This window comes from Variovorax sp. 05T418 (genome assembly GCF_056396385.1).
Window position 1 is genome coordinate 55,684 of the sequence record NZ_JBFTLJ010000002.1, and the last position, 450,680, is coordinate 506,363.

The 450,680-nt window shown below is 68.3% G+C and carries 416 protein-coding genes, 2 tRNA genes and 3 riboswitches (2 of these 421 only partly in view); of the genes, 186 read left to right on the forward strand and 232 right to left on the reverse strand.

The genetic code is table 11. The annotated features are described in order from the left end of the window. Nucleotides 1-220, forward strand: partial view of a LysR substrate-binding domain-containing protein gene (locus AC1DMS_RS03605; protein ID WP_478180668.1) — the 3' end only. 665 nt of this gene lie to the left of the window's left edge; the window shows 220 of its 885 coding nt (coding positions 666-885); the start codon falls outside the window, past its left edge; the stop codon is at nt 218-220. Here AC1DMS_RS03605 and AC1DMS_RS03610 read toward each other — a convergent pair. From AC1DMS_RS03610 to AC1DMS_RS03620, 3 genes are read right to left on the reverse strand one after another with little or no spacing between them, the layout of a single operon-like run. After that, the gene (locus AC1DMS_RS03610; RefSeq protein WP_369663033.1) at nt 217-795 is read right to left on the reverse strand and encodes a methylated-DNA--[protein]-cysteine S-methyltransferase; all 579 of its coding nucleotides are present in this window, start codon (nt 793-795) and stop codon (nt 217-219) included. The genes AC1DMS_RS03605 and AC1DMS_RS03610 overlap by 4 nt on opposite strands. Nucleotides 796-816: 21 nt before the next feature. Beyond that, nucleotides 817-3,894 (reverse strand): FAD-binding and (Fe-S)-binding domain-containing protein, encoded by a 3,078-nt coding sequence (locus tag AC1DMS_RS03615; protein ID WP_478180669.1) that lies wholly within the window; start codon nt 3,892-3,894, stop codon nt 817-819. Between the two features lie 16 nt (nt 3,895-3,910). Further along, entirely contained in the window at nt 3,911-4,606 is a 696-nt protein-coding gene (locus AC1DMS_RS03620) for a GntR family transcriptional regulator (RefSeq protein WP_478180670.1), read from the reverse strand. Between the two features lie 122 nt (nt 4,607-4,728). On the opposite strand from AC1DMS_RS03620, the gene AC1DMS_RS03625 reads away from it, so the two are divergent. From AC1DMS_RS03625 to AC1DMS_RS03635, 3 genes are all read left to right on the forward strand, one after another. Further along, complete coding sequence (locus AC1DMS_RS03625) at nt 4,729-5,973, forward strand: pyridoxal-phosphate-dependent aminotransferase family protein (RefSeq protein WP_478180671.1); 1,245 nt, start codon at nt 4,729-4,731, stop codon at nt 5,971-5,973. A gap of 57 nt (nt 5,974-6,030) precedes the next feature. After that, nucleotides 6,031-7,014 carry a Bug family tripartite tricarboxylate transporter substrate binding protein gene (locus AC1DMS_RS03630; RefSeq protein ID WP_436287731.1) on the forward strand — a complete coding sequence of 328 codons (984 nt, stop codon included), beginning with the start codon at nt 6,031-6,033 and terminating at the stop codon, nt 7,012-7,014. Between the two features lie 351 nt (nt 7,015-7,365). Then, complete coding sequence (locus tag AC1DMS_RS03635) at nt 7,366-8,124, forward strand: fumarylacetoacetate hydrolase family protein (RefSeq protein ID WP_478180672.1); 759 nt, start codon at nt 7,366-7,368, stop codon at nt 8,122-8,124. Here the strand turns inward: AC1DMS_RS03635 and AC1DMS_RS03640 are convergent. Then, nucleotides 8,073-9,035, reverse strand: a complete 963-nt coding sequence (locus AC1DMS_RS03640) for a LysR family transcriptional regulator (protein WP_478180673.1) — start codon at nt 9,033-9,035, stop codon at nt 8,073-8,075. The genes AC1DMS_RS03635 and AC1DMS_RS03640 overlap by 52 nt on opposite strands. A 94-nt stretch (nt 9,036-9,129) precedes the next feature. On the opposite strand from AC1DMS_RS03640, the gene AC1DMS_RS03645 reads away from it, so the two are divergent. Beyond that, a complete protein-coding gene (locus AC1DMS_RS03645) occupies nt 9,130-10,323 on the forward strand; it encodes an MFS transporter (protein ID WP_478180674.1) in 1,194 nt (397 codons plus the stop codon). 42 nt (nt 10,324-10,365) lie between these two features. Next, nucleotides 10,366-11,397: an aldo/keto reductase gene (locus AC1DMS_RS03650; RefSeq protein ID WP_478180675.1), complete on the forward strand. Its 1,032-nt coding sequence runs from the start codon at nt 10,366-10,368 to the stop codon at nt 11,395-11,397. Here the strand turns inward: AC1DMS_RS03650 and AC1DMS_RS03655 are convergent. Next, complete coding sequence (locus AC1DMS_RS03655; RefSeq protein ID WP_478180676.1) at nt 11,364-12,083, reverse strand: FMN-dependent NADH-azoreductase; 720 nt, start codon at nt 12,081-12,083, stop codon at nt 11,364-11,366. The genes AC1DMS_RS03650 and AC1DMS_RS03655 overlap by 34 nt on opposite strands. A 100-nt stretch (nt 12,084-12,183) precedes the next feature. Here AC1DMS_RS03655 and AC1DMS_RS03660 point away from each other — a divergent pair, with 100 nt between their 5' ends. After that, on the forward strand, nt 12,184-13,104 hold the full coding sequence (locus tag AC1DMS_RS03660; protein ID WP_478180677.1) for a LysR substrate-binding domain-containing protein: 921 nt from the start codon (nt 12,184-12,186) through the stop codon (nt 13,102-13,104). A gap of 321 nt (nt 13,105-13,425) precedes the next feature. On the opposite strand, the gene AC1DMS_RS03665 is transcribed toward AC1DMS_RS03660, so the two are convergent. The 20 genes from AC1DMS_RS03665 to AC1DMS_RS03760 all read right to left on the reverse strand — a co-directional run bounded on the left by AC1DMS_RS03665 (nt 13,426) and on the right by AC1DMS_RS03760 (nt 37,871). Continuing rightward, on the reverse strand, nt 13,426-14,331 hold the full coding sequence (locus AC1DMS_RS03665; protein WP_012748016.1) for an SDR family oxidoreductase: 906 nt from the start codon (nt 14,329-14,331) through the stop codon (nt 13,426-13,428). A 118-nt stretch (nt 14,332-14,449) separates the two neighbouring features. Further along, nucleotides 14,450-15,388, reverse strand: a complete 939-nt coding sequence (locus tag AC1DMS_RS03670; RefSeq protein WP_478180678.1) for a glutathione S-transferase family protein — start codon at nt 15,386-15,388, stop codon at nt 14,450-14,452. 32 nt (nt 15,389-15,420) lie between these two features. Beyond that, nucleotides 15,421-17,061 carry an isovaleryl-CoA dehydrogenase gene (locus tag AC1DMS_RS03675; protein WP_478180679.1) on the reverse strand — a complete coding sequence of 547 codons (1,641 nt, stop codon included), beginning with the start codon at nt 17,059-17,061 and terminating at the stop codon, nt 15,421-15,423. Between the two features lie 32 nt (nt 17,062-17,093). Further along, nucleotides 17,094-18,110 (reverse strand): NADP-dependent oxidoreductase, encoded by a 1,017-nt coding sequence (locus AC1DMS_RS03680; RefSeq protein ID WP_012748019.1) that lies wholly within the window; start codon nt 18,108-18,110, stop codon nt 17,094-17,096. A 22-nt stretch (nt 18,111-18,132) separates the two neighbouring features. Further along, nucleotides 18,133-18,597 (reverse strand): PaaI family thioesterase, encoded by a 465-nt coding sequence (locus AC1DMS_RS03685; RefSeq protein ID WP_012748020.1) that lies wholly within the window; start codon nt 18,595-18,597, stop codon nt 18,133-18,135. A gap of 354 nt (nt 18,598-18,951) precedes the next feature. Then, the gene (locus tag AC1DMS_RS03690; protein ID WP_027729638.1) at nt 18,952-19,746 is read right to left on the reverse strand and encodes an SDR family oxidoreductase; all 795 of its coding nucleotides are present in this window, start codon (nt 19,744-19,746) and stop codon (nt 18,952-18,954) included. A 31-nt stretch (nt 19,747-19,777) separates the two neighbouring features. Further along, a complete protein-coding gene (locus AC1DMS_RS03695; RefSeq protein ID WP_027729639.1) occupies nt 19,778-20,080 on the reverse strand; it encodes a Dabb family protein in 303 nt (100 codons plus the stop codon). Between the two features lie 22 nt (nt 20,081-20,102). Then, entirely contained in the window at nt 20,103-20,339 is a 237-nt protein-coding gene (locus AC1DMS_RS03700) for a hypothetical protein (protein WP_012748023.1), read from the reverse strand. Nucleotides 20,340-20,341: 2 nt separating this feature from the next. Then, on the reverse strand, nt 20,342-22,195 hold the full coding sequence (locus AC1DMS_RS03705) for an acyl-CoA dehydrogenase (RefSeq protein WP_027729640.1): 1,854 nt from the start codon (nt 22,193-22,195) through the stop codon (nt 20,342-20,344). Nucleotides 22,196-22,331: 136 nt separating this feature from the next. Further along, the gene (locus tag AC1DMS_RS03710; RefSeq protein WP_012748025.1) at nt 22,332-23,507 is read right to left on the reverse strand and encodes an acetyl-CoA C-acyltransferase; all 1,176 of its coding nucleotides are present in this window, start codon (nt 23,505-23,507) and stop codon (nt 22,332-22,334) included. A 43-nt stretch (nt 23,508-23,550) separates the two neighbouring features. After that, nucleotides 23,551-25,026: a M20 family peptidase gene (locus AC1DMS_RS03715; protein WP_478180680.1), complete on the reverse strand. Its 1,476-nt coding sequence runs from the start codon at nt 25,024-25,026 to the stop codon at nt 23,551-23,553. A gap of 22 nt (nt 25,027-25,048) precedes the next feature. Beyond that, entirely contained in the window at nt 25,049-27,154 is a 2,106-nt protein-coding gene (locus AC1DMS_RS03720; RefSeq protein ID WP_369663045.1) for a 3-hydroxyacyl-CoA dehydrogenase NAD-binding domain-containing protein, read from the reverse strand. Between the two features lie 237 nt (nt 27,155-27,391). Then, the gene (locus tag AC1DMS_RS03725) at nt 27,392-28,087 is read right to left on the reverse strand and encodes an ABC transporter ATP-binding protein (RefSeq protein ID WP_012748028.1); all 696 of its coding nucleotides are present in this window, start codon (nt 28,085-28,087) and stop codon (nt 27,392-27,394) included. Nucleotides 28,088-28,340: 253 nt separating this feature from the next. Then, nucleotides 28,341-29,117, reverse strand: a complete 777-nt coding sequence (locus tag AC1DMS_RS03730) for an ABC transporter ATP-binding protein (protein WP_012748029.1) — start codon at nt 29,115-29,117, stop codon at nt 28,341-28,343. After that, entirely contained in the window at nt 29,117-30,445 is a 1,329-nt protein-coding gene (locus tag AC1DMS_RS03735) for a branched-chain amino acid ABC transporter permease (RefSeq protein ID WP_012748030.1), read from the reverse strand. Before AC1DMS_RS03735 ends, AC1DMS_RS03730 begins: the two co-directional genes overlap by 1 nt. Before the next feature lie 4 nt (nt 30,446-30,449). After that, nucleotides 30,450-31,403 (reverse strand): branched-chain amino acid ABC transporter permease, encoded by a 954-nt coding sequence (locus AC1DMS_RS03740; protein ID WP_012748031.1) that lies wholly within the window; start codon nt 31,401-31,403, stop codon nt 30,450-30,452. A gap of 81 nt (nt 31,404-31,484) precedes the next feature. Then, on the reverse strand, nt 31,485-32,723 hold the full coding sequence (locus AC1DMS_RS03745) for a branched-chain amino acid ABC transporter substrate-binding protein (protein WP_012748032.1): 1,239 nt from the start codon (nt 32,721-32,723) through the stop codon (nt 31,485-31,487). Nucleotides 32,724-32,923: 200 nt separating this feature from the next. Then, nucleotides 32,924-34,153: a branched-chain amino acid ABC transporter substrate-binding protein gene (locus AC1DMS_RS03750; protein WP_012748033.1), complete on the reverse strand. Its 1,230-nt coding sequence runs from the start codon at nt 34,151-34,153 to the stop codon at nt 32,924-32,926. Nucleotides 34,154-34,293: 140 nt separating this feature from the next. Then, a complete protein-coding gene (locus AC1DMS_RS03755) occupies nt 34,294-35,937 on the reverse strand; it encodes a 3-(methylthio)propionyl-CoA ligase (protein WP_478180681.1) in 1,644 nt (547 codons plus the stop codon). 131 nt (nt 35,938-36,068) lie between these two features. Next, the gene (locus tag AC1DMS_RS03760) at nt 36,069-37,871 is read right to left on the reverse strand and encodes a carboxylesterase/lipase family protein (RefSeq protein ID WP_478180682.1); all 1,803 of its coding nucleotides are present in this window, start codon (nt 37,869-37,871) and stop codon (nt 36,069-36,071) included. 200 nt (nt 37,872-38,071) lie between these two features. Here AC1DMS_RS03760 and AC1DMS_RS03765 point away from each other — a divergent pair, with 200 nt between their 5' ends. The 6 genes from AC1DMS_RS03765 (at nt 38,072) to AC1DMS_RS03790 (ending at nt 42,879) form a co-directional block, all read left to right on the forward strand. Continuing rightward, nucleotides 38,072-39,148, forward strand: a complete 1,077-nt coding sequence (locus tag AC1DMS_RS03765) for an AraC family transcriptional regulator (RefSeq protein WP_478180683.1) — start codon at nt 38,072-38,074, stop codon at nt 39,146-39,148. Nucleotides 39,149-39,213: 65 nt separating this feature from the next. Continuing rightward, nucleotides 39,214-40,698, forward strand: coding sequence for a protein adenylyltransferase SelO (locus AC1DMS_RS03770; protein WP_478180684.1), 1,485 nt, complete (start codon nt 39,214-39,216; stop codon nt 40,696-40,698). Next, nucleotides 40,695-41,105, forward strand: a complete 411-nt coding sequence (msrB, locus tag AC1DMS_RS03775) for a peptide-methionine (R)-S-oxide reductase MsrB (RefSeq protein ID WP_012748038.1) — start codon at nt 40,695-40,697, stop codon at nt 41,103-41,105. The genes AC1DMS_RS03770 and msrB overlap by 4 nt, the downstream gene beginning before the upstream one ends. A 28-nt stretch (nt 41,106-41,133) precedes the next feature. Continuing rightward, complete coding sequence (locus AC1DMS_RS03780) at nt 41,134-41,673, forward strand: septation protein A (protein WP_012748039.1); 540 nt, start codon at nt 41,134-41,136, stop codon at nt 41,671-41,673. Continuing rightward, nucleotides 41,670-41,951 (forward strand): BolA family protein, encoded by a 282-nt coding sequence (locus tag AC1DMS_RS03785; RefSeq protein ID WP_012748040.1) that lies wholly within the window; start codon nt 41,670-41,672, stop codon nt 41,949-41,951. The genes AC1DMS_RS03780 and AC1DMS_RS03785 overlap by 4 nt, the downstream gene beginning before the upstream one ends. 142 nt (nt 41,952-42,093) lie before the next feature. After that, nucleotides 42,094-42,879, forward strand: a complete 786-nt coding sequence (locus AC1DMS_RS03790; RefSeq protein ID WP_012748041.1) for a peptidylprolyl isomerase — start codon at nt 42,094-42,096, stop codon at nt 42,877-42,879. Between the two features lie 69 nt (nt 42,880-42,948). Here AC1DMS_RS03790 and purL read toward each other — a convergent pair whose 3' ends face one another. Then, nucleotides 42,949-46,998: a phosphoribosylformylglycinamidine synthase gene (purL, locus tag AC1DMS_RS03795; protein WP_478180685.1), complete on the reverse strand. Its 4,050-nt coding sequence runs from the start codon at nt 46,996-46,998 to the stop codon at nt 42,949-42,951. Nucleotides 46,999-47,193: 195 nt separating this feature from the next. Between purL and map the strand changes: the two genes are divergently transcribed. From map to pgm, 3 genes are all read left to right on the forward strand, one after another. After that, nucleotides 47,194-48,018, forward strand: coding sequence for a type I methionyl aminopeptidase (map, locus tag AC1DMS_RS03800; RefSeq protein WP_018904501.1), 825 nt, complete (start codon nt 47,194-47,196; stop codon nt 48,016-48,018). A gap of 34 nt (nt 48,019-48,052) precedes the next feature. Further along, entirely contained in the window at nt 48,053-50,659 is a 2,607-nt protein-coding gene (locus AC1DMS_RS03805) for a [protein-PII] uridylyltransferase (protein WP_012748044.1), read from the forward strand. A gap of 88 nt (nt 50,660-50,747) precedes the next feature. Beyond that, nucleotides 50,748-52,400, forward strand: a complete 1,653-nt coding sequence (pgm, locus tag AC1DMS_RS03810; protein WP_018904503.1) for a phosphoglucomutase (alpha-D-glucose-1,6-bisphosphate-dependent) — start codon at nt 50,748-50,750, stop codon at nt 52,398-52,400. Nucleotides 52,401-52,415: 15 nt separating this feature from the next. Here the strand turns inward: pgm and AC1DMS_RS03815 are convergent, their stop codons facing one another. Genes AC1DMS_RS03815 through AC1DMS_RS03825 form a run of 3 tightly spaced genes read right to left on the reverse strand, consistent with a single transcriptional unit; the run spans nt 52,416 to nt 55,500 of the window. Then, a complete protein-coding gene (locus AC1DMS_RS03815) occupies nt 52,416-53,474 on the reverse strand; it encodes an amino acid ABC transporter permease (protein WP_478180686.1) in 1,059 nt (352 codons plus the stop codon). Further along, a complete protein-coding gene (locus tag AC1DMS_RS03820) occupies nt 53,471-54,469 on the reverse strand; it encodes an ABC transporter permease subunit (RefSeq protein ID WP_478180687.1) in 999 nt (332 codons plus the stop codon). Before AC1DMS_RS03820 ends, AC1DMS_RS03815 begins: the two co-directional genes overlap by 4 nt. Then, entirely contained in the window at nt 54,466-55,500 is a 1,035-nt protein-coding gene (locus AC1DMS_RS03825) for an amino acid ABC transporter substrate-binding protein (protein WP_478180688.1), read from the reverse strand. Before AC1DMS_RS03825 ends, AC1DMS_RS03820 begins: the two co-directional genes overlap by 4 nt. 169 nt (nt 55,501-55,669) lie before the next feature. On the opposite strand from AC1DMS_RS03825, the gene AC1DMS_RS03830 reads away from it, so the two are divergent. Next, nucleotides 55,670-56,065, forward strand: coding sequence for a DoxX family protein (locus tag AC1DMS_RS03830; protein WP_012748049.1), 396 nt, complete (start codon nt 55,670-55,672; stop codon nt 56,063-56,065). Nucleotides 56,066-56,115: 50 nt separating this feature from the next. Here AC1DMS_RS03830 and def read toward each other — a convergent pair whose 3' ends face one another. From def to smc, 5 genes are all read right to left on the reverse strand, one after another. Next, nucleotides 56,116-56,655, reverse strand: a complete 540-nt coding sequence (gene def / locus AC1DMS_RS03835) for a peptide deformylase (protein WP_012748050.1) — start codon at nt 56,653-56,655, stop codon at nt 56,116-56,118. 33 nt (nt 56,656-56,688) lie between these two features. Beyond that, the gene (locus AC1DMS_RS03840; protein WP_012748051.1) at nt 56,689-57,129 is read right to left on the reverse strand and encodes a hypothetical protein; all 441 of its coding nucleotides are present in this window, start codon (nt 57,127-57,129) and stop codon (nt 56,689-56,691) included. A gap of 108 nt (nt 57,130-57,237) precedes the next feature. Beyond that, entirely contained in the window at nt 57,238-59,322 is a 2,085-nt protein-coding gene (gene ligA / locus AC1DMS_RS03845; protein ID WP_478180689.1) for an NAD-dependent DNA ligase LigA, read from the reverse strand. A 22-nt stretch (nt 59,323-59,344) separates the two neighbouring features. Next, complete coding sequence (locus AC1DMS_RS03850; protein WP_012748053.1) at nt 59,345-60,448, reverse strand: cell division protein ZipA C-terminal FtsZ-binding domain-containing protein; 1,104 nt, start codon at nt 60,446-60,448, stop codon at nt 59,345-59,347. A 12-nt stretch (nt 60,449-60,460) separates the two neighbouring features. After that, nucleotides 60,461-63,976 carry a chromosome segregation protein SMC gene (gene smc / locus AC1DMS_RS03855; RefSeq protein ID WP_436044101.1) on the reverse strand — a complete coding sequence of 1,172 codons (3,516 nt, stop codon included), beginning with the start codon at nt 63,974-63,976 and terminating at the stop codon, nt 60,461-60,463. Between the two features lie 113 nt (nt 63,977-64,089). Between smc and AC1DMS_RS03860 the strand changes: the two genes are divergently transcribed. From AC1DMS_RS03860 to AC1DMS_RS03875, 4 genes are all read left to right on the forward strand, one after another. Further along, the gene (locus AC1DMS_RS03860; protein WP_018904510.1) at nt 64,090-64,851 is read left to right on the forward strand and encodes a hypothetical protein; all 762 of its coding nucleotides are present in this window, start codon (nt 64,090-64,092) and stop codon (nt 64,849-64,851) included. Nucleotides 64,852-64,913: 62 nt separating this feature from the next. Then, the gene (locus AC1DMS_RS03865; protein ID WP_436044102.1) at nt 64,914-65,237 is read left to right on the forward strand and encodes a helix-turn-helix domain-containing protein; all 324 of its coding nucleotides are present in this window, start codon (nt 64,914-64,916) and stop codon (nt 65,235-65,237) included. Further along, nucleotides 65,234-66,532, forward strand: coding sequence for a type II toxin-antitoxin system HipA family toxin (locus AC1DMS_RS03870; protein ID WP_062366826.1), 1,299 nt, complete (start codon nt 65,234-65,236; stop codon nt 66,530-66,532). The genes AC1DMS_RS03865 and AC1DMS_RS03870 overlap by 4 nt, the downstream gene beginning before the upstream one ends. A 65-nt stretch (nt 66,533-66,597) precedes the next feature. Beyond that, entirely contained in the window at nt 66,598-67,290 is a 693-nt protein-coding gene (locus tag AC1DMS_RS03875; protein WP_012748058.1) for a P-loop NTPase family protein, read from the forward strand. Here the strand turns inward: AC1DMS_RS03875 and AC1DMS_RS03880 are convergent, their stop codons facing one another. The 8 genes from AC1DMS_RS03880 to AC1DMS_RS03915 all read right to left on the reverse strand — a co-directional run bounded on the left by AC1DMS_RS03880 (nt 67,291) and on the right by AC1DMS_RS03915 (nt 74,039). Then, nucleotides 67,291-67,794, reverse strand: a complete 504-nt coding sequence (locus AC1DMS_RS03880) for a disulfide bond formation protein B (RefSeq protein ID WP_278874385.1) — start codon at nt 67,792-67,794, stop codon at nt 67,291-67,293. Beyond that, a complete protein-coding gene (locus tag AC1DMS_RS03885) occupies nt 67,791-68,888 on the reverse strand; it encodes a sulfate/molybdate ABC transporter ATP-binding protein (RefSeq protein ID WP_478180690.1) in 1,098 nt (365 codons plus the stop codon). The genes AC1DMS_RS03880 and AC1DMS_RS03885 overlap by 4 nt, the downstream gene beginning before the upstream one ends. Nucleotides 68,889-68,978: 90 nt before the next feature. Next, nucleotides 68,979-69,872, reverse strand: a complete 894-nt coding sequence (cysW, locus tag AC1DMS_RS03890; RefSeq protein WP_018904514.1) for a sulfate ABC transporter permease subunit CysW — start codon at nt 69,870-69,872, stop codon at nt 68,979-68,981. 1 nt (nt 69,873) lies between these two features. Further along, nucleotides 69,874-70,761, reverse strand: a complete 888-nt coding sequence (gene cysT / locus AC1DMS_RS03895) for a sulfate ABC transporter permease subunit CysT (protein WP_278876238.1) — start codon at nt 70,759-70,761, stop codon at nt 69,874-69,876. Continuing rightward, complete coding sequence (locus AC1DMS_RS03900) at nt 70,762-71,778, reverse strand: sulfate ABC transporter substrate-binding protein (RefSeq protein ID WP_412511041.1); 1,017 nt, start codon at nt 71,776-71,778, stop codon at nt 70,762-70,764. Further along, nucleotides 71,775-72,350 carry an RBBP9/YdeN family alpha/beta hydrolase gene (locus tag AC1DMS_RS03905; protein ID WP_012748064.1) on the reverse strand — a complete coding sequence of 192 codons (576 nt, stop codon included), beginning with the start codon at nt 72,348-72,350 and terminating at the stop codon, nt 71,775-71,777. Before AC1DMS_RS03905 ends, AC1DMS_RS03900 begins: the two co-directional genes overlap by 4 nt. 20 nt (nt 72,351-72,370) lie before the next feature. Beyond that, nucleotides 72,371-73,012, reverse strand: a complete 642-nt coding sequence (locus AC1DMS_RS03910) for a peroxiredoxin (RefSeq protein WP_012748065.1) — start codon at nt 73,010-73,012, stop codon at nt 72,371-72,373. Nucleotides 73,013-73,124: 112 nt separating this feature from the next. Next, nucleotides 73,125-74,039, reverse strand: coding sequence for a LysR family transcriptional regulator (locus tag AC1DMS_RS03915; RefSeq protein ID WP_418145376.1), 915 nt, complete (start codon nt 74,037-74,039; stop codon nt 73,125-73,127). Nucleotides 74,040-74,169: 130 nt separating this feature from the next. Between AC1DMS_RS03915 and AC1DMS_RS03920 the strand changes: the two genes are divergently transcribed. Continuing rightward, entirely contained in the window at nt 74,170-74,817 is a 648-nt protein-coding gene (locus tag AC1DMS_RS03920; RefSeq protein WP_018904518.1) for an FMN-dependent NADH-azoreductase, read from the forward strand. A gap of 77 nt (nt 74,818-74,894) precedes the next feature. On the opposite strand, the gene AC1DMS_RS03925 is transcribed toward AC1DMS_RS03920, so the two are convergent. After that, complete coding sequence (locus AC1DMS_RS03925; protein WP_012748068.1) at nt 74,895-75,452, reverse strand: NADPH-dependent FMN reductase; 558 nt, start codon at nt 75,450-75,452, stop codon at nt 74,895-74,897. A gap of 181 nt (nt 75,453-75,633) precedes the next feature. On the opposite strand from AC1DMS_RS03925, the gene panE reads away from it, so the two are divergent. After that, nucleotides 75,634-76,569, forward strand: a complete 936-nt coding sequence (panE, locus tag AC1DMS_RS03930) for a 2-dehydropantoate 2-reductase (protein WP_278876246.1) — start codon at nt 75,634-75,636, stop codon at nt 76,567-76,569. Between the two features lie 16 nt (nt 76,570-76,585). Then, nucleotides 76,586-77,263 carry a hypothetical protein gene (locus AC1DMS_RS03935; protein ID WP_018904520.1) on the forward strand — a complete coding sequence of 226 codons (678 nt, stop codon included), beginning with the start codon at nt 76,586-76,588 and terminating at the stop codon, nt 77,261-77,263. Nucleotides 77,264-77,276: 13 nt separating this feature from the next. On the opposite strand, the gene AC1DMS_RS03940 is transcribed toward AC1DMS_RS03935, so the two are convergent. The 13 genes from AC1DMS_RS03940 to AC1DMS_RS04000 all read right to left on the reverse strand — a co-directional run bounded on the left by AC1DMS_RS03940 (nt 77,277) and on the right by AC1DMS_RS04000 (nt 88,322). Then, on the reverse strand, nt 77,277-78,644 hold the full coding sequence (locus tag AC1DMS_RS03940) for an NAD(P)/FAD-dependent oxidoreductase (RefSeq protein WP_018904521.1): 1,368 nt from the start codon (nt 78,642-78,644) through the stop codon (nt 77,277-77,279). Nucleotides 78,645-78,717: 73 nt separating this feature from the next. After that, nucleotides 78,718-79,632, reverse strand: coding sequence for a serine O-acetyltransferase EpsC (epsC, locus tag AC1DMS_RS03945; RefSeq protein ID WP_436044107.1), 915 nt, complete (start codon nt 79,630-79,632; stop codon nt 78,718-78,720). Between the two features lie 139 nt (nt 79,633-79,771). Beyond that, nucleotides 79,772-79,987 carry a TOBE domain-containing protein gene (locus AC1DMS_RS03950; protein WP_007829250.1) on the reverse strand — a complete coding sequence of 72 codons (216 nt, stop codon included), beginning with the start codon at nt 79,985-79,987 and terminating at the stop codon, nt 79,772-79,774. A gap of 62 nt (nt 79,988-80,049) precedes the next feature. Further along, a complete protein-coding gene (locus tag AC1DMS_RS03955; RefSeq protein ID WP_436300112.1) occupies nt 80,050-81,339 on the reverse strand; it encodes an O-acetylhomoserine aminocarboxypropyltransferase/cysteine synthase family protein in 1,290 nt (429 codons plus the stop codon). A 36-nt stretch (nt 81,340-81,375) separates the two neighbouring features. Beyond that, entirely contained in the window at nt 81,376-82,206 is an 831-nt protein-coding gene (locus tag AC1DMS_RS03960; protein ID WP_018904524.1) for an ATP-binding cassette domain-containing protein, read from the reverse strand. Further along, nucleotides 82,203-83,177 carry an aliphatic sulfonate ABC transporter substrate-binding protein gene (locus AC1DMS_RS03965; RefSeq protein ID WP_018904525.1) on the reverse strand — a complete coding sequence of 325 codons (975 nt, stop codon included), beginning with the start codon at nt 83,175-83,177 and terminating at the stop codon, nt 82,203-82,205. The genes AC1DMS_RS03960 and AC1DMS_RS03965 overlap by 4 nt, the downstream gene beginning before the upstream one ends. 11 nt (nt 83,178-83,188) lie before the next feature. Next, on the reverse strand, nt 83,189-84,043 hold the full coding sequence (gene ssuC / locus AC1DMS_RS03970) for an aliphatic sulfonate ABC transporter permease SsuC (protein WP_012748076.1): 855 nt from the start codon (nt 84,041-84,043) through the stop codon (nt 83,189-83,191). 12 nt (nt 84,044-84,055) lie between these two features. Then, a complete protein-coding gene (ssuD, locus tag AC1DMS_RS03975; RefSeq protein ID WP_436044113.1) occupies nt 84,056-85,225 on the reverse strand; it encodes an FMNH2-dependent alkanesulfonate monooxygenase in 1,170 nt (389 codons plus the stop codon). A 22-nt stretch (nt 85,226-85,247) separates the two neighbouring features. Then, complete coding sequence (locus tag AC1DMS_RS03980; RefSeq protein WP_436044114.1) at nt 85,248-85,397, reverse strand: hypothetical protein; 150 nt, start codon at nt 85,395-85,397, stop codon at nt 85,248-85,250. After that, nucleotides 85,397-86,356 carry a sulfonate ABC transporter substrate-binding protein gene (locus tag AC1DMS_RS03985; RefSeq protein ID WP_012748079.1) on the reverse strand — a complete coding sequence of 320 codons (960 nt, stop codon included), beginning with the start codon at nt 86,354-86,356 and terminating at the stop codon, nt 85,397-85,399. Before AC1DMS_RS03985 ends, AC1DMS_RS03980 begins: the two co-directional genes overlap by 1 nt. Nucleotides 86,357-86,397: 41 nt before the next feature. Continuing rightward, entirely contained in the window at nt 86,398-86,532 is a 135-nt protein-coding gene (locus tag AC1DMS_RS03990) for a hypothetical protein (protein WP_012748080.1), read from the reverse strand. A gap of 118 nt (nt 86,533-86,650) precedes the next feature. Beyond that, nucleotides 86,651-87,235 (reverse strand): NADPH-dependent FMN reductase, encoded by a 585-nt coding sequence (gene ssuE / locus AC1DMS_RS03995; protein ID WP_041945521.1) that lies wholly within the window; start codon nt 87,233-87,235, stop codon nt 86,651-86,653. A 49-nt stretch (nt 87,236-87,284) separates the two neighbouring features. Next, the gene (locus tag AC1DMS_RS04000) at nt 87,285-88,322 is read right to left on the reverse strand and encodes a sulfate ABC transporter substrate-binding protein (protein ID WP_012748082.1); all 1,038 of its coding nucleotides are present in this window, start codon (nt 88,320-88,322) and stop codon (nt 87,285-87,287) included. 137 nt (nt 88,323-88,459) lie between these two features. On the opposite strand from AC1DMS_RS04000, the gene AC1DMS_RS04005 reads away from it, so the two are divergent. The 5 genes from AC1DMS_RS04005 (at nt 88,460) to AC1DMS_RS04025 (ending at nt 93,803) form a co-directional block, all read left to right on the forward strand. Beyond that, entirely contained in the window at nt 88,460-88,732 is a 273-nt protein-coding gene (locus tag AC1DMS_RS04005) for an oxidative damage protection protein (RefSeq protein WP_012748083.1), read from the forward strand. Nucleotides 88,733-88,739: 7 nt separating this feature from the next. Then, complete coding sequence (gene mnmC, locus AC1DMS_RS04010) at nt 88,740-90,602, forward strand: bifunctional tRNA (5-methylaminomethyl-2-thiouridine)(34)-methyltransferase MnmC2/FAD-dependent 5-carboxymethylaminomethyl-2-thiouridine(34) oxidoreductase MnmC1 (RefSeq protein ID WP_478180691.1); 1,863 nt, start codon at nt 88,740-88,742, stop codon at nt 90,600-90,602. 33 nt (nt 90,603-90,635) lie between these two features. After that, nucleotides 90,636-91,535, forward strand: a complete 900-nt coding sequence (locus AC1DMS_RS04015) for a transglutaminase family protein (protein WP_230537788.1) — start codon at nt 90,636-90,638, stop codon at nt 91,533-91,535. Between the two features lie 184 nt (nt 91,536-91,719). Further along, nucleotides 91,720-93,225, forward strand: a complete 1,506-nt coding sequence (locus AC1DMS_RS04020) for an alpha/beta hydrolase family protein (protein WP_478180692.1) — start codon at nt 91,720-91,722, stop codon at nt 93,223-93,225. An 89-nt stretch (nt 93,226-93,314) separates the two neighbouring features. After that, nucleotides 93,315-93,803: a YcxB family protein gene (locus AC1DMS_RS04025; protein ID WP_018904532.1), complete on the forward strand. Its 489-nt coding sequence runs from the start codon at nt 93,315-93,317 to the stop codon at nt 93,801-93,803. A gap of 6 nt (nt 93,804-93,809) precedes the next feature. On the opposite strand, the gene AC1DMS_RS04030 is transcribed toward AC1DMS_RS04025, so the two are convergent. After that, nucleotides 93,810-95,306 (reverse strand): sensor histidine kinase, encoded by a 1,497-nt coding sequence (locus AC1DMS_RS04030; RefSeq protein ID WP_012748088.1) that lies wholly within the window; start codon nt 95,304-95,306, stop codon nt 93,810-93,812. Next, nucleotides 95,306-96,034, reverse strand: coding sequence for a response regulator transcription factor (locus tag AC1DMS_RS04035; RefSeq protein WP_478180693.1), 729 nt, complete (start codon nt 96,032-96,034; stop codon nt 95,306-95,308). Before AC1DMS_RS04035 ends, AC1DMS_RS04030 begins: the two co-directional genes overlap by 1 nt. A gap of 97 nt (nt 96,035-96,131) precedes the next feature. On the opposite strand from AC1DMS_RS04035, the gene AC1DMS_RS04040 reads away from it, so the two are divergent. From AC1DMS_RS04040 to msrA, 4 genes are all read left to right on the forward strand, one after another. Then, on the forward strand, nt 96,132-96,764 hold the full coding sequence (locus tag AC1DMS_RS04040) for a cytochrome b/b6 domain-containing protein (protein ID WP_012748090.1): 633 nt from the start codon (nt 96,132-96,134) through the stop codon (nt 96,762-96,764). A 1-nt stretch (nt 96,765) separates the two neighbouring features. After that, nucleotides 96,766-97,557, forward strand: coding sequence for a molybdopterin-binding protein (locus tag AC1DMS_RS04045; protein WP_478081429.1), 792 nt, complete (start codon nt 96,766-96,768; stop codon nt 97,555-97,557). Nucleotides 97,558-97,659: 102 nt separating this feature from the next. Then, nucleotides 97,660-97,911, forward strand: a complete 252-nt coding sequence (locus tag AC1DMS_RS04050; RefSeq protein WP_012748092.1) for a pentapeptide MXKDX repeat protein — start codon at nt 97,660-97,662, stop codon at nt 97,909-97,911. Nucleotides 97,912-98,003: 92 nt separating this feature from the next. Then, nucleotides 98,004-98,705 carry a peptide-methionine (S)-S-oxide reductase MsrA gene (gene msrA / locus AC1DMS_RS04055; RefSeq protein ID WP_478081430.1) on the forward strand — a complete coding sequence of 234 codons (702 nt, stop codon included), beginning with the start codon at nt 98,004-98,006 and terminating at the stop codon, nt 98,703-98,705. 6 nt (nt 98,706-98,711) lie between these two features. Here msrA and AC1DMS_RS04060 read toward each other — a convergent pair whose 3' ends face one another. Both AC1DMS_RS04060 and AC1DMS_RS04065 read right to left on the reverse strand, forming a co-directional pair. Then, nucleotides 98,712-99,743 (reverse strand): class I fructose-bisphosphate aldolase, encoded by a 1,032-nt coding sequence (locus AC1DMS_RS04060; protein ID WP_478081431.1) that lies wholly within the window; start codon nt 99,741-99,743, stop codon nt 98,712-98,714. A gap of 55 nt (nt 99,744-99,798) precedes the next feature. Next, nucleotides 99,799-100,971, reverse strand: a complete 1,173-nt coding sequence (locus AC1DMS_RS04065) for an NAD(P)/FAD-dependent oxidoreductase (protein ID WP_478081432.1) — start codon at nt 100,969-100,971, stop codon at nt 99,799-99,801. Between the two features lie 87 nt (nt 100,972-101,058). Between AC1DMS_RS04065 and AC1DMS_RS04070 the strand changes: the two genes are divergently transcribed. The 4 genes from AC1DMS_RS04070 (at nt 101,059) to AC1DMS_RS04085 (ending at nt 103,961) form a co-directional block, all read left to right on the forward strand. Next, nucleotides 101,059-101,952, forward strand: coding sequence for a LysR substrate-binding domain-containing protein (locus AC1DMS_RS04070; RefSeq protein ID WP_012748096.1), 894 nt, complete (start codon nt 101,059-101,061; stop codon nt 101,950-101,952). 219 nt (nt 101,953-102,171) lie between these two features. Continuing rightward, complete coding sequence (locus tag AC1DMS_RS04075) at nt 102,172-102,843, forward strand: peptidoglycan recognition protein family protein (protein WP_478081433.1); 672 nt, start codon at nt 102,172-102,174, stop codon at nt 102,841-102,843. Beyond that, complete coding sequence (locus tag AC1DMS_RS04080; RefSeq protein ID WP_478081434.1) at nt 102,840-103,403, forward strand: hypothetical protein; 564 nt, start codon at nt 102,840-102,842, stop codon at nt 103,401-103,403. Before AC1DMS_RS04075 ends, AC1DMS_RS04080 begins: the two co-directional genes overlap by 4 nt. 99 nt (nt 103,404-103,502) lie before the next feature. After that, complete coding sequence (locus AC1DMS_RS04085) at nt 103,503-103,961, forward strand: GNAT family N-acetyltransferase (RefSeq protein WP_478083331.1); 459 nt, start codon at nt 103,503-103,505, stop codon at nt 103,959-103,961. On the opposite strand, the gene AC1DMS_RS04090 is transcribed toward AC1DMS_RS04085, so the two are convergent. Then, on the reverse strand, nt 103,933-104,436 hold the full coding sequence (locus tag AC1DMS_RS04090; protein ID WP_478081529.1) for a MerR family DNA-binding protein: 504 nt from the start codon (nt 104,434-104,436) through the stop codon (nt 103,933-103,935). The two genes, AC1DMS_RS04085 and AC1DMS_RS04090, sit on opposite strands and share 29 nt — an antisense overlap. A 245-nt stretch (nt 104,437-104,681) precedes the next feature. On the opposite strand from AC1DMS_RS04090, the gene AC1DMS_RS04095 reads away from it, so the two are divergent. The 8 genes from AC1DMS_RS04095 to AC1DMS_RS04130 all read left to right on the forward strand — a co-directional run bounded on the left by AC1DMS_RS04095 (nt 104,682) and on the right by AC1DMS_RS04130 (nt 113,972). Continuing rightward, nucleotides 104,682-105,647 (forward strand): MurR/RpiR family transcriptional regulator, encoded by a 966-nt coding sequence (locus tag AC1DMS_RS04095; protein WP_012748101.1) that lies wholly within the window; start codon nt 104,682-104,684, stop codon nt 105,645-105,647. After that, nucleotides 105,644-106,606, forward strand: coding sequence for an isoaspartyl peptidase/L-asparaginase family protein (locus tag AC1DMS_RS04100; protein WP_478081530.1), 963 nt, complete (start codon nt 105,644-105,646; stop codon nt 106,604-106,606). Before AC1DMS_RS04095 ends, AC1DMS_RS04100 begins: the two co-directional genes overlap by 4 nt. Nucleotides 106,607-106,631: 25 nt before the next feature. Beyond that, nucleotides 106,632-108,509, forward strand: a complete 1,878-nt coding sequence (locus AC1DMS_RS04105) for a dipeptide ABC transporter ATP-binding protein (RefSeq protein WP_436044141.1) — start codon at nt 106,632-106,634, stop codon at nt 108,507-108,509. Nucleotides 108,510-108,580: 71 nt separating this feature from the next. After that, a complete protein-coding gene (gene gsiB, locus AC1DMS_RS04110) occupies nt 108,581-110,134 on the forward strand; it encodes a glutathione ABC transporter substrate-binding protein GsiB (RefSeq protein ID WP_478180694.1) in 1,554 nt (517 codons plus the stop codon). Nucleotides 110,135-110,214: 80 nt separating this feature from the next. After that, nucleotides 110,215-111,135, forward strand: coding sequence for a glutathione ABC transporter permease GsiC (gene gsiC, locus AC1DMS_RS04115; RefSeq protein ID WP_278876341.1), 921 nt, complete (start codon nt 110,215-110,217; stop codon nt 111,133-111,135). A gap of 10 nt (nt 111,136-111,145) precedes the next feature. Beyond that, on the forward strand, nt 111,146-112,066 hold the full coding sequence (gene gsiD, locus AC1DMS_RS04120) for a glutathione ABC transporter permease GsiD (RefSeq protein ID WP_027730556.1): 921 nt from the start codon (nt 111,146-111,148) through the stop codon (nt 112,064-112,066). A gap of 12 nt (nt 112,067-112,078) precedes the next feature. Further along, nucleotides 112,079-113,131, forward strand: coding sequence for a P1 family peptidase (locus AC1DMS_RS04125; RefSeq protein ID WP_478081533.1), 1,053 nt, complete (start codon nt 112,079-112,081; stop codon nt 113,129-113,131). A 19-nt stretch (nt 113,132-113,150) separates the two neighbouring features. Further along, nucleotides 113,151-113,972, forward strand: a complete 822-nt coding sequence (locus tag AC1DMS_RS04130; protein ID WP_012748108.1) for a M55 family metallopeptidase — start codon at nt 113,151-113,153, stop codon at nt 113,970-113,972. A gap of 608 nt (nt 113,973-114,580) precedes the next feature. Here the strand turns inward: AC1DMS_RS04130 and AC1DMS_RS04135 are convergent. The 3 genes from AC1DMS_RS04135 to AC1DMS_RS04145 form a co-directional block, all read right to left on the reverse strand. Further along, nucleotides 114,581-116,095: a tripartite tricarboxylate transporter permease gene (locus AC1DMS_RS04135; protein WP_012748109.1), complete on the reverse strand. Its 1,515-nt coding sequence runs from the start codon at nt 116,093-116,095 to the stop codon at nt 114,581-114,583. 1 nt (nt 116,096) lies between these two features. Then, the gene (locus tag AC1DMS_RS04140) at nt 116,097-116,633 is read right to left on the reverse strand and encodes a tripartite tricarboxylate transporter TctB family protein (protein ID WP_012748110.1); all 537 of its coding nucleotides are present in this window, start codon (nt 116,631-116,633) and stop codon (nt 116,097-116,099) included. 179 nt (nt 116,634-116,812) lie between these two features. After that, the gene (locus AC1DMS_RS04145) at nt 116,813-117,772 is read right to left on the reverse strand and encodes a Bug family tripartite tricarboxylate transporter substrate binding protein (RefSeq protein WP_012748111.1); all 960 of its coding nucleotides are present in this window, start codon (nt 117,770-117,772) and stop codon (nt 116,813-116,815) included. 127 nt (nt 117,773-117,899) lie between these two features. Here AC1DMS_RS04145 and AC1DMS_RS04150 point away from each other — a divergent pair, with 127 nt between their 5' ends. The 4 genes from AC1DMS_RS04150 to AC1DMS_RS04165 are packed head-to-tail and all read left to right on the forward strand — an operon-like array spanning nt 117,900 to nt 121,293. Beyond that, nucleotides 117,900-118,580: a response regulator transcription factor gene (locus AC1DMS_RS04150; RefSeq protein ID WP_012748112.1), complete on the forward strand. Its 681-nt coding sequence runs from the start codon at nt 117,900-117,902 to the stop codon at nt 118,578-118,580. Then, nucleotides 118,577-119,998, forward strand: coding sequence for a sensor histidine kinase (locus tag AC1DMS_RS04155; RefSeq protein WP_478079986.1), 1,422 nt, complete (start codon nt 118,577-118,579; stop codon nt 119,996-119,998). Before AC1DMS_RS04150 ends, AC1DMS_RS04155 begins: the two co-directional genes overlap by 4 nt. 4 nt (nt 119,999-120,002) lie before the next feature. Beyond that, complete coding sequence (locus AC1DMS_RS04160; protein ID WP_278876355.1) at nt 120,003-120,437, forward strand: RNA-binding S4 domain-containing protein; 435 nt, start codon at nt 120,003-120,005, stop codon at nt 120,435-120,437. A 49-nt stretch (nt 120,438-120,486) separates the two neighbouring features. Beyond that, nucleotides 120,487-121,293, forward strand: coding sequence for a PPK2 family polyphosphate kinase (locus tag AC1DMS_RS04165; RefSeq protein ID WP_012748114.1), 807 nt, complete (start codon nt 120,487-120,489; stop codon nt 121,291-121,293). Nucleotides 121,294-121,311: 18 nt separating this feature from the next. Here AC1DMS_RS04165 and AC1DMS_RS04170 read toward each other — a convergent pair whose 3' ends face one another. Both AC1DMS_RS04170 and AC1DMS_RS04175 read right to left on the reverse strand, forming a co-directional pair. Then, a complete protein-coding gene (locus tag AC1DMS_RS04170) occupies nt 121,312-121,983 on the reverse strand; it encodes a hypothetical protein (protein WP_436300134.1) in 672 nt (223 codons plus the stop codon). Between the two features lie 139 nt (nt 121,984-122,122). Next, the gene (locus AC1DMS_RS04175; protein WP_478079987.1) at nt 122,123-123,235 is read right to left on the reverse strand and encodes a substrate-binding domain-containing protein; all 1,113 of its coding nucleotides are present in this window, start codon (nt 123,233-123,235) and stop codon (nt 122,123-122,125) included. A 123-nt stretch (nt 123,236-123,358) separates the two neighbouring features. Here AC1DMS_RS04175 and AC1DMS_RS04180 point away from each other — a divergent pair, with 123 nt between their 5' ends. From AC1DMS_RS04180 to AC1DMS_RS04200, 5 genes are read left to right on the forward strand one after another with little or no spacing between them, the layout of a single operon-like run. Continuing rightward, complete coding sequence (locus AC1DMS_RS04180; protein ID WP_307592631.1) at nt 123,359-123,823, forward strand: formate dehydrogenase subunit gamma; 465 nt, start codon at nt 123,359-123,361, stop codon at nt 123,821-123,823. Then, on the forward strand, nt 123,820-125,379 hold the full coding sequence (locus tag AC1DMS_RS04185; RefSeq protein ID WP_478083334.1) for a formate dehydrogenase beta subunit: 1,560 nt from the start codon (nt 123,820-123,822) through the stop codon (nt 125,377-125,379). Before AC1DMS_RS04180 ends, AC1DMS_RS04185 begins: the two co-directional genes overlap by 4 nt. A gap of 22 nt (nt 125,380-125,401) precedes the next feature. Next, nucleotides 125,402-128,275: a formate dehydrogenase subunit alpha gene (fdhF, locus tag AC1DMS_RS04190; protein ID WP_478079990.1), complete on the forward strand. Its 2,874-nt coding sequence runs from the start codon at nt 125,402-125,404 to the stop codon at nt 128,273-128,275. Next, on the forward strand, nt 128,272-129,108 hold the full coding sequence (gene fdhD / locus AC1DMS_RS04195; RefSeq protein ID WP_436300137.1) for a formate dehydrogenase accessory sulfurtransferase FdhD: 837 nt from the start codon (nt 128,272-128,274) through the stop codon (nt 129,106-129,108). Before fdhF ends, fdhD begins: the two co-directional genes overlap by 4 nt. A gap of 11 nt (nt 129,109-129,119) precedes the next feature. Continuing rightward, complete coding sequence (locus AC1DMS_RS04200) at nt 129,120-129,344, forward strand: formate dehydrogenase subunit delta (protein WP_307592623.1); 225 nt, start codon at nt 129,120-129,122, stop codon at nt 129,342-129,344. A gap of 16 nt (nt 129,345-129,360) precedes the next feature. On the opposite strand, the gene fba is transcribed toward AC1DMS_RS04200, so the two are convergent. The 11 genes from fba to AC1DMS_RS04255 are packed head-to-tail and all read right to left on the reverse strand — an operon-like array spanning nt 129,361 to nt 140,835. Beyond that, nucleotides 129,361-130,377, reverse strand: a complete 1,017-nt coding sequence (gene fba, locus AC1DMS_RS04205; protein WP_012748122.1) for a class II fructose-bisphosphate aldolase — start codon at nt 130,375-130,377, stop codon at nt 129,361-129,363. A gap of 40 nt (nt 130,378-130,417) precedes the next feature. Then, nucleotides 130,418-131,599, reverse strand: coding sequence for a phosphoglycerate kinase (locus AC1DMS_RS04210; RefSeq protein ID WP_012748123.1), 1,182 nt, complete (start codon nt 131,597-131,599; stop codon nt 130,418-130,420). Continuing rightward, on the reverse strand, nt 131,596-133,635 hold the full coding sequence (gene tkt, locus AC1DMS_RS04215; RefSeq protein ID WP_478079992.1) for a transketolase: 2,040 nt from the start codon (nt 133,633-133,635) through the stop codon (nt 131,596-131,598). The genes AC1DMS_RS04210 and tkt overlap by 4 nt, the downstream gene beginning before the upstream one ends. A 57-nt stretch (nt 133,636-133,692) precedes the next feature. After that, a complete protein-coding gene (locus AC1DMS_RS04220) occupies nt 133,693-134,571 on the reverse strand; it encodes a phosphoribulokinase (protein WP_012748125.1) in 879 nt (292 codons plus the stop codon). 51 nt (nt 134,572-134,622) lie between these two features. Further along, on the reverse strand, nt 134,623-135,699 hold the full coding sequence (locus AC1DMS_RS04225) for a class 1 fructose-bisphosphatase (RefSeq protein ID WP_012748126.1): 1,077 nt from the start codon (nt 135,697-135,699) through the stop codon (nt 134,623-134,625). An 18-nt stretch (nt 135,700-135,717) separates the two neighbouring features. Then, on the reverse strand, nt 135,718-136,449 hold the full coding sequence (locus AC1DMS_RS04230; RefSeq protein WP_478079993.1) for an HAD-IA family hydrolase: 732 nt from the start codon (nt 136,447-136,449) through the stop codon (nt 135,718-135,720). Further along, a complete protein-coding gene (gene rpe / locus AC1DMS_RS04235; protein ID WP_478079994.1) occupies nt 136,446-137,150 on the reverse strand; it encodes a ribulose-phosphate 3-epimerase in 705 nt (234 codons plus the stop codon). Before rpe ends, AC1DMS_RS04230 begins: the two co-directional genes overlap by 4 nt. Continuing rightward, nucleotides 137,151-137,954, reverse strand: a complete 804-nt coding sequence (locus AC1DMS_RS04240) for an HAD-IA family hydrolase (protein ID WP_478180695.1) — start codon at nt 137,952-137,954, stop codon at nt 137,151-137,153. It lies immediately after the preceding gene. Beyond that, a complete protein-coding gene (cbbX, locus tag AC1DMS_RS04245) occupies nt 137,951-138,880 on the reverse strand; it encodes a CbbX protein (RefSeq protein ID WP_478079996.1) in 930 nt (309 codons plus the stop codon). The genes AC1DMS_RS04240 and cbbX overlap by 4 nt, the downstream gene beginning before the upstream one ends. Before the next feature lie 36 nt (nt 138,881-138,916). Continuing rightward, nucleotides 138,917-139,336 carry a ribulose bisphosphate carboxylase small subunit gene (locus AC1DMS_RS04250; protein WP_478079997.1) on the reverse strand — a complete coding sequence of 140 codons (420 nt, stop codon included), beginning with the start codon at nt 139,334-139,336 and terminating at the stop codon, nt 138,917-138,919. A 32-nt stretch (nt 139,337-139,368) separates the two neighbouring features. After that, nucleotides 139,369-140,835, reverse strand: coding sequence for a form I ribulose bisphosphate carboxylase large subunit (locus AC1DMS_RS04255; RefSeq protein ID WP_012748132.1), 1,467 nt, complete (start codon nt 140,833-140,835; stop codon nt 139,369-139,371). A 120-nt stretch (nt 140,836-140,955) separates the two neighbouring features. On the opposite strand from AC1DMS_RS04255, the gene AC1DMS_RS04260 reads away from it, so the two are divergent. Further along, nucleotides 140,956-141,933 (forward strand): LysR family transcriptional regulator, encoded by a 978-nt coding sequence (locus tag AC1DMS_RS04260; RefSeq protein WP_478079999.1) that lies wholly within the window; start codon nt 140,956-140,958, stop codon nt 141,931-141,933. An 18-nt stretch (nt 141,934-141,951) separates the two neighbouring features. Here AC1DMS_RS04260 and AC1DMS_RS04265 read toward each other — a convergent pair whose 3' ends face one another. Genes AC1DMS_RS04265 through AC1DMS_RS04290 form a run of 6 tightly spaced genes read right to left on the reverse strand, consistent with a single transcriptional unit; the run spans nt 141,952 to nt 149,074 of the window. After that, nucleotides 141,952-144,249, reverse strand: a complete 2,298-nt coding sequence (locus AC1DMS_RS04265; protein WP_478080000.1) for a TonB-dependent receptor — start codon at nt 144,247-144,249, stop codon at nt 141,952-141,954. A 13-nt stretch (nt 144,250-144,262) separates the two neighbouring features. Then, nucleotides 144,263-145,279 (reverse strand): tripartite tricarboxylate transporter substrate binding protein, encoded by a 1,017-nt coding sequence (locus AC1DMS_RS04270; RefSeq protein WP_478080001.1) that lies wholly within the window; start codon nt 145,277-145,279, stop codon nt 144,263-144,265. Beyond that, entirely contained in the window at nt 145,276-146,163 is an 888-nt protein-coding gene (locus tag AC1DMS_RS04275) for an ABC transporter permease (protein WP_018904567.1), read from the reverse strand. The genes AC1DMS_RS04270 and AC1DMS_RS04275 overlap by 4 nt, the downstream gene beginning before the upstream one ends. Then, nucleotides 146,145-147,326, reverse strand: coding sequence for a type 1 periplasmic-binding domain-containing protein (locus AC1DMS_RS04280; RefSeq protein WP_478080002.1), 1,182 nt, complete (start codon nt 147,324-147,326; stop codon nt 146,145-146,147). The genes AC1DMS_RS04275 and AC1DMS_RS04280 overlap by 19 nt, the downstream gene beginning before the upstream one ends. Further along, a complete protein-coding gene (locus tag AC1DMS_RS04285) occupies nt 147,323-148,321 on the reverse strand; it encodes a PQQ-dependent catabolism-associated beta-propeller protein (RefSeq protein ID WP_478080003.1) in 999 nt (332 codons plus the stop codon). Before AC1DMS_RS04285 ends, AC1DMS_RS04280 begins: the two co-directional genes overlap by 4 nt. Nucleotides 148,322-148,360: 39 nt before the next feature. Continuing rightward, nucleotides 148,361-149,074 carry an ABC transporter ATP-binding protein gene (locus AC1DMS_RS04290; protein WP_012748139.1) on the reverse strand — a complete coding sequence of 238 codons (714 nt, stop codon included), beginning with the start codon at nt 149,072-149,074 and terminating at the stop codon, nt 148,361-148,363. 578 nt (nt 149,075-149,652) lie between these two features. Here AC1DMS_RS04290 and AC1DMS_RS04295 point away from each other — a divergent pair. The 13 genes from AC1DMS_RS04295 (at nt 149,653) to AC1DMS_RS04355 (ending at nt 160,949) form a co-directional block, all read left to right on the forward strand. Next, a complete protein-coding gene (locus tag AC1DMS_RS04295; protein WP_418147396.1) occupies nt 149,653-151,425 on the forward strand; it encodes a methanol/ethanol family PQQ-dependent dehydrogenase in 1,773 nt (590 codons plus the stop codon). Nucleotides 151,426-151,539: 114 nt separating this feature from the next. Further along, the gene (locus tag AC1DMS_RS04300) at nt 151,540-151,944 is read left to right on the forward strand and encodes a c-type cytochrome (RefSeq protein ID WP_012748141.1); all 405 of its coding nucleotides are present in this window, start codon (nt 151,540-151,542) and stop codon (nt 151,942-151,944) included. Next, a complete protein-coding gene (locus tag AC1DMS_RS04305) occupies nt 151,941-152,831 on the forward strand; it encodes a quinoprotein dehydrogenase-associated putative ABC transporter substrate-binding protein (RefSeq protein ID WP_478080004.1) in 891 nt (296 codons plus the stop codon). The genes AC1DMS_RS04300 and AC1DMS_RS04305 overlap by 4 nt, the downstream gene beginning before the upstream one ends. Before the next feature lie 26 nt (nt 152,832-152,857). Continuing rightward, entirely contained in the window at nt 152,858-153,541 is a 684-nt protein-coding gene (locus AC1DMS_RS04310; protein ID WP_478080005.1) for a hypothetical protein, read from the forward strand. A 39-nt stretch (nt 153,542-153,580) separates the two neighbouring features. Further along, nucleotides 153,581-153,952: a hypothetical protein gene (locus tag AC1DMS_RS04315; protein WP_038107147.1), complete on the forward strand. Its 372-nt coding sequence runs from the start codon at nt 153,581-153,583 to the stop codon at nt 153,950-153,952. Between the two features lie 22 nt (nt 153,953-153,974). Then, entirely contained in the window at nt 153,975-154,958 is a 984-nt protein-coding gene (locus AC1DMS_RS04320; RefSeq protein WP_478080006.1) for a YVTN family beta-propeller repeat protein, read from the forward strand. Nucleotides 154,959-155,007: 49 nt separating this feature from the next. Next, the gene (locus tag AC1DMS_RS04325) at nt 155,008-155,553 is read left to right on the forward strand and encodes an SRPBCC family protein (RefSeq protein ID WP_012748146.1); all 546 of its coding nucleotides are present in this window, start codon (nt 155,008-155,010) and stop codon (nt 155,551-155,553) included. Between the two features lie 21 nt (nt 155,554-155,574). Next, complete coding sequence (locus tag AC1DMS_RS04330; RefSeq protein WP_478080007.1) at nt 155,575-156,594, forward strand: AAA family ATPase; 1,020 nt, start codon at nt 155,575-155,577, stop codon at nt 156,592-156,594. A 4-nt stretch (nt 156,595-156,598) separates the two neighbouring features. Then, nucleotides 156,599-157,474, forward strand: a complete 876-nt coding sequence (locus AC1DMS_RS04335; RefSeq protein ID WP_478080008.1) for a DUF58 domain-containing protein — start codon at nt 156,599-156,601, stop codon at nt 157,472-157,474. Next, nucleotides 157,471-158,382, forward strand: coding sequence for a calcium incorporation protein MxaA (locus AC1DMS_RS04340; protein ID WP_478083337.1), 912 nt, complete (start codon nt 157,471-157,473; stop codon nt 158,380-158,382). The genes AC1DMS_RS04335 and AC1DMS_RS04340 overlap by 4 nt, the downstream gene beginning before the upstream one ends. Before the next feature lie 16 nt (nt 158,383-158,398). Beyond that, on the forward strand, nt 158,399-159,406 hold the full coding sequence (locus tag AC1DMS_RS04345; protein WP_478079177.1) for a vWA domain-containing protein: 1,008 nt from the start codon (nt 158,399-158,401) through the stop codon (nt 159,404-159,406). Further along, nucleotides 159,403-159,954: an MxaK protein gene (locus AC1DMS_RS04350; protein ID WP_478079178.1), complete on the forward strand. Its 552-nt coding sequence runs from the start codon at nt 159,403-159,405 to the stop codon at nt 159,952-159,954. Before AC1DMS_RS04345 ends, AC1DMS_RS04350 begins: the two co-directional genes overlap by 4 nt. Continuing rightward, a complete protein-coding gene (locus AC1DMS_RS04355; protein ID WP_478079179.1) occupies nt 159,951-160,949 on the forward strand; it encodes an MxaL protein in 999 nt (332 codons plus the stop codon). Before AC1DMS_RS04350 ends, AC1DMS_RS04355 begins: the two co-directional genes overlap by 4 nt. Here AC1DMS_RS04355 and pqqE read toward each other — a convergent pair. The 5 genes from pqqE to pqqA all read right to left on the reverse strand — a co-directional run bounded on the left by pqqE (nt 160,933) and on the right by pqqA (nt 164,245). Beyond that, nucleotides 160,933-162,090, reverse strand: coding sequence for a pyrroloquinoline quinone biosynthesis protein PqqE (gene pqqE / locus AC1DMS_RS04360; protein WP_478079180.1), 1,158 nt, complete (start codon nt 162,088-162,090; stop codon nt 160,933-160,935). The two genes, AC1DMS_RS04355 and pqqE, sit on opposite strands and share 17 nt — an antisense overlap. Next, on the reverse strand, nt 162,087-162,380 hold the full coding sequence (gene pqqD / locus AC1DMS_RS04365; RefSeq protein ID WP_018904577.1) for a pyrroloquinoline quinone biosynthesis peptide chaperone PqqD: 294 nt from the start codon (nt 162,378-162,380) through the stop codon (nt 162,087-162,089). The genes pqqE and pqqD overlap by 4 nt, the downstream gene beginning before the upstream one ends. Continuing rightward, on the reverse strand, nt 162,377-163,141 hold the full coding sequence (gene pqqC / locus AC1DMS_RS04370) for a pyrroloquinoline-quinone synthase PqqC (RefSeq protein WP_478079181.1): 765 nt from the start codon (nt 163,139-163,141) through the stop codon (nt 162,377-162,379). The genes pqqD and pqqC overlap by 4 nt, the downstream gene beginning before the upstream one ends. 21 nt (nt 163,142-163,162) lie before the next feature. Then, nucleotides 163,163-164,086, reverse strand: coding sequence for a pyrroloquinoline quinone biosynthesis protein PqqB (gene pqqB, locus AC1DMS_RS04375; protein ID WP_478079182.1), 924 nt, complete (start codon nt 164,084-164,086; stop codon nt 163,163-163,165). Nucleotides 164,087-164,170: 84 nt separating this feature from the next. Next, nucleotides 164,171-164,245, reverse strand: a complete 75-nt coding sequence (pqqA, locus tag AC1DMS_RS04380; protein WP_010100094.1) for a pyrroloquinoline quinone precursor peptide PqqA — start codon at nt 164,243-164,245, stop codon at nt 164,171-164,173. A gap of 171 nt (nt 164,246-164,416) precedes the next feature. Here pqqA and AC1DMS_RS04385 point away from each other — a divergent pair, with 171 nt between their 5' ends. Genes AC1DMS_RS04385 through AC1DMS_RS04395 form a run of 3 tightly spaced genes read left to right on the forward strand, consistent with a single transcriptional unit; the run spans nt 164,417 to nt 167,435 of the window. After that, a complete protein-coding gene (locus AC1DMS_RS04385) occupies nt 164,417-165,412 on the forward strand; it encodes an alpha/beta fold hydrolase (protein ID WP_478079183.1) in 996 nt (331 codons plus the stop codon). Beyond that, on the forward strand, nt 165,409-166,788 hold the full coding sequence (locus tag AC1DMS_RS04390; RefSeq protein ID WP_478079184.1) for a histidine kinase: 1,380 nt from the start codon (nt 165,409-165,411) through the stop codon (nt 166,786-166,788). The genes AC1DMS_RS04385 and AC1DMS_RS04390 overlap by 4 nt, the downstream gene beginning before the upstream one ends. Continuing rightward, nucleotides 166,785-167,435, forward strand: coding sequence for a response regulator (locus tag AC1DMS_RS04395; protein WP_018904583.1), 651 nt, complete (start codon nt 166,785-166,787; stop codon nt 167,433-167,435). The genes AC1DMS_RS04390 and AC1DMS_RS04395 overlap by 4 nt, the downstream gene beginning before the upstream one ends. Here the strand turns inward: AC1DMS_RS04395 and AC1DMS_RS04400 are convergent, their stop codons facing one another. The 8 genes from AC1DMS_RS04400 to AC1DMS_RS04435 all read right to left on the reverse strand — a co-directional run bounded on the left by AC1DMS_RS04400 (nt 167,436) and on the right by AC1DMS_RS04435 (nt 176,263). After that, entirely contained in the window at nt 167,436-168,104 is a 669-nt protein-coding gene (locus tag AC1DMS_RS04400) for an HAD family hydrolase (protein ID WP_478079267.1), read from the reverse strand. A gap of 37 nt (nt 168,105-168,141) precedes the next feature. Continuing rightward, a complete protein-coding gene (pabB, locus tag AC1DMS_RS04405; protein WP_478083341.1) occupies nt 168,142-170,034 on the reverse strand; it encodes an aminodeoxychorismate synthase component I in 1,893 nt (630 codons plus the stop codon). Nucleotides 170,035-170,036: 2 nt separating this feature from the next. Next, complete coding sequence (fae, locus tag AC1DMS_RS04410; protein ID WP_319438318.1) at nt 170,037-170,570, reverse strand: formaldehyde-activating enzyme; 534 nt, start codon at nt 170,568-170,570, stop codon at nt 170,037-170,039. Nucleotides 170,571-170,613: 43 nt separating this feature from the next. Next, a complete protein-coding gene (locus AC1DMS_RS04415; protein WP_478079186.1) occupies nt 170,614-171,444 on the reverse strand; it encodes a formylmethanofuran dehydrogenase subunit C in 831 nt (276 codons plus the stop codon). Beyond that, on the reverse strand, nt 171,441-172,394 hold the full coding sequence (gene fhcD, locus AC1DMS_RS04420; protein ID WP_478079187.1) for a formylmethanofuran--tetrahydromethanopterin N-formyltransferase: 954 nt from the start codon (nt 172,392-172,394) through the stop codon (nt 171,441-171,443). Before fhcD ends, AC1DMS_RS04415 begins: the two co-directional genes overlap by 4 nt. After that, entirely contained in the window at nt 172,391-174,076 is a 1,686-nt protein-coding gene (locus AC1DMS_RS04425) for a formylmethanofuran dehydrogenase subunit A (RefSeq protein ID WP_478079188.1), read from the reverse strand. The genes fhcD and AC1DMS_RS04425 overlap by 4 nt, the downstream gene beginning before the upstream one ends. Further along, nucleotides 174,073-175,296, reverse strand: coding sequence for a molybdopterin-binding domain-containing protein (locus AC1DMS_RS04430; RefSeq protein WP_478079189.1), 1,224 nt, complete (start codon nt 175,294-175,296; stop codon nt 174,073-174,075). The genes AC1DMS_RS04425 and AC1DMS_RS04430 overlap by 4 nt, the downstream gene beginning before the upstream one ends. 232 nt (nt 175,297-175,528) lie before the next feature. Then, nucleotides 175,529-176,263: a HisA/HisF-related TIM barrel protein gene (locus AC1DMS_RS04435; RefSeq protein ID WP_478079190.1), complete on the reverse strand. Its 735-nt coding sequence runs from the start codon at nt 176,261-176,263 to the stop codon at nt 175,529-175,531. A 38-nt stretch (nt 176,264-176,301) separates the two neighbouring features. On the opposite strand from AC1DMS_RS04435, the gene AC1DMS_RS04440 reads away from it, so the two are divergent. Genes AC1DMS_RS04440 through AC1DMS_RS04450 form a run of 3 tightly spaced genes read left to right on the forward strand, consistent with a single transcriptional unit; the run spans nt 176,302 to nt 178,977 of the window. After that, nucleotides 176,302-177,291: an ATP-grasp domain-containing protein gene (locus tag AC1DMS_RS04440; protein WP_478079191.1), complete on the forward strand. Its 990-nt coding sequence runs from the start codon at nt 176,302-176,304 to the stop codon at nt 177,289-177,291. Beyond that, on the forward strand, nt 177,278-178,378 hold the full coding sequence (locus AC1DMS_RS04445; protein ID WP_478079192.1) for a hydantoinase/oxoprolinase family protein: 1,101 nt from the start codon (nt 177,278-177,280) through the stop codon (nt 178,376-178,378). The genes AC1DMS_RS04440 and AC1DMS_RS04445 overlap by 14 nt, the downstream gene beginning before the upstream one ends. Further along, nucleotides 178,378-178,977, forward strand: a complete 600-nt coding sequence (locus AC1DMS_RS04450; protein WP_018904593.1) for an amino acid kinase family protein — start codon at nt 178,378-178,380, stop codon at nt 178,975-178,977. Before AC1DMS_RS04445 ends, AC1DMS_RS04450 begins: the two co-directional genes overlap by 1 nt. A gap of 3 nt (nt 178,978-178,980) precedes the next feature. On the opposite strand, the gene AC1DMS_RS04455 is transcribed toward AC1DMS_RS04450, so the two are convergent. Genes AC1DMS_RS04455 through AC1DMS_RS04475 form a run of 5 tightly spaced genes read right to left on the reverse strand, consistent with a single transcriptional unit; the run spans nt 178,981 to nt 184,440 of the window. Beyond that, nucleotides 178,981-179,685, reverse strand: a complete 705-nt coding sequence (locus AC1DMS_RS04455; protein ID WP_478079193.1) for a (5-formylfuran-3-yl)methyl phosphate synthase — start codon at nt 179,683-179,685, stop codon at nt 178,981-178,983. Continuing rightward, nucleotides 179,682-180,266, reverse strand: a complete 585-nt coding sequence (locus tag AC1DMS_RS04460; RefSeq protein WP_436044216.1) for a DUF447 domain-containing protein — start codon at nt 180,264-180,266, stop codon at nt 179,682-179,684. The genes AC1DMS_RS04455 and AC1DMS_RS04460 overlap by 4 nt, the downstream gene beginning before the upstream one ends. After that, a complete protein-coding gene (locus AC1DMS_RS04465; RefSeq protein ID WP_478079194.1) occupies nt 180,263-181,738 on the reverse strand; it encodes a DUF6513 domain-containing protein in 1,476 nt (491 codons plus the stop codon). The genes AC1DMS_RS04460 and AC1DMS_RS04465 overlap by 4 nt, the downstream gene beginning before the upstream one ends. Further along, a complete protein-coding gene (locus AC1DMS_RS04470; protein WP_478079195.1) occupies nt 181,717-182,370 on the reverse strand; it encodes a flavoprotein in 654 nt (217 codons plus the stop codon). The genes AC1DMS_RS04465 and AC1DMS_RS04470 overlap by 22 nt, the downstream gene beginning before the upstream one ends. An 18-nt stretch (nt 182,371-182,388) precedes the next feature. Continuing rightward, nucleotides 182,389-184,440, reverse strand: coding sequence for a sigma-54-dependent Fis family transcriptional regulator (locus tag AC1DMS_RS04475; RefSeq protein WP_478083342.1), 2,052 nt, complete (start codon nt 184,438-184,440; stop codon nt 182,389-182,391). Between the two features lie 210 nt (nt 184,441-184,650). Between AC1DMS_RS04475 and AC1DMS_RS04480 the strand changes: the two genes are divergently transcribed. Then, complete coding sequence (locus tag AC1DMS_RS04480; RefSeq protein ID WP_478079197.1) at nt 184,651-185,160, forward strand: dihydroneopterin aldolase; 510 nt, start codon at nt 184,651-184,653, stop codon at nt 185,158-185,160. A 56-nt stretch (nt 185,161-185,216) separates the two neighbouring features. Here the strand turns inward: AC1DMS_RS04480 and fae (AC1DMS_RS04485) are convergent, their stop codons facing one another. From fae (AC1DMS_RS04485) to cysS, 13 genes are all read right to left on the reverse strand, one after another. Next, nucleotides 185,217-185,729 (reverse strand): formaldehyde-activating enzyme, encoded by a 513-nt coding sequence (gene fae / locus AC1DMS_RS04485; protein WP_012748178.1) that lies wholly within the window; start codon nt 185,727-185,729, stop codon nt 185,217-185,219. Between the two features lie 83 nt (nt 185,730-185,812). Further along, nucleotides 185,813-186,760 (reverse strand): triphosphoribosyl-dephospho-CoA synthase, encoded by a 948-nt coding sequence (locus tag AC1DMS_RS04490; RefSeq protein WP_478079198.1) that lies wholly within the window; start codon nt 186,758-186,760, stop codon nt 185,813-185,815. Further along, nucleotides 186,760-187,713: an ATP-grasp domain-containing protein gene (locus AC1DMS_RS04495; RefSeq protein ID WP_478079199.1), complete on the reverse strand. Its 954-nt coding sequence runs from the start codon at nt 187,711-187,713 to the stop codon at nt 186,760-186,762. Before AC1DMS_RS04495 ends, AC1DMS_RS04490 begins: the two co-directional genes overlap by 1 nt. 2 nt (nt 187,714-187,715) lie before the next feature. Continuing rightward, a complete protein-coding gene (gene mch, locus AC1DMS_RS04500; protein WP_478079200.1) occupies nt 187,716-188,723 on the reverse strand; it encodes a methenyltetrahydromethanopterin cyclohydrolase in 1,008 nt (335 codons plus the stop codon). After that, nucleotides 188,720-189,865 carry an ATP-grasp domain-containing protein gene (locus AC1DMS_RS04505; protein ID WP_478079201.1) on the reverse strand — a complete coding sequence of 382 codons (1,146 nt, stop codon included), beginning with the start codon at nt 189,863-189,865 and terminating at the stop codon, nt 188,720-188,722. Before AC1DMS_RS04505 ends, mch begins: the two co-directional genes overlap by 4 nt. A 14-nt stretch (nt 189,866-189,879) precedes the next feature. After that, nucleotides 189,880-190,797, reverse strand: coding sequence for an NAD(P)-dependent methylenetetrahydromethanopterin dehydrogenase (locus tag AC1DMS_RS04510; RefSeq protein ID WP_478083344.1), 918 nt, complete (start codon nt 190,795-190,797; stop codon nt 189,880-189,882). Between the two features lie 68 nt (nt 190,798-190,865). Beyond that, nucleotides 190,866-191,912 (reverse strand): beta-ribofuranosylaminobenzene 5'-phosphate synthase family protein, encoded by a 1,047-nt coding sequence (locus AC1DMS_RS04515; protein WP_478079203.1) that lies wholly within the window; start codon nt 191,910-191,912, stop codon nt 190,866-190,868. Nucleotides 191,913-192,142: 230 nt separating this feature from the next. Further along, a tRNA-Ser gene (locus tag AC1DMS_RS04520) sits at nt 192,143-192,235 on the reverse strand. Nucleotides 192,236-192,261: 26 nt separating this feature from the next. Further along, a complete protein-coding gene (locus AC1DMS_RS04525; protein WP_012748185.1) occupies nt 192,262-193,530 on the reverse strand; it encodes an aspartate kinase in 1,269 nt (422 codons plus the stop codon). 70 nt (nt 193,531-193,600) lie between these two features. Then, nucleotides 193,601-194,578: a tRNA lysidine(34) synthetase TilS gene (tilS, locus tag AC1DMS_RS04530; RefSeq protein WP_478083355.1), complete on the reverse strand. Its 978-nt coding sequence runs from the start codon at nt 194,576-194,578 to the stop codon at nt 193,601-193,603. A 24-nt stretch (nt 194,579-194,602) separates the two neighbouring features. Continuing rightward, nucleotides 194,603-195,583 carry an acetyl-CoA carboxylase carboxyltransferase subunit alpha gene (locus tag AC1DMS_RS04535; RefSeq protein WP_012748187.1) on the reverse strand — a complete coding sequence of 327 codons (981 nt, stop codon included), beginning with the start codon at nt 195,581-195,583 and terminating at the stop codon, nt 194,603-194,605. Between the two features lie 16 nt (nt 195,584-195,599). Then, nucleotides 195,600-196,253, reverse strand: a complete 654-nt coding sequence (locus AC1DMS_RS04540) for a DNA-3-methyladenine glycosylase family protein (RefSeq protein ID WP_012748188.1) — start codon at nt 196,251-196,253, stop codon at nt 195,600-195,602. A gap of 17 nt (nt 196,254-196,270) precedes the next feature. Further along, complete coding sequence (gene cysS / locus AC1DMS_RS04545) at nt 196,271-197,650, reverse strand: cysteine--tRNA ligase (RefSeq protein WP_412511099.1); 1,380 nt, start codon at nt 197,648-197,650, stop codon at nt 196,271-196,273. A 192-nt stretch (nt 197,651-197,842) separates the two neighbouring features. Here cysS and AC1DMS_RS04550 point away from each other — a divergent pair, with 192 nt between their 5' ends. From AC1DMS_RS04550 to AC1DMS_RS04570, 5 genes are all read left to right on the forward strand, one after another. Continuing rightward, nucleotides 197,843-198,433, forward strand: a complete 591-nt coding sequence (locus tag AC1DMS_RS04550) for a tetratricopeptide repeat protein (protein WP_012748190.1) — start codon at nt 197,843-197,845, stop codon at nt 198,431-198,433. Nucleotides 198,434-198,517: 84 nt separating this feature from the next. Further along, nucleotides 198,518-199,117 (forward strand): peptidylprolyl isomerase, encoded by a 600-nt coding sequence (locus AC1DMS_RS04555; protein ID WP_278877141.1) that lies wholly within the window; start codon nt 198,518-198,520, stop codon nt 199,115-199,117. Between the two features lie 30 nt (nt 199,118-199,147). Continuing rightward, nucleotides 199,148-199,660 carry a peptidylprolyl isomerase gene (locus AC1DMS_RS04560; RefSeq protein WP_012748192.1) on the forward strand — a complete coding sequence of 171 codons (513 nt, stop codon included), beginning with the start codon at nt 199,148-199,150 and terminating at the stop codon, nt 199,658-199,660. A 37-nt stretch (nt 199,661-199,697) separates the two neighbouring features. Continuing rightward, complete coding sequence (locus AC1DMS_RS04565) at nt 199,698-200,468, forward strand: UDP-2,3-diacylglucosamine diphosphatase (RefSeq protein WP_018904610.1); 771 nt, start codon at nt 199,698-199,700, stop codon at nt 200,466-200,468. 7 nt (nt 200,469-200,475) lie between these two features. Continuing rightward, on the forward strand, nt 200,476-201,267 hold the full coding sequence (locus AC1DMS_RS04570) for a M90 family metallopeptidase (RefSeq protein WP_478083358.1): 792 nt from the start codon (nt 200,476-200,478) through the stop codon (nt 201,265-201,267). 70 nt (nt 201,268-201,337) lie between these two features. On the opposite strand, the gene AC1DMS_RS04575 is transcribed toward AC1DMS_RS04570, so the two are convergent. Both AC1DMS_RS04575 and AC1DMS_RS04580 read right to left on the reverse strand, forming a co-directional pair. Next, nucleotides 201,338-204,265: a DUF349 domain-containing protein gene (locus AC1DMS_RS04575; RefSeq protein ID WP_478083360.1), complete on the reverse strand. Its 2,928-nt coding sequence runs from the start codon at nt 204,263-204,265 to the stop codon at nt 201,338-201,340. A gap of 128 nt (nt 204,266-204,393) precedes the next feature. Next, complete coding sequence (locus AC1DMS_RS04580) at nt 204,394-208,215, reverse strand: DUF748 domain-containing protein (RefSeq protein WP_478083361.1); 3,822 nt, start codon at nt 208,213-208,215, stop codon at nt 204,394-204,396. A 578-nt stretch (nt 208,216-208,793) separates the two neighbouring features. Between AC1DMS_RS04580 and AC1DMS_RS04585 the strand changes: the two genes are divergently transcribed. The 3 genes from AC1DMS_RS04585 (at nt 208,794) to nrdR (ending at nt 211,550) form a co-directional block, all read left to right on the forward strand. Further along, nucleotides 208,794-209,657, forward strand: coding sequence for a transglycosylase SLT domain-containing protein (locus tag AC1DMS_RS04585; RefSeq protein WP_478079265.1), 864 nt, complete (start codon nt 208,794-208,796; stop codon nt 209,655-209,657). Between the two features lie 17 nt (nt 209,658-209,674). Continuing rightward, nucleotides 209,675-209,801, forward strand: a riboswitch (ZMP/ZTP riboswitch). 41 nt (nt 209,802-209,842) lie between these two features. After that, nucleotides 209,843-211,087 (forward strand): serine hydroxymethyltransferase, encoded by a 1,245-nt coding sequence (glyA, locus tag AC1DMS_RS04590; RefSeq protein ID WP_047782901.1) that lies wholly within the window; start codon nt 209,843-209,845, stop codon nt 211,085-211,087. Nucleotides 211,088-211,106: 19 nt separating this feature from the next. Continuing rightward, the gene (gene nrdR / locus AC1DMS_RS04595; RefSeq protein ID WP_012748200.1) at nt 211,107-211,550 is read left to right on the forward strand and encodes a transcriptional regulator NrdR; all 444 of its coding nucleotides are present in this window, start codon (nt 211,107-211,109) and stop codon (nt 211,548-211,550) included. Nucleotides 211,551-211,565: 15 nt separating this feature from the next. Here nrdR and AC1DMS_RS04600 read toward each other — a convergent pair whose 3' ends face one another. The 6 genes from AC1DMS_RS04600 to AC1DMS_RS04625 are packed head-to-tail and all read right to left on the reverse strand — an operon-like array spanning nt 211,566 to nt 218,113. Next, complete coding sequence (locus AC1DMS_RS04600; protein WP_028254348.1) at nt 211,566-212,012, reverse strand: type IV pilin protein; 447 nt, start codon at nt 212,010-212,012, stop codon at nt 211,566-211,568. Nucleotides 212,013-212,036: 24 nt separating this feature from the next. After that, complete coding sequence (locus tag AC1DMS_RS04605) at nt 212,037-215,375, reverse strand: pilus assembly protein (protein ID WP_478083363.1); 3,339 nt, start codon at nt 215,373-215,375, stop codon at nt 212,037-212,039. A 20-nt stretch (nt 215,376-215,395) separates the two neighbouring features. Next, entirely contained in the window at nt 215,396-216,082 is a 687-nt protein-coding gene (locus tag AC1DMS_RS04610) for a pilus assembly PilX family protein (RefSeq protein WP_478082020.1), read from the reverse strand. After that, complete coding sequence (locus AC1DMS_RS04615) at nt 216,079-216,882, reverse strand: PilW family protein (protein ID WP_478082022.1); 804 nt, start codon at nt 216,880-216,882, stop codon at nt 216,079-216,081. Before AC1DMS_RS04615 ends, AC1DMS_RS04610 begins: the two co-directional genes overlap by 4 nt. Then, nucleotides 216,879-217,418: a type IV pilus modification protein PilV gene (pilV, locus tag AC1DMS_RS04620; protein ID WP_478083365.1), complete on the reverse strand. Its 540-nt coding sequence runs from the start codon at nt 217,416-217,418 to the stop codon at nt 216,879-216,881. Before pilV ends, AC1DMS_RS04615 begins: the two co-directional genes overlap by 4 nt. Before the next feature lie 11 nt (nt 217,419-217,429). Further along, complete coding sequence (locus tag AC1DMS_RS04625; protein ID WP_478083367.1) at nt 217,430-218,113, reverse strand: GspH/FimT family pseudopilin; 684 nt, start codon at nt 218,111-218,113, stop codon at nt 217,430-217,432. Nucleotides 218,114-218,134: 21 nt separating this feature from the next. On the opposite strand from AC1DMS_RS04625, the gene ribD reads away from it, so the two are divergent. From ribD to tolA, 10 genes are read left to right on the forward strand one after another with little or no spacing between them, the layout of a single operon-like run. Next, nucleotides 218,135-219,262 (forward strand): bifunctional diaminohydroxyphosphoribosylaminopyrimidine deaminase/5-amino-6-(5-phosphoribosylamino)uracil reductase RibD, encoded by a 1,128-nt coding sequence (gene ribD / locus AC1DMS_RS04630; RefSeq protein WP_478083368.1) that lies wholly within the window; start codon nt 218,135-218,137, stop codon nt 219,260-219,262. 55 nt (nt 219,263-219,317) lie between these two features. Beyond that, a complete protein-coding gene (locus tag AC1DMS_RS04635; RefSeq protein WP_026284004.1) occupies nt 219,318-219,983 on the forward strand; it encodes a riboflavin synthase in 666 nt (221 codons plus the stop codon). Next, nucleotides 219,980-221,134, forward strand: coding sequence for a bifunctional 3,4-dihydroxy-2-butanone-4-phosphate synthase/GTP cyclohydrolase II (gene ribBA, locus AC1DMS_RS04640; RefSeq protein ID WP_478081608.1), 1,155 nt, complete (start codon nt 219,980-219,982; stop codon nt 221,132-221,134). The genes AC1DMS_RS04635 and ribBA overlap by 4 nt, the downstream gene beginning before the upstream one ends. Before the next feature lie 5 nt (nt 221,135-221,139). Then, complete coding sequence (gene ribH, locus AC1DMS_RS04645; RefSeq protein ID WP_028254111.1) at nt 221,140-221,610, forward strand: 6,7-dimethyl-8-ribityllumazine synthase; 471 nt, start codon at nt 221,140-221,142, stop codon at nt 221,608-221,610. Further along, on the forward strand, nt 221,607-222,158 hold the full coding sequence (gene nusB / locus AC1DMS_RS04650; RefSeq protein WP_319426430.1) for a transcription antitermination factor NusB: 552 nt from the start codon (nt 221,607-221,609) through the stop codon (nt 222,156-222,158). The genes ribH and nusB overlap by 4 nt, the downstream gene beginning before the upstream one ends. Then, nucleotides 222,155-223,351 carry a pyridoxal phosphate-dependent aminotransferase gene (locus AC1DMS_RS04655; RefSeq protein ID WP_478081606.1) on the forward strand — a complete coding sequence of 399 codons (1,197 nt, stop codon included), beginning with the start codon at nt 222,155-222,157 and terminating at the stop codon, nt 223,349-223,351. The genes nusB and AC1DMS_RS04655 overlap by 4 nt, the downstream gene beginning before the upstream one ends. Beyond that, complete coding sequence (locus tag AC1DMS_RS04660; protein ID WP_018904626.1) at nt 223,348-223,806, forward strand: YbgC/FadM family acyl-CoA thioesterase; 459 nt, start codon at nt 223,348-223,350, stop codon at nt 223,804-223,806. Before AC1DMS_RS04655 ends, AC1DMS_RS04660 begins: the two co-directional genes overlap by 4 nt. Further along, nucleotides 223,803-224,525 carry a protein TolQ gene (tolQ, locus tag AC1DMS_RS04665; protein ID WP_012748214.1) on the forward strand — a complete coding sequence of 241 codons (723 nt, stop codon included), beginning with the start codon at nt 223,803-223,805 and terminating at the stop codon, nt 224,523-224,525. The genes AC1DMS_RS04660 and tolQ overlap by 4 nt, the downstream gene beginning before the upstream one ends. Nucleotides 224,526-224,540: 15 nt before the next feature. Next, nucleotides 224,541-224,978: an ExbD/TolR family protein gene (locus AC1DMS_RS04670; RefSeq protein WP_012748215.1), complete on the forward strand. Its 438-nt coding sequence runs from the start codon at nt 224,541-224,543 to the stop codon at nt 224,976-224,978. Nucleotides 224,979-224,981: 3 nt separating this feature from the next. Then, nucleotides 224,982-225,911 carry a cell envelope integrity protein TolA gene (tolA, locus tag AC1DMS_RS04675; RefSeq protein WP_478081602.1) on the forward strand — a complete coding sequence of 310 codons (930 nt, stop codon included), beginning with the start codon at nt 224,982-224,984 and terminating at the stop codon, nt 225,909-225,911. Nucleotides 225,912-225,956: 45 nt separating this feature from the next. Here the strand turns inward: tolA and dnaE are convergent, their stop codons facing one another. After that, on the reverse strand, nt 225,957-229,475 hold the full coding sequence (dnaE, locus tag AC1DMS_RS04680) for a DNA polymerase III subunit alpha (protein ID WP_028254112.1): 3,519 nt from the start codon (nt 229,473-229,475) through the stop codon (nt 225,957-225,959). Between the two features lie 62 nt (nt 229,476-229,537). On the opposite strand from dnaE, the gene AC1DMS_RS04685 reads away from it, so the two are divergent. Beyond that, a complete protein-coding gene (locus tag AC1DMS_RS04685; protein WP_478080483.1) occupies nt 229,538-230,329 on the forward strand; it encodes a sulfurtransferase in 792 nt (263 codons plus the stop codon). 31 nt (nt 230,330-230,360) lie between these two features. Here the strand turns inward: AC1DMS_RS04685 and AC1DMS_RS04690 are convergent, their stop codons facing one another. The 4 genes from AC1DMS_RS04690 to AC1DMS_RS04705 are packed head-to-tail and all read right to left on the reverse strand — an operon-like array spanning nt 230,361 to nt 233,095. Beyond that, nucleotides 230,361-231,284, reverse strand: coding sequence for a pirin family protein (locus AC1DMS_RS04690; RefSeq protein WP_412511111.1), 924 nt, complete (start codon nt 231,282-231,284; stop codon nt 230,361-230,363). A 25-nt stretch (nt 231,285-231,309) separates the two neighbouring features. Then, nucleotides 231,310-231,861, reverse strand: coding sequence for a flavodoxin family protein (locus tag AC1DMS_RS04695; protein WP_478080484.1), 552 nt, complete (start codon nt 231,859-231,861; stop codon nt 231,310-231,312). A 31-nt stretch (nt 231,862-231,892) separates the two neighbouring features. Then, on the reverse strand, nt 231,893-232,378 hold the full coding sequence (locus tag AC1DMS_RS04700; RefSeq protein WP_259347625.1) for a DoxX family protein: 486 nt from the start codon (nt 232,376-232,378) through the stop codon (nt 231,893-231,895). 15 nt (nt 232,379-232,393) lie between these two features. Next, entirely contained in the window at nt 232,394-233,095 is a 702-nt protein-coding gene (locus tag AC1DMS_RS04705; protein WP_478080485.1) for a pirin family protein, read from the reverse strand. Between the two features lie 176 nt (nt 233,096-233,271). On the opposite strand from AC1DMS_RS04705, the gene AC1DMS_RS04710 reads away from it, so the two are divergent. The 5 genes from AC1DMS_RS04710 to AC1DMS_RS04730 all read left to right on the forward strand — a co-directional run bounded on the left by AC1DMS_RS04710 (nt 233,272) and on the right by AC1DMS_RS04730 (nt 238,407). Then, nucleotides 233,272-234,225 carry a LysR family transcriptional regulator gene (locus AC1DMS_RS04710; RefSeq protein ID WP_012748223.1) on the forward strand — a complete coding sequence of 318 codons (954 nt, stop codon included), beginning with the start codon at nt 233,272-233,274 and terminating at the stop codon, nt 234,223-234,225. 142 nt (nt 234,226-234,367) lie between these two features. Beyond that, the gene (locus AC1DMS_RS04715; protein ID WP_307592464.1) at nt 234,368-235,450 is read left to right on the forward strand and encodes an NAD(P)/FAD-dependent oxidoreductase; all 1,083 of its coding nucleotides are present in this window, start codon (nt 234,368-234,370) and stop codon (nt 235,448-235,450) included. 7 nt (nt 235,451-235,457) lie between these two features. Continuing rightward, complete coding sequence (gene gluQRS, locus AC1DMS_RS04720) at nt 235,458-236,381, forward strand: tRNA glutamyl-Q(34) synthetase GluQRS (RefSeq protein ID WP_478080486.1); 924 nt, start codon at nt 235,458-235,460, stop codon at nt 236,379-236,381. After that, nucleotides 236,381-237,139 (forward strand): tRNA (guanosine(46)-N7)-methyltransferase TrmB, encoded by a 759-nt coding sequence (trmB, locus tag AC1DMS_RS04725; RefSeq protein WP_018904635.1) that lies wholly within the window; start codon nt 236,381-236,383, stop codon nt 237,137-237,139. The genes gluQRS and trmB overlap by 1 nt, the downstream gene beginning before the upstream one ends. A 104-nt stretch (nt 237,140-237,243) precedes the next feature. Then, entirely contained in the window at nt 237,244-238,407 is a 1,164-nt protein-coding gene (locus AC1DMS_RS04730) for an ABC transporter substrate-binding protein (RefSeq protein ID WP_012748227.1), read from the forward strand. A gap of 4 nt (nt 238,408-238,411) precedes the next feature. Here the strand turns inward: AC1DMS_RS04730 and AC1DMS_RS04735 are convergent, their stop codons facing one another. Then, nucleotides 238,412-239,131 (reverse strand): Crp/Fnr family transcriptional regulator, encoded by a 720-nt coding sequence (locus AC1DMS_RS04735; RefSeq protein WP_478080488.1) that lies wholly within the window; start codon nt 239,129-239,131, stop codon nt 238,412-238,414. A 102-nt stretch (nt 239,132-239,233) separates the two neighbouring features. Between AC1DMS_RS04735 and AC1DMS_RS04740 the strand changes: the two genes are divergently transcribed. The 8 genes from AC1DMS_RS04740 (at nt 239,234) to AC1DMS_RS04775 (ending at nt 248,047) form a co-directional block, all read left to right on the forward strand. Further along, on the forward strand, nt 239,234-239,824 hold the full coding sequence (locus AC1DMS_RS04740) for an HD domain-containing protein (protein ID WP_018904638.1): 591 nt from the start codon (nt 239,234-239,236) through the stop codon (nt 239,822-239,824). A 24-nt stretch (nt 239,825-239,848) separates the two neighbouring features. Then, nucleotides 239,849-240,616, forward strand: coding sequence for a class II aldolase/adducin family protein (locus tag AC1DMS_RS04745; protein WP_018904639.1), 768 nt, complete (start codon nt 239,849-239,851; stop codon nt 240,614-240,616). A 90-nt stretch (nt 240,617-240,706) separates the two neighbouring features. Continuing rightward, a complete protein-coding gene (locus AC1DMS_RS04750; RefSeq protein WP_478080489.1) occupies nt 240,707-241,633 on the forward strand; it encodes a LysR family transcriptional regulator in 927 nt (308 codons plus the stop codon). Nucleotides 241,634-241,710: 77 nt separating this feature from the next. After that, nucleotides 241,711-243,141 (forward strand): FAD-dependent tricarballylate dehydrogenase TcuA, encoded by a 1,431-nt coding sequence (gene tcuA, locus AC1DMS_RS04755; RefSeq protein ID WP_478080490.1) that lies wholly within the window; start codon nt 241,711-241,713, stop codon nt 243,139-243,141. Beyond that, nucleotides 243,125-244,351 carry a tricarballylate utilization 4Fe-4S protein TcuB gene (gene tcuB / locus AC1DMS_RS04760; RefSeq protein ID WP_478080491.1) on the forward strand — a complete coding sequence of 409 codons (1,227 nt, stop codon included), beginning with the start codon at nt 243,125-243,127 and terminating at the stop codon, nt 244,349-244,351. The genes tcuA and tcuB overlap by 17 nt, the downstream gene beginning before the upstream one ends. Before the next feature lie 63 nt (nt 244,352-244,414). Continuing rightward, nucleotides 244,415-245,395, forward strand: coding sequence for a tripartite tricarboxylate transporter substrate binding protein (locus AC1DMS_RS04765; protein ID WP_278875624.1), 981 nt, complete (start codon nt 244,415-244,417; stop codon nt 245,393-245,395). A 69-nt stretch (nt 245,396-245,464) separates the two neighbouring features. Then, nucleotides 245,465-247,744 (forward strand): glycoside hydrolase family 3 N-terminal domain-containing protein, encoded by a 2,280-nt coding sequence (locus tag AC1DMS_RS04770; protein WP_478080492.1) that lies wholly within the window; start codon nt 245,465-245,467, stop codon nt 247,742-247,744. A gap of 6 nt (nt 247,745-247,750) precedes the next feature. Continuing rightward, complete coding sequence (locus AC1DMS_RS04775) at nt 247,751-248,047, forward strand: hypothetical protein (RefSeq protein ID WP_278875621.1); 297 nt, start codon at nt 247,751-247,753, stop codon at nt 248,045-248,047. A gap of 81 nt (nt 248,048-248,128) precedes the next feature. On the opposite strand, the gene AC1DMS_RS04780 is transcribed toward AC1DMS_RS04775, so the two are convergent. From AC1DMS_RS04780 to urtA, 8 genes are all read right to left on the reverse strand, one after another. After that, nucleotides 248,129-248,479 carry a hypothetical protein gene (locus tag AC1DMS_RS04780; protein ID WP_012748237.1) on the reverse strand — a complete coding sequence of 117 codons (351 nt, stop codon included), beginning with the start codon at nt 248,477-248,479 and terminating at the stop codon, nt 248,129-248,131. Between the two features lie 148 nt (nt 248,480-248,627). Then, the gene (locus AC1DMS_RS04785; RefSeq protein ID WP_478083370.1) at nt 248,628-248,975 is read right to left on the reverse strand and encodes an FmdB family zinc ribbon protein; all 348 of its coding nucleotides are present in this window, start codon (nt 248,973-248,975) and stop codon (nt 248,628-248,630) included. Between the two features lie 11 nt (nt 248,976-248,986). Then, entirely contained in the window at nt 248,987-250,219 is a 1,233-nt protein-coding gene (gene fmdA / locus AC1DMS_RS04790; RefSeq protein ID WP_478080494.1) for a formamidase, read from the reverse strand. A gap of 27 nt (nt 250,220-250,246) precedes the next feature. Continuing rightward, the gene (gene urtE / locus AC1DMS_RS04795; protein WP_028254247.1) at nt 250,247-250,936 is read right to left on the reverse strand and encodes an urea ABC transporter ATP-binding subunit UrtE; all 690 of its coding nucleotides are present in this window, start codon (nt 250,934-250,936) and stop codon (nt 250,247-250,249) included. Nucleotides 250,937-251,254: 318 nt separating this feature from the next. Further along, on the reverse strand, nt 251,255-251,998 hold the full coding sequence (gene urtD / locus AC1DMS_RS04800; RefSeq protein WP_012748241.1) for an urea ABC transporter ATP-binding protein UrtD: 744 nt from the start codon (nt 251,996-251,998) through the stop codon (nt 251,255-251,257). Between the two features lie 22 nt (nt 251,999-252,020). Beyond that, complete coding sequence (gene urtC, locus AC1DMS_RS04805) at nt 252,021-253,214, reverse strand: urea ABC transporter permease subunit UrtC (protein ID WP_478180807.1); 1,194 nt, start codon at nt 253,212-253,214, stop codon at nt 252,021-252,023. Nucleotides 253,215-253,248: 34 nt separating this feature from the next. Next, nucleotides 253,249-254,163 carry an urea ABC transporter permease subunit UrtB gene (gene urtB / locus AC1DMS_RS04810; RefSeq protein ID WP_478180696.1) on the reverse strand — a complete coding sequence of 305 codons (915 nt, stop codon included), beginning with the start codon at nt 254,161-254,163 and terminating at the stop codon, nt 253,249-253,251. A gap of 140 nt (nt 254,164-254,303) precedes the next feature. Continuing rightward, on the reverse strand, nt 254,304-255,572 hold the full coding sequence (gene urtA, locus AC1DMS_RS04815; protein WP_478180697.1) for an urea ABC transporter substrate-binding protein: 1,269 nt from the start codon (nt 255,570-255,572) through the stop codon (nt 254,304-254,306). Between the two features lie 250 nt (nt 255,573-255,822). Between urtA and AC1DMS_RS04820 the strand changes: the two genes are divergently transcribed. Further along, nucleotides 255,823-259,209: a hybrid sensor histidine kinase/response regulator gene (locus tag AC1DMS_RS04820; RefSeq protein WP_478180698.1), complete on the forward strand. Its 3,387-nt coding sequence runs from the start codon at nt 255,823-255,825 to the stop codon at nt 259,207-259,209. Further along, nucleotides 259,187-260,095, forward strand: a complete 909-nt coding sequence (locus AC1DMS_RS04825; protein ID WP_012748246.1) for a response regulator transcription factor — start codon at nt 259,187-259,189, stop codon at nt 260,093-260,095. Before AC1DMS_RS04820 ends, AC1DMS_RS04825 begins: the two co-directional genes overlap by 23 nt. A 67-nt stretch (nt 260,096-260,162) precedes the next feature. Here the strand turns inward: AC1DMS_RS04825 and AC1DMS_RS04830 are convergent, their stop codons facing one another. Continuing rightward, nucleotides 260,163-260,621: a hypothetical protein gene (locus tag AC1DMS_RS04830; protein WP_478180699.1), complete on the reverse strand. Its 459-nt coding sequence runs from the start codon at nt 260,619-260,621 to the stop codon at nt 260,163-260,165. A gap of 137 nt (nt 260,622-260,758) precedes the next feature. Beyond that, nucleotides 260,759-261,910: an ATP-binding protein gene (locus AC1DMS_RS04835; RefSeq protein ID WP_478180700.1), complete on the reverse strand. Its 1,152-nt coding sequence runs from the start codon at nt 261,908-261,910 to the stop codon at nt 260,759-260,761. A gap of 127 nt (nt 261,911-262,037) precedes the next feature. Here AC1DMS_RS04835 and AC1DMS_RS04840 point away from each other — a divergent pair, with 127 nt between their 5' ends. Further along, complete coding sequence (locus AC1DMS_RS04840) at nt 262,038-262,322, forward strand: DUF1488 family protein (RefSeq protein WP_012748248.1); 285 nt, start codon at nt 262,038-262,040, stop codon at nt 262,320-262,322. On the opposite strand, the gene AC1DMS_RS04845 is transcribed toward AC1DMS_RS04840, so the two are convergent. Beyond that, on the reverse strand, nt 262,308-263,219 hold the full coding sequence (locus tag AC1DMS_RS04845; RefSeq protein WP_478180701.1) for a DMT family transporter: 912 nt from the start codon (nt 263,217-263,219) through the stop codon (nt 262,308-262,310). The genes AC1DMS_RS04840 and AC1DMS_RS04845 overlap by 15 nt on opposite strands. A 38-nt stretch (nt 263,220-263,257) precedes the next feature. Beyond that, a complete protein-coding gene (locus AC1DMS_RS04850) occupies nt 263,258-264,031 on the reverse strand; it encodes a helix-turn-helix transcriptional regulator (RefSeq protein WP_478180702.1) in 774 nt (257 codons plus the stop codon). Nucleotides 264,032-264,167: 136 nt separating this feature from the next. Between AC1DMS_RS04850 and AC1DMS_RS04855 the strand changes: the two genes are divergently transcribed. Both AC1DMS_RS04855 and AC1DMS_RS04860 read left to right on the forward strand, forming a co-directional pair. Next, nucleotides 264,168-264,989: a substrate-binding domain-containing protein gene (locus AC1DMS_RS04855; protein WP_478180703.1), complete on the forward strand. Its 822-nt coding sequence runs from the start codon at nt 264,168-264,170 to the stop codon at nt 264,987-264,989. Nucleotides 264,990-265,048: 59 nt separating this feature from the next. Further along, nucleotides 265,049-265,798 carry a transporter substrate-binding domain-containing protein gene (locus AC1DMS_RS04860; protein WP_478180704.1) on the forward strand — a complete coding sequence of 250 codons (750 nt, stop codon included), beginning with the start codon at nt 265,049-265,051 and terminating at the stop codon, nt 265,796-265,798. Nucleotides 265,799-266,125: 327 nt separating this feature from the next. Here the strand turns inward: AC1DMS_RS04860 and AC1DMS_RS04865 are convergent, their stop codons facing one another. From AC1DMS_RS04865 to alaS, 22 genes are all read right to left on the reverse strand, one after another. Continuing rightward, complete coding sequence (locus AC1DMS_RS04865) at nt 266,126-266,536, reverse strand: hypothetical protein (RefSeq protein WP_307592417.1); 411 nt, start codon at nt 266,534-266,536, stop codon at nt 266,126-266,128. A 17-nt stretch (nt 266,537-266,553) separates the two neighbouring features. Next, nucleotides 266,554-268,779: a M1 family metallopeptidase gene (locus AC1DMS_RS04870; RefSeq protein WP_278877584.1), complete on the reverse strand. Its 2,226-nt coding sequence runs from the start codon at nt 268,777-268,779 to the stop codon at nt 266,554-266,556. Nucleotides 268,780-269,425: 646 nt separating this feature from the next. After that, nucleotides 269,426-270,739: an MFS transporter gene (locus AC1DMS_RS04875; RefSeq protein ID WP_478180705.1), complete on the reverse strand. Its 1,314-nt coding sequence runs from the start codon at nt 270,737-270,739 to the stop codon at nt 269,426-269,428. A 44-nt stretch (nt 270,740-270,783) separates the two neighbouring features. Then, a complete protein-coding gene (locus AC1DMS_RS04880; RefSeq protein ID WP_478180706.1) occupies nt 270,784-271,890 on the reverse strand; it encodes a porin in 1,107 nt (368 codons plus the stop codon). A 35-nt stretch (nt 271,891-271,925) separates the two neighbouring features. Next, a complete protein-coding gene (locus tag AC1DMS_RS04885; RefSeq protein ID WP_478180707.1) occupies nt 271,926-272,894 on the reverse strand; it encodes a PDR/VanB family oxidoreductase in 969 nt (322 codons plus the stop codon). Nucleotides 272,895-272,912: 18 nt separating this feature from the next. Beyond that, on the reverse strand, nt 272,913-273,956 hold the full coding sequence (locus AC1DMS_RS04890) for a Rieske 2Fe-2S domain-containing protein (protein WP_478180708.1): 1,044 nt from the start codon (nt 273,954-273,956) through the stop codon (nt 272,913-272,915). Nucleotides 273,957-273,969: 13 nt separating this feature from the next. Next, nucleotides 273,970-274,191: a recombinase-like helix-turn-helix domain-containing protein gene (locus AC1DMS_RS04895; protein ID WP_018904663.1), complete on the reverse strand. Its 222-nt coding sequence runs from the start codon at nt 274,189-274,191 to the stop codon at nt 273,970-273,972. 31 nt (nt 274,192-274,222) lie between these two features. Next, nucleotides 274,223-275,386, reverse strand: coding sequence for an FAD-dependent monooxygenase (locus AC1DMS_RS04900; protein ID WP_478180709.1), 1,164 nt, complete (start codon nt 275,384-275,386; stop codon nt 274,223-274,225). A 29-nt stretch (nt 275,387-275,415) separates the two neighbouring features. Next, complete coding sequence (locus AC1DMS_RS04905) at nt 275,416-276,408, reverse strand: Bug family tripartite tricarboxylate transporter substrate binding protein (protein ID WP_418145506.1); 993 nt, start codon at nt 276,406-276,408, stop codon at nt 275,416-275,418. 17 nt (nt 276,409-276,425) lie between these two features. Continuing rightward, nucleotides 276,426-277,397: a VOC family protein gene (locus AC1DMS_RS04910; RefSeq protein WP_012748262.1), complete on the reverse strand. Its 972-nt coding sequence runs from the start codon at nt 277,395-277,397 to the stop codon at nt 276,426-276,428. Further along, nucleotides 277,394-278,872: an aldehyde dehydrogenase gene (locus tag AC1DMS_RS04915; RefSeq protein ID WP_412511139.1), complete on the reverse strand. Its 1,479-nt coding sequence runs from the start codon at nt 278,870-278,872 to the stop codon at nt 277,394-277,396. Before AC1DMS_RS04915 ends, AC1DMS_RS04910 begins: the two co-directional genes overlap by 4 nt. Nucleotides 278,873-278,885: 13 nt before the next feature. Beyond that, entirely contained in the window at nt 278,886-279,680 is a 795-nt protein-coding gene (locus AC1DMS_RS04920) for an aspartate dehydrogenase (protein ID WP_478180710.1), read from the reverse strand. A 5-nt stretch (nt 279,681-279,685) separates the two neighbouring features. After that, nucleotides 279,686-281,404: a thiamine pyrophosphate-binding protein gene (locus tag AC1DMS_RS04925; protein ID WP_478180711.1), complete on the reverse strand. Its 1,719-nt coding sequence runs from the start codon at nt 281,402-281,404 to the stop codon at nt 279,686-279,688. Then, nucleotides 281,397-282,236 (reverse strand): SDR family oxidoreductase, encoded by an 840-nt coding sequence (locus tag AC1DMS_RS04930; RefSeq protein ID WP_478180712.1) that lies wholly within the window; start codon nt 282,234-282,236, stop codon nt 281,397-281,399. The genes AC1DMS_RS04925 and AC1DMS_RS04930 overlap by 8 nt, the downstream gene beginning before the upstream one ends. 8 nt (nt 282,237-282,244) lie before the next feature. Then, the gene (locus AC1DMS_RS04935) at nt 282,245-283,081 is read right to left on the reverse strand and encodes an IclR family transcriptional regulator (RefSeq protein ID WP_012748267.1); all 837 of its coding nucleotides are present in this window, start codon (nt 283,079-283,081) and stop codon (nt 282,245-282,247) included. A gap of 44 nt (nt 283,082-283,125) precedes the next feature. Next, nucleotides 283,126-284,001 (reverse strand): alpha/beta fold hydrolase, encoded by an 876-nt coding sequence (locus tag AC1DMS_RS04940; protein ID WP_478180713.1) that lies wholly within the window; start codon nt 283,999-284,001, stop codon nt 283,126-283,128. A 17-nt stretch (nt 284,002-284,018) separates the two neighbouring features. Continuing rightward, nucleotides 284,019-284,567, reverse strand: coding sequence for a cupin domain-containing protein (locus AC1DMS_RS04945; protein ID WP_012748269.1), 549 nt, complete (start codon nt 284,565-284,567; stop codon nt 284,019-284,021). Between the two features lie 34 nt (nt 284,568-284,601). Continuing rightward, entirely contained in the window at nt 284,602-285,417 is an 816-nt protein-coding gene (locus AC1DMS_RS04950) for an SDR family oxidoreductase (protein ID WP_478083381.1), read from the reverse strand. A gap of 9 nt (nt 285,418-285,426) precedes the next feature. Next, nucleotides 285,427-286,413, reverse strand: a complete 987-nt coding sequence (locus AC1DMS_RS04955) for a Bug family tripartite tricarboxylate transporter substrate binding protein (RefSeq protein WP_012748271.1) — start codon at nt 286,411-286,413, stop codon at nt 285,427-285,429. A 186-nt stretch (nt 286,414-286,599) separates the two neighbouring features. Further along, the gene (locus tag AC1DMS_RS04960; RefSeq protein ID WP_478180714.1) at nt 286,600-287,856 is read right to left on the reverse strand and encodes a D-amino acid dehydrogenase; all 1,257 of its coding nucleotides are present in this window, start codon (nt 287,854-287,856) and stop codon (nt 286,600-286,602) included. Nucleotides 287,857-287,913: 57 nt separating this feature from the next. Continuing rightward, nucleotides 287,914-288,948 carry a 2-dehydropantoate 2-reductase gene (locus AC1DMS_RS04965; protein ID WP_478180715.1) on the reverse strand — a complete coding sequence of 345 codons (1,035 nt, stop codon included), beginning with the start codon at nt 288,946-288,948 and terminating at the stop codon, nt 287,914-287,916. Then, nucleotides 288,948-291,572, reverse strand: coding sequence for an alanine--tRNA ligase (alaS, locus tag AC1DMS_RS04970; RefSeq protein WP_478180716.1), 2,625 nt, complete (start codon nt 291,570-291,572; stop codon nt 288,948-288,950). Before alaS ends, AC1DMS_RS04965 begins: the two co-directional genes overlap by 1 nt. Before the next feature lie 246 nt (nt 291,573-291,818). Here alaS and AC1DMS_RS04975 point away from each other — a divergent pair, with 246 nt between their 5' ends. Then, entirely contained in the window at nt 291,819-292,640 is an 822-nt protein-coding gene (locus AC1DMS_RS04975) for a ferritin-like domain-containing protein (protein ID WP_478180717.1), read from the forward strand. A 127-nt stretch (nt 292,641-292,767) separates the two neighbouring features. Next, nucleotides 292,768-293,328 carry a hypothetical protein gene (locus AC1DMS_RS04980; RefSeq protein ID WP_478180718.1) on the forward strand — a complete coding sequence of 187 codons (561 nt, stop codon included), beginning with the start codon at nt 292,768-292,770 and terminating at the stop codon, nt 293,326-293,328. A gap of 46 nt (nt 293,329-293,374) precedes the next feature. Here the strand turns inward: AC1DMS_RS04980 and AC1DMS_RS04985 are convergent, their stop codons facing one another. The 3 genes from AC1DMS_RS04985 to AC1DMS_RS04995 are packed head-to-tail and all read right to left on the reverse strand — an operon-like array spanning nt 293,375 to nt 294,403. After that, entirely contained in the window at nt 293,375-293,704 is a 330-nt protein-coding gene (locus AC1DMS_RS04985) for a hypothetical protein (protein WP_478180719.1), read from the reverse strand. A gap of 13 nt (nt 293,705-293,717) precedes the next feature. Continuing rightward, entirely contained in the window at nt 293,718-293,957 is a 240-nt protein-coding gene (locus tag AC1DMS_RS04990) for a hypothetical protein (RefSeq protein ID WP_478180720.1), read from the reverse strand. Nucleotides 293,958-293,992: 35 nt separating this feature from the next. Next, nucleotides 293,993-294,403, reverse strand: coding sequence for a hypothetical protein (locus AC1DMS_RS04995; protein ID WP_478180721.1), 411 nt, complete (start codon nt 294,401-294,403; stop codon nt 293,993-293,995). A 114-nt stretch (nt 294,404-294,517) separates the two neighbouring features. Between AC1DMS_RS04995 and AC1DMS_RS05000 the strand changes: the two genes are divergently transcribed. Continuing rightward, nucleotides 294,518-294,591: transfer RNA gene (locus tag AC1DMS_RS05000), tRNA-Gly, on the forward strand. Between the two features lie 34 nt (nt 294,592-294,625). Here AC1DMS_RS05000 and AC1DMS_RS05005 read toward each other — a convergent pair. Both AC1DMS_RS05005 and AC1DMS_RS05010 read right to left on the reverse strand, forming a co-directional pair. Beyond that, nucleotides 294,626-294,883, reverse strand: coding sequence for a hypothetical protein (locus AC1DMS_RS05005; RefSeq protein ID WP_018904682.1), 258 nt, complete (start codon nt 294,881-294,883; stop codon nt 294,626-294,628). A 238-nt stretch (nt 294,884-295,121) separates the two neighbouring features. Beyond that, the gene (locus AC1DMS_RS05010; protein ID WP_478180722.1) at nt 295,122-295,895 is read right to left on the reverse strand and encodes a TIGR04325 family methyltransferase; all 774 of its coding nucleotides are present in this window, start codon (nt 295,893-295,895) and stop codon (nt 295,122-295,124) included. An 864-nt stretch (nt 295,896-296,759) separates the two neighbouring features. On the opposite strand from AC1DMS_RS05010, the gene AC1DMS_RS05015 reads away from it, so the two are divergent. From AC1DMS_RS05015 to AC1DMS_RS05105, 19 genes are all read left to right on the forward strand, one after another. Continuing rightward, nucleotides 296,760-304,118, forward strand: a complete 7,359-nt coding sequence (locus tag AC1DMS_RS05015) for an amino acid adenylation domain-containing protein (RefSeq protein ID WP_478180723.1) — start codon at nt 296,760-296,762, stop codon at nt 304,116-304,118. Next, nucleotides 304,115-309,121, forward strand: coding sequence for an amino acid adenylation domain-containing protein (locus tag AC1DMS_RS05020; RefSeq protein ID WP_478180724.1), 5,007 nt, complete (start codon nt 304,115-304,117; stop codon nt 309,119-309,121). Before AC1DMS_RS05015 ends, AC1DMS_RS05020 begins: the two co-directional genes overlap by 4 nt. A gap of 6 nt (nt 309,122-309,127) precedes the next feature. Beyond that, a complete protein-coding gene (locus AC1DMS_RS05025) occupies nt 309,128-309,889 on the forward strand; it encodes a 4'-phosphopantetheinyl transferase family protein (protein WP_478180725.1) in 762 nt (253 codons plus the stop codon). Then, nucleotides 309,886-310,704 (forward strand): serine aminopeptidase domain-containing protein, encoded by an 819-nt coding sequence (locus AC1DMS_RS05030; RefSeq protein WP_012748285.1) that lies wholly within the window; start codon nt 309,886-309,888, stop codon nt 310,702-310,704. Before AC1DMS_RS05025 ends, AC1DMS_RS05030 begins: the two co-directional genes overlap by 4 nt. 43 nt (nt 310,705-310,747) lie before the next feature. Beyond that, nucleotides 310,748-311,635: an alpha/beta hydrolase family protein gene (locus AC1DMS_RS05035; RefSeq protein ID WP_012748286.1), complete on the forward strand. Its 888-nt coding sequence runs from the start codon at nt 310,748-310,750 to the stop codon at nt 311,633-311,635. A gap of 31 nt (nt 311,636-311,666) precedes the next feature. Further along, nucleotides 311,667-312,845 carry a polysaccharide biosynthesis/export family protein gene (locus AC1DMS_RS05040; protein WP_278876631.1) on the forward strand — a complete coding sequence of 393 codons (1,179 nt, stop codon included), beginning with the start codon at nt 311,667-311,669 and terminating at the stop codon, nt 312,843-312,845. A gap of 45 nt (nt 312,846-312,890) precedes the next feature. Beyond that, nucleotides 312,891-315,185 carry a polysaccharide biosynthesis tyrosine autokinase gene (locus AC1DMS_RS05045; protein WP_012748288.1) on the forward strand — a complete coding sequence of 765 codons (2,295 nt, stop codon included), beginning with the start codon at nt 312,891-312,893 and terminating at the stop codon, nt 315,183-315,185. Next, nucleotides 315,182-315,844, forward strand: a complete 663-nt coding sequence (locus AC1DMS_RS05050; protein WP_012748289.1) for a sugar transferase — start codon at nt 315,182-315,184, stop codon at nt 315,842-315,844. Before AC1DMS_RS05045 ends, AC1DMS_RS05050 begins: the two co-directional genes overlap by 4 nt. Nucleotides 315,845-315,892: 48 nt before the next feature. Continuing rightward, nucleotides 315,893-316,873: a GDP-L-fucose synthase family protein gene (locus AC1DMS_RS05055; RefSeq protein ID WP_012748290.1), complete on the forward strand. Its 981-nt coding sequence runs from the start codon at nt 315,893-315,895 to the stop codon at nt 316,871-316,873. Between the two features lie 48 nt (nt 316,874-316,921). Beyond that, entirely contained in the window at nt 316,922-318,250 is a 1,329-nt protein-coding gene (locus AC1DMS_RS05060; protein ID WP_412511230.1) for a hypothetical protein, read from the forward strand. A gap of 8 nt (nt 318,251-318,258) precedes the next feature. Then, entirely contained in the window at nt 318,259-319,347 is a 1,089-nt protein-coding gene (locus AC1DMS_RS05065; protein ID WP_012748292.1) for a glycosyltransferase, read from the forward strand. Further along, complete coding sequence (locus AC1DMS_RS05070) at nt 319,344-320,276, forward strand: hypothetical protein (RefSeq protein WP_478180726.1); 933 nt, start codon at nt 319,344-319,346, stop codon at nt 320,274-320,276. Before AC1DMS_RS05065 ends, AC1DMS_RS05070 begins: the two co-directional genes overlap by 4 nt. A gap of 10 nt (nt 320,277-320,286) precedes the next feature. After that, entirely contained in the window at nt 320,287-321,219 is a 933-nt protein-coding gene (locus AC1DMS_RS05075; RefSeq protein ID WP_412511232.1) for a hypothetical protein, read from the forward strand. 31 nt (nt 321,220-321,250) lie between these two features. Further along, nucleotides 321,251-322,516: a lipopolysaccharide biosynthesis protein gene (locus AC1DMS_RS05080; RefSeq protein ID WP_478180727.1), complete on the forward strand. Its 1,266-nt coding sequence runs from the start codon at nt 321,251-321,253 to the stop codon at nt 322,514-322,516. Next, the gene (locus AC1DMS_RS05085; protein WP_018904692.1) at nt 322,513-323,748 is read left to right on the forward strand and encodes a glycosyltransferase WbuB; all 1,236 of its coding nucleotides are present in this window, start codon (nt 322,513-322,515) and stop codon (nt 323,746-323,748) included. The genes AC1DMS_RS05080 and AC1DMS_RS05085 overlap by 4 nt, the downstream gene beginning before the upstream one ends. Nucleotides 323,749-323,809: 61 nt before the next feature. After that, entirely contained in the window at nt 323,810-324,598 is a 789-nt protein-coding gene (locus AC1DMS_RS05090; protein WP_012748297.1) for a LuxR C-terminal-related transcriptional regulator, read from the forward strand. A gap of 38 nt (nt 324,599-324,636) precedes the next feature. After that, on the forward strand, nt 324,637-326,166 hold the full coding sequence (locus AC1DMS_RS05095) for a mannose-1-phosphate guanylyltransferase/mannose-6-phosphate isomerase (protein WP_478180728.1): 1,530 nt from the start codon (nt 324,637-324,639) through the stop codon (nt 326,164-326,166). A 29-nt stretch (nt 326,167-326,195) separates the two neighbouring features. After that, nucleotides 326,196-326,795 (forward strand): hypothetical protein, encoded by a 600-nt coding sequence (locus tag AC1DMS_RS05100; protein WP_436300208.1) that lies wholly within the window; start codon nt 326,196-326,198, stop codon nt 326,793-326,795. Between the two features lie 92 nt (nt 326,796-326,887). Continuing rightward, nucleotides 326,888-327,118, forward strand: a complete 231-nt coding sequence (locus tag AC1DMS_RS05105; protein ID WP_018904695.1) for a hypothetical protein — start codon at nt 326,888-326,890, stop codon at nt 327,116-327,118. Between the two features lie 11 nt (nt 327,119-327,129). On the opposite strand, the gene AC1DMS_RS05110 is transcribed toward AC1DMS_RS05105, so the two are convergent. The 5 genes from AC1DMS_RS05110 to AC1DMS_RS05130 form a co-directional block, all read right to left on the reverse strand. After that, nucleotides 327,130-328,074: a hypothetical protein gene (locus AC1DMS_RS05110; RefSeq protein ID WP_436300209.1), complete on the reverse strand. Its 945-nt coding sequence runs from the start codon at nt 328,072-328,074 to the stop codon at nt 327,130-327,132. 79 nt (nt 328,075-328,153) lie between these two features. Beyond that, entirely contained in the window at nt 328,154-331,510 is a 3,357-nt protein-coding gene (locus AC1DMS_RS05115; protein WP_478180729.1) for an error-prone DNA polymerase, read from the reverse strand. Further along, nucleotides 331,503-332,852 (reverse strand): Y-family DNA polymerase, encoded by a 1,350-nt coding sequence (locus AC1DMS_RS05120; protein WP_478180730.1) that lies wholly within the window; start codon nt 332,850-332,852, stop codon nt 331,503-331,505. The genes AC1DMS_RS05115 and AC1DMS_RS05120 overlap by 8 nt, the downstream gene beginning before the upstream one ends. Continuing rightward, complete coding sequence (gene imuA, locus AC1DMS_RS05125; RefSeq protein WP_478180731.1) at nt 332,821-333,627, reverse strand: translesion DNA synthesis-associated protein ImuA; 807 nt, start codon at nt 333,625-333,627, stop codon at nt 332,821-332,823. Before imuA ends, AC1DMS_RS05120 begins: the two co-directional genes overlap by 32 nt. 117 nt (nt 333,628-333,744) lie before the next feature. After that, nucleotides 333,745-335,241, reverse strand: a complete 1,497-nt coding sequence (locus AC1DMS_RS05130) for a WD40/YVTN/BNR-like repeat-containing protein (RefSeq protein WP_278876613.1) — start codon at nt 335,239-335,241, stop codon at nt 333,745-333,747. 259 nt (nt 335,242-335,500) lie between these two features. Between AC1DMS_RS05130 and AC1DMS_RS05135 the strand changes: the two genes are divergently transcribed. Continuing rightward, nucleotides 335,501-336,472, forward strand: a complete 972-nt coding sequence (locus AC1DMS_RS05135) for an aldo/keto reductase (RefSeq protein WP_478180732.1) — start codon at nt 335,501-335,503, stop codon at nt 336,470-336,472. 13 nt (nt 336,473-336,485) lie between these two features. Here AC1DMS_RS05135 and AC1DMS_RS05140 read toward each other — a convergent pair whose 3' ends face one another. From AC1DMS_RS05140 to AC1DMS_RS05170, 7 genes are all read right to left on the reverse strand, one after another. Next, nucleotides 336,486-337,451 carry a Bug family tripartite tricarboxylate transporter substrate binding protein gene (locus tag AC1DMS_RS05140; RefSeq protein WP_478180733.1) on the reverse strand — a complete coding sequence of 322 codons (966 nt, stop codon included), beginning with the start codon at nt 337,449-337,451 and terminating at the stop codon, nt 336,486-336,488. 12 nt (nt 337,452-337,463) lie between these two features. Further along, entirely contained in the window at nt 337,464-338,591 is a 1,128-nt protein-coding gene (locus AC1DMS_RS05145; protein ID WP_478180734.1) for a porin, read from the reverse strand. A 116-nt stretch (nt 338,592-338,707) separates the two neighbouring features. Then, on the reverse strand, nt 338,708-340,405 hold the full coding sequence (gene ilvD, locus AC1DMS_RS05150) for a dihydroxy-acid dehydratase (RefSeq protein WP_478180735.1): 1,698 nt from the start codon (nt 340,403-340,405) through the stop codon (nt 338,708-338,710). Next, complete coding sequence (locus tag AC1DMS_RS05155) at nt 340,402-340,854, reverse strand: aconitase X swivel domain-containing protein (protein ID WP_478180736.1); 453 nt, start codon at nt 340,852-340,854, stop codon at nt 340,402-340,404. The genes ilvD and AC1DMS_RS05155 overlap by 4 nt, the downstream gene beginning before the upstream one ends. Before the next feature lie 211 nt (nt 340,855-341,065). Continuing rightward, nucleotides 341,066-342,361 (reverse strand): aconitase X, encoded by a 1,296-nt coding sequence (locus AC1DMS_RS05160; RefSeq protein ID WP_478180737.1) that lies wholly within the window; start codon nt 342,359-342,361, stop codon nt 341,066-341,068. 42 nt (nt 342,362-342,403) lie between these two features. Next, entirely contained in the window at nt 342,404-343,246 is an 843-nt protein-coding gene (locus AC1DMS_RS05165; RefSeq protein ID WP_478180738.1) for an IclR family transcriptional regulator, read from the reverse strand. A gap of 68 nt (nt 343,247-343,314) precedes the next feature. Continuing rightward, a complete protein-coding gene (locus AC1DMS_RS05170; RefSeq protein ID WP_478180739.1) occupies nt 343,315-344,766 on the reverse strand; it encodes an FAD-dependent oxidoreductase in 1,452 nt (483 codons plus the stop codon). 166 nt (nt 344,767-344,932) lie between these two features. Here AC1DMS_RS05170 and AC1DMS_RS05175 point away from each other — a divergent pair, with 166 nt between their 5' ends. Both AC1DMS_RS05175 and AC1DMS_RS05180 read left to right on the forward strand, forming a co-directional pair. Then, entirely contained in the window at nt 344,933-345,931 is a 999-nt protein-coding gene (locus AC1DMS_RS05175) for a Bug family tripartite tricarboxylate transporter substrate binding protein (RefSeq protein WP_478180740.1), read from the forward strand. Then, complete coding sequence (locus tag AC1DMS_RS05180; protein WP_478180741.1) at nt 345,928-346,944, forward strand: Bug family tripartite tricarboxylate transporter substrate binding protein; 1,017 nt, start codon at nt 345,928-345,930, stop codon at nt 346,942-346,944. Before AC1DMS_RS05175 ends, AC1DMS_RS05180 begins: the two co-directional genes overlap by 4 nt. 14 nt (nt 346,945-346,958) lie before the next feature. On the opposite strand, the gene AC1DMS_RS05185 is transcribed toward AC1DMS_RS05180, so the two are convergent. The 4 genes from AC1DMS_RS05185 to AC1DMS_RS05200 form a co-directional block, all read right to left on the reverse strand. After that, complete coding sequence (locus tag AC1DMS_RS05185) at nt 346,959-347,834, reverse strand: alpha/beta fold hydrolase (RefSeq protein WP_478180742.1); 876 nt, start codon at nt 347,832-347,834, stop codon at nt 346,959-346,961. Nucleotides 347,835-347,862: 28 nt separating this feature from the next. Then, nucleotides 347,863-348,693 carry a DODA-type extradiol aromatic ring-opening family dioxygenase gene (locus AC1DMS_RS05190; protein WP_062366780.1) on the reverse strand — a complete coding sequence of 277 codons (831 nt, stop codon included), beginning with the start codon at nt 348,691-348,693 and terminating at the stop codon, nt 347,863-347,865. A 76-nt stretch (nt 348,694-348,769) separates the two neighbouring features. Continuing rightward, a complete protein-coding gene (locus AC1DMS_RS05195; RefSeq protein WP_062366851.1) occupies nt 348,770-349,006 on the reverse strand; it encodes a hypothetical protein in 237 nt (78 codons plus the stop codon). Nucleotides 349,007-349,152: 146 nt separating this feature from the next. Beyond that, a complete protein-coding gene (locus AC1DMS_RS05200) occupies nt 349,153-349,938 on the reverse strand; it encodes a helix-turn-helix transcriptional regulator (protein WP_478180743.1) in 786 nt (261 codons plus the stop codon). Nucleotides 349,939-350,106: 168 nt separating this feature from the next. Here AC1DMS_RS05200 and AC1DMS_RS05205 point away from each other — a divergent pair, with 168 nt between their 5' ends. The 8 genes from AC1DMS_RS05205 to AC1DMS_RS05240 all read left to right on the forward strand — a co-directional run bounded on the left by AC1DMS_RS05205 (nt 350,107) and on the right by AC1DMS_RS05240 (nt 359,520). Further along, a complete protein-coding gene (locus AC1DMS_RS05205; RefSeq protein ID WP_478180744.1) occupies nt 350,107-351,264 on the forward strand; it encodes a helix-turn-helix transcriptional regulator in 1,158 nt (385 codons plus the stop codon). A 110-nt stretch (nt 351,265-351,374) separates the two neighbouring features. After that, entirely contained in the window at nt 351,375-353,234 is a 1,860-nt protein-coding gene (locus AC1DMS_RS05210; RefSeq protein ID WP_307592323.1) for an ABC transporter ATP-binding protein, read from the forward strand. 384 nt (nt 353,235-353,618) lie between these two features. Continuing rightward, a complete protein-coding gene (locus AC1DMS_RS05215; protein ID WP_478180745.1) occupies nt 353,619-355,031 on the forward strand; it encodes a DUF2868 domain-containing protein in 1,413 nt (470 codons plus the stop codon). After that, complete coding sequence (locus AC1DMS_RS05220; RefSeq protein WP_478180746.1) at nt 355,028-356,437, forward strand: GTPase/DUF3482 domain-containing protein; 1,410 nt, start codon at nt 355,028-355,030, stop codon at nt 356,435-356,437. The genes AC1DMS_RS05215 and AC1DMS_RS05220 overlap by 4 nt, the downstream gene beginning before the upstream one ends. A gap of 146 nt (nt 356,438-356,583) precedes the next feature. Further along, nucleotides 356,584-356,943, forward strand: coding sequence for a hypothetical protein (locus AC1DMS_RS05225; RefSeq protein ID WP_012748325.1), 360 nt, complete (start codon nt 356,584-356,586; stop codon nt 356,941-356,943). A 104-nt stretch (nt 356,944-357,047) separates the two neighbouring features. Then, nucleotides 357,048-357,668 (forward strand): PAQR family membrane homeostasis protein TrhA, encoded by a 621-nt coding sequence (trhA, locus tag AC1DMS_RS05230; protein WP_012748326.1) that lies wholly within the window; start codon nt 357,048-357,050, stop codon nt 357,666-357,668. Nucleotides 357,669-357,760: 92 nt separating this feature from the next. Continuing rightward, on the forward strand, nt 357,761-358,198 hold the full coding sequence (locus AC1DMS_RS05235; RefSeq protein WP_026284125.1) for a helix-turn-helix domain-containing protein: 438 nt from the start codon (nt 357,761-357,763) through the stop codon (nt 358,196-358,198). 20 nt (nt 358,199-358,218) lie between these two features. Next, nucleotides 358,219-359,520 (forward strand): UDP-N-acetylglucosamine 1-carboxyvinyltransferase, encoded by a 1,302-nt coding sequence (locus AC1DMS_RS05240; protein ID WP_418145564.1) that lies wholly within the window; start codon nt 358,219-358,221, stop codon nt 359,518-359,520. 13 nt (nt 359,521-359,533) lie between these two features. Here the strand turns inward: AC1DMS_RS05240 and bla are convergent, their stop codons facing one another. After that, the gene (gene bla, locus AC1DMS_RS05245; RefSeq protein WP_418145565.1) at nt 359,534-360,433 is read right to left on the reverse strand and encodes a class A beta-lactamase; all 900 of its coding nucleotides are present in this window, start codon (nt 360,431-360,433) and stop codon (nt 359,534-359,536) included. A gap of 165 nt (nt 360,434-360,598) precedes the next feature. On the opposite strand from bla, the gene AC1DMS_RS05250 reads away from it, so the two are divergent. The 6 genes from AC1DMS_RS05250 (at nt 360,599) to AC1DMS_RS05275 (ending at nt 364,229) form a co-directional block, all read left to right on the forward strand. Next, on the forward strand, nt 360,599-360,940 hold the full coding sequence (locus tag AC1DMS_RS05250; RefSeq protein ID WP_478180747.1) for an ArsR/SmtB family transcription factor: 342 nt from the start codon (nt 360,599-360,601) through the stop codon (nt 360,938-360,940). 29 nt (nt 360,941-360,969) lie between these two features. Then, the gene (locus AC1DMS_RS05255) at nt 360,970-361,506 is read left to right on the forward strand and encodes an SRPBCC family protein (RefSeq protein ID WP_478180748.1); all 537 of its coding nucleotides are present in this window, start codon (nt 360,970-360,972) and stop codon (nt 361,504-361,506) included. Between the two features lie 88 nt (nt 361,507-361,594). Continuing rightward, complete coding sequence (locus AC1DMS_RS05260; protein ID WP_012748332.1) at nt 361,595-362,236, forward strand: CDP-alcohol phosphatidyltransferase family protein; 642 nt, start codon at nt 361,595-361,597, stop codon at nt 362,234-362,236. Nucleotides 362,237-362,262: 26 nt separating this feature from the next. Then, nucleotides 362,263-362,904: a histidine phosphatase family protein gene (locus AC1DMS_RS05265; protein WP_478180749.1), complete on the forward strand. Its 642-nt coding sequence runs from the start codon at nt 362,263-362,265 to the stop codon at nt 362,902-362,904. Between the two features lie 45 nt (nt 362,905-362,949). Beyond that, on the forward strand, nt 362,950-363,912 hold the full coding sequence (locus AC1DMS_RS05270; RefSeq protein ID WP_278879558.1) for a DnaJ C-terminal domain-containing protein: 963 nt from the start codon (nt 362,950-362,952) through the stop codon (nt 363,910-363,912). A gap of 2 nt (nt 363,913-363,914) precedes the next feature. Continuing rightward, nucleotides 363,915-364,229 carry a chaperone modulator CbpM gene (locus AC1DMS_RS05275; RefSeq protein WP_012748335.1) on the forward strand — a complete coding sequence of 105 codons (315 nt, stop codon included), beginning with the start codon at nt 363,915-363,917 and terminating at the stop codon, nt 364,227-364,229. A gap of 24 nt (nt 364,230-364,253) precedes the next feature. Here the strand turns inward: AC1DMS_RS05275 and AC1DMS_RS05280 are convergent, their stop codons facing one another. The 7 genes from AC1DMS_RS05280 to AC1DMS_RS05310 form a co-directional block, all read right to left on the reverse strand. Next, the gene (locus AC1DMS_RS05280; RefSeq protein WP_478180808.1) at nt 364,254-364,901 is read right to left on the reverse strand and encodes a DUF2894 domain-containing protein; all 648 of its coding nucleotides are present in this window, start codon (nt 364,899-364,901) and stop codon (nt 364,254-364,256) included. A gap of 10 nt (nt 364,902-364,911) precedes the next feature. After that, nucleotides 364,912-365,568, reverse strand: a complete 657-nt coding sequence (locus AC1DMS_RS05285) for an OmpA family protein (RefSeq protein WP_478180750.1) — start codon at nt 365,566-365,568, stop codon at nt 364,912-364,914. Next, nucleotides 365,568-367,658: a DUF802 domain-containing protein gene (locus AC1DMS_RS05290; protein WP_478180751.1), complete on the reverse strand. Its 2,091-nt coding sequence runs from the start codon at nt 367,656-367,658 to the stop codon at nt 365,568-365,570. The genes AC1DMS_RS05285 and AC1DMS_RS05290 overlap by 1 nt, the downstream gene beginning before the upstream one ends. Beyond that, a complete protein-coding gene (locus AC1DMS_RS05295) occupies nt 367,651-368,349 on the reverse strand; it encodes a DUF3348 domain-containing protein (RefSeq protein WP_478180752.1) in 699 nt (232 codons plus the stop codon). Before AC1DMS_RS05295 ends, AC1DMS_RS05290 begins: the two co-directional genes overlap by 8 nt. A 127-nt stretch (nt 368,350-368,476) precedes the next feature. Beyond that, nucleotides 368,477-369,010 carry a DUF2867 domain-containing protein gene (locus tag AC1DMS_RS05300; RefSeq protein ID WP_478180753.1) on the reverse strand — a complete coding sequence of 178 codons (534 nt, stop codon included), beginning with the start codon at nt 369,008-369,010 and terminating at the stop codon, nt 368,477-368,479. Beyond that, complete coding sequence (locus AC1DMS_RS05305) at nt 369,007-369,234, reverse strand: DUF7661 family protein (protein ID WP_278880041.1); 228 nt, start codon at nt 369,232-369,234, stop codon at nt 369,007-369,009. Before AC1DMS_RS05305 ends, AC1DMS_RS05300 begins: the two co-directional genes overlap by 4 nt. After that, a complete protein-coding gene (locus tag AC1DMS_RS05310) occupies nt 369,231-369,770 on the reverse strand; it encodes an NUDIX hydrolase (protein ID WP_478180754.1) in 540 nt (179 codons plus the stop codon). Before AC1DMS_RS05310 ends, AC1DMS_RS05305 begins: the two co-directional genes overlap by 4 nt. 6 nt (nt 369,771-369,776) lie before the next feature. On the opposite strand from AC1DMS_RS05310, the gene AC1DMS_RS05315 reads away from it, so the two are divergent. Continuing rightward, nucleotides 369,777-370,352 carry a DNA-3-methyladenine glycosylase I gene (locus AC1DMS_RS05315; protein WP_418145573.1) on the forward strand — a complete coding sequence of 192 codons (576 nt, stop codon included), beginning with the start codon at nt 369,777-369,779 and terminating at the stop codon, nt 370,350-370,352. Between the two features lie 104 nt (nt 370,353-370,456). Here the strand turns inward: AC1DMS_RS05315 and AC1DMS_RS05320 are convergent, their stop codons facing one another. The 3 genes from AC1DMS_RS05320 to metE form a co-directional block, all read right to left on the reverse strand. Further along, nucleotides 370,457-370,798, reverse strand: coding sequence for an alpha/beta hydrolase (locus AC1DMS_RS05320; protein WP_478180755.1), 342 nt, complete (start codon nt 370,796-370,798; stop codon nt 370,457-370,459). Nucleotides 370,799-371,051: 253 nt separating this feature from the next. Continuing rightward, nucleotides 371,052-371,918 carry a hypothetical protein gene (locus AC1DMS_RS05325; protein WP_418145574.1) on the reverse strand — a complete coding sequence of 289 codons (867 nt, stop codon included), beginning with the start codon at nt 371,916-371,918 and terminating at the stop codon, nt 371,052-371,054. A gap of 38 nt (nt 371,919-371,956) precedes the next feature. Beyond that, a complete protein-coding gene (gene metE, locus AC1DMS_RS05330) occupies nt 371,957-374,311 on the reverse strand; it encodes a 5-methyltetrahydropteroyltriglutamate--homocysteine S-methyltransferase (RefSeq protein WP_478180756.1) in 2,355 nt (784 codons plus the stop codon). A gap of 101 nt (nt 374,312-374,412) precedes the next feature. On the opposite strand from metE, the gene AC1DMS_RS05335 reads away from it, so the two are divergent. After that, on the forward strand, nt 374,413-375,339 hold the full coding sequence (locus AC1DMS_RS05335) for a LysR family transcriptional regulator (RefSeq protein WP_478080343.1): 927 nt from the start codon (nt 374,413-374,415) through the stop codon (nt 375,337-375,339). On the opposite strand, the gene gcvA is transcribed toward AC1DMS_RS05335, so the two are convergent. After that, nucleotides 375,308-376,252 carry a transcriptional regulator GcvA gene (gcvA, locus tag AC1DMS_RS05340; RefSeq protein ID WP_478083405.1) on the reverse strand — a complete coding sequence of 315 codons (945 nt, stop codon included), beginning with the start codon at nt 376,250-376,252 and terminating at the stop codon, nt 375,308-375,310. The genes AC1DMS_RS05335 and gcvA overlap by 32 nt on opposite strands. Nucleotides 376,253-376,388: 136 nt before the next feature. Here gcvA and AC1DMS_RS05345 point away from each other — a divergent pair, with 136 nt between their 5' ends. Both AC1DMS_RS05345 and AC1DMS_RS05350 read left to right on the forward strand, forming a co-directional pair. Beyond that, the gene (locus tag AC1DMS_RS05345; RefSeq protein ID WP_478080341.1) at nt 376,389-377,684 is read left to right on the forward strand and encodes an MFS transporter; all 1,296 of its coding nucleotides are present in this window, start codon (nt 376,389-376,391) and stop codon (nt 377,682-377,684) included. Next, the gene (locus AC1DMS_RS05350) at nt 377,656-377,811 is read left to right on the forward strand and encodes a hypothetical protein (RefSeq protein WP_012748350.1); all 156 of its coding nucleotides are present in this window, start codon (nt 377,656-377,658) and stop codon (nt 377,809-377,811) included. Before AC1DMS_RS05345 ends, AC1DMS_RS05350 begins: the two co-directional genes overlap by 29 nt. Before the next feature lie 11 nt (nt 377,812-377,822). Here the strand turns inward: AC1DMS_RS05350 and mmsB are convergent, their stop codons facing one another. From mmsB to AC1DMS_RS05375, 5 genes are read right to left on the reverse strand one after another with little or no spacing between them, the layout of a single operon-like run. Continuing rightward, nucleotides 377,823-378,725, reverse strand: a complete 903-nt coding sequence (gene mmsB, locus AC1DMS_RS05355; protein ID WP_307592273.1) for a 3-hydroxyisobutyrate dehydrogenase — start codon at nt 378,723-378,725, stop codon at nt 377,823-377,825. Nucleotides 378,726-378,759: 34 nt separating this feature from the next. Beyond that, nucleotides 378,760-379,875 (reverse strand): enoyl-CoA hydratase/isomerase family protein, encoded by a 1,116-nt coding sequence (locus tag AC1DMS_RS05360; RefSeq protein ID WP_478180757.1) that lies wholly within the window; start codon nt 379,873-379,875, stop codon nt 378,760-378,762. A 28-nt stretch (nt 379,876-379,903) separates the two neighbouring features. Next, entirely contained in the window at nt 379,904-381,058 is a 1,155-nt protein-coding gene (locus AC1DMS_RS05365; RefSeq protein WP_062366741.1) for an acyl-CoA dehydrogenase family protein, read from the reverse strand. Further along, the gene (locus AC1DMS_RS05370) at nt 381,055-381,447 is read right to left on the reverse strand and encodes a lysozyme inhibitor LprI family protein (RefSeq protein ID WP_012748354.1); all 393 of its coding nucleotides are present in this window, start codon (nt 381,445-381,447) and stop codon (nt 381,055-381,057) included. The genes AC1DMS_RS05365 and AC1DMS_RS05370 overlap by 4 nt, the downstream gene beginning before the upstream one ends. Then, nucleotides 381,444-382,967, reverse strand: coding sequence for a CoA-acylating methylmalonate-semialdehyde dehydrogenase (locus AC1DMS_RS05375; RefSeq protein ID WP_012748355.1), 1,524 nt, complete (start codon nt 382,965-382,967; stop codon nt 381,444-381,446). The genes AC1DMS_RS05370 and AC1DMS_RS05375 overlap by 4 nt, the downstream gene beginning before the upstream one ends. Nucleotides 382,968-383,107: 140 nt before the next feature. On the opposite strand from AC1DMS_RS05375, the gene AC1DMS_RS05380 reads away from it, so the two are divergent. Then, complete coding sequence (locus tag AC1DMS_RS05380) at nt 383,108-384,004, forward strand: LysR family transcriptional regulator (RefSeq protein WP_278881336.1); 897 nt, start codon at nt 383,108-383,110, stop codon at nt 384,002-384,004. A 10-nt stretch (nt 384,005-384,014) separates the two neighbouring features. Here AC1DMS_RS05380 and AC1DMS_RS05385 read toward each other — a convergent pair whose 3' ends face one another. The 4 genes from AC1DMS_RS05385 to AC1DMS_RS05400 form a co-directional block, all read right to left on the reverse strand. Next, the gene (locus tag AC1DMS_RS05385; RefSeq protein ID WP_012748357.1) at nt 384,015-384,347 is read right to left on the reverse strand and encodes a hypothetical protein; all 333 of its coding nucleotides are present in this window, start codon (nt 384,345-384,347) and stop codon (nt 384,015-384,017) included. 12 nt (nt 384,348-384,359) lie between these two features. Next, the gene (locus tag AC1DMS_RS05390; RefSeq protein ID WP_478180758.1) at nt 384,360-385,754 is read right to left on the reverse strand and encodes a CoA transferase; all 1,395 of its coding nucleotides are present in this window, start codon (nt 385,752-385,754) and stop codon (nt 384,360-384,362) included. Between the two features lie 81 nt (nt 385,755-385,835). Then, entirely contained in the window at nt 385,836-386,474 is a 639-nt protein-coding gene (locus AC1DMS_RS05395) for a 3-oxoacid CoA-transferase subunit B (RefSeq protein ID WP_012748359.1), read from the reverse strand. Between the two features lies 1 nt (nt 386,475). Beyond that, nucleotides 386,476-387,279 (reverse strand): CoA transferase subunit A, encoded by an 804-nt coding sequence (locus AC1DMS_RS05400; protein ID WP_012748360.1) that lies wholly within the window; start codon nt 387,277-387,279, stop codon nt 386,476-386,478. 101 nt (nt 387,280-387,380) lie between these two features. Here AC1DMS_RS05400 and AC1DMS_RS05405 point away from each other — a divergent pair, with 101 nt between their 5' ends. After that, nucleotides 387,381-387,947, forward strand: coding sequence for a LuxR C-terminal-related transcriptional regulator (locus AC1DMS_RS05405; protein WP_478180759.1), 567 nt, complete (start codon nt 387,381-387,383; stop codon nt 387,945-387,947). 115 nt (nt 387,948-388,062) lie between these two features. Continuing rightward, nucleotides 388,063-388,209, forward strand: coding sequence for a hypothetical protein (locus AC1DMS_RS05410; protein WP_478180760.1), 147 nt, complete (start codon nt 388,063-388,065; stop codon nt 388,207-388,209). Between the two features lie 25 nt (nt 388,210-388,234). Here AC1DMS_RS05410 and AC1DMS_RS05415 read toward each other — a convergent pair whose 3' ends face one another. Genes AC1DMS_RS05415 through AC1DMS_RS05430 form a run of 4 tightly spaced genes read right to left on the reverse strand, consistent with a single transcriptional unit; the run spans nt 388,235 to nt 391,785 of the window. Further along, entirely contained in the window at nt 388,235-389,206 is a 972-nt protein-coding gene (locus AC1DMS_RS05415) for a Bug family tripartite tricarboxylate transporter substrate binding protein (RefSeq protein ID WP_478180761.1), read from the reverse strand. Between the two features lie 46 nt (nt 389,207-389,252). Next, nucleotides 389,253-389,633: a VOC family protein gene (locus AC1DMS_RS05420; protein WP_478180762.1), complete on the reverse strand. Its 381-nt coding sequence runs from the start codon at nt 389,631-389,633 to the stop codon at nt 389,253-389,255. Next, nucleotides 389,630-390,613: a hydroxymethylglutaryl-CoA lyase gene (locus AC1DMS_RS05425; RefSeq protein ID WP_478180763.1), complete on the reverse strand. Its 984-nt coding sequence runs from the start codon at nt 390,611-390,613 to the stop codon at nt 389,630-389,632. Before AC1DMS_RS05425 ends, AC1DMS_RS05420 begins: the two co-directional genes overlap by 4 nt. Further along, nucleotides 390,610-391,785, reverse strand: coding sequence for a CaiB/BaiF CoA transferase family protein (locus AC1DMS_RS05430; RefSeq protein ID WP_478180764.1), 1,176 nt, complete (start codon nt 391,783-391,785; stop codon nt 390,610-390,612). Before AC1DMS_RS05430 ends, AC1DMS_RS05425 begins: the two co-directional genes overlap by 4 nt. A 108-nt stretch (nt 391,786-391,893) precedes the next feature. Here AC1DMS_RS05430 and AC1DMS_RS05435 point away from each other — a divergent pair, with 108 nt between their 5' ends. Then, nucleotides 391,894-392,805 carry a LysR family transcriptional regulator gene (locus tag AC1DMS_RS05435; RefSeq protein WP_478180765.1) on the forward strand — a complete coding sequence of 304 codons (912 nt, stop codon included), beginning with the start codon at nt 391,894-391,896 and terminating at the stop codon, nt 392,803-392,805. Between the two features lie 33 nt (nt 392,806-392,838). Here AC1DMS_RS05435 and AC1DMS_RS05440 read toward each other — a convergent pair whose 3' ends face one another. After that, nucleotides 392,839-393,789: a LysR family transcriptional regulator gene (locus AC1DMS_RS05440; RefSeq protein ID WP_478180766.1), complete on the reverse strand. Its 951-nt coding sequence runs from the start codon at nt 393,787-393,789 to the stop codon at nt 392,839-392,841. Between the two features lie 103 nt (nt 393,790-393,892). Between AC1DMS_RS05440 and AC1DMS_RS05445 the strand changes: the two genes are divergently transcribed. From AC1DMS_RS05445 to AC1DMS_RS05455, 3 genes are all read left to right on the forward strand, one after another. Continuing rightward, nucleotides 393,893-395,401: a CoA-acylating methylmalonate-semialdehyde dehydrogenase gene (locus AC1DMS_RS05445; RefSeq protein WP_018905621.1), complete on the forward strand. Its 1,509-nt coding sequence runs from the start codon at nt 393,893-393,895 to the stop codon at nt 395,399-395,401. Between the two features lie 112 nt (nt 395,402-395,513). After that, a complete protein-coding gene (locus AC1DMS_RS05450; protein WP_051128034.1) occupies nt 395,514-396,371 on the forward strand; it encodes a class I SAM-dependent methyltransferase in 858 nt (285 codons plus the stop codon). Nucleotides 396,372-396,592: 221 nt separating this feature from the next. Then, complete coding sequence (locus tag AC1DMS_RS05455) at nt 396,593-398,191, forward strand: OpgD/OpgG family glucan biosynthesis protein (RefSeq protein ID WP_436300257.1); 1,599 nt, start codon at nt 396,593-396,595, stop codon at nt 398,189-398,191. Between the two features lie 112 nt (nt 398,192-398,303). Here AC1DMS_RS05455 and AC1DMS_RS05460 read toward each other — a convergent pair whose 3' ends face one another. Beyond that, nucleotides 398,304-398,705, reverse strand: coding sequence for an FKBP-type peptidyl-prolyl cis-trans isomerase (locus AC1DMS_RS05460; protein ID WP_478180809.1), 402 nt, complete (start codon nt 398,703-398,705; stop codon nt 398,304-398,306). A 129-nt stretch (nt 398,706-398,834) separates the two neighbouring features. On the opposite strand from AC1DMS_RS05460, the gene eat reads away from it, so the two are divergent. The 7 genes from eat to AC1DMS_RS05495 all read left to right on the forward strand — a co-directional run bounded on the left by eat (nt 398,835) and on the right by AC1DMS_RS05495 (nt 406,129). Then, on the forward strand, nt 398,835-400,256 hold the full coding sequence (eat, locus tag AC1DMS_RS05465; protein WP_478083410.1) for an ethanolamine permease: 1,422 nt from the start codon (nt 398,835-398,837) through the stop codon (nt 400,254-400,256). Between the two features lie 16 nt (nt 400,257-400,272). Then, a complete protein-coding gene (locus AC1DMS_RS05470) occupies nt 400,273-401,667 on the forward strand; it encodes an ethanolamine ammonia-lyase subunit EutB (protein WP_478180767.1) in 1,395 nt (464 codons plus the stop codon). Continuing rightward, nucleotides 401,664-402,449, forward strand: a complete 786-nt coding sequence (gene eutC, locus AC1DMS_RS05475; RefSeq protein WP_478180768.1) for an ethanolamine ammonia-lyase subunit EutC — start codon at nt 401,664-401,666, stop codon at nt 402,447-402,449. The genes AC1DMS_RS05470 and eutC overlap by 4 nt, the downstream gene beginning before the upstream one ends. A gap of 69 nt (nt 402,450-402,518) precedes the next feature. Then, a complete protein-coding gene (locus tag AC1DMS_RS05480; protein WP_278876003.1) occupies nt 402,519-402,863 on the forward strand; it encodes a helix-turn-helix domain-containing protein in 345 nt (114 codons plus the stop codon). Further along, nucleotides 402,853-404,115: a type II toxin-antitoxin system HipA family toxin gene (locus AC1DMS_RS05485; RefSeq protein WP_478180769.1), complete on the forward strand. Its 1,263-nt coding sequence runs from the start codon at nt 402,853-402,855 to the stop codon at nt 404,113-404,115. The genes AC1DMS_RS05480 and AC1DMS_RS05485 overlap by 11 nt, the downstream gene beginning before the upstream one ends. Nucleotides 404,116-404,219: 104 nt before the next feature. Further along, a complete protein-coding gene (locus AC1DMS_RS05490; RefSeq protein WP_478180770.1) occupies nt 404,220-405,488 on the forward strand; it encodes an HAD family hydrolase in 1,269 nt (422 codons plus the stop codon). Nucleotides 405,489-405,550: 62 nt separating this feature from the next. Next, nucleotides 405,551-406,129, forward strand: coding sequence for a peroxidase-related enzyme (locus tag AC1DMS_RS05495; protein ID WP_478180771.1), 579 nt, complete (start codon nt 405,551-405,553; stop codon nt 406,127-406,129). A gap of 4 nt (nt 406,130-406,133) precedes the next feature. Here AC1DMS_RS05495 and AC1DMS_RS05500 read toward each other — a convergent pair whose 3' ends face one another. Genes AC1DMS_RS05500 through AC1DMS_RS05510 form a run of 3 tightly spaced genes read right to left on the reverse strand, consistent with a single transcriptional unit; the run spans nt 406,134 to nt 409,227 of the window. Then, nucleotides 406,134-407,885, reverse strand: coding sequence for a phosphoethanolamine transferase (locus AC1DMS_RS05500; RefSeq protein WP_478180772.1), 1,752 nt, complete (start codon nt 407,883-407,885; stop codon nt 406,134-406,136). 57 nt (nt 407,886-407,942) lie between these two features. Next, entirely contained in the window at nt 407,943-408,512 is a 570-nt protein-coding gene (locus tag AC1DMS_RS05505; protein ID WP_478180773.1) for a phosphatase PAP2 family protein, read from the reverse strand. Then, the gene (locus AC1DMS_RS05510; RefSeq protein ID WP_012748382.1) at nt 408,499-409,227 is read right to left on the reverse strand and encodes a phosphatase PAP2 family protein; all 729 of its coding nucleotides are present in this window, start codon (nt 409,225-409,227) and stop codon (nt 408,499-408,501) included. The genes AC1DMS_RS05505 and AC1DMS_RS05510 overlap by 14 nt, the downstream gene beginning before the upstream one ends. A gap of 157 nt (nt 409,228-409,384) precedes the next feature. On the opposite strand from AC1DMS_RS05510, the gene AC1DMS_RS05515 reads away from it, so the two are divergent. Together AC1DMS_RS05515 and AC1DMS_RS05520 are read left to right on the forward strand one after the other, a co-directional pair. Continuing rightward, the gene (locus AC1DMS_RS05515; RefSeq protein ID WP_012748383.1) at nt 409,385-410,059 is read left to right on the forward strand and encodes a winged helix-turn-helix domain-containing protein; all 675 of its coding nucleotides are present in this window, start codon (nt 409,385-409,387) and stop codon (nt 410,057-410,059) included. Further along, nucleotides 410,056-411,408, forward strand: coding sequence for a sensor histidine kinase (locus AC1DMS_RS05520; protein WP_478180774.1), 1,353 nt, complete (start codon nt 410,056-410,058; stop codon nt 411,406-411,408). Before AC1DMS_RS05515 ends, AC1DMS_RS05520 begins: the two co-directional genes overlap by 4 nt. Nucleotides 411,409-411,417: 9 nt before the next feature. On the opposite strand, the gene AC1DMS_RS05525 is transcribed toward AC1DMS_RS05520, so the two are convergent. Next, the gene (locus AC1DMS_RS05525; protein ID WP_012748385.1) at nt 411,418-411,840 is read right to left on the reverse strand and encodes an acyl-CoA thioesterase; all 423 of its coding nucleotides are present in this window, start codon (nt 411,838-411,840) and stop codon (nt 411,418-411,420) included. 21 nt (nt 411,841-411,861) lie between these two features. Continuing rightward, nucleotides 411,862-412,644: an SDR family oxidoreductase gene (locus tag AC1DMS_RS05530; protein WP_478180775.1), complete on the reverse strand. Its 783-nt coding sequence runs from the start codon at nt 412,642-412,644 to the stop codon at nt 411,862-411,864. 118 nt (nt 412,645-412,762) lie between these two features. Here AC1DMS_RS05530 and AC1DMS_RS05535 point away from each other — a divergent pair, with 118 nt between their 5' ends. Next, a complete protein-coding gene (locus AC1DMS_RS05535) occupies nt 412,763-414,466 on the forward strand; it encodes an electron transfer flavoprotein-ubiquinone oxidoreductase (protein WP_062366697.1) in 1,704 nt (567 codons plus the stop codon). A 314-nt stretch (nt 414,467-414,780) separates the two neighbouring features. Here AC1DMS_RS05535 and AC1DMS_RS05540 read toward each other — a convergent pair whose 3' ends face one another. From AC1DMS_RS05540 to AC1DMS_RS05555, 4 genes are all read right to left on the reverse strand, one after another. Beyond that, nucleotides 414,781-418,434: a hydantoinase B/oxoprolinase family protein gene (locus tag AC1DMS_RS05540; RefSeq protein WP_478180776.1), complete on the reverse strand. Its 3,654-nt coding sequence runs from the start codon at nt 418,432-418,434 to the stop codon at nt 414,781-414,783. Between the two features lie 34 nt (nt 418,435-418,468). Further along, nucleotides 418,469-419,761: an MFS transporter gene (locus AC1DMS_RS05545; protein ID WP_478180777.1), complete on the reverse strand. Its 1,293-nt coding sequence runs from the start codon at nt 419,759-419,761 to the stop codon at nt 418,469-418,471. Nucleotides 419,762-419,804: 43 nt separating this feature from the next. Then, nucleotides 419,805-420,620 (reverse strand): putative hydro-lyase, encoded by an 816-nt coding sequence (locus tag AC1DMS_RS05550; RefSeq protein WP_478180778.1) that lies wholly within the window; start codon nt 420,618-420,620, stop codon nt 419,805-419,807. Nucleotides 420,621-420,711: 91 nt separating this feature from the next. Next, complete coding sequence (locus tag AC1DMS_RS05555) at nt 420,712-421,617, reverse strand: LysR family transcriptional regulator (protein ID WP_278877361.1); 906 nt, start codon at nt 421,615-421,617, stop codon at nt 420,712-420,714. A gap of 68 nt (nt 421,618-421,685) precedes the next feature. On the opposite strand from AC1DMS_RS05555, the gene denD reads away from it, so the two are divergent. The 8 genes from denD (at nt 421,686) to gcvP (ending at nt 431,052) form a co-directional block, all read left to right on the forward strand. Beyond that, the gene (denD, locus tag AC1DMS_RS05560; RefSeq protein WP_478180779.1) at nt 421,686-422,702 is read left to right on the forward strand and encodes a D-erythronate dehydrogenase; all 1,017 of its coding nucleotides are present in this window, start codon (nt 421,686-421,688) and stop codon (nt 422,700-422,702) included. Between the two features lie 63 nt (nt 422,703-422,765). Next, nucleotides 422,766-423,737 carry a TRAP transporter substrate-binding protein gene (locus AC1DMS_RS05565; protein WP_062366689.1) on the forward strand — a complete coding sequence of 324 codons (972 nt, stop codon included), beginning with the start codon at nt 422,766-422,768 and terminating at the stop codon, nt 423,735-423,737. Then, entirely contained in the window at nt 423,734-424,228 is a 495-nt protein-coding gene (locus tag AC1DMS_RS05570) for a TRAP transporter small permease (RefSeq protein ID WP_012748394.1), read from the forward strand. The genes AC1DMS_RS05565 and AC1DMS_RS05570 overlap by 4 nt, the downstream gene beginning before the upstream one ends. Further along, nucleotides 424,225-425,502: a TRAP transporter large permease gene (locus tag AC1DMS_RS05575; RefSeq protein ID WP_012748395.1), complete on the forward strand. Its 1,278-nt coding sequence runs from the start codon at nt 424,225-424,227 to the stop codon at nt 425,500-425,502. The genes AC1DMS_RS05570 and AC1DMS_RS05575 overlap by 4 nt, the downstream gene beginning before the upstream one ends. Nucleotides 425,503-425,653: 151 nt before the next feature. After that, entirely contained in the window at nt 425,654-426,202 is a 549-nt protein-coding gene (locus AC1DMS_RS05580; protein ID WP_436300271.1) for a hypothetical protein, read from the forward strand. A gap of 31 nt (nt 426,203-426,233) precedes the next feature. Continuing rightward, nucleotides 426,234-426,324: riboswitch (glycine riboswitch) on the forward strand. Nucleotides 426,325-426,336: 12 nt separating this feature from the next. Beyond that, nucleotides 426,337-426,452, forward strand: a riboswitch (glycine riboswitch). A gap of 45 nt (nt 426,453-426,497) precedes the next feature. After that, the gene (gcvT, locus tag AC1DMS_RS05585; RefSeq protein ID WP_412511291.1) at nt 426,498-427,676 is read left to right on the forward strand and encodes a glycine cleavage system aminomethyltransferase GcvT; all 1,179 of its coding nucleotides are present in this window, start codon (nt 426,498-426,500) and stop codon (nt 427,674-427,676) included. Nucleotides 427,677-427,721: 45 nt separating this feature from the next. After that, the gene (gene gcvH, locus AC1DMS_RS05590; protein WP_012748398.1) at nt 427,722-428,093 is read left to right on the forward strand and encodes a glycine cleavage system protein GcvH; all 372 of its coding nucleotides are present in this window, start codon (nt 427,722-427,724) and stop codon (nt 428,091-428,093) included. A 52-nt stretch (nt 428,094-428,145) separates the two neighbouring features. Then, the gene (gene gcvP, locus AC1DMS_RS05595; protein WP_478180780.1) at nt 428,146-431,052 is read left to right on the forward strand and encodes an aminomethyl-transferring glycine dehydrogenase; all 2,907 of its coding nucleotides are present in this window, start codon (nt 428,146-428,148) and stop codon (nt 431,050-431,052) included. Between the two features lie 10 nt (nt 431,053-431,062). On the opposite strand, the gene AC1DMS_RS05600 is transcribed toward gcvP, so the two are convergent. The 6 genes from AC1DMS_RS05600 to AC1DMS_RS05625 form a co-directional block, all read right to left on the reverse strand. Beyond that, entirely contained in the window at nt 431,063-431,311 is a 249-nt protein-coding gene (locus AC1DMS_RS05600; RefSeq protein ID WP_012748400.1) for a hypothetical protein, read from the reverse strand. Nucleotides 431,312-431,406: 95 nt separating this feature from the next. Further along, nucleotides 431,407-432,351: a DUF3014 domain-containing protein gene (locus AC1DMS_RS05605; protein WP_478180781.1), complete on the reverse strand. Its 945-nt coding sequence runs from the start codon at nt 432,349-432,351 to the stop codon at nt 431,407-431,409. Between the two features lie 127 nt (nt 432,352-432,478). Continuing rightward, nucleotides 432,479-433,156 (reverse strand): alpha/beta hydrolase, encoded by a 678-nt coding sequence (locus AC1DMS_RS05610; protein ID WP_478180782.1) that lies wholly within the window; start codon nt 433,154-433,156, stop codon nt 432,479-432,481. A 4-nt stretch (nt 433,157-433,160) separates the two neighbouring features. Continuing rightward, nucleotides 433,161-434,219, reverse strand: coding sequence for an NAD(P)H-dependent flavin oxidoreductase (locus tag AC1DMS_RS05615; RefSeq protein WP_478180783.1), 1,059 nt, complete (start codon nt 434,217-434,219; stop codon nt 433,161-433,163). 70 nt (nt 434,220-434,289) lie between these two features. After that, complete coding sequence (locus AC1DMS_RS05620) at nt 434,290-434,973, reverse strand: Pr6Pr family membrane protein (protein WP_478180784.1); 684 nt, start codon at nt 434,971-434,973, stop codon at nt 434,290-434,292. Between the two features lie 49 nt (nt 434,974-435,022). Then, nucleotides 435,023-435,907, reverse strand: coding sequence for a LysR substrate-binding domain-containing protein (locus AC1DMS_RS05625; protein ID WP_012748405.1), 885 nt, complete (start codon nt 435,905-435,907; stop codon nt 435,023-435,025). A 115-nt stretch (nt 435,908-436,022) separates the two neighbouring features. On the opposite strand from AC1DMS_RS05625, the gene AC1DMS_RS05630 reads away from it, so the two are divergent. The 6 genes from AC1DMS_RS05630 (at nt 436,023) to AC1DMS_RS05655 (ending at nt 442,632) form a co-directional block, all read left to right on the forward strand. Continuing rightward, nucleotides 436,023-436,772 (forward strand): SDR family NAD(P)-dependent oxidoreductase, encoded by a 750-nt coding sequence (locus AC1DMS_RS05630; protein WP_478180785.1) that lies wholly within the window; start codon nt 436,023-436,025, stop codon nt 436,770-436,772. Between the two features lie 50 nt (nt 436,773-436,822). After that, entirely contained in the window at nt 436,823-437,854 is a 1,032-nt protein-coding gene (locus AC1DMS_RS05635; RefSeq protein ID WP_478180786.1) for a TRAP transporter substrate-binding protein, read from the forward strand. Nucleotides 437,855-437,892: 38 nt separating this feature from the next. Then, complete coding sequence (locus tag AC1DMS_RS05640; RefSeq protein WP_478180787.1) at nt 437,893-439,782, forward strand: TRAP transporter large permease; 1,890 nt, start codon at nt 437,893-437,895, stop codon at nt 439,780-439,782. Between the two features lie 92 nt (nt 439,783-439,874). Beyond that, nucleotides 439,875-440,714, forward strand: coding sequence for a transketolase (locus AC1DMS_RS05645; RefSeq protein WP_012748409.1), 840 nt, complete (start codon nt 439,875-439,877; stop codon nt 440,712-440,714). Next, a complete protein-coding gene (locus AC1DMS_RS05650; RefSeq protein WP_478180788.1) occupies nt 440,714-441,712 on the forward strand; it encodes a transketolase family protein in 999 nt (332 codons plus the stop codon). Before AC1DMS_RS05645 ends, AC1DMS_RS05650 begins: the two co-directional genes overlap by 1 nt. 32 nt (nt 441,713-441,744) lie before the next feature. Beyond that, a complete protein-coding gene (locus AC1DMS_RS05655) occupies nt 441,745-442,632 on the forward strand; it encodes an NAD(P)-dependent oxidoreductase (RefSeq protein ID WP_478180789.1) in 888 nt (295 codons plus the stop codon). On the opposite strand, the gene AC1DMS_RS05660 is transcribed toward AC1DMS_RS05655, so the two are convergent. The 7 genes from AC1DMS_RS05660 to AC1DMS_RS05690 form a co-directional block, all read right to left on the reverse strand. After that, nucleotides 442,627-443,373 carry a tRNA-uridine aminocarboxypropyltransferase gene (locus AC1DMS_RS05660; RefSeq protein WP_478180790.1) on the reverse strand — a complete coding sequence of 249 codons (747 nt, stop codon included), beginning with the start codon at nt 443,371-443,373 and terminating at the stop codon, nt 442,627-442,629. The two genes, AC1DMS_RS05655 and AC1DMS_RS05660, sit on opposite strands and share 6 nt — an antisense overlap. Nucleotides 443,374-443,417: 44 nt before the next feature. Next, nucleotides 443,418-444,629, reverse strand: coding sequence for a DUF1501 domain-containing protein (locus tag AC1DMS_RS05665; RefSeq protein ID WP_478180791.1), 1,212 nt, complete (start codon nt 444,627-444,629; stop codon nt 443,418-443,420). 26 nt (nt 444,630-444,655) lie between these two features. After that, nucleotides 444,656-446,206, reverse strand: a complete 1,551-nt coding sequence (locus tag AC1DMS_RS05670) for a DUF1800 domain-containing protein (RefSeq protein WP_478180810.1) — start codon at nt 446,204-446,206, stop codon at nt 444,656-444,658. Nucleotides 446,207-446,262: 56 nt separating this feature from the next. Next, complete coding sequence (locus tag AC1DMS_RS05675) at nt 446,263-446,733, reverse strand: hypothetical protein (RefSeq protein ID WP_478180792.1); 471 nt, start codon at nt 446,731-446,733, stop codon at nt 446,263-446,265. A 122-nt stretch (nt 446,734-446,855) separates the two neighbouring features. Then, nucleotides 446,856-447,539, reverse strand: a complete 684-nt coding sequence (locus AC1DMS_RS05680; RefSeq protein ID WP_478180793.1) for a DsbA family oxidoreductase — start codon at nt 447,537-447,539, stop codon at nt 446,856-446,858. A 38-nt stretch (nt 447,540-447,577) separates the two neighbouring features. Beyond that, on the reverse strand, nt 447,578-448,987 hold the full coding sequence (locus AC1DMS_RS05685; protein ID WP_027729462.1) for an MFS transporter: 1,410 nt from the start codon (nt 448,985-448,987) through the stop codon (nt 447,578-447,580). 30 nt (nt 448,988-449,017) lie between these two features. Next, nucleotides 449,018-450,680, reverse strand: partial view of a bifunctional sugar phosphate isomerase/epimerase/4-hydroxyphenylpyruvate dioxygenase family protein gene (locus AC1DMS_RS05690; RefSeq protein WP_478180794.1) — the 3' portion only. Its footprint extends 230 nt past the window's final position; the window shows 1,663 of its 1,893 coding nt (coding positions 231-1,893); its start codon lies beyond the right edge, outside the window; it ends in the stop codon at nt 449,018-449,020.

Below are 450,680 nucleotides of genomic sequence, written 5' to 3' on the forward strand. Positions count from 1 at the left end.
CCACCTGCACTTCGTGCTGCAGGCCGCGGTCGACGGGCTCGGCATCGCATTGGCGCCGACCTCGCTGGTGGCGCACGACCTGGCCTCGGGCCGGCTGCAGTCGCCACTGCCCGCGCTGCGCATGCCGCTGAACCGCTACTACTACGGCCTGTCGCCCGGCGCCGCGCCGGAAGCCGCGTACGTCGCGCAATGGTTCGAGGAAATGATGGGCCCGCGCTAGAAAAGCGAAGCCATCCCGTTCGGCCGTGCGCCTTCGATGTCGAGCATGCGCAGCTTCGTCAGCGCGCCGCCGCCCGCCGAAAAGCCGCCGGGCTTGTTGCCCGCGGCCAGCACGCGGTGGCACGGCACCACGGGCGCAAACGGGTTGTGGCCCATGGCCTGGCCCACCGCGCGCGACAGGCCCTTGTCGCCGAGTTCGGCCGCGATCTCGCCATAGGTGCGCGTCTGCCCGGGCGGAATGCGCCGTGCGATCGCATAGATGCGCTGGTGGAATTCCGACACATGGCTCATGTCGAGCACGATGCCGCTGAGGTCGTCATCGGATTCGCCGTTCAGCAGGCCCTGGATGGCCGCGATCGCGCGCCGCGCGCTTTCGGGCGGCTCGGCTTCGCTCAGGTTTGCAAAGCGGCGCCGCATGCGCGCCCGCGTGGCAGCCTCACCGTTTTCTTCGGGCAGCTGCACGCCGACGAGTCCGCGCGGACCCCAGGCCAGCGCGCAGGTGCCGATGGCGGTTTCGAACAAGGCAAAGCCTGGCTCGATGGTTTCGCTGCTGGTGCTGCCCGATGCTGCATTCATCGCGCCATTTTCTGCCAGCCGCTAAGCCTGATCGGGCGACAGGGTTGGCGGCACCAAGTGCCGCTCCAGCAGCACCGCCACGTGCACCGCCTCGCGCTGCGCGCCGTCGCCGATCTGGTGGCGGCAGCTGGTGCCGTCGGCCACCACGATGGCGTCGGGCCGCGCGCGGATCGCGGGCAGCAGGCTGGCCTCGGCCATCTGCATCGACACGTCGATGTGGCGCGCTTCGTAGCCGAAACTGCCCGCCATGCCGCAGCAGGAGCTTTCGATCAGCTCGGGCTCGGCGCCGGGAATGAGCCGCAGCACGTCCAATATCGGGCTCACCGCGCCGAAGGCTTTCTGGTGGCAGTGGCCGTGCAGCAGGATCGGCGCCGTGGCCGGCGTGAGCGCGAGCTTGAAGCGCCCGGCCTTGAGCTCGCGCGCAATGAACTCCTCGAACAGCAAAGCCTGCTTCGCCACGGTTTCGGCCTTCTTGCCGAAGCCCATCACCAGGGTTTCGTCGCGCAGCGTGAGCAGGCACGAAGGCTCGAGCCCGACGATGGGCACGCCGGCCTCGGCCAGCGGCCGGAGCGCGTCGATCAATGCTTCCGCACGGCGCTTGGCCTCGCCCACCATGCCGCTCGCCAGGAAGGTGCGGCCGCAGCAGTGGTGCCCGCCGCTCTTCTCGACCGTGTGCAGCGTGTAGCCCGCGGCCTTGAGCACGCGGGCCGCCGCCAGCGCGTTCTCGCTCTCGAAGGTGCCGTTGAAGGTGTCGACGAAGAGCACCGCCGCGCGGCCGCCGTTCGCCTGCACCGACAGCACGGCCTCGCGGCTGGCGAACATGCCGTGCAGCTCGGCCTTGGCGCGCCAGAAGGTGTCGGAGCGCCATTCGGGCAGCGACCGGCGCGCCGAAAGGCCCAGCAGCTTCTCGCCGAGCCAGGCCGCGCCGGGCACGGTGTTGCGCAGGTTCATGAGCCACGGCAGGCGGCTCGCCTTGTGCGCGTAGTCGGGCATGTGGGCCACCAGCCTGTCCTTGAGCGTGTGGCCGTGGCGCTTCTTGTAGTGGTCGAGAAACTCGATCTTCATCTTCGCCATGTCGACGCCGGTCGGGCAGTCGCGCTTGCAGCCCTTGCAGCCGACGCACAGGTCCATGGTCTCGTGCATCTCTTCGCTGGTGAAGGCATCGGCGCCGAGCTGGCCCGACAGCGCGAGCCGCAGCGTGTTGGCGCGTCCGCGCGTGAGGTGCCGCTCGTCGCGCGTCACGCGGTAGCTCGGGCACATGGTGCCGGCGTCGAACTTGCGGCAGTGGCCGTTGTTGTTGCACATCTCCACGGCCTTGGCGAGGCCGCCGGTGCTGTCGCCGCCGGTGCCGGGCGCGGTGGTCTTCTCGGTCACCGGGTCGGCGTTGACGTTCCAGGCCGACCAGTCGAGCACGGGCTTGAGCTCGATGCGCCGGTAGGGCCTGGGCGCGGTGGGCGGCGCAAAGCGCAGCAGCGAGGCATCGTCCATGCGCGGCGTATCGACGATCTTGCCGGGGTTGAACAGGTTGGCCGGATCGAGCTCGCGCTTGATGGCGCGGAAGGCCTCGTTGATGGCCGGACCGAACTGCCATTCGATCCACTCGCCGCGGCACAGGCCGTCGCCATGCTCGCCGCTGAAGGCGCCCTTGTACTTGCGCACCAGCGCCGCGGCTTCTTCCGCGATGGCGCGCATCTTGGCGCCGCCGTCGGTGCGCATGTCCAGGATCGGCCGCACGTGCAGCGTGCCGACCGAGGCATGCGCATACCAGGTGCCGCGGCTGCCGTACCTCGCAAACACCTCGGTCAGTGCATCGGTGTATTCGGCCAGGTGCTCGAGCGGCACGGCGCAGTCCTCGATGAAGCTCACCGGCTTGCCGTCGCCCTTCAGGCTCATCATGATGTTGAGGCCGGCCTTGCGCACTTCCCAGAGGTTCTTCTGGCGCGCGTCGTCGGGCATCTCGACCACGCTGCCGGGCAGGCCGAGGTCGCCCATCAGCTCGACCAGCTGCCTGAGCCGTGGCAGCAGCGCGGCCTTCTCGGCGCCGGCAAACTCGACCAGCAGGATGGCCGCGGGCTTGCCGATCAGCGCGGTTTCCACCGTGGGCTTGAAGGCCGGGTTGGCAAGGCTCAGCTCGATCATCGTGCGGTCGACCAGCTCCACCGCCGTGGGGCCCAGCTTCACGATGTGCTGCGCCGCATCCATGGCCGCATGGAAGGTCGGAAAGTTCACGATGCCCAGCACCTTGGCGCGCGGCAGCGGCGCGAGCTTGAGCGTGAGGCTCCGGGTGTAGGCCAGCGTGCCCTCGGCGCCGACCAGAAGGTGCGCGAGGTTCACGCTGCCGTCGGCGGTATAGGGGCGCTCGCTCTGGTTGTCGAAGATGTCGAGGTTGTAGCCCGCGACGCGGCGCAGCACCTTGGGCCAGTGGGCGTGGATCTGCTCGCGGTGCGCCAGCGCGAGCCCGTGCACGAACTTTGCGATGCCCGCCGCGCGGGCGCCCAGCGTGGATTGCGGGCCGAACCCCACCAGCTCGCCACTCGAGAGCCAGGCGCTCGCACCCAGTACGTTGTGCACCATGTTGCCGTAGGCGATGGAGCGCGAGCCGCAGGAGTTGTTGCCCGCCATGCCGCCCAGCGTGGCCTGTGCGCTGGTCGACACATCGACCGGATACCAGAGGCCGTGCGGCTTGAGCTGCGCATTCAGGTGGTCGAGCACCAGGCCGGGTTCGACGGTGGCGGTGCCCTCCTCCAGGTTCACGTCGAGCACGCGGCGGAAATGCTTGCTGTTGTCGATCACCAGCGCGGCGCCCGTGGTCTGGCCGCACTGGCTGGTGCCGCCGCCGCGCGCGAGCACCGGCACCTTCAGGTCGCGTGCGATGTCGATGGCGGTGGCAATGTCGCGTTCATTCGTCGGCACGAAGGCGCCGACCGGCGTGATCTGGTAGATCGACGCATCGGTGGCATAGCGGCCGCGCGAGCCGTCGTCGAACAGCACCTCGCCCTCGGTCTCGGCGCAGAGCCGCCGTGCGAGCAGCTCGCAGGTGTCGTTGGGCGGAAGAACGGTTCCGGCGGGCTGGATGTGGCTGGCGGGATCGACGCGCATGGTGGTGTGGCGAAGCTCAGCTCGCCTTGTGGGCCTGGGGATAGATCTGGCCGGTGCGCATCAGCTCCAGCACCGTGTCGCGCTTGCGCATCACGTGGGAGATGAGCACCTTGCGCATGCCGGCGGCATCGCGCGCGGCCAGCGCAACGATCATCTGCTCGTGCTCCTCGACCGCATGCTTCCACTTGGCATCGTTCTGGTTGGTGCGAAAGCGCAGCGACTGCACGCGGGCATTGATGGAGCGGTAGGCGCCGGACAGCACCGGGTTGCCCGCGGCCTCGTTGATGGCGGTGTGGATGCGCGCGTTGAGGCGGTAGTAGCCCGAGAGATCGCGCCGCGCGAAGCAGGCCATCATTTCGTAGTGCAGCGCGCGCACCTCGGCCAGTTCCTCGTCGGTGATGCGCTTGGCCGCGAGCTCGCCCGACATGCCTTCGAGCATGGCCAGCACCTCGAAGGTGTTGAGCACGTCGGCCTCGGTGAGCTTCACCGCCACCGCGCCGCGGTTGGGCAGCAGGTCGACCAGCCCTTCGGCCGCGAGCAGCTTGATGGCCTCGCGCAGCGGCGTGCGCGAGACGCGCAATTGAAGGCACAGCTCGCGCTCGTTGAGCTTGGCGCCGGGCGCGATGTGCCCTTCGACCAGCATCGTGCGCAGGCGCGAGGCGACCTGGTCGTGCAGCGCGAGGCGCGAGATTTCGATGATGTCTGCGGTCATTTCTGTTTCCCTTGAATGCATTTTGAATGCAAAAAACCACAGCCGCAATCCCATTAATTAAGGGTAAACCAGCATGTTTAAATCAGTTTTGAATGCAAAACTGAAAGCGAAAGGACAGTCCCATGCTGCAACTCGACATCCATCCCACCGGTCGCCACCTCCTCCAGATCCCCGGCCCGAGCCCGGTGCCCGACCGCATCCTGCGGGCCATGAGCCTGCCGACCATCGACCACCGCGGACCCGAGTTCGGCACGCTGGGGCTCAAGGTGCTCGGCGGCATCAAGCAGATCTTCAAGACGAAGCATCCGGTCGCGATCTACCCCGCTTCCGGCACCGGTGCCTGGGAGGCCGCGCTCGCCAACACGCTGAGCCCGGGCGACCACGTGCTGATGTACGAGACCGGCCATTTCGCATCGCTGTGGCAGAAGATGGCCACGCGGCTCGGCCTGTCGACCGAATTCCTCGCCTGGTCCGGCAAGGACGAGCAGCTGCCCGCCGCGCCCAGCTGGCGCCGCGGCGTGCAGGCCGACCTCATCGAGGCCCGCCTGCGCAAGGACACCGAAAAGAAGATCAAGGCCGTGTGCGTGGTGCACAACGAAACCTCCACCGGCGTCACTTCCGACATTGCCTCGGTGCGCAAGGCCATCGACGCGGCAGGCCACCCCGCGCTGCTGATGGTCGACAGCATCTCGGGCCTCGCGAGCGCCGATTTCCGGCACGACGAATGGGGCGTGGACGTCACCATCAGCGGCTCGCAGAAGGGCCTGATGCTGCCGCCGGGCATCAGCTTCAACGCGCTCTCGCCGCGCGCGCTCGAGGCCTCCAAGGGCGCGAAGCTGCCGCGCGCCTTCTGGGCCTGGGACGAGATCGTGGAGATGAACAAGGACGGCTACTGGCCCTACACGCCCAACACCAACCTGCTCTACGGCCTGTCGGAATCGCTCGACATGCTGCTGGGCGAAGGGCTGGACAACGTGTTCGCGCGCCACCAGCGCTGGGCCGCCGGCGTGCGTGCGGCGGTCGATGCCTGGGGCCTGCCGATCCAGTGCGCCGACCCGGCCGTGTATTCGCCCGTGCTCACCGGCGTGATCACGCCCGAAGGCGTGGATGCCGATGCGCTGCGCCGGCTCATCCACCAGCGCTTCGATCTTTCGCTGGGCACGGGCCTGGGCAAGCTCAAGGGCCGCATGTTCCGCATGGGCCACCTGGGCGACAGCAACGACCTGACGCTGGTGGCCATGGTCGCTGGCGTCGAAATGGGCATGAAGCTCAGCGGCATCAAGCTCGCGGGCAGCGGCGTGCAGGCCGCCATGGACCATTTCGCGAGCCATGCGGCGGCGCATGCCGGCCTGCAGAAGGCCGCCTAGCCGCAAGCACGCATCGAGCCCGGCACGCATCGGACCCACCACACAACGGAGACAAAGATGATGATGCAGAGACGTTCGCTGATCCAGGCCGCGGGAGCCGCAGCCGCCACGCTGGGCGTACCCCGGCTCTTCGCGCAGGAGTGGCCTTCGGGACCGGTGCGCATCGTGGTGGGCTTTCCGCCCGGCGGCGGCACCGATGCGCTCGCGCGCGTGGTGGCGCAGAAGCTCACGGTGATGTGGAACCAGCAGGTCATCGTCGAGAACAAGGGCGGCGTGGCCGGCGTGCTGGCAGCCGAATACGTGTCGCAGCAGCCCAGCGACGGCAGCACGCTGCTGATGGCGCACATCAACAGCCATGCGCTCGCGCCCAGCCTGCAGCCCAAGCTGCGCTACAGCGTGGAGCGCGACTTCGTGCCGATCGTGCTGGTGGGCGTCACGCCCAACCTGCTGATCGCGAGCCCGGCGCAGAAGGCGCTCACGGTGAACGACATCGTGGCCGCCTGTAAGGCCTCGCCCGGCACGGTGAGCTTCGGCTCCGCGGGCGCGGGCTCGGCGCAGCACCTGGCGCTGGAGATGTTCAAGCTGCAGGCCCGGGTCGATGCGCTGCACGTGCCCTACAAGGGCAGCGGCCCGCTGCTGGCCGACCTGATGGGCGGGCAGATCCAGTACAGCTTCGAGACCATGACCGCGGCCACGCCGCATGTGAAGAGCGGCCGCGTGCTGGCCGTGGCGCAAACGCGCACCAAGCGCGCCAAGGGCCACCCGGGCGTGCCGACGATGCAGGAGCAGGGCTTTGCGGGCTTCGAGGCCACCACCTGGTACGGGCTGGCAGGCCCGGGCAAGCTGCCGCCGGCGATTGCCGAGAAGGTGAACCGCGACGTCAATGCCGTGCTCGCGATGCCCGACGTGCAGGAAAAGCTCGACACCTACGGCGCGGAAGATGGCGGCGGGTCGCAGGACAAGTTCAAGCAGTTCATCTCGACTGAGATCACCAAGTGGGCGAAGGTGGTGAAGGACGGCAAGGTGCATGTCGATACTTGAAAGTTGACACGCTGTTGTTCGGGGGTGCGCTCCCGCCGACGGGGTACCTTGCTCCGCGAATGTCCCCCGCCTTCGGCTCCTCCTTTATTTCGCTGCGCAAGGCACCCCATCGACGGGAGCGTTGGACAGAGCACCGGTTGATCAGCGGTACACCAGCAGCGTGCCCTGGTGCACAGGGCATCGGGTGCTCCCCGCAGCGAAATCAAGGAGGAGGCCGCAGGCCGGGGGACATTCGCGGAGGGGAGTACCCGGTGATCTGTGCACACGCCCCGAACAACAGCGCCAAGAACAAAATCCCGAAGACACAAAAACACAAAAGCAGCGAAGACAATCCCTCCCATGACCCCTTCAATGACAGCCCTCGCCAACGCCCTGATCCAGGCCCGCCAAAGCAACCAGACGCTCGATGCCACGCCCTGGCTCAACACGCTGGAGACAGCCGACCAGGCCTATGAAGTGCAGGACGCCGTCGCTTCGGCGCTGGCCTGGTTCGGCGGCCAGGCCGTGCCCCGTTATTGGAAATCCGGCGGCGCCTCGCGCACCGCCACGCTCACGCATGCGCCGCTGCCCCCGGCCGGCGTGCGCACGGGCCCGGCGGATTTCAGCGACATGGCCTTTCACGTGCCTGGCATCGAGGCCGAGATCGCGCTGCGCCTCGGGCAGGACGTGACGCCCGCCATGGCCGCGAAGCTCGACCATGGCGATGCCGCTTCGCTCATCGATGCCATGGCCGTCTCGGTGGAAATCGTCGATTCGCGCTGGCAGGACCTGGCCGCCACGCCCGCCTTGCTGCGCCTTGCCGATTCGCAGGTGCATGGCGCGCTCGCCATCGGCGAGTGGCAGCCCTATGCGGCCGTCGACTGGGCTTCGCAGCGCTGCGAAACGAAGGTCGGCAGTGCCGACACCCTGGTGCGCGAAGGCACCCATCCGCTGGCCGACCCTGCGTGGCTGCTGCCGGTCTGGCTGCGCCACATCACGCGGCACGGGCAGGCCGCGCCGGCCGGCACCGTGGTCACCACCGGCTCGTGGGTCGGCATCGTGCCCTGCCGCCGCGGCGATCAGGTGGCGGTGGAGTTCGCGGGCATCGGCGCGCTGCGCTTGAGCGTGTAGCGCCCTCCTCCCACGCCCGAGTACGCCACCAGGAAGTCGAGCACCGCGCGCACGCGCGCCGGCAAGGTGCCGGCCTTGCCGATGTACACCGCGTGGATCGGCTCCACCTCGCCGGGGTTGAATTCCTCGAGCAGCGGCACCAGCCGGCCGGCATCGATGTCGTGCTGGATGTGGTACAGCGACAACCGCGCCACGCCCGCGCCGGCAATGGCCAGCTGGCGCAGGGTTTCGCCGTCGCCCGCGCGCACCGGCCCGGCCACGGGCACCGCAATCATTCGTCCATCGACACGCAGGGGCCAGTCGGGCGTGTTGCGGCGGTAGCTCCAGCCCAGGCGGTTGTGCGCCTCCAGTTCCTGCGGCGTGCGCGGCGTGCCGTACTTCGCAAGGTAGCCTGGCGAGGCCACGATGGACTGGCTGGTCTCGCCCAGGCGCCGCGCCACCAGGTCGGACGGCGGCAGCTGGCCCCAGCGGATCGCGATGTCTGCGCGCTCGTCCATCAGGTCGACGATGCGGTCGGTCAGCGCAATGTCCAGCGTGATCTGCGGATGCAGCTCGAGCAGGCGCGGCACCAGCGGCACCAGCTTGTGGTGCCCGAAGGACACGCTCGCGTTGATGCTCACGCGCCCGCGCGGCGCGGCACCCGCGGCGGCGCAGCGCTCGGCCTCGTCCATGTCGGCCAGCACGCGCGTGCTGCGCTCGTAGAAATGCAGGCCCTCGGGCGTGAGCTGCAGCTTGCGCGTGGAGCGGTACACCAGCTGGATGCCCAGCCGCAACTCGAGCCGCGCGACGAGCTTGCTCACGGCCGAGGGTGTCATGTCGAGCAGGCGCGCCGCCGCGGAAAAGCCACCGGCTTCGACCACCTGCACGAAGGCTTCCATTTCGCCGGAGCGGTTGACGTCGATGCGCGGCATGGCGGATGTCCTTGTCTGTGACTTCAATTCACAAGTGCGTGTAGCAGCGGCATTCTAGTCATCAAGACCGGATGCCCGCACAGTACAGGGCATCATGCCAATCGCTCTACTCGCCCTTACCGCCGGTGCCTTCGGAATAGGCACCACCGAATTCGTCATCATGGGCCTGCTGATGCAGGTCTCGGCGGATCTGCACGTCTCCATCACGGCCGCCGGCCTGCTGATCTCGGGCTATGCGCTCGGGGTGGCCGTGGGCGCGCCGATCCTGACCATCGCCACCCGCAAGCTGCCGCGCAAGACCGTGCTGCTCGCGCTGATGGCGATCTTCACGCTCGGCAACCTGGCCTGCGCGCTCGCGCCCAGCTACGAACTGCTGATGGCCGCGCGCGTGGTCACCTCGCTCGCGCACGGCACCTTCTTCGGCGTCGGCTCGGTCGTGGCCACCGGACTCGTGGCGCCGGAACGGCGCGCCTCGGCCATCGCCATCATGTTCACCGGCCTCACGGCCGCCACGCTGCTGGGCGTGCCCGCCGGTGCCTGGCTCGGGCTGCAGTACGGCTGGCGCGCCACCTTCTGGGCGGTGACGCTGATCGGCGTGCTGGCCTTTGCGGTGCTTGCCGTGTTCGTGCCCCGCGTCAAGGGCGAAGCCAGGCCGGCGCCGCTGCGCGAGGAGCTCGCGGTGCTCGCGCGGCCGCAGGTGCTGCTCGGCCTGGCGATGACGGTACTCGGCTTTGCGGGCGTGTTCGCGGTGTTCACCTACATCCAGCCCTTGCTGACGCAGGTCACGGGCCTGTCCGGATCGGCGGTGTCGCCGATCCTGCTGGTGTTCGGCGGCGGCCTGGCCGTGGGCAACATCCTCGGCGGCAGGCTGGCCGACAGGTCGACCATGCCGGCCGTGCTCGGCACGCTGGTGGCGCTGGCCGCGGTGCTCGGCGCGATGCAGTTCACCATCGGAACGCCGTTCGCAGCGGTGGTGTTCGTCGGCCTGCTCGGCATTGCTTCGTTTGCCACCGTGGCGCCGATGCAGCTGCGCGTGCTCGAGAAGGCCTCGGGCGCGGGCCAGAACCTGGCGTCGAGCCTCAACATCGCGGCCTTCAACCTGGGCAATGCGCTCGGCGCCTGGGTGGGCGGCGTGGTCATCGACCATGGCCCGGGCCTGCGTGCGCTCGGCTGGGTGGCCGCGCTGCTCACGCTCGTGGGGCTTGCGATCGCGCTCTGGAGCCGTGCGCTCGACCGGCGCGAAGGCGGCAATGCCGGGGCGGCCGATTGCGCGTCGGCCCGGGCCTGAACTCTCCATTCTTTTTTTCAACGACCACAAAGACACGACATCATGGAACAACGCTTTCTCGGCCGCTCCGGCTTCAAGGTTCCCGCACTCGGCTTCGGCGCCGGCACTTTCGGCGGACAGGGCCCGCTCTTCAGCGCCTGGGGCAACACCGACGTGGAGGGCGCACGCAGCATCGTCGACCTGGCGCTGGACGCCGGCGTGACGCTGTTCGACACGGCCGACGTGTATTCGAACGGCGCGTCGGAATCGATCCTCGGCGCCGCGCTCAAGGGCCGGCGCGGCAAGGCCATCATCTCGACCAAGCTCGCGCTGCGCGCCGGCGACGGGCCGAACGACGTCGGCGCCTCGCGCCACCACCTGATCGCCGCGACCGATGCCGCGCTCAAGCGCCTGGGCACCGACTACATCGACATCTTCCAGCTGCACGCCTTCGACGCGATGACGCCGGTCGAGATGGTGCTCGACACGCTCGACGACCTGGTGCGCGCCGGCAAGGTGCGGCTGATCGGCGCCTCGAACTTCTCGGGCTGGCAGCTGATGAAATCGCTCTCGGCCTCCGACCGGCTCGGGCTGCAGCGCTTCGTGGCCAACCAGACCTACTACTCGCTGATCGGACGCGACTACGAATTCGAGCTGATGCCGCTGGGCCTGGACCAGGGCCTGGGCGCCATCGTCTGGAGCCCGCTCGGCTGGGGCCGCCTGACCGGCAAGGTTCGCCGCGGCCAGCCGCTGCCCGCCGGAAGCCGCCTGCATGAAACCGCCGGCTTCGCGCCGCCCGTGGACGACGAGCGCCTGTACCGCGTGGTCGATGCGATGGACCAGGTGGCCGAGGAAACCGGCAAGACCTTGCCGCAGATCGCGCTCAACTGGCTGCTGCAGCGGCCCACCGTGTCGAGCGTGCTGATCGGCGCGCGCAACGAGGAGCAGCTCAAGCAGAACCTCGGCGCGCTCGGCTGGCAGCTCAGCGCGGACCAGATCCAGCGGCTCGATGCGGCCAGCGCGGTGACGCCGCCCTACCCTTACTACCCGTACTGGAACGGTCAGTTCGCCGAGCGCAGCCCGGTGGCCGTGTGAGCTGAGCGCGGCTCGGCGGCGAGCCGGTCCACCAGGCCGTCGACCTTCCGCTCCGCCTGCCGCAGCGACTCGGCCAGCTGCTCGCCGCCGAACTCGTCGCACTCCACCGCGGCCTCGAACACCTCGGTGATGCCGATGTAGCCGAACACCGAGCGCACCGTGCGCTCGGCATGGTTCAGGTGCGCGATGCGCCCGCCCAGGTCGTAGCCGTGGTCGCCGCGCGCGCCGAGCAGCACCATGCGCTTGCCCGCATCGGCGAGCATCGGCCAGTACGGCACCGCGCCGCGCGCACGGTCGAAGCCGAAGGTACGGCCCACGCGCACGATGTTGTCGATCCAGGCCTTGAACTGCGCGGGCACGCTGAAGTTGTACATCGGCAGGCCCACCACGATCAGGTCGGCGGCCACGAGCTGGTCGACCAGCCGGTCGCTCTCGGCCAGCGCATCGGCCATCCAGGGTTCGCGCTCGGCGGGCGCGGTGAAAGCGGCATGGATCCAGCGGGCATCGACATGCGCAGGCGGATGCTGGCCCACGTCGAGGTAGTCGACGCGGTCGTCCGGCCGCGCCTCGCGCCAGCGCTCGACAAACCGCGCGGACAACCGGCGCGTGTGCGAGCCATGGGGATCGATGCCGGAGCGGCCCGGACGGGCACTGGCGTCGATGTGAAGAAGGTTCATTGTGTTCATGGATGAATTTCCCTGTTCTGTCTTGCGCTGCCACAATGGCGGTACAGGTCTCTAATCTAGAGACGTAGACGACCTCCGGCAAACGATCATTTCTCCATCGATGAACGAGATTGGCTCATCCGTGCGGCGCCCCCGGCGCCTGCCGCCCCTGCTCTCGTTGCGGGCCTTCGAAGCGGCGGCCGCGCACCTGAGCTTCCAGCGCGCGGCGCTCGAGCTGTCGGTCACGCCCTCGGCCATCAGCCACCAGGTGCGCGCGCTCGAAGACACGCTGGGCCGGCCGCTGTTCCGCCGGCTCACGCGGCAGCTCGCGCTGACGCCCGCGGGCGAGCGCCTGTTCGACGACCTGCGCGCGGGTTTCGACGCGCTCGAGGCCGGCGTCGAAAGACTGCGCCAGCCGTCGGCCCCGCAGGCCGTCACGCTCACCACCAACACCGCCTTCGCGGCCCGCTGGGTGCTGCCGCGCATGGCGGCCTTTCGCAAGGCCTGCCCCGGCATCGAGCTGCGGCTGCATGCGAGCGACACGCTGGTCGACCTGGCGCGCGGCGGCGCCGACATCGCCGTGCGCTCAGGCAGCGGCAACTGGCCGGGCCTGGTGTCGCGCGAGCTGATGCCCGAGCGCTACGCCCCGCTGTGCAGCCCGATGCTGGGCCTGAAGCGCGCGGCCGATCTGCCGAAGCACGAGCTGATCCATTGCGACTGGCGGCCCGGCGCAGCGGCGCCCGCGCTGTGGCCGCGGTGGTTCAAGGAAGCCGGCATCGCGCCGCCCCGCGGCCGGTCGATGAAGGCCGCGGGCCTGTCGTTCTCGGACGAGACCCACGCCATCCTTGCCGCGCTCGCGGGCCACGGCGTGGCGCTCCTGAGCCTCACGCTCGCAGCCGAGGAACTGCGCAGCGGCGCGCTGGTGCAGCCCTTCGGCCCGGCGCTCGACACGGGCAGCTACTTTCTCGCGGTGGCCGCCGGGCATGAGGGCGAGCCTGCAGTGCGCACTGTATGGGAGTGGATTGCTTCGCAGGCTGCCTGAGGGTTGGCGCAAGGCCGCTGTTCAGGGTGCGCTCCCGCCGACGGGGTACCTTGCTCCGCGAATGTCCCCCGCGCTTCGCGCTCCTCCTTGATTTCGCTGCGCAAGGCACCCCATCGACGGGAGCGTTATGCGGAGCGGTCGTTGATCAGCGATACACAACGAGCGTGCCCAGTGCACAGGGCATCGGGTGCTCCCCGCAGCGAAATCAAGGAGGAGGCCGCAGGCCGGGGGACATTCGCGGAGGGGAGTACCCGGTGGCCTGTGCACGCGCCATGAACAAGAACAACGGCGCCCCGAACAACAGCGCCACGAAACAAAGCATCACCCCGCGCGCAGCTGCTCCCGCAACTTCTGCCCGATCTCCGGCCGCTCGAGGAACGGGTCGGCCGGGTTCTTGACCGCCACGATGTTCTCCATGCGGCTCCTCACGTTGCCCAGCGCCTTCGGGTGGCTGAACACATAGAACTGGTTGTCGCTGATCGCGTCGAACACCTTCGCCGCCACTTCGGCCGCCGTGATCTTGCCGCTGCTCACCGCCTTGTTGCTCATGGCCTGGCCGATCAGCTGGCTCTTGGTGAGCTCGGTTTCCTTGGGCGCGTTCGGGCGGTTGCGCTCGCTGCTCGTGATGCCGGTCGGCACGAAGTACGGGCACAGGAGGCTCGCGCCGATCTGGTCGGTGACCAGCGTCAGGTCCTGGTACAGCGTCTCGGTCAGGCTCACCACCGCGGCTTTCGCTGCGTTGTAGATGCCCATGTTGGGCGGCGTGAGCAAGCCCGCCATGCTGGCCGTGTTGGTGATGTGGCCGCGGTAGGCCGGGTCCTTGGCGGCGGCCTCGAGCATCATCGGCGTGAACAGGCGCACGCCGTGGATCACGCCCCACAGGTCCACGCCCAGCACCCACTCCCAGTCGGCCACGGTGTTCTCCCACACCAGGCCGCCCGCGCCCACGCCGGCGTTGTTGAACACGAAGTGCGGCGCGCCGAAGCGCTCCTTCACCGCAAGGGCCAGGGCTTCCATCTGCGCGGCGTCCGACACGTCGACCTTGCGCGCGAGCACCTGCGCGCCGGCGGCTTCCATCTCGGCGCGGGCCTTGTCGAGCGCGTCCTGCTGCACGTCGACCAGCACGAGGTTCATGCCGCGCGCAGCGCCGATGCGCGCGCATTCGAGGCCGAAGCCCGAACCCGCGCCGGTGAGTACGGCCGTCTTGCCCTTGAAGTCCTGAATCATTTGCCGGTGTCCTTCTTGCGTTGAATGTCTCTGACTGAGCTTGGAGCCGCTATTGAAATACGGAACGCGCCGCAGCGCAGTCACGAAGGTGCCCCATGCCGGCGCTTCTGCTTCTTCTTCAGGCCTCTGCCTTCTTCAGCACATAGCCGATGCGCGGGAAGTGCACGTGCACCGTGCCCACGCGCTCGTGGCTGCGCTCCAGCGTGTAGTGCGTGCGCGTGGCGGCCACCAGCGTGCCGGGGGTTTCCTCCAGGCCGAAGCTCTCGGCGCGAACCGTGACCGCGCTGCCCAGCGCAATGCCGTGGTCGTCCTGGAAGGTGCTGTCTGTCAGCAGCGTGTGCGGCGTGCCGGCCTTGGCGATGGCGATGGCTTCGTCCGAGCTGGATTTTTCGATGCTGCCGTGGCCGATGGCGGCCATGCGGTCCATCCAGTCGACGACCGCGGGCGTGAGGTCGAGGATGCCGCGCACCGAGTCGATGCGGCGCGTGTACCAGAGCGGGTGGTAGACCGAGAAGTCGGCAATGCACGGCACCTCGCCCAGCAGGTAGGGCTTGTCGTCGAGCATGTCGGACAGGCGGCGCAGGTACGACTTGTACGCGCTGGTGGCATCGGCCGGACGCAGCCGCGTCATGTTGCCCGTGCTCATCTTCGCGCGGTCTTCGCCGAAGGCCTTGGCGGCTTCGGGCGGCGCTTTCGCAAACAGCTCGGCCGCGCCGCGGGGCTGCATGCTCCAGGCCATAGCGGCCCAGAACAGCGTGGTGTCGGCCCACTGCGCGAGGATGCGCGACATGCCTTTTTCGGGCTCGGGGTAGAGCGTGGCTTCGGGCTGCAGGTGCTCGAGCACGTCGGCGATCAGTGCGCTGTCGCAGTAGATGTCGGCGCCGATCTGCAGGAACGGCGTCTTGCGGTAGCCGCCCGTGAGCACCTCCACGTCGGGCTTGGGCATGACGGGCGGAATGAGCACGGACTTCCACGCCAGCTTCTTGGCGCCAAGGATGAGCCGCACCTTCTCGGAGAACGGCGAGGTGTTGTAGTGGTGCAGGATGAGTTCGGCCATGTGCTGGTTTCCCGTGGATGAAATGTTGGAGCTCAGCGCGGCTGCGCGCGCTCGATGATCGAATCGAAATCGGTGCCCGCGCCCAGCGTGCCAAAGGCATTGCCCCAGTCGCCGCCCAGCCGCGATGCGCAGAAGGCGCCCACGACGGCCGGCGGCGCGGTCTGTGCGAGCAATGCCGCCTGCACCGCCAGGGCCACGTCCTGCGCGAGGCGCCGCGCCTCGGCCTCGGACGCCATGGCCTCGATGCGTGCCGGCAGCGCGTCGGCCAGGCGGTCGAGCGCCGCATGCTGGCCGCGCGCGGGCGCCAGCTCCTTGGCCAATGCGGCCACCGCATCGCCCTTGCGCAGGCCGCGCAGCAGGTCGAGCGCCATGATGTTGCCGGCGCCTTCCCAGATCGAGTTGAGCGGCATCTCGCGGTAGATGCGCGCCATGATGCCCTCGCCGCCCTCTTCCACATAGCCGTTGCCGCCGAGGCATTCCATGGCTTCCTGGGCGAAGTGGCTGCCGCGCTTGCAGATCCAGAACTTGGCGACCGGCGTGAGCAGGCGCGCCATCAGGCGCTCGTGCTCGTCGGCCTGCCGGTCGAAGGCGCGCGCGAGGCGAATGGCCAGCGCGGTGGAGGCCTCGCTTTCGAGCGCGAGGTCGGCCAGCACGTTCTTCATGAGCGGCTGCCCGATCAGCGGCTTGCCGAAGGCCATGCGCTGGCTCGCATGGTTGAGCGCGATGCCGAGCGCCTGCCGCATCAGGCCGCTGGTGCCCAGCGCGCAGTCGAGCCGGGTCATGGTGCCCATCTCGAGGATCTGCGGAATGCCGCGGCCCTCTTCGCCCACGAGCCAGGCGCTGGCGCCGTGGAACTCGACCTCGGAGCTTGCATTGGCCTTGTTGCCGAGCTTGTCCTTCAGGCGCTGGATGTGGATGGCATTGCGGCTGCCGTCGGGCAGCACGCGCGGCAGGAAGAAGCAGCTCAGGCCGGCCGGCGCCTGCGCGAGCACCAGGAAGGCATCGCACATCGGCGCCGAGAAGAACCACTTGTGGCCGGTGATCGCGTAGCGCTCGCCCCAGGCGTCGCTGCCGTCGCGCACGGCCTGCGTGGTGTTGGCGCGCACGTCGGAGCCGCCCTGCTTCTCGGTCATGCCCATGCCCATGGTCAGGCCGGGCTTGTCCTTGAACGAAGCGAGCGCGGGGTCGTACCAGAGGCTGCCGAGCTTCGGGCCCCAGTCGGCGTACACGGCGGCATTGCTGCGCAGCGCCGGCGTGGCGGCGTAGGTCATCGAGACCGGGCAAAGGATCGATGGCTCCAGCTCGGTGAAGAGCATGAAGCCGGCCGCCCGCAGCACGTGCGGCGAGGCCGAAGTGCCCGTCCAGGGCGTGCCGTGCAGGCCTGCGCCCACGGCGGCGGCCATGAGCACGTGATAGCTCGGGTGGAACTCCACCTCGTCGATGCGCCGGCCGAAGCGGTCGTGCGTGTGCAGTTCGGGCGGGTGGGTGTTGGCGAGCCGCGCATGCGCCTGCATCTCGGCCGAGCCGATGGTTGCGCCCAGCTCGCTCAGCTGCGCGAGCTGAAGCGATGGCGCATTGAACTTCAACGCATCGCGCAGGGGCCGGTTGGTTTCGAAGAGGTTGTAGCCCACCAGCGGCTCGGGCTGGTTGAACACCTCGTGCGTCGTTTCCATAAACCGGCCTCCTTGCCGTGCGTTCAGCTCATTCAGATCAGCTTGACGAGCTGCTTGCCGAAATTCTTGCCCTTGAGCAAACCCAGGAAGGCCTCAGGGGCAGCCGCTATGCCTTGCGCCACCGACTCGCGCGGCCTGAGCTTGCCGCTGGCCACCAGCGCACCGAGCTCGGCCAGCGCCTCGGGCCACACTTCCATGTGCTCGCTCACGATGAAGCCTTCGATCTTCATGCGGTTGATGAGGATCAGCGCCGGGTTCGCGAGCGGCAGCGGCTGGCCGTCGTAGCCCGCGATCATTCCGCACAGCGCCACGCGCGAGAAGGCATTGGCGCGCAGCAGCACGGCGTCGAAGATGTAGCCGCCCACGTTCTCGAAATAGCCGTCGATGCCATTCGGGCAGGCTTCCTTGAGCGCGGCGCTCATGCTCTTGGCGTCGGGGTGCTGGCGGTAGTCGATGCAGGCATCGAAGCCGAGCTCGTCGGTCACGTACTTGCACTTGTCCGGCCCGCCCGCAATGCCCACCACGCGGCAGCCGCGCGCCTTGGCCAATGCACCGAAGGCACTGCCGACCGCGCCGCTGGCGGCCGTGACCACCATCGTCTCGCCGGCCTTCGGCGCAATGATCTTCACGAGGCCGTACCAGGCCGTGACGCCCGGCATGCCGACCGCGCCGAGGTAGTGCGACAGCGGCACCTGCGTGGTGTCGACCTTCTTGAGCGCGCCGGGCTGCGAGGCATCGACCACGCTGTATTCCTGCCAGCCGCCGAAGCCCACCACCTTGTCGCCGACCGCGTACTTGGGGTGCTTGCTCTCGACCACTTCGCCGGCCGTGCCGCCCTGCATGACCTGGCCCAGCGGCTGCGGCTGGGCGTAGCTCTTGGAATCGTTCATGCGACCGCGCATGTAGGGGTCGAGGCTCATGTAATGGTGGCGCACCAGCACCTGGTTGTCCTTGAGCGCGGGCGTCTCGGCGGTCACGAGCTTGAAGTTGCCGGCAACGGCTTCGCCTTCGGGGCGGTTGTCGAGGTGGATCTGCTTGTTGGTGGGCATGGGGGTCTCCGGGAAAATGCAATCAATCGGTGGAAGGTGGGCGCATCGCATTGGCGCTCGCGGGGCCGGTGGGCAGGCGGCGCTTCACGTACTTGAAGGTGCCGGTGGCGTGCGCGCACACGCGCTCCAGTTCGTCGTAGATCTTGGCCTCGGTGAAGGCCAGCGTCGCGGTGCGGTGGATCAGCGTGCCGCGCGCATGCAGCGGACCGACCGAAGGCTGCATGAAGCTGGTCTTCATCTCGATGGTGACCACGCCGGTCTCGGGCGCCACGCTGCGCGCGGCGGCCGCCATGGTGATGTCGAGCAGCGTCATGCAGGCGCCGCCGTGCGTCACGTCGAAGGTGTTGAGATGTTCGGGCTTGGCGGTGTAGATGATCTCGGACTCGCCGCCCTCGAACTTGGTGAGCTCGAAGCCCAGGTGCCGCGCGAACGGGATCTGGCTCGTGTAGGAGAGGATGTTGATGTCGGTGGAATCGGGGGAAGGCATCTCAGGTTTGCTTTGCGTGTCGTGTTGTGGGGTTCATGTGTTCGGGGCGCTGTTGTTCTTGTTCGGGGCGCGTGCACAGGCCACCGGGTACTCCCCTCCGCGAATGTCCCCCGGCCTGCGGCCTCCTCCTTGATTTCGCTGCGGGGAGCACCCGATGCCCTGTGCACCTGGGCACGTTCGTTGTGCATCGCTGAGTAACGACCGCTCCGCATGACGCTCCCGCTGATGGGGTGCCTTGCGCAGCGAAATCAAGGAGGAGCGCGAAGCGCGGGGGACATTCGCGGAGCAAGGTACCCCGTCGGCGGGAGCGCGCCCCGAATGCCTTACAACTCGGCAAGTCAAAGCGCGAGCCCTCTAGGCCCCGAGCACCACGCTCACACCACCATCCACCGCCAGCCACTGGCCGGTAATGTGCTTGCCCGCATCGCTCGCATACAGCAGCGTCAAGCCCTTCAGGTCTTCGTCGTCGCCAAGCCGCCCGAGCGGCGCATGCGAGGCCATCTTTTCCTCGCCAAGCGACTTGATCAGCCCGGCCGCCATCTTGGTCATGAAGAAACCCGGGCAGATCGCGTTCACGTTGATGTTGTACTTGCCCCATTCGGCGGCCAGCGTGCGCGTGAAGCCGATCACCGCGGTCTTGGAGGTGTTGTAAGCCAGCGTCTGCATCTCGGGCGGGTTGCCATTGAGGCCCGCGATCGAGGCGATGTTGATGATGCGGCCCGTCTTCTTCGGGATCATGTAGCCGTTGGCCACATGCTGCGAGAGGATGAAATAGCCGCGCACATTGAGGTTCATCACCTTGTCCCAGGCCTCGACCGGATGGCTCTCGGCCGGCGCGCCCCAGCTGGCGCCCGCGTTGTTCACGAGGATGTCGATCGCGCCCATGCGCTGCAGCGTCTCGTCGGCCAGGCGGCGCGTGTCTTCTTCCTTCGAGCAGTCAGCGGCGATCCAGCGCGCGTCGATGCCGGCCGTTTGCAGCTCGGCCGCGGCCTGCTCCAGGTCGTCGGCCTTGCGCGAGCTCAGCATGATCTTTGCGCCGGCCTCGCCGAGGGCATGCGCCATCTGCAGGCCCAGGCCGCGCGAGCCGCCGGTGATGAGGGCGGTCTTGCCGCTGAGGTCGAGCAGTTTTTGGATGGTGCGGGCGGTCATGGGAAAGTCTCCGTTGTTCGGTTTGGAATGTTCAGGCGATGTAGTCCATGCACTGGCGCGCTTCGCGCACCGCGCCGATGAAGGGCTTCAGCGCCACGTGCTGCGGATGGTCCGCATAGGCCGCGAGCGCGGCCGCGTCGGTGAATTCCGAATACAGGACCAGATCGCAGGTCGCTTCGAGCCCGGGCTGGGCAACGGCCACCTCGAAACGCAAGGTGCCGGGCGACAGCCTGGCGCAGGCGTCGAGCAGCGCCTTGGCCTTCAGCAGGTTGGTCGCCTTGTCGGCGCCTTCGGCATGTTCCTTGAACTTCCACATCACGATGTGCTTGAGCATGGTCTGCCTTTCCTTGGCCTCGTTATTTGTCGCCCAGGCGCGAGCGCACGTAAATGAGCACAAAGCCCACCAGCGCGACCACGGCGCCGGGCACGGCCATCGACCAGCCGAGCGCCGGCTCGGTGCGGCCCGTGGCAATGCCGAGGATCACGAGAAACAGGCCGCCGTAGATCAGGATCCAGATCCATTTCTCTAGCCGCGCATGCGGCTTTGGCGGCTTGACGGGGTTGGGCGTGTTGTTGGGGGCGGCGTTGGCCATTGTCAAAAAGCGTCCTCGGGCAATGCGGTACAGGTAGGGTCGCGGCTCTCGACCACGTTGAGCCAGGCACCGATTTTCGGCAGCTCGTAGTGGAAGAAGTAGTCCGTGGCGCCTATCTTGCCAGCTGTTACCGCCCTCGCCTTGTCCGCATCGATCTCCAGCGCCCGCCGCGCCACGTCCAGCCAGATCCAGGCCAACACGGTGTGGCCGAAGGCCTGCATGTAGGGCACGGCGTTGGCCAGCGCGTCGGCCGGATCGCCGGTGGACCAGGCCGCCTGGGTGGCGCTGCCTATGCGCTGCCATGCGGCGTCCAGCGCCCCGGCATGCGGCGCGAGCGCGGGCACCTTGGCGGCATGGCCGATGGTCTCGGCGATGCGCCCGCCCAGCAGCTGCAGGCCGCGGCCCTTTTCCATCAGCACCTTGCGGCCCAGCAGGTCGGCCGCCTGGATGCCGTGCGTGCCCTCGTGGATCATGTTCAGGCGGTTGTCGCGCCAGTACTGCTCCACCGGAAAGTCGCGCGTGTAGCCGTAGCCGCCATGCACCTGGATGGCCAGCGAATTGGCCTCCAGGCACCACTCGCTGGGCCAGCTCTTGGCAATGGGCGTGAGCACCTCCAGCAAGAGGCGCGCGTCGTCCGCGGCCTGCGCGTTGCCGGTCTTCTGCTCGTCGACCAGCCGCGCGCAGTACAGCTCCAGCGCCAGCGCGCCTTCGCAGTACGCTTTCTGCGCAAGCAGCATGCGGCGCACGTCGGCATGCTCGATGATGCGCACCTGCGGGCTGGCCGAGTCCTTGGCGACCGCCGTGCCGGGCTGCTCCGCCTTCTTCACGAGCCGGCCCTGCGGCCGCGTCTTCGCATAGTCGAGCGAGGCGTAATAGCCGGCCATGCCCAGCATGGTGGCGGCCGTGCCGACGCCGATGCGCGCCTCGTTCATCATGTGGAACATGCAGTGCAGGCCCTTGCCGGGCTCGCCGACCAGGTAGCCCACCGCGCCCGCCTTGCCATCGACCGGGTACTTGCCCTCGCCGAAGTTCAGCAGCGTGTTGGTGGTGCCGCGCCAGCCGAGCTTGTGGTTGAGGCCGGCGAGCGCCACGTCGTTGCGCTCGCCGGTCAACTCGCCTTGGGTGTTCACCATGCGCTTGGGCACGATGAACAGCGAAATCCCGCGCGTGCCCGGCACCAGCTTGCCGTTCGCGTCGGGAATCTTGGCGAGCACGATGTGCACGATGTTCTCGGTGAGCTCATGGTCGCCCGCCGATATCCACATCTTGTTGCCCGTGAGCCGATAGCGCGGCCCGAGCGGATCGCCCTGGTAGCCGTCGCCATCGGGCACGGCGCGCGTGGCCACGTCGCTCAGCGAGGAGCCGGCCTGCGGCTCGGACAGGCACATGGTGCCGGCCCAGCGGCCCGAGAACTCGTTCTTGGCGAACACTTCCTTCTGCATCTCGGTGCCGTGCACCATCAGCAGGTTGGCGTTGCCGCTCGTGAGCATGTTCGAGCCGATGCTGACCGACGCCATCGCAAAGAAGCTGTTGGCCGCGGCCTGCAGCGTGTAGGGCAGCTGCATGCCGCCGATGTCGTAGTCCTGCGCCGCGCTCATCATTCCCGACTCGACAAAGGCCTTGTGCGCGTCATGCGTGGCCTGCGGCAGCACCACCTTCTCGCCGTCGAAATGCGGCTCCTGCGTGTCGACGATGCGATTGGCCGGCGCGTACTTTTCGCGCGCAATGCGTTCGCAGGTGTCGAGCACCGCATCGAAGGTCTCGCGCGAGTGGTCCGAGAAACGCTCGCGCTGGCTCAGCGATTCCGCGTCGAGCCAGTCGTAAAGCAGGAAGTCGAGGGTGGGACGCAGGCTCATGATCGATCTCGGTGTGAATGGGTGCGCGGGTTCTGCGCCAGGAACACCGCGGAACCGGCTCCGCCGGGCCGCCGGTGTTGCCCCCGGAAGGGAGTTGGCGGAGGCGACACGAAGTGCGCCGCAGACTGAGGGAGAGTCAAAGAACTTCGAAGACGCCCGCAGCACCCATGCCGCCGCCGATGCACATCGTGACCAGCACCTTCTTGGCGCCGCGGCGCTTGCCTTCGATGAGCGCGTGGCCCGTGAGGCGCTGGCCGCTCACGCCGTAGGGGTGGCCCACGGCAATGGCGCCGCCGTCCACGTTCAGGCGGTCGCCCGGAATGCCGAGCTTGTCGCGGCAGTAGATCACCTGCACCGCGAAGGCTTCGTTCAGTTCCCACAGGTCGATGTCGTTGACCGTGAGGCCCAGGCGCTTGAGCACCTTCGGGATCGCGAACACCGGGCCGATGCCCATCTCGTCGGGCTCGCAGCCGGCCACCGCAAAGCCGAGGAAACGGCCGAGCGGCTTCAAGCCCTTCTGCTGCGCGTACTTTTCGTCGACCACCACGCAGGCGCCGCCACCGTCGGAGAACTGGCTTGCATTGCCGGCCGAGATCAGGCCGCCGGGCATCGCCGAACGGATGCCGCTGATGCCTTCCTTGGTGGTGCCGGGGCGAATGCCCTCGTCGTTCTCGATCGTCACTTCCTTGGTGCGCAGGCCCATCACGGGATCGGCCACGCCGGCCAGCACCGTGATCGGTGCGATCTCGTCCTTGAATCGGCCGGCCTCGAGCGCGGCCGTGGCCTTCTGCTGGCTGGCGGCGCCGTACTCGTCCATGGCGTCGCGGCCGATGTTGTAGCGCTTGGCGACCTGCTCGGCCGTCTGCAGCATGTTCCAGTAGATCTCGGGCTTGTGCTTCACGAGCCAGGGGTCGGCCAGCATGTGCTTGTTGGCTTCGTTCTGCACGCAGGAGATGCTCTCCACGCCGCCGGCCACGTACACCTCGCCCTCGCCCGCGATGATGCGCTGGGCGGCGGTGGCGATGGTCTGCAGGCCCGACGAGCAGAAACGGTTGATCGTCATGCCCGAGGTGGTCACCGGGCAGCCGGCGCGCAGCGCGATCTGGCGTGCGATGTTGGAGCCGGTCGCGCCCTCGGGCGTGGCGCAGCCCATGATCACGTCGTCGACTTCGGCGGCTTCGATGCCGGCGCGCGCAATGGCGTGCTGCACGGCATGGCCGCCGAGCGTGGCGCCGTGCGTCATGTTGAAGGCACCCTTCCAGCTCTTCGCGAGCGGCGTGCGGGCGGTGGAAACGATGACGGCGCTGGTCATGGTGAGGTCCTTTGAAGATGGAAGGGAAAGAGGGTTGTGGTCGTCATTGCGCCGGCGCGGCGTTGCCGTTGCGCAGGAGCTGGTGATAGAAGCCGATCATCTCGCCGTAGTTGGCGATGGAGACGCGCTCGTTGTTGCCATGGAAGCGCGCAAGGTCCTCGCCCTTCATGCGCAGCGGCGAGAAGCGGAAGACCGCGTCGCTCACGAGGCTGAAGTGGCGCGAATCGGTGGCGGCCGTCATGAGGCCGGGCGCCACCACCACATCGGGGAACGACTGGCGCACCGCCTGCTGGATCGCGCGGTAGCCGGTGCTGTCGGTCGGCGACACGGGCGACGGCTCCGAGTTGCCGGGATAGCGCTTGATCTTGATCTCGTCGTTGCCCAGGCTCTTGCGCAGGTGCGCTTCCACGCTGTCGATGCTGTCGCCCGGCAGGATGCGGAAGTTGACCGCCGCTTCGGCGCGGCCGGGCAGCACGTTGTCCTTGTTGCCGGCACGCACGATGGTCAGCGCCGTGGTCGTGCGCAGCATCGCGTTGCTGCTCGGGCTCTTTTCGAGCTGGCCGCGCACCAGCGGTTCGGTGAGCCACAGGTTGGAGAGCATGACGCGGTTCACGCCGCTCATCTCGGGCGCGAGCGCGCCGAACATCTGCGCGGCCACGCCCTTGATGCCGCCGGGCATCGGGTTGGCCTCGAGCCGCGCGAGCGCCGCACTCATGCTGCCGATGGCGCTGTGCTGCGGCGGCATCGACGAATGGCCGGGCGCAGTGTCGAGCGAGAGAAAGAAGGTCCCGTAGCCCTTCTCCGCCAGGCCAATGAGCGCCGCGGGCTTGGAAAGACCCGGCAGCACGCCGTCGAGGACCAGCAGGCCCTCGTCGAGCACCCAATCGAGCCGCACGTTGCGCGACTTGAGCAGTTCGGCAATGGGCTGCGCGCCGCGCAGGCCGCTCACCTCCTCGTCGTCGCCCATCACGAGGTAGACGGTCTGCCTCGGCTGGAAGCCGCTCGCAACCAGCAGCTCGATGGCTTCCATCTGCGCGAACAGGTTGCTCTTGTTGTCGAGCGTGCCGCGGCCCCAGACGAAGCCGTCCCTGATCTCGCCCGCGAAGGGGTCGACCGTCCAGGCCTTCTCGGTACCCGGGGCAATGGGCACCATGTCCTGGTGCGCCATGAGCGCAATGGGCTTGGCCTGCGGATCGCTGCCGGCCCATGTGTAGAGCAGCGCCCTGTTGCCGACCACTTCCTTCTTGAGGGTGGCGTGGAGCTTGGGGAACTGCTGCGCGAGGTAGGCATGCAGCTTGTCGAACTCGGCCAGGTTCGCGGCCGGGTCGTCCAGGGCCGACACCGTGCGGAACGTGATGGCGGTGGACAGCCGCTTCGCGGCCGCCTGCAGGTCGATGTCCAGCTTGGGTACGGGCGCCACCGCCAGCTGCTGCGATGGCGTGGTCCAGGTCTTGACCGCCACGGCCGCCGCCAATGCCAGCAGCACCAGCAGCAGGCCGAGAAAGATGCGTTTCAACATGGGCGGCCGGAGTCCTTCGCGATCAGCTGAACTGCTTGCCTTCGGCCACCAGCTTCTGGATCAGCGGCGCGGGCTGCCAGAACTCGGCATCGTCGCGCGGGTTCTTGGCAAAGCGCTTCATGGTTTCGGCCACGTTGTACAGGCCGACCTGCGACGCGTAGTGCATCGGGCCGCCGCGCCAGACCGGGAAGCCGTAGCCGGTGAGGTACACCATGTCGATGTCGCCCGACTTCGAGGCAATGCCGTCCTCCAGGATGTGCGCGCCTTCGTTGACCAGCGCATACACCAGGCGCTGCACGATCTCTTCATCGGAAATCTTGCGCGGCGTGATGCCCAGTTCCTTGCGGTGGTCCTCGATCATCTTGTTGACCAGTTCCGAGGGAATCGCATCGCGCTTGCCGGCCTGGTAGTCGTACCACCCTGCCCCGGTCTTCTGGCCGAAGCGGCCCAGTTCGCAGAGCTTGTCGGCCGTGCGGCTGTACTTCATGTCCGGATGTTCCACGGCGCGCCGCTTGCGGATGGCCCAGCCGATGTCGTTGCCAGCCAGGTCGCCCATGCGGAACGGGCCCATCGCAAAGCCGAACTTCTCGACGGCCTTGTCGACCTGCTGCGGCGTGGCGCCCTCGTCCAGCAGGAAGCCGGCCTGGCGCGAGTACTGCTCGATCATGCGGTTGCCGATGAAGCCGTCGCACACGCCCGAGACCACGGCCGTCTTCTTGATCTTCTTGCCAATGTCCATCACCGTGGCCAGCACGTCCTTGGACGTGGCCTTGCCGCGCACCACTTCGAGCAGCTTCATCACGTTGGCCGGGCTGAAGAAGTGCATGCCGACCACGTCCTGCGGGCGCTGGGTGAAGGCTGCGATCTTGTCGACGTCGAGCGTCGAGGTGTTGGAAGCCAGGATCGCGCCCTTCTTGGCCACGCGGTCGAGTTCCTTGAACACCTTCTCCTTCACGCCGAGTTCCTCGAACACGGCTTCGATGATCAGGTCGGCATCCTTCAGGTCGTTGTAGTCGAGCGTGGTGCTCAACAGCGCCATGCGCTGCTCGTACTTGTCCTGCTTGAGCTTGCCCTTCTTGACCTGCGATTCGTAGTTCTTCTTGATGGTGGCAATGCCGCGGTCGAGCGCTTCCTGCTTCATCTCGAGAATCTTCACGGGAATGCCCGCGTTCAGGAAGTTCATCGAGATGCCGCCGCCCATGGTGCCGGCGCCGATCACGCCCACCGACTTGATCTCGCGCTTGGACGTGTCTTCGGGCACGTCGGGGATCTTGGAGGCCGCGCGCTCGGCCATGAACAGGTGGCGCAGCGCCAGCGATTCGGGCGTGAACATCAGCGCGGTGAAGATCCGGCGCTCTTCGGCCATGCCTTCGTCGAACTTCATCCGGGTGGCGGCCTGCACCGCGTCGACGCACTTGAGCGGCGCCGGGTAGTTCTTCGACATGCCGCCGACCATGTTCTTCGCGAACTGGAAGTAGGCATCGCCCTGCGGGTGCTTGCACGGCAGGTTGCGCACCAGCGGCAGCGCGTCGCCGGTCTTGCCCGCCACGCTCTTGGCGAATGCAAGGGCTTCCTCGAACACCGATTCGGGCGAGGCCGCGAGCTTGTCGAACAGCTTCTGGCCCGGCAGGCCGGCGAGCAGTTCGCTCTTGACGGGCTCGCCGCTCACGATCATGTTGAGCGCGGTTTCCACGCCCAGCACGCGCGGCAGGCGCTGCGTGCCGCCGGCGCCGGGAATCAGGCCCAGCTTGACCTCGGGCAGCGCAATGCTGGTGCCGGGCGCCGCCACGCGGTAGTGGCAGCCGAGCGCCAGCTCGAGGCCGCCGCCCATGCACACCGAGTGGATCGCCGCGACGATCGGCTTGGGCGAAGCCTCGAGCGCAAGGATCACGCTCAGCAGGTTGGGCTCCTGCAGCGCCTTGGGCGTGCCGAATTCCTTGATGTCCGCACCGCCCGAGAACGCCTTGCCGGCGCCCGTGATGACGATGGCCTTGACGGCGTCGTCGGCATTGGCCTTCGCGAGCCCATCGGTGATGCCGATGCGGGTCGAGAAACCGAGACCGTTGACCGGAGGGTTGGTCAGTGTGATCACGGCGACATCGCCGAGCACTTTGTATTCAGCCGTCATGCTGCGTTCCTTGGTGTGTGAAGAAAAAGAAGAAAAAGCACGAGTGTTCTTTTTCGGGAGATTCTAGGCGTTTGGCGCGACGCAACAATGGCACGCAGTCGCTGTCGAGACAAGACTCATGAAGGTTACAGAACCTTCCAGGAACACCGCGGAACCGGCTCTGCCGGGCCGCTGGTGTTGCCCCCGGAGAGGGGGGGGGAGAAGCGACACGAAGTGCGCGAAGCCTGGGGGTGAGCCCTAAACTTCGAGCCACTCTTTGCGAGTGGTGGCGTCAGCGCGCAGGCCGTCGGGCGTGCCGTCGAACACGATGCTGCCGTGGCCCATGACGAGCGCGCGGTCGGATATCTGCATCGCGATGGTCAGCTTCTGCTCGATCAGCAGCACCGAGATGCCCTTGTCCTTGAGCGTCTTCAGGTACTGCCCCACCAGTTCGACGATCTTGGGCGCAAGGCCTTCGGTGGGCTCGTCGATGATGATCAGGTCGGGGTCGCCCATCAGGGTGCGGCACAGCGTGAGCATCTGCTGCTCGCCGCCCGAGAGCACGCCGGCCTCGGTGTGCTGGCGCTCCTTCAGGCGCGGGAACATGCCGTACATGTCGTCGAAGGACCAGCGGCTGCCCTTGCCCGAGCCCTTCTGGCCCAGGAGCAGGTTCTGGTGCACCGTGAGCTTGGGAAAGATGTCGCGGTTCTCGGGCACGTAGCCGATGCCCAGGTGGGCGATCTCGTAGGCCTTCCTGCGCAGGATGTCCTGGTCCTTCCAGCGCAGCGTACCCTCGGCATGCACCAGGCCCATGATGGCCTTGGCGGTGGTCGAGCGGCCCGAGCCGTTGCGTCCCAGCAGCGCGACGATCTCGCCGGCGCCCACGTTGAAGGAAACGCCATGCAGCACATGGCTCTTGCCGTAGTAGGCGTGGATGTCGTGAAGCTTCAGCATGTCAGTTGGTCCGCGGCACGTTGTTGTTGCGGGTTGCCCGTGTTTGAGCGCTCTTGTTCAGGGCGCGTGCACACCGCTGGTGTATCGCTGATCAACGACCGCCCCACATAACGCTCCCGCCGATGGGGTGCCTTGCGCAGCGAAATCAAGGGGGAGGCCGAAGGCCGGGGGACATTCGCGGAGCAAGGTACCCCGTCGGCGGGAGCGCGCCCTGAATGACAGACGACGCGACGCAAAGAAAAGCGAAAGTTCATCAATGCCCCGCCCCCTGCGCATCGGCAACCGAAGACCCCAGATACGCCTCCTGAACCCGCGCATTGGCGCGAACGGCAGCCGGCGTGTCGAAGGCGATGACCTCGCCATACACCACGACCGCGATCTTGTCGGCCAGCCCGAAGACCACGCCCATGTCGTGCTCCACCGTCAGCAGCGTCTTGCCGACCGTGACGTGCTTGATGAGCGAGATGAAGTGCGCCGTCTCGGTCTTGCTCATGCCCGCCGTCGGCTCGTCCAGAAGGATGACACCGGCGCCGCCCGCAATGGTCACGCCGATCTCGAGCGCGCGCTGCTCCGCATAGGTGAGGTTCACCGCGTGCACGTCGCGTTTGCGCTGCAGGCCGATCTGCTTGATGAGCTCTTCGGTGCGCGCGTTGGCGTCGTCCAGGTTCGAGAGAAAGCGCAGGAAGGTGTAGCGGTAGCCCAGGCTCCACAGCACGCCGCAGCGCAGGTTCTCGAACACGCTGAGCTTCGGGAAGATGTTGGTGATCTGGAAGCTGCGCGACAGGCCCAGCCGGTTGATCTCGTAGGGCTTCTTGCCGTCGATGCGCTGGCCGTTCAGCAGCACTTCGCCGCTGGTGGGTGCAAGCCGCCCGCTGATCAGGTTGAACAGCGTCGACTTTCCTGCCCCGTTCGGGCCGATGATGGCCACGCGTTCCCCGGCCTTCACGGCCAGGTCCACGCCGCGGATGATTTCGGTCTTGCCGAAATTCTTGCGCAGCGACTTCAGTTCCAGTGCATATTGCGCGCTCATTACGCAGCCTCCCGGCGCTTGATTTCTGCTTCGATCTCTTCCTGCGCCTGGCCCCAGACACGCACGAAGCGCCGGCGCGCCACCTCCAGCGCAGCCAGGCCCACGGCCAGGATCGCGGCGGCGCCGAGCCAGCTTGCCGCAGAGGATGTATCGATCGCCACGCCGAAGTAGTGCAGGTTGGGTCCGAGCGCTGCGTTGAGCTGGATGTGATAGATCATCTCGATCAGCGCGGCAGCGCCCACCACCACCGGCACCAGTGCCACCGCGAGCGCGACGTACAGCAGCCAGAAGCGGCCGAACTTGCCGAACCTGGCAACCCGCAGGTTCATCATCACCAGGCTGGCGATGCCGCCGGGCGCGAACATCACCATGAACACGAACACGAGGCCGAAGTAGAGCTGCCAGGCCTTGGAGAGCTCCGACAGCAGGATCGAGGCGAACACCAGCAGCACCGCGCCGATGATCGGCCCGAAGAAGAACACCGCGCCGCCCAGGAAGGTGAACAGCAGGTAGCCGCCCGAGCGGATGGCGCTCAGGCTGTCGGCCGCATTCACGATCTCGAAGTTGATCGACGCCAGCCCGCCGCCGATGCCCGCGAAGAAGCCCGCGATGATGAAGGCGAAGTAGCGCACGCGCTGCGTGTTGTAGCCGATGAACTCCACGCGCTCCGGGTTGTCGCGCACCGCATTCAGCATGCGCCCGAGCGGCGTGCCGGTGAAGGCATACATGAGCGCGGTGCAGACGAAACAGTAGGCGGCGATCAGGTAGTACACCTGGATCTGTGGTCCGAAGTTGAAGCCGAAGAAGCTCGGCCCGTACACGCGGTTGGTGGTGATGCCGCCCTCGCCGCCGAAGAAGCTCGGGAACATCAGCGCCATGGAGGCCACCAGCTCGCCGATGCCCAGCGTGATCATCGCGAAGGTGGTKCCCGACTTCTTCGTCGTGACGAAGCCCAGCAGGATGGCAAAGAACATGCCGGCCAGGCCGCCCACCAGCGGAATGGCCACCAGCGGAATCTGCAGCCCGCCCTTCTCGCCCATGTTCATCGCATGGATCGCAAGGAAGGAACCGAGCCCGACATACACGGCATGCCCGAAGCTCAGCATGCCGCCCTGCCCCAGCAGGATGTTGTAGCTCAGGCAGATGATGATCAGGTAGCCCATCTGCGAGAGCATGGTGAGCGCCAGGCTGCTCTTGAACAGCAGCGGCGAAACGATCAGCACGATCGCGAACAGCGACCAGATCAGGAAGCGCCCGATGTTCCAGGGCTTGAAGCGGTAGTACTGCGTGGTGGTGGCCGCAGTGGTCGTGGTGGTTGTGCTTGTCATGGCTTCAGTCCTCCCGGGTGCCAAGAAGACCCTTGGGCCTGAAGATGAGAATCAGCACCAGGAACAGGTACGGCAGGATCGGCGCGACCTGCGAGATCGTGAGCTTGAGCAGCTCGTAGCCGAAGGTCTGGTCGGTCACCGTGAAGCCCAGCATCTGCAGGCCGCCGGCAAACGACTGGTCCATGGCCACCGCGAAGGTCTGGATGATGCCGATCAGGAGCGACGCCAGGAACGCGCCGGCCAGCGAGCCCATGCCGCCGACCACCACCACCACGAAGATGATCGAGCCGACGGAGGCCGCCATCGCCGGTTCGGTGACGTAGGTGTTGCCGCCCACCACGCCCGCAAGGCCCGCGAGCGCGGCGCCGCCACCGAACACCAGCATGAAGACGCGCGGCACGTTGTGGCCCAGCGCCTCGACCATGTCGGGGTGCTTGAGCGCCGCCTGGATCACCAGGCCGATGCGCGTGCGCGTGAGCAGCAGCCACACCGAGATGAGCATCAAGACGGCCACCAGCATGATGAACGAGCGCGACTTGGGAAACTGCGTGCCGTACAGCGAGAACAGCGGCCCCTGCAGCTGCGGCGGCAGGCCGTAGGGCACAGTCGACCGGCCCCAGGCGAGCTGCACCAGCTCCAGGATGAGGTACGAAAGCCCGAAGGTCACCAGCAGTTCCGGCACGTGGCCGAACTTGTGGACCCGGCGCAGGCTGTAGCGCTCGAAGGCCGCGCCCAAGAGGCCCACCAAGAGCGGCGCGATGAACAGCGCCGGCCAGAAGCCGACGATGCCCGAGAGCGTGTAGGCGATGTAGGCGCCCAGCATATAGAAGCTGGCGTGCGCAAAGTTGAGCACGCCCATCATGCTGAAGATCAGCGTGAGGCCGGAGCTCAGCATGAACAGCAGCAGCCCGTAGCTGACGCCGTTGAGCAGCGAGATGACGAAGAATTCGACGTTCATCGGTCTTTCGTGTCAGGTGAGAAAAGAAAAAGGCCCGAGTGTTGAAGTCGGGCCTCGACCGGTCGGCGCGCGATCGGGCGATCAGGAGTTGTTGGGCCGCTTCATCTGGCACGAGGTGGGCGTGCTCGCAACGTAGGCTTCGTAGAACTTGACGGGCGCCAGCGTGTAGCCGGTGTTTTCCGGGCTGTAGGGGTTCTTGGCGTCGGCCTTCTGCCAGCGCGTGATCCACAGGCCCTGCTGCAGCTGGTGGTCGGACTTGCGCATCTCGACATCGCCGTTGAAGCTCTTGAACTTCATGCCTTCCATCGCGGCCGCCACCTTGACGGGCTCGGTCGACTTGGTGCGCACGAAGGCTTCGCTGAGCATGGCGTACACCGTGTAGATGTCGGTGGTGTACATGTCGTCGTTGAACTTCTTCTTGAACTCGTTCATCAGCGGCTGCACCGGGCCGGGCGCGTTGTAGTGGCTGTAGCCCACCTGGTAGACCTTGCCGTCCGAAGCCGCGCCCATGGCGGTGGGCGTGCCGTTGGTCACGGCGTAGTAGGTGTAGAACTTGACGTTCAGGCCCGAGTCGTTGGCCGACTTGATGAGCAGCGCGAGGTCGGAACCCCAGTTGCCGGTGATGACGGTGTCGGCACCCGAAGCCTTGATCTTGGCGATGTAGGGCGAGAAGTCGCGCACCTGGGCCAGCGGATGCAGGTCGTCGCCCACGATCTCGACATCGGGCCGCTTGTCCTTGAGGTTCTGCTTGGCGAACTTGGAGACCTGCTGGCCGTGCGAGTAGTTCTGGTTGATGAGGTAGACCTTCTTGATGTCGGGCTGCTCCTTCATGAAGGCGGTCAGCGCTTCCATCTTCATGGAGGTGTCGGCATCGAGGCGGAAGTGCCAGTAGCTGCACTTGCTGTTGGTGAGGTCGGGGTCAACCGCCGCGTAGTTGATGTAGAGCACTTCCTTGCCCGGGTTGCGGGCGTTGTGCTTCTCGAGCGCGTCGATGATGGCCAGCGCCGGGCCGGAGCCGTTGCCCTGCACCACGTAGCGTGCGCCCTGGTCCATGGCCGAGCGCAGCGCGCTGGTGGTCTCCTGCGGGCTCAGCTTGTTGTCGATGGCAATGACCTCGAACTTCACGCCGGCCGCGTTCTTCTTGTTGAATTCTTCGGCCAGGAACTGGAAGGTCTTGAGCTGGTTGGTGCCAACGGCTGCCATCAGGCCCGACAGCGGGTCGAGCCAGGCGATCTTCACGGTTTCGCCCTTCTGGGCCAGCGCGCCGGCGGCGCTCGCTGCAAGGATGGAGGCGGTAGCGATTTTCAGAGCGAACTTCACGATCTATTTCTCCTGGTCAAACCGATTCAAATGGCCGCACGAGAGTACAAGCGTTTGTGGCCCCTACCCTCAGGGAATGCCCGTAAGGAGGCGGCCGCAAGGCCCGTTTCTATCGCGCAGGCGACACTGCATTTCTCAAGCTTGCTACCGCGCGGTAGGCAGCTGCTACCAGCGGGTAGGAAACGCCATCACATGGATGCTCAGGGGCGCTTCATCTGGCAGGTGGTGGGCGTGCTCGCCACATACGACTCGTAGTACTTCACGGGGACATTCGTGTAGCCGGTGTTCTCGGCGTCGTAGGGGTACTTGGCGCTCGCCTTTTCCCAGCGCGAGATGTACAGGCCCTGCTGCAGCTGGTGGTCGGCCTTGCGCATCTCGACCTCACCGTTGAAGCTCTTGATCTTCATGCCTTCGAGTGCCGCGGCCACCTTGACCGGGTCGGTCGATTTGGTCTGGACGAAAGCGGCATCGAGCAATGCGAACGTGTGGTAGATCGAGGACTGCGTCAGGTCGTCGTTCATCTTCTTCTTGTAGCCGGCAAGAAGCCGCTGGATCTCACCGCCCATGTTGTAGTGGGCATAGGCCACGGTGTAGACCTTGCCTGCCGAGGTGGCGCCCATGGCCGTGGGCGTGCCGGCGCCCGGCGCGTAGTACGTCAGGAACTTGACGTCCAGCCCCGAGTCGTTCGCCGCCTTGATGAGCAGCGACAGGTCGGAGCCCCAGTTGCCCGTGATGACCGTGTCGGCGCCCGAGGCCTTGATCTTGGCAATGTAGGGCGAGAAGTCGCGCACCTGCGCGAGCGGGTGCAGGTCGTCGCCCACGATCTGGATGTCGGGGCGCTTGGCCTTGAGGTCTTCCTTCGCGAACTTCGACACCTGCTGGCCGTGCGAATAGTTCTGGCCGAGGATGTAGACCTTCTTGATGTCGGGCTGGTCCTTCATCCAGGTGGTCAGCGCCTCCATCTTCATGGAGGTGTCGGCGTCGAGCCGGAAGTGCCAGTAGCTGCACTTGCTGTTGGTGAGGTCGGGGTCCACCGCCGCGTAGTTCAGGTAGAGCAGTTCCTTGCCGGGATTGCGCGCGTTGTTCTTCTCGACGGCGTCGATGATCGCAAGCGCCGGGCCCGAGCCGTTGCCCTGGGTGATGTAGCGCGCCCCCTGGTCCTGCGCCGAGCGCAGCGCCGCGGTCGTCTCTTGCGGGCTGAGCTTGTTGTCGATCGCGATGATCTCGAACTTCACGCCCGAGGCGTTCTTCTTGTTGAACTCCTCGGCCAGGAACTGCGTGGTCTTGAGCTGGTTGGTTCCCACCGCCGCCATCAGGCCCGACAGCGGATCGAGCCAGGCGATCTTGACGGTCTCGCCCTTCTGGGCGAGTGCGGCCGTCATGCCGACCAACATGGCACAGGCGGCTGCTGACTTGATGGCAAATTGCATGAAAAGTCTCCGGAGTGAAAGGCGGGATGCCAGCGTACAAGCGCCCTTTTCTTCGCCGCACAGGGATTGCCCGGAAGGAAGGCCGCCGAAGCGGCCTTGCTATCGCATGCGCGACAGTGCGGCCAGGCCTTGGCGCGGGGTCAGCAGGTGGGCAGCTTGTAGTCCTTGAGCAGTTCGCGAAGCTTGGTCTTGAGGATCTTGCCGGTGGCGCCGATCGGAATCGCCTCGACAAACACCACGTCGTCCGGAATCTGCCACTTGGCCGTCTTGCCCTCGTAGAACTTCAGCAGCTCCTCGCGCGCGACCTCGGCGTTGGGCTTCTTCACCACCGCGATGATCGGCCGCTCGTCCCACTTGGGGTGGTACACGCCGATGCAGGCGGCCATGGCCACGGCCGGGTGCGCGACGGCGATGTTCTCGATCTCGATGGAGCTGATCCACTCGCCGCCGGACTTGATCACGTCCTTGCTGCGGTCGGTGATCTGCAGGTAGCCCTCGGCGTCGATGGTGGCGACGTCGCCCGTGGGGAACCAGCCGCGGCCCTGCGCGTCGCGGATGAGCGGATCGCCGCCCTCGCCCTTGAAGTATTCCTTCACGATCCAGGGGCCCTTGACCAACAGGTCGCCGTAGGCCTTGCCGTCCCAGGGCAGCTCCTTGCCGTCGCCGTCGACGATCTTCATGTCGACGCCGAAGATCGCGCGGCCCTGCTTCATGCGGATCTGCAGCTGCGCATCGGGCGGCAGCGACAGGTGCTTGTTCTTGAGCGTGCACAGCGTGCCCAGCGGGCTCATCTCGGTCATGCCCCAGGCATGCAGCACCTCGACGCTGTAGTTCTCCTGGAACGCCGTGATCATGGCCGGCGGGCAGGCCGAGCCGCCGATCACCGTGCGGTTGAGCTTGCTGAACTTCAGGCCGTTGGCCTGCATGTGGCCGAGCATCATCTGCCACACGGTGGGCACGCCGGCCGCGAAGGTCACGCCCTCGGATTCGATCAGCTCGTACACCGACTTGCCGTCGAGCGCCGGACCCGGAAACACGAGCTTGCAGCCCACCAGCGCGGCCGAGTACGGAATGCCCCAGGCGTTGACGTGGAACATCGGCACCACCGGCAGCACCGAGTCGCGCGCCGACAGCCGCATGACGTCCGGCAGCGCCGCGGCGTAGGCATGCAGCATGGTCGAGCGGTGGCTGTAGAGCGCGGCCTTGGGGTTGCCGGTGGTGCCGCTCGTGTAGCACATGCTCGAGGCCGAGTTCTCGTCGAAGGTGGGCCAGTCGTAGCCGGTGGACTGCCCGCCGATCCAGCTTTCGTAGCTCACGAGGTTGGGCACGCCGCTGTCCGCCGGCAGCTTGTCGGCATCGCACAGGGCAATCCATTTGCGCACCGTGGGGCACTTGGCGTGCACTGCCTGCACCAGCGGCAGGAAGTTCAGGTCGAAGCACAGGATCTGGTCTTCCGCGTGGTTGGCGATCCAGGCGATCTGGTCGGGGTGCAGGCGCGGGTTGATGGTGTGCAGCACGCGGCCGCTGCCGCTCACGCCGTAGTACAGCTCCAGGTGCCGGTAGCCGTTCCACGCCAGCGTGGCGATGCGGTCGCTGAACAGCAGTTGCTCGCCGTCCAGCGCATTGGCCACCTGCCGGGCGCGCGATGCGATCCCGCCCCACGTCGTGCGGTGGATGTCGCCCTCGACCCGGCGCGAGACGATCTCGCCGTCGCCGTTGTGGCGCTCGGCGAACTCGATCAGCGCCGAGATCAAGAGCGGTTGGTCTTGCATCAAACCCAGCATCTACGGACTCCTTTTTTGAAATGACTTCATGAAAGCTTGCGAACAACGGATTCACGCAAGCTTCGGCCACTTCCACAATGACACAAACCCGCACTGCCGGATTGAACGGAGCGGCTCATTGATGTGCCCGATCAAGGCACGGCCTGCGCCGGCGTGACCACCGCCGCCGAGGGCGTGGCGTCGAGCCGCAGCTGCGACGGCCATGTCGCCCAGGTTGCACCAAGTTCGGGCGTGTTCGGGTCGCCCTTGCGCATGAAGGCGCCGACGCTGGCCATCACCGCCCTGGACAGCGCGAGCCGGCCCGCCTGGTTGGCCTTGCCGCCCATCACGTTGCTGAGCAGCGAGCCGCTGAAGTTGCCGAACACGAACGGCAGGTCGAAGGCATGCGCGGCCCCGTACACGTCGTTCCACGGCGAGGGCTCCTGCGCCCAGTCGAGGCGGTAGTGCCAGATGTTCGACTGCTGCGTCTTCATGGTGTTGAGCAGGTTGTCGCGGTTGGCCTCGAACAGGCCCTTCGTGATGACGGCGGTGGCCGCGTTGTAGCCGGTGCCGGGCGTGTCTACCGGAAGGTAGGACGCGTCGATGATGTCGGCCACCGTGAGCGTGGGCGGTGCATCGGGGTCGAAGTTGAACATCATCGAGAAGCGCTGGGCATCGGTGACGATCCAGCCCGGCTTGGGGAAGCCGATGGTTCCCAGCAGCGAGGCGAAGAGCTTGCCCTCGTCGCGCGTGTTGCCGGCCAGCATCGGCACCTTGGCGTAGTTGCCGGCCGCGATGGCGCCGATCGGATCGGCCGGCAGCACCGTGCCGTCGGGAATCGGCGCGACGCTGCCCAGGCCGCTGGCAACCACCGTGGCCAGCATCGCCCCACCCTCCTGGGCGCGCAGGTACTCGGCAATCTGGGCCGGCGTGCGCGTGCCGATGTAGGCCTTGGCGGCGGCCGCGTCGGCGGCGGTGCCGTCGGCCACGAGCAGCTTCTCGAGGATCGACTGCCCCTGCGCGAGCGAAGCCGCTGCCGGCGCCAGGGTCGGCAGCGTGCCTGGCGGCAGGTTGCTCGCGAGCGAGATGCCGCCGCTCATCTCGAAGGCCTTGTGGAACAGGCCCTTGGCCATCGGCGAGGTCATCACCGCCAGCAGGTTGGTGGCGCCGGCCGATTCGCCTGAGAGCGTGACGTTGCCCGGATCGCCGCCGAAGTTCGCGATGTTGTTCTTGATGAAGCGCAGCGCCGCCATGTTGTCGAGCAGCGCGAAGTTGCCCGAGTCGTCGCCCGCGCTGCCGCCCGGGCGCAACTGCGGCATGTTCAGGAAGCCCAGGATGCCCAGGCGGTAGCTGGCGGTGACGACCACCGCGTTGGCGGCCTTCGCGAGCCGGGCGCCGTCGTAGAGCGGATCGGCCGTGTAGCCCGAAATATTGCTGCCGCCGTGCACGAACAGCAGCACGGGCAGGTTCCGCTCGTCCGTCGCGGGCCGCCAGATGTTGACGAACAGGCAGTCCTCGCTGCCGACCGGCTTGCCCAGCGTGGTGCCGATGGTGGCGTCGTAGGTGTTGTTGGCGCCGGGGCTGAAGAGCCGGCCGATCTGCAGGCAGGCATTGCCGAACTTCGCGGCCGGGCGGATGCCGCTCCAGGCCTCGGGTTCCACCGGCGCACGCCAGCGCAGCGCGCCGACCGGCGGCTGCGCGAAGGGAACGCCCTTCCAGAACCAGGTGCCCGAGCTGGCGCTGTCGTCCACGCCCTCGATCTTGCCGGCGGTGGTCTGGCGCACCATGGGACCGTCGGCGGCCGGCGGCGGCGGGGCTGACGGCGGCGGTGCAGGCGGCGCGGCCGGCAGGAACGAGAACGACCCGCCCGAGGAGCCGCCGCCGCAGGCCGCGAGGGCCAGGCAGGCCGCCGCGGCCAGTGCCCGCGCCGCCGCTGCCGTGGCCGTTGCCGCCATGCCCTGGTTTTCTGGCCGGGCGCGTAGCGCTGCTGTCAGTGCCTTGTCCATTTTTTGTCTCCACACCGGGTTAATCGGAATTCCTGCCTGCGCGTCCGGTGGCCATACTCCGGCCCGCCGAACCCCTCAAAAATTCTAGGAACGCACGCCGTTTCCGCCGCTATCGCAAGCGCGCCAATTCAATGACTTCAGGAGCCCCCATGCCGCATGCCCAGCGCCGGCCGCAACGCCGGTCCGGCTGCGCGCAGCAGCCCGAGCTGCGGACCAGTTCGGCCGCCTGGCTCGAAGGCGTGCTCTCGATGTTCGAGGCCGAGGGGCTCAACGTGCCCTCGCTGCTGCGCGACGCGGGCTTCGACCCCGATTCGCTGCATCGGCAGAACACCCGCATTCCGGTGGACGAGATCTCGGTGCTCTGGCAACTGGCGGTGGCTCGCGCCGGCAAGCCCACGCTGGGCCTCGCGCGCGACCTGGCCGCCACGCACAGCAAGCTGGGCACGGTCGGCCACGCCATGGCCTGCAGCGCCGACCTGGGCGCGGCGCTCGCGCGGCTCACGCGCTACATGGCGGTCATCTCCGACGCGACCGCCTTCTCGCTGCAGCGCGAGGCGCGCGGCTGCTGGATGGTGATGGAGCACACCGGCGGCAGCCTGCCGATTCCGCGCCAGCGCGTCGAATACGCCCTGCTCACCGTCTTCATGCAGTGCCAGTGGCTCACGCGGCGCGAGCTGCAGCCGCTGGCGCTCGAATTCGTCTATCCGCCGCCGGCCGACGACCGGCTGCACCGCGAGGCCTTCGGCTGCGCAATCCGCTACAACGCGCCGGCCAACCGGCTGCTGCTGTCGGCGGCCGACATGGCGATGCCGCTGCCCACCCATCACCCCACGCTGGGCGAAATGCAGGAGCACCTGCTGGACGAGCAGCTGAATTTGCTGGGCCAGACCACCACCAGCACCCTGGTGTGCGCCGAGATCGCGCGCCGGCTGCCGCAAGGCGAACCGCGCCGGCAGGACGTGGCCGCGGGTCTCGGCCTTGCGGAGCGCACGCTGCAGCGGCGGCTGCAGCAGGAGTCGGTGTCGTTCCAGTCGCTGCTCGACCGCACCCGCCGCGAACTGGCGCAGCAGTACCTGGCGGAAGACCGCCACACGCTCACCGACGTGGCCGACATGCTCGGCTTCGTCGACAGCAGCAACTTCTTCCGGGCCTGCAAGCGCTGGTTCGGGCTGCCGCCCGCCCAATACCGGGCGCGCATCTGGGACACGCCGGCGCTGGCCCACTGAAGGGGCCTCGACCTTCCGATGGCCCGCATCGCCAGGGGTCTCGCGCTCTGCCGGACAATCCGGGCATGAGCTTGCTTGCTGAAGACACGGCCGCCGCGGACCTGGGATTGCGCTGGAAACCCGGATTCCGGGCGCTGGGCCCCGCCTTTCTCACCGAACTGCGGCCGACGCCCCTGCCCGATCCCCCCTACTGGGTGGGCTACAGCGAGGCGGCGGCCCGCCTGCTCGGCCTGCCGGCCGATTGGCGGCAATCGGAGGGCACGCTGGCGGCACTGACCGGCAACCTGCCCGTCGCCGGAACGCAGCCCTTCGCCACCGTGTACAGCGGCCATCAGTTCGGCGTCTGGGCCGGCCAGCTCGGCGATGGCCGCGCCATCATGCTCGGCGAAACCGAGGGCGGCCTCGAAGTGCAGCTCAAGGGCGCGGGCCGCACGCCCTACTCGCGCGGCGCCGACGGCCGCGCCGTGCTGCGCTCCAGCATCCGCGAATTCCTTTGCAGCGAGGCCATGCACGGCCTGGGCATCCCAACCACCCGCGCGCTCTGCGTCACGGGCTCCGACGCACGCGTGTACCGCGAAATGCCCGAAACCGCCGCCGTCGTGACCCGCGTGGCGCCCAGCTTCATCCGCTTCGGCCACTTCGAGCACTTCTCGGCCAACCAGCGCGATGCCGAGCTGCGCGCGCTGGCCGATTACGTCATCGACCGCTACTACCCGGACTGCCGCGCCACCGAGCGCTTCAACGGCAATGCCTACGCGGCCTTCCTGGAAGCCGTGAGCGAGCGCACCGCCGCCCTGCTCGCGCAATGGCAGGCCGTGGGCTTTTGCCACGGCGTGATGAACACCGACAACATGAGCATCCTCGGGCTCACCATCGACTACGGGCCGTTCCAGTTCCTGGACGGCTTCGATCCGCGCCACATCTGCAACCACAGCGACACCAGCGGGCGCTACGCCTTCAACCAGCAGCCCAACGTGGCCTACTGGAACCTGTTCTGCCTGGCGCAGGCGCTGTTGCCGCTGATCGGCGACCAGGAAATCGCCGTCGCCGCGCTGGAGTCCTACAAGACGGTGTTCCCGCGCGAATTCGAGGGCCGCATGTGCGCCAAGCTCGGCTTCGCGGAGCCCGCCGAAGGCGATCGCGCGCTCATCGAGGGCGTGCTGAAGCTCTTGGCTGCCGAAAAGGTCGACTACACCATCTTCTGGCGCCGCCTGTCGCAGCACATGGCGGGCGGCAACGCTGAACCCGTGCGCGACCTGTTCCTGGACCGTCCGGGCTTCGATGCCTGGCTGCTATCCTTTTCGCAGCGCCATGCGCAGGTGCCGCGCGCCCAGGCCGCGGACCTGATGCTCAGATCGAATCCGAAGTACGTCTTGCGGAACCACCTGGGCCAGCAGGCCATCGAAGCGGCGAGCCAGAAGGACTTCTCGGCTGTGGCAACCTTGTTGGCGCTGCTCGAAACCCCATTTGAAGAACATCCCGGCGCCGATGCCTATGCCGGGTTCCCGCCCGACTGGGCCTCCACGATCGAAATCAGCTGCTCATCATGACCACTCCCATCGAGAAAACCGACGCCGAATGGAAAGCCCTGCTTGCCGAAAAAGGCGCCGAGCCCGCGGCCTTCGAGGTCACGCGCCACGCGGCCACCGAACGCCCCTTCACCGGCAAGTACGAGGCGCACTGGGACGACGGCACCTACCACTGCATCTGCTGCGGCGCCAAGCTGTTCGAATCGTCCACCAAGTTCGACGCGGGCTGCGGCTGGCCGAGCTTCTCGCAAGAGGCGGTGCCGGGCGCCATCCGCAACATCGTCGACCGCTCGCACGGCATGGTGCGCACCGAGAACGTCTGCGCCAATTGCGGCGCCCACCTGGGCCACGTGTTCCCCGACGGCCCCACCGAAACCGGCCTGCGGTACTGCATGAACTCCGCCTCGCTCGATTTCAAGAAGAAATAAGCAACCACCGAACCGGCCTGCCCAGCGCATGAAACTGATCCTCGACTTCTTTCCGATCCTGCTGTTCTTCGGCGCCTACAAGCTGGCCGACATCTATACCGCCACCGGCGTGCTGATGGCCGCCACCGTGCTGCAGATGGGCATCATCTACGCCATGGAGCGCAAGCTGCAGGCCATGCAGAAGGCCACGCTGGTGCTGATCCTGCTGTTCGGCACGCTCACGCTGGTGCTGCACGACGACCGCTTCATCAAGTGGAAGCCCACGGTCCTGTACGGCGCCATGGCCATCGCGCTGGCGGTGGCGCTCTGGGCGCTGAAGAAGAACTTCCTCAAGATGCTGCTGGGCTCGCAGCTGCAGCTGCCGGACCGCATCTGGGGGCGCCTGAACGTGGCGTGGATCGGCTACTGCCTCTTCATGGCGGCCATCAACGGCTACGTTGCGGCCTACTTCACCACCGAGGCATGGGTCAACTTCAAGCTCTGGGGCTACGTGTTCCCGATCGTGTTCCTGGTGGCGCAGGGCCTCTACATCTCGCCGCACCTCAAGAACGACGAACCCTCCGTATGAGCACCGCCACCACCCATCCGCTGCCCACGGCGCGCGACCTCGAAGCGGCGCTGCGCCAGGCGCTGCAGCCCACCACGCTCGAAGTGATCGACGAGAGCGGCGCCCATGCCGGCCACGCCGGCGCCAATGCCGAGGGCCGGGGCACCCACTTCCGGGTCCGCATTGCTTCCCCACTGTTCGAAGGGAAGCCCCGCGTGGCGCGACATCGCCTTGTGTATGATGCCCTCCAAGTTTTTATCGCACAGGGTCTGCACGCCATCGCCATCGAGGTGCTCTGAGTCGTTCGATTGCCGGCACGCGCCGATACGGCCGCGGCGGCCCGACCCCTTTTCTTTCTTCCCGCTTCTTCTCCTCTTCTCCGCTTTTTTCCACGCGCTTTTTCCTACACGCGCATTTCCCCTCCAGCCTGATATTCATTTCATGAAAAAACAACTCTTGCAGGCCGTTGCGGCCGCAGCGCTGCTCGGTGCGATTCCTCTGGCGGCCGTGGCGCAGAACGCAGCCATCGTCAACGGCAAGCCCGTGCCCAAGGCGCGCATGGACGTGCTGGCCCAGCAGCTGGCCGCGGCCGGCCGCCCGGTCACGCCGGAAATGCAGGGCCAGCTGCGCGAGGAAATCGTCGCGCGCGAAGTGTTCATGCAGGAAGCGCAGAAGCAGGGCCTGGACGCCACCGACGACTACAGGAACCAGCTCGAACTCGCCCGCCAGGCCATCCTGATCCGCGCGCTGTTCGAGAACTACCGCAAGACCAGCCCGGTCTCCGATGCCGAGGTGAAGGCCGAGTACGACAAGTTCGTGGCGGCCAACGGCGGCAAGGAATACAAGGCCCGCCACATCCTGGTCGAGACCGAGGACCAGGCCAAGAAGATCATGGCCGACCTGAAGAAGGGCGCCAAGTTCGAGGACATCGCCAAGAAGCAGAGCAAGGACCCGGGATCGGGCGCCAACGGCGGCGATCTCGACTGGGCCAACCCCGCGAGCTTCGTGCCCGAGTTCTCCGAGGCAATGATCAAGCTCAAGAAGGGCGAGACCACGCCCGCCCCCGTCAAGACGCAGTTCGGCTACCACATCATCCGCGTCGACGATGTCCGCCAGGCGCAACTGCCGAAGCTGGAAGAAGTGCAGCCGCAGATCACGCAGCAGCTGCAACAGCAGCGCCTGCAGAAGTACCAGGAAGAACTGCGCGCGAAGGCCAAGGTCGAGTAAGCCCCGCGGCTTTCCTGCCCCATGAAGAAAGCGGCCCGCGGGCCGCTTTTTCGTTCCGGGCTCTTTCTTTCAGCCTACCCAGCGGCGCGCGTTGCGCCAGATCCGCATCCAGGGGCTCAGCTCGCTCCTGTCGCCGCCGGTCCAGCTCATCTGGATGTTGCGGAACACGCGCTCGGGGTGCGGCATCACCGCGGTGAAGCGGCCGTCCGGCGTGGTCACCGAGGTCAGGCCGCCGGCGCTGCCGTTCGGGTTGAACGGGTACTGCTCGGTCGGATTGCCGTGGTTGTCGACGAAGCGCATGGCCGCAATGGCCTTGGCCGCGTCGCCGCGGTGCTTGAAGTTGGCATAGCCCTCGCCGTGCGCCACCGCGATCGGCAGTCGCGTGCCGGCCATGCCCGCAAAGAAGAGGCTCGGCGATTCGAGCACTTCGACCATCGACAGGCGCGCCTCGAAGCGTTCGCTCTGGTTGGTGGTGAAGCGCGGCCAGGCCTCGGCGCCCGGAATGATGTCGGCCAGTTCGGCGAACATCTGGCAGCCGTTGCACACGCCCAGGCCGAAGGTGTCTTCGCGGCCGAAGAAGGCCTTGAACTGCCCGGCGAGCTTCGGGTTGAAGGTGATGCTGCGCGCCCAGCCGATGCCGGCGCCCAGCGTGTCGCCGTAGCTGAAGCCGCCGCAGGCTACCACGCCCTTGAAGTCGGCGAGGTCCGCCCTGCCGGCCTGCAGGTCGGTCATGTGGACGTCGAAGGCCTCGAAGCCGGCCTCGGTGAAGGCGTAGGCCATCTCGACATGCGAGTTGACGCCCTGCTCGCGCAGGATGGCGACCTTGGGGCGGTTCTGAAGGATGGCGGGGGCGTTGAGCCCGTTGCCCTCACCCCTGCCCTCTCCCGGAGGGAGAGGGAGGAAGACGTGCATGCCGGGGTCCGAAGGATCGCCGGCCGCGGCGTGCTCGGCATCGGCGCAGGCCGGGTTGTCGCGCTCGCGGGCGATCTTCCAGCTGACCGAATCCCACACCTGGTGCAGGTCCTGCAGCGTTGCGCTGAACACCGACTTGGCGTCGCGCCAGACTTCGAGCTTGCCCTTGCCGGCATCCATCGTGGAGCTGGCGGGCCGCGTCTTGCCGACGAAATGGCTGTGGGCGCTGAGGCCGTGGGCCCGCAGCACCTGCATCACGTCGTTGCGCTCGGCCGTGCGCACCTGCAGCACCATGCCGAGCTCTTCGTTGAACAGCGCCTTGAGCGTGAGCTCCTCGCGCCGCGCGCTGACCTGCTGCGCCCAGTTCTTGGCGTCGCCGGTTTCCATGCGGCTGTCGGAGATGCCGTCGCCTTCGGTCACCAGCATGTCGACGTTGAGCGCCACGCCCACGTGGCCCGCGAAGGCCATTTCGCAGGCGGTGGCGAACAGGCCGCCGTCGCTGCGGTCGTGCATGGCCAGGATCTTGCCGTCGGCGCGCAGCGCGTTCACGGCATTGACCAGCGCGACGAGCTGCGCCGGATCGTCGAGGTCGGGCACCGTGTCGCCGCTCTGGTTGAGCGTCTGCGCAAGGATGCTGCCGGCCATGCGGTGCTGGCCGCGGCCCAGGTCGATCAGCACCAGCGTGGTGTCGGCTTCGGTGGCGTCGAGCTGCGGCGTGAGCGTGCCGCGCACGTCGGCCAGCGTGGCGAAGGCGGTCACGATCAGGCTCACGGGCGAGGTGACCTTCCGGGCTTCGCCGCCATCCTTCCACTGCGTGCGCATCGACAGCGAATCCTTGCCGACCGGAATCGACACGCCGAGCGCCGGGCACAGCTCCAGGCCCACGGCCTTGACGGTTTCATACAGCGCGGCATCTTCGCCGGGCTCGCCGCAGGCGGCCATCCAGTTGGCCGACAGCTTCACGCGCGAGAGTTCGATCGGCGCGGCCAGCAGGTTGGTGATGGCCTCGGCCACGGCCATGCGGCCCGAGGCCGGCGCGTCGAGCGCGGCCAGCGGCGTGCGCTCGCCCATGCTCATCGCCTCGCCGGCAAAGCCCTTGTAGTCGGCCAGCGTCACGGCGCAGTCGGCCACCGGCACCTGCCAGGGGCCGACCATCTGGTCGCGGTGGCTCAGGCCGCCCACGGTGCGGTCGCCGATGGTGATGAGGAAACGCTTGGAGGCCACGGTCGGGTGCGACAGCACGTCGATGGCGGCCTTCTGCAGGTCGACGCCCGTGAGGTCGAGCGGCTTGAAGGTACGGGCGACGCTCTTCACGTCGCGGTGCATCTTGGGCGGCTTGCCGAGCAGCACGTCCATCGGCATGTCGACGGGCTGCGGCGTGTCCTCGCTGCGCGCGGCGCCTTCGTCGGCCACCAGCAGCTGGCGCTCCTCGGTCGCCACGCCCACCACCGAGAACGGGCAGCGCTCGCGCTCGCAGAAGGCCTTGAACTGTTCGAGCGATTCGGGCGCGATGGCCAGCACGTAGCGCTCCTGGCTTTCGTTGCACCAGATTTCCTTGGGCGCCATGCCCGACTCTTCGAGCGGCACCGCGCGCAGGTCGAAGCGCGCGCCGCGGCCGGCGTCGTTGGTCAGTTCGGGGAAGGCATTGCTCAGGCCGCCCGCCCCCACGTCGTGGATCGCAAGGATCGGGTTGGCCGCGCCCTGCTGCCAGCAATGGTTGATGACCTCCTGCGCACGGCGCTCGATCTCGGGGTTGCCGCGCTGCACCGAGTCGAAGTCGAGCTCGGCCGCGTTGGCGCCCGTGGCCATGGAACTTGCGGCGCTGCCGCCCATGCCGATGCGCATGCCGGGCCCGCCGAGCTGGATCAGCAGCGAGCCGGCCGGGAACTGGATCTTCTTCGTCTGCGTGGCGTCGATGCTGCCAAGGCCGCCCGCGATCATGATGGGCTTGTGGTAGCCGCGCTGCACCGTGTCGACGTCGCTCGCCACGGTCTGCTCGTATTCGCGGAAGTAGCCCAGCAGGTTCGGCCGGCCGAACTCGTTGTTGAACGCGGCGCCGCCCAGCGGGCCCTCGGTCATGATCTGCAGCGGGCTCGCGATGTGCTCGGGCTTGCCGTAGTGGCCCTCTTCGGGCCAGAGCTTCGACACCGTGAAGCCGGTCAGGCCGGCCTTGGGCTTGGAGCCGCGGCCGGTGGCGCCTTCGTCGCGGATCTCGCCGCCCGCGCCGGTCGAGGCGCCCGGGAACGGCGAAATGGCGGTCGGATGGTTGTGCGTCTCGACCTTCATCAGCACATGGCTCAGCGCGCTATCTTTTTGATAGCTCTGCGAATCCGAAGCCGGAATGAAGCGCTCGAGCGTCGTGCCCTCCATCACCGAGGCGTTGTCGGCATAGGCGATGACGGTGTGCTGCGGATTCTGCTTCTCGGTGTGGCGGATCATCGAGAACAGGCTTTGCGGCTGGGCCTGGCCGTCGATGGCGAAGCTGGCGTTGAAGATCTTGTGGCGGCAGTGCTCGCTGTTGGCCTGCGCGAACATCATCAGCTCGACGTCGCTCGGGTTGCGCCCGAGCCGGGTGAAGGCTTCGACCAGGTAGTCGATTTCGTCTTCCGCCAGCGCCAGCCCGAAACCCGTGTTGGCCGCCACCAGCGCAGCGCGGCCGCCGCCCTGCACGTCGACCAGCGCCATCGGCTGGGCCGGCAGTTCGCTGAACAGGCTGGCGGCCTGCTCGACGCTGGCCAGTACCGATTCGGTCATGCGGTCGTGCAGCGGGCCGGCCACGGCCGCCAGCAGGTCGCCCTCGAGCACGGGCGCCTTGCCGATCAGCGGGGCCTTGAGCTTCAGGTGGTACTGGGTGACCCGCTCGACCCGGCGCAGCGCCAGGCCGCAGTTGTGGGCGATGTCGGTGGCCTTGGAGGCCCAGGGCGACACGGTGCCCAGGCGCGGCGTGACGACCACCGAGGCGCCCGCCTTGGCCGGAGCCTCGAAGGGCTCGCCGTAGGCCAGGAGCGCGGCAAAGCGCTCGTGGCCGGCCGCGTCGAGCGCCGCATCGGTGACCACCAGGTGGACGAAACGGGCACTGACGCCCTCGATGCGCGCATCAATCGCCTGCAGCTTCGGCAGCAGCTGCCGCGCGCGGAAATCGCTGAGTGCGCTGCCGCCCTCGAAAAAGGTTACGACGGGAAGGGCTTGAGGTGCGGGCTGCGTCACGGTCGGATGGGCCTGGGGCCGCGTTGGGAATCAAGAAATCTGGGCGAATGGCCGCTGACTGGGGTCATCCGCGTTAACCCGGAATTTTAGGCCATCGCCGGGCCGCCCCAAGATGGCGGCCCCCTCGGGGGGCAGCGGGGCACGAAGTGCTCCGCGTCGGGGGCAGGTTCTTCTGCTGAATGGGATAATTCCGGGATGAGCATTACCTACAAAGACGCCGCAGGCATCGAAGCCATGCGCGTCGCCTGCCGCCTGGCCTCCGAGGTGCTGGACTACCTCACGCCCCTCATCAAGCCCGGCATCACCACGAACGACGTCGACCGCCTGGCCGCCGAATACATGGTCAAGCAGGGCACCACCTCGGCCACCGTGGGCTACATGGGCGCGAGCAGCGTGCCCTTCCCGAAGTCGCTCTGCACCTCGGTGAACCACGTGGTCTGCCACGGCATTCCCAATGACAAGCCCTTGAAGAAGGGCGACATCATGAACGTCGACGTGACCGTCATCAAGGACGGCTGGTTCGGCGACAACAGCCGCATGTACATCATCGGCGATGCCTCCATTGCCGCCAAGCGGCTGTGCAGCATCACCTTCGAAGCCATGTGGCACGGCATCCTGCAGGTGCGCCCGGGCGCCCACCTGGGCGACGTCGGCCACGCGATCCAGAAATTCGCCGAAGGCCAGGGCTATTCGGTGGTGCGCGAATTCTGCGGCCACGGCGTGGGCCAGCGCTTTCACGAAGAGCCGCAGGTGCTGCACTACGGCCGGCCGGGCACGCTGGAAGAACTCAAGCCCGGCATGATCTTCACCATCGAGCCGATGATCAACGCCGGCAAGCGCGAGGTGAAGGAAGACTTCAAGGGCGGCCAGTACGACGGCTGGACCATCGTCACGCGCGACCATTCGCTGTCGGCGCAATGGGAACACACGGTGCTGGTCACCGAAACGGGCTACGAGGTGCTCACGCTGTCCGAAGGCAGCCCACCCCTGCCCTCGTTCGTCACTTCCACGAAAACGTGAGCCGCGCGAGCGGCGCACGGCTCCGGACACTGCCGTGATCGAACCCGCCAAGATCGATGTTGCCACCTTGCGCGAGGCCTATCGCGCCAGGAAGCTGGCGCTGTTCGACACCCTGCGCTTTGCGCGCGCGCCCACGCGCAGCGTGCACACGGTGCTGCGGCAGCTCTCGGCGCTGGCCGACCAGACGCTGTGCACGCTCTGGCGCGAGGCCGATTTCGGCGACGCGCTCGCGCTGGTGGCCGTGGGCGGCTTCGGCCGCGGCGAGCTGTTTCCCTACTCCGATGTCGACGTGCTGCTGCTGCTGCCGCCCGAGGGCGAGGCCGGCGCGATCGATCCTGCGCGCATCGAGGCCTTCATCGGCCACTGCTGGGACGCGGGGCTCGAGATCGGCTCCAGCGTGCGCACCGTCGACGAGTGCCTGGCCGAAGCCGAGAAGGACGTCACGGTCCAGACCTCGCTGCTCGAATCGCGGCTGATCACGGGCGACAAGAAGCTCTTCGTGGGCTTCCGCCGGCGCTTTGCACGCGCCATCGATCCGCAGGCCTTCTTCGTGGCCAAGTCGCAGGAAATGCGCCACCGCCACCAGAAGTTCGACAACACGCCCTACGCGCTCGAACCCAACTGCAAGGAATCGCCGGGGGGCCTGCGCGACCTGCAGACCATCCTCTGGATGACCAAGGCCGCGGGCTTCGGCAGCCGCTGGGACGACTTGGCCAAGAACGGCCTGGCCACCTCGTTCGAGGCACAGCAGATCAAGCGCAACGAAGCGCTGCTCTCGCTGATCCGCGCGCGCCTGCACGTGATTGCCAACCGGCGCGAGGACCGCCTGGTGTTCGACCTGCAGACCGCGGTGGCGGCAAGCTTCGGCTATGAAAGCGAATCGCAGCGCAAGTCGAGCGAGGCGCTGATGCGGCGCTACTACTGGGCGGCCAAGGCGGTGTCGCAGCTCAACCAGATCCTGCTGCTGAACATCGCGGAGCGGCTGCAGCCGGTGGACGAGCAGCACACGCCGATCAACGAACGCTTCTTCGAGCGCGCGGGCCTCATCGAGATTGCGAGCGACGACCTCTACGAGCGCGAGCCGCACGCCATTCTCGAAACCTTCCTGCTCTACCAGAAGACCATCGGCGTGAAGGGCCTGTCGGCGCGCACGCTGCGCGCGCTCTACAACGCGCGCCACGTGATGGACAGCAAGTTCCGCAACGACCCGGTCAACCACCAGACCTTCATGCGCATCCTGCTGCAGCCCTACGGCATCACGCATGCGTTCCGGCTCATGAACCAGACCTCGGTGCTGGGGCGCTACCTGCGGGTGTTCCGCAGCATCGTGGGGCAGATGCAGCACGACCTGTTCCACGTGTACACGGTGGACCAGCACATCCTGATGGTGCTGCGCAACGTGCGGCGCTTCTTCATCGCCGAGCATGCGCACGAGTACCCGTTCTGCTCGCAGCTTGCGGCGGGCTGGGACAAGCCATGGATCCTCTACGTGGCGGCGCTGTTCCACGACATCGCCAAGGGCCGCGGCGGCGACCATTCCACGCTCGGCGCACGCGACGTGCAGCGCTTCTGCAAGCAGCACGGCATCGCGCGCGAGGATTCCAGGCTGATCGAATTCCTGGTGGCGGAGCACCTGGTGATGAGCCAGGTCGCGCAGAAGCAGGACCTGAGCGACCCCGAGGTGATCGGCGCCTTCGCCAGGCGCGTGGGCAACGAGCGCTACCTCACGGCGCTCTACCTGCTGACGGTGGCCGACATCCGCGGCACCTCGCCGCGCGTGTGGAATGCCTGGAAGGGCAAGCTGCTCGAAGACCTGTACCGCTACACGCTGCGCGCGCTCGGCGGCCGCATGCCCGACCCCGACGCCGAGGTGGAATCGCGCAAGCGCGAGGCGCTGGTGCAGCTGGCCCTGCACGCGCAGCCCTTCGAGGCCCACAAGGCCCTGTGGGCCACGCTCGACGTCGGCTACTTCATGCGCCATGAAGCCACCGAGATCGCCTGGCATGCCAAGCAGCTCTCGCGCTTCGTGCCGCCGCCCAACGTGCCCATCGACCCCAAGGCGCCGCCGATCGTGCGGGCCCGCCTTTCGCCGGTGGGCGAAGGCCTGCAGGTGGTGGTCTACACGCCCGACCAGCCCGACCTCTTCGCGCGCATCTGCGGCTACTTCGACCAGGCTTCGTTCAGCATCCTCGATGCGAAAGTGCACACCGCGACCAACGGCTACGCGCTCGACACGTTTCAGGTGGTGACCACCTTCCTGCCCGATCACTACCGCGATCTCATCAGCATGGTGGAGTCGGGCCTGGCGCAGACGCTGACCGAAGCCGGCCCCCTGCCCCCGCCCAGCGTGGGCCGCGTGTCGCGGCGCGTGCGCAGCTTTCCGATCAAGCCGCGCATCAGCCTTTTGCCCGACGACAAGGCGCAGCGCTGGCTGCTCAACATCTCGGCCAGCGACCGCGCCGGGCTGCTCTATTCGGTGGCGCGCGTGCTCGCCCGGCATCACCTGAACCTGCAGCTCGCCAAGGTCACGACGCTCGGCGAGCGCGTGGAAGACACCTTCCTGATCAGCGGGCCCGAATTGCAGGGCCAGAAGACGCAGCTGGCCATCGAGACCGACCTGATGGAAGCGCTGGCCTCCTGAGGCCCGCTTGCCGCTTGTTTCATCCGCAGGCGCATCCTGCGGCATGATGGTGCCGACTCTTGTTTCAACTCGAACGGCAACCCTCGACATGAGCCAGAAAACCAATCCCCTCGCAGGCCAGCCCGCACCGCTGGACCTGCTCGTCAATGTCCCGCGCCTCGTCTCGGCCTACTACACGGGCCGGCCCGATCCCTCGGTGCCCGCGCAGCGCGTGGCCTTCGGCACCTCGGGCCACCGCGGCTCCTCCTTCGACAACGCGTTCAACGAATGGCATGTGCTGGCCATGAGCCAGGCCATTGCCGACTACCGGCGCCAGAAGGGCATCGACGGCCCGCTGTTCCTCGGCATCGACACGCATGCGCTTTCCACGCCCGCCTTCAACAGCGCGGTGGAAGTGCTGGCGGCCAACGGCGTCGAGCTGATGCTCTCGAAGGACGACGAGTACACGCCCACCCCCGCCGTCTCGCATGCGATCCTGGTCTACAACCGCGGTCGCACGGCGGGGCTGGCCGACGGCATCGTGATCACGCCTTCGCACAACCCGCCCGAAAGCGGCGGCTTCAAGTACAACCCGCCCAATGGCGGCCCCGCGGGCACCGACATCACCTCGGCGGTCGAAGCCGCGGCCAATGCCTTTCTTGCGGCGGACCTCAAGGGCGTGAAGCGCCTGCCGCTCGCCCAGGCGCTGCGCGCCCCGACCACGCACCGCCACGACTACCTCAACACCTACGTCGAAGACCTCGCGCAGGTGCTCGACATGGATGCGATCCGCGGCGTGGAGATCGACCTGGGTGTCGACCCGCTGGGCGGCGCGGGCGTGCGCTACTGGCCGGCCATCGCCGAGCGCTACAAGCTCGGGCGGCTCAATGTGCTGAGCCAGGAGGTCGACCCCACCTTCCGCTTCATGTCGCTCGACTGGGACGGCCGCATCCGCATGGACCCGTCGTCGCCCGACGCCATGCACCAGCTGATCGGCCTGCGGGAGCGCTTCGGCATTGCCTTTGCCTGCGACACCGACCATGACCGCCACGGCGTCGTCACGCGCAGTGCGGGGCTGCTGCCGCCCAACAACTACCTGGCGGTGATGGTCGACTACCTCTTCACGCACCGGCCGCAGTGGGCGGCGCATGCGGCCGTGGGCAAGACGGTGGTCAGCAGCCAGATGATCGACCGCGTGGCCGCCCGGCTGGGCCGCAGGCTGTACGAGGTGCCGGTCGGCTTCAAGTGGTTCGTCGACGGGCTGGTGGATTCGTCGCTGGGCTTTGGCGGCGAGGAAAGCGCGGGCGCTACCTTCCTGCGGCGCGACGGCACGGTATGGACCACCGACAAGGACGGCATCGTGCCCGCCCTGCTCTCGGCCGAGATTGCCGCGCGCACCGGGCGCGATCCCGGCGAACGCTTTGCCGAACTGGCGCAGGCGCTGGGCCAGCCGGTGGCCAATCGCGTGGATGCGGCGGCCACCGTCGAGCAGAAGAAGAAGCTCTCGAGCCTGTCGCCGCAGCAGGTGCTGTCCACCGAGCTTGCCGGCGAGAAGATCCAGGAGGTGCTGAGCCACGCACCCGGCAACGGCGCGGCCATCGGCGGCGTGAAGGTGGTCACCGAGAACGGCTGGTTCGCCGCGCGGCCCTCGGGCACCGAGAACATCTACAAGATCTACGGCGAGAGCTTTCTCGGCGCCGAGCACCTGGGCCGCATCCTCGAGGAGGCGCAGCTGCTGGTCGACAAGGCGCTGGCGGGCTGAGTGCGGCCGGCGCGTTCAACGCGCGCCCTCTCCCAGCCGCCGCTCGAGCCACACGCTGTAGCGCGACAGCCCGAAGCACAGCACCCAGTACACCGCCGCAACGAAGAGGTAGCCCTCGAGGTAGAACGGCCGCCAGGTCGGGTCGCCGCCGAGTGCGAGGCCCAGCGCGCCGGTCAGCTCGAACAGGCCGACCACCGTGACCAGCGAGGTGTCCTTCAAGGTACCGACCACGCTGTTGGTCAGCGCCGGCACCACCAGCCGCAGGGCCTGCGGCAGCACGATGTCCCGCTGCACCGGCCAGCGGCCGAAGCCCAGCGCCATCGCCACTTCGGTCTGGCCGCGCGGCACGGCCTGCAAGCCGCCGCGGATGATCTCGGCCAGGTAGGCCGCAACGAACAGCGTGAGCCCCGCCAGCACGCGCACCAGCACATCGGGCTGCCAGCCCGCGGGCCAGAGCAGCGGCAGCAGGAACGAGGCCATGAACAGCACCGAGATCAGCGGCACGCCGCGCACCAGCTCGATGTAGCTCGCACTGAGCGTGCGGACCACCGGCCAACCCGAGCGGCGCCCGAGCGCGAGCAGCAGCGCGAGCGGAAAGGCCAGCGCGAGGCCCACCACCGCCAGGCCGATGGTGAGCGGCAATCCGCCCCAGCGGCTGGTCGGCACGGGGGCGAGGCCCGTCACGCCGCCGCGCATCAGCAGCACGAACAACAGCAGCGCCGCAGCCCAGAGCGGCGCCAGCCACCAGCGCCAGCTGCGCGGCCAGGCGCTCAGCACAGTGACGGCCGACAGCACGGCCACGGCAATGGCCGGGCGCCATTGCTCTTCGTAGGGAAAGCGGCCGAACAGCATCGGCCGCCATTTCTCGGCCACCACGCCCCAGCAGGCGCCATGCTGCACCGCGCGGCAGGCTTCTGCGTCAGGCCGGAAGACGGCGTGCAGCACGCCCCATTCGACCGCGTGGTAGCCGCCCCATGCCAGCAGCGCGAGCAGCAGCACGGTCGCCAGCGCCCGCGGCGGCGAACCCCAGAGTTCGCTGCGCCAGGCGATCGGTCCCTGGGCCGCGTTCCTCATCGCCAGCCCCTGAGCGCGACGCGCGCGTTGTAGCGGTTCATGCCGAAGGAGATCAGCAGCGACAACAGCAGGTAGACCGCCATGATGATGGCGATGCACTCGAAGGCGCGGCCGTTCGAGCCGATGGTGGTGTTGGCCACCGACACCAGTTCCGGATAGCCCACGGCCACCGCGAGCGATGAATTCTTGACGAGGCTCAGCAGCTGGTTGGTGAGCGAAGGCACGATCACCCGCAGCGCCTGCGGCAGGATCACGATGCGCAGCTGCTGTACCGGCGCGAGTCCCAGCGCTTGGCCCGCAAGCACCTGCCCCTGCGGCACCGAGAGGATGCCGGCGCGCACGATCTCGGCCACGAACGCGGCCGAGTAAAAGGACAGGCCCGCGACGATGGTCACGTACTCCGGGCTCAGCGCCGCGCCACCGCTCACGCCGAAGTCGCCGCGCTCGGGCCAATCGAAATGCGTGGGCCACCAGCCACCCTCGCCCGACGCCGGCCAGGGCACGCTCAGGCCGCCCTTGCTGAGCCACACGCCCGGCAGCAGCCGCACAGGCTCGGTGGGATCGGGCAGCAGGTTGGCAATCGCAAAGGCCAGCATCAGCAGCTGCACCAGCAGTGGCACGTTGCGCAGCAGTTCGACATAAGCGGTGCAGATGCCGCGCAGCAGCACGTGAGGCGCGAGCCGGCCGATGCCGATCAGGGTGCCGAGCAGCACCGAAAAGATGGCGGCGGGCACCGAGGCGCGCACCGTGTTGACCAGGCCCGAAAGGAAGGCGCGCCAGAACGGCTGGCTGGCCTCGAAGCCGAGCCAGCCTTCGCTGATGGAGAAGCCCGCAGGCTCAGTAAGAAAGTCGAAGCCCGATCGGACGCCGCGCGCCCGCAAGACCTCGAGCGCATGGTTCACGACCCAGGCCGCGCCGGCCACCACGGCCAGCACCAGCAGCGCCTGGACGACCCAGGCCAGCCAGGCGCCGCGGCGCGAGGCTCCGCTGCTCATCGAACCGGTGGTGCGTAGATCAGGCCGCCCTTGTTCCAGAGGTTGTTCGAGCCGCGCGGCAGCTTCAGGACCGACTTGGGGCCCACGTTGCGCTCGAACATCTCGCCGTAGTTGCCCACCGCCTTGATGGCGCGGAACGACCAGTCCTTGTCCAGGCCCAGCAGCTTGCCCAGGTCTTCGCCGGTGCCGACCAGGCGCTGCTGCGCCGGGTCCTTGCTGCTCGCCTTGAGCTCGTCGGCATTGGCCTGCGTGACGCCGAATTCCTCGGCCTCGATGAGCGCGTTGGGCACCCATTTGGCAATGGCGAACCATTCGTCGTCGCCGCGGCGCACCAGCGGCGCGAGCGGCTCCTTGGAGATGAGCTCGGGCAGGATGACGTAGTCGTCGGGGTTCGGCGCTTCCTTGTTGCGCAGGCCCGCCAGCGCCGAGGCGTCGGTGGTGAAGGCCTGGCAGCGGCCCGAGAAGAAGGCCTTGAACGAGGCCTCGAAGCTCTCGAACACCACCGTCTTGACCGGGATGTTCTGCGCGCGGAAGTAGTCGGACACGTTCTTCTCGTTGGTGGTGCCCGACTGCGTGCAGATGGTCGCGTTCTTGAGCTGCTTGGCGCTCGTCACCTTGAGCTTCTTCGGCACCAGGAAGCCCTGGCCGTCGTAGTAGGTGATGGTGGTGAAGTTGAAGCCCAGCGACGCATCGCGCGTGAGCGTCCAGGTGGTGTTGCGCGCGAGGATGTCGATCTCGCCGGCCTGCAGCGCCGAGAAGCGCTGCTGCGAATTGAGCGGCACGAAGTCGACCTTCTTCGGGTCGCCGAGCACGGCCGCCGCAATGGCGCGGCAGGTGTCGACGTCCAGGCCCGACCAGTTGCCCTGCGTATCGGGCGCGGAAAAGCCGGCCACGCCATTGGTCACGCCGCACTTGACGGTGCCGCGCTGCTTGACGGCATCGAGGGTCTTGCCGGCAAAGGCGGGGGCGGCAGCGGCAAGCGCTGCAACGGCTGCGGCCATGGCCAGTGCGGGACGGAATCGGTTCTTCATTGGTGTGTTCTCCTCAACAACAAGCAAAAGCCAGTGTACGAGGCTGCGCGCCACTCTGCCAAAGAACGGGCGGTTGGATGCATATGCCGCAAGCGCCGGTCCGGTGTTTTTCTTGGACGCCGCATTCACTAACATACGGGCCTTCAATCACTTCACCAGGAATCTGCACATGACCAAATCCGATGACACCGGCAAGCTCGTTCTGCGCGTCGCGCTCGGCATCCTCATCCTGCTGCACGGCATTGCGAAGGTCGGCAAGGGCGTCGACGGCATCGGCGGCATGCTGGCATCCCACGGCTTGCCGGCCGCCATGGCTTACCTGGTCTATGTGGGCGAGATCCTTGCGCCCGTGCTGCTCATCGTGGGCCTGTTCACCCGTCCGGCTGCGCTGATCGTTGCGCTCAACATGCTGGTGGCCATCTGGCTCGTGCACCGGAAAGACCTGGGCGCACTCAATGGCCAGGGCGGCTGGGCGCTGGAACTGCAGGGCATGTTCCTGTTCTCGGCACTTGCCATTGCGCTCTTCGGCGGCGGCCGGTTCGGCCTGGGCGGCAAGTACAACTGAAGGAAGAAGGAAGGAAGCATGCGGCCGGCGGCGTGCCGGCCGTTCTTTCGTCACTCGTCGTCGTTCGCGTCCAGCCCTGGAAACAGGACGTCGGTATAGCCGAAGCGCGAGAAGTCGCGCACCCGCATCGGATAGAGCTTGCCCAGCAGGTGATCGACTTCATGCTGCACCACGCGTGCATGAAAGCCGCTCGCGACGCGGTCGATCGGATCGCCGTAGGGGTCGAAGCCGGTATAGCGGATGTTGGCAAAGCGCGGCACCACGCCGCGCAGGCCCGGCACCGAGAGGCAGCCTTCCCAACCCTCTTCTTCCTCGTCGCCGATCGGCGTGATGACCGGGTTCAGCAGCACGGTGCGCGGCACCGGTGGCGCGTCGGGGTAGCGGGGGTTGACCACGTCGGTGCCGAAGATCACGAGCTGCTGGTCGACACCGATCTGCGGCGCGGCCAGGCCCGCGCCATTGACGGCCAGCATGGTCTCGAACATGTCGCGCACCAGCAGGTGCAGTTCGTCGGTGTCGAAGGCAGCCACCGGCTGCGCAATGCGCAGCAGCCGGGGGTCGCCCATCTTGAGGATTTCGCGGATGGCCATGGCGGGATTATCGCGAGCGGCCCCGCCGCGGCGTCATGGAGGGGTTTGTCCCTTGGAGTCGGGCGACGACCACAGCCGCGATGCGCCGCGCGGCGGATCCGGCCGGTATTGCGGCAGCGGCGACACGCCGGCAGCCGGCGGCCGTGCGCCACCGCCGCCGCCCCAGCCCGGGCGAGAAGGCACGGGCACGGGAACCGGCACTGGCACCGGACGCGCCACCGGGTAGCCCGGGCGCCCGTAATAGGGCCTGCCGCCGTAGTAGGGGCGGTCATGGTCGTAATAGCGGCGCCCGCCTTCGTAGTAGCCGCCGCCCTGGATATAGACCGGCGCCGGATTCACCACCACCGGATCCGAGTAGTACGGCTGCGAATAGCCCCCGCTGTAGTAGGGGTCGCCAGGAACAGCCACGCAGCCGCCAAGCAGCGCGAAGCCGCCGATGGCGACACTGATACCGAGAACACGAATTTTCTGCATGAGGGACTCCTTGTCAGCCTTCAGTTTTCAACGCCAGCTTGTAGGCCCTGTTGACTGCGGTGGTGTGAAGTCGCGTAACTGCCGGTAAGAACCGCGCTTCACCCCCCTTCAACCCGGCGCACCGCCGGCGAGCAGCTCCAGCATACGCGCCTCGTCGATCACCTCCACGCCGATCTCGCGCGCCTTGTCCAGCTTGCTGCCGGCTTCCTCGCCGGCCACCAGGTAGCTGGTCTTCTTGCTGACGGAACCCGCCACCTTGGCGCCGGCTGCTTCCAGTTTGTCCTTGGCTTCGTCGCGGCTCAGCGTAGGAAGGGTGCCGGTGATCACGAAGGTCAGCCCCGCCAGCGGCTTGGGCGCCCGGGCGGCGGGTTCGCCCTCCTCCCAGGTCAGCCCGCAGGCGCGCAGCTGCTCGACCACTTCGCGGTTGTGCGGCTGGTCGAAGAAGGTGCGCAGGCTTTGCGCGACGACCGGGCCCACGTCGTTGACTTCCAGCAACTGCTCCTCGCTCGCATCCATGATCGCGTCGAGCTTGCCGAAGTGCTTGGCCAGGTCCTTGGCCGTGCTCTCGCCCACGTGCCGGATGCCCAGGCCGAACAGGAAGCGCGGCAGCGTGGTCTTCTTCGAAGCCTCGAACGCATCGACAAGGTTCTTGGCCGACTTGTCGGCCATGCGGTCCAGCCCCGCCAGCGTGGTGAACCCGAGCTTGTAGAGGTCGGGCAAGGTGCGGATCAGGTTGGCATCGACCAACTGCTCGACCAGCTTGTCGCCGAGCCCGTCGATGTCGACCGCGCGGCGCGCCGCAAAGTGCAGGATGGCTTCCTTGCGCTGGGCCGCGCAGAACAGGCCGCCGGTGCAGCGGTAGTCGACCTCGCCCTCTTCGCGCAGCGCTTCCGATCCGCACACCGGGCACTGGTGCGGCATGGTGAAGAGCAGGCCCCGCTCGCCCTCGGGCCTGGCGAGGCTTTCGGGCACCACGCCGACCACTTCGGGGATCACGTCGCCGGCCCGCCGCACGATCACCTTGTCGCCCACGCGCACGTCCTTGCGGCGCGCCTCGTCCTCGTTGTGCAGCGTGGCGTTGGTGACGGTCACGCCGCCCACGAAGACCGGCGCAAGCTTGGCCACCGGCGTGAGCTTGCCGGTACGCCCGACCTGCACCTCGATGCCCAGCACCTCGGTGATCTGCTCCTGCGCCGGGTACTTGTGTGCCACGGCCCAGCGCGGTTCGCGCGAGACGAAGCCCAGCCGCCGCTGCAGCTCGATGCTGTCGACCTTGTAGACCACGCCGTCGATGTCGTAGGGCAAGGCATCGCGCTGGCGCCCGATGTTCTCGTGGAAGGCGATCAGTTCGATGGCGCCGGTCGCGCGTGCGGTCTGCGTGGCCACCGGAAAGCCCCAGGCGTGGAACTGCTGCAGCCAGTCGAACTGGGTCGGAAATTCCGGCCCGCCTTCGCTGGCCGGCGTGACCTCGCCGAGGCCGTAGGCAAAAAAGCTCAGCGGCCGCGCCGCCGCAATGGCCGGATCGAGCTGGCGCACCGCGCCGGCCGCGGCATTGCGCGGATTGACGAAGACCTTCTCGTTCTTCTGCCCGGCCGCGATCTTCTCGCGCTGGCGCTCGTTGAGTGCCTCGAAGTCGGCGCGCTTCATGTAGATCTCGCCGCGCACCTCGACCACGGGCGGCGCCTTGCCATTGAGCCGCAGCGGAATCTCGCGCACCGTGCGGATGTTCTGCGTGACCTCCTCGCCGACCTCGCCGTCGCCGCGCGTCGCGGCCTGCACCAGCACGCCGTTCTCATAGCGCAGGTTCATGGCCAGGCCGTCGAACTTGAGTTCGCAGACGTACTCGACCTGCGGCCCGTCCTCGGCCAGGCCCAGTTCCTTGCGCACGCGGGCATCGAAGGCGCTGGCGCCGCCGGGCGAGATGTCGGTCTCGGTGCGGATCGACAGCATCGGCACCTTGTGGCGCACCTTCACGAAGCCTTCGAGCACCTTGCCGCCAACGCGCTGCGTGGGCGAATCGGGCGTGCGCAGTTCGGGGTATTCGGCTTCCAGCGCCTGCAGCCGCTGGAACAGCCGGTCGTACTCGGCGTCGGGCAGCTCGGGCGCATCGAGCACGTAGTAGAGATGGGCGTGGCGGTGAAGCTGCTCGCTCAGTGCGGCGGCTTCGCGTGCCGCTTCGTCGCGCGTGGTCATGGGTGTCTCCCGAACGATCGGATCAGCTGAAAAGGCGGCGCGCCAGGGGCGAGCCGGCGGCCAGGTCGCGCGACTCGAGCGTGTCGTAGAGCTGCTCGAGGTCGGCGCCGATCGCATCCATGGTTTCCTCGCGCAGCAGCTGGCCGTCGCTGTCGGTAACCACGCCGTCCATCTCGCGCGCCAGCGTGGCGGCGGCTTCGCGCATGCGGCGGAACGGCTGCTCGGCGCGGTCGACCTGCGGCACGTCCAGGCTCAGGCTGAGTTCGCGGATGGCCGACTGCGCCGGATCGTCGGCCAGCGCGGCCTGCGTGTCGAACGAGAGCCCGAGGATCGGCGGCAGCCCGGCCTCGCTCGTCGGCAGCACCATGCGACCCGGGATGATGCCCGCCACAAAGCCCAGCCGCGCCGCGTTCTGCTGCACGTAGCCGGGACTCCAGGCGGCATGCAGCGCGCGCAGCACGAAGCCCAGCTGCGCATCGTGCGCGCTGGCGAACTGGTCGAGCTCGCGGGCGCGCGCCACCTCGTCGAGCATTTCAGGAAATTCGAGCGCGCCGTTGACGGCATCGGCAAAGGCCTGCGCCTTGACGACGAATTCGGAATACTCGATCTCGTTGAGCGCGCCGGTGCGGTTGGCCAGCTGCACACCCACCTGGAAGGCGCTGTAGCGCTGGCCCGGCACGGGCGGCTCCCACTGGCCGGTGTGTTCGTTCAAGCCCTCGATGGCCACGGGCTTGCTGCCCGCGCGGCGCGTGGGCGGCATGGCGGCAATGGCCGCGTCGCCCGATGCGAGCCCGTCCAGCGACACCGGCGCGATCACGTCGATCAGCGGATCGAGCCCGCCGCGCCGCTCGGCCGCGGGCACCGGGCTCGCGCTGGGCGCGGGCAGGTCGGGGTCGAACAGCGGTTCGTGGCGTTCATGGCCCGGCGTCGGGTGCGGATCGATGTGCAGCATCGGCTCCACGCCGTCGGACGAGGACGATGGCCGAGGGTCCGCCTCGGACAGGTCGCGGTCAGCGGCGTCGGGCTGGCGCGGCGCATTGCGGCGCGAGGTCAGGGTGTTGTAGGCAACGACGGCCGCGAGGACGAGGCCGCCGAGGATGGCCAGGGCGAGAGTGAGATTGCTCATGGGCTGCCCGGATCAAGCAGCCTCAACCATGGAGGCGGCCGCTTCCATGTCGACCGCGACGATGCGCGAGACGCCCTGCTCCTGCATGGTGACGCCGATCAGCTGCTCGGCCATTTCCATGGCGATCTTGTTGTGGCTGATGAAGAGGAACTGGGTTTCGCGGCTCATGGCGGTCACGAGTTTGGCATAGCGTTCGGTGTTGGCATCGTCCAGCGGCGCGTCCACTTCGTCGAGCAGGCAGAAAGGCGCCGGGTTGAGCTGGAAGATCGCGAACACCAGCGCAATGGCCGTGAGCGCCTTCTCGCCGCCCGAGAGCAGGTGGATGGTCTGGTTCTTCTTGCCGGGCGGCTGCGCCAGCACCTGCACGCCGGCGTCGAGGATCTCGTCGCCGGTCATCACGAGCCGTGCATTGCCGCCGCCGAACAGCTCGGGGAACATGCGGCTGAAGTGCTCGTTGACGATCTTGAAGGTGCCGCCCAGCAGGTCGCGCGTCTCGGCGTCGATCTTGCGGATGGCGTCTTCCAGCGTGCCGATGGCCTCGTTCAGGTCGGCGGACTGCGCATCGAGGAAGGTCTTGCGCTCGCTGGCCACGGCGAGCTCGTCGAGCGCCGCCAGGTTGACCGCGCCCAGCGCCACCACTTCGCGGTTCAGGCGGTCGATCTCGCCTTGCAGGCCGGTGAGGCGGACCTTGTCGGCTTCGATCGACTGGGCAACGGCCTCGAGGTCGGCGCCGGCGTCGTCCAGCAGCTGCTGGTATTGCTCGACCCCCAGGCGCGCGGCCTGTTCCTTGAGCTGGAATTCGGTGATGCGCTGGCGCAGCGGATCGAGTTCGCGCTCCAGCTGCAGCCGGCGTTCGTCGCTGGCGCGCAGCTTCAGCGTGAGGTCGTCGTACTGGCTGCGCGCCGCACCCAGCGCGGCCTCGCGCTCGAGCTTGAGCGCCAGCGCGTCCTGCAGGCCGGCCTGGGCCGCCGCATCGGACAGCCGGCCGAGTTCGGCGCGGGCGCGCTCGTCTTCGTCGGTGAGCGACAGCACCTGCTGCGATGCGGTTTCGATCGCGCGGTTCAGCTCGCCGCGGCGGGCTTCGAGCGTGCGCTGCGAGAAGGTGGCCTCCTGCGCCTGCCGCTCGAGGCTGCGGTGCTGCTCGCGGCTCGCGGCCAGCGCGCGGCCGGCCTCGATCACGCGTTCGTCGAGCTGCGCGTGGCGCTCCTGGCTGTCGGCCAGCTGCATGTCGAGCTCTTCGAAGCGGCCTTCGGCGGCCATGCGCTTTTCCTGCAGTTCTTCCAGCTGCGCGTCGACCTCGGCCAGGTCGGCGGCCAGCTGCTGGCTGCGCGCGCGGGTCTGCTCGGCGAGCTGCGTCATGCGCAGCGTCTCGACCTGCAGTTCATGCGCACGCGATTGCGTTTCGGCCGCTTCGCGGCGCGCCGTGACGAGGCGCTGCGCGGCATCGGCGTAGGCGGCTTCGGCGCGGACCAGCGCGGTGCGCGCCTCTTCGCTGATGAGGGCCTGGGCGCGCAATTGGCGCTCGAGGTTTTCCATTTCCTGCTGGCGCGCCAAGAGGCCGGCCTGCTCGGAATCGGGAGCGTAGAAATTGACGCTGTGCGAGAACACGGCATGGCCGCTCTGCACATAGATGACTTCGCCCGGCTGCAGCGTGGCGCGCTGCGCGAGCGCTTCTTCGAAACTCTGCGCGGTGTAGCAGCCGTGCAGCCAGTCGGTCAGCAAGGCCTGCAGGCCCGCATCGTTCAGGCGCAGCAGGCTCGACAGGCGCGGCAGCGCGGCCGTACCTTGCGGCGCGCCGGCCGCGGGCGGGCTGTAGAACGCGAGCTTGGCGGGCGGCGCATCGTTGCCGAAAGCGCGCACCATGTCGAGCCGGCTGACCTCGAGCGCGCCCAGGCGTTCGCGCAGCGCCGCTTCGAGCGCGTTTTCCCAGCCCTGCTCGATGTGGATGCGGCTCCACAGCCCCTGCATGCCTTCGAGCCCGTGCTTGGCGAGCCAGGGCGCCAGCTTGCCATCGGTCTTGACCTTTTCCTGCAGCGCACGCAGCGCCTCGAGCCGCGCCGAGAGCTCGGCATGGCGCGCGCCTTCGGTGTTGACGGCCTGCTGCTTGGCGCGGCGGTCGTCGTCGAGTTGCGGCACCGATTCCTGCAGCTCGTGCAGGCGCGCATCGGCCTCGCTCGCGGTTTCCTGCGCGGCCGCATGCTCTTCCTGCAGGGCTTGCAGGCGCGCCTCGTCGGGTGCGGCCAGGGCGTTCTGGTCGGCGCGCAGGCGTTCGCTGCGCTGCGTGAGCTGCCGGCTCTGCTCTTCGATGTTGCGCTGGTCGGCGGCCAGCACCTGGATCTGCTGCTGCACCTGCGAGACGGTGCTGCGCTGGGCGTTGGCCTCGTCCTGGGCGCGCTGCACGGCTTCCTCGAGCTCGGGCATGCGCGCGTCGTGTTCCTCGAGCTGCGCGGCCAGCAGCACGGCCTGCTCTTCCGCGTCGACGCCCTGGCCGGCCAGGGTTTCGATCTCCGCCTCGGCCTCTTCGCGGCGGCGGCCCCATTGGCCCATCTGCTCGCGCAGCTGGACCAGCCGCTGCTCCACGCGCTGGCGGCCTTCGACCACGAAGCGGATCTCGCCTTCGAGGCGGCCCACTTCGGCGCTGGCTTCGTAGAGCTTGCCCTGGGCCTGGTTGACCTGGTCGCCGGCCGCGTAGTGGGCCTGGCGCACGGTTTCGAGTTCGGATTCGATGCGGCGCAGGTCGGCGGTGCGCGACTCGAGGTCATTGATCGCCTTTTCCGAGTCGGCCTTGATCTTGGCCTGGTCGGCATCGCTTTCGCTGCGCTTGAGGAACCACAGCTGGTGCTGCTTTTTGGTGGCTTCGCCCTGCAGCGCGTTGTAGCGCGCGGCCACCTCGGCCTGCTTCTCGAGCTTTTCGAGGTTGGCGTTGAGTTCGCGCAGGATGTCTTCCACGCGCGTGAGGTTCTCGCGCGTGTCGCCCAGGCGGTTCTCGGTTTCGCGCCGGCGCTCCTTGTACTTGGAGACGCCCGCCGCCTCTTCGAGGAACAGGCGCAGCTCCTCGGGCTTGGACTCGATGATCCGGCTGATCGTGCCCTGGCCGATGATGGCGTAGGCGCGCGGTCCGAGGCCGGTGCCCAGGAACACGTCCTGCACGTCGCGGCGGCGCACCGGCTGGTTATTGATGTAGTAGCTGCTGGTGCCGTCGCGCGTGAGCACGCGCCGCACGGCAATTTCGCCGAACTGGTTCCACTGGCCGCCCGCGCGATGGTCGGCGTTGTCGAACACCAGTTCCACGCTCGAACGGCTGGCCTGCTTGCGCGTGGTCGTGCCGTTGAAGATCACGTCCTGCATCGACTCGCCGCGCAGCTCCGACGCGCGCGACTCGCCCAGCACCCAGCGCACCGCATCCATGATGTTCGACTTGCCGCAACCGTTGGGCCCGACGACGCCGACCAGTTGGCCCGGCAGCAGGAAGTTGGTGGGTTCGGCGAACGACTTGAAGCCCGAAAGCTTGATGGAATTGAGACGCACGACTTGTCGGCCTGCCTTGGCATGACGCCAAGGTATTGATTTGTAAGGAAAATTGCACGGACCTGCCGTTCGAGACAGGCCGCCGCCCCAGCCGTGGATGATAACGTCAGGGCATGAGCGATTCCCTGGTTTCATCACCTCTTGCCGTGCGCCGCGGCTGCCTGCTGGCCGGTGCGGCCGCCCTGCTGGGCCTTGGCGGCTGCGCGGCCGTGCGTTCCACCGATCGCGCCGAGGCCTACAGCAACCAGGAATGGTTGCAGTCCAGCGCCAACCGCATCGCCAACCTCTCGCTGCGCGACAACCTGCAATCGATCCGGCGCGTGCAGACCACGCTCTACCGGCGCAACCCGCGCGAATGGCGCAAGTCGGCCGCCAGCGTCGAGGCGGCCGCGCAGCGCGCCTGGGATGCGGTGCTGACCGGCCCTGCCCTGCCCGAGCTGCGCGGCGCCACGGGCATCGACGCCATCCGCATGGCTTTCGACACCGGGCCGCAGGGCTACCAGGGCGACCGGGTGGCGGCGCTGGTCGTCGGCTGGGCCACCATGCTCAAACAGGCCAACGGCGACACCTGGGACCAGACCATGCTCGACGGCGTCAATGCCGAGAACAGCTTCCGGGCCGCGCGCAACTTCGAGATATCGCTCTGGCTGATTGCCTCCAAGACCGGCCCCGACGGCCAGCCGCTGCTGCTGGCCACCGAGATCAGCGAGCGCGGGCGCAACCTCGTGGCCGACCGCGAACTGTCCAAGGTGGTGGCGCGGCTCGACCTGCTGGCCGCCCAGGCCGACGAGAAGTACCGGCGCGCGGCGCTCGATTTCGGGCAGAACTGGGTCATGGGCGTCGTGATGCCCTTCTTCACGCTCATTCCCCGGTAGCGATTGCGGACACTCTCTCGGAAACATATTTCCGGCACTGCAGTTTGCGGTAATATGTTTCCGTGAACAAGCAGGAACTCATCACCGCCCTGGCAGCCCGGCGCGAAGCCGCGGGTCTCGGCAACGCTGAAATCGCGCAGCGCTCGGGCCTCACCGAACGTTCGGTGCGCAATGCGCTGAGCCTGAAGGGAAATCCGCAGATGTCCTCGCTGCTGGCGCTGGTGGATGCCTTGGGGCTCGAGCTGCAGCTCGCGCCCAAGGGCTTCGGCGAGCGCGCGGACACCGAGCCCGGCTATCGCCCGGTGCCCACGCGCATCGGCAACGCCGTCGGCGCTGCGGCGCCGGCTCCGGCGTCCGGGCCGCGTTCGAAAAAGCCTTCGCCATGAACGTCAAGATCCTCGAGATCTCGCTCGGCGCGCGCCGCTTCGGCAAGCTGTTCCAGTACGCGGACCTCTGCCGCTTCGTGGCGGAGCCCGAACTGGTGGCCGCGCCGCCGCCCGAGGTGCTGTCGCTGTCGATGGTGGCCAGCGATCCTTCCGCGCAGTCGGCACTGTGGAGCGACGTCAAGAACCCGCTCTTCAACGCACAGGGCGGGCAGTTGCCGCGCTTCTTCCAGAACCTGCTGCCCGAAGGCGTCCTGCGCAGCCACATCGCGCAGCTGCGCGGCTGCCGCGAGAACGACCATTTCGAGCTGCTTGCGGCCTGCGGCGGCGACCTGCCCGGCGCGGTGAGCGCGCGGCCGGTCTCGGTCGACCGCGGCACCTTGCAGCGGCTCATCACCCAGGACCAGGACGCGCTCGAAATGTCGGTGGTCGAGCTGCCGATGCCGCAGGGCATCTCGGTGTCGGGCGTGCAGCCCAAGCTCGGCCTGCGCCGGCAAGGCGGGCGCTACGTGGCCCGCACCCGCGCCGGCGCGAGCACGCGCGTGATCGCCAAGCTGCCGGTGGCCGGGCGGCCCCACATGCCGCAGCTGGAAATGCTCTCGCTGCAGATGGCGGGTGCGGCCGGCGTCGAGGTCTGCCATGCCGAACTCGCGCCGCTCTCGGCCATTGCGGCCGAGCACAGCTACGCGCTGCCCGACGAGCCCGACTTCCTTGCCGTGACGCGCTTCGACCGCGAAGGCGCGCGCCGCATCCATTTCGAGGATTTCGCGCAGGTGCTTGCGGTCGACCCGATGCACAAGTACAGCGCCAGCTACCTCGACATGGCGCTGGCGATGCGCGCATTTCCATCGCTGGGCGAGGAAGCGGTGCTCGAACTCGTGCGGCGCCTTGCGGTGAACGACCTGCTCGGCAACCCCGACGCGCATCTGAAGAACTTTGGCGTGCTGTACCCCGACGGCATCGCGCCGCGGCTGGCGCCGGCCTACGACATCGTGGCCTATGCGGCGCTGCAGGGCGTCGACGGCCATGCTCTGCCTCTTCTGCCGGCAACGCCTGGCGAAGCCGCCCCCAGGCGCAGCGCCCTGTTCACGCCCGCCAGCGTGCGCGCCTTCTGCTTCTCGGCCGGGCTGCACGAGCCGCTGGTGCGGCGCACCGTGGCCGACACGGCGCGGCTCGCGCGCAGCCGCTGGCCCGCGATGATCGAGGCATCGGCGCTGCCGGCCGCGTGGAAGAAACGGCTGCAGCAGCGCTTGCAGGCACATCCCTTGCTGCAGGGGATGGCGCGGCGCGGCAAATAGAAAAGCCCGCCCCCTAGAATGATCCGGCCCTTCACTCCTCCACCCTTTCGAGGCAGCAGCAACTCATGAGCTCCATCAATTTCATCGGCGGCGAAAAAGGCGGTGTCGGCAAGTCGGTCACGGCGCGCGTGCTGGCGCAGTACTTCATCGACCACAGCAAGCCCTTCACGGGCTTCGACACCGACCGCTCGCACAGCTCGTTCACGCGCTTCTACGAAGGCTTTGCCTCGCCCATCGTGGTCGACAGCTTCGAGGGCCTGGACACCGTGGTGAATGGCTTCGAGACGAATCCGCAGCAAAGCGTCATCGTCGACCTGGCGGCCCAGACGCTCGCGCCGCTGTCGCGCTGGATCAAGGAATCGGACCTGTTCGACGTGTTCGACGAGCTGGGCGTGGCCGTCAACTTCTGGCACGTGCTGGACGACGGCAAGGATTCCACCGACCTGCTCGGCACGCTGATCGACACCTTCGGCAACCGGCCCAACTACATCGTGGTGCAGAACTACGGCCGCGGCAGCGACTTCGGCATGCTGCTGGCGTCGCAGTCGCTCTCCAAGGCCACCGCGAACGGCGCCCGCGTGATCACGCTGCCGCGCCTGCACGAGGCGAGCATGCGGAAGATCGATGCGCAGAACACCAGTTTCTGGAAGGCCGTGAACGACCGCGAAGGGCCGCATGCGCTCGGCCTGCTGGAGCGCCAGCGCGTGAAGTCCTGGCTGGCGACCGCCTACGCGGCCTTCGACACCCTGCCGCTCTAGCTAGCGCGCCGCGGGCCGGCGAAAAAGCAGCACGAGCAGCAGGACCGCCAGCACCACGAAGGCAATGAACGACCAGTTCGCCAGCGTCAGGCCGAACAGCGACCAGTCGACCTTCGAGCAATCGCCGCCGCCGCGGAAGATCATCGGCAGCGCCCGCTTGAGCGGAAAGGTCTCGATCATTCCGTAGAGGTCGCGCCCGCAGGTCACGACCTCGGGCGGGTTCCACTGGAGCCAGCTTTGCGCCGCCGCCGTGTAGGCGCCGCCGGCCGCTGCCACCAGCGCCAGCACACCGCCCGTGGCCTGCAGGCCGCGGCTCCTGAACACGCCGGCCAGGCCGGTGAAGAGCGCCACCAGCACCAGCGCATAGCGCTGCACGATGCACATGGGGCACGGCTCGAGGCCGACCACGTGCTGCAGGTAGAGCCCGAAGGCCAGCATCAGGACGCAGGCCAGGCAGATCAGCCCATACGCGCGGCGCGGCGCGCCGAAGTACCAATCGATCAAGGGGAAACCCAATCTTCTTCTACGAACACCCGGGCCTTGCGCGGCGTGGCGACGACCGTGTCGCCCTCGTGCAGGCCCAGTTCACGGAACTGTTGCGCAGGGAGTTGCGCCTCGATGATGGTTCCGGAGCCCGGATTATCTCGATTCGTTTCGGTGGGCTCAAGTTCCAGCCGCGCGATCGGGCCGACCACGATGGCGCGCGACAGGGTGGCCACGATGCCGGTGGCGCCGGCGGTGTAGCGCTCCACGGTGAGGTCGTGCGGGCGCACATAGGCCATGGCCTTGGCGTCGCGCGCGCCGCTGTGTTCAGGCGAGTCCAGGCGCATGCCGTCGAGCTGCACCGCGCCATTGTCGGCCCGTCCGTGGAACAGGTTCACATCGCCCAGGAAGCCGTAGACGAACGGGCTCGCGGGCTGGTCCCACACCTCCTGCGGCGAGCCGACCTGCTCGATGCGGCCCTTGTTGATGACCACCACGCGGTCGGCCACTTCGAGCGCTTCTTCCTGGTCGTGCGTGACGAAGATCGAGGTGACGTGCAGCTCGTCATGCAGCCGGCGCAGCCAGCGGCGCAGTTCCTTGCGCACCTTGGCGTCGAGCGCGCCGAAGGGTTCGTCGAGCAGCAGCACCTTGGGCTCGACCGCCAGTGCGCGCGCCAGTGCGATGCGCTGCCGCTGGCCGCCCGAGAGCTGCGACGGATAGCGGTCGGCCAGCCAGTCGAGCTGCACCAGCTTGAGCAGGTCGGTCACCTTCTGCCTGATCTGCGCGTCGCTCGGGCGCTCCTTGCGCGGCTTCACGCGCAGGCCGAACGCGACGTTCTCGAACACCGTCATGTGGCGGAACAGCGCGTAGTGCTGGAACACGAAGCCCACCTGCCGTTCGCGCACATGCACGTCGGTGGTGTCCTCGCCCGAAAAGAGAATGCTGCCGGTGTCGGCCGTTTCCAGCCCCGCGATGATGCGCAGCAGCGTGGTCTTGCCGCAGCCCGAGGGACCGAGCAGCGCGACGAGCTCGCCCGACTCGACGTCGAGGTTCACGTTGTTCAGTGCGCGGAAGTCGCCGAACTGCTTGCTGATGTTGCGGATTTCGATGCTCATGGAATCTCTTCCTCTGCCTTCTTCTGATTTCTCCCTCTCCCCTCGGGGAGAGGGCCGGGGTGAGGGTTGTTCCCCTCACTCGAAGCCTTCTCAAGCCGCCGTGGGCCGCTCTGGCGGCAGCTCCGCAATGGCTTTCATTTCGCGTTCGTGGCGCCACTCGATGACCGACTTGATCACCAGCGTGACCAGCGCCAGGATGGCGAGCAGCGAGGCCACGGCAAAGGCCGCGACCGACTGGTATTCGTTGTAGAGCACTTCCACATGCAGCGGCATGGTGTTGGTCTGGCCGCGGATGTGGCCCGACACCACCGACACCGCGCCGAACTCGCCCATGGCGCGCGCGTTGCAGAGGATCACGCCGTACAGCAGGCCCCACTTGATGTTAGGCAGGGTCACGCGCCAGAAGGTCTGCCAGCCGGTCGCGCCGAGCACGATCGCGGCCTGCTCCTCGTCGGTGCCCTGCGCCTGCATCAGCGGCACGAGCTCGCGCGCAATGAACGGAAAGGTCACGAACACGGTCGCCAGCACGATGCCCGGCACCGCGAAGATGATCTTGATGTCGTGCTCGGCCAGCCAGGGGCCGAGCCAGCCCTGCGCGCCGAACACCAGCACGTAGATCAGGCCCGCCACCACCGGCGACACCGCGAACGGCAGGTCCACCAGCGTGGTCAGGAAGGCCTTGCCGCGGAACTCGAACTTGGCAATGGCCCAGGCCGCCGCCACGCCGAACACCAGGTTCAGCGGCACCGCGATGGCGGCCGTGATCAGCGTGAGGCGGATCGCGCTCCAGGCGTCGGGCTCCTTCAGCGCTTCGATGTAGGCATCGAGGCCCTTGCGCAGGGCTTCCGTCGCCACGGCGGCCAGCGGCAGCACGAGGAACAGGAACATGAACGCAAGCGCAAGGCCGATGAGCAGCCAGCGCACCCAGGCCGATTCGGTGGTGCCGGCCTGCGCGCGGCGGATGACTTTGGAAGGCGCACTCATCTCAAGCTCCCGCGCGCTTGCGCTGCCACGCCTGCAGGCCGTTGATGACCAGCAGCAGGACGAATGAAAGGACCAGCATCACGAGCGCGACCGCGGTGGCGCCGGCAAAGTCGTACTGCTCCAGCTTGCCGATGATGATGAGCGGCGTGATCTCCGAGATCATCGGCATGTTGCCGGCAATGAAGATCACCGATCCGTACTCGCCGATGGCGCGTGCGAAGGCCATTGCAAAGCCCGTGAGCAGCGCCGGCGCGATCGACGGGAAGATCACCTTGGTGAAGGTCTGCAGCCGCGTCGCACCGAGCGAAGTGGCGGCTTCCTCGAGTTCCTTCTCGGCGTCTTCGAGCACCGGCTGCACCGTGCGCACCACGAACGGCAGGCCGATGAAGATCAGCGCAATCACGATGCCCGCCGGCGTGAACGCGAGCTTGATGCCGTGCGGCTCGAGCAGCTGCCCGATCCAGCCGTTGCCCGCGAGCAGCGCCGTGAGCGAGATGCCGGCCACCGCCGTGGGCAGCGCGAACGGCAGGTCGACCAGCGCATCGACGATGCGCTTGCCCGGGAACTTGTAGCGCACCAGCACCCAGGCCACGAGCAGGCCGAACACCGCGTTGACCACGGCCGCGATCAGCGAGGCGCCGAAGGTCAGCCGGTACGAGGCCATCACGCGCGGCGCGGTCACGGCCACCCAGAACTGCTCCCAGCTCAGCGTGAAGGTCTTGAAGACCAGCGCCGAGAGCGGGATCAGCACGATCAGGCTCAGGTAAAGAATGGAGAAGCCGAGCGTGATGTGGAAACCGGGCAGCACGCGCTTGGCGCCCCCTGCCCGGTTGGCACGCGAAAAAGGCGCTCCCGCGGACGGGAGCGCCGAAGAGACAGCGCCGCTCATTTACTTTGCGCCGGGCGTGTAGAGCTTGTCGAACTGGCCGCCGTCGTTGAAGTGCACCTTCTGCGCTTCGCCGAGGCTGCCGAACAGTTCCTGCACCGTGAACAGCTGCAGCGGCTTGAAGGTGGCGGCGTACTTCTTGAGCACGGCCTGCGAGCGCGGGCGCAGCGCGTGCTTGGCGGCGATTTCCTGCGCCTCTTCGGAGTAGAGCCAGTCGAGGTAGGCCTTGGCGAGTTCGCCGGTGCCCTTCTTCTTGGTGGTGCGCTCGACCACGGCCACCGGGTTCTCGGCCACGATGCTGATCGACGGGTAGACCGAATCGACCTTGCCCGAGCCGAATTCGCGCTCGATCGACACCACTTCGGATTCGAAGGTGATCAGCGCATCGCCGATGTTGCGCTGCAGGAAGGCGGTGGTGGCGTCGCGGCCGCCGCGCGCCAGCACCGGCACGTTCTTGAACAGCTTGCCGACGAACTCGGCCGCCTGGGCGTCGGTGCCGCCCTTCTTCTTGACGTAGCCCCAGGCCGCCAGGTAGGCGTAGCGCCCGTTGCCGCCGGTCTTGGGGTTGACGATCACGACCTGCACGCCGGGCTTGACCAGGTCTTCCCAGTCCTTGATGCCCTTGGGGTTGCCGTTGCGCACCAGGAACAGCATGGTCGAGGTGGTGGGCGATGCGTTGTCGGGGAATTTCTTGTTCCAGTCCTTCGCGACCACGCCGGTGTTGGCCAGGAAGTCGATGTCGGTGGTGGTGTTCATGGTCACCACGTCGGCATCGAGGCCGTCGGCCACCGCGCGCGCCTGGGCGCTGGAGCCGCCATGCGACTGGTCGATCTTCACGTCCTTGCCGGTGGTCTTCTTGTAGTTGGCCACGAACGCCGCGTTGTAGTCCTTGTAGAACTCGCGCGCCACGTCGTACGAGGCGTTCAGCAGCGTGTTGCCCTGGGCAAAGGCGCTGCCGCCCGCGAGCGCGGAAGACGCCAGCGCGAGCACGGCGGCAAAGGTCTTGAATCTGGAAGTCATGTGGTTGCCAAGTTTTCTGAAAATTCACGGCCCGCCGGCCAGGCGGCGGGCTCGTCGGTCAGCGACTGGAGCAAGGCGAGGCCGAGCGGCCAGTCTCCGTGCCCCGAGTCGATGTTGATATGCCCCGCATTCTGCATGCGGACAAACTCACTGCCCCAGGCGCGGGAATACGCGCCGGCCAGGCGGATCGGGCAATAGGGATCGTTGCTGCTCGCCACCACGATGCTGCGGTACGGCAGCGCCGCATAGGGCACGGGCGCGAAGTCCGACAGCACGGCCCGGCGCTCCGGATCGGCCGGCGCCACCAGCAGCGCCCCGCGGATGCGCGCCGCCGCCTCGGCCGGCAGGTGCGCCGTGGCGATGCAGCCCAGGCTGTGCGCGGCAATCACCACCGGCCCGGGGCTTTCGAGCACCAGCCTGGCGAGCGTGGCCACCCAGGCCTCGCGCTTGGGCGATGCCCAGTCGTCCTGCACCACGCGCGCCGCGCCCGGAATGCGCTCTTCCCACAGGCTCTGCCAATGGCCGGGCCCGGAGTCGCGCCAGCCGGGCACGATGATCACGGAAGTCTGCATGAAGGCGCTGCCCTGTCCGCTTACTTGTTGGGCTGCGGCGTGATGCGCAGGTAAGGCTTCACGGCCTTGAAGCCCTTGGGGAAGCGCTCCGCCAGTTCGGCCGGGTCCTGGATGCTCGGGATGATGACCACGTCGTCGCCATCCTTCCAGTTCACCGGCGTGGCCACCTTGTGGCTGTCGGTGAGCTGCAGCGAGTCGATCACGCGCAGGATCTCGTCGAAATTGCGGCCGGTCGAGGCCGGGTAGGTGATGGTTGCGCGGATCACCTTCTTCGGATCGATGATGAACACGCTGCGCACCGTGGCCGTGGCCGATGCGTTCGGGTGGATCAGGTCGTACAGGTCGGCCACCTTGCGGTCGTGGTCCGCAATGATCGGGAAGTTGACGGTGGTGTTCTGCGTCTCGTTGATGTCGCCGATCCACTCCTTGTGCTTGGTGGCCGGGTCGACGCTCAGCGCGATGGGCTTCACGCCGCGCTTGGCGAATTCGCCCGACAGGGCCGCGGTCTTGCCGAGTTCGGTGGTGCACACGGGCGTGAAATCGGCCGGGTGCGAGAAGAACACCACCCACGAATCGCCGGCCCATTGGTAGAAGTCGAGGGGGCCTTCGCTGGAATCCTGGGTGAAATTGGGGGCTGTGTCGCCGAGTCGCAGGGTCGCCATGGTCGCTCCTTGGGTGGATGGGACCTGGGATTGTGCGAAGTGCAGCTTCAATGCCAAACGAATATCTACTTGTTTGGTTATGGCGTTTTTCGCATAAGCGGCGCCGATCCGGCTAATACATGCCCGATTGGCTCCCGCTCATGTGCTCCGCCAGGAAGTCGATCAGCTGGCGAACCGCCGGCACCAGGGCGCGGCGCTGCGGAAAGACCATGTGCGCGATCACCGGCGCCGGCCCCCAGCCGGGCAGCAATTGCACGAGCCGGCCCGCCTCCACGTCGGCGCGGCACATGTAGCCCGGCAGCAGCGTCGCGCCTACGCCCTCGAGCGCGACCATCTGCAGCGTCACGAGGTCGTCCGCCACACAGCGCGGCGTGTGGACGTGCACGTGAATCTCGCCGTTCGGCCCCTCGAGCCGCCATTCGCTGCGGCCTTCGCCGTTGGCCGACATGGCCGTCGTCGGCAGCCGCTCGAGGTCGGCCGGCGTGCGGACCGGGCCCACGCGCTGCAGCAGCTCCGGCCGGGCCACCAGCACGGCGCGGCTGGTGCCCAGCACCTTGGCCACGAGCGTGGTGCTGTCCTCAATGGCGGGGCGCACGCGCAGCGCGATGTCGATGCCCTCCTCGATCAGGTCCACCGGCCGGTTCATGACGCGCAGGTCCACGCGCACCGCAGGGTAGCGCTCCATGAAGCGCGGCAGCAGCTGCGCGAGCCCGCTGTGGGCGACGGTGATCGGGCAGCTCAGGCGGACCGTGCCGCAGGGATCGGTGTGCACCTGCGCCACCGCCTCGGTCGCGGCCTGCGCCGCGTCCCGCACGGCGGCCGAATGCCGCAGGAAGATCTCGCCCGCCGGCGTGAGCGACAGCCGCCGCGTGCTGCGCTGCATCAGCTGCACGCCGAGCCGGTCTTCCAGCTCCGCCACGCGGCGCGACAGGCGCGACTTGGGAATGCCGAGCGCGCGGCTGGCCGCGGCAAAGCCGCCGCGCTCGGCCACTTCGGCGAAGAAAACCATGTCGTTGAGGTCTTGCATGCGCCGATTGTCCTGCATGTGGAACGATGTAGTCAAAATTTGGCTACTTATCAGAGACTCGCACCAAAAATAGAATTACCCCATCGCCGGCCACCTTTGAGCGCCGACCTCCACACGAAAGTGATCGACCATGAAGCTGCTCCACATCGACTCCAGCATCCTGAGTGCCAATTCGACCTCCCGCCTCCTCACGGCAGAGATCGTGGCGGCCTGGAAAGCCGCGCATCCCGACACCAAGGTCGAGTACCTCGACCTTGCCGCCAACGCGCCCTCGCACTTCGGCGCCGATGCCCTGGGCATCAAGACCGGCGTGCAGGCCCAGCCGACCGAAGCCCAGCAGCGCGAGAACGCGCTCTCGGAACAGCTCGTGAGCCAGTTCCTGGCTTCCGACGTCATCGTGGTGGGCGCGCCGCTGTACAACTTCTCGGTGCCGACCCAGCTCAAGGCCTGGATCGACCGGCTCGCGCAAATCGGCCGCACCTTCAAGTACACCGACAAGGGCCCCGTGGGCCTGGCCGGCGGCAAGACCGTGATCGTGGCGTCCAGCCGCGGCGGCATCTACTCGACCACCGAAGGCGGCCAGGCCGCGGAACACCAGGAGAGCTACCTGAAGGTGGTGTTCGGCTTCTTCGGCATCACCGACGTGCGCTTCGTGCGTGCCGAAGGCGTGGCCATGGGCGATGCCACCAAGGCCGCCGCACTGGCCGCGGCACGCGCCGACATCCTTGCGGCCACGGCCGAAGCCGCCAACCAGCAGGACGTGGCGCAGGCGGCCTGAGCCTCGGTTCCATCCCAAAAGCAAATGCCGCCCCCGGGGCGGCATTTTCATTGGCGGGCTCAGGGACCCAGGCCGTCTCAGGCTGCCGCGTGGCTCTTGATCCAGGCCACGTACTTGTCCATCCAGCCCTGCAGGAACTTCTTCGTGCCTTCATTGCCGATGTGGCCCTTGTCGTCGAACAGGTCGTCCTTGAACTGCAGGAAGATCTCCGGCGCGCCCAGGGTCGGAACGTCGAGATAGGCCAGCACGTTGCGCAGGTGCTGCTGCGCCAGCGCAGTGCCGGTGGCGCCCACCGAAATGCCCACCACGCCCGCGGGCTTGCCGGCCCAGGCGCTCTGCCCGTAGGGGCGCGAGGCATGGTCGATCGCATTCTTCAGCACGCCAGGCACCGAACGGTTGTATTCGGGCGTAACGAACAGCAGGCCCTGTGCCGCCACGATCTCGGTCTTGAGCCGCTTCACCGAAGGCGCCTGGTTGCCGTCGTCGTCCTGGTTGTACAGGGGCAGGTCGTCGATGCGCAAATGCTCGAAGGTGAAGTCCGGCGGTGCAAGGTGCGCCAGCGCAAGGGCCAGCTTCTGGTTGAACGAATCCTTGCGAAGGCTGCCGACGATCACGGCAATTCGGGTCTGGCTCATGGATGAAGCTCCTTGAAATGTAGAAGGGACAAAAAGGATTGGCGCGGGCAATTATGCGAAGCGTCCAAGACCTTTTCCAGAAAAGCTCTTCGGCCCCGCCCTGGCTTTGCGGCATGCGCAGCAGGCTTGCGCAATCGCGTGCATCATCGCCCGAGCCCTTTGGTTCCAGGAGCAGTTCACGATGCGATTTCTGATGGTGGGTGCCGGTGCACTCGGTGGTTATTTCGGCGGCCGGCTGCTGGAGGCGGGACGCGACCTCACTTTTCTGCTGCGCCCGCGGCGGGCGGCGCAGATCGCGAAGACCGGTCTGGTGGTGCACAGCCCCTTCGGCAACCTGCAGCTGCCCTCGCCGCCCCACGTGCTGGCCGAAGACATCCGGGCGCCGTTCGACGTGGTCGTGGTCGGCAGCAAGGCCTACGACCTCGACGCGACCATGGCGTCGTTCGCGCCGGCCGTCGGCCCGGACACGGTCATTCTTCCGCTGCTGAACGGCATGAGCCACATCGACCGCCTGGCCGAGCGCTTCGGCAGCGAACGCGTGCTCGGCGGCCTGTGCATGATCTCCGCCACGCTGGACGACGAAGGCCGCGTGCTGCACCTGAACGACATGCACGGCCTTGCCTTCGGCGAGCGCGCAGGCGGACGCTCGGCGCGGGTCGACGCCATTGCCGCGCAGTTCGCGGGCGCGAAATTCGACGCCACGCTGAGCGAGAACATCTCGCAGGACATGTGGGAGAAGTGGGTCTTCATCGCCTCGGCGGCCGGGCTCACGAGCCTGATGCGCGCCTCCATCGGCGACATCGCGAGCGCGGGCGGCCAGGACGTGGCGCTCGCGATCTTCGACGAATGCTGCGCCATCGCCGCGCACAACGGCTTCGCGCCGCGCCCGGCAGCCGTCGAGCGCGGCCGCGCCATCATGACGGCGCCGGGCTCCCCGATGACCGCCTCCATGTACAAGGACATCGTGCGCGGCGCGCCGGTCGAGGCCGACCACATCGTGGGCGACCTGCTGGGCCGCGCGCCGGCCGCATCTTCTTCCTGTGCGCCTTCGGTGCTGCGCACGGCCTACGTCCACCTGAAGGCCTACGAGGCACGGCGCGCCCGCGAAGCGGCCTGACGGGGCTTTCCGCGCGATGAACGACGCCATCGCCTTCCTCCACACGGCGCAGGTCCATGTGCCGACCTTCGAGCGCCTGACCCGCGAGATCGCGCCCGAGTTGGAGGTGCGCCACCTGGTGATGGAGGAACTGCTGCACGAAGCCCGCGCCGTGGGCATCGACAACCCGATGCTGGCCGCGCGCGTGCACGAGGCCATGCGCGAGGCCGCCTCCGAGGGCGCCGCCGTGGTGGCGTGCACCTGCTCGACCATCGGCGGCATCGCGGAAAAGACCCCGACGGGCGGCGCCTTCGCGGCCCAGCGCATCGACCGTGCGATGGCCGACCGCGCCGTGCGCGCCGGCCCGCGCGTGCTGATTGCGGCGGCGCTCGAAAGCACGCTGGAGCCGACCACCGCGTTGCTTCTTTCGGCCGCCGCGCAGGCCGGCGTCGGCGTCCGGCCGAGCACGCTGCTGGTCGCCGAGGCCTGGCCGCACTTCGAGGCCGGCGACAGCGCCCGCTACATCGAGATGCTGGCCAGCGCGATCCGCAGCGCCGCCATCGGCGCCGACGTGGTGGTGCTGGCGCAGGCCTCGATGGCCCCTGTCGCGGATGAACTGGCAGACCTCGGCATCGAGGTGCTCGGCAGCCCCGGCCCGGGCGTGGCGCATGCCGTGGCCACGCTGCGCGCCTCGCGCTCGGCGTGGGCGCCCTGAGGCGCTACTGCGGCTACTCCGACTTGAGGATCGTCTCGCCCTTCAGTGCGCCCATGTCTCGGATGTTGAAGCGGTGCCGCTTCCAGCCGGCCCAGGTGCGGCGCAGGTGGGTGATCGAGATGAAGTAGTAGAGAAACTTGAACATGCCGAGCGCGCGCCAGATCGGCGTGCCGCGGTAGATGTCGCCGGCCAGCAGCGACATCAGCCCCTCCTTCACGCGGAAGGGATTGCCCGGGTGCATGAACATGTCGCGGATGGTCGGGTTGGTCACGCGGTAGATGAACCATGAATACTCGCGCGGCCCCTTGCGCATCATGGCCTCGAAATTCTCGCGCACAGGCGCCAGTTCGGCTGGCCGGTCGAGCGCGGTGGCCACCAGCCCGGCGCCGTCGAAGGCGCTGTGCATCGCCAGGTACACGCCCGAAGAGAACATCGGGTCGATGAAGGTGAAGGCATCGCCCAGCATGAGGTAGCGGTCGCCCGTGGCGTGCGTGCTCGAATACGAGAAGTTGCCGGTGGCATGCACCGCATCGTCCACCAGCGTGGCGTGCTTCAGCCGGTCCACCAGCACCGGGCACAGCGCGATGGTGTCGTAGAAGAAATCTTTCAGCGGCTTGTCGCGTGTCTTCAGGTAGTACGGCCAGCAGACCGCACCGACGCTGGTGGTTCCGTCGGCCAGCGGAATGAACCAGAACCAGCCGTGCGCAAACCAGCAGATGCTGATGTTGCCTTCCTTCTTGCCCTCCAGCCGCTCGGCGTTGGTGAAATGGCCGAACAGCGCCGTGCTGTTGTGGTCGGGGTTCTTTTCCTTGCAGCGGAATTTGTTGGCCAGCAGCGTGTCGCGGCCCGTGGCGTCGACCACGAAGCGCGCGCGCCAGCTGCGCCTGGCGCCGTCGTCCATCTGGGCCTGCACCGTGGCGCCATCGGCATCGAAGGCCACGTCGCGCACCTTGCAGCCTTCGAGCGCCTGCGCGCCGCGCGCGGCGGCATTGCGGAACAGCAGCTCGTCGAGCTCCGAGCGGCGCACCTGCCAGGCCGAATCGAGCGACTTGTCCCAGCCTTCGGCAAAGTCCACGTAGCTGCGGTGCTCATGCTCGGGCGAGACGAACTCGATGCCGAACTTGGGCATGCCGATCTTCTCGACCTGGTCGCGCACGCCGAGCCTGTCGAACAGTTCCACGTTCGCGGGCAGCAGCGATTCGCCAATGTGAAAGCGCGGATGGTGCTCCTTCTCGAGCAGCACCACCTTGCGGCCCTGCTGTGCGAGCAGCGCCGAGATCGTGGAGCCCGCGGGGCCGCCACCGATCACGAGCACGTCGCAGGACTCGTCGGCCGCCGGGGGCGCGGAAGAAATGGAGGAAGTGGCTTGAGGCAATGACATGCGAAGGCAAGCTACATAGTTGACAACGGCCAAGCATAGCGCGGCCGAAGCCGGCCGCCCCTTGGTGCCGTTCCTATGGCGCGTTCGCCTTCGGCGCGTTCTGCAGGCTGGCCTGCGTCACGCTCGCGCCCGCGGGCACGTCGTCGGTGATCCACACATTGCCGCCGATGACCGCGCCCTTGCCCAGCGTCACGCGCCCGAGGATGGTGGCGCCGGCGTAGATCACGACGTCGTCCTCCACCACCGGGTGGCGCGGCAGGCCCTTCTGCAGGTTGCCCTCGGCATCGGTCGGAAAGCGCTTGGCGCCCAGCGTGACGGCCTGGTACAGCCGCACGCGCTTGCCGATGACCGCCGTCTCGCCGATCACCACGCCCGTGCCGTGGTCCATGAAGAAGCCCGCGTCGATCTGCGCGCCGGGGTGGATGTCGATGCCGGTCTGCGCATGCGCGAGCTCGGCCACGATGCGCGCCAGCAGCGGCAACTCAAGCTTGTAGAGCTCGTGCGCCAGCCGGTGGTGGATCATCGCGAGCACGCCCGGATAGCACAGCAGCACCTCGTCGACGCTGCGCGCCGCCGGATCGCCCTGGTAGGCCGCGAGCACGTCGGTGTCGAGCAGGCGGCGCAGGCCCGGCAGCGCGTTCGCGAACTGGCGGATGGCCTCGGCGGCGAGGCCGTCGACTTCGTTCGAGGGGCGCGGCTCGTGGCGGGCGTTGTAGTTGAGCTCCAGCCGCGCCTGCACCAGCAGCGCCTGCAAGGCGGTGTTCAGCGTGTGGCCGACATAGAAGTCCTCGCTCTCATGGCGCAGGTCGGGCGGGCCGAGCCGCATCGGGAACAGCGCGCCCTTGAGCGATTCGATGACCTGCGCCAGCGCATCGCGCGACGGAAACTCGCGCGTGCCGGGCTCGCGCGAGCGGCGCTGCGAATCGCGCCATTCATCGCGCGCGGCGTGCAGCGCGCGGACGATGCCGCCTACTTCGAAATTGGCCATGGCTTTCTCTCCGGGCGTTTTGTACATCACACTGTAGAAGCCCGCGGCCGATGTGCCAAGAACTGAAAACCCGGCTGCTGCAAGCGGAAAAACCCCGGCGCCAACACGGCGCCGGGTTGTTCGCAAGCTTGAGGGTCCGTCAAAGCTTCGCGATCGAAACCTCCGTCGACTTCACGAGCGCGACCACGTCGGAGCCCACCTTGAGCTGCAGCTCGTCGACCGAGCGCGTGGTGATGACCGAGGTGACGATGCCCCAGGCGGTTTCGACGTCGACTTCGGAGACGACGTCGCCGCGGATGATCTCGCGGACCTTGCCCTTGAACTGGTTGCGGACATTGATGGCTTGGATGGACATGGTGTTTCTTTCTCTTTGAGGTTGAAGGAAGGGTTCAGGCATGAGGAACAGGGGCAAGGCGGTCACCCGGCTGCGGCAGCGAGCGCCTGGTCGAGGTCGGCGATGAGGTCGTCGATGTGCTCGATGCCGACCGACAGGCGCACGGTGTCTTCCGTGACGCCGGCCCGTGCCAGCTCTTCGGGCGAGAGCTGCCGGTGCGTGGTGGAGGCCGGGTGCGTCGCCAGCGAGCGGACGTCGCCGATGTTCACGAGCCGCGTGAAGAGCTTGAGCGCATCGAGGAACTTCGCCCCGCCCTCGCGGCCGGCGCCGATGCCGAAGGTCAGCACGCCGCTGGACCGGCCGCCGAAGTACTTCTTTGCCAATGCGCGGTCGGGGTGGTCCTCGAGCGCCGCGTAGTTGACCCAGTTGACGGCCTTGTGCGTCTTCAGGTGCTGGGCCACCGAAAGCGCGTTGCTGCTGATGCGGTCCATGCGCAGCGCCAGCGTCTCGATGCCCTGCAGGATCAGGAAGGCGTTGAACGGCGAGATCGCCGCGCCCGTGTTGCGCAGCGGCACCACGCGCGCGCGGCCGATGTAGGCGGCGGGGCCCAGCGCCTCGGTGTAGACCACGCCGTGGTAGCTCACGTCGGGCTCGTTCAGACGCCGGAAGCGCTGCTTGTGTTCGGCCCACGGGAACTTGCCCGAATCGACGATGGCGCCGCCGATGCTGGTGCCGTGGCCGCCCAGGTACTTGGTGAGCGAATGCACCACGATGTCGGCGCCATGCTCGATGGGCCGGCTCAGGTACGGCGAAGGCACGGTGTTGTCCACGATCAGCGGCACGCCGTGGCGGTGCGCGATCTCGGCGATGGCCGCAATGTCGGTCACGTTGCCGGCCGGGTTGCCGAGCGATTCGACGAACACCGCCTTGGTCTTCTCGTCGAACAGCTTCTCGAAGCTTGCGGGATCGCGGTGGTCCGCGAAGCGCGTGGTGATGCCGAACTGCGGCAGCGTGTGCGCGAACAGGTTGTAGGTGCCGCCATACAGCGCGGTGCTGCTGACGATGTTGTCGCCCGCCTCGGCAATGGTCTGGATCGCATAGGTCACGGCCGCCTGGCCGGAAGCCAGCGCGAGTGCCGCGATGCCGCCCTCGAGCGCGGCCACGCGCTGTTCGAGCACGTCCTGCGTCGGGTTGTTGATGCGGGTGTAGATGTTGCCCGGCACCTTCAGGTCGAACAGGTCGGCGCCGTGCTGCGCGCTGTCGAAGGCATAGGCCACCGTTTGATAGATGGGCGGCGCCACGGCGCGCGTGGTCGGCTCGGGCGAGTAGCCGGCGTGCACCGACAGGGTTTCGAATTTCCAGTTCTGCGACATGCGACTGCCTTTCTTCTTTGTGGATGAACGATGGATTCAGATCGCCCAGCGCAGCGTGTGCGCCGAGGGCTGCAGCCAGTTGGCGTCCGCGGCGGCGGATTCGGCCTCGCCGGGCTTCTGCAGCACGCGGTCGAGGATGCGTTTCTCGATGGCCGCGAACGCCGGGTCGCCCTGCGAGCGCGGCCTGGCGAGCGCAATGTTCTCGTCGAGCGCGATGCGCCCGTCCTCGATCAGGATCACGCGGTCTGCAAGCGCCACGGCCTCCTGCACGTCATGCGTCACCAGCAGCGCGGTGAAGCGGTGGCGCTGCCACAGGTTCTCGATGAGACGATGCATCTCGATGCGCGTGAGCGCGTCCAGCGCGCCCAGCGGCTCGTCGAGCAGCAGCAGCCGCGGGTGGTGCACCAGCGCCCGTGCGAGCGCCACGCGCTGGCGCTGGCCGCCCGACAGGCGCGCCGGCCATTCGTTCTCGCGGTCGGCCAGGCCCACCTGCGCGAGCACCTCCTTGCCGCGCGCCTTGGCCTCGGCGGGCAGGCCGAGCGTCACGTTGTCGAGCACGCGGCGCCAGGGCAGGAGGCGCGCTTCCTGGAACATGATCCGGGTGTCGTCGTGCAGGCCGTCGATGGCCTTGCCGTCCGTGTAGAGCCCGCCGGCGCTGGCCTTCTCGAGCCCCGCAACCAGCCGCAGCAGCGTGCTCTTGCCGCAGCCGCTGCGCCCGACGATGGCGATGAACTGCCCCGGCTCGATGGCGAGCTGCGTGTTGCGCAGCACCTCGCGTTCGCCATAGCGCTTGTGCAGCCCGCGCGCCTCCAGGCGCACGCCGCCCGCAATGGCCAGCGGCCGTGTGTCTTTCAGAACAGCATTCATGATGATTTCAGGCCCGGTTGGAAGAGCGCCACGTCGAGCGCGTTGATCTTTCTAGGCAGCAGCTTTTCCGCGAAGAAGGCATCGGCAATGCGCTGCTGTTCGGCCAGCGCCTCGGCCACCACCGGGCGCACCGCGTAGCTGCGGCGGGCGTTGGCCTGCTCGATCGTTGCCGCGTCCAGGCCCCACACGGGCGACAGCAGTGCCGCGGCCTCCTTCGGGTTCTGCTTGACCCATCGGCCGGTTCGCTCGAGCTCGGCATAGACCACGCGCAGCACGTCCGGGCGCGCCTTCGCGAACTTGGTGCTGGCGAGGTAGTAGCGCTGGTACGAGGCGATGCCCGTGCCATCGGCCAGCACGCGCACCCTGGCCTGGCGCTGCGCGGCCGCCAGGAACGGGTCCCACACGACCCAGGCGTCGATGGCGCCGCGCTCGAAGGCGGCACGGCCGTCGGCCGGTGTCAGGTAGGCGGGATCGATGTCCCTGAACGACAGGCCGGCCTTCTCCAGCGCCGCGATCAGCAGGTAGTGCGCGCCGGCCGCCTTGGCGAAGCCGACCTTCTTTCCCTTCAGGTCGGCCACCGACCGGAGCGGCGAGTCCTCGCGCACGAGAATGGCCTGCGCGGCCGGCGACGGCGCTTCCTGCGCGACAAAGGTCAGGTCGGCGCCGGCGGCCTGCGCGAACACCGGCACGGTGTCGGCCACGTCGGCACTGATGTCCAGGTTGTCGAGGTTCAGCGCCTCGAGCAGCGGCAGGCCGCTGGTGAACTCGTGCCAGCTCAGCGTGGCGTTGAGCGGGGCGAGCTGCTTTTCGAGCGTGCCCTGCACCTTCAGCAGCGCGATCAGCGTCGAGGACTTCTGGTAGCCGAGCCGCACGGTAAGGGGCCGCGTGGCCCCGCCCTGCGCAAACGCGGCACCGGCGCCCAGTGCGCCCAGCGTGGCGATGGCCGCGCGCCGCGAAATGATGTTCTTCATGTGCCCTGCCCTCACTTCGCCGTCTTCTTCTGGTAGCCCGGATGCCAGCGCAGCCACCATTGCTCCAGCCCGCGCGCGAACAGGTCGGCCAGCTTGCCGAGCAGCGCATACAAGAGGATGCCCACCAGCACGATGTCGGTCTGCAGGAACTCGCGGGCGTTCATCGTGAGATAGCCGATGCCGGCCTGCGCCGAGATGGTTTCGGCCACGATCAAAATCACCCACATCAGCCCGAGCGAAAAGCGCAGGCCCACCAGGATGGACGACAGCGCGCCGGGCAGGATCACCTCGCGGTACAGCTGCCAGCGCGAAAGCCCGTAGGTGCGCCCCATCTCGATCAGCTGCGGATCGACGTTGCGGATGCCGTGAAAGGTGTTGAGGTAGATCGGAAAGAACACCGACACCGAGATCAGGAACAGCTTGGCCGACTCGTCGATGCCAAACCACAGGATCACCAGCGGAATCAGCGCCAGCGCGGGGATGTTGCGCACCATCTGGATGGTCGAATCGAGCAGCGTCTCGAAGAACTTCACCGAGCCCGTCAGAAGGCCCAGCACCAGCCCCGTGCCGCCGCCGATCGCAAGGCCCGCGAGCGCGCGGCCCGCACTGACCTTGACGTGCGTCCAGAGCTCGCCCGACACGGCCAGCGCCCAGGCGGCCTTGACCACGTCCACCGGCGCCGGCAGCACCCGCGTGGAGAGCCAGCCCAGCGACGAAGCGATCTGCCAGAAGACGATCAGCCCCACCGGCACCAGCCACGGCACCAGCCGAACCGCCACGCTGGCGCCGAAGGCCTTGAACGCGCCGCCGGTGGTTTCTTCCGAAGAAGACGCGACCGCCGGCAGTTCCTGTACCTGTTCCGTCATGGGAGATCCTTCTTAGCTTTGGGAAGCGAGGCGCGAAGGCGCATCGAGATTGGCAACGACTTCGCCGAACGGCCCGCTCAGCGAGCCGCCCGCGAGCCGCGACTGCGCCTTGCGCGAGAGCAGCGGGAACACCAGCTCGGCGAAACGGTAGGCCTCTTCGAGATGCGGGTAGCCCGAGAGAATGAATTTGTCGAGGCCGAGCGCCGCGTATTCCTCGATGCGCGCCGCCACCGTCTTGGGGTCGCCCACCAGCGCCGTGCCCGCGCCGCCGCGCACCAGGCCGACGCCGGCCCAGAGGTTGGGAGAAATCTCGAGCTCGGCGCGCGAACGCCTGGCGCCGCCTGCATGCAGTGCGGCCATGCGGCGCTGGCCTTCGGAATCCATGCGGGCAAAGGCGGCCTGCGCGCGGATCACGGTCTCGTCGTCGACGCGGCTGATCAGCTCTTCGGCGGCCTTCCATGCGGCGTCTTCGGTCTCGCGCACGATCACGTGCAGCCGGATGCCGAACTCCACCGTGCGGCCCTTGCGCGCGGCGCGGTTGCGCACGTCGGCGATCTTCCTGGCCACCTCGGCGGGTGGTTCGCCCCAGGTGAGATAGGCATCGACCTGCTCCGCCGCAAGCTCGTGCGCGGCGGCCGACGAGCCGCCGAACCACACCGGCGGATAAGGCTCCTGCACCGGCGGATAGAGCAGCTTCGCGCCCTTCACGCTCAGGTGCCGGCCCTCGTAGTCGAAGGCCTGCCCGCTGTGGCTGCGCGCAAGGATCTCGCGCCAGATGCGGATGAACTCGGCCGATTGCTCGTAGCGCTGCGCATGGTCGAGGTACACGCCATCGCCTTCGAGCTCGGACTGATCGCCGCCGGTGACCAGGTTCACCAGCAGGCGGCCGCCCGAGAGGCGGTCGAAGGTCGCGGCCATGCGCGCGGCCAGGCTGGGCTGGTGCAGGCCGGGCCGCACCGCCACCAGGAACTTGAGATTCTTTGTCGCGCCGATCAGGCTCGAGGCAATCACCCACGGGTCTTCGCAGGAGCGGCCGGTGGGAATCAGCACGCCTTCGTAGCCGAGGTGGTCGGCCGCGCCCGCGATCTGCTGCAGGTAGGCCAGGTCGATGGGTCGCGCACCTTCGCTGGTGCCGAGATAGCGGCTGTCGCCATGGGTGGGGAGAAACCAGAATATCTGCATGTCGTCTTTCCGTGGTGCTGCGTCAGATGGCAAACAAGGCGCCTCGCACGCGGGGCAGCGCGCAGCGCGAGCGCGGCGATGCGGCGTGCACACGCTGCCGCTCGGCAAGGCCCCAGGCGCGCGTGGTCGTGGCCAGCACGCGGGCGGCGCGATCGCGCAAGGCTTCCGGCATCACGCGATGCCCGCCGCGGCGGCCTCGAGCACGCTGATCCTTCGGGGGATCAGCTTCAGGTCGAAGAAGGTGTCCGCGATCTTCTGCTGCTCGGCAAGCACGGCCTTGCTGATGGGACTGGTCCCGTAGGCCGCGCGTGCCACCGTCAGTTCGGCCACCGGCTTCGGCAGGCCCCACAGGGCCGCGAACTCGGCGGCAAGATCGTCCTTGTGGGCGGTGCCCCAGACGTCGACCTTGTTGATCTCCTCGATCGCAATGGCCAGCACGTCGGCGTTCTTGGCCGCATAGCCGAGCGACGAGAAGTAATAGCCGCGGTTGCCCACCACGCCGGTCGCGTCGGCCAGGACGCGGGCCTCGAGCGATTTTTCGGCCGCGGCAAGGAACGGATCCCAGATCACCCAGGCATCGACCGAGCCCTTTTCGAAGGCCGCGCGCGCATCGGCCGGCGGCAGGAAGACGAGGTTCAGGTCGCTGTAGGCAAGGCCGTGCTTCTCGATCAGCTTGGCGATGAAGTAGTGGACGTTCGAGCCCTTGTTGAGCGCGACCTTCTTTCCCTTCAGCTCGGCCACGGTCCTGATGGCCGAGCCCTTGGGCACCAGCACCGCTTCCGACTGGGGCCGCGGCAGCGTGGTGGCCACGTAGGCCAGCGGCGCGCCGGCGGCCTGCGCGAAGATCGGCGGCGCCTCGCCTACGTCGCCGAAATCGATGGAGCCGACGTTCAGCGCCTCGAGCTGCACGGGGCCGGCGGTGAACTCGGTCCACTTCACGGCCACGCCGAGCGGCGCCAGCCGCTTCTCGAGCGTGCCGCGGCCCTTGAGAATGCTGAGGGCGCCCTTCTGGTGGCCGATGCGCAGCTGCCGCGCCGGCGCCTGGGCCAGCGCGGCGAAGGAAGGCAACGCGATTGCGGCGGCAGCGGCGCCCTGCAGCAGGCGGCGGCGCGGGATGGAGATGGAAGTCATGGACTCGTCCTTTTCGAATGCGGATGCGGATGCAGGTGGCCTCAGGCCGAGATGAAGCCGACGATGAGCGCGATGGCGGTCACCACGATCGTGCTGATGGCCAGGTCCCGCAGCGCCTTCCAGATGGAGCGGGGCTGCGCGTCGAGTGCGGAGTCTTCGGTGGCAACGGGGTTCATGCGTGATTCCTTGTGCAAAAACTTCGGGCAAGGCTGCGCCCTCGCCGCGCAGCGGCGGCTTCAAAGAACGGGAACAGGAATGGGGCTGGCCGGACTCGGGTTCGATCAAGAACCCGTTCTAGACGCTACATCGCACCCTGGAGAACGGCACGGGCTCGAAGCCGTGCGTGGCAGGCAGCTTCAGCCCTTCGGTCGCGAGCACCTCGACGGCCTCGTTGAGCCGCTCGGCCAGGTCGGCATGCACCTGGTAGGCGTTCTCGGGCGTGAGCGTGATCTGCGAATCGGTCGCGTAGACACCCGGCAGGATGTGGCGCGCCGACAGCGCATGCAGCACCGGCCGCAACGCGTAGTCGAGCGCGAGCATGTGGTGCGGGCTGCCGCCGGTGGCCAGCGGCAGCACGGTCTTGCCCTTGAGCGCGTTCTGCGCCAGCAGGTCGAGAAAAACCTTCAGCACGCCGCTGTAGGCGGCCTTGTAGACCGGCGTCGCCACCACGACCACGCGCGCATGCGCCACCTGCGCAATCGCGCGCTCGATGGCCGGATGGTTCCAGTCCGCCAGCAGCAGCGCCTGGGCCGGCAGGTCGCGGATCGCGAGCCGCTCGATGCGCGCGCTGCGGCCGGCCAGCCGCTCGCCCACGGCCTCGAGCAAGGCGGTGGAACGCGAGGGTGCGGAAGGACTGCCGGCAATCAGGAGAACGGACACGGGGGACTTTCGGTTTTCTTCGGGATTTCGCTTCGAGGTGCGAGGCGGATTACTTCTGCTTGGCCGTGTAGATCTGGTCGAACGAAGCGCCGTCGGCAAAGTGCTCCTTGTCGGCCTTGGCCCAGCCGCCGAAGGCCTGGTCGATGGTCACCAGCGTGAGCTTGGGAAACTGCTTGTCGTACTTGGCCTTGGCCTTTTCCGAGGTCGGGCGATAGAAGTTGCGGCCCGCAATGTCCTGGCCTTCGTCCGAATACAGGTACTTGAGGTATTCCTCGGCCACCGCGCGGGTGCCCTTCTTGTCGACCACCTTGTCGACCACCGCCACGGTGGGCTCGGCCAGGATCGAGATCGACGGCACCACGATCTCGAACTTCTCGGCGCCGAATTCCTTCAGCGCCAGGAAGGCTTCGTTCTCCCAGGCCAGCAGCACGTCGCCCACGCCGCGCTGCACGAAGGTGATGGTGGCGCCACGCGCGCCGGCATCGAGCACCGGAACGTTCTTGAACAGGCTGCCGATGTATTCCTTGGCCTTGGCGTCGCTGCCGTACTTGCGCTTGGCGAATTCCCAGGCAGCCAGGTAGTTCCAGCGCGCGCCGCCGGAGGTCTTGGGGTTGGGCGTGATCACCTGCACGCCGGGTTTCACGAGGTCGTCCCAGTCCTTCAGGCCCTTGGGATTGCCCTTCTTCACAAGGAACACGATGGTCGAGGTGTAGGGCGCCGAGTTCTGCGGCAGGCGCTTTTGCCAGTCGGCCTTGACGAGGCCGCCGTGCGTGGCGAGCGCGTCGATGTCGCCGCCCAGCGCCAGAGTGGCAACGTCGGCATCGATGCCGTCGATGATCGAGCGGGCCTGCTTGCCCGAGCCGCCGTGCGACTGCTTGATGGTCACGTCCTGGCCGGTCTTGCCCTTCCAGTATTTGGCGAAGGCGCGGTTGTAGTCGACGTACAGCTCGCGCGTCGGGTCGTACGACACGTTGAGCAGCGTCACGGGGGCCGCGCCCTGCGCGAACGACGGCAATGCCGTCAGGGCCATGGCACCGGCCACGCCGGCACCCAGGGAAAGCTTGATAAAGTCGCGGCGAAGGCTCATGGTGTCTTGCTCAAAAAGGCATATCAATGAAGCTGCGTATTCTCAATACGACATATAGAAACTGGAACGACCGAGTTTTCAGTTCTAAATAGCCAAATCAACTAAGCAACCGCTTTCCCCACCAGAGGCAATCAAAAATGGCACGCATGGTTCAGTGCATCAAGCTCGGCAAAGAAGCCGAAGGGCTCGACTTCCCGCCCTATCCCGGGGAACTGGGCAAGCGCCTGTGGGAAAACGTCAGCAAGGAAGCCTGGGCCGCCTGGCTCAAGCAGCAGACCATGCTGGTCAACGAAAACCGGCTGAACCTGGCCGATCTGCGCGCCCGCCAGTACCTGGCCCGCCAGATGGAAAAGCACTTCTTCGGCGAAGGCGCCGACGTCGCGCAGGGCTACGTCCCCCCCTCGAACTGAGCCCGTCTTGGCCGCCGAGCCCGTCGCCTGGCGCGCCGACGGCGTGCCGTTGAGCGAGCGCTTCGGCGACATCTATCACACCGAAACCGGGGCGCTGGCACAGTCGCGCCACGTGTTCCTGGGCGGCTGCGGCCTGCCCGGCGCCTGGTCCGGGCGGCCGCAATGGCGGATTCTCGAAACCGGATTCGGGCTCGGCCTCAATTTCCTGACGTGCTGGCAGGCCTGGCGCGCGGATGCGAACCGGCCGCGGATGCTGCACTACGTCTCCATCGAGGCGTACCCGGTCGGCCCTGAAGACCTGCTGCGCGCCGCCGGGGCCTACCCCGAGCTGATGCCGCTGGCCGAGCAGTTGGCCGCGCAGTGGCACGGGCTGCTGCCGGGCTTTCACCGGCTGGCCTTCGACGCCGGCCGCGTGCTGCTCACGCTGTGCATCGGCGACGTGCAGCCGATGCTGCGCGCCCAGCGCTTCGAGGCCGACAGCCTCTTCCTGGACGGCTTCAGCCCGCAGCAGAACCCCGCCATGTGGTCGCCCGACACGCTGAAGGCGGTGTCGCGCTTTGCGCGCCAGGGCACCGGCCTTGCCACCTGGACCTATGCCCGTGCGGTGCGCGATGCGCTCTCGCAGAACGGTTTCCAGCTCGAAAGGCGGCCAGGCCTGCCGCCCAAGCGCGACTGCCTGGGCGGCGTTTTTGCGCCGGCCTGGACGGTGCGCCGCCGCGGCCCCGCGCCCGGGCACGTCGAAGCACCGGGCCGCTGCACCGTGATCGGCGCCGGGCTGGCCGGCGCGGCCGTGGCGGCCAGCCTGGCGCGGCGCGGATGGCAGGTCACGGTGCTCGATGCGGCGGACCGCCCCGCCGCCGGTGCGTCCGGACTGCCGGTCGGCGTGATGGCACCGCATGTCTCGCCCGACGATGCCCTGCTGTCGCGGCTCACGCGCGCCGGCATCCGCGCCACCTGGCATGAACTGGAACGGCTGCTGGAAGAAGGCCGCGATTGGCGCGCCAGCGGCGTGCTGGAACGCCGGCCCGAAGGCGACACGCGCGTTCCCGCCGGGTGGAGCGACGGCGGCCCCAATGAATCGTGGCCGGCAAGCGCCGCGCAGTTGGCTGAGGCCGGTTTGCCGGCCGATGCACCGGCCCTCTGGCATGCGCGCGCGGGCTGGGTGCGGCCGCAGCGGCTGATCACGGCCTGGCTGCGCGGGCCGGGCATCGACTTCCGCGGCAACGCACGGGTGGCACGCATGGCGCACGGCGGTGGCACGTGGCAGCTGTTCGATGCGGCGGACCAACTGCTGGCCGAAGCGGAGCGCGTGGTGATCGCCGCGGGCTTCGAATCGGGCCGCTTCGCACCGGGGCTTCCGCTGCAGCCCGTGCGCGGCCAGGTCATGTGGGGCGCGATGGCGGCGCATGCCGGGCTGCCCCCGACACCCGTCAATGGCGATGGCCACCTGATCGCGCACGTACCCGCCGACGACGACGGCACCCGGCTCTGGCTGGCCGGCGCCACCTTCGACCGCGACAGCACCAATCTCGAGGCGAACGGCGCCGATGCCACCGCCAACCGCGAGCGCCTGGAGCGGCTGCATCCCGCCGCGGCCGCCGCGCTGGCTGCGAGCTTCGATCGCGGCCAGGTCAACGCCTGGGTCGGCGTGCGCTGCGCATCGGGCGACCGCCGCCCTCTGGTCGGCCCGCTCGATGCCGATGGTGCAGCCGGTGCGCCAAGTCCCTGGGCCTGCACCGCGCTGGGCTCGCGCGGCCTGAGCTTCGCGGCCCTGTGCGCCGAACTGCTGGCCGCGCAATGGCATGGCGAACCGCTGCCGCTGCCGGCCAACCTGGCCAAGGCGCTCTCGACCGCGCGAACGCAAGCGTAGGCGCTACCGCGCCAAGGCCCCAGAATGCAGCGCATGGCCATCCAATACGACATCACGCACACCACCGTCTACCGCTACAAGAAGCCGGTCACCTTCGGTCTGCACCGGGTGATGTTCCGCCCGCGCGACAGCCATGACCTGCGCGTGCTCGCCACCGACCTGCAGGTGAGTCCCGAGTCGTTCACGCGGCTGATCCAGGACCCGCATTCGAACTCGGTCGCGCTGGTGCAGCCCATGGGCGAGGCCACGGAGCTGCGCATCGTGTGCTCCTTCACCATCGAGCACGTGCCGGCGCAGCAGGACCAGCTCGCGCTCGATCCGGCCGCCGAATTCCTGCCCTTCGCCTATTCGGTGCAGGAGCGGCTCGACCTCGAGCACTACCTGCGCCCGCACCACGACGACGATGCCAACGGCACGCTGATCCGCTGGGCCCACCAGTTCCTGCACACCGACCAGCCCAACAGCACGCGCGAAGTGCTCGCGCGCATGAACGCGCACATCGGCCAGAGCCTCGAATACAAGGCGCGCGACGAGGAAGGCACGCAGACGCCGCTGCAGACGCTGGCGCTGGGCAGCGGCAGCTGCCGCGACTACGCGCTCCTGATGATGGAGGCCGCGCGGCGGCTGGGCATTGCCACGCGCTTCGTCTCGGGCTACCTGTACGACGCCGCGCTCGACCGCGCGGCCCAGGCGCCCGGCGAATCGATGACCGGCGCCGGCACCACGCACGCCTGGCTGCAGGCCTACCTGCCGGGCATCGGCTGGCTCGCCTTCGATCCCACCAACAACCTCATGGGCAGCGGCCAGCTGATCCGCGTCGGCGTCACGCGCGACCCGGCGCAGGCCGCGCCGATCTCGGGCAGCTGGTATGGCGATGCCGAGGCCTACGACGGCCTCGAAGCCACCGTGGTGGTGACGCGCCGCAAGGGCTGACGCAGCGCGCGCGGGTGTCGCGCAGGAGATAGCAGCTACGGGAAAGCCCGGGCCGGTGCGCCCGGCAACGCCCCTACGCTGCGCCGCCGGTCCAGCGAAATAGCACGGTCGTTCTCTACGGCCGCGCGAGGCTGCGCTGCGCCGGGCTTCTTCCCAACAACACAAGAACGGAGAGAGACATCCCATGCATTCCGCACGCCTGACATTTCTTGCCCTTGCAGCCAGCCTGGCCGTCGCCTCCTGCGGCGGGGGCGGCGGCGGCAACGGCTTTGCCTTCATGCCATTGCCGCCGGCGCCGGCACCCGCGCCGCCGGCACCGCCTCCTCCACCCCCGCCGCCCGAAGAAACCCGCCTGCAGGACAGCCGCAACTCCTTCGCGCCCGCCGATCCCGCGGCCACCACCTTCGCGGCGCTCGCCTCCGACGCCGGCGACACCGTCGACAACACCACCACCAGCCGCTGGGCCGGCATGCTCGGCGGCGCGCAGTACCGCGTCGAGGTGCCCGCCAACTGGAACGGCAAGCTCGTGATGTACGCGCATGGCTACGCCGGCGAAAGCAACCTGCTGCAGGTGAACAACCCCTCCATCCGCCGCTTCCTGATCCAGAACGGCTACGCCTGGGCGGCCTCGAGCTACAGCAAGAATTTCTACGACGTGCGCGCGGGCGTGGAAGACACCAACGCGCTGGCCCTGCAGTTCAACGCCATCGCCAAGGCCAACGGCCGTGAGCTCGCGGCGCCTTCGAGGATCTACATCACGGGCCATTCGATGGGCGGCCACATCACGGCGGCAGCCATCGAGGACGAGGCCTACGCCACCGCCAACCACAAGATGAAGTACCACGGCGCGGTGCCGATGTGCGGCGTGATGGGCGACACCGAGCTGTTCGACTACTTCGCGGGCGCGCAGGTTGCCGCGCAGGCGCTGGCAGGGCTGCCCAAGTACCCGAGCGTCAACTGGCTGGACATCCGGGCGCAGGTCACGGGCACGCTGTACACCGCGTTCCCGGGCACGCCCACGGCCACCGGCCTGAAGTTCGGCTCGGTGGTGAAGAACCTCACGGGCGGCGAGCGGCCGATGTTCGACCTGGGCTTCACGCAGGGCGGCTCGTTCGCGGCAGTATGGGGCGTGTTCGGCAGCGATGGCACGGTCAACGGCATCCTGAACCGGAGCACGCTCGACACCAACCGCTTCACCTACACCATCGACGGCGACGTGCCGGGCACCACGGCGCTGAACACCTCGGTGCTCAAGCTGACCGCGGCGGCCGATGCGAACCGCCTGCGCACCGACGGCCTGCGCTGGATTCCCAAGGCCAATGGCGAGTTCAGGATTCCGGTGGTCACGCTGCACACGCTGGGCGACCTGTACGTGCCCTTCAGCATGGAGCAGATCTACCACCAGCGCGTGGCGGCCAAGGGCAACGGCGGCTGGCTGGTGCAGCGCGCGGTGCGCGGCATCTCGCACTGCGACTTCACGATCGCCGAACAGGTCGAAGCCTTCGACGCGATGGTCAAGTGGGAGCGCGACGGCGTGAAGCCGGCAGGCGACGACGTGGTCACCGCGGCCACGGTGGCGGACCCGGCCTACGGCTGCACGTTCACGCGCCCGCTCGGCACGCTGGACGAAAGCCCCACCAGCAAGGCGACGCGTCCGGGCGCAGCCGCGGCACGCCCCTGCCCGCCCTGAGCGGCGGGACCGGCAGGTGGATCGGTAGATGCTGGGTGCCCGCGCTGTAGCATCGCCTCCACCCACAGGCCACCCACGAGCGCTGCACGATGACCGCGACATTCAGGATCTCCGAGGACGACTATGTCGACGCCATGAAGCTCTACGCGCGCCTGCCGCGCACAGCGCGCTGGCTCCTGGGGGCCGCGGCCGTGCTGCTCGTGCTGGCGGCGGTCTTCGGCACGCGGCAGGTCCAGGCGAGCGCGCTGGGCGGCCTGGCCGGCGGCGCGGGCGTGCTGCTGGCCATGCGCGTTTTCGTCATGCCGATGACGGCCCGCCGGCACTACCGCAAGTACAAGGCGATCCGCGAAGAGTTTTCTGCGGAGCTGCTGGACGACGCACTGCGCCTTCGCGCCCCGCACGGCGAGAGCCGGATCGTCTGGGCGAACGTGCTCAAGTGGCGGCAGGACGACCGCTTCGTGCTCATCTACCTGATGCCGCGCCTCTTCCATGCGCTGCCCAGGTCGGTGGCGTCGCAGGGCTTCGACCTGCCGGGGCTCATCGAGCGGCTGAACCGGCACGTCGGCCCCGAAGCCTGAGGCGCTTCAGGCGGCCGTGGCGCCACCCAGCTGAAAGCGGAACACCGCCCCCTTGTCGGGCTGCTGCACGAGCCGGATGTCGCTGCCGTGCAGCTGCAGGATGCGCTGCACGATCACCAGGCCCAGCCCGCCGCTGCCGGAACCGTCGCTGCGCGCCCCGCTCAAGAACACCGGGCGCACGAAGAGCCCCTTCTGCAGCTCGCCCGGAATGCCCGGGCCCGTGTCGCTCACCTGCACCGCCACGCCCGAGCTGGCGGGCCGCAGCTGCACCTCGATCTGGCCGCCGGCCGGCGTGTGGCGGATGGCGTTGTCCAGCAGGTTGGTCAGCACGCGCTCGATCATCCCGAGGTCGGCCGACACCACCGGCAGGCCCGGCGCGATGTCGGGCCTGAGCTGCTGGTGGCGCGCCTCGGCCGCGAGTTCGAATTTCTGGAACACGTCCTGCACGAGATCGGCCAGCGCGAAGTTCTCCTTCTCGGGCTTGACCACGCCGTATTCGAGCCGCGCCAGTTCGAACAGCTCCTGTGCGAGCCGGCCCACCTTGCGGCTCTGGCCGAGCGCGATTTCCAGGTAGCGCCGGCGCTCCTCTTCGCTCAGCGAGCCGGCCTTGAGCAGCAGGGTTTCGAGATAGCCGTGCAGCGAAGTGAGCGGCGTGCGCAGGTCGTGCGAGATGTTGGCGAAGAGCTCGCGGCGCTGCTGGTCCGAAAGCGTGAGTTCGCGCCATTGCTCGGCGATGCGGCGCGTCATCTGCGTGAAGGCCTGGCCCAGCAGCGCGATCTCGTCGCCGCCGCGCGAGAGCCGCGCAAGGGTGGGCGCCTCGCCCCCGGGCGAAGCCGGGCCTTCGGTCTCGAAGCGCTTGACGGCCTGGGTCAACTCGCGCAGCGGCCGCGTGATGAGCCGGAACGCCGCCAGGCCCGCAATGAGGCCGAGCAACGCCACCAGCGCCATCGACCAGAGTGTGGTGCGCAAGAGGTTGTCGGCCGCGAGCCTGGCCGCCAGCGCGTCGTAGTCCTCGCCCTGCAGCACCACGTAGACATAACCCGCATCCCGTCCGCCCACCTTGAGCGGCGCGGCGCTGAACACCTTGGCCGCATCCGCGCTGCGCGGATCGTCGCCCACGATGGGCAGCGCAGCACCTGACAAGAGCTTGCGGATCGGCTCCAGTGCCACACGGTCGCGCTTCAGGTGCCCGGGCGGCGCGGCCTGGGCCTCGATGCGGCCGTCCAGCCCCAGCAGGTAGACCTCCACGCTGGGGTTGACCGCCATCAGCTTGTCGAACAGGTCCTTCACCGCGGCCTGGTTGAGGCCGCCGGGGCGCATCAGCTCCGAGTTCTCGGCGATGTGCGCCGCCAGCCCCATCGACAGGCGCTGCACCACCTCCTGCCCGTGCAGCCCGCTCGCGCGCACCTGCAGCCAGGCCGAGGCGCCGCAGCAGGCCAGCAGCAGCAGCGCGAACACCACCGAGAGGCGGCGCGAGAGCGTGGCCCAACTGGCCCAGGCCATCACGCCCCCCCTTCCTCGCCGGCTCCGGTGGGCGAGAGCTTGTAGCCCCGCCCCCAGACGGTCAGGATGCGCCGCGGCTCGGCCGGATCGGCCTCGACCTTGGTGCGCAGCCGGTTGATGTGCGTGTTGACCGTGTGCTCGTAGCCGTCGTGCTGGTAGCCCCAGACCTGGTTGAGCAGGTCGAGCCGCGAGAACACCTTGCCCGGATGGCGCGCAAAGAAGTACAGCAGGTCGAACTCGCGCGGCGTGAGCTCGATCAGCCTGGCATCGACGCGCACCTCGCGCGTCACAGGATCGATGTCCAGGTTGCCCAGCGTGAGGCTGCCCGACTCCAGGCGGGCATTGCGCGCCAGCGCATCGGTGCGCCGCAGCAGCGCCTTGACGCGCGCCACGAGTTCCAGCACCGAGAAGGGCTTGGCCAGGTAGTCGTCGGCGCCCAGCTCCAGGCCAAGGATGCGGTGCACCTCGCTCGACCGTGCGCTGATGATGATGATCGGCGTGTAGCGCGCCATGGCGCGGGCGCGGCGGCAGATCTCGAGGCCGTCCACGCCGGGCAGCATCAGGTCGAGCACCAGCGCGTCCCAATGGCCGCGCTCCAGTTCGCGCAGGCCCGTGTGGCCGTCCGCGGCGTGTTCGATCGCATAGCCTTCGTCGCGCAGGTGCATGCGCAGCAGTTCGGCGATGTGGGCGTCGTCCTCGACGATCAGCACGCGTTTGGCAGTGTCCATGGCACCGATTGTCCCGCCAACCGGCTTTCGGAGTTATCACGATTAATTGAACTCTGCGTGATGAATCGGCCATGGGGTGCGCCCAAGAATCGGCTCCATGACCAGCACCGCCATCGCAAGCACCGCACCCGATGCCCGCCCCATCCACCCGCTGTGGATGCGCATCACGCACTGGCTCAATGCCCTTGCGGTGCTGGTGCTGGTGACGAGCGGCTGGCGCATCTACAACGCATCGCCCCTCTTTGAATTCCGCTTTCCGGGCGCGGTGACGCTGGGCGGCTGGCTCGGCGGTGCGCTGCAATGGCATTTCGCGGCCATGTGGCTGCTGGTGTTCAATGGCTTGGTCTACCTGGCGATCAACATCGCGAGCGGCCGGCTGGCCGCCAGGTTCTTTCCGGTCACGCCGGCCGGTGTCTGGCACGACGCGCTGGCCGCGCTCAAGGGCCGGCTCTCGCATGCCGACCCGCGCCGCTACAACAGCGTGCAGAAGCTGGCCTACCTGTTCGTGATGCTCGACATCGCCGTGATCGTGCTTTCGGGCCTCGTGCTGTGGAAGTCCGTGCAGTTCGCCGTGCTGCGCGACTTGCTGGGCGGCTACGAATTTGCGCGCCGCATCCACTTCTTCGGCATGGCCTCGCTGGTCGCCTTCGTCGCCCTACACCTGGTGATGGTGGCGCTGGTGCCCCGCACCCTTCTCACCATGATCCGCGGCCGCGCGCCAAAAGCCTGATATGAGAATCTTCAAAGCCCCAAAGATGACCGGCGTCGATGCCGACGCCGTGGTGCGCGAGGCCCGCACACTGATCGCGAAGCAGCTCGACCAGCCCGCGCGCCGCGCCTTCCTGCAGCGCTCGCTGACGCTCGGCGGCCTTTCGCTGCTTACGGGATGCAGCATCAGCGACGACAGCCATGTGGAAGCGGCGCTCTCGAAGATCTCGCGCTTCAATGACAAGGTGCAGGGCCTCATTTTCAGCCCGACGCAGCTCGCCGAAACCTACCCGGAATCGATGATCACCCGGCCCTTCCCGTTCAATGCCTACTACGGCGAGGACGAGGTCCGCGAGGTCGACGAGGCCGGCTACAGGCTCGAAGTGACAGGCATGGTCGCCGACAGGCGCAGCTGGACACTGGCCGAGCTGCGCGCCATGCCGCAGCACGACCAGGTCACGCGCCACATCTGCGTCGAGGGCTGGAGCGCGATCGGCAAGTGGGGCGGCGTGCGCTTTGCGGACTTCCTGCGCCGCATCGGCGCGGACACCACCGCCAGGTATGTCGGCTTCAAGTGCGCCGACGACTACTACACCAGCATCGACATGCCGACCGCGCTGCACCCGCAGACGCTGCTCACGTTCAGCTACGACGGCCAGCCCCTGCCGCCCAAGTACGGCTTTCCGATGAAGCTGCGGATGCCGACCAAGCTTGGCTACAAGAACCCCAAGCACATCAAGGCGATGTTCGTCACCAACACCTATTCCGGTGGCTACTGGGAAGACCAGGGCTACAACTGGTTCGGAGGGAGCTGAGCCGCACCCGTGCGGCTCGACTGCCGATGAAAGCGCGAGGCCGTGTTCCCAAGGGGACCGCGCCATTCTCTTGAAAATGAAACCTCAACTGGAAGATTCCGAATGAACAAGCTCACTGCAACCCTGTTCGCAACCTGCATCGCCTTTGCCGGCGCCTCGGCCTTCGCCGCCGACGACATGGCGAAGGACGGCATGGCCAAGGATTCCATGGCCAAGGACGGCATGAAGAAGGATTCGATGGCGAAGGACGCCATGTCCAAGGACGGCATGAAGAAAGACGGGATGTCCAAGGACGGCATGAAGAAGGACGGCATGTCCAAGGACGCGATGGGCAAGGACGAGATGAAGAAGTAAGCAGCAGGGGTACGCGGCATTGACGCCCGCCGCAATCGGCGGCAATGTCGCTTCCATCGGCCTGGCCTCCAAGCCTCCTTCAAGGACAGCACATGAGATTCCCCGCACTCACCGCAGGCATGCTCGCCGCCGCGGTGCTGGCCTGGCATGCCGCACCTTCGTTCGCAGAGCCGGCCCGGCGCGTGCCGGCGGCCGCGGTCGACCTCGCCGCCCCGCCCACCCTGAAGTACGACACCGCCGTGTTCGCCGGCGGGTGCTTCTGGGGCGTGCAGGGCGTGTTCCAGCGCGTCAAGGGCGTGAACAACGCCGTGTCGGGCTACGCCGGCGGCGACGCCAAGATGGCGCGCTACGAGGACGTGGGCTCGGGCCGCACCGGCCATGCCGAGGCGGTGCGCATCACCTACGACCCGCGGCAGATCAGCTACGGCAAGCTGCTGCAGATCTATTTCTCGGTGGCGCACGATCCGACCCAGTTCAACCGGCAAGGGCCGGACGTCGGCCCTCAGTACCGCTCCACCGTTTTTGCCGAGAACCCTGAACAGGCCCGCGTTGCGAAGGCCTACATCGCGCAGCTGAACCAGGCGAAGACCTTCAACAGGCAGTTGGCCACCACCATCGAAATGTCGAAGCCCTTCTATGCGGCCGAGGCCTACCACCAGGACTTCCTCACGCGCCATCCGAGCCACGAGTACATCGTGTTCAACGACCTGCCCAAGATCGACGACCTGAAGAAGCTCTTTCCCGAAAGCTACCGGCCGACGCCGGTGCTGGTGAATGCGGCAAAGGGCGGCTGAAGCTCCTCAGCCGGGCACCGGCGCATCGGCCCGCGCATCGTAGGCGCCGCGGCGCGCGGCCTGGTTGCAGCGGGCACGGTGCACCAGCGCCTGCTGCGCCACGGCAACGTTGGCGGCGTCGCCCTTCCAGGCGTCCAGCGCCGGCTGCTGGACCGCGCGCGAATACGAAAACGCCAGCGCCCACGGCAGGCGCGAACCGGCTCTCGCATTCATGGCATTCAACCGGGCCGATGCCAGCTGCGCCGACTGCCCGCCCGACAAGAAGGCGATGCCCGGCACGGCCGCGGGCACGGTGCGCCGCAGGCACGACACCGTGGCGTCGGCGACTTCCTCCACGCTCTCCTGCTTCGGGCTGTCCTGCCCGGGCAGCACCATGTTGGGCTTCAGCAGCATGCCTTCGAGCAGCACGCCCTGCAGGCGCAGCTGGGCGAACACCGCATGCAGCGTCTCCTCGGTAATTTCCGCGCAGCGCGCGAGGGAATGGTCGCCTTCCATCAGCACCTCGGGCTCGACGATGGGGACAAGCCCGGCCTCCTGGCACAAGGCTGCGTAGCGGGCCAGCGCATGGGCGTTGACCTCGATGCATGCACGGCTGGGCAGGCCGGGGCCGGGCGTGATGACGCCGCGCCATTTGGCGAAGCGCGCGCCCATGCCGGCATATTCGGCCAGCCGTTCGCGCAGGCCGTCCAGGCCTTCGGTGACCGTCTCCCCGGGATGGCCCGCCAGCGGCTTCGCACCGGTGTCGACCTTGATGCCGGGAATGATGCCCGCGCCGCTGAGCACCGAGACGAAGGACGCGCCCGATTTCGTTCGCTGGCGAATGGTTTCGTCGAAGAGGATCGCGCCGCTGATGGATGCGCCGAGGTTCGGCGCAGTGACGATCAGCTCGCGCCAGTCGCGCCGCGCGTCCTCGGTCTGGGGAATGCCCAGTTTCGCGAAGCGCTTGTGGCAGGTGGCGTTGCTCTCGTCCATCGCGAGCAAGCCCTTGTCGCCGGCGACCAGCGCCTGGGCGGTGTCGATCAATGCCTGTGCAGTCATGATGATGAGACCCTCACTTGCTTGCAAAGATCGTACGCCTCCACCCGCGCCGAGGCTAGATCACGTTCTTCTCGACGAGCGGCCGGTTCTCGAGGATCCGCGCGAACGACACCGGCGACAGGTCGAGGCTGCGGTACCCGCCGTACCGGATGAGTTCCGCCACGCCGCGCCCCGCCGCCGGGCATTGCTGGAGCCCATGCCCGGAAAAGCCGTTGGCAAAGAACAGGTTGTCGCAGTCCGGGTGCAGGCCGAGGATCGCGTTGTGGTCGAACAGGTTCATCTCGTAGTAGCCGGCCCACGCGCCGGTCATGCGGATGGCCTCGAAGGCGGGCACGCGGCGCGCCAATGCGGGCCAGATGAAATCGTCGAAGACGCGGTAGTCGACTTCGAGCGGCGCGTCATCGCGGTCGCGGTCCTGGGGCGGCGCAAAGCCGCAGATGAAGCGCCGGCCTTCGGGGCGCAGCCAGATGCCCGAGGTGTCGATCACCAGCGGGCAGCCCGGCAGGGTCTCGGGGCACGAGAAGCTGAACACCATGCGGCGGCGCGCGCGCACCGGCAGATCGATGCCGGCCCAGCCCGCCACCCTCGCGGCCCAGGCGCCGGCGGCGTTGACCACCACGTCGGCCTCCAGCACGTTGCCGATGTCCAGTTCCACGCCCGCCACCACGCGGCCGCTGCGCTTCAATCCCGTGGCCTGCGACTGCACATAGCGCGCGCCCTGCGAAATGGCTTTCTTGCGAAAGGCCTGCAACAGGCTGTAGCCGTCGTACCAGCCCTCGCCCGAAAGGCCCAGCGAGGCCAGCGCAATGCCCTCGGCCGACATCCATGGAAAGCGCGCCTGCAGCGCGTCGGGCGCCAGCAGGACCACATCGACGCCGTGCGCCTTCTGCACCGCGTGGTTCTCACGCAGCACCTCGACGCCCTCCGGCGGCGCCAGGTACAGGTAGCCCGGCTCGACCAGGCCGATGTCGGGCACGTTGTCGCCGACGCGCAGGTTTTCGCCCAGGTGGCGGAAGAAGTCGATGCCGTAGAGCGACATCTCGATGTTGATGGCGCTCGAGAACTGCTGCCGGATCGAACTGGCCGACAAGGCCGACGAGGCCTGCGTGTACGAAAAATCGCGCTCGACCACGGTGACGTCGAACGGCTCCTCCTGCGGATCCCGGTTGAGAAAATAGGCGATGGCGGAGCCGATGGCACCGCCGCCGATGATCACCACACGACGCATGAAATTCCTTTCTTGCTGTTCGCCGACAGATCCAATCCGGGCGAGCCGCCGCAAAAAAACGCGAGCCCGGCACGCAGAATAGCAACGATGAGAAAAGACATTCCCAACCTGGGTGCCTTGCAGGCCTTCGAGGCCTCGGCGCGCCTGGGGAGCTTCACCCGCGCGGCGGCCGAACTCGCGCTCACGCAAAGCGCGGTCGGGCGGCAGGTGGCCACGCTCGAGCAGCGGCTGGGCGTGGCGCTGTTCTCGCGCGTGCGGCGGCGCCTCACGCTCACCGACACCGGGCGCGAGTACGCGGCGCGCATCCGCCGCCACCTCGACCAGATCCGGCGCGACACGCAGGAGATCAGCGCCGGCCACGACATGGGCTTTGTGCTCGAAGTGGCCGTGGTGCCCACCTTCGCCACGCAATGGCTGATCCCGCGGCTGCCCGATTTCAGCCGGCGGCACCCCAACATCACCGTCAATCTCTCGGCGCGCTCGCAGCCCTTCTCGTTCCAGGAGAACGCCTACGACGCGGCCATCTATTTCGGCGACCAATTCTGGCCCGGCACCCAGGGCGGGCTGATCTTTTCCGAAGGCCAGATGGTGCCGGTCTGCAGCCCCGCCTTCCGCGACGCCAACGGGCCGTGGGACGAATCGGCCTTCGAGCGCTGCCGCCACGTGCACCTGGGCACGCGCGCCCATGCCTGGCGCGACTGGTATGCGCAGCAGGGCTGGGACTACACGGTGCACGCCTCGCGCGGACCGCGCTACGAGCTCTTCACCATGGTGACCGCCGCCGCGGCCGCCGGCATGGGCGTGGGCCTCGCGCCGCGCATCCTGATCGAGCGCGAGCTGCGCACCGGCGAGCTCGTGATCCCGATCGACCGGCACCTGGAGGTGCGCCAGGGCTACTACTTCGCCTACCCCGAGGGCCGGCCGGCCTCCGGGGCGCTGGAGCACTTCGAGCGCTGGGTGCTTGGGCTCGCGCCGTCCTAGACGGGATTGGGATTGCGCTCGAGGAATCCCTGCTGGTGCCAGTACTCCGCGCTGTCGAACATGTTGATGCGGACCAGGAGTAGTTAACAAAGCCTTCACTGAGTCCCGTTCGAAGGCCTGTAGCATGTGCCGCGAGATGGCGATCTGTGCGGCGTCTGCTCCTGCAAGAAAAGCCTCTCAAGAGAAAACGACAACTAATAAATTTTCAGGAGGAACCGCATGCTTGTCGAAATTGCCGCAAACGGAATGATTAGTCACGCGCGAGTCAGAAATGCTCGCAGCCCCGAAATCGAACGAGGCAGGCGAACCGGTGCAATCACAGGCATCGTCGTGCATCAGACCGATGCCGATACCTCGGCGTCTTCATTGAACAGCTACAAGCGCCCGAAGGCGAATGGCGCGCACTTTCTCATCGATACGGACGGAACCATCTATCAGACCGCGGCAATCTATCAGCGCACGAATCACGTCGGACCGCTGAAGGCGAGATGCCTGGCCGTAGGGGCCGCAATGCCGTGCACCCTGCGCGACTATGCGAATGCAGGAGTGGAAGGAATGCATCGCATTGAAATGCGCAAGCCGCCCAGTGATCGTTATCCGAGCAACATGGAGGCCATCGGGATAGAGATGGTTGGCAGGGCAGCGCTGCCGGTAGGCTTCAAGCCAATTGGTGAACCAGCAAAGTGGACGCTCGAAAGACAACGAGGTGAGTTCGGCATATTCGCTACCCCGACTGCGGCTCAAAATCTATCTCTCTCCTGGCTTGTCAAGGCGCTTGAAGATTCCATGCAGTTTCCTTCGAGTGAAATCTTTCGTCATCCCGTGGTCAGCAGAAAGAATCCAACGGAAGCGCGAGGCGCAAACTGGAATCTTCCCGTACCAACGCCATGACCAAGACCCATATTCTCGCGACCGTGGCGGCGCTGATCTTGGCCTCACTCGCATCTCCAGCGCAGGCAGCCGACAAGCGCTATCCCCTCGCATATGTGCAGAAAGTGGAGATCACAGAACCTTCAGGCCGAACTGCCTGGGAAGACAAGGACGTCCTTGACTGCGACGATGTCGTGCTGACAGAAGAGGATGTCCGCTATGCCTTGCAACACATGCGCAGGGTTTCATGGAAGGCCTACGACCCCGAAAACACCGACACCACGGGGTGTAAAGGGAGCGTGCTCGTTACCTTCCAGAACGGGAAGGTCCTCGCCATGGGCGTTGAGCCCACGGGGCGGATCAGCACCCAAGAGTACGACGCAAAGATGAAGCTCGCGGCCAGTCCACCGGGCTTCTACGATTGCGCTCCTTGCGGCGAACGCAAGATGGCACTCCTGAAGGACGCGCTGTATCGCGCGCACGAGCGAGCGCTGAGGAAACTGGCAGCTGAAGGGAAATTTCCGCCTGACGAGGTAGAGCGCCGGTTGAAGTGGTTCCGGGAAAGCCGCGAAAAGCCCTGACGCGCCCACCACTGCAAAACTTTCCCAAACCCGCTTCTGCGGGTTTTCTTTTGGCCCCCGGTCCACCATAAGATTCCGTGAACCAATGAAGTCGTCCGCATGAACATTGCCCTCGAACGCCCCGGCCAACCCGACGTCATCCAGCTCATCAATGACCTCGATGCGTACCAAAAGCCGCTGTACCCGCCCGAGAGCCACTACGGCATCGACATTGCAGCGCTGTCGGCGGCCCACGTGCTCTTTGCGGTCGCGCGCGACGAGGCCGGCGCGGCCATCGGCTGCGGCGCCCTGGTCATGAACCCCGGCTACGGCGAACTCAAGCGCATGTACGTGCGCCCACAGAGCCGCGGGCAAGGCGTGGCCGCGAAGGTGCTGGGCTTTCTCGAAGCCGAAGCAGCGGCATGCGGATGCGCCGTGTTCCGTCTGGAGACGGGCGTGCACCAGCCCGAGGCGCTCGCGTTCTATGCGCGCGCGGGCTATGCGCGGCGCGAGCGCTTCGGCGACTATCCCGACGATCCGCTGAGCGTGTTCATGCAGAAGAAGAAGGCGGCTGCGTAGCCGCCTGCATGAGCCCTTCGCCTCGCCGCGCTTCGCAGCCGGCGAACCCCTCAAGCCCGGCCAGCTCATCCAGGATCGGGCAATCCGGACGCTCGTCGCCTTCGCAGCAATGGGCCAGGCGCTCCAGCAGGCGCTGCATGTGCGCCAGCTCCTCAATCCGCTGCGCGAGGTCGTCGGCCCGCTCGAGCGCGACGCGCTTCACATCGAAGCTCGCGCGATGTCCGTCGCGCCACAAGGCGTGCAGCTCGACGACCTCCGGTGTTTCGAAACCCAGCGCGTGCGCCCTTCGCACGAAGCGCAGCGTCGGCACGGCGCGTTCGTCATAGAGGCAGCCATCGCCGTCGGTACGCGCCGTGCCGTCGAGCAGTCCGAGCGACTCGCAGTCGCGCAGCAGTTGCGCAGATGCGCCGGACCGCGCAACAACCTCGGCAAGAGACAAGCGTGCCCCAGCAGCCGGTACCGTGGGATGTTCCATGGAGTTCTCCTTCCAGAGCCAACAAAGAACAAAGTCTCGGCCTTCACACCGTGGGAGAGTCAAGAAGCCGCATGGTGGGCTTCCAAGATGAAGTCAGGGTAATCCCTTGGTTTCACGCCAAAACCCCTCGTTCCTGGCCCGCTACTTGCGATATCGTTCGAAAATGACAGAAAATTTTCTTATCTGACATATATTTGTAAATTCATTTTCATTGCGCGCACCCTTCGAGGTGCATCGCCCGCCCCATGAGCACCAACGTCGACACCAATGGCACCACCGTGGCCCAGCGCATTGCGCAGGCGCTGCCGCGGCTGACGCGTTCGCACCGCCAGGTGGCCGACTTCGTGCTGGAGCACCCGCTGCAAGTCGCCACGCTGCCGATCGACGAGCTCGCGGCCGCGGTCGGCGTGTCAGTGGCCACGGCCAACCGCTTTGCACGGGCGCTGGATTTCGACGGCTACGCCACCTTCCGCGCCGAGCTCGTGCGCGGCTTCGAATCGCTGGTGGCGCCGGTGGAGCGGCTGCGCGGCAACCTGGAACATCCGACCACGGTGGCCGAGGTGTTTGCCACCGCGCTCGACGAGAGCCGGCGCAACATCGAGGCCACGCGCCAGTCGCTCGACTACGCCGCCTGCGACGCCGCGGTGCAGCGCGTCCTGAAGGCGCGCTCGATCTACATCGGCGGCTTCGGCGCCAGCGCCTGGCTCGCGGGGCTGCTGCAGCACGGGCTGGACGGCAGCTGCAACGACGTGCGGATGCTGTCCAGCGTCAGCGGCGTCACGCATGCGGCGCGCACGCTCACGCACGCCGGCCCGCAGGACCTGTTCATCGGCCTGACCTTTCCGCGCTACCTCACCGACACGGTGGCGCTGGCGCAGATCGCCAAGGGCCAGGGCTGCGCCGTTCTGGCGCTGACCGACCGCCCGAGTTCGCCGCTCGCCCCGCTGGCCGACGTGGCGCTCTATTGCCAGACCGAAACCAGCTACCGGCCGAACTGCGAAACCAGCGTGCTGGCATTGATCGAGGCACTGACCAGCGCGGTGGCGCTGCGTGCGCCGCGCGCGGTGCAGTCCGCGAGCCGCATCCTGCAGGCGGTGCGGCCCTGGCTGCATGGCGCGCAGGGCCTGCCGCGGGCGGAAGTCTCCTCGGCACTGCCCGCCGGCGCGGCACCGGCCGGGGCCGCCAGGAAAAAGAAGAAAGCCTCCTCATGAAGAACAACAGCATCACGCCCGTCATCGCCATTCACGGCGGTGCCGGCACCATCAGCGCCGCCACCACCAGCGCGGCGCAGGCGCAGGCCTACCACGACGCCTTGCGCAAGATCGTGCAGGCCGCGCAGGCGCAGTTGCTCAAGGGCGCATCCGCGCTCGACGCGACCTGCCTCGCGGTCGAACTGCTCGAAGAGTGCCCGCTCTTCAACGCGGGCCACGGCGCAGTGTTCACGCACGAGGAAACCCATGAACTCGACGCCGCCGTGATGGACGGCGCCACGCTCGCGGCCGGCGCCATTGCCGGCGTCTGCCACGTGCGCCGCCCGGTGCGCGCCGCGCGTGCCGTGCTGGAGGACGGCGCGCACGTGCTGCTGGCCGGCGCGGGCGCCGAAGCCTTCGCGCGCGAGCACGGCCTTGAAATGGTCGAGCCCTTCTTCTTCTCCACCGAGGCGCGGCGCCAGCAGCTCTACCGCGTGCGCGACACCGGCCGCGTGGTGACGGACCACGAAGGCGCGGCCATGACGCCGCCGCTCGACGAGGACAAGAAACTCGGCACCGTGGGCGCGGTCGCGCTCGACATGCACGGCCACCTGGCCGCGGCCACCTCGACCGGCGGCATGACCAACAAGCGCGTCGGCCGCATCGGCGATTCGCCGCTGATCGGCGCCGGCACCTATGCCGACGACCGCACCGCCGCCGTGTCCTGCACCGGCAGCGGCGAAATGTTCATCCGCGTCGCCGCCGCCTACGACATCTGCGCCCGCATGGCCTATGGCGGCGCCACGCTCGAAGCCGCCACGCACGCCGTGGTGCACCAGTCGCTGCCCGCCATCGGCGGCACCGGCGGGCTGATCGCCATCGACCGCCACGGCAACCTGAGCCTCGCCTTCAACACCGAAGGCATGTACCGCGGCCACGCGCGCGGCGACGAGGCACCCGCAACAGCCATCTTCGCCTGACACGCACACGTTTTTTTCTCGCACCATGTCCTCCCCTTCCCTCGCCCTGCCAGACGGCCGCGTTCTCGCCGTCGACGATCTCACCGTGCGCTTCTCGACCTCCGAGCGCACGGTCGATGCGGTCAAGAACCTTTCCTTCCACGTCGACCATGGCGAAACGCTCGCGGTGGTCGGCGAGTCGGGCTCGGGCAAGTCGGTGACCTCGCTCGCGCTGATGCGGCTGGTGGAACACGGCGGCGGACGCATCCTGGGCGGACGCATGGCGTTTCGCCGCCGCAATGGCGAAGTGCTCGACCTCGCACAGGCGCGCGACACCGAGATGCGCAACATCCGCGGCGCCGACATCGCGATGATCTTCCAGGAGCCGATGACCTCGCTCAACCCGGTGTTCACCGCCGGCGAGCAGATTGCCGAGGCCATCCGCATCCACCAGGGCAAGAGCAACGCGGCCGCGCGCGCCGAGGCGCTGCGCATGCTGGAGCTGGTGCGCATTCCCGAAGCGCGCAACGTGCTCGACCGCTTTCCGCACCAGCTCTCGGGCGGCATGCGCCAGCGCGTGATGATCGCGATGGCGCTCTCGTGCAAGCCGCAGCTGCTGATTGCCGACGAGCCCACCACCGCGCTCGACGTGACCATCCAGGCGCAGATCCTCCAGCTCATCCGCGAGCTGCAGAAGGAGATGCGCATGGGCGTGCTCTTCATCACGCACGACATGGGCGTGGTGGCCGAGATTGCCGACCGCGTGCTCGTGATGTACCGCGGCGACAAGGTCGAAGCGGGCAGTTCCGATACGGTGTTCGCATCGCCGCAGCACCCCTACACCAAGGCGCTGCTGTCGGCCGTGCCCAAGCTCGGCGCGATGCAGGGCACCGACCTGCCCGCCAAGTTCGAGCTGCTGCGCACCGAGGGCACGCCCGAGACGGTGCCGTCCACCCACACCACGCCGCAGACCACCGTGCGCGAGGGCGCGGGCCCGATCCTGCGCGTGCGCGACCTCGTCACGCGCTTCGACGTGCGCAGCGGCCTGTTCGGCCGCGTGAAGCGCCGCGTGCATGCGGTGGAAAAGATCAGCTTCGACCTCTACCCCGGCGAGACGCTGGCGCTGGTCGGCGAATCGGGCTGCGGCAAGTCGACCACGGGCCGCTCGCTGCTGCGCCTGGTCGAGAGCCAGAGCGGCGCGATCGAGTTCGGCGGCCAGAACATCCGCGAGCTGCCCACGCGCGAGCTGCAGGCCCTGCGCCGCAACATCCAGTTCATCTTCCAGGACCCGTTCGCCTCGCTCGATCCGCGCGTGACCGTGGGCTTCTCGATCATGGAGCCGCTGCTCATCCACAACATCGCCAAGGGCGCCGAGGCGCAGCAGCGCGTCGACTGGCTGCTGCAGAAGGTCGGCCTGCCGCCCGAGGTGGCGCAGCGCTATCCGCACGAGTTCTCGGGTGGGCAGCGCCAGCGCATCGCCATCGCACGCGCGCTCGCGCTCAACCCCAAGGTGGTGGTGGCGGACGAATCGGTGTCGGCGCTGGACGTGTCGATCCAGGCGCAGATCGTCAACCTCATGCTCGACCTGCAGCGCGAGCTGGGCGTGGCCTTTCTCTTCATCTCGCACGACATGGCGGTGGTGGAACGCATCAGCCACCGCGTGGCCGTGATGTACCTCGGCCAGATCGTCGAGATCGGCCCGCGCCGCGCCGTGTTCGAAGCGCCGCAGCACGCCTACACCCGCAAGCTGATGGCCGCGGTGCCGGTGGCCGACCCGTCGCGCCGCCACAAGCCGCGCGCGCTGCTCGAAGGCGAGATCCCGAGCCCGATCCGCGCCGTGGGCGACGAGCCCGACGTGCCGCCGCTGGTGCAGGTGGCGCCCGGCCACTTCGTGGCACGGCATGCCATCGGCGGCGCCTTCTGAGCGACCGGCAGATTTTTTTCAACCCGCAGGCCCTCCTGCTTTTTTTCTCGAACCGACTGGAGTTTCTTTCCATGAAGCAATCTTCTTCCTCCCTGCGATGGGCATCGGCACTGCTGGGCCTGGCCGCACTGGCTGCATCGGGCACGGCGCTGGCCGCGAAAGACGTGGTGCTGTCGATCGGCTACCAGCCCGAAACGCTGGACCCGTACAACACCAACACCACCATCACCACGGCTGTGACCAAGACCTTCTATGAAGGCCTGTTCCAGTTCGACAAGGACCTGAAGGTGCAGAACGTGCTGGCCGAGAGCTACGACGTGTCGAAGGACGGCCTGGTCTACACCATCAAGCTGCGCACCGGCGTCAAGTTCCACGACGGCACTGACTTCAACGCAGAGGCCGTGAAGTTCGTGCTCGACCGCGTGCTCAACCAGGACAACAAGCTGCTGCGCTACAACCAGTTCAACCGCGTGGGCAAAGTCGAGGCGCTCAACCCGACGACCGTGCGCATCACGCTGAAGGAGCCCTTCGGCCCTTTCATCAACTCGCTGGCCCATGCCTCGGCCGCGATGATCTCGCCCACCGCGCTCAAGAAATGGGGCAACAAGGACATCGCTTTCCACCCCGTGGGCACCGGCCCCTTCGAATTCGTCGAGTGGAAGCAGACCGAAGCCGTCAAGGCGAAGAAGTTCGACGGCTACTGGAAGAAGGGCTATCCGAAGATCGACACGGTCTCATGGAAGCCGGTGCTCGAGAACAACACGCGCGCCGCGATGCTGCAGACCGGCGAAGCCGACTTCGCCTATCCCATTCCCTACGAGCAGGCCGACCTGCTGAAGAAGAGCGAGAAGCTCGAAGTGGTGGCCACGCCGTCGATCATCACGCGCTTCCTCACATTCAACGTGATGCAAAAGCCTTATGACAACCCGAAGGTGCGCGAAGCCATTGGCTATGCCATCAACAAGGATGCGCTCGCCAAAGTCGCCTTCAGCGGCTTCGCATTTCCGGCGCAGGGCTTCGTGCCGCAGGGTGTCAAGTTCGCCGAAAAGATGGCGCCGATCGGCTACGACGTCAAGAAGGCGAAGCAACTGCTCGCAGAAGCCGGCTATCCGAATGGCTTCGAGTCGGTCCTCTGGAGCCACTACAACAACACGACCTCGCAGAAGGTGATCCAGTTCCTGCAGCAACAGCTCGCGCAAGTGGGTATCAAGCTGCAGGTACAGGAACTCGAGGTAGGCCAACGCGCCGAATGGGTCGAAACTTGGGCCGATCCGGCAACCGCCAAGGTGCGCCTGTACTACGTTGGCTGGTCGTCTTCTACCGGCGAAGCCGACTGGGCGCTGCGCCCGCTGTTCGCCTCGGAAGCCTGGCCGCCGAAGCTTGCCAACTACGCGTACTACAAAAACGACTTGGTCGACGGCAATATCGCCAAGGCGCTCGTCACAGTGGACGACAAGGAAAAGGCCGCGCTCTACAAGGCCGCTCAGGAACAGCTCCAGAAGGACTTGCCACGCATTCCGCTGGTCACGGAGCAAAACCTGTCGTCGCATGCCAAGCGGCTCTCGGGCGTGTTCGTGATGCCTGACGGCAACATCAACATCGACGCAATTGCAGTGTCGAACTGATCGCCGCCTCTTCGTTTCCTGACTGACTGTCCGGTGGGCGGTGGCACTGCGCCATCGCCCGCTCGCGACAACCGCACCCCATGCTGAATTACTTCCTCAAACGACTGTTGGGCCTGGTCCCGACTCTGCTCATCGTGGCAGTGTTGGTGTTCCTGTTCGTCCACATGCTGCCCGGTGATCCGGCGCGCCTTGCCGCCGGCCAGGACGCTGACGAGCAGACGATCGCCGTGGTGCGACAGGAGCTGGGCCTCGACAAGCCGCTGCCCCAGCAGTTCGTGAGCTTCTTCTCCCATATGCTGCAGGGCGACTTCGGCACCTCGATCCGCACGCGGCGGCCGGTGTCGATGGAGATCGGCGAGCGCTTCTTCCCCACGGTGATGCTGACCATCACCAGCATGGTGTGGGCCGTGATCTTCGGCATGGGCATCGGCATTGTTTCTGCCGTGTTCCGCAACCAATGGCCCGACCGGCTCGGCATGACGCTGGCCGTGTCGGGCATCTCCTTTCCGGCATTTGCCCTCGGCATGCTGCTGATGCAGATCTTCTCGGTCCAGCTCGGCTGGCTGCCCACGGTGGGCGCGAGCAGCTGGAAGCACTACATCCTGCCCTCGATCACGCTGGGTGCCGCGGTGGCTGCCGTGATGGCGCGCTTCACGCGCGCTTCGTTCGTCGAAGTGATCCAGGAAGATTTCGTTCGCACCGCGCGTGCCAAGGGCGTGCGCGAGCGCACCGTCATCATCAAGCACTGCCTGCGCAATGCGCTGATCCCGGTGGTCACGATGATGGGGCTGCAGTTCGGCTTCCTGCTGGGCGGCTCGATCCTGGTCGAGGCGGTCTTCAACTGGCCGGGCCTCGGGCGCCTGCTGGTCGACGCCGTGCAGATGCGCGACTACCCCGTGATCCAGACGCTGGTGCTGCTGTTCTCGCTCGAATTCATCCTGATCAACCTCGTGGTGGACGTGCTGTACGGCTACATCAACCCGACCATCCGCTACAAGTGAGGCAGCCGACATGACGCAAGCCACCGGCGTGACTGCCGAATCGATCACTCCGCCCGTCGTGGCGGTCCAAACTGCGGGCAAGGTCCGCACGCCCTGGGGCGAATGCTGGCGCCGCTTCAAGAAGCAGCCCGTGGGCATCGTCGCGGCGCTGTTCGTGCTGCTGCTGGTGTTCGTCGCGGTGTTCGCGCCGTGGATCGTGCCCTTCGACCCGGAGAACTTCTTCGACTACGACATGCTGAACACGGGGCCTTCGGCCACGCACTGGTTCGGCGTCGATCCGCTGGGGCGCGACATCTTCAGCCGCATCCTGATGGGTGCGCGCATCTCGCTGATGGCGGGCTTTCTCTCGGTGCTGGTGGGTGGCTTCGTCGGCACGGCCTTCGGCCTGCTCGCGGGCTACTACGAAGGCTGGTGGGACCGCATCGTGATGCGCATCTCCGACGTGCTCTTTGCCTTCCCCGGCATTCTTCTGGCGCTTGGCGTGGTTGCCATCCTCGGCAGCAGCATGACGAACGTGGTGGTGGCGGTGTCGGTGTTCAGCGTGCCGGCCTTCGCGCGACTGGTGCGCGGCAACACGCTGGTGCTCAAGCAGCAGACCTACATCGAGGCCGAGCGCAGCATCGGCGCGTCGGACTGGACCATCATCGTGCGGCACATCCTGCCGGGCACCATCTCGTCGATCGTCGTGTATTTTTCGATGCGCGTGGGCACCTCGATCATCACGGCCGCCAGCCTCTCGTTCCTGGGCATGGGCGCGCAGCCGCCGACGCCCGAATGGGGCGCGATGCTCAGCGAAGCCCGCGCCGACATGGTGACCTCGCCGCACGTGGCGCTGTTCCCGAGCCTGGCCATCTTCTTCACCGTGCTGGCGTTCAACCTGCTGGGCGATGCACTGCGCGACGCGCTCGATCCGAAGATCGACCGCGAATAACCCATCCATTTGATGCCAGCGAACTCCCTGCCCTACATCGGCACCTTGCTGCAAGGCACGCGCAACGCGATCACCGACGTCGAAGGCGTCACGGTCGGCCACCGCACGCTCGACGACGGCGGCGTGCAGACCGGCGTGACAGTGATCCGTCCGCATGCGGGCGATCCGTTCCGCGACAAGGTGCCGGCCGCCGCCGTGGTGCTCAACGGCTTCGGCAAGAGCGTGGGGCTGGTGCAGCTCGCAGAGCTCGGCGTGCTGGAGACGCCGATTGCGCTGACCAACACGTTTTCGGTCGGCACGGTGGCCACGGCGCAGGTCCGCCATTGCATAGCGGCCAACCCCGAGAGCGGCCGGTCGCTGCCGACGGTGAATCCGCTGGTCTTCGAGTGCAACGACGGTTTTCTCAACGACATCCAGCGGCTGGCCGTGACCGAGGCGGACTACCTGCGCGCGCTCGAGAGCGCCGGCCCCGACTTCGCGCAGGGCTCGGTCGGCGCGGGGCGCGGCATGTCGAGCTTCCAGCTCAAGGGCGGCATCGGCAGCGCCTCGCGGCGCGTCTCGGCGCCCGCGGGCGAATTGCACACCGTGGGCACGCTGGTGCTCGCGAACTACGGGCGCCAGCCGCAGCTGGTGCTGGCCGGGCATCCGGTCGGCGAGCGGCTGGCCGCGCACGGCACGCGCGAATCCAGGGAGCCCGAGAAGGGCTCGATCATCATCGTCGTCGCCACCGATGCAGCGCTCGATGCGCGCCAGCTGCGCCGCCTCGCGCTGCGTGCGGGCGCGGGGCTGGCGCGCACCGGCTCGGTCTTCGGCCATGGCAGCGGCGACATCGTGCTGGCCTTCTCGACCGCCTACACCGTGCCCGACCGCGTCGATCGCCCGATGCCGGCCATCGCCATGGTGCACGACGGGTTGCTCGACCGCCTCTTCCAGGCCGCGGCCGACAGCACCGAGCAGGCGATCCTGCACGCGCTCTGGCGCGCGACGGCCGTGACAGGCCGCGATGGCAATCACCGGGCAGCGCTGTCGGAACTGCTGCCGCCCTCTTCCCTTTCTTCTCTTTAGCGCAATCGCACTCCCTCCCATGAAAGTCCTGATCTCCACCGACATCGAAGGCGTTGCGGGCGTCTACCACCACGAGCAGGCGCGGCCCGGCAACCCCGAGTACGAACGCGCCCGCCTGCTGATGGCGCACGAGGCCAGCGCGGCCGTTGCCGGCGCCTTCGAGGCCGGCGCCACCGAGGTGCTGGTCAACGATTCGCACGGCGGCTTTCGCAACATGCCGCCCGACGTGCTCGATGCGCGCGCCCGCGTGGTGCAGGGCAAGCCGCGCTACCTGAGCATGGTGGCCGGCGTGGAGGAAGAAGGCGTGGACGCCGTCTGCATGGTGGGCTACCACTCGCGCGCGCAGGGACGCGGCATCCTCGCCCACACCATCAACAGCTTTGCCTTTGCCGGCATCCGGCTCGGCGAGCAGGAACTGGGCGAGGCCGGGCTCTACGGCGCACTGGCCGGCGAATATGGCGTGCCGGTGGTGATGGCCAGCGGGGACGACGTGTTCATCGCCGAGAACCGGGCGCTTTTTCCGCACGCGACCTTCGTGCAGACCAAGCGTGCCACGGGGTTCAACAGCGGGGTGTCGCTGTCACCCGAGCAGTCGCGCGACGCCATCCGGGCGGGTGTGGCCGAGGCGCTGGCTGCACGCGGTAATGCGAGGCCGCTGGTGTTCAAGGGTCCGCAGGTGGTCACACTGCGCACGCAGTCGCCGATGATGGCGGATCTGTTCTGCCAATGGCCGTCGTTCGAGCGCGTCGACGGTGTCACGTTGCGGTTTTCTGCTGAGACGGTGGAAGCGGCTGTGCGGATGCTGAACTGCTGTTCGGCGATGTCTTCTATGTTGCGTTGAGTTTTTTGGGTTCCGGGGCCGGGTCTCGCCCCGGCGGGCGACTCACTTTCTTTTGCTTCGCCAAAAGAAAGTAAGCAAAGAAAAGGCGACCCTACTGTCTGCGTCCCTCCGCTTCGCTGCGGGCAACCTGCGGTGCTCGATTCCGGCGGGGGTCCGCAGAACTCGCTCCACTGCGTTGCGCTCGGACAGGTGCGGCCCTGATCCCGCCTCCATCTGCGCTCCTCGGCGCATACAGAAGGGGTGGGAGCGGGCGGCCTTCGCTTCGCTCGGCCCCAATATCCAACAGCCAATACCAACAGCCAATTCCAACCACCGCGGCGCGCAGCGCCGCGGTGGCTTGGTGGCCGAGCGAAGCAAAGGCCTGTGTGGTTCCCAAGCCCCTCTGTATGCGCCGAGGAGCGCAGCGTTTCGCGGATCAGGGCCGCAGCTGTCCGAGCGAAGCGAGTTCTGCGGACCCCGCGAAACGCGAGCACCGCAGGTTGCCCGTAGCGCAGCGAAGGGTCGCAGACAGTGGGGTCGCCTTTTCTTTGCTTACTTTCTTTTGGCGAAGCAAAAGAAAGTAAGTCGCCCGCCGGGGCGAGACCCGGCCCCGGGAAAAAACAGCACCCTCAGGCCGCCAGCCTGGCCAACTTGCGCTCACTCATCCGCTTCGCAACCCGCGGCAACACCAGCACAGCCACAATGACAACCACCAGCGTGATCGACATCGGCCGCTGGAAGAACACCACGGCACTGCCCTCCCCGATGGACATCGCATTGCGCAGCTGCGCTTCGGCCAGCGGCCCGAGGATCATGCCCACCACCACGGGAGCGGTCGGAAAGTCGAAGCGCCGCATCGCCACGCCGAGCAGGCCGATGCCGTAGAGCAGGAACAGGTCGAATGCGCTCTGGCGCATGCCGTAGGCACCCACCGTCGCAAAGATCAGGATGCCGGCGTAGAGCTGCGGCTTGGGAATCTTCAGCAGCTTGACCCACAGGCCCACCATCGGCAGGTTCAGCACCAGCAGCATCACGTTGCCGATGTAGAGCGAGGCGATCAGCGCCCACACCAGCGCGGCCGAGGTGGTGAACAGCTGCGGCCCCGGCTGAATGCCGTAGTTCTGGAACGCGCCCAGCAAGATGGCGGTGGTGTTCGACGTGGGAATGCCGAGCGTGAGCAGCGGGATCAGCGCCGCGGTCACCGTGGCGTTGTTGGCGGCTTCGGGGCCGGCCACGCCTTCGATGGCGCCGGTGGTGCCGAACTCGGCCTTGGCGTCGGCATCCTTGGCCAGCTTCTTTTCCGTCGCATAGCTCAGGAAGGTCGGAATCTCGGTGCCGCCCGCGGGAATGCAGCCGAACGGCGTGCCGATGGCGGTGCCGCGCAGCCATGCCGGAATCGAGCGCTTCCAGTCGCGCTTGCTCATGTGCACGCGGGTCAGCTTGTTCTGGGCCTCGACCACCTTGCCCTCGTAGAGCACGGCGTACAGCACTTCGGCCACCGCGAACAGGCCCACGGCCACCAGCACAATCTCGATGCCGTCGAGCAGTTCGGGAATGCCGCCGGTGTAGCGGCCCTGGCCCGAGATCTGGTCGAGGCCGACGCAGCCGGCCGCCAGGCCGATGAACAGCGCCGTCATGCCGCGCAGCGTGCTCTTGCCGAGCACCGCGCTCACGGTGGTGAAGGCCAGCAGCATCAGCAGGAAGTACTCGGGCGGCCCGAGCTTCACGGCGAACTCGGCCACGAACGGCGCGAACAGCGTGACGATCACGGTGGCGATGGTGCCGGCCACGAAGGAGCCGATGGCGGCGGTGGCCAGCGCTGCGCCCGCCCTGCCGCTCTTGGCCATCTTGTTGCCTTCCATCGCCGTCACCATGCTGGCGGTTTCGCCGGGCGTGTTGAGCAGGATGGACGTGGTCGAGCCGCCGTACATGGCGCCGTAGTAGATGCCCGAGAAGAAGATCATCGAGGCCGTGATGTCGACCTTGCCGGTGATCGGCAGCAGCATGGCCACCGCCACGGCCGGGCCGATGCCCGGCAGCACGCCGACGGCCGTGCCCAGGGCGCAGCCCACCAGGCACCAGAGAAGATTGACGGGGGTGATCGCCGCGGCGAAACCCATCATGAGTGCGTTGAAAATGTCCATGTCAGATCCAGCCGGTGGTCGTGAGGCCCGGCAGGTTGATGGCCAGGAACTTGGTGAACATCCAGAACACGGGCGCCGAGATGAGCGCGCCGGTCACAAGGTCGATGGCCCAGGTGCGCGGCTGGTTGGCCGAGGGATGGCCGCTCGCGCGGCGCAGGCCCTGCACCGCCAGCACGTAGCACAGCGTGCAGCTCAGGATGAAGCCCAGCATGGTGATCAGCGCCGCGTTGAGCAGCAGGCCGGCCGACACCCAGACGAAGCCCGGCCAGTAGGCATGCTCCGCGCCCGAGGGTGCGTCGAGCTCGCGAAAGCCGCCGGTGCGCGCTTCCCAGAGAATCCAGGCGCCGCACAGCGTGAGCACGCCCGACACCAGCCAGGGCAGGAAGTTGGGCCCGACGCCGCCGTAGCCGGCCTCGGAAGAAATGCCGATGGCGCCGAAAGCCAGCGCCAAGCCGGTCAGCAGCACGCCGGCCCCGACCAATGTTTGCGGCCACGTGGCCGCAGCTTGCGGCGAGACCGAGGATTCTGGAGTTGTCATTTTTTGCTCCCGCAGTCAGGGAAAGGAACGGGGACTCGCTGAAAGCCCCCACTACTCGAAAGAGCCCCCATCCCCTGCCAGGAACACCGAGGAACCGGCTCCGCCGGGCCTCTGGTGTTGCCCCCGGTAGGGGGTTGGCGTAGCGACACGAAGTGCGCGAAGACTGGGGGCGAGCGAAATCAGATCATCCCGGACTTGGCCATGATCGCGCGCAGGCTCGCGAAGTCGTCGTCGACGAACTTGGCAAAGGCGTCGCCCGACAGCACGGCCGGCGTCCAGTCGTTCTTCTTGAGCGATTCGGCCCACGACGGGCTCTTGAGCGCGGCCAGCACCATGTCGGTCAGCGCCTTGCGCTGCTCGGCACTGATGCCGGGAGCGCCGTACACGCCGCGCCAGTTGCCGATCTCCACGTCGATGCCCTGCTCCTTGAGCGTGGGCACGTTGATGCCCGGCAGGCGCTGGGCCGAGGTGACCGCAATGGGCTTCATCTTGCCGGCGGCGATGTACTCGGCGAACTCGCTGTAGCCGCTGCCGCCGACGGTGACGTTGCCACCCAGGATGGCGGCCGTGGCTTCGCCGCCGCCGCGGAAGGCCACGTAGTTGATCTTGGACGGATCGGCGCCGACCTTCTGCGCGATCATGGCCGCGGCAATGTGCTCGGTGGAACCGCGCGAACCGCCGCCCCACTTGACGCTGCCCGGGTCCTTCTTGAGCTGCTCGACCACGTCCTTCATGGTCTTGAAGGGCGAATTGGCCGGCAGCACGAACACGTTGTATTCGGTGGTCAGGCGCGCAATTGGCGTGGCCTGCGAGAGGTTGACCGGCGGCTTGCCGGTGATGATGCCGCCGAGCATGACGGAGCCCATGACCATGAGCGCGTTCGGATCGCCCTTGGAGCCGTTCACGAACTGGGCCAGGCCCAGCGCGCCGGCGGCGCCGCCCTTGTTGTCGTAGGTGACCGTGTCGGCCTGCTTGGATTCGGTCATTGCCTTGCCCAGCGCGCGGCCCGTGGTATCCCAGCCGCCGCCCGGGTTGGCTGGAATCATCATCTTGACGTTGGCTGCGGCGCGTGCCGACAACGGCAGGGCTCCGGCGGCGGCCAGCGCGGCCAATGACTTCAAAAAGGTGTCGCGACGCATCGTTGTCTCCTGAGAACTAAAGAAAACCTGACTTGGACCTGAGCCGCTATCATGCGCCGCCCTGCTGTCAGTTGGCTGTCCACCGGACTGGGGAAAACACCGAAGTACCATTCCCCCACCACACCCCATGAAGCTGCTGCTGGTCGAAGACGATCCCTCGATGCAGGTCACCCTGCAGCGCGCCCTCGCCCGCAGCAGGATCGACGTGCGCATCTGCGGCGACGGCGCCCTGGCCGTCGAGCAATGGCGCGCCCTGGAGCCCGACGTGGTGGCGCTCGACCTGAGCCTGCCCAACCTCGACGGCCTGCAGGTGCTGGCCCAGGCGCGCGCCGCGGGGCTGCGCACGCCGGTGCTGCTGCTCACGGCCCGCGGCACGGTCGGCGACCGCATCATGGGCCTGAACGCCGGCGCCGACGACTACCTGCCCAAGCCCTTCGATCTCGACGAACTGGAAGCACGCATCCGCGCACTGCGCCGGCGCCACCAGAACGCCGGTGCCGACGCGGTCCTGAACCCGCAGGAGGTGGGCGGGCTGCGCTTCGACCCCGAAAGCGGCGCCATCTACCACCGCGCCGGCATCCTGGAGCTCACGCCGCGCGAGCTGGCGCTGCTCAAGGCGCTGATGATGAAGCCCGGCCACGCGGTGAGCAAGGAGCGGCTCTTCGAACTCGTGTTCCCGGGTGAGACCGACGTGCAGTACGAGGCCATCGAGGTGGTGGTGTATCGCCTGCGCAAGAAGCTCGCGGGCACCGGCGCGGCGCTGATGACGCTGCGCGGACTGGGCTACCTGCTGCGCGCCGAGCCATGAAGAGGGCCTTGTCGCTGCGCGCGAGGCTGCTGCTGGGCATTCTCGCGCCGGTGGCGCTGTTCATCGTGATCAACAGCGTGAGCCTGTACCGCCAGAGCCTGGCCGCTGCCACCACGGCCTACGACCGCACGCTGCTCGCGTCGGCCAAGACCATCGGCGAGCAGCTCGACGTGGAAGGCTACGACGAGAACGCGCGGCTGCGCGCCATCGTGCCCTATTCGGCGCTCGAGGCCTTCGAGGCCGACAACCGCAGCCGCCTTTTCTACCGCGTCTCCGCGCTCGACGGCGAGATGGTCTCGGGCTTTGCCGAGTTGCCGTTCTGGCGCGGCCGCATCCCCGACCGCGGGGCCTATGCGGCACTGGTCGACTTCTACGACGCGCGCTTTCGCGAGCAGCCGGTGCGCATGGCGGTGTTGCTGCAGCCCGTGGCCAGCGGCCGCGGCCGCGGCATGGCCGTGGTGCAGGTGGCCGAAACCCTGGAGCTGCGCGAAACGCTGGTGCGCAAGCTGCTGGTCGACATGCTGTGGCGCCAGCTGCTGCTGATGGGCGTGATCGCGCTGGTGACCGTGCTGGTGGTGCAGCGCGCCACGCGGCCGGTGCGCGAGCTCGGCGAAGCCATCGAGAAGCGCGCGGCCGACGACTTTTCCCCGATCGACGCGCCCGACGCGCCGCGCGAACTGCGCCCGCTGGTCGATGCCACCACCGAGGTCATGGGCCGGCTGCAGCGACTGCTCGACCACCAGAAGCGCTTCGTGCGCGACAGTGCCCATCAGCTGCGCACGCCGCTCGCGGTGCTCAAGGCGCAGGTGCAATCGGCGCGGCGCGGCGACGTGCCGCCCGAGCAGGCGCTGGGCGAGATCAGCCAGACCGTGGAGCGCGCCACCACGCTCGCCAACCAGATGCTGTCGCTCGCCAAGGTCGAGCAGCTGCGCCAGCGGCCGGAATCGATGCCGCTGGAGCTTGGCGAGGTGGTGCGCCAGATTGCGCTCGACCTGTCGCCGCTGATCGCCGACAAGGCGCTGGACTTCGAACTGGCCATCGACGGGCCCGTGACGGTGCGCGCGCACCAATGGATGCTGCAGGAGCTCACGCGCAACCTGCTGCACAACGCCATCAAGCAGAGCCCGCGCGGCGGCGCCCTTTCGGTGATGGTGCGCTCGGACGGCCCGGAAGCCGTGCTGACGGTGCGCGACCAGGGGCCCGGCATTGCGGCCGAACTGCGCCAGCGCCTGTTCGCGCCGTTTTCCGCCGGCGACACCGCCAGCGGCTCGGGGCTGGGCCTGGCCATCTGCCGCGAGATCGTGCTCGCGCTCGGCGGGCGCATCAGCCTCGACAACCGCAACGCGCAGGAAAATTCCGCACAGGTGATCGGCCTCGATGCTGTCGTGCGGCTGCCTCTCTTCCACCACAATGCCTGAACCTATGGATCGCCTGCGCATCGACAAATGGCTCTGGGCCGCCCGCTTCTTCAAGACGCGCTCGCTGGCCGCGGACGAAATCGGCAAGAACCGGGTGCAGGTCAACGGCGACATCGCCAAGGCCTCGCGCGAGGTCAAGCCCGGCGACACGGTGGCCATCCGCCTGGGCGCCGTGACGCGAACCGTCACGGTGCGCGGCCTGAGCGGCCAGCGCGGGCCCGCGCCGGTGGCGCAGCAGCTCTACGAAGAAACGCCCGAGAGCATTGCGGCGCAGGCGGCCATCCGCGAGCAGCGCCGCATGGGCAGCGAACCGGCGCTGGCCATCGAGCAGGGCCGGCCCACCAAGCGCGACCGGCGCGAGCTCGACGGCGCCGCGCGGCATGCCGAATGGGACAGCCGCTGGAGCGCTTCCATCGACCCGGACGAGAGCGAACGCTGACCCGGCGCTGATCGCGTACGCTGCGTGCTTTTGCACGGAGTCCGGATTCATGGCCAGCTTCAAGAAGTACCGCGTCGACAGCAAGTTCAAACTTTCGCAGGTGGACCCCGGCGAATCTCCGTTCCTGGACGGCAACGAAGCCGACCAGCTCGCCGAGATCGACGCCCTGGCCATCGAGCTCGACGAAATGCAGAACCTGCTGCACGCCGAGGGCCGCCGCAAGGTCCTGCTGGTGCTGCAGGGCATGGACACCAGCGGCAAGGACGGCACCGTCCGCTGGGTCTTCTCGCGCACTTCGCCGCTGGGCGTGCGCGTCACCGCCTTCAAGGCGCCCAGCGACGACGAGCGCGCGCACGACTATCTCTGGCGCTGCCATGCGGTGGTGCCGCGCAGCGGCGAGATCGCGGTATGGAACCGCAGCCACTATGAAGACGTATTGGTGCCCGTGGTCGAAGGCTGGATCGACAAGGCCGAGACCCAGCGGCGCTATGCGCAGATCAACGATTTCGAGCGCCTGCTCGTCGAGACCGGCACGGTGATCGTCAAGTGCATGCTGCACATCGACAAGGACACGCAGCGCGAACGCCTGCAGGCGCGCATCGACACGCCCGGCAAGCAGTGGAAGTTCAATGTGGGCGACCTCGAGGTGCGCACCAAGTGGAGCGCCTACCAGCAGGCCTATGACAAGGCGCTGCGTGCCACCTCGACCGAGCACGCGCCCTGGTACGTGATACCGGCCAACAACAAGCGGCACCGCAACCTGATGATCGCGCGGCTCCTGATGAAGATCCTGCGGCAGATGAAGCTCAAGGCACCGCCCGCCGACCCCGCCCTCAAGGGCATGCTCATCAAGTGACGAGCGGCGCCCGCGCCGTCAGGAGGAGCGCCGGACGGCCGACTGGCCCAGCACGCGGCACTTGCCGAATTCGCAGCGCACGGCCCAGGCCGTGCCGTTCGAGCACGGCACGCTGTACGACTCGTAGCCCGGGCCCTTGGCCGTGAGCTCGGCGCGCGGCTGGATGCTGCACTGCCCGGCCTTGGCAAGCACTTCGGCGTTGTAGGTGTCGACGCCGGTCCGGCGCGGCGCCATCACCACTTCCGGATTGAAGGCATGGCCGTAGAAGGTGTCGCGCACGTTCGGGTCGAGATTGCGATAGCCACGCTTGGCCATGCAGTGCACCACGGCGATCTGCTGGTGCTCGGCGATCAGCTCCGCGCTGGGCCGGTAGGACATGTCGATCACCGCGGCCGAAATGCCGGTGTACGAGGCCGCGGCCACGATGCCCTGCCCGTGCACCGTGATCAGGCCCAGGCCCAGTGCGAGCCACATGGCGTCGCCGGTCTCGCTGCGCGCGGTGATCCGCATTGCCGCCGTGCGGCAATCGGCCACGTCGCTGTCGTAGCGGGCCCGGTCCACGCCTTCCATGGCGACCATGGGCACGTACGACAGCCCGGTTCCGGTGCCGGGTTGCGTCGGTGTGGGCGGCGTGCTGACGCACCCTGCCAACGCAACAACGGCGCACACGATGCTCAGCAGCAGCTTCATGGAGATCCCTCGTCCTCTTTCGCGATAGTTCGGGCGATTTAACCATACAGATGGTTACTTTTGAGCCTGATTTGTCGCGAAGTTGCGACGAACGCGTTGCTGAGTGCTTTTGGCTGACAGCAAAAGAGCGACCCTGCCGTCAGGACCGCGTGGCCGTGCGGCGCTTGCCGGCCGGTGCGGGGCGAAGCGACTCGAAGGCCTCGGGCAGCGACAGCACGCGGCCGCAGTTCACCGCCTGGTAGCCCGGCAGCCGGTTCACGGCGCTCTGGTAGGCCTGGCTCTGCAGGATGTCCAGCATCCGCCGCACGATGGGCGCGGCGAGCGAGCGCTCCTCGCACAGCAGGAAGTAGCGCTCCACCTGGTTGGAGATGAAGTCCAGCTTGAACTGGCGCGCCGGCGTTTCCACGCCGTAGCCCGCGTCGGCCATGCCGCTGGCCACGAAGGCCGCCACGGCCGCATGCGTGAACTCGCATTGCTCGTAGCCCTTGATGGCCTCGGGCGCGATGCCCTGCTCGCGCAGCTGCAGGTCGAACAGGTAGCGCGTGCCCGAACCCGCCTGCCGGTTGATGAAGCGGACATCGGAACGCGCCAGGTCGGCCAGCGTGTAGATCTTCTTCGGGTTGCCGGGCGCCACCATCAGGCCCTGGTGCCGCGTCGCCATGCCGATGACCTTCTGCGTATCGGCATTGAGCCAGGGCCCGTAGTGCGAGACGGCTTCGGCCTCGAACGCGCCCAGCGGCACGTGGAAGCCCGCGACGTCGCAGCTGCCGTGATGCAGCGAGGCCACGGCTTCCTCGCTGCCGCAGTAGCGCAGGTCGCCCGGCACCTGCGCCGCGGCCAGGAAGCCGTGCAGCGCCTCGATCGCGAAGCCGTGGCTCGCGTGGATGCGCAGCAGCGTGGGCGCGGTGGGAATCAGCTTCTCGATTTCCGCGCCCAGCTCGGAGGCCAGCGAATCCAGCAGCGGCGACAGCCGCGCGGTGATGCGGCGGTCGGCCCACACCAGCTTTTCGCCAAGCGGCGTGAGGCTGGAACCCTTGCCGCGCCGCATGGCCACCAGCGGCTGGCCGAACATGGCTTCGCCCTGTCGGATCAGCTCCCAGGCATGGCGGTAGGACACGCCGGACGCGGTACAGGCGCTCGACAGGCTGCCGTGCTCCAGCACCTGCACCAGCAGCTCGATCACCCGCGGCGCCAGGGCCGCGCCGTCGGTCTGGCGGATGGTCCATTGCGGCCTGATGTGCACTTCATGCATGAGTTTCGGCTTTCCAAAGCATATTTATTGGGCTGAACGCTTCATATTGTGGCATTCGACACCTCTCCATAGACTCGCGCCACCACGAGTACTGCAGCTCCAACTTTAGGAGATTCAAGGCATATGAACAATCTGGGCATCGCGGCATCCATCGCCGCCGCGCACAAGGACACGCCGGGCGGGCTGCTTCCTGCGCTCCACGGCATCCAGGACGCGCTGGGGCATGTTCCGCCCGACGCGGTCCCGCTCATCGCCGAGCAGTTCAACCTGTCGCGCGCCGAGGTGCATGGCGTGGTCAGCTACTACCACCACTTCCGCTCGGCCCCGGCGGGCCGGCTGCTGGTGCAGGTCTGCCGCGCCGAGGCCTGCAAGGCGATGGGCGCGGACGCGCTGCTCGCGCATGCCGAGCAACGCCTGGGCTGCGGCGTGCACGGCACCTCGGCCGACGGCCAGTGCTCGCTGGAGCCGGTGTTCTGCCTCGGCCTGTGCGCCTCGTCGCCCGCCATCGCGGTGAACGGCGAGGTGCATGCGCGCATCACGCCGGCGCTGTTCGACGACATCGCCCGGGAAGCACGGAGCGCCTCATGACCACCACCATCATCTATGTCCCGCGCGACTCCGCGGCGCTGGCTGTCGGCGCCGACCGGGTGGCGCGGCAGATCGAAGCACAGGCCCGTGCGCGCAACGCCGACGTGCGCATCGTGCGCAACGGCTCGCGCGGCCTGTTCTGGCTGGAGCCGCTGGTCGAGGTGGCCACGCCGCAGGGCCGCGTGGCCTACGGCCCCGTCACGGGCGCCGACGTTGCAGGCCTGTTCGACGCCGGCTTTCTTTCCGGCGGCGCCCATGCGCTGAACCTGGGCCTGACCGAAGAGATTCCGTACCTGAAGAAGCAGGAGCGCCTGACCTTCGCGCGCATGGGCGTGACCGACCCGGTGTCCGTGGCCGACTACGAGGCGCACGAAGGCTTTGCCGGACTGCGCCGCGCGCTGGCGCTCGCACCGGCCGAGATCGTGCAGCAGGTGCTCGACTCCGGACTGCGCGGCCGCGGCGGCGCCGCATTCCCGGCCGGCATCAAATGGAAGACCGTGCTGGCCGCGGAGGCGCCGCAGAAATACATCGTCTGCAATGCCGACGAAGGCGACTCGGGCACCTTCTCGGACCGCATGACGATGGAAGGCGATCCGCTGATGCTGGTGGAAGGCATGGCCATCGCGGGCATTGCAACGGGCGCGACCGAAGGCTACATCTACGTTCGCTCGGAATACCCGCATGCCATTGCCACGCTGAACGAGGCAATCCGCCATGCGGAGCAGGCGGGCTTCCTGGGCGACGACATCCTGGGCTCGGGCCACGCCTTCCGACTGACCGTGCGCAAGGCCGCGGGCGCCTACGTGTGCGGCGAGGAAACCGCGCTGCTCGAAAGCTTGGAAGGCCGCCGCGGCATCGTGCGCGCCAAGCCGCCGCTGCCGGCGCTGCAGGGCCTGTTCGGCCAGCCCACCGTCATCAACAACGTGATCACGCTGGCGTCGGTGCCCCTCATCCTGGCGCGCGGCGCGGACTTCTACAAGAACTACGGCATGGGCCGCTCGCGCGGCACGCTGCCGTTCCAGCTGGCCGGCAACATCCGGCATGGCGGCCTGGTCGAGAAGGCCTTCGGCCTGAGCCTGCGCGAACTGCTCTACGACTTCGGCGGCGGCAGCGCGAGCGGCCGGCCGATCAAGGCGGTGCAGGTGGGCGGTCCGCTGGGCGCCTACGTGCCCGAATCGCAGTGGGACCTGCCGCTCGACTACGAGGCCTATGCGGCCGTGGGCGCGGTGGTCGGGCACGGCGGCATCGTGGTGCACGACGACACGGCCGACATGTCGCAGCTGGCCCGCTACGCGATGGAGTTCTGCGCGATCGAGTCCTGCGGCAAGTGCACGCCCTGCCGCATCGGCTCCACGCGCGGCGTGGAAGTGATCGACAAGATCACGAGCAACCAGAACCGGCCGCAGCAGGTCATCCTGCTGCGCGACCTGTGCGACACCATGCTGCACGGCTCGCTCTGCGCGATGGGTGGCATGACGCCCTACCCCGTGCTCTCGGCCATCAATCACTACCCGGAGGACTTCGGCATCGAAGCCCCCGACCGCGCCGCAGCCTGACCGAACAGAGAGGAGACACCCCATGCTGAACCCATCGCAAGACATCGACCACGGCACGCCGCGCCGCGAGTCCACCGAGGAAGTCACGCTCGAGATCGACGGCATGCCGGTGACGGTGGCCAAGGGCACCTCGCTGATGCGCGCCGCGGTCGACGCGGGCGTGCAGGTGCCCAAGCTGTGCGCGACCGACAGCCTGGAGCCCTTCGGCTCCTGCCGGCTCTGCCTGGTGGAGATCGACGGGCGCAAAGGCTATCCGGCCTCGTGCACCACGCCGGCCGAGGCCGGCATGAAGGTGCGCACGCAAAGCCCGAGGCTGCAGGAGCTGCGCAAGGGCGTGATGGAGCTCTACATCTCCGACCATCCGCTGGACTGCCTCACCTGCGCCGCCAACGGCGACTGCGAGCTGCAGGACATGGCCGGTGTCACGGGCCTGCGCAACGTGCGCTATGGCTACGACGGCGCCAACCACCTGAAGAGCGCCAAGGACGAGTCCAATCCCTACTTCACCTACGACCCGGCCAAGTGCATCGTCTGCAACCGCTGCGTGCGCGCCTGCGAAGAAACGCAGGGCACCTTCGCGCTCACCATCAGCGGCCGCGGCTTCGAGTCGCGCGTGTCGCCAGGCCAGGACCAGCCCTTCATGGAATCCGAATGCGTGAGCTGCGGCGCCTGCGTGCAGGCCTGCCCCACCGCCACGCTGCAGGAAAAATCGGTGATCTGGCTGGGCCAGGCCGAGCACAGCGCCATCACCACCTGCGCCTATTGCGGCGTGGGCTGCGGCTTCAAGGCCGAGATGAAGGGCAACGAAGTGGTCCGCATGGTGCCCTGGAAGGACGGCAAGGCCAACGAAGGCCACTCGTGCGTGAAGGGCCGCTTCGCCTGGGGCTACGCCACCCACAAGGACCGCGTTCTCAAGCCCATGATCCGCAGCAAGATCACCGACCCGTGGCGCGAGGTGAGCTGGGACGAAGCCGTCAGCTACGCCGCCAGCGAGTTCCGCCGCATCCAGGCCAAGTACGGCACCGATTCCATCGGCGGCCTGGTGTCCTCGCGCTGCACCAACGAAGAGGGCTACCTGGTGCAGAAGCTGGTGCGCGCGGCCTTCGGCAACAACAACGTCGACACCTGCGCGCGCGTGTGCCATTCGCCCACCGGCTACGGACTGAAGCAGACCATGGGCGAATCGGCCGGCACGCAGACCTTCAAGTCGGTCGAGAAGTCGGACGTGATCATGGTGATCGGCGCCAATCCGTCCGACGGCCACCCGGTGTTCGCGTCGCGCATGAAAAGGCGCCTGCGCGCCGGCGCCCGGCTGATCGTGATCGACCCGCGCACCATCGACCTGGTGAAGTCGCCGCACGTCAAGGCCGACCACCACCTCAAGCTCAGGCCCGGCACCAACGTGGCGGTCATCAGCGCCATGGCGCATGTGATCGTGACCGAAGGCCTGGTCGACGAGGCCTTCGTGGCCGAGCGCTGCGAGCCCAAGTCGTTCAACGAGTGGCGCGAATTCGTCGCGCGCCCGGCCAACTCGCCCGAGGCCATGGAAGCCGTGACCGGCGTACCGGCCGCCGAGCTGCGCGCCGCCGCGCGGCTCTTCGCCAAGGGCCACGACGGCAAGCGCAATGCCGCCATCTACTACGGCCTGGGCGTGACCGAGCACAGCCAGGGCTCGACCATGGTGATGGGCATCGCCAACCTGGCCATGGCCACCGGCAACGTGGGCCGCGAAGGCGTGGGCGTGAACCCGCTGCGCGGCCAGAACAACGTGCAGGGTTCCTGCGACATGGGCTCGTTCCCGCACGAGCTTCCGGGCTACCGCCATGTGTCTGACAGCACCGCGCGCGGCAGTTTCGAAGACGCGTGGGGCGTGGCGCTGCGGGCCGAGCCGGGGCTGCGCATTCCCAACATGTTCGATGCCGCCATCACCGGCAGCTTCAAGGGCCTGTACTGCGAAGGCGAGGACGTGGTCCAGTCGGACCCCAACACCCAGCACGTGGCCGAGGCGATGATGGCGATGGAATGCATCGTGGTGCAGGACCTGTTCCTGAACGAGACCGCCAAGTACGCGCACGTGTTCCTGCCGGGCGCGTCGTTCCTCGAAAAAGACGGCACCTTCACCAACGCCGAGCGCCGCATCTCGCGCGTCACCAAGGTCATGCCGCCCAAGGCCGGCTATGCCGACTGGGAGGTGACGCAGCTGCTCTCCAACGCGCTGGGCTACCCCATGAACTACGCGAGCGCCGAGGAGATCATGGACGAGATCGCCGCGCTCACGCCCACCTTCACGGGCGTGAGCTACGCCAAGCTCGCGAAGCTGGGCAGCGTGCAGTGGCCCTGCAACGAGGCTGCGCCGGAAGGCACGCCGACCATGCACATCGGCGAGTTCGTGCGCGGCAAGGGCAAGTTCATCATCACGCAGTACGTGCCGACCGACGAGAAGGTCACGCGCATGTACCCGCTGATCCTGACCACCGGGCGCATCCTCTCGCAGTACAACGTGGGCGCGCAGACGCGCCGCACCGAGAACAACCAGTGGCACAGCGAGGACCGGCTCGAAATCCATCCGGCCGACGCCGAGGACCGCGGCATTGCCGAGGGCGACTGGGTCGGCATCCGGAGCCGCGCGGGCGAAACCGTGCTGCGCGCCACCATCACCGAGCGCGTGCAGCCGGGCGTGGTCTACACCACCTTCCACTTCCCCGAATCGGGCGCCAACGTGATCACCACCGACAACTCCGACTGGGCCACCAACTGCCCCGAGTTCAAGGTGACCGCGGTGCAGGTGATGCCGGTGATGCAGCCTTCCGAATGGCAGCAGGAATACAGCCGGTTCAACGCGCTGCAGGAAGAACTGCTGAGCAAGCGCATCGAAGAAACGGCGGCCGCCAAGTGAACCTGTCCGACGTACCGCTGCGCCCCGGGAGCGCGGAACTTCTGCCCGTGCGCGGCGTGCGCGCGCTCCAGGCCTTCGACAACCGCGACTGGGTGGCCGTGGAGGTGCCGGTCGCGCTGGAGTTCAACGGCATTGCACACGCCGTGATGCTTGCAACGCCCACCGACCTGGCCGACTTCGCGCTGGGCTTTGCGCTCAGCGAGGGCATCCTGCTCGGGCGCAATGAACTCTACGGCGTCGAGGAAGCGTACGCGCCCGAGGGCATCACCCTCAAGCTCGACGTGGCAAGCGCGGCCTTCGCGCGGCTGAAGGCGCGCCGCCGCTCAATGGCCGGGCGCACAGGCTGCGGCCTCTGCGGCACGGAGAGCCTGGCGCATGTCACGCGTGCGCTGCCGCCGCTGCCCGAGGGCCCGGCGCTCTCGACCCGCGCTGTCGCGCGCGGCATGCGGGAGCTGGCATCGATGCAGGTGCTGCAGAAGGTCACCGGCGCCGTGCACGCGGCGGCCTGGTGCAGCGCCGAGGGCGAAGCCCTGCTGGTGCGCGAGGACGTCGGCCGCCACAACGCACTCGACAAGCTCGTCGGCGCGCTCGCAAGAAGCAGTGTGGCCGCCTCCACCGGCTTCATCGCGGTGACCAGCCGCGCGAGTTTCGAGATGGTGCAGAAAACCGTCGCCGCCGGCGTGCCGCTGCTGGCCGCCGTATCGGCCTCGACCTCGCTGGCCACGGCCATTGCAGAAGACGCGGGCCTGACGCTGGCGGGCTTCGTGCGCGGCGACGACCTGGTCATCTACACCCACCCGTGGCGGCTCAACGGCCTGCCCGCCAACGCCTGAGGTTTTCTGCAATGCACGTCGACCAGCTGATCCGCATGGTGAACCAGATGGGCAGCTTCTTCGAAGCCATGCCCGACCGCAGCGAAGCCCTGCATGACCTCGCGCTGCACCTCAAGCGCTTCTGGGAACCGCGCATGCGGCGCGAGCTGCTGGCGCACCTGGATGCCGGCGGACCGGGGGAACTGAACCCCGTGTCGGCCGAGGCGATCCGCATTCACCGGGCGCTGCTCGAATAGCAGCGCCGCACCGCGCCTACTGCAGTGCCGCCGGCTTGATCCGCGACGCCATGCCGGCGGTGCCAAAGGCCTGGAAGCGGTCGATGCAGACGTCGCGCGCCGCCGCGGTCGCCTCCTTCAGGAACTTGCGCGGATCGAATTCGCTGCGGTCCTGGCCCATCGCGCGGCGCATGGCGCCGGTCATCGCGAGCCGGATGTCGGTGTCGATGTTGACCTTGCGCACGCCATGGCGGATGCCCTCCTGGATCTCCTCCACCGGCACGCCGTAGGTTTCCTTGATGTCGCCGCCAAAGTCGCGGATCACGGCCAGCCATTCCTGCGGCACCGACGAGGAGCCGTGCATCACGAGGTGCGTCTTCGGAATGCGCGCATGGATCTCCTTGATGCGGTCGATCGCAAGGATGTCGCCGGTCGGCTTGCGGCTGAACTTGTAGGCGCCATGCGAGGTGCCGATGGCAATGGCCAGCGCATCCACGCCGGTGCGCGAGACGAAGTCGGCCGCCTGCTGCGGATCGGTCAACAGCTGGTCGTGCGTCAGCACGCCCTCGGCACCGCTGCCGTCTTCCTCGCCCGCCATGCCCGACTCGAGCGAGCCGAGGCAGCCCAGCTCGCCCTCGACCGAGACGCCGACCGCATGCGCCATCTCCACCACGCGGCTCGTCACGCCCACGTTGTAGTCGTAGCTCGCAGGCGTTTTCGCGTCTTCCATCAGCGAGCCGTCCATCATCACGCTGGTGAAGCCCGAGCGGATGGCCTGCATGCACATCGACGGGCTTGCGCCATGGTCTTGGTGCATCACGATCGGGATCTCGGGGTACATTTCGGCGGCGGCCTCGACCATCTTGCGCAGGAAGGCTTCGCCCGCGTACTTGCGCGCACCGGCCGAGGCCTGCAGGATGACGGGGCTGTCGGTCTTGCGCGCGGCCTGCATGATGGCCTGGATCTGCTCCAGGTTGTTGACGTTGAACGCCGGCACGCCGTATTGGTGCTCGGCGGCGTGGTCCAGCAATTGGCGCAGCGAAATCATGGCCATGGGAAGCTCCTGTGGATGTGAAAAATCGGTGATGGGGGCGTCAATGCCGCCGGTCCTGGAGCGCTTTGACGGCCGGCAGGCTCTTGCCTTCGAGGAATTCGAGGAAGGCGCCGCCCGCCGTCGAGACGTAGTCGATGCACTCCTCCACCTCGAACTGGTTGATGGCGGCCACGGTGTCGCCGCCGCCCGCGAGCGAGAACGCATCCATGCGCGCGATCGCGTGGGCCAGCGTGCGCGTGCCGTGCGAGAACTGCTCGATCTCGAACACGCCGAGCGGGCCGTTCCAGACGATGGTCTTGCACTGGCCGAGCATCGCGACGAGCCGCGCCACCGACTCCGGGCCGAAGTCCAGGATCATGTCGTCGGGCGCCACGTCGGCCACGGCCTTCACGGTCGCGCGCGCCGTCGGCGAGAACTCGGTGGCCGTGACCACGTCGGTCGGCATGAAAAGCTGCGCACCGCGCGCCGCGAGCGCCGCGGCCACGGCACGCGCGGTGTCCACCATCTCGGGCTCGCACAGCGACCGGCCGATCGGATGGCCCGCCGCGAGCAGGAAGGTGTTGGCCATGCCGCCGCCCACCACCAGCCACTCGACCTGCGCGGCGAGCGATTCGAGGATCGACAGCTTGGTCGACACCTTGGCGCCGCCGACGATCGCGGCCAGCGGCCGCGCGGGGTTCGCTAGCGCACGGCCGAGCGCATGGAGTTCCGACGCCATCAGAGGACCGGCGCAGGCAATGGGCGCGAGCCGGGCCAGCGCCTCGGTGGTGGCCTCGGCGCGGTGCGCGGTGCCGAAGGCATCGTTCACGTACACGTCGCACAGGGCCGCCATGCGCCGCGCCAGGGCTTCGGCATTGGCCTTCTCGCCGACGTTCGCGCGGCAGTTCTCGAGCAGCGCCACCTCGCCGGGTGCCACGTCGAAGGGGCGGTCGATCCAGTCGGCCACCAGCGCCACCGGCGCGCCCAGCAGCTCGCCGAGCCGCTTCGCCACCGGCGCCAGCGATTCGCCGGGTGCAAGCCGGCCTTCCTTCGGGCGGCCCAGGTGCGAGGCGACCATCACGCGCGCCCCTTGCGACAGCGCATGGCGGATGCCGCCCAGGCTGGCGCGGATGCGCGTGTCGTCGCTGATGCGCCCCGAGGCATCGAGCGGCACGTTGAGGTCGCAGCGGATGAACACGCGCTGTCCGCGCAGGTCGACCTGATCGAGCGTGTTGAAGCTCATGCGGCCTCTTTCACGTTGGCCAGCGCGGCGTTCGCGAGCAGGCGGCGGGCGCGCTCGGCCACCACTTCGGCCGTGAGGCCGAACAGCTTGAAGAGCTCGCCGGCCGGCGCCGATTCGCCGAAGCGGTCGAGCCCGACCACGTCGCCGTATTCGCCGACGAACTTCCACCACAGGCCCGTGCTGCCGGCCTCCACCGCCACGCGCGGCAGGTGGCGCGGAACGACCGCGTGGCGCCATTCGGCATCCTGGCGTTCGAACACGTCCATGCACGGCACGGACACCACGCGCGCCTCGATGCCCTCCTGCGCCAGCAGGGCCGCCGCGGCCAGCGCCACGCCCACTTCGGAGCCGCTTGCCAGCAGCGCCACGCACTCGGCCTCCGGGCGGCGCAGCACATAGGCGCCGCGCGCGATCGACTCGATGCGCTCATCGCCGTCGCCGGCATGCGGCAGCGCCTGGCGCGTCAGCAGCAGGCAGCTCGGCCCATCGACGCGGCGCAGCGCCTGGCGCCAGGCCACGGCCGTCTCGGTGGCATCGGCCGGGCGCCAGACATCGACATCGGGAATCAGCCGCAGGCTCGAGGCATGCTCCACCGGCTGGTGCGTCGGGCCGTCCTCGCCGAGCCCGATGGAGTCGTGCGTGAAGACGTAGATCACCGGCAGCTTCATCAGCGCCGACATGCGCACGCCGTTGCGCGCGTAGTCGGAAAAAGTCAGGAAGGTGCCGCCGAAGGGACGGAAGCCGCCGTGCAGCGCGAGCCCGTTCATGATGGCCGCCATGCCGAACTCGCGCACGCCGTAGTGCACGTGGTTGCCGGTGCCGGTACCCTTGAGCGCGCGGTGACCCTTCCAGTCGGTGAGGTTCGAACCCGTGAGGTCGGCCGAGCCGCCGATCAGCTCCGGCATCGCGGGGCCGACCTCGTCGAGCACCTGCTGCGAGGCCTTGCGCGTGGCGACCGAGGCCTTGCGCTGCTCCGCGCCCGACGCGGCCGAAGCCAGTGCCGCCTCGGCCTTCGCAGTGAGCGGCGCATCGGTGCGGTGGCGCCGCAGCAGCTCGCGTGCGAGCGCCGGATGTTCCTGTGCGTAAGCGGCAAAGCGCTCCTGCCAAGCCTTGTGCAGCGCGGCGCCCGATTCGCGCGCCGACCAGGCCTCTGCAGTATCCGCCGGCACCTCGAAGGGCGCGGCGCTCCAGCCGAGCGCCTGACGCGTCAGCGCGATCTCGGCCTCGCCCAATGCCTCGCCGTGCGCCTTGGCGGTGCCCGCGCGGTTCGGCGATCCCTGGCCGATGCGCGTCTTGCAGCACACCAGCACCGGCCGGTCCGAAGCCGTGGCTTGCGCGATGGCTGCGTCGAGCGCCGCGGCGTCATGGCCGTCGACGTCGCGCAGCACGGTCCAGCCATAGGCTTCGAAGCGGCCCGGCGTGTCGTCGTTGAACCAGCCGCCGACCTCGCCGTCGATCGAGATGCCGTTGTCGTCGTAGAACGCCACCAGCTTTTTCAGGCGCCAGGTGCCCGCGAGCGAGCAGGCCTCGTGGCTGATGCCTTCCATCAGGCAGCCATCGCCCAGGAACACATAGGTGCGGTGGTCGATCACCTCGTGGCCGGGGCGGTTGAATTCCTCGGCCAGCAGCTTCTCGGCCAGCGCCATGCCCACCGCATTGCTGATGCCCTGCCCCAGCGGCCCGGTGGTGGTCTCCACGCCGGGCGTAACGCCGACCTCGGGGTGGCCCGGCGTGCGCGAATGCAGCTGGCGGAAGCGCCGCAGCTCCTCCATCGGCAGCGCATAGCCGCTCAGGTGCAGCAGCGCATACAGCAGCATCGAGCCATGGCCGTTGGACACGACGAAGCGGTCGCGGTTCATCCAGCGCGGATCGGCCGGGTCGTGCCGCAGGCGGTGCCGCCACAGCGCCTCGGCGATGTCGGCCATGCCCATCGGCATGCCCGGGTGGCCCGAGTTGGCGGCTTGCACCGCGTCCATGGCCAGCGCGCGGATGGCGTTGGCGCACTGCGTGCGCAAGGCGAGGTTGTCGATCGTCATGCGAGGTTCCGGTTGGTTCGTTGTGCGTGAGGGGTTCGTTCTGCCGCGGCGCGCGCGCTAGATCGCGTAGGACTTCTTGCGCCGCTCCATGAGGCGCAGGATCATCGGCGTGAAGATCAGCTGCATCGCGAGCTCCATCTTTCCGCCCGGCACCACCAGCGTGTTGGCGCGCGACATGAAGGAGTCGTGCAGCATGCTCAGCAGGTACGGAAAGTCGAAGCCCGTCGGGTTGGCGAAGCGGATCACCACCAGGCTCTCGTCCGGGCTCGGGATGGTGCGCGCAATGAACGGGTCGGAAGTGTCGACCACCGGCACGCGCTGGAAGTTGATGTGGGTGCGCGTGAACTGCGGGCAGATGTAGTGCACGTACTCGTTCATGCGGCGCAGGATCACGTCGGTCACGGCCTCGGTCGAATAGCCGCGCGTGTTCTTGTCGCGGTGCAGCTTCTGGATCCACTCGAGGTTGATCACCGGCACCACGCCGATCAGCAGGTCGACGTGGCGCGCAATGTCGACCTTCTCGGTGGTCACGCCGCCATGCAGGCCTTCATAGAAAAGCAGCTCGCTGTCGGGCAGCGTTTCCCACGGCGTGAAGGTGCCGGGTTCCTGCTTGTAGGGCGCCGCCTCCACCGCGTCGTGCAGGTACTTGCGGCTCTGGCCGACGCCCGCTTCGCCATAGTCGCGGAACAGCGCCTCGAGCTCGGCGAACAGGTTGGCGTCTTCGCCGAAGTGGCTGAAGTTGCGGTTGCCGGCGGCCTCGGCCTCGGCCATGGCCACCTTCATGGAATTGCGGTCGTAGCGGTGGAAGCTGTCGCCCTCCACAATGGCCGCCTTGACGCTCTCGCGGCGGAAGATGTTCTCGAAGGTCCGCGTGACGGACGTGGTGCCCGCGCCGGACGAGCCGGTGATGGCAACGATGGGATGTTTGGCTGACATGGTGGCCTCGGGGAGATGAAGAAATCGTGCGGAGCGGCAGGGCCTCGTGGTTCAGGCGGCAGTCGCAAAGAGACCGCGCTTGCCGAACAGCGGCGCCTGGTAGGTGTCCTGCGGCTCCTCGCTGTGGTAGGCCTCCACGCGCGCCACCTCGTCGGACGAACCGAAGACGAAGCCGATGCGCTGGTGGATCGACTCCGGCTCGACCGCCATCAGGCGCCGCCGGCCGGTGCTGGCCATGCCGCCGGCCTGCTCGATCAAAAACGAGATCGGGTTGGCCTCGTAGAGCAGCCGCAGGCGTCCGTCGCGGCCCGCTTCCTTGCTGTCGCGCGGGTACATGAAGACGCCGCCGCGCATCAGGATGCGGTGCGTCTCGGCCACCAGCGAGGCGATCCACCGCATGTTGAAGTCGATGCCGCGCGGGCCTTCCTTGCCGGCCAGGCATTCGTCGACGTAGCGCTTCACGGCCGGCTCCCAGAAGCGGCTGTTCGAGGCGTTGATCGCGAATTCGCTGGTCTGCCGCGGAATGCTCAGGTTCGGATGGCTCAGCACCCATTCGCCCAGTTGCGGATCGAGCGTGAAGGCGTGCGTGCCGTTGCCCAGCGTCAGCACCAGCATGGTCGAAGGGCCGTAGATCGCATAGCCGGCGCCAACCTGCTCGGTGCCGGGCTGCAAAAAGTCTTCAGGCTTCGCGTCGGCCTCGGGCGTGGGCGCGCGCAGGATCGAGAAGATGCTGCCCACCGCCACGTTGACATCGATGTTCGACGAGCCGTCGAGCGGATCGAACAGCAGCAGGTACTTGCCGCGCGGATACTGCTGCTGCGGCGGCAGGTAGGGCTCTTCCATCTCTTCCGAGACCATGCCCGCCACGTGGCCGCCCCACTCGTTGGCGCGCAGGAACATGTCGTTGCTCAGCACGTCGAGCGTCTTCTGTTCCTCGCCCTGCACGTTCTGCGTGCTCGCGCTGCCGAGCACGTCCCCCAGCGCGCCGAGCGCCACCTTGCGCGAGATCGCCTTGCAGGCAAGGGAGACGTCGGTGATGAGCGCGTTGAGCGCGCCCGTGGCACCGGGGTGGCGGCGGCGCTCCTCGATGATGTACTGGGTCAGCGTGGCCTTGCCTGCAATGGGCATGATCGTCTCCTGGTTGAATCAAAAAATCCGGGTCGTCGTTTCTTCGTCTCGGCGGAATGCAGCGCGCGACTCGCATGCCCTCAACAGCAGCTGCTGCGGCGTCGAGACGCGCCACGCGCGCGCCGCTTCAGCCGCATTCCCCGCCGCATGGCCGCCATAGCCCCAGGCCACCAGCGCCGCCGGACAGCCTGCGGCCTGCGCCGCGAGCAGGTCGGCCGGGCCGTCGCCCACCATCAGCAGGCGCGCGGGTTCCACGCCCAGCTGGCGCGCCGCGGCCTGCAGCAGGAGCGGCGCGGGCTTGCGCTGCGCCGCGGTGTCGGCGCCATGGACCCCCGCCATTGCCGGCAGCAGACCGGCTGCATCCAGCACGGCGCGTGCCAGCGGCGTCGGCTTGTTCGTGACCACCACCATCGGCAGCGTGCGGCGCAGGCCCGCGACGAGTGCGGCGATGCCCTCGAACACGCTGCCGAACTTCAGTGGCGCCGCCAGCGTGGCGGCATCGAAGGACTTGCGCAGCCGGCCGCGCAGCGCCTCGCTGCCGCCGAGGCCGTGCTCGCGCAGCGCCTGCAGGATCAGCGCGTCGGGGCCGTCGCCGATCCATGCGCGCACGGTGTCCAGCTCGAAGCAGGCGAGCCCGGCTTCGTCGAGCGCGAGGTTCAGCGCCTGCCGGATGTCGGGCGCGCTGTCGACCAGCGTGCCGTCGAGATCGAAGGCGATCGCATCGATGCCGCACAGCTCTTCTTTCGTCATGCGGGACGCCCTTCCATGGACTCGCGGCCCTGCAGCGCCGCTGCGCGGATGGCGCCAATCGCTTCGCGGTAGCGGCCGCCGTTGAACACGGCCGAGCCCGCCACCAGCGTGTCGGCCCCGGCGGCGCCGACGCGCGCGGCGTTGTCGGGCTTCACGCCGCCATCGACCTCCAGCCAGATCTCGCGCCCGCTCGCATCGATGCGGCGGCGCACCGCCTCGATCTTCGGCAGTACGCTCTCGATGAAGCTCTGGCCGCCGAAGCCCGGGTTGACCGACATCAGCAGCACCAGGTCGAGCTGGTCCAGCACATGGTCGAGCACCGCGAGCGGCGTGGCAGGGTTGAGCACCAGGCCGGCCTTGCAGCCGCTGTCCCGGATCAGCCGGGTGGTGCGGTCGATGTGCTCGCTGGCCTCGGGGTGGAAGGAGATGATCGAGGCGCCGGCCTGCGCGAACATCGGGATCAGCGCATCGACCGGCTTGACCATCAGGTGCACGTCGATCGGCACCGTCGCATAGGGCTTGATGGCCTCGCAGACCAGCGGACCGATTGTCAGATTTGGAACATAGTGGTTGTCCATGACATCGAAATGGATCAGGTCGGCACCGGCCTCGATGACCGCCGTGACCTCTTCGCCGAGCCGCGCAAAGTTGGCCGACAGCAGGCTGGGCGCGATGCGCATGGCGTTTCTTGTGTTCTGCATCTAGGAGTTCTCGCGGTAAAGCGCCTGCACGGTATTCAATGGCGGGGCCACCGTGGCCATTTGCAACAGTTCGTCGATGCCGAGCCACGCCGCGGACTCGAGGCGTCCGCCGGGTTCGCCGGCCAGCGGCTGGCTGGGGTCGCCCAGGCTCGGCAGCACCAGGCCGGCACCGCTGAAGTCGCTGCCCTCGGTCCAGAAGGTGGGCGTGACCAGCGTCCAGAGCCCGGCGCCCAGGGCCGAGCGCAGCCCGTTTGGCGAGTCCTCGATGGCGATCGCGCGCTCGGGCGGCACGCCCAGCGTCTCGAGCGCCAGCAGGTAGATGTCGGAGGCGGGTTTTTTCGCGCGCACCTGGTCGCCGCAGGCGATCACGTCGAACATCGTGAGCCCGCGCGGGCCCAGCGTGGCCTGCAGCAGCGCGTCGATGTTGACGGCCGTGGTGGTGCTGGCAATGGCCAGGCGCAGGCCGGCGCGCTGAGCCTCCTCCAGGAAGCGCAGCACGCCGGTGCGCAGCTCGATGCCGCCGCGCCGCGCGATGTCGGTGTAGTGCTGCGTCTTGGCCGCATGGATGGCCGGCACGCGTTCATGCAGCCGCTTCTTCTCGGATGCGCCGAGCGGCAGCGAATCGACATAGGCCTTCATGCGCTCCTTGCCGCCGGTGACCGCCAGCAGCGCGCGGTATTCGGCCTGGCTCCAATGCCAGCCGAGCCCGAGCTGCTCGAACGCCAGGTTGAAGGCCATGCGATGCACTTCCTCGGTGTCGGCCAGGGTGCCGTCGACGTCGAAGACCAGGGCTTCGATGCTCATCTCTTTTCTCCTTCGGCCTGCGCGGCCTCCGCCGCCGGATGGAAGACGCGGCTGGCCAGGATGTCCTGCGCCTGCAGCGTGCAGAGCTGCTCGCGCGTCAGCGCCGCGTCGCTGCCGAACAGGCGCGTGGCGTGGCGCAGCCGGATGCGGTCGAGCGCGTTGCGGATCGATCGCGCATTGGCAAAGTGCGGCTGCTGCCGGCGCAGGCTCACGTAGCGCGAGAAGGTGGAGGCCGCGCCGTCGTCGAAGCTGTAGTTCAGCCGCCCCAGCATGAGCTGCGCGATCTGCATCAGCTCGGCCTCGCTGTAGTCCGGAAAGTCGATGTGGTGCGCAATGCGCGAGGCCATGCCCGGGTTGCTGCCGAAGAAGGTCTCCATGCGGTCCTTGTAGCCCGCAAGAATCACCACCAGGTCGTCGCGCTGGTTCTCCATCACCTGCAGCAAGATTTCGATGGCCTCCTGCCCGTAGTCGCGCTCGTTCTCGGGCCGGTAGAGGTAGTAGGCCTCGTCGATGAACAGCACGCCGCCCATCGCCTTCTTGATCACTTCCTTGGTCTTGGGCGCCGTGTGGCCGATGAACTGGCCCACGAGGTCGTCGCGCGTCACCGCCACCAGATGGCCCTTGCGCACGTAGCCCAGCTGCTTGAGCACCTCGGCCATGCGCATCGCCACCGTGGTCTTGCCGGTGCCGGGGTTGCCCGTGAACGACATGTGCAGCGAAGGCGGCTGCGACTGCAGCCCCTGTTCCTGGCGCAGCTTGTCGATCAGGAGCAGCGCCGCGATGTCGCGGATGCGGCCCTTGACCGGCGCCAGCCCGATCAGCTCGGCGTCGAGCTGGTCGAGCAGCGCCTTCACGCCCGAGGACTCGAAGAGCTGCCTTGGCGCCGTGGCAGTGGCCGCGGTGGCGGGAGTTTCGGTGGCGTCCATGCGTGCCTCTTGCAATGCGCGTGCGACAGGTTTCGATCAGTACCGGCTGCCTTCGGGCCGCGCCTGCACCGCATAGCTTTCGAGGCTGTAGCGGATCGTGCGGCCCGGCTCCTCGGTGCGGATCAGGCGGAAGCCCGGTTCGTTGGACGGCCGGTTGACGATGAAGGACATCACGACCGACTCGGTGCCGTGCGTCGAGTCGAAGGCCGTCACGCGAATGTACTGCTGCGGAAAGGTCTTGCGGCAAGCCGCGAGTTCGAGCATCACGCCGGCCGCATCCTTGATGTCGAACATCGGGTTGCCGAACATCTCCCAGAAGGTGTTGCGCGGATGCGGGTCGTCGGTGTATTCGAGGCCGATGGCCCAGCCCTTGTCCAGGCAGTACTCGACCTGGCGGCTGATCTGCTCGTCGCTCAGGTCGGGCAGGAAGGAAAAGGTGCCTTGTGTGATTCGCATGTCTGTTGCTCCTGGAACTTGAAAAGACGGGTTCAGGCCACCGACGGCGTCGGCACGTAGTCCGAGGTATCGGTGGAGGCGTAGTTGAAGGAGATCTCGCCCCAGGTGTCGAGCGCGGCCGCGAGCGGCGTGCACCACTTGGCCGCGTCGCGCAAAATCTGCGGCCCCTCGTTGGCGATGTCGCGGCCTTCGTTGCGTGCCAGCACCATGGCTTCGAGCGCCACGCGGTTGGCCGTGGCCCCGGCCTGGATGCCTTGCGGATGCCCGATGGTGCCGCCGCCGAACTGCAGCACGACGTCGTCGCCGAACAGGTCGAGCAGCTGGTGCATCTGGCCGGCATGGATGCCGCCCGAAGCCACCGGCATCACCTTGCGCAGCGCGCCCCAGTCCTGGTCGAAGTAGATGCCGCGCGGCAGGTCGACCTTGGTGTGCGTGTCGCGGCACACGTTGTAGTAGCCCTGCACCGTCATCGGGTCGCCTTCGAGCTTGCCCACGGCCGTGCCCGCATGGATGTGGTCCACGCCTGCGAGGCGCATCCACTTGGCGATCACCCGGAAGCTCACGCCGTGGTTCTTCTGGCGCGTGTAGGTGCCGTGGCCCGCGCGGTGCAGGTGCAGGATCATGTCGTTCTGGCGGCACCAGTTGCTCATCGACTGGATGGCTGTGTAGCCGATCACCAGGTCGACCATCACGATCACCGAGCCCAGCTCCTTGGCGAACTGCGCGCGGCGGTACATCTCTTCCATGGTGCCGGCCGTGACGTTCAGGTAGCTGCCCTTGACCTCGCCGGTGGCGGCGCTGGCCTTGTTGACCGCGTCCATCACGAACAGGAAGCGGTCGCGCCAGTGCATGAAGGGCTGCGAGTTGATGTTCTCGTCGTCCTTCATGAAGTCGAGCCCGCCGCGCAGGCCTTCGTACACCACGCGGCCGTAGTTGCGGCCCGAGAGCCCGAGCTTGGGCTTGGTGGTCGCGCCCAGCAGCGGCCGGCCGAACTTGTCGAGCCGCTCGCGCTCCACCACGATGCCGGTCGGCGGACCGGGGAAGGTCTTGACGTAGGCCACCGGGAACTTCATGTCCTCCAGCCGCGCGGCCTTCAGCGGCTTGAAGCTGAAGACGTTGCCGATGATGGAAGCCGTCACGTTGGTGATCGAGCCTTCCTCGAACAGCGAGAGGTCGTAGGCCACGTAGCAGAAGTACTGGCCCGGGTTGTTGGGCACCGGCTCGACCTTGTAGGCCTTGGCGCGGTACATGTCGCAGGCCGTGAGGCGGTCGGTCCACACCACGGTCCAGGTGGCGGTGGACGATTCGCCGGCCACTGCCGCGGCAGCCTCGATGGCGTCCACGCCTTCCTGCGGCGTGATGCGAAAGAGCGCGAGGATGTCCGTGTCCTTGGGCACGTAGTCGCCGTCCCAGTAGCCCATCTGCGCGTACTTGAGCACACCGGCCGAGTAGCGCTTCTTGGCGTCGGTGATCTGGATTGCTTCGTTCATGTTGCCCATGGAGTGCCTCTCAAAAAGAAGGGGGGTGGTGCTGTCTGGTGAAGTGAATGTAGGCCGCATGAAAGATAAAGAAAAATTAAATCTTTTGACATTCACATTTGCCAAACCTAATATCACTGCATGCCCCTTTCCAAGCACGCGAGCTTCAGGCAGCTCGCCACCTTCCACGCCGTGGCGCGGCTCGGCAGCGTTTCACTTGCTGCAGATGAAATGCACCTGACGCAACCCGCGGTGTCGATACAGATCGGCACACTCGAGGAGTCGGCCGGCACGCCGCTTTTGCAGCGCACGGGCCGCGGCATCCGGCTGACCGAAGCGGGAGAATTACTGGCGGGCTATGCCGGCCGCATCCTCGACCTGTGGCGCGAGGCCGGCGACGAAATGGCCATGCTGCAGGGCGTGTTCTCGGGCACCTTGCGCGTGGGCGCCATCACCACGGCCGAGTACCTGCTACCGCCCATCCTCGTGAACTTCGCCAAGGAGCATCCGAAGGTGAAGGTCAAGCTGCAGGTCGGCAACCGCGACGAGATCGTGCGCATGCTCGCGGGCCAGGAGATCGACATCGCCATCATGGGCCGCCCGCCCGCGGAGCTGAAGACCGACTCCAGCCCCTTCGCCAAGCACCCGATGGCCTTTCTCGCGGCGCCGTCGCATCCGCTGATGTCCGCCGCCAAGCCGAGCATCGCGCTGCTCTCGGACACGCGCATGCTGGTGCGCGAGCGCGGTTCGGGCACGCGCACCACGGTCGAACGCTTCTTCAAGGACCACGGCCTGCCGCTGCGCATCGGCTCCGAGCTGTCGAGCAACGAGGCCATCAAGCAGATGTGCGCCGCGGGCTTCGGCATTGCGTTCTTGTCGATGCACACCTGCGTGCTCGAGATGAACGCCGGCCTGCTGGGCGTGCTGCCGGTGCCGGGCAATCCGGTGGTGCGCGACTGGTACGTGATGCACCTGGCGTCGCGGCAATTGCCGCAGGTGGCGCTGGCCTTCGAGGAGTATTTGCGCACGCATGGCCAGGCGCAGATCCAGAAGCAGCTCGGCACATTGCCAGTGGCCCGTGCCGCTGCAAGAAAGCGCAGCGTGCGGCGCGCGGCCTGAATCTTCGGGCGCGCGGGCTCAAACGCCCAGCTGCACCCGCATGCCGATCCACACCGCGCGCGGCGCGCCCGGCGCCACGAACTGCGCGTTGCGCCATGCATCGGGCGCCAGCACCGCGCCGCTCGCATCGAAGCCGCTGCGGCCCAGCTGGCCGGCGGTGGCGTAGCGGCGGTTGAAGACGTTCGCCACCTTGGCAAAGAGCTCCACGTTGGGCCCGAGCTTCCAGCGCGTCGTGAGGTCGAGCAGCGCGTAGCCGCCGATGCGGCCGCTGCCGCTGAAGTCGGCCCCGTCGGGCGCGTGCAGGCCGTTCTCGTTGCCGCGCACCGTCTGCTTCGAATAGACGCGGTACTGCGCGCCCAGCGTCCACTCGGGCGTCACGCGCCAGTCGACGTTGAGCTTGAGCGAATGCGCCGGCAGCCCCGGCAGGCGGTCGCCGCGGCGCACCGCGATCTCGCCCTCGCCGGTGCAGGCGGGGCTGGTCTCGGCACTGCTGTTGGCCTCGGCCACCAGGCAGGCCGGCGAGTCGTACCTCGCGCGCAGGTAGCTGTACGACAGCGACCAGTCGACGCGCTCGGTCTGCTGCGAAAGCCCGAGTTCCACGCCCTGGCGCAGGGTGCGCCCGAAGTTGCTGAAGTAGCCGCGCGAGAGCCCGCTGCTCACGAACAGCAGGTCGTCCTTGTTGACGGTGCGGAACACCGAGGCATTCCACCGCATGCCTGGCTCGAGCGTGCCGCGCAGCCCGGTTTCGAAGGTCTGCGACACCACCTGCTTGAGCGGCGGGTCGGACTGCAGCGCGTTTGGCAGCACGCAGGCGTTGGCCGGATCGGAGCAGCCGAGCTCGATCGGGCTCGGCGCGCGGCTGCCCTGGCTCCAGCCCGCATAGGCCGTGAGCCGCGGCGTGGCCTGCCAGGTGAGGCCGATGGCGGGATTGAACTTCTTGTAATGGCCTTCGCCATCGAGCCGGGTGGACAGGCCGAGCAAGGCGCGCCCATCGTCGCGGGTGGTCACGCGGGTGTCGTTGTAGCGGCCCGAAAGGCTCAGCTGCAAGTTCGGCTGCAGGCTCACCAGGTCGGAAAAATAGATGCTCGCGGTGCGGCTCTTGCCCGCGAGCAGCGCATCGACTTCGGCTTCTTCCTGCGGCACCACCGCGCGCGTGGAGTCGAGCAGGCCCTCGGCCTCGGTCTGGCGGAAGTGCGTGCGCGCACGGTCCACGGAGGCGCCGAAAGTGAGCTGGTGAATGCCCGCCGTGTAGGTCGACTGCAGCGCCACGCCTTCGCTGCGCTGGCGCGTGTAGGTGCGGTTCTCCACGCCCGTGGCTTCGTTGTCCGGCGGATTGAAATCGTCGTTGAGGTCGCCGTTGAGCGTGCTGTAGCGCGAGCGCCGCGAGTAGGCGGTCATGGAGATCGTCTGCACGTCGCTCAGGCGGTAGCTGGCATTGAGCGTGAGCATCGACATGCGGTTTTCGGTGCGGTCGGGCCGCGTGTACACCTGCTTGCGGTTCTGCATCAGCATGGACTCGGGCAAGAGGCCGTTGCCGATCATCCGGTTGTCGCCGTGGGTGAAGCTCAGGTCCCAGGAGAGCTTTCCGCTGTCCTGCCCGACCTTGGCAAACAGCTGGCGCACGCGCGAGGGCGAGAAGTTGCGCCAGCCGTCCTCGTTGAGGCCGCCGAGCGCAAGGAACAGGTGGCCGCCTTCGGCGAGCTTTCGGCCGTGCGTGAGCTCGGTGCTCACACGGCCGAAGGAGCCGGCCTGCAGTTCCAGCTCGGTGCCCGGATGCGTGTCGCCGCGCTTGGTCTGCAGCGACAGCGCACCGCCGAGCGTGTTGAGGCCGAACAGCGGGTTGGAGCCCGGCAGCAGCGTGATGCTCGAGATGGCGGCCTTGGGGATCAGGTCCCAGTTCACCACGTCGCCGAAGGGCTCGTTGATGCGCACGCCGTCCTGGTACACCGACAGCCCCTGCGGCGTACCGAGCACCGGGCTCGCGCTGAAGCCGCGGTAGTTCACGTCGACCTGGAACGGATTGCCCTGGATCTCGTTCACGTTCACGCTGGGCAGCTGCGTGGCCATGAAGTCCGGCAGGTTCAGGCTCTGCGCGCGGCGCAGCTGCCGGTCGTCGGCGGTCTGCACGTTCGACGGGATCTGGTCCTTCGGCACCTCGATGCCCGGCACGGGCGTGGTGGCGACCACCTCCACGGCCGGCAGGCTGCCCGGCTGGGCCGCGGCGGCCTCCTGCGCCTGGCCGGGCATGGGGCAGGCAGCGGCCGCCACGGCAAGGCCGATCAGGCGGCGGGACCTCGGCTTGTTCGGTCGGCTCACGGTGTTCTCCCCCTCAAGTGCCGGTGCGCGCGAGGCCCAGCTTTTCGACGATGGCGCGCTCCTGCGCGAAGATTTCGCGGCACGACTGCGCATAGGCCTCCGGGCCGAGGTAGTCGGCCTCCTGGTCGTACTTGGCGAGTTCGTCCTTGAAGCGCTGGTCGAACATGGCTTTCTTGAAGGCATCGTGCAGCACCGCCACCACGCCGCGCGGCAGGCCGCGCGGCCCCGCCAGCCCGTAGGGCGACTTGGCCACGATGTCGAAGCCCAGTTCGCGCAGCACGGGCACCTGTGGCCAGCGCTTCGAACGCTCACCCGAAAAGATGGCCAGCAGCCGCAGCGTGCCTGCATCGACCGCCGGCCCGAAGCCGGTGGAATTGACGCCGGCCATCACCTGCCCGCCCGCAATCGCGTTGAGCTGCTCGGACGTGCCCTTGTACGGCACATGGATGTAGCGCAGGCCGCGCGCCGTGAACAGCGTCTCCAGCACCATGTGCGGCGTGGTGCCGATGCCGTTGGTGGCAACGGTCAGCTCGCCGGGCCGGGCGCGTGCGAACGCGAACATGTCTTCGAGCGAGCGCATCGGGCTGCCGGCCGCGACCAGCATGCCGAAGGTGACGCTGGACACCTGGATGATCGGCGTCACGTCGCGGATCGGGTCCCACAGCACCTTCTGCGTGTGCGGCGCGCGGAACACCGGCTGCGGCATCTGGGCGATGGTGTAGCCGTCGGGCCGCGCCTGCTGCAGCACCGGCATGGCCAGCGTGCCGCCGGCGCCGCCGCGGTTTTCGGTCAGCACCGGCTGCCCGAGCGGCACCGAGGCCAGCTCGGCCAGGATCCGCAGCGAGATGTCGGTGGCGCCGCCCGCGGGCCAGGGCACCCACAGCGTGACGGGGCGCGAAGGAAAGGGCTCGGTCGAGGCCATCGCCCGGGCCAAGGGCAGCGCGCCCAGCGCCAGCGCGCCGGCGCCGCGCAGCAAGCTGCGCCGGGTGGAACCGCCCTGCCCGCGCGTGGTGGCCCGCTTCCGGCTCATGGCCCGCCTCCGCCGCGCTTGGTGAGGCCGCCGAAGCCGCGTTGCGGGTCGTAGCCCCAGCAGGCGAGCCCGAAGAAAACCACCAGGCAGCCCAGCACCACATAGGGCGCCACGCCCGGGTCCTTGCCGTAAAGCGCAAAGCGGACCCACTCCACCGCGTAGGTGAAGGGATTGAAGCGCGCGAGCTGGTACACCCATTCGGCGCCCGATTCCTGCAGCTTCCACAGCGGGTAGAGCGCGGTCGACAGGAAGTACATCGGGAAGATGACGAAGTTCATCGTGCCCGCGAAGTTCTCCAGCTGCTTGATGTGCACCGACAGCAGCAGCCCGAGCGCGCCGAGCATGAGCGCGCCGGCCGCCAGCGCCACCAGCGCATGCAGGGCCGAGAGCGACAGCAGCGGCAGCTCGGTGCCGATCAGCGCCGCCACCACCACGAACACCAGCGCCTGCAGCACCGACAGCAGCGCAGTGGCGCAGAGCTTGGAGAACAGGAGCCAGGGCCGCGGCAGCGGCGCGGTGAGCAGCAGGCGCATCAGGCCCATCTCGCGGTCGTAGACCATGGCCAGCGACGACTGCATGCCGTTGAACAGCAGCACCATGCCGACCAGCCCCGGCACGATGTAGACGTCGTAGGGAATGTAGGTGTCGTAGGGCTCGACGATCGCCACGCCGAAGACGTTGCGGAAACCGGCCGCGAACACCGCCAGCCACAGGAGCGGCCGCACCAGCGCCGACACCAGCCGCCCGGTCTGCTGCGAGAACTTGTAGAGCTCGCGCAGCATGATCGCGCGCATCGCCTGCAGCGCGTGGCCCATGCCGCGCCGCGCCAGCGGTTCGGCCTGCCCGTCCGCGGGCTTGGGGGTTTCTAGCGCGCGATCGGACATAGCTTCTCCGGGGCATCGGCGCCCAGCGTGTCGAGCACGTTGCGCGGGTGCAGCACGCCTTCGGCCGGCGCCTGCGCGATCACGCCCTGCCCGTCCGTCAGCAGCATGGGCTGGCGCAGTTGGCCGTCCCAGGCGCGGAAGCTCAGGCTGGTGCCCTTGGAGCCGTCGAGCGTGCTCTTGCCGATGGCCTGGGCCCAGGCCGCGTTCGGGCCCTTGGGCGCGGCAATGGCGGCGGCTGCCAGGGTCTTGCCGGCCATCCACGCGGCCCAGTCCTGCGCGGTCATCGGGCGCTTCGCGGCCTTGGCGAATCGGCGCGAGACCTGCGGCGCGCCATAGCGCTCGAACTGCGCATGCCAGGCCAGCGCCACCAGCCCGCCGTCGCCCACCACCGGCCGCGGCAGCACGGTGCGGTAGGGCAGCATGCGGGCGAATTCGCCGTCGCTGTCGACCACCCACACGGCGTCGTAGCTGTTGCCGGCCGTGAGCAGCAGCGGGTTGGCCAGGTCGCGCTCGCGCGGATCGGCCGAGAGCTTGAACGGCTTGCTGGCCACCACCTGCAGGCCGTAGCGCTTGATCGAGGCCTGCACGGTGGCCGCGCGCAGCGCGTCCTGCGGGCTGCCGCCCACCAGCAGGAGCAGCTTGCTCCATTTGCGCGACACCAGCGTCTGCGCCAGCGCATCGCTGCGCATGCGTTCGCTGGGAATCAAATGGAACACGCGGGCGCGGCAATCCTGCTGGCGCAGCCGGTCGGAGGCGTCGCCCAGGTTCAGCACCGGCAGCTTCACGGCATCGGCCACGGCCAGCGTCCATTCGGCCGGCAGGTCGGTCAGCAGCACCGCGGCGCCGCTCTTCTCGGCCGCCACGGCCGCGGCGCGCGCCGCCTCGAGGGTCGCGGCCGGCGCGCTGGCCAGCGACACTTCGGCGCCGGCGGCCTCGAGTTCGAACTTCGTCTCCTCGAGTGCAACTTCGAGCCCATCGGAAAGCGGGCCGCCCGGGTGCCCCAGGTAGGCACGCTCCACGCGGGAACGCTCCAGGCGGGGATCGTCGTCCGGCGTGATCAGCGTGGCCTTGAGCACGGCCGCGCCCGCCGCCGCCGGCGCCACGAGCGCCACGGCCATCCACCACGCGCCCGCCAGCCAGGAAGCCGTTGCGCGCATCCTCATTCGACGATCACGAGCCCATAGGGCACGCGCCCTACCGGAACGCTCTTGATGGCCTTGGCGCCGGCCACGTCGACCACCGTCACGTCGTCGCTCAAGCCGTTGACCACGTAGAGCCGCGCCTGCGCCTTGTCGAGCGTGACGTTCCAGGCCCGCTTGCCGACCAGCACCAGCGAGCCGACCTTGCGGCTGGCCACGTCGACGAAGGCCACGTGGTTGGCGCGGCCCAGGCCCACGAAAGCCCGCTTGCCGTCGCTCGTCATCTGGATGCCCACGGGCGTGATGTCCTCGGCGCGCGCGCCCTTCACCTCGAACTTGAGCGTGTCGATCACCTCGTTCGTCGCAGTCGAGACGATGCTGACGCTCGCGCCCAGTTCGTTGGTGACCCAGAGCTCCTTGCCGTCGGGCGTGATGGCCATGCGCCGCGGGCGCTTGCCGACCTTGATGTTCTTCACGACCTTGCCGCTGGCCGTGTCGATCACGTGCACCAGGCTCGCCACCTCGGACGTGATGTACAGCGTCTTGCCGTCGGCGCTGACCTTGACGCCTTCGGGCTCCGCGCCCACCTTGACCGAGCGCAGCTTCTTGCCGCTGGCCGCGTCGATGAAGCTGGCCTCGCCCGCATCCTCGTTGGAGACGTAGATGACCTTGCCGTCCGGCGACAGGTCGAAGGCCTCGGGCTCGTCGCCCAGCGGAATGCGCCGCACCGACTTGCCGATCGCGGGGTCGATCAGGTCGGCCTGGTTGGAATCGGTGCAGGCCACCATGATCTGGCGCTCGGGCGTGAGCTGGATATGGCGCGCGCGCTTGCAGGTCGGGATCGTGCCCTTCACGGCCAGGGTTGCCAGGTCGATCATCGTCAGCGCGCTGTCCTTTTCGCTCGACACATAGGCGGTGCCCTGCGCCAGCGCGGCGGCGCTCGCGGCGGCCAGCGCGAGCGCGCTAGCGGCCGCGCGGACCAGGGTGCGCGCAGGCGGGGGCAGGAAGGGTTGCGGCATGCGATGTCTCCATTCTTTTTGGCTCGGATCGTTCTTGGTTCAGGCGGTGCGCGCGATGAAGCCCGCCTCCAGCGTGGCGCCGCCAAGGCTCTGGCCCACCTGCGCCGGCGTGCCGTCCGCCAGCAGCTGTCCCTTGTGCAGCACCAGCACGCGGTCGGCCTCCTCGGCCTCCTCGACCCGGTGCGTGGCCCACAGCACGCACACGCCGCGCTCGCGCACGTCCGCATGCAGGGCCGCCAGCAGGTCCTGGCGCGACCTGGGGTCGAGCCCGACGGTGGCTTCGTCCATCAGCAGCACGGCCGGCCGGTGCAGCCCGGCGCGCGCCAGCTCGACCTTGCGCCGGTTGCCGCCCGAGAGCTCGCGCACCTTGCGGTCGAGATTGGCGTCGATGTTCAGGCGCTCGCAGGCCGACGCGATGCGTTCGGCCGCAAGCCGCCGCGGCAGGCCATGCAGGTCGGCCTGGAACAGCAGGTTGCGCCGGATGCTCAGGTCCAGGTCGAGCGACATCTGCTGGAACACGACGCCGATGTGCCGCAGCGCCGCCGTTGCCGAGCGGCGCAGCGAATGGCCGGCCACCTCGACCTCGCCTTCGTCGGCCGCGAACATGCCCGTGAGCACCTGGAACAACGTCGACTTGCCCGCGCCGTTGGGCCCGAGCAGCGCCACGAACTGGCCCGCAGGCAGATGCAGCGACAACGACTGCAGCGCCGTGCGCGTGCCATAGCGCTTGGTTAAGTCGATGGTTCGCAGCATGTAGATCGATGGGATTCGCCGGGCTTTGGGTGTCTCAATGGTAGGGGCCGTTTGCCTTCGAGCCGCAAATTCCGTGCCTCTGGAATTCGAGGGTTTTCACTGTGATGCATTGCCATTCGTTGGCCCGCGCGAAGGCCTGCGCAGCCCGATGCGCGCCATGCCCGCAAGACATCCGTCACGTCGCGCGAGACACTTTGCGTCAAATTTGATGCGCACAAGATGCAGGGCTACGGCAATGCGTGGCGGGCGGCCCCGGCCAGCACACCGAACGCTCGGGATTTCCCTAGGTCCGGACCGCGTTGCAGCACGCCGCCGCATGCTGTGCAAGGGCCGCCGCGTGCATGCCTCTTCCGAGTGGAGCCGCCTGTCTTTGCATGGAGCGCGCATCGGCTGCCGAAGTGCTCCACGCTGGAACCGGCAGGCATGGATGTTGCGGACCGCAGCATTCGCCAAGGTGATCGAAAGATCCGCAGGCTGCCGCCATTGACCATGTTCAAAACCCACTGAAATGTGAGGAGACATCTATGAAGTTTTCCAGGCAGATCGCCGGCCGTCTCGTACGGCATATCGGCGTCGCGATGTTGGCTCTTCCGGCCTTGGCGCTCGCCAATGCCGACGTCGAGAAAAACATCGCCAACTCCAAGAACTGGGCCACGCAAGCGGGCGATATGTTCAACCAGCGATACAGCAAGTTGAATCAGATCACCAAGAGCAACGTGGGCAAGATGCAGGTCGCGTGGACCTTCTCCACCGGCGTGCTGCGCGGCCACGAGGGTTCGCCCCTGGTGGTCGATGGCGTCATGTACCTGCACTCGCCGTTCCCGAACAAGGTGTTCGCGCTCGACGTCGAGACCCAGAAGATCCTGTGGAAGTACGAACCCAAGCAGGACCAGTCGGTGATCGCGGTCATGTGCTGCGACACGGTGAACCGCGGACTTGCCTATGCGGAAGGAAAGGTCTTCCTGCAACAGGCCGACACCACCCTGGTGGCGCTCGACAGCAAGACCGGCAAGGTGGTGTGGACGGTGAAGAACGGCGATCCGAAGGTCGGCGCCACCAACACCAACGCACCCCACGTCTTCAAGGACAAGGTCATCACCGGCATCAGCGGCGGCGAGTTCGGCGTGCGCGGCTTCCTGGCGGCCTACAACATCAAGGACGGCAAGCTGGCGTGGAAGGGCTTCAGCACCGGCCCCGACGAAGAAATGCTGATGGACCCGGCCAAGACCATGACCTGGACCGACGGCAAGATGGCGCCCGTGGGCAAGGACTCTTCGCTGAAGACCTGGAAGGGCGACCAGTGGAAGATCGGCGGCGGCACCACCTGGGGCTGGTACAGCTACGACAAGGCGACCAATGCCGTGTACTACGGCACCGGCAACCCGTCGACCTGGAACCCCTCGCAGCGACCCGGCGACAACAAGTGGTCCATGAGCATCTGGTCGCGCGACGTCGACACCGGCAAGGTCAACTGGGTCTACCAGATGACGCCCTATGACGAATGGGACTTCGACGGCATCAACGAAATGATCCTGGCGGACATCAACGTCAAGGGCAAGCCGACCAAGGCGCTGGTGCACTTCGACCGCAACGGCTTCGCCTACACGCTGGACCGCGTGACCGGCGCGCTGCTGGTGGCCGAGAAGTACGACCCCAAGGTGAACTGGGCAACGCACGTCGACATGAAGACCGGCCGGCCGCAGGTGGTGGCCAAGTACTCCACCGCGCAGAACGGCGCCGACGTCAACACCAAGGGCATCTGCCCGGCGGCGCTGGGCAGCAAGGACCAGCAACCGGCTTCCTACGACCCCAACACCAAGCTCTTCTACGTGCCGACGAACCACGTCTGCATGGACTACGAGCCGTTCAAGGTCGAGTACACGGCAGGCCAGCCGTACGTGGGCGCCACCCTGTCGATGTACCCCACGCCGGGCAGCCATGGCGGCATGGGCAACTTCATCGCCTGGGATGCAGGCACCGGCAAGATCGTGCAGACCAAGGCCGAGAAGTTCTCGGTGTGGAGCGGTTCGCTCAACACCGCGGGCGGGATCTCCTGCTACGGCACGCTGGAAGGCTACCTCAAGTGCGTGGATGCCAAGGACATCAACAAGGAGCTGTTCAAGTTCAAGACCCCGTCGGGCATCATCGGCAACGTGTTCACCTATGAGCACAAGGGCAAGCAGTACGTCGGCGTGTTCTCGGGCATCGGCGGCTGGGCCGGCATCGGCATGGCTGCGGGCATCGACCCCGAGAAGAGCACCGAAGGCCTCGGCGCCGTCGGCGGCTACAAGGACCTCGCCCAGTACACCGAGCTCGGCGGCTCGCTGACTGTCTTCGCGCTGCCCAACTGAGGCGTTACTACCGAGGCGTCATTGCATAGTTAGACGCAACATGCGAACCGGGAGAGCACTCGCTCGAGGGCTCTCCCCCACGCACTTTCAAAAGATACCGGAGACCCAGGAGCCATGAAATTTCGTAAGTCAACGTTGCTGCCTTCCCTCGTCCTGCTTGCCGGCGTGGCCTGCACACTGGCCATTGCCGCGCCAGACCCCGCGCCCTACAAGGTCACCGACGGCTACAAGGTGGATCCCGAAACCATGAAGGGTTTCCGCACCTGGCGCTCCGCGGCCTGCGACCGCTGCCACGGACCCAACCAGGAAGGCATGGTGGGACCGTCCCTCATCAACAGCCTCAAGACGATGAAGAAGGAAGACTTCATCAAGACCGTGCGCGACGGCAGGCTCGACAAGGGCATGCAGAGCTTCGGCAACAACCCGGCGGTGATGGAGAACATCAACCAGCTCTACGCCTACCTCAAGGGCCGGTCCGACGGCGCCATCACCCGCGCCCGAGTGGAAGAAAACAAATGACCACCCGGCAGCATGCTGCCAAGCCCCTTTCCATCGGCGCCCGCCTGCGGGCGGGCCTCCTGGGCGCAGCCTACTGCTGCGCGCTGGTTCCGGCCGCGGCCCAGGAGACCCCGCCGCGCAAGGCGCTGCGCGTCTGCCAGGACCCCAACAACATGCCCTTCTCCAACACCAAGGCAGAAGGCATCGAGAACCGCATCGCCGAGCTGTTCGGCAAGGCGCTCGGCCTGCCGGTCACCTACTACTCGTTCCCGCAGCGGCTGGCCTTCTTCCGCAACACGCTGCGCTTCAAGCTGCCGGGCCAGGACTACCCCTGCGACATCGTGATGGGCGTGCCCGTCGGTCTCGACGAAGTCTCGGTCACCAAGCCCTACTACCGCTCGACCTACGCGCTGGTCTTTCCCAAGGGCAAGGGCATGGACAACGTGGCCTCGGCGGAAGACTTCCTCAAGCTCGATGCGGCCAAGCTCAAGTCGCTGCGCATCGGCATCTACGACCGCTCGCCGGCCTCGCAATGGCTCAACAAGCACGGCCTGCTGGAGCAAGGCGTGCCCTACAAGCTCATGAGCGCCGACCCCGCGCAGTACCCGGGCGAGATCGTCGAGAAGGACCTGGCCGAAGGCAAGCTCGACGCGGTGGTGGTCTGGGGCCCGATCGCAGGCTACTTCGCGCGGCGCGTCAAGAACCCGGCCCTCGTGGTGGTGCCGCTCAAGTCCGAAAAGGGCGTGCGCCTCGACTACCAGATGGCCATGGGCGTGCGCTACGGAGAGCGCGAATGGAAGCAGCAGGTCGAAGGGCTGATCGAGTCCAAGGCACCCGAGATCCAGGCCATCCTGAAGGAGTTCGGCGTGCCGGTGGTCGATGCATCGTTCGGGGTTCCCACCAACTGAGTTGCCGTTCTTCGTTCTTCTTTCCCATGCGCTTCGCCATCGCCGCTTCGCTCTGCGTTCTTCTCTTGTCTACCCCGGCCTCGCAGGCCGAGCCCGACAAGCGCGACTTCTCGCCCGCCGAGCGCCTGCTGTTCATGACGCCGCAGCTCAAGGACCTGCAGGCGCCCATGCTGCTGCGCTACACCTTCGGCAAGACCGGCAGCTTCGAGGAAGCGTTTGCCGACAGCGTGACGGTGTCCCTGAGCGCCAAGGAAGATGGCCGCTGCTGCGACGCCAAGGGCGTGTTCCTGAGCGGCGCGCACAAGCTCCCGGTGCCCGACGTGCCGGCCGCCGAAGGCAATCCCGTGATCCTCTATTTCCTGGAGCACGACGTGCGCGAGATGAAGCGCCTCACGCGCGGCTCCGAATACCACTTCCGCAAGCGCATCCGCATGGGGATCTACCAGGACGCCGAAGTGCGCGACGTGTCGCTGCGCTACCAGGGCCGCGCCATCAAGGGCAAGGAAATCGTCTTCAGCCCCTTCCTGGACGACCCGAACCGGCCGAAGTACGAAAAGTTCGCAACCAAGACCTACCGCTTCACGCTGTCCGACGCGGTGCCGGGCGGCGTCTACGGCATTCGCACCTCCATTCCGGGCGACAGCGCCGCGGCCCAGCCCCTCATGGTCGAGGAGCTCCTGATCGACGGGGCCAAGGCGCCGGCGCGCTAGGTGCCTGTTGCCGCCCAAGAAATTCTTCCAGCGAACGCCATGAACAAAACAGTCCGTCTTCTTCTCTGTCTTCTCGGCCTGCCGATGGCCGTGCATGGCGCGACGCATGCCAACGACTTTCCCACGCTGGACCGCGTGCTGTACGTGCAGGAATGCATCGCGGCCCACCCCGATGCGGGCCACTTCGAAATGGCCAGCAAGTGCTCCTGCGCGGTCGACGCGCTGGCCAGGGAAATCAAATACTCGGAATACGTGGACCTGAGCACCGCGGCCAAGGCCACCACCATCGGCGGCGAGCGCGGCGGCTACATCCGCGATTCGGAAAAGCTGCAGGCCGACATCAAGCGCTACAAGGCGCTGCAGGCCAAGGCCAACAAGGGCTGCTTCATCGGCCCGCCGACCGCGCGCTGAGCCGCGTCCCGGGCACAGCGCCATGACAGGTACCGCGACACCTGTGCACGCCGGGCTTGCCGCGGTGCTGCTGCTGTGCAGCCCGGCCTGGGCCTCGCCGTTCGCCTACATCACCAACCAGGGCAGCCACGACGTGTCGGTGATCGACCTCGCCTCGCAGCAGGTGGTGGCCACGGTGCCCGTGGGCCGCTCGCCGGCCGGCGTGGTGGCGTCCAGCCGCGCGGGCCGGGCCTTCGTCTCCAACCCCGACAGCAAGACCATCTCGGTCATCGACATGCGCCAGCAGAAGGTCGTGAACACGCTGCCGGCCGGCGACGGGCCGGTGGGCATCGACATCTCGGCCGACGGCCAGCGCCTCTACGTGGCCGACTGGTACAGCGGCCGGCTGCTGGTGCTCGATGCGCAGGCCGCCGGCGCCGCCAAGCCGCTGGCTTCGATCGCGGTCGGCCGCGCGCCTGCCGGCGTGGCCGCGCATCCCGGCGGCACCGCCGTTTTCGTGGCCGAGCGCGACGACGACAGCGTGGCCGTGGTCGACACCGCCGCGCAGCGCGTGCTGGCGCGCGTGCGCGTCGGCAGCCATCCGTTCGCGCTGCTCTACGACGCGCCGCGCTCGCGCCTCTACGCGCTCAACGTGCAGAGCAACGACGTCTCGGTGGTCGACATGCGCGACATCCGCCGCCCGGCCGTGATTGCCACCGTGAAGGTCGGCAAGGCGCCCTACGGCGCGGCGCTGGCCGAGGGCGGCGCGCTGCTCTACGTGACCAACCAGCACGAAGACTCAGTCAGCCTGATCGACCCCGCCTCGCTGAAGCTGCTGCGCACCCTCCCCGGCTTTGCCTACCCCGAAGGCATTGCCGCGCACGGCGACCGGGTCTACGTCGTCAACTGGATGGACGACAACGTGCAGGTGCTGGACGCCGCGAGCGGGCAGAAGCTCAAGACCATTGCCACGGGGCAGAACAGCCGCGGCTTCGGTGCCTTCATCGGTGCGCCGATGGAGCCCTGACGTATTTTTCTTTGACCGATCTTTTCTCCACCTCATCACGGATATTTCCATGCTGACACACCCTTCCGGCCGACGGGCGCTCTCCGTTCTTCTCGCATCGATCCTGCTTGCCGCATCGGCCCCGAGCCAGGCCCATGGGCCCACGCGCCAGAAGGTGAGCGAGAAAGTCACCATCGAGGCCCCGGCCGATGCCGTCTGGGCCAAGATCAAGAACTTCAACGCGCTGAAGGACTGGCATCCGGCCGTGGCCGACAGCGCGGCCGACAAGGGCAATGCCGAAGGCTCGGTGCGCACCGTCAAGCTCAAGGACGGCGGCACGCTCGTCGAAACGCTCGAGGGCTACGACGACGCGAAGATGAAATACAACTACCGCGCCAAGGACGGCGGCGCGCTGCCGGTCACCAACTACACCTCCGTGCTCTCGGTGGTGGCCGACGGCGGCAAGTCGGTCGTCGAATGGCGCGGCGCCTTCTACCGCGGCTACCCCAACAACGATCCGCCGCCGGACAAGAACGACGAAGCCGCCATCAAGGCCGTGACCGGCGTCTACCGCGACGGGCTCGCCCACCTCAAGAAGATGATGGAGTCGAAGTAGCCCGGCGCAGCGGGAACCACCATGGGCACCGAAGAACAACTCGAAGACTGGCGCCGCCTCGCGCTGCGCGTCGAAAGCGAAGTCGCGAAGGCGGTGATCGGCCAGGCCGAGACGATCCGCCTCATCAACGTGGCGCTGTTCGCGCGCGGCCACGTGCTGCTCGAGGGCGACGTGGGCGTGGGCAAGACCACGGTGCTGCGCGCCTTCTCGCGCGCCATCGGCGGCGACTTCGAGCGCGTCGAGGGCACGGTCGACCTGATGCCCGGCGACCTCGTCTATCACACCTATGTGGACGCCGAAGGCCGGCCGCGCATCGACCCGGGGCCGCTGCTGCGCCACGGCGAACGCCTGGTCACCTTCTTCTTCAACGAGATCAACCGGGCCCGGCCGCAGGTGCAGTCGCTGCTCTTGCGCGCGATGGCCGAGCGCACCGTGTCGGCCTTCGACCGCGAGTACAGCTTTCCGCACATGACGGTGTTCGCCGACCGCAACAAGGTCGAACGCGAAGAGACCTTCGAGCTGGCTTCGGCGGCGCGGGACCGCTTCATGTTCGAGCTGAACATGCCCAAGCCGGCCGACCGCGGCATCCGCCAGTCGCTGGTGTTCGACACCGCCTACCACGACACCGAAAGCCTGATCGACAAGGTGGCGCCCGCCATCCTGCCCTGGGACCGGCTCAACGCCATCGCCGCGCATGTGCAGCGCAGCGTGCGCGCCAGCGAGACCATCGAGCGCTATGTGCTCGACGTGTGGGAGGCCACCGAGGCGCCGCAGAAGTTCGGCATCCGGCTCGACGGCGTGGACATGGACCGCCTGATCCTGGCCGGCGCCAGCCCGCGCGGCATGAGCGCGCTGCTGCGCGCGGCACGCACCGTGGCCTGGCTCGAAGGCCGATCGCACCTGGAACCTGCCGACCTGGCGGCGGTGCTGCCCTCGGTGCTTGGGCACCGCGTCTTCTTCACGCCTGTGTACGAACTGCGGCGGGCGGAATTGTCTGAAGCGCTGGTGACGCAGATCATGGACAAGATCGCCGCCCCCTGATGCCATGGACCGCGTCGACGAATTCCACTACCAGCTGCCGCGCCGCTTCGGCGGCTGGCGCCCTGGCGCGCAGCGCGGCCTGAGCCAGGGCAGCGGGCAGGAATTTGCCGCGCACCGGCGGCTGTTCGACCACCCCGACCCGCGCCGCATCGACCTGCGCGCGAGCCTGCGCGAGGGCCGCGGCGACTGGCTGGTGCGCATCCACCGGCTGCGCGTGGCGATTCCGGTGCACGTGGTGGTCGACGTGTCGGCCTCAATGCACTTCGGCGCCGAGCGGCGCAAGCTCGACGTGGTGGCCGACCTGGTCGAGGCGCTGGGCTACAGCGCGTTTCGCGCCGGCGACACCGTCGGCCTGCTGGCCTTCGACCAGCGCGAGCGCGAAGATCTTTTCGTGCCCGCGCGCCACAGCCGCGGCAACGGCAGCCTGATGGCGCGGATGCTGCGCGAATGCGATGCGGCTTCCGGCGCGCCGCCCGCGGACGACAGCGCCCTCTCGGGCCTGCGCCGCGCCACCGAACGGCTGGTGGGCCGCGGCGGGCTGGTGTTTCTCGCGTCCGACTTCCACTGGCCGATCGACGCGCTCGGCGAGCTGCTCGAACAGTTCTCGCCCGCTTGCGTCGTTCCGCTGGTGGTCTGGGACCCGGCCGAAATCGAACCGCCCGACGCCCGCGCGCTGGTTGCCCTGCGCGACGCCGAAACCGGCGCGCGGCGCAGCCTGTGGATGCGCGATTCGCTGCGCACGCGGTGGCGCGAATCGGTCGCGGCCCGCCGCGCCGAACTCACCGCGCTGTTCAACGCACACGGCATGCCGCCCTTTCACCTGCAGGGCCGCTTCGACGCCGAGGCGCTCACGCGTTATTTCCTGGAGACGGCGGCATGAGCCTCGTTCATGCCGCTGTACTGGCGCTGGTGCTGGCCGCCCTGCCCGCCGGTTTTTCACGCGCCGCCGATCCCGCCACGCCGGCCGCAGCCACCGCCGTCACCATCGAGCAGCCGCGCAGCTTCGGCCATGTGCTCGGCGACGTGCTCACGCAGCGCGTGCTGCTCGAACACCAGGGCCGGCCGATCGAGCCCGGCGCACTGCCCACCGCGGCGCGCATCGATCTCTGGCTCGAACGCAGGCCGTCGCGCATCGAGACCGATGCGCAAGGCAAGCGCTGGCTCGCCGTCGAATACCAGGTCATCAACGCCCCGCGCGCGCTGGCCGCCATCTCGCTGCCGGCCCTGACGATCGCCACCGCCTCGGGCCCCGCGCTCGCGCTGCCGGCCTGGCCGGTCAGCATCGGGCCGCTGGCGCCGGCGGAAGCCTTCGGCCAGGGCGACCTGCAGCCGCTGCGGCCGGACCGCCCGGTCGCGGCACTTGCGACCTACCCCATCGAACAGCATCTGAAGTTCTCGCTGCTTGCGCTGCTCGCGGTGCTGCTGGCCTGGCTCGCATGGTGGGCCTGGCGCAACATGCGCGAGGCGCAGCAGCTTCCGTTCGCGCATGCCTGGCGCGAGCTCAGGCGCATCGACGATCCCGCGAGCCCCGAGGCATGGCGCGTGCTGCACCGCGCGCTCAACCGGAGCGCCGGCCGCGTCGTGCACGGCGCCAGCCTGCCGCAGCTGCTGGCCGACGCACCCTACCTGCGTCCGCTGCAGCCGCGGCTGGAAGATTTCTACCGCGAATCGACCCGGCGCTTCTTCTTCGCCGAAAGCACTGCCGCACCGGCCGAGGCCCAGGCCGCCTATCCGCTCAAGCCGCTGTGCCGCGCGCTGCGCAACGCGGAAAAGCGCCACCGGCATTGACCGGCGGACAAAAGCCATGCGCGTCGACCTCGCCCAGCCCTGGATGCTCGTGCTGCTGCCGCTTGCGCTGCTGCCGCTCTTGCGCAAGCGAAGCGACACGCTGGGCTTCTCGTATGTGGCCTGGCTGCCGGCCGACCGCGTCGGCCGCCTCGTCGGCTTTCTGTGGCGCGCGTTCGCGGTCGGCGCCATGGCCTTCACGGTGCTCGGGCTCGCGGGGCCAGGCCAGTCGGGCGCCGTGGTAGAGCGCGCCGGGCGCGGCGCCGAGGTGCTGATCCTGATGGACCGCAGCAGCAGCATGGATGCGACGGTGCACACCAACGGCCTCAAGACCGCGGGCCGCATGTCGCAGGAGCCCAAGGCCAAGGTCGTGCGCGACCTGCTGAGCGAATTCGTCGCCAAGCGGCCCGACAACCGCTTTGCCTTCATGACCTTCAGCACGGTGCCGATCGCGGTGGTGCCGTTCACGCAGAAGACCGACACCGTGCAGGCTGCGCTTGCCGCCACCGCCATTGGCCGCGGCCTGCCCGAAACCCGCATGGGCGTGGCGCTGCTCGCCGCCATCGAGGAATTCGAAGGCCGCAGCTATTCGGGCAGCCGCGTGATCCTGATCGTGTCGGACGGCGGGGCCCAGCTCGACGAGCCGACGCGACAGCGCGTCCACGCCGGGCTCGCGCGCGAGAAGATCGGCCTGTACTGGATCTACGTGCGCAGCGGCCCCAATTCGCCCAACCTCAACACCGAGACGGTCTCGGCCTACGGCCTTGGCGAGGAACTGGCGCTGCACCAGTTCTTCAAGACGCTGAGCACGCCCTACCGGCTCTACCAGGTGGACGATTCCAATGCCATGGCCGCCGCCATGGCCGAGATCGACCGGCAGCAGAATTTTCCGCTCACCATCCATGAGCGGGTCCCGCGGCGCGACCACGGCGCCGCGTTCTACCTGGCAGCCATGCTGTGCTGCGCGGGCCTGCTCGCCTGCCGCGCCGTGCAGCTGCAGAGCTGGCGGAAAGAAACTTCCTCATGAAGCGACGCACGGTTCACCTGGTCTTCGGCGTGCTGAGCCTGTGCTGCGCGGGCGTGGCGCTGGAGCGCGGTCTGCGGCTGCGCCAGACAATGCACCTCAACACGGAGATCGCGCGCATCGCCGCCGCACCGGTCGGCAAGGACGCGGCGGCTGCGCCGATCTCGGCGCCGCGCGAACTGCAATTGGCGCAGGCACTGGCACTCTCGAAGGCCGGCGCGCACGACGCCGCGCTCAAGGGCTACGCGAGCCTGATCCAGGCCGGCGAGCGCGATCCCGTCGCGCGGCAGGCGCTGTTCAACCTGGGCAACATGTACCTGCGCCAGGGCATGGCGCAGGACGCCGGCGCGCTGCCGCTGTTCGAGCTCGGCAAGCAGCGGCTGCGCGACCTGCTGCGCGCCGCGCCCGAGGACTGGGACGCGCGCTACAACCTGGAGCGCGCGCTGCGGCTCGCGCCCGAGGACCAGGAAGCCTTCTCGGCCGAGCAGCAGCCGGCGCACGAGCAGCGCCGCGTGCGGGTGCCCGGCTTCGTTGCCGGAGACCTGCCGTGAAGCCGCCGCTGCCGCAGCAGTGGCACGCCGCCTGGCGGCGCGTCGGCGGCAGCACCGGCAGCTGGCCGCTGCTGCTGGCCCTGCTGCTGCTGGCGCTCGCCGTCTGGCCGCCGCGCGTGCAGCTGCAGCGGCCGGTGTTCAACTGGCAGGTCAGCTTCGACATCACGCAGAGCATGAACGTCGAGGATGTGGAGCTCGACCACGCGGCCGTGAGCCGCCTCACGCTCGCGCGCGCCGCCATGCGCGAGGTGCTGGGCGCATTGCCCTGCGGCTCCAAGGTGGGCTGGAGCGTTTTCGCGGACTACCGCTCGCTGGTGATCCTTTCGCCGGTCGAGGTCTGCAGCCACTATGAAGAACTGCTGGCTTCGCTCGAACGCATCGACGGCCGCATGCGCTGGGCCAACGCCAGCAACGTGAGCAAGGGCGTGACCTGGGCCGTGCGCGGCGCCCGCAGCGTGGGGCCCGACACGCATTTCGTCTTTATCAGCGACGGGCAGGAATCGCCGCCGCTGCGCATCAACGAGACACCGCCGATGACGGACATCAAGCCCGGCGAGGTCCAGGGCTGGCTGATCGGCGTGGGCGGCGACGTGCCGATGCCGATTCCCAAGACCGGCAGCAACGGCGAGCCCGCCGGCTACTGGCGCGCCGACGAGGTGGTGCAGGGCTCGGCCATCGGCAGCGCGCTGAACCACGAACATCTTTCCGAGCTCAGGCAGGACCATCTGCGTGCGCTGGCCGAACTGGTCGGCGTGAACTACCGGCGACTGAACACGCCCGAGGCCCTGAAGACCGCCATGCTGGACCGCCGCTACGCGCAGCATCTGCCGGCCGACGCAGACCTGCGGTGGATTCCCGCGCTGCTCGCGCTGCTGTTGCTGGCGTGGCGCTTCGCGCCGGATCTGGGCTGGCTGCGTGCGCGGCGCCCAGTGAAGCGAAAAGAAAAGGCCACCGGTCGCGGCGCGGCGCCGCGCGGCCTCACGCGTCCGGCGTGACGAGCGCCGCGGAGGAGAGCCGCCGCGAATTGGCGGGATCGCGGAACACCAGCGGATGCTCCGTCGGCGCCGCCGGATCGCGCGCGGCCGCGCGTTCCACCGCCTCGACCACGCGGTGGTGGTCCGGGCTCTTCGCACACACCGGGTCCGCGGCGGCCGCGTCCTGCGCCAGCAGGTAGGCCTGGCAGCGGCAGCCGCCCAGGTCCTGCTCGCGCTGGTCGCAGCTCGCGCAGGGCTCCTTCATCCAGCCGGTGCCGCGGTAGCGGTTGAAGCCTTCCGAATCGAACCAGATCTCGCGCAGGCTGTGCGCGTTCACGTTCGGGAATTCGAGGCCCGGCAGCATCTTGGCCGTGTGGCAAGGCAGCGCGGTGCCGTCGGGCGCCACGGTGAGGAACATGCTGCCCCAGCCGTTGACGCATTTCTTGGCCTTGCCCTCGTGGTAGTCGGGCGCCACGAAGAAGATGCGCATGCGCTCGCCGAGCCGCTTGCGCCAGGCGTCGGTCACCTCCTCGGCATGGCGCAGCTGCTCGTGCGTGGGCAGCAGCTGGTCGCGGTTGACGAAGGCCCAGGAGTAGTACTGGGTGTTGGCAAGCTCGAGGTACTCGGCACCCATCTCGTGCGCCATCTCGATGATGCGGTCGATGTGGTCGATGTTCATGCGGTGGATCACCACGTTCAGCACCATCGGCCAGCCCTGGTCCTTGATGATCTTCGCCACCCGGTTCTTGAGCTCGAAGGTCTTGGTGTGCGAGAGGAAGTCGTTCATCTCGCGCGTGGAGTCCTGGAACGACAGCTGCACGTGGTCCAGGCCCGCGGCCTTGAGCGCGGCGGCGCGCTGCGCCGTGAGGCCCACGCCCGAGGTCAGCAGGTTGGTGTAGTAGCCCAGGCGCGCGGCCTCGGCAATGATGATCTCGAGGTCGTCGCGCAGCAGCGGCTCGCCGCCCGAGAGGCCGCACTGCACCGCGCCGAGCTCGCGGCCTTCGCGCAGCACGCGCAGCCAGTCCTCGGTGCCCAGTTCGTTCTCCTGCTGCGCGAAGTCGACCGGGTTGAAGCAGAACACGCAATGCAACGGGCAGCGGTAGGTCAGCTCGGCCAGCAGCCAGAGCGGCGGCCCGGGGCGCGGCGGCGCGGTGGTGGTCATGCGGGGTCCCAGCGCAGCCAGTTCTGCTGCGCCGCCATTTCGACGAAGCCGCGCACCTCGGGTTCGAGCCCGGTGGTGTCGAAGGCCTGCTCCAGGTCGGCCACGATGGCGGCGACGCTGCGCTCGCCGTCGCAGCGCTTCATGATCTCGCCCGCGCTGCCGTTGAGCCGCACCATGCCCTCGGGGTAGAGCAGCACATGGCATTCCTGGGCAGGCTCCCACTGCAGGCGGAAACCGGGGCCGACGCGGGGTTTGCTTTCGGCGCTGAGCATGGTCTTGTTCGCGGTCATGCGCCGTTCACGCCGTAGCGCGTCGCCATTGCGTCGTTCATGGCCCAGAGGATGTCGAGCTTGAACTGCAGTATTTCGAGCGCGCGCTCCTGCAGCGCGCGGGTGTCGAAGTGGTCGAGCGTGATGGCCAGGCCCTGCTCCACGTCGCGCCGCGCCTGGCTCACGCGGTTGCGGAAGTAGTCGAGGCCCGCCGATTCGATCCACGCATAGTGCTCGGGCCACGTGGCCAGGCGCTGCTTGTGGATCTCGGGCGCGAACAGCTCGGTGAGCGAGGAGCACACGGCCTCCTGCCAGGGCGCGCGGCGCGCGAAGTTCACGTAGGCATCGACCGCGAAGCGCACTGCCGGCACCACGTGGCGCAGGTCGCGCACTTCTTCGCGCGTGAGTCTGACGGCCTCGGCCAGCCGCAGCCAGGCCTCGACGCCGCCTTCGTCCTTGATGCCGCCGAGCTCGAAGCCGTCGTGGTCGAGGATGCGCTGCACCCAGCCGCGGCGCACCTGCTGGTCGGGGCAGTTCGAGAGCACGGCCGCGTCCTTGATCGGAATCGCGATCTGGTAATAGAAGCGGTTCGCCACCCAGCCGCGGATCTGCTCGGGCGTGGCCCGGCCGCTGTTGAGCATGACGTTGAACGGATGGTGGATGTGATAGCTGCGGCCGCGCTCGCGCAGCTTGGCCTCGAACGCCTCGCGACTCCATGCCGGGGCGGCTTTGTCGCTGCCTGTTGCAGGGCGTGGTGAATCTTGGATCCTGTCGGCGTGCATGGCGAAGCTCGGTGCCTTTTATCAGAGTTGGATCGTCATCCCGTCCTCGCAGGGCTCGATGCCTGCGCGCCGCAGCGCCGCATGCTCATCGGAATCTTCGTCGAGGATGGGGTTGGTGTTGTTGATGTGGATCAGCATGCGCCGCGCGGTGGTGGCGGGCAGCTTCGACAGCCATTCGATCATGCCGCCCTCGCCCGACTGCGGCAGGTGGCCGATTTCGCGCGCGCGCTTACTGCCCACGCCCAGGCGAAGCATCTCGTCGTCGGTCCAGAAGGTGCCGTCGACCATGACCGCATCGGCGCTGGCCATGGCGTCGAACACGGGCGGCGTGATGGCGCCCAGGCCCGGCGCGTAGAACAGGCTCTTGCCGCTCCTGCGGTCGAGGATGGTCACGCCGATGTTGTCGCCCGACACCTGCTGCTCGCGGTGCGGCGAGTACGGCGCGGCCTTGCCGGTCAGCGCCAGCGCGCGAAAGCTAAGACCGGGCACGCCGGGCACTTCGAAGGCGTGGCCGTCCAGCGTGATCGCGTGGCGCGCCACGCCGCAGTAATGCGACAGCACGCGCAGCACGGGATTACCCTCGCTCAGGTCTTCGGCCACCGGGTCGGTGCACCACAGTGGCAGCGGCGTGCCACGCTCGCGCAGCATGAAGAGGCCGGTGGCATGGTCGACCTGGCCGTCGATCAGCACCACGCCCGCAATCGCGGTGTCGCGCATCGCGCGTGCCGGCTGCAGGATGGGGCTGCTGCGGATCTGCTCGAGGATGTCGGGCGATGCATTGAACAGCACGCCGTCCTCGCCCTCCTCGGGGCGCACGAAGATCGACGACTGCGTGCGCGGCTTGGCGCGCACCGTGCCGCTGCGCACGCCGGCGCAGTTGGGACAGTTGCAGTTCCACTGCGGAAAGCCGCCGCCAGCGGCCGAGCCCAGGACGGTGATGCGCATCGGGAAATGAAAAAAGAAGAAAGACGCAGGGGCTCTAAACAACCCGCCCCGGGAGTACCGGGGCGGGTTGCGGCGAGGCGCAGTTCAGCGGGCGCTGACGTACATCGTGATCTCGAAGCCGAAGCGAAGATCGGTGGCCGTTGGGGTTTCCCACTTCATAGGGTGTCTCCTGCAAGGTTGCACAGCGCCATGTGGCGGCTGCGGGAACTTCGTGTGCTCCGGTACCCATCTTGAACCCATGAACCACCGACACCCAGCCATGAAATCATGATTCGCACTTCATGATTTTCATGAATAGCGGCTACAGGGCCACCGCGTACCATCGCCCTCGTGCTTCCCAACGGCCTGTACCCCGAATCTTCCCCCTGGCGCACCCACGCATTGGAGGTGCCGCATGGCCATGTTCTGCATGTAGAAGAAGGTGGCAATCCGGAAGGCATCTGCGCCGTGATCCTGCACGGCGGGCCGGGCTCGGGCAGCTCGCCGCTGCTGCGGCGCTTCTTCGATCCGGCGCGCTACCGCGTGATCAGCATCGACCAGCGCGGCGCCGGCCGAAGCCGCCCGCGCGGCGCGACGGCGCACAACCGCACGGCCGACCTGCTCGACGACCTGCGCCGCGTGCGCGAACAACTCGGGGTGCGGCGCTGGCTGGTGGTCGGCGGCTCGTGGGGCGCCACACTGGCGCTGGCCCATGCGGTCTCCGAACCGCAAGCGGTGGCGGCGCTGCTGCTGCGCGCGGTGTTCCTGCCGAGCGCCGAGGAGATCGACGCCTTCTTCCAGGACAGCGCCGGCCGCGCACCCGCCGCGTGGGCGCAGTTCGCGTCGGTGGCACCGGCCGGCGAGCGCCACGACATGCTGGGCTTCCTGGCTCGCGGGCTGCAGCAAGCGCCGACCGATGGCGTCCACCAGCTCACGCTCGCCTGGTGGCGCTGGGAGCAGACGCTGGCGCGCGGCGCGGGAGCCGCAACCAGCGAGCCGCCGGCCGCTCAAGCCGAACCCGAGGGCGAAACGCTCGACGCACTGGTCGACCGCTACCGCGTGCAGAGCCACTACCTGCTGCACCGCTGCTGGCTCGATGCGCCCCCGCTGCTGGACCGCCTGGCCGCACTGCCGCGCGTGCCCACCCTGCTGCTGCATTCGCGCGACGACCGCATCTGCGCGCCGCATGGCGCACAGGCGGTGCACGGCCGCATTGCGCACAGCCAGTTGCAATGGGTCGATGGCGCAGGCCACGATCCTGCGCACCCGGCCATGGCCTCCGCCATGGTCGCCGCGCTCGACGGCTACGCGCGGCACGGCCACTTCGGCGATGCGCCCACACCATGACGCTGCGCCTGAAGATCAACCTGATCGTCAGCCTGCTGACGATGCTGTTCGTCGCAGCCATGCTCGCGCTGCAGATGCGCGCCATGCGCGAATCGGTGCACGAGGAAGTGGTGGCGGCCAACCGCGTGGCCGCGCAGCTGCTGAACCGCACCGCCTGGCTCTATGCGGCCCAGGGCACGCCGGCCATGCTGTCGTTCCTGCAGGGCGTCGGGCGCGTGCGCTCCAACGACATCACGCTGCTCGATGCCGACGAACATGTGCTCTACAGCTCGCCCAACTCGGTCTACAAGGCCGGCCGCGATGCGCCCGACTGGTTCGACCGCCTCGTCTCGCCGCCGCCGTCGCAAATGTCGATCGCCTTTCCCGGTGGCAAGCTGATGGTGAGTTCCAACGCGTCGCGCGCCGTGCTCGATGCCTGGGACGACTTCGTGCTGCTGACGCTCAGCGCGCTGGGCCTGCTGGCGATCGTCAACGCGGGCGTGTTCTGGCTCGTGGGCCGCGCGACGCGCCCGTTCGCGGACATCGTGCACGCGCTGAACCAGCTCGAGAGCGGGCGCTTCGATGTTTTTCTGCGCGCCCTGCCCGGCACCGAGGCGGCGGCCATCGGCGCCGCCTTCAACCGCATGGTCGGCATGCTGCAGCAGCACATCGAAACCGAACGGCGCGCCGTGCGCGCCGAGAGCCGCCTGTCCGAAAGCCGCGAGCTGGGCCGCTGGGTCGACCAGAAGATCGAGCAGGAGCGCCGTCTCATTGCCCGCGAACTGCACGACGAGCTGGGCCAGTCGGTCACCGCGATGCGCAGCATGGCCCTGTCGATCGCGCAGCGCGTGCAGGCGCTCGATCCGCAGTCCGAGCAGGCGGCGCGGCTGATTGCCGAGGAGTCGGGCCGGCTCTACACGGCCATGCACGGCATGATCCCGCGCCTGACGCCGCTGGTGCTCGACAAGTTCGGGCTGGTGGCCGCGCTCGAGGACCTGGTCGAGCGAACCCGCAACAGCCATGGCGGCGTGCAGGTCGAGTGGCACCTGGAGATCGAGCTCGACCGCCTGCGGCTCGATACCGACACCGCGCTGGTGCTGTACCGCGCCGCGCAGGAAGGCATCACCAACGCACTGCGCCACGGCGAGGCGCACCGCATCGTGCTGGCCCTGCAGGGCGACGAACAGACGGTGAAGCTCACGCTGACCGACGACGGGCGCGGCCTGCCCGGCCCTGATGCCGCCAGGGAAACCAGCACAGGGCACTATGGCCTGCGTTGGCTGGCCGAGCGCATCGACAGCCTGGGCGGCGACCTGCGCCTTGAACCCGCCGCGCCCAGCGGCGCCCAATTGACGGTGCGCCTGCCCTTGCCGGCGGCCACAGCGGAGAACACATGACCACCCAGGCGATTCAGCCGATTCGAGTGATGCTGGTGGACGACCACGCGCTGGTGCGCATGGGCTTTCGCATGCTGCTGGCCGATGCGCAGATCGAGGTGGCGGCCGAAGCCGACACCGGCGAGCAGGCCTGCCAGGACTATCCGCAGGTGCGGCCCGACGTGGTGGTGATGGACCTGTCGATGCCCGGCATGGGCGGGCTGGAGGCGCTGCGCCGCCTGCTGGCGCACGACCCCAAGGCGCGCGTGCTGGCGCTGTCGGCGCACGAGGACACGATCCATCCGCGCCGCGTGCTGCGTGCCGGCGCGCTCGGCTACCTGGCCAAGCGCAGCGCGCCCGATGCGCTGATTGCCGCGGTGAAGGCCGTGGCGCGCGGCGACCGCTACATCGACGCCAACACCGCGCAGGCGCTGGCCACGGCCCAGATCGAGGGCGAGGCCAATCCGGCCGACCTGCTCAGCGAGCGCGAGTTCTCGGTCTTCATCCAGCTCGCGCGCGGCATGACGGTGGCACAGATTGCCAGCACGCTGAACCTTTCGCTCAGCACCGTGGGCTCGCACCTGTACCGCGTCAAGCAGAAGCTGGGCGCCACCAACCAGGCGGAGCTCACCTGGGTGGCGCTGCGCTGGGGGCTGATCCAGGTCTAGCTAGCCGCCCGGCGGCGTCCGTTCGATGATCGGCCAGCCGGCCTCGACGGCCCGCGCCCGCAGGCGATCGTCGGGCGCCACCGCCACCGGATCGGACACGGCACTCAGCAGCGGCAGGTCACTGGCCGAATCGGAATAGAACCACGATTGCTCGAGCGCATCGAGCCGCGTGCCGCGCGTGGCGAGCCACTGGTTCACATGCATCAGCTTGTGCACGCCGTAGCACGGGTCGCCGTCGATGCCGCCGTCGAGCGTGTCGTCGATCACCAGCGAGCGCGTCGCCAGCACGTCGGCCACGCCGAACACGCGGCCGAAGGGCTCGGCGATGAAGCGGGTGGTGGCGGTCACGATGGCGCAGACGTGGCCTGCGTCCTGGTGCCGGCGCACCAGCGCGCGCATCGGCTCGGGCACCTGCGGCGCGATCTCGGCTTCGAACTCCGCCGCCCACTGGCGCAGCGCGGCCATGCCGAAGCTTGCGAGCGGCGCGACGCTGACCCGATGCAGCGCGTGGATGTCCAGCGTGCCGTCCACGTACTGCTGGCAGTAGCCCAGGTAGACCGTCTCAGCGTCGGCCGGCAGCACGCCGCGCGCCACCAGGAAGCGCGTCCAGGCCATGCCGCTGTCGAACGGAATCAGCGTGTGGTCCAGGTCGAACAGCGCCAGCTTCATCGGCAAGCCCGGTCAAGCGAGGGGCGGGCCCGGCCACTCAAGCAGCGGCCGCCTCGTGCGGCTGCGCTTGCCGAACCAGCTGCGCCGGCAGCACGCCGCGCAGCGCATTGCACACCACGAGCTTCTGCGCGCCCTCCAGGTCTTCACGGGACAGGCTGCGTTCGGTGGCCTCCCAGATCGAGTCTTCGATCAGCACGCCGCGCATCACGCCGGGCAGCGCGCCATCAGCCACAGGTGGCGTCCACCAGCGTCCGCCGATGCGCGCGAACACCGTGCTGCGCCCGCCTTCGACAAGCCGGCCGTCTTCGGTGAAGAACAGGCTGTCGAAGGCCCCGGCGCGTTCGGCCGCGCGCACGCCGGCATCGTAGTGCTGGCGCACGGTGGTCTTGTGGGCGGCCAGCGGGTTCGCATTGGGCAGCCGCTGGTCGGCGATCAGCAGCTTCACTGCGCCCGGGGGCAAGGGCGGCAGCGGCGAATGCGTGATGCCGATGCGCCCGCCGTGCGCCAGCGCGAGCCGCAGGCGCGAGGGCCGACCGAGCGCGAGCGCGGGCAAGGTTTCCCGCAGCGCCTGCATCGCGGCATCGCGGTCGAGCCGGAAGCCCAGCACGCGTGCGCTGTGCGCCAGCCGCGCGAGGTGCCGGTCCAGGTAGCGGATGCCCTCGCCGGGCGTGGCCAGCATGGTCTCGAAGAGCTCGAAGCCGGGATCGAGCGCGGTGAGAAAGCGCGCCTTGAGCAGGCATTCCTCGAACTCGTCGGCCGCCATGCTGTCCTGCACGATGCCCGCGCCAATGCCCAGCCGCAGCGGGCGCAGGCCCTTCTGCTGCGCGCCCAGCGTGAGGGTGCGGATGGCGACCGACAGGCAGAAGTCGCCGATGGCCGCGCCCTCTGCCGGCGCATCGACCCAGCCGATCGCGCCGCAGTAGAGGCCGCGCGGCGTGCTTTCGAGTTCGCCGATCCATTCCATGGTGCGGTGCTTGGGCGCGCCCGTGATGGAGCCGCAGGGAAACACCGCGCGCAGCAGTTCGGGCATGCCGACGCCGGTGCGCAGCCGTGCCTGCACGGTCGAGGTCATCTGGAACACCGTGGCATAGGGCTCGATGGCAAAGAGCGTCGGCACCTTGACGGAACCGATCTGCGCCACGCGGCCGATGTCGTTGCGCAGCAGGTCGACGATCATGACGTTCTCGGCGCGGTTCTTGGCGTCGACCGAGAGCCGGCGCGCCATCTCGCTGTCGCCCTCGGGCGCATCGGCGCGGGCCGCGGTGCCCTTCATGGGACGCGCGGTGAGCACGCCTGCATCGTGGCGCAGGAAGAGTTCGGGCGAGCACGAGAGCACGTGGGTGATGTCGCCCTCCCCCGTCTTCGAATGGCCTTCGGGCAAGGCGATCAGCGCGCCGAAGGCCACGGGCTGCCGCTCGCGCAGGCGCCGGTACAGCGCCACGGGCGATCCGTAGCCCTGGCCCTGCAGCCGGTAGGTGAAGTTGACCTGGTAGGTCTCGCCCGCGGCGATGGCGCCGTGGATGCGCGCGATGGCTTCGGTGAAGGCCGGCTCGTCGATGCTGGGCTGCAGGTCCATCACGCCGACGGGCTGCGGCGGATTGGCCTCGCTCGCCTCGGTCTGCTCCAGCCAGCTGGCAACCTCGTCCGACGAAAGCATCGCGCAGTCGCTGAACATCAGCACGCGCAGCGCCGAGGCATCGTCGGCCGCCAGCCGCGTATGCCCCGCGCGCTGCAGCCTGGCGCCCCATTCGTAGTCGGCCAGCAGCACCGCGTGCAGGCCCTGCCGCAGGTCGGCATCGACGCGCGCCCAGGCCGCATCGAGCTCGGCCGGGTCGGTGCAGCGGTGCTCGCGCACGAACCCGGTGTGCAGCCGGCTGGTGGGCCGCGCGGGGGTCGAGCCGCAGTCGTCGAGGAGCGCGAACGAAGGCAAGGTCAGCTCCAGTCGTCCATGTCGTGCTTGATGCGGTGGCGGTTGGCGATCAGCTCGTCCACCGACGGCTCGTTGTTCAAGGCGCGCCGGATCGCGAGCTTGGTGGCTTCGTAGTTGGTGCGGTACATGTCTTTCTTGTCGAGGTTCTGGTCCTTGGCGCAGCGCGGATCGATCCACACCAGGCTGATGATGCACAGCGTGTTGGCATGTTCCCGGGGAATGATGCCATCGATCAGGCAATCGACCACCGCATCGGCCGTTGCGCTTTGCACCACGCCGCCGAACAGGTCGATATTGGCCACGTCCTTCAGCGTGACCTTGGGCACCATGATGGTCGCGGGCCGCACGAGCTGGTTGCAGGCGCGGATCGCGAACATCGCGGTGTGGCCCTTGCTCTGCGCCATCATGTTGGCAAAGGCCTGGCCCACGGGACCGTCGGTCGCGCCGATCAGGATCTCGGGCATCGCGTCGGTGAACTGGCCCTCCTTGGCAAGGACGGTGGCTTCGCCGGCGTGGAAAAGATAGGGATGCGTCATGGAAAGGAATTCAGGAGTGGTTTGAAGAAAAGTCCGGGACGGGTCACGGGCACAGGATGAGTTCGCCCTTGCCGTCCGCTGAAAGATCGCCCAGGTGACGTTCGATGCGGCGTGCAGGCAAGGCCGCAAAAGCTCCGCCGTGGCGCGCGAGATCTCGCGCCAGCAGGGCCCAGAACACCGGCGTTGCGGTCCGGTTCGGCACAAAGGTCAATGCCGCCTCGATGCCCGCCGGCAGCGCCGCGCCCGGTGCTGCAAAGACGATGCTGCCGCGGCGCATGCCGTAGCCCGCATGCGCGCCGGCCTGGCCGCCCACGGCGATGGTGCCCGCCACCATGCGCGAGCCCAGGAACGCGCCCGCATCGCCGTGGACCAGAGCGGACCCGCGGCGCATGCGGTCGCCGAAACGCTCGCCCGCATGGCCATGGACCACGAGGGTGCCGCCGCGCATGCCGTCCATGCTGCCGGGCAAGGTGCTGGCCGCGAAGTCGCCGACGTCGCCCTTCACGTCGATGCGGCCGCCGGCCATTTCGCAGGCGGCCAGCAGGCCGGTGCTGCCATCGATCTGCAGCGCGCCGCCGCGCATGCAGCCGCCGGCATAGTGGCCCGCATCGCCTTCGACGCGGATGCGCCCGCCGTCCATCTGCCAGCCGATGCGGTCGAAGCGCCCGAGATCGCCTTCGAAGCGAAGCACGCCCTCTTCCGTGCCCGGCGCAACATCGAACAGCTCGGCCAGCGGCAGCATCGCGTTGCCATGGCCCACGCGCAGCTGCCCGATCTGCGCAGCCGAGAATTCCGCCAGCGCCGCCGGCGTGATGCCCCGCAGATCGACACGCAGCGCAGGCGCCTGCCGCAGCCTGAAGTGCCAACCGCTCATGGCGCATCTCCCGCCGCGCCCAGCAGCTTGTGCAGGTGGAAATGGAACGGCCCCAGCTTGCCGCCGTAGTTGCCGGCCGAAATCCGCAGCAGGCCGCCAGCCGGCCCGATGGCAATGGCCGCTTCCATGCCCACGCGCATGGCGGCGCCCACGTCGGCCTCGGTCAGGCCGTCGATCACGATTTCCATCACGCAGCCGATCTCCTGTGCGGAAGTTCCACCCGCCAGTTCGCTGTGTGCCACCAGCCCGACGAGGCTCGGGCAGAAGGCATCGTTGGTCGAGGCATTGAGGTTCGCATAGCGGCTTCCGACCTTCGAGCCCGATCGCACCACGCCGCCCGGAAACGGCATCACCACGTTGGGCAGCCGCTTCATCGCCGCCACCGCGGCCTCGGCGGCGGCCAGCGCGGCATCGGTATCGCGCGCGAGCAGCAGCAGGTTGCCGCCGCCCACGGCCTTCACCACGGGCGTGTCTTCCTGCGCGACGAACTCGCCGTCCATCACCGGCACGCGCCAGTAGCGCACGCCGTCGATCACCTTGGAGATCTGCCAGCCGTCGCCGAAGAAGCGCAGGTTCTTGCCGAGCGCGGCCACGTCGCTGCCGGGCGCGCCGCGCGGCAGGCCCGCGAACACCGCGGTGGTCGGACAGGTCAGCACGCACTGGCCGACGCGGCGCTCGAGCTGCTTGCCGAGCTCCTTGCCCGACATCGAGAACATCAGCACGCTCACGCCGGGCCGGCCGTCGGGCGATTCGTCCGGCAAGATCTCGCGTTCGATGCCGGCCTCGCAGCCGCAGGCGATCACCGAAGTTGCGAAGCCGGTGGCCGACACCGCCGCATGGCGCGCCCACGCCATGTTGTGCGCCGTGATGAGGATGCGCGTGGCCTTCATCGGAAAGGCCTCGGCAAAAGTTTCGTCGATGACGACGCCGTTGCGCTCGAGGGCCTTCACGACGACGACTCCTCAAAGCACTCGGCCGGCAGCAGGCGCCCACCGTTGCAGCACTGGCACAGCTCGTCGTGCCCGATGGCGATGTGGTCGAAGTTGACCGAGCCCTGCGCCGCAAGATGCCGGCGCAGCCGCTTCTCGATGCCGCGGTCGTAGTCGGGTGCAACGAAGTGCGTGCCGCCCACCGGCGCCGCCGTGACGCGGCCGGCGCGCGAGACCAGCACGCCGTCCTTGAACACGTATTCGGGCGTTGCGAACATGGCTTCGCGGTCGGCGTTCTCGCGATACACCGCAATGTCGGCCGCGGCGCCCGCGCCCAGGTGGCCGCGGTCGCGCAGGCCCAGCAGCCGCGCGGGGCCGGCGCGGGTCATGATCGCGATCTCGTAGAGCGAGAGCTCGCGCGTGATCGAGCGCAGCGCGGCCTGCGCCGCCACTTCGGGGTGCAGCTTGGCGAGCTGTTCCTCGCGGAAGCTGCGGTCCATCAAGAGGCGGATCAGGTGCGGATAGCTCGTGAACGGGCCGCCGTTGGGATGGTCGGTGGTCAGCACCACGCGCCATGGATCGTCGACCAGCAGGAAGATCTCCAGCCCGATGACCCACTGCAGCGCGTTCACGTAGCTCTGCTCGCGGTAGCGGAACGGCACCACGCCGCAGCCGGCCTCGCATTCGATGTCGGCGCCGATCCACTTGCGCGGATCGGCCAGGCCCGACTGCGCATGCTGGCGCATGGTGTCGCCCGAGGCCGTGACGGTCTGGCCGAACATGATCTGGCCCACGTCGATGCTCACGTTCCTGTTCGCGTTCACCACCTCGGCGAGCTGCAGCGCGGCCGAGGAGAACTTCTTCGGGCCCTCGGTGCCATAGGCGTGGAACTGGATGTGCGTCAGGTGCCCCGGCAGTCCGTCGAGCGCGGCGATGGTGTCGAGCGTGGACTGGATGTTGCCGGCCACGCCCAGGTTGCTGCCGTGGATGTGCAGCGGGTGCGGCACACCAAGCTCGCGCAGCGCACGCGCCAGCGTGTGCACCACCTGCCGCGGCGTGACCTGCCAGTGCACATGGTTCTCATCGACGTCGAGCTTGCGCTGGTTGAACTTGAAGGCCGAGATGCCGCCCGGGTTCACCACCTTCACGCCCATCGCCTTGCTGGCATTGATGGTCCAGCCCGCGTAATCGCGGATGCGCTCGAAGTCCCAGCCTTCGGCCAGCATGCGCAAGAACAGCTCGTCGTTGCCGAGCATCACGTAGGCGCCGTGGTCGAGGATCGGCGTGTCGCCCATCTCCATGTGCGCGTGGCGCGCATTGCAGGCCATCATGGCCGGCTCGAAGGCCGCCGTGTAGCCCATCTCGACATAGCGGTAGCCGGTGGCCAGCGTGCCCGGCGTGCAGGTGCCGCACGAGGCCAGCTCGAGCAGGTTGTCGGGCAGCGCGATGGGGTTGGCGTTGGCGCGGTGGTCTTCGGGCAGCAGCATGCGCGCGAGGTTGACCTTGCCCCCGCCGATGTGGGTGTGCATGTCGATGCCGCCGGCCATCACGATGCAGCCGCCGATGTCGATCTCCTCGGTGGCGGCTTCATTCGGTGCGAGCTCGACCATGCGGCCGCCCTGCACGTACAGGTCGCGCACCTCGTCGCGGCCGTTCGCGGGATCGATCACACGGCCGCCGCGCAGGCGCAGTGTCGCCGTCATTGCACGTGCCCCTTCTTCAGCGCCTGCACCGCCTGCGTCAGCCGCCGGACCACTTCGCCCACGCTCGGCAGCCCGTCGTCGTACACGGGCCGCAGCGGCAGCAGCACCGAGCCGTCGGTGCGGAACAGATGGCCCGCGGAGCCGATGCCGGGGGTCGACACGGGAATGAACACCAGCTCGTGCGCATCCTGGGTCGCGCGCATTGCCGGATGGCCGAGCACGATGCGCGGCATGCCTGCGGCGGGCGGCGCGGGCTGGGGGCCGTAGCTCGACACCCACAGCAGCGTGTCGACCGCGCCATCGGCCAGCAGGCGCCCGGCATCGAAGCACAGCGGCTCATGCTCCAGGCCCAGCGGCCCGGCGCGCGAACGCAGCGGCAGGCCCGAGAGCCAGGCGAACACCTGGTTCACGGTGGAAGCGCCGTCGCCACCGCCCAGCGGCAGCGAGGCCGCGCGCGTGCTGCGGTTGAGCGTGGCGACGATGCGCTGGATTGCCTCGACGATCAACGCGCCCTGCGCCGGCAGCCGGCCCGATTCATACACCAGCACCGCATAGCGCGCTGCCTGCAGCCGCGCCGAAAGCGCCGCCAGATCGGCCGGCACGCGGGCATCGTCCTTGGAAACACGGCCCGCCACGAGCGCCGCGAGCAGGGCCACGGTATCGAACAGGTCGCCGTGCAGGGGCAGCGTTTCCACGGCCACGCCTTCGCGCTCCCCCACGCCGATGCGGCGGAAGAACTCCGGGTAGTGCGCCGCCGGCTCCTCGGTCATGCAGACGACCAGGTCGGCACGCGTCTTCGCTTCCGCCAGCGTGGTGCTGAAGCCGCCGCGGTCCTGCAGCGCGCGCAGGCCGTGCATCAGCGCCTGGCCCTGGGCCGGGTCGCAGATGGCGCCGGTTTCGCAGGCCAGCGCGTAGAGCGCCCGGGCGCCCGCGACATCGGTGCCGAGGCCGCCGAACAGCGGCTGGCGGCTGGCCGCGAGCAGCGAGGCGGCCTTGCCGATCGCCGTGTCCAGGTCGCAGTCCTGGCCGCCGGCCCGGGGCTGCGCCGCGCCGGCCGAGGCATCGAAATTGGCGAGCGCATCGCGCGCGCGCGGGCAGTCGCTGCCCACGAGCTTGAGCGGCGTGCCCAGCTCGACGCCGAAGGTGTCGCACAGCAGGGGGCAAAAGGGGCAGGTCCAGGGGGCATTGCCGGCTGGCGCGGCAGTGTCGGGTTGATTCATGGGCAGGCCACCACGCAAGCCATGTGCCATTCACCCGAAGGGCCGCCGCGCCTTGGGACCGGGCCCTGTTGACACACACGAAGTGAGACAGAGTGTTGCGCTTTTGGCGGTCAATGCGTGCCGGCAGGGGCCGGCGGCAGTGCAAGCGAGCCCGCCGGTGGATGGCACGGTTCGTGTGTACAGCGGGCTGATGGCACGCCTCACCCACCCTCGTCGCACCGGCTTCGGCAGATCAGCGGCGTACGCGTGGCAATTGCAGGTCGTGCAGCGCGCTGGCCACCAGCCAGGCATCGGCGCCGGCGGCGCTCGCACGCGCCAGGTCGTCCTCGCTGCGGATGCCGCCGGCACCGATCACCATGGCGCCCGGCGCCAGGCGCCTCACCTCCTGCAGCGTTTCCAGGTCGGGGCCGGCGCCGGAGCCGACGCGCTCCAGCGTCATCACGATCAGCCGCTTCGGCCACAGGTCCACCGCATCCCAGCAGCCGGCGGCATCGAGCCGCTGGCCGTCGCGCCGGTCCAGCGACAGCGCCGCCCCGGGGTCACCGGCGCCATCACCGGCCGTGGCCTCGAAACAGCGCTCCAGCGCCTCCCGCGAACGCAGCGATTCGCTGCCGAACACCAGCACGATGCGGGGCGCGTACGGCGCCAGCTGCTCGCGCAGCGCCTGGCCGGCCGATGCATCCGCCAAGCCGGCATCCAGCCACAGCTCGATGCCCGGCAGCGCCTGCAGCAGATCGGCCAGCACGCCGGCCTGCACCGCCCCGCCCTGCAGGGCATCGAGGTCGGCCACGTACAGCTGGCGCGCCGCGCAGTGCTCGCACAGGATGCGCGCCACCGTCACCGGATCGCTGCTGGCGCACAGCGCCGACACGATCGGCCGGTAGGCCTTGCGGTCGCCGCGCACGGCCCGCACCACCTGGCTGTTCAGCAGGTCGACGACAGGAATCAGGTTCAGTTCGGAAGTCATGGGAAAGATGGGGAAGAACCCGGAAAGTGGATGATGAAATGACCCAACGCGTTTTTGTTTACGAGTATCTCAGCGGCGGCGGCTGGAGCGACTATGGCGACGACACCGCAGCCGACGAGCTGCTGCCGCTGGGCCTGTCGATGCGCGATGCCATGGTGGCAGACCTGGTGCGCGCCGCCGATTGTTCGGTCTCCGCGGCAGTCTGCGAACCGGGGAACACCCTGCCTGCAGGCGCCGTGCCACTGCGGGCCCGCCCCAACGAATCGGCCTTCGACTTCGTCGCGCGGCAGAGCGCGCTGCACGACCTCGTGTGGCTGGTGGCGCCCGAGACGGACGGCCTGCTTGCGCGCTTCCAGCGCACCGTGGGCGATGCGCGCTGGCTCGGCTGCAGCGCCGAGGCCATCGAACTCACGGCCGGCAAGAAAGCCACGCTCGCACACCTGGCCGCGCACGGCGTGCAAACGCCGCTGGCCTTTGCCGATGCGCCCGACATCGCGCGCTGGGTGGTCAAGCCCGACGATGGCGCCGGCGGCGTGGCCACCCACGTGCACCAGCGCCACGCCGATGCGCTCGACGACCAGGCCACGCGCACGCAGGCCGGCGCCACCTTGACGCTCGAGCCCTGGATCGAGGGCGAAGCCCTGAGCCTCTCGCTGCTGTGCACGGAGCAGAATGCCGAAATGCTGAGCATCAACCGCCAACGCATTTCGATCGATGCGCACGGCAAGCTGTCTTTCGATGGCGTGAATGTCGATGCGGTGGGCCGCGGCGATCCGCGCCGGCATGACCTGGCCGCGCTGGCCATGCAGGTGGCGCGTGCCATCCCCGGGCTGCGCGGCTTCGCGGGCATCGACCTGGTCTGGCATCCGCAGCACGGGCCGGTGGTGATCGAGGTCAATCCGCGCGTCACCTGCGCCTATGTCGGGCTCTCGGCGGCGCTGGGCCGCAACCTGGCGGCGGAGCTGCTGGCGGACCGCCTGCACGGCGGCGGCACCCAAGAACGGGAACTTGCGCGTGCCGTCGCCTGAACGCACCACCATCGGCTGGGACATCGGCGGCGCCCATGTGAAGGCCTGCCTGCTGCAAGGCGGCGAGGTGGTCGACGTGGCGCAGTGGGGCTGTCCGCTCTGGCAGGGCCTCGACCATCTGGCGCGTGCGCTGCAGGCCGCAGGCACGCGCTGGCCCATGCTTGCGTCCGCACAGCATGCCGTCACCATGACGGGCGAGATGGTCGACCTGTTTCCCGATCGCGAAGCCGGCGTGCGCGGCATTGCCGCGGCACTGGCGGCCACCTTGCCCACGCGGCCGGGCGCGCTGCATTTCTTTGCCGGCGATGCGGGCTGGTGCACGGCGGCCGATGTCGCGCGGCACTGGGAGCACATCGCCTCGGCCAACTGGCTCGCGACCGCGCGGCATGCCGCGCTCGTGTTCCCCGAAGGCGTGCTGGTCGACATCGGCAGCACCACCACCGACCTGATCGCCTTCGGCAACCAGCGCGTGCTGACCACCAGCCGCACCGACGCCGAGCGCCTGGTGAGTGGCGAGCTGGCCTACCACGGCGTGGTGCGCACGCCGGTGTGCGCATTGACCCAGCGCATCGAATGGCGCGGCCAGGCAAGGCACGTGATGAACGAGTTCTTCGCGACCACGGCCGACGTCTACCGGCTGTGCGGCGAGCTCGACCCGGCGCACGACCTGCACCCCAGCGCCGACAACGCAGCCAAGAGCCTGCCGGCCACGCGCCAGCGCCTTGCGCGCATGGTGGGGCTGGACGAGCGCGATGCATCCGCTGAAGAATGGCTGGAGCTCGCGCGCGCCTGGCGCGCGGCGCAGGTCGAGGCCATCGGTGCGCAGTTGCGCCGCGTGCTGGCGGCGCATGCGCTCTCGCGCGATGCCGTGGTGGTGAGCGCAGGCTGCGGCGCCTTCCTGGTGCCTGGGCTGGCCGCCGTCGCCGCAGAGGGTGAAGGCGCGGGTGCCGTGCCGCGCCGCTTTGCCGCCTATGGCAGCGACGTGGCAAACGTCGCCCGCCATGCGCCCGCAGGCATCGCCGGCTGGGCGCAGGTGTGCGCGCCGAGCGTGGCGGTGGCCGCGCTGTTCGAAAGGGAGCACGACTGATGTGGGTGGTCAAGATTGGCGGCAGCCTCTGTGCCGACCCGGTGCTGCCGCAGTGGCTCGATCTGCTCACGCAGATCGGCGGCGGCCGCGTCACGGTGGTCTGCGGCGGCGGCACCTTTGCAGACGAAGTGCGGCGCGTGCAGGCGCACTGGCAGTTCAACGACCTGGCCGCCCACAACATGGCGGTGCTCGCCATGGCGCAGACGGCCTACCAGCTGCATGCGCTGAACCCGGCGCTGCAGCTGGCCGCGCGCAAGACCGAAATCCCCGAGCTGCTGCGGCGCGGAAAAACCGCGCTGTGGCTGCCGCTCGAACTGCGGCGCGACAAGCCGGACGGCCGCACCAGCTGGGACGCCACGTCCGACACCATCGCGCTCGACCTCGCCAAGCATCTCAATGCCGAGCAGCTGGTGCTGGTGAAGTCGTGCACCATCGATCCGCAGATGACGCTCAATGAGCTCGGCGATGCCGGCGTGGTCGACCAGCAGTTTGCCGAACGCTCCGGCGATGCGGCGTTTCCGATCACCCTGCTCCACAAGAACCAGCTCGCGACCATGCGTGCGCTGCTGCTGGGCGAGGCCACCTTCGCCCCGCGCTGAAGTTCAGACCGCTACAGGCTCTACCGCCTCGCCGTGCAGCAGCGCGGCCAGTGCCGCAAGCCGCTCCGGGCTCAGGGCCGCCTTGCGGTCGCCCACGCAGACGGCGCTGCGAAAACCCGCGAAGTCCGGCGCGAGCGATTGCAGCAGCGGAACATGCGCCACGCGCAGCGCGCCCGCCACGCCGGCCATTTGTCCCGCCGCGCGCACCTGGGCCAGGAAGGCGCGCAGATCGGCCATCGGCACGGCATCGAACAGGCTGCCGGCTTCCTTGTCGGCGGTGTCGACCATGAGCCCGGGAAAGCCCAGCGTGCAGGCATGCGCGGCCAGCGCGGCATCGAGCCCGTGGTCGCCGATGAAGACCGGCACCACCGGCCAGTGGCAGGCCGCGAGCGCATCGAGCACCGCGAAGGCCTCGGGCCCGCGCTCGATGCCGACCTTCACATAGTCGACGCCGCAGGCACCGACCGCGTCCACCTGCGCCAGGATCGCGTCCCGCGCATGCATCGGCAGGTCGCCGATCGTCGCGCTCACGGGCAGGCCGATGCCGTGCCCGCGCAGCGCACTCACGATGGCGCCGATGGTTGCCACCGGCAGGCCGCCCAGTGCGCCTTCGTTGGGTTCCTTCAGGTCGATGAAGTCGGCGCCGCCGCGGGCCGCGAGCAGGGCTTCGTCCACGCTGCGCACACTGACCAGCATGCGCATCGTCATGATGTGCGCTCCCGGGCGGTGGCAGCACGGTGCTGCGCGACCGCGGCGCGCAGCCACTCCCAGGCCTCGCGTTCCTCGGGGCCGGCGGTCTTGTCGATCGCGATCTGCAGGTAGGTCATTTCGGTTTCCACTTTTTCGGGGGGGAGCATGTGCAGCCGGCTCACCAGCACGGCGCCTTCGATCACCGCGGCCTGCGCGCGGTTGAAGCCGGCAAACGGCGCATGCGTGGCCTCGTGCACGGCCACCATGCGCAATACCGGCCGCTGCACGTCGTCGCGCTGCTCGGCCAGTTCGAGTTCGACGTGGCGCAGCGCAGCAGCCAGCCGCACGCCTTCGATGCGCTCGGCCGGCAGCGTGGGCCACAGCTTGCGGCCCGTGACGCAGCCCGCGAACACGCGCGTGTCGCAGACGATGTTGAGCACCGCATGGCCGGTGGCCACGATGTTGTCGTGCGTGGTCGAGGGCTTGAACGGCATCAGCAGGATGCCGCCCTCCTGGTAGCGGATGCCCATGGGCGCCACGTGCGGCTTGCCGCCGGGGGCCACGGTGGTCACCACGGCTTCGAAGATCTGGTCGTTCATGAGGGGGATGGCGCGGTGGTGCTGGCGGCACCGCTCTCGGCTGCGCTGTTCTTCTTCGATGTCTTCATGGTGGTTCCCGGTGCGCACCAGCGCGCGAGGTCTTCGGTGGCCCGCGGCGCGGCGCAGCCCCAGTCGAGCGGCTGGTCCTGCACGTAGCGCTTGCCGAGCTGCCAGGCGATCTCGGCGCGCGCCAGCTCCACGCCCATGTAGAACGCATGGTCGGCGTCGTCCTGCAGCTGGAGCTGCGGCCAGAGTTCGAAGGCGCCCTGGGCAAGCCGCATGCCGTCGCGGTTGTACACGTGCAGGCCGAGCGGCGATATCTGCACGCGAAAGTTGGGGTCGCGCACCTGCGAGGCGATCTCGCCGATTTCTTCGGGCGTGTCGGGGAAGGGATGCTTGGCATGCACGGTCATCAGCGCATCGCTCATGCCCTTGGGCAAGGTGGCGTTGCGCGCCGCTGCATGCATGATGCGGCGCGCCCAGTCGGCCTCGCTCACCGCGCGGCGCGCATGCTGGCTCACCTGGGTGGTCAGCACCGCCGCCACGTTCAGCTCGGCGGCAATGCCGAACAGCACCGCGTTGATGCCGCTGGTGTCGGCCTCGGTGAGCTCGGTGAGGTTGCCCACGCCCAGCATGATCGGCGCATCGGGGAAGCGCTCGCGCAGCCGGTGGTAGCGCACGATGGAGGCGGTCAGGCCGAAAGGTATGGGGTCGAGGATCGAATCGGCCAGGAAGGCGCGGCCGCGGCGCTGCATCTGCTCGACGGCTTCGTACAGCGACGCTTCATCGGCCGGAACGCGCGGTATCAGCACGGGCGTGGCCGCGACCTCGTCGGCGATCCACAGGGTGTCGAGCGTAAGGCTCAGCAGGTAGTCGGCGCCGGCCTTGCCGCCGAGCAGCAGCTCCTGTGTGTCGCTCGAATCGACGCTGACCTGGAAGCCCGCGGCCTTCAGCGCCTGCACGCTTTCGGCCAGGTGGTCGAAGCGCGTTTCGGGCAGGCAGCCCAGGTCGATCACGTTGGCACCGTCGGCCGCGAGTTGCTGCGCGCGCGCGATGATCTGCGCCACCGAGAGCCGCGGCGCATCGACGATCTCGGCAAAGATCGCGACCTCGTAGTCGTCCAGGTCGACGGCGCGCGCGCTGCGGTTGAAGTGGCGCGGCAGGTCTTTCAGCTCTTGCGGGCCGCGCTCCACCGGAACGCCGAAGTGAAGGCTCAGCGCCTCGACGTCGCCGCGGCAGCGGCCCGGCACCATGATGCGGTCGGCGCGGCGCGGTGCGGCGCCCTCGCCTTCGCCCTCGGTGAACACCGGGGCCGCAACGCGGCGGCGGATCATGTCGGCCGTCATCAGTGCCGCCACCTGCAGGCCGATCTCGCGCACTTCCCATGTGAACGGTGCCGCCTCGATCCCGGCCAGCACCCGCGTGAGGCTGGCTTGGGCGAGGCGCCCGGTCAGGAAGACGATGTGTTCCATGCGAGAGAAAGTTCCTTCAGGCGCGTGTCGAGCGCGGTCTCCAGTTGGGCCGGTGAACAGACCACCTGGCAAAAGTCGATGCCGCGCAGCCGCTCCACGTTGTCCAGTTCGATGCGCCGCGGACGCAGCGTGACCCAGTCATGCGGCGACTTGGTCACCACCACCGGTTCCGTATCGCATGCAAACACGATGCCAGGAATGCCGAGCTTGCCGGCTTGCGCAAACATGTTGGTCGGCAGCGAGTCGCTGATGCCGAATGCGCACTTGGCCACCGTGTTGCTGGTGGCCGGCGCCACCACCACCGTGTGATAGACATCGTCGTAGAGCATGCCCACCGGCACGCCGCTGGCGGTCTTGTCGCGAAAGACACGGAAGCGCGGTTTCAGCGCCTCGATCTGCAGCTTGTAGATGGGCAGCACCTCCTCGGCCGCGGCCGAGAGGAACAGGTCGACCGAAGGCAGCCGCGCCGCAATCGCAAGCGATTCCTCCAGGAAATGGCCCGAACCCGTGATGCACCAGGCCAGCCGCGAACGCGGCGGCGATGCCGGCAGCGGCGCTTCGCCGTCTTCGGCGGCCAATGCGGCGCCGCGTGGATCGATCTTGCCCTTGCCCGCCGGCTCCCCGTTCGTCATGTCTGCGAGCCTTTGGGCTCAATCGGGTGGAGAGATCTCGATGTGAAGCTTGTGGAGTTTTCGGTACAGGGTGTTGCGGCTGACATCGAGCGCCTTGGCGACGTTGCTCACGTTCCAGCGATGCTGCTCGAGCATCTGCAGCAGCACCTGCCGCTCGTTGGCCTGGATCGGGTTGAGTTGCTTGATGGCAGGTGCCGCATCGGACGGCGACGCTTCCGCGGCGGCATCGGACGACGGTTCGGACACTGCCGCATGGGCCAGCGCGGGCAATGGCGAAGGTGCCGTGCGCACGGCCAGCGAAGGCAGGTGCTCCCGCGTGATGGTCTTGCCGTCGGCCAGCGCGGCGGCGCTGCGCAGCACATGGCGCAACTGCCGCAGGTTGCCGGGCCATGAATAGGCCATGAGCAGGCGCTCGGCCTCTTCGCCGAGCCGGCTGTCGCTGCCGCCTTCGTCCTTGAGCACGTCGTGGATCAGATCGCGCTTGTCGCTGCGGTCGCGCAGCGCGGGCAGGTCGAGTTCGATGCCGGCCAGGCGGTAGTAGAGATCTTCGCGGAAGCGGCCTTCGCGCACCAGGCTCGGCAGGTGCTGGTGGCTCGCGCTCACGAGCTGGAAGTCCACCGGATGGGTGTCCTCGGTGCCCAGCGGCGTGACCTGGCGCTCGTCGAGCACGCGCAGCAGCCGGGCCTGCAGCTCCAGCGGCATGTCGGCGATTTCGTCGAGGAACAAGGTGCCGCCGTCGGCCTGCAGGATCTTGCCGCGCCGCCCGCTGCGCTGTGCGCCGGTGAAGGCGCCGGCCTTGTAGCCGAAGAGTTCGGATTCGATCAGCGTCTCGGGCAGGCTCGCGCAATTGACTGCGACGAAGGCGCCGTCTGCGTGCGGGCTGCTCTCGTGGATGGCGCGCGCGAACACTTCCTTGCCCGAGCCCGTCTCGCCGCACAGCAGCACGGGAGTCCGGCGCGCGACCACGCGCCGCGCGGTGTCCAGGTGCGCGACCAGCCGCGCGTCCTTGAAGGTGCGGACGCTCGGCGCACGCGCGGCCGCCGGCCGCAATGGCGCGCGGAAGACTTCGGCGCCCGTCTCCGCCACCATCGAAGCCGTGCCTGCCGCGCCGGCCACGCGCGCACGCGCCGGCGTGGCGGCGTCCGAAGCCGGCCGCCGCGCCACCGCGAAGAAGCGCAGCGCCGCATTGGCGCGGTAGGCCACCACCGGATGGAATGAAGAAGAAAGGCTGCGCTGGACGATGTCTTCGAGCGAGGTCTGGAACAGGTCGTCGATGCGCTGCGTGCGGATCTCGTCCATCGACTGCAGGCCGAGCTGGAACAAGGCGCTGCGGTTGGCCGCAAGAATGCGCCCGTCGTCGCCGACCGCGAGCTTGCCTTCATGCAGCGTGTAGACGAATTCGGGCCGGCTGTGGAAGTGCAGCGGATGCGCATTCGAGAAGCGCTTGTCGATGAGCCGGTTCTCGATCATGCGCGCCGTCATGCCCAAGAGCACCAGCACGTGCTGCTGCATGAGGCTGGATCGGCTGGTCACGTCGAGCACCGCGATGATCTCGCCGGACGGATCGAACACCGGCACCGCCGAGCACGTGAGCTGCGTGAAGTGGCTGAAGAAATGTTCTTCGCGCCGCACGGAGATCGGATGCGCCGCGGCCAGGCAAGTGCCCATGCCGTTGGTGCCGGCCTCGGCCTCGCCCCACATGCCGCCGGCGCGCAGGCCCATGGGCTCCGCTTCGGCGGCGAACTCGGGCGAGGACACCATGTGCACGATCACGCCGTCGGTGTCGGTCAGCACCACGGCGGATTCGGCATCGGCGAGCTGCTGGTAGAGCGTGGTCATCTCGTAGCGTGCGCACTCGATGACGTCGGCATGCTGGTTGCGCCGGCTCTGCAGCGCCGACGATGCAATGACCACCGGTTCGCGCGGGCGGCCCGGATCGAGCTGGTACTGGTTCAGGCAGCGGCTCCACGAGCGCGTGACCAGGTCATTGCCCTCTTCATGAAAGCCCCGCCTCACCACGTCGAGCACACGGTCAGCGTGTCGATCGCCTTGTCTCAGCGTCAATGTCATTGGAGTTCTCCGGCGCGTTCCATCGTGTCTCCTTGTTCGGCCCATTGTTGTGCCTGCCGGCCTGCCGCGCACCCGGTGAAACACCAAGCACTGGCAATGCCGGAGCGGGTCCGGTCTCTGGCCTGCATTTTGCGTTGACGAGTCTCGCTGGGGTGGGCTTGCATGCCGCCAGACACACTTTCAAACATATTCGATCACTGGAGACACCACTTGAACACCAGCCCGCGTCCTTCCATCGCCCGCCTTTCCTCGAATGCCTCGCCCGATGCGGCCGAGACACCTGCGCCCATGGACCTGATCTTCATCGAGGGCTTCAGCGGCCAGACGGTGATCGGCATCCACGACTCCGAGCTGCATCATCCGCAGCCGCTCTTGATCGACGTGCACGCCGGCGTGCCCCGCGCACGCGCCTGCGACACCGACCGCATCGGCGACACCATCGACTACGGCGTGGTGCGCGAGCGGCTGGTGCGGCTCATGGCCGAGCACCGGCTGCAGCTGCTGGAGGCCTTTGCAGAGGCCATTGCCGACATCCTCATCGACGAGTTCGGCGCCAGCTGGGTCCGCGTGAAGGTCGTGAAGCCGCGCAAGTTCGACGACGTGCAGGCCGTGGGTGTGCAGATCGAGCGCCATGCACCCACGCACCGCGCCTCGAAGCTGGGGCACGGCGCCACCGTGCTGAACTTTCTTGCGAGCGGCATGGTGCCCGCCAAGCACTGAACCTCCGAAGATAAAAAAGCCGACGCGGTTCACGCGTCGGCTTTTGTTCTTGCGGCTCAGAGGTGGGCTGCGAACGGGTGCGCCGTCGTGCCCTTCTTGTCGACCACTTCCGCGGCCGTCGGCGAGCCGGCCACGGCGCGCTGGATGGCTTCGCGGGTGGCCTGGTAGTTGTAGTCCTGGATCTTCTTGTCGTCGTCGGCAAGCCAGTGGATGAACACGCCGACGCAGATGAACAGGTTGTCCGCCTCCGCCATGGGGATGGTGCCATCCTCGACGCTGTCGGCCACCGCCAGCGCCACGGCGCGCTGCGCCGGCCCGAACATCTGCACCGCCTGCTTGGCGCCCTTGATGGTCACTTTGTTGAACATCACGGTGGCCGGCTTGGTCAGCAGGTTGGGAGCCACGACTGCGAGCAGCGAAGTGAAGCCGTCCTTGTTGTTCGTCAACGCGTTCGCGAAGGCGGTCTCGGCAGCGCTGCCGCGCGGTCCGATGATCAGGTCGATATGGGCTACTTCGTTGCCGTCGCCAACGAGCGATTCGCCCACCATCAGTCGATCGATTTTTGCCATGGTTTCGAGTCTCCTCTCAGAGGTCCAAGGTGTTTAGGGTCAATACGACACTGGTCAGGAAGACCAGCGCAAAGCCATGGGTATCACGATCCGTGCCATCCATCGGCCGCGTCGCGCGCAGGCGCCGCGCACGAGCGGATCCAGCTTGAAAGCAGCAGCGCCGCCACGGTGAAATCGGCGCTGGTCCCGGGATTGACGCCTGCGGCCTTGAGGGAAAGGTCCCAGGCCGCGAAGCCGGGGTCGGCGTCGAGCGCCACGCCCGCGCCGGCGCGCTCCCGCCAGGCCTGCGCCGCCGTCATGACAGTCTGTGCCACGCGATCGCCGTGTTTTCGAACAATGTGTGAATCAGGAAAGGCGCTCAGGCAGGCCAGGTAAAGCCGTTGGACGAAAGCCACAGTGGCGGCATCGGGTGGTGCACCGGTATCGGCCGGCACGTCGCCGCAGCCCGCCGGCTGCACCGGCTCCTGGAACGCCAGCGCGAACAGGTCCGCGAAACCGTCGCGGTACTGGCGCGCGATGAGGTCGCGGTCGGCGGCAAGCGCCATGGCGGCACGCAGGTCGACGCTGGGCGCATCGCGCACGTCCTCGGCCGGCGCGGTGCCGATGCCACCGGGATGCGCCTGCGCAATCGCGCGGTAGGCGGCGCGCGCATCGTCGATGTCGAGCGCGGCCAGCACCGACGCCACGGCCGCGCGCAAGGCCATGGGGGTTGCGGCCTGCGGATGCTGCTCCACCGCGAGCGCGATGGGCGCGCACAGCAGCAGGATGCCGAGATTGGTGTTGCACCCCGCCACCGCCCAGGTAGCGGCCACGGCAGCCTCGATGCGCGCACCCACGCGCAAGCCGGGCTCGAACAGCGCATCGGCTGCGGCCTCGGCGCTGGCGATGAACATCGAGGCCTGCATGCCGTGGCCCGGCGAAGCCTGGCTCACGTTGCCTGGCTTGCGCACCGCCACGTCGAGCCAGCAGGCGCGCAGGAAGCAGGCCCGTGCACGCTCGATGGCCGCCTGCCGCGCATTCGTCATCATCATCAGGCGCGGCGCTCCGGCGGCGGCAGGTTCTGCTGCGCGAGGCGGCGCGCCTGCGCGAGCTTGCGGTCGAGCAGGTCGTCGACGATGGCGCGCGCGATGTTGAAGCCCGTCACGCGCTGCAGCCCCTGCCAGGCCGCCACGCCATTGACCTCGAGCACCTGGATCTTCGGCCCGCTGGCCGCCGCGATGAGGTCCACGCCCGCGTAGTCCATATCGAGCGCCTGCGCCGCGCCTTCGGCCAGTTGCGCAAGCACGGGCTCCAGCACGGCCGGCTCGCAGCGCGCGCCCTGGGCCACGTTGTGGATCCAGTGCGTGCTGACGCGCCGCATCGCGGTGACGGCACGCCCGCCCACCACCATCACGCGCCAATCGAAGCCCGGCGAGGCCATGGGCGGCACGAAGCGCTGCAGGTAGGCCAGGCCCGCGTAGCGCGCGTCGATGTCGGGCATCGGATGATGAGCGCCGTCGACCTCGCCCACCAGCTGCAGGTTCTTTCCCTGCGAGCCGAACAAGGGCTTGAGCACCAGCGCATGGCCCGCGGCCATCTCGCGCATGGCGATGCGCCGCGCCTGCGCCGCCGACTCGGTGGCCCAGGTGGCGGGCGCGGGAATGCGCGCGGCATGCAGCAGCAGGCTGGTCATCGACTTGTCGACCGTGCGCTCGATGGCGCGCGCATCGTTGTAGACCGGCACGCCCAGTTCGCGCAGGGCATGCAGCACGCCCAGGCGCTTGGTGACCTGCTCGAAGCTTCCGCCGGCGATGCCGCGCACCAGCACCGCATCGGGCAGCTCGCGGCCATAGCCGGGAATGACCAGGCCATGCCATGCCGCAGTGGTGTCGATGTTGCAGTCGGCCAGGTCGACGCAGCGCCCCACCGCGCCGCGTGCGCGCAGCGCGGCCTGCAGCTGGCGCGTGTGCCAGCCGATCTCGTCCGTCATGATGACGATGCGCACGGTCAGGCCTCCTGCAGCCACAGGCGCTGCAGCAGCGCCATGTCGGGCGCGCCACCGTGCCAGGTGTTGCCGCTGTCGATGTTGCTGACCCACACCTCGGCCGGTGCGAACAAGGCGCCGTCGATCTTGTAGAAGTCGTACTCGACCTCCTTGAAGATCTCGGCGAACGAGCGGCCGTGGTCGCGCGAATTGCGCGAGGGCAGCGCGCGCGCCAGCTCGCGTGCCGCGGCATCGTCGCCGCGGACCGTCAGGTGCACGCGGCCGCCGTACAGGATGGCGTCGTTGGTGCGGCCCATGGCCTCGACGCCATCGGCGCTCGGCGACGGCAGCGGCGCGGTGCCGGCCCCCTCGACGATGTTGGCGAGCGCAAATCCGAGCTCGTGCGCCTTGTGCAGCGCCACCTCGAGCACGCGCGCCACCACCTGCGTGGTGCCCGCCAGGCTGGTGGTGGGCGTGAGGATCAGGGTCAGCGCTTCGGCAGCCAAGCCGCAATCGCGCAGCAGCTTGTCGATCACGATCTTCGGCGGCGCGCGATCGACTTCCAGCACCAGCACGCCGCAGGGTGCATGGTCGCGGTAGCCCAGTTCGGCAAAGAGTTTTTCCTTGACCGCCAGCGCGCGCGCCGGCCCCGAGCCGAGCGAAAAGAACTTCTTGCCGCCGGTCTCTTCCTTGGTGGCCGAGAGGCTCCAGCCGGCGTACTGGCTGCCAAGGCAGGCCAGCACCGGCTGCGAGCTGCGCACGTCGAGCCACGTGGGCCAGCCCTCGGCTGCGGCGCCGCTGCGCAGGTTCACATGCCCCAGCCCGCCCATGCAGATCTCGCCGATCTGCAGGCCGGCCGCCACGCTGCCGCGTGCCTCGATGCCGGCATCGACGATGCGCGCGCCGCTGTCGTCGCGGCGCAGCTGCAGCCCGAGCGCATCGGCATCGGCCAGCAGGCGCTCGACCAGCGGCCGGGCCAGCAGGTTGACGCTCAGGCCCGACGCGGCCGCGGGCGGGGAAGTGTTGCTCATGCCTTGGTCTCCAGTGATTGCAGCAGCCGCTCGCGGCTTTCGTTCAAGCGGGTGCGCACCTGCTGCGCGCTGCTTCCGCTTGCGGTCAGGGTGCACACGGGGTCGTCGATGTCGAAGCGCTGGCCGGCCTCGGGCAGGTCGCGGATGCCGGGCCATGCGGCGAGGCGCTCGGCCGCGGCCGCATCCAGCTGCAACGGCTGCCGTGCGAACACGATCTCGATGCCTTCGACCTCCAGCGCATGCAGTGGCATCGCCGGCGGCGGCAGTTCGCCATGCAGGCAGGCATGCAGATGCGCCTGCATCACGCCTGGTGAGGCGGCGGGCGCCTTGTAGAGGCTCATGCTGGCCGGTGGCCTCGGATTGACCTCCAGCACGCCGATGGCGTCGCCGTCGCGCATGAAGTCGAGGCTGCACAGGCCGCGCAGTTCGAACTCCACGGCCAGAGCGCGCGCAATGGCCGTCACGCGGCGCGCGATGTCCTCTGCCACGGGCACCGGCCCGACGGCACCGCAGAACACGAAGGGCCGCGTGCCGAAGCGGCGCACGGTCTGCTCGTTGAAGCCGAGCACATGCACATCGCGGCCATTGGCGATGAAAGTGGCCGACATCGGCAGCCCGGCCATTTCGCGCTGGAAGTAGTGGTGCAAAGACGGCGGCTCGTCGATCGACCACGGCGCATGGCGCACATGCCAGCCGCCGCAGCCGTGCGCGTCCTTCATGAGCCATCCTGTGGGGTCCTCGGGCGGCTGCAGCAGCACTTGCGGAAAGGGGATGACCTGCGCCGTGAGAAAGCCGAAAAAGGCCGCGGGATCGCGCAGGCGGCGCACGGCCGCGGGCGCGGTGCCGATCAGCGGCAGCACGGCCGCGCCCTCTTCCAGCAAATCGGGTTCGCCCTCGAAACCGCTGGCTGCGATCCAGCCCAGCACCGGTTCGCTGTCCTCTGCCAGCGTGCGCAGCGCAGCCAGCACGCTGGCCGCATCGATCTGCAAACTGCCGGGCGCGCCGATCGGCAGCCAGCGCGACGCCGCGCGGCGCGTATCGACATCGCCGAACAGATCGAGCGCGATCACCTTGAAGCCCTCGCTTGCCGCCGCCTCGGCCATGGCGCGCGCGGAGATGGCAGCGACGGCGATCGTCTGCATGGTTCCAGCTGGCTTCAAGCCGTCTTTCCGGCCTGCTCGACCAGGAATGCGCGGGCCACCGCAAAGGCTTCGGGAAAGCTCAGCACCTGTGCTTTTTCGGCCTCGCACATCTGCACCAGCAGCCGATGCTGGGTCTGGTACTTGACGTTGCCCACCGCCAGCGCGCCGATGGCCACGGCCTGCGTGCCGGCCAATGGCTTGGCGTCGTCCATCACGCCGACGCCGGCAATGCCTTCGGGCGGCACGGCGTTCACGTCGGCCGCCACCTTGAGCCGCGTCGCGGCGCCGAGTGCCTCGCGGGACACCACCTGCGCGCCCGCGGCCGCGCAGGCCAGCAGCACGTCGGCATCGGCGATGGAGCGGCGCACGGCGTCAGGGTCGCCGCCCGAGAGGCCGTGCAGCTTCACGCCGAAGCGCTGCCCGGTTTCGTCGGCCGCTTCCTGCGCCGCGTCGATGCCGTTGCGGCTGGACAGGTACACCTCGGCACCGGCTCCTGCAGCGATCACGCCCGCCACGCGGCCCACCGGCCCCGTGCCGCCGAGGATCACCACGCGCTGGCCTTCCAGGCCCTGCCCATGGTGGCGCTTGAGCGCGGCCTCGACGCAGGCCACCATGGCCGCGGCCGTGGTGTAGGCGCCGCTCGGGTCGGCCATCACTGAGACGACGAAGGGCTTGACCATCGAGGTTCGTGCGCGCTCGAGCATGTCCGCCGCCAGCTGCGCATCGCGCCCGCCGATGAAGATGCCGGTGCGCGCCACGCCCTTGGGCCCGCGCGAGAAGATGGTGTCCTGCGTCAGCCCGGTGATGCGGTCCAGGCCCACTTCGCAGTAGGGCACGATGATCTGGTAGCCGGCGTCCGCTGCCATGTTGATGTCGAACGGGCTCATCTGTTGGCCGGGGGTGAACATGTGGAGGATGCGGGGACGTTCCATGAGGACCTGCGTGGGTTGATGTTGATGTGTGGAAGGTTGAGGGCGGGTGCTCTGCGGCTGCGGCGGCCTCAGCGCTTGGACGGCTCGGCGGCACGGCCGCGCACCACCGCCCCGCGGTTGCGGCCCGAGACGATGCGCAGCTCCAGCCGCGGGTCGAGCTGCCCGGAGGCACGCGCCGCATCGACCAGCATCTCGGCCCGCACGTGCGAAGGCACGATCGCAAAGCTCGTGGGGCCCCATGAACTCTGGCCGATGGCCGCGTCATGCCCGCGGCTCGCATCCGCGAACCAGTGCATCAGCCGCCCGACCGCAGCGCTCGTGTAGATGCCGCCCTGCGCCGGCGCGAAGTGCTCGCCGAGCAGCTGCTGCATGCGATTGATGCCCGCGGCAAACGGCGCGAACTCCGCACGCGCGGCGCCGGGCAGCACCCGCATCAGCACCTGATGGCAGATCTCGGCCGCGCCCGTTTGCGGCAAGGGCGGCAAGGCCGCAATGGCTTTCTTCTCCGCGCCGCCCGACAGGCCCTTGTGCGTGGGGTCCTGGACCACGATGACGCGCCATTCCTCCGGAAACTCGATGCGCGAGAGCAGCGGTGCGGGCAACCCGTCGGCGCCCGGGCCGCCGTCGAGCAGCAGGCCGCCGCTGTCGAACCCCGCGATGCCGATCCCGGAGCGCAGGCCGCGCCCGAGCCAGTGCGCCAGCGTGCACGTGTCCAGATCGAGCCCATGCCATTCGGCAAAGGCCCGCCCGATCGCCGACGCCAGCTGCGTGCCCGAACCGAAGCCCGCATGTGCCGGCAGCGCATGGCGCAGCCTCAGCGACAGCGGCGCGTGGCGGCTGCTGCGCTGCTTCAACACCGCCAGATAGTCCGCCGCGCGGGCCAGCTCCGCCCCGCCGGCCGGCGTGTCGGCCGACAGCTGGTCCGATGACGCGGACGCCGACAGTTCGAGATCGGTGGTGAAGCCGTCGATCACCAGCCCCAGGCTGCCGAACGCGCGTCCCAGCGAACCCGAGGGGTCCAGAAAACCGAGGTGCAGGCGCCCGGGCGCGCTCACGCTCACGGTGCGAACGCCCTGGTCGAGCCTGGAAGCAATGGCGAGATCGGCGGAGATCATGGGCGGCGGTGTGCGATGAGGCGAGGTCATGGACTCGCTTGTCATAGCAAGGGCCGTTCCGTCCATGCGCCCAGAGGGGGCACCGGGGCCAGGGCGCGTTCAGGAGGCCGGCGATGTCCCAGGAGCGGGACAATGTGTCACGGCGTGCGGGGGCCGCTGCAGGGGGCGGCTGCTGCGGTTGCAGCGCCCAAATGAAAAACGCCCCGTGAGGGGCGTTTTCGTTTGCTATCTGGCGGAACCGGAGGGATTCGAACCCTCGATGAGGCTCTACACCCCATACTCCCTTAGCAGGGGAGCACCTTCGGCCACTCGGTCACAGTTCCTGAAAGAAGCCGAGATTATGCCACCATCAGGCGGCCGGTTGGTCCAGGTCGAAGGCTTTGTGCAGCGCGCGCACGGCCAATTCCATGTATTTTTCGTCGATCACGACCGAGGTCTTGATCTCGCTGGTGGAAATCATCTGGATGTTGATGCCCTCTTCGCTCAGCACGCGGAACATCTTGCTGGCAACACCCACGTGGCTGCGCATGCCGATGCCCACGATGCTGACCTTGCAGATCTTGGTGTCGCCCACGATCTCGGTCGCGCCCAGCGAGGGCATGACCTTCGACTGCAGCAGGTCGACCGTCTTCGCATACTCGTTGCGGTGCACCGTGAAGCTGAAGTCGGTCCGGCCGTCCTTGCTCAGGTTCTGGATGATCACGTCGACTTCGATGTTGGCGTCTGCCACGGCACCGAGGATGTGATACGCGATGCCCGGCTTGTCGGGCACGCCCAGCACCGAGATCTTGGCTTCGTCGCGGTTGAAAGCGATGCCGGATACGACGGCTTGTTCCATGTTTTCGTCTTCCTCGAAAGTGATCAGCGTGCCGGACTTGGCCTCTTCATTGATGTCGATGTCCCACGGCGTGAAGCTCGAGAGCACACGCAGCGGCACCTTGTACTTGCCGGCGAATTCCACCGAGCGGATCTGCAGCACCTTGGAGCCCAGGCTCGCCATCTCGAGCATCTCTTCGAAGCTCACGGTCGAGAGGCGGCGCGCATCGGGCTCCACGCGCGGATCGGTGGTGTAGACGCCGTCGACGTCGGTGTAGATCAGGCACTCGTGCGCCTTCATTGCGGCCGCAATGGCCACGGCCGAGGTGTCGCTGCCGCCGCGGCCCAGCGTGGTGATGTTGCCGCTGTCGTCCACGCCCTGGAAGCCGGTGATGACCACCACCTTGCCGGCGTCCAGGTCGGCGCGCACGCGCTCGTCGTCGATGCTCTCGATGCGCGCCTTGGTGTAGGAGTTGTCGGTGCGCACCGACACCTGCCAGCCCGCGTAGCTCACGGCCTGCATGCCCTCGGCCTGCAGCGCAATGGCCAGCAGCGCGGACGACGCCTGCTCGCCGGTCGAGGCGAGCATGTCGAGCTCGCGCCCGTGGGCATCGCTCGGTTTGCTCGGCGCCAGTTCCTTGGCCAGGCCGAGCAGGCGATTGGTCTCGCCGCTCATGGCACTCGGGACCACGATCATCTGGTGGCCGGCGCGCGCCCACTTGGCGACGCGCTTGGCGACATTCTTGATGCGCTCGGTCGAGCCCATCGACGTACCGCCGTATTTGTGAACGATCAATGCCATGGATGAATTCAGAGAAATGGGAAGGGCCGCCGCTGCACCTCCGAGTGCCAGCGCGGCGCCCTGCAAGCCGTCAGCGCGAAGCCTTGGGCGAGGGCCCGGAATTGTACCAATGCAGCAGGTCGCCCCTGCGCTGGGCGAATCCATTGGCCACCTTGAGGTGGATCCGGTGGCCGCGGGTGGTGCAGGCGCGCACCTGGTCCAGCAGCTGGTCGAGCTGCGCCGCGCTGGGCGCGCAGCCGTGCGCCTGCATCAGCCAGTGCCGCAGCACATTGGCCTGCCGCGCGCGTGAAAGCGCCTGCAGCGCGGCGATGCGGGGCGGGTTGCCCACCACGACCAGGTCCTGCGCCGCGAGTTCGCCCAGCAGTTCCTGCGCCTGCGCGGCATGGCCGATGCTGCGCGCGAAGGTGGCGCGGAACTGCGGGAAGGTCCGCGCGAGCGCGGGCAGCAGCACGGCCCGGATCCGGTTGCGGGTGTAGCGCTCGTCCTCGTTGGTCGGGTCCTCGATCCACGGCAGGTCGACGCTTTGGAGCCACGCGCGGATGTCGGCTCCGGGCACGGCCAGCAGCGGGCGGTAGATGTCCAGCCCGTTGCGCCGCGCATGCGCGGGCATGGCCGCGAGGCCCGGCAGGCCGGCGCCCCTGGAGAGCGCCAGAAAAAGGGTTTCGACCTGGTCGTCCGCATGGTGCCCCAGGACTATCGATTCGATAGCGCCAAGCGCCGTATCCATGCGTGCCATGGCTGCAAAAGCGTCGTAGCGGGCGCGGCGCGCCGCATCTTCGGGGCTGTCGCCCTGGGCATGGCGCGCGTCCACGCGGTGCACCGCGAGCGGCACGCCGAGGCGTTCGCACACGGCCGCGCAATGGCGCTCGAAATCGTCGGCCGCGGCCTGCAGGCCGTGGTGCACATGAAAGGCAAGCACCTGCCCGGGCCAGGCCGAGGCGCAAGCGGCAAGCAGCGCCGTGGAATCCGCGCCGCCGCTGAAGCCCACCGCCAGCGGCAGATGCGCCGGCTCGAACGCGGCCATGGCGCGTTCGAAGGCTTCGTTCATGGAAGGAGCAGCGCGTTGGCTTGCTTACCTGCCGGTGTCGGCCTTGGTGTCGTTGAAGCGCCCGTAGCTCTGCAGGCGTTCGTAGCGGCGCTCGAGCAGTTCCTTCGGCTTCAGGTCGCTGACCTGGCGGAAGGCGTCGTTGAGCGCACGCTTGAGGAAAGCGGCCATCTGGCGGTGGTCGCGGTGCGCCCCGCCGACCGGCTCGTTCACGATCTTGTCGACCAGGCCGAGCGCCTTCAGGCGGTGCGCGGTGATGCCGAGGGCATCGGCCGCTTCCTGCGCCTTGTCGCTGGTCTTCCAGAGAATGGAGGCGCAGCCTTCGGGGCTGATGACCGAGTAGATCGAATACTGCAGCATCACGAGCTGGTCGCCCACCGAAATGGCCAGTGCGCCGCCGGAGCCGCCTTCGCCGATGATGGTGACGATGATCGGCACCTCGAGCTGCGCCATCTCGTAGATGTTGCGGCCGATGGCTTCGGACTGGCCGCGCTCCTCGGCGTCGATGCCCGGATAGGCACCGGGCGTATCGACGAAGGTGAAGACCGGCAGCTTGAACTTCTCGGCCGTCTTCATGAGGCGCAGTGCCTTGCGGTAGCCCTCGGGCTTGCTCATGCCGAAGTTGCGCGCGGTGCGCTCCTTGGTGTCGCGTCCCTTCTGGTGGCCGAGCACCATGCAGGGCGTGCCGTTGAAGCGCGCCAGGCCGCCCACAATGGAGAGGTCGTCCGAAAAGTGCCGGTCGCCGTGCAGTTCGACGAAGTCGGTGAAGATCTCGTTGACGTAGTCGAGCGTGTAGGGCCGCTCCGGATGCCGCGCGATCTTGGTGATCTGCCAGGGCGTCAGGTCGCTGTAGATGTCCTTGGTGAGCTGCTGGCTCTTCTTGCCGAGCTGGTCGATTTCCTCCGAGATGTCGACCGCCGATTCGGTCTGTACATAGCGCAGTTCTTCGATCTTTGTTTCGAGTTCAGCAATGGGCTGCTCGAAGTCGAGGAAGGTTCGTTTCGCCAACGTCTTCTCCTGTTGTTCAGTATGCGACCGGTACCGGGTCGAGCGATCGCCAAATATACCAAGTCGCCACGCTGCAATACGGGGCCCAGGCCACGGCAACGTCGCGGGCATCGCTGCGGCTCACGGGATCGCCCGAAAAATAGTTGACGCTGATGCCGTTGAGCAGGCCCAGGTCGTCGACCGGCAGCACATTGGGGCGCATCAGGTGGAAGATGAGGAACATCTCGGCCGTCCAGCGGCCGATGCCGCGGATGGCCACGAGCTCGTCGATGATGAGCTCGTCGGCCATGTCCTTCCAGGCGTCGACGTGCACCGCGCCCGAATCGAAGTGAATGGCCAGGTCCACCAGGTACTCGATCTTGCGCGCCGACAGCCCCGCCGCGCGCATGTCGTCGACCTTGAGCTTGAGCACGTTGGCCGGCGTGAGCTTGCGCGGCAGCACCACGAACTTGTCCCACACGGTCTGCGCGGCCTTCACCGAAATCTGCTGGCCCACGATGCTGCGCGCGAGCGTGGTGAACGCGTCGCCGCGCGACTCGAGGCAGGCATCGCCGAACTTCGGGATCAGCCGCTTCATCACGCGGTCCTTCCTGGACAGGTGCTTGCAGGCCTCTTCCCAATAGTCCGGCGTGAAGATCTGGACCGCCGGGTTTTTCGAGGAAGCAGGCATGGGATTCGTGGTTCCGTTCACTGCGCTGCGGCCCAGGTTGTGCCGGTGGGCGAATCCTTGAGCACGATGCCCTGCGCCAGGAGGTCGTTGCGGATGCGGTCGGCCTCGGCGAAGTTCTTTGCGGCCTTGGCGGCCGCGCGCGCATCGATCTGCGCTTGGATGGTCGCCTCGTCCAGCGTGGCGCCCGCGCGCAGGAAGCGCTTCGGGTCGTCCTGCAGGATGTTCAGGCATCCGCCGAGCGCCTTCAGCAGCCCGGCCTGCGCGGGCGACTGCGTGCGGTTCACTTCACCCGCCAGATCGAACAGCACGGCCACGGCCTCGGGCGTTGCAAAGTCCTCGTCCATTGCGGCCTTGAAGCGCGCCGCATACGGATCGTTCCAGTCGATGGCCGCCAACGCCTGCGGCGCGACCAGGTCGAGCGACGTGTAGAGCCGCTTGAGCGAGGCGCGGGCGTCGTCGAGATGCACGTCGCTGTAGTTGAGCGGACGGCGGTAGTGCGCCCGCACGACGAAGAAGCGGATGGTCTCGGCGTCGTACTTCTTGAGCACGTCGCGGATCAGGAAGAAGTTGCCCAGGCTCTTGGACATCTTCTCGTTGTCGGTCACGATGAAGCCGTTGTGCATCCAGTAGTTGGCCAGCGGCTTGCCGGTTGCGCCTTCGCTCTGCGCAATTTCGTTCTCGTGATGCGGGAACTGCAGGTCTTCGCCGCCACCATGGATGTCGAGCGTTTCACCCAGCAGCTCGCAAGCCATGGCCGAGCACTCGATGTGCCAGCCGGGGCGGCCCGGGCCGAACTCGCTGGCCCACTTCACTTCTTCGGGTTCGCTCGCCTTGGCGCTCTTCCAGAGCACCGGGTCGAGCGGATCGTCCTTGCCGTCGAGCACCGCCACGCGCTCGCCCGCGTGCAGCTCGTCGATGGACTTCCCGCTGAGCTTGCCGTAGCCCGGAAACTTGCGCACCGCGTAGTTCACGTCGCCGTTCTCCGCGCGGTAGGCCAGGCCCTTCTTCTCGAGCGTGCCGATCATCGACAGCATCTGCGGGATGTAGTCGGTGGCGCGGGGTTCGTGGGTGGGCCGCTCGATGCCGAGCGCATCGGCATCTTCGTGCAGCGCATCGATCATGCGGTCGGTGAGCGAACGGATGGTTTCGCCGTTCTCGACCGCGCGGCGAATGATCTTGTCGTCGATATCGGTGATGTTGCGCACGTAGGTCACGGCCAGGCCGCTGGCCTTGAGCCAGCGCTGCACCAGGTCGAAGGCGATCATCGAGCGCGCATGGCCCAGATGGCAGAGGTCATAGACCGTCATGCCGCACACGTACATGCGCACCCGGCCCGGTTGCAATGGGGAGAACTCCTCCAGTTCACGCGAAAGCGTGTTGTAGATGCGCAGACTCATGAGGCTCGGAAAGCGTCGCTTCGCGCTCGTGCGGTACGGGCGAACGACGGTGTATTTCAGGGGTGACGGGACAGTGGCCACGAGGGGTTGGACATGGCCCCTCGGCTACAATGCACCGCAGTATAAACGGCTGCTGCCGTGTCCATTCCGGGTGTTTTCGAAGCCCGCATTTCCCACTCCTGCCGAGGCTTCATGAAGCACGTCGCGTTCTCCAAACTCTCCATCGCCTTCGCACTGCTGTTCAGCCTGTGGGGTTCCGCGGCCTACGCCAACGACTACGACGACGTGAACACCCTGCTGCGCCAGGGCAAGTCGAACGAGGCGCTCGCCAAGGCCGACGCCTACATCGCCGGCAAGCCGCGCGATCCGCAGATGCGCTTCCTGCGCGGCGTGATCCTCACCGAGCAGAAGAAGCAGAACGAGGCCATTGCCGCGTTCACGCAGATGACGCAGGATTTCCCGGAGCTGCCCGAGCCCTACAACAACCTGGCCGCGCTCTATGCAGCGCAGAGCAAGTTCGACCAGGCGCGCGCCGCGCTGGAGCAGGCGCTCAGGCTCAACCCCAACTACGCCACCGCGCACGAGAACCTCGGCGACGTGTACGCCCGCCTGGCGGCCCAGGAATATGTGCGAGCGCAGCAATTCGCCAGCACCAACGCCAGCGTGGCGCCCAAGCTCTCGCTGATCCGCCAGATCTTCACGCCCAAGGCCGAGGCCGATGCCGCGGCCCTGCCGGCGGCACCGCCTGAAGCCCGCAAGCCGGTCGGCCGCGCCAGCAAGTAAAACGACAACCGCCGGCAGCATCCTGGCCACGGCCGCTTGCATTGCCCGGCCCGCGCCCCACATCATTCGCACACGGAGCCATCCTTGACGATCCAAGCCCCTTCCCTGTCCACCCGCTTCAGCCGCCGCGGCGCGCTCGTGCTGGCCGCCTCGCTCGCCTTTGCCGGCGCCGTCCATGCGCAGCAGCCCGGCCCGCGCGTGAAGCTCGCCACCTCGGCCGGCGACATCCTGGTCGAGCTCGACCAGGCCAAGGCACCCCAGACGGTCGAGAACTTCCTGCAGTACGTCAAGGACAAGCACTACGACGGCACCGTGTTCCACCGCGTGATCGACGGCTTCATGATCCAGGGCGGCGGCTTCACGGCCGACATGCAGCAAAAACCCACGCGCGCGCCCATTCCGCTCGAAGCCAGCAACGGCCTGAAGAACGACCGCTACACCATCGCAATGGCGCGCACGGGCAATCCGAATTCGGCCACCTCGCAGTTCTTCATCAACGTGAAGAACAACGATTCGCTCAACGCGCCCAACCCCGACGGCTACGGCTACACGGTGTTCGGCCGCGTCGTGGCCGGCACCGAGGTGGTCGACAAGATCCGTGCCGTGCAAACCGGTAACAAGGGCGGCATGCAGAACGTGCCGCTCGAGCCCATCATCATCAAGTCCGCCACACTGGCGAAATAATTTCCGAACATCCGAAGGAAGGACTCCCTCATGAGCAACCCCAAAGTCGAACTCCACATCAAGAACTACGGCGTGATCACGCTCGAACTCGACAGCGCCAAGGCGCCGAAGTCGGCCGAGAACTTCGTCAACTATGTGAAGAACGGTCACTACGACAACACGGTGTTCCACCGCGTGATCCCGGGCTTCATGGTGCAAGGCGGCGGCTTCGAGCCCGGCATGAAGCAAAAGCCCACCGGCGCCGAGATCGAGAACGAAGCCAACAACGGCCTCAAGAACGACAACTACACCGTCGCCATGGCGCGCACCAGCGCACCGCACTCGGCCACCGCCCAGTTCTTCATCAACGTGGCCGACAACGGCTTCCTGAACCACACCGCGCCCTCGGCCCAAGGCTGGGGCTACGCGGTGTTCGGCAAGGTCACCGGCGGCACCGACGTGGTGGACAAGATCAAGGCCGTGAAGACGGGCCGCAAGGGCTTCCACGACGACGTGCCGCTCGAGGACGTGGTCATCGAGAAGGCCGTTCTCGTCGCGGAATAACGCGCGGACCGGCGAACGAACGCGGCGCGGCACGGGCATGGCGGAACCTCCGGTTTTCAAGGAACTGCTCGCCCCGCCCGCGTGGCGCACCGTCGACCTGATCTCCGACCTGCACCTGCAGGTCGACGAGCCCGCCACCTTCGAGGCCTGGCGCGGCTATCTGGAGACCACGCCGGCCGATGCGCTCGTCATCCTGGGCGACCTGTTCGAGGTGTGGGTGGGCGACGACGCCGCCGCCCTGCCCGGCTTCGAGGCCGAATGCGCCGAGCTGCTGCGCCGCACGGCCGAGCGGCTGCCGGTGTACTTCATGCACGGCAACCGCGACTTCCTCGTGGGCCCGGCGCTCGCTGCCCAGTGCGGCTTCACGCTGCTGGACGACCCCACGGTGCTGGTGCTGCATGGCGAACGCTGGCTGCTGAGCCATGGCGACATCCTTTGCCTGGACGACACCGACTACCTCCAGTTCCGCGCCCAGGTGCGCACGCCCGAATGGCAGGCCGCCTTCCTGGCCAGGCCGCTGGCCGAGCGCCGCGCGCTCGCGCGCTCCATGCGCGCGCAAAGCGAAGACCGCAAGCGCAACCCCTCGGCCGTCTGGGCCGACGTGGACGGCGGCGCCGCGCGCCAGTGGCTGCAGCAGGCGCGCGCGCACACGCTGGTGCACGGCCACACGCACCGCCCGGCCGATCACGACCTGGGCGACGGCCTCAGCCGCATCGTCCTCAGCGACTGGGATGCCGCAGCCCATCCGCCGCGCGCGCAGCTGCTGTGCCTGTCCCCCGCCGGCGCACAGCGCGTCGACCTGCGCTAGCGCGGGTATGTTCAAGTGGCTGCGCCGGCTGCGCGCCCTGCCCTCCATCCCTGAAGACGCCTGGCAGGCCACGCTGGCGCGCTATGCCTTTCTTGGCGCATTGCCCGGGGCCGCCCAGCAGCGGCTGCGCACCCTGGCGGCCGAATTTCTGCGCGACAAGGAGTTCCACGGCACCCAGGGCTTCATCATCACCGACGAGGTCGCGCTGGCCATCGCCGCGCAGGCGGTGCTGCCGATCCTCAACCTGAAGGGCGGGCTGGACTGGTACGACGATTTCGTCGGTATCGTGGTACATCCGTCGGAGGTCGTCGCGCGGCGCAAGATCGTCGACGAGGCGCAGGTGGTGCACGAATACGACGAAGTGGTAGCCGGCGAGGCCATGGACCGCGGGCCGGTGATGCTGAGCTGGCAGGACGTGCTCGCGAGCGGCATCACGACGGGCGGCGGCTACAACGTCGTGATCCACGAATTCGCCCACAAGATCGACATGCGCGCAGGCGACGCCGACGGCTGCCCGCCGCTGCCGCCCGGCTTTGCGGGCAAGCGAAGCGCACGCGAGGCCGGCGCCGCCTGGCTCGCGGTGCTGCAGCCGGCGTACGAGGACTTCCGCGAGAAAACCATCCTGGCCGAGCGCTTCGGCGCGGAGCCGCCGTGGCTCGACGACTACGGGGCGGTGTCGATCAGCGAATTCTTCGCGGTGGCCTGCGAGGCCTACTTCGTGAACCGCACGGCCTTTGCGCGGGATTTCCCGTCGGTGCTCGCGCTCTTCGACGAATTCTTCGGACGCGGCCAGGCCTGATCGCCGCGCGGCCGGGCAAAAGAAAAGCGCCCGTGGGCGCTTTTCTTCTTTGGCAGGACGACGATCCCGCCTACTTGCGCAGCAGCGCCTTCAGCGCATTCTGCAAACGGCGCGCGCTCGCAGGGTCATGGGCCGCCGCCAGCACCTTGCCGGCGTCCTGGCCCCAGGTCTGGGCCGGTGCCGGATCGCCGCGCTTGGTCAGCAGCTTGAGCTGCAATGCACGGCGCGCGTCGAGCTGCTCGGCCGGCGTCGGCACTTCGGCGGCCATTTCGAGGCGCAGCAGCGCTTCGGCAGCTTCATCGGGCGCGGCCTTGGGCGCCGTGCCGATGGCCTGGGACCAGCCGCTGCGCACCGCGGGCGTCACCGCGCGTCCGAGTTCCTGCACGCTGGGCAGCCGCGAGGCATCGCGCTGTTCCCATGCGCCGAGCACCTGCGTGAGCGCTTCGCCGTGGGCCTGCGCCGCAAGCTTGCGCAGCGCGAGGTCGGCGCGCTCGAGCGCTTCGCGCTGGGCGCGGAAAGCGGCGTCGCCGAGCCGCGGACCACGGTCCTCGAAGCGCGGCGGACGGTCGCCGAAGCGTCCGGCCGGCGCACCGCGGTCGCCGCGGCCATCGGGACGCGCCGCGCCGCGATCACCGGGACGGCCAGGGCCGCCCGGCCCCGGACGGGCGCCATCGCGCCGATCGCCGAAGCGGCCGCCTGCACGGCCCGCAGGCACGGCCTCGGCCTTCTTGTTGCCGGGACGGTCGTCGCCGCGCACGGCGACCACGGGCTTGGGCGCGGGCTTCGGCGGTGCGGGCGGTGCCTTGGCTTCTTCGGCCGCGGCAGCTTCGCCGGCGTCATGTGCCGCCACGTCGGAGCGCGCCGATGCGTCGGCACCGTCGGCCGGCGCGACGAGGTCCGGGCTGGCCGCGGCACGGGCCGGAGCGTGCGTGCCCGGCTGGGCTTCCGCGTCGCTCGAGCCCGGCGCCTGCTCGGCGCTCTCGCCGAACTCGGCCGCAGCCTGTCCGGGCGCAACCACTTCGGTGGCGCCCACGGCGGGGCCGTCGCTCGAGGGCTCAGGCTTTGCGGCAGGTGCCGGCGCAGGCGGAGGCGCCTCGCCGCGCAGCGCGGCTTCGAGCCGCGCGATGGCGGCGCGGATCTTCTGCACGTCGCCGCCGGCATTGGCCGCGTCCAGTGCCTTGGAGGCCTCGAGCACATGGCGGTCGTGCTCGCTCATTGCAGAGGAGACCTTTTCGCGCTCGGCGGTCTTGCGGTTGAAGGCTTCGTCGATGGGTGCGCGGAACGCGTCCCACAGCTTTTGCTCATGGCGGCGGTCGAGCGGCACGCCCTGGGCCTCGGCCTGCCAGCGCTGCTGCAACGCCTTGACGGCATCGATGCGCAGCATGGGCTGGGCGCCGAGCTCGGCGGCTTCCGCGATCATGGCCTGGCGTCGTTCGATGCTGGCCTTTTGCGCCGCCTCGAAGGGTGCGCGCGCGGCGCCGAAGGCTTCGTTCCACTGCGGCTGCAGCTCGGCGAAGATCTTCTCGCCCACGTGGCCGGCATCGCGCCAGCGGTCGGCAAACTGATGCAGCGCGCGGTTGTGCGCCTTCAGGTCGGTGGGGTTGGCGTGCTCGGCCGCCCAGGCCCGCACTTCTTCGATCAGCGCCACGCGGTGCGCGCGGTGCTCGGCCGCATCGGCGCGCACCTTCTCGAGCCAGGCCTCGACCACCTTGTGGGCTTCGTTGCAGGCTTCGTCGAAGCGCTTCCAGAGCGCGTGGTTGGGCACGCCGCCCTGGTCGGCCTGCTTCCACTGGTCGCGCAGCGAGCGCAGGGTTTCCTGCATCTTGCGGCCGCCAAGGGCCTGGCCTTCGGGGCGCTTGAGCAGGCCTTCGGCCTTGGCGACGAGGTCTTCGCGCACCTTGTCGGCGCTCCAGCGCTGCCAGCCTTCGAGCTCGCCGGCTGCGACCAGCGCCGCATGCACGCGCGCCTCGAGCGGTGCCTCGACCAGCTTGCCGTGTTCCTTCAGCACCGCACGCAATGCGGCGGCCGCGCCGGCGCTGGCCTTGCCGTGGCCTTCGGCGGTTTCCTGTTCGAGCTTGGCCAGGGCCGCCTGCACGGCGTCCTGTGCCGCTGCACGCACGGCCGGGTCGACCTTGGGTGCCGCGGGCTTGGCGGGCGCCGCCTTGGGTGCGACGACTTCGCCGCGCGCGGCGCGCAGCTCGTCGGCCCACACCGGCACCGGCGGCAAGGGGGCGGCAGCGTCGGCGGCCGCGGCCTGCGCCTGGGCCAATGCCGCATGGAACGCATCGGAGACGACCAGCAACTGCGCCTTCGACGCTTCGAGCTGCGGGGCGAACCTGGCATCCAGGCTGTTCCAGTTGGCATCGGCCGTGATGTCGGCGGCCTGCTGCTGCCAGTGGGCCACATCGGCGCGCAGCGATTCCTCGGCGGCCTGGGCGTCCTGCCAGCCCTTGGTCGACAGCACCTCGAAGCGCTGGGCCAGCAGCACGGCGGCCTCGCGGTGCACCTGGGCGCGGTGCTGCAGGTCTTCGATGCCCTTGACGCGTTCGGCCAACTGCACCTTGAAACCCGCGAGCGGTTCGCGCGAGAGGGGCGCGCCGGCCTTGGCGGCGTCGCGCTGCCAGGCGAGCGCATCGGCGATGTTGAGCTTGGGCTGGGCCAGCAGCGCCTCGGCCTTTTGTGCCCATTCGGCGGCAATGGCCTCCTGGCTCTTGGCGCGCTTGAGTTCGTCAAGCTTTTCGCGCAGCAGGCGCGCGGCGCCCTTGTCGCGGCCGCTCAGCTCCTTGAAGACTTCCTGCATCTGCTCGGGCGCGGGGTTGCCTGCGAGCCAGTCGCGGATGCGCGCGGCGCGCTCGCCCGAAGTTGGCGCGGTGAAGGCGCCGCCGGTGAGCGTGTCGAGGGCCTGGAGGTCGTGTGGCTTGGAAGAAGTAGAGGTCACTTGCGCGAAATCGTTGTCTGAAGAGAGAAAGCGAAGGCGCCGGCAAAGGCCGGCGCACATCGACATTTTCACCCAGTTGTGGCGGGCGGTTGAATTCCATGCCGCAACCGCAGCCAAATGGCTGCCGGAAGCGGCGCGGGATGGCTACCTATATGGCGAGGCGGAGCGGAAAACCAAGTGGGCGTTCGTCACTTCATGGCCAGGTCGAGCTCGGCGCCGGGCTTCCAGTCGTCACCGCTCGCCTTGGTCTTCACGGCACCGAGGAACAGGCGCTCGCTCGGCAGCTTCTGGGCCAGCAGGTAGTCGCGCACCACGGCGCCGCGCTCCACGGCCAGCTGGCGGATCGACTCCTCGTCGACCGGAATGCTCGCGAGCAGCAGGTTTTCCATTTCCTTCACCGGCAGGTCCTTGGCGAGGCCGACCATGTTGCGCGGCTTGGTGATGTCCGCGCGCTTGTACACGGCGGTCAGCAGCTCGGGGTATTCGGCATCGGTCAGGGGCGGCACCTCGGTGCCGTCCTGGCCGCCGCGCACCGCCACGCGCCGCTTCTCGGCCTGGGCGAGCTGGCGCAGGCGCTGGCGCTGGTAGGCGTCGCGCTCCTTTTCGAGGCTGGCGGTGCCGACCACCGTCATCCGCAGGTTCGGACGCTCCGTCAGCGCCTTCACGACCTTGTCCAGGCTCTCCTTGGCAGTGGCGCTGAGCACGGCGCTTCCGGGCTCGAAGGTGATGGTGCTCGACTCGCCGCTGCCGCCGCCGAGTCCGCCGGTCAGCAGGCTGAACGGCGAGGTCACCGCCTTGACGATCAGGTTGACCACCGCCTTGAAGATCAGCGGGCCGATGCTGAACTGCGGATCGTTGAGCGAGCCCCTGAGCGGCAGGTCCACGTCGATCACGCCGTTGCGGTCGGCCAGCAGGGCCACCGCGAGCCGCACCGGCAGGCTGTTGGGCGCGCCCTGCACTTCGTCGCCGAACTGCAGCTGGTTGAGCACCAGCTTGTTGGAGGCCGTGAGCTGGCCGTCGGGTGCGATCTTGTAGTTGACGTCCATGCTCATCTTGCCGCGCTCGATGCCGTGGCCGGCGTAGCGCACCGAGTATGGCGACAGCGGTGCCAAGTCGAGATCGCGCATCTTGGCGGTGATGTCGAGCTCCAGCGGCTTGGCCAGCGGATTGAGCTTGCCGGTGATTTCCAGCGCGGCGGTCTGCTGCGCCTTGCCGCGCAGTTCCAGGTCGGCCAGCGCGGGACGGCCGCCCTCGCCCTTGGGCGGGTTCGACGAGAAGGAGCTGAGCTTGCCGGTCAGCTCGCTCAGGTCGGCCGAATAGTTGGGCTTCACGAACAGGTCGGTGAAGTCGATGCGGCCGTTGACCAGGCTCATCGGGCCGAAGTTGATGACCGGCCTGGGCCCCGCATCGGCCTCGGCCTGCGCGGTTGCGGTGGGCGCCGCGGCCGGCTTGGCCGGCTCGGGACCGCCGCCGACCATGGCCTCGGCCGAGACCGGCGCACCGCCGCCCGAAGGCTGCTGCGGTCCGCCGCGCGTCGTGGTGGTGGTTCCGCCGAGGCTGCGGCGGGACTTGACGTCCGCGCTGGCCGCGGCGGCGGCATTGGCGTCCGCCTCGCCCTTCTTGGTGAGGTTCACCAGGTTGAGCCGGCCGGTCGGGTCGACGATCACGCGGGCGAAGAAATCGGTCAGCGTGGTTTCCCGCACGTCCACCGCCGGCGGGGCATTGGGTGCCATGCTCACCTGCAGGCCGCGCAGGCTCAGGGTCTTCCAGCTCAGCAGCTGGTTGGTGTTGCGATCGAAGCCGGGCGACTGGGTCAGCGAGATGCTGTTGGCGCGGAAGTCGTCGAGCGCCGTGTCCCCGGCCAGCTTGATCGTCATGCCGGCCGGCGCGCTGGCGTAGCGCACCGTCCCCTTGTAGCTGGCGAAGGCGCGGCGGATGTCGACGTTGAGCGCGTCGGCGTAGTAGGCCTTGAAGGCATGCGCCGGGAACGAGGCCACTTCGAGCCGGCCCTCGGCCGAAAGCGGCTTGAGCACCACGTTGCCCTTGTAGTCGAAGCGCCCCGGCTCCGAGCGGCGGGAGCCGATGCGCCCCGAAACCTGCAAGGGCGAGACCGTGGCGGTTTCGGGCGCGACCTTCTGCGCCTTCAGGCTGAAGGCCGTGATCTCCACGGCTACCGGCGTGGCGCTGGCCTTGTCGGCATAGGACAGCGTGCCGTTGTCGACCGCCAGGGTGCCGATGGTCAATGCCCAGGGCTTGGTGTTGGCGCCGGGCGGTGCCGCCTCGGGGCCCGCGCCGGCAGGCTTGGGCGCGGCCGCCTTGGCCTGCGCCATGCCGCCGTTCCCGGCCGGCGTCTTGAGCCAGCGCTCGAACATCCAGCGCTTTTCGCTGTCGCGCTCGACCTGCACCTTCGGGTTGGTGGCGGTGAACGAGGCCACGTCCAGCGTGTGCTTGGTCATGTCGGCTTCGGCGTCGATCAGCTCGAAGCGCCCGACGCTTGCCAGCGCGGTCTTCGCCTGGGTGAGCGCCAGGCCGTCGACGGCCACGCGCCGCGCCTTGAAGCGCAGGTCGGGCTGGGCCCACGCAACCTCGACCTGGCCGCTGAGCTTGCCGTCGAGCGTGGGCTCCAGGCTCTGCGCCAGATAGGGGGCCGCCAGCGACAGCGGCAGCGCGTCGACCTCGGTCTGCACCTCGGCCACCTTGTCGGTGGCGCTGCCCTGGAACTTGAGCGTGGCGCCGGCAATGGCGGTGCTGCCGCTGAACCGGGCCGGCTTCTCCATGGGCCAGGTGAGCTCGGTCAGGTCGAGGCCGAGCGCGGTCGTCTCGATGGCCGCGGCCGGCTGGACGGTTTCATCGCGCCATCCGATGCGCCCGCCGCTGAGAGCCACCTTGTCGACGCGGACCTTCAGCTTCGGCTTTTCGGGGGCCTTGCCGTCCGGCGCGCTTGCCGCGGCGGCGGGGGCTTTCGCCACCTTCTCTGCCGCTCCGGTGGCCGGATCGGTGGCCAGCAGGTTGAGCTGGCCCTTGGCGTCGCGCGCGACCGCAAGCTGCGGATTGGCCAGCGCCACCTCGCTCAGGTGAAACACCGCTTCCAGCGGCCGCACGTCGGCCAGCGCCAGCTTGAGCGAATCGAAACCCAGGAGGTCCCGCCCCCGCGCATCGCCGAGCTTCGCCTTGTGCGCCTCGACCGTGCCGGTGATCTTGAGGCCGGCGGTGGCAGCCTGCTCGAAGTCGATCTTCAGGTCGGCATCCAGGCTGCCCGCCTGCAGTTGCACTGGCAGGCCGCCCGGGATGTAGCCCAGGTACGGCGCCAGGTCGAGCCCCTTGAACTGCACGTGGGCGTCGGTCTTGCGGCTTGCCGCGAACGGCGTGGTGAGGGCCGCCGAATCGAACTTGCTGCCGTTGAGCGCGAAAGCCAGCTTGGGCTCGGTGTTGATGTCGCGCTTGGAGGCCAGGTTGCTCAGGAACGGCACGTTGAGCACGAAGCCGCGCAGCTCGTGCCTGCGCTTGACGGTCTGGTCGTCGAAATCGACCGCGCCGTCCCTGATCGAGATGTTGTAGATCGCAAAGCGCGCCGGTTCGGCCTTGGGATCGGGCGGCGGTCCGGCCGCGAGCTTGGCCAGGATGTCGTCGATGTCGTACTTGCCGTCGGCCTGGTGCGTGAGCAGGATGGCCGGCGCCTCGACCGTCACCGCATCGATCACCGGCGCCAGGCGCAGGATCGACTGCAGTTCGGCGTCGGCATAGATGCGCTTGACCGCCACCTGGGGCCGGCTGCCGTCGGCCGTGGCAATGCGCAGGTCGTTCAGCGCGAGCTCGAGGGTCCAGGGCTTGAAATCGATCTTGCCGACCGTGACCTGCCGGCCCAGCTTCTCGCTCGCGATCTTCTGGAGCTGGCTCTTGGCAATTGGCGGCACCGCGAGCCAGGCGATGACCCAGAGCGCCAGCAGAACCAGCAACGCGACGATCCCACGTCGCACCCATTTGTTTTGTTTGAGCGAAGCTACATCCATCGCGGGAGTGTGCCGCAAAGAAGCTTGGAGCCAGAAACAAGAAAGCCCGGCAATTCGACGAAAAGTCTCATTACCGGGCTTGATGGCGGGCACAAAACCCATGCCATCGTTTCGCGCGACCGGAAGTCAATGGTTCCTGCCGTGCTGGCAGCAAGAGATTGCCGCCATGGATCCTCCATCGTTCCAACCCTTGACTTGCACCTCGGGCCGTAGGATTTCGGAAAACCGCCTGAGAACTCAGGCGTATTCAGATTAGGCGCCCCGCCCTTGCATTGCAATGCCGTCTTCCAAGGGTTTTCCCTTAGATTTTGTTTAAATATGTAATCACATAAGGGAATAGGTTCTTATACTTGACCGGGTATTTAGCCGCGCTAGAATCCCGCCTGCCCCTGGCCTGCCCCAGACCCAGCAGGGGCCACCTGAATCCGCTGCCGAGTTCCCCCGGCTTGATCAGGCCGCCGCGCTCCACCCCCTACACCTCCATGCGCGGAGCCTGATTCGTACCAATCCAAGCGCCGCTGCCTTCATCCATCGCCCCCGCGGCGCTGCGACCAGGTGCCGCACAGAAAGGAAGAGCGATGAACAAGGCGTTTGATGCCACGGCCCGCGGGCTGAGGACCTTTGTGTCCGATGTGGCAGACGGCTTTTTTGAGATCACCCACAACGGGTTTGCACTGGTTGGCCTGGCCATCGTGTTCGCGGCCCTCGCCCTGGTGGCGCGGCCCGACCTGCGCAAGGCCGGCGAGGAACAGCTCATGGGTTGGCTGCAGTCGCGCAAGCCCGCGCCCGAAGCCACCGACCTGGAGCCGACCGCCATCGTGCGCACCACGGCCGCGAGCCCCGGCGACCTGCCCAAGCAGCAGGCCGCCGTGGCCTATTGGCTCAGCAAGAAGTACCGCGTGGCGGCCGAACCGCTGAGCGTGCTGGTTGCGGAGGCCTATCAATTGGGCAAGCGCACCAAGCTCGACCCGACGCTGATCCTGGCCATCATGGCTGTCGAATCGAGCTTCAATCCCTTCGCCCAGAGCCAGGTCGGCGCCCAGGGCCTGATGCAGGTCATGACACGCGTGCACGGCGACAAGTACGAAAGCGCGGGCGGCACGCTCACCGCCTTCGACCCCGTGACCAACATGCGCGTGGGCGTGAAGGTGCTGCAGGAATGCATCGCCCGCGCCGGCTCGCTCGAAGGCGGCCTGCGCTACTACGTGGGCGCGGCCAACCTCGAGGACGACGGCGGCTATGCCGGCAAGGTGCTGGCCGAGCACGAACGCCTGGTTCAGGTAGCCAATGGCCGCAATCCGCCGACCATGCCAACGCCCGCGGCGCCGGTCGTGCGTGCGCAGGCCCAGCCGATTCCGGTTGCCGTGCCGCCCAAGCCGCAACAGGCGGCCGAGCCGGCAGCGGACCCGCAGAAAGTGGCCCTGCTGTCGGGCGTTTCCTGAGCCCCTGCGCTACACTTCACCCCGTACGCGACTGGCGATAGGCGCAGCACCCCGCACGGTGCCCTGCGCTGACGTGGAATACCACTGGGAAGCGTGCCGCCTGGCATCCATACAGGCGTTCAGCCGTTCGCCTGGGCAGCCCTTGTTTGGTTGAAGAACAAGGACCTCGTCTTCAAAGGACTGCCATGTACCACCGCAACATCCTGGTCGAACAGACCGATCCCGAAATCTGGGCTGCCATCCAGGCCGAAAACGCGCGCCAGGAACACCACATCGAACTGATCGCGAGCGAAAACTACGCCTCGCCGGCCGTCATGGCCGCGCAGGGCTCGCAGCTCACCAACAAATACGCCGAAGGCTACCCGGGCAAGCGCTACTACGGCGGCTGCGAGCATGTCGACGTGGCCGAGCAGCTGGCCATCGACCGCGTCAAGCAGATCTTCGGCGCCGACGCCGCCAACGTGCAGCCGCATTGCGGCGCCTCGGCCAACGAAGCCGTGATGCTGGCCTTCCTGAAGCCCGGCGACACCATCATGGGCATGAGCCTGGCCGAAGGCGGCCACCTGACCCACGGCATGCCCCTCAACATGAGCGGCAAGTGGTTCAACGTGGTGAGCTACGGCCTCGATGCCAACGAAGCCATCGACTACGACGCGATGGAACGCAAGGCGCACGAGCACATGCCCAAGCTGATCATCGCGGGCGCCTCGGCCTACTCGCTGCGCATCGACTTCGAGCGCTTTGCCAAGGTGGCCAAGGACGTGGGCGCGATCTTCATGGTCGACATTGCCCACTACGCCGGGCTCGTGGCCGCGGGCGTGTACCCCAACCCGGTGCCGCATGCCGACGTGGTCACCTCCACCACCCACAAGAGCCTGCGCGGCCCGCGCGGCGGCATCATCCTGATGAAGTCGCAGCACGAGAAAGCCATCAACAGCGCGATCTTCCCGGGCCTGCAAGGCGGCCCGCTCATGCACGTGATCGCCGCCAAGGCCGTCGCCTTCAAGGAAGCCATGTCGCCCGAGTTCAAGGCCTACCAGCAGCAGGTGGTCAAGAACGCCCAGATCGTGGCCGACACCCTCACCGAGCGCGGCCTGCGCATCGTGAGCGGACGCACCGAAAGCCACGTGATGCTCGTCGACCTGCGCGCCAAGGGCATCACCGGCAAGGAAGCCGAAGCCGTGCTGGGCAGCGCCCACATGACGATCAACAAGAACGCGATCCCCAACGACCCCGAAAAGCCGATGGTCACCAGCGGCGTACGCATCGGCACCCCGGCCATGACCACGCGCGGCTTCAAGGACGAAGAGGCGCGCATCACCGCGAACCTGATCGCCGACGTGCTCGAGAACCCGCGCGACGCCGCCAACATCGATGCGGTCCGCGCCAAGGTGCACGCGCTGACGAGCCGGTTCCCGGTCTACCGCTGATCCGGCAAGAAGTGGCCGCATGAAATGTCCTTTTTGCGGTCATCTCGAAACGCAGGTCGTCGAGACCCGCGTTTCGGAAGACGCCGACTTCGTGCGCAGGCGCCGCCAGTGCAGCGCCTGCGACAAGCGCTTCACCACCTATGAGAGGCCCGACGTCAACTTTCCGGTGGTCGTCAAGAAGGACGGCAGCCGCGCCGACTTCGAATCGGGCAAGGTCCGCGCCTCGATGATGCTGGCGCTGCGCAAGCGCCCGGTCAGCATCGAGCAGATCGACAACGCCCTGCTGCGCATCGAGCAGAAGTTGCTGGCCAGCGGCCTGCGCGAGATCGATTCGACCAAGGTGGGCGAACTCGTGATGCGCGAACTGAAAAAGCTCGACAAGGTGGCCTACGTGCGCTTTGCCTCGGTCTACCGCAGCTTCGAGGACGTGGACGAGTTCCGGCAGCTGCTGCGCGACATCTGAAGAAGAGCCCCGCGCTCAGCGGTTCCAGCAGGCCTGCACCAGCGCATTCGAAGCGCTGGTCTGGCCGGCCGCCAGCTTGACGCCCTGCTGGTTCACCGTGAGTGTTTTGCATTCGTCGGCGGCCGACGCGCCCTGCGGCACGGCCCGCAGCGTGTAGCTGGTCGCGTCCCGGGCCGCATAGCTGATGGTGTAGTTTGCCGTGCCGGAGGATGGCGCCTGGTTCAGCCCCGCCGGCAGCGCAACGGTTAAAGGCGGATATTGGCCGTTGGCCGTCAGGTAGCGCTCGGTCCATTGCGCCGCCTGCAGCAGCTGCTGCTTGGCATCGGCCCGCTTGGCCCGCAACACGTAGCGCGTGTAGCTCGGGTAGGCGATCGCGGCCAGGATGGCGATCACCGCCGTCACGATCATGAGTTCGACCAGCGTGAAGCCGCGCGGGCGAATCCGCTCTTTGCGGGCCTGCATTTCAGGATGTTTGTTCATGCGGCGTCAATTCCACGAGATCAGGTTGCGCCAGCCGAAGCGGCGCACGGCTTGCGGCAGCTCGGTCTCGTTGCAGCCGCCGGCCGCATTGCAGATCACGTGCTTGCCTTTCTCCGCGGCGTCCTGCGGCCGAAAGACGATGTCGTCCCGGCCCGAATGGTTCCGGAAGCCGAGGTAGCTGCCCAGCGCGCTGGTGGACCCGTTGTAGGCGATGCCGTCGGGGACCACGCCGCTGAAGAAGTCGATCACCATCGACCAGCCGTCGTCGCTGGTGCCCGGCGCGCAGTCGAGCGAATTGCTCGCCGAACCGGGAATGGTGGACGAGAACAGCCCCGCGCTGCCGCTCAGCGCATCGCCCGGATAGACGATGCGCTCGCCCGCGGTTCCCAGTTCCAGATACCAGCCGCGCTTGCCGCCCGAGCCGCTGTAGCTCACGCCGTGGTTCGACGCGGTGCGGAATTCCACGTCGCCTTCCTTGACCGTGCCGGTCCCGATGGTCTGCGCCACCAGGTCGGCCAGCGCCGCGGTGCCCGTGCTGCCGTTGGCGCGGTCCCAGACGCCGTACAGGTACTGCTGGGCGGTGCTGCCTTCGTCGCCGGCGGCAAACAGCCGGCCGGTGCCGAACATCACCATGTAGCCGCCGCGCGGATGGTCGACGACCAGCGGCGCGGCCGTGATCGGCTGCGTGGCGCCGGCGGCGAACAGCGGCGCGTCGTCCAGGCTCGATGCGCCCAGGGTCGCCTTCCAGTCGCTGCTCTTGCTGCTGCTCAGGTCGAACTTCCAGAGATTGCCGAGCAGGTCGCCGGCATAGACGTAGTCGACCTTGCCATCGCCGTTGCGGTCCACCACCTGCGGCGCCGACAGCCCGTTGCCGGTGCCGGCGGCCTGCGTGGCCGGCGCGGGGATCTTCAGCACGGACTTGTCGCCGTCGAGGTACTGGATCCACAGCATCGCCTTCTCGCTCGTGCTGTTGTAGCCGTTGCCCAGGATCACGGCCCTGCGGCCGTTGTTGAGCCGCGCCACCTGCAGCGCGCGCCTCGAAAAGGAATCGAGCACGGGTTGCTGGAACTGGTGGCCGAGGTCGTCGTCTGCGACCGCGGTGGTATCGATCAGGGCCACGTCGGCGGCGTTGGTCTCGCCGATGTTCTCGGGCTTGGTGACGTCGAGCACGAAGTACCCCTTGCCGCCCGCCCCCAGCGTCCCCACGAGGAAGGACTTCCACAGCTTCGCCTTCTCGGTGTCGGTGGCCTTGGCGTCGGCGGCCGAACCCATGTAGATGTCGGCCACGAACGGGCTGCCGTCGACGTAGTACCTGTGCGAGTAGGTGCTTTCGCTGAGCTTCTTGAGCTGGGGCGCCGCCGCCGTGCCATAGACGCCTTCCGGCACATAGGCGAACGCCTCCTGGCCGGTGCCCGCGTTGAAGGCATGCAGCATGCCGTCGTTGGCACCCACATAGACCATCGGCGCGCGGGCGATGGTCGAGGCGAATGCGGCATAGCCTTCATGGGTGAAGCCGCTGTTGGGCTTCCCCACATACCGGACGCTGGAGCCCACGATGTCGCCCAGCACATGGCCGCGCTTGCGCAGGTTGAGGCCGGCGCCCTCGTTGCTGCGGTCGCCGCGCAGGAAGTCGAGCACGCCCTGGCCGAGCGCGGTGCTTGCCGCGTCGGTTCCGGTGCTGCCCTTGAGCGCCGCCTTCTGCGCCTCGCTCAGGCTGGCCCACCGGAACGGCACGCCCGCCCCGCTGGCCGCGGCGCTGGTGCCCGAGAAGCTCAGCACCTTGCGATTGCCGTCGTGCGCGCCGGGCACAGCCATGCGCGCATCAAGCAGTTCGCGCGCCGACCACGCGGGCGCGGCGGCCAGCTTGCCGTTGCTGCCGAACGGCGTGGCCGTCAGCTTGCCCGACCAGTCGGCCGTATCGTAGCCGGCCTGGTAGGCCGAAGTGGCGGTCGAAACCCTGGAGCCGCTGGCCGAGATCGAGGTCAGCGAGGCACTGGTGTTGAGCAGGATCTGCGAGAGGATGGACCGGAAGGCATCGCTGAGCGCCTTCGCATTCGCCGCTGGCGTGAAGGTGCCGCGGCTGTTGAGCGCGGCGTGCCAGAGGTCCATGCGCACGGCGGCGGCGTTGGCGTCGAGTTCGTGGTAATAGCCATAGGCACCGCCTCCTGAACGCCATCTCCCCGTCGCTGCCAAGGTGCTCGCCAACGGATCCTGCCAGGCAGCCCGCCCATCGACCAGGCGTGCATAGTCCCCGCTGTAGGTGGGCTGCGACGCGACTGCCGAGATGGCCGGGGCGCCGGTCCACGACGACGCAGCGCCAAAGCCAATGGTGTAGGTGGTCAGGTGCTGCCAGGTGGCGGGATCGTTTCTGGGATTCCAGTATTCGGGGACCGTTGCCGTCCCTATGATGGCATCGCCTGCCTCGGCAACGATCTTCTTGAGATTGTTCGACACCCCAGGTTGCAGGTCAGTGGCCCAGTAGTGAAATGCCATGTCGGCCAACGTGGGCCGGTATTCCGCCGTCGGCCTCCACCCGGAACCGTACTTCCTCCAGTTGGCGCTGTTGCTGACGGCACCCGCGTTGTCCTTGTAGGGCGCGCGCGGCACATAGGTCACGGCGTCAGGCAGGGCGCGACTCGTTCCATCCGCGTTGCCGATGGCCGGCATGTTGAGCGCCGCGGGATCCGGGTTGAAGCCGAAGAAGTTGTAGTCGCCGTCGGTCATGAAGATATGGAAGGACTTGCGGCAACTCGACTGAGTGGCACCCTCCGCGCCCGGGTCATCCGAGTACGGGCTGTACCGGCCGGTGGTCATCATGTATTCGCCAGCGCGGGTCATCATGGCGTGCAAGGGTGTTCCACCTTCCGCGGCCAGGGCGTCGACCCAGCTCATGAAATTGGCGCGGTGCGTGTCGTCCAGCGAACGCATCAGGTTCGCATTGGCTCGGCCATTGACGAGACAACTGCTGGCCTGATAGATGCCGGGCGCAGGGTCGCCGAAGAATCCGACGCAGCTGCCGTCCTTGTTGTTGTTCATCGCCTGCCATGAAAGGCGGATCCGGCCGTTGGGAATGTTGGCCGCCGAGAAGTTGTCCCTGAGCGCGGTCTTCAGCGCTTCGAGCCGCGTGGGTGTTCCGGCCGGCGGTGCCCAATTTCCGTCCGACGCCCGCGACGACGCCGCCATGCTGCCCGAGTTGTCGACCGACACGATCACATTCGGCGCCGGCTCCTTGACCGCGGTGTTGCGCGGCGCCTGGGACAGCGGATATTGCGCGGCGTGCCCGGCGGTCTGCGCCAGCACGAGGCCGCACAGCATGGCGTTCCTCGAAAACCTATGGATGTTCATATCTATTCTTCCCGCCATGCTCAATTCACTTTCCTGACCGCGGCCGGGTCGAAGGACATCTGCAACAGGACCCGCGTACCGCCGCCCGTGCTTGCGGCGCGCGCGCCGGTGGACAGCGCGGTGATCCGGTACAGCGGCTCGTCGCTGCGCGCGCGGTCGATCACTTCGATCCAGTACCGGGCGCTGGCCAGGGCCGGATTGCCGGCCGTCGGCGCGCCCGTGAATGCACCGTAGGCGGCGTACTGGTCCACGTAGGCGGAACGGGTCCAGAACCGGTAGGCCTCGCTGCCCGAAGCGGCGCCCACGGAGTCGGTCCCGGCGAAGTAGCAGATGCCACGATCGCAGCTGTTGGCGCCCTTGCCCACGTAGGCGGTCACCCAGCCGGTATCCCGGTCGGGAAACACGCGGCCATCGGCGGCCTTGCGGCAAGGCGAGCTCACGAGCGCGGAGCACGCCACGTAGGTCTGGGTCGCGGCATCGAAGGCCTGCTGCCGGATGTCGCGCTCGGCATCCAGCAGCGCGGCTTCGGCGGCCTCGAAGGCACGCTGGTAATCACGCTGGTTGCCCGCCATCGATTCGAGCAGCTGGGCCGTCCGCGCACCGCCCACCGCCAGCAGCGCCGAGAGCAGCAGCATGATGAGCACGATGAACAGCGAGAACCCGCGCTGCTGCGCCGAGCGTCTGCCGGGGACCTGAAAGTGCTTCATAGATTGCGCAGTGCGAACACCGCCGTGTAGACGCGGCGCAGCCTGCCGTCGCTGCTGGTCCGCGACGAACCATCGCAGTCGACGTAGCTGCCGCCCGGGTTGCTCCTGGAAGTGCCCGCAAGCTGCAGGCACACGCGCACCGTGCGAACCTGATCGAAGCTTGCGACGTTCGTGGCCGTCACGTAGCGCACCACGCGTTCGGTTCCGGCATCGCCGATGCCGTACATGACATCGAAGCGCTCGACGCCGTCGATGATCGGCTTTGGCGTGGTATTGCCGCTGCCTAGGCACCGCAGGGTGCCGCTGACCACCGAAAATTCGCTGGTGATCAGCCGCACGTTCGCAGGGTCCGCGGGGTTGCCAGGGGTGTACGCTGCGCCCGCCGAGTCCTTGGCCACCTGGCCGAGGCAGTCATGGAAGAAATCCGGATTCGGCGCAAAGCCGACCTTGAGCGTGTCGTTCACCGAACCGGCGGCCGCCTCCTGCCCCTTGATCGCGAAGAAGGCCGGCTCGCTATCGAGCTTGGTGCCCGCGTTCACATCGAAGTAGTACAGCGGCCCGGTGGCATCGATCGGGAAGTAGCCGGCCTGCCGGATCTGCTGGCCCAGCAGCCTGAATGCCAGCGCCGACGACTGGTGCAGCACATTGACGTCGTCGCCGGTCGCAGCGGTGCTGCGCGTGCCGAGCATGCTGGCCATGGCGGCCAGCACCACCAGCATGCCGATGATCAGCGCGACGAGGACTTCGACCAGGGTGAAGCCGGCCTGCCGCAGGTGGTGAGCAAATGTCTTGTTGTTCATGGTTGGGGCACCGCGACGACGGCTTCCTGGCAGGCCTTGCCGCGCAGGCAGCCCCAGGCCGAATCGGGTGCGATCGGGTTGACTGCAGCGGGCTCGTCCCAGGCGATGTGCACGAACAGCAGGCCGCCGACGGCCTTCTTGCTCTGCACGTCGGCCACGCCGCCGGGCAACGCACTCGCCACCCTTTGCTTCCAGGTCCACAGATCGTGGGCCGCCAATTGAGCGGCGGTGCAACGGGCCTTCGCTCCTGCGCACGCGGGGGTGGGCGCGGTGGCGTTCGCCGCCGACCAGCCGGCCACGTAGGGGCTGGCCGACACGGCACCGGCCACGGGATTCGCACGGATGCGATCGGCCATGTCGCCGGCCAGCAGCGCGGCGATGTTCTGGTTGCTCGCGCCCACGCTGTCGGAGAGCACACGCAGCTGGAAGCCGGCCAGCGCGAGCAGGCCGAACGAGAGCACGAGAATGGCCACCAGGGCCTCGATCATCGAGAAGCCCGCTTGGCCGCGCGGCGCGCGAATCGAATTGATCGGCACGTTCCGCCCCCTCAGCATCGCCTGACGCGCCAGCCGAGCGACAGGCACACAGCGACGTCGTTGGATGAACTGGCGCTTCCAACCGGGTGGAAGCTGATGCGGGCGACGCTCGAAAAATGGCCCATGGGATCGAAGGCCATGGGCCCGAGCGCGCTTTTCTGGATTGCAACGCGCGTGTCAGGGTCTTGCCGCTGGAGGATTTCGAACCCGGTGCCGCTGCCGACCACGGTTTCCCAGCCGCAGCTCCAGTCTGCGCCGCTGCACTCCGCACGCTGCCGGATGGTCACGGGCTGCCCGTGCCGAGCCGCCTCGGCACGCGCATGGCTCACGCTCGCCACCAGAGCCGACGCCATGCCCTCGACGCGGTACTTCTCGATCAGGCTGTTGAAGCTGGGCAGCGCCAGTGCCAGCAGGATGGCCACCAGTACGATGACGACCATCATTTCGACCAGCGTGAAGCCGCGCGGAGTTCCGCTTCTGCGGGAACGCGTCCTCACGGACGCGCAGAATCCGTTTTTCATGTTGTACCGTCCGCCGCCTCGCCCAAATGGCTGGAGCGGCAGACCTTTCTCCCTGACTGCAATTTTAAAAATTCTATTTGGCCAATTCATATTGACCACCCATTGAACGATGAGCGGTCGAAATAAACGGATCAATGGATCATCGACTTCAATTGTTTTTAAATTGATTTCCAAATAGATTTGATTTAATAAAAAATGACAAATGCAAATGAAATTGTGGATTTCATGGCCCAGGCCCTGGATCTCGCACGCCAGGCCGGGCCGGAGACCGATCCCAATCCGCGCGTCGGCTGCGTGCTGGTGGACGCGAACGGCGCGGTGATCGGCCAAGGCCGCACCCAGCAGGCCGGCGGCCCGCATGCCGAGGTCATGGCGCTGCGCGATGCCGCGGCGCGCGGCCATTCGGTGGCCGGCGCCACCGCCTTCGTCACGCTCGAGCCCTGCGCGCACCATGGCCGCACCGGCCCCTGCTGCGATGCGCTGGCGGCGGCGGGCATCGGTCGGGTGGTGGCGTCGTTGGCCGATCCCAACCCGCTGGTGGCGGGCCAGGGCTTCGAGCGGCTGCGCGCCGCGGGCGTGGCAGTCGAGGTGGGGCCGGGCGCGGAGGAAGCGCGCGAACTCAACATCGGCTTTTTCAGCCGCATGGTCCGCAAGACGCCCTGGGTGCGGCTCAAGGCCGCCGCCTCGCTCGACGGCAAGACCGGCCTGCGCAATGGTGTGAGCCAATGGATCACCTCGGAACCGGCGCGCGCCGACGGCCACGCCTGGCGGGCGCGGGCCAGCGCGGTGCTGACCGGCGTGGGCACGGTGCTGGAGGACGATCCCCGGCTCGACGTACGGCTGGTGGAAACCACGCGCCAGCCGCACGTGGTGATAGTCGACAGCCAATTGCAGACCCCGCCCGGCGCGCGGATCTTCATGGCTGGGCGGCCCGTCTGGATCTACGCCGCGGCGCAGGACGAGGCCAAGGCCGCCGCACTGGAAGCGCGCGGCGCCACCATCGCCTACTTGCCCAATGCACAGGGCAAGGTCGACTTGGCCGCGATGCTGCGGGATCTGGCCCGGCGCGAGGTCAACGAGCTCCACGTCGAGGCCGGCCACAAGCTCAACGGCTCGCTGCTGCGCGAGGGCCTGGTCGACGAGCTGCTGGTGTACCTGGCGCCCAAGCTCATCGGCGACGGGCTCGACATGGCCTCCGGCATCCACGCCGGCGGGCCGCTGGCCGACCTGGCCGGCGCGCTGCCGCTGGAATTCAGGACCATCGAGCGGATCGGGCCGGACCTGCGGATCGTGGCCCGGGTCGCCGGAAGGGACGCTTTCTAGCGGGCGAATGCAGGCGCCCGCCGGGCGGACCCCCGATGTCTGCGAAAATGCGCGGATGTTCACCGGAATCATCACCGGCGTGGGGCGCATCGCCGCCATCCACGACCTCGGCCCCTCCTCCTCCTACGGCAAAAGACTCGGCATTGCGGTGCCCGACGGCTATCTGGCCGACGTCGGGCTCGGCGACAGCATTGCGCTCAACGGCGCGTGCATGACCGTGACCACGCTCGACCCCGCCCGGCAGCAGTTCACCATCGACATCTCGGCCGAATCGCTCGACAAGACCGCGGGGCTGACCGAGGAAGGCGCCCGCATCAACCTCGAGAAGGCGCTGCGCGCCAGCGACCGGCTGGGCGGCCACATCGTCTCCGGCCATGTGGACGGCATCGGCACGGTCAGCCACTTCGCGCCCGTGGGCGAAAGCTGGGAGCTGCGCGTGGTGGCCCCGCCCGCGCTCGCGCGCTTCCTGGCGTACAAGGGCTCGATCACGGTCAACGGCGTGAGCCTCACGGTCAACAGCGTGAGCGACATCGACGGCGGCGCGGAAATCAGCATCAACCTGATCCCGCACACCGTCGACAACACCTCCCTCGGCAGCCTGCAGGCCGGCTCCAGGGTCAATCTCGAAATCGACACCGTGGCGCGCTACGTGGAGCGCATGCTCCAGGCCGGCGTCCTGGTGCCGACTCCTTCCACGTATTCCAAGGACACCGCCGAATGAACGCTTCCGTCACGCCCATCGGCACTCCCCGCGGCACGCGGGCGCCCGCGCCGATTTCCTCGGTCGAGGAGATCGTGGCCGAGCTCGCCGCCGGTCGCATGGTGATCCTGGTGGACGAGGAAGACCGCGAGAACGAAGGCGACATCGTCATTGCGGCCGACCACATCACGCCCGAGGCCATCAACTTCATGGCGCGCCATGCGCGCGGGCTGATCTGCCTCACGCTCTCGCGCGAGATGTGCGAGCGGCTGCAGCTGCCGCCGATGGTGTCGCGCAACGGCGCCAAGCATTCGACGGCCTTCACCGTGTCCATCGAGGCGGCCGAAGGCGTGACCACCGGCATCTCGGCCGCCGACCGCGCCCGCACCGTGCAGGCGGCCGTGGCGCGCAATGCCGTGGCCAGCGACCTGGTGCAGCCCGGCCACATCTTTCCGCTGCAGGCGGTGGACGGCGGCGTGCTGATGCGCGCCGGCCATACCGAAGCCGGCTGCGACCTGGCCGCGATGGCCGGCTGCTCGCCCGCCTCGGTGATCTGCGAGGTGATGAACGAGGACGGCACCATGGCGCGCCTGCCCGACCTGCAGCTCTTTGCGGCCGAGCATGGCCTGAAGATCGGCACCATTGCCGCGCTCATCGAGCACCGCAGCCGCACCGAATCGCTGGTCGAGAAGGTCGGCTGCCGCGAGATCCAGACCGCCTGGGGCAGCTTCACCGCCCATGCCTTCACCGACAAGCCGAGCCGCGGCGTGCACCTGGCGCTGGTGCGCGGCAAGTGGGCGCCCCACGACACGGTGTCGGTGCGCGTGCACGAGCCGCTCTCGGTGCTCGACGCACTCGAAATCAACCGCTCCCTGCACTCGTGGAGCCTGGACGCCAGCCTCGCGCACATCGCGAACGAGGGCAAGGGCGTGGCCGTGCTGCTCAATTGCGGCGAAACGGCCGGCGAGCTGCTCGCGCAATTCGACGGCACCGCGCGCCCCGCGCAAGCACCCGAGCGCGGCCGCATGGACCTGCGCAGCTATGGCATCGGCGCGCAGATCCTGCGCGAATGCGGCGTGCACAAGATGAACCTGCTCGGCACGCCCCGCCGCATGCCGAGCATGGCCGCGGGCTACGGCCTCGAAATTGCCGGCTACCTCACGAAAGACTGACCACCATGCAAGGTGCAAACAAGGGCGCTGACCACAACACGCCGCTCGACGGAAAAGGCCTGCGCATCGGCATCGTGCAGGCGCGCTTCAACGCCGACATCACCGATGCGCTCGCCGCCGCCTGCCTGGCCGAGCTCGAGAAGCTGGGCGTCGCCGCGGAGGACGTCCACCATGTGCAGGTTCCCGGCGCGCTCGAAGTGCCGATCGCGCTGCAGGCCATGGCCGTGCGCGGCGGCTACCACGCGCTGGTGGCGCTGGGCTGCATCATCCGCGGCGAGACCTACCACTTCGAACTGGTGGCCAACGAATCGGGCGCGAGCGTGAGCCGCGTGGCGCTCGACCATCGCCTTCCCATCGCCAACGCGATCCTCACGACCGAAAACCTCGAACAAGCCATTGCCCGGCAGACCGACAAGGGCCGCGACGCGGCCCAGGTGGCTGTCGAGATGGCGCGGCTGCTGGCCTCCCTCACATGACCGAAGACAACAACGACAACAAGGCAGCCGGCGCCAAGCCGCGCCCGGCGCGGCAAGTGCGCACCGGCCTCACCAGCACCGGCGCGCGCAAGGCCTCGGCCAAATCGAACCGCAGCCGCGCGCGCGAGTTCGCGCTGCAGGCGCTCTACCAGCACCTGGTGGGCCGCAACGACCCGACCGAGATCGACCACTTCACGCGCGACCTCGCGGGCTTCCACAAGGCCGACGCCGCGCACTACGACGCGCTGCTGCACGGCTCGATCGAAGGCGCCGAGCAGCTCGACGCACTGATCCGCCCGCTGCTGGACCGCAAGTTCGAAGAAATATCGCCGATCGAGCATGCCGTGATGTGGATCGGCGTGTACGAGTTCCAGCACTGCCTGGACGTGCCATGGCGCGTGGTGCTCAACGAGTGCATCGAGCTTGCCAAGGAATTCGGCGGCACCGACGGCCACAAGTACGTGAACGCCGTGCTCAACGGCCTGGCGCCGCAATTGCGCGCCGCCGAGGTCGAGGCCGACCGGGCCTCGGGCAAGGCCAGAGCGTGAGAATTTCGGCGCGCGCGCAGCGCATCGAACCCTTCTATGTGATGGAGGTGGCCAAGGCCGCCGGCGTGCTCGCACGCGAGGTGGCCCACACCGACCGGCCGATGATCTTCCTGAACATCGGCGAGCCCGACTTCACCGCCCCGCCGCTGGTGCAGGAAGCCGCCGCGCGCGCCGTGCGTGCCGGCGCCACGCAGTACACCCAGGCCACCGGCCTGGAGCTGCTGCGCGAGCGCATCAGCGGCTGGTACGCACAGCGCTTCGGCGTCGACGTGCCGGCGCGCCGCATCGTGGTGACCGCGGGGGCTTCGGCTGCGCTGCAGCTGGCCTGCCTGGCGCTGATCGAATCCGGCGACGAGATCCTTCTGCCCGACCCCAGCTATCCCTGCAACCGCCACTTCGTGAGCGCCGCAGACGGCAAGGCCGTGCTGGTGCCCACCACCGCCGAAGAGCGCTTCCAGCTCACGGCCGCCAAGGTCGAGGCCGCCTGGACCGAGAAGACGCGCGGCGTGCTGCTCGCCTCGCCCTCCAACCCGACCGGCACCTCGATCGCGCCCGATGAACTGCGCCGCATCCACGAGGTGGTGTCGCAGCGCGGCGGCATCACGCTGATCGACGAGATCTACCTGGGCCTTTCGCACGACGATGCCTTCGGGCAGACGGCATTGGCCATCGACGACAACGTCATCAGCATCAACAGCTTCAGCAAGTACTTCAACATGACCGGCTGGCGCCTGGGCTGGCTGGTGGTGCCCGAGGCGCTGGTGCCGGTGGTCGAGCGGCTGGCGCAGAACCTCTTCATCTGCGCGAGCACCGTGTCGCAGTACGCCGCGCTGGCCTGCTTCGAGGCCGAGAGCATTGCCGAATACGAGCGCCGCCGCGCCGAGTTCAAGGCGCGCCGCGACTGGTTCATTCCGCAGTTGAATGCGCTGGGCCTGAACGTGCCGGTGGTGCCCGATGGCGCCTTCTACGCCTGGGCCGACTGCACCGCGGTCGCCGAGAAGCTGGGCATCTCGGGCAGCTGGGACTTCGCCTTCGAAACCATGAAGCGCGCCCATGTGGCCGTGACGCCGGGCCGCGATTTCGGCACGGCCGAGACCAGCCGGTTCGTGCGCTTCTCCACCGCCAGCTCGATGGCGCACCTGCAGGAATCGGTCGAGCGCCTGCGCGCGATGATCGCGAACCCCGCCCGATGAGCTACGCGTTTCCGATCCGCGTCTACTGGGAAGACACCGACGCCGGCGGCATCGTGTTCTATGCCAACTACCTCAAGTTCATGGAGCGCGGGCGCACCGAATGGCTGCGCTCGCTGGGCATCGAGCAGCGAAAGCTGCGCGAGGAAACCGGCGGCCAGTTCGTGGTGAGCGAAACGCAGCTCAAATACCATCGCCCCTCCCGACTCGACGACGAACTGCTGGTTACAGCCGATCTCCGACAACTGGGCACGGCGTCGTTGATAATCGGTCAACAGGTGCTATCAAAAACAGAGCAAGAACGAACGGGAGCCGCGGCACCCGTCCTGCTGTGCGAAGGCACGATCCGCATCGGCTGGGTGGATGCCTCCACATTGCGTCCTGCGCGCATACCGGCCCAAGTTGCGGGAACCCTCGAGCGCTGCGGCGGCTCCATGACTCAACCTTTCAAGCCATGAACCAAGACCTCTCCATCATCAATCTCCTGCTCCATGCGAGCTTCGTGGTGCAACTGGTCGTGCTGCTGCTCGTGATCGTCTCGATCGCCAGCTGGGCCGCGATCATCCGCAAGTACTTCGCGCTGCGCCGCATGCGCGCGCTCAACGACGACTTCGAGCGCGAGTTCTGGTCGGGCACCAGCCTGAACGAGCTGTTCGCCTCGGCCGCGCAGAACGCCAAGTTCGCCGGCCCCATGGAGCGCATCTTCGCCTCGGGCATGCGCGAGTACCAGAAGCTGCGCGAGCGCCATGTGAGCGACGCGCCCACGCTGCTCGACGGTGCCCGCCGCGCCATGCGTGCGAGCTTCCAGCGCGAACTCGACGCGGCCGAGCAGAACCTGTCCTTCCTCGCCACCGTGGGTTCGGTGTCGCCGTATGTGGGCCTGTTCGGCACGGTCTGGGGGATCATGCATGCCTTCACCGGCCTGGCCGCGCTCGCGCAGGTGACGCTGGCCACCGTGGCGCCCGGCATTGCCGAAGCGCTGGTGGCCACCGCCATCGGCCTGTTCGCCGCCATTCCGGCGGTCGTGGGCTACAACCGCTTCGCACGCGAGATCGACAAGATCGCGATTGCCCTGGAGACCTACATCGAGGAGTTCTCCAACATCCTGCAGCGCAACCTTTCGGCCAATCCGGCCGCGGTGGCGTCGGCAACTTCGGCGGCTCCGGCCAACCGCTGAGCGGAGGTCCAGCGCATGCCCGCAGTTTCATCCCGGGGCCGAGGCCGCCGCACGATCAACGAGATCAACATGGTCCCGTTCATCGACGTGATGCTGGTGCTGCTGATCATCTTCATGGTCACCGCGCCGCTCATCACGCCGAGCGTGATCAACCTGCCCTCGGTCGACCGCGCCAACAAGCAGCCCGACAAGCCGATCGAGATCGTCATCAAGAGCGACGACGAAGCGCAGATCAAGAAGGACCCGTCCACCGGCAGCGGTGGCACCTCCGTTCCCATGACCCAGATCGGCTCCGCGGCCAAGACCGCCCAGGGCGGCGACGACCAGCGCCCCGTGGTCATCAGCGCCGACAAGTCCGTGAAGTACGAAACCGTCGTGAAGGCGATGAACCAGCTCAAGCGCAGCGGCATCGAGCGCGTGGGCCTGTCCGTCACCACCACGGGCGGCAAATAAGGCATGTCGCTCGCACTGGATCGCCCCGAGTTCGCACCACCGCCGCAGCGCGGCACGCCGCGCGCAGTGCTGCTCGCGCTGGTCGCGCACGCGCTGCTGATTGCCGCGCTGACGTGGGGAGTGCGCTGGCGCAGCGATGCCGACGAAGGCGCCGTCGATGCGGAACTGTGGTCTTCCACGGTGCAGCAGGCCGCGCCGCGCCTGTCGGCGCCGCAGGCACCCACGCCCGCTCCCGCGCCGCCGCCGCCTGCGCCTCCTCCGCCGCCACCGCCGCCTCAGGTGAAGGCCCCCGAGCCCGCCCCGGCGCCGCGCGCGCCGGACATCGCGCTCGAGCGCGAGAAAAAGCTCAAGGAAGAAAAGGAACAGAAGGAGCGCGAGCTCGAGCGCCAGCAACAGCAGCGCAAGAAGGAGCTCGAGGCCAAGCAGCGCGCCGAAGACGAAGCCGAGCGCAAGAAGGCGCAGCAGCAAAAGCTCGCCGAACAGCAGAAGAAACAGCAGCAGGAGGCCGAGGCCAAGCAGGCCGAAGCGAAGAAGCAGCAGGAAGCCGCAGCCAAGCAGGCCGCGGCCGACCGCGCCGCAACGCTCAAGCGCATGCAGGGCCTCGCGGGCGCGAGCGGCAGCGACGATTCCAAGGGCACGGCAATGCGCTCGTCAGGACCGTCGAGCGGCTACGCCGGACGCATTGCCGCGGCGGTACGCCCCAACATMACCTTCCCCGATGCCGAGACAGTCAATGGCAATCCGGCCGCCGAGTTCGAGGTGAACCTGGCACCGGACGGCACCATCGTCGGCGTCAAGCTGACCAAGTCGAGCGGACTGCCCAGCTGGGACGAAGCCGCCGAACGCGGCCTGCACAAGACCGACAAGCTGCCGCGCGACACCGACGGGCGCATCTTCCCGTCGCTGATCGTCTCGCTGCGGCCCAAGCGGTAGTTGCAGGGCCGGCCAGGCGCCAAGCGCGCCCGGCCGCCTCGCCGCTCACTCGTAGACCACCGAGGCCTTGCCGGCTTCCGCCTGCGCCGTCCAGCTCGCGAGCGCGGCGTCGGTCGGGAAGAACTTCGCGCGCTCGCCCAGCTGCAGCTCGACCTGCGCACCGCCGCGCGCCATCGACAGGCGCACCGGCAGCCCCTGCACGAGGTCGCCGTGCTCGCTCTGCTCGGTGCGCGGCGGAAAGTCTTTCACCAGGCGCGCGATGTCGGGCGCCTTGCCATTGACCGCCACGCGCAGGAATTTTCCGAAGCGGCAGCGCGCGGTGGCCAGGTCCCACACCTGCTGCACCTGGAAGCGGGCCTCGAAGCCGCCGCGGCCCGGCTGCAGCCGGCCGCTCACGATCACCAGTTCGTCGTCCTTCAGGGTGTTGCGGTTCGCGTTGATCAGCGCCTCGTCCGCGGTGGCGTCGATGGCATCGGACTTGTCGTCGAGCTTGAAGATCGCCAGCCGGCCGCGCTGGCCGTTGATCACGCGGAAATCGCTCACGATGCCCGCGATCACCTGCTGCTCGCGCGTGTCCATGAGGTCGCCGATCTCGCGCTTGCAGAAGCGCCGCACCTCGTGCGCCACCTCGTCGAACAGGTGGCCTGAAAGATAGAAGCCGACGGCCGTCTTCTCGAAGGTGAGCCGCTCCTTCACGCCCCAGGGCGTGGCGTCCACCAGCTCGGGCTCCTGCGTGGCCGAGCCGTGCTCGCTGTCGCCGAAGATGTCGACCTGCGCGGCATTGGCCTCGGTGGCGGCCGCAAACTCGAAGGCGCGGTCGACCGAGGCGATGAGCGAGGCGCGGTTCTGCTGGATCGAATCGAAGGCACCGGCCTTGATGAGCGCTTCGACCGTGCGCTTGTTGATGCGCTGGCGGTCGATGCGCACGCAGAAATCGAACAGGCTCTTGAAGGGCCCGCCTTCTTCGCGTGCGCGCACCACGGCCTCGACCGCGAGCTGGCCCGTGCCCTTGACCGCCCCCAGGCCGTAGCGGATCACCTTGTCGGTGACCGGCTCGAAGCGGTAGTTGCCGCGGTTCACGTCCGGCGGCTCGAAGGTGATGCCGAAGTTCTTCTGCGCGTCCTCGAACAGCACCTTGAGCTTGTCGGTGTCGTCCATTTCCACGGTCATGTTGGCGCAGAAGAACTCGGCCGTGTAGTGGACCTTGAGCCAACCGGTGTGGTACGCCAGCAGAGAGTAGGCGGCGGCGTGCGACTTGTTGAAGCCGTAGCCCGCGAACTTCTCCATCAAGTCGAAGATCTCGTCGGCCTTGTCCTGGGGAATGCCGTGCGTCGAGAGCGCGCCCGCGCGGAATTTCTCGCGGTGCTCGGCCATCTCCTCGAGCTTTTTCTTGCCCATGGCGCGGCGCAGCAGGTCGGCGCCGCCGAGCGAATAGCCGCCCAGGATCTGCGCGGTCTGCATCACCTGCTCCTGGTAGACCATGATCCCGTAGGTCTCGGAGAGCATCTCGGCCACGGCCGGGTGCGGGTACTCCACCTCTTCGCGGCCGTGCTTGCGCGCCACGAAGCTCGGGATCAGGTCCATCGGGCCCGGACGGTACAGCGCGTTGAGCGCGATCAGGTCCTCCAGGCGCGTCGGCCGCGCATCCTTCAGCATGCCCTGCATGCCGCGGCTTTCGAACTGGAACACCGCTTCGGTCTTGCCCTCGGAGAACAGCTTGTAGGTCTCGCGGTCGTCGAGCTTGATGTTCTCGTACGCGAAGTTCTCCTGGCCCTTGTGGCGCTTGACGATGAACTCTTTCGCGATCTCGAGGATCGTGAGCGTGGCCAGGCCCAGGAAGTCGAACTTCACGAGGCCGATGGCCTCCACGTCGTCCTTGTCGTACTGGCTCACGGCCGAGTCGCTGCCGGGCTGCTGGTAGAGCGGGCAGAAGTCGGTGAGCTTGCCGGGCGCAATCAGCACGCCGCCCGCGTGCATGCCGATGTTGCGGGTCATGCCTTCGAGCTTCTGCGCGAGCTCGACCAGCATGCGCACTTCTTCTTCCTTCTCGATGCGCGCCGCGAGCTGCGGCTCCATCTCGATGGCGTAGTTGTTCTTGTCGCCTTCCACCTTGGGGTTGGGCGGATACTGGATGGTGACGGGCTGGCCCGGCTTGTTGGGAATGAGCTTGCTGATGCCGTCGCAGAACATGTAGCTCATGTCGAGCACGCGCCCCACGTCGCGGATGGCGGCGCGCGCGGCCATCGTTCCGAAGGTGGCGATCTGGCTCACGGCATCGCGGCCGTACTTGTCCTTGACGTAGTCGATCACGCGGTCGCGGTTGCCCTGGCAGAAGTCGATGTCGAAGTCGGGCATCGAGACGCGCTCGGGGTTCAGGAAACGTTCGAACAGCAGCTTGTATTCAAGCGGATCGAGGTCGGTGATCTTCAGCGCATAGGCCACCAGCGAGCCCGCGCCCGAGCCCCGGCCCGGGCCCACCGGGCAGCCATTGTTCTTGGCCCACTTGATGAAGTCGCCCACGATCAGGAAGTAGCCGGGGAAGCCCATGTTCAGGATCGTGTTGATCTCGAACTCGAGCCGCTCCACATAGCGTGGCCGCTCGGCCTCGCGCCTGGCCGGATCGGGATAGAGGTGCGCCAGGCGTTCTTCCAGGCCCACGAAGGACTCCTGGCGGAAGAACTCGTCGATCGGCATGCGCACGCCTTCGCTGATGAAGGGCGTCGGAAAATCGGGCAGCTGCGGCTTGCCGAGCACCAGCGTGAGGTTGCAGCGCTTGGCGATCTCGACCGTGTTGGCCAGCGCGCTCGGCACGTCGGCAAAGAGCGCCTGCATTTCGGCGCTCGACTTGAAGTACTGCTCCTCGGTGAACTTGCGCACGCGGCGCGGGTTGCCGAGGATTTCGCCTTCCGAGATGCAGACGCGCGCCTCGTGCGCCTCGTAGTCCTGGCGTTCGGCAAACTGCACCGGGTGCGTGGCGACCACCGGCAGGCGCAGCCGGGCCGCGAGCTTGACGGCGGCAATCACATGCGGCTCGTCCTCGGGGCGGCCCGCGCGCTGCAGCTCGATGTAGAAGCGGTGCGGGAACATGCCCGCCAATTGCAGCGCCAGCTCGGCGGCGCGCTCTTCCTGGCCCTGCAGCAGCGGCGCGCCCAGCGGGCCGGCCTGCGCGCCCGACAGCGCGATCAGCCCGCCCTGCAGCTCCTGGAGCCATTCGAGCTTGCAGGCCGCCTGCGACTGGCCGCGGCCCACGTTCTGCGTCCAGGCGCGTGCCAGCAGCTCGGACAGGTGCAGGTAGCCCTCCATGTTCTGCACCAGCAGCACGATGCGGGTGAGCACGCCGGGCTCCTTGCCCAGGCCTTCGATGAAGATTTCAGCGCCGATGACCGGCTTGACGCCCTTGCCTCGCCCCTGCTTGTAGAACTTGACCGCCCCAAACAGGTTGTTCAGGTCGGTGATGGCCAGTGCGGGCTGCTTGTCGGCAGCGGCGGCCTTGACGACTTCGTCGATGCGGTTGGTGCCGTCGACGACGGAAAACTCAGTGTGCAGGCGCAGGTGAACAAACATCCTTCCATTGTAGAAAGCACCGCCCCCACGATGTGGGTTGGCAATCCCTACAATCGCCCCCCGTGCAAGAGATTTTGAATATCGCGGCCTACAAGTTTGTGGCCATCGACGACAGCCCCGTGCTGCGCGAAGACCTGCGCGGGCGCGCCCAGGCCCTGGGCCTCATGGGCACCATCCTGCTGGCGCCCGAGGGCATCAACCTGTTCCTGGCGGGGCTGCCCGATGCCGTGCGCAGCTTCGTGGCCGGCCTGCGCGCCGATGCGCGCTTCGCCGACCTCGAGACCAAGGAAAGCTGGTCCGCCGCGCAGCCCTTCCGCCGCATGCTGGTGAAACTCAAGCGCGAGATCATCCGCATGGACCATCCGGCCATCCAGCCGGCAGCGGGCCGGGCGCCGGGCGTGGACGCGCCCACGCTCAAGCGCTGGCTCGACCAGGGCCACGACGATGAAGGCCGGGAAATCGCGCTGCTCGACACGCGCAACGACTTCGAGGTCGACGAAGGCAGCTTCGACGGCGCAATCGACTGGCGCATCACCAAGTTCACCGAATTCCCGCCCGCGCTCAAGGCGCACTGCGCCGATTTCGCGGGCAAGACCGTGGTGAGCTTCTGCACCGGCGGCATCCGCTGCGAGAAGGCCGCCATCCTGATGCGCGAGGAAGGCATCGAGAACGTGCTGCAGCTCGAAGGCGGCATCCTCAAATATTTCGAAGAGGTCGGCGGTGCGCACTACCACGGCGACTGCTTCGTGTTCGACGGCCGGCGCGCGCTCGCGCCCGACCTGAGCGCGCGTGCGGCCGATGCCAGTGCGCGTGCGTCGGAAGACATCGACCTCGGCAGCGGCCTGAAGAAATAGCCGGCGGGTTGCCGGCCACGCGCTCCGCAGATCAGACCGGCGTGGTGCCCACGTCGGGTTCGCGCACGCCAAAGGGCTTGCCGGGCAGCGGAATGAACTCGGTCTCGCCAGGCACATGTCCCATGCGCTGCGCAGCCCAGTCGGAGCCGGCTTCGAGGATGCGCTCGCGCCGGCTCGATACGAAATTCCAGGTGATGTAGCGCGGGCCGTCGAGCGGCTCGCCGCCGATCACCATCAGGCGCGCCGCGGTGTCGCAAGCCAGCACTGCGCCCTGGCCGTCGGGCAGAACAGCCATCGTGTGCGCGGGGATCGCTTCGCCATTGACGCGCACATCGGCATCGACGGCATACACCGCCAATTCGGGCGCCAGCGCGGGCAGCTCGAAGCGGCCGCCCGCGGGCAATGCGATGTCGAGGTAGATCGTCTGCGACAGCGTCTTGACCGGCGAGCGTTGGCCAAAGGCCTCGCCCACCAGCACGCGCACCGCCACGCCCTGCTCCACCACCTGCGGAATGCCACCGGCCGGCGTGTGCTCGAAGCTCGGCTCGATTTCTTCGTGCGCCTGCGGCAAGGCAGCCCAGAGCTGCAGCCCGTGGTTCACGTAGGTGTCGGCCTTAAGGCGTTCGGGCTTGCGCTCGGAGTGCACGATGCCGCGCCCCGCGGTCATCCAGTTGATCGCGCCGGGCAGGATCTCCTGCACGCTGCCGATGCTGTCGCGATGCATCATCGCGCCCTCGAAAAGATAGGTGACCGTGGACAGGCCGATGTGCGGATGCGGCCGCACGTCGTGCGCCATGCCGGGCTGCTCGGTGGCCGGGCCGAAGTGGTCGAAGAACACGAACGGGCCCACCGAGCGGCGCTGCGCCGCAGGCAGCAGGCGCCGCACATTGAAGCCGCCGCCCAGGTCCTTGTCGTGTGGTTGAAGCAATTGGGTCTGTGCGGCGGTATCGGTCATCGGGGGCTCCGTGGTTGGCTGGGTTTTATCCGCGCGATCTTGCCACTGTGGCAATACGCTCGCCGAATGCCCTTGCCGTGTCGAAGTCGCCCTTGAACATCTCGGCCGGGCTCGCATCCGAAGGCGACTGCGTCAGCAGGCCGCCGTAGCCGCCCACGTAGTTCATCGAATCGCGCGTGGCCGCCTTGCTGTTGCTCGGCAGGATGCCCATGCTGACCCACACGCCGCTGTGCTGCATCGCAAGCGTCCACAGGTAGGCCATGGTCGCGACCTTGTCGCCGTTCATGGTGGCGCTGTTGGTGAAGCCCGCAAAGAGCTTGTCCTTCCAGCCCTGCGTGAACCAGACCTTCGACGACGCATCGGCGAATTTCTTGAACTGCCAGCTCACGCCGCCCATGTAGGTCGGCGAGCCGAAGATGATCGCGTCGGCCGCGGCCAGCGTTTCCCAGCCGCCTTCGGGCAGGTTGCCATCGGCATCGATGGCGAGCAGCTGCGCGTCCGCGCCATCGGCCACGGCTTGCGCCACGCGCTGGGTATGGCCGTAGCCGGAATGGAAGACAACGACGATGTTTGCCATGTTCAGGGACTCCTTTGTTCAGGTTGTGGAATCAGCGCTTGTCGATGCTGAAGCGGCCGGGGCCGAAGGCGGCGAAGGCGAGCAGGCCGCCGGCAATGGCGATGTTCTTGTTGAAGTTGATCTGCTGCATCATCTTCATCGCATCGGGCGCCGACCAGTACTTGTGGAAGAACAGCGCGGTGACCACGGTGAAGACGGCCATTGCAATGGCGGTCCAGCGGGTCTTGAAGCCCACCAGCAGCGCGATGCCGAGGACGAGCTCGACCAGGATGGCGATCGCGGCGCCGACTTCCGGCAGCGGCAGGCCCACCGAGTTGATGTAGCCCACGGTGCCCGCAAAGCCCATGAGCTTGCCGATGCCGGCCGGGATGAACAGGTACGCGATCAGGATGCGGCCGACCAGCGCCAGCGTGTCCTGGGCTGCATTGGGGGTGGTGGTTGTGGTTGCCATGTGTGAAAACTCCTCGGGTTGTTGAAACTGAAAAAAGAACAGGGGAAAAAGAAGGCCGGGCGGCATGCGCCCGGCCCGGGATCACGCCGCCAGGTCGAACACCAGCACTTCGGCATCCTTGCCGGCGCCGAGCGTGAGCTGCGATTCGCCCTGGAGCATCGCGGCGTCGCCGCCCACAAGCTTCTGGCCATTGACTTCGAGCTCGCCGCGCACCAGGTGCACGTAGCTCTTGCGCTCGGGGTCGAGCGCCAGGCTGGCCTTCTCGTCGCCGTCGAGCAGGCCGGCGAAGAGGCGCGCATCGGCATGCACCGTGACCGAGCCGTCGGCACCGTCGGGCGAGGCCACCAGGCGCAGCTTGCCGCGCTTTTCAGCGTCGCTGAACTTCTTCTGCTCGTAGCCGGGCGCAATGCCGCGCACGTTCGGCTCGATCCAGATCTGCAGGAAGTGCGTGGTCTCGTCGGCCTTGTGGTTGAACTCGCTGTGCATCACGCCGCGGCCCGCGCTCATGCGCTGCACGTCGCCCGGCGGGATGGATTCCACATTGCCCATGCTGTCCTTGTGCGCCAGTTCGCCCGAGAGCACGTAGCTGATGATCTCCATGTCCTTGTGGCCATGGGTGCCGAAACCGGCGCCCGCGGCCACGCGATCTTCGTTGATCACCCGCAGGTTGCCGAAACCCATGTGGGCCGGGTCGTAGTAGCCGGCAAAGGAAAAGCTGTGGAACGAGCGCAGCCAGCCATGGTCGGCATAACCGCGTTCCTGTGATTTACGGACTTGCAACATCGTCAAACTCCTTCGGCCCTGCCCGTGGGGGTTGCTCGGGCCTTCTTCGTATGCCGCGCCGGATGCGCAGCGGATGTGAAGAACTTTAGGCCCGCACCCCATCGATAAAAGCGCCGGGTTTTGATGGCATCATTCAAATTTTTTGATCGGTCGATTCGCCGGTCGAAGGAGCCGCCATGCCCAGCGCCAGAGACGTACTGACCCCCGATGCGCTCGCCATGCTGCAGACCGTGGCGAGCACCGGCAGCTTTGCCGGCGCGGCGCGCGCGCTCAACCTCGTGCCCAGCGCGCTCAGCTACCGCGTGCGCCAGATCGAGGACGCGCTCGACGTGCTGCTGTTCGACCGCAGCGCACGCCAGGCCCGCATCACCGAGGCCGGCGCCGAGCTGCTGCGCGAGGCGGCGCGGCTGCTCGGCGAGATCGATGCGGTGGCCAACCGCGTCAAGCGCGTGGCCACCGGCTGGGAGCCGATGCTCACCATCGCGGTCGACAGCGTGATCGCGCGCGACCCGCTGCTCGACCTGGCCACGGCTTTCTTCGCGCTCGATCCGCCCACGCGGCTCAAGCTGCGCGACGAAACCCTGCTCGGCACCATCGAGGCGCTGACCAGCGGCGAGGCCGACCTGGCCATTGGCGCGGTGCTCGACGCGGCGAGCCTGGCCTTCACCGCCACCGGCATCCGCAGCCGGCCGATCGGCGAGCTGTGCTTCGTCTATGCGGTGGCGCCGCACCATCCGCTCGCGCGCCTGCCCGAGCCATTGACCGATGCGGTGCTTCGCCAGCATCGCGCGGTGGCCGCGGCCGACTCGGTGCGCAGCGGGCCGAGCATGACGGTCAACCTGGTCGGTGGACAGGACGTGCTCACGGTGCCGAGCATGCAGGCCAAGCTGAACGCGCAGCTGCACGGCCTGGGCGGCGGCTTCCTGCCCGAGCCGATGGCGCGGCCCTACATCGAGGCCGGCCACCTGGTCGAGCGCAAGACCGAACGCCAGCCGCCGCTCGCGACCATGCACTGCGCCTGGCGCGTGCGCAGCGCGGGCGGACCGGGCCGCGCACTCGAATGGTGGCTCGCGCAGTTCGAGCACGAGGCCACGCGGCGGGCTCTGCTCGAACGGCATCGCGGGCGTTGATTCGTTGCGGGACATTCGCGGAGGGGAGTACCCGGTGGCCTGTGCACGCACCCCGAACAGGACACGTCCTCCAGCCGCCTCCCGGACCGATGTAGAGTCCGGACACATCCATCCGTCTCCGTACACAAGAAAAGAGTCCCTCATGACCACTCGCGCAACTGCAAAGGCGGCCGACCGCCACCGAACCCCCGCCGCTCCACGCCACTACGCCGTCGTCGGCGCCGGCATTGCCGGAGTCGCCTGCGCCCGGACGCTGGTGCAGGCCGGCCACAAGGTCACCGTGTTCGAACGCGAGGCCGCGCCCGGCGGGCGCATGGCGAGCGTCGACACCGCCTTCGGCCGCTTCGACAGCGGCGCGCAGTACTTCACCGTGCGCGATCCGCGCTTTGCGCTGGCGCTGGAAGCCACGCCGAGCCTCTGCCGCCCCTGGAGCGCCAACCTCGTGCGCGTGCTCGATGCGCACGGCCGCGTGGCCGAGGCCGCATTGCCCGGGCGCGAATCGCACTGGGTGGCCCAGCCGGGCATGGACGCCCTGGTGGCCCACTGGGCCGCGCCGCTGGGCGACAGCCTCGTGCTCGACACGCAGGTCACGCAGATCGAAGCCGATGCGCTCGACCCCAAGCGCTGGCAGTTGCGCACCGCCGGCGAAGACGATTCGCAGCACGTGTACTCGGGCTTCGACGCCGTGCTGCTGGCCGTGCCGCCCTCGCGCACGCGCGCGCTGCTGGGCGACGGCAAGCTTTCGGCCGCCATCAGCCAGAAGATCGAGCCGGTGCGCATCGCGCCCTGCTGGACGCTGATGATCGCCTTTCCGCAGGCCAACCAGGCCAACATGTCGCACCTCGGCCCGCAATGGAATGCGGCGCGCAGCACCCATCACCGCGTGGCATGGCTGGCGCGCGAATCGTCCAAGCCCGGCCGCGAACGCGTGGAGCGCTGGACGCTGCAGGCCAGCGCCACCTGGTCGCAGGAGCACCTGCGCGACGATGCCGCGCGCGTCGAGGCCAAGCTGCTGCGCGCCTTCGCCGAGATCACCGGCATCCATGCCGCGCCCACGCACGCCCGGGCACGCTGCTGGCCCGAAGCCCAGACCCAGGTGCCCGTGGGCAAGAGCCACCTGTGGGACGCCAAGGCACGCATCGGCGTGGCCGGCGACTGGTGCACCGGGCACCGGGTCGAAGATGCGTTCCTCTCGGGCCTTTCGCTGGCGCTTGCAGTGATCTGATCCACGGATGCGGGAGACCGGCCGTTTCGCGCCCTCGCCCACCGGCCCGCTGCATGCCGGCTCGCTGGTGGCCGCGCTCGCAAGCTGGCTCGACGTGCGCGCGCGCGGCCCCAAGGCGCGCTGGCTGATCCGCATCGAGGACGCCGACACCGAACGCTGCCTGCCCGGCATGGGCGAGCACATCCTTGGGCAACTGGCCGACTGCGGCCTGCTGCCCGACGAAACACCGGTATGGCAGACGCAGCGCACCGAGCGCTACGAAGCCGCGCTGGCAAGGCTGCAGGCCCTCGGCCTTGCCTACCCCTGCGGCTGCTCGCGCAAGGACATCGACGAGGCGCTGGCACGGCTCGGCCGGCCGCACACGCGCCATGGCGAGCGGGTCTACCCCGGCACCTGCCGCGACGGCCTGCACGGCAAACCCGCACGCGCCTGGCGCTTTGCCACCGAGAAGTTCGAATCGGCCCAGCCGGCCTTGGCCCATGGCGAACTCTGCTGGACCGACCGCCGCCTCGGCCGCCAATGCCAGGACGTGAGCCGCGAGGTTGGCGACTTCGTGCTGCGTCGCGCGGACGGCCCCTGGGCCTACCAGCTTGCGGTGGTGGTCGACGACGCGGAACAGGGCGTGACCGACGTGGTGCGCGGCGAAGACCTGGCCGACAACACCGCGCGCCAGATCCTGCTGCAGCGCGCACTCGGCCTGCCCACGCCCAGCTACCTGCACACGCCGCTGGTGCGCGGCGCCGACGGCGACAAGCTCTCCAAGCAGAACGGCGCCACCGCCATCGACACCGCCACGCCAGAGGCTGCCCTGGCCGCCCTCGACGCGGCCGCGCGCGTGCTCGGCCTGCGCGCCACCACGGCCGCTTCCTGCGCGCCTGCATTGGCCGGCTGGGTGCCCGAATGGCGCGATCTCTACAATTCGCGGCCGTAATGACCTTTCCCGACACCGTGCCCCACGATTCCACGCCCAGCGACGACGACGACGCGGCCGACGACAACAGCAACAACAAGCCGCATCCGCTGCACCGCCGCCTCAAGAGCTTCGTGAAGCGCGCCGGCCGCACCACCGACGGCCAGGCGCGCGCCTTTGCCGAGCTGGGCCCGCTGTTCCTCATTCCCTACAAGCCCGAGCCGCTCGACCTGACGGCGGCCTTCGGCGGCCGCGCCGCGCCGACCGTGCTCGAGATCGGCTTTGGCATGGGCGAGGCCACCGCGCACATCGCCACGGTGCTGCCCGAGACCAACTTCCTGTGCTGCGAAGTGCACGAGCCCGGCGTGGGCGCGCTGCTCAAGCGCATCGGCGAGCAGTCGATCAGCAACATCCGCATCTGCGCGCACGATGCGGTCGACGTGCTCGACCACATGCTGCAGCCCGGCTCGCTGGCGGGCGTGCATGTGTTCTTTCCCGACCCCTGGCACAAGAAGCGCCACAACAAGCGCCGCCTGATCCAGCCCGAGTTCGTGAAAAAGCTCGCCGAGCACCTGCAGCCGGGCGGCTACATCCACTGCGCCACCGACTGGCAGCCCTACGCCGAGCAGATGCTCGAGGTGCTGTCCGCCGAGCCGCTGCTGCGCAATACGGCCGAAGGCTACGCGCCCAAGCCCGAGTACCGGCCGCTCACCAAGTTCGAGAACCGCGGCATCAAGCTGGGCCACGGCGTCTGGGACCTGGTGTTCCGGCGCGCCTGAGGCCGCTGCTCCTGCGGGAGGCCCGCCGGGCCTCGTTTTCCGCAGCCTTCCCGATCGGCACCGAACTTGCTACACTTTTTTACTACTGTTAAAAAAGGTGAGCCATGGACAGTTCTCGCAGGGAATGGCTGGGCAAGGCGTGCGGGGCGCTGCTGCTGGGCGGCGGCGTTCATCTGCCGGCGTTGTCGCAATCGTCGGGACGCGCGGCGGGCGCACGGGTGGTCGTGCTGGGCCAGTCGGTGCCGCTGACAGGCGCCGCCGGCGAGATCGGGCTGGCCTTTGCGGCCGGCAGCCGGCTCGCGGTGGCCGACTTCAACGAGCGCAATGCCGCCAGCGGCCTGCAGCTCAAGCTGCTGCAGCTGGACGACGGCTACGACGCAGGCCGGGCTGCCGCCAATGCACGCACGCTGCTTGGCACCGACAAGGCCGACATGCTGTTCGGCTTCGTGGGCACGGCCAGCAGCGATGCGGGTGCCAACGTGGCCGCGCAGCAGGGCAGCCTGCTGTTCGCGCCTTTTGCCGCCGCCGACACGCTGCGCGAGGCCAGCCACCCCAACGTGTTCCACGTGCGCCCCGGCATGATCGACGAGGCGCTGAAGATCGTGCGCCAGTGCGCCACCGTGGGCCAGACGCGCATCGCGCTGGTGGGCGACGACGACGCCATGGGCCGCGCCGGCCTGGCCGCCGTGCAGCAGGCCATCACCGAGCTGAAGCTGCCCGCGCTGGTGGCCTCGGCGATGGTGCCGGCCGGCGGCGCCGACAAACTCGACGCGGCGCTGAAGACGGTGCTGCAGCAGACGCCGCAGGCCATCGTGCTGGTGTCGCTCTCGGGCACCACGGCCAATGCGATCCGCAAGCTGCGCAAGAGCGGCTACAGCGGCAGCTTCATGGCCTTCTCGATCGTGGGCATCGACCCGCTCTATGCCGAACTGGGCAAGGACATCGGCGGCATCGTGATCTCGCAGGTGGTGCCGTCGCCGCGGCCCTCGGCCATTCCGATCGTCAAGGAGTACCGCGCCGCGGTCGACAACTCCGACCAGACGCCCTCGTACGAAGGGCTCGAAGGCTTCATCGCGGTCAAGGTGGCGGGCGAAGCGGTGCGCCGCGCGGGCCGCGGCTTCACCACGGCGAGCCTGCAGCGCGTGATGACCGCCATGACCGACTACGACGTGGGCGGCTTTCGCGTCAACCTGCGCCCGGGCCTGCGCGATGCCTCGCGCACCATCGACCTGATCAGCATCTCCGCCGACGGGCGCGTGCTGCGCTGAGGCGCTATCCGGTGCTCGCCAGCGCCTGCAGCGCATCGATCGACCTGAGCTCGATGCGCCCGTAGCCCAGCGCGAGCACGCCCTCGCCCGCCAGCGCATTGAGCTCCTTCGAAAGCGTCTGGCGCGTGACGCCGAGCATCATCGCCAGCGCCTCCTGCGGCAGCATCAGCGTGCGGCGCAGCTGCACCGACTGCGTGGCGTCGCCGCGCGCCAGCACCAGCAGCCGGTGCGCCACGCGCGCACGCAGGCTGCGCAGCGTGGCGTCTTCGGTGAGGCCGTAGAGCATGCGCACGCGCGCGGCCAGCATGGCGGCCATCGCATTGGCAAAGACCACGTCGCGCATCTGCTGGGCAAAGGCCTCGGGCGGCACCACGAGCAGGTCGAGCGCCTCCAGCGCGGTGGCGTCGTGGGTGCGCGGCGAGCCGTCGATCAGCGTGATCTCGCCGAACCAGTTGCCGGGCTCGAGCACCGCAAGAATGGCCTCGCGCCCGTCCTGCCGCAGCGAAGAGACCTTGATCGTGCCGGCCAGGAGGCCATAGAAGCCGCCGCCCGCCGCATGGATCGGATCGCCCTGGCGGAACACCATGGCGCCGCGCCGCACGTGGATGAGTTCGCCCGCGCCCAGCAGTGCTTCGCGCTGCGCGCGCGGCATGCTGGTGAACCATGGATTGCGCTCCATCACGGCGCGGTGCGGGGCGGAGAGACGCGGTTTGGAAGGCGGCATGCGGGGGTTTACCAGAGCCTTGCATTGTCAAATTCTTGACAGTTGAACGTCAAGCCCGGGTCTACAGTGGCCGCTCCCCCCAAAGAACACGGAGACAACACGATGAGCGAACGGGCAGGTTTCAGGAGCATGCAGGAGAGCACGCGCGAAGACTGGCAGCTGATAGGCGGCGAGTTCAGGCAGTTCGCGGCCGGCCTGCCCGCGCGCGTGATCCGGCACCTGCAGATCCTCGAAGGCGACTACGGCGGCTTTCCGGTCGACCGCTACACCCATTCGCTGCAGACCGCCACGCGCGCGCTGCGCGACGGCCGCGACGAGGAATACGTGGTGTGCGCGCTCCTGCACGACATCGGCGACACGCTCGGCAGCTTCAACCATCCCGACATTGCCGCGGCCATCCTCAAGCCCTTCGTGAGCGAGGCCAACCACTGGATGGTGCAGCACCACGGCATCTTCCAGGGCCACTACTTCTTCCATCACATCGGCCTGGACCGCGACATGCGCGACGGCTTCAAGGACCATCCGCACTACGAGCGCACGGCCGAGTTCTGCGCGCTCTACGACAACCCGGCCTTCGACCCCCGCGCCGAGACGCTGCCCATCAGCGAGTTCGAGCCCATGCTGCAGCGCCTGATGGCGCAGCCGAAGCAGAGCATCTACAAGGCGGCCATGAAGGAACCAGCCGCGGCCTGACCCATCCCCAAGGAAACCACCACCATGAACGCAAACACCCAATCCGAAATCCAGAAGCTCGTCTCCGCCGAGGAGTGGCAGCTGCGCGTCGACCTTGCCGCCTGCTACCGCCTGGTGGCGCTCTACGGCTGGAGCGACCTGGTCTTCACGCACATCAGTGCGCGCATTCCCGGGCCCGAGCACCACTTCCTGATCAACCCCTACGGCCTGATGTTCGACGAGATCACCGCGTCGAGCCTGGTCAAGGTCGACCAGCAGTGCAACAAGATCATCGACTCGCCCTACCCCGTGAACCCGGCCGGCTTCGTGATCCACAGCGCCGTGCATGCGGCGCGCGAAGACATCCAGTGCGTGCTGCACACCCACACCAAGGCCGGCATTGCGGTGAGCGCGCAGAAGAACGGCGTGCTGCCCATCAGCCAGCAGTCGACCTTCGTGCTGGCATCGCTGGCCTACCACGACTACGAAGGCGTGGCCTTCCGCGACGACGAGAAGCCGCGCCTGCAGGCCGACATGGGCAACGCCAATTTCCTGATGCTGCGCAACCACGGCCTGCTGACTTGCGGCAAGACCATTGCCGACGCCTTCCTTTCGATGTACACCTTCGAGAACACCTGCCAGATCCAGATCGCCGCGCAATCGGGCGGCGGCGAGCTCACGCAGGTGAACCCCAGGATCGTCGAGGGCGTGGGCCAGGCGATGAAGGTGCAGACCGGCGGCCTGGGCGGGCAGTTCGTCTGGCCCTCGCTGATCCGCAAGCTCGACCGCATCGACGACAGCTACAGGCAATAAGCAACAAGCGCCGATCCCGGTTTCCACGGCTGCCAGCGCCTGCGCGACGGGTGTTGGCGGCCATTTTTTCATCTGCGCGATGATGCGGGCATGGAACTCCGGCAACTGCGCTACTTCGTCAAGGTCTGCGAACTGCGCAGCATGGGCCGTGCGGCCGTCGAACTGGGCGTGGTCACCTCGGCGCTGAGCCAGCAGATCAGCCGGCTCGAAGGCGAGCTTTCCACGCGCCTCTTGCAGCGCAGCTCGACCGGCGTGGCGCCCACCGATGCCGGCCTGGCCTTTTTGCAGCAGGCCCAGCTCACGCTGCGGCATGCCGACGATGCCGTGCGCGCGGCGCAGCAGGCGCGCCTGTCGGGCCATGTGAGCGTGGGCCTTGCGCCCACCACGGCCACCGTGCTGGGCGTGCCGCTGATGCGCGCCATGCAGCAGCGCTACCCCGAGGTGCGGCTGCACATGGTCGAGGCGCTGTCGGGCCATCTCACGACGATGCTGCATGCGCGCCAGCTCGACCTGGCGGTGCTGTTCCAGACCGATACGCCGCGGCGCTGGAGCGTGGCGCCGCTCCTGGCCGAGAAGCTGTTCGTGATCGCGTCGCCGACGCTGGAGGGGCGCCCCACGGGCACCAGGGTCCGCCTGTCGCAGCTCGCCGAGGTGCCGCTGATCCTGCCGAGCGGCAGCCACGGCCTGCGCGCGACGCTGATGACGGCCTTTGCGCGGGCCCGCATCCAGCCGCGCATCGTTGCCGAGGTCGACGGCCTCGCGCTGCTGATGGACGCGGTGCGCGCGGGCTACGGCGCCACCGTGCAGCCCGGCGCCGCCACGGCCCGGCATGACCGCGACGACCTGGAGCTCACGCAGATCAGCGATGCGCACGTGGGCCGCCGCAACCTGCTCGTAAGCCTGTCCGACGACGAGCTTTCGCCGGCCGCTCTGGCCGCGCGCGTGGTGGTTGCCGACACGGCGCGCGCCCTGGTGCGCGAGGGCCGATGGACCGGCGCAAGTCTTCTCGATAACTGAACACCCGTTGCGTCGTTCGGCCTTTCGCCTGAAGGCCTGGCTCCCTAAAGTCTCCTGGATTCAAAGGAGACCCACGAGTGATAGATGTACTGGTTGTCGGCGGCGGCAATGCCGCGCTGTGCGCCGCGCTGATGGCGCGCGAGGCCGGCGCTTCGGTGCTGCTGCTGGAAGCCTCGCCGAAGGAATGGCGCGGCGGCAATTCGCAGCACACCCGCAACCTGCGCTGCATGCACGATGCCCCGCAGGACGTGCTGGTCGATGCCTACCCTGAAGAGGAGTACTGGCAAGACCTGCTGAAGGTGACGGGTGGCCTGACCGACGAGCACCTCGCGCGGCTGGTGATCCGCGCCTCGTCGAACTGCCGCGACTGGATGCGCAGCCACGGCGTGCACTTCCAGCCGCCGCTGTCGGGTGCGCTGCACGTGGCGCGCACCAATGCCTTCTTCATGGGCGGCGGCAAGGCGCTGGTGAACGCCTATTTCCGGAGCGCCGAAAAACTCGGCGTGCAGATCCGCTACGAGACGCCCGTGGCCTCGGTGGAGCTCGACGGCGACCGCTTCGTGGCCGTGCGCACCGAGGCCGGCGAGCGCATCGAAGCCAGGAGCTGCGTGCTGGCCGCCGGCGGCTTCGAATCGAACCGTGAATGGCTGCGCGAAGCCTGGGGCCGGAACGAGCGCGGCGAATGGCCGGCCGACAACTTCCTCGTCCGCGGCACGCGCTTCAACCAGGGCGTGCTGCTGAAATACATGATCGGCGCCGGCGCCGACAGCATCGGCGATCCGTCGCAGGGCCACATGGTGGCCATCGATGCGCGCGCACCGCTCTACGACGGCGGCATCTGCACCCGCATCGACTGCGTGTCGCTCGGCGTGGTGGTCAACCGTGACGCGCAGCGCTTCTACGACGAGGGCGAAGACTTCTGGCCCAAGCGCTACGCGATCTGGGGCCGGCTCGTGGCGCAGCAGCCGGGGCAGATCGCGTGGTCGGTCATCGACCAGAAGGCCGTCGGGCGCTTCATGCCGCCAGTATTCGCCGGCACGCAGGCAAGCACGCTGGGCGAACTCGCGCAGAAGATTGGCCTGGACGAAGCCACGTTCGTCCGCACCGTGCAGGACTACAACGCGGCCTGCCGCGTCGGCCGCTTCGACCACACGGCCCTCGACGACTGCCACACCGAAGGCATCGCGCCCGCCAAGACGCACTGGGCGCGTCCGATCGACACCGCACCCTTCTACGCCTACCCGCTGCGGCCCGGCATCACCTTCACGTATCTCGGCCTGAAGGTGGACGAGACCGCGGCCGTGCGCTTTGGCGGCCGGCCCAGCCCCAACCTGTTCGTGGCCGGCGAAATGATGGCCGGCAACGTGCTGGGTAAGGGCTACACGGCCGGCGTGGGCATGAGCATCGGCACGGCCTTCGGCCGCATCGCGGGCACGCAGGCGGCACGCGCAGCAAAGAGCCATTCGAAAAAGAATTCCCCGGAGACCGCCCTTGCAGCAGCTCACTGACCTGGTCGCACGCGCCCGTGCGGATGCCGATGGCATCGGCAGCGCATCGGCGCGCGTCATTCCCATCCGGCCGGCGCTGCCGCTCGCCGCCAGCGAAGCCGAAGTCGCGCGCATCCTGCAGATCTGCAACGCCTGCCGGTATTGCGAAGGCTTCTGCGCCGTGTTCCCCGCAATGACGCGGCGGCTGGAGTTCGGCAAGGCCGACACGCACTATCTGGCCAACCTGTGCCACAACTGCGGCTCCTGCCTGCATGCCTGCCAATATGCGCCGCCGCACGAGTTTGCGGTGAACGTGCCGCAGGCGATGGCGCAGGTGCGCCTGCAGACCTACCACGACTACGCCTGGCCCCCTGCGATGGGCGCGCTCTACAAGAAGGCCGGGCTCACCGTCGCGCTGGCGCTGGCCGGTGGATTGGCGCTGTTCCTCGTGCTGGCCGTCGCGATGTCGGGCTCGCTGCTGCACGAGCCGCTCGCGGGCAACTTCTACGCGATCTTTCCGCACAACTTTCTCGCGCTGGTGTTCGGCGCGGTGTTCGCCTTTGTGCTGTTCGCGCTGGCAATGGGCGTGCGGCGCTTCTGGCGCGAGGTGTCGCCGACGCAGGAGAACGCGCCGGGCGAAGTGGCCGGCGTGCGCGCCGCGGCCGGCGCCGAGGCCGCGCACGACGTGCTGCGCCTCACCTACCTGGACGGCGGCCACGGCGAGGGCTGCAACAACGAAGACGACCGCTTCACGCCCTGGCGCCGGCGTTTCCACCACTTCACCTTCTACGGCTTCATGCTGTGCTTCGCCTCCACCTGCGTGGCAACGCTCTACCACTACCTGCTGGGCCTGCACGCGCCCTATGCGCTCACGAGCCTGCCGGTGCTGCTGGGCACCGCGGGCGGCATCGGCCTGGTGATCGGCCCCGTCGGGCTGCTGTGGCTGAACCTGCGGCGCAATGCGGCGCATGGCGACGTGGCCCAGCGGCCGATGGACCGCGGCTTCATCGCGCTGCTGCTGCTCACCAGCGTGACCGGCCTGGCCCTGCTCGCGTGGCGCGACACCGCCTTCATGGCGCTGCTGCTCGCGGTGCACCTGGGCGTGGTGATGGCGCTGTTCCTCACGCTGCCCTACGGCAAGTTCGCGCACGGCATCTTCCGCTCGGCGGCGCTGCTCAAGTTCGCGATCGAGAAACGCCTGCCCAGCCGCCTGCAGCTGGGCGCCGAGTGAATGAACTCGTGCACCCCAGACCCTGCAATCTTCAAAGCCACGACAACACCAAGACCCATCACGATGAACAAGACGCTCTCCTCTTTCCTGCGCGCCGGCATGGCCGCCCTGCTCTCGGCGGCGGCCGCATCGACCGCGCTCGCAGACGGCTGGCCCGCCAAGCCCATCACCATCGTCGTGCCCTTTGTGGCAGGCGGCACCACTGACATCGTCGCGCGCACCGTGGGCCAGAAGCTCTCGGAATCGCTCGGGCAGCCGGTCATCATCGACAACCGTGGCGGCGCGGGCGGCACCGTGGGCGCGGCCATCGCATCGAAGGCGCCGGCCGACGGCTACACGCTGTTCCTGGCCACCATCGCGCATTCGATCGCGCCGGGCCTCTACAAGCGCCTGCCCTACGACTTCCAGCGCGACTTCGATCCCGTGGCGCTCGTGGCCTCCACGCCCAACGTGCTGGTGGTCAACGACAAGGTGCCGGCCAGGTCGGTGGCGGAACTGGTGGCCTACATCAAGGCCAATCCCGGCAAGGTGAACTTCGGCTCGGCCGGCAACGGCAGCACCGAGCACATCTCGGGCGAGCTGTTCCGCTCGATGACCCGGACCGACGTCACCCACGTGCCCTACAAGGGCGGCGCGCCGATGATGGCGGACCTGATCGGCGGCCAGATCCAGATGGCCATCGAGACCAGCCCCTCGGCCGCGCCGCACGTGCGCGGCGGCAAGGTGCATGCGCTGGCCGTGACCACGCTGAAGCGCTCGCCGGCCTACCCGGGCGTGCCCACGCTGGACGAGGCCGGCCTCAAGGGCTACGACATGACCACCTGGTTCGCACTCATGGCACCGCACGGCACGCCGCCGGCACTGGTCACGCGCCTGAACGCCGAAGTCGCCCGCGCGCTGCAGCAGCAGGACGTGGCCAGGCGTTTCGAGGAGCAAGGCGTAACAGCAGGCAACATGCGGCCGGCCGAGCTCAAGGCCTTCATCGGCAGCGAAACCACCAAGTGGGTGAAGGTGGCCCGCGACGCCGGCGCGACCGCCGAATAGGCGCCCGCGCCTTACCGTCAAAGCCCGGCCGTTCCGTGCGGCATCGCTTTGGCATGAGAATGGCGTGCCATGCACGTTCGAATCCCCGCCATGGCGGCGGCCCTGCTGGGCCTGGCCTCGGTTCTCTTCTCCCCCGCGTCTCTCCCGGCCCCGGCCACCGCCGAGGGCGCCAAGGGCGCGGACGCCCGCATCGAATCGCTCATCGCCCGCATGACGGTCGAGGAGAAGGTCGGCCAGCTCAGCCTCTACGGCCCCGCCAACACCAACATTCCCGGCAACCCGCAAGCCGGCCAGCGCAATGCGCAGCAGGAGATCGACGACGTGCGCGCCGGCCGCGTCACCGGCCTGTTCAACAACGAGGGGCTGGAGCGCAAGCGGGTGCTGCAGGAGGTGGCCGTGCGCGAATCGCGCCTGGGCATTCCGCTGCTGTACGGCGCCGACGTGATCCACGGCTTTCGCACCATCTTCCCGATGCCGCTGGCCGAGGCCGCGAGCTGGGAGCCCGAACTGGCCGAGCGCACCGCGCGCGCCGCCGCGGTGGAAGCGAGCGCCGATGGCTTTCGCTGGACCTTCGCGCCGATGGTGGACATTGCACGCGATGCGCGATGGGGCCGCGGCATCGAGGGCGCGGGCGAAGACGTGTACCTGGCCAACCAGTTCGCGGCCGCGCGCGTGCGCGGCTTCCAGGGCGCCGACCTCTCGCGCGGCGATTCGCTGCTGGCCACGCCCAAGCACTTCGCGGCCTACGGCGCTGCCGAGGGCGGGCTCGATTACGCCGCCACCGACATCTCCGAGCGCACGCTGCGCCAGGTCTACCTGCCGCCGTTCCGCGCCGCGCTGGACGCGGGCGCGCTCTCGGTCATGAGCGCCTTCAACGAGATCTCGGGCATTCCGTCGATTGCCAACCCGGCGCTGCTCACGGGCGTGCTGCGCGACGAATGGAAGTTCAAGGGCTTCGTGGTGTCCGACTACACGGCCGACGAGGAACTGATCGCGCACGGCTACGCCGCCGACGGCCGCGAGGCGGCCAAGCAGTCGTTCCTGGCCGGCACCGACGTCAGCATGCAGAGCGGCCTGTACATGCGCCACCTACCCGAACTCGTGGCCTCGGGCGAAGTGCCGATGGCGCGCCTGGACGACGCGGTGCGCCGCGTGCTGTGGGTCAAGCAGAAGCTGGGCCTCTTCGACCAGCCGCTGCGCGGGCTCGACGCCGCACCGGCACAGCCGCGGGCCGACAACCCCGCGCACATCGCGCTGGCGCGCGAGGATGCGCGCCGCTCCATCGTGCTGCTGAAGAACGAACGCGCAGTGCTGCCGCTGCCCAAGGCGGGCCGCAAGATCGCGCTGATCGGGCCCTTCGCCTCGGGCACGCAGGACCTGCTCGGCGCGTGGAGCCTGTTTCCGGGCCAGGCGGCGCCCGTGGGCATCGACGACGGCCTGCGCGCCGCGCTGGCCGACCCGGGCGCGCTGGCGGTGGTGCGCGGCTCGGGCATCGATGCGCCGCTGGCCGGCGGCATCGAGGCCGCCGTGGCCGCCGCGCGCGAGGCCGACGTGGTGGTGCTCGCCATCGGCGAGAGCGAGCGCATGTCGGGCGAGGCGCGCTCGCGCACCGACATCGGCATTCCGCAGGCCCAGCAGGACCTGGCCGAGGCCGTGGCCGCCACCGGCAAGCCCGTGGTCGTGCTGCTGAGCAACGGCCGCGCGATGGCACTCAAGGGTGCGGTGCGCAATGCAGACGCCATCCTCGTCACCTGGTTTCTCGGCGTGCAGACCGGCAACGCCATTGCCGACGTGGTGTTCGGCGACTTCAATCCCTCGGGCCGCCTGCCGGTGAGCTTTCCGCAGGCTTCCGGCCAGGTGCCCTTCTACTACGGCCAGAAGCGCACCGGCCGGCCGCTGCCCGACTACGACCAGGCCATGGCCTTCAAGACCCGCTACGTGGACACCACGAACCGGGCGCTCTACCCCTTCGGCCATGGCATCGGCTATGCGCCGGTGCGCTACGACGGCATGGAGCTGAGCCAGGACCGGCTGCCGATCGGCGGCACGCTGCGCGTGCGCGCCACCGTCACCAACACCGGCCAGCGCGAGGCCGAGGAAGTGGTGCAGTTGTATGCCGCCGAACGCGCCGCGAGCGTGACGCGGCCGGTGCGCGAGCTCAAGAACTTCCGCAAGGTGCGCATCGGGCCCGGTGCGTCGAAGGTGGTCGAGTTCACGCTGCGTCCGGACGACTTGCAGTTCATCGGCCGCGACATGAAGCCGACGGTGGAGCCGGGAGAATTCGACCTGTGGGTGGCACCTTCGGCCGCAGACGGCATCAAGAAGAGCTTCGCGCTCACGCGGGAGTGAGGCGCGGTGGACGATCGGTCGATGATGAAAACACCCCTGCTCGCCGGACGCCGCCTGGCACTCATCTGCGAAACGAGCACCGAGAGCTACAGCTTCGGTCCGGACGGCACGGTCGCCGCGATCCTGGGAGAAAAGAACGGACCTGCATGCGCACCGATCTTTCGCTACAGGGTGCTGTCCGCCGACAGCATCGAGCTGCTGGACGGCGACAGGGTGTTCGCGGCCTGGACGCACATCGAGATCGATGGCGATCTGCTGCGCGCCCGATGCAACGGGCAAGCCAAGGTATTCAGGATCGGATGAGGAACGGCTGGCGGAGAACGCGAAAAACGGGCCCCGTCGGGGGCCCGTTCTTCATTGCGCCGATCAAGGGAGCGATTCGGCTCAGAGGCCGGCCTGGCGCGTGAACGACACGCTGGGCTTCTTGTAGGCTTGCGGCACTTCGTCGCGGTAGAACGCGCGGCGGTCGAGGCTTGCGAGCGGGTCGTGCGCCTTGGCAACGGCTTCGGCCTGGATGGTCGCGCGGTCGGCGGTCGAGGTGAAGGCTTGCGCACCGGCGCTGGCGCTGTCGCCGTATTCGTTGCCGGCGCGGGCGGCGGCAACGGCTTGCGGCGCGACTTCGGCGCGCGAAACGCCGGAGTTCACGGTCAGCACACCTTCGTAGGTTTCTGCATGCGCACCGGCGGCAGCCAGGAGCGAGAGGGCAGCAGCAGCGAGGACTTTCGAGGCATTCATTTCAATCTCCTAATGGGTTGGTTGGTGAAATGAAGTGTGATCCTGAAGTGCCTCAAAAAACCGCGGCAAACGGAATCGCGGCGTTCACGGGATTGAAACAATCGAGCCGGTGCCGGCCCGCTGCATGCCGTGGATTGTTAGGCCTGCATTAGTGCGAAATCATCCAGGGCCGCTTGGTAGGCGCCGACTTGGCGCCGTTGGGTGCCGTCACCGTCGCACTGCGCCGCGGCGATGAACCCGAGCAGCAGCTGCAGCCCGCCGGATGCTTGAAGCGCGCGTAGTCGCGCGAGCTGCCCGGCTCGTGCCGGGCGCGCTCGTTGGTCTCCATCGCGCGGCGCGTGCCCGAGGCCATCAGCGCGAGCCGCGGCGCGGCCGAAAGCACGCGTGGCGATGCTGCGCCGCAGTCGGGGCATGCGGCGGGATCGTCGCGCTGGCCCGAAGGCCGCAGCGCCTCAAAGCCGCCGCACTGGCCGCAGGCGTAGTCGTAGGTGGGCATGGGCGCGTTCGTCAGGCCAGGTCGTGCGACAGCGGCATGTCGATGCTGCCGTCGATCATCTTCACCGGCCCCGCGGCGTTCGGGTTGATGTCGAAGTCGAAGATCTGCGTGGGCAGCCAGAGCGTGGCGCAGGAGTTGGGCACGTCGACCACGCCGCTGATGTGGCCCTGCACGGGTGCGGTGCCCAAAATCGAATAGGCCTGCGCGCCCGAGTAGCCGAACTTCTTCAGGTACTCGATGGCATTCAGGCAAGCTTGCCGGTAGGCCACGTTCACGTCCAGGTAGTACTGCTTGCCGGCCTCGTCGACCGAGATGCCTTCGAAGATCAGGTAGTCGTTGTACTGCGGCGTGATCACGCTCGGCTTGAAGATCGGGTTCCTGATGCCGTACTTGGCCATGCCGCCCTTGATGAGCGTGACCTTCATGTGCACCCAGCCCGCCATCTCGATGGCGCCGCAGAAGGTGATCTCGCCGTCGCCCTGGCTGAAGTGCAGGTCGCCCACGCTGAGGCCCGCGCCGTCGACGTACACCGGAAAGAACACCTTCGAGCCGCGCGACAGGTCCTTGATGTCGCAGTTGCCGCCGTGCTCGCGCGGCGGCACGGTGCGCGCACCCTCGGCCGCGGCCTTGGCGCGCGCGTCGCCGGTCATCTTGCCCATGTGGGCGGTGCCGGCGAACGGCGGATTGGCAAGGCCGGGCACGCGGTCCGGGTCGGTGGCGATGAGCTTGCCTTCGCGCTCGTTCCACATGTCGAGCATCGGCTTGTCGGGCAGGCAGCCGATCAGGCCGGGGTGGATGAGGCCCGCGAAGTTGACGCCGGGAATGTGGCGCGAGCTGGTGAACATGCCCTTGAAGTCCCAGATGGATTTCTGCGCTTCGGGAAAGTGCTCGGTCAGGAAGCCGCCGCCGTTCTTCTTCGAGAAGAAGCCGTTGAAGCCCCAGAGGCTGTCCTGCTTGGCGCCGATGTCGAGCAAGTCCACCACCAGCAGGTCGCCGGGCTCGGCGCCCTTCACGCCCACGGGGCCCGAGAGGTAGTGCACGGTGCTCAGGTCGATGTCGCGCACGTCGTCGGCGCTGTCGTTGTTCTTGATGAAGCCGCCGGTCCAGTCGAAAGTCTCGAGGATGAAGTCGTCGCCCGGGTTGACCCAGCAGGCCATCGGAATGTCCGGATGCCAGCGGTTGTGGATCATCTCGTTCTCGGTGGGCGGCTTGGTCAGGTCGACCTTGATCAGCGTGTCCGTCATTTGCAGTGGCTCCTGGGTGGGTTGTGGTTAAACGGAGAGATAGGCCTTGATGTGGTCGACGTCGGTCTTGTCGCGCGCGGTCTCGTGTACGAGGCGCCCGCCTTCGATCACGAAGAGCCGGTCGGCCACGTCCATGGCAAAGCTCAGCACCTGCTCGGACACGACGATGGTGATGCCGCGCAGCTTGCGGATCTCGTTGAGGGCCTTGGCAATGTCCTTGATGATCGAAGGCTGGATTCCTTCGGTGGGCTCGTCGAGCAGCAGCACCTTGGGGTCGGTGACGAGGGCGCGCGCAATGGCCAGCTGCTGTTGCTGGCCGCCCGAGAGGTTGCCGCCTTTGCGGCGTTTCATGTCCCACAGCACGGGGAACAGCGCGTAGATTTCTTCGGGAATGCGTTTGGTCTTCGAGTTCTCGAGGCCGGTCTGGATGTTCTCTTCCACGGTGAGGGTCGGAAAGATCATGCGGCCCTGCGGTACGTAGGCAATGCCCTTGGCCACGCGCCTGAAGCTCTCGTCGCGCGAGACGTCCTGCCCCGCCACCTCGATGCGGCCGCTCTTCAACGGCAGCACGCCCATGAGGCTCTTGAACAGCGTGGTCTTGCCCATGCCGTTGCGGCCCATGACGGCTATTGTTTCGTTGGCATGGCCTTCGAAAGAGATGCCGTGCAGGGCCTCGCTCTGGCCGTAGGCTACGTGGAGGTCTTCTACCTTCAGCATGATGTTGCTCATCTGGTTGTTCCTCTAAGGCTCTTGTTCAGGGCGTGTGCACAGGCCACCGGGTACTTCCCTCCGCGAATGTCCCCCGGGCTTCGCCCTCCTCCTTGATTTCGCTGCGGGAAGCACCCCGATGCCCTGTGCACGATGGGCGCGGCTGTGGTGCTGGCCGATCAACGACCGCTGCGCATGACGATCACGCCGATGGGGTGCCTTGCGCAGCGAAATCAAGGGGGAGGCCGCAGGCCGGAGGACATTCGCGGAGCAAGGTACCCCGTCGGCGGGAGCGCGCCCTGAACAAAGCACAACGCAAGACTTCATCTAGTGCCCCAGATAGACATCAATGACCTTCGGATCCGCCTGCACCTTCTCCATCGGCCCCTCGGCCAGGATCTTTCCCTGGTGCATCACGGTGACCTTGTGCGCGATCTGCTTCACGAAGGCCATGTCGTGCTCGATGACGATCACCGCGCGGTTCCGGCAGATGCGCTTGAGCAGGTCGGCCGTGAGCTCGCGTTCACGCGCGCTCATGCCGGCAATGGGTTCGTCGAGCATCAGCAGCTCGGGCTCCTGCATCAGCAGCATGCCGATCTCCAGCCACTGCTTCTGGCCATGGCTCAGCAGGCCTGCCTCGGTGCGCAGCCGGTCGGCCAGGCCGATGTCCTCGGCCACCGCCTGGACCTTGGCCTTGACCTCGTCGTCGCACTTGAACGCCAGCGCGCCGAGCACCGATCGGCCCTTCGGGAACGACACCTCCAGGTTCTGGAACACGCTCAGGTTCTCGTAGATCGACGGCGTCTGGAACTTGCGGCCGATGCCCAGCCGCACGCGCTTGTGCTCGGCCATCTTGGTGAGCTCGGTGTTCTTGAACTTGATGCTGCCGGCGCTCGCGCGGGTCTTGCCGCAGATCAGGTCCAGCAGCGTGGTCTTGCCCGCGCCGTTGGGGCCGATGATCACGCGCAGCTCGTTCCTGTCGATGTAGAGCGTGAGGTCGTCGATGGCCTTGAAACCGTCGAACGAGACGCTGAGGTCTTCCACGGCCAGCGCGAAGTCGGTATTGCTCATGAGGTGGTGGCTCCGGTGTTCTTCAGGCGCGCTGGCTGCCGACACCGTCGGGCAGCTCGGGTTCGGGCGCGGCGGCCGGTGCAGCGGGCGGCAGCGGCGTAGAGGCCGGCGGCTGCACCGCGGCCTCGCGCAGTGCCTTGCGGCGCTCCTTCCACCAGGGCCTCAACTTCTCGTCCCACAGGCCCGCGAGCCCCATCGGGAAGGCCATGGTCACGCCGATGAAGAGGCCGGCCATCAGGAACAGCCACAGGTCCGGAAAACTCTCCGAGAACAGCGTCTTGCCCGCATTCACCAGCAGCGCGCCGTACACCGCGCCCACCAGGCTCATGCGGCCGCCCACGGCGCAGAAGATCACCATCTCGATCGACGGCACGATGCCCACGAAGCTCGGCGACATGAAGCCCACCTGCAGCGCGAACATCGCACCGCCGATGCCCGAGAGCCCGGCCGCCAGGCAGAAGATGAAGACCTTGAAGTTGGACACGTCGTAGCCCGAGAAGCGCACGCGGTCTTCCTTGTCTCGCATGGCGAGCAGCAGCGTGCCGAGCTTGCTGGTCTGGATCCAGCGGCACAGCACGATGCTCGCGACCAGGAGGCCCACGCAGACGTAGTAGAGAACGTACTTGGCGCCGTCGGTGCGCGTGTCCCAGCCCAGCATCGTCTTCAGGTCGGTCATGCCGTTGACGCCGCCCGTGTAGCCCTGCTGGCCGATGATGAGCACGGTGCAAATGAGCGCCACCGCCTGCGTGATGATCGCAAAGTACACGCCGCCCACGCGTCGCTTGAACATCGCAAAGCTCACGAGCCAGGCCAGCGCCATCGGCGCCAGCACCACCAGCGCCAGGCTCAGCGGCAGGCTCTTGAACGGCAGCCACAGCGCGGGCAGCTCGGTGATCTGGTTCCAGTCCATGAAGTCCGGAATGCCCGGCGTCGACTGGATCTTGGTCGTGACGGGGTCGGAGGCCTCGAGCTTGAGGAACATCGCCATCGCATAGCCGCCGATGCCGAAGAACACGCCCTGCCCCAGGCTCAGCACGCCGCCGTAGCCCCATACCATGACCAGGCCAACGGCCACGAAGGCGTAGGTGAGGTACTTGCCCACGAGGTTCAGGCGGAAGATGTCGAGCGACAGCGGCAGCACGACCGCCAGCAGCAGCACCAGCAGCAGCAGGCTGCCGAGCTGGTAGCGCAGGATCGAGGCCTTGATGAAATTCATCATCGGAACGTTCTCCAGGAAGGATTCGGGTTCATCAACGACGCACCTTGACTGCGAAAAGCCCTTGCGGCCGCATCATCAAAATCAGCACGATCAGCGAGAGCGTCAGCACCTTGGCCATCGAGCCGGTCATGAAGAACTCCGAGATCGACTGCGTCTGCGCAATGCCGAAGGCCGAGACCACGGTACCCAGCAGGCTGGCCGCGCCGCCAAAGGTGACGACCAGGAAGGCATCCACGATGTAGAGCGAGCCCGAGGTCGGCCCGGTCGAGCCGATGGTGGTGAAGGCCGCGCCCGCCATGCCGGCAATGCCGCAGCCGATGGCAAAGGTCAGGCGGTCGGTCTTCATGGTGTCGACGCCGGTCGCGTTGGCCATGGTGCGGTTGGCCACGGTGGCGCGCACGCGCAGCCCCCAGCGGCTCTTGTGCAGCGCAAGCAGCACGCCGCCGGTGACCAGCGCGGTGAGTGCGAGCACGAACAGGCCGTTGATCGGAATGTCCAGGCCTTCATGCGGCGTCCACGAGCCCATGAGCCATTCGGGCAGCGTGGGGCTCACTTCCTTCGGGCCGATGAAGGTGCGGAAGATCTGCTGCAGCCCCAGGCTCACGCCCCAGGTGGCGAGCAGCGTGTCGAGCGGGCGCTTGTAGAGATGGCGGATCAGCACCCACTCCACGATCCAGCCGACGATGAAGGCGAACACGAAGGCGAGGCCGATCGCGATCGGAAAGTAGTACGGCATGAACGCGGGCGCCAGGCTTTCGGTGACGCGCGCGGCCAGGTAGATCGAATAGGCGCCGATGGTCATGAACTCGCCATGCGCCATGTTGATCACGCCCATCTGCCCGAAGATGATCGCGAGTCCGAGGCCCATCAGCAGCAGCACCGCGAACAGGCTCAGCCCCGCGAAGCCCTGCATCAGGCCGATGTTCATCATGTCCGACAGAGTCATGGCAACGATTCCGGTGTTGGGTATTGGCTCCTTCCCCTTCCGGGGGAAGGTTGGGATGGGGGCAGGCAGAGCGTGCCCATGGGTGGCGCCGCTTGCCCCCACCCCTGCCCTCCCCCGGAAGGGGAGGGAGCGAGACAGGGTTATTGGTAGCCTTTGGGAAACGGATCCGGCTTGATCAATTCCGCCGACTCCGCCACCACCTTGAACGTCCCGTCCAGCTGCCCCTGCCCGATGCGCGCCTTGCTCCACAGGTGGTGGTTCGCGTCCAGCTTCACGTAGCCTTCGGGCGCCGTCTTCAGCTCGATGCCCGGCGAGCCGGCCACCACCTTGTCCACGTCGAAGCTGCCGGCCTTCTCCACCGCCGCCTTCCAGAGCCACGGGCCGAGGTAGCCGGCCTGCGTGACGTCGCCGATCACCGCGTCCTTGCCGTACTTGGCCTTGAAGGCTTCCACGAACTTCTTGTTGTTCGCGTTGTCGAGCGACTGGAAGTACTTCATCGACGAATAGAAGCCCGCGAAGTTCTCGCCGCCTACGCCGGTCATCTCGTCTTCAGTGACGGCCAACGTCAGCAGGAACTGCTTGTCGCCCGTGATGCCCGCGGCCTTGAGCTGCTTGTAGAAGGCCACGTTCGAGCCGCCCACCACCGCCGCGAAGATGCAGTCGGGCTTGGCGACCTTGATCTTGTTGATCAGCGAGTTGAAGTTGGTGTGGCCCAGCGGGTAGTACTCCTCGCCCTTGACCGAGCCCTTCTGGAAGTTCTCGATGTGCTTGCGCGCGATCTTCATCGAGGTGCGCGGCCAGATGTAGTCGGAGCCCACCAGGAAGAAGGTCTTGGCCTTCTTCTCCTTGGCGCCCCAATCGAGGCCCCAGATGATCTGCTGCGTGGCTTCCTGGCCCGTGTAGATCACGTTCTTGCTCTGCTCCAGGCCTTCGTAGAAGGTCGGGTAGTACAGGAGGCCGTTCTCCTTCTCGAACACCGGCAGCACGGCCTTGCGCGAGGCGCTGGTCCAGCAGCCGAACACCGCGGCGCAATGGTCGTTGACCAGCAGCTTCTTCGACTTCTCGGCAAAGGTCGGCCAATCGGAGGCACCGTCTTCCTTGATGACCTTGATCTTGCGCCCGAGGATGCCGCCCATCGCGTTGATCTGGTCGATGGCGAGCTGCTCGGCCTGGATCGAGCCGGTTTCCGAGATGGCCATGGTGCCGGAGGACGAGTGCAGCTGGCCCACCGTCACTTCGGTGTCGGTCACCGCGAGCTTGGTGCTGTTGACCTTGGCCGTGGGGAACTGCGACTGGCCGAAGCTCAGGCCGGACAGGCTCATCACGGGCAGCGCGGCAGCGCCCTGCAGCAGCCGGCGGCGGCGCAATGCCAGGGCATCGAGGGAAAGATCTTCTGAATCACGCGACATCGGGAAACTCCAGGCAGGTTGTTGGAAGGGTGAGCCGCGCACCATCGCAGTGCGCCGGACGGTGCCCCGAGCACCATGGCTGGTACTTTAGAAATCACCTGCGCCGGCGCGAATACGTCATTCAACGTAGCGGCCAGAGGTGCGCCAGCGTCCAGACTCGCAAGCCGTGCACAGGCGGGCCGGAGGCAGGGAGCGCTTCTTGCTGTGTCTGCCTGCCATGCCATCGCCGCCCTCGCCGCCAGAGCCCACCATGCAACCCGTCACCGGCCAGAAGATCTTCCGCATCCGCCGCGACTACAACGCGTGGGTCGCGAACGAAACGCTGGAGGACTACGCGCTGCGCTACACGCCGCGCAGCTTTCGCAAGTGGTCGGAGTTCCGCGTCGCCAACGCGGCCTTCGGCGCCACCTCGTTCCTGGCGCTGGAGGCCATCGGCGGCGCCATCGCGCTGAGCTACGGCTTCTCGAACGCGCTGTGGGCCATCCTGGTGGTGGGGCTCATCACCTTTCTGACTGGCCTGCCGATCTCCTACTACGCGGCCCGGCATGGCGTAGACATGGACCTGCTCACGCGCGGCGCGGGCTTCGGCTACCTGGGCTCCACCCTCACCTCGCTGATCTACGCGAGCTTCACCTTCATCTTCTTCGCGCTGGAGGCGGCCATCCTCGCGCTGGCGCTGCAGCTGTACCTGGACTGGCCGCTGCCGCTGCTCTACCTGCTGTCGTCGGTCGTGATCGTGCCGCTGGTGATGCGCGGCATCACGCTGATCTCGGGCCTGCAGTTGTGGACGCAACCGATCTGGATCGCGCTGTTCGTCTGCCCGTTCGTCGCGGTGCTGGTGAAGAAGCCCGGGCTGTATGCCGACTTCACCGGCCTGGTGGGCCGCAGCTCCGACAGCAGCAGCTTCGACCCGCTGATGTTCGGCGCCGCCGCCACGGTGGCCTTCTCGCTGGTGGTGCAGATCGGCGAGCAGGTCGACTACCTGCGCTTCCTGCCCGAGAAGACGGCCGCCAACCGCGGCCGCTGGTGGGCCGCGGTGCTGGTGGCGGGCCCGGGCTGGATCGTGCCGGGCATGCTCAAGATGATGGGCGGCGCCTTTCTGGCCTTTCTGGCGCTCCAGCATGAGATTCCGGCCCGGCACGCGGTCGAGCCCACGCTGATGTACCTCACGGGCTTTTCGTATGTGCTGCGCGATCCGGCCTGGGTGCTGGCGATCACCACGCTGTTCGTGGTGGTCTCGCAGATGAAGATCAACCTCACCAACGCCTATGCGGGCTCGCTGGCGTGGTCGAACTTCTTCGCGCGGCTCACGCACAGCCACCCGGGGCGCGTGGTGTGGCTGGTGTTCAACGTGGTCATCGCGATCCTGCTGATGACGCTGGGCGTGTTCGCGGCGCTCGAGCACGTGCTGGGTTTCTACAGCAACATCGCCATTGCCTGGGTCGGCGCGCTGGTGGCCGACCTGGTCATCAACAAGCCGCTGGGCTGGAGCCCGCGCACCATCGAGTTCAAGCGCGCGCACCTGTATGACATCAATCCGGTCGGCCTGGGCGCGATGCTGGTGGCGGCGGCGCTCGCCATGCTGGCGTACTCCGGCGTGCTGGGCCAGTGGGCGCGCGCGTTCTCGCCCTTCATCGCGCTGATCACGGCGCTGGTGGTCTCGCCGCTGCTGGCCTGGCGCACGCGCGGGCGCTACTACCTGGCGCGCAGCGACATCCGGCGCTGGACGCCAGGGCAGATCGTGAAATGCTCGGTGTGCGACAACAGCTTCGAGTCCGAGGACATGGCGCACTGCCCGGCCTACAGCGCGCCGATCTGCTCGCTGTGCTGCACGCTCGAATCGCGCTGCCACGACCGCTGCAAGACCGACTCGCGCGCGGCCGAGCAGATGAGCGGCTGGCTCCAGGCGCTGCTGCCGCCCGCGCTGTCGGGCCGGCTCAATTTTCGCGTGGCGCACTACCTGATGGTGGCCACCTCGCTGGTGGCGCTGCTGGCCACGGTGATGGGCGTGGTGTATGCGCAGGAGGCCATCGTGGGCGCCGATGCGGTGGACCCGGCGCTGCGCAGCGCCTTCCTCAAGGTGTTTGCGCTGCTGTCGCTGGTGGCGGCTGTGGCCGCCTGGTGGATCGTGCTGGGCAGCGAGAGCCGGCAGATGGCGCAGGAGGAATCGAACCGCCACAACCACCTGCTCACCGTCGAGATCGAGGCGCACCAGCGCACCGACGCCGCGCTGCAGACCGCGAAGGAAGCCGCCGAAGCCGCCAACCAAGCCAAGACCCGCTACGTGGCCGGCATGACGCACGAGCTGCGCACGCCGCTCAACAGCATCCTGGGCTACTCGCAGATCCTGCTCAAGGGCGAGGCCGTGGCGCCGCCGCGCGAAGCGGTGCAGACCATCCAGCGCAGCGGCGAGCACATGCTGGGGCTGATCGACGGGCTGCTCGACCTGGCGCGCATCGAGGCCGGCCGGCTGCAGCTGGAGCCCGCCCCTCTCGCGCTGCCGGCCTTCCTGGACGAGGTGGTGCACATGGTGCGGCCGCAGGCCGAGAACAAGGGCCTGGCATTCGTCTACACCCACAGCGGGCGGCTGCCGCCCTGGGTGCATGCCGATGCCAAGCGGCTGCGCCAGATCCTCATCAACCTGCTGGCCAACGCGGTGCGCTTCACCGACAGCGGCACGGTCACGCTGCATGTGGATGCGCGGCGCGAGGTGCTGCGCTTCGACGTGGTCGACACCGGCATCGGCGTGGCGCCGCAGGACCACCAGCGCATCTTTCTTCCGTTCGAGCGCGGCGCCGCCGGGCGCCGGCGCGGCGAGCCCGGCACGGGCCTGGGCCTCACCATCACCGGCCTTCTCACGTCGCTGATGGGCGGCGAGCTGGCGCTGGCCGCCACCTCGCCCGCGGGCAGCACCTTCAGCGTGCGGGTGTACCTGCGCGAAGTGGCCGACCCCGGCCCGCAGGCGGAGACCCGCCGGCCGGTGTCGGGCTACATCGGCGCGCGCCGCACGCTGCTGGTGGTGGACGACCAGCCGGTGCAGCGCCAGATGCTGGCCGGCATGCTCGCGCCGCTGGGCTTCGAGGTGCGCGAGGCCGCAAGCGGCACCGAATGCCTCGACAGCCTGCGCGAGAACCTGCCCTCGGCGATCCTGCTGGACCTCACCATGGACGACATGGATGGCTGGCAGACCGCGGCGCTGGTGCGCGCCTCGGGCTTCGACCGCCTGCCGATCATCATCGTCTCGGCCAACATGTTCGAGAACCAGGGCGAGCTGCTGCGCGCCGCGGGCTGCCAGGCCTTCGTGGGCAAGCCGGTCATCGAGTCGCAGCTGATCGCCACGCTGGAGCGGCACCTCGGCCTCGAATGGCTGGCGTCGAACGACGCGATGCCGCCCACCGTCGACATGGCGCCGCGGCCGGTGCAGCTCGCGCTCTCCGAAGACGACCGCGCCGAGCTGATGCGGCTGGTGCAGATGGGCCACATGCGCGGCCTGCACCAGGTGCTCGACCGCCTCGCCGCCGCCTCCCCACCGGCCGCGGCCACCTGCACCTGGCTGCGCGGCATGGCCAACCGATTCGAACTCGACAAGCTCCGCAAGGCACTCGCAGAACAAGATGCAGACACTCTCGCCCCCTGATGAAGCCGAACGCCCCGTGGTGCTGGTGGTGGACGACGCCCCCAGCAGCCTCGGCATGCTGTGCGACACGCTCGAATCGAGCGGCTACACCGTGCTGGTCGCGGCCGACGGCGAGGCCGCGCTGCAGCGCCTCGAACTGGTGGTGCCCGACGCGATCCTGCTCGACGGCCTGATGCCCGGCCTGTCGGGCTTCGAGACCTGCCGGCGCATCAAGGCCAATGCGGCGCTCGCGCACATTCCGGTGCTGTTCATGACCGGCCTTTCGGAAACCGCGCACGTGGTCGAGGGCTTCGAATGCGGCGGCGTCGACTACGTGGTGAAGCCGATCCGCGCGCAGGAGGTGCTCGCGCGGCTGCACACGCACACGCGCAACGCGCGCATCACGCGCATGGCGCGCGATGCGGTCGACGTGGCCGGCATGGGCGTGGTCTTTGTCGATGCGCGCGGGCGCATCGCATGGCGCTCGCCGCAAGCCGCGCTGTGGCTGCATGCGCTCGATGCGGCGCCGGCGGCCGGACTGCTGCCCGCCGCGCTCGCACCCGCGCTTGCGCCCGGCGCGGCCATTGCGGTGGCCACGGCGGCAGGCGCACGCATTTCGGTGCGCAACCTCGGCGCCGCGGCGCTCGGCGAAACCATGCTGCTGTTCGCGGCGCAGCGCGAAGGGGCCGCGGGCAAGCCGTCGGCGCGGCTGGCCGAAGCGGCGCTCACGCCGCGCGAGACCGAAGTGCTCTCATGGCTTGCCAAGGGCAAGACCAACCGCGACATCGGCGAGATCCTGGGCACCAGCCCGCGCACCGTCAACAAGCACCTCGAGCACATCTTCGAGAAGCTGGGCGTCGAGACGCGCGCTGCCGCGGCGGCACTGGCCAGTGGCCAGCTGGCCTGATCGAGCTAGCCAGCGGACAGCTGGCCTGATCGAGCCATCCAGCGGGCAGCTGGCCTGACTTCGCTCCTTATCTCTTCGTTGCCGGCGTTGCGGGCACCGCAGGCGTCGTCGTGGTGCTGTCGGCCTTGGAGCCCGGCACGGCCGGCGTCGCGGGCGTGGCAGACATCGTGGACGATGCCGAGGACGAAGAAGAAGAAGACTGCGGCGACGGCGTGGCCGGTGTCGCAGGCGTGGCTGGCGTTGCAGGCGATGTGGCCGTGGCCGGTGTTGCAGGCGTGGCGGGTGTCGCCGGCGTGGCGGCATTGTCCGAGGCATTGGAGCCGCTGGCCGCGCCCGCGCCATTGCCGTTGGCGCCTGCGCCAACGCCCGCGCCTACACCGGCGCCGCTGCCGCCACCTCCGCCGCCCCCGGCACCGCCACCACCGCCTCCTCCGGAGCCGCCGCCCGCAGCCAATGCGAGCGGCGCCACGCAGGCGCCCATCAAAACCGCCACCAGGGTCGGTGCAATACGTCGTGTCAGCTTCATCGAGATCTCCTTGTTGGTGTTTCGACAAGGCCAAGCTAGACACGGCCGGAAAGCCGGCTTGTAGTCCAAAGTCTTCATGGCAGGCCGGCCCAGTCGCCGGTGCCATGCAATGGATAGCTGCGCGGCGCCTGCCGGTATCACCCGCCGGGCTGGGTCGCCTGCTTGCCGCCGCGAGGCAGATGAACGGTGAATGCCGTGCCTTCCGCCGCGGAGGAGGTCACGGTGATGGTGCCGCCGTGCCCCGTCACGATCTCCCGCGCAATGTAGAGACCCAGCCCCAGGCTCGTGGCGGGCCGCTCGTGCGGCGCCGATTCGCGTGTCGCAACCTGCACCAGCGGGTTGAAGATGACCTGCATCGAATCGGGGGGAATCGGCCTTCCGTGGTTCTTGACGATCAGGGTCGCATGCGCTCCCTCGTCCCGGATCACCAGCGCCACGGGATGGGCGGGGTCTCCATGCTGCACGGCGTTGCTCAGCAGGTTGGTGAGGACCTGGCGCATCCTGGGCGCATCGAACATCAGCACCACATCGGCTGGAAGCTCGGCGACGAGCTCCCGCTTGGGATAGGCCGCGCAGACCTCGTCGAAGGCCTCCTGGCACAGCGCACTCAGGTCGCCTTCCTGTGGAACCACTTCGATGCCGCGGCCGAGCCGGGTGCGCGTGTACTCAAGCAGGTCGGTGACCATGTCGTTGATCGACGCAATGCTTCGCCTGGCGATCTGCAGCGTGCGCTCCTTGGGCCTCGCCTCGCCAGCCAGTTCGAGCAGATGAATGCAGGAGCTGAGCGCGCTCAACGGGTTTCGCAGGTCGTGTCCCAGCACGGCCAGGAAGGTGTCCCTGGAATTGGCCACGTGCTCCGAATAGGTGGCCATGGCCTCGGCAAGGCCCTGGTCGATGCCTTCGTTGAAGCGCATCACTTCTTCCAGAACCGCGGCATCGACCGTGCCGACGTGTCCCATCCACAAACGAAGAACCGTGGCCCGCAGCGCGCGGTATTCCGCGCCCAGTTGGGAAAGGTCGAAACCCACCCGCTGGCGCAGGCCACCATGTTCGGCGGCAAAAGTCTCCTTGAGGAACGGCAGCGCAAGTCCCTTGGACTTTGCTTCGCGCTGCCTTTCAGACTGGGCCGACTCCATTTCGCCGGCAATGGCCAGCAGGATTTCATGCGCATGGTCCCGCAGTTCGACAACGGACATGGTCTCCGCCGGCGGGATCATCGTTCGTGCAAAGGATTCCCACTCGACGAGGATGGGTTCGATGTTGTCCTTGATGAATTGGCTCAGGCGCATGCTGGCCGGAGTATGCGCCCGTGTAGGACAACAGGAGGCACGGCCACAACAGCCACCGCCCGGACGCTGGAGAAAAAGGGTACTCGATGAAGCGTATCCTGAGGCTCCTCCTACCGGAACACACGCCATGTCTGAACAGCCTCTTTCCGGGACGGACCCCGTCGATCCACCCTTCTTCCATGAGGCCTCGGGCACGGTCCGCTTCTGGGTGCTCATCGATGGCCAACACATGGGCGCGAGCATCAGCAAGGACGTCCTGCGCTACCGCTTCCGCCCCGGCGCGCAGGGCGACGACCCGATGGAAATCTACGCGCAGTACGCGGACCAGCTCGAAGCGGCCGTGCGCCGGCGGGCGGCGCAGGGCTCGATCGAGCCGGTGATGCTGCGCGAGTTCGACCTACCCCGCGGTTGATTCCACGCGCGCACTGCGCGTGCAGGCACCGCTGGCCAGCGTCACGCCGATCACGGCGCTGGCAATCGCGACCCGGTCGATGCCCGTGGCGGGCTCGGCCAGCCACCACCATCCGCCCAACGCGGAGAAGACCGGCGCCAGCCCTCCGAACGCCGCCGCCTGCGACGCACCAAGGCGCGCAACGGCCGCGCCGAAGATCCACAGCCCCAGCAAGCCCGCGACCGCACCCTGCATCAGCGCCTGCCACAGCACGTCGCGCAGCGGCGCATCGGCAAGGCCCGTTCCGCCCCGCCACAGCAGCCATGGCACGAGCAGGATCGCCGACCAGGCACTGACGACCGCCGCGCCCTGCCATGCACCAAGTCCCGCGCGCCTGAACGACAGCGTGAAACCGGCCCACAACGCGGCCGCAAGAAGAAAGAGCAGATCGCCGCGCCAGGCGCCCGCATCGGCGCCGCGAAAACTGCCCGCCCCCAGCATGCCGATGCCCGCCGCAAGGAACACCAGGCCGAGCGCCCGCGCGCGGTCCGGGCGTTCGCGCCAGAACATCCAGGCCAGGCCCGCGGCAAAGAGCGGACATGCGCCCGCCATGAAGACACCCATGTGCGCCGACGGGGCGAACCTGGTGCCGCTCATCGCCACCAGCCCGAAAGGCAGCCCGGCGCCAAGCACCATCCCGGTCAGCCACCGCAGCGGCACCCCGCGCGGCAGCAGGCCGACGCGCAGCCACACGGGCATGAGCACGATCGCCGGTATGCCGTAGCGCAGGATCGCCAGGTCGGCCGGAGCAATGGTGGTGGTGGTCGAATGGCGCGTGGCCACCTGCCAGATGCCCGCGATCAGCGCCGAGGCCACTCCGGCGGCCAGGCCGGCTGAAACGCGCACATTGACCGTCATCTGTTGGCTCCGTTGAATGCGAAGCCCGCAGTGTTCGGTCAATGCAGGCGGCGCGCTTCCAGATTCGTGCGCATCTGGCTCGGTGCCATGCCAAAGGCGCGCCGGAAGGCCACCGTGAAATGCGCATGGCTTGCAAAGCCCAGGTCGGCCGCAAGCGCGCTGATGCTTGGCTCACCTTCGCGCAGGCGATCGAGCGCGAGCGTCATGCGCAGCTGGTTGCGCAGGCCATGCAGGCTCGTTCCCGTGTGCATGCGGAAGCGGCGCGCCAGGTGGAAGGCCGAGCAATGGACCGCCTTGGCGATCTCGTCGAGCGTGTCGCTGCGCTCCGGTGCCGCGGCGATATAGTCGCGGGCGCGCTCGACCGCGCGGTGGACCTTCGGCGGCGCCGGCCGGTCGGCCGGCCGCACGCTCTGGACCAGGCCGGCCAGGTGTTCCTGCACCTCGAGCGCATCGATCGCCTGCATCGCATGGGCCTGCAGGCATCGGCGCAGCAGCAGTTGGCCGCCCAGCGGCAGGTACACCCGGCCCGCCGGCGCCAGGTCTTCGGCCAGCGTGACCACCACACTGCGCTGGCCCGCCATCGGGTGCTTCAACTGGTAGGGTCCGTCGGGCGACAGCCACAGCGCGGCCGCGGGATCGCAGACGAAGGCGTCCGCGCCCAGCCGGCATTCGAAGCGCTGGCTCAGCGGCAGCAGCAGGCGCGGCCCCTGCACGCGATAAGGCGGGCTCCAGCCCGGCTCGGCCGTCTCCAGCGTGGCCAGCTGGCAGCTGACGGAGCCGCTTTCGAAGAGCACGCTGCGAAGGTAGGTCATGGGTGTGAAAGGCAGCAGTGCCGCCCGCCCGGATTCTGCCAGCCGGGCCGCTGGCCCTGGTGTTTACCCCGAAGGCGCTGAAGGCCGATTGACAGCCTCGCTGCCTACGATCGAGGGAGATTCATCCGGAGACACCATGAAGACCACCCCCACCTTCTCGCTCGCCCGCCTGACCCGCCGCGCCAGCCTGCTGGCCGCGGCATCCGTTCTTGCCGCATGCGGCAGCTTCGGCAGCGCACCGCCCGCGGCTGGCGACATCCACGTGATGACCTCGGGCGGCTTCACGGCCGCGTACAACGATTTGCGCCCCGGCTTCGAACGCAGCAGCGGCCGCACGGTCAAGACCGCGTATGGCGCCTCCATGGGCAATGCCGAAGATTCCATTCCGAGCCGGCTCTCGCGCAACGAGCCGGCCGACGTGGTGATCCTCGCGCGGCCCGCGCTCGATTCGCTGGTGGCGCAAGGCAAGGTGGTGCCCGGCAGCCAGGTCGACCTGGTGCGCTCGTCGATCGGCTTTGCGGTGCGCAAGGGCGCGCCCAAGCCCGACATCTCGACGGTCGATGCGCTCAAGCGCACGCTGCTGGCAGCGCCTTCCATCGCCTATTCGGCCAGCGCCAGCGGCACCTACTACGAGACCGAACTGCTCAAGAAGCTCGGCATCGAGGACCAGGTCAAGCCCAAGAGCAAGCGCATCCTGAGCGAGCGCGTGGGCACCGTGGTGGCGCGCGGCGACGCGGCGCTCGGGCTGCAGCAGGTGAGCGAGCTGCTGCCGATCGCGGGCATCGACTACATCGGCCCCCTGCCCGCGGAAGTGCAGCAGGTGACGGTGTTCTCGGCCGGCATTGCCACCACCTCCAAGCAGCCCGATGCGGCGCGCCAGCTGATCCGCTATCTCAACTCCCCCGAGGCGGCGCCGACCATTGCGAAGACGGGGCTGGAGCCGCTGACGGCGCGCTGAGGCTTGAGCCCGGGGCTCAGTAAACTGGCGTCCATCATCTTTCCCGGACGATGCACGCCATGAACCAAGCTGTTGCCCCTGCCCTTGTCTCCGCCTTCGCGCCCGGCGGCACGCTGCGCGCATCGATCAACCTCGGCAACCCGATCCTCGCGAACAAGGACGCGGCCACCGGCGAACCGGTTGGCGTATCGATCGATCTCGCGCGCGAGTTCGGGCGGCGGCTTGGCGTGGGCATCGAGCTGGTGGTGTTCGAGAAGGCGGCGGCATCGGTCGACGCGGTGAAGAACGAGAAGGCCGACATCGGCTTCTTCGCGATCGACCCGGCGCGCAGCGAAGGGCTGCTGTTCACCGCGCCTTATGTGCTGATCGAAGGCAGCTATCTCGTGCGCGAGCCATCAGCGCTCACCGACAACGCGCAGGTCGATGCCAGGGGCCATCGCATCTCGGTCGGCGCGGGCAGCGCCTACGACCTGTTCCTCACGCGCGAGATCGAGCAGGCCGAGATCGTCCGGCTCCAGGGCGCGGCCGCCGCATTGGCGGCACTGCGTTCGGGCGCGGTAGAGGTGGCCGCCGGCATTCGCCAGCTGCTCGAGGCCGAGGCGCGGCGCGAGCCGGGTGTGCGCGTGCTGCCCGGCCGTTTCATGGTGATCCAGCAGGCCATGGGCACGCCCGCAAGCCGCGGTGCGGAGGCGCAGGCGCTACTGTCTGCCTTTGTCGAGGAGATGAAGGCGAGTGGCTTTGTTGCCGATGCGCTTCGGCGTCATCGCATCGAGGGGGCGATCGTGGCGCCGGGCTCAACCGGGCCATAGTTCTTGGCGCTGTTGTTCGGGGCGCGTGCACAGGCCACCGGGTACTCCCCTCCGCGAATGTCCCCCGGCCTTCGGCCTCCTCCTTAATTTCGCTGCGGGGAGCACCCGATGCCCTGTGCACTGGGACACGCTCTGGGTGCACCGCTGATCAACGACCGCTCTTTGCAACGCTCACGCTGATGGGGTGCCTTGCGCAGCGAAATCAAGGGGGAGGCCGCAGGCCGGAGGACATTCGCGGAGCAAGGTACCCCGTCGGCGGGAACGCGCCCTGAATGAACCCGAACCCGCTCCCGCGCCCTCCCCTTCAACGCAAACGCAAGCGCCGCATCACAGCTTGTACGCTTCCACCGGCCCCTGCGAATAGAACAGGAAGTAGCCGGTCTCCGTCTTGAAGCTGTTCTTCTGCCACCCCGGCGGCACCTTGAAGATCGCGAGCTGGTCGCTCGACACGCCGACGAACTCCGTGTTCGCGGTGTCGGTGGTGATCCGGTTCCAGCGCTCGCGCGTCACCGGCTGCATCTGCATCTTCGGCTCGCTCCACTCGGGGGTGCGTACCTTGTCTCGCATGATGTAGCGGCCGCCCTGGCGCTCGATCTTGACCAGCTCGCGCAGCGCGCCGTTCGTCTTCACGGCGTAGACGCCGACCAGCTGCGCCTCCGGCTCGGCGCGCTGGCCGCAGCCGGCCAGCAAGAGCAGCGACGACAGGCCGGCCGCAACACAGTTGAGTGTGTTCATCATGATCGTGCGGCCTCGACTCAGCGCTTCTGGTTCTCGCGCAGCTTCAGGCTGCCCTGGTAGCGCAGCGCATGCGGATAGTCTTCCTTGCCGCCCGCGTCCTGCGCCATCATCTTCTGCTGGCTTGCCTCGGTCTTTGCGAGCAGCGTCGTCGGCAGGTTGAGAACGCCCTTGATCTGGTCGTACTGCCCCTGCGTGATGCGCCCCACCGACAGCAGGCGGAACGCGTCCCGCTCGATGTTCAGCAGGAGCGGCTTGTTGTCCGCAAAGTTCTGCGCCTTGGCCAGCAGGTCGCTCCACGACTGCGTGCTGTAGTTGCTCACGTAGTAGTCCTGCCCCGTGGGCCCGGCCAGCACCGCGGTGCAGCCAGGAAGCTCCAGCTGCGTGGTGCTGGTGGCCATGACGAAGGTCTTGCGCTGCTCCATCGCGTCGCCGTAGGCCAGCGTCACGGGAATGGTCCAGGTCGAGGCCGGATAGGCGTTCTGGTTGGGGAACGACTCCTGGCTGATCGACACGAAGGTGCGGTCGCCCGCGCATTGCGCGTCCACCGTCAGCAGCGGCACGCCGGTCTGGCGGATGAAGCTGTCGCCGATGTCCGCCACCTTCTTGCCGCCGCTCGCCTTCTCCAGCGAGGTCCACAGCCGCGACGGCGTCGCGTTGCCGAAGGCGTAATCCTTCAGGTAGATCTGCAGGCCCTTCTGCATCGCCTCCTCGCCGATGTAGTTCTGCACCGTCTCCAGGACGTGGCTGCCCTTGTTGTAGACGAAGATCGACGGGCTGATGAAGCCGAACGAGCCCGCATCGTTGAGGTTGCGCTGCACCGGCACCGCCGTGTCCTTCAGGTCGGCCACGATCACGGTGTGCTTGTCGAGCACGTAGTCGGAAAAGCTGTAGTAGTCGGGGTGGAACTTGATCGTGGTGCGGCGGTCGAACCAGCGCGCGAACGATTCATTGAGCCACACGTTGTCCCACCAGTCGAGCGTGACGAGGTCGCCGAACCACTGGTGCGCGATCTCGTGCGTCACCACCGTCACCGAATACAGCGTGGGCGTTTCGCCCGGCTTGGTCAGCACGCGGTCGGCAAACTCGAAGATCGAACCCCAGTTCTCCATGCCGCCGAAGCCTGTGTTGGGCTTGTTGTCGTAGCTGTCGTTGGCCGCCACGGTGTCGAACTTCTTGAACGGCAGTGGAATGCCGGTGTAGTTGTAGTAGTAGTCCATCGCCACCTTGGTCCACTCCATCGCAAAGTTGGCCCAGGTGGAGCGGCCCGGCGGCGTGAACCAGCGCAGCGGCATCTCGCTGCCGTCGAGCGGGCTCTTGAAGGTGTCCGACAGAACATCGAACTTGCCGCCGCCGAAGAACGCGAGGTACATCGGCATCGACGGGGTCTTCTCGAACGACACCTGCTGGTAGCCGTCGGGCAGCTTGACGGCCGACTTCTGCGCGGCGTTCGACACGGTCTGCCAGTCGCCCGGCACCTCGGCGGAGATCTCGAAGCTGTGGCGGAAGGCCGGCTCGTCCCAGCCCGGGAACCACTGCCGCGCATAGTTGGTTTCGCCCTGCGTCACGATCGCGTCGCTGCTCACGCCCTCGGGCGTGGAAAGGCCCACCTTGAAGACGCCGGTCGCGGCCGAGCAGAACGGATTGCGGGCCATCTCCTCGGGCGGGCAATATTCCGCATCGGAGAACTGGATCTTGCCGTCCCACTCCATGTGCAGCAGGTACTTGCCCTTGGCGATCTGCCCGTCGTTGCGCCGCAGTTGCACAAAGTCGCCCAGCGTCTGCGGCGTGGGCACCAGCGCGATCACCTCCGAAGGATTCGACAGCTTGCGCAAGGTGGTGCGGCCGTTCGCAAACTTGAGGTTGTGCGCGGCAACCACAATGGCATCCACCGGCTTGAGCACCTCGATCTCCACGTCGCCGCGCCCCACGAAGGTCTTCAGCGCCGCATCGGGCCTGAACCACAGCTTGTAGTTGATGGGCCAGACGGTGTCGGGCAGCTCCATCGGCTTCACCGAGCGGTCGACCGCGGCCACGGCCGATTCCTGCGACGAAGGCGCACCGTCCTCGGGTGCCTTGCTCGAATCCTGCGCGCCGCTTGCGAGCGTCGACGACGCGCCAAGGCCGGCGCCGCCAAGCGATGCGCCGCCGCCGCCGTCTCCGCCACCGCCGCACGCCGTCAAGGCGGCAAGCATCACGGCGGAGAGGGCCAGGTGGTGAACGACGGGTGTATTCAGTTTTTTCATGATCGCCTCTGGGTACTCTGGGTAAGGAACATGCGCAGCACTGCGAACGCCAGCGGATAGCCGGCGCTGCACATGGCACGCGGGATGAGATGAAAAGCCAATCGCGGAAAACGGCGGGCGGCACAGCGCCCTCCCGCCGAACACCGGGTTCGTCAGGAACGCACGCTCAGGCCGGATCGCACCGCTCGGGCTTCGGCGGTCCCAGGATGCGCGGAGTGACCGGAGCCATTTCCGTCAAGGCGCGGTGATGGAAGACGTGCGGGCGCGGATGGCGGCGCGTGGGAGCGGGCTCAGTGCCCGTGCATCGATGCGACGCTCTGCCGCGTCGAAGGAAGAACGGCCGGCGCCGAAGCGGCAGCGGCAGGCCTGCAAGCGGCTCTTGTCTTTGTTTTCACGCGCATTCCCTCGTCCGTTGAAGTGCGCACAGTTGTAGCTGATCGAATCTGGCAGCTCAACGACCCGCGGAACTTTTCTCTCTCAAAATGTTCGCGCGCCATAAGTCGAATGGCGTCATGGCCCGCGCTGCGGGCCATGCGATACGAAGATGGTTCTGCGCCCGCAGCATCGGCTCGCGTGGTCCGCAGGCACGGGGCCCGTTCGCTGTGACGCAGCAGCCACAGTACGAAGGTTCCAGCGAGCGCCGCCGCTACGAAAGTTGTGAACCAGAGACCGCAGTCATGCGCTGCGCGCGTTCGCGCCACCACAGCAGCAGTCCGCAGGCGAACACCACCGCCTGCGTGCCGATGAGCAGCGCAAAGCCCGCAAAGAAGCCCGCCGCCGAGGAAGCCGCGGTCACGGCCGCACCCGCGCCGCCGCCGTGCGACACCGCGCTGATCACGCCGCCCATCAGCGCCGGCATGAAGGCCGCCACCAGGCTGCCCGCGCCGTTCGTCACGCCGAAGGCGCTGGCCGTGTGCTCGGGCCGCGAGCAATGCTGCACCGTGCTCGGAATGGCCGGGCTCTGCAGGCCCCAGAAGAAATTGGCCGCCACCAGGCAGCATGCGGCCGCATACGGATCGCGTGCGTTGATGGCCATGAGCACCGACAGCGCCACGCCCGCGCTCGCGCCCATGAAGATGAACGGCACGCGGTCGCGCCCGAGCCTGTCGATCAGCACGCCGCCCACGAACACCGCAAGCACCGTGGCGTACTGCGGCGCCGACGCGATCCAGCCCATCTCGCGCAGCGAGAAGCCGCGCGCCTCGCGCAGGTAGGTCGGCAGCCAGTTGCTGCTGCCCCAGAGATAGGCCAGCGCCGCCGAAGTGAGCAGCGTGATGATGAACAGGTTGCGCGAGTGCAGCGCACCCCGCACGATGCCGCCGACGCGCGCCATCGCCTCGCCAAGGGAAGACGGCCTGGCCCCGTCTTCATGGCCCGCCGGCATGCGCACGAAGGCCAGCACCAGCGGAATGCCCAGTGCGATGTTGAGGACCCCCAGCACATGGAAGGAGCTGTCCCACGCGAAGCGCGTGAGCAGGTAGCCCACCAGCGGATAGCCCACCGCCAGCCCGAGCCCCGTGCCCATGTTCACGAGCGCATTGGGCTTGCCGTTCTCGTCGCTCCTGAAGTGCGCCTTGATGTAGGACGACGCGAGCGAGAACAGCGGTCCTTCCGACACGCCCAGCAGCACGCGCGAGGCCAGCAGCAGGCCGTAGCTGTCGAACAGGGGCGAGGCCCAGGTCACCACGCCCCACAAGATGAGGCCGTAGACCAGGCTGCGGCGCGCGCCGAACAAGGCCGAGCAGAACGGCGTGAGCACGAAGGCCGATACGCCGTAGCCCAGCATGAAGGCCGTGGCCAAAAAGCCCTGGCTCACGCGGTCGGAAGCGGCAATGCCCGCGTGGCTGAGGAACGCGGCGTCGGTGATCAGCACCGCGATGTTGATGCGGTCCACGTAGGAGATCGCGACGATCACGAACAGCGTGGCGACGCCGTACCAACGAAAGTTCTTGCTGTGCATGGCCCGGGCCTTTTTTGCGTGGATGGTGCTGGCGCGCCCTGCGCCTAGAACATGTGCCGCATGCCCAGCTCGACGCCGCTGGACGAGCGGCCCGGCATGGTGATGGCACCCGCCAGCGCCTGCGCGGCGCCGTTCCTGTTGCTGATGCGCGCGAGCGTGCCGTACAGCGCGCTGCGCCTGGACAGGTTGTGCACGTAGCCGATGGCCAGTTTCGACGAGGTGGGCTCGCGCACCGCGTTCGCGGGCTCCAGCTTGTAGCGTGCATACGAGGCCTTGATCTCGCCCGGCCCGATGGGCAGCTGGAAGCCGACGAGCACGCCCTTGGCGTCGGTGCTGCCCTTCGATTCCTTGTACAGCTCGCTCGTGAGCTTGAGGTTCATGAGCGAAGGGCCGAAGCTGTAGGCCGCGCCCAGGTTGGTCACGCGCAGGTCGCCGCTCGCATAGCGCGTGCGGCCGGTGGCAATGGCCACGTGCAGGCCGCCGCTCTGGTAGCCGAAGCGCGCGCCGGTGTGTTCGCCGTCATGCTTGCTTGGCACCCTGGTGCCCGGCAGCAGCGCGTTCGAATCGTTCTCGCCCATCGCATACATCACCTGCCCGTAGAAGCCGCCGAGGTTCGCGGGCAGGAAGTAGCCGATGCTGTTCGAGGCGCGCGTGCCGGTCGGTGCGACCAGGCCGCCCAGGCCCGAGAAATAGATCTGGTTGGCGCCGATGCCGCCGCCCGTGCCAAAGGGATCGAAGATGGCCGTGTTCCAGAATGCCGGCACGTAGTCGCGGCCCAGGCGCACTTCGCCGAACGGGCCCGCGAGGCTCACCGTCGAGCGGCGGTTGAAGCTCAGCACGCCCGCCGGGCCGTTGCCGCTGGCCTGGTTGTTCGAGTTCGACGGAAAGCCCGTGCCGCTGTCGTTCTGCAGGCCCATCTCCATCCAGAAGTTGGCCGAGTACCCGCCGCCCAGGTCTTCCGTGCCGCGAAAGCCGAGGCGGCTGAACATGTTGCCGCTGTTGGTCAGCTGCGTCTTGTGGGCCGACCCGTCGCCGCTGCCGCGCGTGTAGGTGACGGCCGCGTCGACCACGCCGAAGAGCGTGACGGAAGATTGGGCCAGCGCTCCGCCAGCCGCGCTGGCCGCAGCCAGCGTGATCAAGTATTTTTTCATTGGATTTCGGGTTGGTTTTTCTCTGGCCGGCGGCCTCAGATGTCGAGCACCAGCCGCTCGCCCTTGCAGCGAGACACGCAGATCATCATGGTCTTGTTGGACGCGCGTTCGATCTTGGTGAGGATGCCGTCGTGGTGGTCGATCTCGCCTTCGAGCACCGCGGTTTCGCAGGCGCCGCAGACGCCTTCCTTGCAGCTGTGGTCGGGGTTCAGGCCGGCATCGATCAGGCTGTCGAGGATCGACTTGCCGGGCGGCACCTCGACGCTCCTTCCGCTCTTGGCGCACTCGACCACGCAGCTTTGCGTGGCGCTCGGCGCCTCCACGTGCACCGCGGCAAAGCGCTCGATGTGGGCATGGGCATAGCCCAGCGCCTCGCAGCTCTTCTCGAAGGCATCGAGCATCGGCGTGGGGCCGCAGCAGTAGTAGTGGCTGGCGGCACCCTTGCCGGCCAGCAGCGCGGCCAGGTCGGGCGGCGCGCCCTTCTCTTCGTCGAAATGCCAGGTGACCGGCACCGCATGCTCGCGCGCCAGCGCCTCGATCGCCTCGCAGAAGGCGGCCTCCTTGCGGGTGCGCGCGCAGTAGACCAGTTCCACCGGCCTGCCCAGGGCCGCGAGCCGCTGCAGCATGCACCAGATGGGCGTCACGCCGATGCCGCCGGCCACCAGCACCGAATGATCCGCGCTCTCTTCGAGCTTGAAGTTGTTGCGCGGCACCGAGATCGGCAGCGTCATGCCCACGCGCAATTGCTGGTGCACATAGCGCGAGCCGCCGCGGCTCTTGCGGTCGTTGAGCACGCCGACCACGTAGCGCTGGCGGTCGCTCGCCGGGTTGCACAGCGAGTAGCTGCGCACCAGCCCGTTGGGCAGGTGCAGGTCGATGTGGGAGCCGGCCTCGAAGGCGGGAAACTCCGTCTCGGGCGAAGCCGGCCGGAACTCGACGCTGACGATGCCGTCGGCCTCGTAGCGCATCGTGTGCACCAGGGCGTTCAGCGTGGGGGAAGACATGGCAAGGCTTTCTATGGATCAGGCCGCGGCCGCGGCAGCTTCTGCGAGCTGTGCTTGCGCGAGATTGCGCATGTGGCGGCGCAGCCGCACGATGCCCAGGTCGTGCTGGTAGAGGTTCTCGTGCTGGTTGGCGTCGGGCTCCATCTCTTCGAGCATCACGCGGTCCTGCTCGAGCACGTGCCAGTGGCGCGCCTCCAGGCGGTTCTTGTAGAGGAAGCGCCAGGTGTCGCGCTCCCAGCCCCGCGGCAGCTTGCGCACGCGCCAGAAGAAGGTGGCCGTCATGCCCTTCGCGATCGGCGAGAAGGCGCCGACGATGATGAAGTTGCCGCCGGGGCCGCCGGTCTTCGGATATGGAATTTCCAGGCGCATCCAGTGGATGCCGGTGTCGGCCCATTCGGTCCAGTCGAAGTTGACGTTGCGCTGGCCTTCCTTCTCGAACACGAAGCCGGTGTCGGTCTGGCGGATGCCGAACTTGGCCGTCGAATCGCCCTCGGCCATCGAATGCGACTGCTTGTGCAGGTAGGTGCCGTGCATCGGGTCCATCACGTTGTCGAGCACGTAGCGGTAGTCGCCCTTCCACTCGGTGTAGCAAAGGAAGCTCGAATACTCGGCGTCGTCCGTGAGCTGCTCGGGCAGCACGAGCGGCGGCGGCACGTCGACCGATTCCTTCCCGTTGTAGAGGAACACCGCGCCCGCGCGTTCCTGCACATGGAAGTGCCGCGTGGCCTGCGAGCCTTCGAGCTTGCAGCCCGGGCTGCCGGGCACGCGCGTGACGACGCCGTCATGGCGCACTTCCACGCCGTGGTAGGGGCACGAGAGCCGGTCGCCCAGCACCACGCCCTGCGACAGCGGCGCGCCGCGGTGCGGGCAGCGGTCTTCCAGCGCATGCAGCACGCCTTCGCCGTCGCGCCACAGCGCGATCTTGCGGCCCAGGCGGCGCAGCGAGACGGGGTTCTCCTTGATGAAGTGCGAGGGGCAGATCGGGTACCAGAGATCCTTCAGGCCGATCTCGAGCAGGTGGTCGACCGGGTCTGCGGCAACGGGGGTGATGGCGATGGTCATGGTGTGATGCTCCTCAGGCGGCCAGCGTGGCCATTTCCTTGCGGTACAGCGCCTCGGTCCAGGGCTGGCCGCCGGGTGTGGCCAGGCCGCTGTCGTTCAGGCGCTGCACGAGGCTGGGCAGGTCGTGGATGCCGTCGGCAAAGGCGCGCTCGATCACGTCGCCCAGCAGGTCTTCATAGGTGGTCGCGGGGCGCTGGCGCGCCTGGTGCGGTTGCAGGTAGCGGTCTTGTTGCATGGTTGCCTCCGTGGGGTGAGGTGGATGTGAATCAGGCGGTGGCAGTGGCGCCCGCGGGGGCGCCCAGCGGCACGGCCCAGGCGTCATAGCCATAGACCCAGTCGGCATTGCCGCCTTCGCGCAGCCAGTTGTTGCCGCGCGAGCCAAGCTGCACCTGGCTGGCGCGCTCGATGCGCGCGGCCTGGTAGGCCTGCAGCGCAGAGGGCACATCGGCCATGGCAATGCCTTCGAGGTGGCGCGACAGCACCACGGCGTCTTCGATCGCCATGCCCGCACCCTGCGCCATGAAGGGCAGCATCGGGTGCGCGGCATCGCCGAGCAGGGCCATGCGGCCGGCGGCCCAGGCCGGCATGGGGTCGCGCTCGTACAGCGCGGTCTTCAGCACCGTGTCGCAGGCGTCGAGCAGGGCGCGCGCCTCGGGGTGGTAGGCCACGTACTGCTCGCGCAGTTCGTCGACGCTGCCGGGCGCGGTCCAGGATTCGAGATGCCAGGTGTCCTGCGGCGTGGTCGCGAAGATGAAGATGTCCCTGCCGCGGTTGAGCGGGAACGTGACGATCTGGCTCTGCGGATTCGGGCCCCACCACTTGGTGAAGGCACCGAGGTTCGGCACGCCCGCCACGCGCTCGGCGGGCACCACGGCGCGATAGGCGACGATGCCGGTGAAGCGCGGGCTCTCGGCGCCGAACATGGCGGTGCGCACGCACGAGTGGATGCCGTCGGCGCCGAGCAGCGCGCCGACGCGGGCGCCGGTGCCGTCGCTGAACGAGAGGCTCACGCCCTTCTCGTCCGCCGCGATGGTCTCCGCGCGCTTGCCCAGCGCCACGCACTCGGCCGGGAACATGTCGGCCAGCGCAGCCAGCAGATCGGCGCGGTGGATGGTGAGCTGCGGTGCACCGTAGCGCTGCTCGGCCGAATCGGCCATCTCGAGGCGCGAGGTTTCCTCGCCCGTGTCGTAGGTGCGGCTGATGCGGTGCGAAGGCCGGGCCGCCGTGACCCGCGCGGCCTCGCCCACGCCGAGGCCGTCCAGCGCACGCACCGCATTGGGCGTGAGGTTGATGTCCGCACCGACGCGGGCGAACTGCTTCGCCTGCTCGAACACGGCCACGTCGTGCCCGGCGCGCCGCAGCGCGATGGCCGCCACCAGGCCGCCGATGCCCGCGCCGACGATGCCGATGGTGGATTCGCTTGTCTTCATGGGTGTCTCCCCTTTTTGTTGTTCGCGACTCACTCGGCCACGATGTTGCGGGCCTTGATGATCCTGGCCCACACGGCTGTTTCTTCGCGGATGTGCGCGGCAAACGCGGCCGGCTTCATCGCTGCATCCGTCATGCCTTGGGCTTTCAGGCGCTCGCGCACGTCGGGCTGCGCCAGCATCTCCGCGGCGTCTTTCGCGAGCTGCTCGACCACGGCGGGCGGCGTGCCCTTGGGCGCCAGCAGGCCATACCACGAGGTCACGGCCACGCCCTGGATGCCCTGCTCCGCCAGCGTCGGAATGTCGGGCGCGGCCGGGCTGCGCGCGGCCTCGGTCACGCCCAGCGCCACCAGCTTGCCGTTCTTGATGAAGGGCATGGTCGCGGGCAGGTTGCTGAACATCAGCGGCACCGCGCCGCCGAGCACGTCGTTGAGCGCGGGCGCGGTGCCCTTGTAGGGTACGTGCAGCATCTCGATGCCGGCCTGCTGCTTGAACAGCTCGCCCGCCAGGTGCAGGCCGCTGCCCACGCCGGGCGAGGCGTACGAGAGCGAATCGGGCTTGGCCTTGGCCCGCGCCACCAGCTCCTTCGCGCTCTTGATGCCCGACGAGGGCGAGGCCACCAGCACGTTGGGCGCCTTGGCCAGCATGGTGACGGGCACGAAGTCCTTCTCGATGTCGAACGGGAAGTTCGGCATCAAGGTGGGGTTGATCGTGAGGTTGCCCGCGGGCACCACGAGCAGCGTGTGGCCGTCGCCCTTGGCGCGCTTGACCTTGTCGATGCCGATGTTGCCGGCCGCGCCGACCAGGTTCTCGACCACCGCGGCCTGGCCGTAGCGCTTGGCGAGCCCGTCCGACAGCACGCGCGCCAGCGTGTCGACCGGACCGCCGGGCGGGAACGGCGAGACGATGGTGAAGCGCTCGCTCGAGAGCTGCTTCTGCACCTCGCCCTGCGCCTGCGCGGGCGAAGCGATGGCAAAGGCCGACAGCGCGGCGAACACAAGGGAAAGGGAAAGGCGTCGTTGCATGGTGGTGGTTGTGGGATTCACTTTTTCTCCGTGAGGAAGGCGCCCTTCGGCCCTTCCGCGTTCTTCTGGCGGCGCGTGTTGCCGTCGAGGCCGCCGTCGACCGCCCATTCGGCGAACACCGTAGGCCCTGGCTCGAACTCGCGCGGCTGCCAGTCGGCCGTGAGCTGGTCTTCGTCCGCGTAGTACTCGATCAGGCCGCCGGCCGGATTCTTGAAGTACCAGAAGTAGGCCGACGACACCGGATGCCGCCCCGGGCCCAGCTGCGTTTCCCAGCCGCGGCGCGAAAAGTGCAGGCCACCGCCGAACACCTCGTGGATGTCGCGCACGGTGAAGGCGACGTGGTTGAGCCCGCGCTTGCCCGAGGGGATCTGCAGCAGGAACAGGTCATGGTGGCCGCCCTCCGGCGCGCAGCGCATGAACGCGCCGCGCTTCGGATAGCTGTCGGACGAAATGAAGCCGAAGCGCTGCGCATAGAACGCGCTGGTGGCCGCCACGTCGCTCACGAAGAACACCACGTGGCCGACCTCGATCGGCGTCGCGCGTTCGTAGACCGGTGCGGGCTGGTTGACGCGCGGCTTGGCGTTCCAGGTGTTCATGGCGCCGCAGTCGACTTCGACCGCATGCTTGCGGCTGACCTGCAGGCGCACGGCCAGGCCGTTGGGGTCGATGCAGCCGATGCGGCGCGCGCCGTCGACCGTGCCATCGAAGAAGGCCGGGTCCCTTGCGATGGCGGCGGCGTAGCGATCGAGGTCCGCCTCGCTTTCGACGCCCCACACCACTTCGCGCAGCGTCGGGCCCTCTTCCATCGCGCTCGGCAGGCCCGCCTTGTCCAACGCCGCGACGACCACCTTGCAGCCGTTGAGGCATTCGAAGACGAGTTCGTCGGCCGCTTCCGACTTGAGCGCCAAGCCCCAGTCCTCGAAGAAACGGCGGCAGGTGGGCAGGTCGTCCGCCCCGTAGGTGATCTGGTCGATGCCAAGTACGCTCATGTCAGTGCCCAGGGCAGAGGTTGTTCGTTGGTGCCCCAGTACATGCTCTTTTGCTCCATGTACTGGAAGATGCCTTCGCGGCCCTTCTCGCGGCCGAGGCCGCTGTCGCGCCAGCCGCCGAAGGGGGTGGAGACCGAGAACTGCTTGTAGGTGTTGACCCAGACGGTGCCGGCCTGCACCGCGCGGCCGAGCTTCCAGGCGCGCTTGAAGTCGCGGCTCCAGACGCCCGCGGCCAGCGCGTAGACGCTGTCGTTGGCCTGCGCGATCAGCGACTCCTCGTCGTCGAAGGGCATCGCGACCAGGACCGGGCCGAAGATCTCTTCCTGGCTGATGCGTGCGCTGTTGTCCAGGCCCTCGATGATGGTCGGCCGGTAGAAGTAGCCCTTGTCGTAGTCGCCGCCATGGGGCCGCACGCCGCCGGTGCGGATGCGCCCGCCTTCGGACACGCCCAGCTCCACATAGCGCTCGATGCCCTCGCGGTGCCTGGCGGTGATGAGCGGGCCCATCTGCGTGCGCTCCGAAGCCGGGTCGCCCACGCGCAAGGCATTGGCACCTTCGGCCAGCCGCGTGAGGAACTCGTCGTAGATGCCGCGTGCCACAAAGAGGCGCGAGCCGGCGATGCACGATTCGCCCGACGAGCTGAAGATGCCGTAGAGCACGCCGCTCACCGCATGGTCGAGGTCCGCATCGTCGAGCACCATGGTGGGCGACTTGCCGCCCAGCTCCAGCGACACCGGCATCATCTTGTCGGCCGCGATGTGCGCGATGTGCTTGCCGGTGGTGGTGCCGCCGGTGAACGACACGCGCTTGACCAGCGGATGCTTCGTGATCGCATCGCCGATGACCGATCCCTTGCCCGGCAGCACGCTGACGATGCCCTTCGGCACGCCGGCCTGCTCGCAGATGCGCGCGAGCTCCAGCGCCATCAGCGGCGTGACTTCGGCGGGCTTCACGACCACCGCATTGCCGGCCGCCAGCGCGGGCGCGAGCTTCTGCGCTTCGCTCGCGATCGGCGAGTTCCACGGCGTGATCGCCGCGACCACGCCCATGGGCTCGTGCACGCTCATCGTGACGAAGGCGCCGCGCGAGGGGGTGATGGTTTCTTCGAGCGTCTCCAATGCTGCCGCGAAGAACTGGAAGGTGCCCGCGGCGCTGGCCACGAGGTTGCGCGTTTCGTTGATCGGCTTGCCGTTGTCCAGGCGCTGCTTCTGCGCAAGGCTTTCGCTCTCTTCGCGGATCAGCTGCGCCACGCGGTGCAGTACCGCGGCGCGCTCGTGCGGCAGGCGCTGTGCCCAGCCGCTGGTGCGGAAGGCATGATCGGCGCGCGTGATGGCCTCCTCGACATCGGCCAGGCTCGCGGCCCTGAGGCGCGCGATCGGCTCGCCCGTGGCGGGATAGAGGCTCTCGTACACGTCGCCGCCGCCCAGGCGCCATTCGCCGGCAACGCAGATCGGAAGAAGTTCGGAAGAAATCATGGTGGGGAATGGCTCAGATGGCGAGCGCCGCGGCCCGGTTGCGCAGCGCACGCACCGCGCTGTAGACGGTGAGCGCGGAGGTCTTGGGATTGGCCGCAAGCGGCTTGTTGCGCATGGTCAGCTCGAAGCTGCCGAAGGCGCCCTCGGCCTCGACCGTGTGCACGTTCTCGGCGATGGCCGGATCGGCAATGAGCCGCACCATCGTCCTGTCGAGCCCCAGCCCCGCGAGCGACACGGTCGCCGCCACGTTGGCGTTCTTGGGATAGAGCTGCGCCGCCTCGCGCGCGCTGCCTTCGAAGATCACGGTTTCCTCGGTCAATGCGTCGAGGTCGCGGCCCTGCTCGGCCGGCGTGCCTTTCCAGGCCTGCGGGGGCTTGCGGCCCGTGTAGCGCACGCTGCCCAGCCCGCCGATGCGAGCGGCGGCCAGTGCATCGATGGCGCCGATGGCGCCCGCGATCAGCTGCACCTGCGTGCGGCCGGCAGTGGCGGCGGCTTCGAGCCGTTCGGCAAGGCCCGCGGCCGACAGCGCGCCCACCGAGGCAACGATGCACGGCGTGCCGCGCGCGAGTGCCGGCAGCACATGCTCCTCGATGGCCGCATGCCCGGCCGTCTCGACCACGAGGTCGATGCCCGCAACCGGCACGCGGCTTGCAACCGGCACGCCGGGCACAAGCCTCTGCGCCGCGGCCACGCCTTCTTCAGGCACGACGATGGCCGCCACCGCCAGGGCCGTGTCGCCCTCGAGCAGTTCGAGCACCGAGGTGCCGATGGCACCGCAGCCGATGAGTGCAACGCGCAGCGCGGTCATGCCCGTCACTCCACCGACGTGGCCGCAGCCTTGCCGAGCGCCGGGATCTGCGTCACGGTGTTGGTCGGCGGGCCGGCGAAGGCGCTCTTGAATTCGCCGATCGACAGCATGTCGATCTCGAGCAGGAACGGGCCCTTCTTGGCCAGCGCCTCGCCGAGCTTCGCCCTCAGTTCGTCGATGCGCTGCACGCGCGCATGCGGCAGCGCCAGCGAGGCGCACAGCATCGCGTAGTCGGGCGTGTGCAGGTCGGCATAGCAGCGGCGGCCGCCATACTGCGCGTCCTGGATGTTCTTGATGACGCCGTAGCCCTTGTCGTTCATGAGCACGATCAGCATGTCGGCCTGCTCCTGCACCGCGGTGGCAAGCTCGCCGAGGTTCAGGATGAAGCCGCCGTCGCCCGCCAGGCAGAAGGTCTTGCGGCCCGAGCCCGTCTCGGCCGCGCCAATGGCCGCGCCAATGGCCATCGGCATGCCCTGCCCGATGCCGCCGCCCGTGGCGTGCACGCCCGCGCTCGGCTCGAAGATGCGCAGCTCGCGGTTGCCCCAGGTGCTGTTCGACACCGTGACGTCGCGCACCCAGTTGAAGCTGCGGCCGGCTGCGGCCTGTAGTTCCTTCACGAGCGCGGCATAGGGGCCGAGGCCGTCGGTCAGCGAGGCCACGGCCTGTTCGTGCGCGGCGCGCAGGTCGGCGAGCAGTTCGGGGTCGGCCTTGTACTTCGCGGCCTCGAGGCGGTCGGCCAGGCCTTCGAGCGCCAGCGCGGAATCGCCGCAGACGAACAGGTCGGTGGCGTAGCCGCGGCCTTCGGCGGCGGCGTCGGCATCGATTCGCAGCAGCGGGCGCGGCAGCTTCAGCTCGTACTTGAGCGTTTCGTTGCCGCGCAGCCGCGAGCCGACGACCAGCATTGCGTCGCAGCGCTGGTACAGCGCCTCGACCGGCTTGTGGATGTTGTAGGAGCCGAGCGAACCCGCGTCGTCCTCGGGCACCGTGCCGCGGCCCTGCGTGGTCGTGACCACGCCGAAGCCGAGCTTCTGCAGCCGGCGGATCGCAGCGCCCGCATGGCGCGCGCCGCCGCCGACCCACAGCATCGGGCGCCTGGCGGCTGCAAGGCGCGCGGCCAGCGCGTCGAGCGATGCGGCCGAAGGCACGGGCCGCTCGATCGGCAGCGGCGACAGGTCGGCCGGCATGGTCGTGAGCGCCGACTGGATGTCAATCGGGATCTCCACGCTCACCGGCCCGGTCGGCGCGGTCAATGCAAGCTGCACCGCGCGCTTGAGCGTGCCGAGCACCGTCTCCACGCTGCGCACCCGCAGGGCGGCCTTCGACACCGCCTTGAGCATGGTCAGCTGGTCGGGTGCCTCGTGGATGTACGACATGCCCTTGTCGAGATACGGTGTCTCGATCTGCCCCGTGATGTGCAAGAGCGGCGCACCGGCCGTCAAAGCCTCGACCATGCTGCCCGCGATGTTGCCGGCCGCCGGGCCCGTGCTGGTGAGGCACACGCCCAGGCTGGCCGTGGAGCGCGCATAGGCGTCGGCCATGTTGCCGGCCCCGGCCTCGCCGCGCGCGGGCACGAAGCGGATCGCGCCGCGCTGCGCGAAGGCATCGAGGATCGGCATGTTGTGGATCGAGATCACGCCGAAGGCCGCCTTGACGCCGCACTGTTCGAGAAAGGCCGCGACGACTGCGCCGACCGTGACCGTGTTGTTGTTGTTGGGGTTATGCATGGCGCGAAAGGCCTCCAGAGATATCGATGTGGCTGCCGGTCGTGTACGACGCGAGCGGCGAAGCGAGGAAAAGAATGGCGCGCGCGGCTTCGGTCGGAAGCCCCAGGCGGCCCAGCGGAATATGCTTGTTCTGCGCGAGCTGGCCGCTCCATGCGGCCCAGTCCTGCGACTTGTCTTCGCGCGCCTCGAAGCGGCGGCGCCACTGGCCCGACTCGACCAGGCCGATCAGGATGCCGTTCACGCGCACGCCCTGCGGCGCGAACTCGGTGGCCATCGAGCGCACGAGGTTCAGCAGGCCGGCGCGCGCGGCCGAGGTGGCGACCATGTGCGGCTCGGGCTGGCGCGCGAGCAGCGAGTTGGCGCAGACGATGGCGGCGTCGCCGTGCACGATGCGCTGCGCCGCGAGCTGCGGCAGGAAGGCACGCGTGGGGTTGATGACCGAGAAGAACTTGAGCTTGAGCTCTTCGGTCCAGGCCGCGTCGTCGGTGTCGGCGAAGGTGGAGACGCGCCCCTGCCCCGCGTTGTTGACCAGCATCGAGGCCGGGCCGAGCACGGCCTCGCTGGCGGCCGCAAAGGCGCGCACCGAGGGGCCGTCGAGCACGTCGCAGGGCTGCGCGAAGAGCCGCGCGCCCGCGTGCTTCTCGCGCAGGCCGGCCACCGCGCTGTCGAGCCGCCCGGCATTGCGGCCGCACAGCGCCACCGCGGCGCCGCATTCGAGCAGCAGCTCGACCGTGGCCAGGCCGATGCCCGAGGAACCGCCCGTGACCACGGCCACGCGGCCCGCCAGTGCGTCGGCGGCAAAGAAGGAAGAAGAAGTAGATGGCTGTGTCATGGCGTGGTTCATGCGCTGCGAAGCGGCACCACCTTTTGCGCGCGGGCGGGCGAATAGTTCAGGAGGCCCGAAATTTCTTCGGCGGTGGCGCGCACGCGCTGCACCATCTCGTCCATGCGGTTCTCCTCGATGTGGCCCGAGGTGATGGTGGCGCCCAGCGCCGCCACGATGTGGCCGCTGTGGTCGCGCACCGGCGCCGCAATGCTGGAGATGTTCGATTCGAAGAAGCCTTCTCCCAGCACGTAGCCGCGCGTGCGGTCGGCCTGCACCATGTCGAACAGCTCGCTCACGGTGGTGGGCGTGCTCGGCGAGAAGGTCTCGAGCCTGTCTTCCGGGTAGAGCGCGCGCAGCTGCGGCAGCGTGAGGTCTTCGAGCAGCACGCGGCCGAGCACCGTGGCATGGGCCGGCAGGCGCGTGCCCACGGTGACCGAGCTTGCGAACGGCGTGGGCGGCGCCACCTTGGCCACGTAGACGATGGAGCGGCCGTCGCGCACCACCAGGTTGCAGGGCGTGCGCAGCTCGTCGCACAGGCGGTTGAGCAGCGGCGCGCCCAGCTGCGTGAGCTCCAGCGAGGCCAGGTATTCGAAGCCCAGGCGCAGCACGGCCAGGCCCAGGCGGTAGTCGCGCCCGCCTTCGGCGCGCTCGAGGAAACCCATGTTCTCCAGCGTGGTGAGAAGCCGGAACACGGTCGAGCGCGGCAGGTCGAGGCGGCGCCCCAGTTCAGGCGCGGAGAGCGTGCGGCTCTCGCGGCTGAACTCGCACAGCACGCGCAGGCCGCGTTCGAGCGCCGGCACGTTGTAGCGCTCGCCGCCCTCTTCCATTGTCTCGTTGTCGTGGGTGGCCATGGTGGTTCGTTCTTCCCTTTGGTTGTCTTGTCGTGTGTCTTCTGTCAGGCGGCCAGCACTTCGCGCAGCAATGCGGCAACGGCCTGCGGCTGCTCCACGTAGCTCGCATGGCCGGCATCGGCAATCGATTCGAGCGGCACGCCGCAGCGGCGCGCGACCTCGGCGCAGGCCTCGGGCGTGGTGACGGCATCGAGCGCGCCACAGGCCACGCGCACCGGCATGGCGGGCGGCAGGTCGGCCAGCAGGTCGGCATTGCACAGCAGCTCGACGGCCTGGCGATAGCCCCCGTCGCTCAGCTGCGCCATGTTCCATTGCACCCACTGGCGCGCGCGTTCGTTGGCGCCGGCGGACACGAGCCGGCCCGCGCGCTTCGCGGCCATGCCGGCGATGCCGAGCTCGTCGAGCGTGGCAAGCCGCTCGGCGCGCACCTTGCGGCGGGCTTCCTCGCGCTGCGGGGCGCCATAGCCGGCCGCGGGGCTGACGAGCACGAGGCGCCGGATGCACGAAGCCAGCGCCGAATCCTTGCGCGCGGCGCGGCCCGCCGTGATCGCGCCGAGCGAATGGCCGACCAGCACGCAGGACGGCAGCTCCAGCGCATCGAGCAGGCCGTGCAGCCGCTGCGCGTAGTCGGCCGCGCAAGGCGACGCAGGCGCGAGCGGCGTCGATGCGCCATAGCCCGGCGCATCCCACGCGATCACGCGGGCCTGCGGCGCGAGCTGCAAGGCAAGGCCGAGCCACGAGGCCGCACCCGAGCCGATGCCGTGCAGGCAGACGATGGCCGGACCCGCGCCGCATTCGCGCACCGACACCTCAGCGCCACCGCCCACCGGCACGGCGCGCGCCGGAAAGCGGGCCTCCAGCAGCGCCAGCTCGGAAGCGGGCAAGGCGCTCTGCGCGTGGGTGGCAATGGCGTCGTTCATGGCCTCTTTCTTTTTCTTCAGCGCTTGATCTTCGCGAGCGGATGGTCGGCCGGATAGGTCGGCGTCACGGGCTTCTTGGCGCCGAGCATCACGCACATCAGCGCGTCTTCGTCGCCGATGTTGATTTCTTCGCGGTACACGCCGGGCGGCACCGAGATCAGGTCGCGGTCGGTCATGATGGTTTCGAAGCGTTCGCCGTCTTTTTCGATCACCACCTTGAGCTTGCCGCGGATCAGGAAGAACACTTCTTCCACGTCGGTGTGCAGGTGCGGCGGGCCTTCATGGCCGGCCGGGATCACCATGGTGGAGAAGGTGAAGTGCTCGGCCGGCACGGTGTTGACGTCTTTCGCAACGCCGGTGCCGCCGGTGCCCACGTAGCGCATCTGCGCGCGGCGGAACTTGGGGTCGAGGTCGGCCTGGAACTTGAGCGCATCCCAGTCGTACTTGCGGGTTTCGTAGCGCGCAATGCGGCTGTTCATCCACTCGGCCAGGCTGCTGCCTTCGGGCTGCGCCAGCGTGCTGCCGGCGGTATCGGTGATCTTCTGCTGTTCGGACAAATCGCTCATCGTGTTCACTCCATTCGTCGGAAAAAAATTTGAATCAGTGCATCGCAAAGCCGCCGTTGACGGCCAGCAGCTGGCCCGTCACGAAGCGCGCGAGGCCAGAAAGCAGGTACAGCGTGGCACCGCAGACATCGGCGGCCTGCTGCTCGCGCGGGATGGCGCGGCCTTCGAGGTATTTCTGGTGGCGCGCCATCGGCACGTACTCGGTGGCTTCCACCAGCGTGAGGCCGGGCGCCACGGCGTTCACCGTGATGTTGTCGCCGCCCCACTCGCGCGCCAGCGAGCGCGTCATGGCAATGACGGCGCCCTTGCTCGAGGCATAGGCCAGCAGGTTGGGCGCGCCCCACAGCGCGGTGTCGGACGCGAGGTTGACCACCGCGCCGCGCCCGCTGGCAGCAAGCGCGGGGCGGCAGGCCCGGCCCATGAGCCAGGTGCCGCGCACGTTGACGTTCATCACGCGGTCCCAGGTGCCGACGTCGAGCTGGTGCGCATCGCGTCCGCCCGAGTTGGTGATGGCCGCGTTGTTGACGAGGCCGTCGAGCCCACCGAGCAGGCGAAGCGCTTCCGCGGCGCAGGCTTCGATCGAGGCCGGCTCCGACAGGTCGACTTCCAGCGCATGCGCCCGGTGGCCGGCATCGCGCAGCGCCTTGGCTTCGCCCTGGGCCAGCTCGCCGAGGATGTCGGCCAGCACCACCTGCGCGCCGGCCGCCGCGATGCACTGCGCAAACGCAAGCCCCAGCCCGCGCGCGCCGCCGGTCACGAGGATGCGGCGGCCCGCCAGCAGGTTGGCGGGCAGCTCGGCCAGCAGGGCTTGCAGGCTCGAGGGATCGGGAACGGCTTTGGGTTCGGTCATGGTGCTTTTTCAGTCGGCCTGGATGCCGAGCTCCTTGATGACCTTGCCGAAGCGCGCAAAGTCCGCGGCGTTGGTCTTGCCGAGCACGTCGGCGCTGCCGCCCACGGGCGTGGTGCCCAGCACGGCCATGCGCGAGACGATCTCGGGCATCTTCAGGATCTCGTTGAAGTGGGCGTTGAGCGTCTTGACGATCTCGGGCGGCAGGTTGCGCGGGCCCCAGAGGCCGTTCCAGGCCGTGACCTCCACGTCCTTGTAGCCGAGCTCCTGCAGCGTCGGCACCTTGGGCGCGAGCGCCGAGCGCTCGTGCGAGGCCACCGCGAGCGGCAGCATCTTGCCGTTGGCAAGGTACGGCGCCACCGGGCCCAGCGTGATGAAGGTGGCGGGCACGTGGCCGCCCAGCACGTCGTTGACCGCCGGCGCCACGCCCTTGTAGGGCACGTGCCCGAGGCTCACGCCCGCGGCGCGGTTGAACATCTCGCCCAGGATGTGCATCGGCGAGCCGCTGCCCGGGCTCGCAAAGGTCAGCGGCTTGCCGCCCTTGGCCGCGGCCACCAGGTCCTTGGCGCTTGCGAGGCCGCTGGCGCCGCCCGCCACCAGGAACAGCGGCTGGCTGCCGGTCTGCACGATCGGCGTGAAGCCGTTCAGCACGTCGTAGCCCGAGGTGCCGCCCGTCTTGAGCACCAGCTGCGCGATCGAGAAGGTGCTGGGCGAAAGCAGCAGCGTGTAGCCGTCGGGCTGCGCCTTCGAGACATAGGCGCTGCCGATGATTCCGCTGGCGCCGGGGCGGTTGTCGACCACCACGGGCTGGCCCACGCGCGCCGACAGCTTCTCGGCGAAGAGCCGCGCCAGCGCGTCGGTGTCGCCGCCGGCCGGATAGGCGACGACCAGCGTGATCGGCTTGCTCGGATAGCTGCTCTCGGCCCTGGCGGGCCCCGTGGCGCAGGCGACGCCGAGGGCGAGCGCGGCTGCAATGGCTTGTCGGCGTGTGGATGGCATGGCGTTCGTGGGGTGGATCTGTCTGTTTCACTAATGAAACAGTGATTTATTAATGGAACGAGACGAAGAATACCGAGTACCAATGGCTTCGTCAATCTAGGTACAAACCCTTGAATCCGGCGCGCAGGGCCGCGCCCGCCGTGCGGGCGGCGGGTGTTTCTCAGGCGGGTTGTCCGGCTGCCCGGCTCAGGCGCCGTAGCGCGCCACCGTCAGGCCTTCCATGTCGATGGCGGGGCTTCGGCCATCGATCAGGTCGGCCATCACGCGGCCGGTGCCGGCCGCCATGGTCCAGCCAAGCGTGCCGTGGCCGGTGCTCAGCATCAGGTTGGGAATGCGCGTGGCGCCGATCACCGGCGTGCCGTCGGGAGTCATGGGGCGCAGGCCGGTCCAGAAGGAGGCGTCGCGCACATTGCCGCCCTTCGGAAAGAGATCGGTCACGACATGCTCGAGCGTGTCGCGCCGCCTTGCGTCGAGCCGCAGGTCGAAGCCCGAGAGCTGCGCGGTGCCGCCCACGCGGATGCGCTCGCCCAGCCGCGTGACGGCCACCTTGAAGGTCTCGTCCATCACGGTGGATTCGGGCGCGCCGCTGGCGTCGGAGATGGGCACGGTGATCGAGAAGCCCTTGACCGGGTACACCGGCAGGTCGATGCCCAGCGGCTTGACCATGGCCGGCGAGTAGCTGCCGAGCGCCACCACGTAGCGGTCCGCCGTGAAGCGGCCGGCATCGGTGCGCACGGCCGTGACGCCGCCGGCGCCGTGCTCGATGGCCTGGATGCCCACGCCGAAGCGGAACTTCGCGCCGGCCGCCTCGGCCAGCACGGCCAGCGCCTGTGTGAACTTGAAGCAGTCGCCGGTCTCGTCGCCCGGCAGGCGCAGGCCGCCGACGAACTTGTTCTTCACGGCCGCGAGCGCCGGCTCGTAGTGCACGCAGCCTTCGCGGTCGAGCACCTGGTAGGGCACGCCGGAGGCCTGGAGCACTTCCACGTCCTTGGCGATGCCGTCGAGCTGCTTCTGGGTCCGAAAGAGCTGCAGCGTGCCGAGCGCGCGCTCGTCGTAGCGGATGCCGGTGTCGGCGCGCAGCGCCTTGAGGCAGTCGCGGCTGTATTCGGCAAGCCGCACCATGCGGCCCTTGTTGAGCTCGTAGCGCGCCTGCGTGCAATTGCACAGCATCGACAGGCCCCAGCGCCACATGGCCGGATCGAGCATGGGCTTGATCACCAGCGGGCTGTGCTGCATGAGCATCCACTTGATGGCCTTGAGCGGCACGCCGGGCCCGGCCCAGGGCGCCGAATAGCCGGGCGACACCTCGCCCGCGTTGCCGAAGCTGGTTTCGAGCGCGGGCGCGGGCTGGCGCTCGAGCACCGTCACGTCGTGGCCGGCGCGCGCCAGGTAGTACGCCACCGAGGTGCCGATGACACCGCTGCCGAGGATCAGAACCTGCATGAGAACACTCCCTTGAAACCATGCGCACCGATGGCCCCAGAGGGTACAGCGTCCGCGCTACGACAGGCCCAGTGCGTCTTGCAATTGCCGTGCCGTCCAGCGCCGGGGCTGGGCGGGCCACTCCTCGAGCAGCGCGAACATCCTCGCGTTGCGCGGCGCCTCCAGGTCCTGGTCCTGCGCGAGGCGCACGACCTCGCCGCTGAGCGCATCGATCTCGGTGCGCCGCCCGAGCGCCAGGTCGTCGGCCATGCTCGAGCGGGCCTTGGCGTCGATGCGCAGCATGCGCGCCGCGACGAGGCGAAACAGCCAGTCGGGCAGCCGCAGCACCGCCGACAGCCGCTGCGCCGGCACCGCGGCCACCTGCGCGGGCGCGATGCCGGCGCTGCCCAGCACGCCAAGCGCCTCGTCGATCAGCGCCGCAAAGCAGCGCCGGTAGCCGCGCTGCAGCAGCTCGTCGCGCAGCGGCAGGCCCGAGAGCGCATTGACCGGGTTGTTGAGGTTGAGCAGCAGCTTGCCCCACTGCACGGGCAGCAGGTCAGGGTAAAGGTCGAGCGGCACGCCGGCCCGCGCGAAGACCGGCAGCCAGGGCCGCAGCGCCGCATCGTCCTGCGCCGCCAGCCGGCCGGCCGTTCCGCGGTGGAAGGCACCGGGCCCGATCTCGGCCACGTTGTAGGGCACCATGCCCGGCAGCACCTGGAGCGTGGGCCCCACGCGCGACGCCGAAGCGCAGTTGGAGATGCCGTTCTGCAGCGAGACGACCAGCGTGCCCGCGGGCAGCGCAAAAGCCAGTTCGGCGGCGGCACTGGCCGTGGCGCCGCTCTTCACGCACAGCAGCACCAGCGACGGCATCGCGCCGACGGGCACCTGCTCGCTCAGCCGAAGGCTCGCGGCCGGCAGGCGGTGCGTGCCGCCTTCCAAGTCGGTGAGCGCCAGGCCGTGTTCGGCCAGGCCCCGCAGCACGCGCGGACGGCCGACGAAAGTGACCGGCACGCCGGCCGCCGCCAGGCTGCCGCCCACGAAGCAGCCGATGGTGCCCGCCCCCATCACCAGCACTTCGCCGGGAGGCCGGCCGGGCACCTCGGCTCGGGCCATCAGGTGCGTTCCGCCACCCAGGCTTGCACCGATTGGAGCGCCGCCGGCAGGCCCGCGGCATCGGTGCCGCCGGCCATGGCCATGTCGGCCTTGCCGCCGCCCTTGCCGCCCACCTGCTGTGCGACAAAGTTGACCAGTTCGCCGGCCTTGACCTTGCCGACCGTGTCGCTCGTGACGCCCGCAGCCACCTGCACCTTGGCGCCGTCGACCGCGGCCAGCACGACCACCGCCGTCTTGAGCTTGTCCTTGAGCTTGTCCATGGTGTCGCGCAGCGTCTTGGCGTCGGCGCCGTCGAGCTTGGCGGCCAGCACCTTGATGCCGTTGACGTCGACCGCCTGCGCCACCAGCTCGTCGCCCTTCGACGAGGCGAGCTTGCCCTTGAGCGAACCCACTTCGCGCTCCAGCGCCCTCACCTGCTCCAGCACCTGCACGAGCCGGCCCTGCAGTTCGGCGGCCGGCGACTTGAGCGTGGCGGCCACGCTCTGCACCGTGGCTTCGAGCTCCTGCAGGTAGCCGAGCGCATTGGCGCCCGTGACGGCCTCGATGCGCCGCACGCCGGCGGCCACGCCGCCTTCGCTCACGATCTTGAACAGGCCGATGTCGCCCGTGCGGCCCACGTGGGTGCCGCCGCAGAGCTCGCGGCTGGAGCCGATGTCGAGCACGCGCACGCTCTCGCCGTACTTCTCGCCGAACAGCATCATGGCGCCGGTCTTCTGGGCCGACTCCATGTCCATCACGCGCGCATGCGTCTCGGTGTTGGCCAGGATCTCGGCGTTCACGCGCTTCTCGATCTCGAGGATCTGGTCGTGCGTGACGGCTGCGTTGTGCGCGAAGTCGAAGCGCGTCTTGTCGGCATCGACCAGCGAGCCCTTCTGCTGCACGTGCGCGCCCAGCACTTCGCGCAGGGCCTTGTGCATCAGGTGCGTGACCGAGTGGTTGCGCATGGTGGCGGCGCGGCGCGCGGTGTCGACCGCGGCCTTGACCGTGTCGCCCACCTTGAGCGTGCCCTGGGTCTGCGTGCCGTGGTGGCCGAACACGTCGGCCTTGATCTTCTGCGTGTCGTCCACGCCGAACTGCACGCCCTCGGCCACCAGCACGCCCTGGTCGCCGACCTGGCCGCCGCTCTCCGAATAGAAAGGCGTGGTGTCGAGCACCACGATGCCGGGCTGGCCTTCCTTCAGTTGCTGCACGGCCGCGCCTTCGAAGTACAGCGCCACGACCTTGGCGTTCTCTTCGAGCTTCTCGTAGCCCGTGAAGACGTTGCCCGCACCGCCGTATTCGACGTTGCGGTCCATCTTGAACTTGCCGGCGGCGCGGCCTGCGGCCTTCTGCTTTTCCATGGCGGCATTGAAGCCGGCCTCGTCCACGCTCACGCCGCGCTCGCGGCACACGTCGGCCGACAGGTCGAGCGGAAAGCCGTAGGTGTCGTGCAGCTTGAAAGCGACTTCGCCCGGCAGCGTCCTGGCGTCGCCGGCCAGGGCCGCGTCGAGGATTTCCATGCCATTGGCCAGCGTCTCGAAGAAGCGTTCTTCCTCGGCCTTGAGGGTTTCGGTGATGCGCTTCTCGTCGGCCACCAGCTTGGGGTAGGCCTCGCCCATGAGCTTCACGAGGTCGGGCACCAGCTTGTGGAAGAAGGGCTTCTTCTGGCCCAGCTTGTAGCCGTGGCGAATGGCGCGGCGCACGATGCGGCGCTGCACGTAGCCGCGGCCTTCGTTCGACGGAATGACGCCGTCGGCCACCAGGAACGAGGTGGCGCGGATGTGGTCGGCAATCACCTTGAGCGAGTTGTTGCCCAGGTCCTTCTCGCCCGTCTCGCGCGCGGCGGCCTTGATGAGCGCGTCGAAGATGTCGATCTCGTAGTTGCTGTGCACGTGCTGCAGGATCGCGGCCAGGCGCTCCAGGCCCATGCCGGTGTCGACGCAGGGCGCGGGCAGCTTCTTGACCGAGCCGTCGGGCTGCATGTCGAACTGCATGAACACGTTGTTCCAGATCTCGATGTAGCGGTCGCCGTCTTCATCGGGCGAACCGGGCGGACCGCCGGGGATCTCGGGACCGTGGTCGTAGAAGATCTCGGAGCACGGCCCGCAGGGACCCGTGTCGGCCATCATCCAGAAGTTGTCGGACATGTAGCGCCCGCCCTTGTTGTCGCCGATGCGCACCACGCGCTCGGGCGGCAGGCCGATGTCCTTGGTCCAGATGTCGTAGGCCTCGTCGTCCTCGATGTAGACCGTGGCCCAGAGCTTCTCGGCCGGCAGCTTGTAGACCTTGGTGAGCAGCTCGAAGGCCCAGGTGAGCGATTCGCGCTTGAAGTAGTCGCCGAAGCTCCAGTTGCCCAACATCTCGAAGAAGGTGTGGTGGCGCGCGGTGTAGCCCACGTTCTCCAGGTCGTTGTGCTTGCCGCCGGCGCGAAGGCACGCCTGGACCGAGGCGGCGCGCACGTAGGGGCGCTTGTCTTCGCCGAGGAACACGTCCTTGAACTGCACCATGCCCGAGTTGGTGAACATGAGCGTGGGATCGTTGCCCGGCACCAGCGAGCTGGAGGCCACCACCGTGTGGCCCTTGGAAGCGAAGAAATCGAGAAAGGTCTTGCGGATGTCCGCGACCGTGATTGTGGGCTGGCTCATCTTTGGATTTCGTCTTCTGTCGAGGGCGGCCTGGCGATGGCGACCCTCTCGTCGAAACCACTGCGGCGAACCGACCTGACTGCTTGATTTGCTTGAACAATCGATTATAGGTTTCGCTTGCGGGCCGCGCCTTCGCCAGGAGGCGCCGGCGCCGCCCGGGTGCCAAAGCTAATATGGGAATTAGCGCGCAGAACCAAATGCGCCCGGCTTCGTCCCATTCATTTCAACGTGAATCAAGGAGCACGCATGGCAGGCCATGAGGCAGCACACTGGAAGATCGAGGACCTGGATTTCTCCCGCATCGCGCGGCCGGAGGTCCGTCGGGACGAGAATCTCTTCTATCTCGTGGCCTGCGCCTCGTTCGTCGAAAGCGGCTCGGACCTGTACACCCAGAACCTGGTCGACTTCTTCCGCGGCGACGACGAAGTCACCGCCTGGCTCACCCACCAATGGGAAGCCGAGGAACTGCAGCATGGCCGGGCCTTGCGCGCCTACGTTTCCCACGTCTGGCCCGAATTCGACTGGGAAGGCGCCTACCGCGGCTTCCTGGAGGAATACGCCACCTATTGCAAGGTGGAGCTGCTCGCGCCGACGCGCGGGCTCGAGCTGGCCGCGCGCTGCGTGATCGAGACCGGCACCGCCAGCTACTACCGGGCACTGGCGCGCAGCACCACCGAACCGGTGCTGCGTGACCTGGCAAGCCGCATCGCGGCCGACGAGGTCAGCCACTACAAGCACTTCTACCGGTTTTTCCGGCGCTACCGGCAAGAGGAAGGGCTGGGCCGCTTCCGCGTGCTGGGCACCATCGGCCGGCGCACGCTGGAACTCAAGAGCGAGGACGCCGACTGCGCCATCCGCCACGTGGTGCGCGCCCGCACCCCCGGGCGGGCCGCCGACACGGCCTACATCCAGCAGCTGAGCGCGCGCATGAACAGCACCGTGCGCACCCACCTGAGCCCGGGCGCCACGCTCAAGATGCTGATGCGGCCGCTGGAACTGCCGGCCGGCGTGCAGGCCGTGGTGCAGTACCCGATCCGGCAGTTCATGGAGCACGTCTTCCTGCGCTGACGGGTTCATGATTGCAAACTTTTTTGCAACTCGTGAAAAAAATCACACTTTTGACCTCTTAAATATCTTCACTTGCGGGGCCGGGAAAGGGATGCTTCGCCCTTTGCCAACCAATGTGAGCGGAGCAATGGTCCATCAGGTCATTCACAACGCAACAGTCACGTTGCAGTTGTCCTTCTACTTGAGCGTCGACGAGAGGGTCGAGGCGCTTCGGGCAGCCGGCATACCGGTCGATGGAACGGGAAACGCGACAGCGGGCTACCTGTTCGTGCGAACCACGGGCCGCGTCGGCAAACGCAAGAACACCTACCGCTGGTTTGCCGCGGGCATCGGCGAAGAGGCCCAGGCCGGGGACATGCCGCCCAAGCCGGCCTGGACCGAGGAACAGTTCGCGCATGCGGACGAGATCGATATCGGCGCCGGCCTCGTCCCGGGCGCGCCGGTTGCGCCGGCCGCACCGGAGCTCGTGCCCGCCACCGTCGCGTACCTGCGGCTGTGGAAGGAACTGGAGCAGCGCTCCCGCGACGCGGCGAACGACCTGCACAGGAAGCAGATCGCCTATTTCCGCGACCTCGGGCCCGCGCCCGACGCGCTCGATCAGCAACTGATGCAGGAGGCTGCGGAGGCGGCGAGCAAGTGCCTTGCGGCGGCACGGGGGCAGAACGAGCCTTCGGTTTTTCGGCGCTGATCCGATGGCGCCGCGGCGGGGCAACCTGCCCCGGGGCGCCTTCCCTTCACTGCCCTTCGCGCGCGAGCGGCTGTTCCGCTGTTTGCACCGAGGCGGCCAGCTGCTTTTCGGTGCGCCACCAGGCCAGCAGCCGGTCGAAGCTGCCGTCGAAGGCGCGATCCTGCAGTGCTTCGCCGATGAACGAGCAGCGCGCCGCCGACTCCATGTCCAGCATCTGGCGGGTGGCCGTGCGGTCGCAGGCCAGGTAGGCCTGCTTGAGTTCGGCAAGCGGCATCGAGGCGGGTTTGTCCATGCCGGGCTGCGCGGCTGCCATCGAGGCGGCCAGGGCCAGCGGCACGGCCGCAAAAAGCATCATGCGGGAGCAATCGGGCTTCATGGCTAGCCTCCTCTCAAAAGCCCGGGGCGTCCGGCTCCGGCGCCTTGAGGGAAAGTGCCTGCTGCTGCTGCGAGAAGACCGCGCCGATGTAGTTGTCCACGCGCTCCGCGGCCACCTTCGCGTCCACTGCCGCCACCACGTGGCCGGCCTCGGCACCCGCAGGCCCGGCCGATGGCTGGCCCTGCCCGCACCCGGCGCCGGCCGCGCCGAGCCCCAAGAGTGCTGCTGCGTGAAAGATCCTGAGGAAGTCCATGTCTGCTCCTGGTGATGTCGGCATTGCCTGGGGAATCACTCGCCCTCGACGCAGAACCAGTGCCAGCGCACCACGCGCTGCCCGCAGTAGCGGTCGACGACGCGCGCGATCAGTTGCGCATTGCCGGACGCATCCCGGCGCCTCTCCATCCAGATCAGGGCCTCGTAGAGGTCGTCGGCCTCGCCGCTCGCGTCGTACCTGTCGAACAAGGCATTGGAGAGTTGCCAGTTCGAAAGCTCGTCCCCGCCGGCCGCTTCGTTGCGCAGCAGACCGAGCCGGGACGCTCCTGCAACGGCCGGCAGCGGCACCGCGGCCGGCCGCGCGGCCATGCTGCGCGGGGCCACGACGTTCGCAGGCGGACTGCCAGCCGCGAACGCCAGCAAGGCGCCGGAGGCCAGCGCCCCCGCAGCAAAGGAGCCGGCGAGCTGAATGACGCGGTCGTACATGGCGGGCTTCCTTGCGGCAACGGGATGCGCCAGCGTAGGCAATCCAAGCCGCCGCCGCGTCATCCGAAGCAATGAGGCCCGCCCTCGGGACTGACGGTAGAATCCGCGCCTGCTGCGGGTGTAGTTCAATGGTAGAACGGCAGCTTCCCAAGCTTCATACGAGGGTTCGATTCCCTTCACCCGCTCCACCAGCCCCGCACTCCTGCGCGGCCTGCACGCCGCTCACAGCCGCCGCGCAAGCTTCGACCGGCTCTCCTCGGTCCGCATCCTGTTGATCTCGGCCATCCCCTCCTTGGTGATGCGCTTCACGATGGCGTTGCGTGCGTTCTTGTATTTGCCCGAGCCGTCCAGCGCCGGCGCTATTTCAGCTTCGATCAGGCCCGTTGCCTTGAGGACGGACACGTGTCGAACGTCTTCGGGAGTCACTACTTTCTTGGGCAGCGGTACGTGCTGGAGGCTCATCAGGAAAGTCAAAGGCATGCGGATCCCTCGATTGGTGTTGTTGCCGAAATGTTCCTTCGCGTGAATTTCGAAAAAAGTCTTTCCCTGCCGCGTTGGCTTGTCGGACGCAAGCCAGCCGCGTTGTAGCGAAGACGCCAACTTAAGCACTAAAGCAAGGAGGCCCTCCGAAGCGGATCGGAAGGCCGGGGGCTCGGGCCGCCGAGGCTGGCGCAACCAGGGGGCCGAGTAACAGATGGAGATGGTACCTAGGTACCCACTATCCCGCCAGATCGAAGCAGCAGCCCGCGTAATAGGGCGTGTCGCCGCCCTCGACGAAGGGCACCTCGATCGGCTTGCCTTCGTTGCGCCAGGCATCGCGGCGCTTGTAGCCGGCATCCCTGAGTTCGGCCCACAACTCCTCGACGTGCTGGATGCGGTAGGGGCAGAACGCGATGCCGATGCTGTTGATCGTGTAGATGGTGCGCTCGGGGTGCACGGCCGTCGTGTTCAGCACGATGCGCCTGGGCTTCACGGCAAGCCCCGACAGGATCTCGGCGATGCGCTGCGGCAAATACTGCAGGCTGCCCGAGGCATAGAGCACGTCGCAGCCGCTGGCGCCCTGGTAGTCGGTGGTGAAGTCCAGCTGCGCGGTGGCGTCGCGCTGCACGGCCAGCTCCTTGCCTGACTGCACCACCCCGGGCACGTCGCAGACCGTCCAGCGCAGGCTGTCGGGGTAAGGCAGGACGCGGCGGAATGCGTAGTACTTGATGCCCACGTGGCCGCCCAGGTCGAACACGCGCCGCATGCCCTCGTCGAACGATCTCCCGAGCCAGAAAAGGCCGGGGTAGTCGTAGAAGTAGATCTGGTGGGTGTAGAGCTCGCCGGCCGCCTTGGCGTTGCTGTAGCCGACGGCCTTCGACTCCGGCGCGCCGGCCTCGGCGGCGGCAAAGCTCTCGAAGGAGCCCATGAAGAGGTTCTCGGTCTCGTTGACCAGGAACTTGCGCCTGTAGGCTTCGGCGCGGTGACGCAAGGGCAGCAGGTTGGGAAGCATGGGCTGGTTTCCTCATTGGCTGAAATGCACCCCTGGCGATTCGGGTGCCGCACGGACGAACTCCCGGCAAGTGCCGGCGCTTTTCGGATTTGCTGCGGACCTCCAGGCCTTGAATTGCTATCAAAACGCCACAAACCCGATTGATTTATTAAATTTACAAAAAAATCGACCTGAATCCTGTCAATCGGCGAGGCAGCCGACCACCCTGGAGTTACACAACTGCGGCGCCCCCTCGGGGAATATCTTCATATTCACCCGAAGCCAAGTCAATTAATGGCTACCTTGCCCCGCGCGGGTAGCGATTACATCCATTGCGCTTCGCGGCCCCACCCAATCTGCTCCCGGCAGACCGGCTGGGGCATCTGGCGCAGGTGATGCCGGGCTGCCGGCACTCCCCTGTCTCGCCTCTACCCCGCCTCCCCATTTTGCAGATGTATTCGGCTTGCGCAGCAGCGGTTTGCCATGTTTTCGACAGGCGCTTTGTCATGGTCGCAAGCAGTGCGGCCGGGGGCGCTTGTCTCCCTCTGGAGGGGGCGCATTGCTCATGCGCGGCAGCGGCGCAATTCCTACAGTGAGTTCCCTGGGCCAATGCCTTCCGTGAAAACGCCTGCTCCTCAGTTCGGGCGGAATCGGGGAAAGGCGCCCGAAATGGGCGCTGGTTACCCTGTTCGAGCGATATGAGGTAGTACGAGTATGTAACGAATGATTCGGGAATGTAACCTGACAAACTTTGATCAACACCGCGCCAGACAAAGCCTCTAGGATTGCCTCGAAATAGAAACTAACGTACTAATGAATTTTTATTGGCCAATTGCCAATTCATGAATCCCATCTATTGCATGCATTCTTTTTTTCGTTTTTTCTATGAAAATTCAAATAGCCGATCCGGCGCCATCCGCGCCCCCCCGACTTTCGTTGGATGATCTGTTCGTTTCGCGCCTCAATTCGGACAGGCCGGACGAACGGGTCCAGGACTCGGTGGCGCTCGGGGAGCAGGGCACGCGGCGCTGGACGCAATGGCTCGGCGCCACCGGCCAGCTGCCCGACACCCCCTTTGCGGCGGCGTGGCTCCTGCTCCAGGCGCGCTGGCTCGGCGAACAGCAGCCGGATCCGTCCGAATCGGCCCGCACCTGGCTGGCCTCGCTCGACCAGGAACGGCGCCAGGCGGCTACCGCGGGCTCGGCAGGCTCGCTGGAGCCATCGCCGAAAGTTCTCTGGCTGCGCAGCGAACCCGGCGTCGACGGCGTCCAGGCCCCCCTCCTCCTCTGGCTGAGCACCACCGCATCGGATACGCCGCGCCTTCACGCCAGTGCCGCGGCAAGCCTGCTGGACGCGGCATCGGTGCAGCAGCTGCTGGCAGCCATTGCCGACACCGCCGCCGATCTGCTCGAGCGGCCCGAATGCCCGCTCCGCGAGATCCGCACCCTGCCCGCCGCCGACCGCGCGCGCCAGCTCGCCGACTGGAACACGCCCCCCGCTCCCCTTGACCCGAGCCTCACCGTGGTGGGCCTGTTCGCGCGCCAGGCCGCGGCCGCGCCCGATGCCATGGCGCTCGCGCAGGGGGATGCGCAGATGAGCTACGGCGAACTGGAGCGCCAGTCCGGCCAGCTCGCGCAGCGCCTGCAGCACCTGGGCGTGCGTGCGGGCGACAACGTGGGGCTGGTGCTCGACAGGTCGATCGAGGCCGTGGTGGCGCAACTGGGCGTGCTCAAGGCCGGCGCGGCCTATGTGCCGGTGCCGACGGATTTCCCGCCCGAGCGCATCGCCTTCATGCTCGAGCAGGCGAACGCGCAGCAGGTGGTCAGCACCTCGGCGCTGCGCCACCTGGTGCCCGCCTCCCGTGCGCTGCTGCTGCTCGACGAGGCCGAGGACACCGAACCCGCGCCCTGGAGCGCTCCCGCCATCGACGGCGAATCGGTGGCCTACGTGATGTACACCTCGGGCTCCACGGGCACGCCCAAGGGCATCGAGATCTGCCACCGCGCGATCCTGCGGCTGGTCGTCGGCATCGACTATGCGCAGCTGGCGCCGGGCCGCAGCGTGCTGCACGCCGCGCCGCTGGGCTTCGATGCCGCCACCTTCGAGATCTGGGGCCCGCTGCTCAACGGCGGCTGCTGCGTGGTGCATGGCGAGCGCGTGCCCACGGGCGCGGGCCTGGCCGGCACCATCGCGCGCCACCAGGTGCACACCGCCTGGCTCACGGCGGCGCTGTTCAACGCGGTGATCGATGACGACCCGGCGCATCTTTCGGGCCTGCGGCATCTCATCACCGGCGGCGAAGCGCTCTCGGTGCCGCACGTGCGGCGCGCGCTGGCCGCGCTGCCCGCGCTGGCGCTCAGCAACGGCTACGGGCCGACCGAATGCACCACCTTCGCGGCCACCCACCGCATTCCGGCGGCGCTGCCCGCCGACCTGCGCTCGGTGCCGCTCGGCCGGCCGATCAAGGACACCGTGCTGCGCGTGCTGAGCCCTTCGATGGAGCTGCTGCCTAGCGGCCTGGTGGGCGAGCTGTGCATCGGTGGCCATGGGCTCGCGCGCGGCTACCTGCGGCAGCCGCAATTGACCGAAGAGCGCTTCGTGCCCGATCCGTTCGGCGCGCCCGGCGATCGCCTCTACCGCACCGGCGACCTCGCGCGCTGGCTGCCCGACGGCACCATCGAATTCATCGGCCGGCGCGACGGCCAGGTCAAGATCCACGGCCACCGCATCGAGACCGGCGAGGTCGAGACGGCCATCCTCTCGCATCCCGCGATCCAGGCCTGCGCCGTCGATGCGCGGCCCGACGCCGATGGGCAGCTGCGCCTGGTGGCCTACCTCGTCGCACGCTCGCACAAGCTCTCGTGGGATGCGCTGCGCGCGCACCTGGCCGCGCGCCTGCCCGCGGCGCTGCTGCCCTCCGCGCAGGTCTGGCTCGCGCAGCTGCCGGTCACGCCCAACGGCAAGCTCGACCGCCGCGCGCTGCCCGAACCGGCGGCCGAGCGGCCCGATCTGGCGCAGCCCTTCGAGGAAGCGCGCAGCGCCGCCGAGCAGCGCGTGTGCGAAGCCTTCGCCCGCGCGCTGCACATCGAGAAGGTCGGGCGCAACGACAACTTCTTCGACCTGGGCGGCGATTCGCTGCGCGTGCTGCAGGTGCTGGCCGAACTGCAGCAGGACAGCGCGCAGCCGCTGTCGACCAATCTCTTCTTCCGCCATCCGACGCCGAGCGCCATCGCGGCCGAGCTGGAGACGGCCGCCGCCGGCGATGCGGCGCCCGCATCCTCCGCCGCGCCGCGCACAGTGCACGAGCAACAGCAACAGCAGCCCGCCGAGCCCGACGCCCACATGTCGGATGCGATTGCGCTGATCGCCACCGCCGGGCGCTTTCCGGGTGCGGCCGATGTCGAGCAGTTCTGGGAGAACCTCGTTGCCGGCCGCGACACCATCAGCTTCTTCGACGACGACACGCTCGATGCCGGCGTGAGCGACGCGCTGCGCAAGGACCCGGCCTACGTGCGGGCCCGCGGCGTGATCGAGGGCATCGAGAACTTCGACGCCGCCTTCTTCGGCATCGGCCCGAAGGACGCCGCGCTGATGGACCCGCAGCAGCGCGTGTTCCTGGAGATCTGCTGGGAATGCCTGGAACGCGCGGGCTACGTGCCCGATGCGGCGCCGGGCCCGGTGGGCGTGTATGCCGGCATGTACAACGCCAGCTACTTCCAGCGCCACGTCGCCACGCGGCCCGACCTCATCGAAGCGGTGGGCGAGTTCCAGGTGATGCTGGCCAACGAGAAGGACTACATCACCACGCGCGTGGCCAACCGGCTCAACCTGACGGGGCCGGCGGTGAGCATCCATACCGCCTGCTCGACCTCGCTGGTGGCCGTGGCCCATGCCTTCCACGCACTGCGCACCGGCCAGTGCTACATGGCGCTGGCCGGCGGCGCGTCCGTCACCTGCCCGCCGCGCAGCGGCTACCTGTACCAGGAAGGCTCGATGCTCTCGCCCGACGGGCACACGCGCAGCTTCGACGCGCAGGCCCAGGGCACGGTCTTCAGCGACGGCGCCGCGGTGGTGCTGCTCAAGCGCCTGGCCGACGCGCAGGCCGACGGCGACACCATCTACGCAGTGCTGCGCAGCGCCTGCGTCAACAACGACGGCGGCACCAAGGCCAGCTTCACTGCGCCCAGCGTGGACGGCCAGGCCGCGGTGATCCGCGCGGCGCTGGCGGCAGCCAACGTGGACGCGCGCAGCATCTCCTACGTGGAGGCGCACGGCACCGCCACGCCGATGGGCGACCCGGTCGAGGTCGAGGCACTGACCTGCGCCTATGCCGAGCACACCGGCGCGCTGGGCTACTGCACGCTCGGCTCGCTCAAGAGCAATGTCGGCCACATGGTGACGGCCGCCGGGGCCGCCGGCCTCATCAAGGCCGCGCTCTCGCTGCACCACGAGGCGATTCCGCCGACCGCGCACTTCAGCGCACCCAACCCGGCGATCGACTTCGCGCGCACGCCCTTCTACGTGAGCGGCAGCCTGCAGGCCTGGCCGCGCACCGGCCAGCCGCGGCGCGCCGGCGTCAGCGCCTTCGGCGTGGGCGGCACCAACGCGCACATCATCCTGGAGGAAGCGCCCGCGCGGCCTGCCACGGCCAGCGCCGCGGGGCCGCAGGTGCTGCCGATCTCGGCCCGCTCGGAGGCCGCGCTGGCGGTGGCCACGGAACAGCTGGCCGCACACCTCGACGCGACGCCCGGCGTGCCGCTGGCCGATGTGGCGTACACGCTGAGCGTCGGCCGCAAGGCGCATGCCTTCCGCCGCGCGGTGGTGGCCGGCGATGCGGCGCAGGCCGTGGCCGCGCTGCGCGCGGGCGACAACCCGTGGCGCGCCAGCGGCCGCGTCGATGCGCGCGCGCCGCAGCCGGTGCTGATGTTCCCGGGCCAGGGCGCGCAGTACACCGGCATGGGCAAGATCCTGCACGCCAACGATCCGGTGTTCGCAGCCGCCTTCGACACCTGCCTGAAGGCCTTCGGCAGCGCGGTGGACTTCGACCTGCGCGAGCGCATGTTCGGCGACGATCCGCAGGCGCTGCTGCCCACCGCCGTCACGCAGCCCGCGATCTTCGCCATCGAGTACGCGCTGGCGCGCCGGCTGCTCTCGCTGGGCGTGCGGCCGCATGCGCTGATCGGCCACAGCGTGGGCGAATTCGTGGCCGCGGTGATCGCCGGCGTGATGCGGCTGGAAGACGCGGCCCGGCTGGTGGCCCGCCGCGGCGCGCTCATGCAGGCGCAGCCCGCGGGCGCGATGCTGTCGGTGCGCCTGGGCGCGGCCGAACTCTCGGCCCGGCTCGGCCCGCTACTCTCGCTGGCCGCGGACAACGGACCCACGGCCTGCGTGGTGGCCGGCCCGTTCGACGCGATCGAAACGCTGCGCGCCTCGCTGCAGGAAGAAGACATCGCGAGCCGCCAGCTGCAGACCTCGCACGCCTTCCATTCCTCGATGATGGATGGCGCCGTCGCGCCCTTCCAGGCACTGGTCGGCGAGGTGGCGCTGCATGCGCCCACGGTGCCGATCTTCTCGACGCTCACGGGCCGCCTGCTCGAAGAGGCCGAGGCCACCAGCCCCGCCTACTGGGCCCGCCACCTGCGCAGCACCGTGCAGTTCTCGCCCGCCGTGCGCAGCGCCATGGCGCAGGCGGCGCGCCCGCTCTTCATCGAGGTGGGGCCCCGCAACACACTGGCCACGCTGGTGCGCCAGCACGGCGCGGCCGAAGTGATGCCGCTGCTGCACGGCGAGCCCGCCGACGAGGCCCGCACGCTGCGCCTGGCGCTGGCCCGCCTCTGGACCTGCGGCGCGGACGTGGAGCTGTCGCGCCTTTCCGTTCGCACCGGCGCACAGCGCGTGCGCCTGCCCACCTACCCCTTCGAACGCAAGCGTTTCTGGGTCGACATCGCAGCGGCCGCGGCGAGCCCGGCCATCCCTTCGCCGGTTTCGCCGCCGGCCCTGCTGCCCGTTGCCCCATCCACGCCCGCGCTCTCCGTTCCACCCACCTTCTTGGAGCCGACCGTGACAGCTGCAGTGCCCCCGCCACTTCCCTCTTCTCCCGCGTCCCCCGCCCTTGCTGCGCCCACCGAATCCATGGACACGCGGCTGCGGTCCCTGTTCGAGGACATCTCCGGCATCGACATGATGCAGGCCGAGGGACACGCCGCCTTCGGCGAGCTGGGCCTGGATTCGCTCACGCTGACACAGGTCGCCACGCAGATCAAGAAGCGCTTCAAGGTGAACCTGAGCTTTCGCCAGCTGATGGAGAACTACCGCAGCTTCGACAGCCTGTCCGCCTTCCTGCGCGAGAGCCTGCCGCCCGAGCCCGTGGTTGCGGCCGCGCCGGCCTCCGCTGCCGCGGTGCCGCTGGCGGTGGCCGCGCAGGTGCAGGCAGCGGCCGCGCAGCCGCCGGCCGCGTTCCTCCCCGGGGTGACCGTGCCGGCCGCGGGCGGCGACATCGGCAGCGGGCCGATCGTCCAGCTGGTCGCGCAGCAGATGGAACTGATGCGGCGCCAGCTCGCGCTGCTGTCGGGCGCGGCCATCGAGACGCTGCCCGTTGCGTCCGCCATGCCGGCTGCCGCCGCAAGCACCGCGGCCGTGGCGGCGCAGCCCGCCGCCGACGAACCCGCCCCGGCCAGGGAGCCGCAGCGCTACGACGTCACCAAGGCCTTCGGCGCCATCGCGCGCATCCACACCCAGCGCACCGCCGAGCCGAGCGGCCGGCAGAAGGCGCGGCTTGCGGCCTTCATGCGGCGCTATGTGGAGCGCACGCAAAAGAGCAAGCAGTTCACGCAGGCCAACCGCCCGCACATGGCCGATCCGCGCGTGGTCAACGGCTTCCGGCCGCTGACCAAGGAGATCACCTACCAGATCGTGATCGAGCGCTCCAAGGGCTCCAGGCTCTGGGACCTGGACGGCAACGAATACGTCGATGCGCTCAACGGCTTCGGCATGAACATGTTCGGCTGGCAGCCCGACTTCGTGCAGGAAGCGGTGCGCAAGCAGCTCGACGCAGGCTACGAGATCGGCCCGCAGCATCCGCTGGCGGCCGAGGTCACCGCCCTCATCTGCGAGCTCACGGGCTGCGACCGCGCCGCCCTGTGCAACACCGGCTCCGAAGCCGTGATGGCCGCGCTGCGCATTGCGCGCACGGTCACCGGACGCAGCACCGTGGTGGTGTTCACCGGCTCCTACCACGGCACCTTCGACGAGGTGCTGGTGCGCGCGGGCAAGGGCGGCAAGGGCTTGTCTGCGGCTCCGGGCGTGATGAGCGGCATGTTCGGCGACATCCGCGTGCTGGACTACGGCACGGCGGAGGCGCTGGCCTTCATCCGCGAGAACGCCGACGACCTGGCCGCGGTGCTGGCCGAGCCGGTGCAAAGCCGCCGGCCCGACTTCCAGCCGCGCGAGTTCCTGCAGGAGGTGCGCGCCATCACCGAGAAGAGCGGCACCTGCTTCATCTTCGACGAGGTCATCACGGGCTTTCGCGTCGGCCTGGGCGGCGCGCAGGAACTGTTCGGCGTGCGCGCCGACCTTGCCACCTACGGCAAGGTGATCGGCGGCGGCTTTCCGGTGGGCGTGATCGCCGGCAAGCGGGCCTTCATGGACGCGCTCGACGGCGGCGCCTGGCAGTACGGCGACGACTCGATCCCGGGCGTGGGCGTGACCTACTTTGCCGGCACCTTCGTGCGGCACCCGCTCGCGCTGGCCGCGGCCAAGGCCTCGCTCACGCACTTGAAGGAAGCCGGCCCCTCGCTGCAGGCGGGCCTCACGGGCAGCACCGCCGCCATGGCCGACGAACTCACGGCCTGGTGCGCCGAGGTGGGCGCGCCGATCGCGATCCGCCAGTTCGCCTCGCTCTGGCGCGTGAGCTGGCTCGAGGAGCATCCACTGCAGGACCTGCTGTTCGCCATGATGCGCAGCCGCGGCGTGCACATCCTGGACAACTTCCCCTGCTTCCTCACCAGCGCGCACAGCGCCGAGGACATCGCCACCATCCAGCGCGTCTTCAAGGAGTCGGTGGCCGAGATGCAGGAATCGGGCTTCCTGCCGCGCCGCGCGACGGTGATCACGGGTTTCGACTACCGCAAGCGCTGCGAAGAAGACGGCTCCGTCCTCGCCCGCGACGTCGACGGCCAGCCCTTCTGGTACGTGCCCGACGCCGCGAGCCCCACCTCCCTCATCAATGGAAAGGCCGCAGCATGAACGCCGTTCTCCGCCCCGCCGCCACCGGCGGCCTCATCGAATGCGTCATACCGACAACCGAGTCGCAGCGCGAGATCTGGCTCGGCGCGTCGATGAGCACCGACGCCTCGCTGGCCTACAACGAATCGGTGCTGCTGCGCCTGCGCGGGCCGCTGGACACCGGCGCCATGGCGCGTGCCGTGGCGCAGCTGGTCGAACGGCACCAGGCGCTGCGCGCCACCATCTCGCCGGACGGCAGCTGCATGCTGGTCAGCCGGCCCGGCGAAGGCATGCTGGAGCAGCAGGACCTGAGCGGCCTCCTGCCCGAGGCCCGGGCGCTGGCGCTGAAGGCCGCGCATGACGACGCGGTCTGCACGCCCTTCGCGCTGGAGCACGGCCCGCTGTTCCGCGCGGTGCTCTTGCGGCTCGGCGATGCCGAGCATGAGCTCGTGATGTCGGCCCACCACGTGGTGTGCGACGGCTGGTCCTGGATGGTCATCAGCGAGCAGCTCGGCCATCTCTACGCCGAGCAGGCCGGCAGCGGGCAGCCGCTGAAGCCCGCGCCCAGCTATGCGGAATTCGCCGCCGAGGAAGCCGCCGAGGCCGCACATCCCGACATGCAGCCGCACGTGGACTACTGGCTGGAGCGCTTCGCGGGCGGCACCCTGCCGGTGCTCGACCTGCCGGTGGACCATCCGCGGCCCGCCGTGCGCACCTTCCATTCGCGGCGCACCGAGCGCCTGCTCGACCGCCGCCTCGTGAGCAGCCTGCGCTCCATGAGCGCGAAGACCGGCGCCAGCCTGTTCGCGGGCCTGTTCAGCGGCTTCGTCGCCACGCTGCACCGGCTCACGGGGCAGGACGACATCGTGGTGGGCATTCCGGCGTCGGGCCAGGTCGCTCGCGACATGCCCGGCCTGGTGGGCCACTGCGTGAACCTGCTGCCGCTGCGCGTGGCGGTCCATGCCCAGCTTCGCTTCGATGCCCTGCTGAGCGAATGCAGCACCACGGTGCTCGACGCCTTCGAGCACCAGGCGCTCACCTATGGCGCCCTGCTGGGCAAGCTGTCGCTGCAGCGCGACCCGAGCCGGCTGCCGCTGGTGAGCGTGGCGTTCAACGTCGACCCCGACGTGGCAAGCAGCGCGCAGACCTTCCCGGGCCTCGAAGTCGCGCAGGACACGATCGCGCGCCAGTACGAGAACTTCGAACTCTTCCTGAACCTGCGTCCGCTCGACGGCGGGCTGCAGATCGAGACGCAGTACAACACCGACCTGTTCGACGAGGCCACGGTGCAGCGCTGGCTCGACATCTTCGAATGCGTGCTGCGCTCTGCCGTGCGCAACCCCGGCGAGACGGTCGGCCGGCTCGAGGTGCTGTCGGCCGAGGCCGCGCACGAATTGATCGCGCTGCAGCCGCCGCGCACGCCGCTGGAGAGCGCGCCGCATGCGCTGGCCCGCTTCCTGGCGCGCGTGCCGCTGCAGCCCGAGCGCCCCGCGGTGCGCGACGGTGCGCGGGTCTGCAGCTATGCCGAGCTCGATGCCGAGTCCAACCGCCTGGCGCGGGCGCTGCGCGCACGCGGCGTTCGCCGCGGCGAGCGCGTGGGGCTGTGCCTGGAACGCAGCATCGAGATGGTCACCGCGCTGGTGGCGGTGCTCAAGGCGGGCGCGGCCTACGTGCCGCTCGATCCCGGGTTTCCGCAGGCACGGCTCGAGCACTACGCCAAGGACGCCGGGCTCTGCCTGCTGCTGACTTCGTCGGACATCGCGGTGGCGCCGCGCAACTGGCGCGCCGACGCGGCCGAGCGGGTGTTCGAGATCGACCGCCACAGCGCCTGGCAGCAGGAAAGCGGCGAGCCGCTGCCGCCGAGCGGCGACGATGCCGGCCCCGACGACGGCGCCTACGTGATCTACACCTCGGGCTCCACCGGCCTGCCCAAGGGCGTGTGCGCGCGGCACCACTCGGTGGTGGTGCTGCTGCAGTGGATGCAGCGCAAATCGGCCCTGAGCCCGAACGACCGGATCGCCGCGGTGACCACCCTGTCCTTCGACATGGCGGTGCCGGAGCTGCTGCTGCCGCTGTCGGGCGGCTCCGAGATCGTCATGGTGCAGCGCGAGGTGGCCATGGACGGCAACCGCCTGTGCCGGCTGCTCAAGGAAGAGCGCATCACCTTCCTGCAGGCCACGCCCGGCATGTGGCAGCTGCTGCTCGATGCCCAGTGGCCCGGCGCGCCCGGCTTCCGCGGCTGGACCGGCGGCGAGCCGCTGCGGCCCAGCATGGCGTTCGCGCTGTGCGAGCGCATGGACGAGTTCTGGAATGGCTACGGGCCGACCGAGACCACCGTGTATTCCACGGCCTGGCTGGTGCGGCCGGACGTCGTCGCCTCGCGCGGCGTGTCGATCGGCCACCCCGTCGACAACACCGAGATCTGGATCCTCGACGGCGACCTGCAGCCCTGCCCGATCGGCGTGCCGGGCGAGATCTGCATCGCGGGCGACGGCCTGGCGCTGGGCTACATCGACCGCCCCGAACTCACGGCCGAGCGCTTCGTTGCCGCGCGCATCTTCGGCAGCGCCAAGACGGTGTACCGCACCGGCGACCGCGGCCGCTGGCGCAACGACGGGCTCATCGAGCACCTGGGCCGGCTCGACTTCCAGCTCAAGGTGCGGGGCTACCGCATCGAGCCCGGCGAGATCGAGGCGCGCTGCTGCGAGGTGGCCGGCGTCTCGCGCTGCGTGGTGGTGGCGCGCGAAGACAGCCCGGGCGATGTCCGGCTGGTGGCCTACCTGGCGCTGACGCCGGGCGTCGACTTCGAGCTGGACGTGCTGATGGCGCACCTGCGCGAGAGCCTGCCGGCCTTCATGCTGCCGCAGCACGTGGTGGCGCTGGACGCGCTGCCCACGCTGCCCAACGGCAAGGTCGACCGGGTCTCGCTGCCCGCGCCGCAGGCGGTGTCGCGCGACGAGGCGCGGCGCGGCGCCGGCCCGCGCACCGAAAGCGAACGCAAGGTGCTCGCCACCATGGAAAAGGTGCTGAGCCTGCCGGGCCTGGACATGCGCGACGACTTCTTCACGATGGGCGGGCATTCGCTCCTGGCCTCGCGCCTGACCACGCTGCTGAGCCGCGAGTTCCAGATCACGCTGCCGCTGCGCTCGCTGTTCGAGGCGCCCACGGCCGAGAAGCTGGCCGCCGTGGTCGAGGGCCTGCAGCGCGTGGGCGCCGGCGCGCAGGCGCCGCTGCCCTGCCGCATCGACCGCAAGACGGCGCCGCTCACGCCCGCGCAGGAGCGCATCCGCTTCATGGAAGACCTGCACCCGGACCGCTCGGTCTACAACGCGCCCGCGGCGCAGCGCCTGACCGGCGTCTTCGATGCCGAGCGCTTCGAGGCCGCGTTCAAGGAAATCATCCGCCGCCAGCCCGCCATGCGCACCCGCATGGGGACCGATCCGCACACCGGCCAGCCGGTCCAGCTGATCGCGGAAGCGGTGGATTTCTCGCTGCCCTTCGTCGACCTGCGCGACCTGCCGGCCGACCAGCGCGAGGCCGAGCTGGCCGAACGCATGCAGGAGCTCGCCGACCGGCCGATCGACATCCACCGCGCGCCGATGCTGCATGCGGCGGTGTTCCAGCTCGACGTGCACGAGCATGTGTTCGTCTTCGTGCCGCACCACCTGATCTGGGACGGCTGGTCCTTCGACCTGCTGCAGCGCGAACTCTCCGCCATCTACGACGCGGCCGAGCGCGGCCGGCCGCACGGGCTGGCGCCCATCGCCACCACGCAGGGCGACTATGCCGAGTGGCTGGCCCACTGGATGAAGGAGCCCTCGTTCCAGGACCAGCTCGACTTCTGGCTCAAGCGCTTTGCGAGCGCGCCGATGCCGCGCCAGCCCAACACCGACATGCCGCGGCGCGCCGGCAAGAGCGGCCAGGGCGGCGCCCACTGGATCCGCGTCGACCTGGCCACCACGCAGCAGCTGCGCAAGGTGGCGCGCGACATGGACGTGACGCTCAGCATGCTGACCTTCGGCGTGTATGCCTTTGCGATGAGCAGCATCATCGGCTCCGAGACCATCGTCATCGCCAACCCGGTGCGCGGCCGCCAGCAGCCCGAAACCGAGGACGTGATCGGCTTCTTCAACAACGTGCTGCCGGTGTCGCTGCAGGTCGGCCTGCAGCAGCCGCTCGCGGAGTTCATGCGCTACGTGAAGCGCGAGCTGCTCTCGCTCATGAACTACCAGCAGGTGCCGTTCGAGCGCCTCATGGCGGAGCCCGCGCTGGCCGCGCGCATCCGCGCCGTGGGGCCCTACCAGGCGATGTTCTCGTTCCAGGATGCGCGCGACCGTGCGCGCCGGCTCGGCAGCCTGCAGACGCGGCAGCTGCACCTGATGCAGCGCGGCGCCACCGACGACATCGGCGTGTGGCTGATGGACAAGCCGCACGGGCTGGAAGGCGCGCTGATCTACAACGCCGACATCTATCTGCGCGAGACCGGGGCGCAACTGCGCGACCGCTATCTCGAGCTGCTGCAGAAAGTGGCCGAACGTCCCGAGGCCTCGCTGGCCGAGCTCGCGAGCGAAGAAGGCTCCGCGAGCGCCGCCTACCTGCGCAGGCTCGCGGCCGTCGATCCGCTCAGGGCCGCGGCGCCGGTGGATGCGCCGGCCGGTGCCGCGGCCGCGGAGGAAGGCAGCATCCTGATCCCCGAACACGCGCGGCTCGCGCAGATCTGGGCCTCGGTGATCGGGATCGACGTCAACGACATCCGCTCGAGCGACAACTTCTTCGACCTCGGCGGAGATTCGCTGCTGGTGCTGCGCGCGATCCAGCAGGCCGAGAAGACGCTGGGCTACCGCGTGCAGCCGCGCCGCTACCTGTTCGAGAACCTCGGGCAGATCGCCTCGTCCGCGCAGCAGGCCGCGGAGGACGCGGAGCTCTCGGATCTCGGAAAACTGCCGCTCGGCAACCTGAAGGGCACGGCGCGCAGCGACGGCCTGCTGAGCCGCGCCTTCGGCAGCTGGCTGCGCAAGGAGTGATTCATCATGGTCTCCGCAGCTTTCTCCCTGACTTCCGTCGATGCACCGGTCTGCCGGTATCTCGAACTGGACGGCGAACCCGGCCCCGAGGCCGAGCGGCTCCTCTCCGACGAGGAACTGGAGCGCGCCGCGCAGTTCCGGTTCGCGGCCGACCGGCAGCGCTTCGTGGCCGCGCATGCCGCGCTGCGCTGCGCGCTGGCCGCGCAGACGGGCGAACGCCCCGAGGCGCTGCGCTTCACCCGCAGCGCATTCGGCAAGCCTTCGCTGTCGGGCTGGCCGCGGCTGCGGTTCTCGCTGAGCCACAGCCTGGGGCTGGGACTGCTCGCCATCGGCGAGCGCGGTCCGCTGGGGGCCGACGTCGAGCTGCTGCGGCCGATTCCCGACGCGCTCGCGCTGGCCGCGCAGCATTTCACGGACAGCGAGAGCGAGGCGCTGCTGGCCCTGCCCGCCGCCGAGCGCGAGCATGGCTTCCTGACCTGCTGGACGCGCAAGGAAGCCTGCCTCAAGGCCATCGGCCTTGGGCTGATCGTGCCGACCGAGCGCTTCGAGGTGGGGCTGGAGCCGGACTGCCGGAGCGTGGAAGTGCCCGTGGCCGGCCGCATCCTGTGGCTCGTGCTGCAGCCCGCGCCGCTGCGCGTGGACAGCGTGGGAGCGATTGCGGAATGGCGGCAGACCCACGTGCGCGCCGTCATGCCGAGCTTCGCGGCGCAGACCTGCACCCGCTCCCGCTCGGCGGAAAGGCGCGCAGCGCAAAGGGTGCCGCAATGAACGCACACCCCTTCATGTTCGGACCGGCGTCGCGCCAGATCTTCGGTGTGTTTCATGCCGCCGGCGACGGACGGCACGGCAGTACCGCGGTGCTCGTGTGCCCGCCCTTCGGCCAGGAGGGCCTGCGGACCCACCGCTTCTTCAAGGTGCTGGCCGAGCGCCTCGCGCGCTCGGGCATCGCCACCTTGCGCTTCGACTTCCACGGCGCGGGCGACTCGCCTGGCGATGAGAGCGAAGGAGAGCTCGACGGCTGGCGCCGCGACCTGTGCTCGGCCCACGAGGAGCTGCGCCGCAGGGCCCCGGGGAGCCGCATCGTCTGGGTCGGCGCGCGGCTCGGCGCCACCCTGGCCGTGCTGGCGGCGCGCAACGGGCGCTGCGACCCGGCGCGGCTCGTGCTGTGGGAGCCGGTGATCGACGGCCGGCGCTATGCGCGCCACCTGCGCGAGCAGCATGTGGCGGCCATCGACACGACCTTCTGCATTCCGGACCTGGTCTGGCGCCGCAACCTTGCGCAGGACCCCGACGCGCTGCCCGAGGAAGCGCTGGGCACCGTGCTGTCGCCCGCGCTGCGCACGCAGCTCGGCGCGCTGGCGCCCGAATCGCTGCCGCTCACGGCCCTGCACGACACGCTGGTGCTGACCTCGCCCGACGACCAGCACACGGCGCAGTGGGCGGCCGAGCAGCAGTCGCGCCACATGCCGGTGCGGCTCGCCTACTTCCAGCACCGGCTCGACTGGACCGCCGATCCCTATCCCAACAGCGCCATGGTTCCGGCCGACGCGCTCAACCGCCTGCAGGGGGCCCTCCATGAATGACATGACGCAATGCCCCGTCCGCTTCGGACCAGGAGACGCACTGATGGGCATGATCACCATTCCCATGTACCGGGCGCCGGCCGACGTCGCCTGCCTGATGCTCAACATGGGCGCCAACCACCGGGTCGGGCCGCGCCGCATCAACGTGAAGCTGGCGCACGTGCTGGCCGCGCGCGGCGTGAGCAGCCTGCGCTTCGACCTTGGCGGCGTGGGGGACAGCGACGCGTCCGACGCCTCGTCCGACCTGCAGGCCCGCGCGGTGCGCGACCTGCGCGCCGGCATGGACCTTCTCGAGAACATGCTGGGCATCCGCAAGTTCGCGATCGTGGGCATGTGCTCGGGCGTGGAGCACGCCATGACCGCGGCCGCGACGGACACGCGCGTGGTGGCGCTCTCGCTGTTCGACGGCTTCGCCTTTCCGGACCGGCGCTCGCGCTGGGAACGCACGCTGCGGCGCGCGCTGGCGGCGCCTGCGCATCCGTCGTTCGCGGGCAAGGCCAAGCGCTGGCTGCAGCGCCACCTGCTGCCCAGCCATTCGACCAAGCCGCTGCCCGGCTTCTTCGCCGAACGCAAGCCGCCCGAGGTCAACGCCGTGTGGTTCGGCGCCACCATGCGGCGCCTGGTCGAGCGCAAGGTGGCGGTGCAGCTGCTCTATTCGGGCTCGCTGCATGTCTGCGACCACGACCGCGACCAGCTCGGCCCGTTCCGCAGCGAGCCGTTCGCGCAGGCCGTGCAGTACGAATTCATGCGCGAAGCCGACCACACGCTGTGCACGGCGCGGGGACAGCAGCTGTTCCTGCGCTCCGTCGGCGGCTGGGTGGCCGCCTGCGCCATCGGCGCCGGCCCGGAACGCCGCAGCCCCAGCACCAGCCCGAGCCCGCTCGCACCCGTCGTGGAGCGCCCCGAGCACGGCGCCTACGTCCCGCAGTGAACCGATTCCCCAGGAAGAAAGGACACACCCCATGGCACACCCCGCTCCGGCCAGTTCCTTGCGCATCGCCCGCGCCGTTCCCGCCCGCACCCGCCCCCGCATCCGATCGGCGGCACTGCTGCTGCTGCCGCTGTGCCTGGCCGGATGCGGGGTTCCGGGATTCGGTCCGCCCGACAGCGGCAACTGGGGCGCCTACCGCTCGAGCGGCGACGCGAAGGGCGAGCCGAAGATCGTCTCCATCACGCCCGAGCTGATCCGCACGATGGCAACGCGCAACCCCGCCGCGCTGCCGGCCGATGTGCGGCAGCTGTTCGGCAAGGCGCCGGCGTACACGATCGCCCCGGGCGACGTGGTCGGCATCGTGGTCTACCGCCATCCCGAGCTGATGCCCACCGCGGGCGCGGTCATCTCGCAGCAGACGGACCCGACCGGGGTGAGCGTGGCGCCCGGCTTCATCGTCGATGCCGAGGGCGAGATCAGCTTTCCCTACATCGGCCGCACCAGGATCGAGGGCATGACGGAGAGGTCCGCCGCCGAGATGATCTCCAGCAAGATCTCGCCCTTCGTCAAGGATCCGCTCGTGAGCGTCAGGATCCAGTCGTTCCGCAGCCGGCGCGTCTATGTGGAGGGCGAGGTCCGCACGCCGGGCCTGCAGATCTTCACCGACGTGCCGATGACGCTGGCCGAGGCCATCAACCGCGCCGGCAGCATCACGCAGGCGGGCGACCGTTCGCGCGTGACCCTGACGCGCGGGGAGCGCACGATGGTGATCGACCTGCCGCTGCTTCGGCGCCTGGGGCTCGACCCGACCCGCATCCCGCTGCAGAACGGCGACATCGTGAACGTGGGCAGCCGCGACGACAGCCGCATCTACGTGATGGGCGAGATCCAGCGCCCGACGGCCCTGACGATGCGCGACGGCCGCCTGAGCCTGAACGAGGCGCTGGGCGATGCGGGCGGCCCGGCGCTGCAGACCGCGTCGACCGACCAGATCTACGTGGTGCGCAATTCGAGCGGCGACGTGCCCGAGGTGTTCCACCTCGATGCGAAGAACCCGGTGGCGCTGGCGCTGGCCGACCGCTTCGAGCTGCAGCCGCGCGACGTGGTCTACATCGACCCCGTGCCGCTGGCGCGCTGGAACCGCGTGATCAGCCTGATCCTTCCCGCCGCGCAGGTCGTGAACCTCGGCGGCACCACCAGCCGCCGCTGAAGCCGCGCCCCCAACCCGTCCAGGCAACACACAAAGGTGATCCCCATGAATGCGCACTGGCAACCTGCACTCCCCGCTCCCTCGGTCCCCGATGCCGCGGCATCCGACAACCCTCCTTCCAGGCTCAGGGAGCATGTCGACCTGCTGCTGGACAACCGGTGGAGGATCGCGGGCATCACCGCTGTCGCGCTGCTGCTGGGCGCGGCCTACGCCATGTTCGGGCCGCGCGTGTACGAGGCCAACGTGCTGATCCAGGTCGAGGACCCGGACCGCTCGGGCGGCACGCTGGTCGGCGACTCCGCGAGCAACGCGCTCAACGCCAAGACGCCGACCGCGGGCGAGGCCGAGATCCTCAAGTCGCGCCTGGTGCTCGAGCAGGCGATCGAGAACACCAAGCTCTACATCGAGGCGCAGCCGCTGTACGTGCCGATCGTCGGCGCCTGGCTGGCGCGCCACGCCAAGGCGCTCTCCGAGCCGGGCTTCGCGGGCCTGTCGGGCTACGTGAGCGGCAAGGAGCAGATCGTGGTCGCGCAGATGGACGTGCCGGTGGATCTCGAAGGCAAGCGCTTCCTGCTGACCGCGGGCGCGAACGGCAGCTACACGCTGACCCACCCCAAGCTGGACAAGCCGATCGCCGGCACCGTCGGCGTGCCGCTCGACGCGCAGACCCCGCTCGGCCCGATCCACCTGCTGGTCGGCTCGATCTCGGGCCTGCCCGGCGCGGCCTTCGAGCTGGTGCGCCAGTCCAAGCAGCTGGTGCTGCTCGACCTGCAGCGCGAGCTGCGCGTGATCGAGAAGGGCAAGCAGTCGTCGGTCGTGGAAGTGAGCTGGCGCGACGGCAACCGGACGCAGCTGGCCAACCTGCTCAATGAGGTCGCGCAGCTCTACGTGCGCGTGAACATCGACCAGAAGACGGCCCAGGCGCAGCGCGCCCTCAACTTCCTGGGCACCGAGCTGCCCAAGCTCAAGCTGCAGCTGGAGCAGTCCGAGGAAATCTACAACCAGTACCGCAACCAGAACGGAACCATCAGCCTGGACGACGAGGCGCGCAACGCGCTGTCGCAGAACCTGGAACTGCAGACGAAGCTGTTCGATGCCACGCAAAAGCGCATCGAGCTCTCCGAGCGCTTCACGTCCAGGGACCCGAGCGTGATGACCGTCGACGCGCAGATCGCCTCGCTCAAGAAGGCGATGGGCACCGTGGAGCAGCGCATCCGCCGCATGCCCATGCTGCAGCAGAACTCGCTGCGCATGCAGCGGGACATCAAGGTCAACACCGACCTGTACGTGTCGCTGCTCAACAGCTCGCTGCAGATGCGCCTGGCCAAGGAAGGCCGCATCGGCAACGTGCGCGTGCTCGACCAGGCGCTGCTCCCGGAAAAGCCGATCCGGCCCAAGCCCTCGATCGTCATGGGCATCGCGCTGATCGCGGGCCTTTCGTTCGGGGCGGGCTCGGCGTTCCTGCGCAGGTCGTGGCGCAAGACCATCGCCAGCCCGGCCGAGATCGAGACCCACACGGGCCTGGACGTCTACAGCACCGTGACGCTCAGCACGAACCAGCCCCTGCTCGACCGCGCCATTCGCCACGCCAAGCCCGGCGTGCACCTGCTGGCGGCGCAGCATCCGAACGACCCGGCGCTGGAGGGGCTGCGGCGGCTGCGCACCGCGCTGAAGTTCGCCATGCCCAAGGCGTCGAACAACCGCGTCATGATCTCCAGCGCCACGCCGGGTGCGGGCAAGACCTTCGTGGCGGGCAACCTGGCGGCCGTGCTCGCCTCGACCGGCCGCCGCGTGCTGCTGATCGACGCCGACCTGCGGCGCAGCAGCCTGGCAAGCATGTTCGGGCTGAAGCGCCGCGGCGGCCTGTCGGAACTGATCCGCGGCTCGATCGAATTCCAGAACGCCGTCCACACGGGCGTGCTCGGGCACCTGGACGTGATGACCACCGGGGCGCTGCCCTCGGACCCGAGCGCGCTCCTGACGAGCGACGCCTTTGCCGAGGTTCTCGAAAAAGCCTCGGAACACTACGACGTGGTGATCGTGGACACGCCGCCGATGCTGCTGGCTTCCGAGACCGCCGAGCTGGCGCCCTGGATGGGCACGCTGCTGATGGTGGCGCGCGCCGGGGACAACGAACTGGGCGACCTGTCGGAAAGCGCGAACCAGCTGCGGCATTCCGGCTCGCAGTTCCAGGGCGTGGTGCTGAACGCGATGGACACCAGCCGCCGCTACTACGGCAAGCTGGCCTACCGCTACGGCGGCTACCAGCCGCGGGTGCACGAGTACCCGAGCGCGGTGGCCGAGCTTCCCCAACCTGCCCGTGCGAGCGCCGCATCATGAACACACTGCGATCGGATGCCGCCGTCCATTCGCCTGGCAATTCACGGCTGCTGATGGGCACCAAGCGGGCCGTGGACGTGCTGCTGGCAGGCGGCTTCTTCCTTCTGCTGGGGTGGGCGTTCGCGCTGGTCTGGATCGGCGTGCTGCTGACTTCCGGCAAGCCCGGCATCTACAAGCAGCCGCGCTACGGCCGGGACGGGCGCGTCTTCAGCTTCTACAAGTTCCGCACCATGGTGCCCGATGCCGACGCCGTGCTGGAACGCTACCTGCGCGGCAACGAGGCGGCCCGGCGGCAATGGGAGATGTACCAGAAGCTGGACCGTGATCCGCGCATCACGCGCTTCGGCGCGGTGCTGCGCAAGTACAGCCTGGACGAGCTGCCCCAGTTCTGGAACGTGCTCAAGGGCGACATGAGCGTGGTCGGCCCGAGGCCCTGCATGTTCGCCCAGAAGGAGCTGTACGGCGTCTATTGGAGCAGCTACTGCGCCGTGCGGCCCGGCATCACCGGGCTGTGGCAGGTGAGCGGGCGCAACGAGATCAGCTACCGGCGCCGCGCGGCGATGGATGCGGACTACGTCGCCACCCTCTCGATCCGCCAGGACATCGCAATTCTCCTGAAGACCTTTCTCGTGGTGGCCGGGGCACGCGGCTCGCGCTAGGCGCCACATCCTCAACCCTCAACCCTCAACCTTTAACCGAAAGAACATATGCGTATCTACGTTGCTGGTCATCGCGGCATGGTGGGGCAGTCGCTCGTGAAGCGCCTGGGCAGCCTCGGGCACGAGGTCGTCACGCGCAGCCACGAGGAACTCGATCTGCTCGACCAGGAGGCCGTTCGCCGTTTCTTCGCCACCGAGCGCGTCGACCAGGTGTACCTGGCGGCAGCGAAGGTCGGCGGCATCCACGCCAACATGACCTATCCGGCGGAGTTCATCTACCAGAACCTGCTGATCGCCGCCAATGTCACGCACCAGGCCTTCCTTGCGAACGTCAAGCGCCTGCTGTTCCTCGGCTCCAGCTGCATCTATCCACGGATCACCGAGCAGCCGATCCGCGAGGACGCGCTGCTGGGCGGCCAGCTCGAGCCCACCAACGAGCCCTATGCCATCGCCAAGATCGCCGGCATCAAGCTGTGCGAGAGCTACAACCGCCAGTACGGCGCCTCGCACGGCATCGACTACCGCAGCGTGATGCCGTGCAACCTGTACGGCCCCGGCGACAACTACCACGCCGAGAACAGCCACGTGGTGCCGGCGCTGATCCGGCGCTTCCACCTTGCCAAGACCACCAATGCGCCCGAGGTGCTGATCTGGGGCACGGGCCAGGCCAGGCGCGAGTTCCTCTACGTGGACGACATGGCCGAAGGCTGCACCACCGTGATGGGCCTGAGCCGCGCGGGCTACGAGCAGCACACCACGCCGATGTGCGCCCACATCAACCTGGGCATGGGCGAGGACCAGACGATCGCCGAGCTGGCGCGGCTGGTCGGCGAGGTCGTGGGCTACCGGGGCCGCATCCGCTTCGATCCCTCGCGGCCGGACGGCGCGCCCAGAAAGCTGCTCGACGTGTCGTGCGCCGCCGCCATCGGATGGCACCCCACGGTGTCGCTGGCCGAGGGCTTGCAGCGCACCTATGCGGACTACCAGAAGTCGCTGCAGCCCGCCGCGCAGGAACTGGCGCACGCCTGAGCCCGCGCCGGCTCCCGCACGCAACAACAAACAAGCACAAGGCCTCCCATGAGAGCGCTCTCCTTCTGGTCAGGCATCGCCATCGCCTTCCTGTGCGGCTTGCTCGAGCCGGCCTGGGGCTATGCGGCGGTGTGCGCGCTGTCGCTGGTCCAGCTGTCGATGCTCCGCACGCCGGGGGCCAGCGTCTTCCTGCTGATCCACTACGCCACGATCCTGACCTACTTCTCCGTGGCACCGGCGATGCAGATCGCCGCCGACGTCTCGTTCTGGGACACGGGGGTGATCGGCCCGGTGGCGCACATGCAGGCGCTCACGCTGCTGCTGCTGTACATGGCGGGTGTCGAAGCAGCCCGGCTGGGCCTGCCTGACGCAACGGCACCGGCGCCGGCGCGCGCGCGCGCGGCGGCGCCCGAGCTGCCGGTGGCCGGCGTGGCCCACCCGGCGCTGCTGCTGCTGAGCGGCGCGGTCTCGGCCTTCGGCTCGCTGTTCATCCGCCCCGACCTGAACTTCATCGCGCGCGGCATGCCGGGGACCGAGGAAAACCTGCCGGTCGACTACATCGTCTATTCGACGCTGCCCAAGCTGATCGTGCTGGTCTGCTTCGTGGCGCTGGCGATCCATGCCATGCGCCGCGGCACGCTCTGGGCGTGGTGCGCCGCGGGCCTTTCGCTGGCAATGGCTGCCTTCGCCGCGAACCCGGTCAACACGGCGCGGCAGGTCCTGCTGATCGGCCTGCTGCCTCTTTTCATCCATCTCTTCGGCCGGGGCCGGCGCTGGATGCTGGCCCTGCTGATCTTCGGCGCCATCGCCGGGCTGGGCCCGGTGCTCAACCTGGTGTCGCGCGGCAGCTTCTGGGGCGAGACGCTCGCCACCTTTCCCTTCAGCCCGGACTTCGACGCGATGTACGTCGTGGCCGGCATCCTGGAGCGCGCATCCGAGCCCGAGCTCGGATGGGGGCGCTACCTGCTGTCGGCGTTCTCGTTCATCCTGCCGCGCGACCTGAAGCTGTTTCCGGACTTCGATCCGCTGGGGTGGCCCGCCATCCTGGGCAACTTCTCGCAGTCCAACCTGTCGCTGCCGCCCTTCACCACGGCGTACTTCGACTTCGGGCTGGCCGGGCCCGTGATGTTCGGCCTTGCGATCTCGGCCGGCTTCCGGGTGCTGGACAGGATGGTGGATCCGCGCGCCGCGCTGTCCGGCAGCTATCTGTGCGCGCTGGTGCTGCTGGCCGCCTACGTGCCGTTCCTGCGCGGGCCGATCCTCGGCTGGGGGCCGTTCGCGGCATCGGGGCTGATTGCGGCGCTGCTCGCCGGCCTGCTGAGTTCGCGCTTCCGCCCGGTGCGCCGCGCGGCGCGCTACGCCGCGCGCGCAGCCTGAGGTCCAGCATGTACAAGTACCTGTTCTACGACACGATCCGCCTGAACCGCGGCGCGGGCGGCGTGCTGAACGTGTCGGACCTGCTGCTGCGCAGGATGCGCCTGTGCAAGGGCGACCACATCCAGCCGGCCAGCGAACGGCATCCGCGCCTCTTCGCGGTGGCACGGCGCCTGCGCATCAGCCGGTTCCTGGTCGAGATACTGCTCTACAACTACCACCGGCTGCAGGCGCTGGTATCGGGCGAGCGGGTGTTCTCGCTGTTTCCCAACTACTTCCTGCCGTTCACGCTGTTCGGGCGCCACCGGGATTCGATCGTGATCGTCCACGACCTGCAGTACCGCTACTACCCCGCGTACTTCAGCCGCACCAAGCGCCTGTGGCTCGACTGGAACCTCAGGCGCGTGGCCCGCAGCGCAGCCGACGTGGTGTTCATCAGCAGGAGCAGCCAGCAGGATTTCGAGCGGTACTTCGGATGCTGCGAGCACGCGAGCGTCATCTTCAACCCGGTGGAGGCCACGCGCGCGGCCGGCTCGGCCAGTGCGTCCCGCGAGCCGCCCGTGGGCGAGCGCTACCTGATCGCGTCCTACCACTACTACCCGCACAAGAATTTCGGCGCCGCGCTGAAGCTCTTCGAGCGCATGAAGCGCGAGGGGCTGGTCGACTGGCTCGACATCACGGGCAACGGCGCGGCCGAGGTGAAACGGATGGTCGCCAGCATGGCACCCGAGCTCGGCAACTGCGTGCGGCACCGCGGGCTGGTCTCGCGCCAGGACCTGACGCGGCTTTATTGCGGCGCCACGGCCTTCATCTCGCTGTCGGCCTTCGAGGGCTTCAACCTCTCGGCCGCCGAAGCCGCCACCCTGGGCGTGCCGCTGCTGCTCTCGGACATTCCGGTGCACCGCGAGCTGTTCGGCGGCTACGCCTTCCTGATCGGCAGCGAGCCATGCGACATGGGCCGGCTGGCGCGGTACCTGGACGAGCACCGGGACACGCAGCCGCCCTGGCTGCATGCCGAAGCCTGCGCGCCCGGCGCGGTGGCCAGGCGCTATCTCATGCTCAAGCGCGAGGCCGTCTCGCTGGCCGGAGCCATGCAATGACACGCACTGCAGGCGCTCTTCGGCAGCTGCTCGCGGCGGGGCTGCTCGCTGCCGCCTGCGCGGCAACTGCGGCAGCGGCGGACAGCGGCTTTGGCGTGATGGTGCACTACCTGCCCGACAGGCAGTCGATCGCCGATGCCGCCCGCTTCGACGTCGAAGCGTTTGCGGCATCGCTCGCGCAGATGCGCGCCTCCCATCTCATCCTGACGCTCGGGCAGAACAACGGCCAGTACATCGCGCCGAATGCGGCGCTCGAGGCGCTGTGCCCGCACAGCGTCGCGGACCGGCCGCCGCGCGACCTGCCGCTGGAGATCGGCCGCGCGCTGCGCAGCCGCGGCATCGCCCTGGTGCTCTACCTGCCGTTTCGCGCGCCGCAGGCAGACCCCGAGCTGATGAATTGCCTGGGCGACATCTCCGAGCAGAAGCCGCCGCCGGCCGATTTCATCGCTGCATGGACCGCGGTGATCCGCGACTGGTCGCAGCACTATGGCGCACTGGCCAGGGGCTGGTGGTTCGACGGCGTCTACAACACGCGGGGCATCTCGCCGTCCGGCTGGGATGCGCTGTGCGCCGCGGCGCGCAGCGGCGCGCCCGACCGCTGGCTGGCCTTCAATGCCGGCGAGGGCCCGGCGCGCTTCAGCGCCAAGGCCGCGCCCTGCCAGAACCTGATGGCCGGCGAATTCATGCAGCCTCCCGCGCAGCTGAACGCACCGCGCTCGGAGCTGAAGTTCCATCTGCTGACGCCGCTCGGCGCCTCCTGGGGCCAGCCGACGCCGCCGCGCTTCACGGCCGCCCAGGTGCGCGGCTGGATCGCGCAGGCGAACGCCCGCGGCGGGCTCTTCACGCTCGACCTGCCGCTGGACGACGACTTCCAGTTTCTTCCCGCGCACGTCGCGCTGGTCCGCAATGCGACGGCGCCCCGGCCCTGACCCCATGACCATGACCCATTCACTTGCCTTCATCGTGGTGGAAGACCGCCAGAACAAGCCCCTGCTGCTGTGCCGCGAATCCGCGGCGCGTGCCGAGGAGCCGCTGATCGTGCTGTCGGGCACCGACGCCGGGCCCGGCTACGAGCGCCTGTGCCGCACCTACGTGCACCTGTCGAGCAATCCGCCGGAGTTCGAGAAGATCTGCTTCCGGCGCTACTTCCTGCTGTCGGAATACCTGCGCGCCCACCCCGAGCACCGCGAGTTCGTGCTGATCGACAGCGACGTGCTGCTGTTCCGCGGCATCGGCGCGCACATCCGGCGCGTGGCCGGCAAGGCGGATTTCTCTGGCTCCTACATGCGCACGAACGATGGCTGGGACCCCTGCCAGATATCGCCGCACGTCAGCTACTGGACCGCGGCGGGCCTGCAGCAGTTCATCGCCTTCCTGCTCAACACCTATGCATCGCCCAGCGGCCGCAGGAAGCTGCGCGCGATCGCGGCGCGGTTTGCCGCGCGGGGCGTGCGCGGCGGAGTGTCGGACATGACCCTGCTGCACCTCTGGGCCCATGCGAGCGGCAATGCGGCGCCCATCAACCGGGTGTTCGGCGGACGCGTGATCGACCACAACATCAACGGCGGGCACAACCTGCTCGTGAACGAATTCCAGGGCCGGGGCGGCGCCAAGCGCCTCGTGTTCGTCGGCGGCCAGCCCTGCGTGGTCACGCCGGCGGGCGAACTGGTGAACGTGCTGGCGCTGCACTTCCAGGGCAGCGCCAAGATCGCAATGGCGCACGTGCTGCACGGGCGGGTGCACACGGTCGCGCTGCTCACGGCCGCACTGCGGCTCGCGCGCCGGGCCAAGAACTGGGCCTTCGGCATGCGCCGGCTGGCGCAGCGCCCCGCGGGCGGCACGCGCTTCGCAGGCGCCGCCGGGCCGAAATGACACCACCGCGCGCACGCACCCAGGCACGGCCATGAACATGCTCCACCGCACCGCCCAGCTCACCGGCATGCGCGCGGTGCAGCTCCACGGCCTGGGCGCGCTGGCTTCGCGGCTCTACGTGTACCTTGCGGGCTTCGCGGCGCTGTTCCTGATGGCCGCGCATGTCTCGCCATCGGATTTCGGCGAATACTCGATCTACCAGTCGGTGATGGAAGTGGCGCTGGTGGTGGCCACGCTGGGCAGCCCGCTGCTGTTCGCGCGCCATGCCGCCACCGTGCCGCCGGGCGTGCGCCGCGGCGACGTGGTCCGCACGCTGGCCATCGGGCTTCCGCTGGCCGCGCTGCTGAGCGCCGCCGTGCTGCGCATCCAGCACCTGCCGGTGGTGGGCACGCCCTTCGCGCTGCTGATGGCGACGCTCGCGGTGTTCTCGCTCATGAGCCTGCGCCTGTCGTTCAGCCGGGGACTGGGCCGCGCCGGCCTGCTCAACCTGGAGGGCGGCATCCGCTCGACCATCCTGGTGATCGGCGTGGCGGCCTTTGCGGCCTGGGGCGCCGAGCTGCGCGCGACGCAGCTGCTGCTGATCAACCTGCTGGCCTTCGTGCTGGTGGGCGCGGCCTGCATGCAGACGCGCTGGGTCGCGGGCCCGCCGGCCGGGCCCGCCGCGCTCGAGCTGGCGTCGCAGGGCAGCGCCACCGTCTATTCGCTGCTGATCTTCCTGCTTCGCAAATCGGACCTGCTGGTGGTGGCCTTCTTCATGCCGCTCGGCTACGTGGGCGCCTTCAAGATCGCCTTCCTGCTGGCGGAGGCGCCCTCGCAGTTCGTGCAGGCCTTCCTCTACACCAAGACGCGCCCCATGCTGGGCACCGATCCCGCCAACGCGGACGGCACCGACCTGCGGCTCGCCAGGCACTCCTTCCTGCTGGGCTGCGCGCTCTTCGCCGGGCTCGGCGTCGTGATCACGGCCGCCGCGCCGCTGCTGAAGGTGGGGCGCGAGGCGCTCGAGATCTTCCTGTGCATGGCGCCCTACTTCCTGCTGCGCACCTACACGGTCCACCACGAGATGCTGCTCGCGCTCAGGGCGTCGATGGGCTCGCTGGGCCGGTGGGCGCTGACCGAGGTGCTGCTGCGGCTCATGGCCTACGGCGTGGTGGTGTCGATGTTTCCCGGCAAGCCGCACTACGTGTTCTTCATTGCCGCCGTGTCCGACCTGCTCCTCTACGAGGTGCGGATGCGCGCGCTGCTCGGCTTCTTTCCGCTCGCACGGCTGGTTCGCGGTTCCTTCCAGAGACCCTCATGAAAATCCTGCTCTATTCGATGAACTTCACGCCCGAGCTCGTCGGCATCGGCAAGTACTCGGGCGAGATGGCCCAGTGGCTGCATGCCAAGGGCCATGAAGTGCGGGTGATCGCCTCGCCGCCGTTCTTTCCGCACTGGGCGCCGTTCGAAGGGCACTCGGCCTGGGCCTACCGCAAGACCGACTGGAACGGCATCACGGTCTGGCGCGCCCCCACCTGGGTGCCGGCCAGGCCGCGCGCCCTGGCGCGCATGCTGCACCTGTTCTCCTTCATGCTGTCGAGCATGCCGCTGCTCTTCGGGCAGCTGCGCTGGAAGCCGGACCTGGTCTTCGTCGTGGAGCCGCCTCTTTTCTGCGCGCCGGCGGTGCTGTTCTTCTCGCGGATGCTGGGCATCAAGTCGTGGCTGCACATCCAGGACTACGAGGTGGACGCCGCCTTCGACCTGGGACTGGTGCGCGGCGCGCGGGTGCGGCGCTTCGCGCTCTCGGCCGAGCGGTGGCTGCTGAGCCGCTTCAGCCGGGTGTCGACCATCTCCGCCGCCATGCTCGACAAGGCCAGGAACAAGGGCATCGACGCGGCGCGGCTGGTGCTTCTTCCCAACTGGGTGGACGTGCGCTCGATCTTCCCGCACCCCGGCACCGCACCGGGCACGAACGGCTATCGGGCCATGCTCGGCATTCCGGACGACGCGGTCGTGGTGCTCTATGCGGGCAGCCTGGGCAACAAGCAGGGCATCGAGGTGCTGGCCGAGGCGGCAGGCCGGCTGGCGGCCGCCCGGCACATCCACTTCGTGCTCTGCGGCAACGGGCCGAGCCGCGAGCCGCTGAAGGCCGCCTGCGCAGGCCTGGACCACGTGCACTTCCTCGACCTGCAGCCGGCCGAGCGGCTCAACGAGCTGCTGGGCATGGCCGACATCCACGTGCTGCCGCAGCGCGCCGACGCGGCCGACCTGGTGATGCCCTCCAAGCTGGGCGGCATGCTCGCGAGCGGCAAGGCCGTGATCGTCACGGCCCATGCGGGCACCGAGCTGAGCAACGTGGTCTCCGGCCGCGGCCTGGTGGTTGCGCCCGGCGACGCCGATGCGCTGGCCGAGGCCATCGCGCAGCTCGCCACCTCGCGCCCGCAGCGCGAAGCCATGGGGGCGGCCGCGCGCTCCTTCGCCGAAACCGAGCTGGACCAGAACGCCATCCTGCAGCGCCTGGAGCGCGAGCTGCTGCGCTGCCTTGCCGACTGACACCACCACACACCCACCACCCACGACATCCACTTCCTCCAACTCCAACCTGGGGATCCACATGTCCGACACCACTCCTCCTTCCGACGCGCCGGATGCCGACCACCTGCCGGAGCGCCGGAAAGCCAGCCCGCCTGGCCTGTGTCCACCGCCCGAACCGCTGTGGCCGCACTTCCTCACCGGGCAGGAAGACGCGCCGGTGCGCGTGCTGCTCATCGACGACGACGAATTCATGCGGCGCGTGATCGCCCAGGAACTGCTGTCGGACATGCGCATCCAGCTCGAAGGGCAAGGCAGCAGCGTGCGCGACGGCCGCCGCCTGCTGGCCACCCACGAGTTCGACGTGCTGATGGTCGACCTGCGGCTGGGCGACGGCTCGGGCTTCGACCTGATCCGCGAGGCGCGCAAGCTGCACCGCTACTGCGAGATCATCGTGATCTCCGCGCTGGAGGACGATGCCCACGTGATGCACGCCTTCGAGCTCGGCGCCACCGGCTACCTGCTCAAGCATGCCTGGCTGCAGAGCTTTGCCGAGGCCGTGCTGCAGGTGGTCAACGGCGGCGCGGCCATCACGCCCAAGTTGACGCGCCGGCTGCTCACGCGCATGAACCTGCAGGGCAGCGGCGAGCGGCCGCCAACGGAAACGCCGCTGCGCGAAGCCACGCTGACGGCGCGCGAACGCGAGGTGCTGCGCTTCGTGGCGCGCGGCTGCGTCTCCAAGGAGATCAGCGTGCGGCTCGGCATCTCGGGGCAGACCGTCAACGCCCACATCAAGAACATCTACAAGAAGCTGCATGTGCATTCGCGCGCGCAGGCCGTGAGCCTGGCCACCCACACCGGCCAGCTCTGACCGGGGAAGCGCCCACCACACTTCACGAGGATGACGCCATGACCACCCCCACCATCCACCCCGTCGTGCTGTGCGGCGGCAGCGGCACGCGCCTGTGGCCTCTTTCGCGCAAGACCCTGCCCAAGCAGTTCGCACCGCTGATCGGCAACAAGAGCCTGCTGCAGCTGACGCTGGAGCGCCTGTGCAGCCTCAACCGCGACATCACCTGCGTGGCATCGGAAGACCACCGCTTCCTGGTGCGCGAGGCGGTCGACAAGGCCGGCGCCACCGGCCGCCAGATCCTGGAGCCGGTGGCACGCAACACGGCGGCCGCCATGGCCGCGGCGGCGCTGCGCGCAGGGCCTGACGACCTGCTGCTGTTCGCGCCGGCCGACCACCACATTCCCGACACCGCGCTTTTCGCGCAGACGGTGCGAAGCGGCATCGACGCGGCGCTGGCTGGGCGCATCGTGACCTTCGGCGTGGCGCCCAGCTTCGCGAGCACGGCCTATGGCTACATCGAGGCCGGCGCGCCCGCGGCCGACGGCCACAGCCACGCCGTAGTGCGCTTCGTGGAAAAGCCCACGGCCGCCGTGGCCGAGTCGCTGATCCTGCACGGCGGCTACTGCTGGAACGCCGGCATCTTCCTGGCGCGCGCCGGCATCCTCGTTGCGGCGCTGCGCACGCATGCGCCCGACATCCTCGAGGCCTGCGAACGCGCCACCGCCGCCATCACGGCCGACGGCAGCTTCGACCGGCTGGACCGCGAGGCCTTCGAGGCCTGCCGCAGCGACAGCATCGACTATGCGGTGCTGGAAAAGCACGAGGCCATCTCGGTCGTCAAGTTCAACGGCAACTGGAGCGACGTCGGCAGCTGGAACGCGGTGGCCACGCTGCACCCGCAGGACGGCAGCGGCAACCGCCTGAGCGGCAACGCCAGCGCGCTGCGTTCGAGCGACACCTTCATCCACGCGCCGCACCGCCGCGTGGTGGCGCTGGGCACGCGCGGCCTGATCATCGTGGACACGCCCGACGCCGTGCTGGTGGCGGGCGCGGACTGCGCCGAGCAGGTCGGCGAGGTGGTGCGGATGCTCGCGGCCGAAGGCCAGGCCGAGGCCACCGAACACCGGCGCGTGGTGCGCCCCTGGGGCGCCTACGACAAGCTCGACTTCGGCGAGCGCTTCCAGGTGAAGCGGCTCACCGTCAAGCCCGGCGCCAAGCTGTCGCTGCAGATGCATCACCACCGCGCCGAGCACTGGATCGTGGTGCAGGGCACGGCCAAGGCCACCTGCGACGGGCAGGTCACGCTGGTGCGCGAGAACGAATCCATCTACCTGCCGCTGGGCGCCATCCACCGGCTGGAGAACCCGGGCAAGACGATGCTCGAAGTGATCGAGGTACAGACCGGCGGCTACCTGGGCGAGGACGACATCGTGCGCTTCGACGACACCTACGGCCGCTGCCCTTCGCTCAAGGCGCGTGGCGGCGATGCATTGCCGCTGCCGGATGCCGCCGTGGCCGCCGCGGCCTCGGTGCCCGTGGTGGCTGCCATGCCGGTGGCCGCGCCGCAGCTGGCGCCCGCACCGTAGCACCGCACGGCCATCACGCAGCATCCGCCGTGACCAAGCTCTGGCCTGCGCTGCTGGCCGCCGCCCTGCTCTCGGGCTGCGCGGCGCCCGGCACCACGCCGCCGGCCACGGCCGTTGCGGCGGCGCCCGCCGCCGGCGCGGTGGCGTGGCAGTACGTGCGCTCGACCTGGCACGAAGCGCGGCTGCCGGGCATGGGCGTGAGCCACCGCTACGAGAGCAGCATCGGCTGGGTCGACGTCTACCTGTACGACCTGAAGCAGGGCCACTGGCAGGCCGGTGTCGACGACCCGCGCTTCGCAGCGCAGTTCGAGTCTTCCGTGAACGAGGTCCGGCTCGCGGTGGCGCGCGGCCTCTATGCCGAAGTGGAGGTCGGCCCCATCACCGACGTGCGGATCGAGGGGCAGGACTTTCGCCGCGTGAGCCTGCGCATCGTGCATGCCGTCACGCGAAAGGCCTACGAGTCGTTCACCTTTCTCACGGCCCGCAACGGCCGGCTGCTGAAGTACCGCATGTCCTTCGACACGCCGGCACCGGCCAACGTGGACGCCATTGCGCGCGAGTTCATCGAGCGCAACCTGCGCAGCGGGCCCGACATGCCGAGGGCCGCGCAGCCGCTCTTCGATACCTGAGCTGCCTCGGAGCACCGCAAAAATACTGTTCTTTTGTACAGTGTTTCCTCTAGAATTACTCGTCTCCAAGAGCAAACATTCAAGGCGACACCATGACCACCGCCAGCCCGCCGGCGTCCTCAGCGCGAATCCTGTTTTTCTCGCCGCTTCGGCGTTCGCAGCCGCGCCAGCCCGTGGGCCGGATCTCGACCTGGCCCTTTCGCGTGGCCACCGAAAAAGACCGCGACGGCGGCGGCCTGCCTGGCGATGGCAACGAGGTGCGCATGCATGCGGCGCGCGTGCTGCGCACCACGGCCGAGCACTGGTGGCCGCCGGCCGGCTGAATGGAAATTGCCTAGGCGCCGCCTTCTGCGCCGGGTTCGCCCAGCAGGTCCTGCGCGTCGTCGTCGAAGCCCGCGATCGGCTGGGCCTTGGCCAGCGCGAGCCACACGCCGAACGGAATGCGATCGAAGGCGCGGTGCACGGCGGCGCGCGCCACCACCAGCCTTTCGCCTTCGAGCACGAGCACGCCGCACTCCGGCGGAATCTCGTCGGGCGAGGCAATGCAGCGGCCGCGCGCATCGTTGCCCAGCACGTACCAGCACTCGCCACCCAGGTCGAGGTAGGCCGCGCGCTTGTCGGGCTTGCGCAGGTCGCCCAGCAGGTCGGCGCGGCTCACCTTCACCTCGTGCACGATGGGGTGCGCATAGGCCTCGACGCTGGTATTGCGGATCGAGAACACGTCGGGCCTGGCGATGCACCAGCGCGGCTTGCCGCCCTCTTCGAGCGGCGGCAGGCGTGCCCGCAGGCCGAGGCCGCGCCAGGCGATGCGGCCGCCGCGCGTCATTTCGCGCGCCACGCGCTCGACCAGCGACTCGTGCGGCGAGAGCGCCGCACGGTTGAGGGTGAGCGTGGTGGCAATGCGCGCAATGCCGGCATCGGTCACGCGCAGGGTTTCATGGCCATGCGGCGTGCGCACGCGCTCGAGGAACCCGCCCGCGAGCAGCTCGACCTCGATGGCGTCGCAGCAGGGCCAGCCCGCCGAACGGTAGACCTCGCGCAACCGCCGCGCATGCAGCTTGCCGAACGGCACTTCGCCGGCCTTCTGCATGGGCGGCGGAGGATCGATCACGGGCCGCGGAAAACCGGGGTCGGTGAACGGCGGCTCCACGGGCGGCGGATCGCCCTCGGGCGGGGGCCCGGGCGGCGGTGGCGGCGGCACGGGAATGGGCACGTCGGGCGCGGGCGGCGGCGGGCCGATCGGCGTGTCGACGACGGGATCGAGGGCGAGTGCGGGCATGGGAGAAACAGGTTAGCTAAAAGTCGTGGGGCGCGCGAGACATGGAACGATCGGTTGCATTCGATTGCCCGGCCCTCAATCAATGGAAGTCGCGGCTGGTGTTGCTCTGCGCCAGCCGGCCCATGAGCGGCGTCAGGTCCTTGAAGCCGGTGGCGATCAGGTGCTGCACCTTGCCGCCGCTGTCGTCGTCGCGCTGCCAGGTGCCCTGCACCGCGAGCAGGTGCGACTTCAGCAGCGGCTCGCGCCAGGCCTCGATGACATGGCTCCAGACGATCACGTTGACGTTGCCGGTCTCGTCCTCGAGCGTGACGAAGATGGTGCCGTTGGCGGTGCCCGGGCGCTGGCGGCCCTTGACGATGCCGCAGGCGCGCACGGTCTGGCCGCTGGGCTGCGCGCGCAGCTGCTCCGCGCTCATGAGCTTCATGCGCGCGAGGCGCGGTCGCAGCAGCGCGAGCGGATGGCGGCGCAGCGTGAGGCCGAGCGCGGCGTAGTCGCCGACGATCTCCTCGCCCTCGGGCGCGGCGGGCAGCTGCAGCACCGGCTCGTTGATCGGCACGCCCTTGAGCAGGGCCGGCGAGCGCCGCTGCGCGGTGGCGTCCCACACCTGCTGGCGGCGGTGGCCCGACAGCGACATCAGCGCATCGGCCGCGGCCAGCGCCGCCATGTCCTTGCCGTCGAGCTCGGCGCGCAGCGCGAGGTCTTCGGTGCTGGTGAAGGGCGCCTGGGCGCGCGCTTTCAGCAGGCGTTCGGCGCCTTCCTTGCTGAGGCTCGAAATGCGGTTCAGGCCGAGCCGCACCGCAGGCTGGTTCTCGCGGCCGAGGCGATCGGCATAGCGCGCATCGGTGCCCGGCGGCATGCGCGGCGCATCAGGGGCGCGGGCTTCGAGCGTGGTGTCGATGTCGCTGCAGGTCACGTCGGCCGGCCGCACCTCGACGCCGTGCCGCCGCGCATCCTGCACCAGCTGCGAGGGGCTGTAGAAGCCCATCGGCTGCGAGTCGAGCAGCGCCGCAAGGAAGCAGGCCGGCTCGTAGTTCTTGAGCCAGCTGCTCACGGTGACCAGCAGCGCAAAGCTCGCGGCGTGGCTTTCGGGAAAGCCGTAGTCGCCGAAGCCGAGGATCTGCTTGAAGATGGCCTCGGCAAACTCGGCCTTGTAGCCGTGGTCGGTCATGCCCTTCACGAGCTTGTGGTGGAACTTCTCGAGGCCGCCCTTGCGCTTCCAGGCCGCCATCGCGCGGCGCAGCTGGTCGGCCTCGTCGGCGGTGAACCTGGCCGCGATCATCGCGATCTGCATCACCTGCTCCTGGAAGATCGGAATGCCCAGCGTGCGCTCCAGGGCGGGCTTGAGTTCTTCCTTCTCGTAATGGATCTCCAGGCCCTTGGCCACCCGCTCGCGCTGCTTGAGGTAGGGATGCACCATGCCGCCCTGGATGGGCCCGGGCCGCACGATCGCGACCTCGATCACCAGGTCTTCATAGCAGCGCGGCTTCAGCCGCGGCAGCATCGACATCTGCGCCCGGCTCTCGATCTGGAACACGCCGATGGTGTCGGCGTCGCAGATCATGTCGAACACCTTCTGGTCGTCGTTGGGGATGTGGTGCATCTGCACCATCGAGCCGCGCCAACGGTTCATGTGGTCGAGCCCGCGCCGTATCGCACTGAGCATGCCGAGCGCGAGCACGTCGACCTTGAGCATGCCCATGGCTTCGAGGTCGTCCTTCTCCCACTGGATGACGGAGCGGTCCTTCATGGACGCCTTCTCGACCGGCACCAGCCGCGTGAGCCGGGTGTGCGTGAGCACGAAGCCGCCCACGTGCTGGCTCAGGTGGCGCGGAAAGCCCTTGAGCCGCCGCGTCATCTCGATCCACTGCACCAGCTTGAGCTCGTCTTCCTCCACGCCCACGCGCGCGGCCGCCTTGAACAGCTGCTCGCCCAGCACGGTGTCGTCGAACCAGTAGTGGTCCTTGGCGAATTCGTCGATCAGCCGCTCGTCGATGCCCATGGCCTTGCCCACGTCGCGCAAGGCGCTGCGGGCGCGGTAGCAGATGACGACGGCCGCGATGGCCGCGCGCTCGCGGCCGTACTTCTTGTAGATGTACTGGATGACTTCCTCGCGCCGCTGGTGCTCGAAGTCGACGTCGATGTCGGGCGGCTCGTGGCGGTGGCGGCTCAGGAAGCGCTCGAACAGCAGGTGGCCTTTTTCGGGATTGATCGCGGTGATGCCCAGGCAATAGCAGACCGCCGAATTGGCCGAGGAACCGCGGCCCTGGCAGAGGATGTCCTGCGACCTGGCGAAGCGCACGATGTCTTCCACCGTGAGAAAGAACATCTCGTACTTCATCTCGACGATCAGCGCGAGTTCCTTCTCGAGCTGCGCCCGCACCTTGTCCGGGATGCCCTCCGGAAAACGCACCTGCGCCCCTTCCCACGTCTTGCGCACCAGCGTCTGGGCCGGCGTTTCGCTGCTGCCCACGGTTTCGAGCGGGTACTTGTAGTTCTCGCGGATCACCTCGGGGTCGAAGCGGCAGCGTCCGGCCACCACCAGCGTGTTCGCGAGCATCCGGGGCAGATAGAGCTCGGCCAGCCGCACGCGCTGCCGCAGGTGCCGCTCGGCATTGGACTGCAGCGCAAAGCCGCACTCGGCCACTGTCTTTCCTTCGCGCACGGCCGTCAGCACGTCGTGCAGCGGCTTGGCGGAGCGCGCATGCATGTGCACGTCGCCGGCCGCCACCAGCGGCACGTCCGTCTGCTCGCCCGCCTGCATCAGCGCGGCGAACCAGAGGTCGTCGTCGAGCTCGTTGAGCATTTCCACCGCCAGCCACAGGTTGCCTGCGTAGAGCGCCTTGGCGGCCAGCAGGTCTTCATGCAGCGTGGCCGCGTCCACGGCGGCGCCCGGCTCGCGGTGCGGCACGAAGAGGACCTGGCAGTCCTGCAGCGAGGCCACGTCGCTGTGCTCCCAGCTCACGCGGTACTCGCCCTTGGGCAGCTCGGTGTTGCGCGCGGCGGTGATGAACTCGCAGAGGTTGCCCCAGCCTTCGGTATCGTTCGCAATCACCACCAGCCTGAAGCGCTCGAAGCGGAACTCGCTGCCGAACAGCAGCCGGAAGCCGGGGTTGCGCGGCAGCGGTGGTTCGCCGGGATGCTCGCGCTCGTATTCCTCGAGCTTGGCCGGCAGGTCGCGCAGGCAGACGTGCGCGCGCACGATGCCCGCCACCGAGCATTCGTCGGTGATGGCCAGCGCGGTGTAGCCGAGCTGGTAGGCGCGCTCGACCAGTTCCTCGGGCGTGGAGGCGCCGCGCTGGAAGCTGAAGTTGCTCAGGCAGTGCAGCTCGGCGTAGTCGGGCAGCGTGGGCGCAGGCTTCTTGCGCAAAGGCAAGGGCAGCGCATGCACCTTGGCCGAGTTGCGCCCGCGCAGCTGCTTTTCGCTGAGGTCAGGCATAGAACCCCTGCAGGTACCAGCGCACTTCGCCCGGAGAAAAACGCGCCGAGGGCCGCTCGCGAAAGATCCACACCAGGCCGGCCTCGGGGCTTTCCGCCACGTAGTAGTCGCGCATCGCGGGCTGGCCGCCGTCTTCCTTGCCGCCCCACCAGCCCGCCTCGATGCGCTGCGGCCCGACCAGCTTGCGCAGCGGGCCGCGGTAGCACGGGCTCTCGCCGTCCATCTCGAGCAGCAGCGGCTCGGGCAGCAGCCAGGGCGGGTAGATGGCATCGGGCTGCAAGGCCGCGGCCTTCGCTTGCCTGCCGGCCTTGTCCGCCGGCGCCTTGTCCAGCTGCAGCGCGGGGCGCCAGGCCTGCTTGCGCTCGGGCCGGTGGTCGGCCTGCGCCGCGGGCACCACCACCTGGTGCGCTCCGAGCCGCGCGCTGAGCCGCTCGACCATCTCGTGCAGCCTGTCGCCCTTGCGGTTGTCCTCGGGCAGGAAGCTGGTGCTGGCGCCGGCCCACGGATCGGTTTCGAGCGTGCGCAGCCGGAGCCAGCTCGCGGGCGCCGCGAGCGTGGTGAGGGCGAGCTTTTCGGACAGCAGGCGGCGCAGGTGCGCCATGTCCTGCGTGGGCTCGGCCGTGCGCACGGTGACCTGCTGGTGCGGCGGCAGGTTCACGCCGTTGAAGCGCTTGAGGTCGAGCGTCCACTGCAGTTCGAGCGCACGCGCGCCGCGCTGGCGCGCACGCAGCCAGATCTGCAGCGCCGCGAGCAGGCGGTTGGCCGACCACATCAATTCGGGCGCGGTCTCGGCCAGCGCGGGCAGCTCCAGCTTCTGCTCGAACACATCGGGCAGCGTGAGCCAGTCGTGGCTTTCGGGGGAGAGGCCCCAGGCGGTGTCGAGCGCCTTGCGCAGTTCCGCGCCGAAGCGCCGCGTGAGGCCGCCGCGCGGCAGGGCCGCCACCTCGCCCCAGGTGCGGCAGCCCAGCCGCGCGAGCAGGTCGAGGTGGGGGTGCGCGGCCGTCAGCGTGTCCAGCGGCAGGCCGGCGGGAATGTCCTTGGGCCGGTTCTCGTTGCGTTCGAACAGGCGCAGCCGCGCCAGCGCGATGAGGCTGGTGGCGCCCTGCGCGCCGCGCATCACGGCACCGGGCGCGGGGTTCTCGTGGGCCAGCTGGCGCATCAGCGACGAGCGCCCGCCCCACAGGCGCTCGCAGGCCGAGACTTCGAGCATCAGCGCCTCGTCCTGCCAGGCGACGTGCGGCGTGTAGCGCAGCGCCCACCAGCCCAGCGCCTCGGGCGTGGGAAGCACCGGGGCATCGGGCGCGTCGGCATCAAGCGACCACCGCAATGCGATCCAGTGCATTCCCGTTTCCTTTCCACGCATCGATGCGCACCACGGTGGCCGACCCGGCGGCCTCGGCGGCCGGCGCCGTGCCCTGCTGCTGCAGCCGCAGCTTGCGGCGCAGCCGGGCGGCGGCCAGCAACGCGGCCATGCGCTCGTTGCGCGCGGGCAGCATCACGGGCGCGGCCAGCGGCGGTCCGCGCCGCTTGAGGATGCGCAGTTCGATCTGCGATGCATCGGCCTCGCAGCTTTCCACCTGGAGGCGCAGCCGCGCCGGCGATGCGCCCTGCGCGGCCGATGCGGGCCGGCACACGAAGAGCAGCACGTCGTGCTGGGCGGCCGCCAGCTGCAGCCGGCGCAGCTCGCCCACCCGGGCCTGCGGCAGCCAGGCCAGCACGGCGGACACGTCGGCGCAGCGCAGCGCCTGCTCGCAGGCCCACAGCCGCGCGGCCGGCGCATCGCTGCGCACCCACATCAGCGCCTCCACCGGCAGCCCCTGCGCCGCAAGCGCCGCCGCGCAGGGCTCGTAGGGCGCGCCGACCAGCACCACCGGCCCGCCGTGCGCCTGCACCGCCTGCGCCAGCGCGGGCAGCAGCAGGCGCCAGACATGCGCCTCGGGCGCAGCCTGCAGCAGTTCCGTCATGGCGCCGACCGGCCAGCCGCCGCCCGGCAGCTGCGCGTCGAGCGCGGCATGGCCGGTGGCAACCACCTGCGCATCGGCCAGGCCGAGCTCGTCGGCATGCCAGACGCCACGGCCCGCGGCAGCGGAAAAGGAGTCGAGGAAAGGGAGGCCCATGATTGAATCGTTAACTGTATTTTTATACAGTATTCCGATCCTCGCAAGGCAATGGAAATCCCGCCCTTCGAACGGTGGCCTATGCCCCGTGCGGCGCGCCTTCGCCCGGCGCCTGGCTCAGTTGTCCTTGACGATCTTCCAGCTCTTTCCTTCGTCCGTGGACCGCACGATCAGGTTTTCGGGCAGAAAGGCGATCAGAGAGCCATCGGCCCGGTCCACCATCATCTGGCGCACGGCGTAGGGATTCGTCATTCCCGGCGAGCTGCCGGTCTGTGACCAGCTCCTGCCGCCGTCCCGCGTGGTCATCAATCCCAGCTTTCCGGGCATCAGGCTGGGGGCGACAGGGCCCACCGCATATGCCGTCTGCCGGTCCTTGAAGGCGATCGTCACGACGAAACGGCTGGTGTCGAGATCGGCCCAGGTTTGCCCCCAATCGGGCGAAAGCAAGGTGGTTTTTGTCATCACCACCGTCTGGGACACCAGGGTGCCGTCGGGCAAGGCATTCACGTCGAGGGTGGAGCGACCATTGCTGGAGCGAAACAGCGTGCGGCCATCGGTGGCATGGAGGTCGCCGTTGGGCATCATCACGCCCGCGCGCTCCGGCTGGCCGAAGCTCATGCTGCGCTGCCATGGCACGTTGATCGAGCGGGAATCGGAAAACTCCCCGAGCTTTTGCCACACGCCGGCATCAAGATCCTTCGAGGCGTAGACGGTCCAGAGGCTGTCGCGGCGCGAGATCGCAACCACGCCCCCGTCGCGCATCGGCTGCGCCAGTTGGATAAGCCCGTCATCGGGCGGTACCAGGCTCTTCCAAGTCAACCCCTCGTCGGAAGAGTGGCGCAGAAGGCCTTCCTCGCCCGCTGCCAGCAGCCCGCCGCGGTAGGGGCGGACCGAGAGCACCTCGCGCCAGGAACCCACGTCGAGTTCCTTCCACCGGCTCTCTCCGCTCTTGCGCCACAGCACCTTCCCGAGCTTGCTGCCGGCCATGAATTCGCCGTCGGCCGTCTGCGTCAGGCCATGCCAGATGGACGCCAGGCGCTTGACCTGCGGCGCCAGCGCAGCGCGGCGGTCGAGATCGAGCGTGGGAACGAAGCCATGCTGCGGACGGCCGCGGGTCTGCGCCGCCAATGCGGGATACAAGGTCTCGAAGGTCTTCTGCAGCTCAGCCTCCGGTGGCACATAGGCAACGACAAAGCGCGTGCCCAGGCGCGGCTGGATCAACAGCGTTCCAAGCAGCGTGACTTCGCCGCGCACCACGTCGAAGCTGCCGAACTTCGCATCGATGGGATAGAAGTAGCTCATGTTGCCACTCGCACCGGTGATGCTCTTGATGATGTAGCGCCCGGGCGCGACCATGCCGCTGAACACAGCGGTGGTGTAGGTGGCCTTGCGCGTGCGCGTCAGCACCACGATGTCCCGCCCGGTCTGCTTTTCGCCGGACTCGAGCACGCGCTCGAGGCGCACGGCCGACAGCGTCTCCGCCGGGTCGGTCTCGCCAGGGCTGTTGGTAATCAGTTTCATGACCACCGCCCCCTCCTGCCCCGTGAGGGTCTGCTCGGGTGCGATCGGCGCAGCACTGCATGCAGCCAGCAGCAGTGCAGCCAGCAGCAGCACGAGCCCGTGCAGCAGGCGGGAGATGGAACGGGAGGTCGGATTCATAGATTGGCGATGGCCGGCGGTGCAGCTTGCGCACCGGCCGATGGTGTTCTTGTTGGAAGAGGCAGGCCCTCCGCCTGCGCGAAGCAGCGTAACATTGCGAAACATCCGCGGGCAAGCAATGGAAAGCGCGGTGTTGCATCGGCGCACGCGGTCGAAGCCTCGGTGCTATCGTTATCGCGGCTGCTCGCCCGACGCATGGCGACACCGCCCTTCCATGAAGAACTTCGGCCCGCCCGCTTTCTCGCCAGTTCCGTTTTTCGACGCGCGCTTGAACCGCGCACGCTTCCTGCAGCTTGTCGCAGTGCTGCCGATGACCTCCGCGATGACCGCGGTGGCACAACACCTGCCAGCCATCACGATGAACACCCGCCCCATTCCCTCCACGCAAGAAGCCCTGCCGGTGGTCGGCTGCGGCACCTGGATCGGCTTCGACCAGCGCCCCGGCAGCGACGAATACCAGCGCCTGCCCGGCGTGCTGGACGCGCTGTTCGCGGCCGGCGGCACGGTGATCGACAGCTCGCCGATGTACGGCCGCTCCGAGGAAACCACCGGCGAACTGCTGGCCGCCGCAGCGAAGCCGCGCGGGACCAAGCCCTTTCTCGCCACCAAGGTCTGGACCTCGGGCCGCGAGGCCGGCATCGCGCAGATGGAGCAGTCGTTCGCGCGGCTGCGCACCCAGCGCATGGACCTGATGCAGGTGCACAACCTGATGGACTGGAAGACCCACCTCGCCACGCTGCGCGGCTGGAAAGAGCAAGGCCGCGTGCGCTACCTCGGCATCACGCACTACGCGGCCTCGGCCTACCGCGAAGTCGAGGCCGTGCTGCGCGCCGAGAAGCTCGACTTCCTGCAGATCAACTATTCGCTCGACGCGCGCGAGGCCGAGGAGCGCCTGCTGCCGCTCGCGGCCGAGCGCGGCGTGGCGGTGATCGTCAACATGCCCTTCGGCGGCGGCGGCCTCTTGCGCCGGCTGCGCGGCAAGCCGCTGCCCGCCTGGGCCGGCGAGATCGGCTGCGCGAGCTGGGCGCAGGTGCTGCTGAAGTTCGTGCTGAGCCACCCGGCCGTGACCTGCACCATTCCCGGCACCAGCCGCGCCGAGCACATGGCCGACAACGCCGCGGCCGGCGCGGGCGCGTTTCCGGATGCGGCGTTCTGGCGCCGCAATGCAGCTTCGGTCGAGCGCTGAGCCGCCACCGCGGCTATTCGAACTTCACGTTGTGCTGCCGCACGGTGGCGCCGAAGGCCTCGTACTGCGCGCGGAAGAATTCGGCGAACTTCGCGGGGCTCATGCCGTAGCCCTCGAAGCCCTGCTGCACCAGCTGCGCGTGCACATCGGGCCGCTTGAGCGTGTTCTGCAGCTCCTGCGACAGCTTGTCGGTGATGGCCTGCGGCAGCCCCGGCGGCCCGAAGAAGCCGGCCCAGGGCGTGATGGTGAGCTTGCCCAGCCCGAGCTCGCCGCCCGTGGGCACGTCGGGCAGCAAGGCGCTGCGCTGCGGCAGCAGCGTGACCAGCGCGCGGATGCGCCCTTCCTTCACGAAGCCCGGCGCCAGCGTGCCGGTGGTGAACATCATGTGGATCTGCCCGCCCAGCAGGTCGGTCATGGCCTGCATGTCGCCCTTGTAGCGCGCGTTGACCACCTTGCGCTCGCCCAAGAGCTGCAGCATGGCCAGCTCCGACGCGCTGTTGCTCGAGGCCGAGTTGTAGGCGCCCGGCTTGGCCGCCACCATCGCGAGCAGCTCGTTCACGCTCTTCACCGGCAGGCTGGCCGGCACCACCAGGAACATCGAGAACTGGCCGGCCGAGCTGATCGGCGTGAAGGCCTTGAACGGGTCGTAGGGCGGCGTGGGCCGCAGCGTGGGGGCGGCTACCATCGCGGTGTTGGTGCCCATCAGCAAGGTGTAGCCGTCGGGCTTGGCGGACGAGGTGGCCTGCGCCGCCAGCACGCCGTCGGCGCCCGGGCGGTTCTCCACGATCACCTGCTGGCCGAGCTGCTTGGAGAGCCCCTCCGCGATGATGCGCGTGAGCGCGTCGGCGCCGCCGCCGGCTGCAAAGCCGACGATCAGGCGCAGCGGCTTGTCCGGATAGCTGCCTTCGGCGCTCCAGGTTGCCGCGCCGGGCAGCATCGTCGTTGCAAGGGCCGCAAGGGCCAGGTCTCTGCGTCGCATGAAAGGCTCCTTTCAAAAAAGATGCCGCACACCGAACTCCCAGCCCGATGAGCGCCGCCCGCCCGCCGGCGCCACGCCGCCGCTCACCACGTAGCGCGCCTGGCCGCTGTTCATGAGCCGCGCATAGGTGCCGTAGAGCGCGGTGCGCTTGGAGAGGTTGTGCACGTAGCCGATGCCGAACTGGCGCGCGTCGTCGCGGTTGCGCGGCATGCCGTTGGCATTGCGCAGGCTCTCGTCGCTGCGGTCGTCCAGGTAGGCGTAGCTCAGGCGGATGCGGCCGACCTCGAAGGCCGGAATGTGCGCGCCGATCTCGGCCGTGTTCTTGCGCACCGTGCCGGCGGCGAGCTTCACCGTCACCTTGTTGTAGAGCGCGAAGAACTTCGCAAAGCCCGCGTCCCAGGTGCCGCCGATGTTGGCATGCGTGTAGTTGCCGATGGCGGCGGTGGCGTCGAAGTGCGTGCGCGTGACGGCCGCCGCAATGTCGAACGCGCCCGCGGCAAAGCCGAAGCGCGCACCGGCAAAGTTGCCGTCGTCGCGGTTGGGCGCGGTGGAGTCGTTCTCGCCGGTGCCGATCATCGCCATGCCGTAGAAGCCGCCGAGCCCGGCCGGCAGCCAGTAGCTCACGGTGTTGCTGCCCGTGATGCCGGTGGGCAGCGGCCCGGTGCCCGCGCCCGCGAACGTGAGGTTGCCCGCGCGCGCCACGCCGTTGGCGTTGAAGGGATCGAAGTAGATGCTGTTGTAGTGCGTGGGAATGAAGTCGCGGCCCAGGCGCAGCTCGCCGAACTTCTGGTGCGACAGGCTCACGAAGGACATGCGGTCGAAGGTGATCGGGCCCGCCGTGCCCGCACCGCTCGCCTGGTTGTTGCTGTTGCTCGGCCGGCCCGTGCCGTTGTCGGGGTTCAGGCTGCCTTCGAGCCAGAAACCCGCGCGCAGGCCGCCGCCCAGGTCTTCGGTGCCGCGGAATCCGAGCCGGCTGGTCGACAGGCCGCCGTTCGACAGCGCCTTGACCGAGCCGCCGCCCTCGCCTTTCGTGTATTGCACGCCAAGGTCCACCACGCCGAACACGGTGACGCTGGACTGCGCATGCGCCGCGCCGCTGCCGGCCAGCGCCAGCGCCGACCCCATCAAGAATCTCTTCATGTTTTCTTGTCTCCTGCTTCTTCTCTTGGTTGAAAAACTCGGGTACGCGCGCAGGGCTGCGCCACCGGGTGCGCGCGTGGCTGCGCGCCGGTTGGCGAAGGCCGGGTGAAAAAGGCCTAGGGTTCGGGGCGTTCGGTGCGCACGAGCACGGCGCCCTTCGAGAGCGGGCTCACGTTGCGCCGGTACTGCTGCAGCCAGCCGGTGTCGAAGGCCGGCGGCGGCGCCTGCCAGTCGGCGCGGCGGGCGGCGAGTTCGGCATCGGTCAATGCGATGTCGAGGCGGCGTGCATCGAGGTCGATGGTGATCACGTCGCCATCGCGCACGAGGCCGAGCGGCCCGCCGAGCGCGGCCTCGGGCGACACTTCGGCCACCACCAGCCCCTTGCAGACCAGGCCCGAGAGATGCCCGTCGGTGAGGATCGCGACCTGGTCGCCCAGGCCGGCGCCATCGATCGCGAAGACCACGCGCGAGGCGCCGCCGCCCATGGCCGGGCCGCCGCAGGCGCCGGCGCCGCGCATCACCACCACCTGGCCCGGCAGGATCTCGCCCTTCTTGAGCGCCGCAATGGCCGCATCGGATGTCCAGAAGCACACGGCCGGGCCCGTGAAGCTGCGCACCTTGCGTTCCACGATGCCGGTCTTGATCAGGCCCGACTCGGGCGCGAGGTTGCCGCGCAGCAGCACGATGGCGGGATGCGGCGCGACCGGGCGATCGATCGGGCGGATCACCTCGGCGCTGGCGACTTCGGCATCGCGCAGGTTGTCCGCCACGGTGCCGCCCGTGACGGTCAGCGCACTGGTGTCGAGCAAGGGCGCGAGCTGCTTCATCAGCGCGCGGCAACCGCCCGCCGCCTCGAAGGCCTCGATGCTGTGCTCGCCGATCGGCCGCACGCCGGCCAGCACCGGCGTCGCCGGGCCGAGGCTTTCGAACAGGCCATACACGTCGACGCCGCATTCGCCTTCGGTCGATACGGCCTGCAGGTGCTTGGCCGTGTTGAGCGAGGCGCCGATGGCCAGCACCGCGCGCACCGCATTCGCAAAGGCGCCGGGCGTGAGGATGTCGCGCGGCTTGAGGTCGTCCCACACCATCTGCACGATGCGCGTGCCGGCGGCGCGCACGTCGGCCATCATCTTTGGGCTCAGCGCCGCCACCGGCGCGCTGCCCGGCAAGGCCATGCCGAGCGCCTCGCAGACGATGTGCATCGAGTTGGCCGTGCCCAGGCCCGAGCACACGCCCGGCCCGCGGATCGCCTCGCGGCTCATGCCCACGAGTTCTTCCACCGGCAGGTGGCCCGTGACCGCATGCATCGCGCCGATGAACACTTCCTCGATGTCCATGTGCTTGCCGCGGTACTCGCCGCTGGGCTGGTAGCCGCAGGGCACGAGCAGTGTCGGAATGTTGAGCCGCGCGGCCGCCATGAGCTGGCCCGGCACGGTCTTGTCGCACGAGGTGAGGCACACCATGCCATCGAGCTGCGCGCCTTCGACGGCCACCTCGATGTCGTTGGTCACGAGGTCGCGCGCGCCGAGCATGTAGGCACCGCGCGCACCGGCGCCGGTGATGAAGTCGCTGGGCGCGGCGGTGCGGATCTCGAAGGGCACGCCACCCGCGGCGCGGATCGCGGTCTTGATTTCCGCCGCCACCTTGTCGAGGTGGCTGAAGCAGGCCGCCAGCTCCGACGAGCTGTTGACGATGGCGATCTTCGGCTTCTCGCAATCCTCTTCCGGAATGCCGAGCGCGCGCCAGTGGGCGTTGCGCACCGACCAGAGGTACGAGCCGCGCGGGAAGTTGCTGCGCAGGGGTCGGGTGGTCATGGGCGGTCTCCGGGTTTGTTCTTCCTGGTGATCTCGATCACGCCGCGGTCGGCGTCCACGCGCACCCAGTCGCCGGTTGCGATGCAGTCGAGCGGGTCGCGCTCGAAATCGGTCATCGAGGGCGCATGCGTGACCACGGCGCCGAGCGCCATCTTGGTGGTCATCTCGTTGAACAGGAACGCCGCGGGCGCCGAGTTCATGAGCCGCGTCATGTGGAACATCGCGGACCAGCCCGACGAGCCCTTGGCCCCCGGAAACACCAGCACCTTGCCCGCGAAGCTCTGGCCGCGCAGCTCGTGCCGCGTCTCGATGACGGTGCCGGTGCGCGGATCGATGCCGCCCCAGCCCGAGATGCGGTCGCGCGTGACGAGCGCCTCGCCTTCGGCAATACCGCCGACCACCTTGCGGCCGCGGATAACCAGGGTGGATGTGTTGTCGCGTGCATTCATGGTTTTGCTCCTTCCCCTGCCGGGGCTGAGGGCTGCGGCTCCAGTTCCGCCTGCGCGGAACTGGACAGCCCGAAGAGCGGCAGCCTCTGGCTGCCTGCACCGAGGTTGGGATGGGGGCTGGCAGAGCGCTCGATGGATGCGCCGCTGGCCCCCACCCCGGCCCTCCCCCGGGAGGGGAGGGAGAAAGACAAAGACATCGCAAGCCTGAAGCTCATTGCATTCCTCCATTCCACCGCCCCGTGCACGCCGCATCGATGCACTCCGCCGTGCTGCCGAACCACGCCTGCACGCCGAGGATCGCGGGCAGGTAGTGGGCCTGCTTGGCCGAATCGAGCGCCACGGTCTTCGTGCCCTTGGGCACGGCGCGGCTCATGGCCGAGCAGCTGTCGGTCATGAGGATGCCGCCCGCGTCCTCGATGATCTTGGTGTAGCCGTTGCGGTCGGCCAGCGACTTGATGGCGCGCGGCGTGAAGATCCACAGCTCGCAATCCGGGTGCACCTTGCGGCCTTCGATGAGCTGCGCGGCTTCCCAGATCTGCTCGATGGTGTAGTGCGGGCAGCCGAGCATCACGTACTGCACCTCGGCGTCCTTGCCGGTGGCGTTGATCTTCTCGTAGGTGGCGCGGCGTTCGGCTTCGCCAAAGCGCAGCACCTCCACCGGCGCGCGGCCGCCGAGCGCCTGCTCGAGCGTCAGCGCCTCGGGCGTGACACCGGCGATGTGGTACATCTCCACGCCGCCCGACGACGAGGCCGCCGCGCCGAAGTGCTTGAGCCGCGGCAGGTTGGGCACGCGGCCGATGCCGCGCCGGCTGTGCACCACCGGCACGCGCTCCTGCACATGCTCGCCGATGTAGTAGCCCAGGAGGCCCCAGTCCTGCACCGATTCGACTTCGACGTCGAGCTCGACCACGTGCGTCGCATGCCGGTTCTCGTCGAGGTGGTAGCCCCAGTACGGAATGCGCCCGGTGAGCATGGCGGCGCCGGTGCTCTCGCGGCCTTCGGTGTTGGTGCGCGCACCGAGCACCGAATTGCAATACACCACGGCCGACGATTCCATCCACGCGCAGTGCTCGCCGCGCGTCGGGATGTTGCCGACCTGGTAGGGCGTGCAGGTGTTCATGATCTGCGCGCCCAGGCCTGCCGCATGGCGCTCGCTCTTGTTGTAGAACTGCACGATCTCCTCGCTCACGCCCATGCGCTCGGGCTGGCCGGGGTCGAAGCCCAGCTGCAGGTGGCTCGTGAAGACCTTGAACTTCGGGATCTCGACGGTCTCCTGGCTGTCGAGGCTGAACTCGGAGAACACCGCGTCCATGCCGCCGCCCTTGGCCAGCGCGAAGTCGCGCTGGAACGGCGTGGTCGAGGTGATGGTGGCGCAGACGTTGCGCGTTTCCACCAGCCGCTCGGCGCCCAGCGCTTCGCCGTAGCGCATCAGGAGGTCCATCGCTTTCTGCACGGCCGGTCCGTCGCGGCCGTCCATCATGGCTTTTTCTTCATCGCTCAGGTGCATGGCCCTGTGTCTCCGTTTTGATGTGTCGTGGGGTGGCCGGGGCTAGCCCGGCAGGGGCGTGGGCACATGCCCGCCGATGTCGCGCGCGATGGTGAGCGCGATGTCGTGCAGGCGCGGTGCCAGTTCGCTGCGCAGGCGCTCCTCGGTGAACACGAAGGCCGCGCCGCCGCCGTTGAGCGCCATCACTTCGCCATCGGGCCCGATGAGCGGCACCGACACCGAGTTGATCTCGCGGTGGAACTCGCCGAGCGAAAGGCAGTAGCCCAGCCGCCGGGCTTCGCCGATCGCGCGCGTCATGCCGGGCGCGATGCTGTCCCACTCGGGACCGCGCAAGAGACGCATCGAATCGACCAGCTGGTTGCGCTGCGCCTCGGGCAGCGCCGAAAGATAGGCGCGGCCCAGCGCCGAGTTGGCCAGCGGCGCGCGCGAGCCCACGTCGAGCCGCGCCGACAGCATCGACGAACGCGGCCGGCAGGCCTCGATCAGCACCATCTCCATGCCGTCGCGGATCGCGAGGTAGACCGAGGCGCCCACCTCCTCGGCCATCGCCTGCATGCTGGGCCGCGCGGCGGCGCGCACGTCGAGGCTGCCGAGGAACACGCGCGACAGCGACACCACGCCCGGCCCGAGCATGAAGCGGTCGGCCACCTGCGCGGCCTTGAGCATGCCCAGCGAGAGCAGCGTGGCGACGAGCCGGTTGACGGTCGGCCGCGGGATGCCGGTCATGCGCGCGATGTCGGCATGGCCCAGCACGGGGCGCGCCTCGCTGAAGCAGCGCAGCACCGAGATGCCGCGCTCCAATGCGCTCACGGTGTCGGCGCGGTCGCCGCGCGCATCGGCGGCATCGGCGGCGGAAAAGGAGGCGTCGTTTTTGTCAGTGGACATGGAGGAACCCTTTGCAAGACTCTGCAATGTAGAGGCTGGCGAAAGCGCGTCGGCCGGGTTCATGCGATTCAGATCCCGGCTTCGGCCGCGGCCCGCGCCTGCGCGCCCTGCCCGGCACCGGCGCGCAGGTACACGCCCTGCGCGAGCAGCGCCGACTGCAGCGCACCCACGTCGACGAAGCGCGGTTCGATGCCGCCCCGCGACGCCAGCGCCGCCGCCACGCCCGCGGCCTGGCCGGTGATCCAGCACTGCGGAATCTCGCGCATGAAGCCATGCGAGTTGCGGTCGCACGAGATGTGGCGCCCGCAGGCCAGCAGGCCGTCGAGCTGCTGCGGCACCAGCGCACCGTAGGGAATGGAGATGTTCGGAAACTTGGGCGACACCGCGGGCGTCACGCCCACCTCGTCAGGCAGCGCCACGCCATCGGGCCACTGGCTGCGCAGCACCGCGCCCACGCCGGAGAGGCGCCGCGCATGGCGCACGCCGATCTGCGGCGCGCTCAGCATCAGGTAGGCCTCCTCGAAGCCCGGCGCATGCGCCTTGAAGTAGTCCAGGTGCGCGGCCATGGCGCGGTGCGAGCGCACTTCGACGGCCGTGAGGTCGTCCACGTCGAGCGCCGAATAGCCCGACTGCCGCGGCCCCATGAACAGCGCCACGTCGTTGCGCCACGAGACGAAGGGCCGCTCGAACAGGCCGCACACTTCGCGCCCGCGCGCCATGAAGGCGCTGAACGCCTCGGGCTGGCCGGCCTTGAACTCGATCCAGCGGTTCATGTCCACGCCGCCGAACAGCCACGAGGTGTTCATGCAGTGGTGCACGTCGGCCTCCTCGATGTCGTTCACGAAAGCCGCGCCGGCGCGCGCGAACAGGTCGCCGTCGCCGGTGGCGTCGACCACCACGTCGGCCATGATCGCCATGCGGCCTTCCTTGCTCTCGAACACCACGCCCTTCACTGTGCCGTCCTGCACGATGGGAATCGCGGCCCACGAGTGATAGATGAGCTTGACCTTGCGCTCCAGCACGATTTCCTGCGAGAGCAGCTTGAGGCGCTCCGGGTCGATGGTGGGCGACCAGGTGACCACGCCGTGGTAGGCGGCGGTGCGCTGCGACCAGTGGGCCGCCTTGGCCGCGTCCTGCGAGCCCCAGTCCTCGCGCGCGGGGCCGGCAATGGCATCGGCCGGCAGGCGGTCGAACAGCTCTTCGGCAAAGCCGCGGATCACGAGCTGGCCTTCCCAGTCGGTCATGCGGTCGATCCAGATCACGAGGCCCCCGGTGGAAAGCCCGCCCAGGTGGTTGTAGCGCTCGAGCAGCGCCACGTCGGCGCCGGCGCGCGCGGCGGCCGCGGCGGCCGCGGTGCCCGACGGCCCGCCGCCCACCACCAGCACGCCGCAGCGGTGGTAGACCGGAATGTCCTTGCCGGGCTCGGCCCAGGTGCCGTGGTCAGGCCGCTTGACGCGGCTGTCGCGGTCGAAGATGTCGGAGCTGAGGATGCGCTCGTCGGTGCGGACGACAGTTTTCATGGATGAGTGTCTTGGATGGGCTGTTGCATCGTATTTTGATTTCAATGTTCATTTTGTCAAACACAAAAGTCTGAGAATGGCATTTCTTTGGGGTATTCCCTAGTCGATATGGATTTTTATGGTTTTCTAAACCAATATAAGAAGAACATTCCCAACGGAGACATCGATGAAGAAACCCTGCGGCACCCGCCGCGCATTCGGCGCGGCGCTCGGGGCGGCGGCCCTGCTGGGCGTGGCGCCCCTGGCGCTGGCGCAAGACTTTCCGGTGCGCGGCGGCAAGCCGATCCGCATCGTGGTGGGCTTCACGGCCGGCGGCGGCACCGACGCGCAGGCGCGCATCGTGGCGCAGAAGCTCGGCGAGGTACTGGGCACCGGCGTGATCGTCGACAACAAGCCCGGCGCCAGCACCATGCTGGCCGCGAGCGAGGTGGCGCGCGCGCTGCCGGACGGCTACACCCTGCTCTATGCGCCCTCCTCGACCATGGCGCAGAACCCGCACACCTTCTCGCAGGTGCCCTACGATCCGTTCAAGGACTTCACCGCCATCTCGATGGGCGGCCGCGGGCCGCTGGTGCTGTCGCTGAGCACCACCGTGCCGGCCCGCAACGTGAAGGAGCTCATCGCCTACGTGAAGGCCAACCCCGGCAAGGTGAGCTATGCCTCCTTCGGCGCGGGCACCTCGTCGCACATCTACGGCGAGGCCTTCGTGAAGAAGGCCGGCATCGACGCGGTGCACATTCCCTACAAGGGCGGCTCGGACGCGGCCAAGGACCTGATCGGCGGCCGCGTGCAGTACATGTTCGATTCGGCCTCCTCGGCCATCATCACCTCGGGCACCGGCAAGGTGAAGATCCTGGCGATTGCCGCGAACGAGCGCATTGCCGCGCTGCCCGAGGTGCCGACCTTCGCCGAGCAGGGCCTCGCGGGCCTCGACCTGCCGAGCTGGCTCGGCTTCTACGGGCCGGCCCACATGCCAGCGCCGGTGGTCGCGAAGCTCAACGCCGCGCTCGCGCAGGTGCTGGCGATGCCGCAGGTGCGCGAGTTCTACCGCAGCGGCGGCTACGAGGCCGGGGCCAGCACGCCCGAGGAATTCGCGGGCGTCACGCGCTCGACCTACGAGCGCTGGGGCGCGATGGTGCAGCAGGTCGGGCTGGCGAAGCAATGAACGCCCGGCCGCACTCCTTCATCGGTCGCCGGCGCGTGGCCGCGTGGCTGGTGTTCGCGCTCGGCGCGGCCGCGCTGCCGTGCGGTGCGCTCGCGGCCGGGCCCGCGGCCTTCCCCGAGAAGGGCCGCAGCATCCGCATCGTGCTCGGCCTCGCGGCGGGCGGTGCCTCGGATGCACAGGCGCGCTTCGTCGCCAACAAGCTCGGCGAAGTGCTGCAGACGCCGGTCATCGTGGAGAACCGGCCGGGCGCGAGCTTCATCCTGGCCACCGAGGAAGTGATTCGCGCCGCCCCCGACGGCTACACGATGATGTACGCGCCCTCTTCCGTGGTGGCGCAGAACCCGCAGACGCTGGCGCAGGTGCGCTACGACCCGTTCAAGGACCTGACGCCCATCTCGCTCGGCGCGCGCGGGCCGCTGGTGCTCACGGTTCATGCGAGCGTGCCCGCGCGCACGGTGCAGGAGCTGGTGGCCTACATCAAGGCCAACCCCGGCAAGATGAGCTATGCCTCCTTCGGCACCGGCACCTCCTCGCACATCTACGGCGAGGCCTTCGCGAAGCAGGCGGGGCTGGACGTGGTGCACGTGCCCTACAAGGGCGGCGCCGATGCCGCGAAGGACTTTCTCGCGGGCCGCGTGCAGTACTACTTCGACGCGGCGCCCAACGCGATCCAGAACACCGCCACCGGCAAGGTCCGCATGCTCGCAGTGGCGGCGCCCAGGCGCAGCGCGATGCTGCCCGACGTGCCCACCATGACCGAGCAGGGCGTGAGCGGGGTCGACATGCCGAGCTGGCTCGGCTTCTATGGGCCCGCGCGCATGCCCGCGCCGGTGGTCGCCAAGCTCAACGCCGCGCTCGCGCAGGTGCTCGCGATGCCCGCCACGCGCGACTTCTTCCGCCAGGGCGCTTATGAAGCGGAGTCGTCGAGCCCCGCACAGCTGGCCGAGCTCACGCGCGCGACCTACGAGCAGTGGGGCGACATGATCCGCAAGCTGGGGCTGGCGAAGCAATAGCTAGGCCGCGCGGTTCAGCCCAGGAAGCGCAGCAGCAGCCGGTTGAAATCATCGGCGCGCTCGTACTGCGCCCAATGCCCTGCCCCGTCGATCACCACGCCTTCACGCTGCGGATGGCCGGCCGTGAGCTGCGCCACCAGCGGCCGCGGATCGGCGGTGACGTCGTACTCGCCCCAGAGCAGCAGCTGCGGTCCGCCCAGCGTGTCGAGCGCGGCCTGCAGGCCGCCCGCCTGCGACACGTCCTTGCTGCGAAAGCGCGTGCCGTGGCAGGAGATGTCGTGGATCTCGAAGGCCACCGGGTCGATCGCGGCCTTGTCGTGCAGCATCAGCGCGGCCAGGTTGTGCAGCAGCGCGGCGCGTTCCTGCTCGCGGCTGGGCGCGGCACGCCAGTTGATCATCTCCACCGCCATGCGCCGCATCGTGCCGTGGCCGCCGCTGCCCACGAGCGCGAGGCGCCGGACGGCACCGCGCCGCACCGCGAAACGCGCGGCGGTGAGCCCGCCGAAGGAGAAGCCGCCCAGGTCGATGGGCGTGCCCGCGCCGATCAGCTGGTCAAGCGATCCACCCAGCGCATCGAGCAGCGGGCCGAGCGGATCTTCGCCGGGCGCGGCGCGCGGCGGCGCGTCGGAATCGTTGAAGCCGGGCATGTCGGGCAGCCACAGCGTGCGCCCGGCCGAGAGCGCCTCGACGTTGCGCAGCCAGTGCATCCAGCTGCCGTGGCCGCCGTGCAGCAGCACCAGCGGTGCGTGGGCGCTTTCTTCAGCGCCGAAGCGGCGCCAGCAGACGCGAACGCCGCCGTGCACCACGTCATGGCGCGTGCCGCGCGCGGCGATGCGTTCGATCAAGAGGCGGGCTTCTGTATTGAGATCTGGATCGGGAATGGAAGGCATCACCCGATTCTGCCAACGCGCCGCCTTTTCAGCTGGCGCCAGCGCCGAAGCGGTAGCTCGACACCACCAGCCCGCCCATGAACGCGTCCTCGTGATAGACGCGCTCGCCCGGCTCCTGCTCGGCCGCGCCGACCGCCACCATCAGCGGGATCAGGTGCTCCTCGCGCGGGTGGGCCATGCGCGCCGAAGGGGCCGCCGCCCAGTCCGCGAGGCGCTGCACGCGCTCCTGCGGCGGCGACTGCACGGCCGTGTGGTCGAGCCAGTCGCCGAAGGCCTGGGACACGCCGTGCGCCTGCGGGCCGAAGTTGCGCAGGTTGTGATAGCTCAGGCCGCTGCCCACGATGAGCACGTTCTCATCGCGCAGCGGCGCAAGCGCGCGGCCGAGCGCCAGGTGCTCCGCCGGATCGAGCCCGCGCTTGAGCGACAGCTGCACCACCGGCACGCCGGCATCGGGGTACATCGCCTTCATGGGCGAGAACATGCCGTGGTCGAAGCCGCGCTCCGGGTCGATGGCCGCGGGCAGCCCGGCCGCCTCGAGCAGCGACTGCACGCGCTGGGCCAGTTCGGGCGAACCCGGTGCGTCGTAGCGCACTTCATAGGTGTGGGCGGGAAAGCCGCCGTAGTCGTAGATCATCGGCGGCCGCGGGTTGCCCTGCACCGTGAAGACCGGCGCCTCCCAATGGGCCGACACCATGAGGATGGCGTCCGGCGTGCGGCCGATCTGGCGCGGCATGTCGGCCAGCGCGGCGGCCAGCTGGTCGTAGGTGGGGCCCATTTCCTTCTTCATCCAGGGCCAGGGGCCGCCGCCGTGCGAGATGAAATACGTGGGCAGGCGCGAGAGGGTGTTGTCGTGGGTCAAGCCGATGCTCCTTGAAGGCGTTGCATCGACTGTAGCCGCAGGCATTCCCATCAGGGAATCGAAGGACGGGAGCCCCTCACAGTGCGGGGGGAAGGCGTCGCAGGCGGGCTTCGTACGCCTCCCATTCACGCATGCGGTTCTCGAGATCTTCAGGATTGGCCGATTGCGCGAGGTAGCGTTCCCGCGGGTCGGCCGTTTCGGCAGCGCCGCGCCGCACAAGAGCGGAGATGGCACGCTTGAAAGTGCCGTGCATGGACGGGCTGGGCACCTTGGCTGCGTCGGCCGGCAGCGGGAGCGGGAGGATCGGGCTCATGTTCACGGTGAACTCCTCAAGTTGGAACCGCGAGTGAGGTCTTCCCAGGCGGAACGGTGAGGCCCCGAGCCTAGGGAGACCGCGCGCTCAAGGAGTCATCGGAAACAATGACGCGCGGGATGGCCGCGCCATCGATCGATGTTCGGTCAGCGGGCCTCGGGCAGGCGCCCGAGCCAGAGCGAGGTCAGCGCCGCCCGGTTATGGACGCCGAACTTGGCATAGATCGACTTCACGTGGATGTGCGTCGTATTCGGGCTTTGGCCCAGGATGGCGGCAATCGCTTTCTCCGCCTTGCCCTCGAGCAATCCCAGCAGGACCCTGCGCTCCGTGGCGGTGAGCGGCGCGTTCGCGATGAGGAGCCCGTGGCTGAGCAATTGCTGGCGATAGAACCAGCGCAGCCCGCGAAGCGCCAGGCCGAAAGGATTCTTGTCCGCCGATGAGAACCGGGGAGCTTCCGTGCTTCGGAAAATGAAAAGGTGCACCCGCACATCGTGGTTGATCGCGCAGCGCATCGACATGCTGTCCGCATGTCCGATGGCCAGGTAGTGGCGCTGGTAGTGCGGACCGCCGAACCACTCGGGAGGCAGCGCTTCGAACAGGAGCTGGGTGCGGAACGGTTCCTCGCCGGCCACGGCAAGGATCTGCGAGAGGTCGACGGACGGCGACCACAAGGAGTCGAACTGCTCCTGGACCGAAGCGGCCATCGGCGGCAAAGGCCGCAGGAGCCGGACGAAGAGAGGACGCCAGCCGTTCAGGGCGTCGCCCAGCGCGGGGCTCGGCAGCCGCACGACCACCGACCAGAGTGCGTTGTGCGCGCCGAAGATCGAGCAGAGGCTGCAGAGCAGGTGCTCGAGTGCTTCATCGCCATCGCAGACGGGGTAGTTCGCGAGCTTGTCCCACAGCGCGTAGATTGGCTCGGTGCCATCGTGCATTGAAGGCTGGGCGGGGGGCGCAACTCCTGCATTCAATGGATCACCTGTTTAGGTTATTACGCAACGCAGCCCGCCTGCCTACGATCCGTCGATGGATCAGCCCCGCATCGTATGGCATTCGACGGACCTTGTGCCAGCGGTTCGGGCATCGTTTCGGGATCGTGTGCAATGACGGCCCCGCAACAGATTCCCGCCGCCGAGCTGTCGGAGCTGATCGGTGCGATCTACGACTGCTCCCTCGACCCGCAGCGGTGGGCTGCAACATGCAGAAAGATCGCGCAGCGCTGTGACAGCGCCGGGGGCGGCATCTGTGTGCACGACCTGAAGCAGATCCAGAACGACCAGTTGTACGTCTTCGGCTATGAGTCGGAGTTCCTGCAGAAATTCGGCGCCCGGTACGCCGAGAGCCCGATGGCCGCGGCGGACGTCCTCTCGAACGCCGGGGACGTGAGCGCGCTGTCGATGGAGCGTTTCCATCTGCATGACAGCGCTTTCTATCGCGAGGTGCTGCAGCCACACGGCGTGCTCGACATCATCTGGTTTCCGGCGCTGCGCACCGGCGGGCGCATGGCGTCCCTGCACGCGTCGCGCAGCGGCGAGTCGCTGCACTACCAGCAGAGCGACCTTGCCTTGTTCGAGCTCCTTGCGCCGCATGTCTGCCGCGCTCTGGCGATTTCCGATGCGCTCGACATCCAGGTGCTGAGTTCAGAGGTGCTGAAGAGGACCCTCGACGGGCTGGCGGCCGGCGTGTTCCTCGCGGCGCGCGACGGCCGCGTCGTCTACATGAACACTGCGGCCGAGCGGCAGGTCCGCTCGGGCACGGCGATGCGCCTGATCGACAACCGGTTGTCCCCGGTCCACCCGGCCGCTCGTGCCGCGCTGACGCAGGCGATCCAGGATTCAGGCCGCGAGGGTGCCGACATGCGCACCAAGGACCATGCGATCGGAATCCCCGGTGGAACCGGCGGGGGCTACGTCGCCACCTTGCTGCCGATTGCCGATGGCCGGCGCGCCGGGGTCCTCGCACCGTTCGCGGCGAGCGTTGCGGTGTTCATCCAGGACCCTGTCCAGGCGCCGCTGATGCCCGGGGAGGCATTCGGACGGCTGCATGGCCTCACCGGCGGCGAACTGCGCGTGCTGATGGCGCTGTCGCAAGGCCTGGGCGGCATGGAGGCTGCCGGCGTGCTGGGCGTGGGCGAACCGACCATCCGCACCCACCTGCAAAGGATCTACTCCAAGACCGGCACCTCCAGGCAGGGAGACCTGCTGCGCCTGCTGCACCACTCGACACCCCCGACGCGGCACCAGACGCGCCTGGCGGATTGAGCGGCCGCAGGCCCCCTTCATCGCTTCCGACGGCGCCGGAACGCACCCTTTCGGGGCAAGGACATGCCACCCCGGGCTAAAGTCGCGGCTTCCCCTGGAGACCGCACGCCTTGTTCCGTTTCTTCGAAAAACTGCTCCATCCCTATCCCGCGGCCGAACCGGCGCCTCCGCCGACGGGCTTCTTCGCGTTCCTGTGGGCCTGCACCCAGGGCCTGCGCCTCAAGATGGCCGTCATGGCGGCGCTCACGGCGGCCATCTCGGGCTTCGAGGCGCTGCTGTTCGCGATCCTCGGGCGCATCGTCGACTGGCTCGGTGGCCAGGTGCCGTCGCGGCTGTGGGCCGAGCGCGGCGACACGCTGGCGTGGCTGGCCGCGCTGCTGGTGATCAGCATCGGCGTGGTCGCGCTGCAGACCATCGTCAAGCACCAGACGCTGGCGGTGAACCTGCCGATGCGCCTGCGCTGGAACTTCCACCGGGTGATGCTGGGCCAGAGCATGGCCTTCTACCAGGACGAGTTCGCGGGCCGCATCACGGCCAAGGTGATGCAGACCGCGCTGGCGGTGCGCGACACCCTGTTCGTGCTGGCCGACGTGGTGGTGGCGATGGGCGTGTACGTGGTGACCATCATCGTGCTGGTGACCGTGCTCGACGTGCAGCTGGTGCTGCCCTTCATCGTCTGGCTGGTGCTCTATGCGGGCGCGCTGATGTACTTCGTGCCGCGCCTGGGCAAGGTCGGCAAGGCGCAGGCCGATGCGCGCGCGCTGATGACCGGGCGCGTGACCGACGCCTACACCAACATCGCCACCGTCAAGCTGTTCTCGCACACCCAGCGCGAGGCCGGCTTCGCGCGCGAGGCGATGCGCGAATTCATGTACACGGGCTACGGCCAGATGCGGCTGGTGAGCGCCTTCGAGATCGTCAACCACACGCTCAGCATGGGCCTGACCGCGGGCATGGCCGGCACCGCGCTGTGGCTCTGGTCGAACGGCACGGTGGGCGTGGGCGCGGTGGCGGCGGCCACCGCGATGGCGCTGCGCCTGCAGGGCATGTCGCACTGGATCATGTGGGAGATGACCAGCCTGTTCGAGAACATCGGCACCGTGCAGGACGGCATGAAGACGCTGTCGCGCCCGCGCACCGTGCTCGATGCGCCCGATGCCGGCCTGCTCGAGGTGCCGCGCGGCGAGGTGCGCTTCGAGCACGCGAGCTTCCGCTATGCAGATGCGGGCCGCCGCGTCATCGACGACCTGAACCTGGTGGTGCGCCCGGGCGAGAAGATCGGCCTGGTCGGGCGCTCGGGCGCGGGCAAGTCGACGCTGGTCAACCTGCTGCTGCGCTTCCATGACCTGGAAAGCGGCCGCATCCTGATCGACGGGCAGGACATTGCCCATGTGACGCAGGATTCGCTGCGCAGCCACATCGGCATGGTCACGCAGGACACCTCGCTGATGCACCGCTCGGTGGCCGACAACATTGCCTACGGCCGGCCCGATGCAACCCCGGCCCAGATCGAGGCCGCCGCACGGCGCGCCGAGGCGCACGACTTCATCCAGACGCTGGGCGACGCCAGCGGCCGGCGCGGCTACGAGGCGCATGTGGGCGAGCGCGGCGTGAAGCTCTCGGGCGGCCAGCGCCAGCGCGTGGCCATTGCACGCGTGATGCTCAAGGACGCGCCGATCCTGCTGCTCGACGAGGCCACCAGCGCGCTCGATTCCGAGGTGGAGGCTGCCATCCAGCAGAGCCTCTACCGGCTGATGGAAGGCAAGACCGTGATCGCGATCGCGCACCGGCTGTCGACCATCGCGGCGATGGACCGGCTCATTGTGCTCGACGAGGGCCGCGTGGTGGAAGAAGGCGACCACCGCACGCTGATGGCGCAGGGCGGGCTCTATGCGCGGCTGTGGGCGCACCAGAGCGGCGGCTTCCTGGGCGACGATCTCGACGAGGAAGAAGAAGCCCTGCGCGCCTGAGCGCCGAGCCCCAGCCGGCGATTTGTCAGCAAGCGTTACGGCCGTGCGCCGCCGGCGCCCGGGCGGGCCTTGGCGAGTCCTACAGCACGCGCCGCCACTCGCCGACAGCAGCTCGCCACCCCGGGCGCGATGCTGAAGCTGTCGTCAACAACGAGGAGTCCTCGCGTGAATTCCATCATTTACATCGTCGGTCTGGTCGTCGTGGTCGTGGCCGTGCTTTCGTTCTTCGGCCTGCGCTGAAACCGGGCACGCGTTTTCGACTCGCCTGCTGAACAAGAACGGGGCCGTCCGCGCGGCCCCGTTTCTCATGGGTCCGCCGGAATGCGCCGGGCATAATTCGCGCGCCCCGGCACATGCGGGGAAACTTGCTGCGAAGGGCCCCTGTTGACCAACACCGCGTTGCGCGAACCTGCCTTTACGGACGCGGTCGTCACCGAAGCGATCCGATGGACCGAGGAGAAAGGTCCGCTCGACGATGCCGAGGTCCTGCGCACCGCCCTCTCCCGCACTTCTGGCGCGCCGGCACGCATCACGGCACGCGCGCTGCTGCTCGGCGAACGCATCGGGCTGCAATCCGAACTGGCACGCGCCCGCCAATGGGCGCCATGGGTGCTGCTCGGGCTGGTGGCGCTCATCGTCATGGCCGGCCTGGGCCTCGCGGGCAACGTGGTCGGCGGCGGCGAACGGCACATCAATGTGATCGTCGCGCTCGCGAGCCTGCTCGGCCTGCATGCGCTCACGCTGCTGCTGTGGCTGGCCGGCCTGTGGCTGCCGCTGGGCGCATTCAACACGAGCTCGCTCGGCTGGATCTGGCTCGCGCTCACCGCGCGCGTGGCCGGCGGCAAGCGCGGCCAGGCGCCGGTGCTGCTGCGGGCGGCCACCGGGCTGCTCGCGCGCGCCAGGCTGCTGCCTTGGGCGCTGGGGCTGGTGAGCCACGGCATCTGGTCGCTCTCGTTCGCGGTGGTGCTGGCCGCGCTGCTGTTCGCGTTGGCGTTCCGCAGCTACACGCTGAGCTGGGAGACGACCATCCTTGACCCGGCGTTCTTCGTGCACGCCGTGCAGGTGCTGGGTTGGGCGCCGTCGCAGATCGGCTTTCCGGTTCCCGATGCCGCGACCGTTCTTTCTCCTTCACCCGGCGCCGCGGGCCAGCGCGACTGGGCGCTGTGGCTGACCGGCTGCATCGTGGTGTACGGGCTGCTGCCGCGCCTGGCGCTGGTGCTGCTGAGCGCGGCGGTGTGGCAACGGCGCCGCGCCGCGCTGCAGCCCGACTGGAGCGAGCCCTACTACTGCAAGCTCGCGGCGCGCTTTGCCGCGCTCGCACCGCCGGCCATCGTCGATGCCGATCCGGGGCGCGCGCCGGGCGCGGCGCCGGCGGGCCTTGCGCCTTCGCAGTTGCGGAACGAACTGTTCGTCATCGGCTTCGAACTGCCCGCGGATACGCCGTGGCCGCCCGAGGGACTGCCCGCCGCCATCACCCCGGCCCAGTTGCAGCGCATCGACGGCAGCGCGCCCGCGCGCCGCGCGCTGCTCGACCGGCTGGCAGAGGCCCGTCCGCGCGCCGTGCTGCTGGTGTGCCACGCCGCATCGAGCCCCGACCGCGGCACCGAACGCTTCCTGCGCGAAGTGCTGGCCCAGTGCGGCGAATGCCGGCTCTGGCTGGCACCGGCCGCCAGGGACGCGGCCGGCGCGGACGCATCGCAGCGCTGGATCGACTGGCTGCAGGGCACCGGCCTTGCGCGCGTCGCGGCCACGCCGCGGCTCGAAGACGCATTGCAAGGCCTGGGGGTCGTCTCATGACGCAAGCCATCCGCATCGCCGTGGTCGGCCACACCAACGCGGGCAAGACCTCGCTGCTGCGCACGCTGACGCGGCGCGCCAACTTCGGCGAGGTGTCGCAGCGGCCCGGCACCACGCGCCATGTCGAATCGGTCGACCTGGAGGTGAACGGCCAGGCCGCGGTGCGCTTCTTCGACACGCCGGGCCTGGAAGATGCGGTGGCGCTGCGCGAGCACCTGGCCGGCCTCGATGGTGCGCAGGCCACACCGCCGGAGCGCATCCGCCTGTTCCTGCAGGGGCCCGAGGCGCATGGCGTGTTCGAGCAGGAAGCCAAGGTGCTGCGCACCATGCAGGACATCGATGCGGCTTTTCTCGTGATCGACGTGCGCGAGCCGGTGCTGCCCAAGTTCCGCGACGAGATCGAGCTGCTCAACTCCTGCGCGCGGCCGGTGCTGCCGGTGCTCAACTTCGTGCGCGATGCGGCCAGCCGCGAGCCCGACTGGAAGGAACTGCTCTCGGCCTACGGCCTGCACGTGCAGGTGCGCTTCGATGCCGCGGCGCCCTTCGTGGGGGCCGAGCGCGAGCTCTACAGCGACCTGTCGACACTGCTGCGCGACCGGCGCGAGCAATTGCGCGCGGTGGCGGATTGGCTCGCCGCCGAAGCCGCCGAGCGCCGCCGCGCGGCCTGCGCGCGCATCGCCGAACTGCTGGTCGATGCGGCGGCGCTGCGCCGCACCGTGCCGGCCGAAGAGTTCGCCGACACGGCGCGCCGCAAGGCTTTCGTCGCGGCCTTGCAGAAGGAGGTGTTCGACAAGGCGCAGCGCTGCACCGACGACCTGCTCGCGCTCTACGGCTTTCGCCAGGACGATGCGGGCGAGGCGCCGCTGCCGCTCATCGAAGGCCGCTGGACGCTCGACTTCTTCAGCCCCGAAGCCATGAAGGACGCGGGCCTGCGGCTCGGCAAGGGCGCCGCCATCGGCGCGGCCGTGGGCGTGGTGGCGGACCTGGCGGTGGCCGGCATTTCGCTGGGCACTGGCGCGGCGGTGGGCGGCGCCATCGGCGGCGCCGTGTCGCAGGGCTGGGGCCCGTTCGGCCGCAAGCTGGCGAACCGGCTGCGCAACGTGCACGAGCTCACGGTGGAAGACGGCGTGCTGTTTGCGCTGGTGGCCTGGCAGCTGAAGCTCACGCGCGCACTGGAGCAGCGCGGGCATGCGGCCACCGGGCGCATCGCGGCCGAAACGAGCGCGACGCAGGACGCGCCGACGCGCGCCACGGCGGCGGCCGTGCGCGCAGTGCGGCCCGCGCGCAGCCATCCCGAATGGGAATCGGCGGGCCTGGCCACGCGCGGCTTCTGGCGCCCCGCGCCGCAGCGCGACGCGCTCGCGGCCGATCTCGCGCGCACGCTGCAGGGCGCCTTCGAACCCTGAGCGCCGCTCCTGCCTTCGCTTGCAGGCGGAGGCGACCGATTCCTACGCGCCGGGGCGGCCGCGCGCCCCACCCTTTTTTTCGAGGACATCGACGGCACGCGGGGTGCCGTTCGTCTTTTTGTCTTCATCGAAAAAAAGGAGCATCCATGGCCGTCGAATGCAAACTGCTCGCCACCCCCTTGATCGGACGCGTGTGGCAAGGCCGCACGCCGATTGCGCGGGCCGACGAATACCTGCGCTACAGCTTCGAGCACGGCATCCAGGAGATCGCGAAGAAGCCCGAATGCCTGGGCGTGCAGTACTTTCGCAAGCTGAACGGCGACGCCGCCGAATTCAGGACCGTCTCCTACTGGCAATCGATCGAGCACATGCATGCGATGCACGCGCAGCGCGGCGATCCGCTGCGCGTGGCGCCGCTGGCGCGCGACCCCGAGTTCCTGCTCGAGCTGCCGGAATTCGTGGACATCGTCGAGGTGCACGTCAACTCGTTCGGCACGCAGAAATAGCCGAGCCGGCGCTTCCATTGCGCGGTCACTGCGCAGTCACGCGGCCCGCCTAGCATCCGCAGGCCCTTGCCGCCATCCACCCAGACTGCACCCCACCCCACGCGATGTACCCCGGCGAACGGCTCAACGGATACAGCCATCTGCTGGGCCTGGTGCTCGCACTCGCGGCCACCGCGCTGCTGCTGGCCAAGACCCTGCCCACCGGCGACGCCGCGCGGATTGCCGGCGCGCTGGTTTTCTCGCTCTCGGCCGTGCTGTTGTATGCGGCCTCCACCCTGTTCCACAGCACCCGGGGACCGCGCAAGCGCTTCTGGGAGCGCGTGGACCACTGCGCCATCTACCTCTTGATCGCGGGCACCTACACGCCGTTCGCGCTGGTCACGCTGCACGGGCTCTGGGGCTGGCTGCTGATGGCGGCCGTGTGGGGCGCTGCGCTTTTCGGCATCGGACGCGAGCTGCTGCAGGCAGGCGGCGCGGACTCGAAGCCGCCGCTGGCGCTCTACATCGCGATGGGCTGGCTCGGCGTGCTGGCCGCGGTGCCGCTGGCCGCGCGGCTCGACAGCGGCGGCCTTGCGTGGCTGCTGGCCGGCGGCGTGCTCTACACCGTGGGCACGGTGTTCTATCGCAACCGGCGGGGCTTCCGGCATGCGCACGGCGCCTGGCACCTGTTCGTGCTGGCGGGGACGGCAAGCCACTTCGTGTCGGTGGGCTGGTTCGTGCTGTGATGCGCGGCCGCGGCCGTGCAGCCTCCCGGTGTAAGCGCCTGTTACCACCTCCCGTCAGGTTTTCGCTTCGTGAGATGTGCAAAATGCGCTCCATGCCAAATATCGCCTCCATCCTGAAATCCGAGATTTCCCGTGTCGCCCGCAAGGAAGTTCGCGCGGAGATCGAAACGCTCAGAAAAGCATCCACGCTGCACCGCGCCTCGATCGCCGCATTGCGCCGGCAGGTTGAAAAGCTCGAAAAGGAGCTGCGCCGCGCCACCAAAACCGTGGCGCGCGCCGCGCCCGCAGGCGATGCCGACGAGGCCGCCGAATCGGGCCCGCACCGGCGATTCAGCGCAAGCCGGCTGGCTGCGCACCGCGTCAAGCTCGGCCTCTCGGCCGCCGCCTACGGCAAGCTGGTGGGCGTGACGGGCCAGACCATCTACAAGTGGGAACAAGGCAAGGCCAGGCCGCGCAAGGCCCAGCTCGAAGGCCTGGCCGCCGTGCGGGGCCTCGGCCGGCGCGAAGTGGCCGAGCAGCTGAACGGATAAGCCGGCCGCGCTCTTCCTTCATGTCCAGCCTCATCGTGCACGGCGGCACGCCGCTTCGTGGGCGCATCACGCCTTCCGCCAACAAGAACGCCGTGCTGCCGGTGCTGTGCGCCACGCTGCTCACGCGCGAGCCGCTGCGCCTGCACGGCGTGCCCGACATCACCGACGTGCGCAAGATCCTCGAGATCTTCCGCAGCCTGGGCAGCCAGGTGCGCATGGACCACGCCACCGGCACGCTGGAGCTGCACCACCGCGACACGGCCTTCGATGCCGCGCGCGACCGCCTGCCCGAGGAAATGCGCTCGTCGATCATGCTGGTGCCGCCGCTGCTCGCGCGCTTCGGCATTGCGCGGCTCGAAGACAACGTCAAGGGCTGCACGCTGGGCGTGCGCGAGATCGATCCGCACGTCGATGTGTTCCGGCGCTTCGGCAGCGTGGTCGAACGCGCCAGCGGCTCGCTGCTGGTGCGCTGCGCCGGGCCGCTCGTGCCAGCGCAGCATTGGCTCGACTACGCCTCCGTCACCACCACCGAGAACTTCGTGCTGTGCGCAGCCGCAGCCAAGGGCAGCTCCACGCTCACCAATGCCGCCTCCGAGCCGCATGTGCAGGAGTTCTGCCGCTTCATGGCGATGCTGGGCGTGCGCATCGAGGGCATCGGCACCTCGCGGCTCACGGTGCACGGCGGCGGCGTGCTGGGCGGCGGGGAATTCCGCTTTGACGAGGACTTCCACGAGATCACCACCTTCCTTGCGCTGGGCGCCATCACGGGCGGCGACGTGGTCGTGCGCAACAGCGCGCCCGAGAACTTTCCGCTGATCGACCGCACCTTCGACAAGTTCGGCGTGACGGTCACGCACGCAGACGGCTGGTCGCGCGCCAGCAGCAACGGCCCGCTCAAGGTGCAGACGCCTTTCACCAGCAACGTGCTCACCAAGGTGGAAGCGGCGCCGTGGCCGTACTTCCCGGTCGACCTGCTTCCGATCTTCATTGCGCTGGGCGTGCGCGCCCAGGGCAATGCGATGTTCTGGAACAAGGTGTACGACGGCGCGCTGGGATGGACCGGCGAGTTGTCGAAGTTCGGCGCGCACGTGTTCTCCTCGGACCCGCACCGGCTCATCAGCTTCGGCGGCAGCCCGCTGACGCCGGCCGTGGTCGAGAGCCCCTACATCATCCGCGTGGCGATTGCGCTCTTCATGGTGGCGGCAAGCATCGAAGGCCGCTCCGAAATCCGCAACGCCGCGCCGATCCGCCGGGCCCACCCGCGCTTCGCCGAGAACCTGCGCAGCCTGGGCGCGCAGGTGGAGTGGACGAGCGAGGAATGAGCGCAGGGGCGGTTCAGCCCCACAGCGCATCCGCCGCGATGCGCGCCGCCGACGCGATGACGTCGTTGCGGCCCGGCGCATCCGGCGTGGGAAAGGTCAGGTAGACCGCCATCACCAGCGGCGCGCCGGCCGGCGGCCACAGCACGCCGATGTCGTTCACCGTGCCGTAGGAGCCGGCGCCGGTCTTGTCGCCCACCTTCCAGTCGGCCGGCACGCCCGCGCGGATGCGCGTGGCGCCGGTGGTGTTGCCCAGCAGCCAGGCCTCGAGCTGGCGGCGCTGCGCCGCAGCGAGCCCGTCGCCCAGCACCAGCCGCTGCAGGCTCGCGGCCATGGCCTCGGGCGAGGTGGTGTCGCGCGGATCGCCCGGAATGGCGCTGTTGAGTTCGGTCTCCCAGCGGTCGAGCCTGAAGACCGCATCGCCGATGGAGCGCGCGAATTCGGTCACCGCGGAGGGGCCGCCGAGGATCTTCATCAGCAGGTTGGCCGCGGCGTTGTCGCTGTACTGGATGGTGGCGGCGCACAGCGCGGAAACCGCCATGCCCTGCCCCAGGTTCTTCTCGGTGATGGGCGAGTTGGGAAGGATGTCGCTCCTCGCGTAGCTCACGCGCCGCTCCAGCAGGCCGGGCTCGCGGCTGCTGCGCGCGAGGATGGCGGCGGACACCATCATCTTGAAGGTGCTGCACATCGGGAAGCGCTCGGTGGCGCGGTGCTGCACGCGCGCGCCGGTGGCGGTGTCGAAGGCCGCGAGGCCAAGCCGCCCGCCCACGGAGCGTTCGAGGGCCGCGAGCTGCGCTTCGGCCTTCGAAAACGTGGCGGCTTGCGGCGCCTTGGCGGACCAGGCGGTACAGGCGCTGGCCAAGGGCAAGGCGGAGGCGGCGAGCAGGAAAGTGCGGCGATTGGCGAAGGATGTCATTGGTTTTTTCTGCGAGTGGATGGAACGGCGGCCATCGTAGGAGCGCCATCGCGCAGGCTCCAGCGTTGGGAGGCGCAGCCGCGTCTCGGCTGTATCGGGTGTAACTGCAGGAATCATTCAACTTATCGGTTGAATGGTTTCCGGAGCACGACTATATTCAACCTCATGGTTGAACTAGACGACGAGCGGCTCGATGCCGTGTTCCATGCCCTGGCCGACAGCACGCGCCGCACCATGCTGCAGCTGCTGGCCCAGGGCGAATGCAGCGTGGGCGAGCTGGGCGCGCCGTTTCGCATGTCGTTTGCGGGCGCATCCAAGCACGTCAAGGCGCTGGAGCGCGCCGGGCTGGTTTCCCGCACCGTGCAGGGCCGCGCGCACGTCTGCCGGCTGGAGCCGGCGGCGCTCGCATCGGCCAACGCATGGCTGCGCTACTACGAAGGCTTCTGGAGCAACCACCTGGACGCGCTGGAGAAGGAACTGCGGTGCGAAGCATCCCGCGGCAAGTGAAGTCCCCATTCTTTTTCAAGGAGCAAGCCATGGCCAAGAGCCACCTCGGAACCCTGATCGAACCCGGTACCCTGCGCATGGAGCGCACCCTGCCCGCCCCCGTCGAGCGCGTGTGGGCCTATTTCGTCGACCCCGGCAAGCGCGCCGCCTGGCTGGCCGGCGGCACCATGGCCGAGGAGCCCGGCAGCGTGTTCGAGCTGCGCTTCGACCACACCCGGCTTTCCGGCGAAGTGGCCCCCGAGCGCTTCGCCGCCTGCCGCAGCCCCATCCTCCAGAAATCGCGGATCGTCGAATTCGAACCGCTGAAGCGCCTGACCATCAGCTGGGGCAGCGAAAGCGCCACCGCCTCCGAGGTCAGCTTCGAATTCACGCAAGAGGGCGACACCACCCGCCTCGTGCTCACGCACCGCCGCCTGCCCGATCGCAAGGACACGCTCAGCGTCGCCAGCGGCTGGCATGCCCACCTCGACGTGCTCGACGACGTGCTGCACGGCCGCAAGCCGCGGGGGTTCTGGACCCAGCACGCGGCGCTCGAGAAGGCCTACGACGAACGCCTTCCGGCCTGAGCGGCCCTTCCGGAGTCGGATGGCGACTACAGGCAAGCGAGCGCGCTTGCGTTAAGGTGCGGAGCATCCGCCGACTCCGAAGCACCCCATGGCCACCACCCCCTCCCCCGTACCGGTCCGCAAGCATTTCTCGATGATCCGCGGCTTTCACCTGGCCGATGCATTCACGCTCGGCAACGCGGCATGCGGGGTGGGCGCGGTGTTCCTTTCGATGGCCTTCATGGCGAGCCAGTCGCTCGCGCAATTCCTCTGGGCCGCCGCCCTCGCGCCCGCGGCCTTCGTGTTCGACGTGTTCGACGGGCGCATCGCGCGCTGGCGGCAAACGCATTCGGCGCTGGGGCGCGAACTCGATTCGCTGGCCGACGTGATCTCCTTTGGCGTGGCGCCGGCCGCGCTCGGCTTTGCCGCGGGCCTGGACGGCGGCTGGGATTGCGTGCTGCTGATCTATTTCGTGTGCTGCGGCGTGAGCCGGCTCGCGCGCTACAACGTCACGGCCGAGGCGCTGTCCGCGGGCGCCGACAAGGTCAAGTACTTCGAAGGCACGCCCATCCCGACCAGCGTGGTGCTGGTGGGCGTGCTGGCCTGGGCCGCCTGGCAGGGGCGCATCGGCGACGGGGTGTGGGGCGGCGCCTGGATGCTCGGCCCCTGGCAGCTGCATCCGCTCGCGCTGCTCTTCGCGCTCTCGGGCACGCTGATGATCAGCAAGACGCTGCGCATTCCCAAGTTTTGACCGTCCGCTCATTCACATCCCATCCCATGTCGAAGGCACCCTTCCCCCACGGCGCGGCCACCGGCCTCGACCAGCTGGTGCGCATTGCCGCCGGGCAGCCGCTGTCACCGGCCTGCGACCATTTCTACTTCCTGCGCCACGGCCAGACCGGCCGCAATGCGCAGCGCATCTTCCAGGCCGTGGACGAGCCGCTGAGCGAGCTCGGCCTGCAGCAGGCTGCACGCGCCGCCCAGCTGCTGGCTGGCGAGCCGATCCGCACCATCGTCTGCAGCGACGCCCGCCGCGCGCACGACACGGCGCATGCCGTGGCCACCGTGCTGCGCCTCGAGCCCACGCCGCAGGCGGGCCTGCGCGAGCGCAACTTCGGCGCGCTCATCGGCACCTCGTCGGCCGAGATCGACTGGGCCTGCGAGCCCGAGGGCGGCGAAACCCTGGCCCAGTTCGTGGCCCGCAAGCGGCTCGCGCTGGAGGCCGCACTCGCGCAGCCCGCGCCGGTGCTGGTGGTGGCGCACGGGGGCACGCTCTACGCGCTGGCGGCGCTGATCGGCCTGCCGATCGACCTGGCCCTGCTCGGCAATGCGCAGCCATTGCGTTTTTCGCGCAGCGGCCCCACATGGACCGTGACGCCGCTGCTGCGGCATGCCGACGGCGGCTCGAGCCTGGCCTGAGGCGGCCGGCAGGCGTACCGTTCGGCATCCACACCACCGAAAAGCATGGAATTCAAGGACTACTACAGCGCCCTGGGCATCGACCGCACCGCGTCCGAGGACGACGTGCGCAAGGCCTACCGCAAGCTCGCGCGCAAGTACCACCCCGACGTCAGCAAGGAGCCCGACGCCGAGAAGCGCATGCGCGACATCAACGAAGCCAACGACGTGCTGCGCGACAAGGAAAAGCGTGCCGCCTACGACGCGCTGGCCGACCGCGTGGCGCGCGGCGGCCACGCGCAGGGCGACTTCCAGCCGCCGCCGGACTGGGACACGGGCTTCGAGTTCCACCGCGGGCCGAACCAGGGCCCGGCCGACCATGCCGACTTCAGCGAGTTCTTTTCGTCGCTGTTCGGCGAGGCCGAGCGCCGCGGCGCGGCAAGGCGCAACTACCGCGCGCGCGGCGAAGACCACCACGCGGCGATCGAGATCGCGCTCGAGGATGCGCTCAACGGCGCCGAGCGCGAGATCACGCTGCGCGCACAGGAGCTCGATGCAGAGGGCCGGCCCGTCTTCAAGACGCGCACGCTCAGCGTCAAGATCCCGCCCGGCGTGCATCCGGGGCAGTTCATCCGGCTCGCCGGCCAAGGCATGCCGGGCCATGGCGGCGAACCCGCGGGCGACCTGTACCTGGAGGTGCGCATCGCGCCGCACCGGCTCTACCGCATCGAGGAACGCGACCTCTACATGACGCTGCCCGTCACGCCGACCGAAGCCGCGCTCGGTGCGCAGGTCCAGGTGCCCGTGCCTACCGGCGGCGTGGTCGAGGTGACCGTGCCGCGCAACGCGCGCAGCGGCCTCAAGCTGCGGCTCAAGGGCCGCGGGCTGGCCGGCAAGCAGCCTGGCGACCTGTACCTGCTGCTCGACATCGCCCTGCCCCCGGCCGACAGCGAGGCCGCGCGCAAGGCTTACGAGCAGCTGGCGCAGGCATCCGCTTCGTTCAACCCACGCCAGCATCTGGGAGTGTGAGCATGGCGACCGTTTCCGTGACAACCACAGCCATCAGCGCGTCGCAGCCGCTCGCCGCCAGCGAGCTGGCCCATGCCTGCGGCGCCGACACCGAATGGGTGGTGCAGCTCGTCGAGGTGGGCATCGTGCAGATATCCACGGCCGAGGCGCCGCCCGAGCACTGGCGGTTCTCGAGCACCGACCTGCAATGCGCGCTCGAGGCGCGCCGCCTGGAGCGCGACTTTGGCGTGGGCCTCGATGCCGCTGCGCTGATCCTCGATCTGCAGCACGAGGTACGGCGGCTCAAGGCCGTGATCCGGGCGCACGGGCTTCGCTAGCCGCGGCCAGGCAAGCGCCGCAGATCAGCCCGGCTTGCCGCGCGTTGTCTTCTTCTGGCCTTCGGCGCGCGGTGCATTCGCGGCCGCCGCCGGCCCGGTGCCGGCGTTCAGCTGATCGACCCACAGCAAGGTGTCGACGTAAGACATGAACCGGTTGAGGTATTCGGGCGACAGCTCATGCATCAGCATGAGCGACCGGTGCACCAGGTGGTGCGAGTTGAGCGGGCCCGCGTTCTCCGGCACCTTGGCCAGCGACTGCGTCAGCCGCCGGTCGGCACTGAGCCGCGACCAGGTGCTCCTGAAGTAGCGCAGCGTCTTGAGCTCGGGGGTGGCGGGCGCGGCTTCGTCGGCCGCCGCGCCGTCATCGCCTTGCAGCGGCGCCTGCCGTGCCATGTGCTCGACGAGTTCCGCGAGCGGACCGCGGGGAAGCTGGGCCGCCTGTTTCGCGTTGGCATCTGAATTGGCCGAAGCACCGTCAACGCACCGGGCCTCTTCGACCTTCTCGCGATACGCCGCCAGCAGCGCGGCCAGCCGCTCGTCGAGAATGCGCCGCGCATCGCCTTCATGGGCGGCCGCGCGCCTCGCAAGCGCCTCGATGAAGCGAAAGCGCACGGGATCCCGGCGATGGCCGCCCTGTGCGCGCCAGGCGTCGAGCACCGCCGCCGGGTCCATGCGACTGCCGCTATTCACGGGACTTGGTGCCGGCGCCGGCCTGCCGCGGCGTGGGCGCCATCTCGACGCGCCGGTTCTTCGCGCGCCCTTCGGCATCGGCATTGGACGCCACCGCCTGCTCGGAACCGAAGGCCGCGGCAAACACCGACGACGACGGAACGCCCTCCTCGATCAGGGCCCGCGTCACCGTCAAGGCGCGCTGGGCCGAGAGCTCCCAGTTGTCGGCGAAGGGCCGGTTGCCGTCCTTCGACTGGCGCATCTGCCGGTCGTCGGTGAAGCCGCTCACCATCAGCACCTCGTCGCGCGCGCGCAGGTAGCTGGCCACGGGCGCGGCCAGGCTCTTGAGCACTTGCCGGCCTTCGGGCTGCAGGTCGGCCGAGTTGAAGGCGAACAGCACGCTGCCGCTGATGCCGATGCGCCCGTTGTTCAGCGTGACGCGGCCCGCCGCGAGCGGCCCGGCCAGCGCCTGCTCGAGCGCCTCGCGGCGCTGCGTCTCGGCCTGGCGCTGCTGCACCTCGGCCTGCAGCCTGGTCGCCAGGTCCAGCTGCATGCCGAGTGCGCCCACGAGGATCAGCACGAAGGCCCCGACCAGCCCCGACATCAGGTCGCCGAAGACCGCCCACACCGGCACGCTCGGCTCCAGGCCGGCGTCGAGATCGTCGCGCATCACGCTTCGCTGCCCACGGCGGCCTGCCGGCTCGCGATCTGCTGCAAGTCTTCGACGATCTGCTTCTGCGACATGATGCTCAGGTCGATGACTTCCCTCGCCTGCGCCACGTAGTAGGCCAGCTGCTCGTCGCTGCGCGCAATGGACTTGCCCAGCGCGCCCTCGACGCGCTGCAGGTGGGCCACCAGCTTGTCGTTCGATTCGCTGAACAGCTGCACGGCAAAGCCGAAGGCCTCGCCAAGGCTGGCCACTTCGACGGCACTGCCGGTGATCTGCGCGGCGACCGCGGCCATCTTTCCGGTTTCCTCGTCGACCTTCTCGGTGAAGCGGCTGCCCACGCGGTCCAGCACATCCGCCGATGCACCGACCAGCGCATCGACCGCCGAGCGCTGCTCGGTGGAGGCATGGTTCACCGCATCGAGCAGGGTTTCCAGCGTTTCCATGATGCGGCTGCGTTCTTCCAGCATCGCGTTGTCGCGCGCCATGCTGTCGGACAGTTTCTGGCGCAACTCGGCCACCACTTCGGCCGCCACCCGCGGCGCTTCCGACGCGGCCTGCAGCAGCTGGGCGATCTCGCCGACCGTGTTCTTCGCATGCGCCTCGGCCTGGGTCGACATGTCGCGCGCGGTCTGCGCCAGCGCATCGAAGAGCTGCTGCTGCTGGCTTGCCGTGTGCGCGCCCGCCTGCTGCCACTCCTGCTGCAGCGATGCGGACACCGTGGCCAGCGCCTCTGTCCAGGCCGACAGGCGCTGCTCGTCGCGCGCTGCGATGTCGGCCTGCAGCGTGGCGTGCGCCTGCTCCACGGTGCGCAGCAGCGATGCCGAGTGCTGCTCGAAGCCGGCCGTGGCCGCCGCGAGCGACTGCTGCGCCTCCAGCGACAGCTTTTCGCTGACGCGCTGATGCTGCGCGAGTGCGCTGCCCCAGGTGTCCGACACGCCGGCCGCCGTGCTCTCCAGTCGGGCCGAGACGCCCTCCACCAGCGAGGCCGAGCGCTGCTCGAAGGTTTCGGCAAAGCGGTCATGCGAAGCGCGCAGGTCGCTCGACAGCGCCTCGGAGGTGCGCTGGTGATCGGCCAGCGCAGCCTGCCAGGTGCCCGCCACGCTGGCGGTGGTGGCCTCGAAGCGGCTCGAAAGGCCGTCGAGCTGCTGCTGCACGGTGCGCGCGACGGTGTCGTGCAGCGAGGCCGTCTCGCGCGCGATGCCCGCCATGGTGGCCTCGACCACCGGCTGGATCGTCGCGCCGGCGATGCGCGCGCTTTCGCTCAGGCTCTGCTTGAGCGACTGGTCGACCGAGGACGCCAGCCCGGCATACACGGCCTCGGCCTTGGTGTGGAACTGCGCCTGGCCGGCGGCAAGGCGCTCGTTCAGGGCCTGGCTCTGCCGCTCCATCGCGGCCATCATGGCCTGCAGCTGGTCGACCAGCCGCGGCATCTGGTGCGCCTGCTGCTCGAGCAGCTGGAACGAGGCCTCGCGCTGGTGGGCCAGCGAATAGGCGCGCAGCGTGGTCGCGATCTTGCTGTCGAGCATCTGCCCGGCCTGCAGCCGCTCGCGCCGGCACAGTGCCGAGGCCAGCCCCAGCATCGCCGAAGCGGCCACGCCGGCCACCGAAGTGCCGAACGCCAGCCCCAGGCCCTTCACGGGCGCCGACAGCGAGGCGCGGATGGCCGGCAGGTCCGTCGCGCTTTCCAGCGCCATGCCGGTGCCGTTCAGCGTGACCACCATGCCGAGGAAGGTGCCCAGCATGCCCAGCAGCACCAGCAGTCCGGCCAGGTAGGGCGTGAGCGCCGGACCCGGCAGGCCGACGCGCTCGCCCTCGATGCGAAGGCGCACCGCGTTGCGCAGCGTGGGATGCAGCCGGTCGAGCCACGCACCCAGGCTCGCGGGCGGGCCGGAAAGATCCGCCACGGCACGCGACAAGGTGGCGGTGGCCTGCTGGAAGCGGTGCAGTTCCAGCGCCCCCATCAGGTAGAACGCGCCGACCAGCATCGTGACGGCGAGCGCCAGCGTGTGCGAGCCGACGTATCCGGCGCCGACCCAGCAGACGACGGCCAGGCCCGCAGCAAAAACAGCGTAGTGAAGAAATCTATTCATGGCACTCTGGTTGCCTCATGCGAAGGGCTTCGAGCAGCCCTTCGATCGGTTGGAATCGGAAATCGAGTTCGGCGAGCAGCACGTTCTTCATGTCCTTGCGGAACACATGCAGCCACTCGCCGGCCTCTGCGTCGCTGCCGGGTTCGCCCGTCGTCTCCGGGCTGGCCTGGCGCAGGCGCGTGAAATGCTTTTCGAGCAGCGCGGGCACGGAAGCGAGCAGGCTGTGCTCGCGCGCCGCCAGCACCTGCTCCATCACCACATCCACCGCCGCAAGCCGGGCCATGGCCGGCGACCTGGCCGCCAGCAGCGCCCGCAAACGGCCGCGCAGCGGGCCGATGCCCGCTTCCATGGCCTGTTGCAGCGCGAGATGGCGGCGGCGAAACGGCGTGAAGTCGACGGCTGCCGCGACAGCGCCGTCCTCGGCCACGGCCTTGGCCAACGCAGTTCGCGCACGGACGCATTCGCGCTCCTCGGCGCTCGCGGAAGCCCGCGCGCGCGAAGGCGCTGCGGCCGTCGCCACGGCGCCGTCGAGCGCGGCCGACAGCGAAATGGCGTCGGTCCAGCCGAACCATTGGCTCAATCGATCCGCGGTGGCTTGCCGGGGTTCGCGAACGTCGGCATCGGTCAGCCGAGAGAGCAAGCGAACAAGCGCCGAGCCGTTGAAAACTGTGCGCTGTGAAACTTGCGCCATACCCGCCAGAACGAAAAACCTGGCAGTCTACACCGGCGGCTCTCCTTGGCCCTCCCTCTCCACGGCCGCTGCCGGAAGGGAAAGTTCAAGCAAACGTTCCAATCGGTAACCAGGCGTTCCGCCGAGTTCAGCCCGCCGCTTCCGCGGGCCAGCCCGAGCGTGCCGCGCGTTCGAGCGCAGAACGCACCACCAGCCGGTGGAACGGTGCGATCAGCCGGATGTAGTTGCGGCCGAAGAGGTTATGGCAGTGCACCACCGTGACGGCGGTGAGCGAATCCCCCGCCACGGAGCGCATCACCGAGACGCGGAAATCCAGGTGCCGGTCGTCCTCGCCCAGCACCACCTCGTTGGCATGCGTTTCGTAGATGCGAAAGATGCCCACGCGCGGCGCACCGCCCGGCCTGTCCGCACGCAGCGCGCTGGCCGTCTTGAGGCCGAAGCCGCCGACCAGCCGGTCGCGCAGTGCCATCAACCTGTCGACCCAGGGAGCGGGACGCTCGAACGCGAAGCGCGCAAGCGCCATCACGTCGCGGGTGGCGCCCGGCGGCAGGTCGATGGCAAACGCGTCGGCCAGGAAGGCGCCGCGATAGAGGCCGGCCACGCACGCGCCCGAGGGCAGCGCCTCGCGGCGGGACTTGTGCAATCGATGGTTGTTTGTCATTGGAAGATCTCGAACACGTCGCCGTTGGTCGGCGTCGCCTGCTCGTGATAGATGTCGTAGAGATACTGCGACAGCTCGGCGCGAGAGACGTCGGATGGAATTGCCAGCTGGATCCTGCGGCGCTTGCCATCGGGCCCCATCAAATAGCCGTGCCACCGGTCCTCGGCTCTTTCGATGGCCATGACCTCGCCGAACACATTGAACAGGTAGCGCTCGCCGCTCATGGGTATTCACGCTGGACCGCGTGCGAAAAAACCAGCGGATCGGCCGCGAGCGAAGCCGGAAGAAAGGTCGGGCGCAGGTTGACGGCCGCCAGCTCCGCGATGGGAAACCAGCGGAATTCCAGATCCAGGTGGCTCTCGATGCCCCGGTAGCTTCGCGCCTTGTCGAGATGCGGCGAATCCTCGGGCAGCGAGACAAGAAAATAGAACCCGATCTCGTGGTTGCGCCGGCCCGCAAGGTCAAAGAAATTCTCGGCCACATGAAGCAGCCGGCCGCATTCGACTTCTTCGCCAAGCTCCTCCCTCATCTCCCGCACGATGGTGGCCGAGGCCTCTTCGCCGACTTCGACCCTGCCGCCCGGCAAGGCCCAGTAGCCGTCGCCCGGCGCCCGGTGAAGCAGCGCATGGCCCGCATGAAGAATGACCGCGGCGGCCCGCACCTGGAAGCGCTGGCCGTGGAGATGGACTGAGATCATGAGGGCTCGAGTATCGGTGGTTAAAGTCCGAACCACGCCGCGTAGAAGATGAACCCAACCCACCACCCGATGCCTCTCGAAACCAAGCCCCGCTGCACCTGGGCCCAGAGCGATCCGCTGCTGGCCGCCTACCACGACGCCGAATGGGGCGTGCCCGAGCGCGACAGCCGCGCGCTGTGGGAAAAGCTCATGCTCGATGGCTTCCAGGCGGGCCTGTCGTGGCTCACGATTTTGCGCAAGCGCGATGCCTTCCGTGCTTCATTCGAGGGCTTCGTGCCCGAAAAAGTGGCGCGCTTCACCGCGGCCGACGTCGACCGGCTGATGCTGGACGCAGGCATCGTGCGCTCGCGCGCCAAGATCGAGGCCACCATCGGCAACGCCCGCGCCTACTTGGCGATGCAGGCCGCGGGCGAGGATTTTTCGGAATTCGTCTGGGGCATGGCCGGCGGCAAGCCCATCGTCAACAGGACCGGCGCGGTGCCGACGAAGACGCCGCTTTCGGAACAGATGTCGGCGGCCCTGAAGAAGCGCGGCTTCAAGTTCGTGGGGCCGGTGATCGTCTATGCATGGATGCAGGCCACCGGCATCGTGGACGACCATGCGCCCGACTGCTTCTGCCACCACGCCGCGCCGCGGCAGCGCTGAAAACGCAAAAAGCCGGACGGCACCTGGGGCGCCGTCCGGCTTTTTTCCTACAGAGGAAAGACGCGCGGCCTGATGCCGCGGTCTCTTCTCTTCTGCCCGCCTTCTTACAGGCCGGCTTGGCGCGTGAAGCTGCGTGCTTGCTCGGGAACCACGCTGCCGGCGAAAGCTTCGCGGCGCAGGTTCTGGCCGGGCGCGTGAGCGGCGGCAACAGCTTCGCTGCGGACTGCGGCGCGGTCGGTCGAAGCAGCCAGCACGGGAGCCACGGTGGCCGAAGCGGCGTCGCTGTAGACATTGCCTTCGCGGGCAGCGGCGGCGGCTTGGGGAGCCACGTCGGCGCGGCTGTAGCCAGCGGTCAGGGGCTGCACGCCTTCGTAGGTTTCTGCATGGGCGCCGGCAGCGGCGAGCAGGGACAGAGCGGCGGCGGCGAGGATGTTCGAGGTCTTCATTTCAATTTCCTTCTTGATCGGGCTTTGGATGCCCTGAAGTTTGCACCAGGATGACAAGGGAAAACCCTAGTCAAACTGAATCGCAGTGTTCATGAAACTGAAACAATGACGGGGAACTTTTTGGCGTGAGCGCCAAAGTGCACACTTGGCTTAAGAAATTCGTCCCAATCGGTGTGCTTTTTTCTCTGGCTCCGTCGGGCGGCGAGTATCGCGCAAGATGGCCCACGCATGTTGCATGCCAGCCACTGCGGGCTCAGGAACGCGGCCAGCCGCGCACCAGCGTCCGGATCGCCACCGCGCCGCTCCCCTTGACCTCGGCGCGGTAGCTGCCCACCAGCGCTTCGCGTTCGGCCGCGGCCTGCGGGTCGTTGCGCCAGGCCAGCAAGGCGGCCACGTCCGCATCGGGCAGCGCCGCGAGCAGCGCCTGCGTGACCTGCCTCTCGAACTCGCGCGCCACCGTCAGCAGGTTGCGCGGCCGCGGCGAGGTGATGCCGCGCGACCACAGCGTGTCGACGGCCATGTCGAGCGTGCGGTCCGGCAGCGAGGTGAACTGGCCGGCGTTGCCGCGCGCCAGCTGCTTGGCGACCGAGCTCAGCAGCAGCTGGCTCGAAAAGTCGACTTCGCGCAGGTCGGCCACGGCCATGCGCTCGAGCAGTTCGGTGCGCGCGGGATCGGCTGGCTTCGCGCGTTCGCGGTTGAAGAATTCCTGCTTGCCTGCGTCGTCCATGGCGGCGTAGTCGGCGCGCAGCTTCGAGAACCGGGCCACCGCGGCCTGCACCTGCGCACCCGGCGCCGCACCGCCCTTGCCCGCAGCCGCCACTTCCTGCTGGATGGCGGCCACGGATGCGGCCACGTCGAAGGACCGCGCGGCGGCCGCGTCAAGCGCCTGGAGCGCCTTGCCGGCAATGGCCTGGTCAGGAGGCTCGAGCAGCTGGCGCGCATCGCGCGACACCGCCCCCGGCGCGTAGGCTGCCTGGTAGCGCGCCTGCACGCCCTCGAACTGCAGCAGGGCCTGGGCACGGTCTTGCGCAGAGGCGATGGCCGGTGCGATCAGCAGCGACAGCAGCAGAAGAAAAGGCGCGCGAAAGAAGCGCCGCGAAGCAACTGGAAAGGCAAGCATGGCGCCATTATTGGCGCCGCCATGATTGCCTCTCTGCTTCAGGCCGCTGCCAGCTCCGCGCGCAGCAGCTTCGCCGCCGCCACCATGTTCGACAGCGCGGCCTCGGTCTCCGGCCAGCCCCGGGTCTTCAGGCCGCAGTCGGGGTTGATCCACAGGTTCCCGGGCGGCACCACGCCGGCGGCCTTGCGCATCAGGCGCACGATCTCGTCCACCGAGGGCACGCGCGGCGAGTGGATGTCGTACACGCCGGGGCCGATCTCGTTCGGGTAGCGGAAGCCGCCCGCGCTGTTCTCGCCACCCAATCCGCCGAACGCGCGCAGCAATTCCATGTCGGAGCGGCTGGTCTCGATGGTGATCACGTCGGCGTCCATGGCCGCGATCTCGGGCAGGATGTCGTTGAACTCCGAATAGCACATGTGGGTGTGGATCTGCGTCTGGTCGCGCACGCCCGAGGCGCTGATGCGGAAGGCGCGCGTGGCCGACTTCAGGTAGGCCGGCCAGCCGGCGCGGCGCAGCGGCAGGCCTTCGCGGATGGCGGGCTCGTCGATCTGGATGATGCCGATGCCGGCCGCCTCGAGGTCCACCACCTCGTCGCGGATCGCCCAGGCGATCTGCTCGCAGGTGGTGCTGCGCGGCTGGTCGTCGCGCACGAAGGACCATTGCAGGATCGTGACGGGGCCCGTCAGCATGCCCTTCATCGGCAGTTGGGTGAGGCTCTGCGCATAGGCGGTCCACTCGACCGTCATCGGCGCGGGGCGCGCCACGTCGCCGAAGATGACCGGCGGCTTCACGCAGCGCGAGCCGTACGACTGCACCCAGCCATTGGCGGTGAAGGCAAAGCCGTCGAGCTGCTCGCCGAAGTACTCGACCATGTCGTTGCGCTCGGCCTCGCCATGCACCAGCACGTCGATGCCCAGTTCTTCCTGCTTGCGCACGGCCAGCGCGATCTCGGCGCGCATCTTCTCGCGGTAGCCCGCGGCATCGAGCTCGCCGCGCTTGAAGGCGGCGCGCGCGGCGCGGATCTCCTGGGTCTGCGGGAACGAGCCGATCGTGGTGGTGGGCAGCGCGGGCAATGCGAAGCGCGCGCGCTGCACCTGCTGCCGCTGGCCGAAGGGGGATGCGCGCTGGTCGTCGCCGGCCACGCTGCGCGCGAGCCGCAGCGCCACGTCCGCGCGATGCACGCGCGGGCTGCTGCGCCTTGCGGCCACCGCGGCGCGCGCGGCTTCGAGCTCTTGCGCAACCGAGTCTTCGCTGCCGTCGAGCACGGCGCGCAGCACGCGCAGTTCGCCGAGCTTTTCGACGGCAAAGGCGAGCCAAGACCTGAGTTCCGCATCGAGCTTGTCTTCCGCCGCCAGGCTGAACGGCACGTGCAGCAGCGAGCACGATGGTGCGATCCAGAGTTCGCCGCGCCGCTTGTCGACCACCGGGCGCAGCGTGGCAAGCGCGGTGTCCAGGTCGGTGCGCCAGATGTTGCGGCCGTCGACGATGCCGATCGACAGCACCTTGTGCGTGGCGAGCCAGTCGGCCACCCCGGTCAGCTCCTGCGGCGCGCGCACGGCGTCCACGTGCAGGCCGGCCACCGGCAGCTGGCAGGCCAGGCGCAGGTTGTCGGACAGCGGCGAGAAGTAGGTGGCCAGCAGCAGCTTGGGCGCGCTGCGCGCCAGCTGCCAGTAGGCGCGCTCGAAGGCGGTGCGCCAGGCATCGGGCAGGTCGAGCCCGAGGATGGGTTCGTCGATCTGCACCCATTCCACGCCCTGCTGCTTGAGCCGGTTCAACACCTGTTCGTACACGGGCAGCAATGCATCGAGCAGCGAGAGGCGGTCGAAGCCCGCCTCCTTCTCCTTGCCCAGGTACAGGAAGCTCAGCGGCCCGAGCAGCACGGCCTTGACCGCATGGCCGGCCTGCTGCGCCTCGGCCACCTCGTCGAAGAGCCGCGTCGAGGCCAGCCTGAACTGCGTGGCCGCGGTGAACTCGGGCACGAGGTAGTGGTAGTTGGTGTCGAACCACTTGGTCATCTCCAGCGCGAAGGTGCCCTCTGCGCCGTGCTTGCAGCCGGCATCGTGCACATGGCCGGCCTCGTCTTCCACGCCGCGCGCCATCTTGAAATAGCGCGACAGCTCGGGCTCGTCGCCCTTGAAGCCGAAGCGCGCCGGCTCGCAGCCGAAGAGCTGGACGTGGTTGGCCACGTGGTCGTAGCAGGCGAAGTCGCCCACCGTCACGTAGTCGAGCCCCGCGTCGCGCTGGGCCTGCCAGTGGCGCGCGCGCAGCTGGCCGCCAACTTCTTCCAGCGCGGCGCGGTCGATCTCGCCGCGCCAGTGCTTTTCGAGCGCGAACTTGAGTTCCCGGTGGGCGCCCATGCGCGGAAAGCCGAGGATGTGGGTACGGGTGGTCATTGCAGGTATTCCGGTCGCTGTATCTTGGAAATCGGCAATGGTCGGGCTTTGGGCTCTATGATTCAAACGAAACCTTTTGCCCATTCACTTGAAACTCATTCATGTTGCAGTCGATCCTCGAGATACGCCACCTGCGCACGCTGGTTGCGCTGCGCGACACCGGCAGCCTGGTGCGCGCGGCGCAGTTGCTGAACCTCACGCAGTCGGCGCTGTCGCACCAGATCAAGCTGCTCGAAGACCGCTACGGCGCGCAGCTCTTCGAGCGCAAGTCGGTGCCGCCGCAGTTCAGCACCACCGGGCTGCGGCTGTTGCAGCTGGCCGATGCGGCGCTGCCGCTGGTGGAGGAAGCCGAGCGCGACGTGGCGCGGCTGGCGCTGGGCCGCAGCGGGCAGCTGCGCATCGTGGTCGAGTGCCACACCTGCTTCGACTGGCTGATGCCGGCCATGGATGCCTTCCGCCAGCGCTGGCCCGAGATCGAGCTGGATATCGTCTCGGGCTTTCATCCCGACCCGATCGCGCTGGTGATGCAGAACCGCGCCGAGGTGGCGATCGTCTCCGAGCAGGACCCCGACGAAACCGTCGACTACCACGCGCTGTTCCGCTTCGAGATCGTCGCGCTGCTCGCCAACGACCATGCGCTCGTGGCCAAGCCGCATCTCACAGCGCGCCACTTTGCCGACCAGACGCTGATCACCTACCCCGTGCCCGACGAGATGCTGGACATCGTGCGCCAGGTGCTGGCGCCGGCCGGCGTGGCACCCGTGCACCGCCGCACGACCGAGCTCACGGTGGCGATGCTGCAGCTGGTGGCCAGCGGGCGCGGCGTGGCCACGCTGCCGCTGTGGGCGGTGCAGAACTACCTGGACCGCGGCTATGTCACGGCGCGGCGCGTGGGCGCCCGGGGCCTCACGGGGCGGCTGTACATGGCCTGCACGCAGGGCACGTCCGGGCAGCCGTGGCTGGCGGACTTCGTGCGCGTCACGCGCGAGAGCTGCTTCAAGAGCCTGCCCGGGATCGAGCTGCTTTGACAGGCGTCTTCCTGGGCGGCCTGGCAGCTTTTCTGCTGGACTCGGCAGCGATCCAATCGCGGAAGGCCGCCACCTTCGGCCTGTGGCGGCTGTCTTCGGGGTACACGAGGTAGTAGGCAAAGTCTTCGAGCCACGCGGCTTCCGACAGCTGGACCAGCCGGCCTTCGGCCACCTCGTCCGCCACCAGCGCCGCCGGCAGCAAGCCCGCGCCCTGCCCCGCAAGCACCGCCTTCAGCAACAGGCCCGAATCATCGAAGGACGGGCCGCGTGCCGGCCTTGCATCTTCGATGCCCTGCGCCTCGAACCACATGGCCCAGCCCTTGCGCTCGGCATCGTTCACGCGCGGCCAGCGCGTGAGATCGGCCGGCGATCCAGGCATGCTGAGCTGCCTGACCAGGGCCGGCGTTGCAACCGGAACAATCTCCACCGTGAGCACGCGCTGGCTGATCAGGCCGGGATAACGGCCGAGCCCATGGCGGATCGCCACGTCCACGCCGTCGCGCGAAAAATCGGCGAGCGCGGTGCTGCTCACCACCTGCAGGTCGATGTCCGGATGCGCATCGTGAAAGCTCTTCAGGCGCGGCACCAGCCAGGCTGAGGCGAAGAACGGCGTGGTGCTCACCGTGAGGATGCCGGTCTCCGCGGGCATGGCGATGCGGCGCGTGGCGTCGCTGATCTGCCGGAAGGCATTGCGCACCGGCGGCAGGTAGGCCTGGCCCGCATCGGTCAGGAAGATGCCGCGGTTCGCGCGCCGGAACAGCGCAATGCCCAGGTGCAGCTCCAGCGACTTGATCAGCTGGCTCACGGCGCCGGCGGTCACGCAGAGCTCGTCGGCCGCGTTCTTCACCGAGAGATGGCGGGCGGTCGCCTCGAAGGCGCGGAGTGCGTTGAGCGGTGGAAGCTGATGTTCCATGGTTTAGGCAATCTGATTCGATCGCCTCAGAAAATCTGGTTTGCGAGGCCGCATGGTAAGGAGGAGCATCCACTCTTCTGCGCCGGAGTCCATTCTCCAGCCAATAGATATTCTGAGCAAACCCGGAGACCCGCCCTTGACCTCCTTCTCCTCCCATCCGCCGCCCCGCGCACGCCTCTTCCGCGGCTGGTTCGTGGTGGCCGGCGCCTTCGCCGTCACGCTCGTCGGCTTCGGCAGTGCCTACACCTTCAGCGCCTTCCTCGAATCGCTGCAGCGCGACTTCGGCGCCTCGCGCGGCTCGGCGTCGCTGGTGTTCTCGCTTGCGGGCTTTCTCTACTTCGGGCTGGGCGTGGTCAGCGGCCCGCTCGCGGACCGGTGGGGTGCGCGGCGGCTCGCGGTCGCGGGCATGGTGCTGGTCGGCCTGGGCCTGGCCGCCGCGGGACAGGCGCGCAGCCTGGCCGAGGCTTGCCTGGCCTATGGCCTGGGCGTCGGGCTCGGCGTCGGCGCCTCCTATGTGCCGGTGCTGGGCGCGGTGCAGCGCTGGTTCGTCAGGCGGCGCGGATTCGCCTCGGGGCTGGCGGTGAGCGGCATCGGCGTGGGCACGCTGGCGATGCCGCCGCTGGCGTCGCTCCTCATCGAAGCGCTGGGGTGGCGCCACGCCTACCTGGCGCTGGGCGTGCTGGCCGTGGTGGTGGGCGCCGGCATGGCGCTGCTGATCGAGGACGATCCGCGCCATCGCGGGCTCGGGCCCGACGGCGATCCGCCGCAGCCGCAGGCGCCGTCGGCCGTGCCCGCAGGCTCCACGTTGCGGGACGCGATCAGCTCGCGCCGCTTCGCCGGCCTCTATGCGGCCTGCCTGATCAGTTCGTTCGGGCTGTTCGTTCCCTTCGTCCACCTGGTGCCCTACGCGCTCGACCACGGCCTGCCGGCCGGCTCGGCCGTGCTGCTGCTCGGCGCCATCGGCATCGGCAGCACCGCGGGGCGATTTTTTCTTGGCGGGCTGGCCGACCGGCTGGGCCGGCAACTGGCGCTGCCGCTGATGTCGGCCGGCATGGCGCTTTCGCTGGTGGTGTGGGCGGTGTCCAGCGGGTTCTGGGGGCTGGCCGCATTCGCTTTTGCCTACGGCGTGTTCTATGGCGGCTTCGTCGCGCTGCTGCCCGCGCTGGTCATGGACTACTTCGGCGGCCGCAGCATCGGCGCGATCCTGGGCGTGCTGTACACCAGCGTGGCTTTCGGCACCCTGGTCGGCCCTAGCGCGGCGGGCTTTGCGTTCGACATCAGCCGCAGCTACCTGCTGCCGATCCTCGCCAGCATCGGCGCCAATCTGCTCGCGGCCGGCGTGCTGCTGGCCATGTCGAGGACGCGTGCGGCGGCAAAACCGGGCCCGCGGGGTACAGTCGGGAATGAACCCACACACGCCCAGCGCTCCTAAGCCGCCCGAAACGGCTCCCGTCGAAGTCACGGAGACGCAGGCGTTCACGCGCGCATGGGCCGTGTTCCTGCTGCTGTTCCTGGGCGTGCTGGCGCTCCTGTGGGCCAGCGACGCCCTGTTCGGCTAGAGGCCGAAAAGCTAGGACGAAGCCTTCTGCAGCAGCTTCAGCACGCTCGAGAAATCGAGCGCGCCATGGCCCGCGAGGCTGTGCGCGGCATAGAGGCTGCGCGCGAGCCCGCCCAGCGGCGTGGCGGCGCGCACGGCGGTGGCGTTTTCCTGCGCCAGGCCCAGGTCCTTGAGCATCAGGTCGGTGCCGAAGCCGCCTGCGTAGTTCTTCGATGCGGGCGCTGTTTCCATCACGCCGGGCATCGGGTTGTACTTTTCGAGCGCCCAGTTGCCGCCCGAGCTGCGCCGCATGATCTCGGACAGCACCTTGGGATCGAGCCCGTTGGCCACGCCCAGCGCCAGCGCCTCCGAGGTGCCGATCATCAGGATGCCGAGCAGCATGTTGTTGCAGATCTTGGCGGTCTGGCCCGCCCCCACGCCGCCCGCGTGGAAGATGTTGGCGCCCATCTTCTCGAGCACGGGGCGTGCGCGTTCGAGGTCGTCGGCCTCGCCGCCGACCATGAAGGTCAGCGTGCCTGCAATCGCGCCGCCCGTGCCGCCGGAAACCGGCGCATCGATCATCGCGATGCCCTTGGCGGCGGCCGCATCGGCCACCTTGCGCGAAGTGGCGGCCGCGATGGTGCTGCTGTCGATCACGAGCGTGCCGGCACGGATGCTGTCTAGCAGGCCCGGCTTGCCGCCGCCGCTGCCGAGGAACAGGCCCTCCACGTGCGCGCTGGCCGGCAGCATGCTGATGACCACGTCGGCGTCGGTCACCGATTCAGCGGCCGATGCGGCAATGGCCAGGCCTTCGGCCGCGTACTTCTTGCAGGCCTCGTCCGACAGGTCGAAGGCCTTGACCGCAAAGCCCGCCTTGCGCAGGTTCAGGGCCATGGGTCCGCCCATGTGGCCGAGGCCGATGAATGCGATTTTCATTTGATGTTGTCTCCGTTGTATGTGTGGAAGAGGCTCAGGCCAGCGCAGCCAGCTCCGCGGGCATCTGGCCGCGCGGGCGCAGGTGGTCCTCGATGAAGGCGGGCGTGATCTCTTCGATGGTGGCGGGGTTCCAGCGCGGATTGCGGTCCTTGTCGATCAGTACCGCGCGGATGCCCTCGGCAAAGTCCTTGTGCGCACAGAAGCCGAGCGAGGCCCAGTATTCGAGCCGGAACACCTCGGCCAGCGACATGCGGTGCACGCGCTGCCAGAGCTCGAAGCTCAGCGCGGCCGAGCTGGGTGCGCCCTTGGCGAAGGTCTTGGCGGCGGACTGCAGCCAGGCATCGTCGCTCTGCAGGCTGCGCAGGCGCCTGGCGATGTCGAGCAGGTCGTCGCCGGCCATCAGCGCGTTGATGGTGTCGTAGTGTTCGCGCACCTTCGAGGGCGGCATCTCGGCGCCCTCGCCCGCGCGCGCAAGGATGCGCGAGAGCTCGGCGCGGTCGGCCTTTGGCTCGCCGCGCCATGGCGCGGCGGCAATCGCTTCGAGCACCTGGCCCTTGCGCTCGTGCGGCACCAGCACATCGGCCAGGCCGCAGAAGATGGCGTCGGCCGCATTGAGGTTGGCGGCCGTGAGCGCCAGGAACAGGCCCGTGCGGCCCGGCGTGCGGCGCAGGAACCAACTGCCGCCCACGTCGGGGTACAGGCCGATGCTGATCTCGGGCATGGCAATGCGGCTGTGCGCGGTGACCACGCGGTGCGAGCAGCCCGACATGAGCCCCACGCCGCCGCCCATCACGATGCCGTGGCCCCAGCAGAGGAATGGCTTGGGAAAGGTGTGGATCAGGTAGTCGAGCTCGTACTCCTCGCGGAAGAAGTCTTCGGCGTAGGTGTTGCGCGCGGGGCCGCATTCGAGCAGCGTCTGGTACAGCTGGCGCAGGTCGCCGCCGGCGCAGAAGGCCTTCTCGCCGGCCGCTTGCAGCAGCACGCCGACGATGCCGTCGTCCTTCGCCCATTCGCGCAGCTTGGGCGTGAGCAGGCGCACCATGTCCACCGACAGCGCGTTGAGCGAAGCGGGCGCGTTGAGCGTGGCGGTGGCAAAGCGCTTGCCGCCGGCGGTCTTGATTTCGTCGAAGAGAACTACGGAGTCGGTCATTGTCTTGAGAGGTTCTGGGTGCGGGGCTTCAGCGGATATCGCTGTCCCCTTCCAGCAATTTTCGCGCAACGATCACGCGCATGATCTCGTTGGTGCCTTCGAGGATCTGGTGAACGCGGGTATCGCGCACCAGCCGCTCAAGCGGGAATTCGCTCAGGTAGCCGTAGCCGCCGTGCAGCTGCAGTGCGTCATTGCAGACGTTGAAGCCCGCATCGGTCGCAAAGCGCTTGGCCATGGCGCAGTAGGTGCTGGCATCGGCATGGCCCGCATCGAGCTTGCTTGCCGCGAGCCGCACCATCTGCCGCGCCGCAACCAGTTCGGTCGCCATGTCGGCCAGCTTGAACTGCAGCGCCTGGAAGCTCGCGATCGGCTTGCCGAACTGCTGGCGCTCGTGCAGGTAGCGGCGCGCCGCATCGAGCGCGCCCTGCGCCGCGCCCACCGAGCAGGTCGCGATGTTGATGCGCCCGCCATCGAGCCCCTTCATGGCGATGCGGAAGCCCTCGCCTTCCTTGCCCAGCAGGTTTTCGGCCGGCACGCGCACGTTGTCGAAGCTGATGGTGCGCGTGGGCTGGCTGTTCCAGCCCATCTTGTGCTCCTTCTTGCCATAGCTCACGCCGGGTGCATCGGCCGGCACCGCAAAGGCCGAGATGCCGCCCGCGCCGCCGCCGCCCGTGCGCGCCATCAGCACCAGCACGTCGGTCGAGCCGGCGCCCGAAATGAAGGCCTTGCCGCCGTTGATGACGTACTCGGCGCCCTGCAGTTCGGCGCGCGTCTTGAGCGAGCCCGCATCCGACCCGGCGCCCGGCTCGGTGAGGCAGTAGGAAGCCAGCTTGCGCCCGCTCGTGAGGTCTTCGCCCCATTGCGCGGCCACCGCGTCGGTCGCCCAGGTGCCGAGCATCCAGGTTGCCATGTTGTGGATCGTGATGAAGGCCGTGGTCGAGGGGTCGACCGCGGCCATCTCCTCGAACACCAGCGCCGAGTCGAGCCGCGGCAGGCCGAGGCCGCCGATGCGCTCGGGCGCGTACAGGCCGCAGAAGCCCAGCTCGCCGGCCTTGGCGATGGCCTCCTTCGGAAAGATGGCCTCCGCGTCCCACCGCGCCGCATGCGGTGCGAATTCCGCCTGTGCAAAATCGCGCGCGGTCTGCGCAAAGGCGTTCTGCTCTTCGGACAATTCAAAGTTCATTGTTCGCGACCCTTCCAGCGATCCAGTTCGGCAGTCCGTTGCCGGGTCGATTTCTCCAGACATGAATTGAACACCAGCGGCCAGATGGAGCCGCCTTCGTTCGCTTTCGAGGCCCGCTTGCAAGAGGGGTCGCGGCCCTTGAGCCAGGTGCGCTGCTCGGTGCGCAGCGCGACGCGCATCTGCGGCGAGAGCGTCTTCATCACCTCGCCGTAGCGGATGTTGAGCGCGGCGTCGGCGGCGCGAAAGTCGCGCACCGCGCAGGCGTTCATCTGCTGCTGGTTGCCGTCGGGCCTGCAGTCCAGCGGGTTGGCATCATCGGCCGCATGCGCGCCCGCGGCGAGCAGGAGAAGCACGGCCGATGCCGCGACAGCGCGAAACGCGCGGCTCACTTGAGGCTGATCGTGGTGTTGACGCCGTGCGAGACGGTGCTGTCGTCGAACCAGCGTGCCGTCACGGTCTTGGTCTGCGTGTAGAACATGATGACCTGCTTGCCGTACGGCCCCAGGTCGCCGAGCTTGGATGCGCGCGAACCGGTGAACGAGAACATCGGCACCGGCACCGGGATCGGCACGTTGATGCCGACCTGGCCCACGTCGATGTCTTCCTGGAAGCGGCGCGCCGCGGCGCCCGACTGCGTGAAGATCGCCGTGCCGTTGCCGTTCGGGTTGCTGTTGATCAGCTCGATGGCCTCGTCGATGTTCTCGGCATCGGCCACGCACAGCACCGGGCCGAACACTTCCTGGTCATAGATCGTCATGCCGGGCTTCACGCCCGAGAAGATCGTCGGGCCCACGAAGTTGCCCTTCTCGTAGCCCGGCACCGTGGGCTTGCGGCCGTCGAGCTCGAGCTTGGCGCCGTCGGCCACGCCGCGCTCGATCAGGCCGTTGACGCGCTCATAGGCGGCGCAAGAGACCAGCGGCCCCACGTCCACGCCCTTCTCGGTGCCGGCGCCGATCTTCAGCGTCCTGGCCTTGGCGATCAGTTCGGGCACCCAGTTGCGCGCCTCGCCCACCAGCACCGCGACTGACACCGCCATACAGCGCTGGCCGGCCGCGCCGAAGCTGGCGCCCGCCAGCGCGTTGAGCGTCTGCTCCTTGTTGGCGTCGGGCATCACGATGGCGTGGTTCTTCGCGCCCATCATGCATTGCACGCGCTTGCCGGCCAGCGTGGCGCGGTTGTAAACGTGCGTGCCGACCTTGGTCGAGCCGACGAAGCTGATCGCCTTGATGTCCTTGTGGTCGCAGATGCCGTTGACCACCGCTTCGCCGCCATGCACCACGTTGAGCACGCCGGGCGGAATGCCGGCTTCGAGCGCGAGCTCACACAGGCGCATCGTGACCATCGGGTCTTGCTCCGAGGGCTTGAGCACGAAGGTGTTGCCGGTGACGATGGCCATCGGGAACATCCACAGCGGGATCATGGCCGGGAAGTTGAACGGCGTGATGCCGGCGCACACGCCCAGCGGCTGCAGCAGCGTGTAGGTGTCGACGCCGTTGGCCACATTGTTGGCCAGCTCGCCGAGCTGCAGGTTGCCGATGTTCGAGGCGTGCTCGACCACTTCGAGGCCGCGGAACACATCGCCCTCGGCATCAGGCAGCGTCTTGCCCTGCTCGGCCGTGAGGATGGCGGCCAGCTCGCCCATGTTCTCGCGGATGAGCTGCTGGTACTTCAGGAAGATGCGGGCGCGCGCGCCGAGGGGCGTCTTGCGCCAGGTCTTGAAGGCGTCCTTGGCGGAGGCCACGGCGGCGTCGAGTTCGGCCTGCGTGGCAAACGGCACGCGGGCCAGCACCTCTTGCGTGGCCGGGTTGACGATGTCGCGCCATTCGGTGGTCTTGGATTCGACGAACTTGCCGCCGATCAAGAGCTTGACGGTGGCGACCTGGGTCTTGGGGGTGGTGGTGGCGTCCATGGGGTTTTGTCTCCTGTGAATACGGGGCCTGCATGGCAGGTTCAACACGCATCCTAGCTTTGCAGATTTGCCATGACAATAGACAAATATGCGCTATCGCTTTGCAAAAATGCAGAGCCAACCCAAGGGAACGCGAGCACATGGACTGGGACAACCTTCGCTACTTTCTGGAGCTGGCCCGCTCGGGCACGCTGATGAGCGCCGCGCGCCGGCTCGAGGTGGACCACACCACGGTGGCGCGGCGCATCCAGGCCCTTGAAAAGGAAGTGGGCGCGCCGCTTTTCTCGCGCGAATCGGGCGGCCACCGGCTCACCGAGGCGGGCCGCAAGCTGCAGCCGCAGGTCGAGGCCATGGAAAGCGCGTTCCAGGCGGTGGAAAGCACTGCGCCGGCCTCGCAGGAGGGCTTGTCGGGGTTGATCCGCATCGGCGCCACCGAGGGCTTCGGCACCGTCGTGCTGGCGCCGCAGTTGGCGCTTTTCGCGCAGCAGCATCCCAAGCTCACCATCGACCTGCTCGCGATGCCGCGGCTGGTGCACCTGTCGCGGCGCGAGGCCGACATCGTGATCTCGCTCGAACGCCCGGCGCGCGGGCCGGTGGTCGTGAGCAAGCTCACCGACTACACGCTCAGGCTCTATGCATCGAAGAAGTACCTGGCCGCGCACAAGCCGATCAAGACGCGCGAAGACCTGCGCGGCCACACCTTCATCAGCTACGTGGACGACCTGCTCTTCAGCAAGGAGCTGCAGTACCTCGACGAACTGCACCGCCCCGATGCCTTTGCGCTGCGCAGCACCAGCGTGCTCGCGCAGCACCGCGCGGTGCTGGCGGGCGCGGGCATCGCGGTGCTGCCGGCCTTCATCGCGGAGAACGACGGCGCGCTCAAGCCCGTGCTGCCGGGGCAGGCGAATTTCACGCGCACGTTCTGGATGTCGATGCCCGCGGAAACCAAGCACCTGGTGCGCATGCAGGCGGTGTGGGAGTTCCTGCGCGAGACGGTGCAGGCACAGCGGCAACTGCTGCTGCCCGCGCCCGCGTGACGCCGAAGGCTCAGCGCCGCGGCGGAGCCAGGTCCGGAAAGTTCAGCGCCACGAACTCGATCACGAACTCCTGCGGGTCCGCGCGCAGCTGCTGCTCTTCTGCACGGTCGAGGTAGCTGCGCCAGAACTGCCGGATCTGGTCCTGTACGTCGTCGGCAAAGCCCATCTGGGTGCCGACCATCTCCTGCCAGGTGCCGCTCGCACTGAAAGTTTGGGCGAGCGTGGGCTCCAGCGCCTCGAGCTTGGCGCGCTTGGCGTCGTCGAGCTGGTCGATGGCGTCCAGCACCAGGCAATCCACCAGCCGCAGCAACGGCCTTCCTTCGTATCTGTTCGTCGTCTGCATGCGCCAAGTTTCTCACTGCCCGGGGCCGCCGGGCCAGGCCGGCGCATGGCTGCCCGGCGGCATCGACGGGCGCGGCCATGCGGCCGGCGTGCGCGACAGCTGCGCGCTGTGGCGCAACGCGGCCAGCTCGCCGAAGCCCGAGGCCGAGGTCTCCACGTAGGGCTTCAAGTCGGGCCTGGCGATCGACAGCCCGCCGGGCACGCGCCCGAGACCACGCAGCCATTGCCCGGTCTGCGCCAGCGACACCTGCACATGCCAGCTGCCGCCCTCCTGCTGCTGCCGCCAGAGCGCCGCGGCGGCGCCGAAGGCGATCAGGTAGCCCGTGGCCTCGTCGAGGATCTGCATCGGCAGCGGCCTGGGCTTGCCGTCGCCGGCTGCTTCGCCTTCGGCATGGTTGAAGCCCATGGCGGTCTGCACCAGCGAATCGAAGCCGCGGCGCTGCGCCCACGGGCCCTGCGTGCCATAGGCCGTGAGCGACACGCACACGATGCCGGGCGCGAGCCGCGCGAGTTCCGCCGGCCCGAAGCCCAGCGCCGCGATGCCGCCGGGCCGGTAGCCCTGCACGAAGACATGGGCCTCGGCGCCGAGCTGCCGCAGCGTGGCGCGACCCGCCTCGGTGCGCAGGTCCACATGCGCCGACAGCTTGCCGCGGCTGGTTTCGGCGATGGATTCGATGTTCGGCAGGTGCGGTGAATTGACGAGCATCACGTCGGCGCCATAGGCCGCCAGCGCGCGGCCTCCCACGGGGCCCGCGAGGATGCGCGTCAGGTCGAGCACGCGCACGCCGGTGAGCGGCCGCTGGTCTTCGCGCAGCGGCGGCAGTGCGCGCGGCGGCGCGTCGCCAATGCGTTCGATGGTGAAGAGCGGCTGCGCTGCGATGGCCTGGCCTTGCGGCGTGGCGTCCCATTCGTCGAAGCGGCGCAGCGCGGTCGCCACCAGGCCTTGCGCGGCGGCGGCATCTTCAAAGTCGCGGGCACGCCAGGTCGCCATCACTGCCTCGGCCTCGGCGCGCGTGGCAACGGCCGGGTCCAGCTTCATCAGCCGCAGCGCGCCCTCCCTGTGATGCGCGAAATTCGCGTGGATGCGCACCCAGCCGTCGATGCAGCGGTACAGCCCCGAGAAGCTGTCCCACGGATCGGGCACGCGCCCGTCGAGGCTGAACCAACCGGTGCAGTCGAGTGCCGCATGACGCATGTCGACGGCCACCTGCTGGCGCGCGGCGCCGCGCAGATGCCCGAGCTCGCAGGCCGCGAGCGCCGCCGCCGCGATGGTGCTCTGCGCAGCCGCGCCCACCGCGAAGGACGACGGCAGCACCGGGTCTTCGCCCGTGAGCCGCACATGCTGCAGGGCCTCGGGCGGCAGGCCCGCCTGCTGCCAGATGCCGCTCAGGATTTCGCTCGCATTCATTTCATCTCTCCAGAACGTCCAAAGCAAAAAGGCAGGGCCCGCTCCCGCGGCCCTGCCCTTCGTCGTCGTTGCGTCGGCGCCTTACTGGATCAGCTTGGCGCCGGTCTTGGCCTGCAGCGCGTCGAAGCTCACGCCCGGCGCGAGCTCGACCACCTTGAGGCCCTCGGGCACCACGTCCATCACGGCCAGGTCGGTGATGATGCGGTCGACCACGCCCACGCCGGTCAGCGGCAGCGTGCACTTCTCGAGGATCTTCAGGTCCTCGGTGCCGTCCTTCTTCTTCGCGACGTGCTCCATCAGCACGATCACGCGCTTCACGCCGGCCACCAGGTCCATGGCGCCGCCCATGCCCTTGACCATCTTGCCGGGGATCATCCAGTTGGCGAGGTCGCCCTTCACGCTGACCTGCATCGCGCCGAGGATCGACAGGTTGATCTTGCCGCCGCGGATCATTGCGAAGCTGTCATGGCTGCCGAAGATGGCCGAGCCGGGGATGGTGGTCACGGTCTGCTTGCCGGCGTTGATCAGGTCGGCGTCGACCTGGTCTTCAGTCGGGAACGGGCCGATGCCGAGCATGCCGTTCTCGCTTTGCAGCCACACTTCCTTGTCGCCGACGAAGTTGGCCACCAGCGTGGGAATGCCGATGCCCAGGTTCACGTAGAAGCCGTCTTCGAGTTCTTGCGCCGCGCGCGCGGCCATTTGGTCTTGGGTCCAGGGCATCTCAGGCTCCTTTGTTGTTCTTGACGGGGGCGGGCACTTCGCTGCCGGCGGCGGCCTGCGCGATGGCGGCCTGCGCTTCGACCTTGGCGGCGGCCGCATCGGCCGGCGCGGCTGCGCTCACGGTACGCTTCTCGATGCGCTTCTCGGGCTTGGCATTGAGCACGATGCGGTGCACGTAGATGCCCGGCAGGTGGATGTCGTCGGGGGCCAGCTCGCCCACTTCGACGATCTTCTCGACCTCGACGATGCAGATCTTGCCGGCCATGGCGGCGGCCGGGTTGAAGTTGCGCGCCGTGAGGCGGAAGCGCAGGTTGCCCGACTTGTCGGCCACGTCGGCCTTGACCAGCGCCACGTCGGGCACCAGCGAGCGCTCCATCACGTAGGTTTCGCCGTCGAACTCGCGCAGTTCCTTGCCCTCGGCCACTTGCGTGCCGACGCCGGTCTTGGTGAAGAAGGCCGGAATGCCCGCGCCGCCCGCGCGCAGCTTCTCGGCCAGCGTGCCCTGCGGCGTGAATTCGAGCTGCAGTTCGCCCGCGAGGTACTGGCGCTCGAACTCCTTGTTCTCGCCCACGTAGGACGCGATCATCTTCTTGATCTGGCGCGTCTCGAGCAGCTTGCCGAGGCCGAAACCGTCGACGCCCGCGTTGTTGGAGATGCAGGTGAGATCCTTGGCGCCGGAGTCCCGCAGCGCGTCGATCAGCGCCTCGGGAATGCCGCACAGGCCGAAGCCGCCGACCGCGAGCGTCTGCCCGTCGGCCACGACCCCCTTGAGTGCCGCGTCTGCGGAGGGATAAATCTTGTTCACTCGGGCTCCTTGATGGATGGTGGAGAGTTGGCGAAAGCTTTGAAGAGCCTTGAACGATACTACGTAGTCGCATACGTAGTATTTCGTAATGGTGACCCCCGATGCCCGAGATCGATTACCGGCTGGCTTTTGAACAGGCACCCGTCGGCATGGTGGTGTCGAGCAACCGCACCATCGTGGCCTGCAACGTGCGGGTGTGCGAGATTTTCGGTGCAACGCCCTCCGATCTGGTCGGGCATTCGTTCAGCATCCTGTACCCGAGCGTGGCCGAGTTCGAGCGCATCGGCAAGCGCATGGAGCCCTTCCTGAACGCCAGTGGCCGCTATGCCGACAACCGCATGATGAAGCGCCTGGGCGGCCTGCACGGCGCCATTGCCGGCGAGACTTTCTGGTGCCATGTCACCGGCCACGCCATGAACCGCGCCGCGCCGCACGAGGCCGGTATCTGGACCTTCGAAGACCTGGGATCGCGCCGCGCCGTGAAGGCCGAGCTCACGCCGCGCGAGCGCGAGGTGGCCGCGCAGGTGATGCGCGGGCTCACGTCCAAGGAGATCGGCAAGGCGCTGGGCATCAGCCACCGCACGGTGGAACTGCACCGGGCGCGCCTGATGCGCAAGTACGCGGCGGCGACCACGGCGGAGCTGGTGCAGAAGCTCATCGCGGGCTGATCGTTGCAAAAACGGAAACGCGGTGTCTTCGGAAGCCCCGTGCCGCTGCCCCTGCAGAGGTCTATCTTCGAGGCCATGCGAACAGATCGTTCGCGTTCATTCAGGAGCAGATGCCATGTCCACAGCCCTTCATTCCGAAAAGAACCTCCTTCAGCAAACCAGGCTGTCGGTGGCGCAGGTCCACGCCATTGCCACGCACCGGCTGCCGGTGACGCTGACCCTCGCGGCCATCATCCTGTCGGTGCTCGGCGTCAAGCCCTGAGCCGCGCGGGAAGCATCGGCTGGGCTCAGTCCGGCTTGATGTCCGCCGCCTTGATCACCTTCGCCCAGGCCGCGAGTTCCTGGTCGACGAACTTGCCCAGGGCCGCTGGGTCCATGTAGGTGGCGAAGGCGCCCTGCTCGTCCACCTTCTTGCGGAACGACTCGCTTTCGACGATCTTCTTGATCTCGGCGCTGAGCTTGTTGACGACCTCGGGCGGCGTCCTGGCCGGTGCGAACACCGCAAACCACGATTCCACCTCGTAGCCCGGCAGCCCCGCCTCGGCCGAGGTCGGCACGTCGGGCATCGACGGATGGCGCTTGCTGCCCGTGTAGGCGAGCGCCTTGACGCGCCCGCCCGCGAAATGGCCGATGACCGAGGGCGGCGTGGTGATGAACATGTCGACGTTGCCCGCGATCAGGTCGTTGATGGCCGGGCCCGAGCCCTTGTAGGGCACGTGCGTCATCGGCTGTTTCGCCTGCCGCGACAGCAGCTCGCCCGCAATGTGCTGGATCGAGCCGTTGCCCGACGAGGCATAGAACAGCCCGCCCTCTTTCTTCTTCTTGCCGTACTCGATCAGCTCCTTCATCGAGTTCACGGGCAGCTTGCCGCTCACCGCGACCACGTGCGGCGCGCGCATCACCAGCGCCACCGGCACGAAGTCCTTGGTCGGGCTCCATTTGATCTGCGGAAAGAGCGCGGGGTTGCCGACGTGGTAGCCCGAGTACTGCATCAGCAGCGTGTAGCCGTCGGGCGCGGCGCGCGCCACCGCCTCGGTGCCGATGTTGCCGCTGGCGCCGGGCCTGTTGTCGACCACGATGGGCTGGCCCAGCACGCGCTGCAGCGGGTCGGCCACCATGCGCGCCATGATGTCGGTGGACCCGGCAGGCGCGGTGGGCACGATGAAGGTGATCGGTTTCGAGGGCCAGGTGTCGGCGCTGGCCGAGGCGGCCGCCAGCGCGAGGCCTGCGGCCATCAGAAGGCGATGGTTCAGTTTCATGGGTTTTGTCTCCGGTGTTTTTAAGGTTGCATTCGAAGCCGGCCCCTCAGGGCGCCAGCTCGGATATCTCGATGAGATTCAGGTCGGGGTCGCGCACGTAGACCGAGCGGATGCGCGAAGTGGCGCCGGTCCGCATCACCGGGCCTTCGAGGATCGGCACGCCCTTGTCTTTGAGCCGCGCGATCACGTCCTCCAGCGGCACGCTCGCGATGAAGCACAGGTCCAGCGAACCCGGCGTCGGCAGCTGCGCCTTGGGCTCGAATTCGTGCCCCTTCACGTGCACGTTGATCTTCTGGTTGCCGAAGCGAAAGGCCTTGCGACCGGCGCCGAAAGTCTCCAGCGCCATGCCCATCACCTCGACGTAGAAGCGGGCGCAGGCCGCTTCATCGGCGGTGGTGAGCACCAGGTGGTCCAGATGGTCGATCACGGGTTCAGCTCCTTGGCGCGGCGCGCATGCGCACGCGCCGCGATGTCGTTGAAATCCGCCGGCGGCGCATGCCGCGTGAGCCGGTGGCCGGCGCGCGGCACCTGGCTCGGCAAGTCGTGCTGCACCAGCGCTTCGAGTTCCGAGGCGGCGTCGATCAGGCCGTTCAGATCCATGCCGGTGTCGTAGCCCATGCATTGCAGCATGTGCACCACGTCCTCGGTGGCGACGTTGCCGGTGGCGCCGGGCGCGTACGGGCAGCCGCCGATGCCACCCAGTGACATGTCGAGCCGCTCGATGCCCGCCTCGACCGCCGCCACCGTGTTGGCGAGCCCCATGCCGCGTGTGTTGTGGAAGTGCGCCGTCCATTGCAGGCCGGGGTGCCTTGCCATCACGGCTTCGCAGACGGCCTGCACCTGCGTGGGAAAAGCCATGCCCGTGGTGTCGCACAGCGTCACGCCCTGGACCTGCAGCGCCGCGAAGCGGTCGATCCATTCCTGGACTACGGCCAGGGGCACCTCGCCTTCCATCGGGCAGCCGAAGACGCAGGAGAGCGACACGTTCACGGGCACGCCCGCCTGCCTGGCCAGCGCGATGACCTCGGCCAGCTGCGCGAACGACTGCTCGCGCGTCATGCGCAGGTTGCTGAGGTTGTGGGTCTCGCTCACCGACATGACGATGTTGAATTCGCCGATGCGGCTTTCCAGCGCGCGCTCGGCTCCGCGCAGGTTCGGCACCAGCGCGGTGTAGGCCACGCCCGGCCGGCGCGCGATGCGCTGCATCACTTCCTCGCCGTCGCGCAGCGCCGGGATCGCTTTGGCGGAGGTGAACGAGGTCACCTCGATCTTGGCGTAGCCCAGCGTGCCGAGGCGATCGATGAGCGCGATCTTGTCGTCGGTGGGAATGAAGCGGCTCTCCATCTGGAAGCCGTCGCGCGTGGCCACTTCGTTGATGAAGAGCCGCTTGCCCTTGCCCTCTTTCATACGGCCTCGCTTTCTTCGGCGCGGCGCGCCGGCCAGCCCAACCCCTGCAGGTCGCCTGTGTGTTCGCCGAGCCGCGGCGCGGGGTGCGCAATGCGGCCCGGCGTGGCGCTGAGCTTGGGCACCACGCCGGGCACCTTGAGCATCTCGCCGTCGGCGGTGGTCGCCTCGACGATCATCTGGCGCGCCAGGTATTGCGGATCGGTGGCGATGTCGGCCACGGTGTAGATGCGCCCGACCGGCACGCCGGCCGCATCGAGCACCGCCAGCACCTCGTCGCGGCTGCGCTGCAGCGTCCAGGCCTCGATGGCGGCGTCGATCTCTTCCACGCGCTGCACGCGGCCGTCGTTGTGCACGAGCTGCGGATCGTTCTCCAGGTCCGCGCGGCCGATGGCGCGCATCAGCCGGCGGAAGATGCTGTCGCCGTTGCCCGCCACCAGCACGTAGTGGCCGTCGCTGCACTTGTAGGCATTGGTCGGCGCAATGCCCGGCAAGGCGCTGCCGGCGCGCTCGCGCACCGCGCCGAACGCGTCGTATTCGGGCAGCAGGCTTTCCATCACGTTGAAGACCGACTCGTAGAGCGCCACGTCGATGAACTGCCCTTCTCCGCCATGGGCCGTGCGGTGGTGCAGCGCCGTGAGCACGCCGATCACGCCGTGCAGCGCCGCCAGCGTGTCGCCCAGCGAAACGCCCACGCGCACAGGCACCCGGCCCGGCTCGCCGCTCAGGTAGCGCAGCCCGCCCATCGATTCGCCGAGCACGCCGAAGCCCGGCTTGTCGCGGTAGGGCCCGGTCTGCCCGTAGCCCGAGATGCGCAGCATGATGAGCCGTGGGTTGAGCGCATGCAGCTGCTCCCAGCCCAGGCCCCAGCCTTCGAGCGTGCCGGGCTTGAAGTTCTCGATCAGCACGTCGGCCTCGAGCGCCAGTGCGCGCACCGCCTGCTGGCCCTCGGCGCTGCGCAGGTCCAGGCACACCGAGCGCTTGTTGCGCGACTGCACCTCCCACCACACCGAAGTGCCTTCGCGCAGCAGCCGCCACTTGCGCAGCGGATCGCCGACGCCGGCGGGCTCGACCTTGATCACGTCGGCGCCGAACTCGGCGAGCGTCTTGCCGGCGAACGGGCCGGCGATGAGCTGGCCGAGCTCCAGCACCTTGAGGCCTTCGAGCGCGTTCATCTTGTCTCCTGATTGGTTGCCCCAACTCTAGAAAAGGATCGCAGCGAACGGAATTGCTTTGACGGCAGCAGCCCTTCGCAAAATGCGAAGGCTTTCTAGAATGCAGGCATGGCCGCCCCCATCAACCCCGCCCGCGTCGACTTCGTCACGCTGCGCCTGTTCTGCGCCGTGGCCCAGTCGGGCAGCATCACCAAGGGTGCCGAGGCCTGCCACCTGGCGCTCTCGGCGGCCAGCCGGCGGCTGTCGGACTTCGAGGCCGCCACCGGATCGAAGCTGCTGGAGCGCAGCTCGCAAGGCATCGCGCTGACCCCGGCCGGCCACGTGGCCATGCAGCATGCGATGCGGCTCTTCCAGGGCTTCGAGCAGTTCAGCAACGAGCTCGGCGACTATTCGAGCGGAGTGCGCGGCCATGTGCGGCTGTGGGCCAACATGTCGGCGCTGACCGAGTTCCTGCCGGCCACGCTGGCCGCCTTCCTCGGCCGGCATCCGGACATCCGCGTCGAAGTGGAGGAGCAGCTGAGCGGCGACATCGTGCGCGCGCTGGTCGACGGCCTGGCCGACGTGGGCGTGTTCGCCGAGAACACGCCGGCCTACGGGCTCGACGTGGCGCCGTTCCAGACCGACGAGCTGGTGGTGCTGTGCGCCCGGCAGCATCCGCTCGCACGCACGCGCCGGACCGATTTCAAGACCTGCCTCGCGCACGAGTTCGTGGGGCTGAACCGCAGCAGCTCGCTGCTAGAGCTCACCTCGCGCGCGGCCGAGCAGGCCGGCATTCCGATGCGCCTGCGCGTGCAGGTGCGCAGCTTCGATGCGATGTGCCACATGATCGCGGCCAACCTCGGCATCGGCGTGGTGCCGCTCGCAGCCTGCAAGGCGCAGGTGAGCGCGCTCGGCCTCAAGGTGGTGCGGCTCAGGGATGCCTGGGCCGTGCGCCGCCTGCTGATGGCCACCAAGACCGGCGAGACCTTGTCGCCGGCGGCGCAGCTGCTGGTGGGGCAGCTGATGGCGTCGTCGACCTGAAATCTGAAAGCGAGGCCGGAAGCCCGCCGGCCATCAGGCCTCGGGCAGCGGGAACCCCGCCTTCAGCGTCTCGCGCAGATGGCTCACGAACAGGTTGACCGCACGCGGAATGTGCAGCGAATACGGCCGTATGGCGTAGATCTGGTCGGCGAAGGCGCCCGTGGGCTGCCAGTCGGGCAGCACCTCGACCAGCTTGCCCGCCTGCAGGCCCGACTGCGCGCTGAAATCGGGCAAGAGCGCAATGCCGAGGCCCGCCTGGGCCGCGTCGCGCAGCGCCTCGCTGTTGTTTGCCGCCAGCGGGCCGGCGATGGGCACGGTCACGCGCTCGGCATGGCGCGCGCGGCCGCCGCGCCGCTCGAAGGACCACACGTTGGTTTCCTGCCCGCGGGGATAGTGCAGGCAGTCGTGCTCGGTCAGCATGGACGGCGCCAGCGGCGTTCCCTTGCGGCGCAGGTAGGCGCGGCTTGCGACCAGCACCGAGCGCGTGTCGCACAGCCGCCAGGCCACGTGCGTGTCGGGCGGCGAAGCCGCGTGCCGCACCGCGAGGTCGAAGCCCTCCGTCGCCAGCGAACTCAGCCGGTCGGAAAGCTCCATTTCGACGCGGATCGACGGATGCGCCAGCAGAAAGTCGGCGAGCCTGGGCAGCAATTGCTGCCGCCCCAGCGCCACCGGCGCGGTGACGCGCACCAGGCCGCGCGGTTCGCCCGCATGGTCCCGCGCCTGCAGGAAGCTGTGGGCGATCTGTTCGAAGGGCTCGCGCATCTGGTCGACCAGCTGCTGCCCGGCCTCGGTCAGCCGCATGCTGCGGGTGGTGCGGCGCACCAGCGTGACGCCCACGGCGCGCTCCAGCTCGGCAATGCGCTGGCTCATGGCGGCCTTGCTCACGCCCAGGCGCGCGGCGGCGGCGGTGTAGCTGCCCTGCTGGCCGAGCACGATCAGCCAGTGCAGGTGCATCCAGAGCGATTCAGCTTTTTGCAGATCCATGGTGGGATTGTTCACTATAGCGAACAAACAGTTCAACCCTGGCGCCTAGGCAGGGACCCTTCCCTTTCCTAGACTGGCGCAATCACTTGACCTGGGACTCTCGATGACCACACAGATCGCGCATTTCATCGGCGGCCAGCACGCCGCCGGCAGCTCCACCCGCACGCAGGACGTCACCAACCCCGCGACCGGCAAGGTCACGGGCAAGGTGGCGCTGGCCGTCCAGGCCGACGTCGATGCTGCGGTGGCCGCCGCGCAGGCCGCCTTTCCCAAGTGGGCCGACACGCCGCCGATCCGCCGCGCCCGCGTGATGTTCAAGTTCCTGGAACTCCTCAACCTGCACAAGGACGAGCTCGCGCACATGATCACCGCCGAGCACGGCAAGGTGTTCACCGACGCGCAGGGCGAGGTCTCGCGCGGCATCGACATCGTCGAATTCGCCTGCGGCATCCCGCAATTGCTCAAGGGCGACTTTACCGACCAGGTCTCCACCGGCATCGACAACTGGACGCTGCGCCAGCCGCTGGGCGTGGTGGCCGGCATCACGCCCTTCAACTTCCCGGTGATGGTGCCGATGTGGATGTTCCCGGTGGCCATTGCCGCGGGCAACACCTTCATTCTCAAGCCCAGCCCGACCGACCCGACCCCGTCGCTGCGCATGGCCGAGCTGCTGAAGGAAGCGGGCCTGCCCGACGGCGTGTTCAACGTGGTGCAGGGCGACAAGGTGGCGGTCGATGCGCTGCTTGAGCACCCCGACGTCAAGGCCGTGAGCTTCGTGGGCTCCACGCCCATTGCCAACTACATCTATGAAACCGGCGCTCGCAACGGCAAGCGCGTGCAGGCCCTTGGCGGCGCGAAGAACCACATGGTGGTGATGCCCGACGCCGACATCGACCAGACGGTGGACGCACTGATCGGCGCGGGCTACGGCTCGGCCGGCGAGCGCTGCATGGCGATCAGCGTGGCGGTGCTGGTGGGCGACGTGGCCGACAAGATCATTCCCAAGCTCATCGAGCGCACGAAGACGCTCAAGGTGCTCGACGGCGAGAACCTCGCGGCCGAGATGGGCCCGATCGTCACGCGCGCGGCACACGAGCGCATCACCGGCTACATCGCCCAGGGCGAGAAGGAAGGCGCGAAGCTGCTGGTCGACGGCCGCCAGTTCGACGGCGGCCAGGCCGGCGAAGGCTGCGGCGACGGCTTCTGGATGGGCGGCACGCTGTTCGACCACGTCACGCCCGAGATGCGCATCTACAAGGAAGAGATCTTCGGCCCGGTGCTCTCCTGCGTGCGCGTGGCCAACTTCAAGGACGCGGTCGACCTGGTCAACGACCATGAATTCGGCAATGGCGTGAGCTGCTTCACGCGCGATGGCAATGTGGCGCGCGAGTTCAGCCGCCGCATCCAGGTGGGCATGGTCGGCATCAACGTGCCGATCCCGGTGCCGATGGCATGGCACGGCTTCGGCGGCTGGAAGCGCAGCCTGTTCGGCGACATGCATGCCTACGGCGAGGAAGGCGTGCGCTTCTACACCAAACAGAAGTCGATCATGCAGCGCTGGCCCGAGAGCATCGGCAAGGGCGCCGAGTTCGTGATGCCCACCGCCAAGTAAAAGGTGTGACGGCCGGCACGGGGGCATGCCGGCCTGCCCCGGCTAACGAAAAGCTGACTTGCTCCGCGGCGCGGGCGCAGCCAGACTTGCGCATGACCCGGTGCCTGCGCCCATGACAGCAAGCAAGAGAGCCGCACGAAAACTTTCGGCCGTGCCGTCGACCTTGCGGATCCCGCTTGCCGCGCGCGCTTCCGGCGACGCGATGTTTCCGCAGATGGCCGTGCGCGACGCCTATGCCGCGTCGATCCTCGAGAAGATCCGCGACGAAGGCCATCCGCTGCCCGAGGACCGGGCCACCATCTACAGCATCCTGAGCCGCACGCGGCGCTTTCGCAGCCTCGCGCAGGAGTTCCTCAAGCAGCACCCGGGCGGCCGCGTGGTGAACATGGGCTGCGGCCTGAGCCACTACTTCCAGTGGCTGGACGACGGAAGGTCGCGCATGACGGATGCCGACCTGCCCGAGGTGATGGCGCTGCGCCGCGAGCTGATTCCCGAGACCCACCCCCGCCACGATGCGCGCGACCTCGACCTCACGTCGCCGCGCTGGTGGGACGAACTCGAGCTGCCGCGCACACGCCAGGCACAGCCGGTCTTCCTCTTCACCGAAGGCGTCCTGATGTACCTGCAGCCGCAGCAGGCGCAGGCCGTGCTCGCAACCTTCGGCGAGCGCGCGCCCGCGGGCTCCGTGCTGGCCTTCGATGCCGTCTGCTGGCTCGCCGTGGGCCGCGCCGCGCAGCATCCCTCGCTGCGCGCCACCGGGGCGCAGTTTCATTGGGGGCTGCGCCGGGCCGCCGAACTGACGCAGCCCCATCCGCGCCTGCGCCTCGACGCCACCTACCGCGTGTTCGAAGGCATCGGCCTGGCCTACACCCTGTTCGCGCCGCTGGTGCTGATGCTGCTCGGCGTGCCGCTCTATGCGGTCTACGCGCTGGGCGTGGCCGACACCGCCGATGACGGCGCCGATACATAAACGCACAAATTTCTCAGGTCCCGGCCTTGTCCGGCTCGCGCTGCGCAGCTTGGCTGACGCGCCAAACCCCGCGGCCGCGGCATGCTCCCTGCTCTTGTGCGTGGAAAATCCCCGGCGCCGGCTGCATTAGGATGGTTTCTCCGGCCGCATCGCCTTCCGTGCATCCTTTTTTTTCGTACTCCACACGACGTACTCCCAAGACCGCAACCCTCAAGAAACACATGCTTGATCGCCGATCCTTCCTTGCCGCAGGTGGTGCCGCCGCCGCACTCGCCGCCCTTGGACTGCCCGAAGAGGCACTGGCCGCCAACGGCCTGAAGCTGAGCCAGCCTTCGCCCTTCTCGTTCGACCGACTGGTGGCGCAGGCCAAGCGCCTGGCCGGGCAGCCCTATGCCGCGGCCACGCCGCTCGCACCCGAGGTGCTCGAGAAGATCGACTACGACGCGCACGGCAAGATCAAGTTCGACCCGGCCAACGCCCTCTTCCGCGACGGACCGGGCGCCTTTCCCGTCACCTTCTTCCACCTCGGCCGTTTCTTCCAGACGCCGGTGCGCATGCACGTGCTCGAGAACTCCGATGGCGACGCCTTCGCGCGCGAGGTGCTCTACAGCCCTTCGTACTTCTCGATGCCGCCCGACAGCCCGGCGCGCGCGCTGCCGGCCGGCGCGGGCTTTGCGGGCTTTCGGCTGCAGGAAAGCCGCCTGGGCGACCAGAGCAAGCTCGACTGGCAGAAGAACGACTGGGTGGCCTTCCTGGGTGCCTCCTACTTCCGCGCGATCGGCGAGCTCTACCAGTACGGCCTGTCGGCGCGCGGCCTGGCGCTCGACGTGGCGGTGCCCGACAAGCCCGAAGAGTTCCCGACCTTCACGCGCTTCTATTTCGAGACGCCGGCCGCGAACAACACCACTTCGATGACCGTCTACGCGCTGCTCGAAGGGCCGAGCGTCACGGGCGTGTTCAAGTTCGTGATGCAGCGCGGCAAGGCCGTGATCATGGACATCGACGCACGCGTTTTCCTGCGCCGCGACGTGTCGCGACTGGGCCTGGTGCCGCTCACCTCGATGTACTGGTATTCGGAAACCATCAAGCCCACCGCCATCGACTGGCGACCCGAGGTGCACGACTCCGACGGCCTGGCCATCTGGAACGGCGCGGGCGAGCGCATCTGGCGCCCGCTCAACAACCCGACGCAGACGCGCGCCTCGGCCTTTGCCGACACGCGGCCGCGCGGCTTCGGCCTGCTGCAGCGCGACCGCGCCTTCGACAACTACCAGGACGGCGTCAACTACGAGAAGCGCCCGAGCCTCTGGATCGAGCCGCTGGGCGACTGGGGCGAAGGCTCGGTGCAGCTGATCGAGATCCCGACCGACGACGAGATCCACGACAACATCGTCGCCTTCTGGGTGCCCAAGGCCGACGCCAAGGCGGGCGCGAGCTACAGCCTGCAGTACCGGCTGCACTGGACCGACCAGGAGCCCTTTCCCTCGCCGCTCGCGCGCTGCGTGGCCACGCGCATCGGGCGCGGCGGGCAGCCGGGCCAGCCGCGCCCGCCGGGCGTGCGCAAGTTCATGGTGGAGTTCGTCGGGCAGCCGCTCACCACCGTGCCCTTCGGCGTCAAGCCCGAGCTGGTGCTGACGGCGCCGCGCGGCAAGTTCTCCTACGTCTTTGCCGAGGCCGTTCCCAACGGCGTGCCGGGCCACTGGCGCGCCCAGTTCGACTTCACGCCCGAAGGCAACGAGCCGATCGACATGCGGCTCTATCTGAAGACCGGGGACAAGACGCTCACGGAAACCTGGCTGTTCCAGTTCCAGCCAGGGTGAAATGAACCCACCCCCGTCCCTCGCTCACTTCGTGTAGCTCGACTCCCCCCTCAAGGGGGCAACACCGGCGGCCCGGCGAAGCCGGTTCCGCGGTGTTCCTGGACGGGGCGCGTCAACGCTTCTTGACGGAGACCAGGTCGACTTCGAAGTTGAGCGTGGCATTCGGCGGAATCACGCCGCCCGCGCCGCGCGAACCGTAGGCAATCGATGGCGGGCAGGTCAGCTTGGCCTTGCCGCCCGGCTTCATCTTCTGCACGCCCTCGGTCCAGCAGGGGATCACGCCGTTGAGCGGAAACTCGGTCGGCTCGCCGCGGCTGTAGGAGCTGTCGAATTCCTTGCCGCTGTCGGGGAAGGTGCCGCGGTAGTGCACCTTGACCACGTCGGTGGCGGCGGGCGATGCACCGGTGCCTTCCTTCAGCGACTGGTAGACCAGGCCGCTTGGCATGGTGACGGGCGCCGATTGCGCCCAGGCGGAAGATACCGCGCACAGCGAGACCAGGGCGGCACAGAACAGAGACAAGGAAGAAGAGGAAGACTTCACTGAACACCTCGGGAGATTGAAAAGCACGATTATGGCCAGCGATGGAACGGGCCTTGCTTTGCCGGATACGCACTGTCAACATCCGCAAAAAGAGGAAGCCCCATGCAGCCCACCGCAGTCACGCCGGTCGCAGCCACTGTTCCCACAGGCACCGGCCACCTGAAGAAGGTCCTCGGCCCCGTCCAGCTCTGGGGCATTGCCGTGGGCCTGGTCATCTCGGGCGAGTACTTTGGTTGGAGCTACGGCTGGAACACTGCCGGCACGCTCGGCTTCCTGGTGGCCACGGTGCTGGTGGCCACGATGTACACCACCTTCATCTTCAGCTTCACCGAGCTCTCCACCGCCATTCCGCATGCGGGCGGGCCGTTTGCCTATGCGCGGCGCGCCTTCGGGCCGACCGGCGGCTTCGTGGCGGGCTTTGCCACGCTGATCGAATTCGTCTTTGCGCCCCCGGCCATCGCGCTGGCCATCGGCGCCTACCTCAACGTGCAGTTCCCGGGCATCAACCCGAAGTGGTTCGCGCTGGGTGCGTACGTGATCTTCATCGCGCTCAACTGGATCGGCGTGGGCATTGCGGCGGCCTTCGAGCTCTTCGTGACGCTGCTGGCCATTGTCGAGCTGCTGGTGTTCATGGGCGTGGTCACGCCGGGCTGGACCATGGCCAACTTCGTCGCCAACGGCTGGGCCGGCGGCAGCGTGCTCAACGGCGCGGCCATCTCGGGCATCTTCGCGTCGATACCGTTCGCGATCTGGTTCTTCCTGGCCATCGAGGGCGCGGCCATGGCCGCGGAGGAAGCGCGCGATCCGCACCGCACCATTCCCATCGCCTACACCACGGGCATCGTCACGCTGGTGGTGCTGGCCTTCGGCGTGATGATCTTCGCGGGCGGCGTGGGCGACTGGCGCAAGCTCGCCAACATCAACGACCCGCTGCCGCAGGCCATGAAGGCGGTGGTGGGCGACAACAGCGGCTGGCTGCATATGCTGGTGTGGATCGGCCTCTTCGGGCTGATTGCCTCGTTCCACGGGATCATCATGGGCTACTCGCGCCAGATCTTCGCGCTGGCGCGCGCCGGCTACCTGCCGCGCTACTTCGCGGGCCTGAGCCCGCGCTTCGACACGCCGCACCGCGCGCTGCTGGCCGGCGGTGTGATCGGCGTGGTGGCCATCTTCAGCGACGAGTGGGTGCAGTTCGGCGGCCAGACGCTCACCGCCAACATCGTGACCATGGCCGTGCTCGGCGCCATCGTGATGTACCTGATCTCGATGGCCGCGCTGTTCAGGCTGCGCAGGACCGAGCCCGGCCTGCTGCGCACCTACCGCGCGCCCTTCTATCCGGTGTTTCCGGCCATTGCGCTCGGGCTTGGCGTGGTCTGCCTGGGCGCCATGGTCTGGTTCAACTTCATGCTGACCGTGCTGTTCCTGGTGCTGATGGCGGCGGCCTACGGCTACTTCCTGCTGACCTCGGCGCAGCGCAAGGCGGCGGCGCCCGACGAGATGCTGTCCTCCCGCACCATCGCGTGAACAAGAAGAGAGAAAGATGCGCTATCGCACCACCATTGCCGGCCAGGTCTTCGCCTTCGACGACCTCAAGCAGGTCATGGCCGTGGCCAGCCCGGCGCGCTCGGGCGACTACCTCGCGGAGATCGGCGCGGCCACCGCGCAGCAGCGCATGGCGGCGCGCCACGTGCTGGCCGAGACGCCGCTCAAGCAGTTCCTGACCGAGGCGCTGATTCCCTACGAGAGCGACAACATCACGCGCCTCATCATCGACACCCATGACGCAGAGGCCTTTGCGCCGGTGTCGCACCTCACGGTCGGCGACTTCCGCAACTGGCTGCTTTCGGAGCAGGCCACCACTGAGGCGCTCACGGCGCTGGCGCCGGGCCTCACGCCCGAGATGGTGGCCGCCGTGTCCAAGCTCATGCGCAACCAGGACCTGGTGTCGGTCGCCAGGAAGTGCAGCGTGGTCACGCGCTTTCGCGACACCATCGGCCTGCCCGGCCACCTGGCCGTGCGGCTGCAGCCCAACCATCCGACCGACGACCTGCGCGGCGTGGCGGCCTCCACGCTCGACGGCCTGCTCTACGGCGCGGGCGATGCGGTGATCGGCCTCAACCCGGTGTCCGACAGCATGCAGGTGCTCGGCCGCCTGCTGCACATGCTCGACGAGGTGATCCAGCGCTTCGAGATTCCCACGCAAAGCTGCGTGCTCACGCACGTGACCAACACGCTCAGGCTCGCCGAAGCCGGCGCGCCGGTGGACCTGGTGTTCCAGTCGATCGCGGGCACCGAGAAGGCGAACCTCTCGTTCGGCGTCACGCCCGATCTGCTGGCCGAGGCCCATGCTGCGGCGCTGGCGCTGAACCGCGGCACGGTCGGCAACAACGTGATGTACTTCGAGACCGGCCAGGGCAGCGCGCTTTCGGCCAATGCCAATTTCGGCGTCGACCAGCAGACCTGCGAGGTGCGCGCCTATGCATTGGCGCGGCGCTACAAGCCGCTGCTCATCAACACGGTGGTCGGCTTCATCGGGCCCGAATATCTTTTCGACGGCAAGCAGATCATCCGCGCCGGGCTCGAAGACCATTGCTGCGGCAAGCTGCTGGGCCTGCCCATCGGCTGCGACATCTGCTACACCAACCATGCCGAGGCCGACCAGGACGACATGGACAACCTGCTCGTGCTGCTGGGCACCGCGGGCATCAACTTCATCATGGGCATTCCGGGCGCCGACGACGTGATGCTCAACTACCAGAGCACCTCGTTCCACGACGCGCTGTTCCTGCGCCAGACGCTGGGCCTGAAGCGCGCACCCGAATTCGAGGCCTGGCTGCAGCGCATGCAGATCACCGATGCGGCGGGCCGGCTCGCGCCGCCTTCGGCCAACCGCCTGCTGGCGGACATGAACGGCCTGGCCGCCCTCGCGCCATGAGCAAGGACGCCGTCACGCCGAACCCCTGGACGCAGTGGCGTTCGGCCACGCCCGCGCGCCTGGCGCTGGGCCGCGCCGGCGCCGGCATGCCGACCGACGAGACACTGCGCTTCGGCTGGGCCCATGCCATGGCGCGCGATGCGATCCATGCGGCGCTCGACGTCGATGCACTCGAAGCCACGCTGCAACAACAGCATTGGCAAGTGATGCGGGCGCGCAGCCGCGCCGAAGACCGCACCACCTACCTGCGCCGCCCCGACCTCGGCCGGCAGCTCGACCCCGCGGATGCGCAGCGCCTGCGGGCCGCCGCAAAAGGCGATTGCGATGTCTGCCTCGTCATCGGCGATGGCCTCTCCTCGCTCGCGGTGGCGCGCCACGCCGCCCCGCTGCTGGCCGCGCTGCGCGCTCAATTGCCGCCCGAGACGCGCTTTTCTCCCGTGGTCATCGCCACCCAGACGCGCGTGGCGCTGGCCGACGAGGTCGGCGAGCTGTTCGGCGCCGCGCTTTCGGTGATGCTGATCGGCGAACGCCCGGGGCTCAGCTCGCCGGACAGCCTCGGCATTTACCTGACCCATTCGCCGAAGCGCGGCCGCCACGACGCCGAGCGCAACTGCATCTCGAACGTGCGCCCCGAAGGCCTGCCCTGCGAAGCCGCGGCGTTCAAGCTCGCCTGGCTGATGCGCGAGGCCCTTCGCCGGGGGCTGACCGGCGTCGGGCTCAAGGACGAGAGCGATCCTGCGGTGCTCGAGCCGGGCCGTCCGGCAACGACCCTGCCTGGCTGACCGCAGCTTTGCGGTGACAAAAAATAGTCAATACAATGGTTATTAATTCGCTTAATAGCCATTTTATTGATGCCAAGAAGCAGCAACAGCCTTTCCGCCCTGCCCCAGCAGACCGCTGAGCCCCTGAGGAATCTCGGTCTGCGCCTTCGTGCGCACCGGGTGCATCGCGGCTGGACGATCGCGGAAATGGCCGAGCGCCTGCTGTGCTCGCCCACCACCCTGCGCTCGCTCGAATCGGGCAAGCCCGCCACCAGCATCGGCTTGCTGGCCCACGCGCTGTGGCTGTTCGGCGAGATCGATTCGCTCGACGTGTTGGCTCCCGCACCCGCGGGCCTGGCCGCCAGGCGCCGCGTCCGCAGGTCCGCAGCGCGCGGGCCCGCCGGGGTGATCGCGGAGGACGAGCGTGACTTCTGACGAGGCCGGGGACGAACGGCGCATCTACGTCGGGCTCGCGCGCCATACGGGCGACGAGGTGCAGCCGGCCGGCCTGATGAAGCTCGTTCGCCGCGGCGTCGTGGAATCGGGCGAATTCGCCTATGGCCGGCGCTACCTCCAGGACCCCGCGGCCCTGCCGCTCAACCCCGAGCAACTGCCGCTGCGCGATGCCGCATTCACATTGCCGGAGCGGCGCATCCGCGAGGGTGGCGCCATGCCGCTCACGCTGCGCGACGCCCTGCCCGACAGCTGGGGGCGCAAGGTGCTCGAGATCCGCCACGGCAAGCCCCTGTCGGACATCGACGCGCTGCTGCTGACCAACGAGGACCGCATCGGCGCGATGGTGTTCGCCGAGGCATTGCCCATCCAGAGCGAAGAACCGCCCTCCATGCTCTGGTCGCTGGAGGAGCTTGCCGAAGCCTCGCGCCGTGTCGAGGAAGGCATGGAGATCGGGCCCGACATGCACCTGCTGCTGCGCGGCGGCAGCTTGGGCGGCGCGCGCCCCAAGGCGGCCTTTGCGCATGAAGGACGGCGCTACATCGCCAAGTTTTCCTCGCGCGGCGACGACCACGACGTGGAGGTGATCGAGGCCGCCACCCTGTGGCTGGCCAGCGCCTGCGGCATCCGCGTGCCTGCCTTCCTGCTGCAGCCCCTGGCGTTCGGCCACGCGTTGCTGGTGGAGCGCTTCGATCGCACCGGCCCCGTGAACGACGAGCAGCGCCATCACTACCTGTCGGCCTCGGCACTGCTCGACGTGCCTTATGAATCCAGCCGCGGCAGCTATGTCGAACTCGCGCAGCTGCTGCGGCGCATCTCGGCGCGGCCGCAAGAAGACCTGACCGAGCTGTTTCGCCGCCTGGTGTTCAACCTGGCCGTGGGCAACAGCGACGACCACGTCAAGAACCATGGCGCCCTGCGGCAGGGCGACGGCCTCTGGCGCCTGGCGCCTGCCTTCGATCTCGTCATGCAGCTGGGCGGCCATACGGGCTACCAGGAGCTTGCCATCCTGCCGGGGCAGCATGCATCGAGCCTTGCGCTGGCGCGTGCCGCGGCGCCCCACTTCGGCCTGTCGGCGGCAGAGGCGGACCGCATCATCCGCCGGACCGAAGAAACCGTTTCGGTGCAGGCCGCGGCCAGCGTCGAAGCGTCCGGCGGCAACCGCGAGCTCGTGCGCCGCGTGGCGGCCTTCATCGAACAGCAGTACGACCGCATCCGTGCCCAGGGCCTGTGAACCGGCCCCCGGCTGGCATGGCTGATGCGTAGGCCTTTGTCGAAGTGTCACGAGCGTTCTCTACGCTCGGCCTTCCATCAACGCCGCACAACAACAGGAACTCCATGCAACGCCGCCTGATTCTTCTCACGCCGCTCGCCGCCGCACTCGCCGCCACGGGCTGCGCGAGCCTGGCCCCCTCTGCATCCACGACGCTCTCGCCCGGCCGCTGGGACGCCTTCAACCGGGCACAGATCGAAGGCCTGATCGCCAGCCTCGGCAAGTCGAGCCCGGGCTACAGCGCCGCCCGGGCGCCCTACGTGGTCTTCGACTGGGACAACACCAGCGTGTTCCTGGACATCGAGGAAGCCTCGCTGATCTACCAGCTCGAGAACCTGGTCTTCGGCGCCACGCCCGCGCAGCTCGAAGTGGCGCTGCGCAAGAACATCCCGAAGAAGGACTTCCTGCCGGCCTTCAACAATGCGGCCGGCCAGCCGGTCAGCATCGACCGCGTGGTGCCCGACATCGTGGCCAGCTACACCTGGCTCTACCAGAACTACAGCGGCCTCAAGGGCAGCCAGCCGCTGGCCGCGGTGAAGCTGAGCCCGCACTACGTCGCCTTCACCACCAAGGTACGCTACCTGTACGAAGCCATCGGCGACACCTTCGACCACGACACCGCCTACCCCTGGGTGACCTACCTCTTCGTCGGCATGACCGAAGCCCAGGTGCGCAAGCTCACGGCCGCCACGGTGGCCTGGCAGCTGAAGGAACCAGTGGCCAAGGTGAAATGGACCTCGCCGGCCGCACTGCCGGGCCAAGCGGGCGTGGTCTCGGTCAGCTGGAAAAATGGCCTGCGGCTGCAGCCCGAGATGCAGGAGCTGTATGCCGCCTTCCGCAACGCGGGCTTCGACGTGTGGGTGTGCTCGGCCTCCTTCGTCGACGTGATCAAGGAGATTTCCTCGAACCCCGCCTTCGGCTACAACAACCCGCCCGAGCGCGTGCTGGCGATGGAGCTGGAGCGCGACGCCAACGGCGTGATCCAGCCCGAGTACCGGCGCGGCTACGACCAGACGCAGGGCCCCGGCAAGACGAAGAACATCCAGCGCTTCCTGGTCAGCAAGTACGGCTACGGCCCGAGCTTCATTGCGGGCGACAGCGAGGGCGACCAGAACATGATGGCCGACTTTGCCGACACGAAGAAGGTGCTGATCGTGAACCGGCTGCGCGACCCCAAGACCGACATCGGCAAGTTCTCGGCCATGGCGGTGCAGAACTACGGCAAGCCCGACACGCGCTACCTGCTGCAGGGCCGCGACGACAACACCGGCCAGTGGGTGGCTTCGCAGCTGCACACGCCTCTCGGCGCAGCCCAAGGCAAGGCATTGAAGTAGGCGCGAGCCCGGGCGGCGGGCAGTTGCCTATGATCCTGGCATTGCCAACCAGGAGACAGAACATGGCCGACCGCTACCCCCTCGCCGAGCTCGAAGACCTGCCGGAAGACATCCGCACCGCGATCCTCGCGGTGCAGGAAAAAGCCGGCTTCGTGCCCAATGTGTTCCTCGCGCTGGCGCGCCGCCCGGCCGAGTGGCGCGCCTTCTTCGCCTACCACGACGCGCTGATGCTGAAGGAGGAAGGCTCGCTCACCAAGGGCGACCGCGAGATGATCGTCACCACCACCAGCGCGGCCAACCGGTGCCTCTACTGCGTGGTGGCGCACGGCGCGCTGCTACGCATCTACGAGAAGAAGCCGCTGGTGGCCGACCAGGTGGCGGTGAATTACCGCAAGGCCGACATCACGCCGCGCCAGCGCGCCATGCTCGACTTTGCGATGAAGGTCTGCGAACGCTCGTATGAAGTCGAGGACGCCGATTTCGCCGCGCTGCATGCCCACGGCTTCGACGACGAGGACATCTGGGACATCGCCTCCATCACCGCCTTCTTCGGCCTGAGCAACCGCCTCGCGAGCTTCAGCGGCATGCAGCCGAACACCGAGTTCTTCCTGATGGGGCGGCTGCCGCGCGAGAAGAAGTAGCGCCTCAGGCCTTGCCTCGGCAGGATGCGAGCGCGTCCAGGCCGGGCTTGTAGGTGGGATTGCTCACGTCCATCAGCCCCAGCACCGTGTGGTAGAGGTTGTCGTGCGTGAGCGGCGCATCGAGTCCCGCTTCCATGCACGAGCGCGACAGCCTGCGGCGCTCGTTCATGCCGGGGCTGAACCAGGTGACCATGGGCACGTGCTTCTGCGCCTCGGGTGCGAAGCTGTAGGGCACGCCGTGCAGGAACAGGCCGTATTCGCCGAGCGATTCGCCATGGTCGCTCACGTAGAGCAGGGCCGGGTCGTACTGGCCGGACTGCGCCTTGAGCCAGTCGATGGTCTGGCCCAGGAAATGATCGGTCTGCGCAATCGAGTTGTCGTAGACGTTCTGCAGCTCCGCATGGCCGCATTCGGCCAGCGCATTGGTCTTGCACTCGGGCAGGAAGCGCTTGATCTCCGGCGCGGAGCGCTTGTAGTAGGCCGGCCCGTGGCTGCCCATCTGGTGCATGACCAGCACCACGCCCTTGGCGCGGCGCTCGGCGGGCAGCGCGGCAATGCGCTCGTCCAGCCCCTTGAGCATGACGTCGTCCAGGCATTCCTCGCCGTCGCACAGCGCGCTCTTCTGCGCGGGCGTGAGGCTGTCGAAGGCGGAGGCGTTGGGAATGCGCGTGCACACGTCCTTGCATCCGGCCTGGTTGTCGAGCCACAGCACCGCCAGCCCGGCGGCCTGCAGCACGTCGACCAGGTTTTCATAGTCGTCGCTGCGCGATTCGTAGCCCTGCTTGCCCAGCGGCGAGAACATGCACGGCACCGAAGCCAGTGTGTTGGTGCCGCACGAATGCACATCGCGATAGCTCAGCACGCCGCGCGCCGCCAGCTCGGGCGTGGTGTTGCGCGCATAGCCGTTGAGGCCGAAGTGGTCGGCCCGCGCCGTTTCGCCCACCACCAGCACGAACATCGGCGGCCGCGCCTGGCCCGCGTAGCTCGCGCCCAGCGCCGTTCCGGCCGTGATGGGAATCAGCTTGCGGCTGCGCTTGAACATCGGCTTGATGACCACCGAGCCGGCCGAATAGAGGCTTGCAACCGGGTTCATCATGTAGCGCAGGTGGACGTTGTTGCGCATCAGCGGCGCGAGCTGCCGGTTCATCGACACCGCGGCCACCAGGGCGAGCGCCACCGCCAGCAGCAGCAGCGCCACGTTGCGCCAGAGCTTGGAGAAAAAGCGCATCGGCATGATGCGCGCGCGCCAGAGCGCCAACGCAGGCAGCAGCGCCACCAGCAGCACGTGGTAGGCCATGCGCCAGCTCATGAGGTCGCGCGCCTCGTTCGGGTCGGTCTGCAGCACGTTGGCGATCATGGTCGGGTCCATCACCACGCGGTACTCGATCATGTAGTGCTGCACGAAGGCCGCCAGCAGCACCACCGCGAACCACAAGGGCTTCATCCAGCGCGACCAGGCCGTGAAGGACAGCAGCGCCACCGTGGCGCACACCATGAGCACTCCCATGGCGGCGCTCGTGGGCAGGTAGGTGCTGGGTGCGCCGCCGATGCGCGCGAGCTCGTTCCAGAGCGGCCAGTTGGCGGCCACGGCAAGGTAGAGGGCAAGCCAGACGACCACGCGCTGCGCCGAGCGGGGCCGCGCCAGCCACAGGTCGATGCGCGCCCACAGCGCGCGTGCAGGCGCCAGGAAGGAGGCGCCGGCCGCCAGCGCACCCACGTCCCGTCCCGGCGTGGGTTCGATTCTTGAAAATGACATCTACCGACTGTAGAAAGCGCAACTGAAGCCAGCCTGAATTGCGCGTTCAGCCAGCGTTCAGGTTCGCGCCCGCCTCGCCCTCAAGCGGGGCCGCATGAAGGCCCTGAGCGCCAGGTTGAGCGGCCGGCTCACGCCGCGCTCCACCACGATCGACACCAGGGCGGCCAGCATCACCCCCGCGACCACGTCGAACGGAAAGTGCAGCCCCAGGAACACGCGGCTCCACCCGACCACCGCGGCCAACGCCAGCGCCGCCAGCATGGGCGCGCGCCACGGCAGGCACCACAGCGAGAACGCCGCCGCGAAGGTGCAGGCGGCATGCAGGCTCGGGAAACCCGGCCGCGCGCCTTGCGGCGCCCACTGGATTCCCAGCCCATAGAAGGCGGGCCGCTGGAACGGCATGGCCGAGCGGAACACGTTCACGAAGATCCAGACCGCCAGCACACTGACCAGCGCGGTGAAGCAGGCATAGCGCAGGCGGCGGTCGACCACCGCGGCGCCGATGATCGCGGCGGCCAGCAGCGCCGGCAGCACGTCGGACGCGAAGCGAGCGAAATGGATGCTCCACGCCGGCGCCGCGGCACTGGCGTTGATCAGCGCGAACAGGGCGACATCAAGGCCCTGCATGCAACACGGCGGCAGGTTCGGTTGCGGCCAGCCGCGAAGCGCGGGGTGCGACGACCAGGTCGATGGCAAAGCCCGCCACCCAGCAGATCCAGGCGGTCCAGAGCGTGTGGCTCATGTAGTGCGCGCCCCGCAGCTGCTGCGACAGGCCGAGCAGCAGTCCCGCGGCCAGCGACGCGCAAAGCCAGAGGACCGCGGCACGCGGCGACACCCGGCGCAGCACGAAATAGCCGCCGGCGTAGGCAAAGGCCGCCGAGGCATGGCCCGCCGGGAAGCACCCGCCCGCGCCGCCGTCATAGACCTTCCATGCCCAATGCGACACGTGGCTGGCCACACCGCCGAACTCCTTCAGGTCCCAGGGGCAGCTCGTGTGGCTCGCATGCTTGAGCAGGCTGACGGCGAGGACCGAGAGCAGCACCGTGAATGCCAATTGGGCCCGGGCGCGAACCGGCAGCCGGCGCAGGATGCCGAGCGGCCAGCGGATGCCGGCGAACAGCGCGATCACGAACAGCCAGCTCAGGTCCTTCGCGCCCTCGTGCATCACATGCACCAGGAAGGCGTTCTCGCGCCACGGAAAGCCCATGGGCGTGCCCGCGAGGCGCGCCAGGGCGAGGTCGCCGCCTGTAGCGTCCCACGCGAGCAGCAGCGCCAATGCAAGGAGGGTCAGCACGCCCAGGCGAAGGTTCGAGGGATTCGGAGGATTCGGGACACGCGTCATGGACAGAGGGGGAGAGAAGCCGGCAAGCCTGAAACCCCTTTAGCCTACGTGCCTGGCCTGAACCGAGCCTGAAGCGGCCCTGAACGGGAACTGACGGCCGCGGTCCGGCCGCACGGTCGGCGCTAGACTGCGTTTTTTTCTGGAAAGACCCCATCGCGTGCGCATATTGCTCGTCGAAGATGACAGTGCGTTGGCAGACGCCGTCTGCAGCTACCTGGTTGCAAAGGCTTTCGTGGTCGACGTGGCGCCCAGCCTCGCCGATGCGCGCAGCGCCCTGCTTTCGGTGCAGTACGCCGCCGTGCTGCTCGACCTGCACCTGGGCGACGGCGACGGCCTGTCGCTGCTGCCCCAGGTGCGCGCGCTGCGCGAGCCGCCGATCGTCATCGTGCTGACGGCGCGCGACCAGGTCACCGACCGCATCCGCGGCCTCGACGCCGGCGCCGACGACTACCTCATCAAGCCCTACGACCCGGCCGAGCTGCTGGCGCGGCTGCGCGCCGTGGAGCGGCGGCGCAGCGCCGGCAGCTCGCCGGTGCTGCACCTGGGCACGCTGGAGATCGACCTGGCGCACGACCGGGTCCGCAAGGACGGCAACCCGGTCGTCCTCACGCAGAAGGAATGGGCCCTGCTGCGCGTGATGGCCACGCGGCCCGAGCGCATCCACACCCGCGAGAACCTGGCCGACGCGCTCTACGGCTTCGGCGACGAGGCCGACAGCAACACGCTCGAAGTGTTCATCAGCCGCCTGCGGCGCAAGCTGGGCAAGAACCACATCCAGACACTGCGCGGCCTCGGCTACCGGCTGTCGACCTCGTCGGGCGACGACGAATGAACGCGGCGCTTCCGAAGGACGGCCCCGACACGCTGGCCGGCCGCCTGACGCGCACCCTGATCCTCTGGGTCGGCGGCGTGTGGATGCTGTGCGTGCTGGCCGTGGTCTGGTATGTGGACCGCGAGATCAACCACAACTTCGACAACGAACTGGTCGAGGTCTCGCACCGCATGTTCGACATGGCGCTGCAGGAATTCGGCAAGATGCAGCATTCAGGCGCCACGCCGGACACGCCGGTGATCGCGCCCAAGCAGCTGTTCTCCGAGGACGCCGTGATGTACCAGGTGGTGGACATCCACGAGCACGTGCTGCTGCGCTCGGCCGAGGCGCCCGACGGCGCCTTCGACGTTCCGCTGGCTCCCGGCTTCGCCAACAACCAGACCTGGCGCATCTATACGGTGCGGCATCCCACGCTGGGCCTTTACTTCCAGGTGGCCGATCCGCTGGACGAGCGGCGCTCGGCGCTGAACCGCACGCTGTTCGGGCTGATCATTCCGCTCGGTGCCGTGCTGCCGCTGCTGGCGCTGGTGCTGCGCAAGGTGGCGCGCAACGAGCTGCGCGTGCTGCAGCAGCTCGCGGGCGAGATCGAGAAGCGCAGCGGCTCCGACCTGCGCCCCATCACGCTGCCCGGCCTGCCGCGCGAGCTGCGCTCGGTCGGCGACCACGTCAACAGCCTGCTGGAGCGGCTGTCGCATTCGCTCGACGTCGAACGCGCGCTGGCCGCCAACGCGGCGCACGAGCTCAGAACCCCGCTGGCCGCGGCGCGGCTGCGGCTGCAGACCGCGCTCGAGCACGACCTGCGGCGCAACGACGTGCAGGCGGCGCTCGATGCGCTGCAGCTGCTCAGCCACCGCGCCGAGAAGCTGCTGCAGCTCTCGCGCGCGGAATCGGCCGCATCGCTCGCGCGCGCGCCGGTCGACCTGGTGCAGCTGGCCGGCGCCGTGGCGCAGGACTTCTGGAACGACCCGCAGATCAGCGAGCGGCTCGCGCTCAAGGTGCCCGAGGACGCCGCGCCCATTGCCTCGGGCGACGTCGACGCGCTGGCGATCGCGCTGCGCAACCTGGTGGAAAACGCGCTGCGCTACGGCGGCAACGGCCGCGTGGTGATCGAGGTCATGGCGCCCTGCACGCTCGCGGTGCGCGACTTCGGCGCGGGCGTCAGCGCCGAACAGCTCGCCACGCTGCAGCAGCGCCACGTGCGCCACAGCTCCGATCGGGCAGGCTACGGCCTGGGGCTGTCGATCGTGGGCACCATCGTCGAGAAGCACGGCGCCAGGCTCGAGCTGGCATCGCCGCCGCCGGGTGCGGCCCATGGCTTCGAGGCGCGCATCGTGCTGCGGTCGGCGTAGCTGCGCGCCCTACTCGCTCACCACCGCGCGCAGCCAGTCGGGCAAGGGCAGCGCCTTCTGCTTCGGAAAATCGACCCAGATCGTGGTCGCCCCGCCGGCCGCGCAGATCACCTCGGGCGCCTCGGCCCGCGCCATGGTGGCCCAGCTCTCGAAGGTGGTGCGCGCCGGGTCGCTCACGTACATCTTGAGCAGCACGTCGCCGGGGTATTCGATCTGCCGGTAGAAATTGCAGAAGGCGTTGACGATCACCATGCCCTCGCCGCCCGGCGCGGGCTCGATGCCGAGCGAACGGATCCAGTCGATGCGCGCGGTTTCGAGGTAGCGGAAATAGGTGCCGTTGTTCAGGTGCCCCATGGCGTCCATGTCGCCCCAGCGGATGGGGATGGACATCTCGAACACGAACTTTTTCTTCTCGGGGATTTCGATTCTCATCGGTGGCTTTGATGGAGGGGATCAGAGCGCGAACCCGTCGTCGGCCGCAATGACCGCGCCGTTCACGAAATGGCTCTGGCCGCTGGCCAGCAGCACGATCAGGCCGTCCAGGTCTTCGGGCTTGCCCACGCGCTTGCGCGGCAGCATGCTCACGAGCTTGGCGCCGCCTTCGGAGGCCCAGTGGTCCTCGTTGAGCTCGGTCGCGATGTAGCCCGGGCACAGCGCGTTCACGTTGATGCCGAAGCGGCCCCATTCGAGCGCCATGGCTTTGGTCATCTGCACCACCGCGGCCTTGCTCATGCAGTAGGTGCCGATCTGCGGCAGCACCTTGAGCGCCGCCACCGAGGCGATGTTGATGATGCGCCCGCCGATGTAGGTGCCCGGCGCCGAACCGTCGGCACGCGCCAGCATGCGCTTGCCCACCTCCTGTGCGACGAAGAAGGAGCCCTTCACGTTGGTGTCGAAGATGTAGTCGTAGTCGTCCGGCGTGACGTCCGAAAGGCGCTGGGTGGTGCTCACGCCCGAGTTGTTGACCAGGATGTCGATGGGGCCGACCTCGGTTTCGGCGCGCGCCACCGCGGCCTTGATGCTGTCGATGTCGGTGACGTCGAGCTCGACCGCATGCGCGTCGCCGCCCTCGCCCTCGATGCGGGCGCGCAGCTCCTTCAGTTTCTCGAGCCGGCGGCTCGCGAGCACCACCGCGGCGCCGGCGCGCGCCAGCGTCTTGGCAAACTGCGCGCCCAGCCCGCTGGAAGCGCCGGTGATGAAGGCCACGCGGCCCGAAAGATCGATGCTGTAAGCCATGGGAAGGGGGTCCTGTTGAGCGGTTGCCGAGTCGCCGAGGCGACGCCCGGCACTCCACATAAAATGTTTCGCGCCCTCGAAGCGTCCGAGCCTCAAATCATTATCGACGAGACCCCACATGACCCACGACGAAATCCTCGCCCAGTTCGGCCCCCGCGAATCCATGGAATATGACGTGGTGGTCGTCGGCGGCGGCCCGGCCGGCCTCTCGACCGCCATCCGGCTCAAGCAGCTGGCGGCCCAGCACGACAAGGAAATCTCGGTGGTGGTGCTCGAGAAGGGCTCCGAGCCCGGCGCGCACATTCTCTCGGGCGCCATCATGGACCCGCGCGCGCTCAACGAGCTGCTGCCCGACTGGAAGGAGCTGGGCGCCCCGCTGAACCAGCCCGTGACCGACGACGCCATGGTGTTCCTCGGCGAAAAATCGGGCCTGCGCACGCCCAACCTGTTCCTTCCGGCCTGCTTCCAGAACCACGGCAACTACATCATCAGCCTGGGCGCCTTCACCAAGTGGCTGGCGCAGCAGGCCGAGAACCTGGGCGTGGAGATCTTCCCGGGCTTTCCGGCGGCCGAAGTGCTCTACAACGAGAACGGCTCGGTGCGTGGCGTGGCCACCGGCAACATGGGCGTGGGCAAGGACGGCGAACCCACCGAGAACTTCCAGCTCGGCATGGAGCTCCTGGGCAAGTACACGGTGTTTGCCGAAGGCGCCCGCGGCCACCTGGGCCGCCAGCTGATCGCCAGATTCAAGCTCGACGAGGGCAAGGACCCGCAGACCTACGGCCTGGGCGTGAAGGAAGTGTGGGAAGTCGACCCCAAGCGCCACCAGCCCGGCTTCGTGCTGCACACCGCCGGCTGGCCGATGAAGAGCGACACCTACGGCGGCGCCTTCCTCTATCACATGGAAGACAACAAGATCTCCATGGGCTTCATCACGGGCCTGGACTACAGCAACCCCTACCTGAGCCCGTTCGAGGAAATGCAGCGCTGGAAGCTGCACCCCAACATCCGCTGGTACCTCGAAGGCGACGAGGCCCAGGGCATCAAGCCGGCCAAGCGCATCGGCTACGGCGCGCGCGCCATCACGGCCGGCGGCCTGACGTCGCTGCCCAAGACGGTGTTCCCGGGCGGCGCGCTGGTCGGCTGCGAGGCCGGCTACCTGAACGTGAGCCGCATCAAGGGCAGCCACGCCGCCATCAAGACCGGCATGCTGGCCGCCGAAGCGGCCTTCGTCGCGGTGCAGGCCGGCCGCCAGCACGACGAGCTCACGGCCTACCCGGCGGCGTTCGAGAAGAGCTGGCTCCACGCGGAACTGAACAAGTCACGCAACTTCAAGGCCTGGTTCAAGAAGGGGCTGGGCATTGCCACCTTCATGAACGGCATCGAGCAGTGGCTTCTCAAGGGCCACATTCCATGGACCCTGCGCCGCAACAAGCCGGACCACCTGTACCTCAAGCCGGCGGCGGAGTGCAAGCCCATCGCCTATCCGAAGCCGGACGGCAAGCTGACCTTCGACCGCCTCTCGAGCGTGTTCATCAGCAACACCAACCACGAGGAGCAGCAGCCTGCACACCTGACGCTCAAGGATGCGTCGGTGCCGGTGAACATCAACCTGTCGAAGTTCGCGGGCCCCGAAAGCCGCTACTGCCCGGCCGGCGTGTACGAGTTCGTGCCCGACGAAGCCAACGCCGGCAAGGAGCGCCTGCAGATCAACGCGCAGAACTGCGTGCACTGCAAGACCTGCGACATCAAGGATCCGACGCAGAACATCGTGTGGGTCACGCCTGAAGGGGGCGGCGGGCCTAACTACGTGGGGATGTAGCTCTCTCTCGTTTTTGGCGCTGTTGTTCGGGGCGCTGTTGTTCAGGGCGCGTGCACAGGCCACCGGGTACTCCCCTCCGCGAATGTCCCCCGGGGGCTGCGCCCCCTCCTCCTTGATTTCGCTGCGGGGAGCACCCGATGCCCTGTGCACTTGGGCACGCTGCTGGTGTACCGCTGATCAACGACTGCTCTGATCACGCTCCCGTCGATGGGGTGCCTTGCGCAGCGAAATTAAGGAGGAGGCCGCAGGCCGGGGGACATTCGCGGAGCAAGGTATCCCGTCGGCGGGAGCGCACCCTGGAAAGAGCGCCAAGTTCAGCGCCCTTCGCCCCATCCTCCCCCACCCGGCGTTTCGATCACGAACACGTCCCCCGGCGCCATCTGCACCTGTCCGATGTGGTCCAACGTCTCGACCGTCCCGTCGACCCGCTCGACACGGTTGACACCCACCGCGCCAGCCTCCCCACCCGCACCGCCGAATGCGCCGTAGAGCCGGCCATTGCTGAGGATCGACGCCGTCATCGGCGCCAGGAAGCGCACGCGCCGCACGCCGCCGTCGCCGCCGCGCCAGCGCCCGGCTCCCCCTGAACCGGTGCGCAGGCGGTAGCTCTCAAGGCGCACCGGGTAGCGGAACTCCAGCACCTCGGGGTCCGTGAGGCGCGAGTTGGTCATGTGGGTCTGCACCACGCTCGTGCCGTCGAAGCCCGGGCCCGCGCCCGAGCCGCCCGAGATGGTTTCGTAGTACTGGTGCTCGCCGTCGCCGAAGGTGAAGTTGTTCATCGTGCACTGGCTCGCGGCCATCACACCGAGTGCGCCATAGAGCGCGTTGGTCACGCAGCTCGAGGTTTCGACGTTGCCCGCCACCACCGCGGCCGGCGGGAGCGGGTTGAGCATGCAGCCGCCCGGCACGATCACCTCGATGGGCTTGAGGCAGCCCGCGTTGAGCGGAATGTCGTCGTCCACCAGCGTGCGGAACACATACAGCACGGCCGCCATGGTGATGGCCCGCGGCGCATTGAAGTTGTTGGCCAGCTGCGCGCTGGTGCCCGTGAAGTCGACCGTGGCCGAGCGCGCGACGGCATCCACCGTGACCCGCACGCGGATCTGCGCGCCGTTGTCCAGCGGCAGCGTGAACTCGCCGTTCTGGAGCGCCGTGATGACGCGGCGCACCGACTCCTCGGCGTTGTCCTGCACGTGGCCCATGTAGGCCGCCACGGTCTCGCGGCCGAACTGGGCGACCATGGCCTGCAGCTCCTGCACACCCTTTTCGTTGGCGGCGATCTGCGCGCGCAGGTCGGCCAGGTTCTGCTCGATGTTGCGCGACGGGTGGGCGCCGCTTCCGAGCAGCGCGCGCAGTTCGGCTTCGCAGAGGCGCCCGCCCTCCACCAGCTTGAAGTTGTCGATCAGCACGCCCTCGTCGCCGATGGTGGCCGAGAACGGCGGCATCGAGCCCGGCGTGATGCCGCCCACATCGGCATGGTGGCCGCGCGAAGCCACGTAGAACGACGGCCGCGCGTCGCCCGACTCCAGGTACACCGGCGTGACCACCGTGATGTCGGGCAGGTGCGTGCCGCCGTGGTAGGGGTCGTTCAGCACGAAGACGTCGCCGGGCTTCATGCCGGGGTTGCCGTCGATCACGGTCTTGATCGACTCGCTCATCGAGCCCAGGTGCACCGGCATGTGCGGCGCGTTGGCGATCAGGTTGCCCTCGACATCGAACAGCGCGCAGGAGAAGTCGAGCCGCTCCTTGATGTTGACCGAGTAGGCGGTGTTCTGCAGCCGCAGGCCCATCTGCTCGGCGATGTTCATGAAGAGGTTGTTGAACACCTCGAGCATCACCGGATCGGCGCTGGTGCCCAGGGCCTGCGTGGCGACGCGCGGGCGCACGCGGTGCAGCTCGATGCCGGCCGCGGTGGCGCGCGCCTGCCAGCCGGGCTCGATCACCGTAGTGGCGTTGCGGCCCGCGAGGATGGCGGGGCCGTCGATGGAAGCGCCGGGCTTGAGCGCCGCTTCGTCGAACAGCGCGGCATCGCGCCAGCCTGCGGCTTTTTCGTCAGCCTCGCAGTACATGCGCACGGCCGCGAGCGGTTCGGGTGCATGACTGGCCGCATCGGCCTGTGCGGCTGCGGGCGCTGCGCGCTCGCCAGTGCCCACCGCCTCGACCGTCACAGCCTCGATCACGAGCGCCCGCTCGGCCATCAGGAAGGCGAAGCGGCGGCGGTAGCCGGCTTCGAACTCGCCCCGCATCGCGGCGATCGCCTCTTCGGCCGAACCCGCCATGGGCAGCGCGCAGGCCAGCGCGGTGTCGGTGCCTTCGTAGCGCAGCTGCACGCGGTGCACCGTGGCAATGGCCGCATCGGCCACGCCCTGCTCGCGCAGCTCTCCTTTGGCCTGCGCCGCAAGCGAGCCTGCGGCATCGCGCGCCGCGGCCAGCCCCTGCGCATCGAGCCGACGCTCCAGCGCGAGCTCGCGCATCGCGAGCTGGTCGGCCAGCCCCATGCCGAAGGCCGAGAGCACGCCCGCGAGCGGATGCAGGTAGACGCTGCGCATGCCCAGTGCATCGGCCACCAGGCAGGCGTGCTGGCCGCCCGCGCCGCCGAAGCACTGCAGCGTGTACTGCGTGACGTCGTAGCCACGCGCCACCGAGATGCGCTTGATGGCATTGGCCATGCTGGCCACGGCGATGCGCAGCGCACCGCTCGCCACTTCTTCGGCACCCACGCTGCGGCCCGTGGCTTCCGCCATGCGGCGCGCCATGGCTTCGAAGCCGCGCCGCGCGGCCGCGAGGTCGAGCGCTTCATCGGCGTTCGGTCCGAAGACATGCGGAAAATGCGAGGGCTGGATCTTGCCGAGCAGCACGTTCGCATCGGTGGTGGTGAGCGGACCGCCGCGCCGGTAGCTGGCCGGCCCCGGATTGGCGCCTGCCGACTCCGGTCCCACGCGCAGCCGCGCGCCGTCGAAGGCGATGACCGAGCCGCCGCCCGCAGCCACGGTGTGGATGCTCATCATCGGTGCGCGCATGCGCACGCCCGCCACCTGGGTTTCGAAGGAGCGCTCGAACTCGCCGGCGTAGTGCGACACATCGGTGGAAGTGCCGCCCATGTCGAAGCCGATCACGCGCGCGTGGCCGGCATCGAGCGCGGTGCGCACCATGCCGACGATGCCGCCGGCCGGCCCCGAGAGAATCGCGTCCTTGCCCTGGAAGCGGTCGGCCTGCGTGAGCCCACCCGAGCTCTGCATGAAGAACAGCGGCACGCCCGGCATCTGGCGCGACACCTGCTCCACGTAGCGCCGCAGGATCGGGCTCAGGTAGGCGTCGACCACCGTGGTGTCGCCGCGCGGCACCAGCTTCATGAGCGGGCTGGTCGTGTGCGACACCGACACCTGCGTGAAACCGATAGCGCGCGCGATGCGCTCGGCCGCGAGTTCGTGCGCGGCGTAGCGCCAGCCGTGCATGAAGACGATGGCGCAGGCGCGCAGGCCGGCATCGAAGGCTTCCTGCAGCGCGGCGCGCAGCGCGGGCTCATCCAGCGGCTGCACGACGCCGCCCTGCGCATCCATGCGCTCGCCGGCCTCGATCACGCGCTGGTAGAGCAGCTCGGGCAGCACGATGCGGCGGTCGAAGAGCCGCGGCCGCGCCTGCGTGGCGATGCGCAGCGCATCGCGAAAGCCGGCCGTGGCGACCAGCACCGTCGGCTCGCCCTTGCGCTCCAGCAGCGCGTTGGTGGCCACCGTGGTGCCCATCTTCACGCACTCGACGCGCTCGGGGGTCACGGCCTCGCCGGGCGCGAGCTTCAGCAGGCGGCGGATGCCTTCGACGGCGGCGTCCTTGTACTGCTCGGGGTTCTCCGACAGCAGCTTGAGCGTGTGCAGGCCGCCCTCGGGATCGCGGCCGACCAGGTCGGTGAAGGTGCCGCCGCGGTCGATCCAGAACTGCCAGCGGGACGGGAGAAGGGAATGCGTGGTCATGAAGTCTTCGCGAAAAAGGAGAAAGAGGTCCGGATCAGTTCTGCCGCAGGTCGCGCCCGCGCGTCTCGGGCAGGCAGAGCGCCACGATCACCACCATGGCGTAGGCCACCGCGGCGCACACGCCGATGGCCGTGCCCAGCGAAAGGTGCATGCGGTCGCTCAGCACGCCGACCAGCGCCGGAAAGGTGGCGCCGATGCCGCGCCCGAAGTTGTAGCAAAAGCCCTGCCCGGAGCCGCGCAGCTCATTGGGAAAAAGCTCGGCCAGGAAGGCGCCCGCGCCGCTGAAGATGCCCGACATGAAGAAGCCGAGCGGAAAGCCCAGCAGCAGCATCAGGCCGTCGGTGATGGGCAAGAGCGTGTAGGCATAGACCAGCGATCCGGCCCCCACCGCAAACAGGATGAAGGCGCTGCGCCGTCCGAGCCGGTCCGACAGGTAGGCACCGCACAGGTAGCCGATGAAAGCGCCGATGATGAACATGAACTGGTAGCCGCCCGAGCCCAGCACCGTGAGATGGCGTTCGTTCTTCAGGAAGGTGGGCAGCCAGACGCCGATCGCGTAGTAGCCGCCCTGCATGCCGGTGAACAGCAGGCTCGCGAGCACCGTGGTGCCCAGCATGCCGGGCTTGAAGATCGCGAGGAAATTGCCGCTGCGCTCGCCGCGCGCCACGGCGGCGCGGCTCTGCACGTAGATCTCCGGGTCGCGGATCGAGCGGCGGATGAACACGATCAGGATCGCCGGCAGCAGCCCCAGCAGGAACATCGCGCGCCATGAATACTCCGGCGGCAGGAAGGAGAACAGCGCCATCGACACCAGCACCGCCGCGCCCCATCCGATGGCCCAGCTGCTCTGCACCAGGCCCACCGCCTTGCCCCGGTAGGCGGGCCGGATCATCTCGGCAATGAGCACCGAGCCCACCGCCCATTCGCCGCCGAAGCCCAGGCCCTGCAGCGTGCGTGCGATCAGCAGCTCTTCCGGCGTGCGCGAAAGGCCGCAGGCAAAGGTGAAGATGGCAAAGACCAGGATCGTGAGCTGCAGGATGCGCACCCGCCCGTACATGTCGGCCAGGATGCCGGCCACCCAGCCGCCGATGGCCGAGGCCACCAGCGTGGCGGTGCCGATCAGCCCCACCTCGGTCTTGCTCATGCCCCACAGCGACAGCAGGATGGGCGTGACCAGCGGCAGCGTGTAGTAGTCAAAGGCGTCGACCGCATAGCCGCTGAAGGATGCGGCGAGCGTGCGCTTCTCGTTCGGGTTGAGCGTGCGCAGCCAGCTGCCTCCGGCTGGCGTGGCGTCGCCCGCCTGGGTGGCGTCGAGGGTGGTCTTCATGTGCTTGTCTCCTTGGGTTTTGAATGGGTCGAAAGCGCCGCGTCTAGAACGCGGCCAGCTGGCGGTGCAGCAGGTCGGTCACGAGCATCGAGCCCGGCGCGTGCGTGATGGCGAACGGCAGCCGGGCGGCGGCCAGCGCGGCCTGGGGCGTGACGCCGCAGGCCCAGAACACGGGCAGCTCGCCGGGCATGACCTCGACCGCGTCGCCGTAGTCGGGATCGGCGATCGAGCGGATGCCGATCAGCGCCGGATCGCCGATGTGCACCGGCGCGCCGTGCACGGCCGGAAAGCGCGAAGTGATCTGCACCGCGCGGATGGCGTCGGCCGCGCGCAGCGGGCGCATCGACACCACCATCGGCCCATGGAAGGCGCCGGCCGGCACGGTGGCCATCGAGGTGCGGTACATCGCCACGTTGCGGCCCTGCGCCACGTGGCGCAGCGCAATGCCCTCGGCCATCAGCGCATGCTCGAAGGTGAAGGAGCAGCCGATGACGAAGCTCACCAGGTCGTCGCTCCAGAGCGCGCGCACGTCGGTGGGTTCGTCCGCCAGCACGCCGTCACGCCACACGCGGTAGCGCGGCAGGTCGGTGCGGATGTCGATGTCCTCGCCGAGCGCCGGCAGCGCCGGGTCGCCGGCTTCCGAGACGCCGAGCAAGGGGCAGGGCTTGGGGTTGGCCTGGCAGAAGCGCAGGAAGTCGGCCGCGTGCGCCCGCGGCAGGATCACGAGGTTGCCCTGCACATGGGCGCTTGCGAGCCCGCTGGTGTGGGCGTTCAGCGCGCTGCTGCGGCAGGCCTGGCGCACGGCCAGCGCGCTGCTGCCGGCGCCGGGCTGTTCTGCGAAGGATGGACGGTTCGACATTTGGCGTTTCCGATGCCCGAGGCATCGCTGTGGTGTGATGCGCCGGATTGTGGGAATCCGCGCTCACGAACGCCAACGCAAATTTTCTCGCTCAACTCATCGATTTTTTCGATGAACCCATGCGGTGCGAAGCGTGCACCACGGCGGAGCCGAGCGCGGCCTCGGGCAGCGGCGACGAGGGGTCGTCGCGGTAGCTCGCATAGATGGGCAGCGGCTCCAGCGTCACGTCGCAAGGCAGCACGCGCAGCGGCAGGCGCCGCGCCAGCGGCTCGACCACCGCGCGCGGCAGCCCGGCCACGCCGAAGCCCGCCTCCACCAGCTGCGCCATCGCCGAGATCGACGAGATCGCATGCACCCGCGGCGGCGGGCTGCCGGCCTCGCGGAACAGCTCGAGCAGCGCCACGTGCGGCTGCGAGCCGCGCTGGAAGGTCAGGAGGTCGAGCGAGAGCAGGTCCGGCAGGCGGTAGCGCCGCTTCAGGTGCAGCTCGCGGTGGCCGACGAAGCACATCGGCATCGGCGGCACGGCGCGGGTGCGCACGCCGTCGCCGGTGGCCGGCAGCGCGGCAAACACCAGGTCCTGCTTGCCGCGCTGCAGCTGGTCTACCAGCACCGGCGTGGTTTCGACGGTGAGCTCCAGTTCGAAGTCCGGATGCGTGGCCTGCATGTGCTTGAGCCAGCCGGTGAGCCAGCTGTGCACCACCGACTCGATGGCGCCCACGCGCAGCACCGCCTCGCGCACCGCGCCCGAGCCCATCTCGGCCTTGATGTGCATCTGCATTTCGAGCAGCTTCTGCGCGAAGGCATGGAAGCGCTGCCCTGCCACCGTGAGGCGGAACTGCTTGTCGCGACGGTCGAGCAGCAGCACGCCCAGCTCGCGTTCGAGCGCGGCGATGCGGCTGGACAGCGCCGACTGCGTGAGGTGCAGCTTCTCGGCCGCACGGGTGACGCTCTTGAGCGCCACGGCCCAGTGGAAGGCTTCGACGAATCGCAAGTTCATGGCGCGAGTGTCGCCTGAGCCGCGCATTCCGCTGCGCTATGCTCGTTGGCGAAGGAGACAACACCACCATGCAGATCGTCATCACGGGCGGCGCCGGCTTCCTGGGCGCACGCCTTGCCCGTACCCTGCTGAAGCAAGGCGAGCTTTCGCTGGCCGGTGCGCCGGCACGCGCCATTTCCCGCATCACGCTGGTCGACCGCGCCGCGCCGCCGGCCGACCTGGCGGCCGACCCGCGCATCGGCACCGCACTCGGCGACCTGAACGAGCAGCTGGCTTCGCCCGACGCCTCGTTCTGGACCGGGGCCGACGCCATCTTTCACCTGGCCGCCGCGGTCAGCGGCGAATGCGAGGCCGATTTCGACCTGGGCATGCGCAGCAACTTCGCCGCCACCCATGCGCTGCTCGAAAAGGCGCGCGCCGTGGGCACCCGGCCGCTCTTGGTGTTTGCCAGCTCGCTCGCGGTGTTCGGCGATTCGCCCGAGCAGCCGCTGCCGCCGGTGATCGAGGACCACACGCTGCCGACGCCGCAGACCAGCTACGGCATCCAGAAATTCATCGGCGAGCAGCTGGTGGCCGACTACACGCGCAAGGGCTTCATCCGCGGGCGCAGCGTGCGGCTGATGACGGTGAGCGTGCGCCCCGGCAAGCCCAACGGCGCAGCCTCGGGCTTTTTCAGCGGCATGATCCGCGAGCCGCTCGCGGGCATCCGCGCGGCCTGCCCGGTGCCCGACGAGACTCCGGTGGCGATTGCGTCGCCGGCGCGCACGGTCGAAGGCATTCTTCGCGCCGCCGAGGCCAGCGACGGCGAATGGGGCCCGCGCACCGCGCTCAACCTGCCCTCGCTTTCCACCACGGTGGGCGACATGGCCGCAGCCCTCGAGCGCGTGGCCGGCAAGGCCGCCACCGCCCTGCTCGACCGCACGCCCGATCCGGCCATCCAGCGCATCGTGAAGACCTGGCCCGGGCGCATCGAGACCGTTCGCGCCGGCAAGCTCGGGCTCACGGCCGACACCAGCTTCGAGGCGGTGATCCGCGACTACGTCCGTGAAAATCCCGACGCGGTCAAACTGGTTATTGCGGCATAGTCATCGGTTGCGCGCAGAGCCGACGCTTTGCGACACCCCCTTTCCATCTCAGGAGACAGAAGAATGAAATTGACCCGACTGGCCGCCGGCCTGGTTCTGGGCATGGGCATGGCCTGCGCGGCCTTTGCGCAGACGACCATGAAGATCAGCATCTCGACCGCGCAGAACTCGCACCAGGGCGTGGCCATCGACACCTTCGCCAAGGAAGTCGAAAAGCGCACGGGCGGCCGCTACAAGGTCCAGACCTTCTACAACGGCTCGCTCGGCGGCGAGCGCGAATCGATCGAGGCGGTGCAGCTGGGCACGCAGGAGCTCGCCTTCTCCTCGACCGGCCCGGTGCCCAACTTCGTGCCCGAGACCAAGATCCTCGACGTGCCCTTCCTGTTCCGCGACAAGGCCCATGCGCGCGCCGTGCTCGACGGCCCGATCGGCCAAGACCTGCTCACCAAGTTCGACGCCAAGGGCTTCAAGGCGCTGGCCTGGGCCGAGAACGGCTTCCGCCACATGACCAACAGCAAGCGCGACGTGAAGGCGCCCGAAGACCTCAAGGGCCTGAAGATGCGCACCATGGAGAACCCGGTGCACATCGCCGCCTACAAGGGCTTCGGCATCATCACCACGCCCATGGCCTTCCCCGAAGTGTTCACTGCGCTGCAACAGGGCACGGTCGACGGCCAGGAGAACCCGCTGCCGGTGATCATCTCCGCCAAGTTCGACCAGGTGCAAAAGCATCTTTCGCTCACGGGCCACGTCTATTCGCCCTGCATCTTCCTGATGAACAAGGCCGCGTTCGACAAGCTCAGCGCGGCCGACAAGCAGGCCTTCCTGGACGCCGCCAAGGAAGGCACCAAGGCCAACCGCGCCCGCGTGGACGAGGACGACGCCAAGGGCGTGGCCGACCTGCGCGCCAAGGGCATGACCGTGATCGAGAACGTCGACAAGGCCAAGTTCGTGGCCGCGCTCGCACCGGTGAATGCGCAGTTCGAGAAGGACTTCGGCAAGGCCAACCTCGACAAGATCCGCGACTACAAGTGAAAGAAAAATTCCTTGGCATCGAGCGCTGGACCACCGGCGCCTCGATGCTGGCCGCCTGCCTGATGCTGGTCATTGCATCGGCACTGGGCGTGTTCCAGATCGTGACGCGCTTCGTGCTCGAGCAGCCCGCGGAGTGGAGCGAGATCCTGATCCGCGTGAGCCTGATCTGGATGGTGTTCCTGGGCATTCCGATGGCGTTTCGCCAGGGTGCCATGGTGAGCGTGGACGTGCTCTACCGCTGGAGCCCGCCGCGCGTCAAGCGCGTGCTCGACGCCGTGGTGAGCATTGCCGCGCTCATCCTGATGCTGGTCATTCTCTGGTGGGGCTGGGACTACGCGATGCGCGGCCGCGTGCAGTCGATGGCCGGCCTCGAAAGCCTGTCGATGATGTGGTCGTACCTGGCGCTGCCGGTCGGTTCCGTCTTCTGCCTGTTCGGCATCGTTGGGAATTTTCTCGATCCCAAGCGGCTTGAGCTGGAGACTGCGCAATGACACCAGTCATGGTTGCAACGATGGTGCTGTGTTTTGCACTGTCGGTTTCTGTTGCGGTTTCCATCGGGCTCGCCTCGATCCTGGGCATCCAGGTGGCCAATGCCAACATGCTGATCTCCGTCAAGGAGATGTTCAATTCGATCAACAAGTTTCCGCTGGCGGCCATTCCGTTCTTCATCCTGGCCGGCAACCTGATGGAAACGGGCGGCATCTCGCGGCGGCTGGTCGAGTTTGCCAAGAGCATCGTGGGCGGCGTGCAGGGCGGCCTGCCGATGACCTGCGTGCTCACCTGCATGATCTTTGCGGCGGTGTCGGGCTCGTCGGTGGCCACCACCTTTGCCATTGGCGCGATCCTGATTCCGGCGCTCATCAAGCACGGCTATCCCACGGCCTACGCGGCCGCGTTGCAGGCCACGAGCGCCGAACTCGGCGTGATCATCCCGCCCTCGATCCCGATGATCCTGTACGGCGTGAGCGCCGAGGTGTCGATCGGCGAGCTGTTCATCGCGGGCTTCGGCCCCGGCATTCTCATCAGCCTGGCGCTCATGCTGTTCGTCTGGGCCTTCTGCAAGTGGAAGGGCTGGGGCAAGAACGACGGCGACGGCCGCATGCCGTTTGGCAAGGCGCTGTGGCAGGCCGGCTGGGCGCTGCTGATGCCCGTCATCATCCTGGGCGGCATCTACGGCGGCATCTTCACGCCGACCGAAGCCTCGGCCGTGGCGGTGTTCTATGCGCTGGTGGTGGGCGTGGTGATCTACCGCGAGATCAAGCCCAAGGACCTGTACGTGATCCTGCGCAAGTCGGTGCTGTCGTCGGCGGTGATCATGTTCATCATCGCCAACGCGGGCCTGTTCGCGTTCCTGATCACGCGCGCGGGGGTGCCCGACGCCATCGGCCACTGGCTGCAGGAAGTGCTGAAGTCGCCCGCGATGTTCCTTCTGGGCGTGAACGCGGCGCTGTTCATCATCGGCATGTTCATCGAGACCAGCGCGGCCATCATCGTGCTCGCGCCCATCCTTGCGCCGGTGGCGGTGCACTTCGGCATCGACCCGGTGCACTTCGGGCTCATCATGGTGGTGAACCTCGCCCTGGGCATGATCACCCCGCCCTTCGGCGTGAACCTGTTCGCGGCCTGCACGGTGGCGCGCATCTCGCTGGACCGGATCGTGAAGTACCTGGTGCCGTTCGTGCTCGTGATCCTGGCCTGCCTGCTGGTGATCACCTACGTGCCGTGGATATCGCTGGCGCTGCGCGACCTGGTGTATGCCAAGTAGCTGAAACGGCGCGAAAAACAAGGAAGAAACGGCAGCCTGTTCGCAGGCTGCTTTTTTTTGCGCTGCCGGGGCGCTGTAAGGCAAACGTTTCATGAAGATGTCACCGCTTGCAACGATGCTTCAGCCCTCGATCCCCAAAAGCTGTGGCGCCATGTTTCCCACCAAGACCGACAAGGCACGCGACGAACTCCAGGGCCGCCAGCGCACGTTGAGCCAGCGCGAACGCGCCTTGCTGCTGATGGCCGACGGCCGGCGTTCGCTGACCGATTTCAGCCCGCTGTTCGCCAGCCGCACCGAAGCCGAGCAGGCGATCCAGGCGCTGATGCGCCAGGGCTATCTGCAGGACGCGCAGCCGGTGGCTGCCGCGGCGGCGCAGGCCGTGGCCCAGCCGCCCGCCCCGGTACCCGCGGCCGACCCGATCCAACTCGCCGCCTCGGCCGACAACTTCGACGGCAAGCGCTCGCTGGCCACCACGCGCATGTTCCTGTTCGACATCTGCGAGCGCATGTTCGTGCGGCGCGACCCCAAGTTCGCGCTGCAGATGCGCGATGCCCTGCGCGAGGCGCGCGACCGCGGCGCGATGCTGACCATCGCCGCGCTGATGCTCACCGAGGTCGAGAAAACCGCCGGCGCCGAGCGGGCCGAATCGCTGCGCGAGCGCATCGACCGGCTGCTGCCGCCGGCCGAGACCGTGCACTGAGCCGCAGACCGGCCGCCCGCGATCCACTACACTCCCATGGTCAGGAGAGAGCCCCGCCAGCCGGGGCCGCCGAAGGCGCAGGGGTTTCCCGAACGCTCAGGCAAAAGGACTGACACAGCGTTGGCGCATGCCGGCGCTTCCTTGCTGGAGAGAGGCTGTTGCTTGCATCGACGCGATGCGCCGGCCCACCGAAGGAGCAAACCCCGATCGTGGGGCGAATCTCTCAGGTAAAGCGGACAGCAGGGGTGGCCCATGGCTCGCGCCATGGAATTCGTCTGCCCCTTTGGAGTGCCCCGTGGCCGCTTCCTCCGATTCCTCTTCCGCCGAACAACTCCTGAAGACCCCGCTGTACGGCCTGCACGTGGAGCTCGGTGCCCGCATGGTGCCCTTTGCGGGCTATTCGATGCCGGTGCAGTACCCCGCCGGCCTCATGGCCGAGCACAGGCACACGCGCAACGCCGCCGGCCTGTTCGACATCTCGCACATGGGCCAGCTGCGCCTGGTCGGCCCGGACGCCGCGGCCGCCTTCGAAACGCTGATGCCGGTCGACGTGATCGACCTTGCGCCCGGCAAGCAGCGCTACGGGCTGCTGCTGAACGACGAGGGCGGCATCCTCGACGACCTGATGTTCTTCAACGAAGGCCACGGCTCGATCTTCGTGATCGTCAACGGCGCCTGCAAGGTGGCGGACATCGCCCACATCCGGCAGAAGATCGGCGCACGCTGCGATGTGCAGCCCATGCCCGACCACGCGCTGCTCGCATTGCAGGGGCCGCAGGCGGCCGCGGTGCTGGCGCGGCTGTCGCCCGGCATCGAGCGCTTCGTGTTCATGACCGGCGGCGCGGTGCAGATCGGCGGCATTCCGGCCTTTGCCACGCGCAGCGGCTACACCGGCGAAGACGGCTTCGAGATCTCGGTGGCCGGCCAGAATGCCGAGGCGCTGGCCCGCCTGCTGCTGGCGCAGCCCGAGGTCGAGCCCATCGGCCTGGGCGCGCGCAATTCGCTGCGGCTGGAAGCGGGGCTGTGCCTCTACGGCAACGACATCGACACCACCACCACGCCGGTCGAGGCCTCGCTCAACTGGGCGATCCAGAAGGTGCGCCGCACCGGCGGCGCGCGCGAAGGCGGCTTTCCGGGCGCGGCCCGGGTGCTGGCCCAGCTCGCCGCCGCCACGGCCGGCGCCGCGGGCCACACCGACCACGACACGCTCAAGCGCAAGCGCGTCGGCCTCGTGGCGCTGGAACGCATTCCGGTGCGCGACGGCACGGTGCTGCAGTCCTTCGAGGGCAAGGACATCGGCTTTGTCACGAGCGGCCTGCTCGGTCCGACGGCCGACCGACCGATCGCCATGGGCTACGTGGCCACCGCGTATTCCGAGCCCGGCACGCGCGTGCAGGCCATCGTGCGCGGCAAGCCGGTGCCGATGGAAGTCTCGACGCTGCCTTTCGTGCCCACCCGCTACTACCGCGGCTAGGCGCTGCGCCCCCGATCATCTTTTTTCCACGAGGAGTTTTCCACCATGAGCATCAAGTACACCAAGGACCACGAATGGGTCTCGGCCGAAGGCAGTGCAGCCACTGTCGGCATCACCGTGCATGCGCAGGACGCGCTCGGCGACGTGGTCTTTGTCGACCTGCCCGAAGTCGGCAAGACCTTTGCCCAGGGCGAGGTGGCCGGTGTCGTCGAATCGGTCAAGGCCGCAGCCGATGTGTTCATGCCCGTGTCGGGCGAGATCACCGAAGTGAACGAAGCCCTGCGCGCCGATCCCTCGCTCGCCAACACCGATCCGCTGGCCGCCGGCTGGTTCTTCAAGGTCAAGCTCAGCGAACCCGCGCAGCTCGACGCGCTGCTCGACGCCGCCAGCTACGACAAGTTCGCTGCCGAGTCCTGATCCGCCGAGTTCGCAAGCCGCCTTTTTCCTCATTCCCGAGCCTTCACCCGCCATGCCGATTCCCGCCCTTCCCTCTTTGCAACAACTGGAGAACGCCGAAGAGTTTCTCGCCCGCCACATTGGCATCGATGCGGCGGACGAGGCGCGCATGCTGCCGGTGATCGGTTCGGAAACGCGCGCCGAGCTCATCGACGGCATCGTGCCCGCGGCCATCCGCCGCGCCAAGCCGATGCGGCTGCCGGCGCCCGCCACCGAGGCCGATGCACTGGCCGAGCTCAAGGCGATCGCGGCAAAGAACAAGGTCTTCAGGAGCTTCATCGGCCAGGGCTACTACGGCACGCACACGCCGGGCGTCATCCTGCGCAACGTGCTCGAGAACCCCGCCTGGTACACGGCCTACACGCCCTACCAGGCCGAGATTTCGCAAGGCCGCATGGAAGCCCTGCTCAACTTCCAGACCATGGTGTGCGACCTCACGGGCATGGCCATCGCCAATGCCTCGATGCTCGACGAAGCCACTGCGGCCGCCGAGGCGATGACGCTCGCCAAGCGCAGCGTGAAAAGCAAGAGCAACGTGTTCCTGGTGTCGGGCGACTGCCATCCGCAGACCATCGAGGTCATCAGGACGCGCGCCGCGCCGCTGGGCATCGAGGTGAAGGTGAGCACCGTGTCCGAGACGCTGCCGCACCTGATGGTGAGCGGCGAATTCTTCGGCGTGCTCGCGCAGTACCCCGCCACCACCGGCCACGTGCACGACCTGCGTCCGCTCGCGGGCCATGCGCACCAGTGCGACGCCGCCTTCTGCGTGGCTGCCGACCTGCTCGCGCTCACTTTGCTCGCGCCGCCGGGCGAATGGGACGCCGACATCGTCTGCGGCACCACGCAGCGCTTCGGCATGCCGATGTGCAACGGCGGCCCGCACGCGGCCTACCTGGCCTGCCGCGACGAGTTCAAGCGCTCGCTGCCGGGCCGCCTGGTAGGCGTGAGCGTCGACACCCACGGCCAGCCCGCCTACCGCCTTGCGCTGCAGACGCGCGAGCAGCACATCCGCCGCGAGAAGGCCACTTCCAACATCTGCACCGCGCAGGTGCTGCCGGCCGTGGTGGCCAGCATGTATGCCGTGTACCACGGCCCCGACGGCCTCACGCGCATTGCGCAGCGCGTGGCTGCGCTCACGGCCATCCTCGCGCAGGGCCTCGCGCAGATGGGCCGCGAGCCAGTCAACGGCACCGCCTTCGATTCGCTGACCATCCGCACCGGCGACGACACGCCCAAGATCATCGAACGCGCCCAGGCCGCGGGCGTCAACCTGCGCCAGCGGCTGCAGCAGCACCTGGGCATCTCGCTGGACGAGACCACCACGCGCGCCGACATCGAAACGCTCTGGGCGCTGTTCGTGCCCGCCGGCACGCCGATGCCGCGCTTCGACGACCTGGCCAACGCTGTGCCGCGCCTGCCCGAGGACCTGCGCCGCACCAGCGCCTTTCTCACGCACCCGGTGTTCAACACCCACAAGAGCGAAACCGCGATGCTGCGCTACATCCGCAGCCTGTCGGACAAGGACCTGGCGCTCGACCGCAGCATGATCCCGCTCGGCAGCTGCACCATGAAGCTCAACGCGACCAGCGAGATGATCCCGATCACCTGGCCCGAGTTCGCGAACATCCATCCCTTTGCGCCGGCCGAGCAGCTGGTGGGCTATGCCCAGCTCGACGCGCAGCTGCGCGCCTGGCTCTGCGAAGCCACCGGCTACGCGGGCATCAGCCTGCAGCCCAACGCGGGCTCGCAGGGCGAGTACGCCGGCCTGCTGGCCATCCGCTCCTTCCACGAGGCCAACGGCCAGGGGCACCGCAACATCTGCCTCATTCCCTCGTCGGCGCACGGCACCAACCCCGCGAGCGCACAGATGGTGGGCCTGCAGGTGGTGGTGACGGCCTGCGACGCGCAGGGCAACGTCGACATGGACGACCTCAGGCGCGCCTGCGAGAAGCACAGCGACAAGCTCGCGGCCGTGATGATCACCTACCCGAGCACGCACGGCGTGTTCGAAACCCGCGTGAAGGAGCTCTGCGAACTGGTGCATGAGCACGGCGGCCGCGTGTACGTGGACGGCGCCAACATGAATGCGCTGGTCGGCGTGGCCGCGCCGGGCGAGTTCGGCGGCGACGTCAGCCACCTGAACCTGCACAAGACTTTCTGCATTCCGCACGGCGGCGGCGGCCCGGGCGTGGGCCCGGTGTGCGTGGTCGAAGACCTCGTGCCCTACCTGCCGGGCCATGCGACGGCCGGCGTGGCGTCCAACGGCGTCGGCGCCGTCTCGGCCGCGCCGCTCGGCAATGCGGCCGTGCTGCCGATCAGCTGGATGTACTGCCGCATGATGGGCGCCAAGGGCCTGCAGGCGGCCACTGAAACCGCGATCCTGAGCGCCAACTACATCAGCGCGCGCCTCAAGGACCACTACCCCACGCTGTACGCGAGCCCCAACGGCCACGTCGCGCATGAGTGCATCCTCGACCTGCGCCCGCTCAAGGACAGCAGCGGTGTCACCGCCGAAGACGTGGCCAAGCGGCTGATCGACTACGGCTTCCATGCGCCCACGCTGAGCTTCCCGGTGCCCGGCACGCTGATGGTGGAACCCACCGAGAGCGAGCCGCTGGCCGAGCTCGACCGCTTCATCGACGCGATGATCGCGATCCGCGGCGAGATCCGCCGCGTCGAGGAAGGCGTCTGGCCGAAGGACGACAACCCGCTCAAGCATGCGCCGCACACCGCGGCCAGCCTGATGGCGGCGGAATGGCCGCACCCCTATTCGCGCGAACTGGGGGCGTTTCCGCTGGCCGCGCTCAAGCAGGCCAAGTACTGGCCGCCGATCGGCCGCGTCGACAACGTGTATGGCGACCGCAACCTGTTCTGCAGCTGCGTGCCCGTGGGCGACTACAAGGAAGCCGAAGAGGCCTGAAAAAGGCCGCTCAGGCTTCGCGGCGGTACATCGCCCATTTCACGGTGAGGATGTCCGCCGCGATCTTCGCGGCGTTGACGCCCGCGTAGCTTTGGGACGGATCGAATTCGAAGCCTTCCTTGTAGCACCTGACATGCGCGAAATCGCGGTCGAAGGTCATCGGTCCCATGAGTTCGGCGGGGTCGGTGCCCGCGGGAAGCGCCAGGAATTTCTCGGGATCGGTGGCACTCTGGTAGAGGTCGACGCTCATCAGGTTCATACGGGTGTCCTCGAAATCTGGGGATCCCGCGAATCATCCCCGGCATCCGCGCCGCATGCAATCGGCCCGCGCCTACACGGCGGCGCGCCACCGGGTCAGCGCTGCTGCTTCTTCTTCAGCATCTCGCCGGTGGCAATCTGCTCGCGGAAGCCTCGCAGGCTGGCCTTCATCCTGCGCTCGTTCTCCAGCCCCATGCGCACCATGATCTTCTGGCCTGACGAGAGCGACTCGAGCTGCGGATCGGCGTATTCGTAGCGCACCCATGGCCGCTGCGAAGACACGTTGCCTTTCACCTCGACAAGGCGAACCGGCACCGGGCCGGCGGGTTCGGGCGCCTGCAGCAGATGGTCGATCACGGCGATGAGCCGGTCATTGAAGTAGCGCCCCGGATAGCCGAGGTCCTCATAGGCTTTCTGAAACAGCGGATAGAGCTGGGCGTAGGTCTTGGCCGCCTTGGCCGGATTGATCGACTCGGCAAGCTGCACGATGGGGGTGTAGCGAGCGGCATTGCCGGGTGCGATGGTCTGCGCCTCGCCCTTGCCCTGGGTGGTGAAGCGCTGCTTCGTCGGCTGCACCGGCCAGGTGCTCGCGGGCGACTGCTCGCGCGCGAGGTTGTCGACCGTGGCCACGAAGCGGCGCACGATGCCTTCGAACTGCAGGAAATCCGCCACGTTCTTGCTGCCCATTAGGTCGACCAGCGCCTTCATCACGCGCGTATCGGAATCGGCGAGCTTGGGCAGCCCCGAAGCGGGCAGCGCGATCGCGTCGATCGGGTTCTGCGGCTCCGGGGATTCGGGCAGCGAGAGCGGCGGCGGTGCGGGCGCAAGCCCGTCGTTGGGGGCGGCGGCCACCGGCGGTTCGACCGGCAGCGGCGGTTGCTGCTGCTGCTGGTACCAGCGCCAGCCCAGGAATCCGGCGGCGATCGCCAGCAGCACGATGACGACGATGGTTCCGGTCGAGGTCTCGCGCCGCGGCCTGTACGCGGGCGCATCGTGCGGATCGCGCACGTCGGGAATTTCGGGGATGTCTCGGTCGGACATGTCTGCGGTTTCCTTTTTTGGAGGATTGCAATGGGAGACGAGCGGCTATGGTGCACCAGATCGGCACCCCGCCGCGGCGTCATCCCGTAACGCCCTGTGACGCGCTCCCGGCGCGAAAGTTCGCCCGCTAGGAGGCGCCCGCCGCCGAGCCGAGCGACTGCAGCCACGCCAGTGCGCCCTGCAGCTCGGCCGGGCGGATCTCGTGGCCGCCCGGAAAATCGGCCCCCGACAGGGCCAGCGGCAGGCCGCGCGCGAGTTCGCGCGTGGCCTCTGCGGCGCTTGGCGGAATCACGTTGTCGGCGCTGCCGTGGCTCACCCACAGTGCCTTGCCCTCGAAAGCCTCGGGCGCCGCGATGTGCGCCGCCGCCTGTTGCAGCAGCCGGCCGTGCCACACCATTGCGGCACGCACCTTTGCGGGCTGCGTCAGCAGCAGCGACAGCGCCATGATGCCGCCCTGGCTGAAGCCGCCGACCACCACGCGCTCGGGCGGCACGCCGAGCTGCTGCGATGCCGAGGCCACCATCTCGCCCACCAGGAAGCGGCTTTCGCGCTCCTGCTCCTCGTTGATGCGCCGCTCGCCATCAGGCAGCACCTCGAACTCGAACCACGCGTACGCATCGGGCGACAGCACATACGGCGCGCGCAGGCTCAGCACGTGGAACTGCGGCGGCATGAGCCGTGCCAGGCCGAACAGGTCCTGCTCGTTGCTGCCGACGCCGTGCATCAGCACCAGCAGCCAGGGCTCGCGCACGTTCGGCCCTGCGGCCTGCTCGAGAAACTTGAAAGGCAGGTGGAGTTGCGTCATGAAGTCAGGCCGTAAGAGATTGAAAACCTTGCGCCAAGGCGCGCGTGATCTCGGCGGCCGGCAGCTCGCGGCAGCCGGTGGCATTCTGCCCCGACCACAGCGGAGAAAAATCGCCGCTGCCCTGCGCCTCGGCCTTGGCGCGCAAGGACGCAATGCCCGAGGTGGCCAGCGGAAACTCGGGCGCCGCCGCACCGATCGGCCCCAGCTCGCGCATCACGCGGTTCACGATGCCGCGCGCGGGGCGGCCCGTGAAGAGATTGGTCAGCGCCGTGTGGCGCGCGGCCTGGCTCTTGAGCGCCGCGCGGTGCACCGCGCTGGTGGTCGCCTCCGGCGCCAGCAGATAGGCGGTGCCGACCTGCACGCCCGCAGCGCCCAGCGCCATGGCCGCGGCCACGCCCGCTGCATCGGCAATGCCGCCGGCTGCGATCACCGGCACCTTCACGGCATGCACCAGCTGCGGCAGCAGCGCAAAGGTGCCGAGCTGCCGCGTCAGGTCGTGCGACAGGAAATGGCCGCGATGCCCGCCGGCCTCCAGCCCTTGCGCGATGACCGCATCCACGCCACGCGCTTCGAGCCACCGCGCCTCCTCGACCGTGGTGGCCGAGGCCAGCACCTTCGCGCCCCAGCCATGCACCTGCGCCATCAGCGCCTCCGAAGGCAGCCCGAAATGAAAGCTCACCACCTCCGGGCGGAACTCCGCCAGCACAGTGGCCACGTCGGCACTGAACGGGTTGCGCCCGGGGCCGGTGGGGATGCTCGCGGCATCGATGCCGAACTCGGCGTAGTACGGCGCCAGCGCGCTGCGCCATGCCGCCTCGCGCTCGGCGCTCGGCTCCGGCGGCGTGTGGCAGAAGAAGTTGACGTTGAAGGGCTTGCCGGTGCCGGCCCGGATCGCGGCGAGCTCGCTGCGCATGGCATCGGCGCTCAGCATGGCGCAGGGCAGCGAGCCGAGGCCGCCGGCGTTGCTGACCGCAATGGCCATGGCGCTGCCCTGCACGCCCGCCATGGGTGCCTGGATCAGCGGCAGATCGGTGCCGAGGAGTTGCTGCAAGGGAGTGGTCATGTCGAATGTTCCTTCTGGATGCGCCATGCGCGCCAGCGCGTATTTTGCGGCGAAGCCCAAAGCCCTGCGTTCAGCCGGCAGGCGCTGCGGGAAGCCGCTTCTCCAGCAGGCGCAGGCCGATGGCCATCGCGATGAAGACAGCCGCGACAGCCGCCGAAGTGAGCGCCGCGCGTGCAAACCCGAGTTGGCCCACGTCCATGAACGGATACGGGTACCAGCTCACGAACGCGCCGCGCACGAAGGTGTAGACGATCCATGCGAGCGGCAGCAGCACGGCCCGCCCGATGGTGCCGCGGTCGGTGCGCGGCCGCGGTCCGACCAGGGCCCAGCCGAGCACCGTGAACACCGGCGTCACCGTGTGCAGCAGGAAGTTGGCAAGCTGCCCCGAGGGCGTGAGCTCGCGCAGCCCCGTGAGCACCGTGTGGAACACGATGCCCGTGACCGCGATGCAGAGCACCGCCGTGAGCCGCAGCACCCGGAACAGCCGCCCGTCATGCGCGGGACGAAAGGCGAGCAGCGCGCAGACGCCGCCGATGAGCAGGTTCGAATCGATGGTGAAGTAGCTGAACAGCCGAACGAAGCGCTCCAGATGCGTGGGCGCGATGCCGGGGCCGCCACTGATCGCCGCGCTCAACTCGAGGCCGATTCCCCCGGCCGCGGCCAGCGCCACCACGCCGTGCAGAAAGCGCGCGAGCGCAATGGGGCCCGAAGCGGCTTGCGGTGCGGTCTTGGCGATATACGGTTGTGGCGGCATGTGAACCTCCAAAGCTTGGCGCATCGAGAGTATGCCGAAGTGAATGCTTTCAATTTCTTGCCGCTTCGGCATGGATCCATTGCAGGAAGGCCGCGACCGATGACCGCTTGGCGTGCCGTGGTGGATACACCGCAAAGTGCGCCTTGACCTTGATCGCCTGATCAAGGCCGAACACGGGCCTGAGCTTGCGCTCGGCAATGTGCCTTGCGGCAATCGTCGCACTTTCAAGCGCAACGCCCAGGCCTTGGGTGGCTGCATCGAGCGACATCTGCGCCCGATCGAAACGGATGGCAAACCTGTCGGGCGCCCGCTTGTCGCTGAACTGTCCGAACCAGTCCGACCACTGCACCACGCTGACGTTGCTCTGGATCAGCTTCACGCCGCCGAGCTGTTCGATGCGCTTCAAGCCGTGCTGCCGGATGAATGCAGGACTCGCGAGCGGCACGATGCGCTCCTCGAACAGGGGTTCCACCACCAGGTCGGGCCAGTTCGGTATTCCATAGCGGATGTCGATGTCGGCCTGGCCCAGGGCGAAATCGCTGGTTGTGTGCGCGGCCGACAGGTTCAGCGAAATGTCCGGGTAAGCCTGCGCAAAGCCACGCAGCCGCGACATCAGCCAAAGGCTCGCAATGCTGGGCGCCGAGTGCACATACAGGCTGTTGCTCACGCCTTGGCGCAGATCGTCGGTTGCCGATGCGATGGCCAGCAACGCGCCGCCAACTTTCGACAAGTACATGTCGCCCGCGGCGCTGAGCCGCACGCCGTGGGCGCTGCGCTCGAACAACCGCACACCGAGATGCGCTTCAAGGCGCGACACCTGATGGCTGATCGCCGAGGCAGTGAGGTGGAGTTCCGACGCTGCAAGGGCAAAGCTTCTTCTTCGTGCCACCGCTTCGAAGGCCTGCAGGTTGGTCACGGCGGGCAGTGTGGACATAGGGTCAACCCGGTCGTTAGATGACAGATCGTCATCTTAGGCTGAAAACACATCGCTTGTCGTCATGCCTTGGTCCGACGACCATCGCCAACCACACCACTCTGGAGACAAATCGATGCTGCTCAAGGACAAGATCGTCGTCATTACCGGCGGCGCCGGCATCAACGGCCTCGGGTTCGCCACGGCGCGCCTGATGGCGGCCCATGGCGCCCGTGTCGCGGTGCTCGACCTGGAGCGCGCCACCCCTGCGGCGGCGGCCGCGCAACTCGGCCCCGAGCATCTTGGAATCGTTGCCGACGTGACCGACAAGGCCTCGTGCGATGCCGCCGCCGCGGCTGTGCTGAAGGCATTCGGCCGCATCGACACGCTGGTCAACAACGCAGGCATCACGCAGCCGGCCAAGACGCTCGAGATCAGCGGTGCGGACTATGACCGCATCCTCGATGTCAGCCTGCGGGGCACGCTGTACATGTCGCAGGCGGTTCTGCCTTCCATGCAGCAACAGGGCGGCGGATCGATCGTCTGCATCTCGTCGGTCTCCGCGCAGCGCGGCGGGGGCATCCTGGGTGGCCCGCATTACTCGGCGGCTAAGGCCGGCGTGCTTGGCCTGGCGCGCGCCATGGCGCGGGAGTTCGGCCCCGAAGGCATCCGCATCAACAGCATCACGCCCGGCCTGATCGGCACCGACATCATCAAGGGCAAGCTCACCGAAGAGAAAAAGGCCGAGATCGCCGAGACCATTCCGCTCGGCCGGCTGGGCCGCGCCAACGACATCGCCGGCGCCTGCATCTTCCTTGCCAGCGACCTGTCGCTGTACTGCACGGGCATCACGCTCGACGTGAATGGCGGCATGTTGATCCATTGAGCCCCTGAGCCGGCGACCCCTTCTCATTTCTACAACCAGGAGACAAAACCATGACCGAGCCCAAGCCCACCCCTGTGAAACTGAAACGCCGGCAACTGCTGGCCGCAGGCGCAGCGCTGCCCCTGTTTTCGATCGTCACGCGCCGCGCGGATGCTGCCGAGTTCGAACTCAAGTACGCCACCGGACAGGATCCGACCCACCCGGTCAACTTGCGCGCCAAGGAAGCGCATGACCGCATCCGGGAAGCCACCTCGGGCCGGGTCAACATCAAGCTCTTCCCGGCCAACCAATTGGGCAGCGACACGGACCTGCTGGCGCAAGTACGAAACGGCTCGGTCGAGTTCTTCAATCTCTCGTCGCTGATCCTGTCGACCTTCGTGCCTGTCTCGGGCATCACGAGCGTGGGCTTTGCCTTCAAGGGCTATGACGACGTCTGGAAGGCGATGGACGGCGACCTGGGCAACCACATTCGAGCCGAGATCGCGAAGACACCCATCTTCACCGTCTCGCGGATCTGGGACAACGGCTTCCGCCACGTCACATCGTCCGGGCGCGAGATCAAGTCCGCAGCCGACCTGAAGGGCTTCAAGGTGCGGGTGCCTCCCGCACCTCCGCTGACCTCCCTGTTCAAGGCCCTGGACGCCGCTCCATCGCCGATCAACTTCAACGAGGTCTACACCGCCTTGCAGACCAAGGTGGTGGAAGGCCAGGAGAATCCGCTCGCCATCATCTCGACCGCGCGGCTCTACGAAGTCCAGAAGACCTGCAGCCTGACCGGCCATGTCTGGGACGGCTACTGGGTGCTTGGCAACAAGCGCGCATTCCAGAAGCTGCCACCGGACGTCCAGCAGGTCATCACGCGAGAGATCGACAAGTCCGCCATCGATCAGCGGGCCGACGTTGCCAGGCTCAGCAGCAGCCTGGTGTCCGACCTCAAGGCCAAGGGCGTCGGCTTCATCGACGTGCAGCAGGAAGACTTCCGCAACAAGCTGGCGAGCACGGGCTTCTACGGCGAATGGAAGTCGAAGTACGGCGCTGCACCATGGGATCTCCTGGAGAAAGTCTCCGGCAAGCTCGGCTGATCGACCGCCGTCCGCCGTCCGCCGCGTGAAAGAAAACCATGAACATCTCTAGTGACGAGCCCGGCGCTGCCGGGACCACGGCTCTGCCATGCCGGCGCGGGCCGCTCGCATGGCTCGAGACCTTGAACAAGGCTCTGGCCATGCTGGTCGAAATTCCGGCCGCGCTGCTGGTGCTGGCCGAGGTCGTCGTGCTTCTTGCCGGCGTGACCAGCCGCTACGTGTTTCACGAGCCGCTGGTGTGGTCTGACGAACTGGCTTCGATCCTCTTCCTCTGGCTGGCGATGCTCGGCTCGATCGTTGCGTTCCAGCGCGGCGAGCACATGCGCATGACGGCGATCGTGGGCAAGCTCGATTCGAGCAAACGGGCCTTCCTGGACCTGATCGCCATCGCTGCGGCCATTGCCTTCCTTGCATTTGTCGTTCACCCCGCCTACGAATTCGCGCAGGACGAGGTCTTTGTCACGACGCCGGCCATGGGCATCCCCAACTCCTGGCGGGCATCGGCGCTGCCGGTCGGCCTCGGACTGATGTTGCTGGTCGGCGTCATCCAGATCCTGCGCATCGGCCGATGGAAGGATGCGGGCCTGGCGCTGGGCCTGGTCGCCGTGGTCATTGGAGGAATGGCACTGGCCGGACCCCTGCTGGTGCCGCTGGGCAACTGGAATCTCCTCCTCTTCTTCGTGTTCGGCGTGGGTGCCATGGTGCTGCTGGGCCTGCCGATCGCGTTCTCGTTCGGACTGGCGACCTTTGGCTACATCGCGCTGACGACCAGCACGCCAACGGTGGTGGTCGTGGGCCGGATGGACGAAGGCATGAGCCATCTCATCCTGCTCGCGGTTCCGCTGTTCGTGCTGCTCGGCCTGCTCATCGAGATGACCGGGATCGCCCGCGCCATGGTCAGCTTCCTGGGCAGCCTGCTGGGGCACGTGCGCGGCGGGCTCTCTTATGTGCTGATCGGCGCGATGTATCTAGTCTCCGGCATCTCGGGATCCAAGGCTGCCGACATGGCGGCCGTGGCACCGGCACTCTTCCCCGAGATGCGCAAGCGGGGCGCGAAGCCCGGCGATCTGGTCGCATTGCTCTCCGCAACCGGCGCGCAAACCGAAACGATCCCGCCCTCGCTGGTGCTGATCACGATCGGTTCCGCGACGGGCGTCTCGATTGCGGCCCTCTTCACGGGCGGCCTGCTGCCCGGGGTGGTGGTCGGCGCGAGCTTGGCCGCACTCGTGTGGTGGCGCTATCGGGGCGAGGACCTGTCGGGCGTGCGCAAGGCGAGCGGCCGCGAGATCGCCAGGTCGTTCCTGATCTCGATCCCTGCCCTCGCGCTGCCCGTCGTCATCCGCGCAGCGGTGGTCGAGGGCGTCGCAACGGCGACGGAAGTATCGACCATCGGCATCGTCTACGCGGTGATCGCCGGACTTCTTGTGTACCGCCAGTTCGACCGGAAACGTATCTATCCGATGCTGGTCAGCACCGCGTCGCTTTCCGGCTCGATCCTGTTCATCATCGGTGCTGCCACCGGCATGGCCTGGGCCCTCACCCAATCGGGATTCTCGAGCGCCCTGGCGGACACGATGAAGGCGCTGCCAGGCGGCGCCATCACCTTCATGGCGGTATCGGTTGTCGCCTTCATCATTCTCGGATCGGTGCTGGAGGGCATCCCGGCCATCGTGCTGTTGGGTCCCCTGCTGTTTCCCATTGCGCGCCAGGTCGGCATCCACGAAGTGCACTACGCGATGGTCGTGACCCTCGCGATGGGCATCGGCCTCTTCGCACCGCCGTTCGGCGTCGGGTACTACGCGGCCTGCGCCATCAGCCGGATCCATCCGAACGAGGGCATGAAGCCGATCGTCGGCTACATGGTCGCCTTGTTCATCGGAACGGTGGCCGTGGCCGCAATTCCCTGGATCTCGATCGGATTCCTCTGACATGCGCACGCAGGAACACGGACCGCCCGGGCGGCCGCCTCTCGCGATCGTCGCGCCCCACCTTTTCTACACACTTTTTCCAGGAGATTTCCGTGTCTGACTTATCAACGCTTCAACAAAGCGCCCGCCGCATTCGCGCCTACGCACTGCGCATGGGCGAAGTGCAAGGACAGGGCTATATCGGCCAGGCGCTCGGGTGGGCCGACGTCCTTGCGGTGGCCTACAAGCACGCGCTGGCGTACAGGCCCGAGGAGCCGAAGTGGGAAGGCCGCGACCGCTTCCTGCTGTCCCACGGCCACTATGCGATTGCCTTCTACGCCGCACTGATCGAGGCCGGGATCATTCCCGAGGAAGAGCTCGAAACCTACGGCAGCGACGACAGCCGGCTGCCGATGTCCGGCATGGCCACCTACACGCCGGGCATGGAAATGTCCGGCGGCTCGCTCGGGCAAGGCCTCCCGATTGCCGTCGGCATGGCGCTGGGGCTGCGTCTGAAGAACAACCCGGCCTTCGTCTACAACTCGATGTCGGACGGAGAACTGGACGAGGGATCGACCTGGGAGGCTGCGATGGGCGCCGCGCACCACCGCCTGCCCAATCTGATCTGCCTGGTCGATATCAACAACCAGCAGGCCGATGGCCCGTCCGGAAAGATCATGGGCTTCGAGCCGCTCGCCGCCAAATGGGAAGCGTTCGGCTGGCACGTGCAGCGCGTCGATGGCAACGACCTGCCGGCCGTCATGGCTGCCTTCGATGCCGCGCGCGCACTGAAGGAAGAAAAGCCGCGCGTCATCTTGTTCGACACATTGATGGGACGGGGCGTCCCCTTCCTCGAGACCCGGGACAAGAACCATTTCATCCGCGTCGACCCGCCGGAATGGCAGCAAGCCATCGCCCATGTCGACAGCGCGCAATCCGAAGGAGCCCTGTGATGAGTACCACCACCGAAAAGAAGCCGAGGCTCACGACCTCCGCGATGATCGCCTCCATCGCCAGCGAAGGCCAGCGCGTGACAGCGGCGCCGTTCGGCAAAGCCCTGGTCGAGTTGGGCCGCAGCCGTCCGGAGATCGTCGGGATGACGGCCGACCTTGCCAAGTACACCGACCTGCACCTGTTCGCGAAGGAGTATCCCGAGCGGTTCTTCCAGATGGGCATGGCCGAGCAGTTGCTGATGGCGGCCGCGGGAGGCATGGCCAAGGAGGGATTCATTCCCTTTGCGACGACGTACGCCGTCTTCGGCACCCGCCGGGCCTACGACTTCGTGCATCAGGTGATTGCGGAAGAGAAGCTCAACGTCAAGATGTGCTGCGCGCTGCCGGGGCTGACCACCGGCTATGGACCGAGCCACCAGGCCACCGAAGACCTGGCATTGATGCGCGGCATCCCGGGCCTGACGATCATCGACCCTTGCGACGCGCTCGATATCGAGCAGGCCGTACCTCAGATGGCCGACCATCAGGGCCCCGTCTATATGCGGTTGCCGCGCGGCAATGTGCCGCGCGTATTGGACGAGTACGACTACAAGTTCGAACTCGGCAAGGCCAAGCTGATTCGCGACGGAAAAAGCGTACTGGTGATCGCCAGCGGCTTCATGACGATGCGCTCGCTCGAGGTCGCCGAGCAACTCAGGAATGACGGCGTCGATATTGCCGTGCTGCACGTGCCCACGATCAAGCCGCTGGATGAGGCAACGATCCTTGCCGAAGTCCGGCGGCTGGGCCGGCTGGTCGTGGTGGCGGAGAACCATTCGGTGATCGGCGGCCTTGGCGAGGCGGTGGCGGGCCTCCTGATGCGCTCGGGAGTCTCGACGGCCTATCGCCAGATCGGCTTGCCCGATGCGTTCCTCGACGCGGGCGCCCTGCCGACACTGCATGACCGCTATGGCATCTCGGCGCAGATGATGAGCCGGCAGATCAAGGGCTGGGTATGAGCCCGGCGGCCGAACAGTCCCGCTGCGTAGGCATGACTGCCAGGAAGAAGGTGGGGTTCATCGGGCTGGGCGCGATGGGCCGCGGCGCCGTCGGGAACCTGATTGCGAAGGGCTTCGACGTGGTGGGTTGCGACGTGCGTCCCGAAGCACTCGAGTGGCTGCAAGCGCAAGGCGGCGTTCCAGCCAACTCGCTTGCCGAGATGGCCGGCCAGGTCAGCGTCGTGGTGTGCTTCGTCGTCAATTCGCAGCAGACCGAAACCGTGCTCTTTGGCGACAACGGCCTGGTCGGGAAGCTGGCGGCCGGAACCGTGTTCATCACTTGCAGCACCATGGATCCAGGCTATGTTCGTGCGCTTGAAGGGCGGCTGGCGCAGCACTCGATCTGGCTGGTCGATGCACCGGTCACGGGGGGCGCCGTCGGCGCGGAACGCGGACAACTGACAATCATGGGCTCCGGAAAGCGCGAGGCCTTCGAGCTTGCGCGTCCTGTGCTCGAGACCTTCGGCACCCGCGTGCACTACCTGGGCGCGGCTGGCTGTGGTGCGCAGATGAAAATTCTCAACCAGCTGCTCTGCGGCGTCCATCTGGCTGCGGCGGGAGAAGCGCTCGCACTCGCAAGGCGCCAGGGGCTGCCGCTGGATCTCACGCTGGAGATTCTCTGCAGCGGAGCGGCCGGGTCCTGGATGCTCGCGGACCGGGGCCCCAGGATGATCGCGGGCAAGTTCGACGACATTACGTCGGCCGTCGATATCTTCGTCAAGGACATGTCCCTGGTGCTCGACGCGACGCGCGAATCGCGATTTCCTGCCGCGCTCGCACATGCTGCATATCTTGCCTTCCTCGGCACCGCGGCGCGGGGACTTGGTGCGCAAGACGACTCTGCCGTGACAACAGCCTACGAAGCTGCAACAAAGTCATGATGGCCGCAGGGCTGCCACCTCGCGCAGCCGCCGGTGCGCCGCATCGTCCCAGGCAATGGGCTGCTGGTTCTTCGCATGCAGATAGTGGTGCGTGAACACCGCGAGGTAGGCATCCAGCGTCTCTTCGGCAACAGGCTCGCCCGCCAGGCTCATGCACATCGCGGCCACCTCGCTGGTGCAGAAGTGGTCGTCGCGGCCGGAGTTGCGCAGCCTGTATTGCGTGATCCGCTCCGGCTGCAGGCTCAGCACCGGCAGCCGGTCGAGATAAGGGCTTCTGCGGAACATCTTGCGCGCCTCGGCCCATGTCGCGTCGAACAGGATGAAGAGCGGGCGTTTCGCGCTGCCACTGCCGTCCGTTCCAGGCGCCGGAACGGCCAGGACCACGCGCTCGGGTGCCGCATATTGCCCCGGGAACACCACGTAGGGCTGCCATTGCGGATCGTCCAGCAGCGCCAGCAGCGCGGGATCGGTTTCGGTGCGGGCCCAGCCGAAGGCGAAAGTATCGGCCACCACGTCGGCGACCAGCCATCCGGTGTTGGTGGGCTTGAGCGGCTCGATGTCGGCCATGAGCAGGCACACCCCCGCGCGCGTTGCCACCGAAGGACGCACGGCGCACATGCAATGGCTGGGCACCAGGCGGCAGCCCGCGCAGCGCTCGCGCTTGAAGCCGCCACGGGCGAGAAAGGGTTTGGCGCTGCGCGCCAGGCGCGCGGCGCGAAGGAGGGAGACGGCGTGGGGCATGCACCGATTCTCGGCGGCTCCTGGACGCCCGGTGCGCCGGACAGCTAGATCAGCTGCAGATCCTTCGGCGCCACCCCGTCGAACACCCGCGCAAGCTGTGCCGGCGAAAGGCCGTACATGCGCCTGAACAGCCCGCCGAACACCGCGCGGTATTCGTTGAGCACCGGATAGTCGCGGTTCTGGAACAGCGTGGCCTGCGCCACTTCCTGCTGCTCGCCCACGACGCGCCCGCCGGCCTGCGCCGAGAGTCCGCCGCCGAGCACCCAGTACACGCTGCCATGCCCGTGGTCGGTGCCGCGGTTGCCGTTCTCGCGGAAGGTGCGGCCGAACTCGCTGATGACGACCACCACGGTCTGGCGCCAGGCGTCGTCGCCCATCTCCTCTGCGAACCCGGCCACGCCGCGGCCCAGTTCCTCGAAACGGTTGGCAAGATAGCCGGTGGCGCCGCCCTGCCCCACGTGCGTGTCCCAGCCGCCGACGTCGACGAAGCCGAGGTCGAAGCGCTCGCGCATGAGCCGCGCCATGCGGCGCGCGACGAGTTCGAAGCCCTTGGCCGTCATGGCGTTGCGGCTGGCTGCGTCCATCTCGGCCTGCATGGCGCGCACCACTTCGTCACGCACCTGAAAGCCCTCGGCCACCGGCTGTGCCAGCGCCGTGTTGCGGTACATCGCCGAAATCACCTCGCTCTGGCGTGCATCGATCGAGGGACGCGCGCTGCCCGCGAGCGCCATGTTGGCGGCCTTGGCGTTGCCGCGCATCGCGATCGGCAGCTGGTTGGTGAACGCCATGGGCGACACGCCGGCCAGCGGCCCGGCACCGAGCACGGAGGCCAGGCGGTTGAGAAAGCCCGAGCCATAGTCGCGGCGCTTGTCGAGCGCCTGGCCCAGCTCGATCGAGTCCTGCGTCTCGAAGTGGCTGCGCGTGAGGTCGTCGGTGCCGGCGAAGGCGATGAAGGAGGCCTGCTTCTGCTCGAACATCGGCATCACGCTTTGCGCCAGTGCGGGGTGCAGGCCCCAGCTGCCGTCCAGCGGCAGCGCGCCGCCGGGCATGCCGGGCCGGGCGATGGCGATGTTGGGGCGCGAGGCGTAATAGAAGTCGCTGTCCGTGGGCACGAGCAGGCTGGCGCAGTCGTAGGCGCCGCGCAGGAACACGACCAGCAGCTTGGCGCCTTCGGCCGCGGGCGCGGCCATCAGCCGGCCGGCGGCGCCCGCGAACGGCGCGGCGGCCATGAGCTTGAGCAGTTCTCGGCGTTGCATGGCGGTGTGTCCCTTTCTCATCATCATCAGCGGCGCATCAGTTCCGGCGACGCCAGCAGGAAGGTATTCCACTCCTGCGGGTTTTTCGCCTGCGCCAGCGCCTCGCGCGTGTCCGCGCCCAGGCCCGCCTGCATGGCGCGCACCGCGTGAGAATCGGCCAGGGGCGGGAATGCGGGTTTCTCGAGCGGCGCCTTGTCGTCCGTGCGGAACAGCACGGCGCCATTCGCACCGATGGCGCGCGCGATCTCGAAGCGCGTGTTCATCTGCCCCGCGCTGGCCCAGGCGGCTTCGTTGAGCGGATAGCCGTCGGGCGTTTCGTGGCCGTACAGCGGCTCGCCCATGCGGTTGATCCAGCCGAGCATCGGGTTCACGTTCGACACCACGCGGTCGTCATACGCGAGCCGCACGCCGGCGATCACGTAGTGCACCGGGTCGCGGAACTTGCGGCCGAGCGAGGCGGCGAACTCGGGCGATTCGAACATCGCCTTGAGCGTGACGGCGATGTTGCCGTCGCTGCGCGTGAAGGCCGCCGCCATGCGTTCGACCAAGGCCTGCGGCGGATCGTCGGAGACGAAATACACGGCGAGCTTGCGCGAAATGAAGCGCGCGGTGGCCGGCGCGCGCGCCAAGCGGTCGAGCGCCTCGTCGGCCTCGGCCAGGCCGTGGCTCTGGATGGGCTGGCCCAGCAGCGTCTTCGGCCCGTAGTCGTGCCGGTTGGGGTTGAACTCGAACAGGCCCCGGCGCACATAGTCGGCGCGCAGGGCCGGCCGCACGTTGGGCGGCGGCGCATCGAGCGGCTGGTAGCTCACGCCCACGCCGGTGAGCACGCGCGCCAGCTCCTGCACGTCGGCTTGCGAATAGCCGCCGCCCACGCCCATGGTGTGCAGCTCCATCAGCTCGCGCGCGTAGTTCTCGTTGATGCGGTTGGCGGCGTTCTGCGCGTTGTCCAGGTAGCGCAGCATCGCGGGGTGGTGCAGCGTGGCGCCGAGCAGGTCGCGGAAGCTGCCGAGCGCATGCGGGCGGATCGCGTTCTCTTCGTAGTCGCCCACCATCGCGCGGATGTTGTCCTTGCGCAGGTTGACGTTGAAGTGGTTCATCCAGAACCACGTCATCTGCTCCTGCAGTTGGTTGGGCGAATAGAGCGCGCGCAGCACGAAGCGCTGCTGGGCCTCGCGCGCCAGTTCGTTGAGCTGCCGCTGGTAGGCCTGGCGAGCGGCCTTCTTCTGGTCTTCGTCGGGCAAGGCATCGGCGGCCTTGCGCTGCGCATCGAGTCCGGCGACGAGCTGGTCGAGCGGCGTGCGCGAAATGGCCATGGCATCGACCTGCGCCTGCGCGGCCGGCGGCAGCGGCGCGGGCCGCGGATTGAGCTGGTCGCGCATCCACAGCGGCAGGCCGCGCCGCGCCAGCTGTGCCTCGCTGCTCGCATTGGCGCCCCAGCCGACTCGGTCGAGCCAGCGCAGCCGCGCGGCTTCGTTCATGGGTGCAGAAGGCAGGGACACCGACACCAGCGGCCGATGGTTCCCCGGCGCGCCCGCGCAGGCCGTGAGCAGCGCCAGCGCGCATGCAGCCAGCGCCATCGGCACGCGGCGCGGGGAGAACAACAACCACTGCGAAGCGGCGGCCGCCACCGCATTCACTCCGTGCGCAGGTCGTGGCGGCGCACGTCGCCGATGGCGTGCTGCGCGGTGCCGAGCGCCGCGTCGACGTGCGCCAGGCCGCGCTGCTGGTATGGCCGCGAGCGCGGGTCGTCTTCTTCGCGCGCCACGTCGGAGCGCACCTTGCGCAGCAGGTCGACCGCCGCATGCAGGCGGCCCTGGCGCGGCAGCCACGCATCGGTGGGCTCGCGCCATTCGACGGGCTTGCCGTCGAGCCATGCCGCGTGCTGCAGCTCGCCGATGGCGGCGTGGATCTCGTCGAGCACCACCTGCTCGTCGCGCGAGACGTTCCCGTCTTCGGGACGGCGGTGCTCCACCTTCCAGGCGGCCATGCGCAGGTCGGACAGGGCGTGCAGGTAGAACGGGTGCCTGCCGTATTCGTCGGCCAGCGCGGGCAGCGAGGCCGCGGCCATGAGAACGAGTGCGGCGATGAGGCTTTTCTTCTTCATCTTCGGAGCTCCTGGGAGTGACGGCGGTTCAAGGACGCTTCCTCAACCGCCGTGCCCCGCTCCGCGTTGACGCACTTTACCTTCGCGGCGCCGCGCAAGGCAGCGCCTAAGCTCCAGCTAAGTCAGGCAACCGCCACGCTGGCGGGTGCAGCGCCGGCAATCTGGCGCAAGGCGCGCTCGAACACCTCGACCGGCTGGCCGCCCGAGATCAGGTGCTGGTCGTTGATGATGATCGCGGGCACCGAATGGATGCCGGCGTCGGTGTACATGCGTTCGCGCTCGCGGGTTTCGCGCGCGAACTCGCCGCTCGCAAGGATTTCGCGGGCCCGCGCCGCATCGAGCCCGGCCTCGGCGGCCAGGCGCACCAGCACCTCGGGGTCGGAGGGGTTCTGGCGGTCGGTGAAGTAGGCCTTCAAGAGCAGCTTCTTGAGCGCCGCCTGCGTGGCCGGGCTTTCGAGCTCGGCCCAGTGCAGCAGGCGGTGGGCGTCGAAGGTGTTGTAGATGCGCGGCCGGCCCTCGGGGCTGAACTCGAAGCCCACCTCGGCCCCGCGCTGGCGGATCATCTCGCGCGCCTCTGCCTGCTGCTCGCGCGTGGAGCCGTATTTCTGGTTCAGGTGCTCGAAGGTGTCCTGGCCTTCGGGCGGCATCTGCGGGTTCAGCTCGAAAGGCTGGAAGTGCAGCTCCGCCGTGATGCCGGGCGCGACGCGCCGCAGCGCCGCCTCGAGCGAGCCCAGGCCGACGGCGCACCAGGGGCAGGAAACATCGGAAACGAAATCGATCTTGAGATGGGAGGTCATGCCCGCCATTCTTCATCGCCCCGACGCCCTTGGTGCGCGCAAGGTCTTCAGGCCGCGGCCTTGGCGATGCGTGCGGTGGCGAGCGTTTCTTCGCGCAGCCGGTCGTATTCGAGCTTGTCGACCGGCACCGCATCGGGCTTGCCCAGGTCGTTCATGTGCACGCGGTAGGTTTCGCGTGCGCTCAGGGCCGAGACCGCGGCAATGGCGCAGATCGCCAGCGTGATGGCGCCGACGGTCAGCGGGATGTTGGCGGCGCCGGGAGGCGCGACCGCCACGAACAGCGCGGGCAGCAGCGCGGTGATCGCGGTGCCGATGTTCTGCGAGATCGCCATGCCCGAGACGCGGGTGCGCGTGGGGAACATCTCCGGATAGAAGCTTGGGAACACGGCGTTGTAGCCCTGGTAGACCACGCCCCACATCAGCAGCGACATCACGATGGCCAGCGGCACGTTGTGGATGCTGATGGCATACAGGTAGCCGAACGACAGCAGGCCCGAACCGATGGCGCCCACGGCGATCGGCAGGCGGCGCCCGACCTTGTCTGACAGGTTGCCGACGAACGGGATCACGATCACGGCCAGGATGTTGCCCATCACCGGAATCCAGAGGTAGATGTCCTTCTCGAAGTTGATGCCGTAGCCCGGCTGCACCGCGTAGGCGGCGCCGAAGATGGTCGCGACCACCGGGATCACGTTCATCAGCGAGCACAGCAGCACGCGCAGCATGTCGGCCCAGCTCTCGGTCACGGCCTGGATGACGGGCGCCTTCGGCACCTGGGCGCTCTTCTCGACTTCGGCAAAGGCGGGGGTCTCCTCCACTTCCCTGCGGATGATGTAGCCGGCCACGATGACGATGAAGCTCAGCAGGAACGGAATGCGCCAGCCCCAGGCGTTGAAGGCGTCCTTGTCCATGTAGTGCGCGAGCGGCAGGAACACCGCGGCCGCCATGATCTGGCCGGCCTGCACGCCCTGCAGCGTGAAGCTCGCGAAGAAGCCGCGGCGTCCGAACGGCGCGTGCTCCAGGATCATCGAGCTCGCGCCCGAGATCTCGCCAGCCACCGCAAAGCCCTGGATCAGGCGCAGCAGCACCAGCAGCGCGGGCGCCCACAGGCCGACCTGGTCGTAGGTGGGCAGCAGGCCGACGGCGACGGTGGAAAAGCCCATCAGGAACATGCACAAAATGAGCACCGTCTTGCGGCCGTGCGTGTCGCCCCAGTGGCCCAGCAGCAGCGCGCCGATCGGCCGTGCGACGTAGCCCACGCCGTAGGTCGCGAGCGACGCGATGATCGCGATCTGCGGGTCGCCCTTGGGAAAGAAGATCTGCGGAAAGATCAGCGCAGCCGCGGTGGCGTAGATGAAGAAGTCGTAGTACTCCAGCGCCGAGCCGATCCAGCCGCTCGCGGTGGCTTTCTTCGACTGGTGCTTGCCTTTCGGCTCGTGGGCCGTGATGGTTGCCATGGTTTGTCTCCGGGTTGACGAAAAGAATCTTTATTGCTGCGCCTGCGATGCCATGCGCGCGGGTGCGTTGAGCGCGCCGTAGGCGTCGTAGCCCGCGGTGCGCTGTGCCAGTTCGAAGAAGAGTCCGCCTTCGATGTTCTCGGTGTAGATGTGCAGGTAGTCGCCCGCGGGCGAACGGTCGAACAGCACGCCCGCGGCGCGCAGCTTTGCGAGCAGCACCGGGTCCAGGTCGATGCGCGTGGCCAGGTCGTCGTAGTAGTTGTCCGAAATGGGCACGAAGCGCGTGCCCGCGGCGCGCAGCCGCGCCACGCTCTCGAAGATGTCGTCGCAGCGCAGCGCAATGTGGTGCACGGCACCGCCGCCGGTCAGGCTCAGCGTGCGCGCGGTGCGGGTGCGCTGGCTCAGCGACACGTTGAGCACCAGCCGCAGGCTGCGATCGGCGTTGGCCACGCCGCGGCTGCGGATCAGGCCGAAGGGGTCGGCCAGCTCCAGGCTTTCGCCGGGCTCCAGCCCCAGCACGGCGCGCGTGAACAGCACCCAGGTGTCGAGCTGGTCGAGCGCAAGGCCGAGCGCCACGTGGTCGACCTGCGCGAGCCCGGCGCCGCGGACATCGGCCGCGGCGTCTTGCTCGAGGATGAAGTCGGCCTCGTACAGGCCGTTGGTGCCCAGGGCCTCGGGCACGAAGTGGATCAGGTTGCCGCCCGGCGCCACGATGGCCGGCACGCGCAATTCGTTCGGGCCGACCGGGCTGTCGTGGCGCTGCGAGCGCATGGCCGTGGCGCGCTCGACGGCGGCCTGCGGATCGGCGCAACGCACGCCCAGCGCGCACACCGAGGTGCCGTGCGCCTCGAAGCGGCTGCGCGCGAACGAATCCGGCTGCGCATTGACGATCAGGTTGATTTCGCCCTGGCGGTACAGCGCCACGGCCTTGGAGCGGTGCCGGCCGACGCGGCGGAAGCCGAGCTGCTCCAGCAGCGCGCCGAGCGTGCCGGCCGAGGCCTCGTCGGCCGCGAATTCGATGAACGACAGGCCCGAGAGCGCCGGCACGGGCGGCGGGCTGAACAGCTCGACCTGCGGTTTCAGCGCCGGCACATCGGCAGCGGAAGCCAGCCGCTGCCGCGCCTCGCTTTCGAGGTACAGCAGCGAGCGCATGGCGTCCACCGCGGTGCGCCGGTTGGGCGTTTCGCGGAACAGGTCGTTGAAGATTTCCAGCGACAGCGCGCCGGTGTAGCCCGCGCGCAGCACCTGCTCGAAGAAGCCGATCACGTCGAGATCGCCCTGCCCCGGGAACGAGCGGTGGTGGCGCGCCCACTGCAGCACGTCCATCGACAGCAGCGGCGCGTCGGCCATCTGCAGGAAGAAGATCTTGTCGCCCGGAATGGCGGCAATGCCCGTGGCATCGTCCTTCAGCGACAGCGTGTGGAAGCTGTCGAGGATCAGGCCAAGGTGCGGGTGGCCGGCCTGCTTCACAATGTTCCAGGCCTGGCCGTACAGCGAGGTGTGGCGGCCCCAGGCCAGCGCCTCGAAGCCCACGCGCAGATTGCGGCGCGCGGCGCGTTCCGCGAGCTCGTGCAGCTGCGCGGCGGCCAGCGCCGGGTCGTTCACCGAGAGCGGCGAGGTGTTGGAGCAGCACAGCATCAGCGGCGCGCCCATGGCCTCCATCAGGTCGAACTTGCGCTCGGCGCGCTCCAGG

Coding starts and splice junctions, on each gene's coding strand:
- AC1DMS_RS04185 (WP_478083334.1), top strand. CDS start 123,820: ATGACCACCACCATCATCTATGTCCCGCGCGACTCCGCGGCGCTGGCT.
- AC1DMS_RS04610 (WP_478082020.1), bottom strand. CDS start 216,082: ATGAAGCACTTTCAGGTCCCCGGCAGACGCTCGGCGCAGCAGCGCGGG.
- AC1DMS_RS03850 (WP_012748053.1), bottom strand. CDS start 60,448: ATGAGCAATCTCACTCTCGCCCTGGCCATCCTCGGCGGCCTCGTCCTC.
- AC1DMS_RS04270 (WP_478080001.1), bottom strand. CDS start 145,279: ATGAGCCGGAAGCGGGCCACCACGCGCGGGCAGGGCGGTTCCACCCGG.
- AC1DMS_RS03830 (WP_012748049.1), top strand. CDS start 55,670: ATGACCAAATCCGATGACACCGGCAAGCTCGTTCTGCGCGTCGCGCTC.
- AC1DMS_RS04900 (WP_478180709.1), bottom strand. CDS start 275,386: ATGAAGACAAGCGAATCCACCATCGGCATCGTCGGCGCGGGCATCGGC.
- AC1DMS_RS05395 (WP_012748359.1), bottom strand. CDS start 386,474: ATGCCCTGGACCCAAGACCAAATGGCCGCGCGCGCGGCGCAAGAACTC.
- gcvA (WP_478083405.1), bottom strand. CDS start 376,252: ATGGAACATCAGCTTCCACCGCTCAACGCACTCCGCGCCTTCGAGGCG.
- AC1DMS_RS05550 (WP_478180778.1), bottom strand. CDS start 420,620: ATGTCGAACCGTCCATCCTTCGCAGAACAGCCCGGCGCCGGCAGCAGC.
- AC1DMS_RS05020 (WP_478180724.1), top strand. CDS start 304,115: ATGAACGCCGTTCTCCGCCCCGCCGCCACCGGCGGCCTCATCGAATGC.
- AC1DMS_RS05270 (WP_278879558.1), top strand. CDS start 362,950: ATGGAATTCAAGGACTACTACAGCGCCCTGGGCATCGACCGCACCGCG.
- AC1DMS_RS04475 (WP_478083342.1), bottom strand. CDS start 184,440: ATGACATTGACGCTGAGACAAGGCGATCGACACGCTGACCGTGTGCTC.
- AC1DMS_RS05260 (WP_012748332.1), top strand. CDS start 361,595: ATGGCCACCACCCCCTCCCCCGTACCGGTCCGCAAGCATTTCTCGATG.
- AC1DMS_RS05235 (WP_026284125.1), top strand. CDS start 357,761: ATGCCAAATATCGCCTCCATCCTGAAATCCGAGATTTCCCGTGTCGCC.
- AC1DMS_RS04135 (WP_012748109.1), bottom strand. CDS start 116,095: ATGGACATTTTCAACGCACTCATGATGGGTTTCGCCGCGGCGATCACC.
- AC1DMS_RS04995 (WP_478180721.1), bottom strand. CDS start 294,403: ATGTACGACCGCGTCATTCAGCTCGCCGGCTCCTTTGCTGCGGGGGCG.
- AC1DMS_RS05010 (WP_478180722.1), bottom strand. CDS start 295,895: ATGCTTCCCAACCTGCTGCCCTTGCGTCACCGCGCCGAAGCCTACAGG.
- AC1DMS_RS05380 (WP_278881336.1), top strand. CDS start 383,108: ATGGACTGGGACAACCTTCGCTACTTTCTGGAGCTGGCCCGCTCGGGC.
- AC1DMS_RS03740 (WP_012748031.1), bottom strand. CDS start 31,403: ATGAACGTCGAATTCTTCGTCATCTCGCTGCTCAACGGCGTCAGCTAC.
- ilvD (WP_478180735.1), bottom strand. CDS start 340,405: ATGACCACCCGACCCCTGCGCAGCAACTTCCCGCGCGGCTCGTACCTC.
- AC1DMS_RS04850 (WP_478180702.1), bottom strand. CDS start 264,031: ATGACCTACCTTCGCAGCGTGCTCTTCGAAAGCGGCTCCGTCAGCTGC.
- AC1DMS_RS04615 (WP_478082022.1), bottom strand. CDS start 216,882: ATGAACAACAAGACATTTGCTCACCACCTGCGGCAGGCCGGCTTCACC.
- cysT (WP_278876238.1), bottom strand. CDS start 70,761: ATGAGCGGCGCTGTCTCTTCGGCGCTCCCGTCCGCGGGAGCGCCTTTT.
- AC1DMS_RS04130 (WP_012748108.1), top strand. CDS start 113,151: ATGAAAGTCCTGATCTCCACCGACATCGAAGGCGTTGCGGGCGTCTAC.
- pqqC (WP_478079181.1), bottom strand. CDS start 163,141: ATGCACGCCGACAGGATCCAAGATTCACCACGCCCTGCAACAGGCAGC.
- AC1DMS_RS05520 (WP_478180774.1), top strand. CDS start 410,056: ATGAACGCGGCGCTTCCGAAGGACGGCCCCGACACGCTGGCCGGCCGC.
- glyA (WP_047782901.1), top strand. CDS start 209,843: ATGTACCACCGCAACATCCTGGTCGAACAGACCGATCCCGAAATCTGG.
- AC1DMS_RS03630 (WP_436287731.1), top strand. CDS start 6,031: ATGATGATGCAGAGACGTTCGCTGATCCAGGCCGCGGGAGCCGCAGCC.
- AC1DMS_RS05470 (WP_478180767.1), top strand. CDS start 400,273: ATGCGCTATCGCACCACCATTGCCGGCCAGGTCTTCGCCTTCGACGAC.
- cysS (WP_412511099.1), bottom strand. CDS start 197,650: ATGAGTCTGCGCATCTACAACACGCTTTCGCGTGAACTGGAGGAGTTC.
- AC1DMS_RS04455 (WP_478079193.1), bottom strand. CDS start 179,685: ATGACGATGCGCATGCTGGTCAGTGTGCGCAGCGTGGACGAAGCCCTG.
- AC1DMS_RS04740 (WP_018904638.1), top strand. CDS start 239,234: ATGAGCGAACGGGCAGGTTTCAGGAGCATGCAGGAGAGCACGCGCGAA.
- msrB (WP_012748038.1), top strand. CDS start 40,695: ATGACCACTCCCATCGAGAAAACCGACGCCGAATGGAAAGCCCTGCTT.
- AC1DMS_RS05105 (WP_018904695.1), top strand. CDS start 326,888: ATGACCACCGCCAGCCCGCCGGCGTCCTCAGCGCGAATCCTGTTTTTC.
- eutC (WP_478180768.1), top strand. CDS start 401,664: ATGAGCAAGGACGCCGTCACGCCGAACCCCTGGACGCAGTGGCGTTCG.
- AC1DMS_RS03710 (WP_012748025.1), bottom strand. CDS start 23,507: ATGACCAGCGCCGTCATCGTTTCCACCGCCCGCACGCCGCTCGCGAAG.
- AC1DMS_RS04550 (WP_012748190.1), top strand. CDS start 197,843: ATGAAGCACGTCGCGTTCTCCAAACTCTCCATCGCCTTCGCACTGCTG.
- AC1DMS_RS05055 (WP_012748290.1), top strand. CDS start 315,893: ATGCGTATCTACGTTGCTGGTCATCGCGGCATGGTGGGGCAGTCGCTC.
- AC1DMS_RS03640 (WP_478180673.1), bottom strand. CDS start 9,035: ATGCCGCGCATCGACGTCAACCGCTCCGGCGAAATGGAAGCCTTCGTG.
- AC1DMS_RS04465 (WP_478079194.1), bottom strand. CDS start 181,738: ATGGAACACATCGTCTTCCTGACCGGGCGCCTCGCCCAAGCCAGCCTC.
- ribBA (WP_478081608.1), top strand. CDS start 219,980: ATGAACGCTTCCGTCACGCCCATCGGCACTCCCCGCGGCACGCGGGCG.
- AC1DMS_RS05170 (WP_478180739.1), bottom strand. CDS start 344,766: ATGAAAACTGTCGTCCGCACCGACGAGCGCATCCTCAGCTCCGACATC.
- AC1DMS_RS05435 (WP_478180765.1), top strand. CDS start 391,894: ATGGCCGCCCCCATCAACCCCGCCCGCGTCGACTTCGTCACGCTGCGC.
- AC1DMS_RS05600 (WP_012748400.1), bottom strand. CDS start 431,311: ATGAACCTGATGAGCGTCGACCTCTACCAGAGTGCCACCGATCCCGAG.
- AC1DMS_RS05580 (WP_436300271.1), top strand. CDS start 425,654: ATGTTTCCCACCAAGACCGACAAGGCACGCGACGAACTCCAGGGCCGC.
- AC1DMS_RS03885 (WP_478180690.1), bottom strand. CDS start 68,888: ATGAGCATCGAAATCCGCAACATCAGCAAGCAGTTCGGCGACTTCCGC.
- AC1DMS_RS04570 (WP_478083358.1), top strand. CDS start 200,476: ATGTTCAAGTGGCTGCGCCGGCTGCGCGCCCTGCCCTCCATCCCTGAA.
- AC1DMS_RS05140 (WP_478180733.1), bottom strand. CDS start 337,451: ATGCGACGCAGAGACCTGGCCCTTGCGGCCCTTGCAACGACGATGCTG.
- AC1DMS_RS04320 (WP_478080006.1), top strand. CDS start 153,975: ATGACAGGTACCGCGACACCTGTGCACGCCGGGCTTGCCGCGGTGCTG.
- AC1DMS_RS03725 (WP_012748028.1), bottom strand. CDS start 28,087: ATGCTGAAGCTTCACGACATCCACGCCTACTACGGCAAGAGCCATGTG.
- AC1DMS_RS05500 (WP_478180772.1), bottom strand. CDS start 407,885: ATGTCATTTTCAAGAATCGAACCCACGCCGGGACGGGACGTGGGTGCG.
- urtA (WP_478180697.1), bottom strand. CDS start 255,572: ATGTCGCGTGATTCAGAAGATCTTTCCCTCGATGCCCTGGCATTGCGC.
- urtC (WP_478180807.1), bottom strand. CDS start 253,214: ATGAATTTCATCAAGGCCTCGATCCTGCGCTACCAGCTCGGCAGCCTG.
- AC1DMS_RS05005 (WP_018904682.1), bottom strand. CDS start 294,883: ATGCCTTTGACTTTCCTGATGAGCCTCCAGCACGTACCGCTGCCCAAG.
- AC1DMS_RS03785 (WP_012748040.1), top strand. CDS start 41,670: ATGAGCACCGCCACCACCCATCCGCTGCCCACGGCGCGCGACCTCGAA.
- AC1DMS_RS05065 (WP_012748292.1), top strand. CDS start 318,259: ATGTACAAGTACCTGTTCTACGACACGATCCGCCTGAACCGCGGCGCG.
- AC1DMS_RS04490 (WP_478079198.1), bottom strand. CDS start 186,760: ATGATGATGACGAATGCGCGGCAGGCGGCCATCGAGCGTGCACGGGCC.
- AC1DMS_RS05375 (WP_012748355.1), bottom strand. CDS start 382,967: ATGGACGCCACCACCACCCCCAAGACCCAGGTCGCCACCGTCAAGCTC.
- AC1DMS_RS05655 (WP_478180789.1), top strand. CDS start 441,745: ATGACTGCCAGGAAGAAGGTGGGGTTCATCGGGCTGGGCGCGATGGGC.
- urtE (WP_028254247.1), bottom strand. CDS start 250,936: ATGCTGAAGGTAGAAGACCTCCACGTAGCCTACGGCCAGAGCGAGGCC.
- AC1DMS_RS04765 (WP_278875624.1), top strand. CDS start 244,415: ATGAACAAGACGCTCTCCTCTTTCCTGCGCGCCGGCATGGCCGCCCTG.
- AC1DMS_RS05285 (WP_478180750.1), bottom strand. CDS start 365,568: ATGCGCGACGATCTCGACGCCGGCCTGGAGCCGAGCGTGCCGGTGTGG.
- AC1DMS_RS04460 (WP_436044216.1), bottom strand. CDS start 180,266: ATGAACGACCAGATCTTCGAAGCCGTGGTGACCACCGTGGCCCCCGGC.
- gsiD (WP_027730556.1), top strand. CDS start 111,146: ATGACGCAAGCCACCGGCGTGACTGCCGAATCGATCACTCCGCCCGTC.
- AC1DMS_RS04745 (WP_018904639.1), top strand. CDS start 239,849: ATGAACGCAAACACCCAATCCGAAATCCAGAAGCTCGTCTCCGCCGAG.
- AC1DMS_RS04945 (WP_012748269.1), bottom strand. CDS start 284,567: ATGAGCGATTTGTCCGAACAGCAGAAGATCACCGATACCGCCGGCAGC.
- AC1DMS_RS05045 (WP_012748288.1), top strand. CDS start 312,891: ATGAATGCGCACTGGCAACCTGCACTCCCCGCTCCCTCGGTCCCCGAT.
- AC1DMS_RS04335 (WP_478080008.1), top strand. CDS start 156,599: ATGGACCGCGTCGACGAATTCCACTACCAGCTGCCGCGCCGCTTCGGC.
- trmB (WP_018904635.1), top strand. CDS start 236,381: ATGACCTTTCCCGACACCGTGCCCCACGATTCCACGCCCAGCGACGAC.
- AC1DMS_RS05070 (WP_478180726.1), top strand. CDS start 319,344: ATGACACGCACTGCAGGCGCTCTTCGGCAGCTGCTCGCGGCGGGGCTG.
- AC1DMS_RS04255 (WP_012748132.1), bottom strand. CDS start 140,835: ATGGGCAACATGAACGAAGCAATCCAGATCACCGACGCCAAGAAGCGC.
- AC1DMS_RS04785 (WP_478083370.1), bottom strand. CDS start 248,975: ATGCCCACCTACGACTACGCCTGCGGCCAGTGCGGCGGCTTTGAGGCG.
- AC1DMS_RS04300 (WP_012748141.1), top strand. CDS start 151,540: ATGAAATTTCGTAAGTCAACGTTGCTGCCTTCCCTCGTCCTGCTTGCC.
- AC1DMS_RS05275 (WP_012748335.1), top strand. CDS start 363,915: ATGGCGACCGTTTCCGTGACAACCACAGCCATCAGCGCGTCGCAGCCG.
- AC1DMS_RS04435 (WP_478079190.1), bottom strand. CDS start 176,263: ATGACTTCCGAACTGAACCTGATTCCTGTCGTCGACCTGCTGAACAGC.
- AC1DMS_RS03610 (WP_369663033.1), bottom strand. CDS start 795: ATGAATGCAGCATCGGGCAGCACCAGCAGCGAAACCATCGAGCCAGGC.
- fba (WP_012748122.1), bottom strand. CDS start 130,377: ATGGCCATGATTTCGCTGCGCCAATTGCTGGACCACGCCGCCGAGCAC.
- AC1DMS_RS03875 (WP_012748058.1), top strand. CDS start 66,598: ATGAGCTCCATCAATTTCATCGGCGGCGAAAAAGGCGGTGTCGGCAAG.
- gsiC (WP_278876341.1), top strand. CDS start 110,215: ATGCTGAATTACTTCCTCAAACGACTGTTGGGCCTGGTCCCGACTCTG.
- AC1DMS_RS04180 (WP_307592631.1), top strand. CDS start 123,359: ATGAACAATCTGGGCATCGCGGCATCCATCGCCGCCGCGCACAAGGAC.
- AC1DMS_RS03905 (WP_012748064.1), bottom strand. CDS start 72,350: ATGCAGACTTCCGTGATCATCGTGCCCGGCTGGCGCGACTCCGGGCCC.
- AC1DMS_RS03645 (WP_478180674.1), top strand. CDS start 9,130: ATGCCAATCGCTCTACTCGCCCTTACCGCCGGTGCCTTCGGAATAGGC.
- AC1DMS_RS04275 (WP_018904567.1), bottom strand. CDS start 146,163: ATGTCCGATCGCGCGCTAGAAACCCCCAAGCCCGCGGACGGGCAGGCC.
- AC1DMS_RS04230 (WP_478079993.1), bottom strand. CDS start 136,449: ATGACGAAAGAAGAGCTGTGCGGCATCGATGCGATCGCCTTCGATCTC.
- panE (WP_278876246.1), top strand. CDS start 75,634: ATGCGATTTCTGATGGTGGGTGCCGGTGCACTCGGTGGTTATTTCGGC.
- AC1DMS_RS03915 (WP_418145376.1), bottom strand. CDS start 74,039: ATGCAAGACCTCAACGACATGGTTTTCTTCGCCGAAGTGGCCGAGCGC.
- nrdR (WP_012748200.1), top strand. CDS start 211,107: ATGAAATGTCCTTTTTGCGGTCATCTCGAAACGCAGGTCGTCGAGACC.
- AC1DMS_RS04030 (WP_012748088.1), bottom strand. CDS start 95,306: ATGGCCTGGGCCAGTTGGGCCACGCTCTCGCGCCGCCTCTCGGTGGTG.
- AC1DMS_RS04935 (WP_012748267.1), bottom strand. CDS start 283,081: ATGGCCACCCACGACAACGAGACAATGGAAGAGGGCGGCGAGCGCTAC.
- AC1DMS_RS05320 (WP_478180755.1), bottom strand. CDS start 370,798: ATGAAGACCTCGAACATCCTCGCCGCCGCCGCTCTGTCCCTGCTCGCC.
- AC1DMS_RS04515 (WP_478079203.1), bottom strand. CDS start 191,912: ATGATCTCCGCCGATCTCGCCATTGCTTCCAGGCTCGACCAGGGCGTT.
- AC1DMS_RS04040 (WP_012748090.1), top strand. CDS start 96,132: ATGACCAGCACCGCCATCGCAAGCACCGCACCCGATGCCCGCCCCATC.
- AC1DMS_RS03980 (WP_436044114.1), bottom strand. CDS start 85,397: ATGCCGGAAGCCTTGCGCGATCGCGCCGCCCGCGTGCTGGCCACGACC.
- AC1DMS_RS03985 (WP_012748079.1), bottom strand. CDS start 86,356: ATGACTTCCATCTCCATCCCGCGCCGCCGCCTGCTGCAGGGCGCCGCT.
- AC1DMS_RS05605 (WP_478180781.1), bottom strand. CDS start 432,351: ATGTCCGACCGAGACATCCCCGAAATTCCCGACGTGCGCGATCCGCAC.
- AC1DMS_RS04920 (WP_478180710.1), bottom strand. CDS start 279,680: ATGACCGCGCTGCGCGTTGCACTCATCGGCTGCGGTGCCATCGGCACC.
- AC1DMS_RS05650 (WP_478180788.1), top strand. CDS start 440,714: ATGAGTACCACCACCGAAAAGAAGCCGAGGCTCACGACCTCCGCGATG.
- AC1DMS_RS04345 (WP_478079177.1), top strand. CDS start 158,399: ATGCGCGTCGACCTCGCCCAGCCCTGGATGCTCGTGCTGCTGCCGCTT.
- fae (WP_012748178.1), bottom strand. CDS start 185,729: ATGGCAAAAATCGATCGACTGATGGTGGGCGAATCGCTCGTTGGCGAC.
- AC1DMS_RS03730 (WP_012748029.1), bottom strand. CDS start 29,117: ATGAGCGCGCAATATGCACTGGAACTGAAGTCGCTGCGCAAGAATTTC.
- AC1DMS_RS04565 (WP_018904610.1), top strand. CDS start 199,698: ATGGCGGAACCTCCGGTTTTCAAGGAACTGCTCGCCCCGCCCGCGTGG.
- pgm (WP_018904503.1), top strand. CDS start 50,748: ATGAGCCAGAAAACCAATCCCCTCGCAGGCCAGCCCGCACCGCTGGAC.
- AC1DMS_RS04415 (WP_478079186.1), bottom strand. CDS start 171,444: ATGAGCGGTTGGCACTTCAGGCTGCGGCAGGCGCCTGCGCTGCGTGTC.
- AC1DMS_RS04915 (WP_412511139.1), bottom strand. CDS start 278,872: ATGATTTCTTCCGAACTTCTTCCGATCTGCGTTGCCGGCGAATGGCGC.
- AC1DMS_RS05090 (WP_012748297.1), top strand. CDS start 323,810: ATGTCCGACACCACTCCTCCTTCCGACGCGCCGGATGCCGACCACCTG.
- AC1DMS_RS03900 (WP_412511041.1), bottom strand. CDS start 71,778: ATGACTTCCAGATTCAAGACCTTTGCCGCCGTGCTCGCGCTGGCGTCT.
- AC1DMS_RS03950 (WP_007829250.1), bottom strand. CDS start 79,987: ATGTCCATCCAAGCCATCAATGTCCGCAACCAGTTCAAGGGCAAGGTC.
- AC1DMS_RS05680 (WP_478180793.1), bottom strand. CDS start 447,539: ATGGCGGGCATGACCTCCCATCTCAAGATCGATTTCGTTTCCGATGTT.
- AC1DMS_RS04700 (WP_259347625.1), bottom strand. CDS start 232,378: ATGCCGCCCGGCCTTCTTTTTCCCCTGTTCTTTTTTCAGTTTCAACAA.
- AC1DMS_RS03940 (WP_018904521.1), bottom strand. CDS start 78,644: ATGTCATTGCCTCAAGCCACTTCCTCCATTTCTTCCGCGCCCCCGGCG.
- msrA (WP_478081430.1), top strand. CDS start 98,004: ATGAGATTCCCCGCACTCACCGCAGGCATGCTCGCCGCCGCGGTGCTG.
- AC1DMS_RS04000 (WP_012748082.1), bottom strand. CDS start 88,322: ATGAGCCTTCGCCGCGACTTTATCAAGCTTTCCCTGGGTGCCGGCGTG.
- AC1DMS_RS04325 (WP_012748146.1), top strand. CDS start 155,008: ATGCTGACACACCCTTCCGGCCGACGGGCGCTCTCCGTTCTTCTCGCA.
- AC1DMS_RS05265 (WP_478180749.1), top strand. CDS start 362,263: ATGTCGAAGGCACCCTTCCCCCACGGCGCGGCCACCGGCCTCGACCAG.
- AC1DMS_RS04170 (WP_436300134.1), bottom strand. CDS start 121,983: ATGAAGCTGCTGCTGAGCATCGTGTGCGCCGTTGTTGCGTTGGCAGGG.
- epsC (WP_436044107.1), bottom strand. CDS start 79,632: ATGGCCAATTTCGAAGTAGGCGGCATCGTCCGCGCGCTGCACGCCGCG.
- AC1DMS_RS05160 (WP_478180737.1), bottom strand. CDS start 342,361: ATGCACCTGAGCGATGAAGAAAAAGCCATGATGGACGGCCGCGACGGA.
- AC1DMS_RS03790 (WP_012748041.1), top strand. CDS start 42,094: ATGAAAAAACAACTCTTGCAGGCCGTTGCGGCCGCAGCGCTGCTCGGT.
- AC1DMS_RS03615 (WP_478180669.1), bottom strand. CDS start 3,894: ATGCGCGTCGATCCCGCCAGCCACATCCAGCCCGCCGGAACCGTTCTT.
- AC1DMS_RS04910 (WP_012748262.1), bottom strand. CDS start 277,397: ATGAGCGTACTTGGCATCGACCAGATCACCTACGGGGCGGACGACCTG.
- AC1DMS_RS03990 (WP_012748080.1), bottom strand. CDS start 86,532: ATGAACCCCGTTGCCACCGAAGACTCCGCACTCGACGCGCAGCCCCGC.
- AC1DMS_RS03750 (WP_012748033.1), bottom strand. CDS start 34,153: ATGCAATTTGCCATCAAGTCAGCAGCCGCCTGTGCCATGTTGGTCGGC.
- gsiB (WP_478180694.1), top strand. CDS start 108,581: ATGAAGCAATCTTCTTCCTCCCTGCGATGGGCATCGGCACTGCTGGGC.
- AC1DMS_RS04160 (WP_278876355.1), top strand. CDS start 120,003: ATGGATCGCCTGCGCATCGACAAATGGCTCTGGGCCGCCCGCTTCTTC.
- imuA (WP_478180731.1), bottom strand. CDS start 333,627: ATGGGCCTCCCTTTCCTCGACTCCTTTTCCGCTGCCGCGGGCCGTGGC.
- tkt (WP_478079992.1), bottom strand. CDS start 133,635: ATGACGATCGACAACCTCGCCTTGCGCACGCAGTGCGCCAACGCCATC.
- AC1DMS_RS04430 (WP_478079189.1), bottom strand. CDS start 175,296: ATGAATCAACCCGACACTGCCGCGCCAGCCGGCAATGCCCCCTGGACC.
- AC1DMS_RS05205 (WP_478180744.1), top strand. CDS start 350,107: ATGACGGCCCCGCAACAGATTCCCGCCGCCGAGCTGTCGGAGCTGATC.
- AC1DMS_RS03960 (WP_018904524.1), bottom strand. CDS start 82,206: ATGAATGCTGTTCTGAAAGACACACGGCCGCTGGCCATTGCGGGCGGC.
- AC1DMS_RS05025 (WP_478180725.1), top strand. CDS start 309,128: ATGGTCTCCGCAGCTTTCTCCCTGACTTCCGTCGATGCACCGGTCTGC.
- AC1DMS_RS03935 (WP_018904520.1), top strand. CDS start 76,586: ATGAACGACGCCATCGCCTTCCTCCACACGGCGCAGGTCCATGTGCCG.
- AC1DMS_RS04305 (WP_478080004.1), top strand. CDS start 151,941: ATGACCACCCGGCAGCATGCTGCCAAGCCCCTTTCCATCGGCGCCCGC.
- ribD (WP_478083368.1), top strand. CDS start 218,135: ATGACAAATGCAAATGAAATTGTGGATTTCATGGCCCAGGCCCTGGAT.
- AC1DMS_RS04225 (WP_012748126.1), bottom strand. CDS start 135,699: ATGCCCATTGCAGGCAAGGCCACGCTGACCCAGTACATCATCGAGGAG.
- AC1DMS_RS05415 (WP_478180761.1), bottom strand. CDS start 389,206: ATGAAACTGAACCATCGCCTTCTGATGGCCGCAGGCCTCGCGCTGGCG.
- bla (WP_418145565.1), bottom strand. CDS start 360,433: ATGACATCCTTCGCCAATCGCCGCACTTTCCTGCTCGCCGCCTCCGCC.
- map (WP_018904501.1), top strand. CDS start 47,194: ATGAGCATTACCTACAAAGACGCCGCAGGCATCGAAGCCATGCGCGTC.
- AC1DMS_RS04140 (WP_012748110.1), bottom strand. CDS start 116,633: ATGACAACTCCAGAATCCTCGGTCTCGCCGCAAGCTGCGGCCACGTGG.
- AC1DMS_RS03705 (WP_027729640.1), bottom strand. CDS start 22,195: ATGAGCCTGCGTCCCACCCTCGACTTCCTGCTTTACGACTGGCTCGAC.
- AC1DMS_RS04025 (WP_018904532.1), top strand. CDS start 93,315: ATGACCGCGACATTCAGGATCTCCGAGGACGACTATGTCGACGCCATG.
- AC1DMS_RS04015 (WP_230537788.1), top strand. CDS start 90,636: ATGGCCATCCAATACGACATCACGCACACCACCGTCTACCGCTACAAG.
- AC1DMS_RS05505 (WP_478180773.1), bottom strand. CDS start 408,512: ATGCAGGGCCTTGATGTCGCCCTGTTCGCGCTGATCAACGCCAGTGCC.
- AC1DMS_RS05060 (WP_412511230.1), top strand. CDS start 316,922: ATGAGAGCGCTCTCCTTCTGGTCAGGCATCGCCATCGCCTTCCTGTGC.
- AC1DMS_RS04035 (WP_478180693.1), bottom strand. CDS start 96,034: ATGGACACTGCCAAACGCGTGCTGATCGTCGAGGACGACGCCCACATC.
- AC1DMS_RS04965 (WP_478180715.1), bottom strand. CDS start 288,948: ATGGCCCGAGCCGAGGTGCCCGGCCGGCCTCCCGGCGAAGTGCTGGTG.
- AC1DMS_RS05445 (WP_018905621.1), top strand. CDS start 393,893: ATGACCACACAGATCGCGCATTTCATCGGCGGCCAGCACGCCGCCGGC.
- AC1DMS_RS05425 (WP_478180763.1), bottom strand. CDS start 390,613: ATGAAAGAGGGCAAGGGCAAGCGGCTCTTCATCAACGAAGTGGCCACG.
- AC1DMS_RS04830 (WP_478180699.1), bottom strand. CDS start 260,621: ATGAAGCTGACACGACGTATTGCACCGACCCTGGTGGCGGTTTTGATG.
- AC1DMS_RS04105 (WP_436044141.1), top strand. CDS start 106,632: ATGTCCTCCCCTTCCCTCGCCCTGCCAGACGGCCGCGTTCTCGCCGTC.
- AC1DMS_RS05565 (WP_062366689.1), top strand. CDS start 422,766: ATGAAATTGACCCGACTGGCCGCCGGCCTGGTTCTGGGCATGGGCATG.
- AC1DMS_RS04470 (WP_478079195.1), bottom strand. CDS start 182,370: ATGACGAACGGGGAGCCGGCGGGCAAGGGCAAGATCGATCCACGCGGC.
- AC1DMS_RS05095 (WP_478180728.1), top strand. CDS start 324,637: ATGACCACCCCCACCATCCACCCCGTCGTGCTGTGCGGCGGCAGCGGC.
- AC1DMS_RS04200 (WP_307592623.1), top strand. CDS start 129,120: ATGCACGTCGACCAGCTGATCCGCATGGTGAACCAGATGGGCAGCTTC.
- AC1DMS_RS05555 (WP_278877361.1), bottom strand. CDS start 421,617: ATGAACTTGCGATTCGTCGAAGCCTTCCACTGGGCCGTGGCGCTCAAG.
- AC1DMS_RS03825 (WP_478180688.1), bottom strand. CDS start 55,500: ATGAAGAACCGATTCCGTCCCGCACTGGCCATGGCCGCAGCCGTTGCA.
- AC1DMS_RS05575 (WP_012748395.1), top strand. CDS start 424,225: ATGACACCAGTCATGGTTGCAACGATGGTGCTGTGTTTTGCACTGTCG.
- AC1DMS_RS04395 (WP_018904583.1), top strand. CDS start 166,785: ATGACCACCCAGGCGATTCAGCCGATTCGAGTGATGCTGGTGGACGAC.
- AC1DMS_RS04660 (WP_018904626.1), top strand. CDS start 223,348: ATGAGCTACGCGTTTCCGATCCGCGTCTACTGGGAAGACACCGACGCC.
- AC1DMS_RS04840 (WP_012748248.1), top strand. CDS start 262,038: ATGTCTGAACAGCCTCTTTCCGGGACGGACCCCGTCGATCCACCCTTC.
- AC1DMS_RS03650 (WP_478180675.1), top strand. CDS start 10,366: ATGGAACAACGCTTTCTCGGCCGCTCCGGCTTCAAGGTTCCCGCACTC.
- AC1DMS_RS05085 (WP_018904692.1), top strand. CDS start 322,513: ATGAAAATCCTGCTCTATTCGATGAACTTCACGCCCGAGCTCGTCGGC.
- AC1DMS_RS04085 (WP_478083331.1), top strand. CDS start 103,503: ATGAACATTGCCCTCGAACGCCCCGGCCAACCCGACGTCATCCAGCTC.
- fae (WP_319438318.1), bottom strand. CDS start 170,570: ATGACGCATCCCTATCTTTTCCACGCCGGCGAAGCCACCGTCCTTGCC.
- AC1DMS_RS05200 (WP_478180743.1), bottom strand. CDS start 349,938: ATGCACGATGGCACCGAGCCAATCTACGCGCTGTGGGACAAGCTCGCG.
- denD (WP_478180779.1), top strand. CDS start 421,686: ATGCAGATCGTCATCACGGGCGGCGCCGGCTTCCTGGGCGCACGCCTT.
- AC1DMS_RS05295 (WP_478180752.1), bottom strand. CDS start 368,349: ATGGCGCAAGTTTCACAGCGCACAGTTTTCAACGGCTCGGCGCTTGTT.
- AC1DMS_RS05390 (WP_478180758.1), bottom strand. CDS start 385,754: ATGAATGCGAGCGAAATCCTGAGCGGCATCTGGCAGCAGGCGGGCCTG.
- AC1DMS_RS04295 (WP_418147396.1), top strand. CDS start 149,653: ATGTTGGCTCTTCCGGCCTTGGCGCTCGCCAATGCCGACGTCGAGAAA.
- AC1DMS_RS04045 (WP_478081429.1), top strand. CDS start 96,766: ATGAGAATCTTCAAAGCCCCAAAGATGACCGGCGTCGATGCCGACGCC.
- trhA (WP_012748326.1), top strand. CDS start 357,048: ATGTACCCCGGCGAACGGCTCAACGGATACAGCCATCTGCTGGGCCTG.
- AC1DMS_RS05305 (WP_278880041.1), bottom strand. CDS start 369,234: ATGAGCGGCGAGCGCTACCTGTTCAATGTGTTCGGCGAGGTCATGGCC.
- AC1DMS_RS03755 (WP_478180681.1), bottom strand. CDS start 35,937: ATGCTGGGTTTGATGCAAGACCAACCGCTCTTGATCTCGGCGCTGATC.
- AC1DMS_RS05165 (WP_478180738.1), bottom strand. CDS start 343,246: ATGTCCACTGACAAAAACGACGCCTCCTTTTCCGCCGCCGATGCCGCC.
- AC1DMS_RS04165 (WP_012748114.1), top strand. CDS start 120,487: ATGGCCAGCTTCAAGAAGTACCGCGTCGACAGCAAGTTCAAACTTTCG.
- AC1DMS_RS05350 (WP_012748350.1), top strand. CDS start 377,656: ATGAACCCACACACGCCCAGCGCTCCTAAGCCGCCCGAAACGGCTCCC.
- AC1DMS_RS05220 (WP_478180746.1), top strand. CDS start 355,028: ATGACGCAAGCCATCCGCATCGCCGTGGTCGGCCACACCAACGCGGGC.
- AC1DMS_RS05030 (WP_012748285.1), top strand. CDS start 309,886: ATGAACGCACACCCCTTCATGTTCGGACCGGCGTCGCGCCAGATCTTC.
- AC1DMS_RS04600 (WP_028254348.1), bottom strand. CDS start 212,012: ATGCAGGCCCGCAAAGAGCGGATTCGCCCGCGCGGCTTCACGCTGGTC.
- AC1DMS_RS05530 (WP_478180775.1), bottom strand. CDS start 412,644: ATGGCTTACAGCATCGATCTTTCGGGCCGCGTGGCCTTCATCACCGGC.
- AC1DMS_RS04425 (WP_478079188.1), bottom strand. CDS start 174,076: ATGACGGCGACACTGCGCCTGCGCGGCGGCCGTGTGATCGATCCCGCG.
- AC1DMS_RS03780 (WP_012748039.1), top strand. CDS start 41,134: ATGAAACTGATCCTCGACTTCTTTCCGATCCTGCTGTTCTTCGGCGCC.
- AC1DMS_RS05540 (WP_478180776.1), bottom strand. CDS start 418,434: ATGACCACGCATTCCCTTCTCCCGTCCCGCTGGCAGTTCTGGATCGAC.
- AC1DMS_RS05250 (WP_478180747.1), top strand. CDS start 360,599: ATGGTTGAACTAGACGACGAGCGGCTCGATGCCGTGTTCCATGCCCTG.
- AC1DMS_RS04955 (WP_012748271.1), bottom strand. CDS start 286,413: ATGCCATCCACACGCCGACAAGCCATTGCAGCCGCGCTCGCCCTCGGC.
- pqqE (WP_478079180.1), bottom strand. CDS start 162,090: ATGACCACCACCGCGCCGCCGCGCCCCGGGCCGCCGCTCTGGCTGCTG.
- AC1DMS_RS04540 (WP_012748188.1), bottom strand. CDS start 196,253: ATGCCTGCTTCCTCGAAAAACCCGGCGGTCCAGATCTTCACGCCGGAC.
- AC1DMS_RS05015 (WP_478180723.1), top strand. CDS start 296,760: ATGAAAATTCAAATAGCCGATCCGGCGCCATCCGCGCCCCCCCGACTT.
- gluQRS (WP_478080486.1), top strand. CDS start 235,458: ATGCGGGAGACCGGCCGTTTCGCGCCCTCGCCCACCGGCCCGCTGCAT.
- AC1DMS_RS04885 (WP_478180707.1), bottom strand. CDS start 272,894: ATGTCTTCCCCCACGCTGAACGCCCTGGTGCACACGATGCGCTACGAG.
- AC1DMS_RS03955 (WP_436300112.1), bottom strand. CDS start 81,339: ATGTCGCAGAACTGGAAATTCGAAACCCTGTCGGTGCACGCCGGCTAC.
- AC1DMS_RS05490 (WP_478180770.1), top strand. CDS start 404,220: ATGCAACGCCGCCTGATTCTTCTCACGCCGCTCGCCGCCGCACTCGCC.
- AC1DMS_RS04580 (WP_478083361.1), bottom strand. CDS start 208,215: ATGGATGTAGCTTCGCTCAAACAAAACAAATGGGTGCGACGTGGGATC.
- dnaE (WP_028254112.1), bottom strand. CDS start 229,475: ATGTTTGTTCACCTGCGCCTGCACACTGAGTTTTCCGTCGTCGACGGC.
- AC1DMS_RS04150 (WP_012748112.1), top strand. CDS start 117,900: ATGAAGCTGCTGCTGGTCGAAGACGATCCCTCGATGCAGGTCACCCTG.
- AC1DMS_RS03715 (WP_478180680.1), bottom strand. CDS start 25,026: ATGTTGAAACGCATCTTTCTCGGCCTGCTGCTGGTGCTGCTGGCATTG.
- AC1DMS_RS03655 (WP_478180676.1), bottom strand. CDS start 12,083: ATGAACACAATGAACCTTCTTCACATCGACGCCAGTGCCCGTCCGGGC.
- AC1DMS_RS05290 (WP_478180751.1), bottom strand. CDS start 367,658: ATGAATAGATTTCTTCACTACGCTGTTTTTGCTGCGGGCCTGGCCGTC.
- AC1DMS_RS04290 (WP_012748139.1), bottom strand. CDS start 149,074: ATGCTGCGAACCATCGACTTAACCAAGCGCTATGGCACGCGCACGGCG.
- AC1DMS_RS03760 (WP_478180682.1), bottom strand. CDS start 37,871: ATGGCGGCAACGGCCACGGCAGCGGCGGCGCGGGCACTGGCCGCGGCG.
- AC1DMS_RS04875 (WP_478180705.1), bottom strand. CDS start 270,739: ATGCACAGCAAGAACTTTCGTTGGTACGGCGTCGCCACGCTGTTCGTG.
- AC1DMS_RS04985 (WP_478180719.1), bottom strand. CDS start 293,704: ATGAAGCCCGATTGCTCCCGCATGATGCTTTTTGCGGCCGTGCCGCTG.
- gcvP (WP_478180780.1), top strand. CDS start 428,146: ATGCCGATTCCCGCCCTTCCCTCTTTGCAACAACTGGAGAACGCCGAA.
- AC1DMS_RS03680 (WP_012748019.1), bottom strand. CDS start 18,110: ATGCCCACCAACAAGCAGATCCACCTCGACAACCGCCCCGAAGGCGAA.
- AC1DMS_RS04975 (WP_478180717.1), top strand. CDS start 291,819: ATGGCAGGCCATGAGGCAGCACACTGGAAGATCGAGGACCTGGATTTC.
- AC1DMS_RS04070 (WP_012748096.1), top strand. CDS start 101,059: ATGAGAAAAGACATTCCCAACCTGGGTGCCTTGCAGGCCTTCGAGGCC.
- AC1DMS_RS04210 (WP_012748123.1), bottom strand. CDS start 131,599: ATGAGCTTCAACACGCTCGATCAGGTCGACCTGCGCGGACAGCGCGTG.
- pqqB (WP_478079182.1), bottom strand. CDS start 164,086: ATGCGCATCACCGTCCTGGGCTCGGCCGCTGGCGGCGGCTTTCCGCAG.
- AC1DMS_RS04890 (WP_478180708.1), bottom strand. CDS start 273,956: ATGACCATCGCCATCACCCCCGTTGCCGCAGACCCGGTCGACCACCTG.
- mmsB (WP_307592273.1), bottom strand. CDS start 378,725: ATGAAAATCGCATTCATCGGCCTCGGCCACATGGGCGGACCCATGGCC.
- AC1DMS_RS05280 (WP_478180808.1), bottom strand. CDS start 364,901: ATGGACCCGGCGGCGGTGCTCGACGCCTGGCGCGCACAGGGCGGCCAT.
- AC1DMS_RS03625 (WP_478180671.1), top strand. CDS start 4,729: ATGCTGCAACTCGACATCCATCCCACCGGTCGCCACCTCCTCCAGATC.
- AC1DMS_RS04560 (WP_012748192.1), top strand. CDS start 199,148: ATGAGCAACCCCAAAGTCGAACTCCACATCAAGAACTACGGCGTGATC.
- AC1DMS_RS04450 (WP_018904593.1), top strand. CDS start 178,378: ATGTGGGTGGTCAAGATTGGCGGCAGCCTCTGTGCCGACCCGGTGCTG.
- AC1DMS_RS04940 (WP_478180713.1), bottom strand. CDS start 284,001: ATGAACGACGCCATTGCCACCCACGCGCAGAGCGCCTTGCCCGCTTCC.
- AC1DMS_RS04175 (WP_478079987.1), bottom strand. CDS start 123,235: ATGCATGAAGTGCACATCAGGCCGCAATGGACCATCCGCCAGACCGAC.
- AC1DMS_RS05675 (WP_478180792.1), bottom strand. CDS start 446,733: ATGAAGAAGAAAAGCCTCATCGCCGCACTCGTTCTCATGGCCGCGGCC.
- AC1DMS_RS03670 (WP_478180678.1), bottom strand. CDS start 15,388: ATGGCCGAACTCATCCTGCACCACTACAACACCTCGCCGTTCTCCGAG.
- AC1DMS_RS04905 (WP_418145506.1), bottom strand. CDS start 276,408: ATGCAACGACGCCTTTCCCTTTCCCTTGTGTTCGCCGCGCTGTCGGCC.
- AC1DMS_RS04715 (WP_307592464.1), top strand. CDS start 234,368: ATGACCACTCGCGCAACTGCAAAGGCGGCCGACCGCCACCGAACCCCC.
- AC1DMS_RS04980 (WP_478180718.1), top strand. CDS start 292,768: ATGGTCCATCAGGTCATTCACAACGCAACAGTCACGTTGCAGTTGTCC.
- ssuC (WP_012748076.1), bottom strand. CDS start 84,043: ATGACGGAACAGGTACAGGAACTGCCGGCGGTCGCGTCTTCTTCGGAA.
- AC1DMS_RS04950 (WP_478083381.1), bottom strand. CDS start 285,417: ATGACCGAACCCAAAGCCGTTCCCGATCCCTCGAGCCTGCAAGCCCTG.
- AC1DMS_RS04670 (WP_012748215.1), top strand. CDS start 224,541: ATGCCCGCAGTTTCATCCCGGGGCCGAGGCCGCCGCACGATCAACGAG.
- AC1DMS_RS05660 (WP_478180790.1), bottom strand. CDS start 443,373: ATGCCCCACGCCGTCTCCCTCCTTCGCGCCGCGCGCCTGGCGCGCAGC.
- AC1DMS_RS05360 (WP_478180757.1), bottom strand. CDS start 379,875: ATGACCGACTCCGTAGTTCTCTTCGACGAAATCAAGACCGCCGGCGGC.
- AC1DMS_RS05665 (WP_478180791.1), bottom strand. CDS start 444,629: ATGCAACGCCGAGAACTGCTCAAGCTCATGGCCGCCGCGCCGTTCGCG.
- AC1DMS_RS03860 (WP_018904510.1), top strand. CDS start 64,090: ATGAGCGATTCCCTGGTTTCATCACCTCTTGCCGTGCGCCGCGGCTGC.
- AC1DMS_RS04705 (WP_478080485.1), bottom strand. CDS start 233,095: ATGTTGCAAGTCCGTAAATCACAGGAACGCGGTTATGCCGACCATGGC.
- AC1DMS_RS05670 (WP_478180810.1), bottom strand. CDS start 446,206: ATGGCGCTGGCTGCATGCGCGCTGGCGCTGCTCACGGCCTGCGCGGGC.
- AC1DMS_RS04240 (WP_478180695.1), bottom strand. CDS start 137,954: ATGAGCATCGAAGCCCTGGTCTTCGACGTCGACGGCACCCTGGCCGAC.
- AC1DMS_RS05335 (WP_478080343.1), top strand. CDS start 374,413: ATGTTGCAGTCGATCCTCGAGATACGCCACCTGCGCACGCTGGTTGCG.
- AC1DMS_RS05175 (WP_478180740.1), top strand. CDS start 344,933: ATGAAGAAACCCTGCGGCACCCGCCGCGCATTCGGCGCGGCGCTCGGG.
- AC1DMS_RS04960 (WP_478180714.1), bottom strand. CDS start 287,856: ATGCAGGTTCTGATCCTCGGCAGCGGTGTCATCGGCACCTCGGTGGCG.
- AC1DMS_RS05430 (WP_478180764.1), bottom strand. CDS start 391,785: ATGAACGCGCTCGAAGGCCTCAAGGTGCTGGAGCTCGGCCAGCTCATC.
- AC1DMS_RS03770 (WP_478180684.1), top strand. CDS start 39,214: ATGAGCTTGCTTGCTGAAGACACGGCCGCCGCGGACCTGGGATTGCGC.
- AC1DMS_RS05630 (WP_478180785.1), top strand. CDS start 436,023: ATGCTGCTCAAGGACAAGATCGTCGTCATTACCGGCGGCGCCGGCATC.
- AC1DMS_RS04075 (WP_478081433.1), top strand. CDS start 102,172: ATGCTTGTCGAAATTGCCGCAAACGGAATGATTAGTCACGCGCGAGTC.
- AC1DMS_RS04390 (WP_478079184.1), top strand. CDS start 165,409: ATGACGCTGCGCCTGAAGATCAACCTGATCGTCAGCCTGCTGACGATG.
- AC1DMS_RS03720 (WP_369663045.1), bottom strand. CDS start 27,154: ATGACGGCTGAATACAAAGTGCTCGGCGATGTCGCCGTGATCACACTG.
- AC1DMS_RS05120 (WP_478180730.1), bottom strand. CDS start 332,852: ATGCACTGGATCGCATTGCGGTGGTCGCTTGATGCCGACGCGCCCGAT.
- metE (WP_478180756.1), bottom strand. CDS start 374,311: ATGACCACCCGTACCCACATCCTCGGCTTTCCGCGCATGGGCGCCCAC.
- AC1DMS_RS05155 (WP_478180736.1), bottom strand. CDS start 340,854: ATGAATGCACGCGACAACACATCCACCCTGGTTATCCGCGGCCGCAAG.
- AC1DMS_RS05450 (WP_051128034.1), top strand. CDS start 395,514: ATGACAGCAAGCAAGAGAGCCGCACGAAAACTTTCGGCCGTGCCGTCG.
- AC1DMS_RS04060 (WP_478081431.1), bottom strand. CDS start 99,743: ATGACTGCACAGGCATTGATCGACACCGCCCAGGCGCTGGTCGCCGGC.
- AC1DMS_RS03635 (WP_478180672.1), top strand. CDS start 7,366: ATGACAGCCCTCGCCAACGCCCTGATCCAGGCCCGCCAAAGCAACCAG.
- AC1DMS_RS04730 (WP_012748227.1), top strand. CDS start 237,244: ATGGACAGTTCTCGCAGGGAATGGCTGGGCAAGGCGTGCGGGGCGCTG.
- AC1DMS_RS04280 (WP_478080002.1), bottom strand. CDS start 147,326: ATGAGGATGCGCGCAACGGCTTCCTGGCTGGCGGGCGCGTGGTGGATG.
- AC1DMS_RS04895 (WP_018904663.1), bottom strand. CDS start 274,191: ATGCAACAAGACCGCTACCTGCAACCGCACCAGGCGCGCCAGCGCCCC.
- AC1DMS_RS04575 (WP_478083360.1), bottom strand. CDS start 204,265: ATGTGCGCCGGCCTTTGCCGGCGCCTTCGCTTTCTCTCTTCAGACAAC.
- AC1DMS_RS04050 (WP_012748092.1), top strand. CDS start 97,660: ATGAACAAGCTCACTGCAACCCTGTTCGCAACCTGCATCGCCTTTGCC.
- AC1DMS_RS04925 (WP_478180711.1), bottom strand. CDS start 281,404: ATGCATAACCCCAACAACAACAACACGGTCACGGTCGGCGCAGTCGTC.
- AC1DMS_RS04310 (WP_478080005.1), top strand. CDS start 152,858: ATGCGCTTCGCCATCGCCGCTTCGCTCTGCGTTCTTCTCTTGTCTACC.
- AC1DMS_RS03765 (WP_478180683.1), top strand. CDS start 38,072: ATGCCGCATGCCCAGCGCCGGCCGCAACGCCGGTCCGGCTGCGCGCAG.
- AC1DMS_RS05685 (WP_027729462.1), bottom strand. CDS start 448,987: ATGGCAACCATCACGGCCCACGAGCCGAAAGGCAAGCACCAGTCGAAG.
- cbbX (WP_478079996.1), bottom strand. CDS start 138,880: ATGGACGCCACCGAAACTCCCGCCACCGCGGCCACTGCCACGGCGCCA.
- AC1DMS_RS04065 (WP_478081432.1), bottom strand. CDS start 100,971: ATGCGTCGTGTGGTGATCATCGGCGGCGGTGCCATCGGCTCCGCCATC.
- AC1DMS_RS05640 (WP_478180787.1), top strand. CDS start 437,893: ATGAACATCTCTAGTGACGAGCCCGGCGCTGCCGGGACCACGGCTCTG.
- AC1DMS_RS04505 (WP_478079201.1), bottom strand. CDS start 189,865: ATGCAGACGATCGCCGTCGCTGCCATCTCCGCGCGCGCCATGGCCGAG.
- AC1DMS_RS03920 (WP_018904518.1), top strand. CDS start 74,170: ATGAAGCTGCTCCACATCGACTCCAGCATCCTGAGTGCCAATTCGACC.
- AC1DMS_RS03820 (WP_478180687.1), bottom strand. CDS start 54,469: ATGAGCAGCGGAGCCTCGCGCCGCGGCGCCTGGCTGGCCTGGGTCGTC.
- AC1DMS_RS04510 (WP_478083344.1), bottom strand. CDS start 190,797: ATGGAACGTCCCCGCATCCTCCACATGTTCACCCCCGGCCAACAGATG.
- AC1DMS_RS04820 (WP_478180698.1), top strand. CDS start 255,823: ATGCAACCCGTCACCGGCCAGAAGATCTTCCGCATCCGCCGCGACTAC.
- fmdA (WP_478080494.1), bottom strand. CDS start 250,219: ATGACGGACACGCTGATCAAGGTCGACCTGACCAAGCCGCCCACCGAG.
- AC1DMS_RS05135 (WP_478180732.1), top strand. CDS start 335,501: ATGAAGAACTTCGGCCCGCCCGCTTTCTCGCCAGTTCCGTTTTTCGAC.
- AC1DMS_RS04440 (WP_478079191.1), top strand. CDS start 176,302: ATGACCCAACGCGTTTTTGTTTACGAGTATCTCAGCGGCGGCGGCTGG.
- AC1DMS_RS04750 (WP_478080489.1), top strand. CDS start 240,707: ATGGAACTCCGGCAACTGCGCTACTTCGTCAAGGTCTGCGAACTGCGC.
- AC1DMS_RS04145 (WP_012748111.1), bottom strand. CDS start 117,772: ATGCGTCGCGACACCTTTTTGAAGTCATTGGCCGCGCTGGCCGCCGCC.
- AC1DMS_RS05510 (WP_012748382.1), bottom strand. CDS start 409,227: ATGACGCGTGTCCCGAATCCTCCGAATCCCTCGAACCTTCGCCTGGGC.
- AC1DMS_RS05050 (WP_012748289.1), top strand. CDS start 315,182: ATGAACACACTGCGATCGGATGCCGCCGTCCATTCGCCTGGCAATTCA.
- AC1DMS_RS05440 (WP_478180766.1), bottom strand. CDS start 393,789: ATGGATCTGCAAAAAGCTGAATCGCTCTGGATGCACCTGCACTGGCTG.
- AC1DMS_RS05525 (WP_012748385.1), bottom strand. CDS start 411,840: ATGAGAATCGAAATCCCCGAGAAGAAAAAGTTCGTGTTCGAGATGTCC.
- AC1DMS_RS04315 (WP_038107147.1), top strand. CDS start 153,581: ATGAACAAAACAGTCCGTCTTCTTCTCTGTCTTCTCGGCCTGCCGATG.
- AC1DMS_RS05545 (WP_478180777.1), bottom strand. CDS start 419,761: ATGAAGACCACCCTCGACGCCACCCAGGCGGGCGACGCCACGCCAGCC.
- AC1DMS_RS04100 (WP_478081530.1), top strand. CDS start 105,644: ATGAAGAACAACAGCATCACGCCCGTCATCGCCATTCACGGCGGTGCC.
- AC1DMS_RS04735 (WP_478080488.1), bottom strand. CDS start 239,131: ATGCCGCCTTCCAAACCGCGTCTCTCCGCCCCGCACCGCGCCGTGATG.
- AC1DMS_RS05040 (WP_278876631.1), top strand. CDS start 311,667: ATGGCACACCCCGCTCCGGCCAGTTCCTTGCGCATCGCCCGCGCCGTT.
- AC1DMS_RS04930 (WP_478180712.1), bottom strand. CDS start 282,236: ATGACACAGCCATCTACTTCTTCTTCCTTCTTTGCCGCCGACGCACTG.
- AC1DMS_RS03925 (WP_012748068.1), bottom strand. CDS start 75,452: ATGAGCCAGACCCGAATTGCCGTGATCGTCGGCAGCCTTCGCAAGGAT.
- urtB (WP_478180696.1), bottom strand. CDS start 254,163: ATGACTCTGTCGGACATGATGAACATCGGCCTGATGCAGGGCTTCGCG.
- AC1DMS_RS03840 (WP_012748051.1), bottom strand. CDS start 57,129: ATGCAGAAAATTCGTGTTCTCGGTATCAGTGTCGCCATCGGCGGCTTC.
- AC1DMS_RS04250 (WP_478079997.1), bottom strand. CDS start 139,336: ATGCGAATCACACAAGGCACCTTTTCCTTCCTGCCCGACCTGAGCGAC.
- AC1DMS_RS03675 (WP_478180679.1), bottom strand. CDS start 17,061: ATGGAAACGACGCACGAGGTGTTCAACCAGCCCGAGCCGCTGGTGGGC.
- AC1DMS_RS04780 (WP_012748237.1), bottom strand. CDS start 248,479: ATGAATGCCTCGAAAGTCCTCGCTGCTGCTGCCCTCTCGCTCCTGGCT.
- AC1DMS_RS05405 (WP_478180759.1), top strand. CDS start 387,381: ATGCCCGAGATCGATTACCGGCTGGCTTTTGAACAGGCACCCGTCGGC.
- AC1DMS_RS05145 (WP_478180734.1), bottom strand. CDS start 338,591: ATGAAGAGATTCTTGATGGGGTCGGCGCTGGCGCTGGCCGGCAGCGGC.
- fdhF (WP_478079990.1), top strand. CDS start 125,402: ATGCTGAACCCATCGCAAGACATCGACCACGGCACGCCGCGCCGCGAG.
- AC1DMS_RS05635 (WP_478180786.1), top strand. CDS start 436,823: ATGACCGAGCCCAAGCCCACCCCTGTGAAACTGAAACGCCGGCAACTG.
- AC1DMS_RS04400 (WP_478079267.1), bottom strand. CDS start 168,104: ATGAAGCTGGCGCTGTTCGACCTGGACCACACGCTGATTCCGTTCGAC.
- AC1DMS_RS03815 (WP_478180686.1), bottom strand. CDS start 53,474: ATGAGGAACGCGGCCCAGGGACCGATCGCCTGGCGCAGCGAACTCTGG.
- AC1DMS_RS04125 (WP_478081533.1), top strand. CDS start 112,079: ATGCCAGCGAACTCCCTGCCCTACATCGGCACCTTGCTGCAAGGCACG.
- AC1DMS_RS05075 (WP_412511232.1), top strand. CDS start 320,287: ATGACCCATTCACTTGCCTTCATCGTGGTGGAAGACCGCCAGAACAAG.
- AC1DMS_RS03695 (WP_027729639.1), bottom strand. CDS start 20,080: ATGCTCAAGCACATCGTGATGTGGAAGTTCAAGGAACATGCCGAAGGC.
- AC1DMS_RS04835 (WP_478180700.1), bottom strand. CDS start 261,910: ATGCGCCTGAGCCAATTCATCAAGGACAACATCGAACCCATCCTCGTC.
- AC1DMS_RS04880 (WP_478180706.1), bottom strand. CDS start 271,890: ATGAAAAAATACTTGATCACGCTGGCTGCGGCCAGCGCGGCTGGCGGA.
- AC1DMS_RS05410 (WP_478180760.1), top strand. CDS start 388,063: ATGTCCACAGCCCTTCATTCCGAAAAGAACCTCCTTCAGCAAACCAGG.
- AC1DMS_RS05495 (WP_478180771.1), top strand. CDS start 405,551: ATGGCCGACCGCTACCCCCTCGCCGAGCTCGAAGACCTGCCGGAAGAC.
- AC1DMS_RS04585 (WP_478079265.1), top strand. CDS start 208,794: ATGAACAAGGCGTTTGATGCCACGGCCCGCGGGCTGAGGACCTTTGTG.
- alaS (WP_478180716.1), bottom strand. CDS start 291,572: ATGAGCCAGCCCACAATCACGGTCGCGGACATCCGCAAGACCTTTCTC.
- AC1DMS_RS05455 (WP_436300257.1), top strand. CDS start 396,593: ATGCTTGATCGCCGATCCTTCCTTGCCGCAGGTGGTGCCGCCGCCGCA.
- gcvH (WP_012748398.1), top strand. CDS start 427,722: ATGAGCATCAAGTACACCAAGGACCACGAATGGGTCTCGGCCGAAGGC.
- tilS (WP_478083355.1), bottom strand. CDS start 194,578: ATGAACGAAGCCTTCGAACGCGCCATGGCCGCGTTCGAGCCGGCGCAT.
- AC1DMS_RS05185 (WP_478180742.1), bottom strand. CDS start 347,834: ATGCCTTCCATTCCCGATCCAGATCTCAATACAGAAGCCCGCCTCTTG.
- AC1DMS_RS04605 (WP_478083363.1), bottom strand. CDS start 215,375: ATGAACATCCATAGGTTTTCGAGGAACGCCATGCTGTGCGGCCTCGTG.
- mch (WP_478079200.1), bottom strand. CDS start 188,723: ATGAGCAACACTTCCCCGCCCGCGGCCGCGTCGGGCCTGAGCGTCAAC.
- AC1DMS_RS04005 (WP_012748083.1), top strand. CDS start 88,460: ATGGCACGCATGGTTCAGTGCATCAAGCTCGGCAAAGAAGCCGAAGGG.
- AC1DMS_RS04825 (WP_012748246.1), top strand. CDS start 259,187: ATGCAGACACTCTCGCCCCCTGATGAAGCCGAACGCCCCGTGGTGCTG.
- AC1DMS_RS04525 (WP_012748185.1), bottom strand. CDS start 193,530: ATGGCATTGATCGTTCACAAATACGGCGGTACGTCGATGGGCTCGACC.
- AC1DMS_RS05080 (WP_478180727.1), top strand. CDS start 321,251: ATGAACATGCTCCACCGCACCGCCCAGCTCACCGGCATGCGCGCGGTG.
- urtD (WP_012748241.1), bottom strand. CDS start 251,998: ATGAGCAATACCGACTTCGCGCTGGCCGTGGAAGACCTCAGCGTCTCG.
- cysW (WP_018904514.1), bottom strand. CDS start 69,872: ATGAGTGCGCCTTCCAAAGTCATCCGCCGCGCGCAGGCCGGCACCACC.
- AC1DMS_RS04220 (WP_012748125.1), bottom strand. CDS start 134,571: ATGTCAGCCAAACATCCCATCGTTGCCATCACCGGCTCGTCCGGCGCG.
- AC1DMS_RS04095 (WP_012748101.1), top strand. CDS start 104,682: ATGAGCACCAACGTCGACACCAATGGCACCACCGTGGCCCAGCGCATT.
- ligA (WP_478180689.1), bottom strand. CDS start 59,322: ATGACCACGCGCGACGAAGCGGCACGCGAAGCCGCCGCACTGAGCGAG.
- eat (WP_478083410.1), top strand. CDS start 398,835: ATGCAGCCCACCGCAGTCACGCCGGTCGCAGCCACTGTTCCCACAGGC.
- AC1DMS_RS04870 (WP_278877584.1), bottom strand. CDS start 268,779: ATGAAAAAACTGAATACACCCGTCGTTCACCACCTGGCCCTCTCCGCC.
- AC1DMS_RS04710 (WP_012748223.1), top strand. CDS start 233,272: ATGCCCAGCGCCAGAGACGTACTGACCCCCGATGCGCTCGCCATGCTG.
- rpe (WP_478079994.1), bottom strand. CDS start 137,150: ATGCAGAACACAAGAAACGCCATGCGCATCGCGCCCAGCCTGCTGTCG.
- AC1DMS_RS04690 (WP_412511111.1), bottom strand. CDS start 231,284: ATGACCGATACCGCCGCACAGACCCAATTGCTTCAACCACACGACAAG.
- AC1DMS_RS05620 (WP_478180784.1), bottom strand. CDS start 434,973: ATGCCGCCACAACCGTATATCGCCAAGACCGCACCGCAAGCCGCTTCG.
- AC1DMS_RS04260 (WP_478079999.1), top strand. CDS start 140,956: ATGCCCCTTTCCAAGCACGCGAGCTTCAGGCAGCTCGCCACCTTCCAC.
- AC1DMS_RS05240 (WP_418145564.1), top strand. CDS start 358,219: ATGTCCAGCCTCATCGTGCACGGCGGCACGCCGCTTCGTGGGCGCATC.
- AC1DMS_RS04350 (WP_478079178.1), top strand. CDS start 159,403: ATGAAGCGACGCACGGTTCACCTGGTCTTCGGCGTGCTGAGCCTGTGC.
- AC1DMS_RS04990 (WP_478180720.1), bottom strand. CDS start 293,957: ATGGACTTCCTCAGGATCTTTCACGCAGCAGCACTCTTGGGGCTCGGC.
- AC1DMS_RS04860 (WP_478180704.1), top strand. CDS start 265,049: ATGAACCAAGCTGTTGCCCCTGCCCTTGTCTCCGCCTTCGCGCCCGGC.
- AC1DMS_RS03700 (WP_012748023.1), bottom strand. CDS start 20,339: ATGGCCAACGCCGCCCCCAACAACACGCCCAACCCCGTCAAGCCGCCA.
- AC1DMS_RS05480 (WP_278876003.1), top strand. CDS start 402,519: ATGCCAAGAAGCAGCAACAGCCTTTCCGCCCTGCCCCAGCAGACCGCT.
- AC1DMS_RS04770 (WP_478080492.1), top strand. CDS start 245,465: ATGCACGTTCGAATCCCCGCCATGGCGGCGGCCCTGCTGGGCCTGGCC.
- AC1DMS_RS05615 (WP_478180783.1), bottom strand. CDS start 434,219: ATGACCACTCCCTTGCAGCAACTCCTCGGCACCGATCTGCCGCTGATC.
- AC1DMS_RS03910 (WP_012748065.1), bottom strand. CDS start 73,012: ATGGCGACCCTGCGACTCGGCGACACAGCCCCCAATTTCACCCAGGAT.
- def (WP_012748050.1), bottom strand. CDS start 56,655: ATGGCCATCCGCGAAATCCTCAAGATGGGCGACCCCCGGCTGCTGCGC.
- AC1DMS_RS05180 (WP_478180741.1), top strand. CDS start 345,928: ATGAACGCCCGGCCGCACTCCTTCATCGGTCGCCGGCGCGTGGCCGCG.
- AC1DMS_RS04285 (WP_478080003.1), bottom strand. CDS start 148,321: ATGCCGCAACCCTTCCTGCCCCCGCCTGCGCGCACCCTGGTCCGCGCG.
- AC1DMS_RS05535 (WP_062366697.1), top strand. CDS start 412,763: ATGACCCACGACGAAATCCTCGCCCAGTTCGGCCCCCGCGAATCCATG.
- ssuD (WP_436044113.1), bottom strand. CDS start 85,225: ATGCAGATATTCTGGTTTCTCCCCACCCATGGCGACAGCCGCTATCTC.
- tolQ (WP_012748214.1), top strand. CDS start 223,803: ATGAACCAAGACCTCTCCATCATCAATCTCCTGCTCCATGCGAGCTTC.
- AC1DMS_RS05035 (WP_012748286.1), top strand. CDS start 310,748: ATGGGCATGATCACCATTCCCATGTACCGGGCGCCGGCCGACGTCGCC.
- AC1DMS_RS04635 (WP_026284004.1), top strand. CDS start 219,318: ATGTTCACCGGAATCATCACCGGCGTGGGGCGCATCGCCGCCATCCAC.
- AC1DMS_RS03965 (WP_018904525.1), bottom strand. CDS start 83,177: ATGAAGAACATCATTTCGCGGCGCGCGGCCATCGCCACGCTGGGCGCA.
- AC1DMS_RS03665 (WP_012748016.1), bottom strand. CDS start 14,331: ATGATTCAGGACTTCAAGGGCAAGACGGCCGTACTCACCGGCGCGGGT.
- AC1DMS_RS05625 (WP_012748405.1), bottom strand. CDS start 435,907: ATGTCCACACTGCCCGCCGTGACCAACCTGCAGGCCTTCGAAGCGGTG.
- AC1DMS_RS04155 (WP_478079986.1), top strand. CDS start 118,577: ATGAAGAGGGCCTTGTCGCTGCGCGCGAGGCTGCTGCTGGGCATTCTC.
- AC1DMS_RS05300 (WP_478180753.1), bottom strand. CDS start 369,010: ATGACAAACAACCATCGATTGCACAAGTCCCGCCGCGAGGCGCTGCCC.
- AC1DMS_RS03690 (WP_027729638.1), bottom strand. CDS start 19,746: ATGACCGCCCGCACCATCCAAAAACTGCTCGACCTCAGCGGCAAGACC.
- AC1DMS_RS05325 (WP_418145574.1), bottom strand. CDS start 371,918: ATGCTTGCCTTTCCAGTTGCTTCGCGGCGCTTCTTTCGCGCGCCTTTT.
- nusB (WP_319426430.1), top strand. CDS start 221,607: ATGACCGAAGACAACAACGACAACAAGGCAGCCGGCGCCAAGCCGCGC.
- AC1DMS_RS05385 (WP_012748357.1), bottom strand. CDS start 384,347: ATGCAGACGACGAACAGATACGAAGGAAGGCCGTTGCTGCGGCTGGTG.
- AC1DMS_RS04090 (WP_478081529.1), bottom strand. CDS start 104,436: ATGGAACATCCCACGGTACCGGCTGCTGGGGCACGCTTGTCTCTTGCC.
- AC1DMS_RS05255 (WP_478180748.1), top strand. CDS start 360,970: ATGGCCAAGAGCCACCTCGGAACCCTGATCGAACCCGGTACCCTGCGC.
- AC1DMS_RS04865 (WP_307592417.1), bottom strand. CDS start 266,536: ATGATGAACACACTCAACTGTGTTGCGGCCGGCCTGTCGTCGCTGCTC.
- AC1DMS_RS05115 (WP_478180729.1), bottom strand. CDS start 331,510: ATGCCTGACCTCAGCGAAAAGCAGCTGCGCGGGCGCAACTCGGCCAAG.
- AC1DMS_RS04855 (WP_478180703.1), top strand. CDS start 264,168: ATGAAGACCACCCCCACCTTCTCGCTCGCCCGCCTGACCCGCCGCGCC.
- AC1DMS_RS04080 (WP_478081434.1), top strand. CDS start 102,840: ATGACCAAGACCCATATTCTCGCGACCGTGGCGGCGCTGATCTTGGCC.
- AC1DMS_RS03620 (WP_478180670.1), bottom strand. CDS start 4,606: ATGACCGCAGACATCATCGAAATCTCGCGCCTCGCGCTGCACGACCAG.
- ribH (WP_028254111.1), top strand. CDS start 221,140: ATGCAAGGTGCAAACAAGGGCGCTGACCACAACACGCCGCTCGACGGA.
- AC1DMS_RS05225 (WP_012748325.1), top strand. CDS start 356,584: ATGGCCGTCGAATGCAAACTGCTCGCCACCCCCTTGATCGGACGCGTG.
- AC1DMS_RS04695 (WP_478080484.1), bottom strand. CDS start 231,861: ATGGCAAACATCGTCGTTGTCTTCCATTCCGGCTACGGCCATACCCAG.
- AC1DMS_RS05110 (WP_436300209.1), bottom strand. CDS start 328,074: ATGCCCGCACTCGCCCTCGATCCCGTCGTCGACACGCCGATCGGCCCG.
- AC1DMS_RS05315 (WP_418145573.1), top strand. CDS start 369,777: ATGCCTCTCGAAACCAAGCCCCGCTGCACCTGGGCCCAGAGCGATCCG.
- AC1DMS_RS03870 (WP_062366826.1), top strand. CDS start 65,234: ATGAACGTCAAGATCCTCGAGATCTCGCTCGGCGCGCGCCGCTTCGGC.
- AC1DMS_RS05610 (WP_478180782.1), bottom strand. CDS start 433,156: ATGACGCAACTCCACCTGCCTTTCAAGTTTCTCGAGCAGGCCGCAGGG.
- AC1DMS_RS05195 (WP_062366851.1), bottom strand. CDS start 349,006: ATGAGCCCGATCCTCCCGCTCCCGCTGCCGGCCGACGCAGCCAAGGTG.
- AC1DMS_RS04340 (WP_478083337.1), top strand. CDS start 157,471: ATGAGCCTCGTTCATGCCGCTGTACTGGCGCTGGTGCTGGCCGCCCTG.
- AC1DMS_RS03660 (WP_478180677.1), top strand. CDS start 12,184: ATGAACGAGATTGGCTCATCCGTGCGGCGCCCCCGGCGCCTGCCGCCC.
- AC1DMS_RS05365 (WP_062366741.1), bottom strand. CDS start 381,058: ATGAACTTTGAATTGTCCGAAGAGCAGAACGCCTTTGCGCAGACCGCG.
- AC1DMS_RS04020 (WP_478180692.1), top strand. CDS start 91,720: ATGCATTCCGCACGCCTGACATTTCTTGCCCTTGCAGCCAGCCTGGCC.
- pqqD (WP_018904577.1), bottom strand. CDS start 162,380: ATGACCGCGAACAAGACCATGCTCAGCGCCGAAAGCAAACCCCGCGTC.
- AC1DMS_RS03685 (WP_012748020.1), bottom strand. CDS start 18,597: ATGCCTTCCCCCGATTCCACCGACATCAACATCCTCTCCTACACGAGC.
- AC1DMS_RS04845 (WP_478180701.1), bottom strand. CDS start 263,219: ATGACGGTCAATGTGCGCGTTTCAGCCGGCCTGGCCGCCGGAGTGGCC.
- AC1DMS_RS04330 (WP_478080007.1), top strand. CDS start 155,575: ATGGGCACCGAAGAACAACTCGAAGACTGGCGCCGCCTCGCGCTGCGC.